Source organism: Eubacterium sp. 14-2 (assembly GCF_000403845.2).
Classification (GTDB): domain Bacteria; phylum Bacillota; class Clostridia; order Lachnospirales; family Lachnospiraceae; genus Petralouisia.
In genome coordinates this window covers 403,699-837,162 of sequence record NZ_KE159568.1, presented here as the reverse complement: position 1 = coordinate 837,162, position 433,464 = coordinate 403,699, and the positions used below count along the sequence as shown (strand labels likewise).

At 45.8% G+C, this 433,464-nt stretch carries 387 protein-coding genes, 1 tRNA gene, 8 pseudogenes, 1 riboswitch and 2 other annotated features (1 of these 399 only partly in view); of the genes and pseudogenes, 337 read left to right on the top strand and 59 right to left on the bottom strand.

Translation table 11 applies throughout. The annotated features are described in order from the left end of the window. Positions 1-532: 532 nt before the first annotated feature. Both C805_RS20850 and C805_RS20845 read right to left on the bottom strand, forming a co-directional pair. A complete protein-coding gene (locus tag C805_RS20850) occupies positions 533-997 on the bottom strand; it encodes a DUF3021 domain-containing protein (RefSeq protein WP_016215991.1) in 465 nt (154 codons plus the stop codon). After that, a complete protein-coding gene (locus C805_RS20845; RefSeq protein WP_016215990.1) occupies positions 994-1,443 on the bottom strand; it encodes a LytTR family DNA-binding domain-containing protein in 450 nt (149 codons plus the stop codon). Before C805_RS20845 ends, C805_RS20850 begins: the two co-directional genes overlap by 4 nt. A gap of 168 nt (positions 1,444-1,611) precedes the next feature. Here C805_RS20845 and C805_RS20840 point away from each other — a divergent pair, with 168 nt between their 5' ends. Continuing rightward, a complete protein-coding gene (locus tag C805_RS20840; protein ID WP_081640357.1) occupies positions 1,612-2,388 on the top strand; it encodes an ABC transporter ATP-binding protein in 777 nt (258 codons plus the stop codon). Further along, positions 2,385-3,137, top strand: coding sequence for an ABC transporter permease (locus C805_RS20835; RefSeq protein ID WP_016215988.1), 753 nt, complete (start codon positions 2,385-2,387; stop codon positions 3,135-3,137). The genes C805_RS20840 and C805_RS20835 overlap by 4 nt, the downstream gene beginning before the upstream one ends. A gap of 82 nt (positions 3,138-3,219) precedes the next feature. On the opposite strand, the gene C805_RS20830 is transcribed toward C805_RS20835, so the two are convergent. Beyond that, a complete protein-coding gene (locus tag C805_RS20830; protein WP_016215987.1) occupies positions 3,220-3,603 on the bottom strand; it encodes a VOC family protein in 384 nt (127 codons plus the stop codon). Positions 3,604-3,723: 120 nt separating this feature from the next. Between C805_RS20830 and C805_RS20825 the strand changes: the two genes are divergently transcribed. Then, complete coding sequence (locus tag C805_RS20825) at positions 3,724-3,903, top strand: hypothetical protein (protein WP_016215986.1); 180 nt, start codon at positions 3,724-3,726, stop codon at positions 3,901-3,903. Positions 3,904-3,974: 71 nt separating this feature from the next. Then, entirely contained in the window at positions 3,975-4,286 is a 312-nt protein-coding gene (locus C805_RS26025; RefSeq protein ID WP_081640356.1) for a helix-turn-helix transcriptional regulator, read from the top strand. Here the strand turns inward: C805_RS26025 and C805_RS20815 are convergent. Continuing rightward, the gene (locus C805_RS20815) at positions 4,267-5,037 is read right to left on the bottom strand and encodes a sulfite exporter TauE/SafE family protein (protein WP_016215984.1); all 771 of its coding nucleotides are present in this window, start codon (positions 5,035-5,037) and stop codon (positions 4,267-4,269) included. The genes C805_RS26025 and C805_RS20815 overlap by 20 nt on opposite strands. Before the next feature lie 58 nt (positions 5,038-5,095). Here C805_RS20815 and C805_RS26835 point away from each other — a divergent pair, with 58 nt between their 5' ends. The 14 genes from C805_RS26835 to C805_RS20755 all read left to right on the top strand — a co-directional run bounded on the left by C805_RS26835 (position 5,096) and on the right by C805_RS20755 (position 18,684). Then, entirely contained in the window at positions 5,096-5,356 is a 261-nt protein-coding gene (locus tag C805_RS26835; protein WP_022751366.1) for a tryptophan synthase subunit alpha, read from the top strand. 77 nt (positions 5,357-5,433) lie between these two features. Further along, a complete protein-coding gene (locus C805_RS20810; protein WP_016215983.1) occupies positions 5,434-6,636 on the top strand; it encodes a class I SAM-dependent rRNA methyltransferase in 1,203 nt (400 codons plus the stop codon). Positions 6,637-6,677: 41 nt separating this feature from the next. Then, positions 6,678-8,486, top strand: coding sequence for an ABC-F family ATP-binding cassette domain-containing protein (locus tag C805_RS20805; RefSeq protein WP_016215982.1), 1,809 nt, complete (start codon positions 6,678-6,680; stop codon positions 8,484-8,486). 11 nt (positions 8,487-8,497) lie between these two features. Then, positions 8,498-9,187, top strand: a complete 690-nt coding sequence (locus C805_RS20800; protein ID WP_016215981.1) for a hypothetical protein — start codon at positions 8,498-8,500, stop codon at positions 9,185-9,187. Between the two features lie 179 nt (positions 9,188-9,366). After that, complete coding sequence (locus C805_RS20795; protein ID WP_016215980.1) at positions 9,367-10,260, top strand: DegV family protein; 894 nt, start codon at positions 9,367-9,369, stop codon at positions 10,258-10,260. A 119-nt stretch (positions 10,261-10,379) separates the two neighbouring features. Next, complete coding sequence (gene trkA, locus C805_RS20790; RefSeq protein ID WP_016215979.1) at positions 10,380-11,735, top strand: Trk system potassium transporter TrkA; 1,356 nt, start codon at positions 10,380-10,382, stop codon at positions 11,733-11,735. 17 nt (positions 11,736-11,752) lie between these two features. Then, a complete protein-coding gene (locus C805_RS20785) occupies positions 11,753-13,192 on the top strand; it encodes a TrkH family potassium uptake protein (protein ID WP_016215978.1) in 1,440 nt (479 codons plus the stop codon). 34 nt (positions 13,193-13,226) lie between these two features. Then, positions 13,227-13,460: a hypothetical protein gene (locus C805_RS20780; protein ID WP_016215977.1), complete on the top strand. Its 234-nt coding sequence runs from the start codon at positions 13,227-13,229 to the stop codon at positions 13,458-13,460. A 77-nt stretch (positions 13,461-13,537) separates the two neighbouring features. Then, complete coding sequence (locus tag C805_RS20775) at positions 13,538-13,804, top strand: TM1266 family iron-only hydrogenase system putative regulator (protein WP_016215976.1); 267 nt, start codon at positions 13,538-13,540, stop codon at positions 13,802-13,804. Then, on the top strand, positions 13,801-15,060 hold the full coding sequence (gene hydF / locus C805_RS20770) for a [FeFe] hydrogenase H-cluster maturation GTPase HydF (RefSeq protein ID WP_016215975.1): 1,260 nt from the start codon (positions 13,801-13,803) through the stop codon (positions 15,058-15,060). Before C805_RS20775 ends, hydF begins: the two co-directional genes overlap by 4 nt. Before the next feature lie 88 nt (positions 15,061-15,148). Further along, positions 15,149-15,853: a VanR-ABDEGLN family response regulator transcription factor gene (vanR, locus tag C805_RS20765; RefSeq protein ID WP_016215974.1), complete on the top strand. Its 705-nt coding sequence runs from the start codon at positions 15,149-15,151 to the stop codon at positions 15,851-15,853. Continuing rightward, on the top strand, positions 15,843-16,946 hold the full coding sequence (locus tag C805_RS27610; protein ID WP_016215973.1) for a sensor histidine kinase: 1,104 nt from the start codon (positions 15,843-15,845) through the stop codon (positions 16,944-16,946). The genes vanR (C805_RS20765) and C805_RS27610 overlap by 11 nt, the downstream gene beginning before the upstream one ends. 154 nt (positions 16,947-17,100) lie before the next feature. Beyond that, on the top strand, positions 17,101-18,003 hold the full coding sequence (locus C805_RS0106360; protein ID WP_016215972.1) for a C39 family peptidase: 903 nt from the start codon (positions 17,101-17,103) through the stop codon (positions 18,001-18,003). Positions 18,004-18,033: 30 nt separating this feature from the next. Continuing rightward, entirely contained in the window at positions 18,034-18,684 is a 651-nt protein-coding gene (locus tag C805_RS20755; RefSeq protein WP_016215971.1) for an HAD family hydrolase, read from the top strand. A gap of 223 nt (positions 18,685-18,907) precedes the next feature. Here the strand turns inward: C805_RS20755 and C805_RS20750 are convergent, their stop codons facing one another. Beyond that, complete coding sequence (locus tag C805_RS20750) at positions 18,908-20,512, bottom strand: CTP synthase (RefSeq protein ID WP_016215969.1); 1,605 nt, start codon at positions 20,510-20,512, stop codon at positions 18,908-18,910. 348 nt (positions 20,513-20,860) lie between these two features. On the opposite strand from C805_RS20750, the pseudogene ftsH reads away from it, so the two are divergent. The 13 genes and pseudogenes from ftsH to C805_RS20695 all read left to right on the top strand — a co-directional run. Beyond that, a pseudogene (ftsH, locus tag C805_RS27190) lies at positions 20,861-23,095 on the top strand (ATP-dependent zinc metalloprotease FtsH); the annotation flags it as partial. Positions 23,096-23,850: 755 nt separating this feature from the next. Further along, positions 23,851-25,737, top strand: a complete 1,887-nt coding sequence (gene uvrC, locus C805_RS20745; protein WP_016215967.1) for an excinuclease ABC subunit UvrC — start codon at positions 23,851-23,853, stop codon at positions 25,735-25,737. Positions 25,738-25,879: 142 nt separating this feature from the next. Beyond that, positions 25,880-26,824: an HPr(Ser) kinase/phosphatase gene (gene hprK / locus C805_RS20740; protein ID WP_016215966.1), complete on the top strand. Its 945-nt coding sequence runs from the start codon at positions 25,880-25,882 to the stop codon at positions 26,822-26,824. Positions 26,825-26,857: 33 nt separating this feature from the next. Beyond that, on the top strand, positions 26,858-28,273 hold the full coding sequence (locus tag C805_RS20735) for an aminopeptidase (protein ID WP_371197681.1): 1,416 nt from the start codon (positions 26,858-26,860) through the stop codon (positions 28,271-28,273). Further along, positions 28,274-29,185, top strand: coding sequence for a UDP-N-acetylmuramate dehydrogenase (murB, locus tag C805_RS20730; protein ID WP_016215964.1), 912 nt, complete (start codon positions 28,274-28,276; stop codon positions 29,183-29,185). Between the two features lie 23 nt (positions 29,186-29,208). Beyond that, positions 29,209-30,084 carry an RNase adapter RapZ gene (rapZ, locus tag C805_RS20725; protein WP_016215963.1) on the top strand — a complete coding sequence of 292 codons (876 nt, stop codon included), beginning with the start codon at positions 29,209-29,211 and terminating at the stop codon, positions 30,082-30,084. A gap of 15 nt (positions 30,085-30,099) precedes the next feature. Further along, a complete protein-coding gene (whiA, locus tag C805_RS20720; protein WP_016215962.1) occupies positions 30,100-31,059 on the top strand; it encodes a DNA-binding protein WhiA in 960 nt (319 codons plus the stop codon). A 38-nt stretch (positions 31,060-31,097) separates the two neighbouring features. Then, positions 31,098-31,349 (top strand): HPr family phosphocarrier protein, encoded by a 252-nt coding sequence (locus C805_RS20715; RefSeq protein ID WP_016215961.1) that lies wholly within the window; start codon positions 31,098-31,100, stop codon positions 31,347-31,349. Positions 31,350-31,362: 13 nt separating this feature from the next. Then, on the top strand, positions 31,363-32,271 hold the full coding sequence (locus C805_RS20710; protein WP_016215960.1) for a diacylglycerol/lipid kinase family protein: 909 nt from the start codon (positions 31,363-31,365) through the stop codon (positions 32,269-32,271). Positions 32,272-32,400: 129 nt separating this feature from the next. Further along, positions 32,401-33,264, top strand: a complete 864-nt coding sequence (fba, locus tag C805_RS20705; RefSeq protein ID WP_016215959.1) for a class II fructose-1,6-bisphosphate aldolase — start codon at positions 32,401-32,403, stop codon at positions 33,262-33,264. 227 nt (positions 33,265-33,491) lie between these two features. Then, positions 33,492-35,606 (top strand): glutamine synthetase III family protein, encoded by a 2,115-nt coding sequence (locus tag C805_RS20700; RefSeq protein WP_016215958.1) that lies wholly within the window; start codon positions 33,492-33,494, stop codon positions 35,604-35,606. Continuing rightward, positions 35,596-35,742, top strand: a complete 147-nt coding sequence (locus tag C805_RS26530; RefSeq protein ID WP_022751360.1) for a hypothetical protein — start codon at positions 35,596-35,598, stop codon at positions 35,740-35,742. Before C805_RS20700 ends, C805_RS26530 begins: the two co-directional genes overlap by 11 nt. Before the next feature lie 206 nt (positions 35,743-35,948). Then, positions 35,949-37,022 carry a response regulator gene (locus C805_RS20695; RefSeq protein ID WP_016215957.1) on the top strand — a complete coding sequence of 358 codons (1,074 nt, stop codon included), beginning with the start codon at positions 35,949-35,951 and terminating at the stop codon, positions 37,020-37,022. Between the two features lie 103 nt (positions 37,023-37,125). Here C805_RS20695 and C805_RS20690 read toward each other — a convergent pair whose 3' ends face one another. Further along, positions 37,126-38,064, bottom strand: a complete 939-nt coding sequence (locus C805_RS20690; RefSeq protein WP_016215956.1) for a hypothetical protein — start codon at positions 38,062-38,064, stop codon at positions 37,126-37,128. 309 nt (positions 38,065-38,373) lie between these two features. Next, positions 38,374-41,100, bottom strand: a complete 2,727-nt coding sequence (locus tag C805_RS20685) for a transglycosylase domain-containing protein (RefSeq protein ID WP_016215955.1) — start codon at positions 41,098-41,100, stop codon at positions 38,374-38,376. Between the two features lie 174 nt (positions 41,101-41,274). Here C805_RS20685 and C805_RS20680 point away from each other — a divergent pair, with 174 nt between their 5' ends. From C805_RS20680 to C805_RS25465, 6 genes are all read left to right on the top strand, one after another. Then, on the top strand, positions 41,275-42,456 hold the full coding sequence (locus tag C805_RS20680; RefSeq protein ID WP_016215954.1) for an iron-containing alcohol dehydrogenase: 1,182 nt from the start codon (positions 41,275-41,277) through the stop codon (positions 42,454-42,456). Between the two features lie 76 nt (positions 42,457-42,532). Further along, the gene (locus C805_RS20675; RefSeq protein WP_016215953.1) at positions 42,533-43,177 is read left to right on the top strand and encodes a YigZ family protein; all 645 of its coding nucleotides are present in this window, start codon (positions 42,533-42,535) and stop codon (positions 43,175-43,177) included. A 56-nt stretch (positions 43,178-43,233) separates the two neighbouring features. After that, a tRNA-Gln gene (locus C805_RS20670) sits at positions 43,234-43,305 on the top strand. A gap of 162 nt (positions 43,306-43,467) precedes the next feature. Further along, positions 43,468-44,178, top strand: coding sequence for an acyl-[acyl-carrier-protein] thioesterase (locus C805_RS20665; RefSeq protein WP_016215952.1), 711 nt, complete (start codon positions 43,468-43,470; stop codon positions 44,176-44,178). Further along, on the top strand, positions 44,175-45,044 hold the full coding sequence (locus C805_RS20660) for a CvfB family protein (RefSeq protein WP_016215951.1): 870 nt from the start codon (positions 44,175-44,177) through the stop codon (positions 45,042-45,044). Before C805_RS20665 ends, C805_RS20660 begins: the two co-directional genes overlap by 4 nt. Further along, on the top strand, positions 45,023-45,985 hold the full coding sequence (locus C805_RS25465; protein WP_016215950.1) for a CPBP family intramembrane glutamic endopeptidase: 963 nt from the start codon (positions 45,023-45,025) through the stop codon (positions 45,983-45,985). The genes C805_RS20660 and C805_RS25465 overlap by 22 nt, the downstream gene beginning before the upstream one ends. A 110-nt stretch (positions 45,986-46,095) precedes the next feature. Here the strand turns inward: C805_RS25465 and C805_RS26020 are convergent, their stop codons facing one another. Then, complete coding sequence (locus C805_RS26020) at positions 46,096-46,272, bottom strand: YjfB family protein (RefSeq protein WP_016215949.1); 177 nt, start codon at positions 46,270-46,272, stop codon at positions 46,096-46,098. 100 nt (positions 46,273-46,372) lie between these two features. On the opposite strand from C805_RS26020, the gene trxB reads away from it, so the two are divergent. The 17 genes from trxB (at position 46,373) to C805_RS26015 (ending at position 63,854) form a co-directional block, all read left to right on the top strand. Next, complete coding sequence (trxB, locus tag C805_RS20650) at positions 46,373-47,281, top strand: thioredoxin-disulfide reductase (protein ID WP_016215948.1); 909 nt, start codon at positions 46,373-46,375, stop codon at positions 47,279-47,281. 183 nt (positions 47,282-47,464) lie between these two features. Continuing rightward, a complete protein-coding gene (locus C805_RS20645; protein WP_016215947.1) occupies positions 47,465-48,682 on the top strand; it encodes a C40 family peptidase in 1,218 nt (405 codons plus the stop codon). Positions 48,683-49,496: 814 nt separating this feature from the next. After that, positions 49,497-50,174, top strand: coding sequence for a WecB/TagA/CpsF family glycosyltransferase (locus tag C805_RS20640; protein WP_016215946.1), 678 nt, complete (start codon positions 49,497-49,499; stop codon positions 50,172-50,174). A 9-nt stretch (positions 50,175-50,183) separates the two neighbouring features. Continuing rightward, entirely contained in the window at positions 50,184-51,065 is an 882-nt protein-coding gene (locus C805_RS20635) for a YitT family protein (protein WP_016215945.1), read from the top strand. 218 nt (positions 51,066-51,283) lie between these two features. After that, entirely contained in the window at positions 51,284-52,372 is a 1,089-nt protein-coding gene (locus tag C805_RS20630; RefSeq protein WP_016215944.1) for a PucR family transcriptional regulator, read from the top strand. A 50-nt stretch (positions 52,373-52,422) separates the two neighbouring features. Continuing rightward, on the top strand, positions 52,423-53,106 hold the full coding sequence (ftsE, locus tag C805_RS20625) for a cell division ATP-binding protein FtsE (protein ID WP_016215943.1): 684 nt from the start codon (positions 52,423-52,425) through the stop codon (positions 53,104-53,106). Then, a complete protein-coding gene (gene ftsX, locus C805_RS20620; RefSeq protein ID WP_022751356.1) occupies positions 53,096-54,004 on the top strand; it encodes a permease-like cell division protein FtsX in 909 nt (302 codons plus the stop codon). Before ftsE ends, ftsX begins: the two co-directional genes overlap by 11 nt. A gap of 51 nt (positions 54,005-54,055) precedes the next feature. Beyond that, positions 54,056-55,327, top strand: coding sequence for a S41 family peptidase (locus tag C805_RS20615; protein ID WP_016215941.1), 1,272 nt, complete (start codon positions 54,056-54,058; stop codon positions 55,325-55,327). A gap of 57 nt (positions 55,328-55,384) precedes the next feature. Then, the gene (locus tag C805_RS20610) at positions 55,385-56,440 is read left to right on the top strand and encodes an FIST signal transduction protein (RefSeq protein WP_016215940.1); all 1,056 of its coding nucleotides are present in this window, start codon (positions 55,385-55,387) and stop codon (positions 56,438-56,440) included. 12 nt (positions 56,441-56,452) lie between these two features. Continuing rightward, positions 56,453-57,391: a methyl-accepting chemotaxis protein gene (locus tag C805_RS20605; RefSeq protein WP_016215939.1), complete on the top strand. Its 939-nt coding sequence runs from the start codon at positions 56,453-56,455 to the stop codon at positions 57,389-57,391. A gap of 85 nt (positions 57,392-57,476) precedes the next feature. Continuing rightward, positions 57,477-57,618: riboswitch (TPP riboswitch) on the top strand. A gap of 74 nt (positions 57,619-57,692) precedes the next feature. Then, on the top strand, positions 57,693-58,997 hold the full coding sequence (gene thiC / locus C805_RS20600; RefSeq protein ID WP_016215938.1) for a phosphomethylpyrimidine synthase ThiC: 1,305 nt from the start codon (positions 57,693-57,695) through the stop codon (positions 58,995-58,997). Positions 58,998-59,015: 18 nt separating this feature from the next. Next, positions 59,016-59,528, top strand: coding sequence for an energy coupling factor transporter S component ThiW (gene thiW, locus C805_RS20595; RefSeq protein WP_016215937.1), 513 nt, complete (start codon positions 59,016-59,018; stop codon positions 59,526-59,528). 32 nt (positions 59,529-59,560) lie between these two features. After that, entirely contained in the window at positions 59,561-60,472 is a 912-nt protein-coding gene (locus C805_RS20590) for a hydroxyethylthiazole kinase (RefSeq protein WP_016215936.1), read from the top strand. Beyond that, on the top strand, positions 60,469-61,074 hold the full coding sequence (gene thiE, locus C805_RS20585) for a thiamine phosphate synthase (protein WP_016215935.1): 606 nt from the start codon (positions 60,469-60,471) through the stop codon (positions 61,072-61,074). Before C805_RS20590 ends, thiE begins: the two co-directional genes overlap by 4 nt. A gap of 1 nt (position 61,075) precedes the next feature. After that, a complete protein-coding gene (gene thiD / locus C805_RS20580; protein WP_016215934.1) occupies positions 61,076-61,855 on the top strand; it encodes a bifunctional hydroxymethylpyrimidine kinase/phosphomethylpyrimidine kinase in 780 nt (259 codons plus the stop codon). A 19-nt stretch (positions 61,856-61,874) separates the two neighbouring features. Further along, positions 61,875-62,765 carry a DUF3298 and DUF4163 domain-containing protein gene (locus C805_RS20575; protein ID WP_016215933.1) on the top strand — a complete coding sequence of 297 codons (891 nt, stop codon included), beginning with the start codon at positions 61,875-61,877 and terminating at the stop codon, positions 62,763-62,765. Positions 62,766-62,819: 54 nt separating this feature from the next. Continuing rightward, a complete protein-coding gene (locus C805_RS26015) occupies positions 62,820-63,854 on the top strand; it encodes an NUDIX domain-containing protein (protein ID WP_016215931.1) in 1,035 nt (344 codons plus the stop codon). A 43-nt stretch (positions 63,855-63,897) separates the two neighbouring features. Here the strand turns inward: C805_RS26015 and C805_RS20570 are convergent, their stop codons facing one another. After that, on the bottom strand, positions 63,898-64,437 hold the full coding sequence (locus C805_RS20570; RefSeq protein WP_016215930.1) for a DNA-deoxyinosine glycosylase: 540 nt from the start codon (positions 64,435-64,437) through the stop codon (positions 63,898-63,900). A 95-nt stretch (positions 64,438-64,532) separates the two neighbouring features. Between C805_RS20570 and C805_RS20565 the strand changes: the two genes are divergently transcribed. The 7 genes from C805_RS20565 to C805_RS20535 all read left to right on the top strand — a co-directional run bounded on the left by C805_RS20565 (position 64,533) and on the right by C805_RS20535 (position 73,205). After that, positions 64,533-65,435: an AraC family transcriptional regulator gene (locus C805_RS20565; protein ID WP_022751354.1), complete on the top strand. Its 903-nt coding sequence runs from the start codon at positions 64,533-64,535 to the stop codon at positions 65,433-65,435. A gap of 126 nt (positions 65,436-65,561) precedes the next feature. Next, complete coding sequence (gene melB / locus C805_RS20560) at positions 65,562-66,971, top strand: melibiose:sodium transporter MelB (RefSeq protein ID WP_016215928.1); 1,410 nt, start codon at positions 65,562-65,564, stop codon at positions 66,969-66,971. Positions 66,972-67,008: 37 nt separating this feature from the next. Further along, entirely contained in the window at positions 67,009-69,246 is a 2,238-nt protein-coding gene (locus tag C805_RS20555; RefSeq protein ID WP_016215927.1) for an alpha-galactosidase, read from the top strand. Next, positions 69,243-69,884, top strand: a complete 642-nt coding sequence (locus C805_RS20550; RefSeq protein ID WP_016215926.1) for a YczE/YyaS/YitT family protein — start codon at positions 69,243-69,245, stop codon at positions 69,882-69,884. Before C805_RS20555 ends, C805_RS20550 begins: the two co-directional genes overlap by 4 nt. Before the next feature lie 151 nt (positions 69,885-70,035). Beyond that, the gene (locus C805_RS20545; protein ID WP_016215925.1) at positions 70,036-70,710 is read left to right on the top strand and encodes an exonuclease domain-containing protein; all 675 of its coding nucleotides are present in this window, start codon (positions 70,036-70,038) and stop codon (positions 70,708-70,710) included. Between the two features lie 42 nt (positions 70,711-70,752). After that, positions 70,753-70,980 carry a hypothetical protein gene (locus C805_RS20540; protein ID WP_016215924.1) on the top strand — a complete coding sequence of 76 codons (228 nt, stop codon included), beginning with the start codon at positions 70,753-70,755 and terminating at the stop codon, positions 70,978-70,980. Positions 70,981-70,985: 5 nt separating this feature from the next. After that, positions 70,986-73,205 (top strand): DNA topoisomerase III, encoded by a 2,220-nt coding sequence (locus C805_RS20535; RefSeq protein ID WP_016215923.1) that lies wholly within the window; start codon positions 70,986-70,988, stop codon positions 73,203-73,205. 126 nt (positions 73,206-73,331) lie between these two features. Here the strand turns inward: C805_RS20535 and C805_RS20530 are convergent, their stop codons facing one another. Continuing rightward, positions 73,332-75,395 (bottom strand): methyl-accepting chemotaxis protein, encoded by a 2,064-nt coding sequence (locus C805_RS20530; RefSeq protein WP_016215922.1) that lies wholly within the window; start codon positions 75,393-75,395, stop codon positions 73,332-73,334. Positions 75,396-75,800: 405 nt separating this feature from the next. Here C805_RS20530 and C805_RS26010 point away from each other — a divergent pair, with 405 nt between their 5' ends. The 8 genes from C805_RS26010 to trpA all read left to right on the top strand — a co-directional run bounded on the left by C805_RS26010 (position 75,801) and on the right by trpA (position 82,904). Then, positions 75,801-75,941: a helix-turn-helix domain-containing protein gene (locus C805_RS26010; protein ID WP_016215921.1), complete on the top strand. Its 141-nt coding sequence runs from the start codon at positions 75,801-75,803 to the stop codon at positions 75,939-75,941. 564 nt (positions 75,942-76,505) lie between these two features. Further along, the gene (locus tag C805_RS20525) at positions 76,506-77,972 is read left to right on the top strand and encodes an anthranilate synthase component I family protein (RefSeq protein WP_016215919.1); all 1,467 of its coding nucleotides are present in this window, start codon (positions 76,506-76,508) and stop codon (positions 77,970-77,972) included. After that, positions 77,969-78,535 carry an anthranilate synthase component II gene (locus C805_RS20520; protein ID WP_016215918.1) on the top strand — a complete coding sequence of 189 codons (567 nt, stop codon included), beginning with the start codon at positions 77,969-77,971 and terminating at the stop codon, positions 78,533-78,535. The genes C805_RS20525 and C805_RS20520 overlap by 4 nt, the downstream gene beginning before the upstream one ends. 3 nt (positions 78,536-78,538) lie before the next feature. Continuing rightward, the gene (gene trpD / locus C805_RS20515) at positions 78,539-79,570 is read left to right on the top strand and encodes an anthranilate phosphoribosyltransferase (protein WP_016215917.1); all 1,032 of its coding nucleotides are present in this window, start codon (positions 78,539-78,541) and stop codon (positions 79,568-79,570) included. Further along, positions 79,567-80,349, top strand: coding sequence for an indole-3-glycerol phosphate synthase TrpC (gene trpC / locus C805_RS20510; RefSeq protein WP_016215916.1), 783 nt, complete (start codon positions 79,567-79,569; stop codon positions 80,347-80,349). Before trpD ends, trpC begins: the two co-directional genes overlap by 4 nt. Then, the gene (locus C805_RS20505; RefSeq protein WP_016215915.1) at positions 80,346-80,954 is read left to right on the top strand and encodes a phosphoribosylanthranilate isomerase; all 609 of its coding nucleotides are present in this window, start codon (positions 80,346-80,348) and stop codon (positions 80,952-80,954) included. The genes trpC and C805_RS20505 overlap by 4 nt, the downstream gene beginning before the upstream one ends. Then, a complete protein-coding gene (trpB, locus tag C805_RS20500; RefSeq protein ID WP_016215914.1) occupies positions 80,951-82,141 on the top strand; it encodes a tryptophan synthase subunit beta in 1,191 nt (396 codons plus the stop codon). The genes C805_RS20505 and trpB overlap by 4 nt, the downstream gene beginning before the upstream one ends. Then, positions 82,134-82,904, top strand: coding sequence for a tryptophan synthase subunit alpha (gene trpA, locus C805_RS20495; protein WP_016215913.1), 771 nt, complete (start codon positions 82,134-82,136; stop codon positions 82,902-82,904). Before trpB ends, trpA begins: the two co-directional genes overlap by 8 nt. Before the next feature lie 422 nt (positions 82,905-83,326). Here the strand turns inward: trpA and C805_RS20485 are convergent, their stop codons facing one another. Next, complete coding sequence (locus C805_RS20485) at positions 83,327-83,776, bottom strand: hypothetical protein (RefSeq protein ID WP_016215912.1); 450 nt, start codon at positions 83,774-83,776, stop codon at positions 83,327-83,329. A gap of 156 nt (positions 83,777-83,932) precedes the next feature. Here C805_RS20485 and C805_RS20480 point away from each other — a divergent pair, with 156 nt between their 5' ends. The 8 genes from C805_RS20480 (at position 83,933) to C805_RS20445 (ending at position 95,485) form a co-directional block, all read left to right on the top strand. Beyond that, positions 83,933-85,906 carry a methyl-accepting chemotaxis protein gene (locus tag C805_RS20480; protein ID WP_016215911.1) on the top strand — a complete coding sequence of 658 codons (1,974 nt, stop codon included), beginning with the start codon at positions 83,933-83,935 and terminating at the stop codon, positions 85,904-85,906. A gap of 104 nt (positions 85,907-86,010) precedes the next feature. Continuing rightward, positions 86,011-86,271 (top strand): sporulation transcriptional regulator SpoIIID, encoded by a 261-nt coding sequence (gene spoIIID / locus C805_RS20475; protein ID WP_016215910.1) that lies wholly within the window; start codon positions 86,011-86,013, stop codon positions 86,269-86,271. 170 nt (positions 86,272-86,441) lie between these two features. Beyond that, positions 86,442-86,700 (top strand) — a binding site (T-box leader). A gap of 470 nt (positions 86,701-87,170) precedes the next feature. Further along, on the top strand, positions 87,171-89,171 hold the full coding sequence (locus C805_RS20470; RefSeq protein ID WP_016215909.1) for a 2-isopropylmalate synthase: 2,001 nt from the start codon (positions 87,171-87,173) through the stop codon (positions 89,169-89,171). Positions 89,172-89,415: 244 nt separating this feature from the next. Beyond that, positions 89,416-92,994, top strand: a complete 3,579-nt coding sequence (locus tag C805_RS20465) for an AAA family ATPase (protein WP_016215908.1) — start codon at positions 89,416-89,418, stop codon at positions 92,992-92,994. Next, entirely contained in the window at positions 92,991-93,449 is a 459-nt protein-coding gene (locus C805_RS20460) for an Asp23/Gls24 family envelope stress response protein (protein WP_016215907.1), read from the top strand. Before C805_RS20465 ends, C805_RS20460 begins: the two co-directional genes overlap by 4 nt. After that, positions 93,442-94,095, top strand: a complete 654-nt coding sequence (locus C805_RS25460; protein ID WP_016215906.1) for a hypothetical protein — start codon at positions 93,442-93,444, stop codon at positions 94,093-94,095. Before C805_RS20460 ends, C805_RS25460 begins: the two co-directional genes overlap by 8 nt. A gap of 2 nt (positions 94,096-94,097) precedes the next feature. Continuing rightward, positions 94,098-94,655 (top strand): TetR/AcrR family transcriptional regulator, encoded by a 558-nt coding sequence (locus C805_RS20450; RefSeq protein WP_016215905.1) that lies wholly within the window; start codon positions 94,098-94,100, stop codon positions 94,653-94,655. Positions 94,656-94,759: 104 nt separating this feature from the next. Then, the gene (locus C805_RS20445) at positions 94,760-95,485 is read left to right on the top strand and encodes an ABC transporter permease family protein (RefSeq protein WP_016215904.1); all 726 of its coding nucleotides are present in this window, start codon (positions 94,760-94,762) and stop codon (positions 95,483-95,485) included. A gap of 53 nt (positions 95,486-95,538) precedes the next feature. Here C805_RS20445 and C805_RS20440 read toward each other — a convergent pair whose 3' ends face one another. Next, the gene (locus C805_RS20440; protein ID WP_016215903.1) at positions 95,539-96,843 is read right to left on the bottom strand and encodes a sensor histidine kinase; all 1,305 of its coding nucleotides are present in this window, start codon (positions 96,841-96,843) and stop codon (positions 95,539-95,541) included. 265 nt (positions 96,844-97,108) lie between these two features. Between C805_RS20440 and C805_RS20435 the strand changes: the two genes are divergently transcribed. The 12 genes and pseudogenes from C805_RS20435 (at position 97,109) to C805_RS20395 (ending at position 105,767) form a co-directional block, all read left to right on the top strand. Then, positions 97,109-97,978 (top strand): ABC transporter ATP-binding protein, encoded by an 870-nt coding sequence (locus C805_RS20435; protein ID WP_016215902.1) that lies wholly within the window; start codon positions 97,109-97,111, stop codon positions 97,976-97,978. 206 nt (positions 97,979-98,184) lie between these two features. Beyond that, the gene (locus C805_RS20430; protein ID WP_016215901.1) at positions 98,185-98,907 is read left to right on the top strand and encodes a LytR/AlgR family response regulator transcription factor; all 723 of its coding nucleotides are present in this window, start codon (positions 98,185-98,187) and stop codon (positions 98,905-98,907) included. A gap of 221 nt (positions 98,908-99,128) precedes the next feature. Continuing rightward, a pseudogene (locus tag C805_RS27185) lies at positions 99,129-99,203 on the top strand (antibiotic acetyltransferase); the annotation flags it as partial. A gap of 375 nt (positions 99,204-99,578) precedes the next feature. After that, a complete protein-coding gene (locus C805_RS20425; protein ID WP_016215900.1) occupies positions 99,579-100,439 on the top strand; it encodes a MerR family transcriptional regulator in 861 nt (286 codons plus the stop codon). A 44-nt stretch (positions 100,440-100,483) separates the two neighbouring features. Continuing rightward, complete coding sequence (locus C805_RS25455; protein WP_016215899.1) at positions 100,484-101,458, top strand: ABC transporter ATP-binding protein; 975 nt, start codon at positions 100,484-100,486, stop codon at positions 101,456-101,458. Further along, the gene (locus tag C805_RS27605; RefSeq protein ID WP_196811091.1) at positions 101,398-101,613 is read left to right on the top strand and encodes an ABC-2 transporter permease; all 216 of its coding nucleotides are present in this window, start codon (positions 101,398-101,400) and stop codon (positions 101,611-101,613) included. Before C805_RS25455 ends, C805_RS27605 begins: the two co-directional genes overlap by 61 nt. Positions 101,614-101,784: 171 nt before the next feature. Beyond that, entirely contained in the window at positions 101,785-102,006 is a 222-nt protein-coding gene (locus C805_RS20420) for a GntR family transcriptional regulator (RefSeq protein ID WP_016215898.1), read from the top strand. Between the two features lie 203 nt (positions 102,007-102,209). Beyond that, on the top strand, positions 102,210-103,013 hold the full coding sequence (locus tag C805_RS20415; RefSeq protein ID WP_242832704.1) for an ABC transporter ATP-binding protein: 804 nt from the start codon (positions 102,210-102,212) through the stop codon (positions 103,011-103,013). Next, positions 102,964-104,559: a hypothetical protein gene (locus C805_RS20410; RefSeq protein WP_016215896.1), complete on the top strand. Its 1,596-nt coding sequence runs from the start codon at positions 102,964-102,966 to the stop codon at positions 104,557-104,559. Before C805_RS20415 ends, C805_RS20410 begins: the two co-directional genes overlap by 50 nt. A gap of 76 nt (positions 104,560-104,635) precedes the next feature. Then, positions 104,636-104,842 (top strand): DUF1648 domain-containing protein, encoded by a 207-nt coding sequence (locus tag C805_RS20405; RefSeq protein WP_016215895.1) that lies wholly within the window; start codon positions 104,636-104,638, stop codon positions 104,840-104,842. A 33-nt stretch (positions 104,843-104,875) separates the two neighbouring features. After that, entirely contained in the window at positions 104,876-105,175 is a 300-nt protein-coding gene (locus C805_RS20400; RefSeq protein ID WP_016215894.1) for an autorepressor SdpR family transcription factor, read from the top strand. Continuing rightward, positions 105,162-105,767: an SdpI family protein gene (locus C805_RS20395; RefSeq protein WP_016215893.1), complete on the top strand. Its 606-nt coding sequence runs from the start codon at positions 105,162-105,164 to the stop codon at positions 105,765-105,767. Before C805_RS20400 ends, C805_RS20395 begins: the two co-directional genes overlap by 14 nt. Before the next feature lie 109 nt (positions 105,768-105,876). Here the strand turns inward: C805_RS20395 and C805_RS20390 are convergent, their stop codons facing one another. From C805_RS20390 to C805_RS20380, 3 genes are all read right to left on the bottom strand, one after another. Next, complete coding sequence (locus C805_RS20390) at positions 105,877-107,052, bottom strand: sensor histidine kinase (protein WP_016215892.1); 1,176 nt, start codon at positions 107,050-107,052, stop codon at positions 105,877-105,879. Beyond that, positions 107,034-107,732 carry a response regulator transcription factor gene (locus C805_RS20385; RefSeq protein WP_016215891.1) on the bottom strand — a complete coding sequence of 233 codons (699 nt, stop codon included), beginning with the start codon at positions 107,730-107,732 and terminating at the stop codon, positions 107,034-107,036. Before C805_RS20385 ends, C805_RS20390 begins: the two co-directional genes overlap by 19 nt. A 227-nt stretch (positions 107,733-107,959) precedes the next feature. After that, positions 107,960-108,514: a class I SAM-dependent methyltransferase gene (locus tag C805_RS20380; RefSeq protein ID WP_016215890.1), complete on the bottom strand. Its 555-nt coding sequence runs from the start codon at positions 108,512-108,514 to the stop codon at positions 107,960-107,962. A gap of 1,359 nt (positions 108,515-109,873) precedes the next feature. On the opposite strand from C805_RS20380, the gene C805_RS20375 reads away from it, so the two are divergent. The 5 genes from C805_RS20375 to C805_RS20355 all read left to right on the top strand — a co-directional run bounded on the left by C805_RS20375 (position 109,874) and on the right by C805_RS20355 (position 114,708). Then, positions 109,874-110,995, top strand: a complete 1,122-nt coding sequence (locus C805_RS20375; RefSeq protein WP_016215889.1) for an ISAs1 family transposase — start codon at positions 109,874-109,876, stop codon at positions 110,993-110,995. Positions 110,996-111,226: 231 nt separating this feature from the next. Further along, the gene (locus C805_RS20370; RefSeq protein ID WP_155957659.1) at positions 111,227-111,757 is read left to right on the top strand and encodes an ATP-binding protein; all 531 of its coding nucleotides are present in this window, start codon (positions 111,227-111,229) and stop codon (positions 111,755-111,757) included. 1 nt (position 111,758) lies between these two features. Next, positions 111,759-112,859, top strand: a complete 1,101-nt coding sequence (locus C805_RS20365; RefSeq protein ID WP_016215887.1) for a GNAT family N-acetyltransferase — start codon at positions 111,759-111,761, stop codon at positions 112,857-112,859. Then, positions 112,834-113,220 (top strand): ASCH domain-containing protein, encoded by a 387-nt coding sequence (locus C805_RS20360; protein WP_016215886.1) that lies wholly within the window; start codon positions 112,834-112,836, stop codon positions 113,218-113,220. The genes C805_RS20365 and C805_RS20360 overlap by 26 nt, the downstream gene beginning before the upstream one ends. 273 nt (positions 113,221-113,493) lie before the next feature. Further along, on the top strand, positions 113,494-114,708 hold the full coding sequence (locus C805_RS20355) for an IS256 family transposase (protein ID WP_016215885.1): 1,215 nt from the start codon (positions 113,494-113,496) through the stop codon (positions 114,706-114,708). Positions 114,709-115,080: 372 nt separating this feature from the next. Here the strand turns inward: C805_RS20355 and C805_RS20350 are convergent, their stop codons facing one another. Together C805_RS20350 and C805_RS20345 are read right to left on the bottom strand one after the other, a co-directional pair. Then, positions 115,081-115,749, bottom strand: coding sequence for an IS630 family transposase (locus C805_RS20350; protein WP_242832719.1), 669 nt, complete (start codon positions 115,747-115,749; stop codon positions 115,081-115,083). Further along, on the bottom strand, positions 115,719-116,228 hold the full coding sequence (locus C805_RS20345; protein WP_016215883.1) for a helix-turn-helix domain-containing protein: 510 nt from the start codon (positions 116,226-116,228) through the stop codon (positions 115,719-115,721). The genes C805_RS20350 and C805_RS20345 overlap by 31 nt, the downstream gene beginning before the upstream one ends. A 160-nt stretch (positions 116,229-116,388) precedes the next feature. Between C805_RS20345 and xerC the strand changes: the two genes are divergently transcribed. The 4 genes from xerC (at position 116,389) to C805_RS20325 (ending at position 120,559) form a co-directional block, all read left to right on the top strand. Beyond that, positions 116,389-117,327: a site-specific integrase gene (xerC, locus tag C805_RS20340; protein ID WP_016215882.1), complete on the top strand. Its 939-nt coding sequence runs from the start codon at positions 116,389-116,391 to the stop codon at positions 117,325-117,327. A 117-nt stretch (positions 117,328-117,444) separates the two neighbouring features. Continuing rightward, positions 117,445-118,455: a hypothetical protein gene (locus tag C805_RS20335; protein ID WP_016215881.1), complete on the top strand. Its 1,011-nt coding sequence runs from the start codon at positions 117,445-117,447 to the stop codon at positions 118,453-118,455. After that, the gene (locus C805_RS20330) at positions 118,449-119,915 is read left to right on the top strand and encodes a hypothetical protein (protein ID WP_016215880.1); all 1,467 of its coding nucleotides are present in this window, start codon (positions 118,449-118,451) and stop codon (positions 119,913-119,915) included. The genes C805_RS20335 and C805_RS20330 overlap by 7 nt, the downstream gene beginning before the upstream one ends. A 182-nt stretch (positions 119,916-120,097) precedes the next feature. Then, complete coding sequence (locus tag C805_RS20325; protein WP_016215879.1) at positions 120,098-120,559, top strand: low molecular weight protein-tyrosine-phosphatase; 462 nt, start codon at positions 120,098-120,100, stop codon at positions 120,557-120,559. Between the two features lie 47 nt (positions 120,560-120,606). On the opposite strand, the gene C805_RS20320 is transcribed toward C805_RS20325, so the two are convergent. Next, a complete protein-coding gene (locus C805_RS20320) occupies positions 120,607-121,110 on the bottom strand; it encodes a gamma carbonic anhydrase family protein (RefSeq protein WP_016215878.1) in 504 nt (167 codons plus the stop codon). Positions 121,111-121,365: 255 nt separating this feature from the next. Here C805_RS20320 and C805_RS20315 point away from each other — a divergent pair, with 255 nt between their 5' ends. The 3 genes from C805_RS20315 to C805_RS20305 all read left to right on the top strand — a co-directional run bounded on the left by C805_RS20315 (position 121,366) and on the right by C805_RS20305 (position 123,875). Then, positions 121,366-121,896: an RNA polymerase sigma factor gene (locus C805_RS20315; RefSeq protein ID WP_016215877.1), complete on the top strand. Its 531-nt coding sequence runs from the start codon at positions 121,366-121,368 to the stop codon at positions 121,894-121,896. Then, the gene (locus tag C805_RS20310; protein ID WP_016215876.1) at positions 121,886-123,064 is read left to right on the top strand and encodes a hypothetical protein; all 1,179 of its coding nucleotides are present in this window, start codon (positions 121,886-121,888) and stop codon (positions 123,062-123,064) included. Before C805_RS20315 ends, C805_RS20310 begins: the two co-directional genes overlap by 11 nt. A 73-nt stretch (positions 123,065-123,137) precedes the next feature. Then, the gene (locus tag C805_RS20305; protein ID WP_016215875.1) at positions 123,138-123,875 is read left to right on the top strand and encodes a DUF6062 family protein; all 738 of its coding nucleotides are present in this window, start codon (positions 123,138-123,140) and stop codon (positions 123,873-123,875) included. On the opposite strand, the gene C805_RS20300 is transcribed toward C805_RS20305, so the two are convergent. From C805_RS20300 to C805_RS20290, 3 genes are all read right to left on the bottom strand, one after another. Further along, positions 123,876-124,448, bottom strand: a complete 573-nt coding sequence (locus tag C805_RS20300) for a DUF305 domain-containing protein (RefSeq protein WP_016215874.1) — start codon at positions 124,446-124,448, stop codon at positions 123,876-123,878. It lies immediately after the preceding gene. Positions 124,449-124,547: 99 nt separating this feature from the next. Continuing rightward, positions 124,548-125,561, bottom strand: a complete 1,014-nt coding sequence (gene pta / locus C805_RS20295) for a phosphate acetyltransferase (RefSeq protein ID WP_016215873.1) — start codon at positions 125,559-125,561, stop codon at positions 124,548-124,550. Positions 125,562-125,838: 277 nt separating this feature from the next. After that, positions 125,839-126,663, bottom strand: coding sequence for an alpha/beta hydrolase family protein (locus C805_RS20290; RefSeq protein ID WP_016215872.1), 825 nt, complete (start codon positions 126,661-126,663; stop codon positions 125,839-125,841). A gap of 272 nt (positions 126,664-126,935) precedes the next feature. On the opposite strand from C805_RS20290, the gene C805_RS20285 reads away from it, so the two are divergent. From C805_RS20285 to vanS, 30 genes are all read left to right on the top strand, one after another. Next, the gene (locus C805_RS20285; protein WP_016215871.1) at positions 126,936-130,967 is read left to right on the top strand and encodes an efflux RND transporter permease subunit; all 4,032 of its coding nucleotides are present in this window, start codon (positions 126,936-126,938) and stop codon (positions 130,965-130,967) included. Between the two features lie 12 nt (positions 130,968-130,979). Further along, positions 130,980-131,588 (top strand): TetR/AcrR family transcriptional regulator, encoded by a 609-nt coding sequence (locus tag C805_RS20280; RefSeq protein WP_016215870.1) that lies wholly within the window; start codon positions 130,980-130,982, stop codon positions 131,586-131,588. A gap of 15 nt (positions 131,589-131,603) precedes the next feature. Further along, positions 131,604-132,650: a DMT family transporter gene (locus C805_RS20275; protein ID WP_016215869.1), complete on the top strand. Its 1,047-nt coding sequence runs from the start codon at positions 131,604-131,606 to the stop codon at positions 132,648-132,650. Between the two features lie 67 nt (positions 132,651-132,717). Next, positions 132,718-132,953 (top strand) — a binding site (T-box leader). A gap of 112 nt (positions 132,954-133,065) precedes the next feature. Continuing rightward, entirely contained in the window at positions 133,066-135,723 is a 2,658-nt protein-coding gene (locus C805_RS20270; protein WP_016215868.1) for a valine--tRNA ligase, read from the top strand. A gap of 112 nt (positions 135,724-135,835) precedes the next feature. Next, positions 135,836-137,191: a DUF342 domain-containing protein gene (locus C805_RS20265; RefSeq protein WP_016215867.1), complete on the top strand. Its 1,356-nt coding sequence runs from the start codon at positions 135,836-135,838 to the stop codon at positions 137,189-137,191. A gap of 274 nt (positions 137,192-137,465) precedes the next feature. Further along, complete coding sequence (locus tag C805_RS20260; RefSeq protein ID WP_016215866.1) at positions 137,466-138,782, top strand: bifunctional folylpolyglutamate synthase/dihydrofolate synthase; 1,317 nt, start codon at positions 137,466-137,468, stop codon at positions 138,780-138,782. Further along, positions 138,775-138,915 (top strand): hypothetical protein, encoded by a 141-nt coding sequence (locus tag C805_RS26830; protein WP_016215865.1) that lies wholly within the window; start codon positions 138,775-138,777, stop codon positions 138,913-138,915. The genes C805_RS20260 and C805_RS26830 overlap by 8 nt, the downstream gene beginning before the upstream one ends. Positions 138,916-138,948: 33 nt before the next feature. Next, positions 138,949-140,271, top strand: coding sequence for a tetratricopeptide repeat protein (locus tag C805_RS20255; RefSeq protein ID WP_016215864.1), 1,323 nt, complete (start codon positions 138,949-138,951; stop codon positions 140,269-140,271). 184 nt (positions 140,272-140,455) lie between these two features. Next, entirely contained in the window at positions 140,456-140,776 is a 321-nt protein-coding gene (locus C805_RS20250; RefSeq protein ID WP_016215863.1) for an STAS domain-containing protein, read from the top strand. 10 nt (positions 140,777-140,786) lie between these two features. Then, positions 140,787-141,218, top strand: coding sequence for an anti-sigma F factor (gene spoIIAB / locus C805_RS20245; RefSeq protein WP_016215862.1), 432 nt, complete (start codon positions 140,787-140,789; stop codon positions 141,216-141,218). An 86-nt stretch (positions 141,219-141,304) separates the two neighbouring features. Beyond that, the gene (locus C805_RS20240) at positions 141,305-142,015 is read left to right on the top strand and encodes a SigB/SigF/SigG family RNA polymerase sigma factor (RefSeq protein ID WP_031201559.1); all 711 of its coding nucleotides are present in this window, start codon (positions 141,305-141,307) and stop codon (positions 142,013-142,015) included. A 157-nt stretch (positions 142,016-142,172) separates the two neighbouring features. Further along, positions 142,173-142,415: a hypothetical protein gene (locus C805_RS20235; protein ID WP_016215860.1), complete on the top strand. Its 243-nt coding sequence runs from the start codon at positions 142,173-142,175 to the stop codon at positions 142,413-142,415. Between the two features lie 13 nt (positions 142,416-142,428). After that, complete coding sequence (locus C805_RS20230; RefSeq protein WP_016215859.1) at positions 142,429-143,079, top strand: stage V sporulation protein AA; 651 nt, start codon at positions 142,429-142,431, stop codon at positions 143,077-143,079. Then, positions 143,069-143,494, top strand: a complete 426-nt coding sequence (locus tag C805_RS20225) for a stage V sporulation protein AB (RefSeq protein ID WP_016215858.1) — start codon at positions 143,069-143,071, stop codon at positions 143,492-143,494. Before C805_RS20230 ends, C805_RS20225 begins: the two co-directional genes overlap by 11 nt. Before the next feature lie 18 nt (positions 143,495-143,512). Beyond that, positions 143,513-143,998, top strand: coding sequence for a SpoVA/SpoVAEb family sporulation membrane protein (locus C805_RS20220; RefSeq protein ID WP_022751335.1), 486 nt, complete (start codon positions 143,513-143,515; stop codon positions 143,996-143,998). A gap of 218 nt (positions 143,999-144,216) precedes the next feature. Beyond that, complete coding sequence (locus C805_RS20215) at positions 144,217-145,437, top strand: AAA family ATPase (RefSeq protein WP_016215856.1); 1,221 nt, start codon at positions 144,217-144,219, stop codon at positions 145,435-145,437. Next, positions 145,437-145,940 (top strand): hypothetical protein, encoded by a 504-nt coding sequence (locus C805_RS20210; protein WP_016215855.1) that lies wholly within the window; start codon positions 145,437-145,439, stop codon positions 145,938-145,940. Before C805_RS20215 ends, C805_RS20210 begins: the two co-directional genes overlap by 1 nt. Positions 145,941-146,119: 179 nt before the next feature. Then, positions 146,120-146,305: a hypothetical protein gene (locus C805_RS20205; RefSeq protein ID WP_016215854.1), complete on the top strand. Its 186-nt coding sequence runs from the start codon at positions 146,120-146,122 to the stop codon at positions 146,303-146,305. 366 nt (positions 146,306-146,671) lie between these two features. Beyond that, on the top strand, positions 146,672-147,358 hold the full coding sequence (pyrE, locus tag C805_RS20200; protein WP_016215853.1) for an orotate phosphoribosyltransferase: 687 nt from the start codon (positions 146,672-146,674) through the stop codon (positions 147,356-147,358). Between the two features lie 2 nt (positions 147,359-147,360). Then, the gene (locus C805_RS26825) at positions 147,361-147,513 is read left to right on the top strand and encodes a hypothetical protein (protein ID WP_016215852.1); all 153 of its coding nucleotides are present in this window, start codon (positions 147,361-147,363) and stop codon (positions 147,511-147,513) included. Between the two features lie 11 nt (positions 147,514-147,524). Then, on the top strand, positions 147,525-148,004 hold the full coding sequence (locus tag C805_RS20190) for a VanZ family protein (RefSeq protein WP_022751334.1): 480 nt from the start codon (positions 147,525-147,527) through the stop codon (positions 148,002-148,004). Beyond that, positions 147,976-148,293 carry a DUF6142 family protein gene (locus C805_RS20185; protein WP_016215850.1) on the top strand — a complete coding sequence of 106 codons (318 nt, stop codon included), beginning with the start codon at positions 147,976-147,978 and terminating at the stop codon, positions 148,291-148,293. The genes C805_RS20190 and C805_RS20185 overlap by 29 nt, the downstream gene beginning before the upstream one ends. A gap of 57 nt (positions 148,294-148,350) precedes the next feature. After that, entirely contained in the window at positions 148,351-150,456 is a 2,106-nt protein-coding gene (locus C805_RS20180; protein ID WP_371197671.1) for an aminopeptidase, read from the top strand. Between the two features lie 19 nt (positions 150,457-150,475). Continuing rightward, on the top strand, positions 150,476-152,020 hold the full coding sequence (locus tag C805_RS20175) for a methyl-accepting chemotaxis protein (protein ID WP_016215848.1): 1,545 nt from the start codon (positions 150,476-150,478) through the stop codon (positions 152,018-152,020). Between the two features lie 90 nt (positions 152,021-152,110). Beyond that, positions 152,111-152,611, top strand: coding sequence for a 5-(carboxyamino)imidazole ribonucleotide mutase (gene purE / locus C805_RS20170; protein WP_016215847.1), 501 nt, complete (start codon positions 152,111-152,113; stop codon positions 152,609-152,611). Between the two features lie 79 nt (positions 152,612-152,690). Beyond that, positions 152,691-153,716 carry a phosphoribosylformylglycinamidine cyclo-ligase gene (purM, locus tag C805_RS20165; protein WP_016215846.1) on the top strand — a complete coding sequence of 342 codons (1,026 nt, stop codon included), beginning with the start codon at positions 152,691-152,693 and terminating at the stop codon, positions 153,714-153,716. Further along, positions 153,710-154,357 (top strand): phosphoribosylglycinamide formyltransferase, encoded by a 648-nt coding sequence (purN, locus tag C805_RS20160; RefSeq protein ID WP_016215845.1) that lies wholly within the window; start codon positions 153,710-153,712, stop codon positions 154,355-154,357. Before purM ends, purN begins: the two co-directional genes overlap by 7 nt. Continuing rightward, positions 154,354-155,625, top strand: a complete 1,272-nt coding sequence (gene purD, locus C805_RS20155; protein ID WP_016215844.1) for a phosphoribosylamine--glycine ligase — start codon at positions 154,354-154,356, stop codon at positions 155,623-155,625. Before purN ends, purD begins: the two co-directional genes overlap by 4 nt. A gap of 252 nt (positions 155,626-155,877) precedes the next feature. Further along, on the top strand, positions 155,878-156,582 hold the full coding sequence (gene vanR / locus C805_RS20150; RefSeq protein WP_016215843.1) for a VanR-ABDEGLN family response regulator transcription factor: 705 nt from the start codon (positions 155,878-155,880) through the stop codon (positions 156,580-156,582). A 136-nt stretch (positions 156,583-156,718) separates the two neighbouring features. Continuing rightward, complete coding sequence (gene vanS / locus C805_RS20145; RefSeq protein ID WP_081640388.1) at positions 156,719-157,810, top strand: vancomycin resistance histidine kinase VanS; 1,092 nt, start codon at positions 156,719-156,721, stop codon at positions 157,808-157,810. 659 nt (positions 157,811-158,469) lie between these two features. On the opposite strand, the gene C805_RS20140 is transcribed toward vanS, so the two are convergent. The 4 genes from C805_RS20140 to C805_RS20125 form a co-directional block, all read right to left on the bottom strand. Continuing rightward, positions 158,470-160,665 (bottom strand): DEAD/DEAH box helicase, encoded by a 2,196-nt coding sequence (locus C805_RS20140; RefSeq protein ID WP_016215841.1) that lies wholly within the window; start codon positions 160,663-160,665, stop codon positions 158,470-158,472. Positions 160,666-160,667: 2 nt separating this feature from the next. Next, positions 160,668-162,395 (bottom strand): site-specific DNA-methyltransferase, encoded by a 1,728-nt coding sequence (locus tag C805_RS20135; protein ID WP_016215840.1) that lies wholly within the window; start codon positions 162,393-162,395, stop codon positions 160,668-160,670. Further along, positions 162,392-162,895: a DUF6680 family protein gene (locus C805_RS20130; protein WP_016215839.1), complete on the bottom strand. Its 504-nt coding sequence runs from the start codon at positions 162,893-162,895 to the stop codon at positions 162,392-162,394. Before C805_RS20130 ends, C805_RS20135 begins: the two co-directional genes overlap by 4 nt. 217 nt (positions 162,896-163,112) lie before the next feature. Then, the gene (locus C805_RS20125) at positions 163,113-163,718 is read right to left on the bottom strand and encodes a type IV toxin-antitoxin system AbiEi family antitoxin domain-containing protein (RefSeq protein WP_022751332.1); all 606 of its coding nucleotides are present in this window, start codon (positions 163,716-163,718) and stop codon (positions 163,113-163,115) included. 361 nt (positions 163,719-164,079) lie between these two features. Between C805_RS20125 and vanG the strand changes: the two genes are divergently transcribed. The 14 genes from vanG (at position 164,080) to C805_RS0106235 (ending at position 177,640) form a co-directional block, all read left to right on the top strand. Next, on the top strand, positions 164,080-165,132 hold the full coding sequence (gene vanG, locus C805_RS20120) for a D-alanine--D-serine ligase VanG (RefSeq protein WP_016215837.1): 1,053 nt from the start codon (positions 164,080-164,082) through the stop codon (positions 165,130-165,132). 15 nt (positions 165,133-165,147) lie between these two features. After that, the gene (locus C805_RS20115; RefSeq protein WP_016215836.1) at positions 165,148-166,041 is read left to right on the top strand and encodes a M15 family metallopeptidase; all 894 of its coding nucleotides are present in this window, start codon (positions 165,148-165,150) and stop codon (positions 166,039-166,041) included. Next, positions 166,038-167,072 carry an acyltransferase family protein gene (locus C805_RS20110; RefSeq protein ID WP_016215835.1) on the top strand — a complete coding sequence of 345 codons (1,035 nt, stop codon included), beginning with the start codon at positions 166,038-166,040 and terminating at the stop codon, positions 167,070-167,072. Before C805_RS20115 ends, C805_RS20110 begins: the two co-directional genes overlap by 4 nt. Before the next feature lie 35 nt (positions 167,073-167,107). Then, on the top strand, positions 167,108-168,226 hold the full coding sequence (vanT, locus tag C805_RS20105) for a serine racemase VanT catalytic subunit (RefSeq protein WP_016215834.1): 1,119 nt from the start codon (positions 167,108-167,110) through the stop codon (positions 168,224-168,226). Positions 168,227-168,345: 119 nt separating this feature from the next. After that, positions 168,346-169,452 (top strand): A/G-specific adenine glycosylase, encoded by a 1,107-nt coding sequence (gene mutY / locus C805_RS20100; protein WP_016215833.1) that lies wholly within the window; start codon positions 168,346-168,348, stop codon positions 169,450-169,452. Between the two features lie 137 nt (positions 169,453-169,589). Further along, complete coding sequence (locus C805_RS20095) at positions 169,590-170,945, top strand: ATP-binding protein (RefSeq protein WP_016215832.1); 1,356 nt, start codon at positions 169,590-169,592, stop codon at positions 170,943-170,945. Between the two features lie 457 nt (positions 170,946-171,402). After that, a complete protein-coding gene (locus C805_RS20090; RefSeq protein ID WP_016215831.1) occupies positions 171,403-171,585 on the top strand; it encodes a hypothetical protein in 183 nt (60 codons plus the stop codon). After that, positions 171,539-172,561: a DUF5722 domain-containing protein gene (locus C805_RS25450; RefSeq protein ID WP_016215830.1), complete on the top strand. Its 1,023-nt coding sequence runs from the start codon at positions 171,539-171,541 to the stop codon at positions 172,559-172,561. The genes C805_RS20090 and C805_RS25450 overlap by 47 nt, the downstream gene beginning before the upstream one ends. 235 nt (positions 172,562-172,796) lie before the next feature. Then, positions 172,797-173,813, top strand: coding sequence for a glycosyltransferase family 2 protein (locus C805_RS20085; RefSeq protein WP_016215829.1), 1,017 nt, complete (start codon positions 172,797-172,799; stop codon positions 173,811-173,813). A gap of 183 nt (positions 173,814-173,996) precedes the next feature. Next, positions 173,997-174,191 (top strand): sulfur carrier protein ThiS, encoded by a 195-nt coding sequence (gene thiS / locus C805_RS20080; protein WP_016215828.1) that lies wholly within the window; start codon positions 173,997-173,999, stop codon positions 174,189-174,191. Next, complete coding sequence (thiF, locus tag C805_RS20075) at positions 174,191-174,874, top strand: sulfur carrier protein ThiS adenylyltransferase ThiF (protein WP_016215827.1); 684 nt, start codon at positions 174,191-174,193, stop codon at positions 174,872-174,874. The genes thiS and thiF overlap by 1 nt, the downstream gene beginning before the upstream one ends. Before the next feature lie 18 nt (positions 174,875-174,892). After that, positions 174,893-175,663, top strand: a complete 771-nt coding sequence (locus C805_RS20070; protein ID WP_016215826.1) for a thiazole synthase — start codon at positions 174,893-174,895, stop codon at positions 175,661-175,663. A gap of 140 nt (positions 175,664-175,803) precedes the next feature. Then, positions 175,804-177,000: a 2-iminoacetate synthase ThiH gene (gene thiH / locus C805_RS20065; protein WP_016215825.1), complete on the top strand. Its 1,197-nt coding sequence runs from the start codon at positions 175,804-175,806 to the stop codon at positions 176,998-177,000. Beyond that, a complete protein-coding gene (locus C805_RS0106235; protein WP_155957657.1) occupies positions 176,987-177,640 on the top strand; it encodes a thiamine phosphate synthase in 654 nt (217 codons plus the stop codon). The genes thiH and C805_RS0106235 overlap by 14 nt, the downstream gene beginning before the upstream one ends. A gap of 141 nt (positions 177,641-177,781) precedes the next feature. Here the strand turns inward: C805_RS0106235 and C805_RS26820 are convergent, their stop codons facing one another. After that, positions 177,782-177,919 carry a hypothetical protein gene (locus C805_RS26820; RefSeq protein WP_016215823.1) on the bottom strand — a complete coding sequence of 46 codons (138 nt, stop codon included), beginning with the start codon at positions 177,917-177,919 and terminating at the stop codon, positions 177,782-177,784. Then, positions 177,919-178,083, bottom strand: coding sequence for a hypothetical protein (locus C805_RS26815; RefSeq protein ID WP_016215822.1), 165 nt, complete (start codon positions 178,081-178,083; stop codon positions 177,919-177,921). The genes C805_RS26820 and C805_RS26815 overlap by 1 nt, the downstream gene beginning before the upstream one ends. A gap of 342 nt (positions 178,084-178,425) precedes the next feature. On the opposite strand from C805_RS26815, the gene C805_RS20060 reads away from it, so the two are divergent. From C805_RS20060 to C805_RS20030, 7 genes are all read left to right on the top strand, one after another. Next, positions 178,426-179,448: a glycosyltransferase family 2 protein gene (locus C805_RS20060; RefSeq protein WP_016215821.1), complete on the top strand. Its 1,023-nt coding sequence runs from the start codon at positions 178,426-178,428 to the stop codon at positions 179,446-179,448. Positions 179,449-179,508: 60 nt separating this feature from the next. Next, on the top strand, positions 179,509-180,189 hold the full coding sequence (locus C805_RS20055; protein WP_022751329.1) for a hypothetical protein: 681 nt from the start codon (positions 179,509-179,511) through the stop codon (positions 180,187-180,189). Positions 180,190-180,192: 3 nt separating this feature from the next. Beyond that, entirely contained in the window at positions 180,193-181,233 is a 1,041-nt protein-coding gene (locus C805_RS20050; protein WP_016215819.1) for a lysylphosphatidylglycerol synthase transmembrane domain-containing protein, read from the top strand. A gap of 175 nt (positions 181,234-181,408) precedes the next feature. After that, positions 181,409-181,972, top strand: a complete 564-nt coding sequence (locus tag C805_RS20045) for an RNA polymerase sigma factor (RefSeq protein WP_016215818.1) — start codon at positions 181,409-181,411, stop codon at positions 181,970-181,972. After that, a complete protein-coding gene (locus tag C805_RS20040; protein ID WP_155957656.1) occupies positions 181,969-182,721 on the top strand; it encodes a hypothetical protein in 753 nt (250 codons plus the stop codon). Before C805_RS20045 ends, C805_RS20040 begins: the two co-directional genes overlap by 4 nt. Further along, positions 182,709-183,683 (top strand): ATP-binding cassette domain-containing protein, encoded by a 975-nt coding sequence (locus C805_RS20035; RefSeq protein ID WP_016215816.1) that lies wholly within the window; start codon positions 182,709-182,711, stop codon positions 183,681-183,683. Before C805_RS20040 ends, C805_RS20035 begins: the two co-directional genes overlap by 13 nt. 12 nt (positions 183,684-183,695) lie before the next feature. Beyond that, positions 183,696-184,820: a hypothetical protein gene (locus C805_RS20030; RefSeq protein WP_016215815.1), complete on the top strand. Its 1,125-nt coding sequence runs from the start codon at positions 183,696-183,698 to the stop codon at positions 184,818-184,820. A gap of 64 nt (positions 184,821-184,884) precedes the next feature. Here the strand turns inward: C805_RS20030 and C805_RS20025 are convergent, their stop codons facing one another. Together C805_RS20025 and C805_RS20020 are read right to left on the bottom strand one after the other, a co-directional pair. Next, positions 184,885-185,436, bottom strand: coding sequence for a Uma2 family endonuclease (locus tag C805_RS20025; protein ID WP_016215814.1), 552 nt, complete (start codon positions 185,434-185,436; stop codon positions 184,885-184,887). 50 nt (positions 185,437-185,486) lie between these two features. Beyond that, positions 185,487-186,938 (bottom strand): nicotinate phosphoribosyltransferase, encoded by a 1,452-nt coding sequence (locus C805_RS20020; protein WP_016215813.1) that lies wholly within the window; start codon positions 186,936-186,938, stop codon positions 185,487-185,489. A gap of 312 nt (positions 186,939-187,250) precedes the next feature. Here C805_RS20020 and tig point away from each other — a divergent pair, with 312 nt between their 5' ends. Then, entirely contained in the window at positions 187,251-188,495 is a 1,245-nt protein-coding gene (gene tig / locus C805_RS20015) for a trigger factor (RefSeq protein WP_016215812.1), read from the top strand. Between the two features lie 62 nt (positions 188,496-188,557). Next, positions 188,558-189,943, top strand: coding sequence for an asparagine--tRNA ligase (asnS, locus tag C805_RS20010; RefSeq protein WP_371197680.1), 1,386 nt, complete (start codon positions 188,558-188,560; stop codon positions 189,941-189,943). 46 nt (positions 189,944-189,989) lie between these two features. Here asnS and C805_RS20005 read toward each other — a convergent pair whose 3' ends face one another. Continuing rightward, positions 189,990-190,973, bottom strand: coding sequence for a DHH family phosphoesterase (locus tag C805_RS20005; protein ID WP_016215810.1), 984 nt, complete (start codon positions 190,971-190,973; stop codon positions 189,990-189,992). Between the two features lie 302 nt (positions 190,974-191,275). On the opposite strand from C805_RS20005, the gene truA reads away from it, so the two are divergent. The 5 genes from truA to C805_RS19980 all read left to right on the top strand — a co-directional run bounded on the left by truA (position 191,276) and on the right by C805_RS19980 (position 196,952). Next, entirely contained in the window at positions 191,276-192,019 is a 744-nt protein-coding gene (gene truA, locus C805_RS20000; RefSeq protein ID WP_016215809.1) for a tRNA pseudouridine(38-40) synthase TruA, read from the top strand. 14 nt (positions 192,020-192,033) lie between these two features. Next, positions 192,034-193,797: a single-stranded-DNA-specific exonuclease RecJ gene (recJ, locus tag C805_RS19995; RefSeq protein WP_016215808.1), complete on the top strand. Its 1,764-nt coding sequence runs from the start codon at positions 192,034-192,036 to the stop codon at positions 193,795-193,797. 97 nt (positions 193,798-193,894) lie between these two features. Then, positions 193,895-194,881, top strand: a complete 987-nt coding sequence (locus tag C805_RS19990) for a methyl-accepting chemotaxis domain-containing protein (protein WP_031201540.1) — start codon at positions 193,895-193,897, stop codon at positions 194,879-194,881. Between the two features lie 17 nt (positions 194,882-194,898). Next, positions 194,899-195,831, top strand: coding sequence for an alpha/beta fold hydrolase (locus C805_RS19985; protein WP_016215806.1), 933 nt, complete (start codon positions 194,899-194,901; stop codon positions 195,829-195,831). 101 nt (positions 195,832-195,932) lie between these two features. Further along, positions 195,933-196,952 carry a DUF1002 domain-containing protein gene (locus tag C805_RS19980; protein ID WP_016215805.1) on the top strand — a complete coding sequence of 340 codons (1,020 nt, stop codon included), beginning with the start codon at positions 195,933-195,935 and terminating at the stop codon, positions 196,950-196,952. A 275-nt stretch (positions 196,953-197,227) separates the two neighbouring features. On the opposite strand, the gene C805_RS19975 is transcribed toward C805_RS19980, so the two are convergent. Continuing rightward, a complete protein-coding gene (locus tag C805_RS19975; RefSeq protein WP_016215804.1) occupies positions 197,228-198,295 on the bottom strand; it encodes a DUF6709 family protein in 1,068 nt (355 codons plus the stop codon). 146 nt (positions 198,296-198,441) lie between these two features. Here C805_RS19975 and C805_RS19970 point away from each other — a divergent pair, with 146 nt between their 5' ends. From C805_RS19970 to C805_RS19900, 16 genes are all read left to right on the top strand, one after another. After that, complete coding sequence (locus tag C805_RS19970) at positions 198,442-199,215, top strand: class I SAM-dependent DNA methyltransferase (RefSeq protein ID WP_016215803.1); 774 nt, start codon at positions 198,442-198,444, stop codon at positions 199,213-199,215. A gap of 74 nt (positions 199,216-199,289) precedes the next feature. Then, positions 199,290-200,180: an Hsp33 family molecular chaperone HslO gene (gene hslO, locus C805_RS19965; protein WP_016215802.1), complete on the top strand. Its 891-nt coding sequence runs from the start codon at positions 199,290-199,292 to the stop codon at positions 200,178-200,180. Beyond that, the gene (locus tag C805_RS19960; protein WP_016215801.1) at positions 200,177-202,105 is read left to right on the top strand and encodes an NAD(+) synthase; all 1,929 of its coding nucleotides are present in this window, start codon (positions 200,177-200,179) and stop codon (positions 202,103-202,105) included. Before hslO ends, C805_RS19960 begins: the two co-directional genes overlap by 4 nt. A 139-nt stretch (positions 202,106-202,244) precedes the next feature. Further along, positions 202,245-203,084: a DUF5685 family protein gene (locus C805_RS19955; RefSeq protein WP_016215800.1), complete on the top strand. Its 840-nt coding sequence runs from the start codon at positions 202,245-202,247 to the stop codon at positions 203,082-203,084. Continuing rightward, positions 203,077-203,793 (top strand): J domain-containing protein, encoded by a 717-nt coding sequence (locus C805_RS19950; RefSeq protein WP_016215799.1) that lies wholly within the window; start codon positions 203,077-203,079, stop codon positions 203,791-203,793. The genes C805_RS19955 and C805_RS19950 overlap by 8 nt, the downstream gene beginning before the upstream one ends. A gap of 14 nt (positions 203,794-203,807) precedes the next feature. Then, a complete protein-coding gene (gene bilS, locus C805_RS19945; protein WP_016215798.1) occupies positions 203,808-204,317 on the top strand; it encodes a flavodoxin family protein BilS in 510 nt (169 codons plus the stop codon). Positions 204,318-204,460: 143 nt separating this feature from the next. Next, the gene (gene dcm / locus C805_RS19940) at positions 204,461-205,624 is read left to right on the top strand and encodes a DNA (cytosine-5-)-methyltransferase (RefSeq protein WP_016215797.1); all 1,164 of its coding nucleotides are present in this window, start codon (positions 204,461-204,463) and stop codon (positions 205,622-205,624) included. Continuing rightward, positions 205,614-206,063: a very short patch repair endonuclease gene (locus C805_RS19935; RefSeq protein ID WP_016215796.1), complete on the top strand. Its 450-nt coding sequence runs from the start codon at positions 205,614-205,616 to the stop codon at positions 206,061-206,063. The genes dcm and C805_RS19935 overlap by 11 nt, the downstream gene beginning before the upstream one ends. Positions 206,064-206,376: 313 nt before the next feature. Beyond that, positions 206,377-208,770, top strand: a complete 2,394-nt coding sequence (locus tag C805_RS19930; RefSeq protein ID WP_016215795.1) for an ABC transporter permease — start codon at positions 206,377-206,379, stop codon at positions 208,768-208,770. Positions 208,771-208,786: 16 nt separating this feature from the next. After that, complete coding sequence (locus tag C805_RS19925; protein ID WP_016215794.1) at positions 208,787-209,548, top strand: ABC transporter ATP-binding protein; 762 nt, start codon at positions 208,787-208,789, stop codon at positions 209,546-209,548. Positions 209,549-209,622: 74 nt separating this feature from the next. Then, positions 209,623-210,285 carry a response regulator transcription factor gene (locus tag C805_RS19920; protein ID WP_016215793.1) on the top strand — a complete coding sequence of 221 codons (663 nt, stop codon included), beginning with the start codon at positions 209,623-209,625 and terminating at the stop codon, positions 210,283-210,285. A gap of 11 nt (positions 210,286-210,296) precedes the next feature. Then, positions 210,297-211,595 (top strand): sensor histidine kinase, encoded by a 1,299-nt coding sequence (locus C805_RS0106225; RefSeq protein WP_016215792.1) that lies wholly within the window; start codon positions 210,297-210,299, stop codon positions 211,593-211,595. 541 nt (positions 211,596-212,136) lie between these two features. Next, entirely contained in the window at positions 212,137-212,460 is a 324-nt protein-coding gene (locus tag C805_RS19915; protein WP_016215791.1) for a PadR family transcriptional regulator, read from the top strand. Beyond that, positions 212,457-213,239 carry a DUF1700 domain-containing protein gene (locus C805_RS19910; protein ID WP_016215790.1) on the top strand — a complete coding sequence of 261 codons (783 nt, stop codon included), beginning with the start codon at positions 212,457-212,459 and terminating at the stop codon, positions 213,237-213,239. The genes C805_RS19915 and C805_RS19910 overlap by 4 nt, the downstream gene beginning before the upstream one ends. Then, positions 213,236-214,201, top strand: a complete 966-nt coding sequence (locus C805_RS19905; RefSeq protein WP_016215789.1) for a DUF4097 family beta strand repeat-containing protein — start codon at positions 213,236-213,238, stop codon at positions 214,199-214,201. The genes C805_RS19910 and C805_RS19905 overlap by 4 nt, the downstream gene beginning before the upstream one ends. A 57-nt stretch (positions 214,202-214,258) precedes the next feature. Further along, positions 214,259-214,444, top strand: coding sequence for a PspC domain-containing protein (locus C805_RS19900; RefSeq protein ID WP_016215788.1), 186 nt, complete (start codon positions 214,259-214,261; stop codon positions 214,442-214,444). 143 nt (positions 214,445-214,587) lie between these two features. Here C805_RS19900 and C805_RS19895 read toward each other — a convergent pair whose 3' ends face one another. Together C805_RS19895 and C805_RS19890 are read right to left on the bottom strand one after the other, a co-directional pair. After that, positions 214,588-214,989: a bacteriohemerythrin gene (locus tag C805_RS19895; RefSeq protein ID WP_016215787.1), complete on the bottom strand. Its 402-nt coding sequence runs from the start codon at positions 214,987-214,989 to the stop codon at positions 214,588-214,590. Between the two features lie 262 nt (positions 214,990-215,251). Then, on the bottom strand, positions 215,252-216,235 hold the full coding sequence (locus C805_RS19890; protein WP_016215786.1) for an SGNH/GDSL hydrolase family protein: 984 nt from the start codon (positions 216,233-216,235) through the stop codon (positions 215,252-215,254). 157 nt (positions 216,236-216,392) lie between these two features. Between C805_RS19890 and C805_RS19885 the strand changes: the two genes are divergently transcribed. The 23 genes from C805_RS19885 (at position 216,393) to C805_RS19780 (ending at position 242,633) form a co-directional block, all read left to right on the top strand. Continuing rightward, on the top strand, positions 216,393-217,184 hold the full coding sequence (locus tag C805_RS19885; protein ID WP_016215785.1) for a mechanosensitive ion channel family protein: 792 nt from the start codon (positions 216,393-216,395) through the stop codon (positions 217,182-217,184). 62 nt (positions 217,185-217,246) lie between these two features. After that, positions 217,247-217,525: a hypothetical protein gene (locus C805_RS26810; RefSeq protein WP_016215784.1), complete on the top strand. Its 279-nt coding sequence runs from the start codon at positions 217,247-217,249 to the stop codon at positions 217,523-217,525. A 301-nt stretch (positions 217,526-217,826) separates the two neighbouring features. Then, entirely contained in the window at positions 217,827-220,424 is a 2,598-nt protein-coding gene (clpB, locus tag C805_RS19875; protein WP_031201534.1) for an ATP-dependent chaperone ClpB, read from the top strand. A 201-nt stretch (positions 220,425-220,625) separates the two neighbouring features. Beyond that, the gene (locus tag C805_RS19870; RefSeq protein WP_016215782.1) at positions 220,626-221,981 is read left to right on the top strand and encodes an MATE family efflux transporter; all 1,356 of its coding nucleotides are present in this window, start codon (positions 220,626-220,628) and stop codon (positions 221,979-221,981) included. 20 nt (positions 221,982-222,001) lie between these two features. Further along, positions 222,002-222,550 carry a hypothetical protein gene (locus C805_RS19865; RefSeq protein ID WP_016215781.1) on the top strand — a complete coding sequence of 183 codons (549 nt, stop codon included), beginning with the start codon at positions 222,002-222,004 and terminating at the stop codon, positions 222,548-222,550. Between the two features lie 359 nt (positions 222,551-222,909). Then, on the top strand, positions 222,910-225,237 hold the full coding sequence (locus tag C805_RS19860; protein ID WP_016215780.1) for an ABC transporter substrate-binding protein: 2,328 nt from the start codon (positions 222,910-222,912) through the stop codon (positions 225,235-225,237). A gap of 78 nt (positions 225,238-225,315) precedes the next feature. Then, positions 225,316-226,302 carry an ABC transporter permease gene (locus C805_RS19855; protein WP_016215779.1) on the top strand — a complete coding sequence of 329 codons (987 nt, stop codon included), beginning with the start codon at positions 225,316-225,318 and terminating at the stop codon, positions 226,300-226,302. 17 nt (positions 226,303-226,319) lie between these two features. Then, on the top strand, positions 226,320-227,870 hold the full coding sequence (locus C805_RS19850) for an ABC transporter permease (RefSeq protein ID WP_016215778.1): 1,551 nt from the start codon (positions 226,320-226,322) through the stop codon (positions 227,868-227,870). Positions 227,871-228,022: 152 nt separating this feature from the next. Beyond that, positions 228,023-229,033, top strand: a complete 1,011-nt coding sequence (locus C805_RS19845) for an ABC transporter ATP-binding protein (RefSeq protein ID WP_371197679.1) — start codon at positions 228,023-228,025, stop codon at positions 229,031-229,033. After that, positions 229,034-230,056 (top strand): ABC transporter ATP-binding protein, encoded by a 1,023-nt coding sequence (locus C805_RS19840; protein ID WP_016215776.1) that lies wholly within the window; start codon positions 229,034-229,036, stop codon positions 230,054-230,056. 50 nt (positions 230,057-230,106) lie between these two features. Further along, positions 230,107-230,307 carry a hypothetical protein gene (locus C805_RS19835; protein ID WP_016215775.1) on the top strand — a complete coding sequence of 67 codons (201 nt, stop codon included), beginning with the start codon at positions 230,107-230,109 and terminating at the stop codon, positions 230,305-230,307. Between the two features lie 199 nt (positions 230,308-230,506). Further along, a complete protein-coding gene (locus tag C805_RS19830) occupies positions 230,507-231,325 on the top strand; it encodes a KilA-N domain-containing protein (protein WP_371197678.1) in 819 nt (272 codons plus the stop codon). Positions 231,326-231,792: 467 nt separating this feature from the next. Further along, complete coding sequence (locus C805_RS0106220; RefSeq protein WP_371197677.1) at positions 231,793-232,152, top strand: GntR family transcriptional regulator; 360 nt, start codon at positions 231,793-231,795, stop codon at positions 232,150-232,152. A gap of 3 nt (positions 232,153-232,155) precedes the next feature. Then, the gene (locus tag C805_RS19825) at positions 232,156-233,574 is read left to right on the top strand and encodes a hypothetical protein (RefSeq protein WP_016215772.1); all 1,419 of its coding nucleotides are present in this window, start codon (positions 232,156-232,158) and stop codon (positions 233,572-233,574) included. Positions 233,575-233,665: 91 nt separating this feature from the next. Further along, entirely contained in the window at positions 233,666-234,493 is an 828-nt protein-coding gene (locus C805_RS19820) for a polysaccharide deacetylase family protein (protein WP_016215771.1), read from the top strand. A 61-nt stretch (positions 234,494-234,554) separates the two neighbouring features. Continuing rightward, on the top strand, positions 234,555-235,883 hold the full coding sequence (locus C805_RS19815; RefSeq protein ID WP_016215770.1) for a replication-associated recombination protein A: 1,329 nt from the start codon (positions 234,555-234,557) through the stop codon (positions 235,881-235,883). 194 nt (positions 235,884-236,077) lie between these two features. Beyond that, positions 236,078-237,376: an aspartate aminotransferase type Ic gene (locus C805_RS19810; RefSeq protein WP_016215769.1), complete on the top strand. Its 1,299-nt coding sequence runs from the start codon at positions 236,078-236,080 to the stop codon at positions 237,374-237,376. A 36-nt stretch (positions 237,377-237,412) separates the two neighbouring features. Further along, positions 237,413-238,066: a GTP pyrophosphokinase gene (locus C805_RS19805; protein ID WP_016215768.1), complete on the top strand. Its 654-nt coding sequence runs from the start codon at positions 237,413-237,415 to the stop codon at positions 238,064-238,066. 1 nt (position 238,067) lies between these two features. Then, entirely contained in the window at positions 238,068-238,913 is an 846-nt protein-coding gene (locus C805_RS19800) for an MBL fold metallo-hydrolase (protein ID WP_016215767.1), read from the top strand. A gap of 47 nt (positions 238,914-238,960) precedes the next feature. After that, positions 238,961-239,515 carry a Uma2 family endonuclease gene (locus C805_RS19795; RefSeq protein WP_016215766.1) on the top strand — a complete coding sequence of 185 codons (555 nt, stop codon included), beginning with the start codon at positions 238,961-238,963 and terminating at the stop codon, positions 239,513-239,515. A gap of 129 nt (positions 239,516-239,644) precedes the next feature. Beyond that, positions 239,645-241,273 carry an O-antigen ligase family protein gene (locus C805_RS19790; RefSeq protein WP_016215765.1) on the top strand — a complete coding sequence of 543 codons (1,629 nt, stop codon included), beginning with the start codon at positions 239,645-239,647 and terminating at the stop codon, positions 241,271-241,273. A 99-nt stretch (positions 241,274-241,372) separates the two neighbouring features. Next, positions 241,373-242,152: a threonine/serine exporter family protein gene (locus C805_RS19785; protein WP_016215764.1), complete on the top strand. Its 780-nt coding sequence runs from the start codon at positions 241,373-241,375 to the stop codon at positions 242,150-242,152. Between the two features lie 43 nt (positions 242,153-242,195). Continuing rightward, the gene (locus C805_RS19780) at positions 242,196-242,633 is read left to right on the top strand and encodes a threonine/serine exporter family protein (RefSeq protein WP_016215763.1); all 438 of its coding nucleotides are present in this window, start codon (positions 242,196-242,198) and stop codon (positions 242,631-242,633) included. 162 nt (positions 242,634-242,795) lie between these two features. Here the strand turns inward: C805_RS19780 and C805_RS19775 are convergent, their stop codons facing one another. Next, positions 242,796-244,106 carry an alpha-amylase family glycosyl hydrolase gene (locus C805_RS19775; RefSeq protein WP_016215762.1) on the bottom strand — a complete coding sequence of 437 codons (1,311 nt, stop codon included), beginning with the start codon at positions 244,104-244,106 and terminating at the stop codon, positions 242,796-242,798. Between the two features lie 239 nt (positions 244,107-244,345). On the opposite strand from C805_RS19775, the gene C805_RS19770 reads away from it, so the two are divergent. After that, entirely contained in the window at positions 244,346-245,443 is a 1,098-nt protein-coding gene (locus C805_RS19770) for a hypothetical protein (RefSeq protein ID WP_016215761.1), read from the top strand. A 42-nt stretch (positions 245,444-245,485) separates the two neighbouring features. Here C805_RS19770 and proC read toward each other — a convergent pair whose 3' ends face one another. Next, complete coding sequence (proC, locus tag C805_RS19765; protein WP_016215760.1) at positions 245,486-246,298, bottom strand: pyrroline-5-carboxylate reductase; 813 nt, start codon at positions 246,296-246,298, stop codon at positions 245,486-245,488. 84 nt (positions 246,299-246,382) lie between these two features. On the opposite strand from proC, the gene C805_RS19760 reads away from it, so the two are divergent. Together C805_RS19760 and C805_RS19755 are read left to right on the top strand one after the other, a co-directional pair. Beyond that, a complete protein-coding gene (locus tag C805_RS19760) occupies positions 246,383-247,411 on the top strand; it encodes a threonine aldolase family protein (protein WP_016215759.1) in 1,029 nt (342 codons plus the stop codon). 10 nt (positions 247,412-247,421) lie between these two features. Next, complete coding sequence (locus C805_RS19755; RefSeq protein ID WP_016215758.1) at positions 247,422-248,492, top strand: PTS transporter subunit EIIC; 1,071 nt, start codon at positions 247,422-247,424, stop codon at positions 248,490-248,492. A gap of 84 nt (positions 248,493-248,576) precedes the next feature. Here C805_RS19755 and C805_RS19750 read toward each other — a convergent pair whose 3' ends face one another. Next, the gene (locus C805_RS19750) at positions 248,577-249,371 is read right to left on the bottom strand and encodes an enoyl-CoA hydratase-related protein (RefSeq protein WP_016215757.1); all 795 of its coding nucleotides are present in this window, start codon (positions 249,369-249,371) and stop codon (positions 248,577-248,579) included. Between the two features lie 111 nt (positions 249,372-249,482). Continuing rightward, complete coding sequence (locus C805_RS19745) at positions 249,483-250,355, bottom strand: AraC family transcriptional regulator (protein WP_016215756.1); 873 nt, start codon at positions 250,353-250,355, stop codon at positions 249,483-249,485. 271 nt (positions 250,356-250,626) lie between these two features. On the opposite strand from C805_RS19745, the gene C805_RS19740 reads away from it, so the two are divergent. The 3 genes from C805_RS19740 (at position 250,627) to sfsA (ending at position 256,549) form a co-directional block, all read left to right on the top strand. After that, positions 250,627-252,888: a glycogen/starch/alpha-glucan phosphorylase gene (locus C805_RS19740; protein ID WP_016215755.1), complete on the top strand. Its 2,262-nt coding sequence runs from the start codon at positions 250,627-250,629 to the stop codon at positions 252,886-252,888. 365 nt (positions 252,889-253,253) lie between these two features. Further along, positions 253,254-255,761: a hybrid sensor histidine kinase/response regulator gene (locus C805_RS25445; RefSeq protein WP_016215754.1), complete on the top strand. Its 2,508-nt coding sequence runs from the start codon at positions 253,254-253,256 to the stop codon at positions 255,759-255,761. Between the two features lie 59 nt (positions 255,762-255,820). Next, positions 255,821-256,549 (top strand): DNA/RNA nuclease SfsA, encoded by a 729-nt coding sequence (gene sfsA, locus C805_RS19735; protein WP_016215753.1) that lies wholly within the window; start codon positions 255,821-255,823, stop codon positions 256,547-256,549. A 99-nt stretch (positions 256,550-256,648) separates the two neighbouring features. On the opposite strand, the gene C805_RS19730 is transcribed toward sfsA, so the two are convergent. Further along, the gene (locus tag C805_RS19730; RefSeq protein WP_371197670.1) at positions 256,649-257,923 is read right to left on the bottom strand and encodes an HlyC/CorC family transporter; all 1,275 of its coding nucleotides are present in this window, start codon (positions 257,921-257,923) and stop codon (positions 256,649-256,651) included. Positions 257,924-258,091: 168 nt separating this feature from the next. Between C805_RS19730 and C805_RS19725 the strand changes: the two genes are divergently transcribed. The 7 genes from C805_RS19725 to C805_RS19695 all read left to right on the top strand — a co-directional run bounded on the left by C805_RS19725 (position 258,092) and on the right by C805_RS19695 (position 264,865). Continuing rightward, positions 258,092-258,499 (top strand): TIGR04086 family membrane protein, encoded by a 408-nt coding sequence (locus C805_RS19725; protein ID WP_016215751.1) that lies wholly within the window; start codon positions 258,092-258,094, stop codon positions 258,497-258,499. 299 nt (positions 258,500-258,798) lie between these two features. Then, positions 258,799-259,503 carry a response regulator transcription factor gene (locus tag C805_RS19720; protein WP_016215750.1) on the top strand — a complete coding sequence of 235 codons (705 nt, stop codon included), beginning with the start codon at positions 258,799-258,801 and terminating at the stop codon, positions 259,501-259,503. Beyond that, positions 259,478-260,737, top strand: a complete 1,260-nt coding sequence (locus tag C805_RS19715; protein WP_016215749.1) for a sensor histidine kinase — start codon at positions 259,478-259,480, stop codon at positions 260,735-260,737. The genes C805_RS19720 and C805_RS19715 overlap by 26 nt, the downstream gene beginning before the upstream one ends. A 74-nt stretch (positions 260,738-260,811) precedes the next feature. Further along, a complete protein-coding gene (locus C805_RS19710; protein ID WP_016215748.1) occupies positions 260,812-260,997 on the top strand; it encodes a hypothetical protein in 186 nt (61 codons plus the stop codon). Next, the gene (gene scfA, locus C805_RS19705) at positions 260,994-261,134 is read left to right on the top strand and encodes a six-cysteine ranthipeptide SCIFF (RefSeq protein ID WP_016215747.1); all 141 of its coding nucleotides are present in this window, start codon (positions 260,994-260,996) and stop codon (positions 261,132-261,134) included. Before C805_RS19710 ends, scfA begins: the two co-directional genes overlap by 4 nt. A gap of 169 nt (positions 261,135-261,303) precedes the next feature. Continuing rightward, on the top strand, positions 261,304-262,665 hold the full coding sequence (scfB, locus tag C805_RS19700; protein WP_016215746.1) for a thioether cross-link-forming SCIFF peptide maturase: 1,362 nt from the start codon (positions 261,304-261,306) through the stop codon (positions 262,663-262,665). Between the two features lie 55 nt (positions 262,666-262,720). Then, positions 262,721-264,865: a protein translocase subunit SecDF gene (locus tag C805_RS19695; RefSeq protein ID WP_016215745.1), complete on the top strand. Its 2,145-nt coding sequence runs from the start codon at positions 262,721-262,723 to the stop codon at positions 264,863-264,865. 138 nt (positions 264,866-265,003) lie between these two features. Here the strand turns inward: C805_RS19695 and C805_RS19690 are convergent, their stop codons facing one another. From C805_RS19690 to phnD, 3 genes are all read right to left on the bottom strand, one after another. Then, positions 265,004-266,593 (bottom strand): potassium/proton antiporter, encoded by a 1,590-nt coding sequence (locus C805_RS19690; RefSeq protein ID WP_016215744.1) that lies wholly within the window; start codon positions 266,591-266,593, stop codon positions 265,004-265,006. Positions 266,594-266,809: 216 nt separating this feature from the next. Beyond that, positions 266,810-267,424 carry a hypothetical protein gene (locus C805_RS19685; RefSeq protein ID WP_016215743.1) on the bottom strand — a complete coding sequence of 205 codons (615 nt, stop codon included), beginning with the start codon at positions 267,422-267,424 and terminating at the stop codon, positions 266,810-266,812. 141 nt (positions 267,425-267,565) lie between these two features. Continuing rightward, a complete protein-coding gene (phnD, locus tag C805_RS19680) occupies positions 267,566-269,353 on the bottom strand; it encodes a phosphate/phosphite/phosphonate ABC transporter substrate-binding protein (protein ID WP_016215742.1) in 1,788 nt (595 codons plus the stop codon). A gap of 315 nt (positions 269,354-269,668) precedes the next feature. Here phnD and ispE point away from each other — a divergent pair, with 315 nt between their 5' ends. The 11 genes from ispE (at position 269,669) to C805_RS19625 (ending at position 280,181) form a co-directional block, all read left to right on the top strand. Then, the gene (gene ispE, locus C805_RS19675) at positions 269,669-270,565 is read left to right on the top strand and encodes a 4-(cytidine 5'-diphospho)-2-C-methyl-D-erythritol kinase (protein ID WP_016215741.1); all 897 of its coding nucleotides are present in this window, start codon (positions 269,669-269,671) and stop codon (positions 270,563-270,565) included. Positions 270,566-270,568: 3 nt separating this feature from the next. After that, on the top strand, positions 270,569-271,243 hold the full coding sequence (locus C805_RS19670; RefSeq protein WP_016215740.1) for a GntR family transcriptional regulator: 675 nt from the start codon (positions 270,569-270,571) through the stop codon (positions 271,241-271,243). Between the two features lie 124 nt (positions 271,244-271,367). After that, positions 271,368-272,867 (top strand): spore germination protein, encoded by a 1,500-nt coding sequence (locus C805_RS19665; protein ID WP_016215739.1) that lies wholly within the window; start codon positions 271,368-271,370, stop codon positions 272,865-272,867. A 24-nt stretch (positions 272,868-272,891) separates the two neighbouring features. Beyond that, a complete protein-coding gene (locus tag C805_RS19660) occupies positions 272,892-274,007 on the top strand; it encodes a GerAB/ArcD/ProY family transporter (RefSeq protein ID WP_016215738.1) in 1,116 nt (371 codons plus the stop codon). Beyond that, positions 274,001-275,152, top strand: coding sequence for a Ger(x)C family spore germination protein (locus C805_RS19655; protein WP_016215737.1), 1,152 nt, complete (start codon positions 274,001-274,003; stop codon positions 275,150-275,152). Before C805_RS19660 ends, C805_RS19655 begins: the two co-directional genes overlap by 7 nt. 130 nt (positions 275,153-275,282) lie before the next feature. Then, entirely contained in the window at positions 275,283-276,653 is a 1,371-nt protein-coding gene (locus tag C805_RS19650; RefSeq protein WP_016215736.1) for a hemerythrin domain-containing protein, read from the top strand. Between the two features lie 110 nt (positions 276,654-276,763). Next, a complete protein-coding gene (gene spoIIR / locus C805_RS19645; protein ID WP_016215735.1) occupies positions 276,764-277,381 on the top strand; it encodes a stage II sporulation protein R in 618 nt (205 codons plus the stop codon). Positions 277,382-277,499: 118 nt separating this feature from the next. Further along, positions 277,500-278,333 carry a glutamate racemase gene (gene murI / locus C805_RS19640; RefSeq protein WP_016215734.1) on the top strand — a complete coding sequence of 278 codons (834 nt, stop codon included), beginning with the start codon at positions 277,500-277,502 and terminating at the stop codon, positions 278,331-278,333. 3 nt (positions 278,334-278,336) lie between these two features. Next, on the top strand, positions 278,337-278,789 hold the full coding sequence (locus tag C805_RS19635; protein ID WP_016215733.1) for a YwiB family protein: 453 nt from the start codon (positions 278,337-278,339) through the stop codon (positions 278,787-278,789). Between the two features lie 70 nt (positions 278,790-278,859). Then, on the top strand, positions 278,860-279,210 hold the full coding sequence (locus C805_RS19630; protein ID WP_016215732.1) for a hypothetical protein: 351 nt from the start codon (positions 278,860-278,862) through the stop codon (positions 279,208-279,210). Then, positions 279,156-280,181, top strand: a complete 1,026-nt coding sequence (locus C805_RS19625; protein ID WP_022751315.1) for an ABC transporter ATP-binding protein — start codon at positions 279,156-279,158, stop codon at positions 280,179-280,181. The genes C805_RS19630 and C805_RS19625 overlap by 55 nt, the downstream gene beginning before the upstream one ends. Before the next feature lie 143 nt (positions 280,182-280,324). On the opposite strand, the gene C805_RS19620 is transcribed toward C805_RS19625, so the two are convergent. Both C805_RS19620 and C805_RS19615 read right to left on the bottom strand, forming a co-directional pair. Continuing rightward, on the bottom strand, positions 280,325-280,774 hold the full coding sequence (locus C805_RS19620) for a hypothetical protein (protein WP_016215730.1): 450 nt from the start codon (positions 280,772-280,774) through the stop codon (positions 280,325-280,327). Between the two features lie 113 nt (positions 280,775-280,887). Then, a complete protein-coding gene (locus C805_RS19615) occupies positions 280,888-281,823 on the bottom strand; it encodes a DDE-type integrase/transposase/recombinase (protein ID WP_016215729.1) in 936 nt (311 codons plus the stop codon). A 151-nt stretch (positions 281,824-281,974) separates the two neighbouring features. On the opposite strand from C805_RS19615, the gene C805_RS19610 reads away from it, so the two are divergent. The 10 genes from C805_RS19610 (at position 281,975) to C805_RS19565 (ending at position 295,959) form a co-directional block, all read left to right on the top strand. Further along, positions 281,975-283,201, top strand: a complete 1,227-nt coding sequence (locus C805_RS19610) for a CapA family protein (RefSeq protein ID WP_016215728.1) — start codon at positions 281,975-281,977, stop codon at positions 283,199-283,201. Positions 283,202-283,275: 74 nt separating this feature from the next. After that, positions 283,276-283,782 (top strand): GNAT family N-acetyltransferase, encoded by a 507-nt coding sequence (locus C805_RS19605; protein WP_016215726.1) that lies wholly within the window; start codon positions 283,276-283,278, stop codon positions 283,780-283,782. A 72-nt stretch (positions 283,783-283,854) separates the two neighbouring features. Continuing rightward, on the top strand, positions 283,855-285,261 hold the full coding sequence (locus tag C805_RS19600; RefSeq protein ID WP_016215725.1) for a sodium-dependent transporter: 1,407 nt from the start codon (positions 283,855-283,857) through the stop codon (positions 285,259-285,261). 200 nt (positions 285,262-285,461) lie between these two features. Next, positions 285,462-286,802, top strand: a complete 1,341-nt coding sequence (locus tag C805_RS19595; RefSeq protein WP_016215724.1) for a substrate-binding domain-containing protein — start codon at positions 285,462-285,464, stop codon at positions 286,800-286,802. A gap of 109 nt (positions 286,803-286,911) precedes the next feature. After that, a complete protein-coding gene (locus tag C805_RS19590; protein WP_016215723.1) occupies positions 286,912-288,420 on the top strand; it encodes a sugar ABC transporter ATP-binding protein in 1,509 nt (502 codons plus the stop codon). Between the two features lie 15 nt (positions 288,421-288,435). Further along, positions 288,436-290,082, top strand: coding sequence for an ABC transporter permease subunit (locus C805_RS19585; protein WP_016215722.1), 1,647 nt, complete (start codon positions 288,436-288,438; stop codon positions 290,080-290,082). Between the two features lie 379 nt (positions 290,083-290,461). Continuing rightward, a complete protein-coding gene (locus tag C805_RS19580; RefSeq protein WP_016215721.1) occupies positions 290,462-292,066 on the top strand; it encodes a response regulator in 1,605 nt (534 codons plus the stop codon). Beyond that, the gene (locus C805_RS19575; RefSeq protein WP_016215720.1) at positions 292,056-293,897 is read left to right on the top strand and encodes a sensor histidine kinase; all 1,842 of its coding nucleotides are present in this window, start codon (positions 292,056-292,058) and stop codon (positions 293,895-293,897) included. The genes C805_RS19580 and C805_RS19575 overlap by 11 nt, the downstream gene beginning before the upstream one ends. Beyond that, a complete protein-coding gene (locus tag C805_RS19570) occupies positions 293,887-294,861 on the top strand; it encodes a sugar ABC transporter substrate-binding protein (protein WP_016215719.1) in 975 nt (324 codons plus the stop codon). Before C805_RS19575 ends, C805_RS19570 begins: the two co-directional genes overlap by 11 nt. A gap of 66 nt (positions 294,862-294,927) precedes the next feature. Further along, entirely contained in the window at positions 294,928-295,959 is a 1,032-nt protein-coding gene (locus tag C805_RS19565) for a galactose ABC transporter substrate-binding protein (RefSeq protein ID WP_016215718.1), read from the top strand. Here the strand turns inward: C805_RS19565 and C805_RS19560 are convergent. Beyond that, positions 295,940-296,725, bottom strand: coding sequence for a Cof-type HAD-IIB family hydrolase (locus tag C805_RS19560; RefSeq protein ID WP_016215717.1), 786 nt, complete (start codon positions 296,723-296,725; stop codon positions 295,940-295,942). The genes C805_RS19565 and C805_RS19560 overlap by 20 nt on opposite strands. 226 nt (positions 296,726-296,951) lie before the next feature. Here C805_RS19560 and C805_RS19555 point away from each other — a divergent pair. The 14 genes and pseudogenes from C805_RS19555 to C805_RS19490 all read left to right on the top strand — a co-directional run bounded on the left by C805_RS19555 (position 296,952) and on the right by C805_RS19490 (position 322,550). Further along, positions 296,952-298,241: pseudogene (locus tag C805_RS19555) on the top strand (serine dehydratase subunit alpha family protein). A 9-nt stretch (positions 298,242-298,250) separates the two neighbouring features. Further along, positions 298,251-301,340, top strand: a complete 3,090-nt coding sequence (locus tag C805_RS19550; RefSeq protein WP_016215714.1) for an ABC transporter permease family protein — start codon at positions 298,251-298,253, stop codon at positions 301,338-301,340. Positions 301,341-301,344: 4 nt separating this feature from the next. Beyond that, positions 301,345-302,010: an ABC transporter ATP-binding protein gene (locus tag C805_RS19545; protein WP_016215713.1), complete on the top strand. Its 666-nt coding sequence runs from the start codon at positions 301,345-301,347 to the stop codon at positions 302,008-302,010. Between the two features lie 48 nt (positions 302,011-302,058). Next, complete coding sequence (locus C805_RS19540; RefSeq protein WP_016215712.1) at positions 302,059-302,487, top strand: hypothetical protein; 429 nt, start codon at positions 302,059-302,061, stop codon at positions 302,485-302,487. Positions 302,488-303,062: 575 nt separating this feature from the next. Next, on the top strand, positions 303,063-304,181 hold the full coding sequence (locus C805_RS19535; RefSeq protein WP_016215711.1) for a hypothetical protein: 1,119 nt from the start codon (positions 303,063-303,065) through the stop codon (positions 304,179-304,181). An 11-nt stretch (positions 304,182-304,192) separates the two neighbouring features. Continuing rightward, positions 304,193-305,992, top strand: a complete 1,800-nt coding sequence (locus C805_RS19530; protein WP_242832702.1) for an MATE family efflux transporter — start codon at positions 304,193-304,195, stop codon at positions 305,990-305,992. Further along, a complete protein-coding gene (locus C805_RS19525) occupies positions 305,989-314,976 on the top strand; it encodes a non-ribosomal peptide synthetase (protein ID WP_016215709.1) in 8,988 nt (2,995 codons plus the stop codon). The genes C805_RS19530 and C805_RS19525 overlap by 4 nt, the downstream gene beginning before the upstream one ends. 42 nt (positions 314,977-315,018) lie before the next feature. Continuing rightward, complete coding sequence (locus tag C805_RS19520) at positions 315,019-315,321, top strand: STAS domain-containing protein (RefSeq protein WP_016215708.1); 303 nt, start codon at positions 315,019-315,021, stop codon at positions 315,319-315,321. A gap of 12 nt (positions 315,322-315,333) precedes the next feature. Next, positions 315,334-315,630, top strand: coding sequence for an STAS domain-containing protein (locus C805_RS19515; protein WP_016215707.1), 297 nt, complete (start codon positions 315,334-315,336; stop codon positions 315,628-315,630). 358 nt (positions 315,631-315,988) lie between these two features. Continuing rightward, entirely contained in the window at positions 315,989-316,246 is a 258-nt protein-coding gene (locus C805_RS19510) for a DUF6870 family protein (protein ID WP_022751312.1), read from the top strand. A 27-nt stretch (positions 316,247-316,273) separates the two neighbouring features. Further along, complete coding sequence (locus C805_RS19505) at positions 316,274-317,941, top strand: recombinase family protein (protein WP_016215705.1); 1,668 nt, start codon at positions 316,274-316,276, stop codon at positions 317,939-317,941. A 21-nt stretch (positions 317,942-317,962) separates the two neighbouring features. Further along, positions 317,963-319,696 (top strand): recombinase family protein, encoded by a 1,734-nt coding sequence (locus C805_RS19500; protein WP_016215704.1) that lies wholly within the window; start codon positions 317,963-317,965, stop codon positions 319,694-319,696. Then, positions 319,689-321,098, top strand: coding sequence for a recombinase family protein (locus tag C805_RS25440; RefSeq protein ID WP_016215703.1), 1,410 nt, complete (start codon positions 319,689-319,691; stop codon positions 321,096-321,098). The genes C805_RS19500 and C805_RS25440 overlap by 8 nt, the downstream gene beginning before the upstream one ends. Positions 321,099-321,311: 213 nt before the next feature. Further along, positions 321,312-322,550, top strand: coding sequence for a S8 family peptidase (locus C805_RS19490; protein ID WP_016215702.1), 1,239 nt, complete (start codon positions 321,312-321,314; stop codon positions 322,548-322,550). Between the two features lie 392 nt (positions 322,551-322,942). Here C805_RS19490 and C805_RS27180 read toward each other — a convergent pair whose 3' ends face one another. The 3 genes from C805_RS27180 to C805_RS19475 all read right to left on the bottom strand — a co-directional run bounded on the left by C805_RS27180 (position 322,943) and on the right by C805_RS19475 (position 324,055). Further along, complete coding sequence (locus C805_RS27180) at positions 322,943-323,254, bottom strand: DDE-type integrase/transposase/recombinase (protein WP_242832718.1); 312 nt, start codon at positions 323,252-323,254, stop codon at positions 322,943-322,945. A gap of 193 nt (positions 323,255-323,447) precedes the next feature. After that, on the bottom strand, positions 323,448-323,717 hold the full coding sequence (locus tag C805_RS27175) for a hypothetical protein (RefSeq protein ID WP_016215700.1): 270 nt from the start codon (positions 323,715-323,717) through the stop codon (positions 323,448-323,450). Continuing rightward, entirely contained in the window at positions 323,714-324,055 is a 342-nt protein-coding gene (locus tag C805_RS19475) for a transposase (RefSeq protein ID WP_016215699.1), read from the bottom strand. The genes C805_RS27175 and C805_RS19475 overlap by 4 nt, the downstream gene beginning before the upstream one ends. Positions 324,056-324,129: 74 nt before the next feature. On the opposite strand from C805_RS19475, the pseudogene C805_RS19470 reads away from it, so the two are divergent. From C805_RS19470 to C805_RS19455, 5 genes and pseudogenes are all read left to right on the top strand, one after another. After that, positions 324,130-324,357: pseudogene (locus tag C805_RS19470) on the top strand (ATP-binding protein); the annotation flags it as partial. Between the two features lie 119 nt (positions 324,358-324,476). Further along, positions 324,477-324,689 carry a DUF4316 domain-containing protein gene (locus C805_RS0106170; RefSeq protein WP_022751310.1) on the top strand — a complete coding sequence of 71 codons (213 nt, stop codon included), beginning with the start codon at positions 324,477-324,479 and terminating at the stop codon, positions 324,687-324,689. A 218-nt stretch (positions 324,690-324,907) separates the two neighbouring features. Then, entirely contained in the window at positions 324,908-325,795 is an 888-nt protein-coding gene (locus C805_RS19465; RefSeq protein WP_016215697.1) for a hypothetical protein, read from the top strand. 89 nt (positions 325,796-325,884) lie between these two features. Beyond that, a complete protein-coding gene (locus tag C805_RS19460; protein ID WP_371197669.1) occupies positions 325,885-326,376 on the top strand; it encodes a hypothetical protein in 492 nt (163 codons plus the stop codon). A gap of 17 nt (positions 326,377-326,393) precedes the next feature. Next, positions 326,394-326,660, top strand: a complete 267-nt coding sequence (locus C805_RS19455) for a hypothetical protein (RefSeq protein WP_016215695.1) — start codon at positions 326,394-326,396, stop codon at positions 326,658-326,660. 75 nt (positions 326,661-326,735) lie between these two features. On the opposite strand, the gene istB is transcribed toward C805_RS19455, so the two are convergent. The 8 genes from istB to C805_RS19415 form a co-directional block, all read right to left on the bottom strand. Further along, positions 326,736-327,533 (bottom strand): IS21-like element helper ATPase IstB, encoded by a 798-nt coding sequence (gene istB / locus C805_RS19450; protein ID WP_016215694.1) that lies wholly within the window; start codon positions 327,531-327,533, stop codon positions 326,736-326,738. Then, entirely contained in the window at positions 327,526-327,960 is a 435-nt protein-coding gene (locus C805_RS27170) for a Mu transposase domain-containing protein (RefSeq protein WP_016215693.1), read from the bottom strand. The genes istB and C805_RS27170 overlap by 8 nt, the downstream gene beginning before the upstream one ends. After that, positions 327,935-328,357: an RNA polymerase sigma factor gene (locus C805_RS19440; RefSeq protein ID WP_016215692.1), complete on the bottom strand. Its 423-nt coding sequence runs from the start codon at positions 328,355-328,357 to the stop codon at positions 327,935-327,937. The genes C805_RS27170 and C805_RS19440 overlap by 26 nt, the downstream gene beginning before the upstream one ends. A 255-nt stretch (positions 328,358-328,612) precedes the next feature. Beyond that, complete coding sequence (locus tag C805_RS19435) at positions 328,613-329,260, bottom strand: ATP-binding cassette domain-containing protein (RefSeq protein ID WP_016215691.1); 648 nt, start codon at positions 329,258-329,260, stop codon at positions 328,613-328,615. Positions 329,261-329,271: 11 nt separating this feature from the next. Continuing rightward, the gene (locus C805_RS19430; protein WP_016215690.1) at positions 329,272-329,460 is read right to left on the bottom strand and encodes a hypothetical protein; all 189 of its coding nucleotides are present in this window, start codon (positions 329,458-329,460) and stop codon (positions 329,272-329,274) included. A 16-nt stretch (positions 329,461-329,476) separates the two neighbouring features. Beyond that, positions 329,477-330,841 carry an ABC transporter permease gene (locus tag C805_RS19425; RefSeq protein WP_016215689.1) on the bottom strand — a complete coding sequence of 455 codons (1,365 nt, stop codon included), beginning with the start codon at positions 330,839-330,841 and terminating at the stop codon, positions 329,477-329,479. A gap of 98 nt (positions 330,842-330,939) precedes the next feature. After that, positions 330,940-332,055, bottom strand: a complete 1,116-nt coding sequence (locus C805_RS19420) for a sensor histidine kinase (protein ID WP_016215688.1) — start codon at positions 332,053-332,055, stop codon at positions 330,940-330,942. Beyond that, entirely contained in the window at positions 332,052-332,717 is a 666-nt protein-coding gene (locus C805_RS19415; protein WP_016215687.1) for a response regulator transcription factor, read from the bottom strand. The genes C805_RS19420 and C805_RS19415 overlap by 4 nt, the downstream gene beginning before the upstream one ends. A gap of 322 nt (positions 332,718-333,039) precedes the next feature. Between C805_RS19415 and C805_RS19410 the strand changes: the two genes are divergently transcribed. From C805_RS19410 to C805_RS19225, 41 genes and pseudogenes are all read left to right on the top strand, one after another. Beyond that, positions 333,040-333,678, top strand: a complete 639-nt coding sequence (locus tag C805_RS19410) for a hypothetical protein (RefSeq protein WP_016215686.1) — start codon at positions 333,040-333,042, stop codon at positions 333,676-333,678. Next, complete coding sequence (locus C805_RS19405; protein WP_022751309.1) at positions 333,638-334,018, top strand: DUF2935 domain-containing protein; 381 nt, start codon at positions 333,638-333,640, stop codon at positions 334,016-334,018. The genes C805_RS19410 and C805_RS19405 overlap by 41 nt, the downstream gene beginning before the upstream one ends. A gap of 338 nt (positions 334,019-334,356) precedes the next feature. Continuing rightward, positions 334,357-334,731 (top strand): annotated as a pseudogene (locus C805_RS19400) (GntR family transcriptional regulator). A gap of 2 nt (positions 334,732-334,733) precedes the next feature. Beyond that, positions 334,734-335,563 (top strand): annotated as a pseudogene (locus C805_RS19395) (ABC transporter ATP-binding protein). Continuing rightward, a complete protein-coding gene (locus C805_RS19390; RefSeq protein WP_016215682.1) occupies positions 335,563-336,192 on the top strand; it encodes an ABC-2 transporter permease in 630 nt (209 codons plus the stop codon). Before C805_RS19395 ends, C805_RS19390 begins: the two are co-directional and overlap by 1 nt. Before the next feature lie 205 nt (positions 336,193-336,397). Continuing rightward, positions 336,398-337,066, top strand: a complete 669-nt coding sequence (locus C805_RS19385) for a DUF2178 domain-containing protein (RefSeq protein ID WP_016215681.1) — start codon at positions 336,398-336,400, stop codon at positions 337,064-337,066. A gap of 3 nt (positions 337,067-337,069) precedes the next feature. Beyond that, positions 337,070-337,270 carry a helix-turn-helix transcriptional regulator gene (locus C805_RS19380; RefSeq protein WP_016215680.1) on the top strand — a complete coding sequence of 67 codons (201 nt, stop codon included), beginning with the start codon at positions 337,070-337,072 and terminating at the stop codon, positions 337,268-337,270. A gap of 151 nt (positions 337,271-337,421) precedes the next feature. After that, on the top strand, positions 337,422-338,111 hold the full coding sequence (locus C805_RS19375; protein ID WP_016215679.1) for a response regulator transcription factor: 690 nt from the start codon (positions 337,422-337,424) through the stop codon (positions 338,109-338,111). After that, positions 338,108-339,139: a sensor histidine kinase gene (locus tag C805_RS19370; protein ID WP_016215678.1), complete on the top strand. Its 1,032-nt coding sequence runs from the start codon at positions 338,108-338,110 to the stop codon at positions 339,137-339,139. The genes C805_RS19375 and C805_RS19370 overlap by 4 nt, the downstream gene beginning before the upstream one ends. 201 nt (positions 339,140-339,340) lie before the next feature. Further along, positions 339,341-340,006, top strand: a pseudogene (locus C805_RS19365) (ABC transporter ATP-binding protein). 14 nt (positions 340,007-340,020) lie between these two features. Continuing rightward, positions 340,021-342,408 carry an ABC transporter permease gene (locus C805_RS19360; RefSeq protein WP_016215676.1) on the top strand — a complete coding sequence of 796 codons (2,388 nt, stop codon included), beginning with the start codon at positions 340,021-340,023 and terminating at the stop codon, positions 342,406-342,408. Between the two features lie 19 nt (positions 342,409-342,427). Further along, positions 342,428-344,812, top strand: coding sequence for an ABC transporter permease (locus C805_RS19355; protein ID WP_016215675.1), 2,385 nt, complete (start codon positions 342,428-342,430; stop codon positions 344,810-344,812). 12 nt (positions 344,813-344,824) lie between these two features. Continuing rightward, on the top strand, positions 344,825-347,212 hold the full coding sequence (locus tag C805_RS19350; protein WP_016215674.1) for an ABC transporter permease: 2,388 nt from the start codon (positions 344,825-344,827) through the stop codon (positions 347,210-347,212). A gap of 12 nt (positions 347,213-347,224) precedes the next feature. Next, on the top strand, positions 347,225-349,597 hold the full coding sequence (locus tag C805_RS19345) for an ABC transporter permease (protein ID WP_016215673.1): 2,373 nt from the start codon (positions 347,225-347,227) through the stop codon (positions 349,595-349,597). Positions 349,598-349,602: 5 nt separating this feature from the next. Beyond that, positions 349,603-349,788: a hypothetical protein gene (locus C805_RS26515; RefSeq protein ID WP_155957654.1), complete on the top strand. Its 186-nt coding sequence runs from the start codon at positions 349,603-349,605 to the stop codon at positions 349,786-349,788. A 61-nt stretch (positions 349,789-349,849) separates the two neighbouring features. Further along, positions 349,850-350,554, top strand: a complete 705-nt coding sequence (locus tag C805_RS19340) for a LytR/AlgR family response regulator transcription factor (RefSeq protein ID WP_016215672.1) — start codon at positions 349,850-349,852, stop codon at positions 350,552-350,554. Positions 350,555-350,721: 167 nt separating this feature from the next. Continuing rightward, complete coding sequence (locus C805_RS19335) at positions 350,722-352,050, top strand: sensor histidine kinase (protein ID WP_031201493.1); 1,329 nt, start codon at positions 350,722-350,724, stop codon at positions 352,048-352,050. 176 nt (positions 352,051-352,226) lie between these two features. Beyond that, positions 352,227-352,859 carry a hypothetical protein gene (locus C805_RS19330; RefSeq protein WP_016215670.1) on the top strand — a complete coding sequence of 211 codons (633 nt, stop codon included), beginning with the start codon at positions 352,227-352,229 and terminating at the stop codon, positions 352,857-352,859. A 218-nt stretch (positions 352,860-353,077) separates the two neighbouring features. Next, positions 353,078-353,581 (top strand): hypothetical protein, encoded by a 504-nt coding sequence (locus C805_RS19325; RefSeq protein ID WP_016215669.1) that lies wholly within the window; start codon positions 353,078-353,080, stop codon positions 353,579-353,581. 444 nt (positions 353,582-354,025) lie between these two features. Continuing rightward, positions 354,026-354,868: a CPBP family intramembrane glutamic endopeptidase gene (locus C805_RS19315; protein ID WP_016215667.1), complete on the top strand. Its 843-nt coding sequence runs from the start codon at positions 354,026-354,028 to the stop codon at positions 354,866-354,868. A 107-nt stretch (positions 354,869-354,975) separates the two neighbouring features. After that, the gene (locus C805_RS27365) at positions 354,976-355,104 is read left to right on the top strand and encodes a hypothetical protein (protein WP_016215666.1); all 129 of its coding nucleotides are present in this window, start codon (positions 354,976-354,978) and stop codon (positions 355,102-355,104) included. Between the two features lie 59 nt (positions 355,105-355,163). Then, positions 355,164-355,856, top strand: a complete 693-nt coding sequence (locus tag C805_RS19310) for a CPBP family intramembrane glutamic endopeptidase (protein WP_031201490.1) — start codon at positions 355,164-355,166, stop codon at positions 355,854-355,856. Between the two features lie 3 nt (positions 355,857-355,859). Then, positions 355,860-356,615 carry an N-acetyltransferase gene (locus tag C805_RS19305; protein WP_004062206.1) on the top strand — a complete coding sequence of 252 codons (756 nt, stop codon included), beginning with the start codon at positions 355,860-355,862 and terminating at the stop codon, positions 356,613-356,615. A 3-nt stretch (positions 356,616-356,618) separates the two neighbouring features. Then, positions 356,619-357,134, top strand: coding sequence for a GNAT family N-acetyltransferase (locus C805_RS19300; RefSeq protein WP_016215664.1), 516 nt, complete (start codon positions 356,619-356,621; stop codon positions 357,132-357,134). A gap of 51 nt (positions 357,135-357,185) precedes the next feature. Continuing rightward, on the top strand, positions 357,186-357,728 hold the full coding sequence (locus C805_RS19295) for a GrpB family protein (RefSeq protein ID WP_016215663.1): 543 nt from the start codon (positions 357,186-357,188) through the stop codon (positions 357,726-357,728). Between the two features lie 35 nt (positions 357,729-357,763). After that, positions 357,764-357,940, top strand: coding sequence for a hypothetical protein (locus tag C805_RS26800; RefSeq protein ID WP_004062219.1), 177 nt, complete (start codon positions 357,764-357,766; stop codon positions 357,938-357,940). A gap of 1 nt (position 357,941) precedes the next feature. Next, positions 357,942-358,649: an ATP-binding cassette domain-containing protein gene (locus C805_RS19290; RefSeq protein WP_016215662.1), complete on the top strand. Its 708-nt coding sequence runs from the start codon at positions 357,942-357,944 to the stop codon at positions 358,647-358,649. Then, on the top strand, positions 358,630-359,847 hold the full coding sequence (locus tag C805_RS19285) for a phage tail tape measure protein (protein ID WP_016215661.1): 1,218 nt from the start codon (positions 358,630-358,632) through the stop codon (positions 359,845-359,847). The genes C805_RS19290 and C805_RS19285 overlap by 20 nt, the downstream gene beginning before the upstream one ends. Before the next feature lie 114 nt (positions 359,848-359,961). Further along, positions 359,962-360,567 (top strand): ABC transporter ATP-binding protein, encoded by a 606-nt coding sequence (locus tag C805_RS19280; protein ID WP_242832701.1) that lies wholly within the window; start codon positions 359,962-359,964, stop codon positions 360,565-360,567. Then, the gene (locus C805_RS19275) at positions 360,560-360,760 is read left to right on the top strand and encodes a hypothetical protein (RefSeq protein ID WP_004062226.1); all 201 of its coding nucleotides are present in this window, start codon (positions 360,560-360,562) and stop codon (positions 360,758-360,760) included. The genes C805_RS19280 and C805_RS19275 overlap by 8 nt, the downstream gene beginning before the upstream one ends. Positions 360,761-360,804: 44 nt before the next feature. Next, complete coding sequence (locus C805_RS19270) at positions 360,805-361,761, top strand: FtsX-like permease family protein (protein ID WP_022751308.1); 957 nt, start codon at positions 360,805-360,807, stop codon at positions 361,759-361,761. Between the two features lie 20 nt (positions 361,762-361,781). Next, a complete protein-coding gene (locus tag C805_RS19265) occupies positions 361,782-362,471 on the top strand; it encodes a response regulator transcription factor (protein ID WP_016215657.1) in 690 nt (229 codons plus the stop codon). Position 362,472: 1 nt separating this feature from the next. Further along, on the top strand, positions 362,473-362,766 hold the full coding sequence (locus tag C805_RS19260; RefSeq protein WP_016215656.1) for a hypothetical protein: 294 nt from the start codon (positions 362,473-362,475) through the stop codon (positions 362,764-362,766). Further along, positions 362,754-363,260: an ABC transporter permease gene (locus C805_RS19255; RefSeq protein ID WP_016215655.1), complete on the top strand. Its 507-nt coding sequence runs from the start codon at positions 362,754-362,756 to the stop codon at positions 363,258-363,260. The genes C805_RS19260 and C805_RS19255 overlap by 13 nt, the downstream gene beginning before the upstream one ends. A 23-nt stretch (positions 363,261-363,283) precedes the next feature. Further along, complete coding sequence (locus tag C805_RS19250; protein WP_016215654.1) at positions 363,284-363,973, top strand: response regulator transcription factor; 690 nt, start codon at positions 363,284-363,286, stop codon at positions 363,971-363,973. Then, a complete protein-coding gene (locus C805_RS19245; protein ID WP_016215653.1) occupies positions 363,970-364,890 on the top strand; it encodes a sensor histidine kinase in 921 nt (306 codons plus the stop codon). Before C805_RS19250 ends, C805_RS19245 begins: the two co-directional genes overlap by 4 nt. A 98-nt stretch (positions 364,891-364,988) precedes the next feature. Beyond that, complete coding sequence (locus C805_RS19240; protein WP_016215652.1) at positions 364,989-365,663, top strand: ABC transporter ATP-binding protein; 675 nt, start codon at positions 364,989-364,991, stop codon at positions 365,661-365,663. A 2-nt stretch (positions 365,664-365,665) separates the two neighbouring features. Next, a complete protein-coding gene (locus tag C805_RS19235) occupies positions 365,666-368,044 on the top strand; it encodes an ABC transporter permease (protein ID WP_016215651.1) in 2,379 nt (792 codons plus the stop codon). Between the two features lie 211 nt (positions 368,045-368,255). Next, entirely contained in the window at positions 368,256-368,594 is a 339-nt protein-coding gene (locus C805_RS19230; protein ID WP_016215650.1) for a response regulator, read from the top strand. A gap of 292 nt (positions 368,595-368,886) precedes the next feature. Further along, positions 368,887-369,039 (top strand): hypothetical protein, encoded by a 153-nt coding sequence (locus tag C805_RS26510; protein ID WP_022751307.1) that lies wholly within the window; start codon positions 368,887-368,889, stop codon positions 369,037-369,039. 92 nt (positions 369,040-369,131) lie between these two features. Continuing rightward, positions 369,132-369,482: a hypothetical protein gene (locus C805_RS19225; RefSeq protein ID WP_016215649.1), complete on the top strand. Its 351-nt coding sequence runs from the start codon at positions 369,132-369,134 to the stop codon at positions 369,480-369,482. A gap of 84 nt (positions 369,483-369,566) precedes the next feature. Here the strand turns inward: C805_RS19225 and C805_RS19220 are convergent, their stop codons facing one another. After that, positions 369,567-369,920: a helix-turn-helix domain-containing protein gene (locus C805_RS19220; protein WP_016215648.1), complete on the bottom strand. Its 354-nt coding sequence runs from the start codon at positions 369,918-369,920 to the stop codon at positions 369,567-369,569. 548 nt (positions 369,921-370,468) lie between these two features. Between C805_RS19220 and C805_RS19215 the strand changes: the two genes are divergently transcribed. From C805_RS19215 to C805_RS26505, 10 genes are all read left to right on the top strand, one after another. Next, the gene (locus C805_RS19215; protein WP_016215647.1) at positions 370,469-370,837 is read left to right on the top strand and encodes an RNA polymerase sigma factor; all 369 of its coding nucleotides are present in this window, start codon (positions 370,469-370,471) and stop codon (positions 370,835-370,837) included. Between the two features lie 71 nt (positions 370,838-370,908). Beyond that, a complete protein-coding gene (locus C805_RS27165; protein ID WP_371197676.1) occupies positions 370,909-371,136 on the top strand; it encodes a helix-turn-helix domain-containing protein in 228 nt (75 codons plus the stop codon). Positions 371,137-371,542: 406 nt separating this feature from the next. After that, on the top strand, positions 371,543-371,797 hold the full coding sequence (locus tag C805_RS19210) for a DUF6870 family protein (protein WP_016215646.1): 255 nt from the start codon (positions 371,543-371,545) through the stop codon (positions 371,795-371,797). A 118-nt stretch (positions 371,798-371,915) separates the two neighbouring features. Next, positions 371,916-373,682: a recombinase family protein gene (locus C805_RS19205; RefSeq protein ID WP_016215645.1), complete on the top strand. Its 1,767-nt coding sequence runs from the start codon at positions 371,916-371,918 to the stop codon at positions 373,680-373,682. Continuing rightward, positions 373,666-375,450 carry a recombinase family protein gene (locus tag C805_RS19200; RefSeq protein ID WP_016215644.1) on the top strand — a complete coding sequence of 595 codons (1,785 nt, stop codon included), beginning with the start codon at positions 373,666-373,668 and terminating at the stop codon, positions 375,448-375,450. Before C805_RS19205 ends, C805_RS19200 begins: the two co-directional genes overlap by 17 nt. Beyond that, entirely contained in the window at positions 375,428-377,056 is a 1,629-nt protein-coding gene (locus C805_RS19195; RefSeq protein ID WP_022751306.1) for a recombinase family protein, read from the top strand. Before C805_RS19200 ends, C805_RS19195 begins: the two co-directional genes overlap by 23 nt. A gap of 583 nt (positions 377,057-377,639) precedes the next feature. Further along, positions 377,640-377,846 carry a hypothetical protein gene (locus tag C805_RS19190; protein WP_016215642.1) on the top strand — a complete coding sequence of 69 codons (207 nt, stop codon included), beginning with the start codon at positions 377,640-377,642 and terminating at the stop codon, positions 377,844-377,846. A 632-nt stretch (positions 377,847-378,478) separates the two neighbouring features. Next, positions 378,479-378,631 carry a helix-turn-helix domain-containing protein gene (locus C805_RS27600; protein ID WP_081640346.1) on the top strand — a complete coding sequence of 51 codons (153 nt, stop codon included), beginning with the start codon at positions 378,479-378,481 and terminating at the stop codon, positions 378,629-378,631. A gap of 266 nt (positions 378,632-378,897) precedes the next feature. Beyond that, the gene (locus tag C805_RS19185) at positions 378,898-379,170 is read left to right on the top strand and encodes a DUF6870 family protein (RefSeq protein WP_016215641.1); all 273 of its coding nucleotides are present in this window, start codon (positions 378,898-378,900) and stop codon (positions 379,168-379,170) included. Positions 379,171-379,290: 120 nt separating this feature from the next. Next, entirely contained in the window at positions 379,291-379,593 is a 303-nt protein-coding gene (locus C805_RS26505) for a recombinase family protein (protein WP_016215640.1), read from the top strand. Between the two features lie 110 nt (positions 379,594-379,703). Here the strand turns inward: C805_RS26505 and C805_RS19180 are convergent, their stop codons facing one another. Beyond that, a complete protein-coding gene (locus C805_RS19180; RefSeq protein ID WP_016215639.1) occupies positions 379,704-380,591 on the bottom strand; it encodes a LysR family transcriptional regulator in 888 nt (295 codons plus the stop codon). A gap of 344 nt (positions 380,592-380,935) precedes the next feature. Here C805_RS19180 and C805_RS0106135 point away from each other — a divergent pair, with 344 nt between their 5' ends. The 7 genes from C805_RS0106135 (at position 380,936) to C805_RS19150 (ending at position 386,459) form a co-directional block, all read left to right on the top strand. Next, positions 380,936-381,163, top strand: a complete 228-nt coding sequence (locus C805_RS0106135; protein WP_022751305.1) for a hypothetical protein — start codon at positions 380,936-380,938, stop codon at positions 381,161-381,163. A 380-nt stretch (positions 381,164-381,543) separates the two neighbouring features. After that, complete coding sequence (locus C805_RS19170; protein ID WP_016215637.1) at positions 381,544-382,545, top strand: alpha/beta hydrolase; 1,002 nt, start codon at positions 381,544-381,546, stop codon at positions 382,543-382,545. 14 nt (positions 382,546-382,559) lie between these two features. Further along, positions 382,560-383,504, top strand: coding sequence for an aldo/keto reductase (locus C805_RS19165; protein WP_016215636.1), 945 nt, complete (start codon positions 382,560-382,562; stop codon positions 383,502-383,504). A 3-nt stretch (positions 383,505-383,507) separates the two neighbouring features. Then, on the top strand, positions 383,508-384,095 hold the full coding sequence (locus C805_RS19160) for a DapH/DapD/GlmU-related protein (protein WP_016215635.1): 588 nt from the start codon (positions 383,508-383,510) through the stop codon (positions 384,093-384,095). Beyond that, the gene (locus C805_RS0106130; protein WP_016215634.1) at positions 384,079-385,149 is read left to right on the top strand and encodes an aldo/keto reductase family protein; all 1,071 of its coding nucleotides are present in this window, start codon (positions 384,079-384,081) and stop codon (positions 385,147-385,149) included. The genes C805_RS19160 and C805_RS0106130 overlap by 17 nt, the downstream gene beginning before the upstream one ends. Before the next feature lie 25 nt (positions 385,150-385,174). Continuing rightward, positions 385,175-385,759, top strand: a complete 585-nt coding sequence (locus tag C805_RS19155; RefSeq protein ID WP_016215633.1) for a flavodoxin family protein — start codon at positions 385,175-385,177, stop codon at positions 385,757-385,759. Between the two features lie 211 nt (positions 385,760-385,970). Next, entirely contained in the window at positions 385,971-386,459 is a 489-nt protein-coding gene (locus tag C805_RS19150; RefSeq protein ID WP_155957652.1) for a flavodoxin, read from the top strand. A gap of 167 nt (positions 386,460-386,626) precedes the next feature. Here C805_RS19150 and C805_RS19145 read toward each other — a convergent pair. Beyond that, positions 386,627-386,998: pseudogene (locus C805_RS19145) on the bottom strand (transposase); the annotation flags it as partial. A 15-nt stretch (positions 386,999-387,013) separates the two neighbouring features. Here C805_RS19145 and C805_RS0106125 point away from each other — a divergent pair. The 10 genes from C805_RS0106125 (at position 387,014) to C805_RS19100 (ending at position 393,384) form a co-directional block, all read left to right on the top strand. Next, positions 387,014-387,208, top strand: coding sequence for a hypothetical protein (locus C805_RS0106125; protein ID WP_022751303.1), 195 nt, complete (start codon positions 387,014-387,016; stop codon positions 387,206-387,208). After that, complete coding sequence (locus C805_RS19140) at positions 387,198-387,449, top strand: hypothetical protein (protein ID WP_022751302.1); 252 nt, start codon at positions 387,198-387,200, stop codon at positions 387,447-387,449. The genes C805_RS0106125 and C805_RS19140 overlap by 11 nt, the downstream gene beginning before the upstream one ends. 607 nt (positions 387,450-388,056) lie before the next feature. Further along, positions 388,057-388,947: a LysR family transcriptional regulator gene (locus C805_RS19130; RefSeq protein ID WP_016215628.1), complete on the top strand. Its 891-nt coding sequence runs from the start codon at positions 388,057-388,059 to the stop codon at positions 388,945-388,947. Positions 388,948-389,057: 110 nt separating this feature from the next. Further along, complete coding sequence (locus C805_RS19125) at positions 389,058-389,258, top strand: hypothetical protein (protein ID WP_016215627.1); 201 nt, start codon at positions 389,058-389,060, stop codon at positions 389,256-389,258. A gap of 147 nt (positions 389,259-389,405) precedes the next feature. Continuing rightward, entirely contained in the window at positions 389,406-389,549 is a 144-nt protein-coding gene (locus tag C805_RS26500; protein WP_022751300.1) for a hypothetical protein, read from the top strand. A 56-nt stretch (positions 389,550-389,605) separates the two neighbouring features. Next, positions 389,606-389,806: a hypothetical protein gene (locus C805_RS19120; protein ID WP_242832699.1), complete on the top strand. Its 201-nt coding sequence runs from the start codon at positions 389,606-389,608 to the stop codon at positions 389,804-389,806. A 19-nt stretch (positions 389,807-389,825) separates the two neighbouring features. Continuing rightward, positions 389,826-390,302 (top strand): flavodoxin, encoded by a 477-nt coding sequence (locus C805_RS19115; protein ID WP_016215624.1) that lies wholly within the window; start codon positions 389,826-389,828, stop codon positions 390,300-390,302. A 111-nt stretch (positions 390,303-390,413) separates the two neighbouring features. Further along, entirely contained in the window at positions 390,414-391,523 is a 1,110-nt protein-coding gene (locus tag C805_RS19110) for an aldo/keto reductase (protein WP_016215623.1), read from the top strand. Positions 391,524-391,597: 74 nt separating this feature from the next. After that, complete coding sequence (locus C805_RS19105) at positions 391,598-392,608, top strand: aldo/keto reductase (RefSeq protein ID WP_016215622.1); 1,011 nt, start codon at positions 391,598-391,600, stop codon at positions 392,606-392,608. A 20-nt stretch (positions 392,609-392,628) separates the two neighbouring features. Beyond that, on the top strand, positions 392,629-393,384 hold the full coding sequence (locus C805_RS19100; RefSeq protein ID WP_016215621.1) for a carboxymuconolactone decarboxylase family protein: 756 nt from the start codon (positions 392,629-392,631) through the stop codon (positions 393,382-393,384). A gap of 297 nt (positions 393,385-393,681) precedes the next feature. Here C805_RS19100 and C805_RS19095 read toward each other — a convergent pair whose 3' ends face one another. Further along, on the bottom strand, positions 393,682-394,248 hold the full coding sequence (locus C805_RS19095) for a flavin reductase family protein (protein WP_022751295.1): 567 nt from the start codon (positions 394,246-394,248) through the stop codon (positions 393,682-393,684). A 106-nt stretch (positions 394,249-394,354) separates the two neighbouring features. Here C805_RS19095 and C805_RS19090 point away from each other — a divergent pair, with 106 nt between their 5' ends. The 18 genes from C805_RS19090 to C805_RS19015 all read left to right on the top strand — a co-directional run. Continuing rightward, positions 394,355-394,687: a winged helix-turn-helix transcriptional regulator gene (locus tag C805_RS19090; protein WP_016215619.1), complete on the top strand. Its 333-nt coding sequence runs from the start codon at positions 394,355-394,357 to the stop codon at positions 394,685-394,687. Between the two features lie 285 nt (positions 394,688-394,972). Continuing rightward, the gene (locus C805_RS19085; RefSeq protein ID WP_016215618.1) at positions 394,973-395,773 is read left to right on the top strand and encodes a class I SAM-dependent methyltransferase; all 801 of its coding nucleotides are present in this window, start codon (positions 394,973-394,975) and stop codon (positions 395,771-395,773) included. Positions 395,774-395,959: 186 nt separating this feature from the next. Further along, on the top strand, positions 395,960-396,373 hold the full coding sequence (locus C805_RS19080; RefSeq protein ID WP_016215616.1) for an EamA family transporter: 414 nt from the start codon (positions 395,960-395,962) through the stop codon (positions 396,371-396,373). A gap of 364 nt (positions 396,374-396,737) precedes the next feature. After that, on the top strand, positions 396,738-397,103 hold the full coding sequence (locus C805_RS19075; protein WP_022751294.1) for a helix-turn-helix domain-containing protein: 366 nt from the start codon (positions 396,738-396,740) through the stop codon (positions 397,101-397,103). A gap of 20 nt (positions 397,104-397,123) precedes the next feature. Beyond that, positions 397,124-398,746, top strand: coding sequence for an acetyl-coenzyme A carboxylase carboxyl transferase subunits beta/alpha (accA, locus tag C805_RS19070; protein WP_016215614.1), 1,623 nt, complete (start codon positions 397,124-397,126; stop codon positions 398,744-398,746). A gap of 23 nt (positions 398,747-398,769) precedes the next feature. Then, complete coding sequence (locus C805_RS19065; protein ID WP_016215613.1) at positions 398,770-399,537, top strand: 4'-phosphopantetheinyl transferase family protein; 768 nt, start codon at positions 398,770-398,772, stop codon at positions 399,535-399,537. Then, the gene (locus C805_RS19060) at positions 399,440-402,781 is read left to right on the top strand and encodes a non-ribosomal peptide synthetase (protein ID WP_196811089.1); all 3,342 of its coding nucleotides are present in this window, start codon (positions 399,440-399,442) and stop codon (positions 402,779-402,781) included. The genes C805_RS19065 and C805_RS19060 overlap by 98 nt, the downstream gene beginning before the upstream one ends. After that, entirely contained in the window at positions 402,778-405,288 is a 2,511-nt protein-coding gene (locus C805_RS19055) for an ABC transporter permease (protein WP_016215611.1), read from the top strand. Before C805_RS19060 ends, C805_RS19055 begins: the two co-directional genes overlap by 4 nt. A 17-nt stretch (positions 405,289-405,305) precedes the next feature. Then, a complete protein-coding gene (locus C805_RS19050) occupies positions 405,306-405,998 on the top strand; it encodes an ABC transporter ATP-binding protein (protein ID WP_016215610.1) in 693 nt (230 codons plus the stop codon). Between the two features lie 46 nt (positions 405,999-406,044). Next, positions 406,045-408,531 carry a non-ribosomal peptide synthetase gene (locus C805_RS19045; RefSeq protein ID WP_016215609.1) on the top strand — a complete coding sequence of 829 codons (2,487 nt, stop codon included), beginning with the start codon at positions 406,045-406,047 and terminating at the stop codon, positions 408,529-408,531. Positions 408,532-408,567: 36 nt separating this feature from the next. Then, the gene (locus C805_RS19040; protein WP_016215608.1) at positions 408,568-409,560 is read left to right on the top strand and encodes a pyridoxal-phosphate dependent enzyme; all 993 of its coding nucleotides are present in this window, start codon (positions 408,568-408,570) and stop codon (positions 409,558-409,560) included. Between the two features lie 37 nt (positions 409,561-409,597). Then, entirely contained in the window at positions 409,598-410,572 is a 975-nt protein-coding gene (locus C805_RS19035; RefSeq protein WP_016215607.1) for a 2,3-diaminopropionate biosynthesis protein SbnB, read from the top strand. A gap of 6 nt (positions 410,573-410,578) precedes the next feature. Then, positions 410,579-411,292: a thioesterase II family protein gene (locus C805_RS19030; RefSeq protein WP_016215606.1), complete on the top strand. Its 714-nt coding sequence runs from the start codon at positions 410,579-410,581 to the stop codon at positions 411,290-411,292. 12 nt (positions 411,293-411,304) lie between these two features. Continuing rightward, a complete protein-coding gene (fabD, locus tag C805_RS19025) occupies positions 411,305-412,546 on the top strand; it encodes an ACP S-malonyltransferase (protein WP_016215605.1) in 1,242 nt (413 codons plus the stop codon). 26 nt (positions 412,547-412,572) lie between these two features. After that, entirely contained in the window at positions 412,573-416,004 is a 3,432-nt protein-coding gene (locus C805_RS25425) for an SDR family oxidoreductase (protein WP_016215604.1), read from the top strand. 33 nt (positions 416,005-416,037) lie between these two features. Further along, the gene (locus tag C805_RS25420; RefSeq protein WP_016215603.1) at positions 416,038-420,525 is read left to right on the top strand and encodes an SDR family NAD(P)-dependent oxidoreductase; all 4,488 of its coding nucleotides are present in this window, start codon (positions 416,038-416,040) and stop codon (positions 420,523-420,525) included. A 31-nt stretch (positions 420,526-420,556) separates the two neighbouring features. After that, positions 420,557-430,279 carry a non-ribosomal peptide synthetase gene (locus tag C805_RS19020; protein ID WP_016215602.1) on the top strand — a complete coding sequence of 3,241 codons (9,723 nt, stop codon included), beginning with the start codon at positions 420,557-420,559 and terminating at the stop codon, positions 430,277-430,279. Between the two features lie 12 nt (positions 430,280-430,291). Next, a protein-coding gene (locus tag C805_RS19015; protein ID WP_016215601.1) for a non-ribosomal peptide synthetase crosses the window boundary here: on the top strand, positions 430,292-433,464 show its 5' portion. Its footprint extends 3,094 nt past the window's final position; 3,173 of the gene's 6,267 nt are visible here — the first part of the coding sequence; it begins with the start codon at positions 430,292-430,294; the stop codon falls past the right edge of the window.

Genomic DNA, 433,464 nt, shown 5'->3' with positions numbered 1-433,464 from the left:
ATCTGTTTCCCTCCCTGTCATTTCCTATTATACCATACCAAGAAATAAATGGGAACTACAACTTCTCCATCGCCGGGTATTGCGGACATACGATTATACCATACCAAGAAATAAATGGGAACTACAACTACTCCACTGGCAGATGCGTGTATAGATGCATTATACCACACCAGGAAATAAATGGGAGCTACAACACAGATAGCCTTACACATAGCCAGGGGACAACCCGCCGAGCCGGCATACATATCTTCCCACAAGTGGCATGTCAGGCTTTATCTTGCTGGTATTGGCAGGCGCAGGAACGCTGTAAAAGGCGTATAGAGAGCATGAAACAGACACAGGGCAAAACAGCCAAAGGCTGACTATGCCCTGGAATGGACAGGAAGAATGAATAACATAGGATATTGTAACGTAAAAAATACCAACAGATATATCATATGTTTCTGTTGACTGATACAGGATTTCCCCTTTGAAAAAGCGACAGATACAGAAAAACATTCTTAAACACACCATATGCCGGATTATTCCTGTCTTAGTCTCTATTTACAGTATTATCCCGTTCAAGTTCTCTTAATCTTTCATTTATCCTTTTTGCTTCATTTCGGTTAAAGAGATAAAAACAGAGCCAGATTGCCATGAAAATACCGCATGACAGTAAAAATTGTAAGATAGTATAGATTACCCTGCCTGGATAGAAAGGAATCCATCCTAAATAAATGGCAGTTGGAAAGAAAACTCCCATTCCAATACAAAAGTGTATTATCATTTGCGCCAGGCTGGAAAGACGATGGAATTGATAGACGACAGCCGTCCCGCCACAGGCAATTCCCACAATCATAGCACCCACAGAGTGCCTTGCAAAATCTTTGAATATTGGCCTCAGCAGAGCTTCCCCGCCTCCGACAAAGTAAGATAAACACATAATCACAAAGAAAGTGCAACCCAGAGAAATCCCATATAAAATATATTTAACCACTAATTTTACAGTTTGTTTCATTTTAATCCCAGCCTTTCTTTGAAACCTTTCCGAAAACTTCTGGAAATGTAATCCGTAACCCCGTTTTTCATCACCAGCTCCATTGTCCCATTGAAACTTGCTTCCACATGACAGATTTGGTTAATATTGACAATCGTTGATTTTGAAATACGCACAAAATGAGTATCAAGTATGTTTTCCAGTTCATACAGGGGCTTATCTACCAGATATCTGTTTTTGAGTTTATCATAGCAGACAATTTCCCTGCCTTCGGTACGAACCAATGAGATATCTTCTGGTTTGATAAAATACGTTTTTCTTTCTTTCGTTGCAATCAATGTCAGGGAAACCGTATCTTCTTTTTCTAACATGGAAATGATTTCTGTAACTGCCGGGGTCATTCTGTTTATGTAAAGAACTGCATAGGGTTCTTTATAATCTGCACTGATTTTGCATTCAACTTTCATAGACGTGCCTCCTTCTCTTATTATTATAGCACGACAGGGCAATGAATTTGTGCATTTCAGACATGAAATCCGACATCTTGCACATGGCAGACTGCCGCTCCTTAAAATACTGTTGTTTATCTTTAAGGTGCGTTATAAAATAACACCATCATAGGACAGGGAGGAATTATGATGTCACAGACAATTGTACAAGTGGAAAATCTGAATCTGGCATATAAGCATTTGCGTGCGGTTCAGAATGTCTCATTTTCTGTAAAATCCGGAGAGATTCTGGCTGTGATCGGGCAGAATGGCTCTGGAAAGACCTCTGCCATAGAATGTGTGGAAGGGTTACGAAAACCAGACAGCGGCCTGATTCGTGTTTTTGGAAAAGACCCATGGCTGCACCGCCGGGAAGTTTATAAAGAAATGGGTGTTCAGCTGCAGGAGGCGGAATATCCCTTGAAAATCAAAGTGGAGGAACTATGCAGACTGTTTGCAGGTTTTTACGAAAGGCCTGCCGACTGGAATTTATTACTGACACAAATGGGGCTGGATGAAAAAAGAAAACGTCCGGTTCACAGGTTGTCTGGCGGCGAAAAACAGCGGCTGTCCATTCTGCTTTCCCTTATGGGACGCCCGAAGCTGCTGATTTTGGATGAACTGACAACGGGACTTGATCCGGAGGTAAGGCAGAATATGTGGATTAGCTTTGAGAATATCAGGAAAGGCGGGGTAGCTGTTATTATGGTTTCCCATTATATGGATGAGGTCGAAGCCCTTGCAGACAAAATCCTCTATTTAGAAAAAGGAAAGCAGCAATTCTTTGGAAAGCAACATGAATTTCGGGAATATGTGAAAAATCGGGTTTCCGGGGATGAATGGGAAGAAAATTTATCATTGGAAAAACTTTATTTAATGATTGCACCTGAAACAACAGGACTTACGATGGAGGGAATATTATGAGACGGTTTGCGGTTATCTGTGAGATAGAATTACGTTTGTTTATGCGGGATTTCTTTAGCTTTTTCTTTGCTCTTGTGTTTCCTGTGCTAATGCTCCTCTTATTTGGCGCCATCTATGGAAATACACCGATTTACGATGGAGCAGAGGCTGGAATGATGGATGTTTCTGCGCCTGCGTATTCAGTCATGGTCACAGGAGTTACAGGCTTAATGTCGCTTCCTCTGACGTTATCGGGTTATAAAGAGAGAAAAATTTATAAGAGATTTGATGCTACGCCAGTTGGAAAGAAAAGCATCATGTCAGCACAGGTATTTGTCAACCTTGTTATGACGCTTATGGGAGTTTCCCTTTTACTGATCACTGGAAGGCTTCTTTACCGGATACAGATTCAGGGTACTGTCCTTTCGATTTGCGTCAGTATATTGTTTTCCATAGGGGCTATGTTTTCCATGGGATTTCTTTTCACAGCTATCGGATGGGATTTAAAAAGTACAAACCTGCTTTGCTATCTTTTTTATTTTCTTATGTTATTCCTGTCTGGTGCAACACTTCCGGATATGTTGTTCCCCGATACCGTGAAAAAAATCTCTGACTTTTTGCCAATGACCCATGCGGTTGATTTAATGCAGGGGACTTTTGCCGGAGACAGCCTTAGCCTGCATGGAACAGAATTACTTATCCTTGGGTCACTGTCGGTGGTATGTATAGCTGTCGGAGCTGTTTTATACAGAAAGAAAGACTGGACATAAGGCAATGGAGAAAAAATGAATGAAAACCCGGTAGATACTATGCCTGCTTGTGGAAAGAAAACCCTGACAGTATCCGAACATCTTATACGGTAATTTCAATAAGATTTCCTTCCCGGTCTTCAATGCAGCTTTCATAATATCCGTCTCCTGTTGTTCTTGGCCCGCTGATTACGGAAAATCCATCTTTTCGCAGTTTATCAGTCAGGGCATTGACATTTTCCATGGAACCCGCATGAAAAGCAATATGCGCATAGCCTGCCATTCTCAAAATGTTTTCTGCTTTCCTGGTATCCGGCATATTCATAATCTCATGTCTTGTCCCGTCTTCAAAAGCTATAAAGTAAGAGGTAAAGCCTGTTTTTTCATTGAAGTATTTCTCTCCGGCTGTACCGCCGAAATAGGTTTCAAAAAAATTTTTTTCATCTTCCAGATTTTCTGCATATAAAGCAATGTGGTCTATGGTCATTTCCATGCCCCTTTCATTGGTATAATATTTGTTTCTGGCTATAATAATACTGTTTTATTTTTATGAAGTATACCATTATTTTTTAAATTATGATAACAATCCTGCGAAAAGAGAGGATATATGGAAATATTTATCGACGTAAACGAGAACCGTTCCGAAAAAGTGTCTTATGATAACGCAGAGTATCCCATTCATATGCGCCATTCCTGTCTGAACAGTTATCCGGGATACGCCGCTCCGCCTCACTGGCATGATGATATTGAGTTTTATCGGAATTCTAAAAGGCAGCATGACGTATAATGTCAATGGGGAGCTGACGGAACTGAATTCTCAGGAAGGGATATTTGTAAATTCCCGTCAGGTGCATTTAGATTGCAGCCTCCGGCGGTATTGGACAGAGCAAGTGCTGCAAATTATTCAGTACCTGTATACATCAGACGCCCAATGCCTGTCTTACCGGATACCGGCTTCACAGAAGCGCGGAGCTTTTGCAGATGACAGACCTGAATATTACAGAAATTGCATATGAGGTGGGATTTAACGGAGCCAGCTATTATGCGGAAACATTTCGTAAATATATGGGGATTTCTCCGTCATCCTACAGGAAAAACAGAACTGGTAATAAAAAAGAAACCGGGAAAGAATCTGTGAATCATGAGGCGGTCAGCGGCTCAGAACGTTGACCGCCAGAATAGCTGTTCCCAGAATGGCCAGAACAATGCCCGTTACACGGTTCAGAGTGGCAGCACTGGCCTTATTTGCAAATTTTGCGGCGATTCTGGCCCACAGCAGGGTGGAAGCCACACAGAACACCAGACACCGCAGATCGGGCATTTTTCCAATTGCAAAATGACTGGCAGCTCCGGTCAGAGCGGTAAAAGTCATAATAAACACACTGGTGCCTACTGCTGTTTTCAGTTCATATCCCAGAATACCGGTGAGAAGCAGAAGCATCATCATTCCGCCGCCGGCTCCGATAAAACCGCAGATAAATCCCACAGGAATTCCTCCTGCGATGGACTGGAACACGCGTGTCCGGCTGTGGGCAGATTCCATGGTTTCTTTTGTGGCCATTACAGGCCTTACAATGAATTTGATTCCCAACAGCAACGTCATGAATACGGAAAAATTTCCCATTGTGGTATTGGGAACAAGGCTTGCAGTCCAGCTTCCCAGAAAAGTGCACAGCAAAACGGTAATCATCATAACCAGACCGTTGCGAATATCCAGATTTCTGTTTTTTCCATAAGTATAAGCGCTGACGGCGCTGGCCAGCACATCACTTGCCAGTGCAATGCCCACAGCCTCATAAGCCGGCATTTTCAGAAATGTGATGAGCATGGGGCTGATAACTGCTGCGGCGCTCATACCTGCAAACCCGGTGCCGAGTCCTGCGCCGATACCGGCAGCAAAACAAATCAGAAATTCAAACATGTTGTCTCCTCCTTTGAATGATACAATTATAGCATGTAAGAGAAAATGCACAAGTATATTGGAAATATTCATTTTTTTATTCCACAGGAAAAACTTTTTCTATTATCTTTCCGCAGTAAAGGCGGTTTCCCCGATTCCGGTGATGATGGGCTTTGCGTTCTGCAGCCTGGAAGATGTGGCGCCTGTGAAAAATGTTATCGACGGTGTGGTTTCAGGTTCACATTTTGTCCGTCTGATGGAAGCATGCCGGTATTCCCCCAAAAAAGCAGGAGCGTACTGCAGCGCCTTCAGACAGCAGTTAAATGCACGGCAGGCCTGAACGACTTGAAATGGCACAGATTAATGGTATAATACTGAAAAAGAAGAAAAATTCACAGTCAGGAGAGGTCAGGCAGAATGGAAGAAGCAGTGGTTACACTGAAAAAGGGTGCAGGAAAAACGGTCAAATCCGGCGGTCTCTGGATTTATGACAATGAGATTGCGTCTGTGGAAGGAACATTTACAGACGGAGACCTGGTGGCGGTACATGATTTTGACGGTTATCCAATGGGAAAAGGATTTCTCAACACCAAATCCAAAATCAGTATCCGTATGATGACACGGAACAAAGAACAGAAAATAAATGCAGATTTTATAAAAATGAGGGTGCGGAATGCCTGGGAATACCGGAAGAAAACCTCTGATACCAGTTCCTGCCGGGTGATTTTCGGCGAAGCAGACTGGCTGCCGGGGCTGGTGGTGGATAAATTCGCAGATGTTCTGGTAGTACAGTCGCTGGCCCTTGGCATTGACCGGTTCAAAGAAGAGATTATTTCCGATTTAAAAGCGTGCATGGCAGAAGACGGAATTTTGATTCGCGGCGTTTATGAACGCAGCGATGCAAAGGTTCGCAGACAGGAAGGGATGGAACTCCAGAAGGGATTTCTGGGGCCGGAATTTGATACGAAAGTGGAAATTGAGGAAAACGGTGTTCGCTATCTGGTGGATGTGAAAGACGGACAGAAAACAGGTTTTTTTCTGGATCAGAAATACAACCGGAAAGCCATTCAGCCTCTGTGTGCCGGTGCAAAAGTGCTGGACTGCTTTACCCATACAGGATCTTTTGCACTGAACGCGGGGATTGCAGGAGCAGATTCCGTGCTGGGGGTGGATGCCTCGAACACTGCAGTAGCCCAGGCACAGGAAAATGCGTCTCTGAACGAGATGTCTGACCGGGTAAAATTTATCTGTGCAGATGTGTTTGAACTGCTGCCGGAACTGGAGCGCCGGGGAGAAACCTTTGACGTGGTGATTCTGGATCCGCCTGCCTTTACCAAATCCAGAAATTCCATCAAAAATGCTGTGAAGGGATATCGGGAAATCAATCTCCGGGCCATGAAGCTGGTAAAAGACGGAGGCTATCTGGCCACCTGCTCCTGTTCTCATTTTATGGACGCGGAGCTGTTTGCCAGAACCATCCGTCAGGCGGCAGACAATGTACACAGACGCCTGCGGCAGGTGGAATTTCGAACCCAGGGGCCGGATCATCCCATCCTGTGGGCGGCAGAAGAATCATATTATCTGAAATTTCATATTTTTCAGGTGTGCAGAGAACTGTAGTCAGAGGGAAAACGTTTTACGGCCCGGAAGGAAAAAGAATCATGAATATATTAGCGGCAGAACATTTACGAAAATCATACACAGCAGAGCGGATTTTGCTGGAAGACGCCTCTTTCAGTCTCCAGGAAGGAGAGAAAGTGGGCGTAATCGGCGTCAACGGCATGGGAAAATCCACCCTTCTGAAACTTATCGCAGGGGTGGAGGAACCGGACGGGGGCGCCGTTGTTATGGGAAATCATGTAAAAACAGCTTATCTGGAGCAGACGCCTGTACTGGAGGATACGGACAGTATTTTAAAAGCAGCCCTGAAAGGCCTGGATGGCCAGGACGGGGTGCTGGAAGGAGAAGCCAGGTCCATGCTGCAGCAGCTTGGGTTTTCCGACACAGAGCAGAGGGTAAAATATCTGTCCGGCGGACAGAAAAAGCGTGTGGCGCTGGTGAATGTGCTGCTGCAGCCGGTGGAAATCCTGATTCTGGATGAGCCCACCAACCATCTGGACAGTGAAATGTCCGGATGGCTGGAAGAATATCTTGTGAAGTTCCGGGGCGCGGTGGTAATGGTTACCCATGACCGGTATTTTCTGGATCGGATTGCAGACCGGATTGTGGAGGTGGACCATGGAAACATTTTCAGCTATCCGGGAAATTATGCAGATTATGTAGCCCTGAAAATCCAGAGGCAGAACATGGAGCAGGCCAGCCAGCGGAAACGGAAAAGTATTCTGAAAAAAGAACTTGCCTGGCTGGCAAGAGGGGCCAGAGCCCGTTCCACCAAACAGAAAGCCCATATTCAGCGGATTGAAGACATGCTGGCTCAGGACGGGCCCCCGGAAGAAAAAAAGGTGGAGATGTCCTCGGCCTTCACCCGGATGGGGAAAAAGACCATTGAGTTGAAAAACCTTTCCAAATCTTATGGAGAGCAGAAATTAATTCAGGATTTTACTTATATCTTTCTGAGGGGAGAGCGCATTGGGGTAATTGGCCCTAACGGCTGCGGGAAATCCACTCTGCTGAAACTGATCCTGGGTCAGGTGACGCCCGATACAGGCAGCGTGGAACTGGGAGAGACCATTCGGATTGGTTACTTTTCTCAGGATAATTCCCATATGGAGGAAAACATCCGGGCCATTGACTATGTGAGGGAAGCAGGAGACTATGTGGATACCGGCGAGGGAAAAATCAGTGCGGCCATGTTAATGGAACGTTTTCTGTTTGACGGCAATATGCAGTGGACGCCTGTGGGAAAACTGTCCGGAGGCGAGCGCAGAAGGCTGTATCTGCTGCGGGTACTGATGGGAGCGCCCAATGTACTGATTCTGGACGAGCCCACCAATGACCTGGATATACAGACTTTACGCATCCTGGAGGACTATCTGGATTCCTTTGAGGGAATTGTGATTACCGTGTCTCACGACCGTTATTTTCTGGAGCGGGTGGCCGGAAGAATATTTGCCTTTGAAGGACAGGGACGTCTGCAGCAGTATGAAGGAGGTTATCTGGATTACCTTAAGGCCAGGAAAGAGCGGGGCGGAAAAGAAGGAAAAAGGGGGGAGACAGAGAAGAAACCCCTCAGAGAGGCCCCCGGAGGCAAGCCCAGATACGGAGAAAAAAAGTTAAAATTCACCTATAAAGAGCAGCGGGAATATGAGGTTATAGAAGAAGAGGTGGCAAAACTGGAAAGAGAGCTGGAAAAGCTGGATGAGGACATGATGGAACATGCCACCAATTCTCTGCGGCTGTCTGAGCTTGCGGCGGAAAAAGAGAAAGCAGAAGCCAAACTGGAAGAAAAGATGGAGCGGTGGGTGTATCTGAATGAGCTGGCGGAAAAAATCGCTGAGCAGAACGATTAGCAGGAGGAGCTATGGATACGAAATTTCAGAAAAAGCACGAGTCAGATATGACTAAGAAAGAAAAAAGGGAACTGGAGCGTGAAAAACTGGCATCCATGAGCGGAAGTGAAAAAACAGAATATATTCTGAGTTATTATAAGTTCCATATTGCCGCTGTTGCAGGCCTTATTGTGCTGATTGTGGGAATCGGTATGTGGATAGACAGCTTCCGCAATGAAACCATGCTCTATGCGGCAGTGATCAACGGCAAAGAACTGGATGCAGGGATGATGGAACATTTCCAGGCTTATCGGGGAGATGACAACCGGCGGCATAAATATGTGCTGGATACCTCTGTGGCTTTTTTGGGCCAGGACAGTTCCGGGGAACTGGACTATGCCAGCCAGATGAAAATGGTCACGCTGACAGGAGCCGGCACCGCAGATGTTTTTATCTGTCCGGAAGAAGTCTACAGAAACTACACAGGAGAAGAGAATGTACTGGTTCCGGTGGAAGAACTGCTGGGAGCAGAATTTGTGTCTGCCCATAAGGAAATCTGTGAACAGGACGCAGTCCGGATAGAGGACAGTGAAATGCTGGAAAAATACGGATATCAGAACCGGGGGCCGGCATATTTTATTGTATTTTGCTATTCAGGCCATCAGGATGTGGCCGCTGAATTTCTGGAATTTCTGGTGGGCCAGGACAGGCAGGAACCATAAAATGGACTGGCTGTTTGGTTCGGCATGGCCCTCAGAGGGATTTCTGCGAATATCCGGGAAGAATCTTGAAAACACCTTTTCTTTTTATGGAAAAGGTATTATAATAGCAAAGAAGTGAATTGGAAAGAAGGGGGGGGAGCAGAGCGCTTCCCCCTATGTAACAGGAAAAGAGGAATACTATGGCATATCAGATTATTACGGACGGTTCCTGCGATCTGGGGGTGGAAGCGGCCCAACAGGCAGGCGTGCAGGTGGTACCGTTTTATGTGACCTTTGACGGGCAGACGTACCGGAAAGAGATTGAGGAAATCAGCGTGCGGACCTTCTATCAGGAAATGGTGGACAATCCGGATAAATTTCCCAAATCCTCCCTTCCCTCCGTACAGGATTATGTGGAAGCCTTTACACCTTATGCAAAAGAAGGCAAAGATATCATCTGCCTGTGCATTACCACAAAATTCAGCGGTTCTTACAATTCGGCAAAAACCGCCGCTGACCTGCTGCTGGAGGAATACCCGGATATCCGGATTCAGGTGGTGGATACCACTATGGATACGGTGCTGCAGGGGCTTCTGGTGTTGGAAACCGTGGGGATGCAAAGAGACGGGCTTTCTTTTGAAGAAACCCTTGAAAAAATCGAACAGATAAAACCTTCCGGAAGAATCCTGTTTACGGTGGGGAATTACGAATATCTGATTCATGGCGGAAGAATCGGTAAGGTAATGGGGACAGCGGCCTCCACCCTTGGAATCAAACCGCTGATTATGCTGAAGGAAGGAGAGATTTTTCCCACAGGGATTGTCAGGAACCGGAAAAAGGGGATGAAACGTCTGATTGAGCAGACAAAAGAGCATTTTGAGAAGACAGGAGAATCTCCGGATGATTATCAGATTGTAGTGGGCTATGGCTATCATTACGAAGAAGCGGAGGAATTTCGGAATCAGCTTCTGGCGTCGCTTAAGACATATTCAGATTATAAAAAAATTGACATTTTTCAGATTGGAGCTACCATAGGAGTTCATACAGGCCCCCATCCGCTGGGACTGGGGCTTTTGAAAAAATACGACAGATAACTGTTTTCGTATCCCTTCTGGCTGCAGAAGGGCCGGCAGTTTAAGATAACAGAAAAATACAACAGATTTTACCTTTTTGTACGCAGATTGTAGGATGGACGTACAGAGCGGAGGACATCATGCAGATAATTATTGTGGGTTGTGGAAATGTAGGCACAACTCTGACAGAGCAGTTAAGTAAGGAAGGACACAATATTACCGTAGTAGATACAGACCCCCTGAAAGCGGAATCCGTGGCAAACCGGTTTGACGTAATGGGAGTGGTGGGAAACGGAGCAAGTTTTACAGTACAGAATGAGGCGGGAATTGAAGAGGCAGATTTGATGATAGCAGTCACCACTTCCGATGAATTAAACCTGCTTTGCTGTCTGATTGCCAGAAAGGCAGGAGGCTGCAATACCATTGCAAGGGTGCGGAACCCCATTTACAATAAGGAAATTACTTATATTAAGGAAGAACTGGGGTTATCCATGGTAATTAACCCGGAATACGCGGCGGCCTGCGAAATTGCACGCCTGCTGAAATTTCCCTCGGCTATCAAAGTGGACAGCTTTGCAAAGGGAAGGGTGGAACTGCTGAAATGCAAAATCGGGGAAGGCTCCGTGCTGGGCGGCAAGCCTCTGACTTATATTTCCAGCGGGCTGAAATGCGACGTGCTGATTTGCTCCGTGGAACGGGGAGAGGAAGTCTATATTCCTTCCGGTAATTTTGAACTGCAGGAAAAAGATGTGATTTCCATTGTGGCTTCTTCCAGAAAAGCCAATGAATTTTTCCGGAAAATCGGAATGACTACCAACCGGATTAAAAACTGTATGATTATCGGAGGCGGAGAGACTACATATTATCTGGCGAAACAGCTTCTGCCCATGGGCATGGAAATTAAAATCATTGAACAGGACAAAAAGCGCTGTAATGAGCTGAGTGAACTTCTGCCCCAGGCCATGATTATTCACGGAGACGGGACAGAGCGGAATCTTCTGTATGAGGAAGGGATGCCGAAGGCCCATTCCTTTGTGTCCTGGACCAATCTGGATGAAGAAAATATTATGCTGAGCCTGTTTGCAAAAAGCGTGTCAAAGGCAAAAACCATTACCAAAGTACACCGGATTTCCTACGACGAGATAATCGACAGTATGGACCTGGGCAGTGTGCTTTACCCCAAACATATTACAGCGGAGTACATTCTCCAGTATGTGCGGGCCATGCAGAATTCCATCGGCAGTAATATTGAGACCCTGTATCAGCTGATTGAAGACAAGGTGGAAGCCCTGGAATTTCGGGTACACGAGAAGTCAGAGCTTGTGGGGGTTCCCCTGAAAGAGCTGAAGCTGAAAGAAAATCTTCTGATTGGCTGTATCAACCGAAAGGGAACGATTATCACACCAGGAGGTCAGGATACCATCGAGGTGGGAGACACGGTAGTGGTGGTAACCACCAGCCAGGGATTCCATGACCTGAAAGATATTCTGGCATAGGCGGAGGAAACGAAGTTATGAATTATTCAATTATCAGGTATATTCTCTGCCGGGTTCTGGAATTTCAGGCGCTGTTTCTGGCCCTGCCCTGCGGAGCGGCTCTGATTTACAGGGAAAAAGAGGGATGGACATACGGGGCTGTTCTGGCAGCCTGTCTTTTGCCGGGCGTCCTTGGAAAGATGAAGAAGCCCAAAAGCACGGTGTTTTATGCAAGAGAAGGATTTGTGACAGTTTCTTTGAGCTGGATTGTGCTGAGTCTGACAGGAGCATTGCCCCTGTATCTGACGGGAGAAATATCCAGTTATACGGAAGCGCTGTTTGAGACCATTTCCGGTCTGACCACCACCGGAGCCAGCATTTTAAAGGATGTGGAAGCTCTGTCCAGATGCAGCCTGTTCTGGAGGAGTTTTACCCACTGGATTGGCGGAATGGGAGTGCTGGTGCTGATTCTGGCGGTTCTGCCCCTGGCGGGAGGCTACAATATGCATCTCATGCGGGCGGAAAGCCCTGGGCCTACGGTGGGAAAACTGGTGCCCAGAGTAAAAAACACAGCCCGGAATCTGTATAAAATGTATGTGGTACTGACTGTTGTACAGATTGTACTGCTGCTGATTACCGGCATGTCTCTGTTTGAGTCTCTGACCCTGTCCTTTGGTACCGCAGGTACCGGAGGATTTGGCGTGCTCAACAGCAGTATCGGGGACTATTCCATGGCCTCTCAGGCGGTAATTACGATTTTTATGATTCTGTTTGGCATTAATTTCGGCGTGTATTACCTGATCTGGACCAGAAAACCCCTGCAGGCTTTGCGCCATGAAGAAATGCGCTGTTATCTCGGACTGATTCTGGCAGCCATCCTCCTGATTACCATAAATATTAAAGGAGGATTTAACTCTGTGTTGGATGCCTTTCACCACGCGGCCTTTCAGGTGGCTTCCATTATCACCACCACAGGCTATTCCACCACGGATTTCAACCAGTGGCCGGAGTTTTCCAAAGTAATTCTGGTACTTCTGATGTTTGCGGGAGCATGTGCGGGAAGTACCGGAGGGGGAATTAAAATTTCCCGTGTGGTTATTATGATGAAACTGGTGAAAAACGAGCTGTCTTATCTGATTCATCCCAAACGGGTGCGCCAGATACATTTTGAGAAACGTGTGGTAAATAAAGACATACTGCGTTCCATCTGCGTGTTTTTTATTGCCTATGCCTTTGTCTTTGCCCTGTCTTTGCTTTTGATTTCTCTGGACGGGCTGGATTTTACCACCAATTTTACCGCGGTGGCGGCCACGCTGAACAATATCGGGCCGGGACTGGAACAGGTTGGGCCGGCGGCCAACTTTGCAGTGTATTCTCAGCCGGCAAAATATGTGCTGATGTTTGACATGCTGGCCGGGCGTCTGGAACTGTTCCCCATTCTGCTGCTGCTGGCTCCTTCCACCTGGAAACGGAGGTAAGAAGGAAGAACGGATCTGAAAAGGAGGCGGAATTATGCGCCGGATGGAATTTAAAATGGAACGCACAGGTCTGCTGAAAGAAGGGGATGTGCTTCCGGTGACAGAAGGGAAGCTGCCCACTTCATATTATTATACTCTGGGAAAGGCCTATGCCATGTCGGCCAACTACAGCTTCAGCCAACGCCTGAAATCCACAGAAGGAAAAGTGGTAAGTATCCACGAGACAGAAAAAGGATTTTTTGTAACAGTAGAATTTGACGAAGATTAAATACAGGAAAAATTCGGGTGCCCGAAAGCGAATCCGGAAAGGGATTTCCGGAAGAAAGATCAGAATTGAGGGAAGATATGGAATCACGGGTGGCCATTATCGGCATTATTGTAGAACAGGAAGAGTCTGTGGAGGAGCTGAACGGAATTCTTCACGGATACGGAAGTTATATTATCGGAAGAATGGGAATTCCCTATCCCAAAAAGGGGATTAATATTATCAGTATTGCGGTGGATGCACCTCAGGATATCATCAGCGCTCTTTCCGGGAAACTGGGAAAACTGGCCGGGGTAAGCAGCAAAACCGCCTATTCCAATGTGAAAGAGAGAAAGGAGCAGCCATGAGCCTGAACAGTACCCCTTCCCCGGACCGCATACATATCGGTTTTTTTGGAAGAAGAAATGCAGGAAAATCCAGTCTGGTAAACGCAGTGACCGGACAGGAACTGGCAGTGGTGTCTGATATCAGAGGAACTACCACAGACCCGGTGCAGAAAGCCATGGAACTTCTGCCCATGGGCCCGGTGGTGATTATTGATACGCCGGGAATGGATGACGAAGGCCCTCTGGGGGAACTGCGTGTCAGAAAAACCAGACAGGTTCTGAATAAAACAGATGTAGCTGTGCTGGTTACAGACAAAACCGCAGGATTTACAGAGGCGGAGCGGGAACTGGCGGACCTGTTTCAGGAAAAGCAGATCCCCTTTGTGGTTGCGATAAATAAAGCAGATTTACCGGAATCATCAGACCGGATTTTTTCAGAACCGCAGCATGGATGCCAGGCACAGGGCCCGTGGAGACCGGACAGGGAGCGCTGTATACAGGTCAGCGCAAAAACAGGGTTCCAGGTGAAAGAATTAAAAGAGAAAATAGCGGGACTGGCGGAAAATTCCGGGCCGAAAGGCAGAATTGCGGGAGATTTGCTCAGTCCGTCAGATTTTGTGGTGCTGGTGGTGCCCATTGACAAAGGGGCGCCCAAAGGCAGGCTGATTCTGCCTCAGCAGCAGACAATCCGGGATATTCTGGAGGCCGGTGCAGTTTCCATTGTCGTAAAGGAAACGGAATTAAAACAGACGTTGCAGGAGCTGGGAAAGAAGCCGGCCCTGGTCATTACAGACAGTCAGGTTTTCGCCGGCGTCAGCAGAGACACGCCGGAAGAAATCCCCCTTACCTCTTTTTCCATTCTTTTTGCCCGATACAAAGGTAATCTGCAGACCGTGGTACGGGGAGCGGCAGCGATTGACAGGCTGAAGGAAGGGGATAAAATTCTGATTTCAGAAGGGTGCACCCACCATCGCCAGTGCGATGATATCGGCTCCGTAAAGCTGCCCCGGTGGCTGGGAGAATACACGAAAAAGCAGCTTTCCCTTTCCTTTGCCTCAGGAATGGAATTTCCGGAGGATTTGTCTCAGTATAAGCTGATTATACACTGCGGAGGCTGTATGCTGAATGAGCGGGAGGTAAAATACCGTCTGAAATGTGCCGGGGACCAGCATGTTCCCATGACCAATTACGGAATCGCCATTGCCCATATGCAGGGGATTCTAAGGCGCAGCGTACAGATGTTTCCGGAGGTTCTGGCGGAGCTGCCGGTTCGCTGAACAGTGTCTGTTTAAATATCTGTCAGATACTGGCTGACAGAAAGCGGAAAGAACTGCAGAATGAGACGTTGCAGGAAGGAGGAAAGCAATGCCGGAGCGTATTCTGGTGGTAGATGATGAAACAGAAGTGGCAGATTTGCTGGAACTGTATCTGAAACATGAAGGATATGAAATTCTGAAATTTTATCAGGGGAAAGAGGTGTTGGACTGTGTGGCACAGGAAGACGTGGACCTGGCCATACTGGATTTGATGCTGCCGGATGTGGATGGATTCCGTCTTTGTCAGGAAATTCGGAAACAGCATTATTTTCCCATTATCATGCTGACTGCCAGAGTGGAAGATGTGGATAAAATCAACGGTCTGATGCTGGGAGCCGACGATTATATCACCAAACCCTTTAACCCGCTGGAAGTGGTGGCACGGGTAAAGACCCAGCTGCGCCGGTATCACCATTACAATGAGCGTGAGGAGGCAGGACAGGAGGAAAATCAGGAACATCTGGAAATCAGAGGCCTGATTATGAACAGGCGGAATCACCGCAGTTCTCTCTATGAGAAAAATCTGGAGCTGACCCCGCTGGAATTTGAGATTCTCTGGTATCTCTGCTGCCATCAGGGAGAGGTGGTTTCCTCTGAGGAACTGTTTGAGGCAGTCTGGAAAGAGAAATATCTGGACAATAACAATACCGTTATGGCCCACATTGGCAGAATACGGGAGAAAATGCAGGATTCTTACCGGAACCAGAAATTTATAAAAACGGTCTGGGGGGTTGGTTATACCATTGAAAAATGAAAAACAGATTAAACATGTGATTCTTCAGCGGTTTTTCCGGAAAATGCTGGGGGCAGGTTCTGCCTGTATGGGCTTGTTGGTGCTTTTGCTGTTTCTGGGAAAGACGGTGTGCGGAGCTTATGTATGGTATGGGAACGAGGAATTTTATCCCACCCTTCACTGGATATCGGAAAATCAGGGGATTTTCGTGTGCCTCATGTTTCTGGCCGGGCTGCTGGCCATCGGCGTATTTTACTGGGTGAGGCTGCTGAATTATTTTCAGGAAGTGCTGGGGGCCATGGAGAACCTTACGGAAGAATCCGGACTGATTCAGCTGCCGGGAGACTTACGGGAAGTGGAGCAGTATATGAATCAGGTGCAGCACCAGAATCAGAAGAACCGGGAGCTGGCCAGAGAAGCGGAACAGCGGAAAAATGACATGATTGTCTATCTGGCCCATGATTTGAAAACGCCCCTTACCTCAGTGATCGGCTATCTGACTCTGCTGCGGGAAGAACGTGAGATTTCTCCGGAGCTTCAGGAAAAATATCTGTCCATATCTCTGAATAAGGCAGAGCGTCTGGAAAGCCTGATTAATGAGTTTTTTGAGATTACCAGGTTTAATCTGACCCATCTGGAGTTGGAGACTGCCGCCATATCCCTGAAACTGCTGCTGGAGCAGACGGTGTTTGAATTTCATCCGGTGTTTCAGGAGAAAAATCTTACCTGCCGGCTGACGGTGGAGCCGGAGAATCTGCAGATTACCTGCGACCCGGAAAAGCTGCAGAGAGTCTTTGACAATCTGCTGCGGAATGCGGTGCTTTACAGCTACGAGGGTACGGAGATTCAGTTTCGGGCAGAAGAAGCAGAGGGCAGAGTACGCATTCAGGTGGAAAACAGGGGCGCCACCATTCCGGAAGAAAAGTTAGAACGTGTGTTTGAACAGTTTTACCGTCTGGACAGCGCCAGACAGAGCAAAAGCGGAGGCGCAGGGCTGGGCCTTGCCATCGCCAGAGAAATTGTCCGGCTGCACAAAGGCAGCATAAAAGCGGAGAGCAGGCAGGAAATAACCATATTTACGGTGGAACTTCCGCTGGCGGAAACCCTGTGCTGACAGTCAGCACAGAATAAATCTGAGCCCACCTTTAAATCTTCATAATTTCTTAAAAATTTTGCGAGAAAAAACGTGAGATCTGATAAACTCCTTTTCTTATAATAATTCTGTACAGAACAGGCAGATGAAAGTGAGAGAAGGAAAGGAGTTTTATATGAGACAGGGAAATACGGAATGGGATTTACAGGTGATTTCAGGAGATTATTATACAGAGTTTGGAAGAGAAAGAGGTTGCAAAAGAAAGAGCAGGTCAGGAAATACTTACAGCGCCAGAACCCTTGCCAGACGCCGGAGAGAGAAAAGACGAAGAAAAATAAAGCATATTGTACAGGGAGTATGCGTACTTCTGTTTCTGATGGCTGCGCTTCCGGCGGCAGGACGCATACTGCAGCATAAAGAAGGCGCAGAAGCGGCAGAACAGTTTTTGCAGGAACTGAAAATGAAGGAAGAGGATTATCCGCAGGAGCTGCAGGAAATGCTGGAAAAAAATCCGGAAACCGCGGATTTTGTGGCAGGTTATCCCAACCGGGCAGATTACCTTGGAAAAGAAATAGATCTGACTTCAGATTATCAGACGGGACAGGTTCCTCTGCTGATGCAGTGGGATCAGCGCTGGGGATATGACAGTTACGGACAGGAAATCATTGGAGTGGCAGGCTGCGGCCCTTCCTGTATGACCATGGCTTATCTGTATCTGACCGGAGATACTTCCATGAATCCCAGGAAAATGGCAGCATATGCATATGACAGCGGATTTTATACGGAGGCAGGCACAGGATGGGATTTTTTTACCAGAGGAGCTTCCGGACTGGGGCTATCCGGCAGTGAGCTTCCACTGGGAGAAGCTCAGATAAAACAGGCCCTGGACCAGGGCGGAGTGGTAATCTGCAGTATGCGTCCGGGAGATTTTACCACCACCGGACATTTTATTCTTTTGCGGAGCTATGACGACAACGGGTTTTATGTCAATGACCCCAACAGCAGGAAAAACAGTGAAAAACAATGGGATTTTGATACCTTAAGCCCTCAGATTAAGTGTCTGTGGAATATTATGTAAACCACAGAACACAGGAAAGGAAAGAAAAGTATGAAATATCAGGCAGTTGTTTTTGATTTTGATTATACGCTGGGAGACTCCACAGATGGAATTGTGTCGAGCGTCAATCACGGGCTGGGAAGCCTGGGAATTCCTCTGGCTGACAGGGAGGAAGTCCGGAAAACCGTCGGACTTTCCCTGAAAGAAACCTACCGGCAGCTGACCGGGGATCAGGAGGAAGCAAAAGCAGTGCTGTTTGAAATATATTTCCGGGATATGGCGGATCTGGTTATGACAGCTTATACGGAACTGTTTCCGGATACGCTGGGCCTGCTCCGTTCTCTGAAAAACCGGAACATACGGACGGGAATCGTGACTACAAAATACCACTACCGGATGGATGCAATCCTGGACAAATGCCATGCCGCAGAGTACATTGACATGATTGTGGGCGGAGAGGATGTGAGGGCGGCCAAACCGGATCCGGAGGGGCTGCTGCTGACGCTGGATGCCTTTCATCTGTCATCGGACCAGGTGCTGTATGTGGGGGACAGCGTGGTGGACGCCAGGACAGCGGAGGCTGCGGGCGTGGATTTTGCAGGAGTCACCACGGGAGCCACGGCCAGAGAGGAGCTGGAAAAATATCCCTGTGTGGGGGTGTATGGAAGTTTAAAGGAGTTAGGAGAGAAAGTCTGCAGTTAAGAATGGAAAACAGTTTAAAGGAGAAGACATTTGATAAATGAGCAGAAGAGTTTCGTCCGGATATCTGTGCGGTAAAAAGAAAAGAGAGAATCCCATGAGAGGTCAAAGGCCTGAAAACCTGAATTTCATGGGATTCTCTTTTACTGTGCTGTTATCTGCCGCGAGAGAAAATGCACTGTTTCTGCTGTTGCATTCCGGGAACATGCCGGTTCTGAATATACAGTCAGTGCTTTACTTTAATGGCAGCTTCCACGAAGCCCTTAAACAGCGGATGAGGCCGGTTGGGCCTTGATTTTAATTCCGGATGGGCCTGTGTGGCAATATACCAGGGGTGGTCCGGAATCTCTACCATTTCCACAATCCGTCCGTCCGGGGAAAGGCCGCAGAGCTTCATGCCGTGTTCCGTAAGGACAGAACGGTAATCATTGTTTACCTCATAACGGTGGCGGTGACGCTCGTGGATAGTCTCTGCTCCGTAGACCTGGTATGCTCTGGAGGATTTGTCCAGGACACAGGGGTAGGAACCCAGCCGCAGCGTTCCGCCGATATCTTCCACACCGCTCTGATCCGGCATCAGTGCAATTACAGGGTGAGGAGTGTTGGGGTTCAGTTCAATGCTGTGGGCGTCCCGTAATCCGCAGATATGGCGGGCATATTCCACAATGGAGAGCTGCATTCCAAGGCAGAGGCCCAGGAAAGGGATCTGATGTTCCCTTGCATACTGGCAGGCCAGGATTTTACCGTCGATTCCCCGGTCGCCGAAGCCGCCGGGAACCAGGATACCCTGGACATTTCCCAGAACCTGATCTGCATTCTCTTCATTTAACAGTTCGGAATCCACCCATTTGATATTTACCGTGGCACGTTCTGCGATTCCGCCGTGCTTCAGGGCTTCCACAACGGAAATATAGGCGTCGTGAAGAGAAATATATTTTCCCACAAGAGCAATTTCCACCTCTTTGTTAGGGTTGCGAAGAGAATCCACCATGTCAATCCAGTCGCTTAAATCCGGTTCCGGGCAATCCAGATGGAGACATTCGCAGGCTACCTGGGCAAGATTTTCCTTTTCCATGGCCAGCGGGGCCTCATACAGATATTCCACATCCAGATTCTGGAGTACATGGCTGTCAGGCACATTGCAGAATAATGCGATTTTGTCTTTGATGGCCTGGTCGAGAGGATGTTCTGAGCGGCACACAATAATATCGGGCTGGATACCCATACCCTGCAGTTCCTTTACGCTGGCCTGGGTGGGTTTTGTTTTCATTTCCCCGGAAGCAGTAATATAGGGAATCAGAGTAACATGGATTAAGATGGCATTTTCATGGCCCACCTCATGCTGGAACTGGCGGATAGATTCCAGGAAAGGCTGGCTTTCCATATCCCCCACAGTTCCGCCTACCTCAATAATGGCAATGTGGGTATCCTCAGTGGTGAAATTCCGGTAGAACCGGCTCTTGATTTCATTGGTAATATGGGGGATTACCTGAACCGTGCCGCCGCCGTAGTCGCCCCTGCGCTCTTTCTGGAGTACGGACCAGTAGACCTTGCCTGTGGTTACGTTGGAATTTTTGCCTAAATTTTCATCAATAAAGCGCTCATAATGGCCCAGGTCAAGGTCTGTTTCCGCACCGTCGTCGGTGACAAATACCTCGCCGTGCTGAATGGGGTTCATGGTTCCGGGGTCGATGTTGATGTAAGGGTCAAATTTCTGCATGGTGACTCTGTACCCACGGGCTTTCAGCAGCCGGCCCAGAGATGCGGCGGTAATTCCCTTGCCGAGACCGGAAACAACTCCACCAGTGACAAAGACGTATTTTACGGGCATAGATAGATCCTCCTTTTATATGTGAACATTAATAAATTCTGATTCTGCTGTATGAACTAATATATTATACAACCTGTGAAGAAAGAAAGCCAGAACTTTTATAAAATTAGGCTCTCAAAAAACATGAAATTTCTCCGGTGCAGATTTTTACAGCGCGAAACCGCAGTTTCTGCAAACCTGCGGGTTTACAGTCCTTGTGCACAGAGAATCCTGTGGCACATTCTTTTTTATAAAAACTTTAGAAATGTGCAGAAAAGTTTAGGAGAATTGTATTGATTTTCACGGCAAATGCACATATAATAAAGAGGTGTCGCGAAACAGATTGTTGCGATACTCAGGAGGAAATAGATGGAAAACAAAGGAAATAATAATAACAAAGGTGGAAATAACAATGGCGGCAACAATAAAAACGGAATGACCATTATGGTCTTTATTCTGGCAGCGCTGCTGGTGCTTTTTCTGACCAGCCTGCTGAACAGCTGCGCCAAAGATGCCACCAACAAAGAAGTCACATATTCGGAATTTATAGATATGGTGGAGCAGGATAAGGTGGAGTCGGTGACTTTTACCTCCAGCCGGATTAATATTACGCCCAAAGAGGAAAACCGTTTATACCGGATTACCTATTACACAGCAGAACTGAATGATGAGACCCTTCTGCCTCTGCTGAAAGAGCATGACGTGAAATTCGGCGGAACGGTGGAAGATGTTTCCACGGCCATTATGTGGAATATGGTAAGTTATATTCTTCCGCTGGTGCTGGTATGGATTCTTCTCTATTTTCTGATTTTCCGCAAAATGGGAGGCGGCGGAATGATGGGGGTAGGAAAGAGCACCGCGAAAGTCTATGTGGAGAAATCCACAGGCGTAACCTTTAAAGATGTGGCGGGACAGGATGAGGCCAAGGAATCCCTGCAGGAAGTGGTGGATTTCCTTCATAATCCCAAGAAATATACGGATATCGGGGCAAAACTTCCCAAAGGAGCATTGCTGGTGGGCCCTCCGGGAACCGGTAAAACCCTTCTTGCCAAGGCAGTGGCCGGAGAGGCGAAAGTGCCTTTCTTTTCACTGGCAGGCTCGGATTTTGTGGAAATGTTTGTGGGCGTGGGCGCTTCCCGTGTCCGTGATTTGTTTAAGGAAGCCCAGAAACAGGCGCCCTGTATTATTTTTATTGATGAGATTGACGCCATCGGCAAGAGCCGGGATACCAGATACGGCGGCAACGATGAGCGGGAGCAGACCCTGAATCAGCTTCTGGCGGAGATGGACGGTTTTGATACCTCCAAGGGACTTCTGATTCTGGCAGCCACCAACCGTCCGGAAGTGCTGGATAAGGCTTTGCTGCGTCCGGGACGTTTTGACCGCAGAATCATTGTGGACAAACCGGATCTGAAAGGAAGAGTGGAAACTCTGAAAGTACACGCCAAAAACGTGCTTTTGGATGACTCGGTGGATTTGGATGCCATTGCGCTGGCAACCTCCGGGGCAGTAGGCTCGGATTTGGCCAATATGATAAACGAAGCGGCCATCAATGCTGTAAAACAGGGCAGAAAATATGTAAATCAGGGAGATTTATTTGAATCTGTGGAAGTGGTCATTGCCGGAAAAGAGAAAAAAGACCGGATTATGGGACCGAAAGAGAAGAAGATGGTTGCATATCACGAAGTGGGCCACGCGCTGGTAACCGCACTGCAGAAAGATGCGGAGCCTGTTCAGAAAATCACCATTGTGCCCAGAACCATGGGAGCGCTGGGCTATACCATGCAGGTGCCGGAGGAAGAAAAATTCCTGATGACCAAAAACGAACTGGTAGCCCATCTCGTTACCTATATGGGCGGCCGGGCTGCAGAGGAGATCGTATTTGATTCTGTTACCACCGGAGCGTCCAATGATATAGAGCAGGCCACCAAGATTGCGAGATCCATGGTGACCCAGTACGGTATGTCAGAACGGTTCGGCCTTATGGGGCTGGTAACGGTTGAGAGCCAGTATCTGGATGGAAGGGCAAGCCTGAACTGCGGAGAAGAAACAGCAGCCCAGATTGACCAGGAGGTTATGAAGATCCTGAAAGAAAGCTACGACGAGGCAGTGCGCCTTCTTCAGGAAAACAGAAGCATTCTGGATGAAATTGCCCAGTACCTCTATGAGCACGAGACAATTACCGGAAAAGAGTTTATGAAGATTTTCCGTGAACTGAAGGGAATTCCGGAGCCGGAAGAAAAAACGGAGGCAGAAAAAGCGGCCGAAAAATTTAAGGCAGAGGAAACCCGTAAATGGGAGTTTGCAAAACCGGAAGAAAAGGTTTTATCCAAAGAGGCAGAACAGGCGGTTTTGGATAAAAAGGCCCTGGAAAAACCAGAGCAGGATTTTGGGGAACCGGAGATGCCGGAAGAAAAGAAACCGGAACAGATTTCCGAAGAGCCGGAAAAAGAGGAAGCGGCGGAAGAATCAGAGAGTGCTGTTTCGGAACCGGAAACCCCGGAGGAAAAGATACCGGAACAGATTCCGGGAGAAGCAGAAAAAGAAGACCAGGGGAATATCACAGAAGAACCGGAAGAAGAGAAAGAGCAGAACAGTATCACAGAGGAGCCGGAGGAACAGAAGATAACTGCTGTGGAACAGAAAGAGCCGGAACCGGAGATTTTTCTGTCCGTCAATACTCCGGATGAAGAACCCGTTCTGGAAGTAAACACCTTAAGCACGGCAGAACTGCTGGAAGCCAGAATACTGGAAGGCGGAGAAGAACTGGTTCAGGAGGATGACATACCGGAAGATATGCTTTTGGAAGTCAATACTCTGGAGGTGAATACGCTGGAAGGAGAAGATCTTCCCGGAGAGCTGGCAGAACATGGGGAAGAAGAAATACAGATTATCCCTGTGGTGGTGAACGGATTACAGGAACCGGATTCGGAAGACAAACTGCTGGTGAATATGGAGATTCCTGAGAATTCGGCCATTGTCTCTCTGCGGAAAAAGCATGAGGAGAAAAAGGCTGCAAAGCAGGAAGCAGATATGGAGCCGGAACAGACCGCTGCAGAAACAGAGCAGTCCTCTGCTTTTGAAGAAAAGGTAAAACAGGAAGAAAGACCATCTGTTTCTGAAGAAACAGTGGGGCAGGAAAGCAGACCCCCTGTATTGGAAGAAGCTGTGAAAAAGGCCTTTGGGGCAGAACCGGACACACCGGAAGAATGGGGATTTTTCCCTGTAAAAAAAGGAATTTCCGGGAAAGGGAAAGAGGTTTCCCCTCAGACGGAGGATTTGGGACAGCAGGAAGAAGTACAGGATGACTCCGGGGATGGAGAGGATTATCTGGATAAACTCTTAAAGGGATTGAAATAATGTTTGATATTCAGGAAGAACTGAAAAAACTCCCTCAGAAACCGGGAGTGTACATTATGCACGATGCGAAAGATGCGATTATTTATATTGGAAAGGCAGTCAGCCTGCGGAATCGGGTGCGCCAGTATTTCCGTCCCAGTCACAATGAGGGACTGAAAAAGGAGCAGATGGTAAGACAGATTGAGCGGTTTGAATATATCATCACCGATTCCGAGCTGGAAGCCCTGATTCTGGAGTGCAATCTTATCAAAGAACATCGGCCGAAATATAATACCATGCTGAGGGATGACAAAACATACCCTTATATCAGAGTGACGCTGGGAGAGGATTTTCCCAGAGTCCTCTTTTCACGTCAGATGAAAAAAGATAAATCCCGGTATTTCGGGCCGTATACCAGTGCAGGCGCTGTAAAAGATACCATTGAACTGATTCAGAAGATATATTCTCTGCGTACCTGCAGCCGTTCCCTGCCAAAGGACATCGGAAAAGAAAGGCCCTGTCTGAATTATCATATTCATCAGTGCATGGCGCCCTGTCAGGGAGAGGTGAGCAGGGAAAAATACCGGGAACAGATACACCGCGTCATGGAATTTCTCAATGGAAATTACCAGCCGGTACTGAAAGAGCTGGAAGCAAAGATGGAGGCGGCTTCTGAAAATATGAATTTTGAAAAAGCTATTGAGTATCGGGAGCTTTTAAAAGCGGTGAAACAGATTGCCCAGAAACAGAAGATTACCAGCTCGGACGGAGAAGACAAAGACATTATTGCCATGGCTTCGGACGGAGAAGATGCAGTGGTTCAGGTGTTTTTTGTACGGGAAGGGAAACTGATTGGAAGAGACCATTTTCATGTAAATATCGGCAGCGAGGACACCAGGCCTCAGGTACTGGCCACATTTCTGAAACAGTTTTACGCCGGAACCCCCTTTATTCCGGGAGAGCTGATGATTCAGGAAGAAATAGAAGAGGCGAAAGTCATAGAGGAATGGCTGACCCAGAAGCGGGGGCAGAAAGTTTCCCTTCGGGTTCCCAAAAAAGGCATGAAGGAAAAGCTGGTGGAACTGGCGGCTCAGAATGCATCCATGGTGCTGTCGCAGGATAAGGAGAAAATCAGGCGGGAAGAGGGCAGGACCATCGGCGCGTTGAAGGAAATCGGGAAACTGCTGGATCTGGAAGAACTGAAACGGGTGGAGGCCTTTGACATTTCCAACATCAATGGATTTGAGACAGTAGGTTCCATGGTGGTCTATGAAAAAGGAAAGCCAAAACGAAGTGATTACCGGAAGTTCAAACTGCGTACCGTCACAGGGCCGGATGATTACGCCTCCATGTACGAAGTGCTCACAAGACGGTTTTCCCATGGGATGAAAGAACAGGAAGAAATGAAAGAGCGGGCGCTGGAAAATGATTACGGCAGTTTTACCCGGTTTCCGGATTTGATTATGATGGACGGTGGAAAAGGGCAGGTAAATGTGGCCCTGAAGGTGTTAGAGGAACTGAAACTGCAGATTCCCGTCTGCGGAATGGTAAAAGATGATAATCACCGTACCCGTGGGTTATACTATCAGAATAAGGAGATTCCCATTGACAGGCATGGAGAAGGATTTAAGCTGATTACCAGAATCCAGGATGAGGCTCATCGGTTTGCCATTGAATATCACCGGTCCCTGAGAAGCAGGGAACAGGTACATTCCGTCCTGGATGATATTCCGGGAATTGGTGCGGCCAGAAGAAAGGCCCTGATGAAGGCATTTCAGTCACTGGAAGCCATTCGGGAAGCAGATGTGGAAACCCTGGCAGAAATTCCCTCTATGAATCAGCAGGCAGCCAGGGCAGTTTATCAGTTTTTCCGTTCTGCGGAAAAAAATGTTCACACGGAAGCATGAAGTTCCTTTTGGCAGAAGAAAAACATGGACCGGCCGGCTGTCGGTTGAAGGAGCACATCATCTGTGATAAAATATCCGTACAGAGTTCAGCCTGTAAAGTGAAATCATTTACTGCCGGAGGAACCGGAGAAAAGGAGATATGATGAACGGTGTAAGCGTGAAAAAGATAGTGGAAAAAATGAATCTGAAGATACTGAATCCAGAGGTGGACATTAAGAACCGCAAGGTAACAACCGCTGAAGTAAACCGGCCGGCATTGCAGTTAGCAGGATATTTCGATTATTTTGAAAAGAGCAGAGTTGAGATTGTGGGAATGGTGGAGCACACCTATATGCAGAAGCTGGACCGGGAAGAAAAACTGGATCTGTATCGCAAATTTTTCTCCCACAGCGTACCCTGCGTGATTTTCAGCCGGAACCTGGAGCCGGATGGAGATCTTCTTAAGATTGCAACAGAATATGACACTCCGGTGCTTTCCACAGATTACGGTACGTCTGCATTTATGGCAGAGCTGATTTACTATCTGGGAGAAGCGCTGGCGCCCTGTATCTCCATCCATGGAGTGCTGGTGGACGTATACGGAGAAGGACTGCTGATTATGGGAGAGAGCGGCATCGGAAAAAGTGAAGCTGCCCTGGAGCTGATTCGCAGAGGCCATCGTCTGGTCAGTGACGACGTGGTGGAAATCCGCAAAATCAATAAGCATACGCTGGTGGGAACGGCGCCGGATATTACCCGGTATTTCATCGAGCTGCGGGGGGTGGGCATTATTGACGTCAAGACCCTGTTCGGTGTGGAATGTGTGAAAGAAAAGCAGAATATAGATCTGGTGATTAAACTGGAAGACTGGAAGAAAGAAAATGAGTACGACCGTCTGGGCCTGGAAGAAGAATACACGGAATTTCTCGGCAACAAGGTAGTATGCCATTCACTGCCCATCCGCCCCGGACGTAACCTGGCGGTTATCTGCGAATCTGCGGCGGTAAACCACAGACAGAAGAAAATGGGCTATAATGCGGCGAAAGAACTGTATCGCCGGGTGCAGGAGAATCTGCAGAAATCAGATGAAGAGGAAGAAGAGGACTGATTCAGAAAACCACCCGTTATGGGAATAATCAGAATGAACAGGAGGAAATTATCAATGGAAAGAAAGAATGCATGGAAAAAATACCCGGAAGGGGAACGGGAAGCAGTATTTGCTTTCGGAGAGCAGTACAGAAAATTCATTTCAGACTGTAAAACAGAACGGGAATGCGTGACGGAGCTGGTGGCTCAGGCCAGAGCCGCCGGATTTGAAGATTTAAAGGATATCCTGGCTTCCGGCAGAACCATCAAAACCGGGGACAGAATATATGCGGAAAATATGGGTAAACTGCTGGCGCTGTTCGTCATCGGAAAACAGCCTCTGGAACAGGGCATGAATATCCTGGGAGCTCATATTGACTCGCCGAGACTGGATTTAAAACAGGTACCCCTTTATGAAGATACGGAGCTGGCCCTTCTGGATACCCATTACTATGGAGGCGTGAAAAAGTATCAGTGGGTGGCTCTGCCCCTGGCCCTTCATGGAGTGATTGTGAAAAAAGACGGCACAAAAGTAAACGTCAATGTGGGAGAAAAAGACGAAGATCCCGTATTCGGCGTCAGCGACCTTTTGATTCATCTGGCCGCAGACCAGCTTGAGAAAAAAGCTGCCAAAGTCATAGAAGGGGAAAATCTGGATGTGCTGGTGGGCAGTATTCCCTTTGAAAAAGAAGAAGATAAGGAAAAAGCCAAAGAAACTGTCAAGGCAAATGTACTGAATATTCTGAAAGAACAGTATAATATAGAAGAAGATGATTTCCTGTCAGCGGAAATTGAAGTGGTTCCGGCCGGAAAAGCCAGAGATTACGGTTTTGACCGCAGCATGATTATGGGATACGGCCATGATGACAGAGTGTGTGCATATCCTTCCTTTGCAGCCCTTCTGGAAGCAGGCGTATGTGAAAAAACAGGAGTCTGCCTGCTGGTGGATAAAGAAGAAATCGGAAGCGTGGGAGCTACTGGTATGCAGTCTCAGTTTTTTGCCTATACAGTGGCGGAAATCATGAATAAAATGGGCGGTTATGACCAGATTATCTTTAACCGGGCCATGAGCAGTTCCAAAGTCCTTTCCTCCGATGTGAGTGCGGCTTTCGACCCTCTGTATGCATCTGTAATGGAAAAGAAAAACTGCGCATATTTTGGAAACGGTCTGGTATTCAACAAATACACAGGTTCCAGAGGAAAAGGCGGCTCCAATGACGCCAATCCCGAATATATGGCGAAGCTGCGGAAAATCATGGATGACAACGACGTATCCTTCCAGACCTCAGAACTTGGAAAAGTAGACCAGGGAGGCGGCGGAACCATTGCCTATATTCTGGCAAATTACAATATGTCTGTGATTGACAGCGGCGTGGCGGTGCTGAATATGCACGCTCCCTGGGAAATCATCAGCAAAGTGGATTTATATGAGGCAAAACGAGGCTATACAGCGTTTTTGAAAGAGGCATAAATGTTGAATGAGATTTTTGCAGAACAGTTACGAAAGATACTGGGCGAGGAACAGTGCTTCATACAGGAGCCCATGAGCAGGCACATTACCTTTCGGGTGGGCGGCCCTGCAGATTATTATGTGCGTCCCACAGGGCAGCAGATCCGGCCTGTGCTTGCACTGTGCAGACAGTTTGAAATCCCCTGGATGGTGAAGGGCAACGGCAGCAATCTGCTGGTGGGAGACAGAGGGATCCGCGGACTGGTGATAGAGCTGGGAAAGATGGCGGAAACTGTTACCCTGGAAGGGACTCTGGTTCGGGCAGAAGCCGGGGCTCTGCTGTCGGCTGTGGCCTGGCAGGCAGCCCGGCAGGGACTGACCGGTATGGAATTTGCATCAGGAATTCCCGGCAGCATGGGCGGTGCGGTGGTTATGAACGCCGGCGCCTATGGGGGTGAAATGAAACAGATTCTGGAAAGGGTGACCGTTCTCACAGAAGAGGGGGAGGAAAAGACCCTGGAACTGCAGGAACTGGACCTTGGATACCGCCACAGCTGTATTCCGGAAAACCGCTATATTGTACTGGAGGCAGAGTTAAGGCTGCAAAAGGGAGATGAGGAGGCCATCCGGCAGCGGATGGAAGAGCTGAGAGCACAGAGAACCGGGAAACAGCCTCTGGAATATCCCAGCGCAGGAAGCACCTTTAAGCGGCCGGAAGGATATTTTGCCGGAAAACTCATTCAGGATGCAGGACTTCGGGGCTATCAGGTAGGAGGCGCCCAGGTGTCGGAAAAGCATTGCGGATTTGTCATCAACCGGGATCAGGCAACAGCCGGAGATATCCGTCAGTTAATCCGGGATGTGCAGGACAGGGTGGAAGCACAGTCCGGTGTGCGTCTGGAGCCGGAGGTCAGGTTTACAGGGGAATTTTAAGGGGAGTTTAAGGAGGATAAGCAGTGAAATTTGTGATTTTGACAGGGATGTCCGGAGCAGGAAAAAGTACGGCTCTGAAAGTGATGGAGGATATCGGGTATTTTTGTGTGGATAACCTTCCGATTGCCCTTCTTGAGAAATTTGCGGAGCTTGCGGACGTGCCGGGGGCAGAACTGCAGAAAGTGGCCCTGGGAGTGGATATCCGCAGCGGCCAGTCACTGGATGAGCTGCAGAACGTTCTGGACAGGCTTCGCCAGGCAGGTACTTCCTTTGATATACTCTTTCTGGATTCCACAGATGAGGTTCTGGTCAAACGATATAAAGAAACGCGCAGGACCCATCCCCTGGCAGGAGGGGAACGGGTGGACAAAGGCATACGCAAAGAACGGATGCGGCTGGAATTTCTGAGGAAGCAGGCAGATTATATTCTGGACACCAGCAACATGCTCACCAGAGAGCTGAAAGCAGAGCTGGAGAAAATATTTGTGAGGAACCAGGATTATCAGAATCTGTTTGTAACTATAGTTTCCTTTGGCTTCAAATACGGAATTCCCACAGATTCCGACCTGGTGTTTGACGTGCGGTTTCTGCCCAATCCCTATTATGTGGAGGGGCTTCGGGCTAAAACAGGAAATACCAGGGAAATTCAGGATTTTGTTATGCAGCACCCGGAAGCAGGAACATTTCTGGATAAACTGGAAGATATGGTGAAATTCCTGATTCCCCATTATATTGCCGAGGGCAAAACCCAGCTTGTAATCAGCATAGGATGTACCGGAGGAAAGCACCGGTCCGTAACCCTTGCCAACGGACTGTATGAAAGGCTGAAAAATCAGGAAGAATACGGAATAAAAATTGAACACCGGGACATCCAGAAGGATGCCCTTCGGGGGAAATAGGGGGAGGAGAGATTCATGTCCTTTTCTGGTCAGGTAAAAGAAGAATTATCACGCCAGATTCATAAAAGCAGACACTGCCGGATTGCGGAGATTGCAGCGGTTCTGAGCTTTGCCGGAAAGCTGGAAGAAACAGAGGATGAGAGCATTCTCAGAGTATACACAGAGAATCTTTCCCTGGCCCGGAAATATTTTATTCTGATGAAACAGACCTTTCAGGTTACCTGCCGGATTGCAGTGCGGCAGAACATTTACCTTCATAAAAGCAGAACCTTTGTGATTTCCCTGTCAGGACAGAAGGAAGTCAGCAGGGTACTGCAGGCGGTAAAATGGCGCAGTGAGAAAAATGAGGATATTCGCACCAGAGAGCTGGCGCATAAGATTCTGGTACAGAAATCCTGCTGCCGCCGGGCTTTTATCCGGGGGGCCTTTTTAAGCGCCGGTTCCATGAGCGATCCGGAGAAATCCTATCATTTTGAGATTGTCTGCACAGGAGAAGAAAAGGCCGGACAGCTGATGGAAATCATCAACAGCTTTGACATGGATGCCAAAGTGGTTATGCGCAAGAAAAATCATGTGGTATATCTGAAAGAAGGGGCTCAGATTGTGGATATACTGAATATCATGGAGGCCCATGTGGCCCTGATGAATCTGGAAAATGTACGGATTATCAAGGAAATGCGCAATTCCGTCAACCGCCAGGTAAACTGCGAGACAGCCAACATCAACAAGACGGTCAGCGCTGCAGTACGTCAGGTGGAAGACATCAATTATATCAGACTTACCAGAGGACTGGACAGTCTGCCGGATAATTTAAGAGAAGTGGCGCTGGTTCGTCTGCAGTATCCCCAGGCCCCATTAAAGGAGCTTGGAACCTTTCTGGAGCCTCCGGTGGGGAAATCAGGGGTAAACCACAGGCTCCGCAGATTATGCGAACTGGCACAGGAACTGAGACAGACAGATTGTGAGAATATGTAAGGCGAGAATTCGTCTGCGTAAAGTAAGGAGGCAGGTCTATGCTGCAGGAAACCATGAAAATAAGAATTAAAAATGGGGCGGATGCACGTATACTGGCAGAGCTGGTGCAGGTGGCCAATTACTATTCGTGCAGTGTTTATCTGGAAAAAGACGGAAAACGTATCAACGCCAGGAGCCTGATGGGAATGATGAGCCTGGGGCTTCCGGAAGGAGAGGAAATCACAGTGATGACAGACGGGGAACGGGAAGCAGACGCCATGGAGTCTGTCCGGCAGTTTCTGAAAGATTAAGGGAGGCGCCCCCATGAAAAGAAAAAAACTGCTGTTTATATATAATCCTTTTTCCGGAAAAGGGCAGATTAAGAATAAATTATCGGAAATCGTAGATCAGTTTGTGAAAAGCGGATATGAAGTGACCATATATCCCACCCAGAAGCCTCAGGACGCCATGGAACTGGTGGAAGAGACAGAAGAGGTTTATGATCTGGTGGTTTGCAGCGGCGGGGACGGCACCCTGGATGAAACTGTAACAGGAATGATGAGACGGGAGAAAAAAGTGCCCATTGGATACATTCCCGCAGGCAGTACCAATGACTTTGCCAATTCACTGGATATTCCCAAAAGTATGGAGCAGGCAGCCAGAATTGCAGTGGAGGGAGAGCCCTTTGGCTGTGATATTGGCAGCTTTAACGGAGATTATTTTGTCTATATCGCGGCGTTTGGCCTGTTTACAGACGTATCCTATGCAACAAGCCAGGAGCTGAAAAACAGAATCGGCCATCTGGCCTATCTGCTGGAGGGAGTAAAACGGATTCCCGGTATCCAGTCTTACCATCTTCAGGTTACCTGTGAGGGACATACTTTTGAGGATGAATTTATCTACGGAATGGTGACCAATTCCACTTCTGCCGGAGGATTTAAAAATATTACCGGAAAAAATGTGGAGCTGGATGACGGCCTTTTTGAAGTTACGTTAATCCGTATGCCCAAAAACCCCATAGAGCTGAATGAGATTATCGGAAGTCTGACCAACCTGATTGACGATACGGACCTGATTTATACCTTTAAGACAGACAGAATTACCCTGAAGTCTCTGGAAGAAATCCCCTGGACCCTGGACGGAGAATACGGAGGGACCCATAGTGAGGTGGAGATTCAGAACGGAAAACAGGCTGTTCAGATTATGGTAAAAAAGAAAGAATTATCAGGATAATACCTTTTCTTTTTGGAAAAAGTAGGATATAATAGCTAAGGATGTAACTGTTCCCAACAGTTTGCCGAAAGATTTGAAATTCAGGTGCGTTCCCTGTCGTGGACAGGGGGCAGAAATGGAGGAAGAGAAATGTTAGTATCTGCAAAAGAAATGTTACAGAAAGCAAAAGCAGGACACTACGCAGTGGGGCACTTTAACATCAACAATCTGGAGTGGACAAAAGCTGTCTTACTGACTGCAGAAGAATTGAAATCCCCGGTAATTCTGGGTGTATCCGAAGGCGCCGGAAAGTACATGACAGGTTTCAAAACAGTAGTTGGAATGGTAAATGCAATGCTGGAAGAGCTGAACATCACAGTTCCCGTTGCACTTCATCTGGACCATGGCAGCTATGACGGATGTATGAAATGTATCGAAGCAGGATTTTCTTCTATTATGTTCGACGGTTCCCACTATCCTATCGAGGAAAATGTGGAGAAGACAAAAGAGCTGGTAAAACTTGCTCATGACAAGGGAATGTCCATTGAAGCGGAAGTTGGAGCTATCGGCGGCGAGGAAGACGGCGTTGTGGGAACAGGAGAATGTGCAGATCCCAACGAATGTAAGGCAATTGCAGACCTGGGCGTTGACATGCTGGCAGCAGGTATCGGCAATATCCATGGCAAATATCCGGAAAACTGGGCAGGACTGAGTTTTGAAACACTGGATGCCATTCAGCAGCAGACAGGCGATATGCCGCTGGTACTTCACGGTGGTACAGGTATTCCGGAAGATATGATTAAAAAGGCAATTTCTCTTGGCGTGGCTAAGATCAACGTAAATACAGAGTGCCAGTTATCCTTTGCAGCAGCAACCAGAGAATACATTGAAGCAGGCAAAGATCAGCAGGGCAAAGGCTTTGATCCCAGAAAGCTGCTGGCTCCTGGTACAGAGGCAATCAAAGCTACCGTAAAAGAGAAAATGGAATTATTCGGCTCTGTTGGAAAAGCGTAAAGAAAGATTGTTTCACAGCCAGACAGAGAACCATTGTCTATATTTCATAAAAAAAAGAAATAAAACGAATAAATTTATTCGGAATAGCAAAAAATAAAATATTTCTGATATTTCTATTGCTTTTTACTGAAAAGTAGAGTATCGTATTACCAGACAGAAAACAGGCGATAGAACAAGGGCGTTCCAGTAGAATTGGAATGCCCTTTTTTTGGAAAGGAAGAGAGTGTATGAGCGAATATTACAACGTATCAGAAATCTTTGGGGAAAATGTATTTAACGACGCAGTGATGCAGGAGCGTCTCCCCAAAAAAGTGTATAAACGGCTGATGGACGTAATCAGCGAAGGGAGAGAGCTGGATCTGGAAACTGCAGACGTGGTTGCCCATGAGATGAAAGAGTGGGCCATTGAAAAGGGAGCCACCCATTATACCCACTGGTTCCAGCCTCTGACCGGAGTGACAGCGGAAAAGCACGATTCCTTTATTACAGCTCCCATGGCCAACGGTAAAGTCCTGATGAGCTTTTCCGGCAAAGAGCTGATTAAGGGAGAACCGGATGCATCTTCATTTCCCTCCGGCGGGCTGCGGGCAACTTTTGAGGCAAGAGGCTATACTGCCTGGGACTGCACTTCACCGGCATTTGTAAGGCAGGACGCAGCAGGAGCGACTCTCTGTATTCCCACTGCATTCTGTTCCTATACGGGAGAGGCATTAGACCAGAAAACGCCGCTGCTGCGTTCCATGGAAGCCATTAATATCCAGTCCATGCGGCTCCTGAGATTATTTGGAAATACCACATCCAGAAAGGTGACCCCGTCCGTAGGGCCGGAACAGGAGTATTTTCTGGTGGACCGGGCCAGGTACCTGAAGCGCAAAGACCTGATTTTCACGGGACGTACCTTATTCGGAGCAATGCCCCCCAAAGGACAGGAGATGGACGACCATTATTTCGGGGCTATCCGGGAACGGATTGCGGCTTATATGCGGGATGTGAATAAAGAACTGTGGAAGCTGGGAGTTACCGCAAAGACCCAGCACAACGAAGTTGCTCCGGCTCAGCACGAACTGGCGCCCATCTATGCGGAAGCCAATGTGGCTGTGGACAACAACCAGCTTGTAATGGAAACCCTGAAAAAGGTGGCCGGACGTCATGGCATGACCTGCCTGCTGCATGAAAAACCATTTGCAGGTGTGAACGGTTCCGGTAAGCACAACAACTGGTCCATTATTACGGATGACGGAATTAATATTCTGGACCCAGGCAAGACGCCCCATGACAATATTCAGTTTTTACTGGTTCTGACCTGTATTCTGAAGGCAGTGCATAAACATGCAGATTTGCTCAGGGAGTCTGCCGCAGACGCCGGAAATGACCACAGACTGGGCGCCAACGAAGCGCCTCCTGCCATTATTTCCGTTTTCCTTGGCGAACAGCTTCAGGATGTGCTGACCCAGTTAATCAGCACCGGCGAGGCCACCAGAAGCCTGAAAGGGGAAGTGCTCCAGACAGGCGTGAAGACGCTGCCTGATTTTATGAAAGACGCTACCGACCGGAACCGTACCTCACCCTTTGCCTTTACCGGCAATAAATTTGAATTCCGTATGGTAGGCTCCAACGATTCCATTGCAGCTCCCAATGTGGTGCTGAATACCATTGTGGCAGAAGCCTTTTCCGACGCCTGCGACGTGCTGGAAAAAGCAGATGATTTCGAGATGGCAGTGCATAACCTGATCAAAGAACAGGCCACCGCCCATCAGGATATTGTCTTTAACGGAAATGGTTACTCACCGGAGTGGGTGGAAGAGGCTGAACGCCGGGGACTTCCCAATATCACCAATATGGTGGACGCAGTTCCGGCGCTGATTACAGACAAGGCGGTGGCCCTGTTTGAAAAATTCAATGTATTTACCAGAGCCGAGCTGATATCCAGAAGCGAGATTCTCTATGACAGCTATGCAAAAGCCCTGAATATTGAAGCCCGTGCCATGATTGATATGGCAGGAAAACAGATTATCCCGGCTGTGATTAAATATACCACAGCTCTTGCAGATTCCATTAATTCTGTGAAAGCGGCATGTGATGCAGATGTCAGTGTACAGACAGATTTGCTGAAAGAGGTATCTTCACTCCTTGCAGAGTCAAAAAATGCCCTGAAAAATCTGACGGAAATTGCAGACCAGGCATCTGCCATGGCAGAGGGCAGGGAGCAGGCCATCTGTTATCGGGATCAGGTAAAAACAGCCATGGATGCACTTCGTGCGCCGGTGGATAAACTGGAAATGATTGTAGACAAAGATATGTGGCCCATGCCGTCTTATGGAGATCTGATTTTTGAAGTATAAGAGAAAAGGAAGAAACGCCGGTGCAGGGGATCTGAAACAGGGTGCCCTGCATGGGTATATGCTCCTGAAAAGGGAGGATGCCAGGCAGCAGCCGCTGCCTGGCATTTATTATGAAAAAGTTTATTCGAAAAAGTAATTTTATATAATTACCTGAGACTTTCTTTTGTTATGTTCTTATTATATGTGGAAGAAATGAAGTTTCCGTGTTGATGAAATGAAAGTTTTTTGAATCTAAAATGAATAATCTGTGAACAGAAATACAGTTCAGAAATTTATGGATTTTTTCTTTCAAAACGATTATAATGGAGACAGAAATGTAAAATAAAGCGCGGAGGAAGAAAAATGGAAAATAATCTGTTATTTATCAATCAGAATAAAGATATTATCCAGGAATTTCTGGAGGCGATGGAAGGCAGAGAAGGCCCCATGGAAATTGATACGGCTGACAGCGGCCTGGAGGCGGCATTTCTTCTGAAAAAAAAGAAATATAAGGTGGTGATCACAGGGCTGGATCTGCCCACCTATGACGGAACTAAAATTATTGAATATCTGAACATCAATTATCCCCGGACTGTCTGTATTGTATATACCTGGCGGCTGGAACTGGCCCATGTAAAGCTGCTGGTAAATGAGCGGAAGGTATTCCGGATTTTCCAGCGGCCCATGAGTTATTTTCAGATGTACGGGGCCATAATGGATGGTTTTATCAAATATGACCGGAAAGAAGCGGATGCCCTGGAACGCCGGGAACTGGAACAGAATCTGAAAAAAGCATCGGTAAAGGCGGCCATGCTGAAACGGGTGGCTGTGGAACGGTCATGGGAAAAGAAAGAACTGGTGAAATTCCTTCATGCACTGCTGAACGTATTTGTCCGGGATGTTGAGTCGGAACTGTCCGGACAGGAAAAATGGAAGCTGATTGAATATGAGAGGAAAGTATTATTCCGGCTTCTGGAAAAGGAGGGAGGCTTCCCCGGGAAAATGGAAGAGGTCAGAAGGGATATTTATAAACATTTCCTGCATCCGGAACGGGATCAGCAGGTCGTGCTGGATATTGACAGCTGCCCCCAGGAGATGGACCCGTATTTCTGTATAAATCTCCATTTTATTATCTGGCTGCTTCTTACCAGATTTGAGATGGTTTCCTGGGTATTCCATGTAAAAATGGCTGTTATGCCGGTGAATCAGGAACGGTTCCGTGTAAGGGTGGAAGCCGTATTTCCGGAAAAGGTCTGGGGCGAAGCCCATGAAGACCGGGTGGCACGGGTGATGACAGGTGTGACCCAGAACATACTGGAGTGTTTTGCAGACCGGTTTAATCAGAGTATCAGTGATGAAAAAGTGGTTTATTATATGGAAGTAGCCGGCAGACAGATGGCGCAGGAAGATGCCGCCCTTCTGGGTTCTGCCGTATAAAAAAAGAATCCTGCCAGGCAGGATTCTTTTTTATCTTACAGGAAAGACCCTGTCACGCGAAAGGCTTTCCTGTTAATTTTTGAAACAGATTCAGACAGCATACTCAGGAAACGGACGGTTCTGTTTTATTTGCCATCCTGCAGAGTTCTTCCAGCATGTTCGGCAGTTCCGTGTTCATGGTTTCTTCCGGAAACTGGCATGTGCCGACTTTCCGGTGCCCGCCGCCGTGATATTTCAGCATGAGACTGCCCACATTGACTTCACAGGTTCTGTTCAGAATGCTGTAACCTACAGCGGCAGAACAGCCCTGTCCGCCCCGGCCGCTGACAATCCATGCAGAAATATTCTGTTCCGGGTACATGCTGTAAATCATAAAACGGTTTCCTGTATAGATGGGATCTACACCTCTCAGATCAGAAATAATCACATTTCCTTCTGTCCGTGTGTATTTTTTCACCATCTCTTTAAATTTCTCCGTCTGTTCCTGGTATACTTCAATTCGTTCCTTCACGTCAGGAAGTTCCAGAATTTCCGTTGTGGACATGGTACGGCACGCTTCCATCAGTTTTTCCATCAGCTGATAATTGGAAATGGAAAACTGACGCCATCTGCCCAGTCCGGTTCTTGGATCCATCAGAAAACCAATGAGAATCCATCCGGAAGGATTCATCACCTCATCTATGGTCAGATTACCGGAATCTACCTTGTCTACGGCTTCCATCATTTCGCCGAACTGCGGAAAACGTTCACTGCCTCCATAGTATTCATAAATAATCCGGGCACAGGAAGGGGTGATCCGGCTCTCGCCCTTATACTTTCCTTCCAGTTCCAGCCTTTCATGTTCACTGGAATGATGGTCGAACCACAGTCCGCATCCTTCCACAAAAGGTACGTTTGCCAGACAGTCATTTTCATTGATTTCCACCAGACCATCCTGCAGATCTTTCGGATGTGCAAATTTCCATGTATCAATAATACCTGCCTCTAAAAGCAGTGCACCGCAAACCAGGCCGTCAAAATCGGAACGGGTAACTAATCTCACTGTAATATCCTCCTCGCTGTGATTTGATAAATAATTGCTTCGCAATTCGCGTGCGTGCAGAGAATGCGCCGGGCGCATTCTTTTTTATTCTATAGGAAATTCCTCTGGATTTCCTATAGAATAAAAGACAATTATCACACTGCGGCGGAAAAGAAATATGTCGCTAAAGCGACCCGCCGCAGGCGGAGAATCCTGCAAAGCAGGATTCTTTGTTCTTATCATATCATAACTGTTCTGTAATACGCAATCTGTTCTTTCTGAAACAGTACAGAATTTTCAGACTGTACGTGTTTGCCTGATCTGTCAGGGTCAGGGTGCGTTTTCCCCGGTGCCGTTTTCCGGTTCTTCCGGCTCTCCGGTGTCATTTTCCGGTTCTTCCGGCTCCTCCGGTTCTTTCGGTTTCTCCGGTTCTTTGTCATTCTTATCGGTCTCGTTCATGTCTTTGTCGTTCTTGTTTTTGTCATTTTTATCAGGCTTTTTATTATTGTCAGTGGGAAGGCTGACTTCCGGTATTTCCGGTATGACAGAGATGGCGGTGTGGACCGTGCAGTAATTTTCCTGGCTGAGAGAATCAGACAGCAGGTAAGGCCCGTCGTCCGTATCCGGGGAACCGTCTACGATATAGATACCGCTCTGTCGGTTTTCTTCCGGACAGAATTCGTTTGCAAGCATTCCGGAGGCTGAACAGACCGTGGCGCTTACATGATGGTCGCAGTATTCGTTGGGGACGGTTCCGGCGGCAAAAAGCTCTGTCTCCACCATACTGCCCCTGGGATCTGCGTCACACAGGCCTTCTACAGCCAGTTTTCCGGATTTTTTGCACACATCGGCGGTTACAATGCCTTCCGGCCGGGCAAATTCCCGGTATTCCAGATTTTCGTGGATGCGTCCCATGATATTTTTCCAGAGCGCTTTGGGATTGGCGGTAAGGGCCCCTTCCTGAGGGCTGTTGTCGTCATAGCCGCACCACACGGTACAGGTATAATAGGGAGTAAAACCTGCAAAGAGTGCGTCCCGGTTTTTGGTGGTGGTTCCTGTTTTTCCGGCGATGGGCATATTGCCGAAGTTGACGGCGCCTCCCGTTCCCACATTGACCACGTCTTCCATGGCAGAAGTCAGCAGATAAGCTGTGCTTTCTTTTAATACCGTATGGGTTTCCGGGGTGTTGTCAATCAGTACGTTACCGTTGTGGTCCAGAATCCTGTTGTAAAATCTGGGTTTAATATAAGTTCCTCCGTCGGCAATGGTGGCGTAGGCTCCGGCCAGTTCCAGATTGGTTACACCCTGGGTAATGCCGCCCAGAGCCAGAGATTCCACAATGTCTTCCTCTTTCAGAGTGGTAAAACCGAAATTTTTCAGGTAGTCATATCCGGTCTGGGGAGAGATTTCGGCCAGTGTTTTCACCGTCACCACATTGATGGATTTGGTGATGGCGTAACGGATGGTGGTGAATCCCCGGTAGCTGTCATCGTAATTGCGGAGGGAAGTTCCGTTGGAATAGGAAAAAGGCGCGTCGTCCTGTACGGTGGCAAGGGTCATGCCGGCAGTGTCCAGGGCCGGTGCATAAGCTGCAAGCACTTTAAAGGTGGAGCCGGGCTGTCTGGTGGTATCGGTGGCCCGGTTCAGGGTACGGCTTCCGGTTTTGTCTCCCCGGCCGCCTACGATGGCTTTTACCTCTCCGGTATACTGGTCTATAATGGTAACAGCGGCCTGGGGCTGCAGGGTGAATACCACAGATTCTCCCCCCTCCGGAATGGTGTCTCCCGGTTCCATAATTTCAGCTTTGTAGGCGTCAATGGCGGCCTGGGCTTCCTCCTGACTGGAAAAATTCAGAGAATAGTCCGAAGAAGAAGCGTTGTAGTGGGAAATCATGGTCTGGTCGCTGTAATTTTTCATGGTGCCGTCCCTTTTTTCCACGGTGAGCCGATAGGAAAAGGAGTATTTTGCGGCGGTGGAGTAATTATCCGGATTATTCACTTCCTCATCGCATACCTGCTGAATGTCCATGTCCTGGGTGGATTCAATGGTAAGACCGCTGTTGTAAATGGCTTTGTAAGCCTGAGTGTCGGTGTATGCTTTCTTTTCCACCAGGTCCTGTACCACCTGGTCAATGACCGCGTCCACAAAATAGGAATTGGGATTTTCCTCTGCATATTCGATATTTACCTGCTGAATCCGGGAGTAAACGTCATCTTTCAGAGCTTCTTCGTACTGCTCGTCCGAAATGTAGTTCTGATCCCGCATGTTTTTCAGCACCTGTTTCCGGCGCTTTTTATTTTCTTCCGGATGGCTGACGGGATTATAGGCAGAAGGATTCTTTGTGATGCCTGCAATTACCGCTCCCTCGGACAGGGTCAGTTCAGAAACGTCTTTTCCAAAATAGCGGCGGGAAGCAGACTGGACCCCCAGGGTATTCTGTCCAAGGTTGATGGTGTTCAGATAATTTTCCAGAACCCAGTCTTTGGATTTGATTTTGCTCAGCTCTATGGCAAGGTACTGCTCCTGTATTTTCCGTTTAATTTTTTCAATGCCCGACTGGTTGGTCCAGCCTTCGAATACATTGTTTTTCAGAAGCTGCTGGGTGATGGTGCTGGCCCCCTGGTTGAAATGAAATCCATTACTGATGCCCTTGAAGCCTGCACGGATAATACCTTTCAGGTCAATGCCGTTGTGTTCATAGAACCGCTCGTCCTCAATGGCCACAAAGGCATGCTGCAAGTCTTTGGGAATTTCATCCAGGGTGACATAGACCCGGTTAGAGCCCGAAGCCACCAGTTTGGCGGTCTGCCTGCCCTGATTGTCCAGTACCACGGACAGATAGCCGGTAGGCGTGGGATCAATATCGGAGATGTCGGGAGCCGAATCAATAATACCTTTGAAAATACCGATACCTGCGCAGCCGCCCACTACGACTGCGGCCAGAAAGCAGATAAGCAGTGTTTTAAAGAAAATGACTGAAAATTTTTTGCGTACCAGTGTTGAAGTGGAAGTAATCTGTTTTTCCTTCCGCGATACGCCTTTCTTTCCATAGTTCATATAGTAAGCCTCCTTAAATCAGGTCAATAGTATAAGTTATTGATTTATCACAGTATTATAACAAAAAAGGACTGGTAAATAAAGCAAAAATATCGTAAAATGTAAATAAGGCGCAGTGGGTTGTCTCTATGGGACAGGACTGCTGCATAAAAATAAGAAAAGGAGAAGAATACTATGGCAAGATTTACGTTACCAAGGGATGTTTATCACGGACCGGGATGTCTGGAGGAACTTAAGAACCTGAAAGGAAAGAAAGCAATCCTTGTAGTGGGCGGAGGTTCCATGAAACGTCAGGGCTTTCTGGACAAGGCAGTGGGCTATCTGAAAGAGGCAGGCATGGAAGTGGAGCTTTTTGAAGGCGTAGAGCCGGATCCTTCTGTGGAAACGGTAATGAAGGGTGCAGAGGCCATGCGCAGTTTCGAGCCGGACTGGATTGTTTCCATGGGCGGGGGTTCACCCATTGATGCAGCCAAGGCAATGTGGGCATTTTATGAATATCCGGATACCACATTTGAAGATCTGTGTATCCCCTTTAACTTCCCGGAACTGAGACAGAAAGCAAAATTCTGTGCAATTCCCACAACTTCAGGAACTGCAACGGAGGTTACAGCTTTTTCTGTTATCACCAATTATCAGACAGGCGTAAAATATCCGCTGGCTGACTTTAACATTACACCGGATGTTGCAATTGTGGATCCGGATCTGGTGGCAGGACTTCCGCCGAAGCAGGTTGCTTACACCGGTATGGACGCCCTGACCCATGCCATTGAGGCTTATGTTTCCACAATGAACTGCTCCTTTACAGATCCTCTTGCACTGCAGGCAATCGAAATGGTTCTGGATTATCTTCCGGCTTCCTATAACTGCAATATGGCTGCAAGAGAGCAGATGCATTACGCACAGTGTCTGGCTGGCATGGCATTTTCCAATGCTCTTCTGGGAATCGTACATTCCATGGCTCATAAGACAGGGGCTGCATTCTCCACCGGACATATTCCCCACGGATGTGCAAATGCCATTTATCTGCCTTATGTAATTAAATTCAATGCAAAAGATCCTGTGGCAGCAAAACGTTACGCTGAAATCGCCCGCAGAATGGGACTGGAAGGAACTTCTGAGAAAGCTCTGATTAACAGCCTCTGTGCAAAAATTGACAGCTTTAACGTATGTCTCAACATTCCGAAGACTCTGAAAGAATTCGGAATCAACGAAGACGAATTTAAAGAAAAAGTTTCCGGCATTGCAGAACGGGCAGTAGGCGATGCATGTACCGGCTCCAATCCAAGAGAAATAGATCCGGCTACCATGGAAAAACTGTTTACCTGTACATATTATGGAACAGAAGTTGATTTCTAAACATTATATTTTTTAAAGCAAACCGGGAATTTGCCGCTTAAGGGCGCTGTTCCCGGTTTCCTGAAAAAGGTGGATTATGTCTGTAAAAATATTATATCAGGGCGGAACCGGGGAAATTGTGGAGAAAAAATCACGTTTCATTGCAAATCTGGAACCCATTAACACAGAAGAAGAAGCCCTTGCGTTTATCGGAAAAATGAAAAAGCAGTATTGGGACGCCCGCCACAACTGTTATGCTTTTGTGGCCGGGAGCAGTCAGAACCTTCAGCGGTGCAGCGATGACGGAGAACCGGGCGGAACCGCAGGACGCCCCATGCTGGATGTGCTTCTTAAAGAAGAGATTCATAATCTGGTGGTGGTGGTAACCAGGTATTTCGGCGGAACCCTCCTGGGAACCGGAGGACTGGTGCGGGCCTATCAGAAAGCCGTACAGGAGGGGCTGCGCAACAGTGTTGTGATTGAAAAAATACAGGGAAGACCCCTTACCATTGACAGTGATTATACGGATATTGGAAAGATTCAGTATATTCTGGCACAGAATGAGATTACCTCCATGGATACCCGTTATACAGATAAAGTTACAACGGAAGTTATGGTGCCCCTGGAAAAACTGGAATTTCTCCGGCAGGAAATCACAGAGGGAACCAGCGGAAAATCAGGGATTCAGGTGGGAGATTCCGTGGAATTTGCATTAATTGACGGAAAAATAAAAATTTTTTAAAAAAGTACTTGCAATTCTGCCGGAACTCGTATATAATACATCTTGTTGAAAAACAATGGCCCATCGCCAAACGGTAAGGCAACGGACTCTGACTCCGTCATTTCAAGGTTCGAATCCTTGTGGGCCAGTCTGAAACCCATCACAGATGTGATGGGTTTTTTATCTTACAGGCAGGATCTGATCACGCTAACGTATGAAAATATTTTCCTGTAAGAAAAAAAACTCTTATCGCACTTAAAATGTACAGCTCATATCAGAGAACATACTCTTTGCTGTTACAGGAGGAAACCATGTATAGTTTTGAAAGCAGGGTCCGCTACAGTGAAGTGGACAGTGAAGGTTATATTACATTAAATGCCGTACTGGATTATTTTCAGGACTGCAGTTCTTTTCATTCAGAGGAACTGGGCGTTGGACTGGAGTTTCTGATGAAACGGAAGCTGGCCTGGGTATTATCCTGCTGGCAGGTGGAAATCAGTCGTTATCCCGTTTATGGAGAAGGTATCACGGTCAGTACATGGCCCTATGACTTTAAAGGGTTTCTCGGCTATCGGAATTTTACCATGAAAGACAGGAAAGGAGAAATTGCGGCTTATGCCAATTCCGTGTGGGTATTGCTGGATGTGGAAAAGGGAAGGCCTGCAAAAATTCTGCCTGAAATGCTGGAAGCATATGAATTTTCACCGAAATTCCCCATGGAATATAATTCCAGGAAAATTCAGCTGCCGGAACAGATGGAGATGCATGAAACATTTCCGGTACACAAATATCATATTGATACAAACCGCCATGTGAATAACGGGAAGTATGTCAGCATGGCGCAGGAATACCTGCCCCAGGGATTTAAAATCGGGAAAATGCGGACAGAATACCGGAAAGCGGCAGTATATGGAGATATCATACATCCCTTTACTGCAGAAGAACCGGGGAAAACAGTGGTAAATCTGGCAGATGAGCAGGGAAAGCCCTATGCAGTTGTAGAATTGGAGGAACGTACATGATACGGTTAGGAGAGAAACAGGAGCTTGTTATAGTAAAAACAGTGGAATTCGGCGTATATCTGGCAGAGAAAATGGAAGATGAGAGAAAAGTCCTGCTTCCGGCAAAGCAGGTGCCCAGGGATGCGGGACCCGGAGACAAAGTGGAGGTATTTGTATACCGGGATTCCAAAGACCGGATGATTTCCACTACCCAGGAACCCCGGCTGAAAATGGGAGAGGTTCAGGCTCTTAAAGTGGTATCTGTCCAGAAGATAGGCGCATTTCTGGACTGGGGACTGGAGAAGGATTTATTTCTTCCCTATAAGGAGCAGATGGTAAAGGTCCGGGAAAATGATGAAATTCTGGTGAGGCTTTATCTGGATAAAAGCAGCCGCCTCTGTGCAAGTATGCGGGACCTCTATGAAATGCTGAGAACGGATTCGCCTTATCGAATCGGCGATATGGTACAGGGCCGGGTGTATGAATTCAGCGGTAATTTCGGAGCCTTTCTCGCGGTGGATGACCGTTATTCAGCGCTGATTCCCCGTCATGAGGACCACAGCTTCCTGCGGATTGGCGACTGTGTGGAAGCCAGGGTTACAGGGGTGAAACCTGATGGGAAACTGGATCTGACCCTGCGGGAGAAGGCGTATGTGCAGATGAATCAGGATGCAGTGCGGATCATGGAGATTCTGGAAGAATACGGGGGTGTGCTGCCTTTTAATGACAAGGCTTCTCCGGAAATCATTATGCGGGAAACGAAAATGAGCAAAAATGCTTTTAAACGTGCAGCAGGCCATTTGTATAAAGAAAGAAAAATTGAAATCACAGATAAGAGCATTCGTAAAGTACAGGAGGATACCATATGTCTGAAAACAAAAGCGTAAACCGGCTGTTTCTGGTCGTGGTGGTAATTTATCTGAGTGTAAGTCTGGGATTTTCCACCCTGACAGCTCTGGTACCGGCTCTCAGGGGGATGTCGGTATATGTATCCATACTGCTGTCTCAGTCTCTGGTATTTGTGCCCTGTTTTCTTTACTGTAAGCTGAAGAAAATAAAGATACGACAGCTGGTTCCATACCGGAAAATAAATTTTGCAACCATTGTTCTGGTAGTGGTGTGCACATATCTGATGTATCCGCTGGTAGTGGTGCTGAATGCCATTTCCATGCTGTTTTCCACAGGCGGAAGCGCGTCGGTGGCGGAGATGATAATGGAGGGCCAGTCGCTGACACTGAACCTGATCTGTGTGGCCCTGGTGCCTGCCTGTGTGGAGGAATTTATGTTCCGGGGCCTGATATTTCAGACATACAGAAAAAGCAGAATGCTGCCGGCAATTCTGCTGAGTGCTTTCCTCTTCGGATGTATGCATATGAATCTGAACCAGTTTGTCTATGCATTTGCCCTTGGAGTGTACCTGGCTTTTCTGGTGGAGGCCACCGGCAGTATTTTCAGTTCCATGATTGCTCATTTTACCTTAAATGCCACCGGTGTTCTGATGTCCTGGCTGCTGCCCATGCTGTATCAGGCCGCCGGCGTGGATCAGATGACCCAGATTCCGCAGGGCGGTTTTGCCGCAAATATGGAAGGCGCGGAGCTGTTTCTGTTTCTGATGGGAATTGCGGTCTGGGGAGTTATTGCCATCGGCACAACCTGCGGCGCTGTGGGCGTTTATATTGCCATCTGTAAAATCAATCACAGATGGGATCATGTGAAGCAGATGTTTTCTCAGGGGACGAAAGAGAGGATGGTTACAGTTTCGCTGGTGTCTGGCATGGCCCTGGCTTTCGCCTTTATGGGATTTTCCCTCTGGCTGGAGCGGATGTAAGGAAGATTTGGGAAGCATATGTTTTGCGATTTCAGACAGGTATGATAAAATGAGCAGATTCTTCACAAACTAAGAAAGAATCTGCTCATAAAAATATGACAGCGGCAGATTTAAAGGGAAATGTCAATATTTCCTCCCAGATGGGGATTTACAGACTGTTCCATGAGTTTAATCATGGAGTCTCCCATATCCTCTACGGTGTCAAGCTGTTTGCTCAGCATGAGAACGCCAAAGTCATTCTGTACGTTGGCCATGCTGAGGGAAGTTGATAAAGAAGCAATATCCATATCAATACCTCCTTTCCTGTAACGTAAGTATACATTCCTATTATTACACGGAGAGAGGGAAAAATCAATATGAAAGTCATAGAATAAAGGAGGGTTTTTCATGTGCTATGATGTGATTATTCTGGGAAGCGGGCCGGCGGGCTTAAGTGCGGCCATATATGCGGAAAGAGCCAGGCTGCGTACACTGATTATAGAAGAAAAGCCGTTAAGCGGCGGCCAGATTCTGGATACCTATGAGGTGGACAATTATCCGGGGCTTCCGGGAATTACCGGATTTGAACTGGGACAGAAATTCCGCGCTCATGTGGACAAATTTAAGACGGAAATTGTCAACAGCCAGGTAAAGAGCATTGAGTTAAACGGGGATAAGAAAACGGTAGTAACAGAAAAAGGAACTTATGAAGCAAAAACCCTGATTCTGGCCATGGGAGCCACACACCGGAAGCTGGGAATTCCGGGAGAGGAAAAACTTCTGGGCATGGGCGTATCTTACTGCGCCACCTGCGACGGGGCATTTTTCAGAGGAAAAACCGTTGCAGTGGCAGGCGGCGGAGACGTGGCCCTGGAAGATGCCCTGTTTCTGGCCAGAGGATGTGAGAAGGTGTATCTGATTCACAGGAGAGATGAGTTCCGGGGCGCCAGAATCCTTCAGGAAAAGGTGAAGGAAACACCGAATATTGAACTGGTGCTGAGCTGCAATGTGACGGAAATCCGGGGAGAGGGCCAGGTGTCTTCTGTTCTGGTGCACGATAAAAAGACAGAGTCAGACCGGGAACTGGAAGTGCAGGGCATATTTATTGCAGCAGGTACGGAGCCCAATATTGCACTGGTAAAAGGACTGCTGGAGCAGGATGAACGGGGCTATATTCTGGCGGGAGAAGATACCAGGACCAGTGTGGAAGGCGTATTTGCCGCAGGGGATGTGAGAGCCAAGCAGTTAAGGCAGGTAATTACTGCTGCAGCTGATGGAGCGAATGCAGTTACTTCTGTTGAACAGTATATCCGCTGATGAGAGGGATAATTTTAAATAGTGACAGGATTCGGGAAAATATCGTAATAATTTTGTAAAAGTTTACAGTTGACAGGGACAGCCCTCCTTGCTATAATAAATTTCGTAATAAGTTCGTAACAAATGAAGAAATCCATAAGGACTTCATGTTCATAGAAAACAGAATTTAAAATGGAGGGTATTATGAACAGAAATTCAATCAGAAAAGCAACGACCTGTTGTTTAACCGCCGCAGTTGTATTTACAGGCAGCTCTTTTGTTTCTCATGCTGCAGTAAGTGCGGGGGCAGGAAATTTGATTTCAGCAGCACAGGAGACACAGATAGATAACGGACAGGATACGAAGAAGGATACTTCCGCAACAGCAGGTGTTACAGAGATCTTTGCAAATTCCCTTGCACCGAGACAGGAAGCAATCGACACGAATGTGGATGTGGTTCAGAATGAGACGCCTGTGACCAGGACGGAATATGACGACATTGCCATTGCTCAGGTTGATGATTATGTAAATGTACGCTCCATTGCAGGAGAAGATGGAGAGGTACTTGGAAAATTATATAACAATTCCGCATGTACCGTACTGGGAACAGAGGGTGACTGGTATAAGATCCACTCCGGTAATGTGGAAGGATACATAAAGGCAGAATTCCTGGTTCTGGGCAATGCAGAGCTGGCAAAATCCGTTGGATACAGAGTGGCAGACGTTACAACCGATAATCTGAATGTACGGGCAGACTCCAGTACAGAATCTGATGTTCTGGGACAGGTTCCTCAGGGAGAGAAACTCAGCGTTGTGGAAGAAAAAGACGGTTGGGTAAAAGTGGCAATTGAAGAAGGAGACGGATGGGTATCCAGCGAATTCGTAGAGTGCAGTACCAACTATGTGGTAGCTGAGTCCAAAGAAGAAGAGGAAGCCCGCCTTAAGAAAGAAGAAGAAGAGAGAAAGGCTGCGGAAGAAGCAGCAAGAAGAGCAACAAGATCTTCCTCCTCTTCCAGTTCCTCAGGATCTTCCTCCTCATCTTCCGGTGAGAGCAGAAGCTACAATCCGCCAAGCGGCGGAAGTGGACAGGCAGTTGCAGATTATGCATGCCAGTTCGTAGGCAATCCATATGTCTATGGCGGGACAAGCCTGACAAACGGAGCTGACTGTTCCGGATTTGTAATGAGTGTATACGCAGCATTTGGCGTAAGCCTTCCTCATTCTTCCAGTGCACTGGCAGGTGTTGGATATGGCGTAAGCACAGATGCAATGCAGCCTGGTGATATTGTATGCTACAGCGGTCATGTTGGAATTTATATCGGCGGAGACACCATTGTGCATGCCAGCACAGAAGCTACCGGTATCAAGTATACTTCTCCCGCTGCTTACAGAACGATTGTTGCAGTAAGAAGAATTTTCTAAGAACAGCATAGAATAATAAAGAGAATCCCGCTTGCGGGATTCTTTTTTTATTCTATAGGAAAGACCTCGTCACGCTAACGCGTGAAGTATCTTCCTATAGAATAAAAAATAATATGCACGCTCGCACAAGAGGTAAAATATTGCTTCGCAATTGTGCTAAAATGCGATACGTTCAGCATACTGCGTATGCTCTGACGCACCGCAAATGGCGTAGCAAACCGTCCAGGTCCTTCATGAGAGAGGGATTCAGGGAGTAGAAGCGGACCTGTCCGCTTTGTTCTCTTATAGAAAAGATCTTGTCACGCTAACGCGCGAAAGTATCTTCTTATAGAATAAAAAATATTACCGCACCGAAAATTCCGAATTGTTACACAATTATTCCTGTTTTCTAACTTAAATTTATCAGAAAAAGGAAGGAATATATTACCTGTTTCAGAATGGAAAAAAGTGCACAAAATTATAAATACAGGGATAAAATTATCCAGAAGTTATCCACATGGAAACTACTTGAAAAATCCAAAAAAGTGAGTTATACACAGAGTTATACACATTATCCACAAAAAATCATGTGAATAAAGTGGTTTACATAGTGAAAGAAAGAAACATCTGTTTTGTGAAGTTGTGATAAATTTAAGGATTCCGTCAAAAAACAGAGAAAAGGATTGACTTTTTAAAAGACACAAAAAACCTGATTTGGAACAGAAATATCAGTCAATTTCAGAAAAAAGGGGTGTTGAAAAAATTTTCCTCTTTTGGTATACTTCTAAAGTACTTTCAACAGTTGTGGGATCAGGAAAGTGAAAACAGGTGTCATATGATTAAAAAAATAGAGATACTGGGAATGGAGCTGGATAATTATACCGTGCGGGAATCCATGGGGCAGATAGAAGGATTCCTGACCAATACCATAATGAATACGGTGGGTACTGTTTCCATGGATATACTGGTAAAAGCACAGGAAGACAGCCGGTTGAAAAAATGTATAGAAAACCTGGATCTGGTAATTATCAGTGATAAGGAAATTTTAAAGGCGGCAGGAGTGGCAGCTGAGCAGCGCATACAGGAGACCGTGGACAATGAGTTTCAGAAAGAATTTATGAGACGGGCGGACCGGAACCGCCGGAGCGTTTACCTGCTGGGGGATACGACGGAAAATCTTGAAATTCTGCAGGAATTTCTGGAAGAGAATTATGACAGAATTCATATAGCAGGAGTTTATGCTCTGTCTGACTGCACCGGTGATTACGATACGGTAGTTAATGAAATTAATATTGCCGAGCCGGATATTATTCTGTCTGTGGTGCCGGCTCCTGAACAGGAATATTTTCTGGAGGACAACAGGGAAAAGCTGAATGCGAAAATCTGGTACAGTCTGGGAAAGAATTATACTTCCCGCAAAGGCGTGTCAGAGGTGGCAGGGTTTGCAAAAAAACTGATTCAGAAAAGTGTAATGCACAGTATGCTGGCGCGTTATAATAAGAAGGATGAATGAGGTGATAAAATGAGCAGACTTTCTGAATACAGGCGGTCGCCTGTGTTTTTATATCTGATGATTGTGGCAGGAACAGGGCTTCTGGCTTTTGCCATAAAATGTATTTTTGACCCTGTTGGCCTGGTAACAGGAGGATTTACCGGTATTTCCATTCTGATGAAAAATATGACGGGAATTTTTCTGGAAGGAGGAATTCCCCTCTGGTTTGCCAATCTGGCTTTGAATGTTCCGGTATTTCTGATTGCCCTGAAAGTAAAGGGGAAACGGTTTATCGGCAGAACAGCCATTGCCACAGCCCTGCTTTCAGCCTGGCTGTATATCATACCGGAGCTTGATTTTGTAAGCGGGGATTATATTCTGGCGGCATTGTTCGGCGGAGTGCTGGCAGGTGTGGCAATGGGTACGATTCTCTGGGCAAATGCAACCACAGGGGGAACGGAAATGGTGGCCATTCTGATTCAGTGCAAACTGAAACATTATTCTGTGGCCCAGATTATGCAGGTGCTGGACGGTATGGTAGTGCTGACAGGCCTGTATGTGTTTGGCCTGCGTCCTTCCATGTATGCCATTGTTTCTATTTTTATTACTTCCAGAGTGACGGATACGATTCTGGAAGGTATGAAATTTTCCAAAGCGGCCTATATTATTACGGACCGGTACGAAGAGGCTTCCAGGATGATTATGGAAACCCTGGACCGGGGCGTTACCGGACTGGAAGCCAGGGGCATGTATTCCGGAGCCCGGAAATGTATGCTTTACTGCGTGGTGTCCCGGAAAGAAATTGTACAGTTAAAGGAAATGATTCATCAGCTGGATCAAAATGCTTTTGTAATTGTAGGAGACGTCCGGGAGGTGCTGGGAGAGGGTTTCATCGAGTATCGAGGTCATTAGAAAATTTTTGTGTACTATGCCCATGGGAAAAAATCCATATTTTGAAAAAAAGTTGAGGAAATGCATAAAAAAATATGGATTTCCTCTTTCTTTTTTTGTGCTTTTGCATTAAAATACATAGTGAGTCCTGTAATTTTTTGAAAACGGGGTTAATATAATTGTGAAAGTTGTACAGGAATTTGTATATAGATGAGAGGCAGAGAAAAGGAGTGAAACAAATGATTTCGAATCAGATACTTCAAAATACCATTGACGGATTGAAGGGAATCACCAGAATTGATTTGTGTATTATTGATACGGAAGGAAAGGTACTGGCCACCACATTCCAGGATACAGACAGCTATGTGACTGCGGCACTGGCATTTGTGGAATCTCCGGCAGACAGTCAGGTGTTTTTGGGATGCCAGTTTTTTAAAGTATTTGACGAACATCAGCTGGAATATATTCTCCTTGCCAACGGGGACAGTGAAGATGTATATATGGTAGGAAAAATTGCCAGTTTCCAGATTCAGAATCTGCTGGTAGCCTATAAAGAACGGTTTGACAAGGATAATTTTGTGAAAAATCTGCTGCTGGACAATCTGTTGCTGGTGGATATTTACAATCGTGCCAAAAAGCTGCATATTGATACGGAAGCCAGGCGGGTGGTCTTTATTGTGGAGACGAACCGGGAGAAGGACGGCAATGAGCTGGAAAAGGTCCGGGGGCTTCTGGGAAGCAAATCCAGGGATTTTATCACAGCGGTGGATGAAAAAAATATTATCGTGGTAAAAGAGGTTATGGAAAACGAAGGATACGAGGAGATGAACAAAACAGCCGAAGTAATTTTAAGTCTGTTCCATGCCGGGGATGAAACGGATATCCATATTGCCTACGGTACTATTGTCAATGAAATCAAAGAAGTTTCCCGCTCCTATAAGGAAGCCAGGATGGCGCTGGACGTGGGGAAGATTTTCTTTGAAGAACGCCATGTGATTGCCTATTCCACACTGGGAATCGGCCGGCTGATTTATCAGCTTCCCATTCCTCTGTGCAAAATGTTTATCAAAGAGATTTTTGACGGGAAATCTCCCGACGAGTTTGACGAGGAAACTCTGACTACCATTAATAAATTTTTTGAAAACAGCCTGAATGTTTCAGAAACTTCCAGGCAGCTTTACATTCACCGGAATACGCTGGTGTACCGGTTAGATAAGCTGCAGAAGAGTACCGGGCTGGATTTGCGGGTGTTTGAGGACGCCATCACTTTTAAAATTGCATTGATGGTAGTAAAATATATGAAATATATGGAAACTTTGGATTATTAATGAATATTCACAGGAAAATGAAGTTTTAATTACAGGACCAGGAGGCTTACATGATAAAACTTGAAAATGTCAGCAAAGCATATTCTGCAGGAATTCCCGCACTGAATGAAGTGAGTCTGTATATCGAACCGGGTGAGTTTGTGTTTGTGGTGGGAGACAGCGGTTCCGGGAAATCCACGTTAATCAAGCTGCTGCTGAAAGAACTGGAGCCCACCAAAGGCAGCATTACCATCAATAACCAGAAACTTGGAAATATCCGCCACAGGGACATTCCCAGATTCCGCCGGAATATTGGCGTGGTGTTTCAGGATTTCCGGCTGTTGAAAGACAGAAATGTCTATGAAAATGTGGCCTTTGCCCAGCGGGCAATCGGAATGCCCGTAAAGACCATGCGCCGGAAAGTACCGGCGGTATTGTCCATGGTGGGCCTTGCCGCAAAATACAAGTCATATCCCAGAGAAATTTCAGGTGGAGAGCAGCAGAGGGTGGCTATTGCCAGAGCACTGGTAAATGAGCCGAAAATCCTTCTGGCAGACGAGCCCACGGGAAATCTGGACGCGCACAATGCCTGGGAAATTATGAAGCTGCTGGAGGAAATCAACCAGAGAGGAACCACTGTTCTGGTGGTAACACACAATCTGGATATTGTCAGGGCCATGAAAAAGCGTGTCATCACCATGCGGAAAGGCGTTGTCGTAGAAGACGAACGGATGGGTGACCCATATGAGGATTAGTACATTTTGGTATACATTACGACAGGGAGCCAGAAATATCTGGAAGAATAAAATGTTCTCCCTGGCTTCCATTGCCACCATGTCTGCCTGTATTTTTCTGTTTGGCATATTCTATTCTGTGGTGGTAAATTTTCAGAGCGTGGTACAGGAGGTGGAGTCAGGAGTTGCAGTGACGGTGTTTTTCAATGATGACGCCACCCAGGAACAGATTGATGAAATCGGCGTGCAGATTGGAAAGCGCGTGGAGGTATCGGAAAAGATATTTGTGTCTGCGGAGCAGGCCTGGGATGAATTTCAGAAAGTATATTTCAAAGGCGCCGAAGACATGGCGGCGGGATTTGCCGAAGACAATCCTCTGGCCAATTCAGCCCATTATGTGGTTTACATGAATGATATTTCCATGCAGCAGTCTCTGGTGACCTATATCCAGTCTCTGGAAGGAGTAAAAGAGGTAAAAAGCTCCGATATGGCGGCAAATACCCTGACGGATTTCAACCGGTTAATCGGATATGTATCGGCGGGAGTCATTCTGATTCTTCTGTGTGTGGCAGTGTTTCTGATCAGCAATACTGTTACCATCGGAATTGCAGTGCGCCGGGAGGAGATTGCAATTATGAAATTAATCGGCGCCACCGATTATTTTGTGCGGGCTCCCTTTATTGTGGAAGGGATTCTGATTGGGATAATCGGCTCTCTGCTGCCGTTACTGATACTTTACCGGATGTACCGGAGTATCATTTCCTATGTGGGAGAGAAATTCCTCTGGCTGAGCGGAATGATGGAGTTTCTGCCGGTGGACAGGGTGTTTTCCACACTGGTTCCGGTGGGCCTGATTCTGGGGGTGGGCATTGGATTTCTGGGAAGCCGCCTCACCATCCGGAAACATTTGAAGGTATAGGACTGACTTGAGAGACTGTTACTAAGAAAGAAATGGCAGGAGATGAATCGTATGGACAATCAGGAATATTTTGAGTCACCGGAGAAAAAGAAGAATTCAGGGTTCGGCAAAGGGCTGGCAGCAGGCGTCATCGGTACGCTGCTGGTGGTGACCCTTATTGCAGGAAATATCTGGCTCTTTGTTCTCCCTGGAATCAACAGGAAGAACCAGGAAAACAATCAGGCGGACGGAAGCAGCAGGGATGTTATTTTCGGAGAAGAAGTGGAGGAAAAGGCAGGACAGATAGCGGACATTATTGATAAATATTATTATGATGAGATTGACCGAAACGCCATGGTGGAAGGTATGTATACCGGAATGGTGGATGGCCTGGGAGACCGTTATTCTTCTTATTTTTCTGCGGAGACATATGCTTCCTATAACGATTCCACCACAGGAGTCTATTATGGGATCGGCGCTGTACTGAACCAGAATCTCAAAACAGGGATTGTTACGATTCTCCATGTATATCCGGGAACGCCTGCTGAGGAAGCAGGGGTGAGGGACGGAGATATCATTGTGAAAGTAGGAGACATTGAGGGAGACAGCATGGAACTTTCAGAGCTGGTGACTCATATCAAAGGCGAGGAAGGAAGTACGGTTCATCTGGAGCTGATGCGGGCAGGAGAGAGTGAACATATTCAGGTGGACGTGGTAAGACGTCAGATTGAAGTGCCTACCGTGGAGTATCAGATGCTGGAGGGCCAGGTTGGATTTATACAGGTTTCAGAATTTACGGAATCCACCCATGAACAGTTTTTGGCTGCCATAAAAGAGCTCCAGGGACAGGGTATGAAGTCCATGATTGTGGATCTGCGGAACAATCCGGGCGGTATCCTTCAGACCGTGTGCGCCATGCTGGATGAAATTCTGCCGGAGGGCCTGGTAGTGTACACGGAGGATAAATACGGGCACCGTTCTGATTACAAATCAGATGCATCCTGTCTGGAACTGCCTCTGGCGGTTCTGATTAATGAAAACAGCGCCAGCGCCTCGGAAATTTTTGCGGGGGCCATCAAGGATTATGAGTATGGGACACTGATAGGAACCACTACCTTTGGAAAGGGAATTGTACAGACTATTGTTCCTCTGGAAGATGGAAGTGCAGTGAAAGTTACCATGGCAAAATATTTTACTCCCAAAGGAAATTATATTCATGACGTGGGAATTCAGCCGGATATTGAGCTGGAATATGAATATCAGTCCCAGGATGACGAAACCTACAATCCCATGCATGATAATCAGGTGCTGAAAGCACTGGAAACTTTACAGAATAATGATTGACCTTCTATCCTGGATAGGATAAGATAATGGTATATTACGGAAGAGAGGGATAAAATATTGAAACAGTTTTTTGGTATGAGCCAGAAAGGCGATTTGAAGGAAGCGGTTCGGGGCCTGAAGGATCCCCAGCTGATAATGCTGATGTCCAATGATAAACAGTTTGAAGCCCATGTGCGTGAACTGGAGGAGCTTTATCCCGGAGTGCCAAGTATTGGCTGTATTGGAATGAGTTATGATACCAGAGTAGTGGAAAACGGTGTGGGAGTTGTGGCGTTCCAGGATGGAATTACGGCTGCTGCCAATGTTCTGGAAGAAGTGAATACCATGCCTGTGAAATATATCCGGCGTCTGGAACGTGATGTGGAGAAAGTAAAAGCCGCCGGCAATGACACCATATGCATTGATTTCTGTTCCGGCAATGACGCCTGTGTGCTGACCACCATATACAGCGTTCTGAAGAAAAAAGATATTTCTCTGGTGGGCGGAACCGGCGATGGCGGAAGAGTTTCTGCAAACGGCAGGGTTTATAAAGAGGCAGTGGCATATGCCATCGTGAAGAATCAGTATGGAAAAGTAAAGGCTTATAAAGAGAATATCTATCATCCCGTGTGGAAATATCGTTTTATTGCTTCCAAAACAGACAAGGCAAAATATATGATCGGGGAACTGAACGGAAAATCTGCCCGTCAGGTATATCAGAGTATTTTGAAGGTATCAGAACAGCAGATTACAACGCAGACCTTTAAAAATCCTTTTGGAAGAATCAGCGGAGATGAGATCTGTATTATTTCCATCAAAGAAGTAGACGGAGATGCCCTGGCATGTTTCCGACAGGTAAATGATTCTGATGTGCTGATTTTACTGGAACTGGGCGATTACAGGCGCATTGTGAAAGAGACCATACAGACGATACAGAAAGAATTTTCCAGAGTGTCGGCGGTATTTTCCATTAACTGTCTGTTCCGGTATCTGCTGTTCAGCGACAACCATTATATGCAGGAATATTTACAGGAGATGAAAACGTTAGGCAGCCATGCAGGCCTTGTGGGATATGGAGAGCACTACAACAACCGTTTTGTCAACCAGTCCATGACATGTGTGGTATTTGAGTAAAGGGGGATAAGCATGGGATATTGGAAAAACGCCCGAATAGAGATGGAAAGAGAACAGGAACAGGAGAAAGGCCTTTATCCGGTGGGATATGTAATCGAGAATCTGAAAGATTACCAGAGAGATCTGGTGGAAAAAGAAGTGGATTCTCTGAGAGAGCTGAATAAAATCACCTATTCTTTCAAAAAAGTGCTCAGTGAGTCGGAAAATTTCCAGGAACAGCTTCAGGATTTCGGGCAGAATTTCTCAAGTATCAGCCAGGTATCCAGCCAGTTTGAGACTGTGAAAGGTGAAATTGCCCAGTCGGTAACGCAGGCCCAGGACGAAGTGGAGGAACTGAAGAACAGTTCCCGCCAGGTGGAGAATTATTTTAAGGAAATGGAAAAAACCTTTGAAGATTTTCTGGAGGCGGTGAAGAAAATTAAAAAATGTACCGGCAATATTGTAACCATTGCAGACCAGACCAATATCCTGGCTCTGAATGCTTCCATAGAAGCGGCCAGAGCAGGAGAGCAGGGGAAGGGCTTTGCAGTGGTGGCTGTGGAGGTGAAAGAGCTGGCAGATCAGATTAAGAAGCTGGTGGCTGAGGTGGATTCCAGCATTGTGGACGTGGAAGAAGGTACGGACAGCCTGAGTTCCAGTATCAACACATCCCAGCAGGCATTGGGTGAGAGTATTCAGAAAGTGGATGAGACATATCAGCTGTTTGATAAGATTACAGAAGCGGCAGAAGGTGCAACCAATGTACAGGAAGAAATTGCCAGAGTAATTGATGAATCTGATATGGCGCTGCAGACGCTGTGCGGCTTTTTTGACCAGACAAAGGAACAGTATCAGGAAGTTATGGGCCATATTGACTATGCCAGCAGTCTGGGCACCACAAAAAGTTCCATGTTCGAGGATGTGGACAATATGCTGTCCCAGATTCCGCCTATTATTGAAGAATATGAGTAATTTTCAGCCATTTGGTGTGAATATGATATTTAATGGAAGGGCCGGTTGACAAATGCGGCCGGATCATATATGATGAACACGAATAAGAGAACGCAGAGGGACTGCGGGAAGCTGTTCAGAAAAGTATTTTCAGTGTTTCTGAAGGATTCCCACGGTTGAGAAGGTTAAAACCTGACTCTTTGAACCTGTCAGTTAATACTGTCGTAGGGAGCGGAAGATATGTGTAATTTCTGAGACGCTCGCCGGGCGTCTCTTTTTGTCTTACAGGAAAGACAGGTGTTTGGAATTAAGGAGGAAAAATATGAGAGAATTTGCAACACAGATGGAAGCAGCCCGCAGGGGAATTGTAACAGAAGAACTGAAAAAGGTGGCTGAAAAAGAGCGGATGACCGTAGAAGAACTGATGCCGCTGGTGGCTGAGGGAAAAGTGGCAATCTGTGCCAATAAGAACCATACCTGTATTGATCCGGAAGGTGTGGGCTCCATGCTGCGCACCAAGATAAATGTGAACCTTGGGGTGTCGCGGGACTGCAAAGACTACAACGTGGAAATGGAAAAAGTCATGGAGGCGGTGCATATGGGGGCCCATGCCATTATGGACCTGTCCTCTCACGGAGATACCATTCCTTTCCGCAGAAAGCTCACTTCTGAATGCCCGGCCATGATTGGTACCGTGCCGGTATATGATTCTGTGATTCACTATCAGAGGGATCTGGCAACTCTTACCGCGAAAGATTTTGTGGATGTGGTAAGACTTCATGCCGAAGACGGGGTGGATTTTGTAACCCTGCACTGTGGAATTACCAGAAAGACCATTGAACAGATTAAGAAGCACAAACGGAAAATGAATATTGTATCCCGCGGCGGTTCCCTGGTATTTGCGTGGATGTGCATGACAGGTGAGGAAAACCCCTTCTATGAATATTACGATGAAATTCTGGATATCTGCCGGGAATATGACGTGACCATCTCTCTGGGAGATGCCTGCCGCCCAGGCTGTCTTGCGGACGGTTCTGATGTGTGTCAGATTGAAGAACTGGTGCGCCTGGGAGAACTGACGAAGCGGGCCTGGGAAAAAGATGTACAGGTAATGGTGGAAGGACCGGGGCACATGCCCATGGACCAGATTGCAGCCAACATGAAAATGCAGCAGACCATCTGTATGGGCGCGCCTTTCTATGTGCTGGGGCCCATTGTAACAGATATTGCGCCTGGTTATGACCATATTACCTCTGCCATCGGCGGAGCCATTGCGGCACAGAACGGCGCGGCTTTTCTGTGTTATGTAACGCCTGCGGAACATCTGGCCCTGCCCAATGTGGAGGATGTAAAACAGGGGATTATGGCCTCTAAAATTGCGGCCCATGCGGCAGATATTGCAAAAGGCGTTCGGGGTGCCAGAGAACTGGACGACCGGATGGCAGACGCCCGCAGAAATCTGGACTGGGAGGCACAGTGGGAATGTGCTATGGACCCGGAAACAGCCCGGAAAATCCGGGATGACCGGAAGCCGGAGCATGACGACACCTGTTCCATGTGCGGAAAATTCTGTGCTGTGCGGAGTATGAACAAAGCGTTGTCCGGAGAATACATTGATATTTTGTAAAGTTACAGGGAGAAGCAAATGAAAGTAAATGTGAAAAAACTGGCGGCGGCAGGAATGATGACAGCCCTGGGTGTCTGCCTGTCTGCGTTCTCCATTCCCGTGGGGGCTTCCAGATGTTTTCCCATTCAGCACCTTTTGAATGTGCTGGCAGGGATTTTTCTGGGCCCAGGCTATGGAGTGGGTTTTGCATTTTCCACAGCTCTGATACGGAATCTTATGGGCACCGGAAGCCTGCTGGCCTTTCCGGGCAGTATGGTGGGAGCCTTTCTGGGAGCATTGCTGTATCGTCAGACCGGAAAAATGTGGACTGCTTTTGCCGGAGAAATTCTGGGTACCGGGATTCTGGGAGGAATGCTCTGCTACCCTCTGGCTGTGTTGTTTCTGGGGAATAAAGAAGCCGCAATTTTTACTTATGTGCTTCCGTTTCTGATCAGCACAGCGGGAGGCTGTATTCTGGCAGCGATCCTTCTGGGGGCTCTGTATAAATCCGGAATGGTACGGTATCTGCAGGGTATGCTGAAAGAAGTGTAGTCCATAAAAACAGACAGGGAGACAGCCGGAAAATGAATGATAAAAATCAGGCCGGAGGCATCTGTGAATCCGGAGAAAAAAGACTGCTTCAAAACCTGGGGGAATTTACTGTTTTCCCGGAGCAGATAGCAGCGGTATTTCAAAATATCAGGCAGGAAAAATATCTGATACATATGATACCAAACACGGTGTCCGCTTCCCTGTGTGCCGATGGTCTTGCCGCTTTGGGAGCCAGGCCCCTGATGGCAGTGGCGCCGGAAGAGATGGAAGAAATTGCGGCGCAGGCAGATAGCTGCGTGGTGAATCTGGGCCAGCTGAACCAGGAAAAAACAGCGGCGGCAGAGACTGTCCTGAGCTTTGCCGCCAAAGAGGGAAAACCCATAGTAGTGGATCCGGTTGGCTGCGGAGCCTCTGCCTTTCGGCTGCAGGCAGTACGGAGCCTGCTGCAGATTCCGTGGAAAGGAATTGTAAAGGGCAACCGTGCGGAGCTTTACAGCATTCAGCAGGGAAAGCTGACCAGAGAAGGCATTGACTCTCTGCGGGATTGGCGCCTCACCGGAGAGATTCGGCCGGGCATCATTTACCTGGCTACCGGAGAGCCGGACTGTATTCTCTGGGAAAAGGGCAGGCTGGAAATTCCCCATAAAGGCAGGCCGAATCAGAATGTGGTGGGAAGCGGCTGCCTGGCGGGAGCAGTGGCCGGGGCGTGCAGCAGCGCTGTTCGAAGGATGAAGAAAGAAAGAAATCTGGATCTGGCCCAGGATGAAAGTATTTTGCAGGAGCAGATACTGGCGGCGGCAGCCACATCTGCCGGCATGGCATTTGCACTGGAACATGCAGGAGCAGAAAAGGGATACGGAGCGGCAAAGTCAGCTCTGCTGGACGGGCTTGGCATGTTGTCGGATTCCTGTTTTTCAGACTGGTTGAAAAGGAGAGGACTATGAAAAAATGGCTGTATCTGATTGCAGATTTTTCTTATGGAGAAGATAAAATAAAAGCGGCGCTGGAAGCGGGCGTGGATTACATCCAGCTCAGGGAAAAAAACATCTCTTCAGCGGAATATCTTCTGCGTGCAAAAAAACTGGCAAAACTGACGGAATATTACCATACCCGGCTGATTATTAACGACAGAATGGACATTGCGGTTTTAAGCGGCGCTCAGGGGGTACACCTGGGACAGGAGGATATTCCGGTCAGGGATGCAAGAAGTTTTCTGGGAGCGGATAAAATCATCGGAGCCACTGCCAAAACGGCAGAGCAGGCAAAAAGGGCCCTGAAGGAAGGGGCAGATTACCTGGGCAGCGGCGCCTGGTTTCCTACGGATACCAAAAAAGACGCAGTCTCCATTTCAGAAGAAATTTACCGGGAAATATTAAATACAGCCCCCATTCCGAATGTGGCTGTAGGCGGGATTACTGCAGAAAATTTAAGAAAGCCTCTGGAGTGCGGAGCCCAGGGACTGGCAATTTCCGCAGGGATTCTGAAAGCCGATGATCCTGCGGCGGAAGTCAGAAAGATACGGAAACTGCTGGAGGGGGAGGAATGATATGAAGGTTGTGCTTACCATAGCGGGAAGCGACTGCAGCGGCGGCGCCGGCATTCAGGCGGATCTGAAAACCATAGCGGCCCATGGGCTGTATGGAGAAAGTGTCATCACTGCGCTGACAGCGCAGAATACCATGGGGGTAGCGGAGATTGTGCCGGTATCCCCTGCATTTTTGGAAAAACAGCTGGAATGTGTTTTTACGGATATCGTACCGGATGCGGTAAAAATCGGCATGGTAACCGGAATTCCCCAGATGGAGGTAATTCGAAACTGCCTGCTTCGATACGGGGCCAGACATGTGGTGATGGATACGGTAATGGTATCCACCAGCGGAAAGCACCTGATGGAGCCGGAAGCTCTGTCTTATTACAGAGAAAAACTGCTTCCGCTGGCGGAACTTTACACCCCAAATCTTCCGGAAGCAGAGGTTTTGTTAAAAAGAACCATAAAAACCAGAGAAGAAAGGGTTGCGGCAGTAAGGGAGTTTGCGTTACAATACAAGGGTATTGTTTATTTGAAAGGCGGACACGATGAGAATTCTGCAGATGATTTGCTGTGCTGCCAGGGACGCCCCATATGGATTTCCGGAAAACATATTGACAGCGGAAATACCCATGGAACCGGCTGCACCCTGTCTTCGGCCATAGCCTGCGGGCTGGCAGCAGAACTGACTCCGGAAGAGAGCGTGAGGAACGCCAAGGATTATCTGACCGGGGCAATTCTGGACGGAATGAATCTGGGAAACGGAAACGGACCGCTGAACCATATGTACAGAAAATAACGTAAAGGGGATTCTGCAGATGAAGAAAAAAATACTTTTGCTTGGATTAGGGATATGTCTGTTGTTTGCTGCCTGCTCAGGAAAGAAAGGGGCAGAGAAAGGGAATCAGCCCGATACAAAGCAGGAAGAGAAGAAAGAAGATGTTACAGGAAAAACGAAGAGCAATGATTCCGACACACAGAAAGACAGTTCCGCCAGCACAGAGGAACCAGGAAAAGAGCTGAGTCAGCCGCCGGAGGTGACGTTTACCGATTATTCTCAGGACATTACAGATGAGGAAAGCGGCGCCCTTCTGCTGTCTGTGGCGGAGAACAGCCCGGTGGTTTCCATTCCGGAAAATGAGGCGGCTGCTGAGAAAATAAATATGGCTTTTGAGCAGAAACATACGGAGACGCAGACCTATATCGAGGAAGATACGGAACTGGCCCGCAGCGCTTATCAGGGGCTTTCCGATGAGGAGAAAGAAAACTGGACGGGGTATGGCTATGGCTCTGTTTACAAAATGATATATGCTTCCACCAGAATTCTGAGCATAGAGGCCGAAAGCTATCAGTGGCAGGGAACGCCTCATCCCAATACCTGGACGTCCTCCTACTGCTTTGATGCCACCACAGGAAAACTCCTGTCCCTGTCAGATATTTTCACTGATAAGGCAAAAGCCGGAGAAATTGTGGAAAAACATATTCTGGAAACCATTACCGAAGAACCGTATAAAGATTATCTGATGGAGGACTATGAGAGTTATATTTCTGATATTCTCACAGAAGATGTGTTCTATCTGAATGAAAAAGGTCTGGTGGTAATCTGCAATCCTTATCTGGTCACCACCCATGCCGGAGGCACCATAGAGATCCAGGTGCCTTACAAAGAACTGGAAGAAGTGATGAATGAACTGTATATCCTGAAATGATGATACAGCAGATTGCCCGGCGCTGGCCGGAGAACCATGCCAGGGAGGCAGCCATTGAAAAAATCAGCTTTGACAACACTTTGCTATATTGAACAGGATGATTCTTATCTGATGCTCCACCGGGTGAAAAAACAGGTGGATGTGAACAAAGATAAATGGATTGGAATCGGCGGACATTTTGAAGAAGGAGAGAGCCCGGAGGATTGTCTTTTTCGGGAAGTAAAGGAAGAGACCGGTCTTACACTGACCGGCTTTTCTTTTCGGGGAATTGTAACTTTTTCGGCGGCAGGCTGGCCCACAGAGTATATGTGTCTTTATACAGCGGACGGTTTTGAGGGAACGCTGACTGACTGCAACGAAGGCACACTGGAATGGGTGCGGAAAAAAGATCTTATGTCCTTAAATCTGTGGGAGGGGGATAAAATATTTTTTCGGCTGCTGATGGAAAATATTCCCTTTTTTTCCCTGAAATTAAGTTATGAAGGAGATCGTCTCACAGAAGCGGTGCTGAACGGGAAATCCATGGAACTTCTGGAGCTGCGCCGGGAGGACGGAACCGGAACAGGGGTGGTGCGGGAGCGTTCTCTGGTTCATGAAAGGGGAGACCTGCACGGGACTTCTCATGTGTGGATTGTGCGCTCCACGAAGACAGGCAGCTTTCAGGTTCTGCTGCAGAAACGCAGCTTCGGAAAAGATTCCTATCCGGGCTGTTATGATATTTCATCTGCGGGCCACATACCTGCCGGAGGGGATTATCTGGATTCAGCCCTGCGGGAACTGGAGGAAGAACTGGGTATCCGGGCCTGTCCGGAGGATTTGCAGGAGCTTTTTCTTCACAGGGGTTATGCAGAATCAGAATTTCACGGAAAGCCGTTTAAAAATGCAGAGGTAACCATGGTGTATCTCTATAACCATCCGGTAAATCTGTCAGATTTGAAGCTCCAGAAAGAGGAAGTGGAAGAAGTATGCTGGATGGACTATGAAAAAATACTGGCGGAAGTGCGTGCAGAGACATTGAGGGGAAATCCTGAAAAATACTGTATTTTTCAGGATGAACTGGAAAAACTGGGGGCATATCTGGGAAAATGATAATTTCTGAAAGTATCTGCAGATATGCCCGTCTGCCGGCTGTTCACAGAAATTTTTCCGTTTCCTGTTTCCAGCAGTCCACCAGACGTTCCAGGCTCCAGGCTGCGTTGGCGGGGCTGGTGGAAGGAAGTTTGCGGATAGAGCACAGGGCTTCCTTATCCGGTGGGCCCACAGCGTATTTCGGAAGAAGCAGAGGCCGGGTATATTTCTGAAAAAGTTCACAGGCTTTTGCACCGTTTCCAAAGACAGCGGCGATGGGAGCACGCTCTAACAGTCCGGGAATATCGGCAGGAACCACATTGCGGATGCTGCTGTCAGAAGAACCGATGATTTCGCAGCTCTGAATTACGTCCCAGACAGCGATTCCATGGCGGAGCAGAAGCTGTTTTTTCTCCGGAATGGAAACGGGAACCGGCTCTTTGGCAATGGCAGCCAGAACTTTCCAGAAACGGTTCTGGGGATGGCCGTAGTAAAAGTGCTGTGCTCTGGATTTGACGGAGGGGAAGGTGCCCAGAATCAGGATTTTGGAATTACTGTCGTACACAGGTTCAAATTCGTGGGTGTGCTGTTGATAGTCTGCCATGAGAAACATCCTTTCCATATGAATTATAATTTTTATAAAAACTTACTCGTGGTTTATTATAAAGAATTTTACAGAGAATTTCCAGAAGAATTATAATGGAGGAAGAAGCGATGGAAGACGCATATGTATTGCAGCTGAAAGGCTCCAAATTTAAAGATTTGTATCTTTGCTTTTGCGGAATGTCTGACTGCGAGCCGAATCACAGCTTTGGCCCGGCAGTCCGGCCCAATTATATTATCCACTATATTCTGTCAGGAAAAGGGATATATCAGGTGGGAGAACAGAGGTATGAGCTGCAGCAGGGACAGGGATTTCTGATTGAGCCGGAGGAAGTTACCTTTTATAAGGCGGACGGGAAAAATCCCTGGTCTTATCTCTGGATTGGATTTTACGGAGAACAGGCTGATGAGTATCTGCTGGACCTGGGCCTGAACAGCAGTCAGCTGGTATTTCAGAGCGATCAGGGAAAGGATTTAAAGCGGATTGTGGCAAAAATGTTGAGTTACCATTCCCCCTCTCAGACAGATCAGTATTATCTCCAGAGCCTGCTGTATGAATTTTTTGCGGTACTGACCAAAGACGCCAGGCTTGCAAACGTCACAAAGGAGACAAAGGAAAGTATTTATGTACAGAAATCCATCAATTTTATCCGAAATAATTATTCCTCAGGCATCGGGGTAAAAGACATTGCGGAGCACGTCTGTGTGAGCCGCAGTTATCTCTATAAGCTGTTTGAGGAGACATTGCAGATGTCTCCCAAAGATTTTCTGACTCAGTTTCAGATTTCCAGATCCAAAGAACTTCTTACGGTGACGGATCTGTCCATTGAAGGGGTTGCCATGTCCTGCGGGTATGGCGACGCACTGGTATATTCCAAAACATTTAAAAAAATTATGGGCATGCCGCCCAGCGTGTACCGTAAGACACACCGGCAGGAGGTACGGGAGCATCTGGAGTCTCAGGAACAGGAACTGGAGAAGCTACTGGAAACATTTTGACTGATTTTTAAAACAAAACTTTCTAACGAATCAGGAAAAATTATACTATAATAAAATCATCTTAAGAAGATGATGTGCACAGCATTTTCAAAGGGAAGTTCATTAAAATTACATTGGAGGTAAATTATGAATATGCAGAATGAAAATGTTGGAAAGACACAGTATAAACATGTGTCTGCAAGAGAAAAGTATTGTTTTGGAATCGGTGCAATTGGTAAAGATGCTATCTGTAATCTGGTTGGAGCGTTCCTGATGCTGTATTTTACAGATACGTTGTATCTGGCCCCGGCTTTTGTAGGCGTACTGTTTTTCGTGGCAAGAATCTGGGATGCGGTAAATGACCCGGTAATGGGCATGATTGTGGATAATACCCGTACAAAATACGGAAAATTCCGTATCTGGCTGGTAATCGGAACATTGATTAACTCTGTTGTATTTGTACTTCTGTTCTACAGTTTTAACTTAAAGGGAACTGCATTGTATGTATATGTTTCCGTTATGTATATTTTATATGGTATGACGTATACCATCATGGACGTACCTTACTGGTCCTGGCTTCCAAACCTGACCAACGACCCTCGTGAACGTGAAAAGATTTCCGTTATCCCAAGATTTTTTGCAAGCCTTGCAGGATTTTCCGTGGCAACATTTGGACTGTATATTATCTTTGGCCTGAATGAGATGGCCGGAGAGACCAACAAATATGCGGAGACAGGTTATACTCTGTTTGCAATCATCATCGCAGTTATTTTTATCATCGCTATCGGAATTACCGTATTTAATGTAAAAGAAGAATCCACACTGAATGCAAAGGTTCAGAAAACCAACTTAAAACAGGCTCTTACCGTAATTGTAAAAAATGACCAGCTTGTGGCATTTATCGGACTTCTGCTTACCTTTAACCTCTGTACACAGATTGCAAAGAGTTTTGCAGTTTACTATTTCAAAAATGTATGCGGAAACGAGTATCTCTACTCTATCTTCGGAATGGCAATTATCGCGGAAATGCTGGGACTGGTCTGCTTCCCTAAAATTGCCGCAAAAATGGGAAGGGAAAAAGTATATGCCTGTGCCTGCGTTATGCCCATTGTGGGACTGATTCTCCTTGGAGCTTCCGGTTACATTGCGCCCACCAATGCGGTGCTGGTAGTAATCTGCTGCGCAATTCTGTTTTTCGGTTCCGGTCTGTCACTGGGGGTAACTACCTGCTGTATGGCGGATGTTATCGACTATGGCGAAGTGAAATTCGGTGTACGGAATGAGAGCGTAACCTGTTCTGCTCAGACATTCCTGATGAAAGCAGCAACGGCTGCAGCCGGAGGCCTGACCGGTGTGGGACTTGAAATCGTAGGATATGAGGCAAAGGCAGAAGTACAGTCAGCAGGAACCATTTTTGGTATCCGTATTCTGATGATTGTGATTCCCATTATCCTGGCAGCCCTGAGTTATTTCATCTATAAAAAATTCTATACGCTGAAAGGTGACAAAATGGAAGAGGTGGCTCAGAAACTGCAGGAAATGCACAAGAATGATTAAGGGCAGACGATCTGCCGGTATAATCGGGAGGTAAACAATGAGCATTATTTATCATAAAGAAACAAAAGTATTTCATTTACATAATGATGCAGTCAGTTATATTATGATGGTTCTGCCAAACGGGCAGATGGGACATCTCTATTATGGAAAGAAAATTCATGACAGGGAAGATTTCGGGGATTTGCTGGAAACAGCACCCCGCCCCATGTCTTCCTGTACCTTTGAAGGGAATAAGGCATTTTCTTTGGAGCATATCAAACAGGAACTGCCTGTTTACGGAACCGGGGATTACAGAAGCCCGGCAGTGGAAGTGATACAGGAAAACGGCAGCAGGATTTCAGATTTCCAGTATCATTCTCATCATGTGGAAGCAGGAAAACCGGAGCTTTCGGGACTTCCTGCCACCTATGTGGAAGATTCCGGGGAGGCGGAAACCCTTGTGCTGAATCTGTATGATTCTGTGACAGGAATCTGGGCAGAGGTATTTTATACCATCTTTTCTCAGAGGCCGGTACTGACCAGAAGCGTCCGTTATATCAACAACGGAAACAGGCCTGTACAGCTTGGCCGTGCCATGAGTCTGTGTCTGGATCTTCCGGACTGTGCGTATGACTGGGTGCAGTTTTCCGGCGCATGGGCGAGAGAGCGCCATGTGAAAACACGCCGCCTTACCATGGGAGTACAGTCTGTGGGCAGTATGCGGGGCAATTCCTCCCATGAACACAATCCGTTTCTGATTTTAAAGCGTCCGGATACAGGAGAACAGCAGGGAGAGGCCCTGGGATTCAGTTTTGTATACAGCGGCAATTTCCTGATGCAGGCAGAAGTGGACGCCCATGACAATACCAGAGTGCTGGTGGGCATTCATCCGGATACCTTTGCATGGCATCTGGAGCCGGAAGAAAGTTTTCAGACGCCGGAGGCAGTGATGGTATATACGGATTCCGGTTTGAACCATATGAGTCAGACGTTCCACCAGCTGTTTCAGAAGCGGCTGGCGAGAGGTTACTGGCGTGACCGGGTACGTCCCATTTTAATTAACAACTGGGAAGCTACTTATTTTGATTTTACTGAGGATAAGCTGATACATATTGCAAAAAAGGCAAAAGAGTGCGGTGTGGAGCTGTTTGTACTGGATGACGGATGGTTCGGCGCCAGAAGCAATGATTTTGCAGGCCTTGGAGACTGGGTGGTGAATACGGACCGGCTGGCCAACGGAATTACCGGGCTGGCAGAACGGATGGAGCAGACGGGGATGAAATTCGGTCTGTGGTTTGAGCCGGAGATGGTAAATAAAGACTCCGATTTGTACCGCAGCCATCCGGACTGGATTTTACAGGTTCCCGGCAGAGCCAATACCCATGGCAGGAATCAGTATGTGCTGGATTTCTCCAGAAAAGAAGTGGTGGACTGCATTTTTGAAATGATGGCAAAAATCCTTCGGGAAGCCAAAGTATCCTACATCAAATGGGATATGAACCGGAGTATCACAGAGTGTTTCAGCCCGGCTTACGGCCCAAAGCGGCAGGGAGAAATTTTCCATCGTTATATTCTGGGCGTATATGATTTGTATGACCGCCTGACCAGGGAATTTCCCAGGGTACTGTTTGAATCCTGTGCCAGCGGCGGCGGCCGGTTTGATCCTGGAATCCTCTATTACGCGCCGCAGGGATGGGCCAGCGACAATTCCGATGCAGTGGAGCGCATGAAAATTCAGTATGGTACCTCCATGTGCTATCCGGTCAGCAGTATGGGAAGTCATGTGTCTGTGATTCCCAATCATCAGATGTTCCGCAATACGCCTCTGCATACCAGAGCAAACGTGGCATACTTCGGAACGTTTGGATATGAGCTGGATTTGAATAAACTGACAGAAGAAGAAATTGAAGAAGTAAAAGAACAGATTGCCTTTATGAAAGAATACCGTGACCTGCTGCAGTTCGGTACGTTCTATCGGCTGAAAAGCCCTTTTGAAGGAAATGAAATGGCCTGGATGGCAGTCAGTGAGGACAGGAAAACAGCAGTAGTGGGCTGGTACCGGATTCTGAATGTGGTAAATGACCGTTTTACCCGTGTGAAACTGCAGGGGCTGGATGAGAATTTCTGTTATGAAAACAGCCGGGATGGTTCCAGAGTTTACGGGGATGAGCTGATGAATCTGGGGCTGAATACTTCAGACGCAACAGCAGGCCAGACACCGGACGACCAGGTACCATGTACTGATTTTGAATCACGGATTTATATTCTGAAAGCAGTGGAACGGGTGGAAGCATGAGTGGAAAAGTAAAAAGATTTTGTTATATGGTGTCTGGAATTCTGTTAATCGGTATTTGCGTGGCAGCTTACCGGATGTCCGGATTCGGAGTGGATCCCTTTACCTGTATGAACCTTGGCATTAGCAAATTTATCCATATGCAGTTTGGAAACTGGCAGCTGATCGTGAATGTGGTTTTGCTGGTTCTGGTGTTTTTTACCGTTCGTCACTGTATCGGACTGGGAACGGTGGTGAATATGGTCTGCGTGGGTTACATTGCGGATTTCCTCTGCTGGGTGATGGAAGATGTTGTTCACCTGGAAATGAACTGGGGACTTAAGATTCTGATGCTTGCCATCGGTTTGCTGTTCGCTTCTTCGGGAGCGGCCATGTATATGGTGGCTGACATGGGAATTGCCCCCTATGACAGTGTGGCCTTTATCATTGAGAAATTTACCGGCGGGAAGATCCCCTTTAAGTATGGGAGAATCTGTTCCGACGTGGTGGTAATGCTGATAGGCGTGGGATTCTGCGCAGCCTCCGGCAACTCCATCTGGATGGTGGTGGGGCTGGGCACCCTGCTGAATTCCATGTTTAACGGACCATTGATACAGTTTTTCCGGGGAAAATTTGAAAAGATGCTTCCAAAGGAAAATTAATATGAGATAAGATACAGGAGGCTGTTTTGTGACAGCCTCCTGTTACAGATTCATCCGGATCATATTGAAATTCCTCTGAAAACAAGTAACTTGCAAATACCGCCGAATCCCTTTATAATTTAATCTGATAAAAGAAGGGAGAACATTTTAAATGACAGGAAACAGAGGAAAACGCCTGAACCGGTATGTGGAGGATTATGTGGTATTTGACCTGGAAACCACAGGAGTCCGGCCGAAACTGGACAGGATTATAGAAATATCGGCGCTGAAAGTCCGGGGACACCAGGTAACGGACCAGTACACAACACTGGTGAATCCGGAAATGAGGATTCCCAGGTCTGCCACAGCAGTCAACGGGATTACCGATGAAATGGTGAAAGATGCGCCGGAAATGGAAGAGGCAGTCCGGGGCTTTCTGAATTTTGTGGAAAATGATATCCTGGTGGGTCATAATATACATACCTTTGATATGAATTTCATCTGTGATGCGGCAATGGAAACTTCCGGGGCAGATATTGGAAACGATTATATTGATACTCTGTATCTGGCAAGAAAATGCCTGCCACAGCTTTCCCATTACAGGCTGCTGGATGTATCGGAGTATTTCCGAATTGATACAGCCGGGGCTCACCGGGCATTAAACGACTGTATTATGAATCAGAAATGTTATGAGGAACTGGGAAAGATTCTGGTACAGCTTCAGCAGAACCAGCCGGAGATTCTCTGTCCCAGATGCGGAGGAGAAATGATAAAACGCAGGGGAAAATACGGGGAATTTTACGGTTGCAGCAACTATCCCGGCTGTCGGGGAACCAGAAAAATCTGAGAAAATCCCGGTTGTCGGGGAACGTATGTATGGGAGGAAGTTATGTTTGGACGAAAACGGAAAAGCCATGTGACGGTACAGCCATATAACCCGAAGACGCAGATACCGGTGATTCGGGCCAGTATCTGTACGGGAGAGCAGGTGGCGGGATTTAAAGACAGAGAAACGGGAAAGTTTACAGAAGCCATGCTGATTCGCGGAGAACAGAATCTGGGGGAATTCTGTACCCGATATGAAGTGAAACAGGAAGATATTAAGAAAGAGTGGTAAAAAGTATGAAATCATTAGTGATAGCGGAAAAGCCCAGTGTGGGCCGGGACATAGCCAGAGTTCTGGGCTGCGCAAAGGGAGGCAGCGGGTTTCTGGAGGGAAAAGATTATGTGGTAACCTGGGCTTTGGGTCATCTGGTGGAGCTTTCAGACCCGGAAAGTTACGGGGAACAGTGGAAAGCCTGGAAGATGGAGACACTGCCCATGCTGCCGGAAAAACTGGAAATTCAGGTGATTAAGAAAACCGGAAAACAGTATCAGACAGTGAAAACCCAGATGTACCGGAAAGACGTGGGAGAAATTATTATTGCCACAGACGCGGGAAGAGAAGGGGAGCTGGTGGCCCGCTGGATTATTCAGAAAGCCGGAGTGAAAAAACCCATGAAGCGGCTGTGGATTTCCTCTGTGACCGATAAGGCTATCCGTCAGGGATTTGCAAATCTGAGAGATGCCAGGGATTACCGGAACCTGTACGAAGCGGCAGTGGCAAGAGCGGAAGCAGACTGGCTGGTGGGATTAAATGCCACCAGGGCACTGACAGTAAAACATAATGCGCAGCTTTCCTGCGGCAGAGTGCAGACGCCCACCCTTGCCATGATTGCAAAACGGGAATCACAGATTAAAAATTTTAAGCCCCGGTCTTATTATGGACTGAAAGTAAGGGGGAATGATGTAATCTGGAGCTGGAAGTCCAAAGACAACAGTGCTTCCACATTTTCCCAGGAAAAAATCAGGCAGATTTGTGAAAAAGTCACAAACAGTACCGGAACTGTGGAAGAAGTCAGACAGAAAAAGCAGAAATCCTTTGCACCTCAGCTTTACGATTTGACTTCTCTGCAGCAGGACGCCAACCGGATGTTTGGCTTTTCCCCAAAGCAGACACTGGATTACATGCAGCGTCTTTATGAGCGCCATAAGGTGGTGACTTACCCCAGAACCGACTCCAGGTACCTTACACAGGATATTGTGGAAACTCTGCCGGAGCGTGTCAGAGCCTGCCGGGGAGGGAATTATAATGGAGTGTGCGGCAAATTGCTGAAATCGCCCATACAGGGAAATAAATCCTTTGTGGATGACAGAAAAGTTTCTGACCATCATGCCATTATTCCCACGGAACAGGGAATCCGGCTGAGCGAGCTGGAATATGGAGAGCGGAAGATTTACGAACTGGTGGTTTCACGTTTTCTTGCTGTTCTGCTTCCGCCCTGTGAATATATAGAGACCGAGGTGACGGTGGTTTGCGAAGGAGAGCGGTTTGCGGTAAAAGGAAAGATTATGGAACAGCCCGGATGGCAGGAAATCCGGCAAATCCAGGAAGAATCCGGAATTTTGTCTGAGGAGGACACAGAGGAAGAGTTTGAAACATCCGGCCAAACGGGAGAGACAGGGAGAAATCTTTCGGAACTTGTGAAAGGCCGGAAAATCCTGTTTCAGAAAGGAAACATAACGGAGGGAAAAACGAAGCCGCCCCTGCCTTTTACGGAGGCCACACTCCTTGCAGCCATGGAAAATCCGGCGAAATATATGGAAAGTTCTGACCAGGAACTGAAAAAAACGCTGGGAGAAACCGGAGGGCTGGGAACGGTTGCCACCCGTGCGGATATTATCGAAAAGCTGTTTAACAGTTTTATGATTGAGAAAAAAGAACAGTATATTCATCTGACATCCAAAGGCAGACAAGTACTGGAGCTGGCTCCTGAGGGGCTGACTTCTCCGGAACTTACTGCAAGGTGGGAGCTGCAGCTTGCAGATATTGCGAAGGGAAAGGCGAAAAAGAAAGATTTTGAGGCGGAAATCCGAACTTATACGGTTGATATTGTGAAAGACATTGCAGCTTCCTCCAAAACCTACCGCCATGATAACCTGACCGGAAAAAAGTGTCCTGACTGCGGAAAATTACTGTTGGAGGTTAATCACAAAAATGGCCGGATGCTGGTGTGCCAGGACCGGGAATGCGGATACCGGAAAACATTGTCCAGAGTTACCAATGCCCGCTGTCCTCAGTGCCATAAAAAAATGGAGCTGGTGGGAGAGGGAGAAAATCAGCGTTTTACCTGTGTATGCGGATACCGGGAAAAACTTTCTGCTTTTGAAAAACGCAGGAAAGACAGCGGCGGAGGCGTGTCAAAAAAAGATGTGTCCAAATATATGAATAAATTAAAGCAGGAAGCCAAAGAGCCGGTGAACAATGCCTTTGCAGATGCACTGGCAAAGCTGAAGCTCTGATAGCAGACATGCCTGCAAAACGGATGAAATAAAAAAGCGGACAGGTCTGCTTCAACTCCCTGAATCCTTCACTCATGAGGGACCTGGACTGCTGCAAAACAGGAGATTTTGCAGCAGTCCTGAAATTTATGCTTCTGTGGGAACCTCCTGAGGCTGCTCCTGGCAGAGTTCAAATTTCTGTACCATTTTATTCAGTATTTCAGCCTGGGAAGCCAGTTCTTCTGAAGTTGCCGAGGTTTCCTGGGAGGCTGCGGAATTATCCTGAATTCCCTGAGCCATTTCTTCGATGCCCATACGGAGCTGTTCCATGTTTTCAGCCTGAACAGCGGCATTTTCAGCAGTTTGCTGTATCAGTGTATTTACCTGGGCTACCGCTGAGACAGATTCCTTCAGGGAGTCCATAACACTGCCGGCAATGGTATTTCCTCTGTTGATTTCTTCCATGGAGATTTCAATCAGTTCCTTTGTGGTATTTGCAGCTTCGGAGCTTTCCAGAGCCAGTTTGCCGATTTCGTCGGCAACTACTGCAAATCCTTTTCCTGCTTCGCCGGCGCGGGCGGCCTCAATAGAGGCGTTCAGGGAGAGGAGATTGGTCTGAGAAGCAATATCTTCGATGGTCTGGATAATGCCCACAACCTGCTGGGAAGTCTCTCTGATTTTTTCCATGGCGTCTGTCATCCGTGTCATTTGTTTCTGGTTCCGGGCTATGATTTCAGTGACCTGTGAAGTTGCTTTGGCTGAATTTTCAGCCTCTCTGCGGCTGTTTTCCACCTGTTCGGCCACAGTGGCAGTGGTGGCAGTGAGCTGCTCAATGGCTGCGGCCTGTTCTTCGGCCCCTTCCGCCAGAACCTGAGAGGCGGAGGCCAGTTCCATGGCTCCCACAGATACATGTTCTGAGCTTTCTGAGATTCCTGCCATAACCTGATTCATGGAATCGGAGATATTGAGCAAAGCAGTCTTGATTTTCTGAAATTCACCCACATAGTCATTTTTCAGATTGATGCTCAGTTTTCCATCGGCTACCTGAGCCAGTACGTCTGCTGTTTCATCAATGTATTCTATGTACTCTTTCAGTCTGCTGACAGTTTTCTGAATGGATTCACCCAGTTCACCGATTTCATCTTCACTTGTAATCAGAAGATCCACGTTCAGATCCCCGGCAGCAAGCTGCTGGGCGGTATGATTCAGTTCCAGAATCGGTTTTGTCAGACTGGCGGAACTTTTCCGGATCCTGAATGCTATCAGCATAATGCCTGCGGCAAAGATAACGATCAGGGCAAGAACCATCGCAATCAGCGTGGCATAATATTCTGACATGGGCAGGCTGCTGAGAACAATATAACCGGTATCTCCGGCATGCTGCAGAGAACCGTATTTTGTGACGCCGTCTGCCCTGTATTTCAGAAACTCATTTTTTTGAGAGGCCATGGCATTTATTACATTCTGGGACGTGTTTATATCTTTTACATTTTTCTGGATAACATCCTTTTTGGGATGATACAGGAACATACCATTTTCCGACAGCAGCAGAACATAGCCTTTTCGGCCGATTTTGTACTGACTCATAACTTCTGTCATGTGATCCATGGCAATATCCATACCCACTGCGCCGATAACTTCTCCGGTAGCGTCGTCGTAAACCGGGGCGGCAGCGCTTAAAACCATTTTTCCGTTGGTGGAATCCACATAGGGTTCGGTGAGAATGGTCTGTCTGTTTTCAATACAGCTGTACCATCCGCGTCCTGTGATATCCCATTCTCCATCATTTGTAAGTCCGTCAGACTGGAGAAATGAGCTTGCATCCAGATCAGAAATCCATACGGCCATAACATTTTCCGTATCTGTTTCTGCAATGTGTGAGAGATTGTCCAGAACCGTTTCCAGTTTTTCTGCCTGTCGGATGTTGTCTCCGGCTTTTATTTCTGTCATAATATGCTTTATTTCAGGGTTGACAGCAAGCTGTTCCACGCTTTTGGTATACTGTTTCAGAAATCCGGTCAGCTGATTTGCCGCTGCATTGGATTCCTCTGTCAGTTCCGTTTTTTTGGACGTAATACTCAGCCAGCCCACCATACAGATGGACACAGCTGCTATCAGAAGAAGCACCAGGATAACGCTGCCGCCAATCTGACGAAGTATTTCGTCTGCAATTTTTTTTCTGGAATTTGTTCCATTTGTCTTTTGCTTCATAAATGACCTCTTTTCTGATATTTCATAAATGTCTCCCAATATTACTCATTTTCATTATAGCCCTTTTTTTCAGCCAGCACAATAAGAAGTTTGTACTGTTCGGGCAGGAAAGAGGCCGAATCGGAGATTCACGGATATGGCAGCAGTGAGTTTTTTTGTTATAATGTTTTCAGTTTCTGCGCAGATTCTCAGGGATCACTGATGCTGATGGGTTCATGGACATTCTCTGAAATTTTCCATAAAAGGTAATTTTGTGAAACGCCCACTGGCAATAAAAGTGAAATATTTGTGATTCTGCGGAGAATTTCACAGCATGCGCAACATGCGGTGTTGCACGGGTGCGCAGGAATTGCCTGTATAAAACAATATTCTGAGATATGTTGAGGATAAAAGGAATGGTAAGGAATGCCAATCGTGGAAACAGGTGTAAAAATTGTTCAGGCAAGACGGGAATTGGGCCTTACTAAGGCGGAACTGGCAGGTAAAATGTCTGTAACAAGGCAGATGGTATCCGGAAAACTATTTGAAAACTGTAACAGAGTATAAAAGCCTTGATTAAGCACTTCACATAGTAGAGTATGAACAATTTGTAACAACCTGCGCAAACATATTGACAATATAGGTAATCCGGAGTATAATAACACCAAATTTGATACTTCAAACCGTTGAAGCGGAGATAACGGCAATGATGCCTTTACAGAGAACCTGTGGTGCTGAGAGTCAGGTAAGAAACAAGTTGTCAAATGGACCGCTGAGGGCGCAGTCAAATGTGATTCTCACAAAGTATTCTGCGACGTTGCAGGCAGACGTCATTTGCCGGGGATATGTTGGTATCCTGCTAAGTGCATAGGGTTGTTCCTATGAATCAAGGTGGCACCGCGGATAAGTATTTTTATTCGTCCTTGACAGAGTGTATATCTCTGTCAGGGACGTTTTTGTTTTACAAGACTCCTTAAGTTGAGATAGAAGCTCAAAGGAGTCTTTTCTTTGTCTCAGGAGGTTGCGATATGCTGTATACAAAACGTTGGCGGCGCGCTGTGCGCCGAATATTGAAATTGAATCATCCTGATAAATAACCAACTTTACCATACCTGTTTGGAGGAACTGATTATGAAAATTCAGCCAACTTTTGTTAAAGTCAAAGAAATCGCAGCAACCGGCCATTATAACGTATTGCCGGTCAGCTTTGAAATCCTTTCCGACTTCACAACACCTGTTGAAACGATGAAAATTCTGAAAAATGTATCCACTCATTGCTATATGCTGGAATCTGCTCATGCAAATGAAACCTGGGGACGTTACACTTTCCTTGGATTTGACCCGAAAATGGAGATCACCTGCATTGATGGCGAGATGAAGAATGGCAATCTCAAGGTTAAGACAGATAACCCATCCGACTATCTCCGTCAGATTCTTGCCGATTATAAAAGTCCCCGTTTCGATTATCTCCCTTCCTTTACAGGCGGTCTTGTGGGATACTTCTCCTATGATTATCTCACCTACAGCGAACCGACCGTCAAATGTGATGTAGAAGATAACGAGGCATTTAAGGATGTTGACCTGATGCTCTTTGATAAAGTTATCGCATTCGATCATCTCCGACAGAAAATTATTCTCATTGTAAATATGTCGCTGGATGATCCGGAAACTGGTTACAACAAAGCAGTCATGGAGCTCCGTCAGCTCGCAGAGCTTTTGAGACACGGCGAAAAGAAGAATGAACCGGGCGGTAAGCTGCTTGGAGAAGTTACGCCGTTGTTTGACAAAGAGCAATTCTGCGGCATGGTAGAAAAAGCAAAGCATTATATCCGTGAGGGGGATATTTTCCAGATTGTGCTTTCCAACCGCCTGTGTGCGCCTTTTGAGGGAAGTCTCCTGAATACCTTCCGTGTGCTTCGCACAATCAATCCATCACCGTATATGTTTTATTTTTCAGGAACAGACGTAGAGGTTGCGGGGGCATCTCCCGAAACGCTGGTAAAGCTGGAAAATGGTGTGCTGCACACTTTCCCTCTTGCCGGAACAAAACCGAGAGGCAAAACTGAGGAAGAAGACAAGGCTCTCGAAGCCGAGCTGCTTGCTGATGAAAAAGAACTTGCCGAACACAATATGCTGGTCGATTTAGGACGAAATGATCTCGGGAAAATAAGCAGGTTTGGTACTGTACAGATCGAAAAGCTCCATTCCATTGAACGCTTCTCCCATGTTATGCACATCGGCTCTACGGTGCGTGGTGAGATCAGAGAAAATCACGATGCGCTGGATGCCATTGAAGCGGTATTACCTGCTGGGACGCTTTCCGGTGCGCCGAAAATCAGAGCCTGCCAGTTAATTGGAGAACTTGAAAACAACAAGCGTGGCATTTATGGCGGTGCAATTGGCTACATCGACTTCACAGGGAATATGGATACCTGTATTGCCATCCGCATAGCCTGTAAGAAGAACGGTAAGGTATTCGTGAGAAGCGGAGCTGGAATTGTGGCGGATTCTGTCCCAGAAAAGGAATTTGAAGAATGTCTGAACAAAGCCAAATCTTCACTTAAAGCATTAGAACTTGCACAGGAGGTAGAATTATGATTCTTCTGATAGATAACTACGACAGCTTTTCCTATAATCTTTATCAGCTCACAGGCGAGATTGAGCCGGATATCAGGATTATCCGAAACGATGAAATGAAGGTAGACGAAATCAAAAACTTGAATCCTGACCGTATTATTCTTTCTCCCGGTCCAGGCAGACCGGAGGATGCAGGTGTCATCATAGATATTGTAAAAACAATCCACGATATTCCGATACTTGGTGTTTGTCTTGGTCATCAGGCAATGTGCGCTGCTTTCGGTGCAACCGTTACCTACGCAAAGGAACTAATGCATGGTAAACAGTCGGATGTGAAATTTGACACAAGTTGCCCATTATTCAAAGATTGTCCCGACGTTGCGCCTGTGGCACGGTATCATTCCCTTGCAGCAGACGCCGACACTATTCCCGAAGAACTAAAAATAACAGCATTTACCACAGACAGCGAGGTAATGGCGGTACAGCACAAAGAGCATCCCATTTACGGCGTACAATTCCATCCTGAATCTGTTATGACACCGGACGGTAAGCAGATGCTTAAAAATTTTATAAAGGAGATATGAGTCTTGATTAAAGAATCCATCGTAAAAATTGTAAATAAAGAAGACCTCACTTATGATGAGGCATATACCGTCATGAATGAAATCATGAGCGGTGAAACAACAGCAACACAGAATGCAGCTTTTCTTGCAGCTCTGTCCACCAAAAGTGCCAGAGCTGAGACTACGGCTGAGATTGCAGGCTGCGCAGCTGCTATGAGAGCGCACGCAACAAAGGTTGAGACCGGTATGGAACTTTTTGAAATTGTTGGAACAGGCGGTGATAATGCCCACAGTTTCAATATTTCCACCACTTCCGCTCTGGTTGCAGCTGCAAGCGGTATGAAAGTTGCAAAACACGGTAACAGAGCCGCATCCTCCCAGTGTGGAACGGCAGATTGTCTGGAAGCTCTTGGTGTAAACATCCAGCAGAGTCCGGCAAGATGTATTGAACTACTGAATGAGGTCGGTATGTGCTTCTTCTTTGCACAGAAATATCACACCTCTATGAAATACGTTGGTGCTATCCGTAAGGAACTTGGTTTCCGTACCGTGTTCAATATTCTCGGTCCTCTTACGAATCCAGGCACACCATCCATGCAGCTTCTCGGTGTGTATGATGATTATCTTGTTGAACCGCTGGCGCAGGTTCTGATAAATCTCGGCATCAAACGTGGCATGGTTGTGTACGGTCAGGATAAGCTGGATGAGATCTCCATGAGTGCACCGACTACGATCTGCGAGATTCGTGACGGTTGGTTCAAATCCTCGGTGGTCACACCGGAAGACTTCAGTTTTGAACGCTGCACAAAAGAAGACCTGAAGGGCGGCACACCCGAAGAAAATGCTAAAATCACGTTTGCTATCTTAAATGGTGAAAAAGGCCATAAGAGAAATGCTGTTCTTATGAACGCAGGTGCAGCACTTTATATCGGCGGTAAGGCTGACAGTATGAAAGAAGGTATCGCACTTGCCGCAGAGATCATTGATTCCGGCAAGGCACTTGAAACATTGAAGAAACTTATCGAAGTTAGCAATCGTCCGGAGGTAGAGGTATGACAATTCTCGGTCAGCTTGCCGATCACGCATGTGAACGTACCGAGCAGGCAAAAAAGATAATACCGATCGAGGAAATCAGGCGGCAAGCCTTATCCCTCCCTAAAAGCTCCTTTGCTTTTGAAAATGCACTGAGGAAAGCAGGTATCTCCTTTATCTGTGAGTGCAAAAAGGCATCTCCGTCAAAAGGACTGATAGCTCCCGATTTTCCGTATCTGCAAATTGCAAAGGAGTACGAAGCGGCAGGAGCAGACTGTATTTCTGTGCTGACAGAACCGAAATGGTTTCTGGGAAGTAACAAATATCTGAAAGCAATCGCCTCCATGGTTTCTGTACCCTGTCTGCGGAAAGACTTCACAGTAGATGAATATATGATCTATGAGGCAAAGGTTCTGGGCGCATCGGCGGTGTTGCTGATCTGTTCCATTTTAAGTGAGGAACAAATCAAATCATATATCAGCATTTGTGATGAACTCGGATTATCTGCATTGGTTGAAGCGCATGATGAAAACGAAGTGCAAACTGCACTTAATGCAGGAGCACGTATCATCGGTGTCAACAATCGTAATCTCAAAGATTTTTCAGTAGATACGGATAATAGCCGCAGACTCAGAGAGCTGATCCCACGTGAAGTGCTGTTTGTTTCCGAAAGCGGTGTCAGCAGTGCCGAGGACGTGGCAAAGCTCCGTGAAATCGGTGCGGATGCTGCTTTGATTGGCGAAACCCTTATGCGAGTACCCGACAAAAAAGCCAAACTCGATGAACTGCGAGGTACGATATGACGAAGATTAAACTTTGCGGACTTTCCCGACTTTGTGATATGGAAACTGCAAACGAACTAAAGCCGGATTATATCGGATTCGTCTTTGTATCGAAAAGCAAGCGTTATGTAACATACGAAAAAGCGTCGGAGCTGAAAAGCCGGCTTTCGCCCGAAATTCAGGCAGTCGGTGTGTTTGTCAATAAACATCCGCAAGATGTCGCTAAGCTAATGCAGAACGACATTATCGACATAGCGCAGCTTCACGGTGATGAGGATGAAGATTATATTACACAGCTGCGACTGCTCACAGATAAGCCGATTATCAAGGCTTTTCGCATTAAAACTGCGAATGACATAAAAACTGCGAAACAAAGTACGGCGGATTATATACTGCTTGATTCTGGTGCAGGTACGGGTACGGCATTTGATTGGGATCTTATAAAAAGTATCAGAAGACCGTATTTTCTCGCTGGGGGTCTTGACGTTGACAACGTGATGGGTGCGGTCAAAGAACTTCATCCATTTGCAGTCGATGTCAGCTCGGGAATTGAAGCCAATGGGGTAAAAGATAAAACAAAAATAGCGGCGTTTGTTGCCACTGTAAGAAAGGAAGACAGATTATGACAAATCCAAACGGACGCTTCGGTGTTCATGGCGGTCAGTACATTCCCGAAACGCTGATGAATGCGGTCATCGAACTGGAAGAAGCGTATAATCACTATAAAAACGATTCCGAATTTAACAGAGAACTTACTGATCTGTTCAATGAATATGCAGGCAGACCGTCAGGGCTGTACTTTGCCGAAAAGATGACAAAGGATCTTGGCGGTGCGAAAATTTATCTTAAACGTGAAGACTTAAACCACACCGGTGCACATAAAATCAACAATGTACTTGGTCAGGCGCTTCTTGCAAAGAAGATGGGCAAAACTCGATTGATAGCTGAAACAGGAGCCGGACAGCATGGTGTCGCCACGGCAACTGCCGCCGCACTGATGGGAATGGAATGCGTGGTCTTTATGGGCGAAGAAGATACCATTCGTCAGGCACTTAACGTGTATCGCATGAGATTGCTTGGTGCTGAGGTTATTCCCGTCAAAGCAGGCACAGCTACCCTTAAAGATGCCGTATCCGAGGCTATGCGTGAATGGACTTCTCGTATCAGCGATACTCACTACTGTCTCGGTTCTGTTATGGGCCCGCATCCGTTCCCGACCATTGTTCGTGATTTTCAGGCAGTTATTTCTAAAGAGATCAGGGAGCAGATTCAGGAGAAAGAAGGCAGACTGCCTGATGTAGTTATCGCCTGTGTAGGCGGCGGGTCTAATGCTATTGGCAGCTTCTGCAATTTCATAGAGGATGAATGTGTACGTCTGATTGGCTGCGAAGCGGCAGGGAGAGGTGTTGACACCTTTGAAACAGCTGCAACCATTGCCACTGGAAGAATTGGTATTTTCCACGGAATGAAGTCGTATTTTTGTCAGGATGAGTACGGTCAGATCGCTCCGGTTTACTCCATTTCCGCAGGACTCGACTACCCCGGTGTTGGTCCTGAGCACGCTCATCTTCACGATATAGGCAGAGCGGAATATGTACCTGTCACGGATGACGAAGCAGTAAACGCTTTTGAATATCTGGCAAAGACCGAGGGTATCATCCCAGCCATCGAATCGGCTCACGCTGTTGCACACGCAATGAAGATTGCGCCGACAATGGATAAAGACAAAATCATTGCAGTCACCATATCTGGCAGAGGCGACAAGGACTGTGCAGCCATTGCCCGCTACAGAGGGGAGGATATTCATGAGTAACATCAGGAAAGCATTTGAAAACGGAAAGGCTTTCATCGCCTTTATCACTTGCGGGGATCCTGATCTGGAAACTACAGCCGCCGCTATTCGTGCCGCCGTAGAAAACGGTGCAGACCTCATCGAGCTTGGTATCCCATTCTCCGATCCTACCGCAGAAGGTCCTGTTATTCAGGGAGCAAACATCAGGGCGCTGAACGGAGGTGTTACGACAGATAAAATATTTGCCTTTGTCAAAGAACTTCGCCGTAATGTAAAAGTGCCGATGGTTTTTATGACCTATGCTAATGTGGTGTTCTCCTATGGTGCAGAAAAATTCATTTCGACTTGCCGAGATATTGAAATTGACGGACTTATCCTGCCCGATCTGCCGTTTGAGGAAAAAGAAGAATTTATATCGCTGTGTCACAAGTATGGTGTTGATTTAGTGTCACTGATTGCCCCCACATCTGAAAACCGCATTGCTATGATTGCAAAGGAAGCTGAAGGTTTCTTATATATCGTTTCCAGTCTTGGTGTAACGGGTACAAGAAGCGAAATTAAGACGGACCTTACTTCTGTTGTAAAGGCAGTAAGAGAAAATACTGATGTACCCTGTGCGATTGGATTTGGTATTTCTACACCGGAGCAAGCAGGGAGAATGGCAGGGATTTCTGACGGTGTAATCGTTGGTTCGGCTATTATAAAGTTATTTGAAAAGTATGGAAAGGACGCACCTGAACACATAGGAGAGTACGTGAAATCCATGAAAGATGCTATGAGATAAAACTGAGATTTATCTTATGGCATATAGGAAACCGCTGCAATTTTCATCCCTGTGCAGGATGGAAGTTACAGCGGTTTTGTAACAAGCCAAAACATCCCTGTATCCGTCAGTTCCGGAAGGACGAAATGCTCTGCTTCCGGGGGCTGACGGATTATTTGTATCTGCTGGCAGATTGGAAAGTGCGGTATGCTCCGAAAACACCTGACGATCGTTTTGTGTTGTACGAACTGATGAAAGACGGCAAGCTCACGTTCCTGCAGGACTACACCGCAAGAAAGAAAAAGGAGGATATGAGTTATGGGCGAAGAAAAGATGCAGACCTCTCCCCTTTGAGTGTCCGGCGTGGTTTGGATTGTCAACATTTTTTTAGACAACTTTTCCAATATTTCCGAACCCATGATTCTGCATCGTTTTCTTCAAGTTTATATTTTCCAGCCACCTTTTTTATCGTTTCTGAAACAGGTAAACACATAAGCACGCATTACCTGTTCGTCGTCAAATAATGTCATCATCATGTCCACAACCTCCTTTTCCCTGCTCCCCGGATATTCTTTCAGAACATTCCTGTCTTTACAAATATTTATTGTATTAGTAACTGCTTCCCTGGTTCGTCTATATAATTTCACCTGTTCGTCATATACCTTTGTAAAAGTGACATACTGGCTGATAATATCATTGTCTTTCCCATCGTATATCATTTTTACTTTTACATCAACAGCACAGTCTTCTCCGTTGAAAAACTCTTCTGAGAGAGAAACATATTCCGGCCTGCTTACAGAGCAGATAGTAGTTGACAGAAAGTAACAGTAACTTTTATAATAATTATAAAAAACAGTAAAAATGGTTGAATATGCTGGTCCTGAATGATTCATTCAATATTTTTACATCTGCTCCGGGGAGAGTTATATGGCAGTTGGCACGGTAACAGGTAAACGGAATCATTTATACAGTGTAATGGCTGCGTGGATAATTTGGGATTGGCTGGGTATCTTACAATTTCGGCCATGTGAGCAGGAGGGAACATTGAAATGAAAAGCATTCGAACCAAAATTACCACATGCCTTATTCTGACGGTTATCATCGGACTGGTTGCATCCGGGGCTTCAGGCATTTTGCTGAATTATAACAATACCATGTCCACAGTAGAACGGATGATGGGCCAGACAGCAGTTCTGGCAGCAGAACGTGTACAGCAGGAACTGGAAGTATATAAGAACGTTGTTATGGAAGTGGGATGTATTCCGCAGCTGTCCGATTCTGAAGTGTCGGTGGAAGATAAGCAGGTTATTATTGATGAACGTGTTTCCATGCATGATTTCCAGCGGGGAAATATTGTCGGTGCGGATGGTATCAGTATTTTTGACGGAAATGATTATTCAGACCGGGAATATGTACGTCAGGCCATGGAGGGAAATGTTTATGTATCGGAACCTCTGATCAGTAAGGTTACAGGAGAACTTTCCATTATGGTAGCGGCGCCTCTGTATTCTCAGGGAAATTATGGAAAGTCCGTTGCAGGTGTTGTATATTTTGTTCCGCGGGAAACCTTTTTGAACGATATTGTATCAGCCATTCAGGTTGGTGAAAACAGCAGAGCATATATGATTAATAAGTCAGGCGGTACGATTGCTGACGTCACCCTTGACACAATTACGGTTCAAAATATAGAAGAGGAAGCAAAAAGTGATCCTGCGCTTAAGGAACTGGCAGCAATCCACAGCGAGATGCGTCAGGGAAAAAACGGTTTTGGAAGTTATGTAAACGGAGAAGATAAAATGTTTGCAGCCTATGCTCCTGTACCAGGGACAGACGGCTGGAGTATTGCGGTGACCGCACCTCAGCTCAATTATCTGGCATCCACACGTGATGCAATGGTTATCAATATTGCAGTGATTGCAGCCTCCATATTGATTTCAGTCATCGTTGCTTTGATTCTGGCCACTAATATCGGCAGACCCATGAAGGCATGTGTGAAGCGGATGCAGCTGCTTGTGGAAGGAGATCTGGAGACACCCATGCCCAAAATTACCAGCAAGGATGAAACAGGTGTGCTTGTGAGAACCACCCAGTCTCTGGTGGAGGGACTGCGTATCGTTATCAATGATATCAGTTATCTGCTCAACGAGATGGCAAATCAGAATCTGGATGTTCATACGGAGCATGAGGAAGTATATGTGGGCAGTTTTCAGGATATACTGGTTTCCATGCGCAACATGAGGCTTGAACTGAGCGGCGCCATGCGTCAGGTCAACCATTCTGCGCAGGAAGTGGCGAATGCCAGCAGCCAGTTATCTTCAAGCGCCCAGACTCTTAGCCAGGGCACTGCGGAACAGGCCAGTTCCGTACAGGAACTGGCAGCCCGTATCAGTGTGATTTCCGAAGAAGTGAAAGATACGGCAGACGGAGCGCTGGATGTCAGAAGCCAGACTCATCAGACCGGTGAAGAAGTTTTTCTGTGTAACCAGAAGATGCAGACTCTGGTAGAGGCCATGGAAAAAATTCAGGCCAGTTCCGAAGAGATTGAAAAAATTCTGAAGACGATTGACGATATTGCATTCCAGACAAATATACTTGCTCTGAATGCGGCTGTAGAAGCAGCCAGGGCAGGAAGTGCCGGAAAAGGATTTGCTGTTGTTGCAGAGGAGGTACGCAATCTGGCGGGAAAATCTGCACAGGCAGCGAAAAATACATCGGAGCTTATTGGAAACTCCACGGACGCAGTACATATTGGTACGGGAATTGCCCAGAATACAGCAGATGTTCTGCTGGGCGTTGTGAACAGTATTCAGACTGTGGTGGAAGCCATTGATCATATTGCAGTAATTTCCGGCGAGCAGTCAGAATCCGTTGAGCGGGTTTCCGAAGGAATCAATCAGATTTCAGTTGTTGTACAGAGCAACAGCGCTACTGCTGAGGAAGGCGCGGCTGCAAGTGAACAGCTTTCCGCTGAGGCCGCCAGCCTGAAAGAGCTGGTGGGCCAGTTTACGCTTTCTTCAGAATGATTATTTTCACAGATACGCCAGGAAAGCACAAATTGTAAATCCTCAGTCATAACCGCCCTTTTTCCCTCATACATTATAAAAAAACAGTGTATGAGGGAATTTCGTTGAAAGGATACATAGAAGAACGGGCGATTAATATTGCTAATTATATAATTGAGGAAAATGCCACTGTAAGGCAGACGGCCAAAAAATTTGGAATCAGCAAGAGTACGGTACATAAAGACGTAACGGAACGTCTTATGCAGATTAATCCCACCCTTGCAGCCCAGGCAAGGAAAGTGCTGGATGTGAACAAATCAGAACGTCATATTCGCGGCGGTCTGGCAACCAGAGAGAAATATCTGCATCAGAAAGGTGTTGTCTGAAAAAGTATTGGAAAGAAAGGGGCAGATGGAACATTATTCTGCGTAAACCTGTCCGCCTTAACAGCAGAACAGAAAATCTGTCCTTTTCTTTGGAATAATAAAATAAATCAATAAAACTGATTAAAATTATCACTATACAATTTTGGTAATCTGTGATAAGATAAAACCCGTGAAAAGCAGAGAAAGGGAAGAGTAGCTGCAGAGGAACTTACAGAGAGCCATTGGCGGTGGAAAATGGCAGGGATGATGCAGTGAACTGGCCCTGGAGCTTCCGGCTGAATATTCTCTTAAATTATCAGGCAGAAGAGAAACAGTAAGTCAGGACGGGTTCTCCCGTTACAGAGAAAGGCATGGAAGTGCCGATAAGTGCATGTGAATACATGAAGCCAGAGTGGTACCGCGCAGGATTTTATATCTTTCGTCTCTATTGTCCTCAGTTTGAGAATGATAGATATGGAAGATTTTTTTATCTAACAGGAAAACTCTGTCACGCTAATGTGTGAAAGAGTTTTCCTGTTAGATAAAAAAGCTCTTATCGCACTGCGGCGAATCTGAAGTATGTCGCTAAAGCGACCCGCCGCAGGCGGAGAATCCTGCAAAGCAGGATTTTTTTTATTCTGCAGGAAAGACCTTGCCATACTGGAATATGAAAGATATTTTCCAGCAGAATAAAAATTAAGATGCACAGCTCGCGGAAATGAAGATAATTGCTTCGCAATCCGCTCGCGCGCAGCAAACCGTCCAGGTCCCTCATGAGTGAGGGATTCAGGAAGCTGAAGCGGACCTGTCCGATTTGTTCTTCTGCAGGAAAGACCTTGCCATACTGGAATATGAAAGATATTTTCCAGCAGAATAAAAATAACGGGAAATGTATTCAACAAAACATTGGAGGAATGAGAATGAAGAATTTTGAGAAATACGAAAGACAGTATTTTATGCCCCCGGAAGTCACTTATGACTGGGTGAAAAAAGAATATATTACCGCACCTCCCATATGGTGCAGCGTGGATTTGCGGGATGGAAACCAGGCGCTGATTGAGCCTATGAGCCTTGAAGAAAAACTGGAGTTTTTTCAGCTGCTGGTGGATGTGGGATTTAAAGAGATAGAGGTGGGATTTCCGGCTGCCTCTGAGACAGAATATAATTTCATGCGGGCGCTGATTGAGCGGAATATGATACCGGACGATGTGACGGTGCAGGTGCTGACCCAGGCCAGGGAACACATTATACGCAAAACATTTGAAGCGGTAAAAGGCGCTCCTCATGCTGTGGTACATCTTTATAACTCCACTTCCCTGGCTCAGCGGGAGCAGGTATTTAAAAAGAGCAAAAAAGAAATTCTGGATATTGCAGTCAGCGGAGCAGAACTGTTGAAAAAGCTGGCGGAAGAGACAGAAGGAAACTTCACCTTTGAATACAGTCCGGAAAGTTTTTCCGGAACAGAGATAGATTATGCCCTGGAGGTATGCAACGCAGTTCTTGAGGTGTGGCAGCCCACGCCGGAGAAAAAGGCTATCATCAACCTGCCCACTACAGTGGAAAATGCCATGCCTCATATTTTTGCAGGACAGGTGGAGTATATGAGCAGACATATGAAATTCCGGGAAAATGTGGTGCTTTCTCTCCACCCCCACAATGACAGAGGCGTGGGAATCTGCGATGCGGAATTCGGGATTCTGGCGGGAGCAGACCGAATTGAAGGAACCCTGTTTGGAAATGGGGAGCGTACCGGAAATGTGGATATTGTAACACTTGCCATGAATATGTTTTCTCATGGAGTAGATCCGAAGCTGGACTTTGGCAATATGTCCAAAATTGCAGAAACGTATGAGCGCTGTACCAGAATGCAGGTATCACCCAGACAGCCCTATGCCGGAGAACTGGTGTTTACTGCTTTTTCCGGTTCTCACCAGGATGCCATTGCCAAGGGAATGGCCTGCCGGGAGGAAAATCCAAGCGGAGCCTGGACGGTGCCTTACCTGCCCATTGACCCCAAAGATGTAGGGCGGACCTACGATTCCGATGTGATTCGTATCAACAGCCAGTCCGGAAAAGGCGGCGTAAGCTATATTCTGAAACAGAATTACGGTATTACGGTTCCGGACAAAATGAAAGAGGAAGTGGGCTATACGGTCAAAGGGGTATCAGACCACCGGCACATGGAACTGTCTCCCCGGCTGGTATATGAGATTTTTGAAGAACATTATGTGGAACATATGCCTCATTTCCAGATTCCGGAATGCCATTTCCGGCAGAAAAACGGTATGCTGGCAGAAGTGACAGTGAATCATGGCGGGAAGAAACGAAGTGTGACAGGCAACGGAAACGGACGTCTGGACGCGGTGAGCAATGCACTGAAGCAGTATTTTAATGTAAGCTATGAACTGTCCGTATACGAAGAACATTCCCTGTCCAGAGGATCTTCTGCCAAAGCCGTATCCTATGTGGGAATTTCCTGCAATGGCCAGCTGTACTGGGGTGTGGGAATTGACGAGGATATCATCAAATCTTCCATTGAGGCCCTTTGCGTGGCTGTAAATAAACTGGAACAGATTCAGCAGACCCAGCAGGGCCGGGATGACAGGCTGAATGAGATTATGAATTACATTCAGGAGCATTACCTGACAGTGACACTGGATGAGCTTACAGAAAAAATGCATCTGTCCAAACCCTATCTTTCCAAATACATCCGGGAGAAATCCGGGAAAACTTTCGGAGATATTGTAAAAAATGTCCGGATGAAAAAAGCCCGTTCCCTGTTGAAAAATACCAGCATGACCGTAGAAAGTATCGCGGAAAGCGTAGGATACCAGAATGTGGAGCACTTCAACCGTCTCTTTAAGAAAAGATACGGGATGACTCCGGTACAGTACCGCAACAGAGAACAGAAGGAAAAGTGAACACGAAATCCTGTTTTCCGTAAAAAATTCAGAATCAGGATAAATGAAAATAAATGCCGAAATAGGAAACTCGTCTGAGAAATTCCTTTTTCGGTATTTTTTTCTCTTATGGGCGGCTGCATGGTCAGAACATGTCATTTTGTTCCAGAAGAGATGAGAAAGGTTTTGTTTTCTTTTTACGTGGTTTTATGGTAGAATATTGTAGAATTATAAAAAAGTGAGCAAAATGTCGAGGAGAACAGAAATGAACCGGAACATGGTAAATATACTGCGGTTTCTTTTCCCGGAAATGCAGATAGTGGATGCAGCCAGGGAACAGGGATTTATCGCACGCAGAAGAAGAGATAACAGAGAGACGGTGGAGGCAGGCACATATACGGTCCATAACGGGAATACGGCAGTTCAGCAGAGAATGGATTCCGTTCTGAGCACTTCCGCTTATTCTGCGGAGGAGATGCACAGAACAGAGCAGGGATTTCATGCTTCATCCGGCGGTGTGATGAACGCCGAAAGGGCGGAACAGAAATTTGAAGGATTTGAGCGGGAATTTCGGAACCACTGGATTGGTATGCCGAAAGATGTGAGAATGCTTTGTCAGGCTTTCAAACGTCCTTTCGTTATGGGCTATGATTTGCGGAAAACAAAAAATAACATACTGATAACCGGAACAGAAAGCAGGGGCAAGGTTACAGCGGCGGCAGTAGCAGGCCGGCTCCTGAAACAGAGAGGCATTATATCTTATCCGGATATTTCAAAACTGGATATGTCAGCTTATCAGGGAAAATCAGACAGCGCCATGTTTACGGGAGATTTGCAGCAGGCTCTGGCAGGCCCGTCAGAAATTGTTGTCTTTGAAGATATCGAACAGATTAATGCCGGAGATATTGATACTGTTATAAAAATAATTTCCGAAGGCTTCTGCCGTCTGCCTGCAGGAAATACAGGGCGGAATCTTGTGCTGTCAGCACGGGGGAAATATTTTATATTTACTTCCAGTGCTGGGGAAACCAGGGTGTCAGAGATTCTGGGGCAGGATTTCATCCGAAAACTGGGGGATATCATATGTCTTGAGCACCTGGGAGAAGATGAAATAAGAGAAGTGATAAAAGGACTGACGGAAGAATTCCGGAAGAAAACCATGCAGCATCTTCAGATCCGTCTGGAGATGGAAACCACCTTTACGGAGCAGCTCAGGCAGGAGTACAGTCTGGCTGAAGGTATCAGGGGACTGCAGATTAATATAGAGGAAAATATATACAAACCGCTGGCGGAATACCGTCTGCAGAATCCTGCAAATGGAGAAGAACGGGCGGTTATCGGCTATGAAGACGGATATTTCATGAAAAACGGGCGGACAATCTGGCTGAAAGATTTCCAGAAACGCTATGACGAAGCAGGAATCGAACAGGTGAAACAGGAACTGGCAGAGGTTATCGGACTTGATTCGGTGAAAGAATATGTGCTCAATCTGGAAAACAACCTGAAAGTCCAGCAGCTCAGAGAGAGCCGGGGACTGAAGGCAGCTGATATCTCAATGCATATGATTTTTACAGGAAATCCCGGAACCGGAAAAACCACCATCGCCCGGATTGTGGCAAAATACCTGAAAGCCATAGGGGTGCTGACTTCCGGGCAGCTGCGGGAAGTCAGCCGTTCTGAACTGGTGGGGCAGTATGTGGGCCATACGGCAGTGCTGACTTCAAATGTGATAAAATCGGCAATCGGAGGCGTGCTGTTCATTGACGAGGCCTATGCACTGTGCCGGGACGAAAACGATATGTTCGGCGTGGAAGCAATCGACACACTGGTAAAAGGGATGGAAGATAACAGGGATAACCTTGTGGTTATTCTGGCCGGCTATGAAGATGAGATGGAGGACTTTATCAGAACGAATCCGGGGTTGAAATCCAGATTTCCCAATCAGATCAATTTTGAAGATTATACACCGGAGGAAATGTACCGGATTGCTGAAGTCACCGTGAAAAGCAAAGGTTATGTGCTGGCAGAGGACTGCCGGGAGCCTTTGCTGGAAGAATTTGAAAAGCGCCAGATCAGAGGGCGGAATGACAGCGGAAACGGCCGCCTGGTGAGAAACCTGACAGAAGCCGCCATATTAAAACAGTCCCAGAGAATTGTGGCGGATGCCAGCCAGAATCTGGAACTTCTGACCAGCTCTGATTTTGGTCTGGAAGAGAAAGAAAAATTTGACCTGGAAAAAGCGCTGAAAGGCATTATCGGCCTGGAACAGGTGAAATCTGTTGTGAGAAGCCAGTATAATGTGCTTCTGGCCCAGGAAAAACGGAAAAAAGCAGAACTGAAAGTTGATACGACCCAGTCTCTGAATATGATATTCAGCGGAAATCCCGGAACCGGAAAGACTACGATTGCCCGTGTGGTTGCTGAGATGTTCCATGCCATGGGGCTGCTGAAATCCGGCCATCTGGTGGAAACAGACAGAGGGGGACTGGTGGCGGAATATGTGGGCCATACAGCGAAAAAGACAGAAGAAGTGTTTAAATCCGCCCTGGGAGGCGTGCTGTTTGTGGACGAGGCCTATGCCATTATGAATGACGGAGGCAGCTTTGGACAGGAATGTATTGACACGCTGGTAAAGCTGATTGAAGATTTCCGGGGAGAAATCCTGGTGATTCTGGCGGGTTACACGAAAGAAATGAAAGATTTTATGAAGGCCAATTCCGGTCTGGAATCCAGATTTCCATTGCAGATAGAATTTCCGGACTATACGGCAGAAGAACTTTTTGAAATCGGAAAAGATATGATTCAGAAAAAGGGCTTTTGCCTTTCAGAAGCAGCAGTACCTGTATTAAAAGAAGAAATATTTACCCTGAAAAAACATTCCCGCGCCTCATCAGGAAACGGAAGAATGATTCGGAATTTTGTGGAAGAAATCGTCCGCAGGCAGTCCGGCAGAATTGCAGTTTCCGATGTTTCTGAGGAGGATATGATACTGCTGATACCGGAAGATATTGCTTCTGATACTCAGAAGACAGAAGTATATGACCTGGAGCAGGATCTGAGCGGGGTAATTGGGCTGGAATCTGTGAAAAGGTATATCCGCAGCCTGAATGCCCGTCTGAAAGTACAGGAAGAACGCAGAAAACAGGGAATGAAAATAAACAGTACCCAGACGCTGCACATGATTTTTATGGGCAATCCGGGAACCGGAAAAACCATGATGGCCCGGACCGTTGCCAATGTGCTGGCCAATATGGGAGTGATTCATACAAATAAACTGGTGGAAACGGACCGTTCCGGCCTGGTTGCCGGTTATGTGGGGCAGACTGCCATGAAAACCCGTGAAGTTACAGAAAGTGCCCTGGACGGTGTGCTTTTTATAGATGAAGCATATTCTCTGGCCCAGGGCGGAGAGAACGATTTCGGCAAAGAAGCCATTGATACACTGGTAAAAATGATGGATGACAACCGGGACAGACTGGTTGTGATTCTGGCAGGATACAGCCATGACATGCAGAATTTCCTGGCTCAGAATGCAGGGCTGGAGTCGAGATTTCCGAATATCATAGAATTTGAGGATTATGGGACAGATGAACTGATGGCTATCGCAGGAAAGATGTATTCCGAGCAGGGGTATATGCTGCACCCGTCGGCTGAAGCTCTGCTGAGGAATGTATTTGAGACAGGAAGAAAACAGCCTCAGTTTGGAAACGGCAGGTTTGTCAGAAATGTGTTTGAGAAATCTCTGAACGCACAGGCGCTGCGTCTGAGCAGTGAAGGAGAAATGGACGCGGAGGATTTGATGATGATTACAGAAAATGATATCAGGGAGGTGATTTCATTATGAAAAAGTTGTGGAATGCACTTTCCATTCTGGCAGCAGTTGTCTGGTTTCTGGCTGTAGTGCTGTGGATCGTACTGGTTCTGCCACCTGCAGTTATCCTGGTGCCTTACAGCGATATTGCAGAAATTCTGACAACAGGGTATGCAACGATGACAGGGGGAGCGGAGGTATTGCTGGTGATAAGTCTGGTAATCTCGCTGACCATGCTGATTCCGCCTTTCCGCCGGTGTTTTCGTTTCTTTCCATGGCTGTATCCTTATGTAAAAATTTTCACGGTGGATATGCTGATTCTGGTGATAGCAGAAGAATTGCTGAATTATGGGTTTGAAATACAGAATGATGAAAGACACCGGATGTTTATACTGCTTATGATTGGAGAAATTGTGGCCGGAAGGCTTATTATGTGCTGGTATTTTCATAAAAAACCGGCAAGGTTTGGGAGGAGAAACGATGCGTGATACACGACTGAGAGAGAATACGCAGACAACACAGTCAGAGAGATTTTCCGGAAATTATGCCGGAGATTCTGCCGGAAACGGAAACCGAAATGAATTTCAGAGAACACAGGGGAATGCTGCAGGAACCGGAGCAGAAAGTTCAGGGCTCAACAGGATTCTGAAAAGGACAGGGCTGGCATTTCTTGGCGTGTTCATCGCTGCCCTGATTGCTCTGAGCACTTTGAACAGCACTTCTGTTGTGGATACATCTGACGCAGCGGCAGAAGCTCTGGAAAAGGGAGAATCCGCAGAACTGAAAGTGGGAACAAGGCTTCTGATGAAAGATCAGCAGATGCCAGGCCAGGATCACATCATTACACACTCCTCGAAGAAAGATACTTCAGAGCTGCATATATGGGATTATGCTGCTGAAGACGGAGACTATGTGCAGGTACTGGTGGATGATGTGCCGTTGGGTGATCCTTTTATGATAAAAAACAAACCCGTTACCCTTACGATTCCCTCGTCGGGTGTGGTTAAGGTGCTGGGAACCAGAGACGGAGGCGGCGGTATTACCTATGCAGTCAGATACGACTTAAACAGTATAACATATTTTAACGGAATGAACGAAGGGGAAGGGAATCTGTATACGCTGATTCGGGAGTGATAATGAATACAGTTGTAACATCAAAAGAAGATATTCTGAAAACCAGCCGGGAGCTCATCCGCCAGCAGGGGTGGTCGGCCCTTAACATCCGTTCTGTTGCCGCGGCCTGCGGGGTATCGGTGGGCTCCATTTACAATTATTTTGATTCTAAAGCTGCGCTGGTGAGTGCAGCGGCAGAAAGCGTCTGGTGCGGAATTTTTCATCGTCCAAAGGACACAGGAGTGTTTCAGGATACCCAGGCCTGTATCATCTGGATATACGAACGGATGGAATATGGATGCAGGCAATATCCCGGTTTTTTTACACTGCACTCCCTGGGTTTCATGCAGGAGGATAAAGCGGATGGAAAACGGAGAATGCAGCAGGCCTGGAAGCATATCCCGGAGGAACTGTGTTCTGTCTTAAAACGGGATTCCAGGATTCGGGCCGGCGCCTTTACGGAGCAGTTTACAGTGGAAAAATTTGCGGACGTCCTGTTTTCCCTGATGTTGTCCGCTCTGCTTCGGCAGGATTATGATTCCTCTGCTGTACTGGAGATTGTCCGCAGGGCTCTTTACTGAAACAGTCCTGCGTTTACGACAGATTTATGCCCGTTTAGGAAAAAAACGGGCATGGGAAGGGAAAAAGATTATAATGGGATCAGATCGAAAGGAGGTGCACAGTTATGAAGAGAATAACAGATATTACAGTGCTGGAACTGGCAAAATTACTGAAAAAAAGAACGTTCCTGTCGGGACTGCTCATGGTGCTGGTTATGGGCGGAGGGATGACATACGGTGCATACAGTTATCCGGACAGTTTTGGGGTACACAATGTCATTGCATTTTTCGGAAACTTTGCCAGTATTTTAATTATGTTTTTAGCCGCAGGGAGTCTGGGAGAAGAATTTGATCTGAAAACAGTGACATTTGTTTTTACATCCAGAGGCAGCAGAAACCAGATTATCATGGCAAAAATTGTGAGCATAGCTCTTTGCGGTATGCTGATTGGGTTATGCGGGGGAATTTTATATGACATTGCGTTAATCATCTGTAAACAGCCCTGGACACCCGTGATGCTGGTTGGAACCATTGGAAAGGAAATGCTGATTTATCTGATTTATGGATTTGCCGTGGGAGCAACGGCAGTTATGCTTACATGTTTTCTGAACACAACGATTACGCCTTTTATTTACCTGATCATACTGTTTTGGGTAATGCCGGGTATTTTACAGCTGATCGGACAGAAAATAACAGCCATGGGGAAAGTAATGGATTATGTTCCGTTCTGTCTGTCGGATCAGTTCCTGATGTATCAGGACTGGAGCATCAAAAACATGGCAGTGTTTATTATCACAGGTACTGTCTTTTCCATTGCCGGTATGACTGTTTTGCAGAAAAAAGATTTATAAAAGGCAGGCCGGTCTTTCATAAGCAGATATCATAAAATGCCTGCACATGCGTTTTATGATATCTGAACCTGTTGTATGAACAGGCCGTCTGTTATGGAAGTTTCATGATAAATATTGTCATAGCGGTTCAGGATTTCAGACACACTGGAAAGGCCTATGCCATGTCCGGCTCCCTTTGTGGTCACGTCCTTTTTGTACATCTGAGCTACGGAAAGCCCTTTGTCAGTAAAGGTATTTGATATGATAAATACGGTGTCCTGATTCATTTTGCCCAGATGGAAATTAAGAAGGGGATGTTCTGTTTCCAGACATGCCTCCATGGCGTTGTCCAGAAAAATTCCAAGCATTCTGGTCAGGTCAACAGGATCCATGTGAATGGAGTCGATTTCGTCGGGGATATCAATATTCACTTCAATATCCTGATTGACGGCCAGAAGAAGTTTGGCATATAAAATACTTTTCAGCTCCAGTATTCTGACATGTAATAAGTTGTTTAAAGCCCCGTTTTTTTGCGTAAGGTCTTTCTGCATTGGTAAAATATGTTCATGGAAAAAGATTTCCAGCTCATCATATTTTTTCTCATCAATATAGGCAGCCAGGGAAGCCATGATATTGACGTAGTCATGCTTGAAAGAACGCAGTCTGTCATATACCAGTTCCAGATTTCTGGTGTATTCATTTAAATTTTCCAGATATTCCACTTTTTTCCGGGCTTCATAATTTTGTATGGCTGCATGAAGTACGATGGAAATCATACTGACTGTAAACAGAAAATAAAGGATAAGAGAAGAGACCATTAAAAGGTATTCTCTGTGAGTGATATCTATGTTGTCAAAAAAAGAAGCCATTATGAAAACCATAAAAGCACAGAGCAAAAGGGTCAGAGCAATGAAAATGAGCAGCTTTTTGTTCATGGTTTCAAAAGTGTCCATAAGATATTTCTGAAACAGCCGTCTGACCAGATAAAGAACAGAACAGGACGCCGCTATTACAGGGATCGTATATAGGATTAAAAGGAGTTTATCAGCGTTTAATTCTTTTACAGAAATATCCAGTAAAAGATTGAGGGCAAGCCCAAACAAATTGAGGGAAATGCAGTTTACAATATAGCCCAGGGGAACATAAAAAACATAGTATAATTTCTCAGTAAATTTTGCCAGCAGAACAGAATTTACCGCAAGTGTCACAAACAGCATGGGATAAAAGGTAAAATACATCTGTATGTAAAAAAGTGCAGAAAATGAAAAAAAGAAAATAAGGTACTTTTTCAGGGAAAGCTGTGGGTGAACCAGTACAAAAATGTCACAGGTCAGCATAAGCGCACATGATACGGAAGAAATTAAATAAATGGTATCCATAAAAAAACTCCTTAAGGTACAAACTCAGTGCCAGAACTTCCAAAGGTATCCTGATGTTGGATTATTATACTTCATTATGGGTAAATTGGCAAGAGAAGCCGCATTTATGATTTAAAAACGGTCGTTTACGACAGAAAATGGAAAACAGGGATTTTTGTTTTATAATAGAGGTCGGATAACAGAAATTGCAGAATCATTTCTCTTATAAGGCTGTCAGGTGAACAGGGAAATCAGAAGAGCAGGATCGGGAGGAGAAGACAGAAAAATGAAAAGTGTATTAAAAGTTAAAAATGTCAGTAAAAAAGCAAAAGACTTTCAGATTTTAAATAAGGTATCCTTTGAACTGGGAAGCGGGGAGATTGTGGGGCTGATTGGGCCCAATGGAGCCGGGAAAACCAGTATCATGAAAATCCTGGTGGGACTGACCAGGGATTATACCGGAGAAGTGGATTTAAGCGGTGTCAGAGATATTGGCTGCATGATTGAAACACCTGGATTTTATCCATACAGCACGGGATATCAGAATCTGATGTACTTTGCCCGGTTAAATGGCGCAGGGAAAAAGAAGGCAGAAGAGCTTCTGGAACTGTTAGGACTTGCGGATGCTGCAAATAAGAACGTCCGAACATACTCCCTTGGCATGAGACAGAGGCTGGGAATTGCTCAGGCTTTATTAAAAGATCCGGATGTTTTGATACTGGATGAACCCACCAATGGACTGGATCCGGAAGGTATTTATGAAATCCGTGAATATATCAGGAAAATAGCAAATGAAAAGAAGATTACGGTATTGATTTCCAGTCACCTGCTGGGGGAACTGGAAAAAATGTGTGACAGGGCCATTATCATCAAAAAAGGTGAAGTCATTCAGTTTATGGATTTCCACGATGATAAAAAGGAGAAACAGATTACTTATGTAATAGAAAGCCTGGATACAGAAACAGCACAGAAAATTCTTCAGGAGAATGGATATCATGTGGTTTTGCAGAACGGACAGGAGGTTCGAATCAGGATTGGCGCCGATGAAAAGAATGATGTGGCAAAATTACTGGCATCGCACAATGTGGTAATGACAGGACTTTATGAGGCATGTGAAACTCTGGAAGATACATTCTTAGAACTTATGAAGAACTGAGGTATGATTTTAACACCTGCCTGAACCGAGAGAAACTGTCCGGTTCCTTTGGGTTCAGCGGTATGTTAAAAATATGCGGAATGATGGTGACTGGTATACGTTTTATTGACAAATTTCAGGCATTTCGTATAATATCAAAAAAGAAATCTTTCCGGTACAGCCGGCCGGAAAGATTTGTTTTTGCTATGGTAAGGAGAAAATGCAGTATGCTGAAAATATATATATGTGAAGATATAGAAGCGGAAAGAGAGAAAATGCGGCAGGTGATTGAAAATATTGTCCTTATGGAAGACCTGGACATGGAACTTGCCTGTGTTTCTGAAGATCCCCACAGAATCCTTGAAAAAGTGAAAGAAACCGGAGAGGTTGGGATATATTTTCTGGATATTGCCCTGGGCACAGATATGACAGGACTGACTCTGGCACAGGAAATCAGGAAATACGATCCAAGAGGATTTATTATTTTTGTTACCACCCATTCGGAAATGAGTTATATGACCTTTATTTATAAATTAGAAGCGCTGGATTTCATTTTGAAAGATGCCCCGGAAGAACTGGGAAAAAGAATCTATGACTGCATCCTCAAGGCAGGTCAGAGATTTGCGTCTGTGAATAATAAAGTACATGCAAATTTTTCTGTGAAAGTGAATGAAAAGGTATTTACTGTAGATTATGACGATATTCTCTTTTTTCAGACTTCTCCGAATGTGCATAAGATTATTCTGCATTGCAAAAATCGTCAGATGGAATTTCCGGGGAAAATCAAAGAGATTGAAAAAGAGGTGGATGGGCGATTTTACCGCTGCCACCGCTCATTTTTGGTAAACAGGGACAATATCAGGGAAATTGATTTTCAGAATCGGGTGATTTATATGGTCAATGGAGATGAATGCCTGCTTTCGTCTCGTATGATGAAAGGTTTAAAATAGAAAATCTGAAGTTACATGATTGTGCAGAAAAGCAGGAGGATACCATATGATACCGGAATATAGAAAGAACCTTTTGTAAGTTGCGTGGAATTTAGAGAACTACGAAAAGTATGGATTTGGTCTTTGGGCAGTTGTGTTAAAAGGAAGAAGAGACTGGGTGTTTATAACACCCGGTATGATGCAGTCTGTTCCTGTATGAAATATACAAATGCGGGGTCTTATTAGGAAATGACGTTTGGATTGGTTATGAAGCTGTTATTTTAGCCGGTGTCACGATTGGAGATGGAGTAAGTGTGAAAAGGGCCGGTTGATATTCGCAGACAAAACGGTAAAAAGTAAAGGAACAAGTATCAATAGAAAGGGCTGATCACGGGCTCTTTTTTGCTTTTCATTCCTGAATAACAGTCGTTTTATGACATGGGGTGAGAAACAGCCATCATTGCGGTTGGGTATGCAGACTGTTTTTTCATCTTACAGGAAAGACCCTGCCACGCTAAAGTGTAAAAGTGTCTTTCCTGTAAGACAAAAAATAATATGCGCAGCTCGCGGGGTTGATGTTTATTGCTGCGCAATCCGTCCGCGCGCGGAGAATGCGCATAGCGCATTCTTTTTTATAAAAGTATTGACTGTTCCCCTGGGGGTTAGTTTATCATATTTTTGGAGGTGAGAATATGCTGATCAATGAAGTGTGCAGGGAATGTTCCTTAACCAAAAAGGCTGTTGAGTATTATATAGAGCAGGGGCTTGTTGTTCCGGCCATACAGGAGAATGGATACCGCAGTTTTTCAGACGGGGATATTGCTGTTTTGAAAAAAGTTTCTGTTTTAAGAACTCTGGGGTTCTCTGTTGCAGATATCCGTGATGTCCTGTCGAACAGGGATGCGGCGGCGTTAAATGAAGTTTACCACAGGAAGGCCGTACAAATGTTTCTCCAACAGGAAAAACAGGAGCTGATTCAGGAACTTGCAACAAAACATGATTGGGAACAGATACAGGGCAGCCTGCATCGGCTTCAAAAAAAGCAGATGGTTTTGGAACGCCTGACAGATGCTTTTCCGGGATATTACGGAAAATTCCTCTGCCTGCATTTTGCACCATATCTGAATGGTCCGGTTTTGACAGATGCGCAGCAGGAGGCGTTTAATGCAATCGTCGTTTTTCTGGACAGCGCTGATTTTGATATTCCGGATGATCTGAAAAGGTATCTTGACGAGATAACCCTGAATCCTGGCAGTGGATTTATGGAAGCTGCATCATCCAGTATAAATGAGGCTGTCAGTGAAACAGAAAAATACATTGCAGACCACCATGAAGAAATTGAAAGCTATCTTGCATATAAACGTTCCGAAGAATATGAAACCACGCCGGCTGGACGTCTGGAAAAGGAACTGCGCCGATTCAACAGTATGAGCGGATACAATGACATATTTATTCCGGCAATGTGCCGGTTAAGTGAATCTTATGGAAAATACCAGGAGGGATTATCGGCAGCAAGTGAAATGCTTTCACAAAAATATCCGGAGCTGGAATAATATACGGACAAAGGAGCTTGAAAGTATATACGGGGAGGTTCTATATGGAAAATATTTTAGAAATATCAAAATTAAATAAGTCTTACACGGATTTTTCATTGACAGATGTTTCATTTTCCCTGCCGGATAACAGCATCACCGGATTTACAGGTGTCAATGGTTCGGGGAAAACAACTACAATCAGGTCTGTTTCAGGGCTGGTAAAATTCGATTCCGGAACCATTAAGTTATTTGGACAGGACATGAACAGAAACACAAAGGCACTCAGAGAACGTGTCGGCGTTGTATTGGATGAGGGCGGATTTTATGAAGAATTCAGTATGTCTGAAATGAAAGGGATTGTAGCCCCGGCTTATAAAAACTGGCAGGAACGGGTTTATAAGGATTATATGGAGCAGTTTGGCCTGAACCCCAGACAAAAGATTTCCACTTTGTCAAAGGGCATGAAGATGAAATTCTCTTTGGCACTGGCTTTATCGCATGAAGCAGAGCTTTTGATCATGGATGAACCCACAAGCGGGCTGGACCCCTTAATCCGCAGCCAGATGTTAAAAATACTGGCAGATTACATGAAAAAAAGCGGCAGGGCTGTTTTCTTTTCAACCCATATCACTTCCGATTTGGAACAGATAGCAGACAGATTGATACTCATTGATAAGGGACGCGTTAATGGAACGCCCGACCATCGAAAATATTATGCTTGGAGAGATAGAAAGGGGGAATGCATCATGGCAACCTTAATAAAAAAAGACTTTATGCTGTTAAAAAAGTATTTGCTGTTCCTGATTGTAATTTTGTTTGCTCTGCCTGTAACACTTGCAGCAAAATCAGGTGAAGTAAATTTAGTCCGGTCAACGTTGGCTTTTGCTTTTGAAGTCATTTATTCTGAATTTCTGATATGCCGATACCTGGCAATGAAAGAATATCAGTATCCAAAAGTGTTCTTTATAGTATTTATATGCCTGTACAGTACAAATTTGGATATGGTAAATCAAAACTCATCTTTATGTTTCTGCTGATTGTTTTTCCGTTGTTGACTGCCAACGCAAATACGACAATGGTTATGGAAATTTTATCAGGGATAACTTTTCCCGTAATGCTGATATCGGCATTCGCGGCACTGGCTTTATCTGTAATGATATCTGTAAAAATATTTAACGGGAAGGAATTATAAAGGGAAAAATGGATGAACATAAAATATTCAAAAACGCAGCTGTACCTGTCATACTGATGATCACAGGATTACACCATTATACACAGAATCTGCTTTTATCAATCATTGCCGGAACAGGGATTTACGCAATAGCTTCCTCCATAGACAGGTTCATAAAAAAGAGGTGACGCTATGCTGAGACAGGGTAGTACAAAAAGATACAACCAGCTTGCAGTTGATCTTTTGAAGAAAATACTTAACAGGTATTATTTGCCAGGAAGTAAACTTCCGTCAACAAGGGAACTGGCAAAACAGGCCGGGGTGAATCCAAATACAACGCAAAGGGCTTTACAGGTTCTGCAGGATGAGAAAATACTCATAAAGCAATCAACAACTGGAAGGTCAGTGGAATAGGGCAGAATTATTATCAGAACCATGCGGAAACAAAGAGAAACAAGAAAAATGCAAACGGTACGGAAAAGTTCGCACCGGAAAAAGGGAAGTGTACAGGAATTGTCGGAAGCGGAAGAGATGAAACGGTTACACTGTCCATTTATCTGGAACACTATGAGGAACAATTTTCCTGTATTGACATTTCTCAGATCCGGTGCTATACTGTGAATAACCAATTAACTAAAAGGTTAAAAGCTGTGAAAGGGGTGTTCTGTTTGTTAGAAGTGTCCGGCCTGTGTTTTCATTATCAACCTCATGTACCTGTGCTGAACGATCTTACTTTTTCCGTATCAGATGGAGAAATCGTTGGCCTGTCAGGGAAAAACGGAGTTGGGAAAACTACGACGTTAAAACTGATTTTGGGGTTACTGCCACCTGAAAAAGGTTCTGTCCGCCTTGGTAACTGCTCGCTGTATCTACATCCCATGCAATACAGGAAACAGATAAACTATGTTTCTGACAGCCACGATATATACAACAATCTTACGGGAAAGGAATATTTGAATTTTATAGCGGATATGTACGAAGTACCTTCTGAAACAAGAGGTAAAATTTATACGCCGCTGATAAAATCGTTTCAGGTCGAAAAATATCTGAGCAGCCCTGTTAAAAAATTATCTCATGGGACAAAGCAAAAAATTGCTATCATGGCATCCCTGGTTAATGATCCCCTGCTCTGGGTGTTAGATGAACCAATGACGGGACTGGATGTAGAAGCTGTTCAGGTCTTAAAGGAATTGATCAAATCCAGAGCGGCCTGCGGAAAATCCGTTCTGTTTTCATCTCACATATTGGAAATTTGTGAGAATTTGTGTGATAAAATTATCATCATGCAGGCTGGAACGATTAAGAAAACAATCAGGCTTTGCGATAACCCTTCCTGTATTTCTTTGGAGGATATTTATCTGGAGGTGGTGAATGATGTACCGATGGACAAAGGTTTTTCAATTAAGCAAAACAATATGTAAGATCCATTTCAGCTTTTTGAATTTTCGGTATAAATTAAAAGAACGCCCTGATACTTTTTTTATTGTGCTGACCTGCTTTGTTTTAAGTATTACAGGCGTGTTCTGTTACTACTATTTTCAAATCCTTGGGCAGCTTTATGATGGACTTTCCGAGCTGGGGTTGGGAGATTTGTTTTGTCGGCTTGCGCTGTTTGCAGCGGCGATGATACTCTCGATAGTGAGCGCCTTCCTGCTGATAAATATTTTTTGCTTTTCAAAGGATATGGAACACCTGCTGCTGTTTCCAGTGAGGCCATGCGACATTTTTACAGGTAAGTACATTACAGTAATCCTGTTTTGTTATGGGATTGAAATTTTACTGCTGCTTCCTGTGTGTATCATCCAAATGCAATACACGGGAGACATTTCTGCGATAATTACATATATCTCTGCGGCAGCCATACTTCCTCATATTGTTGTGTTCCCTTTGACGGTTCTTGTGACAATATGCCTGAAAATTGCCATGCTTCTTAAACGTATGAGGACAATGCTGGCAGTCACAGGAATCATAGTGTATTTTGCAGGCATCGTGATCGGCGTTCTGTTATCGAATAGACAAACAGGCGTAGAACGAGACTTATTGAACCGGGTTAATGATTTTATTGTACCATTCCCGTTCTATAATCTGTATATCTGTTTTCATCCCGGATTAAAGCTGTTCTGCACCATATCTGCCGCTGGGTTTATGGGCGGATACTACTTTTTGAGTAATCTTGTGATCGGAAAGAACTATGCCATTTATGATAAGGAGAGACAGATTCCCTTAAAGGCGATGAAATACAACTCGTCGTCAAAACTGAGAAGCTATGTTAAGAAAGAGTATCAGATTTTTTTCCGTAATCCGGTGTATGTCATAAATGGATTGTTCGGGATTTTTATTACCCCTTTTTTATTGCCGCTGTCTTTTCGGGTCAGTGCAACCGCAGAGAGTATCGACCAAATAAGAGCCCTGGTATCAGCCCCGGAATTTTCCTTTTATGCGGTACTGCCTGCGCTTGCGGTAATTGTACTCACATCCGCAGTCAATGCAGTGGCTTCAAGCAGTTTTTCCAGAGAGGGGGCAAGTTTTTGGATAACGAAGATCATTCCGTATTCATTAAAACAGCAGGCGTTTGTGAAAGCCCTGTTTTCTACAGGTCTCTCGATTATGGGGATTATCATAAACTGCTTAATATTCAGGGTTTACTTTAACTATGGTGTTATCCAGATTGGAGTAATCTTTTTCATTGGTATATTATTTGCAGCGTTATGGAACCTGATCGGAGTATTTATCGACATGAAACATCCAAAACTGGAATGGACAAATGAAACAGAAGCAATCAGACAAAATGTTAATGTGGTTCTGTCTGTTTTGCTTTGTATCGCAATTTCAACAGGGTATTTCTTTGCGGCGGCAAAAATGCTTCAGAGCGGATTCGCTGCCGGAGGCATTATAACCTTTCTGTTGTGCAGTGTATGTATTCTGATTTTACTTGTGTGTAAAGGAATTGCGTCTCATCAGGAGTAATCTTTCAAAGTATGTCAGTCAATCATCAGGAGTAATCTTTCAAAGTATGTCAGTCAGTCAAAAGGAGGAAGAAGCTATGAATAAGAAGAAAATGATCCCTGCGGTGTTATTGGCCGGAACTTTTGTCATATTGTTTGGGGCAACATGTTTCCTTCCGGACAGGATACCCTTCCATTTTGATGTGAATGGAACAGCAGGCTGGTATGCAAGTAAGTATTTTCTCCTGCTGCTTACACCTGTTCCGTATTTGATTTACCATCAGTTTACACACAGGAAAAAATGAATACAGTATTATGTGGAAAGGAGATTTGTTTCGATGACTGCTGTATTCAAAGCGCTGTCTGATGATACCAGGCGGCAGATCCTGAAGCTGTTGGCAAATGGCGATATGACGGCGAAGGAAATTTCTGAAAACTTTACGATTTCAAAGCCTGCCATATCAAAACACCTGGATATTTTGAAAGAAGCAGGGTTAGTGACAGGCGAACGGACGGGGATGTCCGTTACTTATTCCCTGAATGCTTCTGTATTGCAAACAACTTTAGGCGCATTTTTGGAATTTTTTGATACAAATAAATCCACAGGAAAAGAGGGAAACAAGAATGAAACTATATAGAAGTCTGAATATGATATTCCTGATTATATTCATTACAGGGATAGCCTTATGCTTTAAATACCTTCCCGGCGAAATACCTTTGTTTATGCAAAGCCCTTCCCGCCGGGTTTTTACCGGGACTTGTTTTGTTGTTTTGCTTGCATTAGCTATTGCAGGCTTTTTTCCTCACAAAATCTCCAAAAGCGACAATGAAGTGAGAAATGATATTACTCTGACTGTCATTAACCTCTTTGGAACTGGAATTTTTCTTTTCTGTTTTGTCATGTTAGCCAGCTATTGCGGTTTGCAAATGAATTACATGAAAGGCATTGTGCTTATTGTAGGGGGCTTAATGGTATTAGTCGGAAATTTTTTACCGCAAATGCCTTATGGCAGCCGGATTGGGTTTAAATTGCCCTGGATTCTGAAAGATAAACTATGCTGGCAAAAAACCCACAGATTTGCCGGGTACACAGCAATTCCCTTTGGGCTTATTCAGTGTTTGGCTGCTTTGGTTGTGCCAGACAACCATCTTGTATTTTTGCCGGGAATTGGTATTTGGATTATAATTGTGTGTGGTTATTCATTGATTACTTTTTCTGGAAAGACCTGAAACTCTCTCGAAGTGGCTGCTCATTACTACAATCCGGATGTGTATACCATGTAATGTGTTACATTGGTTTTTCTTTGAGGAAGAAAGGTTTCGGCCTGTTTCGTTTGGTTCATTTGAGAAATAAATGGATGGATAGATTCTGTCCCGACAGTGAAGCACTGATCCGGCCTCCATGGAGTTGCACAATACGCTTTGCAATGGCCAGTCCAAGCCCGGCGCTTTGAGTATCATTCCTGGCCTGGTCCACGCGATAGAGGCGTTCAAACATTTGATCAGGGTTCAGCCCGCTGGTATCTGCTGCCTGGTTTGCAATGCAGATATGGAGCTGGCCGGTGGGATCTGTTTCTGCCGTTACTGTTACAGGAGCAGATTTGTCGGCATATCTGCGGGCATTGTCAAGCAGGTTTTGGAATACCCGGACCATTTGGTGTGTATTGATGTTGGCTGTATAGGATTCTGTTTTTATCTGCCAGGAAAGTGTCAGTCCGTTTGCTTCCATCAGTACTTTATGTTCATAAAGGACGTGGCGCAATAGTCCTATAACATCCATCTGCTCCATATCAGGGATCTTTTCGGCAGAGTTTAGTTTTGTATATTCAAACAGTTCATTGATCAGCACGTTCAGCCCCGTCAGGCGGCGTTCCACCACCTCAATATATTCAGCGAACCGCTGCTGGTCTTGTGGCCCTGTCTGCTTTAGCAGATCCACATAGCCGATAATGGAAGTGAGGGGACTGCGCAGGTCGTGGGAGACATTGGTGATCAGTTCATTTTTGCTCTGTAGCTGTTTCTTTTCCAGTTCCTGTTTTTCACTGAGCTGGACTGACATCTCATTGATGCTGGCGCATAGTTCTGTAATTTCATCACTGTCCTGCAGTTCCATAGTTCTTCCAAAGCCTTCTTCACGGATTAGCTGAATTTCCTGGGAAAGATACTCCACGTACTTTACTTTGCGGTTGATCCTGACAGAAAAAGACGGCACAAAGCATACCAGAGGGGGCGCCGTTGTTAGTACAGTATGAAGGTATTCGGCAGCAGCGCCATGCTGTAAGCTCAGATGATAGAAAAATTCCCTCAGCCCATAATAAAACAGCAGATATTCCACAGCCAGTACAATCAGGCTGATAACAAGAGAATGACAGGCGGCTCTCAGAAAATATGCCGTAAGGCGTTTTCTGAAAGATACTGACAATCTCCTGTAAACCAGAAAAAATACCAGGATTGTTCCGGCGATGACAATGCTGTTGATCAGGATATAGCCAGGAATTATTCTCCAGTCTGCCATATCTGATACCCCCTTCCCCAACATGTTCTGATAAAATCTGGATGCACACCGTCCCAGTTCAATTTGCTGCGCAGATTTGCAATATGCATCATCACTGCATTTTCTGAGTGAAAAGACTCTTCGTGCCACACCGCTTCATAAATCTGGGACATCGTCAGTACCTGTCCCCGGTTTCGCAGCATATATTCCAGAATATCATACTCCTTGCGGGTTAGCCGGACTTCCCGACCGCTTACCCAGGCCTGGCGGCTTTGGGTATCTACCGTCAGGTCATCCACCTGAAGCGTATGTGCCGGCATTTTTGTCTCATTGTACTGCTTATAGCGGCGGAGCTGGGCCTTAATGCGGGTAAGAAGCTCAATGGGCTTGAAAGGCCTGGCCACATAATCATCACCGCCGGCTGTAAGTCCCTGTATGATATCCATATCTTCCGATTTCGCTGACATGAAGATAATTGGCATTTTGTTCGTTTCCCTGATTTTGAGGCAGGCGCTGATACCGTCAATTCCTGGCATCATCACATCCAGAAGAATCAGATCTACCTGATAGTGTTCCAGTACATCCATAGCCTTCCTGGCATTTTCGCAGGCAAGGTAGCGGTAGCCCTCATTTCCCAGATAGATGCCCAAAAGTTTACAGATATCTTTATCATCGTCAATGATCAGTATAAATTCTTTCATGATTTCTTTTTGTATCCTCCTCTTTGCGAAAATACTTCAGGCCTGCCGAAACAGGAAACATCATCAAAAGCTCAGCGGCAATGATCTGCCAGTGTTCCAGGCCGCATAAGACACCGAATGAACCTGAAAAGGAAATCACAGTACCACTGCGGCCTCTGGTACCGGAATACATATGGGGAGAAGTACGCATAGAAGATAATAAATGAAACACATCATAAAGCTTCCCTTTATTTTAATTTCATGTTCAATACATATGCCGGAGGCAGATTGCGCCAGATGCGTACAATTTTTCGGATATTGAAGTATTCCTCCAGAAACTGTCTGCGGAGCAGAGTATACTGGAAGGTAGTAAATACGCCTTTTGTTCCAACAGCTTTTTGAGTCTGGGACAATATCCTGCGTGACACAGGCTCCGGAAGGGAGGTAAAGGGCAGGCCGGAAATAATATGATCCGCATGCGGGAAGCCCTGCTTTTTTAAAAAGTTGCAGACGTTTCCGGCATCTCCATGGATCAGTACCATACCCGGTACTCCATGAAATTGTTTCCGGAGCATGTTGTAAAAACGGTCATTTTGTTCAATCACAATATAAACCGTGCCAGGTCTTTTTTTCGCACACACTTCCTGGGTAAATATGCCGGTTCCGGCTCCATATTCTACAATACACTTTGCTTTATCAAAATCGATCCAGGCGGTCATGGCAGCTGCCAGATGTCTGCTGCTGGGAGCGATAGCTCCAATAGTGTCCGGGGTTTTGATGTATTCTTTTAAAAATTTCCACATATAAAATCCTCCTCATATCATAAATTCAGCCTGCTGTGCTGTCATTTTATGGTTTAAGTATAAAACGCAGACATAAGGAGAGAACTGTAGAAAATATAAAGATTTGTTTAGGAATGTATATATAGTAACCAACTTGACGTTACTGTTCACGGGCCGGGACCGCTCATAGTAACAATTCTGGAAAGTCTGTTCCATTAGCCGGGGATATGCTATATGGCAGAGTATGTTATGAAAGAAGTCTGCCGCGTTGGTATCCGAACCTTTGAATATGGGTGCACAAGGCATAAAAACAGCGGAAATGAACACCCTTACCGGTTATACAGGTTCCTGCCAGCAGCGTAGGAAAACCGCTCAGATATCAGGGCCATTTAAAAATGCCTGGATATAAGAGAGCACTGCTCTGATGGAAATATTGTTTTTTGGCATTTTGCTTATAAGGAGGAAATGTTTTGAGCAATCATTCGAGTATGAAACCAGATAAGGATAAAAATTAAGTATGTGTTGACGATACGGTTGGGATTATATATGTTGATCTTCTCACAACCGACAGGTTCAATTATTTTCTTTCTCGGAAAGTAAAGACACGACATAGGATGTGCAGAAAAATTGTCCTGTGATAGTGTTCACAAAAATAGCGAGCATCGGATTGTATCAGCCACAATCCCGTCTTTCAATATATTTTTGATAAATAATATAAAGAGCCACTTGAAAATCAAGCAGCTCTCATGTATAATCTACTTAGAAGTGATCGGAATTGAATCTCCGATTGCCCTCAGTAAAAATGATTATAAGAAATAAGCATCCAAACTTGGGCGGTAGGGATGCTTATTTCTTTTTATGATTGTCTATGTAAGACAGAGCCGCAAACAATACAAGTAATAATGTAAGAACTTCCATTATACTCATAGGGCATCACCCTCTTTCGTTAGACTGGAGGGCATCTATCGGAAAGTCGCATCCTACTTTCTTTTCAATTACACGAGTTCATTATAGCATATGGAAAACTGATACTCAATCAAAAGAACCTATGTACAGGTCAAAAAATTTATCCTTATCTGGTATCAATCAAGACTGAACTGAATATAAAATTGAGAAAGTGGCAGACAGATATACAGGATTTCTTTTTCCGGATAAGAATGGAATGCCACTCGTTGCCATGCATTGGGAACAGGGGCTTTCGGATAAGGACGATAAACCTTTGAAACAGAATATGTTCAAAGTGGATTGAAAACAGAATATAAAAGAAAACTGGTGGCACTCAGGCTTAGGGCCTGGGTGCCACGACAAACGCATGAGTAAATAAATTGTGAACATGCCTCTTTTCTGGTAAAATAAAAGAAAAGAAGAGGGGCGTTGTTTATGGAAGAATTATTAAATTGGATGGAATATATTGAAGATGTGTGTCAAAAAAAGAAAGTCCGGCATTTGCTAAAGGATATTCTTGTGATTGTTTTGTTTGCCACACTCGCAAATGCAGATGACTGGGCAGAGATTGCGCTGTTTGCTCAGGTGTATGAAGAGTATCTTAAAAAATATATCGAGTTAAAGAATGGCCCACCGTCTCATGATACGATACAGCGAGTAATGGGGATGATTTCGCCGGATATTCTCCAACAGCTTTATGGAAAATGGCAAGACCTGCTGAACAGGGAAGAAGGCGAAGCACTGAAAAAGATCATCTGTATAGATGGAAAAACAATGCGTTCTAACAAACAGGGAAAAGAGAAGCCGTCTCATATTGTAACCGCATGGAGACGTGAAGACGGTTTCAGCCTGGGACAGAAAGCAGTGAGTGAAAAGAGCAATGAGATTACAGCAATTCCGGAACTAACAGAAAGGTTACAGATAAAGGGACAGATCATTACGATAGATGCAATGGGAACGCAGACAGCGATCGTAGAAAAAATCCGGGGAAAAAGGGCAGATTATGTGTTGGCATTAAAAGGAAACCAGGGGAGCTTATATGAAGAAGTAAAAGAGTATTTTGCAGATGAAGAACTAACCAGAGAGATAGAAAAATCAGGAAATTATAAGAAAACGAAAGAAAAAGCCCACGGGCAGATAGAGACACGGGAATATTACCAGACAGAAGATATCCGATGGATGATACAGAAAAAGGATTGGAAAGGGCTGAAAAGCATAGCGATGGAAAGAAAAAGTATAGAAAAGAATGGGAGAAAGAAAACGGAATACCGCTATTTTATCAGCAGCCTAAAAGGAGACATAGAAACCATAAGCCGGGCAGTAAGAGGGCATTGGAGCATAGAGAGCATGCACTGGCATCTGGATGTAACATTTCGAGAAGACGCAAACGCAACACTGGATAAAATGTCAGCGCAGAATCTGAATATAATCAGGAAATGGAGCTTAAGCATATTAAAGCTGATGGAGCTTACAAAAAAGAAATTATCAATGAAGAAAAAAAGGTTTGTAATAAGTCTGTCACCAATCAAATATTTGGAGGAAGTACTGGACTTTTAAAAAATTACAGTTGGAAAAATTTGAATGGTAGAAACGTTCATGCGTTTGTCGTGGTTTAAAGAGAAGATGTTTGTCGTGGTTTAAAGAGAAGACATATTGAAAAACGGGGATAAATGTGATATAATCCAAACAAATGTACGAATGATATATAAGCTGTAGTTTGGATTTTGGCAAAGTGCTTTTTGAGCAAGATATTTGTGGCATAAGTAGTTGTTTAAGTTATATAAGGGGATGATAACAGTGATCTTTGTTAGTGGAATACATGGAGTGGGAAAGACTTATTTTTGTAACATAATGAAGAAAAGACTTAATGTTGAGAGTTATACAGCCAGTCAACTGATTGCATCTAGACGAAATGAAGGGTTTGCGGAAAATAAATTGGTTTCAAATATTGATGATAATCAGGATTTACTTGTGGCAGCGATTGAAGAATTGAGGGAGGAAGAAAAGGAATTTATTTTAGATGGACATTTTTGTTTGATTAATGAGTTTGGAGAAATTACAAGGATACCGTTAGATACATATATGCTTCTAAAACCGAATGTGATTATTCTTTTAACAGAGAAACCAGAGATTATAGCTGACAGAAGATTGCAAAGGGATAATGTTTGCCAAGATGTTTCAGAAATAACAGAGTTTCAGGAAAAGGAAAAATGTTATGCGAAAGAAATTGCCGAGAAACTTGATGTTTCATTAGTGGTATCACGAGGTATGAATGATATTGACAAAATTGTGGATTGTATAAAAAGGGGAGAATATTGATATGGCAGGGAAATTTATATTAAAGAAATTTGCGGAAATAAATCTCAATGATGCTTTTTTTGATTCTCTGAAAAATGATTATCCTGGCACAGAAAATAGTACCGGATTTGTTGATTGGTTTCAAAAGAAGTCCATAGATGGTGCAACGGCTCTTGTTTTTGAGGATGAGATAGGTGTTGGAGCTTTTGTTGTATTAAAAGATGAAGAGGAAAAAATTGAGTTATTGGATTCGATACTTCCAGAAAAAAAGCGTCTTAAAATAAGTACTTTTCGTATTGCCGAAAGATATCGCAGACAACGTATCGGTGAAGGGGCAATAGGTTTATTACTTTGGAAATGGCAACAAGATAATACAGAGGAAGTCTATGTAACAGTATTTGATAAGCACGAGACTTTAATTTCACAATTTGAACGTTTTGGCTTTCAAAAGAAAGGTGTAAATCTGAATGGTGAAAATGTTTTAATAAAAAGCCGGAAGCATATTGATTTTAATGATCCATATAAGTCATTTCCGTTTGTTAAAGATGGATTTGATTATGCTGGATATATAATTATTGACGATAATTATCATGATACAATGTTTGCGTATTCTGAACTTGCTAATATGGCGAGTTTACAAACTAAAGTAAGTAGTAGTGTAAGTAACGGACTGAGCAAAATTTATGTAGGGCAAGCGCCTAAATTGAATCACAAAATAGGTGAACCTATACTTGTTTATCGGCGTTACACGCAGGGGAATGGAAAACGATATCGTTCCTGTGTGACATCTTTTTGTATTGTGACAGATTTAATCCAAGCAAAGATTAATAATCGGTACTTGATGACTTTTGACGAATTGAAATTGCGAATTGGAAATAAATCGGTATTTAATGAAAACGAGTTACAAGAGCAGTATAATCGTTTTAGAAATATGACAATTGTTGAATTGTTGTATTATGGTTATTTTGGAGCTGGAAACAACGTAAATATGAATTGGCTGGATCAAAATGGTTTCTGGGCAGCAGAAGGTCAGTATCCGACAGAGGTGAAGCTAACTCCTGCACAGTTTAAAAGAGTTTTAACGGAGGGAAATATCAATGTGTCAAATGTTGTTATCAATTAATCCAGAGTATGTTGCGAGTATTCTCCAAGGAAAGAAATTATATGAATATCGAAAATTTCGTTGCAGAGATGATGTGGATAAAATTATTATATATGCTACCGCTCCGCAGAAACAGGTTGTGGGGGAGGCTGAAATCGCAGGCATAGTAGAAGATGATATATTAGCGGTATGGCATCAGACGAAAGAGTATTCAGGTATTACTTATAAGTTTTTTCGACAATATTATAAAGGAAAAAAGAGGGCAATAGCATATCAACTTAAGAATTTAGTTATTTATGATAAGCCCTTAACTTTGGAGGAAATAGGTGTTTCTTGTGCACCACAATCCTATCGGTATATTACAGCTATGACTCAAGGATAAAATTCGTTAATTGATGATGATTAGAAAATATTATTGGGATAAAGGATAGGCGAGGAGAAGTAGGTGATATAATTGGGACAAGGTTTGAAAACCCAGTAAAATCAACGGGTTTGCACTCTTTAGTCCCAATTTTATATCCGAAAAGGGAGAACGGAAGCAACGAATTTTAGGTCTATATCCGGTAGTGTAAAAAAGTTTGTGTCTTTGGTAAAAAGCAACTCCTTTTTGGTAAGAATCAAGATATGGAAATTCTTATCGAAAAGGAGTATTTATATGCCGGTAGCAAAGGAACAGATTCGACAGATTATTGCAGACAACAACTTAAACAGCGTGGCAGATGTTTACAGCCTGCTAAGGGACAGCTTCAAAGATATCCTTCAGGAGCTTATGGAGGCGGAACCGGATGCATCCCCTGGCTACGAAAAAAACCAGAAAGGTGATGCTCCCACATCCAACAAACGTAACGGACATTCTCCCAAAACCCTCAAGAGCCAGTATGGGGAATTCCAGATCGATGTCCCAGGAGACCGTGAGGGTGAATTTGAGCCAAAGCTCATCCCAAAATACCAGAGGGATATCTCCGGTATTGAAGAAAAAGTAATCTCCCTCTATGCAAGGGGTATGAGCACAAGGGATATCCATGACCAGATACAGGAACTTTATGGGATGGAACTGTCCGCAGAGATGGTCAGTAAGATCACGGACAGGATACGCCCAGAGGTCAAAGAGTGGCAGGCGCGGCCATTGAACCCCATCTATCCCTTTGTATTCATGGACTGTATCCATTATAAAGTCAGGGAAGACGGACGCATACTGAGCCGTGCCGCCTACATTGTGCTGGGGATCACCGCAGACGGCTATAAAGATATCCTGAGTATCACCGTAGGCGCCAATGAGACCAGCAGGTTCTGGCTGGGGATGTTAAATGACCTGAAAAACCGTGGCGTACAGGATGTGCTGTTCTTCTGTGTGGATGGGCTTGCAGGATTTAAGGAAGCAATAAGTGCAGTCTATCCGGATGCGCAGATCCAAAGGTGCGTCATCCACATGCTGCGGAATTCTTTCAAATATGTCAATTACAGCGACCTGAAAAAATTTTCTTCCGACTTCAAAGCAGTCTATAATGCCCCAAACGAAACGTCTGCGCTGTCAGAATTGGAAAAGATCAAAGAAAAATGGGGACGCAAATATCCCTATGCAGTCAGTAACCGGGAAAACAACTGGGAGGATGTCAGCTCCTTCTTCCAGTTCTCTGATGATATCCGGCGCATCATGTATACCACGAATATCATAGAGGGCCTTAACCGCCAGTACAGGAAAGTGACCAAGACAAAAAGTGTATTCCCAGGCGACAGTTCCTTAGAAAAAATGCTCTATCTTGCCAGTGGGAACGTAATAAAGAAGTGGACACAGCGGTACAGGAACTGGGACCAGGTGCTCAACCAGATGGTTGTCCTTTATGGAGACAGGCTTACCCAGTATTTGTAAAAAGGAAAAACCGGGACACCACATCTTATCAAAAAATGTCCCGGCCTTATTCCATCGGCATTAGCAGTATTGCCAGAAATACCCAGCCTTATTCCGGAGGCCGGGTGTGGGCAGCGCCCACATAACGTATTTCTGCTGCTAATGCCTGATTGGTATGCAGAAAAATCAAAATACATGTATAAACATAAGCAGACTGGCAATACTATTATCAAGGAAGAAATTCGACAACATAAAACCAATACGATTCGACAGCAAATGTCTACATATCTAATTCTTATCAAAAAAGATTTTTACCCATAGACACAGAATTTTTTACAGCCTCCTATATCCTAGTGTACTGACCTGTTGATATTTAGCATTACTACCACCTCATCAAGAGGCAGCAGTAAATACAGGGTATAAGGAACTGAGCTTTATTCTGGCATCAGTAGTCCGGAACTGCCAGCTGACCTTTGCCGCCACTGTATTCCGCTCCGTTTCCCATGCGGACAGTTCTTTGCGTAACAGTCCTGTTTCAGCGATGCGGCGGCTGAGACATTGCCTGGTCATTACATTAAGCTCTATTTCTGCAATGTCCGGCCAGCTCCCATGCTTTGGCGTATAATGTATCTCCAATTTTTTTATGATGCGTCTTGCTTCTTCAGGCGGATACCGTTTGTACAGGGAAGCTGCTTTATGTGTGTTCAGATTATCCATCACAAGGACGATCTTCTCGGCATCAGGGTACATGATGTCCACCAGATACCTGATTTCCTCTGCCCGGTCGACGGCTGTACGGTGTTCCCGGACACTCACATGGTGCATCCCTCCGAGCGGTTCCACGAAGGCAAAGATGCTGACCGTACCATTGCGGACATATTCCGAATCGGTTTTCCGGTCACTTCCGGGAATCATTGGCAAAGGCTCCCTGGACTCTCCCAAAAGCTGATATGGTTTTTCGTCCATACACACAACCGGATGATTTTCATCATAGGGGCGTTCGTAAACATCAGGGATATCCTCCATGCAGGCTATGAATTCCGGGTCTTCTTTTGACGGGATGCACCAGTAGTCGTTTTTGTGAGGTCGAAGTTTGTTTTTTTTAGGGCATTGCGGATTGCCTCCCTGCCCACAGGGGTTTCCGGAACCACTTTGGATTTTTCCTCAGGCAGACGGATTGTCCACCGGGAGTGCCCTTCTGGAACGGGGCCGCAGGCAAGTTCAATCAGCCGGGCCTCTGTACGCCCGTCAACCTTGCGCCTTGCATTATCTGAATTTATGTTCCTTTTAAATTCAGTAACTGCGTCAATGCCGCCATTGATGTATTTCGTCACAGTATTGGTGACGGTTGCCATACAGACACCATTGGACTTTGCGCTTTGTTCATGAGTTAAAACTTTTCCATGCGCCTCGTCCAGATCAAGAATAACCTGGCATCTGCTGCGGATAGTTTTTGAAGTTTCCTTCTTACGGATAACAGATTTCAACTTTCTAAATTCTTCTTCTGTGAGATGGATATTATACTTTTTAGGTCTTGCCATAGGAATCACCGCCGTTTCTTTTATTATATATCAAAACAGCTGTGGTTACCAGAATTATTTAATTAAATATCAACAGGTCAGTACACTAGTAGACAGATACCTTAAGACCAAAACCGGGGTAAGGCAAAGCACGAAACAGGGATATGTTACCGTCCAGAGATTGCTTGCAAAAGAAAAGTTCGGCAGTCAGAAAATACGGAGTGTAAAGACCTCCGATGCAAAAATATTTCTTATCAAACTGCAACAGGAAGATGGAAAGAGCTACAGTTCCATCCATACGATACGGGGAGTGCTCAGGCCAGCTTTCCAGATGGCGGTCGATGATGATGTTATTGTCAAGAACCCATTCGGATTCCAGCTTGCCGGAGTCGTTGTGAATGACTCCGTTACAAGGGAGGCAATCTCCAAAGAGCAGATGAGGAAATTTTTAAAGTTTGTGCATGATGATGTGGTGTACTGCAAATATTACGAAGTGGTCTATATCCTTTTCCACACGGGAATGCGGATTTCTGAATTCTGCGGCCTGACGCTTAAGGACATAGACCTTGAGAACAGGATTGTAAACATTGACCATCAGCTACAGAGGACTTCCGATATGAGGTACATCATTGAGACCACGAAAACTGATGCCGGAACGAGAAAGATTCCTATAACCGAGGATGTGGCACAGATGTTTCAAGCCATCATTGAGGATAGGGAGCCGCCGAAATTGGAGAAGGTGATTGATGGCTATACCGGATTTCTTTTCTACGATGATGACGGCAATCCTTTAGTGGCGATGCACTGGCAGCATCGATTCAACCATATGGTCGGCAGATACAATGATATTTACCGGGTGCAGATGCCGAACATCACGCCGCATGTCTGCCGCCACACTTATTGCTCCAATATGGCAAAATCGGGAATGAATCCTAAGACCCTGCAGTACCTTATGGGACATTCGGATATCAGCGTGACCATGAATGTGTATACGCATATCAGTTTTGATGATGCAGAGGAAGAATTAAAGAGGATGGAGGAATTTAGAAAGGCACAGGCAGAGATAGAGAGGAAAAATGATGCAAAAGCGGTATCGCAGAAAATGTTTAAGGTGGTTTGATTTAGAAAATTGGAGAGTTGAAATGCTTCGGTCATAAACGGAGCATTTTTTCTATGGAAAAATGAGGGAAATAACGATATAATATAAAAATGAGGAACAAGTGGGAGGAGAGATGAAATGCCAAGAAGTCGTAGAGCGGATGCAGTTGTATTTGCGTTTGATTTTCAAGTGAATTCGGCAATAGTTCTTTTTTTAGAAAATATAAAGGAAGTAGAAAAACTGCGTTTGGAAGGAAATTATGAGGATATAGAGTTAGAACTATCTTCTGGAGAAATGGTATTGGCACAGGCAAAGGCTGTAGAGAATGCAAGTGCTGATTTTACCAATGTACGCAAAAATTTGAAAAAGGCATTAATGACATTAGCGGAAGGAGGGGAAAAGGTTAATGTAAGAGAATTAATTATGATTACTAATTCACCTAATCCATTCAATGATGATAAGTCAAGAAGTGTGTTTTATGGGCATGCGCACAGGCAATACGAAACTTTGCCTCCTTCTGCTCGAAAGATAGTTGATGAGTACTTGGCAAAAATGGATAAGAAACTTGACACTAACAAATTGAAAATACAGGTTTTACCATTTGAAACAGATGATGAAGCAGAAAGATATAAAGTAATTATGGAAAATATTAATGCTTTTGTGGGAAACTTGAATACAAATATATCTGGAATTGGGCAAAAATTATTAGAAACATGGCATTGGCAAGTTTTTGATAATGGTGGTAAAAAAGATGCGGCTATTAAACTGAGTAAGAAAGATATCATCTGGCCTATACTTGTGAAAATAACAGAAATTGAACAATGCGAAGATTCTTTTTTAGAACAGTTTGATTCAGGTGTATATGAAGAGGTTGTAAATAGGTATGCCGAAATCATCAACTCGCATTGTGAACAATGTGAGTTTTTCATCAAAATTTTAAGTGACTATAACGGATTTACAACAAGTAAAAAACCAAGTGAGAAACTTAACGAGTTTATAGAATTACAATGGAAAGAGTATATGTCTGAATTTAGTGTGAATGGCATTGATGAGGAAATACAGGAAGCCGTTACTAAAATTATTATGCATAATATTATAAAAAGAAGATTTACTATAGACAGGATTAAAAGGGAGGTAAATCTGTGTTAATTAATTCAATATATATAAGAGATGGGCTATTTGAAAGGCATATTATATTTGAAGCGGGCGCAAATTTAATATTTAGTAAAAAGAATAGCTGTGGAAAAACAACATTGGTTAGATTAATGCTATATGCTTTAGGTTATTCGATACCAAGTACCAAAAAAATTAAATTTGAAAAGTGTTATACTAAAATAGAACTTGCTCTTGATACGGGAAAAAGAGTACTTTTAACAAGAGAAAATGGTTATGCTATTTCCTTAATGTGCGATGGTGAAGAGGAAATATATGCATTGCCAGAGCAATTATGTATATTGCATTCAAAATTGTTTTGTACAGATAATATAAATATTCTTAATAATGTGCTTGGTGCGTTTTACTTTGACCAAGAAAAAGGATGGACATTGCTAAATAGGGGAGTGGTTATTGGTAGCATACATTTTAATATTGATGAATTGATAAGAGGTATTTCTGGTAAGGACTGTTCCAAATTGATTGCAAGGCAGAAAAGAATAAGTTCTGATTTGTCAAAATATAGGCAAATGTTTAGTATTGCGCAGTATAGAGATAGTATTAGTGGAGATAGTTTAACTGCCGACACCTATCAGGAAACAAAGAATATCGAACTTGAACAATTGAGGATGAAACAGTATTCAATTGAACGTGAAATTCGTAGAATTAATCAGAGTATTACAGGGAATCGAAAATTTCAAGAATTTGTTGCAGGTATGAAGTTGTTAATTAAGACAGAAGATGGTCAATGTATTACTGTGACTAAGGATAACATTGTGGGTCTAAATGATTCTATTGATTTACTGATAGCCAAGAAAAAAATGTTATCATATGAATTGTCTGAAATAGTTTCAAAAATTGATAAAATTTTGAGGGAACAAGAAAAAGAAGATGGGCAGCTTTCCTTTTATGAGTCAGAATCCTTAGCAGAAGCATTTGATAAAAAAATAATATCTATACCTATGAATCAAGTTGCAATAAAAAATGAAATTAGTAAATTAGAGAAAGAACAGAAGCAAGTACAAGAAGAAATCACAAAAATATCCAGAAGTGATAATGATGTTGTTTCTTCAATGTATAAAACAATTGTTAAATATGCTACGGAATTGGGAATTGGCGATTCAGAAAGTATTACCAAGAAATATTTGTTTACATCTAATTTGAAGGAGTTAACAGGTGCAGTACTTCATAAAACCGTATTTGCATTTAAAATGGGATATATTTTAGAACTTGAAAAGCACTTAAAAATTAAGTTGCCAATAATTCTTGATTCTCCAAGTGGAAAAGAAGTAGATCAAGAAAATATTGAACTTATGATGAATATTTTGAAACGAGATTTTAAAGAAAACCAGATAATTATAGCTTCTATTCATGATTATTCATTTCCTAAAATTCATAAAGTGGAGTTGGTAGACAGACTACTTAATCAGCTAGTGGCGGTGGAAAGTGCTGATTGAGTTGGGAATCCTTAGTAGTAAGAATATTCTTTTTACTACTAATTTTACTACTAACAGGTAGCAACAACTTACTAAAATATGCTCTGATATGCAACATTTGTTCGTTTCAGAGCAAGGCATAAGATATCCGGGAATCCTAGCAAAACAGGGCATTCTTGGGCAAAACAAGGAGTTTGAAAACAATGATAAAGATTTTATTCATCTGCCACGGCAACATCTGCCGCTCCCCAATGGCAGAATTTGTTTTAAAAGACATGGTAACAAAGCAGGGCATTGCCGATGAATTTTATATCGCCAGCGCCGCCACCAGCATGGAAGAAATCGGCAATCCGGTCCACCATGGAACCAGAAGCCGGCTGGCTCAGGAGGGCATTTCCACAGCAGGAAAATATGCAGTCCGCATGGAACGCAGCGACTACCGGAAATACGATTACATCATCGGGATGGACAGATGGAATTATAAAAATATGCTCCGAATCACTGGAAATGATAAGGAGCATAAGCTCAGCCTTCTGCTGGATTATACAGACCACCCTGGAGATGTGGCAGACCCCTGGTATACAGGAGATTTTGAGCAGACCTATAAGGACGTGGCGGCAGGCTGCAAAGGGCTGCTGGATAAAATCCTTGCCGAGCACGGATAATTGCAGATTTGAAACTGATCCGGCCTGCAGCTATGCATGACAGCAGATTACAGAGACTGTTCGGCATAAGCCGCAGCTTCCTCCACATAATAAGCGGCATTATGCCGGATATTTTCCTTTTCTTCATCTGTAACCGGGCGTATGATTTTACCGGGGTTGCCGATGACCAGAGAATTGTCGGGAATTACGGTATTCTGGGTAATCAGCGTCCCGGCTCCGATGATACAGTTTTCCCCAATCACAGCATGATTCATAATGATGGCACCCATACCGATTAAAGCATTACTGTGGATGGTGCACCCGTGAATGATGGCTCCATGGCCGATGGTAACCTGGTTTCCAATCCGGATATCAGCCCCGTGGTCCACATGGAGCACACAGTTATCCTGAATATTGGTGTCATTTCCAATGACCGCGGAACCGGCTTCCGCCCGCACAACTGTGTGGAACCAGACACTGGAGTTATCTCCCAGTGTTACATCTCCCCGGACAATGGCGCCGGGAGCAATATAGACATTCTTTCCCAGAACGGGAGTTTTAATGGTATGCATTGTGTACGATCCTTTCTCATTCATTGGAATCTGAATAGTTCTCATTTTCAAAATCCCAGTCAACAGTATATAATATATCCGCAAAAAAGTAAATTTTGTATTTTAATCTGCAGGAAAATATTGTCTGCATCCCGTAAATGAAAGGGAACGGTCTGATGATAAGTCAGGCCCGTGAACCGGAAGAAGAGTTATTACAATGTATCAGTGAAGGGCACATGAAAACACCCCGGAAAGACGTCTGAAAGGTTGAGTAACATGAATAACATGCAGTTGGAACAATGTATCCGCGAATATGGAAAAAATGTCTACGCATTTTGCAGCCAGCTTACCGGAAACAAACAGGAGGCAGAAGAACTTTATCAGGATACATTTCTGAAAGCGGTGGAGCTGAAAGAAAAGATGGACCGGGAGAGAAATCCCGGAAGCTACCTGATTTCCATAGCGCTGCGCATCTGGAAAAATAAAAAGCGGAAATATGCCTGGCGGAACCGGATTGCCGGAACAGAAGTATTTACAGAAGAAATGGCAGGCGGGGAGTCTGGCAGGCAGGAGGATTCCACAGAAGAAACTTTTTTCCGTAAGGAGCAGCAGAGACAGGTAAGGGAAGCAGTGGCAAAACTGGAGGAGAAATACCGTATTCCGGTTTACCTGTATTATTCCCAGCAGTTTACCACGGAGCAGATTGGAAAAGTTCTGAAACTGCCCCAGGGAACAGTAAAAAGCAGACTGTATAAAGCGAGAAAGCTGTTAAAAAAGGAGTTGGAGGTTATTTTGGATGAAAGATGACAGAAATCTGGAAAAGTTGTTGCGACAGGCCCTTTCTCCGGAAGAAGAACCGGATTACTGGTTAAATCAGAACATTTTAAGAAAAGCAGAGGAGGCAGAATCTATGAACAGAACATATAAGAAAAAAATGCCGGCAGCAGCAATATTGACAGCAGCAGTCCTTTTTGCCGGCTCTCTGACAGCAGCGGCAGCCTGGAAGTATCTGACGCCGGACGAAGTGGCAGAGACAGTGGAAGACCAGGGACTTGCGGCAGCATTTCAGAGCGAGGATGCTGTTTATCTTAACGAATCCCAGGAATGCGGAGCTTACCGTATTACCCTTCTGGGGGTGGTTTCCGGAAAAAATCTGAGTCAGTATGTAACTTCAGATGATACAGGAATCCGGGAGGATCGTACCTATGTGGTCACTGCCATAGAGAATGCGGACGGTTCTCCCAGGCCGGATGTGAGTGATGAGCATTACGGAGAAGATCCGTTTTTTGTATCTCCCCTGATTAAAGGCCAGAATCCATCCATATTTAATGCCATAACCATGGTGGGCGGGTATACGGAGTATGTGCAGGACGGCATCCAGTATCGTATTACCGAGACAGACAATGTGGAGATGTTCGCAGACCGGACCTTATATCTTGCGGTAAGCAGCGGAAGCCTGTATGACAGCAATGCTTATCAGTTTGATGAAGCTACAGGAGAAATTACCAGGACAGAGAATTATGAAGGAGTAAACGCGCTGTTTCATCTGCCTCTGGATGAAAAAAAGGCGGATCAGGAAAAAGCAGATGCATACATCAGAGAGCTGGAGCAGGAACTGGAAGGAGGGGACTCTGAAGACTCTCAGCAGGAAGAAAATACGGACGTAATCGGGAAGATAGAAGAAAAAATCGGAACATGGACAGAAGAAGAACTGAATCAGCATGGAACTTTGCTGGAGCATCTTACCCGGATCATGACTCCGGATGAAAACGGGTGGATTGAATATTCCTATGAAAATGAGGATGGAAGCGGAACTTCTGCGGAAATTCAGGTGGACAGCTTATTCGAAAAGGGCCAGACCGGCATGTCAGAAACCATGCATATCACAGGCGGGGAAAATGGCCCCGTATATGTTGAGACCTTTACAAAAAATGAGGATGGAACCGTTACATTGAAGGTTTATCAGGTAAATTGATACCTGCTTGACAGTTTATGAAATTTCTGTGTATGATGGGTAAAAGAAAACCCAATGAAAAGAGGAATATGCCATGAAAGAGAAGCTCCATACCATACCGGTTCAGGACGCCTTTGGGCAGGACTGCGAATGCCCCATCTGCGTTATGTATCAGAAACTGGAGGAAAATGCCATTAATTATACCATAGGAGCAGGAGCCAGTTATATGGAGGAGGATATTCGGGCTCAGACCGATGACCAGGGGTTTTGCCAAAAACATTTACAGGATTTATATGTATATCCCAATAAGATTGGTCTGGCCCTGATACTGAAAACCCATATGGATAAAACCATAAAAGATCTGGAGAAGGCAGCGAAAGCCCCGCTGCCTTCTCCAAACTCCATGTTCAGGAAAAATGCGAAAACTTCTTCACCGGTTATTGATTATATAGAAGCTCAGGAACAGAAATGTTTTGTATGCGGATATATAAATCAGAGCTTTGAAAGTTATCTGAGAACTATTTTTTATCTTTATGAAAAGGAAGAAGACTTTCGGAAGCAGTTTGAAGAATCAAAAGGATTTTGTACCGGACACTATAAAATGCTGTTTGGCCTGGCGCCTGAGTATCTGAATAAAAAATATCTGGAACCGTTTTTAAGAACCCTGAACGGTCTTTTTCTTGAACATTTTAAGCGGGTGCGGGATGACGTGGAATGGTTTATCTGCAAAAATGATTATCGTTACAGAGAAGAACCCTGGAAAAATGCAAAGGATGCATTACCCAGGGCATTGATAAAGACAGGAAGTGTTTCTGTGCCCCGCATGGAGTAATTATGCACATCCGGGCTGGCGCAGAAGCTGCTGCATCTGTCTGATCCCTTTCTGCTGAGAACTGATAATATCATTCAGCACAGGTTTTAACTGAGGGCAGATGTCGTACTGCAGCGTGGTTTTGGACATTTCAACAGCGCCCATGTGATGGGGAATCATTTCGCGGATGAAATTTACATTAAGCTGGTTGGTGTCCGGGGCGCAGGACATTTTGGAGAACATGTTCTGCATAATCTGATCCATTCTGCGCTGGTACAAACATAAATCCTGGCTGCAGTTTTTGCGCATACCGCAGGAACACTGAATTTCCTGCATGGTTTCGATGGATCTGGTCTGTTCTTCAATGATACCGCAGGCAATGTTCTGCAGAGGGATGAAAGTGGTATACTGCAGAAGATTCTGAGACATTTCTATGGCCGCCTGGTGGTGGGGGATCATCTGTGCAATAAAGTTCCATGAAATACTGTTGTTCAGTTCTGCTTCAGTCATTTTGCAGATCATTTCGTCTGAAATGCAGTGAAAGGTGTTCAGATAATTTTTGGCTACATTGCTTAATTTGCATGATGTATGCATGGTAATGCTCCTTGTAAATCTGTCAGTTGCTTTATTATATGCAAAAAAAGCCTGCTGTTTCAGAAGAATCAGCAGGTTTTTTCGTTATCAACAGCGCTTTTACCGCGGTGCCACTTCATCCACCAGTGCGGCGGTGATAATCGCCATGGAATATACTTCGTCTGCGGTACATCCTCTGGACAAATCGTTGATAGGAGATTTCAGTCCCAGCAGGATTGGGCCGTAGGCTTCAAAGTTACCCATACGCTGTGCAATTTTGTAACCGATGTTGCCGGCATTGATATCCGGGAAAATAAATACGTTTGCATGGCCTGCAATTTCATCATTCGGGCATTTGGTACGGGCCACGCGGGGGGAAACAGCGGCGTCGAACTGTATTTCTCCGGAAATTGGAAGTTCCGGCCGTCTGGCTTTTGTCTTAAGGGCTGCGTTACGCATTTTATCCACGTCTTCTCCCTTTCCGGAACCCAGAGTGGAGTAACTCAGGAAAGCAATTTTCGGATCAATACCAAAGAGCTGGCCGCAGTCTGCGGCGCCGATGGCGATGTCTACCAGTTCGTCTTCTGTGGGTCTGATGTTGATGGAGCAGTCAGCCATGGCCAGCACTTCATTTTCACCGGTTGCGGAAGGACGTACTAAAATAAAACAGGAAGATACGATGTTATGTCCGGGTCTGGTTTTGATTAACTGAAGGGCGGGACGAACTGTGTCGGCAGTGGTATAGGTTGCCCCTCCCAGCAGACAGTCAGCATACCCCATTTTTACCAGCATGGTTCCAAAATAATTACCCTGTTTCAGGATTTTGAGAGCTTCTTCCATCTGCAGGTTTTTGCTTTTTCTCAGTTCACACAGGGTTTCTGCCATTTCATTCATACTCTCAAAGGTTTCCGGATCAATGATTTCAGCTCCGCGGATGTTGTATCCGAATTCTTCTGCGGCATCTTCCACTTCCTGCTTGTTGCCTACCAGCAGGGGAGTCAGGAAATAAGAAGCAAGCAGACGGGAAGCTGCTTCCAGAATACGGGGGTCGCTGCCCTCTGTAAATACGATTCTTTTTGGACTTTTTTTCAGTTTGCCGATCATTGTGCCGAAACCTTGCATATTTTTGCCCATAGCATAAATCCTCCTTAAAATTTTTCAAAATCTTTCTGATTACTAATGTAACATGTTTTTTTTTTTTTTCAACTGCTTTATGTGTACAAAAATAAAAACAGAATGGAAAATTATGTATTTTTTTCAGAACAGCAGGGCAATGGTATGAAATAGCATTTCCGAAAATCCGGTTTTTATACTGAAACAGCAGGTTGTTTGCGGGAATATGGCAGAAACCACAGAATTTTTCAAAAATTCTGTGGTTTCTGTATGTTTTATATATTTATTATTTATTGGCTCAGCTCCAGGGGCTTAAATCTATAACGGGCAGATCTTTAAAAAACGGGATAATGTAAGCTCCATATCCTTTTACCTGCTCAGAAAATGTAATTGTGGCATTGCCGCCCTTAAAGCCCAGTACGTCGTAATCGCCCCAGACGTCTTCCCGCAGATAACTCTTCATATGAGCAGCGGCAAAATCGTCGCCATAACCGCCGTCTTCCTGCTCCAGTCCCAGTATCTGCTGAACCGGACGGTTAATGGAATTAATGCTCATGTAAGGAACAATGTCTGCCTTGTCGCCCAGGCGGCGCAGAGTGCCTTCCCGTTCGTCCGGTGTGATTAACGGGGAACCGAAGGAAATTACATTCATAATATTATATCTTAATTTTAACCTGAGATTTCCGGATACCTGCTGCGCTTCCATACCGCCGAGGCTGTGGCCGGTGATAATCAGGTTGGAACCAATCGGAACATTGTCGCAGATAACATTGACAATTTCCCGCAGATATACATTGTCTTTTTCAAATCCGCACCGAAGATCTGTGATAATGTTGGTAGGCTGGTTGAAAATCAGTTCCGTTCCGGAAATACCCACCAGATATACCGGTGTGGTCCGGTTGTTGTTGTGAAGTTCTGCCTTTACAATGTGGATAGGCCCGTTAAAATCCGGGTTTACTGCGGTAGAACAGTGATAGTAGCCGGCATAGATGTAACCTGCCATGTCACATGCGTTGGTGAATTTGATTTCTTTTGCTTCCGGGGAAGCCGCCCGCACAGTGAGCGTCGGCATCAGCGCCAGAATCATTGTGAAACATACCAGTTTCTGCATCAGTTTTTTCATGTTTTCTCCTCCTCATGAATCGTATACCCTCTGTGGCTTCTTTTCATCTGTGAAAAGCACGCCTGCAATTATTTACAGGAAAATAATACAAAAGGAATCTTTCAGAATCAATAGACAATGAAGATGGATTGTCTAAAAAAAGCATTTGTTCTTGTGCAGAAGAGCTGACGCAAATTTAATACTTTTTTTATTGAATTTTGTAAGACTTATGATTATAATTAACATGAAACTGACTGGTCGGTCGGAAAATGACAGGATGGGAGGACAAACATATGTTTTCAAGGTTCAGTGTGAAAAAACCTTATACTGTAATTGTGGGGATTGTGCTGGTTATCATTCTGGGAGTGGTATCCTTAAGCAAAATGAGTACGGATCTGCTGCCCAGCATCAACCTTCCCTATGCGATTGTGATTACTACATATCCGGGAGCCAGCCCGGAACAGGTGGAGAGCGCGGTGACTCAGCCCATAGAAGCGGCGATGGCCAGCACCTCCAATATTAAGAATATCAGTTCAAATTCTGCCAACAACATGTCCATGGTTGTTCTGGAATTTGAGCAGACAGCCAATATGGATTCCATTACCGTGGAAATGCGGGAGAGTCTGGATCAGATTAGCGGATACTGGCCGGAGACGGTGGGCAATCCCATTATTATGAAGCTGAATCCCGACATGATGCCCATTATGATTGCGGCCATGGAAGTGGAAGGCATGGACAGCCTTGCGATCAGCGATTATACGGAGAAAGAACTGATACCGGAACTGGAGAGTGTGGAAGGTGTGGCTTCCGTGACCGGAACGGGACTGATTCAGGAATCCGTCCAGGTTACGTTAAGCCAGAAAAAGATTGATGCTGTCAATGAGAAAATCACTGCCTCGCTGGATGCGAAATTTTCCGATGCGGAAGAAAAGATGGATTCGGCAGAGGATGAAATCAGCAGCGGGAAAAATAAACTGAGCAGCGGGCAGGCCGAGATGGCAGGTCAGCTCAGTGATGCCCAGAACCAGTTAAATGATAAGAAAATCGAGCTGTTCCAGACAGAAGCAGATTTGAACACGAAGCTGGCGGAACTGCGGGAGACAAAATCTGATACGGAAAAGGGCATAAAGTCTTTAAAAGAGCTGCAAAAGCAGGTAAATTCTCTGATAGAAGGTAAGAAAAAGCTCACAGAGGGACTGGAAGAACTGCAGAAACAGAAGGAAACACTTGAAACACAGCAGGGACAGCTGCAGTCCGGTCTGGAACAGGCGCAGGCAGGCCTGGCTCAGATACAGCAGGCTCTGGAACAGGCGCAGGCAGCCCAGATGCAGGAACAGGTGCAGCAACTTCAGGCGCAGGCAGCCCAGTTACAGGAACAGATTGACCAGCTCCAGGCTCAGCAGGAGCAGTTACAGGCAGGCCTTGGCCAGCTTCAGGCTCAGCAGGAGCAGTTACAGGAACAGCTTGCTCAGGTGGAAAGCGGCCTTTCGGCCATTAAATCAGAACTGGCTTCCCAGGAGGGCAGTACCTTAAAAGAAAATGCTTCTGATAAACAGCTGGTATCTTATATATCTGAGACCATCACCCAGGCGGAGCAGGGGCTGATTCAGATCAACGGCGGAATTGCAGCTATTGAGACAGGGCTTCAGAGTGTGGCCGAAGGAAAAACCACCATTAACGATACACTGGCTACGCTGAATCAGAGCCAGATTACAGGTTCCGTGGAAATGGGAAGTGCTTCTGCGCAGCTTGCCAGCGGTGAGGAAAAGCTGAAAGAATCCAAAGAGTCCTTTGAGGAAACAAAAAAGGAAGCCTATGATTCTGCAAACCTGAACAATATTCTGACCATGGAAACATTGACGGGGATTCTGACGGCCCAGAATTTTTCCATGCCGGCCGGTTATATTACCGATGAGGGAGAGCGTTACATGGTGCGTGTGGGAGACGCGGTGGACAGCGTGGACGCCCTGAAGGACATGGTGCTCATGGACCTGGGCATGGACGGTGTGGATGTGATCCACATGTCAGACGTGGCCGACATTGCGGTGGTGGATAATTCTGCCGATTCCTATGCCAGATTAAACGGAAGGCCCAGCGTTATGCTTTCCGTGGAAAAACAGACCGGATACTCCACCGGAGATGTGACAAAACGGATTTATGATAAATTTGAAAGCATGAAGAAAAATAATGAAAATCTGGAAGTATCTGTGCTGATGGACCAGGGGATTTACATTGACATGATTGTGGATTCCGTATTGAACAACATGATTTTCGGTGCAGGTCTTGCCATTCTGATTCTGCTGCTGTTTCTGAAGGATATCAGGCCCACGCTGGTTATTGCGGTATCCATACCGATTTCCGTGGTGTTTGCGGTGGTGCTCATGTATTTCAGCGGCGTTACCCTGAATTTGATTTCTCTGTCGGGACTGGCGCTGGGCATTGGTATGCTGGTGGATAATTCCATTGTGGTGATTGAAAATATTTACCGTATGAGAAATGAGGGACTGTCTGCCCGAAAGGCAGCGGTGGAAGGAGCAAAACAGGTGAGCGGCGCCATTACCGCTTCCACTCTGACAACGGTGTGTGTGTTTGCGCCCATTGTATTTACGGAAGGAATCACAAGGCAGCTTTTTGTGGACATGGGGCTCACCATTGCCTATTCCCTGCTGGCCAGCCTGATTATTGCGCTTACCTTTGTACCCATGATGGGAGCAAAAATGCTGAAAAAGACAAAGGAGACAACACATCCCTGGTTTGAGCGGTTCCAGGAAGTATATGGCGTCCTGCTGGAAAAAATGCTCCGTCTGAAACTGCTGGTTCTGCTGGGGATGGTGGCTTTGCTGGTAATCAGCGCCAGAGCAGCGGCTTCAAAAGGAACTGCATTTATGCCGGATATGGAAAGCACTCAGATGTCGGTATCCGTTACGCCGCCGGAAGGGGCAGATTTTGAAAAGGCATGTAAACTTGCCGATGATGTAACGGAACAGATTCAGACCATTGAAGATGTGGAATCCATAGGCGCCATGGCAGGAGGCGGCGGAATTGCTTCCAGCATGATGGGAGGCAGTGGAAACAGCAATACTGTGACGCTCTATATCATTTTAAAAGAGGACAAAAAACTGACCAACGATGAAATTGCAAAACAGATTACAGAGATGACTCAGGATATGGACGGGGAAATCAGCATCAGCAGTTCCAATATGGATATGGGAGCCCTGGCCGGAACCGGACTGTCACTGCAGATTAAAGGCCGGGATCTGGATAAACTGCAGAAAATTGCCAAAGATGTATCTGAGATTGTGTCAGAAGTAGAAGGAACGGTGGATGTATCAGACGGCGGGGAGGAGTCGGAAAAGGAACTGCGGATTACTGTAAATAAGGAAAAAGCCGCAAAGTACGGTATGACAGTGGCTCAGGTTTATCAGCTGATCCAGGAACATATGGAAACGGAAACTTCTGATGCGACAATCTCCACAGATATTAAAGATTATGACGTGTTCCTGAAGAGTGTGGAGCAGAGTGACGCTTCCAGAGAATCTCTGAAACAGATTACCTTTACTTATACGGATAAAGAGAATGGGGAAAAATCTGAGATTTCCCTTTCTGAAGTGGCGGAATTTGAGGAAATGGAAAGTATGGCGTCCATCAGCCGTGACGGACAGGAGCGGTATGTAACGGTAAACGCCGGAATCGGAGAAGGTTACAATGTGGGACTGGTGGGAGAAGAAGTGAACAGGGCCATTGCGGATTATAAACTGCCGGAAGGATATTCCATGAAAATGACCGGAGAAGATGAGAGCATCAATGAAGCCATGGAACAGCTGATGCTGATGCTGGTGTTGGCCATTGCATTTATCTATTTGATTATGGTGGCACAGTTCCAGTCTCTGAAAGCGCCCTTTATCATCCTGTTTACCATACCTCTTGCCCTGACCGGCGGATTTCTTGCCCTGTTTTTTACCGGCAGTGAAATCAGTATAATTTCCATGATTGGGTTTATTATGCTGGTAGGAATTATTGTAAATAATGGTATTGTTATGGTAGAATATATCAATCAGCTTCGAAAAGAGGGAACAGAGAAGCGGGAGGCCATTATAACTGCCGGAAAGACCCGTCTGCGGCCCATTCTGATGACAGCCATGACCACTATACTGGCCATGTCTACCACTGCTTTTGGAAATGATATGGGTTCCGATATGTCCAGGCCCATGGCGGTGGTGACCATCGGAGGGATGATTTATGGAACGGTAATGACGCTGGTGGTAGTGCCCTGCATCTATGATTTGTTCTACAGCAGGAAAAGTATGGTAGAGGAAGAAATATAGAGGAAGAGTATCATGGAAGAAGAAAAACTGTATCCGCCAAAGGTAAAGGCAATGTACGAAGCGGTGCTGGACCTGTTTGCTTCCGGGCGGGAGCTGAGTACCTTAAAGGTATCAGAAATCACAGCGAAAGCCGGAATCGGAAAAGGTACCGCTTACGAATACTTTGCTACAAAGGAGGAGATGATTGTAGGCGCCATTCAGTATGAGGCGGAAAAACATGTTGCTGTTATCATGGAATTAATTGAAAATGGGCAGAGCTTCCAGGAAATTATTTTTCAGGGGATGGATATGCTGGAGGCGACCCACAGGAAATATGGCGGGTTTGCCCTGCTGGAAAGAATTTTAAGGGATGATACCATAAGCGGCAGCGGTATTATGAAGGAGCTGGTGAAGCGAAAGGAAGACTGCGGCGCAGCCATGGACATGACCGGGAAAATGCTGGAACTGGCCGCGGACAAAGGGCTTGTGCGGGAACGGGACGGGTTCCGGGTATGGAGCGCCATTCTTTCCCAGTTTGTGTCCTATGCTTTTTATCTGACCCATGAGGAACTGTTTGCGGATGTGGACCGTGAGAAGGCCAGGAACTTTGTCTATGACAGTATTATAAAAATATTGGTCTGAAAATGAGGTGACAACGTGAAAAAAACCGCAACACTCTGCGCCCTTGCAGCAGCCGCTCTGTATGCCGTAAATATCCCTCTTTCCAGATTGCTTTTAAACCATGCGGGAGAAGTTATGATGGCGGCGTTTCTGTACTTTGGTGCGGGCGTTGGACTGGCTCTGTATGGAAAAGCAGAGCGGCTTTTGGGAAGACCAGACAGGCAGGAACCCCTGACCGGAAAAGAACTGCCCTGGACCATTGCCATGGTGCTGCTGGACATTGCCGCACCCATACTGTTAATGGCGGGCATTGCCAGAACCAGTCCCGCTAATGTATCTCTGCTGAATAATTTTGAAATCGTAACTACTTCAGTGATAGCGCTGGCTTTGTTCCATGAAGTCATATCCGCAAAACTGTGGCTGTCCATTCTGATGGTGACCGCGGCCAGCATGATTCTCAGCTTTGAAGGAGATGGAGCATTTACCTGGAATACAGGTTCTCTGCTGGTTCTTGGAGCCTGTGTCTGCTGGGGATTTGAAAACAACTGTACCAGAATGATAAGCAACAAAAGTTCTACGGAGATTGTGGTGATAAAAGGCTGCTTTTCCGGGCTGGGCAGTTTTGTCCTGGCATTGATTCTGGGCGAAAATATGCCGAAGCTGCCCTGGATCTGCGCCATCCTGCTGTTGGGATTTATATCCTACGGACTGAGCATTAAACTTTACATAACAGCCCAGAAAAATCTGGGAGCCGCAAAGACCAGCGCTTATTATTCCATAGCACCTTTTCTGGGAGCGGCGCTTGGCATGGCGCTTCCAGGGGAAAAACCAGGTATGCGGTTCTGGGGAGCAATGGCGCTGATGATTGCCAGTACGGTTCTGACCATCCGGGATTCCATTGCCCTGCAGCACACCCATGAGCATGAACATACCCATACCCATGAACATCTGCATGGAACACTTGCGCATAGCCATGAGCATACCCACAGACATACCCATACCCATGTCCATACCGGCGGCTCCGGGCTCCATGAGCATACCCACGACCGGCTGACGGAACATGAACATCTGCATGATTTGTAAAAAATTTCAGTACAGCTCTTGACAATTTGGACGCCAGCTTTTACAATGGACAGAACATCATATGAATGCAAAGGTTGTGAGAAAGAGGAGTACGCAAAACACCCCTGTCAGAGAGGGCAGTTTATAAGCTGGAAGACTGTCTCAGGAAAGCATTGCGGAAGGTAGCTTTTGAACCGGAGAGCTGAACGAAGCGAGGAATCGGTTTCAGTAGGTTTTCCCGGCCCATCCCCGTTACAGGATTTCAAGATGTGCTTTTCATACAGAGTACAAATAAAGGTGGTACCGCGATAAGTCGCCCTTTACCGGTGTGGTAAAGGGCGTTTGTTATCTTACAGGAAATTTTTTCGGAGTTCCTGTAAGATATAAACAGTGATTATACTGCGGCGGAAATGAAATAAACCATAAGGAGAACAGCATGAAGAAAGAATTAGCCAAAACCTATGATCCAAAGTCTATTGAAGACCGTCTCTATCAGAAATGGGAAGAAAATAAATATTTCCATGCGGAAGTGGACAGGAGCAAAAAACCTTTTACGATTGTGATGCCTCCGCCTAATATTACCGGACAGCTCCACATGGGCCACGCCCTGGATAACACCATGCAGGATATTTTAATCCGTTACCGGCGTATGCAGGGGTACAATGCTCTGTGGCAGCCGGGAACAGACCATGCTTCCATTTCCACCGAGGTAAAAGTGATTGAATCCCTGAAAGCACAGGGCATTGACAAAAAGGACCTGGGCCGGGAAGGATTTCTGGAAAAAGTCTGGGAGTGGAAAGAAGAATATGGCGGAAGAATTGTAAAACAGCTTAAGAAAATGGGATCTTCTGCAGACTGGGACAGAGAACGTTTTACCATGGACGAGGGATGTTCCCATGCAGTGCGGGAAGTGTTTATCAAATTATATGAAAAAGGCCTGATTTACAAAGGCTCCAGGATTGTAAACTGGTGTCCCGTATGTAAAACCTCCATTTCAGATGCGGAAGTGGAACATGAGGAACAGGACGGGTTTTTCTGGCATATTAATTATCCCGTAAAGGGAGAAGAAGGAAGGTTTGTGGAAATTGCCACCACCAGGCCGGAAACATTGCTGGGGGACACTGCGGTAGCGGTAAATCCGGAAGATGAGCGATACAGGGATATTATCGGCAAAACACTGATTCTGCCGCTGGTGGGCCGGGAAATTCCCGTTGTGGCGGACCACTATGTGGATAAAGAATTCGGAACAGGATGCGTGAAAATTACGCCGGCCCACGACCCCAACGACTTTGAGGTGGGAAAACGCCATAACCTGCCTGAAATTAATGTGCTCAACGACGACGCCACCATCAACAGAAACGGTGGAAAATATGAAGGCATGGACCGTTATGAAGCCAGAAAATGCATGGTGCAGGAACTGGAAGAACAGGGGCTTCTGGTAAAAGTTGTACCCCATTCTCATAATGTGGGAACCCACGACCGCTGCAATACTACGGTGGAGCCCATGGTAAAACAGCAGTGGTTTGTGAAAATGGATGAACTGATTCAGCCTGCGGCAGAGGCAGTACGAAAAGGCCAGATCACCCTTTTGCCGGAGCGCATGGAAAAAATATATTTTAACTGGACAGACAATATCCGGGACTGGTGTATTTCCAGACAGCTCTGGTGGGGACACCGGATTCCGGCTTACTACTGTGCAGACTGCGGGGAACTTGTGGTTGCCAGAGAAAATCCCGGCAAATGCCCCAAATGCGGCTGCAGCCATATGACGCAGGATGAAGATACCCTGGACACCTGGTTTTCCTCTGCATTGTGGCCCTTTTCCACACTGGGCTGGCCGGAAAAAACAGAAGAGCTGGATTATTTCTATCCCAACGACGTGCTGGTAACGGGATATGATATTATTTTCTTCTGGGTTATCCGCATGATTTTTTCCGGTTATGAACAGATGGGAGAAAAACCCTTCCATACGGTACTGTTCCATGGGCTGATTCGTGATTCTCAGGGCAGGAAAATGAGCAAGTCTCTCGGAAACGGCATTGATCCCCTGGAAGTAATTGACAAATACGGTGCTGACGCGCTGCGGCTGACTCTGGTAACCGGAAATGCCCCAGGCAATGATATGCGTTTTTATTGGGAAAGAGTGGAATCTTCCCGGAACTTTGCAAATAAAATATGGAATGCGTCAAGATTTATCATGATGAATCCTGACGTAGGAAAAATGGAAACGCCTTCTGTTTCGGAACTGGAGCCGGAGGACAGATGGATTTTGTCCAGAGTAAATACCCTGGCAGCAGATGTGACAGAAAATATGGATAAATTTGAGCTTGGAATTGCTGTGCAGAAGGTGTATGATTTCATCTGGGATGAATTCTGCGACTGGTATATTGAAATTTCAAAGACAAGAACCTTTAAGAAGGACGAAAATCCGGAATCTGCAGGCGTGGCAATGTGGACCCTTAAAACGGTGCTGATTCAGGCGCTGAAACTGCTTCATCCTTATATGCCCTTTATTACAGAGGAAATATTCTGCACGCTACAGGAGGAAGAAGATACCATCATGCTGTCCCGGTGGCCGGAGTTCAGGGAAGACTGGCAGTTCCCCGAAGCGGAAGAGGCAGTGGAGCATGTGAAGGATCTGGTAAAGGGAATCCGCAATATCAGAACGGATATGGATGTAAAGCCCGGCAAAAAGGCAAATGTATACATTGTAACCGAAGATGAAACTCTGCAGAATACGTTCCGGACCATGCAGAGGGCATACAGCCTTCTGGCAGGAGCCAGTGAAATACATGTACAGAGAGACAGAACAGGAATCGGAGAAGATGCTGTTTCTGTGGTAATTCCCGGAGCAGTGGTATATCTGCCGCTGGAAGATCTGGTGGATTTTGAGAAAGAAAAAGAGCGCCTTCAGAAAGAAAAAGAACGTCTGAGTAAAGAACTCTCCCGTTCCAGAGGAATGCTCTCCAATGAAAAATTCCTGAGCAAAGCTCCGGAGGCAAAAGTGCAGGAAGAGAAAGAAAAACTTGCGAAATATGAGCAGATGATGGCACAGGTGGAGGAACGTCTGAGCCAGATGAATGGAAAAAATTAATAAATCTAAAATTTGCATAAATATGTTGAAATGAGACGTAAAAATTGGTAGTATAGTATATATAGCGGTATTTTGACAATTGACAGAAATTCCAGACAAGGGGGAATCTGCAATGGAAACTATGACAAAGAAAGAACCACAGATACGAGTCAGTCGAGATAATATGCAGGCGTATCTTTATCTGCCAAATCCGGTAATGGATGCCTATACGGAGCGTGAAGTGCGTGAGGCACTGGAAAAAAGTGGTGTGTCATATGGAATTCAGGAGGATGCACTTAACAATGTATTAGAAAATCAGTTATATAACCGTGAAATACTGATTGCACAGGGAGACCGGCCAAAGGATGGCGTTGACGGCTATTATGAATATAAATTTGATGTGAATTTCAGTAAGAAACCGAAACTGTGCCCTGATGGCTCCGTGGATTACTGGAGTATTAAAATGGTGGAAATTGTTACCGAGGGACAGGAAATTGCGGTGTATCACAAGGCTGTTCCCGGTGTTGATGGAATGAATCTGAAAGGGAAACCGGTACTGGCAAAGAGAGGAAGAGATCTGGTTCCGCTGCGCGGAAAAGGATTTGAGCGTTCCGAAGACGGAACATCCTACATATCGCTGATGGATGGCAAGATAGAAAAGAGCAGTGACCGTATCACCATACTTCCGGTGTACGAGGTAAGTGGTGACGTGGATCTGTCCATCGGAAATATTGATTTCCGGGGAGATGTGATTGTACATGGCACAGTCTGCAGCGGTGTGACAGTCAAGGCAACCGGAACGGTTACGGTAGACGGTGTGGTGGAAGGCGCTAAAATTGAAGCCGGAAAAGATATTGTGCTGCGAAGCGGTGTTATGGGCGCTTCCAGAGCGGTAATCACTACCAGAGGAAATATTTCTGCAAAATTTTTCGAGTATACGCGGGTACATGCCAATGGTTCCATACGGGCTGATGTATTTCTGAACTGCCAGGTATCCTGTGGAGAGAGTATTCTGCTGGATGGAAAGAAAGCCAGCATTGTGGGAGGCGAAGTAGGAGCTATTCAGGGAATTGTGGTGAATACCCTGGGCAGCGACGGAGAAGTTCGGACCCATGTAAGAATCGGCAACGATTCGTCCGTAAGACGCAGAATTGGAATTCTGAGAAATAAGATTGAAGTGGAGAAGGCCAATCTGGAGAAGATTGAAAATGGTCTGAAACTTCTCAAGGACGTGAAAAATGATCCCAGGAGAACAGATCTTCTCCGTGTGAAAATCCGGGATACTGCCCTTCTGGCAGAAGATACGGCGGAACTGGAGAAGCTGGAGGATCAGATGGAACGTGCAAGAGGCTGCACTGTGAGAGTTATCGGTTGTGTATATCCCGGTGTCAGTGTGGAAATTGACGACCTGGAAGTTCATGTGAAGGAAGAACAGTTCAGCCTGGAATTTATCAGGCAGATGGATAAAATTGTTATGTGTGCCCTTTAAAGGCAGGAAAGGGATGATATGTTCCGTCAGCCATAAAAGAGCAGGCAGGACATGGAAGGAGAGAAGGGGCTGTTGCAGAATGCAGCTTAAATACAATGTATGGACAGGGATCCTGTAATCTGAATCCGTATTTTGTATATAGCGGCTATTTTGCAGCAGTTCCTTTTCTTTTGCGTAAAATGCTTTGTTCTTTTTTTGTATTCTGTGTATAAATAAGAATGGATTTCGACACTTTACTATATTATAATGGGTGGAGTGTAAAGAGGTGCCAAAAATGATGAAAACATATGAGGAAACACTGGACTGGATTCTGGAGATTCCCAGATTTACGGTTAAAAATACACTGGAGCATACCGGAGAATTTCTGGCCAGGCTTGGAAATCCCCAGAACGAATTTAAAGTCATCCATGTAGCGGGCAGCAACGGAAAGGGAAGTGTCTGCGCTTATATTGACAGCGTGCTCCGGGCGGCAGGAAAAAAAACAGGATTATTTACCTCTCCCCATCTGGTCCGGCTGGAAGAGAGGTTTGCAGTGAATGGAAAATCCTGCGCTCCCCAGGAGGTGGTATGGGCGGCAGCCCTGGCAGAACAGGCGGCGGAAGAAATGGAGCAAAACGGTCTGCCTCATCCATCCTTTTTTGAATTTGTTTTTGCCATGGGAATGCTGATTTTTTCCCGTCATCAGGTGGAATATGCAGTGCTGGAAACAGGGCTGGGAGGAAGGCTGGATGCCACCAATACAGTGGAGCATCCGCTGCTTACCATAATCACATCCATCAGTCTGGAGCACACGGAAATTCTGGGAGATACCCTGGAAAAGATTGCGCTGGAAAAAGCCGGAATTCTGAAAAAACACGTTCCCGTTGTATACGATACTTCCTGTCCGGAGGCGGAAAAAGTGATTGCCGGGCGAGCAGATGTTTTAAAATGCCCGACGTATCCTGTGGCCGGCCAGAAAATTAAAATTTTATTAAACACAGGAAAAAAGATTGATTTTTCCTATGATTCTGGTTATGATGTTATGGAAGTGGAGATTCCCTTTGGCGCTCCTTATCAGGCACAGAATGCAGCAGTGGCTCTGCAGGCCCTCAAATGTATAAGAGAAACAGAGAAGATTCCCAGGGAAGCAGTCAGACAGGGAATGGCAGGAGTCAGGTGGAAGGGAAGAATGCAGGAAGTACAGCCAGGAGTTTATTTTGACGGAGCACATAACCTGGCAGGAATTGAAAAGTTTTTGGAGGCAGCAGGGCAGATTACAGAGGAATCTGCTGTTTTACTGTTTTCCATGGTGAAGGAAAAGGATTATGTACATGCCGCAGAGCGGCTGCTTACCGGAAGAGCCTGGGAGGAAATTATTCTCACCTCTGTTTCCGGGTCCCGCGGCCTTACATGTGAAACGCTCACGGAACTTTTCCGGAAACTTGCAGAAGAGAAACATCAGACGGTGAAAATCACAGGAATTGAAAAGACGGAGCAGGCATTTGCATATGCATTATCATGCAGGAAACCGGGGCAGAAACTGTTCTGTGCCGGCTCTCTGTATCTGATTGGTGAATTGGAAGAGCTTACAGGAGGTATGCAGAGTGATTAATTTTGAAGAAGAATTGAAGAAATTTAAGCCCAGCCTGGAAGTAGAAGAGGCTGAGGACGCCATTTACGACCGGGATCTGACAGACATGACAGATATTATGCAGGAAATTATCAGGGAGGCAAGACAGCGGTAAGCAGAAGAATTTTGAAGTAATGAAAGGAAATCTATGGATTCTTATAATAAAATTATTTGTGTATCCAACGCGTTGTATAATGATGGATTAGAGAAAGCAAAAATACGGGATCTGTCCGGAGCAGTGCAGTCCCTGAAGAAAAGCCTGCGTTTTTATAAAGCCAATATTCAGGCGAGAAATCTGCTTGGACTGATTTATTATGAAATGGGAGAAGTGGCGGATGCACTGAGCGAGTGGGTGCTCAGCCGGAGCCTGAAACCGGAGGATAATCCGGCGGAACGATATCTGGAGGAGATACAGTCCAACCGCTCTCAGCTGAACTCCATCAATCAGACCATTAAAAAATATAATCAGGCCTTGCTTTACTGTCACCAGGACAGCAGCGATCTGGCCATTATACAGCTGAAAAAGGTACTTTCCATGAATCCGGGTCTGGTAAAAGGCTATCAGCTTCTGGCTTTGCTGTATATGGAAGAGGGAAAATACGAACTGGCCCGGAAAGAACTGCGGACAGCAGCGGAAATTGATACCGGAAATGTGACCACCCTGCGCTATCTGCGGGAAGCAAATCTGTATCTGCAGGGAGATTCCCAGCATGGCAGAGGGGGACGCAGAGAGAAGGAAGAAAAAGTATCCTCCTATCGAAGCGGAAATGAGACGATTATACAGCCCACAAATCTGAAAGATAATTCTGCTGTTATGACCATACTGAATCTGATTATCGGCGTGGGAATCGGCGTGCTGATTACCTGGTTTCTGGTTATTCCGGGCATTCGTCAGAATGTGATCTCAGATGCAAAAAAGGCGGAGCTGGCCGCCAATGATTCTCTCACTACACGTAATCAGGAAATTAAAAGCCTGGAAAATAAAATCGAAGAACTGAACAGGCAGATTGAGAAGCAGGAAGGGGATTCGGACAATGCTCAGAAGATTGTTGACAGTTATGAGCAGCTTCTGGTGGCGTATGATGCCTTTGTGCAGCAGAACATCCAGGGTGCGGGAGATACCATTGTAAATGTGGACTCCAAATTACTGGGAACTCAGGCGAAAACCATTTATGAGACTCTGAATACCCAGGTAAATGAGCAGTATATTTCTGCTGTCTATGCTCAGGCAGAGCAGGATTACCGGGGAAATCGTTTTCCGGAAGCAATTACCGGGCTGGAAAAGGTGGTACAGGCGGAAGAAGATTATAACGACGGATATGCCATTTATTATCTTGCTCAGTCTTACCGTCAGACCGGAGATATGGAAAATGCGAAAAAATATTATCAGAAAATGGTAGAGCTCCATCCCGGTACTTCCCGGGCCAGAAAGTCCCAGCAGTATCTGGATGAAATGGAGCAGCAGCCATAAAAAAGAATAAAGAGAAGAATACAAAAGACGTCATGATGCCATGGCGTCTTTTACATGTTGCAGAGCTTTTTCTGCGGCATATTAAAATATTCAGGAAAACTCAGGGAAAGGAAAACGTGAAAAATTTATCAGTTTTTCACTGACCGCCTGTTTGTGCTGAAAAATGCACAGAATGGAGGAAAATATGGAACACAGATTTGAAAAGGAATACGGGTGCCTGATTTTAAAAATGCCCAGGGAACTGGATCATCATCAGGCAGAAATTTTAAAGGAGGAAGCAGATGAACTGCTACTGAAATATCCGGTGCGCAGTCTGGTATTTGATTTTGAGGATACCTGTTTTATGGACAGCTCCGGCATCGGCGTGGTGATCGGCAGATGTAAAAATGTGCGTTTTTCCGGCGGCTATGTGAAAGCAGTTCATCTGAACAGGCAGATAGAACGGGTGTTTAAACTGTCCGGTCTGAAGAAAATTATGGAAGTGGAACAGGAAGAAGGTTTATAAGGAGGATTTTATGGAACAGATAAGAAATGAAATGAAGATGGAATTTTCGGCGTCATCTTCCAATGAAGGTTTTGCAAGAGTTACGGTAGGGGCTTTTGTGGCGGAGCTGAATCCCACGGTGGACGAGCTTGCAGATATTAAAACAGCGGTCAGCGAGGCTGTTACAAACTGTATTATCCACGGGTATGAGCAAAAAGAAGGCAGTATCTGGATTCAGTGCAGTACCCAGGGACAGCAGGTGGAGCTTTCGGTGATAGATACCGGAAAGGGAATACAGGATATTGCGCAGGCCAGGGAGCCCCTGTTTACTACCAAACCGGAACTGGAAAGATCCGGCATGGGGTTTGCATTTATGGAAGCATTTATGGACGAGGTGGAAATCATTTCGGAGCCGGGAAAAGGAACCTGTGTTACCATGCGCAAAACCATAGGAAAAGGATAGTGGAAGGAAAGGGTGAGACGGTGGAAAAGCAGCTGCAGACAGACAGGGAGGAATGTACATACAAAGAAAAACAGACAGAGAAAGAAATGGTATGGGCTTTGCTGGCAGCGGCCCATCAGGGAGACAGAGACGCCAGAGACCGGATGGTACAGAACAATATGGGACTGGTCTGGAGTATTGTGCACCGGTTTTCCGGCAGGGGCTATGAACTGGAGGAACTGTTTCAGGTGGGAAGCATTGGCCTGATGAAAGCCATTGACAAGTTTGATCTGACTTTTGATGTGAAATTTTCCACGTATGCAGTTCCCATGATTACCGGGGAAATCAAACGGTTTCTGCGGGATGACGGAATGATTCGGGTCAGCCGGAGCCTGAAAGAAAATGGTGCTAAAATAAAACAGGCCAGGGAAAAACTGCAGGCATCTCTCAGCCGGGAGCCCACACTGCAGGAAATTTCAGAAGAAACAGGCTTTCCCAGGGAAGAAATTGTCATGGCACTGGAAGCCAACGGAGAAGTGGAATCCATTGATAAAACATGTTCTCCGGCTGATGGGAAAGAAACCTGTCTGGCAGACCGGATACCCCAGGAACGGGACAGCCATGAGATACTTCTCAATCACATGCTGTTAGAACAGCTTATGGCGGAACTTGGAGATATGGAGCGCAGGCTCATTGAGCTGCGGTATTTTGGTGAAAAAACTCAGATACAGGTGGCCGGAGAGCTGGGAATCAGTCAGGTTCAGGTCAGCAGACTGGAAAAACGGATTCTGCTCAGGATGCGCAACCAGGTGAGATGACAGGAAGAAGTTACACTGTAATTTTTATTCAGCAATGAACTGCTCTGTATAAAAAAGAAAAAATTGATTTCACATAATGGAAACTGCTGTTTCAGGATGAATAAATTTTGGATTTGATGGCATACTACTTCCAAAGATGGAAAAAGGATGTGAGAATATGAGTCGTAATCACAGTATCATTTATCGAATCTGTCTTCTGGCAGTTGTGATTCTTACCATTGCCGGAGGTATTTTCTATTATGTGAATTATGTGGAAAATCAGTCCACAGTAACCGAAGGGACACTGGTTCGGGAAATAAACGGAGTAACAGCGGAAGAAGAGGCCCTGTGTGAAGAAATGGAAGAGGAAGCAGCAGTGGAGGGTTTCCGGCCTTTCGGCAGCACAATGAAATCTGCATAGACTGGAGGAACGTATGGCGGCAAATTCAGATACACTTTACCTGAAAATAGAGCAGAACGTACTGGTACGGGAGCCTTCTGTGGTACTGAAGGATATTGCAAAAATTACTTCCACCAATCCGTCCCTGGTCAGTAAATTAAAAACCATGAAGATTTATACCTTTCATACCCCTGTGGGCCAGAGAAGAAAGAAAAAACAGGCGGAAGTATTTTCTGTCATGAAAATCATTGAACTGATTGGAAAGGAATTTCCCAATGTGGAGGTTCAGAATATCGGGGAAAAGGATTTTGTTCTGGAATACGAACCGAAGCAGGAGCCCAAATGGCTGCTTTATTTAAAAACAGCAGTGCTGTGCGTGCTGATTTTTTTCGGCTCGGCATTTACCATTATGACCTTTAATAATGATGTGGGCGTGGGAGAAGTATTTGCGGATTTTTACAGGCAGGTGATGGGCACGGAATCCAGTGGATTTACCGCTTTGGAGGTGTGCTATTCCATCGGGCTGTTCCTGGGAATCATGATATTTTTTAACCATGTGGGACATAAAAAGATCACCCATGATCCCACGCCTATTCAGGTGGAAATGCGCACTTATGAAAAAGATGTGGATTCTACTTTTATAGAAAACTGCGGAAGAAAAGGAACCAGCAACGATGTGGATTAGACAGGTGTTTTTGGGATTTTTGGGACTGGCCAGCGGGTCTGCCATTGCGGCAGGCGTATTCAGCTTTATTATTTCCATAGGCGTTGTACCAAGAATTATTGGAAAAAGCCGTACAGCAGCAGATATTATTGTCTACGAAAATGCAGTTGTACTGGGCGGAGCGGCAGGAAATATCATTTCTCTGTTTCATGTGCAGATACCGCTGGGCATCTGGGCTGTGATTCTGTTTGGCCTGTCAGCCGGAATTTTTACCGGGTGTCTGGCAGTGGCGCTGGCAGAAATTCTGAATACTTTTCCCATTATGTTCCGGCGTTTTGGGATAAAAGAGGGATTAAGCTGGATGTTGTTTTTCATGGCTCTGGGAAAAGCTCTGGGCGCACTGTATTTTTATTATCATCATATGCAGCAAATGTAGGCAGAAAGAAAGCGAGGTATGGATATGGCACAGGAAACCATGGAACAGAAGGAGAAGAAAAATCAGGAATATAATGAATATGTCAAACAGGTTACGCCCACCCATTCCCTTCCGGCAAATATGCTGAAAGCCTTTATTACAGGAGGAATTATCTGCGTTGTGGGTCAGATTATTCTGAATCTTGCAGTTGATACCTTTGGAATGGATAAAGAAACTGCCGGAAGCTGGTGCAGTATGCTGCTGGTGCTGATGAGCGTGATTTTAACAGGACTGAATATTTATCCGTCTGTTGCAAACTGGGGCGGGGCAGGAGCGCTGGTGCCCATTACCGGATTTGCCAATTCTGTGGCGGCTCCGGCTATTGAGTTTCAGAAGGAAGGCCAGGTGTTCGGCATTGGATGTAAGATTTTTACCATTGCAGGGCCGGTGATTCTGTATGGGATTTTTACCAGCTGGGTGCTGGGACTGATTTACTGGGCCGGGAAGATGGCCGGTATTTTCTGAAAGTAACAGAAAAGAAGTGTAAAAAGTAAATGTTGTGAGCAGGGCAGCGGACACAGGAAGTTTTAATGGGTTCACTGCCCTGCTTGACAATGTGTTATTGAAAATATTACAATATTATGATAACAGCATATAAAAATTCAGGAATTAAAAAACACAGGCAGGAAGAGGGTATTTTGATCATTGTAACTGCAAAGTGAAATGTGCGAGGAGAAAATATTGTGATTAAAAGTGTTAAATTAAGAAACTGGAAGAGTTATGAAGAAAGTATTCTGTATATAGATTCATTGATGATTGTGATTGGAGCGAATTCAAGCGGGAAGTCAAATGCAGTGGATGCGTTGATTTTTCTCAGCAGAATTGCAGGCGGAGCAGGTATTTTTCAGGCCATTGGAGGGGACGTCAGTTTGAGTGCCTTAAGAGGCGGAATGGACTGGGTTTGCAGAAAAGGAACAAATTCATTTACACTGGAAGTTGTGATGGAATATGAAGAGAATGATTATGAGTATGTCATTACTGTAGAGACCGGGACTGCCAGAGCCCTGGTTACAGAAGAAAAACTTAATTTATGCGGCAGAAATCAGAGATTGTTTTATACAAATTTACAGGACAGAGAATTATTAAGTATTCCAACATATTTTTACACCGGGAAACCGGGAAAAAGACAGAATTTTGACTTAAACAGAAATACATCAATATTATATCAAAGTAAAACATTGCAGCTTAGAAATAAAGAAACAGCAAACATCATATCGGAACTGGCCAAACAGTTAAGCGGGATTTTTGTATTGGATCCCACCCCAAATCATATGCGGGATTATGCGGCACTGGCGGAGAAACTGTCATCTGATGGTTCCAATATTGCAGGAGTGCTGGCGGCTTTAAACGATGAACAAAGAGAAAAAGTGCAGAAAAAACTCACATCTTATTTAAGAAAAATTCCGGAAAAGGATATCGAAGATGTATGGACGGAACGCATCGGAAAATTTAATACGGATGCCATGCTTTACTGTAAAGAGGCGTGGCAGGAGAATGATGAATGCATTGTGGATGCAAGAGGAATGTCAGATGGTACATTAAGATTTCTTGCAATTATGACAGCATTGCTTACCAATGAGGCGAACAGGCTTATTGTCATAGAGGAAGTGGATAATGGCCTGCATCCGTCACGGGCCAAAATTCTGCTGAATATGTTAAAAGAACTGGGAAATGAAAAAAAAGCAGATGTGTTAATCACAACACACAATCCTGCTTTGCTGGATGCGGCCGGAACATCCATGATACCGTTTATTACAGTTGCGCACAGAGATGACAGAGGCCAAAGCCATTTAAAGCTGCTGGAGGATATCCGGGAACTGCCCAAAATGATATCCACCGGAAATATCGGTGATCTGGTTACAAATGGTAAAATTGAATCTGCCCTTACAAGGGAGGAGCAGTAATGCAGAAAGTATTAATCATTGATACAAGTATTTTGTGTGTGTATCTTAAAGTACCGTTTATGGAAGAATGCGGGCCGAATAATGACAAATGGGATTATAACAGAGTCTGTGAGAAAATTAACTATGAGATTGCTCAGAAGAGCCTGCTGGTGTTACCGCTGGCCGCTTTGATAGAAACCGGGAATCATATTGCCCATGTATCCGGTGAACGGTATGGACTTGCAAAGGATTTATCTGAGATTATAATAAAAGCGGCAACTGCAGAAGAACCATGGGCAGCTTTTACTTCTCAGAATGAGCTGTGGAGTGAAAAAAATCTGAGAAAACTCGCAGATGACTGGCCGGCATTAGCAGCAGAAAAACTGTCTATTGGTGATATGACAATAAAGAATGTAGCTGAATTTTATACAGAATCCGGTTTCAGAGTTGAAATACTGACTGGGGATGGAGGGCTCAAAGCATATGAACCTGAGAAAATAACAGTGCCAAGAAGGCGCAGATAAACAGGACAATCTGGAAATTATCTTTTTACATAAAATGCAGACAGGTGTTAAAAGTGCCTGAGTCCTGACAGAGAATCATAAAACAGTATGAGAATACGGATAAAAATTTTCACAATGGAGGTATAAACTGCTTTTCCCCGGTCTATACTACTGTTATATGTAAAAGGAAGGGGAACGTCATGGAGAATAAATATGATATGCCCATCGGGCTGAGTTTTCAGCTGGGCCTGAATGAAAAGGCCCTGTCTGTCTATGCCCAGATGGACGAATCAGAGAAAAAGCAGGTGGTGGAAGCTGCCAGAAATGTAACTTCCAAGGCAGAGATGCAGCAGCTTGTATCGGAACTGGAGCGTAATTTCATATGAAGAACTGCAGGAAAAGATTTGGTGCTAACTTCCAGGGCCAGATCTTTTTTTATTCTATAGGAAATTCCTCTGGATTTCCTATAGAATAAAAAAACAATGATGCGCAGCTCGCGGGGGTGATGTTTATTGCTGCGCAATCCGCTCGCGCGCGGAGAATGCGCATAGCGCATTCTTTTTTATCTTATAGGAAATTTCTTGTTCCGCTAACGTGCAAAAGTATTTCCTGTAAGATAAAAATAATTATGCGCACTCGTGCAAATAGCAATTGCGCACCGTCATGTTTTATGATAGTATAAACGTGAAGTTTTGAAACGATGCAGACAGGTTGGATTTCCTGAAAAGCCGGACAGGAGGATTTGAGATAAAATGGAACAGTATAAGCAGGAATTTATAGAATTTATGGTGGACTGCCAGGTATTAAAGTTTGGCGAATTTGTTTTAAAAAGCGGAAGAAAATCTCCATTTTTCATGAACGCGGGAGCCTATGTGACAGGAGCTCAGCTCGACAGGCTGGGAGAATATTATGCCAGAGCAATTCATGAACATTACGGGGACGACTTTGATGTACTGTTCGGGCCCGCTTACAAAGGAATCCCATTGAGCGTTGCCACTACCATGGCTTACAGCAGGCTGTTCGGAAAGGAAATCCGTTACTGTTCGAACCGGAAGGAAGTCAAAGACCACGGAGATACCGGAATTCTGCTGGGAAGTAAACTGGCCGACGGCGACCGGGTGGTGATTATCGAAGATGTTACCACTTCCGGAAAATCCATGGAAGAAACCGTTCCCATAATCCGGGCTCAGGCTGAGATAGAGATAAAGGGCCTGATTGTATCACTGAACCGGATGGAGCGGGGAAAAGGAGAACAGAGCGCACTGGAAGAAATCCGGGAACTGTACGGGTTCGATACCAATGCCATTGTAACCATGGAGGAAGTGGTGGAATGCCTGCATAATAAACCATATAAAGGAAATATATATATTAATGATGAAATGAAAGCATCCATAGACCGATATTATGCTCAGTATGGAGCAAAACAGCAGGAGGTTTGAGTATGAACGAGAAAATATACAAAACCATGAGTATTACAGGAGCCGGCAACATTGCCCTGGGCGTTGTTGCCATAGTGAGCGGCGTTGCCTGCGGAGTTCTGGCAATTATAAGCGGAGCAAGAATCTTAAAGTGTAAAGCGGATATTATATTTTAAGGGTTGAAGAATTGAAAAATGATTATAAAAAAATACTCCGGATATGCAGCAGAATCATGTTCGGAGTCTATATTATTTGCCTGACATATTTTCTGTTTTTTGCAGAAAGTACGGGACGTACTTTCGAAGGGAGAACCTATCATTATAATCTGGAGCTGTTTAAGGAAATCAGACGTTTCATTGTGTACCGTCATTCTCTGGGGACAAAAGCGGTGCTGTTAAATCTGCTGGGAAATATTGTGGCCTTTATTCCTTTCGGATTTTTTCTTCCGGTACTGTATCCCAGGTGCCGTTCCTTTTTATATACCGTGTTTTTCAGTTTTGAATTCAGTCTGATGGTAGAGACCATTCAGTTAGTGTCCAAAGTGGGAAGTTTCGATGTGGACGATATGCTGCTGAATACCATCGGCGGTGCTTTGGGTTGCCTGATTTTTTACTGGATGAACCGAGTAAGGAGGAATTATGAGACGAAAGAAAAAAAACAGTTATAAATTTGCAGGGAAAAAACATTCCAGACGGGGGAAAATATCCCTCTCTCTGGCAGTCCTGTCTGTGCTGATGGGAATTGGAATGGTGGTGTTCTCCGTACAGAACAGCGGAAACGCCAGCGTTTATGTGGGCAGTGCAGGAATGTTTACACTGCTGATGACAGTGGTGTCGCTGCTGATTGGAATTACAAGCCTGCGGGAAGAAAGCTATAAACTGTTTCCGATACTGGGCAGCATCTGCTCCGGTATTGTGCTGGCAGGCTGGATTATGGTCTATATATCCGGTATCTGATAAGGGACGGACATACAGAAATTCCAAAAAAGGCACAGGTGTACGGAGATGAAATATGTGCACAAATATGAAATGGGAAAGGATGATTTTGTGGGTTATCGGGAAATATGGCAGCCATACCGGGAGGAAGTAGAAGAACGTTTCCCCCTTTGTATGGAGCGGCTGGAAAAAATTGAGACAGAAGAGACAGTGCAGGAACCATACCGTGATTATTTCCGGCAGGCAGCAGCTTTTCTGAGGGAGATTGGCAGGCTGGAAGAGGAAATTGCCTGCGGAGCATGGGAACAGAAAAGCCCGGAGGAAAAATCAGAAGAAAACATGAGGCTGTACCAGGAGGTGCTGCCGGAACATTATGGGAACAGCTATGCCAGCCCGGCCTTTGCAGCGGACAGGCTGGGAGAAGGGTTTGGAAAGCTGCTGAGCGCTCTGTATGCGGATTTCCGCTCTCTGATTCCTTATGCATTTGAAAGCAGGATTTATGATATTACCATTTTCAGTGAATTGCTGGTGGAAATTTACAATGCCTTTGAGGGCGAAGAACTGCCCCAGGAACGGGAGATTCAGCAGATGATATACTGGTTTTTCCATGATTACGGGGAAGTGTTTACTGAAATCAGCGTGCTGGCACAGGCCAGTCCGGAACTGGATTTTTATACCCGAATTATTATGGAAAGTAATCTGGAAGATTTGCAGTATCTGTACCGCTATGGAGCTTACATTACTGAAAATGAAAGGAAAACAGCAGAATTTTTAAACAGTCTGCCCCAGGAACAGATTCAGGCCATGGCAGATACTTATACGGAAGGGTATCGCATTGGGTTTGAAGTGACAGGCAAGGATTTGTCTAAAAAGAAATTTGTGGATCTGCGCTATCCCATCGGTTTTGAACGTATGATGCGGGCGGCAGTGAAGAATTTTGCGAAAATGGGACTGGAACCGGTGATGATGCGGAGTGCAGAACTTTCTTTTTCCGGCAGAGGAACGGGCAGCCGGTCAGTGGAAAGCACCTCGCCCAACCGCCAGTATGAGTTTGACCACAAAGCCGACCGGGCGCTGTATCTGGATAAATCACTGGTGGAGCGCCGACTGGAAGTGCTGAAAACCGCTTATGAGGCCCGGAAAAAAGAAGCGGCCTGGTATGCAGGCCCTGCAGTGGTGGAGACCTTTGGACAGGCGGGCTTTGAGCCCAAGAGCAGTCCCTGTGCATGGCAGTACACGGAAAAGCAGCAGAAGCTGAATGTGTATTATTCCAATATGGCATCACAGATTACCAACACATATATCAGAGGAGAAGAACGCAGCTTTACCATTATCGCTTATCCCATACCGGAAATCGGGCCGGATTATCAGGAAATCTTTGCAAAAACTGTGGAAGTAAATACGCTGGATTATAAATTGTACCAGGAAATACAGCAGAAAATCATAGATGTGCTGGATGAGGGAGAATCTGTGCGGATTACCGGTAAGGGGAAAAACACCACAGATTTGACGGTGGCTCTTTATCCTCTGAAAGACAGGAACAGGGAGACCGCATTTGAAAACTGTGTGGCAGATGTGAATATTCCGGTGGGAGAAGTGTTTACTTCTCCGGTGCTTAAAGGGACGAATGGACGCCTTCATGTGACGCAGGTATATCTGAGCGGACTGAAATACCTGGACCTGGAGCTGGAATTTAAAGACGGTATGATTTGCAGCTATCGCTGCGGTAATTTTAAGACGGAGCAGGAGAACCTTGCATTTTTAAAGGAAAATCTGCTGAAACACCACGAAACCCTTCCTCTGGGGGAATTTGCCATTGGAACCAATACCACTGCTTACCGGATGGGCATTGACTATCAGATTCAGGACAGGCTGCCCATTCTGATTGCGGAAAAGACAGGGCCCCATTTTGCAGTGGGAGATACCTGTTACAGCTGGGCGGAGGACACACCGATATTTAATCCCGATGGAAAAGAAATTGTAGCCAGAGAAAACGAGATATCCAGACTGCGAAAAGAAGATACACAGAAAGCATATTTCAGCTGCCATATGGATATTACCATTCCCTATGACGAGCTGGATTGTATAACAGTACAGAAAAAGGACGGAACCTCTGTGGATGTCATCCGGGACGGAAAATTCGTGGTTCCGGGGACGGAGCTGCTGAACAGGCCTCTGGAATAAGAAATGAAAGGATATAATAATGGAGGAGAAAAAATACAACGAAGCTGACGGTAGGGTTGCTGTGAAAGTGCGGACATACAGCGAAAAACCGGCCCGTGATGCCAGGGCGAACCTTACGGTGCTTCTGCTGATGACCCTGATGGCCATACCTGTTCTGCTGGCGCTGGCCATTCAGTTTACTTCGGACGGGCCTTCCTATGGTAAAATAGCTTTTGTGCCTGCATTGGTGCTGCTGGCAGGAGTGGTGGCAGGCTGGGTGATTTATCGGAAGGATAAATCTTCGGAGTCCCTGAGATATGTGATTCTGGGCAGTTTTCTGACGGGCTGGGGATATCTGATGGCAACAGGAAAAAGCCTTATGATTTTTACCTATGTGTTTCCCATCATGATTGCCCTGATTCTTTATTATGACAGAAAATTTGAAAAGCGGGCTTTTGCGGGAATCATGGCGGTTATGATACTGCGCGGGGTTGTTCTGGCGGCAACGGGGCAGCTGCTGGGGGATGATCTGACGCTGGTGAGCGTCTGTACCGGCATTGTGATAACCATTTCCTATAATGTGACAGCAAGGACAGCCAAAAATTTTGACCACGACACCATCTGGTCTGTGAAAGACCAGCAGGAAGTACAGAATGTCATGATGAAAGATATTCTGAGAATTTCCGAAGCGGTCAAATCAGAAGTGGAACGGACAGATGATCTGGTGGAAAACCTGAGAGATTCTTCTCAGGTGGTACATAGTTCGATTCAGGAAATTTCCATCAGCACCCAGCTCACAGCGGAAAGCGTACAGGAACAGACCATTATGACTTCCCGCATTAAGGACGCCATTGGAGAGACAGCGGAAAATGCCAGAATCATGGTAGAAGCGGCGGAAACTTCTGCCCGCATGGTGGATGAAAGCATGGATATGATTAATCGCATGCGTGCCAGTGCGGAAACCATTGGAAAAACCAACAGTCATGTGGCAGAGTCCATGTCCCAGCTTCAGGACAAAGCCAGGGAAGTACAGCAGATTACGGAAGTTATTTTTGAGATTTCCAGCCAGACCAATCTGCTGGCCTTAAATGCGTCCATTGAAAGCGCCAGAGCCGGAGAGGCAGGAAAAGGATTTGCGGTGGTGGCAGACCAGATCCGGGAATTGTCGGAACAGACCAGAAAATCCACTGAGCAGATTACAGGTATTATTCAGGAGCTGAATACAAACGCCCAGGATGCGGTGAATATTGTGGGTGTTTCCATTGAGGCCATGAGCCAGCAGAATGAAATGATTGAACATGCGGCGGGAGGATTTACGGCAATCCGGGACAATGTGGAAACACTGACCAGAAGAATTTCCGATATAGATTCCAAAATTGAAAACCTGGTACAGTCCAATAATACAATTATTGAAAGTATCAGTCAGTTATCTGCCACCAGTCAGCAGGTTTCCGCAAGCGCTCTGGAAGCGGAGGAACGCAGCCAGCAGAATGAAGCGGAAGCCCAGGAGACCAGGAAACGGCTGAGCAGCGTACAGGAAATTGTACAGGGATTTGCAAAATATCAGGATTCGCAGCGACAGTAAAAGCCTGGAATTTTCGCCGGGCAGATGGCTGCGGATTCTGTGGGATAACAGAAATAATATGATAATAATGCATTATAAAGGAGAAAAGTTATGGCAAGAGTTGGAATTGTTATGGGCAGTGATTCAGATATGCCCGTAATGGCAAAGGCAGCAGATATTCTGGAAGAACTGGGTGTGGAGTATGAGATGACTATTATCTCGGCTCACAGGGAACCGGATGTGTTTTTTGAATATGCCAGTTCTGCAGAGGAAAAAGGATTTAAGGTAATCATTGCAGGTGCGGGCATGGCAGCCCATCTTCCCGGTATGTGCGCGGCAATTTTCCCCATGCCGGTAATCGGCATTCCCATGCATACCACCTCACTGGGCGGAAGGGATTCCCTGTATTCCATCGTACAGATGCCCTCAGGAATTCCCGTTGCCACTGTGGCAATTAACGGAGGCGCCAATGCGGGGCTTCTGGCAGCAAAAATTCTGGCAGCCTCAGACGAAGCGCTGCTGGGCAGGTTAAAGGATTATTCCCGGAAACTGAAAGAACAGGTGGAAGCCAAAGACGCCCGTCTGCAGGAAGTGGGCTATAAGAATTATTAATCTGGCGGCAGGACAGGCAGATAAAATCTCAGGAAATTCAGAGACAGGTAACAGTTCAGAATCAAACGGAGGTAAGAGAATGGATTACAAGAACTCAGGCGTAGACATTGAAGCAGGGTACAAATCTGTGGAACTGATGAAAAAACATGTGCAGCAGACCATGCGTTCGGAGGTACTGACCGGGCTGGGAGGATTTTCCGGTGCATTTTCCATGGAAAAGTTTAAAGATATGGAAAAACCCACGCTGGTATCCGGCACGGATGGTGTGGGAACCAAGCTGAAACTGGCATTTTTAATGGACAGACATGATACCATCGGCATTGACTGTGTGGCAATGTGCGTCAATGATATTGCCTGTGCAGGAGGAGAACCGCTGTTTTTCCTGGATTATATTGCCTGTGGAAAGAATTTTCCGGAAAAAATAGCTACCATAGTAAGCGGTGTGGCAGAAGGATGTATCCAGAGCAATGCGGCCCTGATTGGAGGCGAGACAGCTGAAATGCCGGGCTTTTATCCGGAAGACGAGTATGACCTGGCAGGATTTGCAGTGGGCGTTGTGGACGAAAAAGATATTATTACCGGAAAAGATGTAAAAGCCGGGGACGTGCTTATCGGTATGGCCAGCTCCGGCGTTCATTCCAACGGATTTTCACTGGTGCGTAAAATCTTTAAAATGGACAGGGAAACATTGGATACATACCACGAAGAACTGGGAAAAACACTGGGAGAAGCCCTTCTTGCTCCCACGAAAATATATGTGAAAGCCCTCCGCTCTGTCAAAGAAGCCGGAGTTCGAATCAAAGCCTGCAGCCATATTACCGGGGGCGGATTTTATGAAAATGTGCCCAGAATGCTGCCGGAAGGAAAACATGCGGTTATTGAGAAAAACAGTTATGAAGTTCCGGCAATTTTTCACATGATGGCGCGGGAAGGCAATGTGGAAGAAAAAATCATGTATAACACCTACAATATGGGCATCGGCATGGTGCTGGCGGTGGATAAAGCAGATGTGGAACAGACGCTTAAGGCCATTCAGGCAGCAGGAGAGAGTGCTTATGTCATCGGAAAGGTGGAAGAAGGAGAGAAAGGGGTAACCTTATGCTGAATATAGCAGTCTGTGTATCCGGCGGCGGCACAAATCTGCAGGCCATACTGGACGGGATTGAGCAGGGGGAAATAACCAATACCAGAGTTGCGGCAGTGATCAGCAATAATCCTGGCGCTTATGCCCTGGAACGGGCAGAAAACCATGGAATTGAAGGGGTATGCATTTCTCCGAAACAGTTTCCGGATCGTGAAAGTTTTAACAGGGCCTTTCTGGAGAAGCTGGACAGTTATCAGGTGGATCTGGTGGTGCTGGCAGGATTTCTGGTGGTGCTGCCGGAATCCATGATACAAAAATACAGAAACCGGATTATCAATATCCATCCCTCCCTGATTCCTTCTTTCTGCGGCACCGGATATTATGGGCTGAAAGTCCACGAAGGCGCCCTTGCCCGTGGTGTGAAGGTTACCGGAGCAACGGTTCATTTTGTGGATGAAGGGACGGACACAGGGCCCATTATCCTGCAGCAGCCGGTGATGGTGGAGCAGGAAGACACGCCGGAAACCCTGCAGCGCCGGGTGATGGAGCAGGCTGAATGGAAGATTCTGCCCAGGGCCATAGATTTGATTGCCAGAGGAAAGGTTCGTGTGGAAGACGGGAAAGTTGTGATTTTGGAGCAGCCGAAAAGGAGGAAGTTATGAAAGTATTAATTGTGGGAAGCGGCGGCCGGGAACATGCCATTGCGGCAAGTGCGGCAAAAAGCCCCAAAGTTGATAAAATATACTGTGCGCCGGGAAATGCAGGCATCGGGCAGATTGCAGAATGCGTGCCCATCGGCGCCATGGAATTTGAGAAGCTGGCGGATTTTGCAGAAGAACAGAAGATAGATTTTACCATTATCGGCATGGATGATCCGCTGGTGGGAGGCGTGGTGGACGTATTTGAGGCCAGAGGGCTGAAAGTATTCGGTCCCCGGAAAAATGCGGCCATTCTGGAAGGCAGCAAGGCATTTTCCAAGGATTTGATGAAAAAATACAACATTCCCACCGCAGGTTATGAGACCTTTGAAGATCCCGCAAAAGCTCTTGCCTATCTGGAAACAGCCAGAATGCCCATTGTGCTGAAAGCCGATGGCCTTGCGCTGGGCAAAGGGGTGCTCATCTGCAATACCCTGGAAGAAGCGAAAGCAGGGGTAAAGGAAATCATGGAAGACAAGAAGTTCGGAGACGCCGGAAACCATATGGTGGTGGAAGAATTTATGTCAGGCCGGGAAGTGTCCGTACTGTCCTTTGTGGATGGAAAAACCATTCGGATTATGTCTTCGGCACAGGACCATAAACGGGCGAAAGACGGAGACCAGGGCCTGAATACCGGAGGAATGGGAACCTTTTCTCCCAGTCCTTTCTATACGAAAGAAGTGGACGAGTTCTGTCACAGACATATCTATCAGGCCACCGTGGACGCCATGGCTGCAGAGGGACGTCCCTTTACCGGAATTATTTTCTTTGGGCTGATGCTGACACAGGAAGGGCCAAAAGTTCTGGAGTACAACGCCAGATTCGGTGACCCGGAGGCTCAGGTGGTACTGCCCAGAATGAAAAACGATATGATTGAAGTGATGGAAGCATGTGTGGAAGGCAGGCTTTCCGAGATTGATCTGCAGTTTGAAGACAATGCGGCGGTCTGTGTGGTGCTGGCTTCGGACGGATATCCTGTTTCCTATGAAAAGGGATTTGAAATCCGGGGACTGGAAAAGTTTGATACGGAAGACGGTTACTACTGTTTCCATGCGGGAACCGCCCAAAAAGATGGGAAAATTGTCACCAATGGCGGCCGGGTTCTGGGCGTGACAGCCAAAGGAGCTGATTTGAAGGAAGCCCGTGCCAATGCCTATAAGGCTACGGAATGGGTGGAATTTGACAATAAATATATGCGCCATGATATTGGAAAAGCCATTGACGAGGCATAATAAGACAGAAAACAGAGTAAAACGGGGCTGCTGCACTGAGTAATCGGTGTGCGGCTCCGTTTTTTAAAAAGTTTTTTCGTAACTGATTTAAGGAAATCTTAATAGTTTTAAGGGAAATTAAACAGGAATTTTCAAAAAGTCTCTGATATAATGAAAACAGATGAAAGATTTTCTGCCATGCTCAGACCAGGAAACTGCAGCCGGCATGGCCATCTGAACAGGATAATTTCTACAATCAGGAGATAAAAATATATGAAAGACAGAATTTTAGTGGTAGACGATGAAAAGGAAATTGCTGATTTAATTACCTTTTATCTGGAAAGTGAGAATTTTGAGGTAATCACCTGCTATACGGGCGAAAATGCACTGGAGCAGGTGAACGGGGGCCAGTTTGATCTTGCCATTCTGGATATAATGCTGCCGGGCACCAATGGATTTGAGATTTGCAAAAAAATCCGGGAGATTTACACTTACCCTGTCATTATGCTGACAGCAAAGGACGAGGAGATTGATAAAATCCGGGGACTGATGCTGGGAGCAGACGACTATATGACAAAACCTTTCCGGCCGCTGGAACTGGTGGCCCGCGTAAAGGCCCAGCTGCGCCGCTATAAACGATACAACCAGCCCCGGATTTCAGAGGGACAGGACAACTCTCTGCTGGTGCATGGAGGGCTGATTATGAATGTGAAAACCCACGAATGCCAGCTTGACGAAAAGCCTCTGGTGCTGACGCCCACAGAATTTTCCATTCTGAGAATACTCTGTGAACGCAAAGGCGAGGTTGTCAGTTCGGAAGAGCTGTTCCATGGCGTGTGGAAGGATGAATATTACAGCAAAAGCAATAATACCATTACGGTACATATCCGTCATCTCCGGGAAAAAATGAAAGATTCCGTGGAACATCCGAAATACATAAAAACCATCTGGGGAGTGGGCTATAAAATTGAAAACTGAAGAAAAGAAAAATCCATATGACCTGGAACCGGGCCAGAGGAAGGACTCAGGTTCCGGAATTTCGGGATTCTGGAAAAACAGAAGAAACAGGAAAAAGAAAAACTCCGTTTATTCCAGACTGCAGTTTAAAATATTCATGCAGACTTTTGTGATCGTGATACTGGCATTTCTGATAATTTTTACTTTTTACAGCCGCTTCTGGTTTCGCAGAGTGGGGGACTGGATTGTAAAAATTTTGCAGGATGCCTTTCGGCTGGATTACGAAGATGCGCTGAATATTTATCAGTACGGCCTCAGGGAGAATTCCAGCCTGATTATTTTCGGGGCGGTGGCAGTTTGCTTTCTGCTGCTGTTTCGCTTTTCCCTGTCCTGGTTTGTACGGTATTTTAATGAGATAGACGAAGGGATAGACCGGCTGATTCAGGGCGATAACCGGGAAATTACCATGTCTCCGGAAATGGGGCCCATGGAGCGGAAGCTGAATGTGCTGCGTCAGACTCTGGAGAAACGGGAGCTGGAGGCAAAGCTGGCGGAGGAGCGGAAAAATAACCTTGTGATGTATCTGGCCCATGATATCCGGACGCCTCTCACCTCGGTAATCGGTTATCTGAGCCTTCTGGAAGAAGCGCCGGATATGCCAAAGGAGCAGAAAGCCAAATATGTGCATATTACGCTGGAAAAAGCCAACCGGCTGGAACAGCTTATCAATGAATTTTTTGAAATTACCAGATATAACATTCAGCAGATTGTTCTGGAAAAAGAAAAGATTGACCTGTATTATATGCTGCTGCAGATGATAGAAGAATTTTATCCTGTTCTGGAAGAAAAGGGGAATAAAGTGGTGCTTCACAGTGATGAAAACGTCACGGTCAGCGGTGATCCGGTGAAACTGGCACGGGTATTTAACAATATCCTGAAAAATGCCGTTGCCTACAGTTATCCCAATACCCGGATAGAGATTCTGGTACAGGAAATCCCTGTCACAGAAGAAGCATCAGGAAAGACGGTTATTCGGTTTCAGAATCAGGGAAAAACCATTCCAAAAGAAAAACTGACCGCTGTTTTTGATAAATTTTACCGGTTGGACGAGGCGCGTACTTCCGACACGGGAGGGGCCGGACTGGGGCTTGCCATCGCAAAGGAAATTGTAACCATTCATGGCGGACAGATTTTTGCTGAGAGTGAGAACGGGCAGATTACGTTCCAGGTGGAACTGCCGGGGAATTGAGTATTATCATGTTTTTTGCGCAATGTTCTCCCAGCATAGGGAGAATGCTAACGCCACACAGGGAAGTAATTTGAGAATATATCAAAATACAACTTTATGAGTGTTGCAAAGACGAAAGACAGCGTAAAAGGCAGAAATGCTTTTTATGCTGTCTTATATTTATTCTATAGGAAAGAACTTGTTACTTTAAAGCATGAAAACGTTTTCCTATAGAATAAAAAAGCTCTTATCGCACTGTAGCGCCTCTGGAGTATTATGTCGCAAAGCGACCCACTGCAGGCGGTGAATCCTGCAAAGCAGAATTCTTTTTTGACAAAACAAGAAATAAGTATTTATAAAATAAAATTGCACATTCATCATTCTGCTAATCTCTTGCTACAATGTAGGAATAAAAGAGGTACAGCGTATGCATGAAAAAAGTTTTATTTGGTGTTTGACGAATATGAGTATGGCATAATCATCAATAGTTTTAACGAATTGAGAAACAAGTTAATTGCGGATGGAAGATATATGGATGCAGCTGATAAACGCATTATTAAATTCGCTCACGCTCCTGTTAGGAAATAAAAATAATGATGACGGAGGTTTAAGATTGGTACAAAAGTAAATTGGAACATTTTTCTTTGATTTCTGATTACTCATTTTTTATCTTTCCTTCCTTATAATACATCGGATAGCAGTTTCCAACTGTCATTTTTAATATCGTCAGAATAAGTTTCCGTACAAATGCAAAGTTCGCTGCTTTGCTTATCCTGCCGAACAATACCTCCAAACAGTTTATATTTATTGGTATAAGTCTTTAATACTCTGAATTTTTTGGCAGTGTACTTATCAATGTCTTCGCTATCGCCAGATCTGGTAAAGCCACCTTTTGTTTCGATTATCCACACCTTGCCGTCAGTTGTTCCAACGACATAGTCGGGATAAAATGATTTTTGCTTTCCAAAGTTATCCGCATAAACGATAGAAAAGTATTCAATACCCTTGTCTCCGTTCTTGTAAAACCACTGAATATTTTTGCAGTTCTCACAATAACGTTCAAAAAGTTTTTCTGGCATGGAACGCCTTTCAGCAGAAGAAAGATAGCCTTTATATACATTTTTTGAAAATTCTGCTTGTGATTTTGCAGTTCCATCATATGTAAAAATCATTTCCAGCGGAAATCCAATGGTTTTTTCTGTTGTTTTCGGGAATGCCAAAGTCAGCTGCAGGGATTCGTCTGCCATGGCGTCACGAACATCTTCAACCAACAACGGTTTATTATTGATTATAAAGGCATATAGTTCCCTGGTTTTTATTTTAAGAATTTTGGAGTCGCAACGCAATCCACTGAGAAACAACTTGCGCATAATGGTATTCGTGCTATTGTAATCCAGGTTTACTTTATAACCTATCTCTGCAACACAATGGTGATATTCCTTACCATGTTTATGTGTGCTCAATGGTTCATGTATTGAAATATCATTCAGTTCAGCAATATTTTCTTTTGATAAAATGTTTACAGAACCCGACTTCGTATAGTCAATAATATCTTCCGAAAAAGAATAGCCGTGCACTTCCAATAATACCTTGTTTTTTACCGTATCGCCTGTGATATGATATTTCTTTTCGAAATATTTGTGTATTACTTTAAGAGATAGCTTTGCATCACGGGGATACGGAACATCGGTTTTATATTCACTGATAAGTGTAAAGGAACGATGCTCCGGCTTTAAAAATATCTTGTATGCGTCAAGTGCCTCTTTGCCTAAACTCAGCCTTACACTTTCTGTAAATTTTTCATCCAAAGTATATAAATAGCAGCTATCGAGTAAATCGCTCTCATAGTGTTTGGCTTCAGGCATACGGCGAATCCTTCCGATAGTCTGAATTTCAAACACTTCGCTCATATTATCACGTAGCTTTACAAGAATTTGTGCACGAGGACAATCCCAGCCGGTAGCCACAGCCTGTTTGATGATAACTGCGACAGGTTCTGCGTTCGGTTCTTCGATAGCTTCAAGATTTTGTTTCTTATCGGAAAGCCATATGGCAAGGGTGTTGTTTTCATAGGTAATTCCTTTACTTTCAAAATATTCTACTGTTCTGTCAAGTAAAGCATCAGATTTATTTGGAATCTGCACAATAATAAGGGGATTGATTTCCACTTTTCGCTTTAAATATTCTGAACGAAGCTCCCGCTGTTTATCAATAGCTTTATTAAGCAGATATGTAATTTGATAATCAACGCTTATGTGTTGCTCAAAATTTTCGTTGATAATGAGCAGCTTTTTTATTAAACCTTCCGCAATGACATTTTCTTCAGGAATATCAATCAAAATGGCATCTTTATAATTTTTAGGCGTAGCAGAGCATCGGATTATTTTATCTGAATGAAACAGTTCAATAATATCATCTGCCTTTATGGTATCATTTTGATGAGATTCATCGACGATGATTTTAAAGTTTAAACTATCATCAAGTGCATTTCGTATATGCTCAATAAAGTTTGTACGCTCGCTGTCCTTAAGAGCATTATTGCCTTTTTTTGTCAGCTTTTCCCAGTTGATAAAGCAGGCATCATTTTCCTCAAAACCGGCGGTCATAATATCATAGAGTAATTTTGTCTGGCTTCCGTGAATATAGCGATCCATTTTTTCTTTGCTTTGCTCTTCAAGATTGCCTTTGCCAGGGGTAAGCCAAATAAATACTGTTTTATGGTTACTTTTGAAATACTCATCCATAAAATGAGTAAGTATAATAGTTTTACCGCTTCCCGTACAGCTTTTTAGAATAATATCTCTGTGCGGCTGTTCCATTGCGGCAGTTAAATTAGAGATTGCTTTTATCTGAAAATCAGCAAGGGTAATGTCCATTTTTAGCCCTCCAATTCTTTGTAATAATAGTCAGGAATGATATTTATTGTAATCTTCCTGTCTTTCAAAACTTGTGCTTGCAGCGCATCCATCAAAATATCGTGCCCTAAATATAACTTTCGACATTTAGTGTTGTTTTCAGGTTGAGCAATAAAATTGTCAAGATCTTCTTCAGTAAGCACGATAGCAATTTCAGTATTGTCTGTAAAGTTGATAGCATTTTCTAATTCCACCAATTCACGAATATGTTTTAAAAGCTCATCTGCGTATTCATAATACAGACGGTCTGAAATTGGAACATAGTCAACTTTATAATATTTAAGACTTGCGGGGTACCCTTCTTTGTCAATTACACGCCTGATACGCTCATATGTAACTTCACGGCAGATATTGTTTTCGTTATTGGTACAAAGAATAAACCGGCGATTTCCACCATCTTCTGCATTCATTTTTATCACGGCGTGTCCCGTTGTGCCACTGCCAGCAAAACAATCCAGTACAATAGCACTATCGGAGTAACATATTTGCATTAATTTTTTTAAAAGTGACAGCGGTTTTGGATAATCAAATGCAAAATTCGTAAATATTTGTTTCAAATCTTTTTTTGCATTATCATTGGAATATTCAGCATCCAGAAAATTTAAAGTGGACAGGGGCTTTTTCCGTTCACTAATAACAACCTCATATTTGTCGTTAACATTGCGTTTTATAGCCGCATTTAAATAGGTTTTTGTGTATATCCGAGCTGTTCCATCGGCTTTTTCTTTAACAACAATAAAACCGTTATTATATCCAAATTCAAATAATTCCTTACTCCAACGCCATGCCCAATCTGCTCGATGATGTTTGCCATTTTTTCTCTGTAAGTATTTATTATAGTCAGAACCAGGATAGAAAACTCTTCCCTTAAGTTCAATAGGATAGTCTAATCCTGCACTATAAGACAAACTATCATAGTCAAGGGTTTGATTTAATTTATATTTTCCACGCGTTTCTACATATTCGTCTTCAAATTTGTATCCTTCGTCAATATGCGGAATACCAACAATACCGACAGCAGTAATGTTTTTTGCATAAATTATGACATAATCGTGGTTAGCTGAAATATGATTTGTTGTCTTTCCCGAAGACTTTGTACGACGGGGCATACAACTAATGAAATTCTCTGTTCCAAATATTTCATCACAAAGAAATCTAATATCTGGTTGCTCGTTATCGTCAATAGAAATACAAATAAATCCTTGCGGAGATAGTAGTTTACACATTAGTTCAAGTCGTTTTTTGAGAAATGAAACATATTTGCTATGTCTGAATCCATCTTCGCTCACGATAAATTTATCATCGTAAATAAAATCTTTATTTCCCGTATTATATGGCGGATCTATGTAGATAAGATCGATTTTGCCCTTGTGTGTTTTTTCAAGCAGATGCAACGAGGCAAGATTATCACCTTCAATGAGAAAATTCATCTGTCCGCCATTATCAATAAAAAGGTCTTTATTTTCGGTCAGTACCGGCGTATGTATATCAAGAATCTCGTCTGTTTCTTCACGGTGTTCCTCAAATACAAGACCGTATTTCTTTCCGTTCACATCTTTTTCAAGTTCTGCAAGGTAAGAGAGTAGATTGCCCGTGTTCTCATCCTGTGGCGCAGCAGCGATAAAGTTACGAATCTCTTTGATTTTATATAATAAATCTTCACGCTTTTGTTTCGATATATTCGTGCTCATTTCTGCCCCTCCGTATTTTTCTGCTCCGTTGGTACAATATTAGCCATTGTATTTAACAGAGTATTATATGCCTGCTGTGATGCTGCCTGCTTTTGCCATTGATCTGTCATTCCTTTTGGAATATACGGATTTTGGATTGTTTCCCAAGTAACCTTGTTCTTATATCCAAGAGATTCTGCCATTGTTTCCAGCAATTTATATTGTGCGTTTTGGATCTTTTTAAGTTGAGCTTCATCTGGATTTTGAATACAATATTTATCATATAGGTCTTTCCAAACTGTACGAACTTTTTTATCATCTGAAAATACAATATCAATTATATTAAGACAATGTACGCTTTCCTGCGTCCATCCATATATTCGCGAGGTCATAAGTATCTTAAAAATCTGTATTTTATCTTTTCTTATTTCTGCTTTATTTTGCAAGTGTTGTCCAATCAGGACAGCAGCTATGGGAATTACAATGATTGCGATTAAATTCAATAAATCTTTACATGTCATTTTTCTTTCTCCTTTATATCCACTCGCCATTAATGGCAGACCATTTTTCTGTAAATTCTTTGCCTCCGATTGCTGCTGTAAATGGTTTTGTCAGGAAAGCGTTTATTGTTTTCAGCACGGTACTGTAATCAATGGTTTTAGAGTCAATCTTACGGATAAAGGCCTTCCACTTTCTTTTGCCTTGTTTTTGAGACGTGCAAGTACGGATGCAGCTATATCAGCCATTAAGCAATACCTCCATTATATTCATAACCTTTATATAAAGGTTCATTTCCTTTGCGTATTCAGACAAATTTGCAAGGTTCTTTTTTTCATCAGCAGCATAAGCATTGACAGCTTTATTGAAAATTTCGTTGTCAAGTTTTGTACGGTACTTAAAGCAATCACATATTGTTCGTTCACGGTCATATACGGGCAATATTACATCGTTAAAATTGCCTGTGGACTTACCTGTATCTAAAAATTCCTTTTGAATATAGTAAGCCTTCATCGGAAATTCTTCAATGTTCTTTATGGTACGGGTCGCTGTTCTCGGCACAGCAATCGACCATTCACGGGGAGAAAAATCACTATATCCGTAATGGAACAAAGCAGATTCCACACAAATAATTCCCTGTGGAAGTAACTTGTGTATTAATTGTTCTTCCGTCGAACCATTACTTTGTGGAAGTTGATAAAATCCCCTGCGAATCCTTTCGATGGACCCTTTTTTACAGAAAGCCGCAACTTCATATTTATTTATCCCGTTAGCGGCAAAATCTGAAGTTTTTGCAATGCCGCCGTTATTTTCAATTACTTTTTTTAAAAATTCCGTTTTATTCAAGCAGATACCAACTTTCAGCATACAACTAACAAATAATGTACGCAATTATTATTACATAAGTTTGAGAGAATTGCAACGACTATATACAGAGTCAGTGTAACAAATGTTTGACAAACCTGCATTTCAGATCAGGTTTGTAATAGATCTGCCATTTTTCAGAAATTACATAAAAATCTAAATCAATCTTAAGATTTTACAAAGAAAGAAAAAGCAGAATCTTAAAACAAGTCCATACCAGATCAGGTAACATGGAAATAACGGGAATTGTCAGATGACAGTTTTGTCATATAAAAGTCACCGGCCTGTCATGTTGCCCGGATAAGATAGACAGTAATCAGATGAAGTGAAAGGAGAAGGATTTATGAAGGAGAAAAACAGAAAGAAAATAGCAGTGCTGTTCGGAGGATGTTCCAGTGAATATGAGGTTTCCCTCCAGTCAGCATACGCGGTGCTTACACATACAGATACGGAAAAATATGAATTAATACCCATTGGAATTACCAGAGAAGGCAGGTGGTACCTGTACCGGGGAGAAATCACCCATATTCCCGGCGACAGCTGGTACGATGAAAAACAGTGTATTCCGGTGATGGTTTCTCCGGACAAAAACCTCCATGGGCTTATTCTGTTTCTGAATCAGGGAGTGGAAACCATTGCGCTGGACGGAGCGCTGCCCATTCTTCACGGAAAAAACGGAGAAGACGGAACGGTACAGGGACTGCTGGAACTGGCGGGCATTCCTGTGATTGGCTGCGGCACCATGAGTTCCGCAGTCTGCATGGATAAGGACACTGCTCATCGGCTGGCCGGGGCGCTGGGAGTAAAGGTGCCCAGGTCATACATGGCTTCCCGGACAGAATGGCAGGCTCCCGGACAGCTGGAAGAATGGGGCAGGAAGCTGGGATATCCACTGTTTGTAAAACCTCTGAGGGCAGGTTCCTCTTTTGGAATTACAAAAGTAAATGAGCCGCAGGAACTGCCGGCAGCAGTGGAACATGCTTTTGCATACGACTCTCATATCATACTGGAAGAAATGATACAGGGATTTGAAGTGGGATGTGCAGTGCTGGGGACGGAAGAACTGTTTGTGGGTGAGGTGGATGAGATAGAATTGTCGGAAGGATTCTTTGATTATACGGAAAAATATACCCTGAAATCCTCCAAAATTCATGTACCTGCCAGGATTACGCCCCAAAAGGCCAGAGAAGTGCAGGAAACGGCAAAAATACTCTATCGGGGCCTGGGCTGCAGTTATTTTGCCAGAGTGGATATGTTTCTGACACCGGAAGGAGAAATTTATTTTAATGAAATCAATACCATTCCCGGATTTACCTCTCACAGCCGGTATCCCAATATGATGAAGGCTGCCGGTATCTCCTTTGAAGAACTTCTGAACAGATTACTGGAACTGTAGAAAGCAGGTGTGAAAATGATATTGGAAAAAAACAAAAAGGCCGGGGAAAGCCTGGGCCTGAAACCGGAGGGAGCCTGTGAGGAAAGTCTGCCGTTTACGGAAACCGGGTGTATTCTGCTGCCGGAAAGCCATATATATCAGGGGAGCCTGATTCTGGTCAGTCAGAAATATCCGGTGAGATTTCATCTTCCGGAGAAAAGGCTGGGTTCTGTATTTCCTGGTCAGCCGGAACTTAAAATGGAGCTGGAAAGCGCGGGAATGCTGCGGGAGCTTCTTTGGGAAATCCAGGGGAATCAGCAGAAGATTGTGGGCGTCAGCGGTTATCGTACAGGAGAAGAACAGACTGCTATTTTCCAGGATTCTCTGAGAGAAAATGGAAGGGAATTTACAGAAAAATATGTGGCCTTTCCGGAACACAGCGAGCATCAGACGGGGTTTGCCATGGATCTGGCAGAAAACAGACCGGACATTGATTTTATCCGGCCGGAATTTCCGTATGACGGTATCTGCCGGAAGTTTCGGGAGCGGGCGGCAGATTTTGGTTTTATTGAACGTTATACGAAAGAAAAGCAGAAGGTAACGGGAATCGGTACGGAGCCCTGGCATTTCCGGTATGTGGGCAGTCCGCACGCTGCACTGATACTGGAAAAGGGAATGGCCCTGGAAGAATATACCCAGTGGCTGAAACAGTTCTCGTGGCCGGATTCTGTTCTGAGCATGAACAGAAAAGGAACCGTAATACGAATCGGATATGTGAAAGCTCAGGGAGCGCTTACAGAGGTAAAACTGCCGGAGGAGCTGTATCATGAAAGTTCTGTTTTGGGAAAACGCAGGAAAAATCTGAAAGTATCAGGAAATAACGTGGATGGATTTGTTATCACAGTGATTTCAGGCCAGGAGGGAGTATGAGACAGAGAAAAAATTATGCCGCCATAGATAATTTCCGGCTGATTGCCGCCCTGCTGATTGTTGCCATTCACACAGGCCCTCTGGAATCTTTTAGCAGTACGGCGGATTTCCTTGTGACTTACTGTGCCGGAAGAATAGCAGTGCCCTTTTTTCTGATGGTGACGGGTTTTTTTGTGCTGGCCCCTTATCAGAAAACTGCGGGACGCTCTTCTTATCAGGCAGAACAGGCCGCAGGCAAGGTATGGAAGTTTCTGAAAAAAACAGCGCTGTTGTACGGAGCTGCCATACTGCTGTATCTGCCCGTGATGATTTATGCAAAACAGTGGAATAACAGTCCGGGAGAATGGCTGAAAGAAATCTTTTTTGACGGGACTTTTTATCATCTCTGGTATCTGCCTGCAGTTCTGACGGGCTGTATCCTGCTGGCAGGACTTTTGTATGTCTGCAGCCCCCCGATGATATCACTGATTGTATTTGTACTGTATCTTGTGGGCGCCGGAGGGGACAGTTATTATCAGCTTCTCAGTCAGGCGGCGCCTGTTAAGGTTTTTTATGAGGGCATTTTCTGTATCAGCTCTTATACCAGAAACGGGATATTTTTTGCACCCGCATTTTTATGGCTGGGCGTAATTATTGCCAACGGGAAAATCAGGATGTCCGCAAAATATGCACTGACAGGGTTCCTGATTTCCATGACAGGAATGATGGGAGAAGGGCTTTTGTCCTGGAGTCTGGAATGGCAGAAGCACAACAGTATGTACCTGCTGCTGCCTGTGGTGATGTTTTTCCTGTTTGAACTGCTGCTTTCCGCAGAGGGGACTTTTTCCATTCCCATGGTGCGGGATCTGTCCATGTGCGTGTACATCATTCATCCCATATGCATTATTCTGGTGCGGGGGCTGGCGGGAGCGCTGAAAGTGACAGACATTTTTGTGGAGCAGTCCCTGATTCACTATCTGGCTGTGTGTGCCCTTTCCCTGATTCTGTCTGCCGGTATTGCTCTGGGGCTTCAGATGTATCGGAGGGAGTGAAAGGGAAAAGATTTTATGCGAAAACGGAGGTAACTATGTATCAGAAAGGCCGGGCATGGATTGAACTGAATATGGAAAACCTGAAACACAATACGGAGCAGTTTCGGCGTCTGCTTCCTTCAGACTGCGCTCTGATGCCGGCGGTAAAGGCCAATGCTTACGGACATGGGGCCCTGCCTGTTTCCAGGGCTTTGCAGCAGCAGGGCGTAAACAGTTTCTGTGTGGCTTCCGTGTCAGAAGGAATTGAACTGCGCCGGGGAGGAATCACCGGGGAAATACTGGTGCTGGCTTACACACATCCCGGCCAGTTCGGCGATTTGATTACATATGGTCTGACCCAGACCGTGGTAGACGGGAATTATGCACGGGAACTGCAGCGTGACGGTCGAAGATTCACGGTTCATGTGGGAATCGACACAGGTATGCACCGTCTTGGGGAACGTTGGGAAAATATGGATGAAATTGTAAAAATATTTCAGACGTCCAACCTGAATGTGACGGGGCTTTATTCCCATCTGTGTGTGTCAGACGGACAGACGCAGGAAGAGCGGGCCTATACGCTGGAACAGGTACAGCATTTTGAATTTGTGGTGGAGGAACTTCACCGGAGAGGAATTCATGACTTCAAATGCCATCTGCAGGGAAGTTACGGGATACTGAATTATTCGGAACTCTGTTTTGACTATGCCAGGGCCGGAATAGCGCTGTATGGTATTCTGAGCGAGAAAAGCGATAAAATAAATGCTTCCGTGGAACTGAAGCCGGTGCTGTCTTTAAAGACCAGAGTGGAGAGCGTAAAAATGCTGTATCAGGGGGAAGGGGCCGGATATGGACTGACTTACCGCACAGGAAGTAACCGGAAAATCGGTGTGCTTTCCATCGGGTATGCCGACGGGATTCCCCGGACACTGTCCAACTGCGGGTATGTGCTCTGCAATGGCAGGCCCGCGCCGGTGGTGGGGCGGATCTGTATGGATCAGATGACCGTGGATCTGAGTGAAGTTCCTCAGGTAAAAGCAGGAGATGAGGCGGTTCTGATTGGAACTTCCGGAAATCTGGAAATCCGGGCGGAGGATCTGGCCCACTGGACGGGCACCATCAGCAATGAAATTCTCAGCCGGATGGGAGAGCGTCTGGAGCGGGTATTGGAATAGAGGCAGCGTTTATTCTGTGCGCAGGTTTGCCGGTGAAAGGAAAGATATGATTATTCCGGCATTCGTGTTATAATAGGTTCCGGAGATAAGAATATTGCAAAAGGAGCCTTGGAAAAATTATGATGGAAAATTTTCCGCTGAAACAGATTGTGGAGCCATTACTGGAATGGTTCCGGGAAAACGCCCGCACCCTGCCCTGGAGAGAGACGCCCACCCCTTACCGTGTATGGGTATCGGAAATTATGCTGCAGCAGACAAGAGTAGAAGCAGTAAAGCCTTATTTTGAACGGTTTACAGAAGCCCTGCCGGATGTACAGGCGCTGGCAGAATGTGAGGAGGAACGTCTGCTGAAACTGTGGGAAGGGCTGGGCTACTATAATCGGGTGCGGAATATGCAGGCTGCAGCCAGAACTGTGATGGAAGAATATGGCGGGGAACTTCCGGCAGATTATGAAAAACTTCTGGCACTTAAAGGCATTGGTCCTTATACAGCCGGAGCCATCGCCTCTATTGCCTGCGGAATTCCCGTTCCCGCAGTGGACGGAAATGTACTGAGGGTCATTACCAGAGTGTCGGCAGACAATTCAGATATTATGAAACAGTCCGTGCGCACCAGGACAGAAAGGGCTTTGCAGAATATTATGCCGGCAGACCAGGCCAGCGCCTTTAATCAGGCTCTGATGGAACTGGGAGCTACCATTTGTCTGCCCAATGGTGCGCCTCTCTGCGATAAATGCCCCTGGAGGGAATTCTGTGAAGCACGGAAAAATAACCTCTGGCAGGAGCTTCCGGTAAAAAGCAGACCCAAACCCAGACGAATCGAAGAGAAAACGGTTTTTATTATCCGGGACGGAGAAAAAATTGTACTGCATAAACGGCCGGCCAGGGGGCTTCTGGCCGGTATGTATGAATTTCCAAACACCGGCGGTCATCTGACGGAGGAAGAAGCGCTGCAATGGGTGAAACAGCAGAAACTGCAGCCCATCCATATTCGGAAACTGGAGCCGGCAAAGCATATTTTTTCCCATGTGGAATGGCATATGACCGGGTATGTGATCCGGGTGGATGAGCTGGCGGAAAATACCAGCGGTATGTTGTTCGTGGAAGCGGCAGAGTCAGAGAAACGGTATCCGATTCCCGCCGCATTTGCCGCTTATACCAGATATATGGACATCCGCCTGGGGAATGAGCGGTTTGGGAAAGAGCAGGATTTGGGAAAAATGTGAAAAGCAGGGGAAAAAGTTGCGGAAAAATGTGATATGCAGAAAGAAAGCAGCAGGAAAAATGTGATATACAGAGGTTGAAACACCGGGAAAAATGTGATACTCTGGTTCTGACGAAGAAAATCAGAGAGGATTATAGTATGGAATTGCTGAAAAGAAAGACAGATAAAATATTGCTGCAGTGGAAAAATAATCCGGAGCGTTTGCCGCTGATTGTAAAAGGAGCCAGGCAGATTGGAAAGACAGAGTCTGTCAGGCTGTTTGGGCGGAAGAATTATAAAAATGTAATAGAAATTAATTTCATTTTGCAGAAACAGTACAAAAGCATTTTTGATGATGGGTTTGAAGTGGATACCATTCTGAAAAATATGTCGCTGATAAACCCTTCGCTTACATTCCCGCCAGGAGAGACATTATTCTTTTTTGATGAAATTCAGGACTGTATTAATTGTGCTACCAGCCTGAAATCCTTTAAACTGGACGGAAGATTTGACGTAATCTGCTCCGGTTCTCTGATGGGGATAAATTATCATGAAATAGAGTCTAACAGTGTTGGATTTAAGGAAGATTATCATATGCATTCCATGGATTTTGAGGAATTCCTGTGGGCAAAAGGGTATCGGGAAGAACAGATAGAAGATATGTATCAGCATATGCTTCTGGTATTGCCATTTTCAGAACTGGAATGGAAAGTATATGCAGAGATTTTTAAGGAATATATGGTGGTTGGAGGTATGCCTGCCATAGTAAACAGGTTCGTAAAAAATAATCATTACAGTGGAATCCTGAATATGCAGCGGCAGATTTTACTGGACTATGAGGAAGATATCACCAAATATGCCGGAGGTCTCGACAAAGGAAAAATATTAAATGTATATCGTAAAATACCGGTTTTCCTGGGAAGAGATAACAAAAAATTTCAGATATCCAAAGTTGCTCACGGGGCCAGAAACCGGGAATATGTGGGTGTTATCGAGTGGCTGGACAATGCGGGAATGATTAATATCTGTTACTGCATGGAACAGCCGGAACTTCCATTAAAAGGCAATTATGATCCTGATAATTATAAAATTTATTTCAGAGATACGGGGCTTCTGATTGCATCTTTGGATGAGGAAGCCCAGGAGGATGTACGAAATAATAAAAATTTCAATACTTATAAAGGCGCATTGTATGAAAACCTCATAGGAGATATGCTGGTAAAGCAGGGATATCAGCTTTACTTTTTTAAAAATCAGAAAGGGACGCTGGAAATGGATTTTTTCGTCAGAGACAGAGAGAGCCTGATTCCGCTGGAGGTGAAGGCCAGCGACGGAGCCACGGTGTCGCTGAACAATCTGATTGCAAAAAGTAAATATGGCGATATTTTTTATGGAATCAAACTGGGGAACAAAAATATCGGTTTTAACGGTAAATTTTATACATTTCCATATTTTCTTACATTTTTGCTGAAACGTTTTCTGCGGGAACACGAAAACAGCAGGAAAGAGAGTTGATAAATATCAGGACAAAAGAGGAGCCGGTGCATTGGGCACCGGCTTTCATATGAAAAAGATTTATATAAAAAAGTGAGGATACACTGTGTAAACGGGAGGACCCTGCCCTGTCGGCAGGGGTATGAAAAAGATATTCGGTATTGTCTTTAAATACTGTTTTTCTTTTATGATGACAGTATATCCGCTAAATGTGACCTTACTGTGTTTATAATATGAGAAATATGTAAAGAATATATGAACAATTTAAAAAACAAACAGAAAATTCCTGCATGAATCAGGGAGTCAGACGGGTGCAGCACCCTTTTGGCTCCCTGATTTAATATCTGCAGCTGTGTTCTGCCCTGTGCAAACCGGCAGTGGAAAAAAGTTCGGATGCCCGGTAGGATAAACAGGTAAAAACAAAATCATATTTACAGAAGGAGGAAACCGGAAGCGGCAGGATTCCGGGGAGAGAATTATGAACAAAATAATAAGAAGTCTGTATACGGCCATGGTGCAGGATCTTACTCCGGCGGACAGAATCAGCCAGTCCATGAAGGAAGAAATTCTCAATCTGCTGAAAGAGGAGGAAGCCAGTCTGGACCGTCAGGTCTATGAGCGATACCGGGATAAGGCTTTCCAGGCCGCTTCTGCTCTGTGAGGATAATCCGTCTGTTCCCTATACCTATAACGGGAAAACATATTATTTTAATTCACTAAATTACTACAAAAGTGTGGTCAGAGAGTGTAATGCCAATAACGTCAGTGTAACAGTGCAGATGCTGCTGAACTGGCCGGAGGGACATGAAGACCTGATCAATGAGGGTGCAAGAGTGCCGGGGAAATTATTTTACAGCTGGAACATTTATTCCAACAGTGCCAGAGAAAAAATGGAAGCCATGTTCTGTTATCTTGGGATGGTTTTCAGTCAGAAGGACTGTTATGTGTCCAACTGGATTCTGGGGAATGAAGTAAATCACCCTTCCGGCTGGAATTATGCGGGAAATATGTCGAAAGACATTTACTTTGAGACCTACGCCTATGCGTTCCGTTCCCTGTATTATGCTATTCGCAGCCAGTACGCCAACGCTCATATTTTCATATGCACGGACAATTACTGGAGCCCCTCGTCTTCAAGACGTTTCAGTGCAAGGCAGACCATTACTTATTTTGTGGAGCATTTAAATGCCATACAGAAAGGGCTGAAGTGGAATCTTGCTTACCACGCCTGTTCGTTCCCTCTGACTTATACCAGAGTCTGGAAAGGCTACGGAATTACAAATGATATCAATACCCCTTCGGTAAATATTTTTGTCTACTATGTCTGTGCCCGGCTTTTGAACATCAGTACCGCCTTCAGCAGCGGAACTGCCTGGCTTTTGTCTGTACTGTTTGCTTTTGCAACCAATAAAATATGGGTATTTGAGAGCAAAAGCCAGGGCAGGGAACTTCTGCAGGAGATGATTTCATTTTTCTCCTTAAGGCTGCTGACGGGAATTCTGGATGTAATCATCATGTATGTCAGCGTAGAGCTGCTGAACTGGAATGACATGATGATGAAGGTACTGGTAAATGTACTTGTGATCGTTTTGAATTACGGGGCCAGCAGGCTGGTGATTTTTAAAGACAGGAGATAAAAGTAGAAAGAAGAGCCTGACGGCAGGTACAGTATGGAAGGTAAACAGCAAAATAAATCATTGGTTTCAGGGAACAGGCAGCGGTAACTGTCAGGAAAAATAAGAAATTATTAAGAAAAAAAACTGGCTTCTCCGGATAAATTGTGTATAATAAGTAAATATATGCAGGCGGCAATGGACAGACTGCCTGTTGTTTTGGATATGTGTCATACTACAGAGTCAAAGGAGAAAACAGATGAAGTTATTATCAATCGCGATTCCCAGCTATAATTCCCAGGATTATATGGAGCACTGTATAGAATCCCTGCTGGCTGGCGGCGAGGATGTGGAAATTATCATTGTGGATGATGGTTCCGTGGACAGGACTGCAGAGATTGCAGACAGGTATGCCAGTCAGTATCCCACTATTGTAAAAGCGGTTCATCAGGAAAACGGCGGGCACGGAGAAGCGGTAAATGCAGGAATCCGCAACGCTTCCGGCCTGTATTTTAAGGTGGTGGACAGTGACGACTGGGTGGACGGAGAAGCCTATCGGAAAATTCTTGACGTTCTGCGGGAACTGTCCGGTGGAAAGACGTCTCTTGATATGCTGATCAGTAATTTTGTCTACGAAAAAGAAGGAGCAAAACACAAAAAGGTGATGAAATACACCGGGACACTGCCGGAAAACAGGATTTTTGGCTGGAATGAGGCAAAACATTTCCGCAAAGGCCAGTATATTCTTATGCATTCTGTGATTTACCGTACTCAGCTTCTGCGGGAATGCGGTCTGGAACTGCCGAAACATACCTTCTATGTAGACAACATTTTTGTATATGTGCCTCTGCCCCATGTAAAAAATATGTATTATCTGAATGTGGATTTTTACAGATATTACATTGGAAGAGAGGATCAGTCCGTCAATGAAAAGGTAATGATACGGCGCATTGACCAGCAGATTAAGGTAAATAAAATGATGGTGGAGGCCGTGGATTTGTGGAAGCTGCCCAACCGGAGGCTGCGCAAGTACATGTTTAATTATCTGGAAATTATTACTGTGGTTTCCACTATTATGTTAATCCGTTCCGGTACCAGAGAAAATCTGGAGAAAAAGCGTGAACTCTGGAAGTATCTGAGAAATTATGATATCCGTCTGTTCTGGCATTTGCGGAACGGGATTATGGGGCAGGCCATGAACCTGCCGGGCAGAGGGGGAAGAAAAATTTCCGTTGCCGCTTACAAAATTTCCCAGAAGGTTGTGGGATTTAATTAAAGTCAGAATCTTGACAGACAGGGGAACCTGTTTTATAATGCAAAAAGAGTGTGAGACAAAGACCACACGAAGGGGTACACCACCGCGGGTGTAATTCTTTCGTCTGGTCTTTTTTTATGCGCACTCGTGCGAATAGAAGATGTCGCTAAAATAATTATGCGCACCTGCACAGGAGAAAATAATATGACAGTAAATGGAGAAAACCAAAAACAGTCCGGCCGGATTTCCCTGTCTGAGTTTCTTATTCGGGAAGGTTTTCAGACAGAGCGGATTGCGGTGGAGCGAAACGGGGAAATTGTGCCGAAATCTTCTTACCAGAGCACGTTTCTGGAAGACGACGACAGACTGGAAATTGTAAATTTTGTGGGTGGAGGCTGATGGAGAAAAGGACGGGAACTGAGAACGGAAGTAATGAACAGAGGAGATGGGGTGTCAGCAGAGAACAGATAAGGGAAGCGCTGCTGGAGCGGTATTCTCTCCGGATGTATGAGCAGATTTCCGGTGGAAAAGCGGCAGTGGCAGGACTGGGAGGTCTGGGGTCTCAGATTGCGGTTCTGCTGGCCAGAGCCGGGATTGGAGAACTGTTTCTGGTAGATTTTGACCGGGTGGAGCTGACGAATCTGAACCGGCAGGCTTATGACCTGTCCCATCTGGGACAGCCCAAAACAGAGGCTCTGGCGGAAATCCTGAAAAAAATCAATCCGTATCTGAATATCAGGATAAGGCAGGAATATGTAACGGAAGAGACAGCCGGAACCATGTTTGAGGGCTGGCCCATACTATGTGAAGCCTTTGACAAACCGGAGCAGAAGGCCATGCTGGTGAATACCGTTTTAGAACAGTGCCCGGAAACTGTGATTGTGGCAGGCTCCGGTATGGCGGGATACGGCCCGGCCAATTCCATTGTTACCAAAAGAAAGATGAAAAGGCTGTATGTATGCGGAGACGGAGAAACAGAACTGTCAGATCATGTATGTCTTATGTCATCCAGAGTAGCAGCCTGTGCAGCCCATCAGGCCAATATGGTGCTGCGGCTGCTGCTGGGTGAAGAGGAAGTATGAAAAGTCAGGAGGAAAAATATGAAAGACGATAAACTCATATTGGGCGGACAGGAATTTCAGTCAAGATTTATACTGGGCTCAGGAAAGTATAATGTGGAGCTGATTCAGGCGGCAGTAAAACAGGCGGGAGCTGAGATAATCACTTTGGCAGTGCGCAGGGCCAATTCTTCCGGAGAAGGCAATATTCTGGATTTTATACCGGAAGGAGTTACGCTTCTGCCCAATACTTCCGGGGCCAGAACTGCGGAAGAGGCAGTGCGGATTGCGCATCTTTCCAGAGAGCTGGGCTGCGGAAACTTTGTGAAAGTGGAAATTATACGGGATTCCAGGTATCTGCTGCCGGATAATCAGGAGACAGTAAGGGCAACGGAGCAGCTGACAAAAGAAGGGTTTGTGGTGCTTCCGTATATGTATCCGGATCTGAATACAGCCAGGGATTTGCAGCAGGCGGGAGCGGCGGCAGTGATGCCTCTTGCGGCTCCAATCGGTTCTAATAAGGGACTGGCCACCAGAGAATTTATCCAGATTCTGATTGATGAAATCGACCTTCCCATTATTGTGGATGCAGGTATCGGAAGACCTTCCCAGGCCTGCGAGGTAATGGAAATGGGAGCGGCGGCAGTGATGGCCAACACAGCCATAGCCACAGCGGGGAACATTCCCCTGATGGCTGCGGCTTTCCGAAAGGCAATTGAGGCCGGGAGAGCTGCTTATCTGTCCGGCCTGGGCAGAGTGTGTGAATCGGGCGCAGAGGCTTCCTCTCCCCTGACAGGATTTTTACGGGACTGAGGAACAGGCTGTACAGAACCGGAACCTTTCACAGAGGCGTTATACTGCACCCACAGCAGCAGAATTACAGGACAGGGGAATCAGAAATTTTACAGACGTAATATATTACATATTGCGGGAGTTTCAGAACGGAGGAAATCATGAAAAGGGACCAGCAGAATAAGTTGAACCATATGGAATATCTGGAGGGAATGGAGCAGACGGAATCAGATATTCTGGAAAAAGTCATGAACGCCAGGGGACGTTACCAGCCGGAACGTTATACCAGGCAGGAGGTAAAACGTGCACTGGCTGCAGAACGCAGAACCACAGAAGATTTTGGGGCGCTGCTGTCCCCGGCGGCAGAGGGATTTCTGGAGGAAATGGCCCAAAAAGCGGCGGAGGAGACAGGAAAACATTTTGGGAATTCCGTTTCCCTGTTTACCCCTCTTTACATTTCCAATTACTGCGAGAATCACTGTGTTTACTGCGGGTTTCACTGTCGTAACCAGATTCATCGAATGAGGCTGAATCAGGAGGAAATGGAAAAGGAAATGGCGGCTATTGCAAAAACAGGGCTGGAAGAAATTCTGATTCTGACGGGAGAGAGCCGGGTCAGGTCTGATGTACATTATATTGGCGAGGCCTGTAAAATTGCCGGAAAGTATTTTAAAATGGTGGGGCTTGAGGTATATCCCATGAATTCAGAAGAATATCGGTATCTGCGGGAATGCGGGGCAGACTATGTGACGGTTTTTCAGGAAACCTATGATTCAGATAAATATGAGACACTACATCCGGCCGGTCATAAACGTGTGTTTCCTTACCGCTTTCATGCCCAGGAACGGGCTTTGCGGGGAGGAATGCGGGGCGTGGCTTTCGGGGCCTTGCTGGGCCTTTCTGATTTCCGGAAGGATGCCTTTGCCACAGGTCTTCATGGGTATTATATTCAGCGGAAATATCCTTATGGGGAGATTTCTTTTTCCTGTCCCCGTCTCCGTCCCATCAGGGCTCAGAACGGAAAGGAAGCTGACGCTGCAAATATATGGAATACCGGAAATGAAGTGACGGAAAGACAGCTTTTGCAGATCATGTGTGCTTACCGGCTGTTTATGCCCTTTGCAGGAATCACCATATCCACCAGAGAGCGGGCGCAGTTTCGGGACCATGTGGTGGGAAAAACAGCCACCAGGATTTCGGCGGGAGTCAGTACCGGGATTGGCAGCCATTCCCATGAGCTGACAGAGCAGGGAGACAGCCAGTTTGAGATTGCAGACAGCCGGAATGTATCGGAAGTGGTAACTGCCATAAGGGGCATGGGCCTTCAGCCCGTGATGAATGATTATGTGTACGTTTAAGCTGATTGGGGTCTCAGACTATGAATTGTACCGGAAGTTTCACGGGCCAAAAAGTCCGGAAAAATATGCGGAGTATCTGGCCGGTACCGGAACCTCGGAAAAAAGTGGAGAAAGAGAACTGACAGAAGAAAGTATCTGTCCTGCGCCGGATTTCTGGATCATCAGAGAAAAACATATGGAAGAAGAAATGTATGTGAAATTTTTCACAGATCTGTGGAAGAAATGGGGCGGTTCGCAGAAAGCCGCGGGCAGGCTTATTCCTCACACATATCCTGCGGCGGCCCGCAGCACAGGATGTCTGAGTATCCATCTGCCCCTGCCTCTGCTGCAGAAATATCATGGTACGGAATATCTTGCAGGAACAGAGAAAACAGGTGTTTCCGTTCATTCTGTGGAAGAGGCCAGAGAGGCGGAGCGTCTTGGAGCGTCTTATCTGACTGCCGGACATATTTTTGCCACAGACTGCAAAGCGGGCCTTCCTCCCAGAGGGATTTCATTTTTAAATCAGGTCTGTGACAGTGTGCAGATTCCTGTGTATGCAATCGGAGGCATTCATATGGGGAATCTGCACGCTGTATGGGACAGCCGGGCAGCAGGAGCCTGCATGATGTCAGCATATATGAAGGGAAGCGAAACGTGAGAGAGCTGTATGACCCGGAAAGGACGGTATCTATTCTATCATTTCCATCAGCTTTCCGGTGATATCTGCCATATGGGTGGATACCTGTTTGGTATTCTATAAAATCTGTACATTTCCCTCCACCACACCGGAAATCCGATTTCAATGGAGGGATCGTCCACAATTCAAAAGAAAAGCATTGGACTGTTCGCCGCTTTTCATGTCAAATCCGATATAACTGTCTATAGTGCTGCTGGTGATAATTCCGTCTTCGTCAATGATATGTAATTCATTTACCATCAGCCTGTCTTTGATTTATTCAGTTTTTCAATGTTTCCGTAAATTGAGGGATCCATTACAAGCATATCTGCAAAAGCCCTTGTTTTTGCCAGATTATCTTCTCCGAGGTTTTGGGTAAGGTTTTCAATGGTTGCTTCATTATTGCTGATTTTTTCTTTTACCATCCGGAGTTTTTCCTGACTGGAAGAAGTATTGTTTTTCCAATAAAAGCATGATATTTTGATGAATTTTTGCTGAAAAGGGTGAATTTTCAAACATGACAGAATTGTAAGATAACTGTAAGGTAAAGACAATGCAGAATTAAGGGAAACCGGGTAATATAGAAACGGATACTCAAAGAGCGGGTCAGAAGCCCCTGTTTTGGATCTGACGATATAACCGCCGGCAGAAGAAAAATTTCAGTAAAAAGCCAAATTAAAAAAATATTAATAATTTTTATGAAGAAAAACCAGGAATATTTTCGTTAAATAGTATAGGAACAGGAGAAAACCAGGAGAGGAAACATTATGAAAGATATTACTTTTACCGTACCATGCTACAATTCAGAGGAATATATGGAGCGCTGTATAGACAGTCTGCTGAGCGCGGACGAACGGGCCGAGATTATCATTGTGGATGATGGTTCCACAGACGGTACAGGAGAAATTGCAGACAATTATGCCAGAAATTATCCGGAAATTGTGAAAGTGGTACACCAGGAAAACGGCGGCCACGGGGCGGGAGTCAATGCAGGGCTGGCTCTGGCCACCGGAACTTATTTTAAGGTGGTGGATTCCGATGACTGGCTGGATGAAGAGGAACTGCAGAAGCTCCTCAGGAAGATAAAACAGTGGAAAAAAAGCGATACCACTGTGGATTTGATTATATGCAATTATATTTATGACCACTTTTATGAGGGGAAAACCAGACGGATGGGTTATAAAAATGTATTAAAAGAGAACAGGGTATGCGGCTGGAATGATATCCGGAGATTCCACCCCTCTCAGTATCTGGTGATGCATTCTCTGTTTTTCCGGACTGAGGTGCTGAGAAAATCAGGGGTGAAGCTGCCGAAACATACTTTTTATGTGGATAACATTTTTGCAAACCAGCCCCTGCCCCATGTAAAGTCCCTTTGTTATCTGAATCTGGATATGTACCATTACTTTCTGGGCAGGGAAGATCAGTCTGTCAATGAAAAAGTGCTGATGAAACGGATTGACCAGCAGATTCGGGTGACAAAACTGGTTTCCGGATGTACGGATCTGGAGAAAGTGAGAGAGGAATATCCCATACTTGCGGATTATCTTACCAGGAATATTTCCATTATGATGGCCATTTCTTCCATCCACCTGCTGCTGATTGGAACGCCGGAAGCCTGGGAAAAACGGGAGATGCTCTGGAATTATGTAAAGAATCATAACCTGAAATTATACCGTACGTTAAAGCACAGAACCATCAGCGGTTTTACTTATCTGCCGGGAAAGGCGGGAGCGGGACTTACGCTGGCAGGATACAGAATTGCCCGAAAGTTTTATCAGTTTAACTGAGTAAAAGAGAGGGCCAGAACGGAATGAGAAGTTACAAGAGGGAGAAATGGTCAGAACGGAATGAAAAATTACGAGAGGGAGAAACGGTCAGATGATGACAGGAAATTACAGGAAGAAAAGAGGCTGAAAGTTATGGAGAAATTATATCTGGCACTGGTAGATACACCGGGATTATTCGCATATATCATCCGAAAGGTGATTGGGATTGATTACATACATGTGGTGCTTTCCATGGACGAGGAACTGAATGAGGCTTACAGCGTAGGAAGAAGGAATCCGGCGGTTCCTCTGCTGGCGGGATTTGAAAAAGAGGACGCCGCAAAAATAGAGAAGGCATTTCCCACAGCAAAATATAAAATTGTCAGCATGGAGTGCACCAGAGAACAGAAAGAGAATATTTCCCGGCAGCTTAAGGAATGTTATGAGAAAAGATTTCAATATCATTATTGTATCATCGGCCTTCCCATGTTATTATTTAATATACCTTTTTATCAGAAAAACCACTATACCTGTTCTTCCTTTGTGGCCAGCGTGCTGGAAGAAAACGGAATCGGCCTTTTTGGAAAACATTTTTCTCTGGTGACGCCAAGGGATTTTTATGAGCTGGAAAATACAGATGTGGTTTTTGAAGGAACGCTGCATGAACTGAACCAGTCCTGTCTTCGTTATTCCGCGGAGCGGCCGGGTATTTTCCGTCAGGCAATGCAGAAATTATCTTATGTGATGAATGGAGCAGTGTAATCTATGAACCGTAAAAATTTAATCAGTGCAGGAGTGCTTTTACTGCTGGCGGCTCTGACCGTCAGCGCCATTTTCAAAGGAAACGATATGACCGCGGTATTCCGGGCCATGAAGACGCTGGACCCGCTGTATCTGTGTGCCGCTGCCGCCACAGCCGTATTTTTCGTGTCTGCGGAAGGCTTTATGATCTGCTATCTTTTAAGGTCCCTGAATTACCGGACCAGTGCCGCCACCTGCGTAAAATATTCTTTTGTGGGATTTTTCTTTTCCGGGATTACGCCCTCTGCCACCGGCGGGCAGCCCATGCAGCTTTATTACATGCAGAAGGAAGGGCATAAGGTTTCGGACAGTACCGTGGTGCTGATGACCGTGGCGGTGATTTATAAATTTGTGCTGGTGGTAATGGGAGTGGGAATTCTGCTCTTTTATCATGAGCCGCTGGCGCTGTATCTGAAACAGTATCTCTATTTGTATTATCTGGGCCTGTTTCTGAATACAGCGCTGGTAGTTATTCTTCTCTTTATTATGATAAGTCCCAGGTGTTTTAAAGGGATTGTGGTTGGAGGAGAAAAAATTCTGAAAAAATTTCGTCTGCTGAAATCTTCCAGGGAACGGACGGAAAAGCTGGTTGAAATGGCAGATCAGTACCACGAGGCGGTGCTGTTTTTTCTGAAAAATAAAAGTAAGATTGCAGTAGTTGTGTTTTTTACTGTGATACAGCGAGGCAGCGTATTTCTGCTTACCTGGCTGATTTACCGGGGACTGGGGCTGGAAGGTACCGGTGCATTCACTGTGATGAGCCTGCAGGCAGCCATTTATATTGCAGTGGATATGCTGCCGCTGCCGGGAGCTCAGGGAATTACGGAAATGATGTATAAGACCGCATTTTCCATGATATTCCCAGGCGCTTATCTTACCGCTTCCATGTGTGTCACAAGAGGACTGAATTTCTATCTGGTGCTGATGCTCAGTGCGCTGGTAGCCATGTGGTGCCATTTTCTGTCCGGGAAGCGGGCCGGAGCAGCAGTGCCGAAAATGCTGTAGGCCCCTCTGGTTAATTATGAGCGGACTGAATAAACAGGTGTAAAGTTCTGGATTTTACAGGCTTTGCACCTGTTTTTTTGGAATAAAATTCTTTTCTTATATTAAAACCTTTTTCGGAAAAAATACGTTATATTAATGTAACGATTCAAAACCTGTACAGAAGGAGCCCTCCAGAGTGAACGACAGAGAAATGATCCGGGAAATACACAGAGGAAAAAGAGAATATCTGAATACCATTGCAGAAAAGTATTATGACGATATTTTCCGGTTCTGCTGTTATCAGACCGGGAATTATCAGGAAGCCGGAGATCTGACACAGGAGACCTTTCTGCATTTTATCCGTTCCGTGGAACATTACCGCTGTCAGAATCTGAAAGGGTATCTTTTCACCATTGCCAGAAATGTATGCGTGGATTATTTCAGGAGCTGCCAGCGCAGGCAGGAAAAGGAGACGGACTGGAAAGAGGCGGCGGACTGCTGCCAGCCGGAAGAGAAAACCATGAGTATTCGGACCTGTCAGGAAGAATTTCTGATTACAGTGGAACAGCTTACCCGGCAGCTGCCTGAAATGCAGCGGGAAGCAATGATTCTCTACTATGGCTATGGGTTCAGATACCGGGAGATTGCACGGATGACAGAGACAGGAATTGCAACGGTAAAATCCAGAATCCGTCAGGGCACGGAAAAACTGAAAAAAAGTCTGGACAGGGAGACATGTATGGAAAGGAGAAGCAGGTGAGCCGCAGAAAAAAATTTGTATTGGAAAATATTCAGACAGACCAGAAGCAGAAAGAGAAAGTTCTTCAAAATATAGCTCAGGCAGTGGAGGAGAAACCGTATCTGTACTGTCCCTCCGGATGGGAGATTTTTCGCGGGCAGATAAAATACATTTCCCGGTTCTGCCTGGCAGGTCAGCTGCTGTGTCTGTTTCTGATGATTGTACTGTCCGGCTATTTTCGGTGGAAGGGAGATAATATGCTGACTTATCTGGGAGCGGCTTCAGCCGCGGCTTCCTGTATGAGTGTGTTTCTGATACTGGAATTAAACCGCAGCAGCACCATTGGCATGCTGGAGTTAGAGCAGAGCTGTTATCTGAATTTTAAACAGGTGTGGTGTGTGAAGATGATACTGTTCGGCTGCCTGGATATTCTGTTTTTCACTGTTATGATTCCGGGAATTGCAGGAAGTACCTCCTGCGGCATGTTCCGGGCAATGGTGTATCTGCTGGTGCCCTTTGTGGTTTCCAGCCTGATGCAGCTTCTGGTATTTACCATGCTGCGGAACGGAAAAAGAGAGTACCTGCAGGCAGGCACAGCTGTTGGGTGCAGCATGGCTTCGCTGATTCCGCTGTCTGCCCCTGAATGGTATACCATGGCATATTTCGGCATATGGATACTGATGCTGGCAGCATTCGGGATCTGTCTGGCCTGGGAAATAAGACAGCTTTACCATAAACTGGAGGAAGGAGAACTGATATGCTGGAACTGAAACTGAACAGAGTGAGCAGAATGTATAAGGTTTCATCCCGCCAGGACGCCGGTTCGGCAGGAGTGGGAGAAGTCCGCGGCCGGAGAACAGGGAACTGCGGGAATCAGAAAATGGCAGTGGATCATCTGGAATATACGTTTCAAAAAGGGATTTACGGACTGTTGGGAGCCAACGGGGCAGGAAAAACCACATTGCTGCGGATGATGGCAGGGATTCTGAAGCCCACTTCCGGAGAGATTCTCTGCAACCGGAGAGAGATTGGAAAAATGGGTGGAGAATATCGTATGAAACTGGGGTATCTTCCCCAGGACTTTGGCTACTATCCCCATTTTACAGTGCGGCGCTATCTGGAATATCTGGCAGAGTTAAAAGCAGTGCCGCCGAAACTGGCAGGAGACAGGATTGAAACTCTTCTGCAGGAAACAGGATTAAAAAGCGTGGGAAAAGAGAAAATCAAAACCCTTTCCGGCGGTATGGTACGCCGCCTTGGAATTGCCCAGTCTCTGCTGAATGACCCTGAAATTCTGATTCTGGATGAACCTTCTTCCGGGCTGGATCCCAGAGAACGTATCAGGTTCCGCAACCTGATCAGCGCTCTGGGCCGGGACAGAATGATAATTTTATCCTCTCATATTGTGGCGGATATTGAATACATTGCAGATGAAATTCTGCTGATGAAGGCAGGAAAAATCACGGAATCGGGCAGCCTGAAAGAGATTCTTCAGTCAGCGGAAGGAAAAGTGTGGAGATGTGTGGAGCCGCCGGAACAGGCAGAAATTCTGAACCGGAAATTTACGGTCAGCAATCTCAGGAATACGGAGGATGGCAGGGTAAGCCTTCGGATTGTTTCAGATACCAGTCCTGCGCAGGGGGCGGTGCAGATACCGCCGAATCTGGAAGATGTGTATCTGTATGGAACAGGAAAAACGCCGGGAACTTCCAAAAACAGCCGGTCCGGATGAAGGGGGAATCTTATGAGACTTTTAAAAATGGAGTTTTATAAAATAGCATACAGGCCGGTGATGAATCTTGGGTTTCTGTTGATGACAGGTATATTTCTGCTTATTCTGTACCAGGAAGCAGCGGGAACCAGGACAGAAATTGACGGGAAGGTATATTATGGTCTGGAAGCAGTGGCGAAAGAGCGCAGCCTTGCCAGGGAGTATGAAGGTATTTTTACACTGGAGAAAGCAGAAGAGATTGTGGAGCGGTTTGGATTTTCCGGCTATATAGGGGGAGAAATGGTCAGAGTAAGGGAGGGGAATTTCTGTAACCAGTTTGTTACCGATAAAATGACAGATTTTTTTCAGACAGAAAAGCGGCCGGATAAATTTTCGGAAGAAGAAAATTACGGAAAAATTTATCTGGAAGGGAATTTCCGGTTCGGCTATACAAGAGGCTGGGAAAAACTGTTAGAAGTCTGGCATCTGGCCGTGGTATTTCTGAATATCTGGCTGATTTTAATGGTGTCTCCGGTATTTTCAGAAGAATACAGCAGGAATACCACAGAAATTTTGCTGACTGCAAAGAAAGGGAAGTCCGAAGATATCCGCAGAAAAACTGAGGCGGTCATGGCCCTTGGAATTTTGTCTTACCTTCTGATGATGGCTTTGCTGTTGGGAGTGACAGCTGTTATTTATGGGGGTGAAGGGCTGGGTGCAGGTGCCAGCGGGAATTATACCATGTATGGGAAAGCAGGAATCTGGAGCGTGGGATTTTTTCTTTTTATTCAGTTTCTGACAGGACTGGCCTCCGTTCTTCTGAATGTGTCCATCGCCCTGTACCTTTCCTCAAAATGTATGCGTCCTGTGTCCGCGGTAACAGCAGGCATGTTTCTGTATTTTCTGCCCTGTGGAATGAATGAAATTCTGTTTCAGATGATGGCAGGCATGGGGGCTGCAAATTATTTTTGGGGATGGATTCTGATGGATATGATACGGATTTACTGTTTCTCCATGCCCGTATACCTGCCAAATCCGGGAATTTTATTTATTCCTTCCAACTGGCTGAAATATATTCCGGTGCTTGCATCAGCAGTGCTGCTTCTGTGTATCTGGAGGGGATATCAGAATTACAGGAATTATGATAAAAGCAGATAACAGTTCAGAGACATATGCACAGGCATTTGCCTGTCGTATGTCTCTGAACTGTTATAAACCGACTTTACAGAAGCAGATCTTTTGGCCGGATAATCAGTTCATCAAAGAGGCAGGATGGAATTTCATCCTGGAAGGTGTACTGGTCTGTTTTTATATCATGTTCCAGATCGTAAACATTGACAATTCCGGTCATGGGATTCACAATCCAGTATTCCCGGACGCCGGCAGTACGGTATTTAAACAGTTTGATTCCGTAATCCATGTGCTTCGTTCCGGGAGAGGCGATTTCAATAATCCAGTCCGGAGCGCCGCTGCAGCCTTTGTCATCCAGTTTGTCCATATCGCAGATCACAGAAATATCCGGTTCCATATAATTGTGCTCATCCTGATTCAGAAACACAGCGAAAGGGGCAGGATAAACCCGGCAGGAGCCTTTTTTTGAATCAATGAAATCTGCGATGCTCCGGGAAAGAGAAAAAGAGATTTCCTGGTGAATGCGGGTGGGCGGAGCCATGTTGTAAATCTGTCCGTCAATCAGTTCTGCCCTCTGGCCCTCTGGCAGGTCATAGATATGCTGAGTGGTATAGCGTTCAGGTTTTGGTAATGGCATTGACATAATATGTTGTTCTCCTTTCAGAAAAAAGTCCTTCTTTCCACAGAGAAAAGCTATTGCTTTTCTGTGGAAAATTTATTCAGAATTTTCCGTTTCATATCAAAAAGTTCATCTGACAAATCCACATATACTTCATGGGGATTTGCAAAACGTTTCGTTTCATTCCAGAGAGTTTCTTTTTCCTTATTACAGTAGCGTTGAATCTCCATTACACTGGGGGATTCATAAATACAGGTTCCCTGTTTAAAAATCGGAATCAGCAGCTCCCGCATGGTATAGGAGCCTGCTTTTAAAGTGGTCCTTTTCCAGGTTTCCAGAGAATCAAACAGCCTGAGGTCCCTGGCAGTGTCAAAAGTTTCGCCTGCAAGGCAGATTAAATCAGCTTTGATTTTACCGGAATCTTTCTCATAAATCCGGTATACGGTTTTATTGCCGGGGTTGGTAACTTTTTCGGTATTTTCCGAAAGTTTGATTTTCGGCAGGAAATTTCCCTGTTCATCCTGAATGGCAGCCAGCTTGTATACGCCGCCGAAAGCGGGGCAGTCTTTGGAAGTAATCAGATTGGTGCCCACGCCCCAGGAAGTGATTCTGGCCCCCTGGGCTTTCAGTGTTTCAATCAGATATTCATCCAAATCGTTGGATGCGGAAATGACAGCATCGGGGAATCCTGCCTCATCCAGCATACGACGTACGATTTTGGACAGATAAGCCAGGTCTCCGCTGTCCATGCGGATGCCGTAAAAGGTGAGAGGAACGCCTGCTTCCCGCAGTTCGGTAAAGACACGGACAGCATTTGGGACGCCGGAGGTGAGGGTATCATAGGTATCCACCAGAAGGATACAGGCAGAGGGATAAAGTTCCGCGTATTTTTTAAATGCGGTGTATTCATCCGGAAAGCTCATAATCCAGCTGTGGGCATGGGTTCCTTTGACCGGAACATCAAACATCTGACCGCAGAGTACATTGGAGGTTCCGCAGCATCCGCCGATGACAGCGGCTCTTGCTCCGTAAACACCGGCGTCGGGACCCTGGGCCCGGCGCAGTCCGAATTCCATCACACTGTCCCCGTCGGCAGCATAACAGACTCTGGCAGCCTTAGTGGCAATCAGGCTCTGATGATTCAGAATATTTAAAATGGCTGTCTCAATAAGCTGTGCTTCCATAATAGGCGCGATTACTTTGAGCAGAGGTTCCCGCGGAAAAATAATGGTGCCTTCAGGAATGGCGTAAATATCGCCGGAAAACCGGAAAGCAGACAGATATTCCAGAAAATCTTCATCAAAAATACCAAGGGCTCTCAGGTAATCTATATCCTCCGCTGAAAAATGCAGGTCTCTGATATATTCCATAATCTGTTCCAGACCGGCACAGACAGCGTAGCCTCCGTTGCATGGGTTTGTCCGGTAGAAAGCATCAAATACAACTGTTTCATTGCTGCCGGATTTAAAATAGCCCTGCATCATGGTCAGTTCATAGAGATCTGTCAGTAAGGTTAAATGTTTCATAATGTACTCCTTTTCTGGTTGGTATCCGATATATGTTTAAATCACATTTTTTCCTGATGGCATCAGGGCTCCACCCGCCAGAGGCGTGTGACTCCTCATGCCATATTATAACACATTTCAGAGAAGGGTAACAAAAGAATGTGATTTATTTGTGTTTTGTAACATGGAAACCTTTTCATTTTCAGGAAAATGTGCTATTCTTTATAATTGATTGAATGCAACCGCTTCTGACATTCTGCGCAGAGAGAGGTCAGAAGCGGTGAAAACACACTGTTTTCAGAATTTCATATTCAGAAAGAAGGGTTATGTTTTATGAAGAAAAAACTGATATTGTTAATGTGTGCAGTATGTGCGGCAGCGTTGCTGGGCGGCTGTGGAACAGGAAAGAAGAATACAGATGAAAAGAAAGAGAGCACAGAGAACACAGAAGAAAAGGACGATGCAAAGGATGAGAAAGTCTCTGTTGAATACAATGTGGATGATTATGTGGAACTGGGAGAGTACAAAGGACTGGAAATCAGCCTGGGCAGCTATGATGTGACAGACGAAGAGGTGAAAGCCAGGATAGAATCCATTCTGCTTTCCTATCCTGTATATGAAGACCTGGATAAAGATACGGTGGAGGACGGAGATTTTGTCAATATTGATTATGAAGGGATAAAAGACGGTGAGGCGTTTAACGGAGGAACAGCGGAAGGCGCCATACTTGAAATCGGTTCCAACAGCTTTATTGACGGGTTTGAAGAGGGGCTGATCGGGAAAAAAGTGGGAGAAAAAACAGACCTTAACCTGACGTTTCCTGAAGGTTACCAGAATGAAGAGCTGGCGGGACAGGCAGTGGTATTTCATGTGACAGTGAATAAAATTGTCAGCAAAACGGATATGACTTATGACCGGATGGATGATGCGTTTGTGGCAGAAAATATGTCTTCTCAGGGATATAATACCGTGGAAGAATTTGAAAACGGTGTCAGGGAACAGGTGACAGAGGACAATGAAACCAGAAAAAAGATGGAAACCCAGGCGGCGGCTCTTCAGAAACTCAGGGAAGTGTGCAAGGTAAATGGATTTCCGGACGGACTTCTGGAACAGAAAATCGAAGAGTATATGGAACGGTTTGAAAACAATCTGTCAACCAGTTACGGTATGAAACTGGAGGATTATCTGCAGTCAACAGGCACTACGGAGGAAGCGTTCAATGAACAGGTGAAGCAGCTTATGGCGGAGAGCCTGGAGGGAGATCTGATACTGGAGGCCATTGCCGGGAAGGAAAATGTAAAAACAGAAGAGAAAGAATATGAAGCATATAAAAAGAGTGTTGTGGAAGATTACGGATATGCCAGCGAAGAAGCGCTGGTAGAGCAATATGGTGAAGAGTATATCAAAAGCATTTATGAAAATGAATATATACTGAATATGGTAATCGAGCAGGCAAATATTACTTATGGCGAGCAGACCCAGGAGGGAGAAACACCTCAGGCAGAAGGGGAGTCCCAGGAGGGAGAAACACCTCAGGCAGAAGGGGAGTCCCAGGAGGGAGAATCTCAGGAAGAATAAACATCAGAAGTAAGAGGCTTTTGAGGAATAATGGAAAAAGGAGAAGAGCTATGGAACTGAACATGACAAATATCAGAGATCTTTACCGGAGGAAGGAGGAATTTCTGGAGCAGGAAGTAACCATTGGCGGTTGGGTGAGAAGTATCCGAAGTTCCAGAAATTTTGGATTTATTGTGGTAAATGACGGAACTTTTTTTGAACCTCTGCAGGTGGTATACCATGACGGGCTTTCCAATTTTGCGGAGGTGGAGAAGTTAAATGTAGGGGCGGCCATTATTGTAAAGGGAAAACTGGTGCCTACGCCCCAGGCCAAACAGCCATTTGAAATTCAGGCAGAAGAGGTGCAGATAGAGGGGCAGTCCACGCCGGATTATCCTCTGCAGAAAAAGCGTCACAGCTTTGAATATCTGAGAACCATTTCCCATCTGCGTCCCCGGACCAATACCTTTGAAGCAGTGTTTCGGGTACGTTCACTGATTGCCTATGCCATCCACAAGTTTTTCCAGGAACGGGATTTTGTGTATGTGCACACACCGCTGATTACCGGAAGCGACTGTGAAGGGGCAGGAGAGATGTTTCAGGTAACAACGCTGGATTTGAATGATGTTCCGAAAGATGAGAAAGGGGCTGTGGATTTTACCCAGGACTTTTTCGGCAGGCCCACCAATCTTACGGTAAGCGGCCAGTTAAACGGGGAAACGTATGCCATGGCCTTTAAAAATATTTATACTTTCGGCCCTACGTTCCGGGCGGAAAATTCCAATACCACCAGACATGCGGCGGAATTCTGGATGATTGAGCCGGAAATTGCCTTTGCAGATCTGGAGGACGATATGATTCTGGCGGAAAGCATGCTGAAATATATTATCAGTTATGTGCTGGAGCATGCGCCGGAAGAAATGCAGTTTTTCAACAGCTTTGTGGACAAAGGGCTGCTGGAGCGCCTGAATCATGTGGTAAATTCTGATTTTGCCCATGTAACCTACACGGAAGCAGTGGAAATACTGGAAAAAAACAACGACAATTTTGAATACAAAGTATCCTGGGGTGCAGATTTACAGACAGAGCATGAGCGGTATCTGACGGAAGAAGTGTTCCGGCGTCCGGTGTTTGTAACAGATTATCCCAAAGAGATTAAAGCATTTTATATGAAACTGAATCCGGATGGAAAAACAGTTGCAGCGGTGGATTGTCTGGTACCTGGTATCGGAGAGATTATCGGCGGAAGCCAGAGAGAAGATGACTACGACAGGCTCTGTCAGCGTATGGAAGAACTGGGACTGAATCAGGAAGATTATGATTTCTATCTGGATTTGCGGAAATACGGGACAGCAAGACATGCAGGCTTTGGTCTCGGATTTGAACGCTGTGTGATGTATCTGACCGGTATGACAAATATCCGGGATGTGGTACCGTTCCCCAGAACAGTGAAAAACTGTGAGCTGTAGAAAATACATGGAAAATGATAATTATTTATCTGAGATAAGGAGACTGTCATTCAGACAGCTCCTTTTCCATTTTTTCGATAGTGTGCAGGAAGGCTTCCTGAATGGAGGTATGGATGTCCTCACCCAGCAGGTGTACACTGGCCGCAGGAATCATTCCGCCTGCCATGGAAGGATGTCCGCCTCCGCTTCCAAAGGGACGCAGAACCTGGGAAATCAGGTTGCCTGCATGAATCCGGTTCTGCTCGCAGCGGACAGAAAAGCGGATACCGTCTGTCTGCATGGCATAAATAATTGCAATGTCCACCACATCCAGGGACAGAATGAAATCAGAAATAATGGCAATCAAAGCCTGGGCGCAGTTAAAGGGGATATAGGCAAATCCTGTACCGCCGAAAATCTGTATATTCTGGATGGCCGCGCCATAAGCCCGCAGATCATCAAATTCCATGGTGTTGGAATACATGCTGGTTACCAGTCCCCAGCTGGCATGGGAAAACAGAAAAGAAAGCATTTCCGTATCCAGTGCGGAGGTTCCGCGGGTGAAATCGGCAGTATCCATTTTGATTCCATAGGCCAGAGCAGCAGCGCAGACCGGAGAAATGGGCGTACTGGTATTCTTATAATAGGAAGCAATGATGGAAGCACAGGCCCCCACGGCCTGAATATCCTGATACTGGTAATCATAATGAAAGAAAATGGGATGGTGGTCAATACATGCAACTTCGTCTCCAATCAGGTCTGTCACATTACTGTTCATTTTCTGAGAATCCACCAGAACAATCAGGTCATCTTCTGCCATATCAGAAAGTACATCTTTGGAAAACATGGTAATTCCAAAGGTATCCAACATTTTTTTTGCACTGAGACGGTCAATTTTTCCATCGTAACATAAAGTTGCAGGCACGTTGTGATAAGCCAGAAACTGCTGCAGGCCGAACGCACTGGAAATGGCATCCGGATCCGGGAAATTGTGAGTCTGAATATATACAGTGTGGTTTCTTAAAATATCTGCTAATTCTAACGGATTCATGGAAAACTCCCTTTCTACATTATAATATCGCCTGATATTATACCAGGATTGCAGAGCAATCCATGGTATGGTAAGAGATGCGCACATGGCGCGTATAATATCGCCTGAATAATACCGCCTGATATTATACTATATTTTCTTGAAAAAGTCATTATATTTTGTTATGATTCAAAGGTGAATCGTAACAGTTCAGCGTGTGGAAGTGAAGTTTATGGCTGTCTGGTCTGCCTGCACACAGCAAGCGGCTGAACTGTTATGGGGAAAATAATTTTGATTATGAAAACCATACGAGGACAGAAACGGTGGATAAAAATTATAAAATGACAGTGGCATATGACGGTTCCCGGTACAGGGGCTGGCAGAGCCAGAAAAGCACGGATGTAACCATACAGGGAAAACTGAATCAGGTTTTTTCTGAGCTGGAGGGCAGAAAGGTGGAGGTACAGGGTTCCGGACGCACCGACGCCGGGGTACATGCTCTGGGGCAGGTGGCCAGCGTTCGTCTGACTGTGGAAAAATCCATTCCGGAAATAATGGAATATGTGAATCATTATCTGCCGGATGATATTGGGATTACGGAAATGGAAGAAGCTCCGGAACGGTTTCATGCCCGGCTGTCAGCCCAGAGAAAGACCTACTGTTACCGGATTTTTAACAGCGTCGCCCCAAATGTGTTTGAACGAAAATGGATGTGCCGGATTCCGGAACCTCTGGATTTGGAAAAAATGCGTCAGGGAGCCGGATATCTGGAAGGAACTCATGATTTTGCAGCCTTCTGCACCCGCCATCAGAAGAAAAAGTCTTCCGTGCGGACCATTTACCGTCTGGAAATTCTTTCAGAAGGAGCAGAGGTGGATATCAGAATCACCGGAAACGGATTTCTCCATAATATGGTGCGGATTATAGCGGGAACACTGGTGGAAATCGGTCAGGGCAGACGGGAGCCTATGGAAATAAAACAGCTTCTGGAAGAAGGAATTCGGGAACAGGCAGGAGTGACCATGCCGGCCAGGGGACTGATTCTTCAGAGTGTGGAATACGAATAAAAGGACAATATGGAATGGAAAAATGGGTGGTGTCCGCCAAACGGGCGGATTTTAAGAAAATTGCAGAACAGTTCGGCATTGACCAGGTAACGGCAAGAATCATCAGAAACCGTGAAATACTGGGAGAAAAAGCCATAGATGAATATCTTCACGGAACACTGGAACATCTGCATGATCCGGAGAAAATGAAAGATATGGAGCGGGCAGTGGCCATTTTGCAGGAAAAGATTCAGAAAAAGAAAAAAATCCGCATTTTAGGGGATTATGACATTGACGGGATTCAGTCGGTATATATTCTGTATTGCGCATTGCGCCGCTGCCAGGCAGAAGCTGACTATGCCATTCCCGACAGGATTTCAGACGGATATGGATTGAATCAGCGGCTGGTGCGCCAGGCTCTGGCAGATGGAGTGGATACGATTTTAACCTGCGATAACGGTATTGCGGCAACAGCAGAGGTGGCCCTGGCAAAGGAACTGGGCATGACGGTAATCCTTACGGACCATCATGAAGTTCCCTATGAGGAACAGGAGGACGGGGAGAAAATATATCAGATTCCCCCGGCAGATGCGGTGGTAAATCCAAAACAGCCTGACTGCCCCTATCCCTTTAAAAATCTGTGCGGTGCGGCGGTGGCCTTCAAGCTGGTACAGGTGCTTTACAAAAAATCAGGATATCCCCCGGAAGAAGCACTGGCTTTTCTGGAAAATGCGGCCTTTGCCACCGTAGGAGATGTGATGGAACTGACAGGAGAAAACAGAATTCTGGTAAAAGAAGGGCTGAAAATGCTCAATTGCACCAAAAATAATGGTATGCGTGCGCTGGCCGCATGTAATCAGATAGAAATGGGAAAAATCAGGGCATACCATATTGGATTTGTGCTGGGCCCCTGTATGAATGCCAGCGGAAGGCTGGATACTGCCAGACGGGCCCTTAAGCTGCTGCTTGCAGAAGATTCCCATACAGCCGCAGAATATGCCGGGGATTTATATGATTTGAATGCCAGCCGGAAAGAACTGACAGAACAGGGAGTGGAGAAAGCCGTTGAACTGGTGGAGCAGACTTCTCTGAAACAGGACAAAGTGCTGGTCATTTATCTGCCGGAATGCCATGAGAGCCTGGCAGGCATTATAGCGGGACGTATTCGGGAACGGTATCACCGTCCCGTATTTGTGCTGACCAGAAGCGAGGAAGGAGTCAAGGGCTCCGGGCGCTCCATTGAAGGTTACTCCATGTATGAGGAAATGACAAAGTGTAAAGAACTGTTTACCAGATTCGGCGGGCACCCCATGGCAGCAGGTCTGTCCATGGCAGAAGAACATGTGGAGGTGTTTCGGAGGAAACTGAATGAAAATACCCTTTTGACGGAAGAAGACCTGCGGGGGAAAATCGTCATAGATGTTCCCATGCCTCTGGACTATATTACCAGAGAGCTGACAGAAGAACTGAATCTTCTGGAGCCTTTTGGAAAAGCCAATGAAAAACCGGTATTTGCTGATAAAAATATACATATTCTGTCTATGGGTGTATTCGGGAAAAACCGCAATGTATGCCGAATGCAGGTGGAAAGTCAGGGCGGAACCAGGATGAATGCAGTCTGTTTCGGACAGGTGGAACAGCTGCTGAATTTTCTGCAGGAAAAATTCGGACGTCAGGCCCTGGAGCAGACTCTGGCCGGACGGGACAGCGGAATGCGGGCGTCTTTTCTGTACTATCCTGACCTGAATGTATACAATGGACAGGAATCTCTGCAGATAATTGTAAAGAACTACTGTTAGATTTATTATAAAAGTGATATAATACTTGCATTGAGGAGCCCTGAACGGGGAAATACATATAAGAAACAGGATACTTTTGGAAGAAAGGGGAACCCGGATGTTTGGAAAAGGAAAAAAACAGGAGGAACTGGAGCAGGAACTGCTTTCCAGACAGGCAGAAGCAGATAAATATTTGAAGAAATTATCAGAGGTGACAGGTAAAATGCAGGTGGTGCAGAAAGAAACCCGGACAGGGATTGCTTCTATGGAAGAAAAACAGAACGAGCTGGACAGCCAGATGGAAAAGGTGCTGGAAACCGTAAAAGGAGCTGCCCAGGAGGCCAGAAAACAAAATGAAAAGAATCGGGGCCTGCAGAAACAGATGCAGGTTCTGGCGGACAGAGCCGAAAAAACAGACGGTATGTACCAGAGATCTCTGGAAGGAATCTGCCGGCGGGAACAGGAGCTTCTGGAAATGATAAACCAGGGGAGAAAACTCACCTCTCCGGAAGAAGTTCTGGAGCTGGCGGCAACCGGTATGCGCCAGGAAATGGGAGAGATGGGCAAACGTATCGGGGAAATGGAAGAGATGGAGAAACAGATGGGCGTTCTTTCCCTGAATGCGGCCATCGAAGCAGGAAGACTGGGAGACGAAGGGGTAAAGTTTGTGGAAGCGGCGGAAAAAGTACGGGATCTTTCCGGAAAATACCACCAGGCAGCCTCCTTTATGGCAGAAAAAATGAAGCGGATGGAAGAACGTCTGGAGGAAGCGGAAGTGCAGGTGGTCTATCTGACCCAGATCTGGAAAGAGCATAATTCACGTCTGGAAAAAGCAGCCGAGGGATTCGGAGTCTATGCCTCCAGGCTGGAAGAATCGGAGACACGGAATCTGGTATCAGAAATACGCACAGTTACCGGCACGCTGGAACAGTCCATAAGCGAAAGCGAACTGGTAAGCAGACAGTATGACACAGCTCAGGAAGTGGTACAGCAGGCGGGAGAAACTTTCACCAGGCAGCAGGAGACACTGGAAAATCTCCGGGGAAAAGCCAGAGAGGTGGAAGAGTGGCTTCGGGCTGTGGGAGAAGAAATCAAAAGTAACTGACTATCGGGAGGCAGAATATGAAAAAGAGAACATTTCAGTTTCAGTCAGCAGATAAAGAAACCAGGATTCATGCAGTGAAATGGGAGCCTGACACGGGGGAAATCAGAGGAATCCTGCAAATCAGTCATGGTATGATAGAATATGTAGAACGGTACGGGAAATTTGCGGAATATATGACACAGCAGGGCTTTATGGTTGTGGGAAATGACCATCTGGGACATGGAAAATCAGTAAAATCCCAGGAAATGTGGGGATATTTTGCAGAAAAGGGCGGCAGCGATATTGTGGTAAAAGATCTGGACCGTCTGCGCAGGATTATGCAGAAAGAGCGTCCCGGCGTACCTTATTTTATGCTGGGACACAGTATGGGCTCTTTTCTGCTGCGGAAATATCTTGCGAAATACGGCTCCGGCCTGCAGGGAGCTGTGATTATGGGAACGGGAAATCATTCTACCGGGACAGCAGTGGCCGGAAAAGAAGTCTGCAGATTACTGGCTCTGTTCCGGGGCTGGCATTACTGCAGCAAACTGGTGGATAAAATGGCATTTTCCACTTATAACAGGAGATTTCAGGAAGAAAACCAGGCGAATGCCTGGCTGACCAAAGACCGGGAAATCGTTAAGGCCTATAATCAGGAGCCCCGCTGTACCTTTCGTTTTACCTTAAACGGGTATTATAACCTGTTTGACACCTTACATTTTATCAGTCGGCCGGCTAATATTAATGCCATTCCCCGCAATCTGCCCCTTTTTCTGGTGGCAGGAGAAGAGGATCCGGTGGGAAATTACGGAGCCGGTGTAAAAGCGGTGTATGAGCGGTATAAAGAGGCTGGTATTACAGATATAACCTGCAGGCTTTACCCCACAGACCGACATGAAATTTTAAATGAGGTGGACCGGGAACAGGTATATGCCGATATATATGCATGGATACAGGCAAGAATGCAGTAACTGCCTTGGCCTTTTGGGGCATACAGGCGAAAATGAAGCAGGCAGCAGGTACTTTTCAGAAGTACAGTTCCTGAGCGTGAGAGACAGAACGGAGGGTGACAATGAAGAAGCACAGGAAACAACTGTCAGGTCTGTTCCTGGCAATTGTGATAGCTTTCACAATGCCGGCGCAGGTGTGGGCGTCGCAGACCGATGAAAAAGAGGTAAGTCCTGAACCGGGAAACAGCAGTGAGGAATTTTCGGAAGAAGGAGGAAAAGAGGAAGAGGGTTCTGATCGGGAATCAGATGTTTTAAATCAGCCGGGAGAAGTTACAGAGCCCATTACCAAAGAGGATAAACCCTATCTTGCGCTGGGGGCAAATCTGACGCCGGAGCAGCAGAAGACGGTACTGGAACTTCTGGGGATAAATGAAACGGAGCTTTCCGAGTATGATGTGATTTACATTACCAATGAAGAAGAGCATGAATATCTGGGGGAATATGTGGCGGCCGGCAAGATTGGAACGCGGGCGCTGTCCTCGGTTCTGGTGGTAAAGAGAGAAGAAGGAAACGGTATCAATATTACCACCAAAAATATTTCTTACTGTACCATCGGCATGTATAAAAATGCTCTGATTACCGCCGGAATTACCGATGCGGACATTATTGTGGCCGGGCCCATACCCATATCGGGAACCGCGGCTCTGGTGGGGGCCATGAAAGCATATTCCGACATGACCGGGGTAAAGGTTTCCGAGAAAAGCATGGACACCGCATTAAATGAGCTGGTGCTTACCGGAGATCTGGCAGAGACAGTGGGAGATTCTGAAAAAGCGGAAGAACTTGTAGCATATCTGAAACAGGAAGTAATTGAAAAGGGCCTGAAATCCGAACAGGAGATTAAGGAAACCATTGCAGAGGCCTGCAGCCAGTTCGATATCAGCCTGACAGATGCGGAAGTTGCAGAACTGACAGAACTTTTGCAGAAAATCGGCCAGCTGGATCTGGACCTGGACTCCATCCGGAGTCAGGCGGAAGCTCTGTATGAGAAGCTCTCTCATCTGGATGCAGGAAGCATATTTGATAAAGTTGCAGATTTTTTCCGCTCAATCCTGGACTTTTTCAAAGGGCTGTTTTCCTGAGAATTAAAAGGCTCCTATTACACTGCGGCGGGGATGAAATATGCGCACTCGCACAAGAGGTAAAATATTGCTTCGCAATTGTGCTAAAACGCGATACGTTCAGCATACTGCGTATGCTCTGACGCACCGCAAATGGCGCAGCAAAGTGTCCAGGCCCCTCATGAGTGAGGGGTTAGGGGAGCTGAAGTGGGCCTGCTCACTTTGTTCCACGAAAATGCCTGCTTTTGCCGGAACTGTACCGGTGAAAGCAGGCATTTTCTGCTGAGGGTGAAAGATCAGGAACCTTCCGGCTTGTGAGGTTTCGATTTTTTTATTTTTTCCACAAAGGCAAAAAACTTTTCCAATTGGGGAGGATAGGGGCTGGTTCCGTGGGCTCTGACACGGTTTTCCTCACTGAATCCCACCAGAATATCGTGATTTGCTTCCGCCAGATAATCCATAATACCGTCAATGTCAGATTTCATATTTTTGGGACACTGGAAATACAGGTGTTTTCTGGCGGTGACATGCAGCGTATAGGAAATGCTGAAATGGTACCACAGAATTTTATGGAGGGTGGAATGCTTGTAAATCCATACCATTTCCTGAATGGGTATGATGGCGGCGCCGTAATTGGCCAGCACAATAAAATAATGTTCCGTAATAAACATGTCTTCCGTGGCAAGCTGGGGCAGTGTGGCAAGCTCTGTTTCTGCCTGGGCAAGGAGTTCTTTTGGTCTGCCGAACCGTCCAAGCTGTCTGCAGACAGGGGAGAAAACCGGAAACCGGATATAGAGGAGGTCCAGAAGAATCCGAAGGAGTGCATAAATTCCTGTGGAAAAACAGATCAGTATAAGAACCGCGCTTGAAAAAAGCTGAAAGGCAGGCTCGCTGATAAAACAGGGATTTACTTTTTCGCTGATTCCCTTTTCGGTCCAGTTCAGGTCTCTGGCCAGATGTTCCAGCAGAGTGCGGAAAGGGGGAGTTCCCTCCAGTACCCTGCCCCGGATATGAACAGACTCGATAAAGGGAAGGCCTTCCTCGCAGGTGGAGGGAGACAGAAGAACCACCGTGCACTGGTCGTTTCTCATGCAGTAATAATAGTAGCCGCAGGTGCGGCCAAAAGAGCTGCCGGTATATCCGGTAAAATAAAGGTCCGTCAGCGTGGTCTCCACATAAGAGGAACGCTGATTTTTATATGTACTTAAATCGTCCGAAGCGGTCAGTGTCCGCGGGAACAGAATATCATATATGGGAAAGGCCAGCCACAGGATGACCAGGAGAATCAGATAGAGAACCGGAGAAACCAGACGCCTGGCGTATACGCGGCGGATGTGTCCGGAGATGTAATTATTTTCAGTCATAAAGGCTCCTTGCAAAACGTGATTGTTTTTACTATAATAAAAACAGTATACATTTTCTGAAATAAATAATCAAGAAAAAGCATTGTGAAACATGGAAATGAATTTTTGAACTATTGATTTCTGTGGGTACCGGACGGGAGGCTGGAATGGAAGCATATACAGGATTTGCCCAGGTATACGATTTGTTTATGGATGACGTGCCTTATGAGGCATGGAGCAGGTATCTGACAGGTCTGCTGCAGGAGTACGGAGTGGAGGAAGGCCTTGTGCTGGAGCTGGGCTGCGGCACCGGAACCATGACCAGGCTGCTGGCTGCGGCAGGTTATGATATGATTGGGGTGGACTGTTCAGAGGAAATGCTGCAGATTGCAAAAGAGGCTGCAGAAACCGGGGAGGGAACAGGAAAACAGAAGGATATCCTGTATCTTTTGCAGGATATGCGGGAATTTGAGCTGTACGGCACTGTGAAAGCGGTGGTAAGCGTCTGTGATTCCCTGAATTATATTCTGGAAGAAGAGGGACTTCTTCAGGTGTTTCGGCTGGTCAATAATTATCTGGACCCAGGAGGGATTTTTATATTTGATTTGAATACCCTTTATAAATACCGGGAATTATTAGGAGAAACCACAATATGCGAAAACCGGGAAGAGGGGAGCTTTATCTGGGAAAATTTTTTTGATGAGGAGACCGGGCTGAACCAGTATGACATGACATTTTTTATCCGGGAAGAGGACATGCGTTACCGAAAATATGAGGAAACCCATGTACAGAGGGGCTATGAGCCGGGGCGGATAAAGGAATTGCTGGAGCAGGCCGGTATGGAGTTTGTGGCGATGTTTGACGCATTTACCAGGGAACCGGCAGGGGAAACAGGCGAACGGATTTATGTGATTGCAGGAGAAAAAGGGAAACCGAGATGAGCAGATTTGTGTGACTGCAGATGAAACAGAGAAACAGAAGCCAGCAGATTTGTGTGATGCAAGGGAGAATAAAAATGAAAGATTACATGGTGAGAGCAACAGCAGCAGACAATCAGATACGGGCATTTGCCATAACTTCCAGAGAACTGGTGGAACAGGCCAGGGCTTATCACAATACAAGCCCTGTGATTACTGCCGCACTGGGAAGGCTTCTGACGGGAGGAGTCATGATGGGAGCCATGATGAAGGGAGAGCAGGATTTGCTGACCCTGCAGATAAAATGCGGCGGTGCGGCAAAAGGCATGACTGTCACAGCAGACAGCCAGGGCCATGTGAAAGGCTGTCCCCAGGTGCCGGATGTGATACTTCCGCCCAATGAGAAAGGAAAGCTGGATGTGGGAGGAGCTCTGGGACCTGGAATTTTGAGTGTGATAAAAGATATGGGCCTGAAAGAACCTTATGTGGGCCAGGTGGCCCTGCAGACCTCGGAAATTGCAGAGGATCTGACATACTATTTTGCCACTTCCGAGCAGGTGCCCTCTGCGGTGGGCCTTGGCATACTGATGAATAAGGACAATACGGTCCGGCAGGCAGGCGGATTTATCATTCAGCTTATGCCTTTTACCGATGAGGAGACAGTTGCCGCACTGGAAAAAAAGGTGGCGGAGGTTACGTCTGTTACGGATATGCTGGAGCAGGGGGCAACGCCCGAAACGCTGTTAGAGCAGGTACTGGGAGAATTCGGTCTGGAAATTACGGAGACCATGCCGGTTGTATATCACTGTGACTGTTCCAGAGAACGGGTGACAAAAGCCCTGATCAGTATCGGTGTGCAGGATATCCGGGAAATGATAGAGGAGGGCGAGCCCATTGAGGTGAACTGCCAGTTCTGTGACAGACATTATGTTTTCACCCCGGAGGATTTAAGAGGATTGCTGGAACATTCAGAAAGGAGCAGCCAGTGAAAGACGGATTTATTAAAGTGGCGGCGGTAACCCCCAAAATCAGGGTGGCGGACCCCGTTTATAACAGGCAGGCCATAATTGAAAAAATAGACGAAGCGGAACAGCAGAGAGCTGCAGTAGTGGTCTTTCCGGAGCTCTGCATTACCGGATATACCTGTGGAGATTTATTTCTGATGGAGCCGCTGTTAGAGCAGGCAGAGCAGGTACTTCTGGACATTGCGGCAGAAACCAACGGGAAGAATATGCTGATCTTTGTGGGACTTCCCTTTGCATGGAAGGGCAGGCTCTATAACGTGGCGGCAGCTCTGGGAAATGGAACGGTACTGGGGCTGGTGCCGAAAACCTGTATTCCCAGTTACAATGAATTTTATGAGGGACGCTATTTTACGCCGGGGATGGAGCAGGCGGAAGTAGTGGTTCTGGGAAGAGAATGGAAAATTCCCATGGGAAGCCATCTCCTGTTTTGCGCTGACAGCATTCCGGAATTAAAAATCGGCGTGGAAATCTGTGAGGATTTGTGGACTCCTGCCCCGCCCAGTATTTCCCATGGACTGGCAGGGGCAAATCTGATGGTAAATCTCTCTGCCAGCGATGAGATTACCGGGAAGGACCGTTACCGGAAAAACCTGGTGGAAGGGCAGTCCGCAAGGCTTATCTGCGGTTATGTCTATGCCAGTGCCGGAGAGGGAGAATCCACCCAGGACCTGGTATATTCCGGCCATAATATGATTGCGGAAAACGGAATAATGCTGGCGGAGGCAGAACGTTTTGCCAACCAGTCGGTGTATGGGGAAATTGACATTCAGAGGTTAGACGGACAGCGGCGCAAAATGTCTACTTTTACAGGAAAGGCAGAAGATTATCTGGAGATTCCCTTCCATCTGAAAAAAGAGAGAACAGAGCTTACCCGGTTTGTGGATCCGGATCCCTTTGTGCCGGGAAAACCAGAGGAGCGCTGGAAACGGTGCGAGGAAATCCTGATGATTCAGTCTGTGGGCCTGAAAAAAAGGCTGGAGCATACGGGCTGCTGCCACGGAGTAATTGGCATTTCCGGCGGGCTGGATTCCACACTGGCCCTGCTGGTTACTGTCAGAGCCTTTGATTTGCTGGGACTGGACCGGAAGGGGATTCATGCAGTTACCATGCCGGGGTTCGGAACTACCGACAGAACTTATGACAATGCGGTGAATTTAATCAGATGTCTGGGCACTGATTTTCGGGAAGTGGACATCAGAGAGGCCGTTCGGGTGCATTTTAAAGATATTTCCCATGAGGAAACAAATCATGACGTAACTTACGAAAACGGACAGGCCAGGGAGCGGACTCAGATTTTGATGGATATTGCCAACAAAGAGAACGGCATGGTGATTGGTACCGGGGACATGTCGGAACTGGCCCTTGGCTGGGCAACATATAACGGTGATCACATGTCCATGTATGGGGTAAATGCTTCTGTTCCCAAAACGCTGGTGCGCCATCTGGTGCGGTATTATGCAAAGACCTGCAAGGACAGTACCCTGGAACAGATCCTTCTGGATGTGCTGGATACCCCTGTGAGCCCGGAACTGCTTCCTCCAAAAGACGGGCAGATTTCTCAGAAAACCGAGGACATTGTGGGGCCCTATGAACTTCACGATTTCTTTTTATATTATATGCTCCGCTGCGGGTTCGGGCCGGGAAAAATCTTTCGTCTGGCCGTATATGCCTTTGAAAACAGATATGGGGAAGATGTGATTTTAAAATGGCTGAAGGTTTTTGTCAGAAGATTTTTTTCCCAGCAGTTTAAGCGTTCCTGTCTGCCGGACGGGCCGAAGGTGGGAACAGTGGCTGTTTCTCCCCGAGGAGATCTGCGGATGCCCAGCGACGCCAGCAGCGCGCTCTGGCTGGCGGAAATCGAAAAACTGGAGTCGGGACAGTGTTTATAAATTTTTTATAGAATCTTTCTGTTTTATTAATTGCAATTGCCGGCGGAAGGTTTAGAATATATTCCATAACAGTTCAGCCACAGCCTGTTTTAGCGTGAATCACCCCTGCAATTATGCTGAATCTTACGGAAAGGATATTATGTTTGGATATATTATTGTAAACAAACCGGAGATGAAATTTAAAGACTTTGATTTGTATCAGTCCTATTACTGCGGACTGTGCAGGACTTTAAAGGAGCAGTCCGGCAGACGGGGACAGCTTACTTTAAGCTATGATATGACATTTCTGGTGCTGCTGCTTACCAGTCTGTATGAGCCGAAGACACAGGTAAGCTGCAGGAAATGCGCGGTTCATCCCCTGGAAAAACATCCCGCCAGGGTGAATCAGTTTACCGGATACGGAGCGGACATGAATCTGTTGCTGACGTATTATAAATGTCTGGACGACTGGGAAGATGAACGCAGGGTGACCAGGAAGGTGATGGCTTCTTCTCTGAAAAAGAAGTGCAGGAAGATTGCGGAAAATTATCCTGAGAAAGCGTCTCTTTTCCGGGACTGCCTGGAACAGCTTCGCAGGTGTGAGAAGAAAAACAGCAGGAACCTGGATGAAGTATCAGGGCATTTTGGCCGGATGATGGGAGAGATATTTGCCTGGCGTAAGGATGAGTGGGAAGGGGACCTGCGGCGGATGGGCTTTTTCCTTGGCAAATTTATTTACCTGATGGATGCCTATGAGGATGTGGAGAAAGACAGAAAGACCGGAAATTACAATCTGTTTTTGCAGGAATCTGAGACAGAAGAATTTGAACGGAAGACAGAAGCTGTTCTGAGTATGATGATGGCAGAATGCTCCATGGCATTTGAACGTCTTCCCATTGTAGAGAATACGGAGATTTTGAGAAATATTTTATATTCCGGCGTCTGGTGCCGGTACGAATATGTGAAGAAGAGCAGGGAGAGGAAGGTAACAGATGTATGATCCATATGCGGTACTTGGGCTGAAACGGGATGCCACCGATGAAGAAATTAAAAAGGCATACCGTTCCCTGAGCAGGAAATATCATCCCGATGCCAATATCAACAATCCCAACAAGGAACAGGCAGAAGAAAAGTTTAAAGAGATACAGCAGGCATATCAGCAGATTATTCAGGAAAAGGAACGTGGAACCGCAGGCGGCTACAGCCAGGGAAGTTCCGGGGATCAGGGAAGTTACTGGGATTTTGGAGATTTTTTCGGTGGGTTCGGCGGCTTCGGCGGTTTTGGCAGTTCTCAGAGCCAGAGCAGAACCGCAGGCGGAGATGAGGAGAGCACCTATCAGCAGGCGGCCTCCAACTATATCCGCAGCGGCCATTACAGGGAAGCGCTGAATGTGCTGAACAGCATGAAGGACAGAAACGCCCGCTGGTATTACCTCAGCGCCATTGCCAATTCCGGTACGGGAAATAATGTGGCTGCTCTGGAGGCAGCACAGCGTGCCGCAGCCATGGAGCCTGGAAATCAGGAATACCGGCAGCTGTATGCACAGCTTCAGAATGGAGGAAGCTGGTATTATGACAGACGCCAGAGTTACGGAAATCCCATTGTGGGCAGTGGAGATTTCTGTATGAAACTCTGTCTGGCAAATCTGGCATGTAATTTCTGCTGCGGCGGCGGAGGTCTTTGCTGCGGCGGAGTACCCTGGTGTTAAGGAGGGGGAAGGACATGGATTATATGGTGGTTTATTCCAGTAAGACCGGCAATACGAAAAAAATAGCCACGGAAATTTTCAGTGCACTTCCGGGGATGTCCAAAGACATGCAGAGTATGGAAGAATACAGAGGAAAGGATGCGGAGATATTTTTTATCGGATTCTGGGTGAACCGGGGAACCTGTGATATCTCCGTGATTGATATGCTGTCTGAGCTTCACGGGAAGAAAGTGGCGCTGTTCGGCACCTGCGGTATGGGCAGGGAGGCAGCCTATTTCAGGTCCATAGAGCAGAAAGTAAACGTATGGATTCCCGACGACTGTGAATATCTTGGAACCTTTCTCTGCCAGGGGAAAATGCCCATGCAGGTGCGGGAAAATTATGAGATTCCCATGGAGGATCCGGAGCGGGAACTCTGGAGAAAGAAAATGCTTCGGAATTTTGATGAAGGCCTGTTTCATCCCAATGAAGAAGATTTAAGACAGGCCAGGATGTTTGTGGAGCAGGTACTGAAAAAATGTTGAGAAGTCCTGCTGCTCTGGAACAGGCAGCAGCTGGAAAATGGGAAAGCAGGAGAAAATATGTTCGATTCTCTTGCTTTTTTCTTTTTGTAGTTGTATAATATGGGAAAAATCAGGGATAAAAATATTCCCGGAAAGAGGACTCCATGAAACAGGTTCATTTGAGAATGGAAGATGAATTATATCATGAACTGATGGACTGCTCTGATATGGCGGGACAGACATTGCAGGACTGTGTAAGAGAAGCGGTCATTTATTATATCAGTGCCAGAAAGAAAAATAAGAAAACAAAACAGGAAGGGCAGTTTACCTTTATTGATTTGTTTGCAGGGATTGGCGGGATGCGGATCGGGTTTGAACGGGCAGGGGGACAATGCGTATATTCCAGTGAATGGAACAAATACAGCCAGCAGACGTATTTTGCAAATTTTGGAGAACAGCCGGAGGGAGATATTACTCAGGTGGCTGCCTCTGATATTCCGGAACATGATATACTTGTGGCAGGGTTTCCCTGTCAGCCTTTTTCCATTGCCGGAGTGTCCAAAAAGAACAGTCTGGGGAGGGCTACGGGATTTGAAGACAAAACACAGGGTACATTGTTTTTCGATGTATGCAGAATTTTGAAAAAAAAGCGTCCGAAGGCATTTTTGCTGGAAAATGTAAAGAATCTCTGCAGCCATGACAAAGGACGTACTTTTCAGGTAATCAGGGAATCTCTGAATGAACTGGATTATGAAGTATTTTATGAGGTTCTGGACGGACAGAATTATGTGCCTCAGCACAGAGAGAGAATTTTGCTGGTGGGATTTGACCGGAGAAGATATGGGAAAGACATTGTATTTGAATTTAAACTGACGCCCAAAACTCCCAGGCCTGTAATGAAAGACATTCTGGACCGGGATGTGGACGGGAAATATACCCTTTCAGATAAGCTCTGGCTGTATCTTCAGAATTATGCGGCAAAACATAAGGCGGCGGGGAACGGGTTCGGGTATGGAATCGCTGCTCCTGATGGAATATCCAGGACCATCAGTGCAAGATATTATAAAGACGGTTCGGAAATTCTGATTGCCCAGGAAGGGAAGAATCCCAGAAGGCTGACGCCAAGAGAATGTGCAAGGCTGCAGGGATTTCCGGACACTTTTAAAATTCCGGTATCAGATACCCAGGCTTATAAACAGTTTGGAAATTCTGTGGTGGTGCCTTTGATCGAGAATGTGGCGGAACTGATGGTGGAGAAAATAAAGGATTATCATAAACCTTTTGCGGAATATGTAAAAGAACGGGAGGAAATGCAGAATGGATATTAAAAGTCCGGAAGAACGAAGTAAAAATATGTCTGCAATCCGTTCCAGGGATACAAAACCGGAAGTATATTTCAGAAAGCTGCTGTTTGCACAGGGATACCGCTATAGCCTGAATGCGAAGACAGTGCCGGGACATCCGGATATTTATCTGAAAAAGTATAATACGGCAATTTTTGTTCATGGCTGTTTCTGGCATCGCCATCCGGGATGCAAATACACCTATATGCCCAAATCCAGAGTGGAATTCTGGCAGAAAAAATTCGATACAAATCAGAAAAGGGATTGCGTGGTTCAGGAGGAACTGAAGGAGCGGGAGATAAAATGTCTTGTGGTGTGGGAATGCTCCATTAAGAAAATGAAAAGAGAAAAGGAGACCTGTGACCGACTGCTGGCCTATGTTGAGAAGTTTTTGGAATCAGACGAAATGTGCGGAGAAATATAGAATAGATCAGGAAGGCAGGTACACGGGCCTTCCGGTTCAGAAATTCAGTAAAAGAGAGCGGTGGCAGATTCCGCTCTCTTTTTTCTCTTATAGGAAATTCCGTTGGATTTCCTATAAGAGAAAACAATTATCGCACTGCGGCGGAAAAGAAATATGCCGCTAAAGCGACCCGCCGCAGGCGGAAAATCCTGCAAAGCAGGATTCTTTGTTCTCTTACAGGAAAGACCCTGTCCGCTTTGTTCCGGACCATTTAAGGATTTATTAATATTTCCTGTTTTACAATATGGGCAGAAAGACAGGAAAGGAGCAGCATATGAATTTCAGAATATTAAGAAAAGATTTAAAACGCAAGAAATCCATCAACCTGATTTTGCTGGTGTTCATTTTCTTATCTGCCATGTTTATTGCGGGCAGCCTGAATAATTTTACCGTAATTATGAACGGGGTGGAACACTTTATGGAACAGTCGGAAATAGGGGATTTTCTGATTGTGACCATGGGAGGCAGTCCGGGGGAGCTGTCAGAGAACGACAGAACCATTGAGCAGTTTCTGGAAAACCAGGAGCAGGTGAAGAACTTTACCATTGATGATAACCTGTTTCTCTCAGAAAGCCAGTTAAAGGGGAAAAACGGTAAAAAAATTACCCTGAGCAGTCCCGTTATGTTAAATCACTCTGAAATCAGCCAGCAGAAATTTTTTGACAGAGAAAACCGGGAAATTACCCGGATGGAGGAGGGGACCATTTACCTGGGACAGAGAATGGCAGCGGAGAATAAGCTGAAAAACGGAGACATGGTGACGGTCAGCTCTGACAACGGTTTTGAGAAAGAATTTCAGGTAGCCGGGGTACTGAAAGACGCATTCATGGGCTCTGAAATGATGGGAATGGAGCGGTGTATCATAAGCAGAGGGGATTTCCAGGAACTGCTCGAAGAGAGCGGGCTTCCTTATGGCAGGCTGTATTCTTTAAACTGTAAGGATATCGGAGCCTTTCAGGAAGAATATAACAGATGTGAATTCTATGAGATGTTTGGAGCAGACCGGGAACTGGTGGAAACCACCTATGTAATGGAACTGGTGATAGCGGCAGTAATCTTGCTGGTCAGCTTCTGCCTGATTGCCATTTCCGTAATCATGCTGCGATTTACCATTGTATTTACTGTAAACGAAGATTATAAAGAAATCGGTATTATGAAAGCCATTGGAATTCGGGATGTTTCCATCCGAAGGCTGTATATGGCGAAATATTTTGTACTGGCAGCGGCAGGCGCCCTGTGCGGATTCGCAGCCAGTATTCCCTTCAGCCAGCTGCTGCTGCAGCAGGTAACGGACAAAATTGTGATAGAAGAAGGAGGCAGCAGCATTCTGTTTCAGTTTCTGATCAGCGTCCTGATTGTGGCAGTGGTTGTGCTGTGCGGCTATCGCAGTACAGGGAAAATCAGAAAATTCAGTCCCATGGACGCTATCCGCAGTGGGAATAACGGAGAACGATTTAAGAAAAAGGGCATGTTTCGGCTGAAGAAATCCCATGTAAAAGTCACTACTTTTCTGGCCTGCAATGATGTTTTAAGTGAAATGAGAAAATACATGGTGCTTTTTCTGACCAGTATGATTGGCGTCTGGCTGGTGGTTATGCCCGTGAACACCATCAATACGCTGAATTCCGATGGCATTGCCGCCTGGTTTGCACTTTCAGAGTGTGATTTTTATCTGGTGAATGAGGAAAAAGCGGCGGAACTGCTGCAGGAAGGGAAGAAAGAATCCTGGTACAGATATCTGGAAGAGGTGGAAGAAAGACTGGAAAAAGACGGAATTCCGGTAAAAAAATCCTGTACGGAAGTTTATTTTGATATGCGGATTCGAAAAGGAGAACGGTCTTACAAATCCTTTGCCATTCAGGGGCTTGGCACTTCCACAGACCAGTATTTCTACGATGAAGGGGAGCCGCCTCTGTATGAAAATGAAGTGGCCATTACCCACAGGATCTCAGAAGCAATCGGAGCCGGACTGGGGGATACTGTGTGTATTACCAACGGAAATCAGGAAAAATCTTATATAGTTACAGCTCTTTATCAGTCTATGAACAATATGGGAGAGGGAATTCGGTTTACAGAAGCGGCCAAACTGGATTACTCAGAAGCCATGGGAGGATTCGGTGCTCAGATTGTTCTGGAAAAGGAACCGGAGGAAGAAGAGCTTGCCGAAGTGACAGAACGGGCGGAAAAATTATTTCCGGAAGCAAAGGTTAAAACCCCAAAGGAATTCATCAACAGTATGATTGGGGATATTGCGGGAAAAATCGGCCCCCTGAAAATTATGGTTTTGACGGTGGTACTGGCAATCAATATCCTTGTGGCAGTGCTGATGCAGAAGATGTTCCTGATTCGGGAACGGGGCGAAATCGGTATGCTGAAGGCCATTGGATTTTCCAGCAGTTCCCTGACTGGATGGCAGACCAGGCGTATTATGCTGGTATTGTTTTCCGGGATTGTGGTGGGTACGCTGAGCGGAACGCCTTTTTCCGAAATTACTTCCGGCAGGGTGTTTCAGATGATGGGGGCGGAAAAAATTGAATTTGTGATAAATCCGCTGGAAATCTATGTACTGTATCCAATGGTATTATTTGTGGTTACCGTACTGGCATGTATGGCTGCCATGGGACAGATCAGAAGAGTATCGGTACAGGAAATGAATAATATTGAGTAGAACAGGAGAAATAAGAATGAAAGAAGCGTTGTGTGTAAAAGATTTGTGTAAGACTTTTATAACAAATAAAAGACAGAACAATGTACTGAAAAATGTGAACTTTACCATTGCAGAAGGAGAGATGGTAGCAGTTATGGGCCCCTCCGGTTCCGGCAAATCCACCCTTTTGTACAGTGTGTCCGGCATGGACCGGCCCACTGCCGGAAAAGTGCTGCTGGGCGGAAAACAGATCACAGATTTAAGTGAAAAAGAGCTGGCGCAGGTACGTCTTACCAGCATGGGATTTATTTTCCAGCAGATGTATATGCTGAAAAATCTTTCTGTTATGGACAACATTCTGCTTCCCGCTTATCAGGCGGGGGATAAAAGCCGCACCCGGCAGGAAATTAACGAATACTGCCTGGGACTTATGCGGAAACTGGGAATCAGCGATATTGCACAGCATGATATCACCGAGGTGTCCGGCGGGCAGCTGCAGCGGGCGTGTATCTGCCGAAGCCTGATTAACCAGCCTCAGATTCTGTTTGCAGATGAGCCCACAGGAGCTCTGAACCGCAGCACATCAGAGGATGTGATGAAGGAGCTGAATAAGCTGAATCAGGAGGGAACCACCATTATGCTGGTAACCCATGATATGAAAGTAGCTGCAAAATGCAGCAGAGTGTTGTATATTGTAGATGGGAACATCAAAGGGGAACTTGATCTTGGGGACCGTGACAGTCAGGAAAAATTCCGGGAGCGGAAGTTGAACAACTGGCTGACAGAAATGGGCTGGTAGAGGCTTCCGGCGAGAAAAGAGGCAGAACAGAAGCAGTTCTGGAGATAACAGAGACGAAACAGGCAGGTGGTAAAATGGCAGATATTATAGTGGTGGAAGACAATGAGGAACTGGGCACGCTGCTGTCAGATTTTCTGAGGGCAGAGGGATATGACGTTTATCTGGCGGAATCCGGGGAGGAGAGCCTGGAAATTTATGAATCGGAAGGGGCGAAGCTGGTGATACTGGATCTTATGCTGCCGGGCATGGACGGATTTGGCGTGTGCAGCAGAATCCGCCGGAAAGCCAACACGCCCATTATTATTGTAAGCGCCAGAGGAGGAAAAGAAGATAAACTGAACGGACTTCTGCAGGGAGCAGACGACTATATTGAGAAACCCTATGATATTGACATTCTGCTGGCAAAAGTAAACGGGATTTTTCAGAGAAGATATTCTTCCGATGAAATTGTGGACGGCAGCCTGCGGCTGGATAAGCGAGGAAGGCATATTTACCTTAAGAACCAGGAGATTCCCGTAACGGCCAGAGAATTTGACCTGTTGCTGTATCTTATGGAGAATAAAGGAAAAGCTGTCTCCAAAGAAGAGCTGTTCTGTAAAATATGGGGCTTTGACAGTGAAAGCGAGCCTCAGACCCTGACGGTACATATCCGCTGGCTGCGGGAGAAACTGGAAAAAAATCCGAAAAAGCCGGAGCGGATTCTGACAGTCTGGGGCGTGGGCTACCGATTTGAGTGAAGGAACAGAGTATGAGAAAGATGAATCAGTTGCTGCTGGCTGCTTTTTTGGGCAGCCTTGCAGTTTTCTTCCTGATTAACTGGGTACTTTTCCATTGGGAGTTTTCCGGAGACAGCAGAGAATACCGGATTTCTCTGAACAGAGTGGAACAGGCCCTGGGAGAATTTGAACGGGAAAAAGGACGGGCGCCGGACAGCCTGGAAGAGTTGAATGAGTTTGCAGCAGAAGAAACGTATCCTGCCATTATAAAACTGCAGGTTTTGGAACATGGCGTCAGTGCGGAGGATTTCCGGGGAAATGAGGATATTCCCTATACAGTGACTGTTACGGAGTATGCCTGCTATAAGATATACTATCTCTTTGGAAAATCTTCCAGAGGCCCGATTATTTTTCTGGTCAACGGGGCGGCAGGCTGTTTTTTCCTTCTGGCCTGGGCGGTCCTTTTCTATGTCAGGCAGAAAATACTGCTGCCCTTTTTTCAGCTTTCCCAGCTGCCCGGCGAGCTGTCCAAAGGAAATCTGACGATTCCGCTGAAAGAAAATAAAAACCGGTTTTTTGGAAAATTTATCTGGGGTCTGGATGTGCTGCGGGAAAATCTGGAGGAAAACAAAAGACGGGAGCTAAAGCTGCAGAAAGAGAAAAAACTTCTGCTTTTGTCTTTGTCTCATGACATTAAAACGCCGCTGAGCGCTATCCATCTGTACGCCCAGGCTTTATGCCGCAACCTGTATCAGGAAGAAAGTAAAAAGCAGGAGATTGCCGGAAATATCAGAGAAAAAGCAGAGGAAATCGAGTCTTATATCAGTGAGATTGTGAAAGCATCCAACGAGGATTTCCTGGAGTTTCAGGTAGAAAACAGTGAGTTTTATACAGGTGCTGCCCTGAAGCAGATTCGGGCTTATTATCAGGAAAAAATGGCTTTAAATCAGGTGGAATTTATCTGGGGTTCCTGCCCGGACTGTCTGGTCAGGGGTGATTTGGACCGTCTGGTGGAGGTGGTTCAGAATGTGGTGGAAAATGCCATAAAGTATGGGGACGGAAGGAAAATAGAGATTTCTTCCGGCAGGGAGGAAGAAGAATATGTGATCCTTATCCAAAATACCGGCTGCGGACTTTCCCGGAAGGATTTGCCCCATGTGTTTGACAGTTTTTTCCGGGGCAGCAATGTGGAAAAGAATCCCGGAAGCGGCCTTGGGCTGTATATCTGCCGCCAGCTTATGCATTTGATGGAAGGGGAAATTACTGCCGGAATCCGGGAAGTGGAAGGAGAAGTATGGATGGAAGTTTCTGTTGTGCTGCAGCTGGCATGACAGAGGCCATTCGGTACACAGTCAGGTTTTGGTGACGGGAAAATGCGGAATCAGCCCTTATGGGAAAATTAATCAGACAGGCCTGATGCTCTGTGCAGAGTGTCAGGCCTGTCTGTTCTTCTATAGGAAAGACCCTGTCACGCTAACGCGCGAAAGTGTCTTCCTATAGAAGAAAAATAATATGCGCGCTCGTGCGAATAGAAGATGTCGCCAAAGCGACCGCACTCGGCGCAGCAAACCGTCCAGGTCCCTCATGAGTGAGGGATTCAGGGAGCCCCTGCGGACCTGTCCGCTTTGTTCTTCTATAGGAAAGCTCTTATCGCACTGCAGCAGGAATGAAATTTTTGCAGAGCGATCCTGGACCGTATTTTTTTATAAATAATTGTTGACAAATAATATTATATGATATATAGTATTGAATATAAAATAGTAATGCGCAAGAAATAGTAATGTACTGTAAATAATATCCTATGAGACAGCCCGGTGGCTGCAAGGGGATATTTGGAGGGTGTAATATTGAAAAACAGTAAGGAGTGATGGCATGGTATTTAATACAGGTGCAGCCCTTCTGGATGCGATTGTTCTTGCAGTTGTATGCAAAGAAGAGGAAGGCACATATGGTTATAAGATCACCCAGGATGTACGACAGGCCATAGAAGTATCGGAGTCTACTCTGTATCCGGTGCTGCGGCGCCTGCAGAAAGATGACTGTCTGGAGGTCTATGACGTGGAATGCGGCGGCAGGAACCGCAGGTATTATAAAATTACAGACAGAGGAATGGCACAGTTGAACCTGTACCGGACAGAGTGGGTGAATTATTCTTCTAAAATTACAATGTTATTTTCGGGAGGAGAGTCGGCATGAGCAGAGATGAATTTATGAGGCAGCTGGAACAGCTGCTGGAAGATGTGGCAGAAGAAGAAAAAAAGGAAGCGTTATCTTTTTACAGAAGTTATTTTGAGGATGCAGGTGTGGAAAATGAAGAACGGATTCTGAAGGAACTGGAATCTCCGGAAAAGGTTGCCGCTACCATCCGGGCAGGCACCGGCATGGATGGAGCAGCCGGTACAGGCGAGTATACGGAGCGGGGATTTGAGGATCACAGGTTTGATAAAAAACAGCCAGTGGATATTCGGAAAAATACAAAGGAACAGCAGTCCGAAAATCAGTCTTTCCAGGATGATACCCGCACCGGAAACACCTGTGATTTTGGAGACAGCAAAAAATCAGGCTATGGAACCGGGTCTTCAGGCAGCGGTGACGGGCGTTCCACTTACGGGGGACGTTCCGTTACGGAGATTCTTCTGATTGTAGCGATTGCCATTGTGACCAGTCCCATATGGATTGGAATTTTAGGAGGGGCTGCCGGAACTGTTTTTGGTCTTGCTGTAGCCGTAGTATGTATCGCAGGCTCTTTTTACATTGCAGGCGGGGTACTGGTTGGTATTGGAATCGGCCAGATTATCACAGGCAGTATGGCAATTGGATTTGCAATGACGGGAACAGGATTATTGGTGCTGGCAGCGGCAATTCTGGCAACCATCTTATGTGTCTGGGTGTGCAGGAAAGTCATACCCTGGGTGTGCAGGCTGGTTGGAAACCTGTGGAACAGCATATTTTCCGGAAGGGAGAGAAGAGCATGAAGAATTTTACAAAGACAGCGTTGATTATTGTATTGGTTCTGGTGATACTGGGAAGTCTGCTGTGTGCGGTGGGACTGGGTATCGGTTTCCGTTTCTCAGAGTTCTGGGACCAGGTGGAGACAGGAGAGTTTTCCATAGGCCCCATCCATCATATCCCCTTTTTCAGTTATAATTACAGTGATTATGACTGGGCTGACCCAGGAGATGACTGGGATGCGGCAGATGAGGAGGTATCGTATTTTCCGTGGGAAGATATTAAGAAAATTAAACTGGATGTGGATTACAGCAGCGTGATAATTACAGAGGCGCCCTGGGAAGACAGGGAGGTCAGAATAACTGTTCAGTACCGCAGGGAAGACCACAGACATCGGGTTCAGTCCGGTATAAACAGCGGAAATACCCTGGAAATTGAAAATGAAGGCAGCGGACGTATACGGAACAGTGATTCCAGCCGGGTGACTCTGGAACTCCCCAGGAAACTTATGGAACAGGGGCAGCTTGAGGAAATTGATTTAAAACAGGGAAAAGGATGTATTTATTCGGAAATGCCATTGACAGCAGAGAAAATAAGTATTAGTGTAGGGGCAGGGCAGTGTGAAATAGAAGAAAAACTCACAGCGGAAAAAGAGCTGTCTGTGAGTGTGGATGCGGGAGAGATCATTCTGGCAGAACTGGAGGCAGAGAAACTGAATCTGAACGGAGGTGTGGGTACCCTCACTGCCGAACTCATCCAGGCGCAGGAAATTGAAATCGAAGGAGGCGTGGGCTCCATCGAAGTAGAAGCTGCCGGAAAAGAATCAGATTACAGTTACGATATCGAGTGCGGGGTAGGAAGACTGGAAATTGGAGAGAATGAATATAGCGGCCTTTCATCCAGCCGCAGCATTGAGAATCCTGGAGGCAGGAAAATGAAAATTGAATGCGGCGTGGGAGATGTGGAGGTTTCTTTCCAGGAACTGTAAAGGATTTCCGGAAGCTATAAGGAAACTGTTGTTTAAATGAAGAAAGAGGGAATGAATATGGAACCGAAAAGATTATATAAGTCACGAAAAAACAGAGTAATCTGCGGTGTATGCGGGGGTATTGGAGAATATTTTAACATAGACCCCACGATTGTCCGCCTGCTGCTTGTGCTGTTGGGCTGTACCACAACCGGGATCTTTGTGTATCTGATTGCGGCGGTCATCATGCCGGAAGAGATGTAACAGAATGTAAACGAAAAAAGGATGGCGGATTATCTTCTGAAACCGCCATCCTTTTTTATCATACAGGAAAGACCCTGTTACACTAACGTGTGAAAGCATTCCCTATAAAATAAAAACAAATATGCGCGCTCGTGCAAATGGTATTATTTCGGTACATAGAGCATATCCACCTGCATGATATGGGTAACCAGCCAGTTGGTCAGAAATCCCAGAAGTTCTTCTACTGTGTCATTCTGGCTGTTGAAGTCATCTCCCAGGGAATCCAGATCGAATTCCATCAGCTTATCTTCAAATTTACGGTGGAGGCTCATGTGATCTTTCAATCCTGCGTAGTTTATGCTTTTCTGGTATTCCTCTTCATGAGCAAAGTGAGTTCTGGTATAGTTAATCAACTCGGAAATCAGGTGAATCAGGCTGTCAGTTTTGTCCTGGATAAAATCATCGTTCAGTAACTGATACGTTTCTTCTGCCAGTTCAAACAGCCTTGTGTGCTCTTTGTCGATAGCTGCGATACCAGTATAGTATTCTGGTTTCATTTCGTACATAATTTCATCTCCTTGACATAATGTAATGGCTGGCAGAATTCTGATATGTAAACAGAATCCTGCTCAGCGCTAACTATTATTCTACTTCCATTTTCTGGAAGAATCAAGATGGCAGAGAGATAAAATGTAAAAATTTTGCATTTGTTCTGGTTTTCTGTATAATTTCCATTTTCTTACCGATAAAGTACAGGCTGCCAGGGAGCAGAGGAAAAGAAACCGGTATCTGATTTTATCGGGATGATCAGCTGACACTGCCGCAGGATTAGTTTGTCAGGAATCCGGCTGCAAGTTCCTGAAGCTGTGCGGCTGTTTCACTGTCCAGATCTGCAGTGTAGCTGCAGCCTGCAGGAGATTCCTGGAAAATTACCGCATATGCGGTGCATGCTGCCAGATAGGAGCCTGCGGGCGAAGGATGCATACCGTCTTCTGCCCAGAGCTCAATCTGAGGATATTGCTCCAGACTGCGCATAAAACCGATTCCTCCTGGAATCAGAAGGCTGTTCAGATTTTCGGCAACTGCCATGGTGTTCTCTGCCAGAACAGACTGTACCAGTTCAGGGCTCATAATGCCGGCTCCGTCTTTGGGAGTCCAGGTCATAAGCAGTGCGGTCTGTCCTCCGGCAGCGCGGATTTTTTCATCCAGAGCAGCAGCGGCGGGCAGCATGTTTTCTTCCGCATAAGAAAATGCGTCGTTTGTATTTTCCTGCAAAATCACAAAATCCCAGTTTTCATCCGTCAGTTTCTGATTCAGGGCTGCGCCCAGCTCATCGGAAGTGTCTGCAAACTGTGTCAGTGTATAATATCCTTCGGAAAGCTCCTGTACTTCACACTGGCGTCCCATTCCTATGACCACTTCTTTGAACATGTCCGGTAAATTGTTGGTAAAAGTGTGGCTGTTGCCTGCAAACAGAATGCGGGGATTTTCCCCTGCCGCCGGGTCAGGCACTTTTAAATCAAAGGTCTGGCTGAAGTCAAAGTCTTCTTCTGATGAACTGGAATCTTCTGATGCAGAAGTTTCATAATCTGAGTTTTCCGGTGAAGAATCTTCCGATTCTGTGGCAGAACTGTCTGTTTCTTCCGAAACTTCCGGAGCGGACGGTTCAGAGGAGGCTGTGTTTTTTTCCGGAGCAGAACATCCTCCCACAAAAAGTCCCAGGATAAGCAGAAAACAGCACAGAACGGTTCCTGCCCTGTTTTTACGTTTTTCAGCTGAAAAAAAGTCTGTTTTGAAAATATTTTGTTTCATGGTTTTATTCACCCTTCCATAAAATGTAATTAAAGATTGAAGACGGGCCTTCTGACAGGTATAATATAACCTGATAGAAAAGCCGATGCCCGTGCTGACATTATACCACAGGGGCCAGGGTGCTGCAATCGGACAGGATTCATGATGGGAGGAAAGTATGCATTTTTTAGTGAAAATAGGTTTATTTATAGGGGTTGGGCTGGCCCTGAATCAGCTGGTGAACCTGATTTACAGAATCGTATCAAAAAAGACAAATGCCATCCATCTGCGGTTTTTAAAAAGTATTTTCAATGTAATGATTGATGTTGTGATCATTTACAGTCTGGTTCAGCAGTTTGAAATCACGAAGGATATCAGTAAAGCTCTGCTCCAGAGCGGTACCCTGATTGTGGCCATTGCAACTTTTGCCGCCCAGCAGGCTCTGGCAAATGTCATAAGCGGCATTTCTGTCTCAGCATCCAGGCCTTATAATGTAAATGAAAAAATAAGGGTGCTTCAGGGCGGGACGGTACTTGCGGAAGGTATGGTAACAGATGTTACCATACGTCATACGGTAATCCGGCAGTTTAACGGGGAATGCTGCATTGTGCCCAATTCCATTATGGATTCAGCAGTGATTATCAATACTAATTTTACGGAAAATGTGGGAAACTTTATAGAAATTACAGTATCTTATGACACAGACATTGAAAAAGCCGTAGCTGTCATGAAAAAAATATGTGAGGAACATGAACTGACCATAGAAACAGAGAAGAGCAGCGTTACTGTCAGCGGTTATACGCCGGATGGCCTTACACTGAAAACGACCATCTGGACCAGAAATCTGAATGACAGTTTTAAAGCCTGCAGTGATATCAGGATTGCCCTGGTGGAGGGATTCAGAGAGAACAGTATTGAGATTCCCTATCAGACGGTCACAGTACATTACACGAAAGAGGTTGCACCATGATTTAAACCAGTATCCTGTTTCCGGTTATATAAGCTGATTATTTTGTATATAATGGAGCATTTGTGGTTGATAATGTGACGGAGGAAATTCTGATAGCAAATATTCGTACTAATACAGTAAACGCGGTTACTGACTTAAAATCAGGCAATCTTTTCTATATTACCTGTATTGATAAGCCGCACAAACTTAAACCATTGTATGAAAAATATAAGGGTATGTTTCATTGCGTGTATCAGACTGAAATGTATACAAACGAACAATGGCTGGAGATTATGCCAGGAAGATGGCGTTGCTCATTGGCTTGCCCGGAATTTTGTTTCATAAATCAAACAGAATATTGAATGAAGAATGAAACCAGATATGGAAGTTGTGATTTCTTTTTGCCTGTTGGCATTATGGCATATGCAAAAACTTATTTCAATATTCTTTGTAATTAATTTTAGCACTCACCTCTTGACAGTGCTAACAACAAGTGATATTGTTATACATGAAATAGAACAGAAAAGAAAAGCAGCTTTTCCCTGCATGGCAGGAAGGCTGTTTATCCATACTATTACTCCGGAGGTTAATATCGTAACATTTATCTGCCTGGTCTGTCTGATATTTACCTGCCGAAGTAATGTGAGGGAAGGAGGAACCCTTATGAATATACAGAAATTTACGCAGAAATCAATCGAAGCCATCAATGGCTGTGAGAAACTGGCATACGAATACGGCAATCAGGAAATTGAACAGGAGCATTTTCTGGTATCTCTGCTTTTGCAGGAGGATGGCCTGATTCCCAAACTGATTGAGAAAATGGAAATCAATCTGGAGCATTTTACGGAAAATGCAAAAAATCATCTGGCAAAACGGGTGAAAGTATCCGGCGGTCAGGTATATATGGGGCAGAATCTCAATAAGGTGCTGGTCAGCGCTGAAGATGAGGCCCGGAAAATGGGAGATGAATATGTGTCGGTGGAGCATCTGTTCCTGACGCTGCTGAAATATCCCAACCAGGCATTGAAAGAAATGTTCCGGGAATACGGGATTACCAGAGAACGGTTCCTGCAGGCCCTTGCCACCGTACGGGGGAATCAGAGAGTGGTTTCTGACAATCCGGAAGCTACCTATGACACACTGGCAAAATACGGATATGATATGGTGGAACGGGCCAGAGAGCAGAAACTGGATCCGGTCATTGGCCGGGACAATGAGATTCGGAATGTGGTGCGTATTCTGTCCCGGAAGACCAAAAACAATCCGGTGCTGATAGGAGAGCCCGGCGTTGGTAAAACCGCTGTGGTGGAAGGACTGGCTCAGCGGATTGTCCGGGGCGATGTGCCGGAAGGACTGAAAGACAAGCGGCTGTTTGCGCTGGATATGGGTGCGCTGGTGGCAGGAGCCAAATACCGCGGTGAATTTGAAGAGCGGTTAAAGGCGGTACTGGATGAAATCAAAAGCAGCGACGGTCAGGTCATTCTGTTTATTGACGAGTTGCACACTATTGTGGGAGCAGGAAAAACAGACGGTGCCATGGATGCAGGCCAGCTGCTGAAACCCATGCTGGCCAGAGGTGAGCTTCACTGTATCGGAGCCACCACGCTGGATGAATACCGGGAATATATTGAGAAGGACGCGGCGCTGGAGCGGAGATTCCAGCCGGTACTGGTGGCAGAGCCCACAGTGGAAGATACCATTTCCATTCTGAGGGGGCTGAAAGACCGGTACGAGGTATTTCACGGTGTGAAAATTACGGATTCTGCCCTGGTATCGGCGGCGACGCTGTCCAATCGTTATATCAGTGACCGTTTCCTGCCGGATAAAGCCATTGACCTGGTGGACGAGGCCTGTGCTCTGATTAAAACAGAACTGGATTCCATGCCCACAGAGCTGGATGAACTGCAGCGGCGGGTGATGCAGATGGAAATTGAGGAAGCCGCCCTGAAAAAGGAAGAAGACCGGCTCAGCAAAGACCGCCTGGAAACTCTGCAGAAAGAGCTGGCAGATCTGAAAAATGAATTTCAGTCCCGGAAAGCCCAGTGGGACAATGAAAAAAGCTCTGTGGAAAAAGTACAGAAGCTCCGGGAGGAACTGGAAGCCCTTAACAAGGAAATTGCCATGGCACAGCAGAATTATGATCTGGAAAAGGCGGCGGAACTGCAGTACGGAAAAATGCCGGAGCTGAAACGACAGCTTGAGCTGGAAGAAGAGCAGGTAAAAAAGAAAGATTTAAGCCTGGTGCATGAGAATGTCAGCGAAGAGGAAATTGCGAAAATCATTTCCCGGTGGACCGGAATACCTGTGGCAAAGCTCACGGAAAGCGAGCGGAACAAGACCCTTCATCTGGATGAAGAGCTGCACAAACGCGTGATTGGCCAGGAAGAAGGCGTTACAAAAGTGACAGAGGCTATCATCCGTTCCAAAGCAGGTATCAAGGATCCCGGCAAACCCATTGGTTCTTTTCTGTTCCTTGGGCCCACCGGCGTGGGCAAAACAGAACTGGCCAAAGCACTGGCTGCCAGTCTTTTTGATGACGAGAACAACATGGTAAGGCTGGATATGAGCGAGTACATGGAGAAATACTCAGTATCCCGTCTGATCGGGGCCCCTCCCGGATATGTGGGGTATGAGGAAGGCGGACAGCTCACAGAGGCAGTGCGCCGGAAGCCCTATTCCGTGGTGCTGTTTGACGAGGTGGAGAAGGCCCATCCCGATGTGTTTAACGTACTGCTTCAGGTTCTGGACGACGGACGTATCACCGATTCCCAGGGACGTACCGTGGATTTTAAAAACACCATATTAATTATGACGTCCAACCTTGGTTCCTCCTGTCTGCTGGAAGGGATTGAAGAGAACGGGGAAATCAGGCCGGAATGTGAAACAGCAGTGATGAATGAACTTCAGAACAATTTCAGGCCGGAGTTTTTGAACCGGCTGGATGAAATTATCCTGTTTAAACCGCTGAATAAAAGTGATATTGGGAATATTATTCACCTGCTGCTGGCGGATTTAAACCGGCGTCTGGTGGACAGGGAAGTGTCTGTGGAACTGACTCAGGCCGGGCAGGAATTTGCAGTGGAGCATGGATACGATCCGGTATATGGCGCAAGGCCCCTGAAGCGTTATCTTCAGAAGACAGTGGAGACTCTTGCAGCGAAACTGATTCTGGCAGATGAGGTAAGAGCGGGAGATACCATTGTAATTGATGTGGAAAATGGTGCGCTGGTTGGCCATAGTTCCCGCACCCACCGAAACTGACCACGGAAATAAAGAACCTGCAGATTAAGGAGGCAGATTTTTAAATCCGGTTGACTTTGTTCCGGGCAGATGTAATAATATGCCCTGAGGGCAAAGGGACAGGTATCGGATACCAATCATAAATGCCTGCAGGGATTCAGGTGTCAGAAGAGTGATTCTGACATCTGAATCTCCTGCAGACAATCGGGCGGTGGTAAGTATATGGAGCAGAAATATGATCTGACAGAAGGAAATATTATACGGACAGTGCTGTTTTTTTCCCTGCCCTTTCTGGGAGCCAATCTGATACAGGCTCTGTACGGGGCTGTGGATTTGATGATCATCGGCTGGTACTGTCCTCCGGAAGCCATTGCGGCGGTTTCCACCGGAAGCCAGGTGACCCAGATTGTTACCTGCATGATTTCCGGGCTGACTCTGGGAGCCACCGTTACCGTGGGAAAATACGCGGGACGCAAAGAGCCGGAGGAAGTGAAAAGGACCATCAGTACCAGTCTCTGCCTGTTTGTTGCAGCAGGGCTTCTGATTACAGGGCTGATGCTGGTATCTGCCGACTGGGTGCTGACCCTTCTGAAAACACCGGAAGAATCTTTCGTTTCGGCCGGAGAATATGTCCGGGTCTGCGGAGCGGGGGTAGTGTTTATCTGCGGTTATAATGGGATCAGCGCTGTTTTGCGGGGATATGGAGATTCAGGAAAACCTCTGCTGTTTGTGGCTGTGGCCGGGGCAGGCAATGTGGCCGGAGATATTTTTTTCATCCGGTATCTGAATCTGGGTGTGAAAGGCGCTGCCCTGGCAACAGTGCTGTCTCAGGGGTTCAGTATGGTATGGGCGGCAGTTTATCTGAACAGAAAAAACTTTATTTTTTCATTTCGTCTGTCAGAATTCAGGATATACAGGGAGAAGGTCAGGGAACTTCTGAGGGTGGGCATTCCCATTTCTCTGCAGGAATGTATGGTGCGCCTGTCATTTCTGTATCTTACGTCGGTGACCAATGCACTGGGAGTCGCCGCGGCTTCTGCAGTGGGGATTGCCAGTAAGTATGATATTTTTGCAATGCTGCCGGCCACTTCTGCAGCAAGCGCTCTGTCTTCTGTGGTGGCGCAGAATTACGGTGCGGGAAAATATCGGAGAATGCAGCAGGCGCTTGTGACGGGAATGGCGGCAGCGCTGCCTTTTTCTGCAGCCTTTTTTTTCTGGGCTCAGTTATGGCCAAAGACCATGATTGGCATTTTTTCAAAAGATATGGCTATCATGGAAGCGGGCATTCCATTTTTCCGTACCTGCAGCTTTGATTACATATTTGTGGTATTTGTATTTTGCATGAATGGATATCTGAATGGACGGGGGCTTACGGTATTTACCATGGTAAGCTGCTGTTTTGGCGCCCTGGCCCTGCGTATGCCTCTGATATATCTGATGTGCCGGAATATGCCAGGCAATCTTGCGCTGATTGGATGTGTGGCTCCGGCTGTGTCCGGGATTATGGCCGTATATACAGGGGTTTATGTCTGGAAACTCCGGGCTTTTCCGGTTCCGGAGAGAGTGAAACAACAGTAGTACAGGGAAGGATTCGGAATATGGCAGAGAAGAAAACAGAGAAAAAAAAGAACCGCAGAGCGTATCTGGAATCATTTCAGAAAAATCAGGAAGGAAACTATGAATACAGGGGAGAACTGTATGCCTGGCAGGGCACAGAGCAGGAAAGGCGCCGGGAACTGGCGAAACTCTGGGGCCTGTGTACTGTGCTGATGGGTTCTCTGGCAGCGGCAGGAAGTGTGGAGGCGCCGGGTTCCATCAACTGTGCCTATGTGATTCTTCCTTATGTAGTGAATCTGATTGCAGGTATCAGTGTCTGCTGGGGGCTTTGCAGGCTCAGTGCAGGAGGCAATCCGGTGAGAGCCTATGTGTGGAAGGCCAGTGTGGGGCAGATTCCCGGACGGGCCATATTTGCATGTATCTGCAGCGGGGTATCTCTGGCCGGAGAACTGATTTTTGCTGTCAGGAATGGTCTGGAAGGGAAAACAGCTGGATTTGCGGCATTTCTCCTGCTGGAGTGTGGGGTATTTACAGCTTCATTTCAGATGAGCCGGCGGCTCAGGAAACTGGAGTGGGAGAAAAATGCCTAAGAGCTCCGCTCATAGCCTGCACCGTGCGCTCATTCATGCGAGCATGATTCGCCCGGAAACAGGCGCTCCGCTCATAGCCTGCATCGTGTGCTCATTCCTGCGAGCATGATTCGCCCGGAGGCAGGCTATGGCTGAACTTAAATAAAAATATCCTGGAAATATAAGGTTCAAATTGACAAATAATCAGAAGAAATATATAATGTTTACATATTGAGTCAAAATCTATGTTAAAATAAAGCATAAGACGGCAGAACAAAGGCGCGCAAAAGGAGGGTACCCTCCTTTATGTATGTAGTTGTAACTACATACATAATATAGAAACCTGTCTGCCAGGACTCAGAAGAAAAGGAGGAAATTGTATGAAAAAAAGCAAGAAACTGCTGGCCCTGCTTTTAGGACTGGCTCTGTGCGGCAGCATGCTCACTGCCTGCCAGAAAAACGATGGCGGAAACAAACCTGCCGAAAATGACACAAAGAGCGAAAGTGATGCAAACACTGATACTGACAAAAAAGAAGAGGATGACAGTTCTGCAGAAGGCAGAACAGACGGAACCATGGTAGTGTCTGTTACCGGTTTTGAAAACAAATTCTCTCCGTTCTTTGCTCAGAATGCGGATGACATGACAGTTGGTGCAGACATGACTCAGCTTATGCTCATGTATCTGGATCGTGTGGCTAACCCGGTTCTGAACGGAATTGAGGGAGAGACAAGAGAGTACAACGGAACAGAGTACACCTATACCGGACCTTCCAATATCACTGTTACCGAGAATGAAGACGGTACTGTGACATACGAAGTGAAGATGCGTGACGACCTGGTATTTTCCGACGGAACTCCTGTTGACATAGATGATGCGATTTTCAGTCTGTATGTATATATGGACCCGTCCTATGATGGTTCCACTACTATGTATTCTCTTCCGATCAAAGGACTGGAAGCATACAGGAGCGGTATGGAAACACTGTTTAACCTGATGGTAAAAGCAGGCCGCGACAATACAGATTTTACAAACTGGGATGAAGCAACACAGACCGCATTCTGGGAAAGCCTGGATAAAGCAGGAGCAGCATTTGCACAGGAAATCGTAGATTACTGTGTGGCAGCAGGAGAATGTGCAGAAGGCGAAGTTGCCAAAGCAGGAGCAGCATGGGGCGTGGAAGGCCTTGCAGACGGAGCAACCACAGCAGATCTGTTCAATGCTCTGTGTGAAAAATATGAATGGGATATTCCTACCATGTCTGAAACTGAGACAGCAGGCTCCAGTCTGTTTGATTTGATGGAAGGCTATGAGAACTATGCAGTAGGTGTGGAAACCGGCGAATCTGCAGATTATATTGAGGGAATTGAACGTATTGATGATTATTCCATGAAAGTTACTGCTACAGAACTGGATGCTACCATGATTTATCAGTTCAATTATCCGGTTGCACCTCTTCATTACTATGGAGACGAAGCACAGTATGATTATGAGAACCACAAATTCGGATTCCCGAAAGGAGATCTGAGTATTATCCGTGACAAGACCACAACACCTGTGGGTGCAGGCCCCTATGTATTTAAAGACTCAGCAGACGGTGTTGTTTACCTGGAAGCAAACCCCAAATATTATAAAGGTGAGCCTAAGGTAAAGAACCTGAACTTAAAAGAAACAAAAGAAGCAGATATGTTAAATGGTCTTTCTACCGGAGACCTTGATATTGCAACTCCTTCCTATTCAACAGAAACCGCAAATCAGATTGCAGAACTTAACGGCGGAGATGATTCTTTTGAAGGAAGCGTAATCACAACAAAACTTATTGACTACCGCGGATATGGTTATGTGGGAATTTCTGCAGATAACGTTAAAGTTGGAAATGACCCGGCTTCTGACGCTTCCAAAAACCTGCGGAAAGCAATTGCAACTTTAATTGCTGCTTACCGTGACGAAGGAATTGATTCTTATTATGGAGATACTGCTACCGTAATTAACTATCCGATTTCCAATACTTCCTGGGCAGCTCCTCAGGTAACAGACGACGGATATACCGTAGCTTATTCCGTAGACCCGGAAGGCAACTCCATTTATACTGCTGATACAAAAGCAGAAGAAAAATATGCAGTGGCAAAAGAAACAGCTCTCAAATTCTTTGAAGCAGCAGGCTATACAGTAGCAGACGGAAAACTGACCGCAGCTCCGGAAGGTGCAAAATTAGAGTACACCGTAGATGTGGGTGGAAATGGACAGGGAGACCATCCTACTTTCCTGGTTCTGAAAAATGCAGCGGATGCTTTCGCGGAATTAGGCTTTACTTTAACTGTAAATGATATTTCAAATCCGGCAGATTTGTATGCAGCATATCAGTCCGGCGTATCTGAACTGTGGTGTGCTGCATGGCAGGCGTCCAGTGACCCGGATATGTTCCAGTTGTATCACAGTGAAGGAACTACCAACTACTACAAGGTTAATGATGAAGAACTGGATACTCTGATTATGGATGCACGTCAGTCTACCGAGCAGTCTTATCGTAAAGGACTGTACAAGGCAGCTATGGAAATCATTATGGACTGGGGTGTGGAAATACCGATTTATCAGCGTTCTGATGCATACGCAGTTTCTACCGAACGTGTGGATACTTCCAGTTTCCCAAGCGATATGACACCATATTGGAACTGGGTGAATGAAATCGAAAACATTTCCATAAAATAATACAATCACACATACTGAAAGGAACCGCTCCCATGGTGAATCGGTTCCTTTCAATCTATAGAGAGGAATGATAACCGTATGCGAAAGTACATCATTAAGAGACTGCTTTTGTCTGTGATGATTTTGTTTTGCGTTACTTTTATTATTTACTCATTGCTGCGCTGTCTGCCCGCTTCCTATGTGGAAAATATGGCCATGCAGCTGGCAATGAAACCTGGCGCAAAACCTTATGAGGAATGGCTGGCTCAGTTGAATGCATCTTACGGTCTTGATAAAAGCATCTTACCTGGCTATCTCACCTGGCTGGGAGACGCCATTCACGGAAATTTTGGTGACAGCTGGAAATATACTGTACCGGTACTTCAGAAATTTGGCGATGTAGTCTGGCTTTCCTTTATTATGGGAGCAATTGCATTTCTGCTGCAGCTTATCATCGCCATTCCCCTTGGTGTGATTGCCGCAACAAAACAGTATTCCCGTACAGATTATGCCATTACTGCAGGAGCATTGATTGGTATTTCACTGCCCACGTTCTTTTTTGCCACAATTTTAAAACTGATTTTCTCTGTAAAACTGGGCTGGTTTGACTTGTTCGGTCTGGTGGGCAGGGATTATGCACAGCTCGATGCCATGGGCCAGTTCCTGGATAAGGCAAATCATCTGGTGCTTCCCATTGCCACTATTGTTATTGTATCCATCGGTTCTCTGATGCGTTATACCCGTACGAATATGCTGGAAGTGCTGAATGCGGATTATATCAGGACTGCCAGAGCCAAAGGTCTGTCTGAAAAAACCGTTATTTATCAGCATGCATTTCGAAATACCCTGATTCCCCTGGTAACAATTGTAGGAGGCTCTCTGCCCGGCCTGTTTTCCGGAGCGCTGATTACAGAGACACTGTTTTCCATTCCGGGTATCGGATTTACCTCCTATGAGGCCATGCGGATTGGAGATATTCCATTTTCCATGTTCTACATGACTTTTATGGCGATTCTGACCCTGACGGGCAACCTGATTTCTGATATTCTGTATGCAGTGGTAGACCCGCGGGTACGTTTTGCTTAGGGAAGGGGGTAGTTGAAATGGACGATAAAAGAGATGAAGTAAATGTAAAAGATGAAGCAAATGAAGAAGTTTCCTATTCCCTGAATGACGACAGACGTGTGAAGGTTCTTTCACCGGGAGCCCTGGTGGTAAAGCGGTTTTTCAGGAACCGGCTGGCAGTTCTGGGCATGATCATGCTGCTGGTTATGTTTGTATTTTCCTTTATTGGCGGACTGATCAGCCCTTACGGGCAGGATCAGCAGTTTTATCGCTATGAAAGCCAGATGAAGGAATTTGCAGGCGTTGTGCGCAACGATGATTTCCGTTATACTGCAGCGGACGGACAGAAATTCGACAGTGTGCTGCAGGCAAAATTCCAGCTTGCATATCAGAAGAAAGAAAATACTTTTGAATATAAGGACGTTACCTACGAGGTGACTGAGGAGGGAACGGATTTCTATTCCATTTCATCCGAAGGAACCATGCTGGCGATTGCCTTTAAAGATATTGTAAATGCAGAAGGGGAGGAGATTCCCTTTGATTTGAAATTCAGTGCGCTGAAAGCCTGCACCAACGGAGAGACTTCTTTTGAGTCAGGCGGCGCTTCTTATACCCTGGATGAGGACAGCAACATTCTGGAAGGAGATACAGTCAGAGGCTATATCAGCCGGTTTGTGGTATCTCCGGTAGAGAACGGAGTGGAAATCAGCCGTACCTTCAAGGAAGAGCTGGAAGCCTCTATCAATGCAGAGGAAGAAGAATTTGTGTTTGTGGATGAAGATGGAACAGAGTACAGCTATGAAGTTACCTATGACCCCACAACCATGAACTGGTCCGTGCGCCAGGGAAAAGAGACCTATGTGTATGACAGTTATGCCAAACCGGGCAAAGCACACTGGCTGGGAACAGATACCAATGGTATGGACATGCTGACCCGTCTGATGTACGGAGGCCGGGTGTCACTGATTATCGGATTTATTGTTGTGTTTATTGAAACACTGATTGGAGTGATTCTGGGCGGACTTGCCGGATATTTCGGAAAATGGGTGGATAACCTGATTATGCGTATTGTGGATATTTTCTACTGTATTCCGTCCCTGCCTCTGATTATCATTCTGGGTTCAGCCATGGACGCCATGAAAGTAGAGCCTCAGACACGTATGTTTTATCTGATGATGATTCTCGGTTTTCTGGGATGGCCGGCTATTACCCGTCTGGTCAGGGGACAGATTTTATCCCTGCGTGAACAGGAATTCATGACTGCCACAGAAGCCTGCGGAATCCGGGTAAGCAGACGTATTTTCAAGCATCTGATTCCAAACGTTATTCCTCAGCTGATTGTAACCTGTACCATGAGTCTTGGTTCCACAATCATTATGGAAGCAACGCTGTCTTTCCTGGGAATCGGTGTAAAATTCCCCTTTGCTTCCTGGGGAAATATTATTACGGATGTCAACGATGCATACGTTATGACCCATTATTGGTTTGTGTGGATTCCCGCCGGTATCTGTCTGTTGATTGCCGTACTGGGCTTCAACTTTGTAGGTGACGGTCTGCGCGATGCGTTTGACCCGAAAATGAAACGGTAAGGGAGGAAAGAACGATGGCCAGGAAAAAATCAGAAGGATATCTCTCGGCGAAAGAATCCCGCCGGATTTCAAAAGAGAACCGTAAAATTACCGATGAATATGAAAAAAAGCGAAAACGGAAAAATGTGCCGGAATCAGAATATCTGACTACCATGCGGGATTCGGAAAATGCAGTGGAATTTGACAATCTGCATACTTATTTCTTTACAGATACCGGAGTAGTGAAAAGTGTGGACGGTGTAACCTTTGACGTTCCGATTGGAAAAACCGTAGGTGTGGTGGGAGAATCCGGATGCGGTAAATCTGTCACCAGCCTGTCACTGATGCAGCTGGTACAGCGTCCCCAGGGACAGACGGTGGAAGGAGAAATCCGCCTGAATCTGGGTGACAAAGCCTATGATGTGATCAAAACGCCTCAGGAAGTAATGCAGACTCTCCGGGGAAATTATGTTTCCATGATTTTCCAGGAGCCCATGACCAGTCTGAATCCGGTGTTCCGTATCGGCAGACAGGTGGACGAGATAAGCCTGCTTCACAATGAGGAGAAAAAGACGCCGGAAGAAATCAAAGAGCGTACCATTAAACTGCTGGAAACAGTGGGAATTGCCAACAGCAAGGGTGTATACAATATGTTCCCCCACGAGCTGTCCGGCGGTATGCGCCAGCGTGTTATGATTGCCATGGCTCTGGCATGCAATCCAAGAGTTATCATAGCAGATGAACCCACCACGGCTCTGGACGTGACGATTCAGGCGCAGATTCTGGATTTACTGCGTCAGTTAAAAGACAGTATCAATTCTTCCATTATGCTGATTACCCATGATTTGGGCGTGATTGCGGAAATGGCAGATTATGTGGTGGTTATGTATGCAGGAAGAGTAGTGGAAAAGGGAACTGCAGAGGAGATTTTTGAACATCCGTCTCATCCCTATACCATTGGCCTGATGGCTTCCAAACCGGTAGTTGGAAAACAGGTGGACAAACTTTATTCCATCCCCGGAAAAGTGCCCAATCCTGTAAATATGCCCAATTACTGCTATTTTAAGGACAGATGTGAAATGTGTGTGGAGGGCTGCAGCGGAGCATATCCGCCGGAAATCAGACTTTCCGAAACCCACAGGGTAAGCTGTTACCGGTATTCCAATGGAAAGGGGGAACAGTAAATGGCTGACAGAAAAATAACAGAAACTGCATTGGAGCCCCTGATCTATGACGACCAGTATATTCTGATGGTGAACCATCTGAAAAAATATTTTCCCATTAAGAGCGGGATGGTCTCCAGAGTGACAGGGCATGTGAAAGCTGTGGACGGCGTTACTTTTAATCTGAAACGCGGTACAACCATGGGGCTAGTGGGAGAATCCGGCTGCGGAAAAACCACTACCGGGCGAACCATTCTCCGTCTTGCCGGAGAGAAGACCGGAGGCCAGGTGCTGTTTAACGGAAAAGAAGTGTATGACTTTTCCAATGCGGAAATGCGCACCATGCGTACGAAAATGCAGATTATTTTCCAGGACCCTTTTTCCAGCCTGTCTCCCCGTCTGCCTGTTGGAGAAATTATAGGCGAGGCGGTCAGAGAACACAATCTGGTGTCAAAGGGCGAATTTAACGATTATATTGATAAAGTTATGGACAACTGCGGATTACAGCCCTTCCATAAGGAGCGGTATCCCCACGAATTTTCCGGCGGGCAGCGTCAGCGTATCTGCATTGCCCGTGCGCTGGCATTAAATCCGGAATTTATCGTCTGTGACGAGCCTGTGTCGGCGCTGGATGTGTCCATTCAGGCACAGATTATCAACCTGCTGAAAGAACTGCAGGAGCAGTATAAGCTGACCTACCTGTTTATCTCCCATGACCTGTCGGTGGTGGAACATATTTCTGATACGGTAGGCGTTATGTACCTCGGAAATCTGGTGGAGTATGGTGAAACGGAGGATATTTTTAAAAATCCCCTTCATCCTTATACAAAGGCTTTGTTTTCTGCCATTCCCGTTCCTGACCCGAAGGTGAAGAAGGAACGGATTGTACTGAAAGGTTCCATTCCCTCTCCTGCAAATCCGCCGGAAGGGTGCAAATTCCATACCCGCTGTGCCCATTGCATGGAGAAGTGCAAAAAGGAAGTTCCCGTTCAGCGTGAAGTAGAACCGGGACATTATGTGGTCTGCCATCTTTATGACAAATAGGAAACAGGTATCCCCGAACAGAATGACAGCAGAAGGAGGTGAGGTGCACAGTGACAGAACAGGAAGAACACAATGGAATTATTTATGATTCAGGAGAACGACCGGAGCAGGAACAGCCGGAGCTTCAGCTGACAAAAGAAGAGAAGCGATGGGTTGCCCTGGGAGCCCTGAAAAGCGCTCTGTTAATCGGAAGTGTGTACCTCATTGGCGGAGGTCTGCTTATAGGCCTGCTTCTGCTGGTCTGGACATAAATAAAAAGTAAACAGTTGCCAACCGTTTTCGTATTTTGCGGAGACGGTTGTTTTTTTATCTCACAGGAAGACCCAGTTACGCTAACGTTTGTCATTAATTGAAAAAGTAAAAATGATGTGATATACTTCTACATGAGTAATAAGATTTTAATCAGTGCTATATGGGAGGAGAAGGATGGGAAAAAATAAAGTAATTGTGGTGCAAAACATCAATATTACTGTTTCAGAGGAAAATTTTGATGATTATATCTGTATTACTGATATTGCAAAAGCCAAAGTTGGTGAGTCACGAGGAGCAGATGTTATAAAAAACTGGATGCGAAACAGAGCAACTTTGGAATTTTTAGGTACGTGGGAACAAATCTATAATCCTGCTTTTAAAGTAGTCGAATTCGACCACTTTAAAAATGAAGCAGGTTTACATACATTTGTACTTAGTGTTTCAGAATGGATTGAAAAAACAGAAGCGACAGGATTATTTGTGAAACGTGGAAAATATGGAGGAACATATGCGCATAAAGATATTGCATTTGAATTTGCTTCAGCGATCAGCCCTGTTTTTAAACTATATTTGATCAAAGAATTTCAAAGGCTGAAAGAAGTTGAGAATGATGCAAAGAAAATTGAGTGGGATGAAAAAAGATTTCTGTCTAAAAATAATTATCTGATTCAAACAGATGCGGTTAAAAATTACCTGATCCCATCAGAAAATTATAAAGAAAATCTGGAGTGGCTGGTATATGCAGAGGAAGCGGATATTTTGAATGTTGCATTGTTCGGATTTACGGCAAAAGCATGGAGGGATAAAAATCCTGAATTGGCAAAAAAGAATAACGTAAGAGATTTTGCTTCCATAAATGAACTTACAGTTTTGTCTAATTTGGAAACACATAACGCACAAATGATTCGTGAAGGCAGAAATAAGGAAGAAAGATTTCAGATTTTAAAGGAAATTGCAGAGTATCAGTTGCATGTTCTTAATGCGGCGGAACAGATAAAATTGATTGAGGAAAAGTGATATATAATATGACGTTTAACTACTATTTAGTCTGGATATATGTTACAAACCTGAAACTTTAAATATTTTCAAAAAGTGGTTTAAATGCAGTGTTTCAGGCACTTCCAGGAAGAAAAGGGTAGATTTTACTGCCAGTTTACTACTTTTGCTCCTATAGACGGATTGCCCGATTTTAAATCGGGTAGTCCATTTTTTATCTTATAGGAAATACCTTGTCACACTAACGTGTGAAAGCATTTCCTGTAAGAGAAAAGACAATTATGCGCGCTCGTGCGAATAGAAGATGTCGCTAAAGCGACCGCACACGGCGCAGCAAACCGTCCAGGTCTTTCATGAGTGGGGAATTCAGGGAGCCCCTGCGGACCTGTCCGCTTTGTTCTTCTATAGGAAAGACCTTGTTTTACTGCCTTATTTGTATTATAATAGATAATACAAATAAGGCAGGGGAGGTGAACGAAACTGTGATTATGAAACTGGATTTTGCCGGAAGCGTGCCCATTTATCAGCAGATCAGAGATCAGATTGTGCAGGCAGTGGCAGACGGAACCTTTAAGGATGGTGACAGACTTCCCACCATACGGGCCCTTGCCGGTGAAATCGGAGTCAATACAATGACAGTGAACAAAGCCTATCAGCTCCTGAAACAGGAAGGATATATTATTACAGACAGGCGCAGCGGAGCGGTTGTGCAATGTGCCAGAGGCAGGAAAGAGGCATTAGAGCATGAGATAGGGAAAGAGCTGGAGCTGCTGATTGCGGAAGCAAAGATTGCAGGCATATCCAGACAGGAATTTCTGGAACTCTGTGGGAAGATTTACGGGAGGTAGCTTATGACAACGAAAATTATTATGGCAGTCTGTATGCTGCCCATACTGCCCATTCTGTACGGAGCGGCCCGGTTCATCCGGAAGGAAAAGGCAGGCCTGCAGTATGGAGTTACTTTGTGGAAAGGAGCCGGAGACAGTCTTAAGGTACAGGAAATAAGAAAAAAAGAGGAAAAAGAACTGAACCGGCTGGGATTGATCAGTTTCCTTCTGTTTCTGGTGACACTGATTCCGAACCATGAGTCACTGGTGATTACCGGGCAGATGGTCTGGATGTTTCTGGTAATTGTTCTGATGTATGTGCCCTATGTCCGGGCCCATGGGAGAATGATGGAGCAGAAGCGGGAGTATCTTGCGTCATTGCCGGAGGAGGAACAGGGGCAGACCGGGAGCGGAGTTCTGGTGGATGTGACAGCGGCCGCAGTGGAGAAACCGCTCTTTTTTCGGAAAACCCTGTGGAGCGGCTGTCTGTTTGCACTGGCTCCTGCCCTGGCGGAACTGTTTCTTCCCGGTTTGAGAAATGAGGCCGATTCAGCAGACTTATGGGTCAGAGAGATGACTTTTCTGTCTCTGGGAATGGCAGCTTTGCTGTTTCCTCTGTTTCTTTATGTCTGGAATAAACAGAAAACCAGGGTGTTTACCTGCAGCAGCCGGGTTAATCTGCAGATTGCACAGGTGCGCCGGTATCACTGGAGCTGGCTCTGTGCTGCCCTGGCCTGGGGAACCGGTCTTTTTAACTGGAGTATGCTGTTTTCCTTTCATGCCCCTTCCGAACAGTTTCTTCCGGCAGCAATGACTGCCAGCCTGGTGTACGGATTAACTGCTCTGGGACTGTGCTTTTACTGCTGGAGCCTGATGGAGAAAAACAGCAGAAAATATCTGGAGCAGGAAACCATATGCCAGGAAGATGAGGATGAATACTGGATCTGGGGCATATTTTATTATAACAGAAATGATAACAGATCCATGGTGGAGGCCAGAGCCGGCCTGGGCGTTACCGGGAATATGGCGAAACCGGTTATGAAATACGGAATCTTACTGATCATGGCAGCTCTGATTCTGGGAGGGTTTATGGTTTGCAGATGGGTTATTCTGGATGAATTTACGCCTGTGTCTCTGAACTATGAGGGAGAGGTGCTGACGTCAGTTCATGTGGGAGAAAACTGCCGCATTGAAAAAAAGGATATGGAACAGGTAACACTGCTGGAGGAGGAACCGGACATCAGAAAAACCAGCGGAACCGGCATGGATACCCTGAAAAAAGGAGATTTTTACAGCAGAAGCCTGGAACAGAGCATGGAGGTGTGTCTGAATCCCCAGGAGCCGCCCTTTCTCCTGATTATGACCAGAGAGAACAGGTGGTATCTGCTGGGCAGCGGGGACGGAGCGGAAACCAGGGAGATTTACCGGAAACTGGAACAATAGCTGTCAGAAGCTGCATATCACATAAAAGCATTGATAATTTTCACCCCTGCCATCATATATTTTAAGGAAACTTCTTTGGAGTGTTCAGTAGATGAGCGGAAAAAATATCTGGAATCATATGGGGAGCAGATGGAAAAAACTGCGTTTTCGGGAAAAATGCCTCAGATTTGACCTGTTATGTCTCTGTATCATCCTGCTGTCTGTGGTATGCGGAGCCGGCAGAGGAAAGACAATACGGGAAGAATGGCAGCTGATGGCCTGGAGCCGGAATCATCAGGAATCCCAGGCTGCACAAAGTCAGGAAAATGTGGGAGAATCCCAGGGAGAGGTACCCCAGGAATCACCGGAACGTGCCGGAGACGAGAAGAAAAAGATTGCTCTTACTTTTGATGACGGGCCCCATCCCCAGTATACACCGGAAATGCTGGAGGCCCTGAAAGAGCGGAATGTAAAGGCCACGTTTTTCCTGCTGGGAGAGGAAGTGGAAAAATATCCGGAAATTGTAAAACAGATTCAGGAGGAAGGCCATCTGATCGGAAATCATTCCTATAAACATGAGCAGCTGAGCAAACTGCCCATGGAGCAGGCATGCAGCCAGGTGACCAGGACAAATGAACTGATTTATGCCATTACAGGGGTGTATCCTTCCTATCTGCGCCCGCCTTTTGGAGACTGGCATGAGAAACTGGACGGTGAGGTGAATATGGTGGAGGTACTCTGGGATGTGGATACGTTGGACTGGTCCAGCCAGAATCACAGTAATATTGTGAACCGGGCCATGAAAAATCTTCATGAAAATGATATTATACTCATGCATGACGGATATGAAACTTCAGTAACTGCTGCCATGGAAATTATAGATACCCTGCAAAGCCAGGGATATGAGTTTGTGACGGTGGATGAACTTATCTTTGAATAGCCGGAAACAGGTGACGAATAAGTCGGAAAATGGTATAATATGTACAGAGGAGGAATGCAACATGGACTTATTCGATTATATGAGGGAGCAGAATCAGGAAAAGGAAGCTCCTCTGGCAAGCCGCCTGCGGCCCGTCAGATTGGAAGAAGTGGCGGGCCAGCAGCATATTATAGGAAAAGATAAGCTGCTGTACCGGGCCATACAGGCAGACAAACTCAGCTCCGTGATTTTTTACGGGCCCCCGGGAACCGGAAAGACCACGCTGGCGAAAGTGATTGCCAATACCACCAGTGCGGAATTCACCCAGATAAATGCAACCTCCGCAGGGAAAAAGGACATGGAGGAGGTAGTAAAACAGGCAAAAGACAATCAGGGGATGTATGGGAAAAGGACAATACTGTTTATTGATGAAATTCACCGTTTCAATAAGTCCCAGCAGGATTATCTTCTGCCTTTTGTGGAGGATGGTACCGTTATTCTGATAGGAGCCACCACGGAAAATCCGTATTTTGAGGTAAACGGGGCGCTTTTGTCCCGTTCCATTATTTTTGAGTTAAAGCCTCTGGAAAAAGAAGATATCAGGAAGATTCTGCAGCGGGCTGTCACTGACCAGGAGAAGGGGATGGGAAGTTATCAGGCGGTGCTGGAAGAAGAAGCCCTTGAATTTCTGGCAGATGTGGCGAACGGGGATGCCAGAGCGGCGCTGACAGCCATAGAGCTTGGGATTCTCACTACACCCAGGGGAGAAGACGGAAAAATACACATTACCCTTGAGGCGGCTTCTGAATGTATTCAGAAACGGGTGGTTCGTTACGATAAAACAGGAGATAACCATTACGATACCATTTCTGCTTTTATCAAGAGTATGCGGGGTTCCGACCCGGATGCGGCAGTTTACTATCTGGCCAGAATGCTCTACGCCGGAGAAGATATTAAGTTTATTGCCAGACGGATTATGATATGTGCCTCCGAAGACGTGGGAAATGCAGATCCAAACGCACTGACGGTTGCCGTCAGCGCCGCCCAGGCAGTGGAACGGGTGGGAATGCCGGAAGCACAGCTTATCCTTTCCCAGGCTGTAACCTATGTGGCCAGCGCCCCCAAAAGCAATGCCTCCTGTCTGGCAATTGGGAGCGCCATGGAGGCAGTGAAAAACACCAGAACAGCTCAGGTTCCGGTACATCTGCAGGATTCTCATTACAGAGGAGCGGGAAAGCTGGGCCATGGACAGGGATATCTTTACGCCCATGATTTTCCTGACCACTATGTAAAACAGCAGTACCTTCCGGATGGGCTGACAGAAGCCTGCTTTTACGAACCAACGGAAAATGGATACGAAAAAGAGATAAAATCATGGCTGACGTATCTGAAAGAGAGACAGGAACCGTAGTGAAGTTGCCGGGGTATCTGAAAGAAAGCCAGGTACTGTGAAATCTTCTGAAAAGTCTCTGTTATGCGGACAGATGTAAATTTGTGAAAGAAAATGCTTTACAATCCGGGAAGAATGGTGCATAATAGGGAAGGTTGAGAAAAGACAGATAAATCAGATAATTTTGTAAACTGGAAATTCAGGAGGAATCAGATATGCAGTCATATCAGGAAATGAGCAGAGAAGAATTGTTAAAGGAAAAAGCGTCTTTGGAAGCAGCTTACCGCAAATATGCCAAAAGCGGGCTGAAGCTGGATATGTCCAGAGGAAAACCTTCCGCAGAGCAGTTGGATTTGTCCATGGAAATGATGAATGTATTGAACAGCAACATGGACCTGACCTGTGAAGACGGAACAGACTGCCGGAATTACGGGGTACTGGACGGGATTCAGGAAGCGAAAGTGCTTCTGGGTGACATGATTGAATGTCATCCTGACAATATTATTATTTACGGAAATTCCAGCCTGAATATTATGTACGATACAGTTTCACGGTCCATGACCCACGGTGTTATGGGAAATACCCCCTGGTGCAAGCTGGATAAAGTAAAGTTTCTGTGTCCGGTACCGGGATATGACAGACATTTTACCATAACGGAATATTTCGGTATAGAGATGATTAATGTGCCCATGCTGCCCACCGGACCCGATATGGATATGGTGGAGGATCTTGTGAGCAAAGATGAAGCCATTAAGGCAATCTGGTGTGTTCCGAAATACTCAAATCCTCAGGGAATCACCTATTCTGATGAAACGGTACGCCGCTTTGCAAGACTGAAACCGGCGGCCAAAGATTTTCGTATTTACTGGGATAACGCTTATGGCGTTCATCATCTATATGATATTGATCAGGATAACCTGGTGGAAATTCTGGCAGAATGCAAACGTGCAGGCAATCCGGACATGGTTTATAAATTCTGCTCCACCTCCAAAATCAGTTTTCCTGGTTCCGGTGTGGCGGCAATTGCGGCATCTGCCAATAACCTGGTGGAAATCCGGGAACAGATGCGGGTGGCAACCATCGGCCATGACAAGGTGAACCAGCTTCGTCATGTGAGATTTTTCGGGGATATTTACGGTATGACCGAGCATATGAGGAAACATGCGGACATCCTGCGCCCTAAATTTGAAATGATTATTGATACCTTTGAACAGGAATTGAAGGGCAGAGATGCAGGTACCTGGATTGCACCCAAAGGCGGTTACTTTATTGCGTTTGAAGCGTTAGAAGGCTGTGCAAAAGCCATTGTGGCAAAAGCGAAAAAAGCCGGAGTGACCATGACCCCTGCCGGAGCGCCTTATCCTTATGGAAAGGATCCCCGCGACACCACAATCCGTATTGCGCCTACTTATCCCACGCTGGAGGATCTGAAAATCGCAACAGATATTTTTGTAATCTGTGTTAAACTGGTAACAATTGAGAAAATGCTGGAACAGGGCTCCCGGACGTCCTGAGAAAATTCCGGCAGAAAGGATGGAAAGAAAAAGAAAATGGAAGTGCCCCTGAAACTGAACGAAGGTGTGACAAGCTGGGAGACAGTTATTTTCTTATATAATTCGGCTTTGAAAGAAGTGGGAACCAAGGTGGATATTCTGAACGATGAATTCCGCCACGTACATAAATACAATCCCATTGAATATGTGAAATCCAGAATCAAATCACCGGAGAGCATTGTGAAGAAGCTGAAACGCCATGGATATGAAAGTACCATTGAAAATATGGTAAACCATGTGAATGATATTGCAGGAATCCGGATTGTATGTTCGTTTACTTCCGATATTTACCGGCTGGCGGAAATGATTGGAAGACAGAATGATCTGACCGTTGTTTCCATTAAAGATTATATTAAGAATCCCAAAGACAGCGGCTATAAAAGCTATCATATGCTGGTGACAGTGCCCATATTTCTTACGGACGGGGTGGTGGATACCAGAGTGGAAATCCAGATCAGAACCATTGCCATGGATTTCTGGGCAAGTCTGGAGCATAAGATTTATTATAAATTTGAGGGAAATGCCCCGGAATATATCAGCCGGGATTTGAGGGAATGTGCCGGAATTGTGTCCATGCTGGATGCAAAAATGCTTTCTCTGAATGAAGCAATTATTCAGGCCAAAGAAGAACAGAGAGAAAAAGAAGGGTAAAATGAAAGTAACAGTTCTGACGGAAAATACAGTTTATAAGCGGGAATTTCTGGCAGAGCACGGATTGTCCCTGCTGATTGAAACAGCAGGAAAGACCTGGCTGTTTGATACGGGGCAGAGCGGAGTGTTTCTGCAGAATGCAGTGAAAATGAAGGAAAATCTGGAGCAGCTGGAGGGGATTATTTTAAGCCACGGCCATTACGACCATTGCGGCGGTATGAAAGACTGGGCAAAAAAGTGGCCGGAGGGTTCTCCGGTTCCTGTTTACATGAATCGGAAAGGGTTTGAGCGGAAATATTCCAGCCATCCCTTAACGGGACACATGCTGTTCAGCGGTATTCCGGAAGAAGCGGAACGCTGGATGAAGGAAAAGGCAGGTCTGGTTCTGACAGAGGAACCATGCCATGCTGTTTCGGAGCATGTTTATCTTCTGTCTTCCATTCCGCGTAAAACGGATTTTGAAAAGATACCTGCGACTTTCTGGAAAGAGACGCATCCGGGAGCCGAACCAAAACGTGATACCATGGAAGACGAGCAGCTTCTGGTAATCCGGGAATCCCAGGGACTCTGTGTGTTTTCGGGCTGTGCTCATGCGGGAATCGTAAATTGTCTGAACTATGTGCAGGAAACATTTCCAGGTGAAAGAATTCACAGTCTGGTGGCCGGAATGCACCTGAAAGGCTGCAGCAGCAGGCGTCTGCAGGAAACAGTCAGTTATCTGAAAGAACTGGAGGCGGATTTGGTGGTTCCTCTGCACTGTACCGGTCTGTTGGCGGCTGCCGCTGTAAAAGAGGCTTTGGGAGAAAGCTGTGTTTTGGCAGAGGCGGGGAAGAAGCTGGAGATTTAGAAAGCCCCCTGCATGCATGAAAAATGGGACCGGAAAGGTGTGATGGTATGGGACTGGCAGAATTTGAGCGGAAAAAAGAGGAAAAGATTAATGGTGTGATTTATGATATGTCACCGGCTCCCAGCTATCAGCACGGGATTATCAACAGCAATATTCACACAGCAATAAAGCAGGGACTAAAGGGGAGCATATGTATTGTATCCATTGAAAATCTGGATTTCAGATATCATCCGGAAGTCAGTGATGATTATGTATGTCCGGATGTGATGGTTCTATGTGACAGAAAGCACTTAAAAGGGGGAACTTACAGTGGTGTTCCCGGATTTGTACTGGAAACGCTGAGTCCGTCAAGTGCGAAAAGAGACCGGACAGAGAAAAAAGATATTTATGAAGCTGCCGGAGTGGAAGAATACTGGATTGTATCTCCTCAGGGAGCAGTTGAGATATATTATCTGAAAAATGGAAAATATGTGCTGGAACACAGTTATATTCTGCAGAGTGACAGGGAAGAGGAAGATTACAATGCAGATACACTGATACGTTTGAAGGGTTTTCCGCATATAACAATGACATTGTCAGAGATATTCGAAGGAACAGAATAATATTTTCCGGTATTGACAAACAGGAAGTAATGTGTTGCTTTATAATTACGATATAGTATGAAACCAGACCGGCGCCTGGGCAGAAAACTGCTCAGGTGCCATTTTGTTCTTCATTACAGGAGAAAAGAAATGAGGCAAAAAGCAAAGCAAAAGCAGAATACAGACATAATAGCTGAACTGCAAAAAGGGGCGGCAGGACTTTTTGTAATCTGTATGACAGGTCTGTTTCCGCTTTTTTACCAGGATGGCTATTTTAACATTGCAAATGCAAAATTACTGTTTTTTAATATCTGCGCTGCGTTACTGACAGTTCTGACGCTTATATTTGCGGCAATTGGCTGGCTGCAGAACCGGAAAATTTCAGGAGAAGTAAAAAGGCGGACAGTCAGCCTCAGAAAAGAGGGACTGCGTAAAATACCGGCAGCAGCCTGGTTTATGGGAGCGTTTACGCTGGCGATTATACTTTCCACCATCTGTTCTTTGGACCCGTCAGAATCTTTTTATGGAACAGACGCCAGAATGCTGGGGGCCAGAGTGTTTCTGCTCTGTGTGGCTGTATCTGTGATTCTGGGTAAATATTTTCAGCCAGGTATCCAGACAGTATGGATTTTTCTGATTTCCAACGGAGCGGTGCTGCTGCTGGGTATTTTTCAGTTCTGGGGCGTCAATGTATTTCATATGTGGGACGATATGGATCCGGGACAGATGGGCTCTTTTCTGACTACTATTGGAAACATCAATGTCTGTTCTGGCTATTACTGTATGATTCTTCCCGTTGGAATGGTACTGTACTGTCTGTCAGAAACCTGTTTTTCAAAAACAGGTTACGGTGTGTTTCTGGTTCTGGGCTTTTATGGTGCTTATACCACAAATGCCGCAAGCTGGATTCTGGGTATCGGCGCCGCTTTTCTGGCAATGCTGTGGTTTTCCATGAAAGACAGTAAGCATATGGTAAGGTTTCTGGAACTGTGCCTGCTGTTCTGGACGAGCGGCCTGCTGCTGAAGCTGACATTGCTCATGTGGCAGGAAGGAAATACAAAAGCCTTTATGAGCCAGCTGTTTTCAGGGCAGCAGCTGCAGAATCTGATGATACGACCCATGGTACTGCTGACAGAAGGAGCAATATTGATTTTATTGCTGTTCCTGGTGAAGCTGGCAGAAAGGAAAAAAAGGAAACTGCCCTGGAAAAAAATCAGAAATGTTCTGTTTGCCATGCTGGCAGCAGCAGCCGGAACCGGTATCGTGCTGGCGGCAGCTGCAAATCTCATGGAGGAAAAACAATGGGCGGGTATCTGGCAGTGGATGAACAGCTTAAAGCTGCAGGATGAATTTGGAAGCGAGCGTGGATTAATCTGGCGGCATACCGTAACAGCATGGAGTAAACTGTCCCCTGGCAGGAAACTTGTGGGCTGGGGGCCCAACTGTTTCCATCAGTTTCTGTATCAGTACCAGGGAGAGGAACTGGCGGCTTATGGGGGGCGTATCGTGGATCCCCACAATGAATGGCTTCTGTTTTTATCCATAACCGGAATTACAGGTGCAGTCAGTTATTTCGGACTGCTAATCAGCACTGCGGCCGATGCCGGAAAAATGGCCCGCAGCTGTCCGATTATGATGATGGGAACCGTAATGCTGTGCAGCTATATGGCCCAGGGCATGGTCAATAATCCAACTGTGTTCCTTACACCGAGTCTTTTTCTGTTTCTGGGAATATTAAAAAGCCTGGAGCGGCATTATAAAGAAAAGATTTCCGGATAAATCTGATAAGATTTCAGGTCCGGATATGAAAATTTCTGTTTACAGAACGCTGGAATATTGCTATACTTTCATACGGAATATTTATCTGGAGGAAAGACCATGCCGGAAAGTAAAACAATTTTAAATCTTGCCATATCCGTGGGAGAAATTCTTCTGAAAAGCGGAGGGGAAATTTATCGTGTGCAGGAAACGGTGAGCCGCATTCTGGAGGCTTATGGAATAGAAGATTATCATGTGTTTGTAATTACAAACGGAATTTTTGCCACTGTATATGAACAGCGAAAAGATGCAGGCAGCATGGTGCGCTATGTTCCCATAGGAGAGGTGAATCTGGAACGGGTTGCCCAGATGAATCAGCTGTCCAGAGAAATCTGTGAGAAAAGCTGTACAATAACAGAGGCATATGAGAAGTTAGAACAGTATCGGAATGCTTCCGGTACCGGAAATCTGGCGATGATTTTTGCCTGTGCCACAGGCAGCGCAGGATTCTGTTATCTGCTGGGCGGCAGGCCCTATGACAGTATGGTGTGCTTTTTTCTGGGAATTCTGCTGGAAGTGTTTTTAATTCTGGCAGCCAGACATCATGCTTCCAGATTTATCATGAATATTATGGGAAGCGCCATTGTGACCACAGGAAGCCTGATTCTGTATGTGGCGGGGGCCGGGATTTTATCAGATAAAATTATTATCGGCGGCATTATTCCGCTGGTGCCTGGGGTGGCTCTGACCACGGGAATCCGGGATTTATTCAGCGGAGATTATCTGTCAGGAAGCATCCGCATGATTGACGCGCTGCTCACCGGTATGTGTATTGCCATTGGAGTAGGAGGCGCCATCAAGATATTTCAGCTTTTATGGGGAGGGACACTGGCGCTGTGAGACAGGGAAAAATTTTGAAAAAGCGAATCAGGAGGTGGCTGTGATGGATCAGGTTCTGGTGTCCATGGCTGCTACCATGGCATTTGCAGTATTATTTCATGTACCACGGTCAGAATATCTGCTCTGTGCGGTAAACGGAGCCATTGGCTGGATGGTGTATCTTTTTTGTGTCGCCCATGGCACGGGCATTACAGTTGCCTCCATGTGGGCCACTCTGGTGCTTACCCTTGTGGCAAGGCTGCTGTCGGCGATTCGGAAAATGCCCGGCACCGTATTTCTGATCACAGGAATTTTTACTCTGGTGCCTGGGGCAGGTATTTACTATACGTCATATTATCTGATTATGAACGATCTGGAACAGTGCATGGCAAAAGGGATTGAGACGTTTAAAATTGCCGGAGCCATTGTGCTGGGGATGATTTTCGGGCTGATACTTCCCCAGAGCTGGTTTAACCAGCTGAGGAAAATATGGAAGAAATAAATATGGGATTTATGGCAGCAGCATGGAGTTTACTGCTGTGGGCAGGCGGACTCGTGTGAATAGAAGATGTCGCTAAAGCGACCGCACTCGGCCCAGCAAACCGTTCAGGTCCCTCATTCATGAGGGACCTGAACGGTTTGTTTTTGCATGGCAGAGCCTGTTTTATTTTTCACATTTCCAGAAATAAGCGCTGTAAGGAGGAAGTTCGCTTCCGCCGCCGAAATCGTGGGGCTGTCCGGTAATCAGATCTTCAGCCATACCGCAGCCGGCGTCAAAGTGGGCGGTATAGGGTTCACTGTCTGCATTGATGGCAACCAGTACCCGTTCCGTATCCGTTTTCCGCTCAAAGATACATTGTTTGTTAGTCAGTACAACGGAGCGGAAATCTCCATAATTCAGGGCATTGGATTCCTTTTTTGCAGCAGTCAGTTTTGCAATCCAGTCTGTCAGTTCATTCCATTCCGGTTTGTCAAAAGAAGGACGCAGAGAGGGATCTCCGTTTTTCTTATCCCCTTCTGCTCCCCATTCACTGCCGTAATATACGCAGGGGATGCCCGGCATACCGAAACACAGCGCATAAATCAGAGGAAGATGAGATTTATTTCCCAGAATAGTGGAGATTCTGGAAACGTCATGGTTGTCCACAAAGCTCAAAAGATGTTTTCCACGGTAGAGGGTCCAGTTTTCCGGTCCGAACTGCCGCAGCAGAGAGTGGTTGATTTCAAACATATTCATGGAATTGAAACTGGAGTGCAGTCCCTTGTAACACTCGTAGTTGGTGGCAGAGTGGAGCATGGCGTCGTTTACCAGCTGGTTGTAATCTCCGTGAAGCATTTCTCCCACCAGGAAAAAGTCTTCTTTCAGGCTGTCGCAGTGGCCGCGCAGTCTCCGTACAAAATCATGATCCAGACAGTAAGCCACATCCAGGCGCAGTCCGTCAATATCCCATTCCTTTACCCACTGGCTGACACTTTCCAGAAGATACTGAATGACCTCTTCATTTCTGAGATTTAATTTTACCAGGTCATAATTGCCTTCCCAGCCCTCATACCACAATCCGTCATTGTAGTTGGAATTTCCGTGGAAATCAATATGGAACCAGTCCCTGTAGCGGGAATTTTCCCGGTTTTTAAGGACGTCCTGGAATGCAAAAAATCCCCGGCCTGCATGATTGAACACACCGTCCAGCACCACGCGGATATCTGCCTTGTGAAGAGCGTCGCAAACCTCCTTAAAATCTTCGTTCGTGCCCAGACGTACATCCACTTTCCGGTAATCTCTGGCATTGTAGCCATGGGTATCCGATTCAAACAGCGGAGAAAAATAGATGGCGCTGACGCCCAGTTTTTCCAGATGGGGAATCCAGTCTGCGACTTTTAAAATACGATGTTCTGCCACTCCGTCATTTTCAAAGGGAGCGCCGCAAAATCCCAGAGGATAGATCTGGTAAAACACACTTTCATAAGCCCACATAATCAATAAGCTCCTTTCTATAATAAGTAATCATCCCGTAACAGTCAGAATTTTCCAGGTGAAACAAGATAACTTCATTATAAAAAGAAATCTGTTTACTGACAATGGAAAAAGCTACAAAATTTTATCAGATAAAATGAGAAAATACGTTACTTTTCCGCAGGCATGGAAAAGATTGTGTTTTTTCGGATAATCCGGTATACTGAAAAGAGTTGAAAATGCGCAGATTGGAGGAAATTATGAATATACAGGCAATCCGTTCCTGCATGCCTGCATTTGAAGAAACCCTGCTTCCGGGGCTGGAACTGGAGGCGGCAGGTATTCCGGTACTGGCGGCAGGAGTATGCAGACGTGGAAAAAATCTGATGTTTTATTTATTTTCTGAAGGGGAAGATCCTGATGAACACATGGAAAAACGCATGAAACTGGAGAGGAAACGAAGAAAGGGAACCCTTACGAAAAGGGAAGAACTGCTGGCAAACGTGGAACTTCAGGAAGCAGGCGTGATGGAGGTTATTCGGGGGATCCGGGTGGCAGGCAGGGAATATCATTTTCAGTCCGGCAGCAGCGGAGTTCTGGCAGAATATAATCTGGAGGGAAGGATGCTGCTGTATTATCTTCTGTCACAGAACATGTCCTTTGGATTTTTAGAGACCAGGAAACTTTCCGGGATTCAGTGCACTGCCATGGAGCTGGAAGGGGAATACGAAACCATCCCTTTTTCCCAACAGGAATTTGCATGTCTGGAATTTCTGGAAGAAAAGCGTTATTATCATGTGCCGGTAAAGCGAAAAATGAAACTGCATGTGGGAAAACAGTCCGGCAGAAAACAGACTTTTTCCATGAAAATTCCAGACAGACGGGAGTGGGGAGCCGAATCGGTTCAGCAGCGGGAAATTACATATTATATTAATAACATAAGAGTGGAAGACAGCTGGACGGAGAAAAAGGCAAAATACGACGAAATGTTGGAACAGGGGATTTTGTCCGACGAAAAAGAGTATCAGATGTTTCTGAATCATCTGGAGGAAATCTGTCCTCAGGGCATGAGGAATCTGGTGGTGGAATATGAATGTGAGGAAGCCTCTCTGGAGTTTTATACCAGAGAACAGCTTCAGGAAAAACAGAAAATAAAAGAAGGGGATGGAGCGACTGCCTTTTTCCTGGCAGGAAGGGCAGCAAAAGGAAAAGGAATCCACGGAATGGAGCTGCGGGGCTGCGTAATACAGTATCCGGTGAAGCCGGATATTTCAGAAGTAAATCTGGAACTGCTCTGCGCATTTCTGATGCCGGAAAAAGAAAAAAGTCAGCCTGACAGAGAAAAGCAAAGAGAATGATATGCTGTATTCTGTACAGCCCCGTCAAATGCAGGATTTTTATTATTTTTTCCTGCCCATTTCTCTGGATTTTTCCACACAGGCCCGCTGGGCTGTGATAACCGCACCGCGCAGGCCCTGATTTTCCAGGACGGCCACAGCTTCTATGGTGGTGCCTCCGGGAGAGCAGACAGCGTCTTTTAATACGCCGGGATGAGAGCCTGTTTCCAGAACCATTCTGGCAGACCCAAGGACTGCCTGGGCAGCAAATTTATATGCCTGGGACCGGGGCATCCCGTCTGCCACAGCCGCGTCCGCCATGGCTTCCAGAAACAGAAATACACAGGCAGGGGAAGAACCCGATACGCCCACTACAGTATCCATCATGGATTCCGGAACAATTTCACAGACGCCAAAGCTGTTGAAAATGGAACTTATTTCTGACAGCTCAGACTGGGAGATATTTTCGTTGGGGCACAGAGCGCTCATGGCTTCTCCCACCAGAGCCGGGGTATTGGGCATGGCCCGGACCAGTTTGACGGGTTTTTTGAAAAAACCTTCTATGGCGTCCAGGGACTGTCCGGCAGCGATGGATACCAGAATGGCGTGTTTTGGGATACTGTCTCTGATTTCTGCAATTATTTCCGGAAAAAGATGGGGCTTGACTGCCAGAAACAGGATGTCCGACAAGCTGGCAGCTTCCGGATTGCTCCTGGTGGTGCGGATCTGAAAGCGTTCCTGCAAAGACAGCAGAGTGCGTTCTGTTCTGGCGGTGGCAATGATATGGTCTTCTGAAGTGAGGCCGGAATTCAGGATTCCGCCGATGATGGCGCTGGCCATGTTTCCGCCTCCGATAAATCCAATTGTTTTATTCATAGTCTGAAACCTCCCTGTTTCACTATATCATAGCAGGTGAGGGACCATTGTGCAAGTGATAGAAATTTATTACAGGAGGGAACCATGATTTCTTTTGAAAATGATTATACAACGGGAGCACATCCCGATATTCTGAAAAAACTGGCGGAAACCAATCTGGAACCGGCGTCCGGCTACGGGGCAGACCCGTACTGTAAAAGTGCATGTGAAAAAATCAGAAAAGCCTGCGGTGCGCCGGAGGCGGATATTTACTTTCTGGCAGGCGGAACCCAGACAAACGCAGTTGTAATTTCCTCCATGCTCCGCAGCTACGAAGGAGTTCTGGCGGCTGAGACGGGTCATATCGGTGTCCATGAGGCAGGAGCCATTGAATACACCGGCCACAAGGTGCTTACGCTGCCGGGCCATCAGGGAAAGATCCATCCGGAAGAACTAAAGAGTTATCTGGAAAAATTTTATCAGGATGAGACCCACCAGCACATGGTCTTTCCGGGGATGGTGTACCTTTCCCATCCCACAGAATACGGAACCCTTTACAGCAGAGAAGAACTGGAGATGACAGGGGAAATCTGCCATAGTTACGGGATTCCCCTCTATCTGGACGGGGCCCGTCTGGGATATGGGCTTATGAGCCGGGAAAGCGATATGACGCTGGAGGATATTGCCCGGATCTGCGACGTATTTTATATCGGCGGCACCAAAATGGGGGCATTGTGTGGAGAAGCAGTGGTATTTCCCGACGAAAATAGCCCCGGACATTTTCTGACGGTTATGAAGCAGCATGGCGCCCTGCTGGCAAAGGGGCGTCTGCCAGGCATCCAGTTTGACACCTTATTTACAGATAATCTGTATTTTGAAATCAGCAGCCATGTAATTGAGATGGCGGAACTTTTGAAAAAGAAGTTAAAGGAAAAAGGCTGTGTGTTCTACCTGGAATCTCCAACCAATCAGCAGTTCATTATTCTGGAAAACAGCAGTCTGGAAAAACTCAAAGAGCAGGTCGCAGTCAGTTTCTGGGAAAAGGCGGATGATACCCATACGGTGGTAAGGCTGGCAACAGGCTGGTCCACTGTGAAAGAAGATATTGAAAAACTGGGAGAAATTCTGGAATAGAGGAGGAAAGATGGAAGAAAAAAAGAAAAAATCAGTGGCAGCAGTTCTGATTGACGGGGTGGCAGGGATTTTTCTGCCCATTGTAAATTTAATGAGTGCAGCCGGAATTCTGAAAGGAGCACTGGTTATCCTGGCAGCTTCAGATTGGATTCAGGCGGACAGTGAAACATATCTGGTACTGAATGCCATGGCGGACAGCCTGTTTTATTTTCTGCCCATGCTGCTGGCTTTTACCGCTGCCGGGAAATTTGGTGCAAATCAGTTCACTGCTGTTGTAATTGCGGGAATTTTGTTATACCCTTCCCTTACCACAGTTCTGGAACAGGGGAATACCATTCATTTTCTGGGACTGCCGCTGCGGGGCGTTACCTATCATTCCAGTGTAATTCCCATTATTCTGGCAGTGGGGCTTTTGCATTTTGTGGAAGAGTTTCTGAACAAAGTGATTCCGGAGATGATAAAGGGATTCGCAGTTCCCCTGATATCGGTGTTGCTGGTGGGACTGGCGACGCTGGCTCTGTTCGGGCCCATGGGCGCGGTAACAGGAGATGTGCTGGCTGTTGGGTATGAGAAAGTATACGGACTGTCTCCGGTGGCGGCGGGAATTTTTCTGGGAGCATTTACCCAGCCTATGGTGATTTTTGGTTTCCAGTGGAGTTTTATCCTGATTGCCATGAACAATATTATGATAAACGGCTCCGATACGGTACTGGCATTGATGGGGCCGGCGGCATTTTCCCAGGCCGGAGCCGTATTTGCAGTTCTTTTGAAAAGCAAAGACAGAGCCTTTCAGTCCATTTGCGGTTCCGCCATGCTGTCCGCGCTGTTTGGCATTACGGAGCCGGCATTGTTCGGGGTAAGCCTTCCCCGGAAAAAACCAATGGCGGGTGTCTGTATTGGCGGCGGTATCGGAGGTGCGCTGGCCGGGCTTTCCGGCGCTCAGGCCATGTCTTTTGCTTTCCCCAGCCTTGTGACCTTTCCGGTATTTTACGGGGAGGGGTTCGGAATGTATGTGCTGAGCTGCCTGGTGGCGTTTGCGGCCTCTTTTCTCATTACGATGATTTTAAAAGCAGAGGAATAGTACAGAACAGAAAAGCGGAGCTGTTGCTCCATAGATGATTACTCATCTGTTTTGCAACAGCCCCGCTGTCTTTGAACGTAATAATCAGAAATCTGTCAGATCTGCAGCTCTTCTTTCAAGGAAAGCAGTCATGCCTTCTGTCTTGTCATGGGTAGAGCAGGTAATACCAAACAGGTTTGCTTCCATTTCAACTGCATTTTTAATATCCATATCATATCCGTTGTTGATGGCAGCTTTTGCGATGGAAACAGCATAGCTTCCTTTGGAAATGATTTTGGAAGCCATCTTCTTAGCGGTGTCCATTAATTCTTCTTTTGCAACCACTTTGTTCACAAGGCCGATTCTGTATGCCTCTGCAGCGTCAATGTTGTCGCAGGTGAAGATAAGTTCTTTTGCACGGCCCATGCCAACCAGACGTGCAAGTCTCTGGGTTCCGCCGAATCCGGGGATAATGCCAAGGCCGGTTTCCGGCTGAGCAAAAGTAGCGTTTTCAGCAGCGATACGGATATCACATGCCATGGCGATTTCACATCCGCCGCCCAGAGCGAATCCGTTTACAGCAGCGATGGTAACCTGACGCATGTTCATCAGTTTGAAGAAAGGCTCAGCAGCTCTCATACCGAATGCCCGTGCTTCAGCAGCAGAGAAGTTTACCATTTCAGCAATGTCAGCGCCTGCCACGAAAGATTTGTAGGGGTTGTCTTTCTTGTCCGGGCCGCCGGTCAGGATTACAACCTTCACGTCGTCTCTTGCTTCAATTTCGGTCAGTGCTACATTCAGTTCATCCAGTGTTTCACTGTTCAGAGCGTTTAATGCTCCGGGTCTGCTGATGGTCAAAACAGCAATCTGATCTGCTACGTCCAGTTTTAAATTGTTCATGGGTAAAAACCTCCTAAAAAATTATGTAATATTGGTGTTTTCTGATACCTTTAATATATAACTTTGACAAAAATTTGTCAATAAGGAATAGCGAATCAGTCACGATAATAGTTACGGGCTGCCCGCCCGGAAAGCAGTGGGTGTACATCCGTATTTTCGTTTGAAAATCCGATTAAAATAAGAAAGGTTTTCAAACCCCGTTTCCGGAGCGATGCTGGCAATGGAATCAGAGGAAGAGACCAGCATTCTGGCCGCCATGGTCAGCCGGTAATCGTTCAGGTAATCAGTAAAGGAAACCCCCATACTGGATTTGAAAAATTTCATAAAATGAGACTGGCTGAATCCGCAGATACCCGCAGCGTCCTCTATGGTAATTTTTTCGCTGTAACTGGTTTCCACATATTTCAGAATATCCTTCAGACGATCCAGCGACCTGTGTTTTCGGCGGGGCGGAGGAGACGAGGAGGAAAACAGGGTGTAGAAAAAGGAAAACAGCTGTCCTTTGACGGCAAGCTGATAGCCGTATTCAAAGGTCCGGCAGATTTCATCCATGGCATTGAGGCACCGGGAAAGGGCGGGATACAGGCAGGAATCCGGGGAAAAATGATTCGGGAACAAAAGCTGACCCTGCATCAGCGGCTGGAAAAATTTTTCCGTACATTCATCACCCTGAGGAGCCATCAGCATATCCAGTCTGAAAATGATATTTTCGTACTCCATGGAAAAATCCTCGCGCTGTTCGATGGCGTGAAGCTGCCCTGGCGGAACCACCACAATATCCCCTTCCCGCACCGGAAGAGGCCAGAGATCCAGGGTAACCTGCCCCTGTCCTTTTTTTATATAGATGATTTCCATATCGTTGTGCCAGTGAAGAGGCACCATGGAAAAATCCAGGGGAATGCTGCACAGATAGATATTAAAAGGGAAGTTATCCTGTCCGTGAGATTTTGTTTCCTGTGTGTTTTCATATTCCAGAATGTTCATATGATACCACCATTTTTTCTTTTTTTGATAGTATTGTACTATATTTTGCCATCATACTGCAAGAAAAATGTGGGAAATGGAGTTATACTCTGGTTGTGAAATAAAACGAAACACAGGAAGGATTTACATAAGGATTCGGAATAAGCGGGAGAAATTTCGGGCAACCTGAAAACAGAGATTCCGAAACATAAAAAGTTCAGATACCGTCCGGCAGGAAGGGCTGCCGGCAAACACTGTTATGGAGCCGGGAAACAGGCAGGAGGAAGAAAGAATGAGTGTGAATGTAAGAGAATTGCTGGAACAGAAATGCTGCAACAATATTGCGGCCTGCACCAATGAGCAGATTTATTACGGCCTTCTGGGCATCGTAAAAGATATGGCAAAAGAAAAAGAGAGCCAGGAAGGAAAGAAAAAAATCTATTATATTTCCGCAGAATTTCTGATTGGAAAACTGTTGTCCAATAATCTGATTAACCTGGGAATTTACGATGAAGTGGCAGAAATGCTGGCGCAGTATGGCAAAGATATCAGCCTGATTGAACAGGTGGAGCCGGAACCTTCTCTGGGAAACGGAGGACTGGGACGTCTGGCAGCATGTTTCCTGGATTCCATGGCAACCCTTGGAATGAACGGAGACGGAATCGGCCTGAATTACCATTTCGGCCTGTTTTTACAGACGTTTGAGAACCGTCTGCAGAAAGAAAACAAAAATCCGTGGATGGAAGCAGAGAGCTGGCTTACCAGAACTGACGTGACCTATCCCGTACAGTTCGGAGGATTTACCGTACAGTCCAGAATGTATGACCTGGATGTAACGGGATTTGAAAACAGAACCAACAAGCTGCATTTGTTTGACATTGAAACGGTAGATGAAAATCTGGTAGGAGACGGAATCAGTTTCAACAAGGGCGATATTATGAAGAACCTGACGCTGTTTTTGTATCCGGATGATTCCGATGATGCAGGACGTCTTCTGCGTGTGTATCAGCAGTATTTTATGGTAAGCAACGCGGCACGCCTGATTCTTTCCGAGTGCGAGGCAAAGGGATGTAAACTCTACGATTTACCGGACTATGCGGCAATCCAGATTAACGATACCCATCCAAGTATGGTAATTCCGGAGTTAATCCGTCTGCTGATGGAACGTGGCATCCGTATGAATGACGCCATTGATATTGTGTCGAAAACCTGTGCATACACCAACCATACCATTCTGGCAGAGGCGCTGGAAAAATGGCCCATGGACTACCTGAACCGGGCAGTACCTCAGCTGATGCCCATTATCCGTGAACTGGATACCATTGTAAAAGACAGGTTTGACGACAGATCCGTAGCCATTATTGACGAGGGAAACCTGGTACATATGGCAAATATGGACATTCACTATGGTTTCAGCGTAAACGGTGTGGCATACCTGCACACTGAGATTTTGAAGAAAAACGAACTGAATAACTTCTATAAACTGTATCCGGAGAAGTTCAACAACAAGACCAACGGAATTACCTTCCGCCGCTGGCTGATGCACTGTAATAAAGGATTAAGCCACTATCTGGATGAAGTTATCGGAACAGGCTGGCACAAAAATGCAGACGAACTGGAGAAACTTCTTTCCTTTGCCGATGATGAAAAAGTCCTGAACAGACTGTTGGAAATCAAACAGGAAAACAAGAAAAATCTTGTGGCATACCTGAAAGAAAAGCAGGGCGTGGAACTGGATGAGCATTCTGTTTTTGATATTCAGATTAAACGTCTTCATGAGTACAAACGCCAGCAGATGAACGCATTGCATGTGATTCACAAATATCTGGAAATTAAAAAAGGAAAGAAACCGGCTACTCCCATCACTGTCATTTTCGGTGCAAAGGCAGCTCCGGCCTATACCATTGCAAAAGACATTATCCATCTGATTCTGTGCCTGCAGGAACTGGTAAACAATGACCCGGAGGTAAGTCCTTACCTGAAAGTGGTGATGGTGGAAAACTACAACGTAACCAATGCGGAAAAGCTGATTCCGGCCTGCGATATTTCCGAGCAGATTTCACTGGCTTCCAAAGAAGCATCCGGAACCGGAAACATGAAGTTCATGCTGAACGGTGCCGTAACGCTTGGAACCATGGACGGAGCCAATGTGGAAATTGCAGATCTGGTAGGTGAGGAAAATATCTACATTTTCGGAGAAAGCTCCGACACCGTTATCGAACATTATGAAAAAGGCGATTACGTTTCCCGGAAATTCTATGAAGAAGATGAGGATATCAAAGAGGCTGTGGACTTTATTGTAAGTGAGGAAATGATGAAAGTGGGCCACAGAGAACATCTGGAGCGCCTCTATCATGAGCTGCTGAACAAAGACTGGTTTATGACGCTTCTGGATTATAAAGATTATGCAGCCAAAAAAGAAGAAATCTACAAAGATTATGAAAACAGAACTGCATGGGCGAAGAAAATGCTGGTAAATACAGCAAAGGCAGGATTCTTCTCATCCGACCGAACCATTGCAGAATACAACAAAGATATCTGGAAATTAAAATAATTCCTGTGAGACAGCAGGGCGGTTTCAAATCAGAGATGGTTTGAAGCCGCCTTTTTTATTCTATAGGAAATTCCTCTGGATTTCCTATAGAATAAAAGACAATTATCACACTGCGGCGGAAAAGAAATATGTCGCTAAAGCGACCCGCCGCAGGCGGAGAATCCTGCAAAGCAGGATTCTTTGTTCTCTTACAGGAAAGACCTTGTCACGCTAAAGCATGAAAGTATCTTTCCTGTAAGATAAAAATAATATGCGCAGGTTTCCCCGGAATGGAGCGGTGCCAGGCTATGTAAGTTTCCATGGAAAAAATCGGAAAAATGTGGTATCATTTTCTATTATAAAGGAAGAAAGCAGGGGGAACGGAAGTGAAGAGTTACAGAAAGAAGCGGAGGATACCCTATTCAGCCTATCATCTGGTACAGCTGCTTTGCGTGCTGCTGGCTTTGTTTGATATTGCGGTCACTGCAATTTCCACCTATGACATTATGGAAGAGAGCGTAAGTAACCAGACCGGGCTGACAGAGAGCAAAATTGCCGAATATATGAGCAACGTATGGAATCTGGCGGGTTCCATTGCAGAAAATGACAGGATGCAGAATACACAGGGAGCACTTGAGGAAAAAGTAAAAGGCCTGAAATCTTTTGCGGAAGTATACGGGCTCTATGCTATTGGAGTTGTGGATGCGGAAGGAACATATGCTTCCACCAATCGGGAGGGAACCGAAAATATCAGTGATTCTGCCATATTTCAGGAATTAAAGGAAAGCCGCAGAAAGGTGCTGACAGATATTTATCAGGCGAAAGAGGGTGAAAATATTCAGATTTTTACCGTGTGGCAGCCTGTTTTTAACGACAATACCGGAGAATGGAGCGGGGCTGTTGAGGTTTCCGTTTATTTTGACTATATGCAGAATATTATTGAGGGAGATTCCATTGACGGAAAATTTTATTTCTGTATGTATGACAGCAGATTTCTGGCGGCGGCCCATGCCAATATAAAAGCCAGAGGCCAGAGCTTTGATGATAATTTTAAATTAAACGACTGGGTCAGCAAAGGGGGAGAGGAAATCAGGGAGGCCATGGAGAACCGGGAAAAAGTTTCCTACTGGAAATTGTACGGAGGAAAACTTCAGTATGTAAAAAGCATTCCCATCCGCAACAGTAACTGGAGTCTGGCCATCCGCACCAATGTGGTGGAGTGTTATCGGATTTCCATGGTGGCGCTGTTAAGCAAAATTCTGGTGTACACAGTAGTAATTATATTATTCTGGTGGAAAGGAAGCCGGGAATATAAGAAACGTCAGTCTGCTTTCAGCTGGATGACAGATATGGTGGATGAGATTTTCATTATGCAGAATGAGGATACCGGGGAGCTGGAGTATATCAGCAACAATGCAGGCCGGATTATGGGGTATTCCCCGGAGGCAATCCGTCAGCAGCAGGGGCTGATTGAAAAGTGGCTTCTGGAAAACCAGGTGGACATTGAGGAAATAAAACAAAGTCAGGATTACCAGTTTCAGCGGAGAATTACCAATCCCCATACCGGGGAGCAGCGGGAATTCGGCATTCATATTTATGTCAGATCCGGAGGCGGGGGAAATTACAGGATTGTTGTGATTACAGATAAGACGAAGGAAATTCATCAGCGGGAAGCGCTGGAAACATCTCTTCTGCAGGTGAAAAATGCAAGCCGGGCCAAGAGCAGGTTTTTGTCCAATATGAGCCATGATATGCGCACGCCCATGAATGCCATTGTGGGAATGACCACCATTGCCAGAATGAATCTGGATAATCCGGAGCGGTTAAAGGACTGTATTCACAAGATAGAACTGTCTTCCATGCACCTGAAAAGCCTGATTAATGATGTACTGGATATGTCAAAAATTGAGAGCGGCCATGTGGTTCTGAATGAGGAACCTTTTAATCTCAGAACCCTTCTGCAGGAAGCGGGAGCTGTAATGCAGGTACAGGCTGCTGCTAAAAATCAGGAGATGACCCTGGACATTGATTCGATTTCCCATGAAATGGTGGTTTCTGACAGTCTGCGTATTCAGCAGATACTGACCAATGTGCTGGGCAACGCCATAAAGTTTACACCGGAGGGCGGTAGTATCAGTCTGTGCGTGGAAGAGACAGAAAACCGGAGAGGCGACCGGCGGTTTTATGAATTTTACTGTATGGACAACGGAATTGGAATGACCAGGGAAATTCAGGAAAAAATATTTGTGCCCTTTGAACGGGGAGATACAGGACAGACAGGCGGAATTGAAGGCACAGGCCTTGGAATGGCCATTACGAAAAATATTGTGAGCATGATGGGCGGAACCATAGAAATTATCAGTTTTCCGGGAGAGGGAAGTACCTTTATCATACGTCTGCCCCTGCAGAATGAGGTGATAGAAGAACCGGAATCCACAGAAGTGTCTGAGACAGATGCCGGGAAGCCTGTCCAGTTCAAAAATGGCGAGGTACGGATTCTTCTGGTGGAGGATAACGAGCTGAATATGGAGATTGCACAGGAACTGCTGGGAATTACCGGGGCAGAACTTGAAATCGCCTGGAATGGAAAAGAAGGGATTGAAAAATTTGCGGAAAATCCGGAAAATTATTTCGATATCATTCTGAGCGATGTGCAGATGCCGGAAATGGACGGGCATGAGATGACCAGGGCTATCCGGCAGATGAACCGGGGAGACGCCAGAATCATTCCCATTGTGGCCATGAGTGCAAATGCATTTTCCAGCGATGTGCTCAAAGCAAGGCAGGCGGGCATGAATGGACATATTGCAAAGCCCATTGATTTAAAAGATATTTACCGGATTCTGAAAAAATGGATTCCGGATGAAAAGCAGATTCAGGAGCCCGGCGACTGAAACAGGACACAGCCTTTTTCGGGGTATCCTGACGGTCCGGGGTCAAAATGGAGATTGAGATGAAATATACACAGATTGTTCCGGGGCGTTTTGAGAAACGTCTCAACCGCTTTGCAGCTCTGGTGGAACTGGAAGGCCGAATGGAAACATGCCATGTAAAAAATACCGGAAGATGCCGGGAACTTCTCGTTCCGGGGGCAGCCGTATGGCTGGATAAAAGCGATAATCCCAACCGTAAAACAGCCTGGGATCTGATTACTGTCAGAAAAGGAGAAACTCTGATTAACATGGATTCCCAGGCGCCCAACAGGGCAGTGGGGGAGTGGCTGAAACAGGGAGGGTACGCCCGCAGGAAAGAAGGAGAGGACTTTCCATTTTCAGATATTACTTATATAAAACCGGAATGCAGATATGGCAGCTCCAGAATAGATTTTTATGTGGAAGCAGGACAGGAAAAAGCGAGAAAAATTTTTATAGAAGTAAAAGGCGTTACACTGGAAGAAGATGGAATTGCAAGATTTCCCGATGCGCCCACAGAACGGGGGATCAGGCATATGCTGGAACTGGAACGGGCAGTCAGAGAGGGATATGAGAGCTATATCCTGTTTGTAATTCAGATGAAGGGAATCCGGTATTTTGAGCCCAATGACCGAACCCATCCTGAGTTTGGAGAGACACTGCGGCAGGTACAGAAAGCCGGAGTGGGTGTTCTGGCCTGGGACTGCAGAGTTACAGAGGATGAAATATGGCTGGACAGGCCTGTGGAAGTCAGACTGTTACCCGTTTAATAAAAAACTCCGCCACGGGCGGAGCTTTTTTATTAAACGGGTAATACTGTTTTACCATGAAATATGAAATCACATGATTTCTGTAAAGCAGAATCCTTTTTATTCTTCTTTGGATGGCTCCGGAAGCCGCACGAAAATTTTGCTGATCCGGTTTTTATCCATATCTTCAACCCGGAAAAACAGACCTTCCGGCGTGGTGACAGATTCGCCCGGTGTGGGCAGATGATCCAAAAGACCGATAACGTAACCGCCAACCGAATCATAATTGTCAGATACCAGATCCAGATTCAGAATGTCATGCAGGTCGTTGAGATTCAGAGAACCCTGTATCATATATTCCAGTTCACTGATTTTCTGGACAGGATCTTCTTCATCCATGTCGTATTCATCCCGGATTTCTCCTACAATTTCTTCCAGCAGATCCTCTAACGTGATTAACCCTGCAGTTGCTCCGTATTCGTCCAGCACAATGGCAATATTGATGGATGATTTACGCATTTCCAACAGGAGCTCCGCAGTATTTTTATGCTCATAAGTATAATAGGGCTTTCGCATAATGTTGCGGATGGAAAAATGGTCTTTATCTTCATAGAGAAGAAGGTCTTTCATATTGATAATACCCACCACATTGTCTGTAGAATCTTCAAACACCGGAAGCCGGGTAAATTTATCTTCACGGAAAATGTCCAGCAATTCCTGATAAGTGCTGTTAATATCAGCAAATGTCATATCAATACGGGGTACCATAACCTCTTTTGCCTGGGCATCGCCGAAATCAAACACATTGTTAATCATTTCCCGTTCTTCTGTTTCAATTACTCCCTCTTCATGGCTTACATCCACAATAGTGCGGAGTTCGTCTTCTGTCATGGTGTTCTGAGCGCCGGAAGCATCCACACGCAGCAGAATCAGAAAACCGAGTGCCAGCTTATTAATAACAAAAATAACAGGAGTGAGCAGTTTCATAAGTCCGCTGATTGTGCCTGCATAGGCCAGGGAAATTTTATCCGCATGGATGGTGGCAAAAGTTTTGGGTGAAATTTCACCGAAAATCAGTACCAGTACCGTCAGAATACCTGTGGCAATTCCGGCGCCCGCATTGCCGAAAATCTTTGTGGCAAGGGTGGTGGCCAGAGAAGCGGAGGACAAATTTACGATATTGTTTCCAATCAGTATGGCGCTGAGCATTTTACCGGAGTCATCTGTAATCTCCAGTACCTTTTTCGCCCGTTTGTTACCTTCTTCCGCCATGCTTCTGAGACGGATTTTATTAGAAGTGGTCAAAGCTGTTTCTGCAGAAGAAAAAAATGCAGATAACATTAATAAGATAATAATGATAATTAATTGTATGACGTCACCTGAGTCCAAGTACATCTCTCCTTTCAATACATTAATATACCGGATACAGGAGGATTTTGCAAGGAATTCCCTGAAAATTCAGGAAAAATTTAGAAATCCCTTTTCTTCGCAGGAATAGTTTTAAACGGTCGGGAATAAAATATCATAGAATCAAAAGGACATCCACAGGAGGGAGGAAAAGGGATGGAAAAGAAACTATGGAAGGCCTCGGCCAAAGGGAAGGGGGAAAACAAACCGAATATTTCTGTATTGTCCATATTGAAAATTCTGCTGGTTATGTATATGGTGACGGGAGCCCTGCTGCTGATTCTCTCTGCCATGCTCTATAAAATGCAGCTCAGTGAAAGCGTTGTTTCTATTGGGATTGTCCTGATTTATGTATTATCAGGATTTACAGGGGGATTTTTGAGCGGAAAGGTTATGAAACAAAAACGGTTTCTGTGGGGAATGACCATGGGCGCCTGCTATTTTCTGATTCTGGTACTGGGCTCTGTGGTATTTCAGAAAGGAATCAATATGGATTTGTCGCGGTTTGCCACCACCCTGGTGCTCTGCACAGCATCAGGGATGACCGGCGGGATGGCAAGCTGAATTCAGACATAAATGATCTGGAAAGAGTGGAAACATGTCTCTGATATGTTTCCGCTTTTTTCTTCTATAGGAAATTCCGTTGGATTTCCTATAGAAGAAAAAAACAATGATGCGCAGCTCGCGGGGTTGATGTTTATTGCGGCGCATTCTTTTTTATCTTATAAGATTAGGGTGTCAAAAGTCTGTTCCGGTCAGGATTAAGATTTTTTTAAGAAATTAATTGAGTTTTATTTTTGAAATCATTATTATAATGTCTGTATGATAAAAGTGAGATTTGGAAATGCAAGGAGAAAAAAGACATGGAACAACAGACCATTTTGGTAGTGGATGACAACAAAGAGATTGTGTTTTCTCTGGGAAAGCTCCTGGAATACGAAGGTTATCGGATTCTGAAAGCATATGACGGACTGGAGGCTCTGGAAGTATTAAAGGAACATACGGTGGATCTGATTCTGCTGGATGTGATGATGCCCCGGTTAAACGGGCTGTCGGCTCTGATGAAAATCAGGGAGACCAACAGGATTCCCGTAATTATTCTGTCGGCGAAAACCGAGGAGAGCGACAAGGTTTCCGGCCTTGTGATGGGGGCGGACGACTATATTGCCAAGCCTTACAATCCGGCGGAACTGGCAGCCAGAGTGGCAGCCCAGCTTCGGCGCTATCATACCTGGGGAGGCGGTGCACCAAAGGCTCAGGAAGACCAGATTGTAAATGGCAGTCTGGTGCTGGATCGGAAAAGTAAAAAAGCGGTTGTGGACGGAGCGGAGGTAAAGCTGACAGCCACAGAATATAAAATTCTGGAGCTTTTGATGGAACATCCGGGGCAGGTATTTTCTGCAGAAAAGATTTATGAGAAGGTCTGGAAAGAAGTGGCCAGCTATACCGTGGAAAATACGGTGATGGTACATATCCGCCATATCCGGGAGAAACTGGAAATTGATCCGAAAAATCCAAAATATGTAAAGGTGGTGTGGGGCATTGGGTACAAAATGGAAAAATACTGAAATCAGCAGGAAGCTGAAAAAGCTGCTTCAGAAAATATTAAAAAAAGATGAAATATTTCTGATTCCGGGGATTTTGGGTATTGTACTGGGGACTATGATGCTGACGGATATGTTGAGTTATCGGTATATGACCACAGAATACAATCTGGGCAGGGGAGGTGTGATGAACTTCTGCTTTGCTGCAGGTGTGACAGGAATACTTCAGTTTGGACTGCGGTATTTCAATAAAAACTGGCAGGTTCAGTCGGAACAGTTTTTTCAGGAATGGGAAAGAAAACAGCATAAACTGAAGCTGGCGACAGGAATTATTGCAGCAGTTGGGCTTTTTATAGCGGTAAAAAATTTTCGTTACAGACTGAACCATACCTGGCTGTTCGGAAATCTGAGTGCAGCTTATATTCCTGTGGGAACTGTACTGATTCAGTGGATTGTGAGTAACCTTGTCATCAGTTTCTATATGAAAAAAAAGCTGAAGCTCTATATGGAAAATCTGGAACAGATTAATCAGATAAGCCTGGAAACCGCATTACGCAGTGAACAGATGAAAGTGGATCTGATTTCTAATGTGTCCCATGATTTGAAAACACCTCTGACCTCCATGGTGGGTTATCTCGAACTGATGAAAAAAGAAGAACTGAGCGACGTGGTGGCTGATTATCTGGAAGTTCTTTCCAGAAAAGCGCAGAAATTAAAGGAAATGATTGACAGTCTGTTTGATCTGGCCAAAACCAGCAGCGGAAATGTGGAACTTCACATGGAACAGATGGAAATGAACTGTCTGATTGAGCAGGTGCAGGCAGATATGGGAGACCGTATAGCAGAGAGCGGCAGAGAGTTTGTGGTGATGCTGACAGAAGAACCCACAGATTTTATAGCAGACAGCAGCTACATGTACCGTATTTTTCAGAATCTTGTGGAAAATGCATTGAAATATTCCCAGGAATACACCAGAATTTTTATGAAATCCTCAGTCATCCACGTAAAAGAAGAAGGAAGCACGGAAGAGACCGGGCAGAAAGTACGGTTTGAAATTACCAATACCTCCAGTTATCAGATGAATTTTACCAGAGAGCAGATTGTGGAGCGGTTTGCCAGAGGAGATGAGTCCAGAACCACCGAAGGCAATGGACTGGGCCTTGCCATTGTAAACACTTATACAGCCGCACTGGGCGGCACCTTTGATGTGAAGATCGACTGCGACCAGTTTAAGGCTTCCGTGGAATTTTTGAAATAAATGCTTTTCATCCACAAAAAAGTGTGATATACTTTGCCATGAGGAGGGGCCCAACGAAGTTGGGAGGAGCCCTGATGGTTTTACCGGAGGGGCCCGGCAAAGCCGGGAGGAGCCCTGATGGATTTGCCATGAGGATTTGCCATGAGGAGGGGCCCGGCAAAGCCGGGAGGAGCCCTGATGGATTTGCCATGAGGAGGGGCCCGGCAAACCTGAAATTGCCCCTGAAAATTTCTAAGAACAGAAAGGAAGTATTTTTATGAAACATGTAAAAACATTAAATACAAAAAGATTACAGAACACAGTAAAAAGAGGCGGCTGCGGAGAATGCCAGACCTCATGCCAGTCTGCATGCAAGACAAGCTGTACCGTAGGAAACCAGAGCTGTGAGCATAAATAATTTCCGGCAGAATTATGTTCCCGTCAGGGGATGGGCAGCCAGGACAGGCGCCCGAAGAGCATAAGAATGTAAGCATGGACCGTTCGCAATCAACGAGCGGTCATTTGTGCGTTGATGGCCATGGGCCTGTGAGACGCCGGGATTACATACGGAAAGAGAGGAACTGGCAGTGGTTCATCAGTATAAAAACAACGGTTACAATATTGTTCTGGACGTCAACAGCGGTGCGGTACATGTGGTGGATGACATGGTTTATGATATGATTCCCCTGTTTGAAGCCTGCACCAGAGAAGAAATTATTTCCCGTCTGGGCCGGGACTATCCGGAAGCCGAGATTGCAGAAGGATACGAAGAAGTCAGGACTCTGGCTGAAGAACAGCAATTGTTTACGAAAGACGAATATGAGGATTACATGGGGCAGTTTCAGGATCGTCCCACGGTGGTAAAAGCCCTGTGTCTGCATATTGCCCATGACTGCAACCTGGCCTGCCGTTATTGCTTTGCGGAGGAAGGGGAATACCACGGAAGAAGAGCAGTCATGTCTTATGAAGTGGGAAAAGCTGCCCTTGATTTTCTGATTAAAAATTCCGGAAACCGCCGGAACCTGGAAGTGGACTTTTTCGGCGGTGAACCTTTGATGAATTTTGAGGTGGTAAAGAAGCTGGTAGCATATGGAAGAGAGCAGGAGAAAATTCACAATAAGAATTTCCGGTTTACCCTGACTACCAACGGTGTACTGCTGAATGATGAAATCATGGAATTTGCCAATCAGGAAATGGCAAATGTGGTACTGAGCATTGACGGGCGCAAAGAGGTAAACGACAGAATGCGGCCTTTCCGAAAAGGGGCGGGCAGCTATGATTTGATAGTACCGAAATTTCAGAAATTTGCAGAGAGCAGAAATCAGGAAAAATACTATGTGCGGGGAACATTTACCCACAATAACCTGGATTTTTCCGAAGATGTGCTTCATCTGGCGGATCTGGGATTCCGGCAGATTTCCGTGGAGCCTGTGGTGGCAGAACCCACAGAAAGCTATGCTCTGCAGGAAGAAGATCTGCCCAGACTGTTTGAAGAATATGACAGGCTGGCTCAGGAATTAATCAGGCGCCAGAAAGAAAACAGAGGTTTTCATTTCTTTCATTTTATGATAGATCTGGAAGGCGGGCCCTGTGTGGCAAAACGTCTGTCCGGCTGCGGTTCCGGAACAGAATATCTGGCGGTGACTCCCTGGGGAGATTTGTACCCCTGCCATCAGTTTGTGGGAAATGAAGAATTTCTCATGGGAAATGTGACGGAAGGCGTAAAGAATCTTCAGCTTCAGAAGGAGTTTAAAAGCTGTAATGTGTATGCAAAGGAAAAATGCAGGAACTGTTTTGCGAAGTTTTACTGCAGCGGCGGCTGTGCTGCCAATTCCTGGAATTTTCACGGAAGTATTACAGATGCTTATGATATCGGTTGCGAACTGCAGAAAAAGCGGATTGAATGCGCAATTATGATAAAAGCGGCGCTTGCGGAAGAAACCTGCTGAATCAGGCGGAAAAAGCAAAGGCGGCAGAATAAGAAATCTAAGAGAGGAAAAAGTCATGAAGAAAAGTAAAGCGACAGGGATACTGGTTCTGATTCTGGCAGTTATGGCAGCCATGACCTGGTATGCAGGAACCATTATCTCAACGGTTGGCGTAGGTGAGAACCGTAATATCAGGCTGGGACTGGATCTTGCAGGCGGTGTCAGCATCACTTACCAGGCGGTGGAAGACAATCCATCGGCGGAGGATATGAAGGATACTGTCTACAAGCTGCAGAAGCGTGTGGAAACTTACAGCACGGAATCTACCGTATATCAGGAAGGAAATAACCGGATTAATATAGAAATTCCCGGTGTTTCCGATGCAAATGAGATTCTGGAGGAACTTGGAAAGCCAGGCTCTCTGGAATTCCAGAATGAAGCAGGGGAAACCCTTGTGACAGGAACAGATATTAAAAGCGCGCAGGCAGGCACCTATAACGACAATATGGGGGCACGCCAGTATGTGGTAGAGCTGACCCTGACAGATGAAGGGGCCGAAAAATTTGCCAAAGCCACTGAGGACAATGTGGGCAAAACAATGCCTATCGTTTATGATGGACAGACCATCAGCGCGCCTGGTGTGGATGAGGCAATCACCGGAGGAAAAGCCCAGATTGACAATATGGAAAGTTTTGAGGCGGCAGAAGAACTGGCTTCTACCATCCGTATCGGTTCTCTGTCTCTGGAGCTGGAAGAACTCCATTCCAAAGTGGTAGGCGCTCAGCTGGGAGAAGAAGCCATTTCCACCAGTCTGAAAGCGGCATTAATCGGTCTGCTCCTGGTTATGCTGTTTATGATGATTATGTATCGTGTACCCGGATTTACTGCCAGCATTGCGCTGGTGCTCTATTCTGCGCTGACGGTATGGGCCCTGTGGATATTTGACATTACCCTGACCCTGCCCGGTATCGCAGGTATTATTCTGTCCATTGGTATGGCGGTGGACGCAAACGTTATTATATTTGCCCGTATTCGTGAAGAAATCGGCGCAGGAAAAACTGTAAATTCCGCCATTAAAATCGGATATGCCAAAGCCCTTTCCGCTATTCTGGACGGTAATATTACTACCCTGATTGCAGCAGTGGTGCTGGGAACCCGCGGATCCGGTTCCGTCAAAGGCTTTGCCTATACACTGGGAATCGGTATTGTGCTGTCCATGTTTACCGCTCTGGTAATTACCCGCTGGCTGATGAAATGCTTCTATGCCCTGGGGGTTCAGGATGCGAAATTCTATGGCGCCACCAAAGAGCGCAAGACCGTTCAGTTCCTGCGCAAACGTGTGTTATTTTTTGCCATATCAGGGCTGCTGATTCTGGCAGGAGCTGTTGGAATGGGAATCAACAAATCCAAAGACGGAAATATTTTAAATTACAGTCTGGATTTTGTAGGAGGAACCTCCACCACGGTTACCTTTAATGAAGATTATTCCATCAATGAAATTGATGAGAAGATTGTTCCGGTTGTGGAAGAAGTCACAGGAGATCCCAATGTCCAGACTCAGAAAATTGAAGGCACCAGTCAGGTGGTAATCAAGACACGTTCCCTGGAACTGGCAGAGCGTGAATCTCTGAATCAGGCTTTGATTGAACAGTTTGGAGTCAGTGAAGACGGAATTATTGCAGAAAATATCAGCTCAACCGTAAGTAATGAGATGAAATCAGACGCAATCTGGGCAGTGGCAATTGCCACAGTATTTATGCTGATTTATATCTGGTTCCGGTTTAAAGACATCCGTTTTGCGGGAAGCGCTGTTATCGCCCTTCTGCACGATGTGCTGGTAGTGCTGGCATTTTATGCCATTGTAAGAACTTCCGTAGGAAATACCTTTATTGCATGTATGCTGACTATCGTAGGATATTCCATCAATGCCACCATTGTTATTTTCGACCGTATCCGTGAGAATCTTGGCGGAGCCAGAAAAAAGGATCCGGACAGCCTGATGGAAATTGCCGACCGGAGTATTACCCAGACATTGTCCAGAAGTATCAATACTTCACTGACTACCTTTATTATGGTATTTGTGCTGTTTATTCTGGGCGTCAGCTCCATCCGGGAGTTTGCCCTTCCGCTGATGGCAGGTATTGTCTGCGGTGCTTATTCCTCCGTATGTATTACGGGAGCGCTGTGGTACGTGTTTAAAGTAAGATTTGCAAAGAAATAAATAGAATATCTTTTCAGAAAAGATTACAGGCGCCTTCTTAAGAGGGTGCCTGTAATTTTTGTGGGAGAACGGATGTAATGTATCCTGCTGCTGTTATTCCGGAGCGGATTCTTTTTTCATCCGGACAGGATAATTCAGCTATTTATAAATGACAACCCGGTCTCCGGTATAAATCCGAGTGCTTCCCTGGGGAATCAGATTTTCATCTCTCCGCTTAATCAGGGCAATGAGAAGATGGTCCGGCAGTTCCAGTTCCGCAATGCATTTTCCGCACCAGGGATGGGTAAGGGTAATCTGGATTTCTTTCAGTTTGCCGTCATTTTCGCTGTGGTAGGCCGGTACGCTCAATATCAGAGTGTCCTCGGCGTGAATCCGCGTGTTGCCGCGGGGAATCAGAGTTTCGTTTTCCCGCTTTATCATCAGGGCAAGAGAGCCGGTGGGAAAACTTACTTCCTCAACCAGACGGTTTTCCCAGTTATGTCCCTTTGGTATGTACATGCGCATCAGAGTCAGCTCCGAATCATCCTGATAGTCGTTGAATGTTTTACGGATATCAGAAGTATTGTCCACCATATCCAGTTTGCGGGCGGCCAGAGGAAGCAGAGAGCCCTGAATGGCCACTGAGAGCATGGAAATGAAAAATACAATGTGGAACAGGTCGTGTTCCAGGCTGACGCCGCTGGCGATTACCATAATGGCAAATACGATGGAAGCAGCGCCGCGCAGCCCTGACCAGGAAATCAGGACACACTGCCGCAGAGAGGGGCGGAAAGGGAGCATCAGCAGAAATACAGCTGCAGGCCGGGCCGCAAAGGTGAGGAAAACGGCAATGGCCAGGGAGGGAAGAAAAATTTCCGGCAGGCGGTGGGGAAATGCCAGAAGTCCCAGCAGGAAGAAAATCAGTATCTGAGCCAGTCCGTTGATTCCATCGAAAAAATGTACCAGTGTAATTTTATTGCTGATAGGGCTGTTGCCGAGGATAATTCCGGTCAGATACACGCTTAAATAGCCGTTTCCGCCAATTACGGTGGGAAAAGCGTAAGACAGCAGTGCCAGAGCGATTACGAAAACCGTGTCCATTCCCTCTGAGACAATGTCTCCTTTCTGAAGTACCGCAATCCCCACAAAAGCGTTAAAAATTCCGATTGCCGCACCGAATACTATCTGAGTGAACATCATGACAGGAATGGGAGTGCTGCTGCTGCCGGAAATCATGGCCAGAGCAATCATGGTAAGCATGTAGGCCATGGGGTCATTACTTCCGCTTTCAATTTCCAGAAGCGGGGCTGTAGCGTTTTTCAGGTTCAGATTTTTGGAGCGGAGAATGGAAAATACCGAAGCGGCGTCCGTGGAGCTTAAGACAGCGCCGATCAGAAAACTCTCAGACCAGGAAAAATGCAGGATTCCATAGCAGAACCAGCAGGTGAGCAGCGCGGTAATGACAACGCCCAGGGTGGAAAGTATGGTGGCTTTCACAGCTACGGGCCTGGCAGTCTGCCATTTTGTACCGAAGCCGCCGTAAAACATAATGAATATCAGAGCCACAGTGCATAGCTGTTCTGTCATGGTATAGTCGTTAAAAGAAATTTTTAAGAGTCCGTCAGAGCCGAATATCATACCAAGTGCCATGAAGCAAAGCAGTGCAGGCATACCGAATTTACTGGAAAAACGGTTCGCGATGATACAGGAGAGGATGACGGCGCAGCACAAAAGAAGCATAATCGCCATAAAGATTCGTCCTTTCTGTAATGAATTGAAAATTTCGAAAATACATTTCTATTATAGCATAGTCAGACGGGAAATGCTGTGAAAATTCTGTTAAAAGAGATGCAGCCTTTCTGCCGCTGTGGCGGAGGACAGGAAGCAGGGAAGGCCCTGGGAAATAAAAAGGAGAAACCGGAACTCCGATTTCTCCTTTGAAGTGCTGTTTGATATAGCAGAAACTTAAGCCTCTGCGTCTTCTGTTTTCTTGCCTGCCCAGTCATCAAATTTATCCATAACTGCGTCATATGTTCTCTGAGAAATGTCAGGCAGTTTGGAGCCCCATGCTCCGGTAGCAGCCTTGAAGCCCTTTTCAAAAGCAGCTTTCATTTCTTCAATTTTGGAAGTATCGCCGCCGGTGAGAGCTTTTGCAAATTCCACAATACGTTCGGAAGTCTGTTCAACGCCCCAGTATCCGTCTTCTGCAATGTCAGCCTGCGCCTGAGCTTTTACGTCAGCGCTTACGGTATATTTACCGCTTGCAAGGAACTTCCACATATCATCGGCCTGGCCGATTTTGGTTCCCTGGCTGGTCATCATTTTCTCTACCAGACTTCTGAGCTGGGCAGTTCTGGTTTCCGTATCTCTCTTCATGCGTGCAACGATTTCATCTTTGGAATAAATGCTGTTTTTAGCAGAAGTTTTGGTTTCATTGCTCTTCTCATATACAACGCCTTTATCAGCGGCGGTATTTTTGGAAGATTCCGTATTCTCAGCAGCTTTGACCGTATTCTGCTGAACGGGTGCGGTATAAGCCGCAGCACTGCTGTTTACACTATTCACACTGTTTACGCTCATAGTTTTGTCCCTCCCTGGTATTTTATTACTCCGAAAGGCCTGAAAACATTTAAAGCTCGGAGCAATAAGTGGTTATCCATAACTTTTGATTCCTCAACAATTATATCGGAAATCCAGGGAAAAAATTAACACTTTTTCTGATCATTTTGCATTTTGTACCTGGCGGATCAGGTCATAATTGCTGTCTCTGGCTTCCACAAAACCGGTAACAGGAGTGGTAATACCGGAAAAGTCTGTAAAACTGGTGAAGGCTTTTTTCAAAAGCTCAATTCGTTCCGGGTCCATATTTTTACTGAACGCAATGGCGTCTTTCTGGATATTTCCGGTAATGGAAATAATATTGATGCCGGACATGTCAGTTCCTGATTTCTGCATTTTTTCATAGGCTTCGTTATAGGTGGCGCCTGCGTCAAATTCGCCGTTCAGCACACCCTGAATCACCTGGTCGTGGCTGCCTGCAAAGGAAACGCTGGAAAAAACAGATTCCGGATCAAGGCCTGCCTCTTTGATACTGTGTCTTGCGTACAGATAACCGGAAGCGCTGTTTTTATCCACATAGGCAAAAGTTCTGCCAGGTAAATCTTCCAGAGTTTCTATACCGGAGTCATTTCTGGTAATAATATAACCGTTATAATAATCCTTGCCGTTAATCAGCGGAGTGGCAATGGGAATTAATGGGGTCATCTCAGCAGCAGTGATATAGGCAAAAGGCGAGAACCATCCTCCGTCAATGGTACCCTTCTGAATCTGGTCTCCCAGAGAAAGGTAGTCCTTTACAATGATAATTTTCACTTTTAATCCCAGACCTTCAAAGATACGGGCCAGCACCGGCTGATACATGTTCCTGATATCATTAGGGGAGGTAAAAGGATTGATACCGATAACAACCTCATTTTCATTTTTGATGGTACACATGCTGTATTGAAGATTTTCACACATGGAGCTGATATTGTCGCAGCAGGACAGCAGGGTTTCCGTTTTTTTCTGATGCTGGGCAATCAACGCTATGGAATCATGGGACTGGTTGGCAGAGGTGGAAATCGTATCTGTCAGTTTGCCCAGAGCATCTGTCACGTCTGAGGATACCTCCACATTGGTCTGGGAAACAGCAGTCAGATTGCCCATATTGCGCTTGATATCTGTCAGGGATTCATGGGTTCCGGTAAGGATGTTCACCGTACTTTCCACAAATCCGTTCAGCTTCTGAATAGAGTCCTCGGAATGTTTGGTGGATTCATGGCTGCTCTGAATATTTTCTTCCAGTTCCTTTACAATTTCTTCAATTTCATTGATAAAGGAATCTGTCTCATCGGAAAGTTTTCCCACTTCCCCGGCCACAATGGCGAAGGCTTTGCCGGCTTCTCCTGCATGGGCGGCAGTGATGGAAGCATTTAAGGATAAAAGGGTGGTTTCCTCTGAGATATTCTTAATGTACTCCACGATTTTGTGAATGTTCTGGGAAGATTCCAGCAGCTTCAGATTGGTTTCCTGAGTAATCCGAAGTGTTTCATTCAAATCATGAAGCATGTGATAGGTTTCTTTGATGGTTTCATTTTTTTCCGTGATGTTTTTTAAAATAGCATCTGCTTTTTCTTCCACCAGCCGGATATGTTCGTTCATGGTCTCGCTGTTCTGGTTGACCTGCTGAATTTTTTCCTCCACAAAAGTGGCCTGTTCCAGATTTTCAGCAGAAGAATCGGCAATTTTCTGATTATTGTTTACGAGGGTGGAAAATGCTTCTTTATTTTGTTTGGCAATCCAGAGCAGATGTTCCGTATCAAATCCAAGGGTCTCCATCATGTCGCTGATTTCGGTAATGATACGTTCATGTTCTGCCACGGAGAGTTCATTTCCTGCAGATTCAGTTCTGGACGGCTCATTGATTACGGGCTCCGGCTGCTGTGATTTTGCTAAAAAATTCTTAAACAAATGTCTCAGTCCCTTCCTGATAGTGTGGTTTCATAACCTGTGTCTGTTCGGACGGTATAACATCTGCTGACATTATACCAGGATGGTGCATTGTTCTGTGATATGTGAACCAGCATCTGTCCGGCAGCATAATACCAGCAGATATTATACCAAATAAAGTATAACAGGAAGAATTTTATTATGCAAGACAACACATAAAAAAATCTGTCAAAATGCGACAAAAAAGCTGCTATTATTCGGAAATTATTGACTTTTCCGGTAAAAAATGTTTAACTTATAACAGAAAGTATGTATACAAAATACAGGAGAAATGCTATGAAGGAATTAAGATTAAAAGCTCTGGCAAAGATAAATCTGGGGCTGGATGTGCTCAGACGCAGGGAAGACGGGTATCACGAAGTAAAGATGGTTATGCAGACCATAAGGCTGTATGACAGGCTCATATTAAAAAAGACGGACAGGCCGGGAATTCAGGTTAAGACGAATCTGTATTATCTGCCTGCGAATGAGAATAATCTGGTTTATCAGGCGGCAAAACTTCTTCAGGACGAATTTGATTTAAAAAGCGGGATGGTGATCAGCCTCCGGAAGTTTATCCCGGTGGCTGCAGGCATGGCAGGAGGAAGCTCCGATGCGGCGGCCGTATTATATGGAATGAACCGGATGTTTCAGCTGCAGCTTTCCAGAGAGGAACTGATGAAGCTGGGAGTTCGGATTGGCGCGGACGTGCCTTACTGTATTATGCGGGGGACGGCTCTGGCGGAAGGAATCGGCGAGCAGCTGTCCGCACTGCCTCCCATGCCGGAATGCCAGGTGGTGATTGCAAGGCCTCCCATCAGTGTATCCACGAAATTTGTATATGAAAATCTGAATCTGGGGGAGCATACGGTTCATCCGGATATTGACAGAATAATAAAAGGACTGGAGGAGGGAGACCTGCATCAGGTGGCCGCCCATATGGGAAATGTGCTGGAAAGCGTTACCATTCCCCACTATCCGGTAATTGCACGTATCAAAGAGGAAATGAAAGCCGGCGGAGCCCTCAACGCCATGATGAGCGGGAGCGGCCCCACAGTGTTCGGACTGTTTGATAATAAAGAGAAAGCGGAGCAGACCTGCCAGGCACTGCGGGAAGGGACCCTGGCAAAACAGGTGTATCTGACAGATATTTATAATACATTTCGCACAGAGCATACAGGAAAAGAGGAGTAGAAAATGACAGACAGGCTGGAATTAAATATGAATGCATATCTTCCCCTGCGGGATGTGGTGTTTCAGACTTTACGGGAGGCTATTCTGAAAGGGGAACTGAAACCGGGGGAACGTCTGATGGAACTGCAGCTTGCCTCAAAACTGGGGGTCAGCCGCACGCCCATCCGGGAAGCCATCCGTATGCTGGAGCTGGAAGGTCTGGCGGTGACCATGCCAAGAAAAGGAGCGGAGGTTGCCAGAATGACGGAAAAGGATATGGAGGATGTTCTGCAGATTCGGAAGGCCCTGGACGAGCTGGCAGTGGGGCTGGCATGTGATAACATGACGGAAGAATCCCTGGAACAGATTTATGGGGCTCTTAAAAATTTTGAAGAAAGTACGAGAAGCAGGGATGTGAAAAAGATTGCCCAGGCAGATGTGGAGTTCCATGACACCATTTATCAGGCGGCAGATAATCCCAAACTGGTAAACATGCTCAATAATCTGCGGGAGCAGATGTACCGTTACCGGGTGGAGTATCTGAAAAATGACACAGTTTATCCCAGACTGATTGAAGAGCATGAAAAAATCTACGAGGGGCTGAAACGTAAAGATAAGGAAACAGTGGTGGAAATCGTAAGCCATCATGTGATGAACCAGGAACTGGTAGTGAAAAATATTATTCAGGAACAGGAATAAAAAGGAAAATCCGGGAAATGATATACAGGAATGGTAAGAAAAGGGTAGGCCTCAGGCCTGTCCTTTTTATATTTGTTTTGCTGCAGCCTGCCGGTGCAGAGAAGAAATCAGAAGGAGAACGATTATGCCAATGGAGATTACCCCGGATTTACAGGAGAATATCCGGAATTTTGAGACGCTTTTTTCTGACTGCGCAGATATTAAAAAGCGGAAAATAAAGGTAGGAAAGAAGCTGGAAAAAGAGTGCTATATTGCCTATATAGAAGTGTCGGTCAGCAGCGTGGACTGGAAGGATTCGGCTGTGGGAAAGATACTTCAGACACTGCGGGAGCTGCCGGAAGAGGACCTTGTCTCTTATGTAAAACAGAATGTGCAGGATATTTCTGATTCGGATCCATTTGAAACCATAGAGGATGCGGCTCAGGGTATGCTGACGGGAGACGCTCTGTTTTTCCTGGAAGGGTATGGAAAAGCCCTGAAGATTCCGGATAAGGGGTATCCTGGCAGAGGCGTATATGAAACGGAGTCTGAGAAGGTAATTCGAGGTTCCAATGAGGGATTTTCAGAATCCGTCAAGCTGAATACGGCTCTGATCCGAAAACGTCTCCGCAGTCCCCATGTAAAGGTAAAAGAGAGTTTTGCGGGAAAACGCACTCACACCAATGTAGATCTGGTATATATGAAAGATCTGATTTACCCCGGTATGCTGGAAGAAGTGGAAAAGCGTCTGGGGGAATTTGAAATAGACGGGGCCCTGGACAGCGGGATTATTGAACAGCTTACAGAAAAGAGAAAGTATTCCCCCTTTCCGCAGTTTCAGACCACCCAGCGGCCGGACCGGGCAGCCATGGCCATTCTGGAGGGGAGAATTGTACTGCTGTCAGATAATTCCCCGGTAGCTCTGATTCTCCCGGCCACCTATAATACCTTTATCCAGACCAGCGATGATTATTACAGCCGCTGGGAAATTGCTTCTTTTACAAGAATGCTCCGTTATCTGGCTTCCTTTCTGGCCATGACGTTTCCGGGACTGTATCTGGCCATGACCAATTTCCACACCCAGATTCTGCCTACGGATCTGCTGCTGTCACTGGCGGCGGCAAGGCAGGGAGTTCCTTTTCCGGCAGTGGTGGAAATTCTGCTGATGGAACTGGCCTTTGAGCTGCTGCGGGAAGCAGGAGTCCGGCTTCCGGGGGCAAATGGAAATACCATAGGGATTGTGGGAGGCCTGATTATCGGACAGGCTGCGGTGGACGCCAATATAGTAAGCCCTATTGTGGTAATTGTGGTGGCATTGACAGCCCTTTGTTCCTTCGCAGTACCCAATGAGGAATTTGCCACTGCATTCCGTATCCTGAAATTTCTGTTTATATTTCTGTGCGGGTATCTGGGATTTTTCGGTTTTCTGGCAGGAATACTGTACGTGCTGATACATCTGTCTCATCTGGAGAGCTTTGGCATTCCCTATCTGGCGCCTTTTGTGGGAGCAGATTTGAACGGATACCGGGACGAACGGGATACCTTTCTGCGTCTGCCCCTGGATTTTCTGAAAAAGAGGCCCATCTACACCAGAGACGGGGCCCGTACCAGACTGAAGCTGAAACAGGAAGAAAAAAAACAGTGAGGATTCACAAGGAGGTTATGTTCTATGTTTGCAGATAATCGGAAAATATCATTACGTCAGGTAAGACGGCTTCTGATTCTGGATATTTTCGGAATGAGCAGCCTGATGCTTCCGGGAATTCTTGCTTCCATGACCGGGGCGGATGGTCTGATCTGCCTGATTCTGGGAATGGCAGGAGGGCTTGTACTGCTCTGGCTGATGGGGAAAAACCTGCAGTATGTAAAAGAAAATTACTACAGCTATATGAAAGATACCGCAGGAGAACTGGTGGGAGATATTTTTATGGTTTTCTATTTTCTGTATTTTATCACTCTCTGCGGATTTGTGCTGTATCAGACTTCTTTGCTGGTACTGGTATGGCTGCTGCCGGAAGGTTCGGAATTCTGGGTGAATCTGCTGCTGCTGGCCCTTGCGGCTTATGGAACCGTTCGCGGCATTGAAGGCAGAGCCAGAGTTTATGAAATTATTTTCTGGTTTCTGGGGATTCCTCTGCTGGTCATGCTGATTCTGGCATTTCGGGAGGTTCGGACAGATTACTGGGCTCCTGTCTTTTATTCCGGCGGGGAAGATTTGCTTCGTGGGACCATTGCCAGCGGTATTTTTCTGCTGCCTCTGACAGCCCTTTTGTTTTTAAAGCCTTTCTGCAGACAGGAAGAGAAACTTGCAGCCGTCGGAAAAAGAGCTCTTATTGCTGTTACCCTGATGAACGGACTGATTTATCTGATTCTGCTGGGGGTGTTTGGACAGAATACCATGGGCGTGCTGAAGCGCCCGGTTATTACATTGATGAGTATGGTAAATCTGCCAGGAGGATTTTTCACCAGACAGGATGTGATGATGACCACCGTGTGGTTTTTTGCATTGTTTGCCCTGCTCCATACAGGGGTGTTTCAAAGCACTCTGATTTTGAAGGAACTGTTCCATGAATCCGGAAACCGGTACAGCATGTGTATTTCTCTGCCCCTGGCATTTTTTATCGGAATCGGATTTTTTCAGCAGCCCTTTCTGATGGAAGTATATGAAATTTATCAGAAATGGATTGTACTGCCCGGCATGGTGGCGATTTTACTGATACTTTTACTGGTTCATCATCTCAGAACACATTGGGAAAGTAAAAAGGAGGAGAAAGAATCATGCTGAAAAAAGGTCTGGTACTGGCGCTTTTTCTGATTATGACAGCCGGCTGGACAGGATGTTCCGCCACAGAGCTGGAGCATCGGAGTTTTCCCCTGGCTGTGGGAATTGATTTGCAGGAAGAAAATGAGGAACCGGCAGAACCGGAGGAAGATCAGGTTCAGGAGGTGTTTCAGGGAAAGGCTGAGGAACCGCGGAATCTGGTGGTGAGCTTTGATTTTCCGGATCTGGCGCAGATTTCAGAGAAGGGCAGGACTGTGGAGACCGCCATGGGACTGTCTCTGGAAGGGACGGATATTTACCATGTGGAGAAATCCTATGAAAATAACACCAACCGGGTACTGGACTATAACCATATGAAAGCAGTGGTGTTAGGAGAAAATATTTTTTCGGATACGGTGCAGCTTCGGGCTCTTCTGATGGCCTGGGAACAGCGGGAAGCCTCCGCCAGAAATACCAGCCTGCTGATTGGCAGCAGTTCTGCGGCAGAGATTCTGAGCCTTACGGCGGAAACGGAAGGATCCATGGGAACTTATCTGGAGGAAATGCTGGAAAGCCAGAAGGATTTTAAACAGAATAAAATTGCCACAGTGGGAAATCTCATGAACCAGTGGCACAATCAGAACGAGCTGCTGCTGATTCCGGTGCTGACGGAACAGGGGAACCGTCCTGTAATCACAGCATACGGGGCGGTGTCGAATTTTCATTATGAAGGGACGATTTCGGTGGAGGAGGCCATGGAAGCCTGTCTGAGCCAGAATCTTCTGAATAAATTTACCTGTGAGATTTCCCGAAATGCGGTGATGGAAATTTCCGATATCCGGGTACACAAAACCATAGAACTGGAGGGAGAGACTCCGGTGGTCACCGTATCTGTTTCAGGCCGGGGCAGAATCAAAGGCGGTCAGATAAATTCTGTCTCGGAGCAGTACCAGTTAGAACGGAAAACAGAAAAGCAGCTGACAGCGGAGCTTATGGAAACTGCAGAAAGGCTGAGGCAGGAATACGGTATCGACATGACCAACAGTTATATTTCCCTGGGGTCCCAGAACAGGGAACTCTATAAAATGTACAGAGATTTTCCGGACACCTATAACAGGCAGGTGCGGCAGGTGTTTCAGGTGGACATTTCCCTGCTGAACCGGGAATAAAGAAAATTTCCTGGAAAAGGGGAAAAAGACGTAAGAAAAAGGGGACTTTTTTCTGTGCTGGAATAAAATAAAGAAATGGTTACTTACCATTTTAAAAGCAGTGATTCAGAACAGAAAAGGGGAAAGGCCTATGGGAAATAAATTAGTATGGAATGAAAGGTATAATATTGGAATAGATCTGATTGACAGAGAACATGAAAAACTGTTCCACATTTTGAATAAATTATTTGACTTTGGACGGCAGGAGGAAAAAAGCCACTGGGTCTGCCAGGAAGCCGTAAAATATTTTAAAGATCATGCCATTCAGCATTTTGCGGATGAAGAGGAGTATATGGACTCCGTTGATTATGCCGGACTGGCAACCCACAGACGTATTCACAAAAATTTCCGCGAGCGAACCCTTCCTGCCCTTGAGCGGGAACTGGAGCAGACAGGTTATTCGGAAAGTTCCGTCAGTCATTTTCTCGGCGTATGCGCAGGATGGCTGGTCGGACATACTTTGGTTGAAGATCAGATGATTGTGAGCGGGGAAACGGTGAAACAGTGGGAAAATCTTCTGCCGGAAGAAGAACAGACTGTAATGGGACAGACAATTGCCGGTCTTTTGTACAGCATGTTTCAGCTTGATTCCCGGCTGGTCAGCAATTGCTATGGAGGGGAGAAATTCGGAGACGGCATTTACTATCGTCTGATATACAGCACGGAAGAAAAAGAGGAACTGGAATTCTTCCTGATTTTTGAAGAACAGGTAATTGTCAGCACCATCGGCAGCGTTATGGATTTAAAGGCAGAAGCGGTAAGCGTTATGCTGATGAACGTGGCGAGATATGTGGCGAGACAGCTTGTGGAGCGGGTGATCAGGCATTTTCCCTTATCAGAGCAGTTTGAAATAAAAGAAGAACAGCTTCTGACCTATGAGCAGTTTCACAGAATTTACGAGAAACAGAGCCCCCGGTTCAGCCTGCTGTTTGATACAGGGGCGGGATATTTTGCCTGCTGCGTGACTGCATCGGATGCCATACACAGTGAGGGCGGAGCTGCCATTATTACGGAGAATGCCATGGCTGAGGTGGAGAAATATTTAAGTCAGGCCAGAAAAGAAAAGGCAACCGTAAGCCGGAAAAAGAAGATTCTTCTGGTAGATGATTCGGAACTTATGCTCAGGGCCATGCAGAGCCTGCTGGACAATGATTATGAAATAATCACAGCGAAATCCGGCATGTCCGCAATCAGGTCCATTACCCTGGGCAGGCCGGATCTGGTTCTTCTGGATTATGAGATGCCTGTCTGCAACGGAAGACAGGTTCTGGAAATGATCCGTTCTGAGAAAGAATTCAGGGATACGCCGGTGATTTTTCTCACAAACATGGTAGACCAGGAAAGTGTGCGGAAAGTCATAGCCCTGAAGCCGGAGGGTTATCTGCTGAAAACTCTGCCGGCAGAAGCAGTAAAAAAAGAAGTTGACCGTTTTTTTGAAAAGAGGTGTTCAGACAAAAAATAAAAAAACATGACTGACGGCAAAAATTACATTGTTTAATGGAATAGACCGGAAATTTCTGTCAATACTTTCCTTAGCCGGCAAAACTATTTTGGTTAAGGAGAGTATCTGACATGAAAAAAATCACCAGGACAGGAATTATTCTGGCAGCAGTTCTGCTGCTGCTTTGCGGGTATCATCAATATAAAAATCACAGTATGACAGAGGAAATTGCAGGAAAAATCATCCGGTTCCATGTGCGGGCAAACAGTGACGCCCCTCTGGACCAGGAACTGAAATTAAAGGTGCGGGACGCCATAGGAGCCAGTATGCAGCCGGTGCTTTCCGGTGTGTCTGATATTGAAAAAAGCCGCCGGATTATAACAGATCATCTGTTTGGAATTGAAAAAGAAGCAGAGCGGGTAATCAGCGAGGAAGGCTATGATTATCCTGTCAGGGCTGAACTGGCAGTGGTGGATTTTCCGGAAAAAACCTATGGAAATTATACCTTTCCGGCAGGAAAATATGAGGCGCTGGAAGTGGTAATCGGAGAGGGAAAAGGACAGAACTGGTGGTGTGTCATGTACCCGAATCTCTGTTTTTTCAACAGCACCTATGAAGTGGTGGATGAAGAAGCGGAAAAGTCGCTGGAGCAGGTGCTGACTCAGGAAGAATATAAAAGTCTGATGGAACACAAAAATTATAAGGTGAAATCTGCCCTGCTGGAGTGGCTGAGAGAGAAGTTTGAGTAAGCTGCAGGGCCCTGGCCGGATGACATGGTAAAATCCTGAAAATTTTCACCTCCTCTTGCATTTTCCATGCAAAACAGGTAATATACATGTGTATGACCTGTTTTATGGAGAGAGTAAAATGAATCAATCCTTTGAAGATAAGAAATATGCTCCCGTAGGCGTGTTCGATTCCGGGGTGGGAGGGCTGACGGTGGCCAGAGAAATTATGCGCCAGCTTCCCATGGAACATATCATTTATTTTGGGGATACGGCCCGCGTACCCTATGGAAGCAAGTCAAAAGAAACCATTATCCGTTATTCCAGGCAGATTATCCGGTTTCTGGAAACCATGGGTGTGAAAGCCATTGTGGTTGCCTGTAATACAGCCAGTGCCTTTGCCCTGGAGGAAATTCGGCCGGAAGTGAAAATGCCTGTGATCGGTGTGGTGAAACCGGGGGCAAAAGTGGCTGCGGAATCCACCGGGAACGGCAGAATCGGCGTAATCGGAACGGAAGGAACGGTGGGAAGCCAGATTTATACAGAAATGATACACAGACATAATCCGGATGCGGTGGTACTGGGCAAGGCATGTCCGCTGTTTGTACCGCTGGTGGAGGAGGGCTGGCTGAAGGATTCCGTTACCATTGAGGTGGCAAAACGGTATCTGGCCTCTTTTCAGGAATCAGATATTGACACGCTGATTCTGGGATGTACCCATTATCCGCTGCTTCGCTCCACGATCCGGGATATTATGGGGGAAGGGGTCAATCTGGTAAATCCGGCTTATGAAACTGCTCAGGGCCTGAAGCGTCTGCTCTGGCAGCATCACCTTGCCAATGACGGAAAGGGACAGGCGCCTGCTGTGCGGTACCAGTTTTATGTCAGTGATGCCGCAGAGAAATTCAGGAGTTTTGCCAGTTCCATTCTGCCCTGTGAAATCAAAGAAGCGCAGTTAATACATATTGAGGAGTAACTTATGACAAAAGATGTGTTATTATCAATCAGCGGACTGCAGTTTGCAGTCAAAGACGAAGATGATGCGGAACCGGTAGAAGTGATTACCGCCGGCGATTACTACAAGAAAAACGGAAAGCACTACATCCTGTATGATGAGGTTATGGAGGGATTTGACGGAAATACCAGAAATGTCATCAAACTCACCGATGATTATCTGGATATCACCAAAAAAGGCATTTCCAATGTACATATGATTTTTGAAAAAAACAAGAAAAATATCTCCTACTACAATACCCCGTTCGGAAGTATTTTAATTGGTATTGACGCCAAAAGCGTGGATATTGCAGAAACGGAGGATAATATTGATGTGCGGGTGAAATACAATCTGGAGGTGAATTATGAACATCTGGCAGACTGTTCCATCACCATGAATATCAAGTCCAGAGAGTCGGGGAATTTTACCCTGGCCTGAGAGAGAAAATTCCGAAACAGCCAATATTCATTTCATGGAAGGACAGAATATTGCAGAAGTAGGAGGAGTTATGAAAGACAGTAAAAATAACTATGTGAAATCATATTTTCATTCTTTTTATTACAAAAACAGAGGACAGTTCGTTTTGGCCCTGGTATTGGTGATTTTGAATTTTCCGGCAAGTCTGGTGGGTTCCTGGCTGTTGGGCAGAGTAATAGACGTTATTGCTTCCGGGGATTTGCAGCAGTTAAAGGAAGTTCTGATTTTCAGTATTGGTTTTGTTACGGTGATGTTCCTGGTAAGTGCGGCCATGTATCGGGCAAAAAGCAGGAAGCCCGGCAGATATTCAGCGATGTCAGCCGCAGAGTGGAGGAGAAAAAATTCCGGCGTTATTGGTGGGAATGTCTGCTGGCAGCAGTGAGCCAGGACTTATGTGCAAATATTTTACAGTTCGGTATTTTCCTGGCAGGAGCGTTTCTGGCTGTTCGGGGGGATATTACAGCAGGAACGGTACTTATTTTTTTCAATCTCTGCAATTATATTATAATGCCTGTCAATATTGTTCCCCAATACCAGGCCAGCCGCAAAGGGGCCGGAGCCCTTATTGAGAAGTTGGCTGAAATTACCAGGGAAAATGCAGAATCTGCCGGGGACAGAGTGGAACCGATGCTGAACGAAGCAATTTCTATTGAGGATGTTACGTTTGGTTATGAGCCGGACCAGCCTGTATTGGAGCATATAAATATCAGGTTGGAAGCCGGGAAAAAATACGCTCTGGTGGGACCTTCCGGAAGCGGCAAGAGTACCCTGCTTAATCTTCTGATGGGAGCCTGTGATGATTATTCCGGTCATATTTTTGTGGATGGAAAGGAATTACGGGAAGTAGATGCCAACAGCCTTTATGATGTGATCAGCCTGATTGACCAGAATGTTTTTCTGTTTAACGATACCATCCTCCGTAATATCACCATGTTTCGTGAATTTCCGGAAGAAGAAACAGACATGGCCATTCAACGTTCCGGTTTGTCCGAACTGGTTGCAGAGCGGGGCGGAGATTATCTCTGCGGTGAGAATGGATCGGGGCTTTCCGGCGGTGAACGGCAACGGGTGTCCATTGCCCGGTGTTTGCTGCGGGGCACGCCGGTATTGCTGCTGGATGAAGCCACAGCCTCTCTGGACAGCCAGACGGCATATGCCATTACGGACGCTATTCTGAAATTAGACGGACTGACTCGTGTGGTGGTTACCCATCGACTGGATGATGTTTTACTGGAACAGTATGATGAAATAATCGTATTACATCATGGTAGTGTATGTGAACGGGGCGGTTTTTATGAATTACTGGAAAAGAAAGAATATTTTTATTCATTATATCATGTGACCAATGGATGAATAACCTTTGTAAAACGGAAAAGAGATGTGTTGGAAAATTGTTTGCCGCCATGGGCCACGCCTGTTATGGATGCCATCAGGAAGAATAGCGGTATCATAAAAAGAATCCCGGATTTACATCCGGGATTCTTTTTATGATACCATTATTTTGCCGCTTTTTCTCTGAGCCTGTCCAGAAATTTCTTTTTCCTGACCACCGGTTCAGCGGAACCGCGGAGGCCCTTGACGGAAGTAATATAGAGACCGCTTACCACAGCCTTTACTTCTTTTTTTGTGGGGATACTGTCAAAAATCTCTCCTTCGCAGATAAAAGTCATGATTTTTGGTCCTACTTTTGCTTTCACCACGGGCAGTTTGGAGCCCCGCAGCAGTTTCGGAGTCTGTGCCAGTACCGCGGCGGGAAGACCGGCATCTTTCATCTTCATCCGCTTCTTATCAATGATCAGCATGGATATGGTCTGTGCTGCCGCAGCAATCTGAGCATCCTGCTCTTCTTTTTTCTTCTGTGATTTTTTGCCTAATATGTAAAGCGTAATAGTTGCCGCAAGCATAAGAACGGTAATTACAATCAGTACAATTTGCCATGTTGCCACAAGAAAACCTCCCTCTTTATACAATTTGCAATTTATTGTACCATTGATTGGTATAAAAATCAATGGTACAATAAATTACAGTTACTGAATTTTGTAGGTTTGTCAAACATGTGTTACACTGACCGCAGATAATTCTTTAACACCTCATCAGGTGTTCTCCATCCAAGCGGCCGCATGGGAAAGTTATTGTAATCCCTGCGGTTATACACTTTAAGCTGTTTTGCGAAGTCGTCAAAGGAATAAAAGGCGTGGGTGGCATAAAACCGTTCATTATCTTTTCGGTGGCTTCTTTCAACCTTGCCATTGTGCCTTGGGGTAAAGGGACGGATCAGCTTGTGCCGGATGCCATGCTCCATAAGACGTACCTGAAAAATGGTGGGTTTATCAGAGCCGCCATGGGAACTGAAACGTTTCGTGAATTCCTGTCCGTTGTCGGTCTGTACGCATTCAATAGGGCATGGGAAAGCCTTGATCAGATGCTCAGGGAACAAAGCGGAAGAATAAGAGCTGTGTTCCTCAAACGCTTCTACAAAACGCCATCTGGAAAACTCGTCAATTGCAGTATACTGATAGAAACGCTGTCCTTTTGCTCCGTTTACAAGGCATACGGAGAGAACAAATTTCACATCAATCTGTATGCGCTGGCCGGGATGCTGCATCTGCTCATAAGGTTTTGCGGCATACTTGGGATTGGCGGGTTTCACAGCCATGATCCCCTGCTTGCGAAGGAAGCGGTATAACCCCGGAATAGAACGGGAATAGCCGCGCTGCCTGAGTTTGACCCAAAAGACAACAAGCCCTGCGTCAGGGTTGCGTCTGCGCATGTCCATGATCAGCTTGATCTCATCCGGGGTATGCTGGTTGGGATGGTGATGTGGCCTGCGGGAACGGTCACGCAAAGACTCGACAGAGCCGTCATAACGGCGCTTCCACCGATAGATATACTGTCGGTTGGTCTTATATCTTATGGCAGCTTTGGTCACACCAAATTTTTCAGCGTATTTGATTAGTGATAGACGATACCTCATATCTTGTGTTATAGTAGTCATAGCAGAGAACTCCTTTCGGTTTGTTTTGGTTGTGGTGACTTAAATTATAACACAAAGGCAGTGTCTCTGCTTTTTAAATATTTAGTTGTAACACATGTATTGTAATCCTACAACAATAAATTACAGTTACTGAATTTTGGGAGGGCTGCAAATGAAAAAAAGTATTCGGCGGGCCATGATTTCCATGCTTATTCTGACACTGACCGGGGCGGGCCTGTGTTTGTGGGTATATAAATCAGGAAATTATGGAGAGGAGAAAGAACTTTTCCGTGAAGAACAGGAGGCACAGACATCGGAGCAGAGGACCGGCGGGCCGGATGAAGGGGATGAAAGCCGGCAGGGAGAAGTGCCGGGAGAAGAAAGTGAAAGTCAGATCAGAGAAGGGGATCAGGGAGCAGATGGAAGCAATCCTGCAGAAGCACCGGAAGGAGAGGAAACGGTTTCAGAGGAAACATCCCTTGTGTTTACAGGCGATATTTACCTGAGCCCCTATGTGCTGGAACAGTACGACAGGGAGGGAATCAGCGGTGTGCTGTCAGAAAAGCTGCTGTCAGAAATGAGACAGGGGGATGTGGTGATGGCAAATGAGGAATTTCCATTTTCCACCGGGGGAGAGCAGGCGCCGGACAAGCAGTTCACCTTTCGGATAAATCCTTCTTATATTAATGTACTGAAAGACCTGGGGATCCATGTGGTAACGCTTGCCAATAACCATGCGCTGGATTATGGCCCAAAGGCTCTGACAGATACCTTTCAGACACTGGATGACGCCGGAATTGCATATGTGGGAGCAGGTATGGATAAAGCACGTGCCGCAAAGGCGTTTTTTGTTCAGAACGATACGAAAAACTTTGGATTTCTGGGAGCTTCCAGAGTGATTCCGGTGCCTGAATGGAATATTGAAAATCAGCAGCCGGGTATGCTGTGCACCTATGACAGCGCCATTCTCTGCGAAGCCATCCGACAGACGAAACAGCAGTGTGATTTTCTTACCGTGTATGTCCACTGGGGGATTGAGCGGGAGAATACGCCGGAGGAATATCAGAGACAGCTGGCAAAAGAATATATAGACGCCGGGGCCGATCTGATAATCGGAGCCCATCCCCATGTACTGCAGGGGATAGAATATTATAATGGAAAACCCATTGTTTACAGCCTTGGAAATTTTATTTTTAACCAGGAAATTTCGTCTACCATACTGCTGAAAGCTGTTGTGACGCCGGAAAATGAAACGTTTCTGCAGATTTTCCCGGCGTATGCAGCAGGGGCGAAAACCCAGGAAATGAGCAACGAGCAGGCGCAAGAGCTGTATCGGTTTCTGGAGGAGATCTCTTATGGAATTCAGATTGGAGAAGAGGGAACAGTACGACAGAGATAAAAGCAGCCGTGGTTTGCGTGGAGATACAGATTGCTTTGCGGCTGCAGGAACAGAGGCGGAAGGAGGAAATATACATGGAATTCAGACAGGCGGTGCAGAAGGACCTGGAGCAGCTTAAACTTATGTATCGGGAAATGATACGGAACATGAATGAAAATCAGATTCAGATATGGGATGAAATTTATCCCTGTGACTTTCTGGAAGATGATATCAGGAACAGCCGCCTCTATCTTATGTCAGAACATGGGGAGCCTGTTTCTGCATTTGCGCTGTGTGAGGGGGATGGCGGGGAAAATCATGTGGAATGGGAGAAATGTTTTGTGAAGGCCCTGTATCTGGACCGTTTTGGGGTAAGGCCGAACTATGGTGGAAGAGGAATTGGCGGCAGGATGCTGGCAAAGGCCAGAACAACAGCAAAAGCTCTGGGAGCAGAGTATCTGCGGCTGTTTGTGGCAGATATTAATAAGCCTGCTGCGGGGCTTTATGAGAAGCATGGATTTACGCGGAGAAAGGGAGTTTATCATTTGGTAATTGACGAGGAATTAACATTGCGTGAATACGGATACGAAATAAAACTTTGACACAGGGCCCGTTTATAGTATAATGGGTTTAAAATTTACAGGAAGGGAGCGGGGAATTACCCCACAGAAAACATGGAAAAAGAAAAAAACAGACACTTATTTTCAGGTTCAGTCGGCTTTGTCCTGGCAGCGGCGGGAAGCGCTGTAGGACTGGGAAATATCTGGAGGTTTCCGTATCTGGCGGCCAAAGACGGAGGAGGGCTTTTTCTGGTTATTTACCTGATTCTGGCTCTTACCTTTGGTTTTACGCTGCTGACCACGGAAATTGCCATTGGAAGAAAAACGAAACAGAGCCCTCTGACAGCTTACGGCAAGTTAAAGGAAAAGTGGAAATTTCTGGGCGTGCTGGCCTGTCTGGTGCCGGTAATTATTATGCCTTATTACTGTGTAATCGGCGGATGGGTTGTAAAATATCTGCTGGCTTATCTGACCGGGGACGGAGGCAACGCGGCGTCTGACGGATATTTTACCGGATATATTACCGGGACCACGGAGCCTCTGGTATTTATGATGGTATTTCTGCTGGTTGTGGCAGTTATCATATTCCGGGGCGTTAATCATGGGATTGAGTCTTTTTCAAAAATACTGATGCCTCTTTTGCTTCTTATGGTGGTCGGCATTGCAGTATTTTCTCTGACCATCAGTGCCACAGATGAGACGGGAGCAACCAGAACCGGACTGGAAGGATTTCTGATTTATGTGGTGCCCAGCTTTGAAGGTCTGACGCTGAAAGGATTTTTTACCGTACTGCTGGACGCTATGGGGCAGTTGTTTTTCAGCCTCAGCGTGGCCATGGGAATTATGATCACATACGGTTCCTATGTGAAAGATGATGCAAATCTGGTGCGTTCCATTAACCAGATAGAAATTTTTGATACAGCAGTGGCATTTCTGGCAGGAGTTATGATTATTCCGGCAGTGTTTACCTTTATGGGAAGAGAGGGAATGGAGGCTTCTGGGCCCAGCCTGATGTTTGTATCTCTGCCGAAAGTATTTTCCCATATGGGAAAAACAGGAGGTTTTATAGGAGCGTTGTTTTTTGCCATGGTGCTCTTTGCGGCTCTGACCAGTGCGGTATCAGTTATGGAAGCAGTGGTTTCCAGTTTTATGGACCAGTTTCATATGTCAAGGGTAAAGGCAACGGTTCTGGAGACAGTGATTGCGCTGGCAGGAGGCCTTCTGGTATGTCTTGGCTACAACAAACTGTATTTTGACATTGAACTGCCCAACGGAGCCCATGCCCAGATTCTGGACATTATGGATTATATCAGCAACAACTGCCTGATGCCCCTGGTGGCAATCGGAACCTGTATTCTGATTGGATGGATTGTGAAGCCCCGGACCATCATAGACGAAGTGGAAAAGACAGGATGCAGATTCGGCAGAAGGCAGCTGTATATTATTATGATACGCTATGCGGCGCCGGTTCTTCTGGTGATTCTGCTGCTGAAATCCATCGGAATTCTGACTGTTATATAAGAAAGAGGATACAGAGGCCTTTGTTGTCTCTGCTGTAAAAAAATGCATAATATGGCAAATATTGTTATATATGACGAAAACAGTATCATATAAATTTCAATGACAAGTGAAAAATATTCTATGTTTTCTTCTTTACGCATGGTCTATACTGTCACTATCAACAAGGCGCGGACAGCGCAGGAGGAAAGGAGATATTCATTATGAAAAAGAAATTTGTTTCGGTAACTCTGGCACTGGCACTGGGACTCTCCCTTGCAGCGTGCGGCAACAATGGCGGCGGCAACGCTTCGGCAGATACAGATAAGAAAGAGGAAACTCAGGAGCCCGCTACAGACAAAGACGCTGATACAGATTCCGAAGATACCGGTTCCACAGGTGATACTGCAAATAAAGACAAACCTCTGGTATGGTTCAACCGTCAGCCCTCTAACAGCTCCACAGGAGAACTGGATACGGCAGCTCTGAATTTCAATGCCAATACATATTATGTTGGTTTTGATGCAAACCAGGGTGCCGAACTGCAGGGAACCATGGTAAAAGAATATATTGAAGCTCATATTGATGAAATTGACCGCAACGGTGACGGTACCATCGGCTACGTTCTGGCAATCGGCGATATCGGACACAACGATTCCATCGCTCGTACCAGAGGTGTTCGTAAAGCTCTTGGAACCGCAGTGGAAAAAGACGGAAATATCAACAGTGATCCGGCAGGTACCAATACAGACGGAACAGCAACCATGGTTCAGGATGGTGAAATTGAAGTTGGCGGCAAGAAATATGTAGTCCGCGAACTTGCTTCTCAGGAAATGAAAAACTCTGCAGGTGCTACATGGGATGCAGCTACAGCAGGAAATGCAATCGGTACATGGTCTTCTTCTTTTGGTGAGCAGATTGACGTTGTAGTTTCCAATAATGACGGTATGGGAATGTCCATGTTCAATGCATGGTCAAAAGATAACAAAGTTCCTACATTCGGTTATGACGCAAACAGCGACGCAGTTGCAGCTATTGCAGAAGGATATGGCGGAACCATCAGCCAGCATGCAGACGTACAGGCTTATCTGACTCTGAGAGTTCTTCGTAATGCTCTGGACGGAGTTGACATTGACACAGGAATCGGAACTGCTGACGAAGCAGGTAATGTCCTGACAGACGATGTTTATGTATACAGAGAAGAAGAGCGTTCTTACTACGCACTGAACGTAGCAGTTACTGCTGATAACTATCAGGATTTCACAGATTCTACAAAGATTTATGAGCCGGTATCAAAACAGCTTGACGAAGGCTCCCATGCAACAAAGAAAGTATGGCTGAATATCTACAATGCTTCTGACAATTTCTTAAGTTCTACTTATCAGCCTTTGCTTCAGAACTATGATGATATTCTGAACCTTGAAGTTGAGTACATCGGCGGTGACGGACAGACAGAGTCCAACATTACAAACCGTCTTGGAAATCCAGGCCAGTATGATGCATTTGCCATCAACATGGTTAAAACGGATAATGCAGCTTCCTATACATCTTTGCTTAGCCAGTAAGCTGCTATTATGCAAAGCCGGGCTGCCAGGAAGGACTTCTTTCTGGCAGCTTTTTATATCGGAAATTAAATATTGGTAACTATTGATTATGCATACAGGAGTAACGAAAATGGCAGATAAGAAAGATAATACCGTCTTATCGATACGGGGCATGAGCAAGTCTTTTGGCCGGAACCGTGTACTGGATCACATTAATCTGGATATTAAGCGCGGCACGGTTATGGGGCTTATGGGTGAAAACGGTGCGGGAAAGTCAACAATGATGAAATGCCTGTTCGGAACGTATCAGAAGGACGAGGGCAATGTTTTTCTTGACGGCAGGGAAGTAAGTTTCTCAGGACCGAAAGATGCACTGGAGAACGGAATTGCAATGGTGCACCAGGAACTGAACCAGTGTCTGGAGAGAAATGTCATTGATAACCTGTTCCTTGGACGATATCCCGTGAATTCCATGGGAATTGTAGATGAAGGCAGAATGAAAAAAGAGGCCTCCGAGCTGTTTCGAAAACTGGGGATGACAGTAAACCTTACACAGCCCATGCGGAACATGTCGGTATCACAGAGACAGATGTGTGAAATTGCAAAAGCAATTTCCTATAATTCTAAAGTTATTGTACTGGATGAGCCTACCTCATCCCTGACAGTACAGGAAGTCGATAAACTTTTTGAAATGATGCGGATGTTAAAATCCCAGGGAATCTCGCTGATTTATATTTCTCATAAAATGGATGAGATTTTTGAAATCTGTGATGAAATATCCGTGCTCCGTGACGGTAACCTGGTTATGACAAAGGCTGCAAAAGACACGGATATGAATGAACTGATTGCGGCAATGGTTGGACGTTCTCTTGAGAACCGCTTCCCTCCGGTGGACAATACGCCGAAGGATGTGATTTTATCCATTCAGAACCTGTCCACCAAATTTGAGCCTCACCTGCAGGATATTACCTTTGATGTGAAGGAAGGAGAAATCTTTGGACTGTATGGTCTGGTGGGAGCCGGACGTACGGAACTTCTGGAGACGATTTTCGGAATTCGTACCAGAGCGGCCGGTCGTGTGTATTTTAAAAACCGCCTGATGAATTTTAACAGCGCACTGGAAGCCATGGAGCATGGATTTGCTCTGATTACGGAAGAGCGGAAAGCTAACGGGCTGTTTATAAAAGGCAACCTTATCTTTAATACCACTATTGCAAATCTCTCTGAGTACAAATCCGGTATTGCTCTCGACAATCAGAAGATGTCAAAGGCCACTGCAAATGAGATTAAAGTTATGCATACGAAATGCATGGGTCCGGAGGACATGATTGCAAATCTTTCCGGTGGAAATCAGCAGAAAGTAATTTTCGGAAAATGGCTGGAGCGCGGCCCGCAGATTTTTATGATGGACGAACCCACAAGAGGAATTGATGTAGGCGCGAAATATGAGATTTATGAACTGATTATCAATATGGCGAAACAGGGTAAGACCATTATTGTGGTTTCCTCTGAGATGCCGGAAATTCTGGGAATTACCAATCGTATCGGCGTGATGTCAAACGGACATCTTTCCGGAATTGTAAATACGAAAGAGACGAATCAGGAAGAGCTCTTAAGGCTCAGCGCCAAATATCTGTAGGGAGGAAAGAAGAATATGGATAATAAAATTCTTACGGCTGAGCAGGAAATGAAGCTGCGTAAGCCAATTGATGATCGTGTCGGTGCAATTCAGAAAGAAATTGACAGCTTAAGAGCAGAAGGCACAAATAAGGTTATCTCTGTCCAGAATGAAATTGACAGTGTGAAGAGAGACCGCATTTATACAAAGGCAGAAAAGGATGCCGCAATTGCCAGATACCAGGCAGAACTGGAGCAGGCAAGAGCAGTTGAAGCAAAAAACAAAGACCAGATTGCAAAATTAATCGCTCAGGCAGAAGAATTCCTGAAAGCAAATTATGATAAAGAATATTATCAGCCGGTGAAGGAAAGCTGCGAGAGAGAAAGAGCAGAAGCAAAAGCGAAATACACCAGGGAAGTGGAACGGCTGGAAAAAGAGCATAAAGAAGCCCTGGCAAAACTTTCCGACCACAATGAAATCAAAGATGAAAAGTATGTGCATAAAAATCGTCTGTTTGCTGCCAAAATGGAACTGGAAAAAGACCTTCAGCAGATTAAAGACAGAAAACATGCAGCTTTTGCCCACAGATATCATCTGATTGATATGCTGCGCATGTCCAAATTTACATTTATGGAAGCAAGGACTCAGAAGTGGGAGAATTACAAATATACCTTTAACCGCAGGTCTTTTTTCCTGCGGAACGGACTGTATATTGTCATTGTCCTGATTTTCGTGGCATTGTGTGTGATTACTCCTATTGTGAAGAATACCCCGCTCCTTACTTATAATAACGTATTAAATATTCTGCAGCAGGCTTCACCCCGTATGTTCCTTGCTCTTGGCGTTGCAGGACTGATTTTACTTACCGGTACGGATCTTTCCATCGGGCGTATGGTTGGTATGGGTATGACCACAGCCACTATTATTATGCACCAGGGAATCAATACCGGAGGAGTGTTCGGCCATATATTTGACTTTACAGGGCTTCCTGTTATTGTACGTGTTATTTTTGCATTGGTGGCATGTATTTTCCTGTGTACCTGCTTTACTTCGCTGGCCGGTTTCTTTACCGCAAAATTCAAGATGCACCCCTTTATTTCAACCATGGCAAACATGCTGATGATTTTCGGTATCATCACCTATGCAACCAAAGGTGTATCCTTCGGAGCCATTGAGCCGGTAATTCCGAATATGATTATTCCGAAAGTCAATGGATTCCCCACCATTATCCTCTGGGCGGTTGCAGCCATTGCAATCATCTGGTTTATCTGGAATAAAACCACATTCGGCAAGAACCTGTACGCAGTAGGCGGAAACCCGGAAGCTGCATCTGTTTCCGGTATCTCCGTATTTAAGGTAACCATGGGTGCGTTTATGCTGGCAGGCGTACTGTACGGTTTCGGTTCCTGGCTGGAATGTGCCAGAATGGTTGGTTCCGGTTCCGCAGCTTATGGACAGGGCTGGGATATGGACGCAATTGCAGCCTGCGTAGTGGGCGGCGTTTCCTTTACTGGTGGTATCGGAAAGATTTCCGGCGTGGTAGTAGGTGTGCTGATTTTTACAGCCCTTACCTATTCTCTTACCATCCTCGGAATTGACACAAACCTTCAGTTCGTATTTGAAGGTATCATCATTATTTCGGCGGTAACCCTTGACTGTCTGAAATATGTACAGAAAAAATAATTCCGTATGGAGTGACATCAAATGTCTTCAGACTGTATTCTGCAGATATATGGGATAAAACAGGCTCGCCGGATGGCGGGCCTGTTTTTTATCTTATAGGAAAGACCTTGCCACGCTAAAGCATGAAAGTGTCTTCCTATAAGATAAAAGTAATATGCGCACTCGTGCAACAGGTATTAGTCGCTAAAGCGACTGCACTCGGCGCAGCAAACCGTCCAGGTCCCTCATGAATGAGGGATTCAGGGAGCTGATGTGGACCTCTCCGCTTTGTTCTGCTACAGGAAACACCATCTTCTGATAATAGAGCGACATTTACTTTTCCCGGCCCTTTTGCTATAATAGGAAAAAACAGAAAGCAGGATTTGAGGGAAGGTAAAATATGTATACAGTGCTTTTAGTGGACGATGAAGAAGAGGTAATACAGGTAATAATGCGTAAAATCAACTGGGAGGAACTGGGGTTTTCCGTGATTGGCTCAGCAGGCAACGGTGTAAAGGCTCTGGAGCTGATGGAAGAATTTCAGCCGGATGTACTGGTGACCGATATCAAAATGCCTTATATGGACGGTATGGAACTGGCGCATCGTGTAAAAACGGAATTTCCGGCCACTAAGATTCTGCTGTTTACAGGTTTTGACGAATTTGAATATGCGAAAGAAGCCATCCATCTGGAGGTGGAAGAGTATATTTTAAAGCCCATGAATTCTGCGGAGCTGAAATCTGTGTTTTCCAGGCTGAAAATCAAGCTGGACCAGGAAATCAGTGAGAAGCGCAGCGTGGAAACCCTTGAAAAGTATTACCTGGAGTCCCTGCCTCTTTTGCGAGCGGATTTTTATTCCGGGCTGATTGAAGGAAGGGTTCATGAAGATGAAATTTCCAGATATCTTTCAGAATGTCAGCTGTCTTTTCCGGGCCCCTTTTTCAGCTGCCTGGTTATTCATACTTCCTCCAGTCAGGAGGCCGGGCCCATAGATCCGCAGCTGCTGGCTGCTTCCGTCCGGGAACATGCAAAAGAGCGGCTGGGAAAGAAATGGCAGGCGAAAAGTTTTGCCTACCTGGGGAATACGGTGCTGATTCTGCAGCTGGGAGATGAAAATGAGGTCTGGGAACTGACAGACGAATGCGACAGGTTCTGCCGATATGCCAGGCGGATGCTGGGAGCGGTTGTCACTGTGGGAATCGGGCAGATTTGCGGAAATATTCTGGATTTGCCCCGGTCTTACAGCAGTGCCAGAGAAGCAGTTTCCTACCGGGCAGTATATGGCGCCTCCAGGGCCATCAATATCAGAGAGATTGTCCCTCAGAAAATGGACAGGTCTGTTTCTTCCAATGAGTCGGAACTGTCGGATCTGTTCCGGATGATAAGGGTAGGCTCGGAAGAAGAGATTACCGAAGCAGTAAACCGGTATTTCCTTCACACTTCATTTACAGATAAATCCTTACAGCAGCAGTATATGGACCGGATGGAACTGCTGAGTATGCTTCTGCGGTTTTCTGCGAATAATGGTATTACAATGGGAGAGAATACAGAGGATATGGGCCGGCTGTACGGGAGCCTGCTGGATACGGAGCCGGATGCCCTGAAAAACTGGCTGCTGAAAGTGAGCCTTTCTTTCCGGGAACAGCTCATTCGTGTGCGGAGCAGCTCAACCGAGTCCCTGGTCAGCAGAGCCATGGAATATGTACAGAATCATTATGCAGACGAAAAACTGTCGCTGGACGATATCTGTGCCTCTCTGGGTGTGTCTAATTCTTACTTTTCCACAGTGTTTAAGAAGGAGACCGGAAGCTCATTTGTGGGGTATCTGACAGATTACCGGCTGGACCGTGCGGCGCGCCTTCTGATTGAAACCAATGAGAAAAGCTATATGATAGCCAGCCAGGTGGGATATTCTGACCCGAATTATTTCAGCTATGTGTTTAAAAAACGGTTTGGGACGTCCCCGTCAAAATACAGAACGGAGCATGCAGAGAGTGAAAAATAAGTATTTCATATATCCGAAAAAACCGGAACTGTGGGGCATTCAGTCTACCATTATGGCAGTGTTTTCCGTGGTATCCTTTTCCATTCTGCTGATTCTGGGAGTTGTGATGTATATCAGATTTTCCGCGTCAGCACGTCAGGAAATTGTTTCCGGCACACAGAAACTGATGGGACAGGCAGGAGAGAATCTGGAGGATTATCTGGTCAGTATGCGCAGGGTATCGGATTCCATCTATTATAATGTTATTAAGGAAAATGATTTTTCCAGACAGCTTCAGGAAATCCAGCAGGGAATGAATCTGCTGTATGCGGCAAACCGGGAAAATCTGCACAGCGTGGCCGTATACAATGAATACGGGAGCCTGGTGGCGGCGGAACCGGTGGTTTTACAGAAAGAAGATCCCAATATTACAAGGCAGGGATGGTACGAAAAGGCTTTGGGAGAAATGGAAAACATGCACTTTTCCACTCCTCATATCCAGAATCTTTTTGATGACGGGGCTTTCAGATATTACTGGGTGATTTCTTTAAGCCGTGTGGTGGAACTGACAGACAATGGGGTATCCCGGTCAGGAGTGCTCCTGGTGGATATGGATTATGCCAGTATAGAACGGATGATGAGGAAGATCAATGAATCCGGGAACGGACAGTATTTTTATCTGTGCGACAGCAACGGAGAACTTATTTACCATACCCGTCAGGTTCAGATTAACAATGGGATTGGAAGTGAAAACAGCGTCAAGGCTGCCGGATACAGGGATGGCGTCTATGACGAGTATTTTGAAGGGGAACACCGGAAAGTGATTGTGAGTACCATCAGTTATACCGGATGGAAACTGGTGGGGGTGATTCCCTATTCTTCTTTTACCTCCGGGATGTTTGATCTCCGGTACTTTTTCGGAATTTTTATGTTGTTTATGACAATGATGCTGGTGCTTGTAAACCGGATTGTATCCGTCAGGATTTCAAGCCCTATTCTGAAACTGAATGATTCGGTGGTGGGATATGAAGCGGGAGAGACACCGGAGATTTATATCGGCGGTTCCCGGGAAATCAGGCACCTGGGATGCTCCATTCAGACGTCCTATGAGCAGATTGACAGGCTGATGAAAGAAATTGTCCGGGAGCAGAATGAGCGCAGAAAAAGTGAACTGGATGCATTGCAGAGCCAGATTAATCCTCATTTTCTCTACAATACGCTGGATTCCATTATCTGGATGGTGGAGGATGAAAAGAATGAGGAGGCAGCTTTTATGATTTCGGAACTGGCAAGGCTGTTTCGCATCAGTCTTTCCGGGGGACGTACCATAATCACGGTAAAAGATGAACTTCAGCATGCCAAAAGTTATATGAACATTCAGAAAATCCGCTATAAAAATGGATTTTCGGTGAAATTTGACATAGATTCGGCCATTTACTCCTTCTGTACGGTAAAACTGATTTTGCAGCCTGTTCTGGAAAACGCAATCAATTATGGAATGGCCGGCATGGAAGACGCCGGGGAGATTCAGATAACCGGAAGGCTTGTGGATGGATTTGTGGTACTGTCGGTAACAGATAACGGTATGGGGATGACAAAGGAGGCTGCCGGTCTGATTCTTACGGACAGCAGCAGGAAGCCCCAGCACGGGTCAGGGGTAGGCCTGATTAACGTGGACAGCCGTATCCGAATTCTGTTTGGAAAGGAATATGGCCTTTCAGTGAACAGTGAACCGGACGAGGGGACAGAGGTTTCCATCCGGATTCCGGCAGTTCCCTATACGGAGGAAAACAGGAAAGTCCTGGAAAAGGGATGTCTGCCTGGCAAAGAGGAAGCAGTTTATGAAGGATAATAAGAAAATCTTTATTCTGATGGAATCCATACTGGCAGTAATGCTGATTATACTGGTGATCCAGATGTTTCTGGAAAAGAGCGGAGAAAGCCGTTATAAAATTGCTGTGGTTATTCAGAATTCGGACAGCAGCCAGTGGGCTTCTTTTAAGTACGGGCTGAAGATGGCGGCGGAGGACCAGAATATTGAACTGTCCATTGTCAGTACGGGAGAGAATCTGACCACAGAAGAGGAACAGGAACTGATCAGGTCTGAAATGGAAAATGGAGCGGACGCTGTGATTGTGCAGCCGGCGCCAGGGCAGGAAACAGAGGAAATGTTACGGAAGATGGAGAAAAAAATTCCCGTTATGCTGGTGGTATGCGCAGCATCCGGAGAGGAAGAAAGTTCACTCCTTCCTGTGACAGGGCCGGACAATTATGAGACCGGGAAAGGGCTGGCAGAAGAATTATGGAAAGACTACGGCAAAAATATAGAAGGAAAGGTATGCGGAATTCTTTCCGAGGATGACCGTTCTCAGGCTGCCCTCAGCCGGGAGCAGGGTCTGCGGGAAGTGCTGGAAACCAGAGGGGTAAAAGTGCGCTGGTCTGTTTCCGGTTCTTTTGCAGAAGAGGGAGAAAATGTTCTGAAATCTCTTTCGAAGGTGGACTTTGTGGCTGCGCTGGATGACAGAAGCGCGGTGGCAGCAGGAAAATATGCGGCTTCAAATGATTTGCACGGGGCGCTGGTGTATGGTATTGGAAATTCCACAGAAGCCGCTTATTATCTTGATACGGATGTTCTGCAGTGTCTGGTTGTGCCTGACGGATTTCAAATGGGTTACCAGAGCCTGACAGAACTTGCCGAGAGCCTGGAGCATAAATTTCAGCGGGCCGGAAACAGAACGGTTTCCTGTACTGTGCTGCGCAGGGAAAATCTGTTTTCGGAGAAAAATCAGGAACTGCTGTTTACAATGAGCAAGTAAAGACACAGCCTCAACCGGGAAATTACGGAGTAATACCTTCACAATCAGCAGAATGGAGCTTATAGGATGAAAATAAAAAAATATCTGGCAGCAGGGATGGTATGCTGTATGATTCTGCTGCTCTTTGCGGGCTGCGGAAGAAAAAAGCCGGAAATTCCGGTGAAAATCCAGGCAGGTATCATTGTTTATAATCAGAGTGACGTATTTCTCGGCGAACTGGTAACCTGTCTGCGGCAGCAGTTTGAGGAGCTTGGGAGCGGCGATCTTGAGATTACGGTGATGGTGCGGGATGCGGCAGGTTCCCAGCGCACTCAGGATGACCAGGTCAGGGAACTGATTGATATGGACTGCAATGTGCTCTGTGTAAATCTGGTGGACCGGGCGGATCCATCGGAAATTATAGATCTGGCCAGAGAAAATGATGTTCCCATTATATTTTTTAACAGGGAGCCGGTGGCAGAGGATATGATGCAGTGGGAAAAACTCTACTATGTGGGAGCCGATGCCCGTCAGTCCGGTCAGATGCAAGGAGAACTGGCAGCGGATGCCATTGAGGCAGACGAGCTGATTGACCGGAACCGGGATGGGAAAATCCAGTATGTGGTACTGGAAGGGGAACCTGGACATCAGGACGCCATTATCCGCACCGAGAGCGCGGTGGATACTTTAAAAAGCAGGAATATTTCCCTGGAAAAATCAGGCACCGGGATTGCAAACTGGGATCGGGCACAGGCCCAGAACCGGATGCAGCAGCTTCTGAGCCAGTATCCCAATCAGATTGAAATGGTACTGGCCAATAACGATGCCATGGCCCTGGGCGCCATTGACGCTTACCATAAGCTGAATTATACAGAGACGGCCCTTCCGGTATTTTTTGGCATAGACGGAACGGAGGCCGGGCTGGAAGCTGTCATAGACGGAAGGCTGGCCGCCACTGTTTACAATGACAGAAAGGGGCAGGCTCAGGCGATTGCGAAACTGGCAGTTGCTGCTGTTACCGGCATGGGCATGAGCGATATTGTATTTGAAAATGAGAAATACATTTATCTGCCTTATCAGAAAGTAACAGATGAAAACGTCAGGGAGTTTCTGTATTAAGCAGTGTTCTGATTACTTCTGTCACAGATTCTGTGATACGGTCCGCATACTCTGCCACTCCCGGCGCAGCAGTTTTCATGGCATAGCCGGTGCCTGCAAACCGAAGCATTTCGGTGTCATTTTGCTGATCTCCGAAAGCGATGCCGTTTTCGGGCGGAATATTCAGGTGTTTCAGAAGCACTTCAAGGGCTTTGCCTTTGTCCGCGTCGGGTGCAAGGAAATCCACCCAGATTCTGCCGGCAGTTACTACCCGGATTTCAGAGGAAAAACGCTCTTTCAGAAAGGGTTCCATTCTGTCGGTGCCGTTGGGGTCGCAGATGGCAAGTTTCAGGAAAGGCTCCTGAATCTTATGCAGATCATCCACAAATGCAATATCGTTATGAAGCACATCCCGCATATGATGAATAAAATCCGGATTTCTGGAATCAGTATATGCCCGGCTTTCACAGGAAAGAAGGGTATGGCAGTCCGGGAATTCTTTTCTGGTGTCAATAATACGCAGGCCCAGTTCCCGCTCAATCGTACCCCGGTGAATAACCTGTCCCTGATGGAGACAGAGGGAACCGTTTTCCGTAATGTAGGAAATATCCTCCCGGACAGGCAGAAAAAGCTGACGGATGCTGTGATACTGTCTTCCGCTTGCAGCGATGAACCGGATACCTCTCTCCTTTAACTGCAGAATCAAATCGAAAATTTCAGGATTCATGTCCTGTCCCCCGTCCGGAAGTAAAGTTCCGTCGAGGTCGCTTGCTATGTACTGAATCATAATTTCCTCCTTTTTCTGTTTTACTCCCGCACCATTATAATATAAAAAGAAAAGAAAGAAAAGAGCCGAAGTCCGGGCAGCCGGAAAATATCGGACATTCCCGGCATGATATCCGGCCTGCCCGCAGGAAAGTGTGGAAGAATTCCGGTTTCTGTGTTAAACTGTAAAAAGAAAAACCAATGGGTAAAATTCTGTATGGATAAACATTGTTCAGGGGGAACAGGATATGGAACAGAAGATTTATGGTGAATATGTGAGAATATTGCAGGAAGAACTGGTTCCTGCCATGGGATGTACGGAGCCCATCGCCATTGCATATGGGGCGGCAGTTGCAGCCAGGGCGCTGGGAACAGAGCCGGAATCTGTGGAAGTGTGGGCCAGCGCAAATATTATTAAAAATGTAAAAAGCGTGGTAGTGCCCTGTACCGGCGGCCAGCGGGGGATTTCGGCCGCAGTGTGCGCCGGGATTGTGGCGGCAGATACGGAAAAAGGACTGGAAATTCTGGCTTCCATGACAGAGGAACAGAAAGAGCAGGCAAAAAAGCTGCAGAGCTGCCTGCCGGTTGGTGTAAATGAATCCCGGAGCGGTTATATTTTTGATATCCAGATTAAGGCCAGCGCAGGAGGCCATTCCGGGTATGCGCAGATTGCCGGTTATCACACCAATGTCATCTGTGTGAAAAAGGATGAAAAGGTGATGCAGGAAAAGCCTTATGTGGAGCAGAAGCAGTCTTACGGTACGGACCGGGAGCTGCTTACGGTATAGAGAATTGCGGATTTTGCGGAATGTGTGGAAATTTCTCATGTGGAAGAAGTGCTGGAGCGTCAGATTGCATATAATACAGCCATTGCTCAGGAAGGAATGAGAGGCTCCTTTGGAGCCCAGATTGGAAAAATTCTGCTGGAATGTTACGGAGACAATGTACAGAACCGGGCCAAGGCCATGGCTGCCGCAGGTTCTGACGCCAGAATGAACGGCTGTGAGCTGCCGGTTATCATCAATTCCGGCAGCGGAAATCAGGGAATGACAGCTTCCCTTCCGGTAATTGTGTACGGGGAAGAACTGCAGGTGCCCAGAGAGACATTGCTGCGGGCTCTGGTGGTTTCCAATCTTGTCACAATCCATCTGAAAACAGGTATCGGAAGGCTTTCCGCATATTGCGGCGCTATCAGCGCAGGGTGCGGCGCCGGCGCGGGAATCTGTTATCTGTATGGAGGCCGTGCATATGAGATTTCTCATGTAATCGTCAATGCGGTAGCCATCAATTCCGGTGTGATCTGTGACGGGGCAAAGGCAAGCTGCGCTGCGAAAATTGCATCCGCGGTGGAAGCCGGACTGCTGGGAGTTCAGATGCAGAGAAAGAACATGGAGTTTCACGATGGAGAGGGAATTATCCGAAAAGGCGTGGAAAATACCATCAGAAATATCGGAGAACTGGCAAGCCAGGGGATGCGGGAAACGGACAGGACGATTATCCGGATGATGACGCAGGAGGGAAATACCGGTCTGAGATAAGGAGCTGTTATGGAATTGAAATTATTCTGGAAATCAATGATAAGAAGAAGAGTGAGCGCGCTGCTGCTGTTGCTGCTCATTGCGGCGTCTTCCTTTGGATTTGTGCTGCATGGGGCAGAATATCTGGCGGTAAGGGGTGAAATCAGCAGGATATCCCGGCGGTACCGGCCCATAGGAACCCTGTCCTCCGCTCACGGTGATATTACAGAGGGAATTTCCCTGGTAGAAAAAAGTCCTTATGTGGAATTTGAAGATATCAGAAGATACTGTCCTGCAGTTCTGGACGGATACTACAATACGGATCTGGACGGATATTCCAGCGACCGGGGTGAATATGGATATGGAGTTAAAATCAGTGATTTGCTGGTATGGGGTGAAGTAACCAAAAAAATGGAAACCGGAAGAACCGGCGTCAGCCTGTATCATTTTGTGATAAAAGAACGGGTGTATGGCTATCCGGAATGTGCAGAACCGGGAAACCGCCTTACGCTGGAGATTTCGGACGAAGAAGGCAAGATGCCTGTTCTGGAAGAGGGGAAGACGTACCTGATAAAATGTTATCCTCCGGTGGAATCCAATTACGGGCATTACGGAGATGGAATGTCCGTAAACCTTCTGCCTCTGGAGGAAGGTCTCTGGTTCCTGGAAGGGGAACCGGACAGAAAGAGAGCAGAGCAGTATGTGGATGAGGATGCTTTGCTTCAGGAGAGAAACCGCCATACCATGCTGGCCCAAACCACCGCTGACATGAGTGCCATGCCTCTGGTTCAGGAAGCATCCAGGGACTATTATCTTCAAGAAGGCAGATGGCTGAACCGTCAGGACCAGGAAGAAAGCCGGAAGGTGTGTGTGATTACAAAGGAATTTGCAGAAATCCGAGGCCTGTCTGCGGGCGATTCTCTGACCATGACGCTTAAGGACAGTATTGTCTCTCCCGGCGGGTATACGAGAAGCCTGGAAGAAGATACCTGGGAAAACGGTGAAAAAACAGAAGTGACGCTGGAGATTGTGGGAATCTGCGGAAGACGTTATGGAGGCATGATTGATGATCCGGGATTTGTTCTGTTCAGCCGTCACAGTAATCTTATATATATTCCGGACAGTCTGCTGCCGGAACACTATGGTGAAAACCAGCCTGTGGAACAGGATTCGTTCAGCTTTGTACTGACCTCCCCCAGGGAACAGGATTCCTTCCGGCAGGAGGTGGGAGGTAAGCTGGAATCTTTGGGAATTACACTTTCTTTTGTGGAAAATAACTGGGATTCTTTTTACCGTTCTGCAAAAGCAGTGGAACAGGGCAGCTTTTACAGTTTTCTGATTTTTGGGGCAGTGATGATTCTGACCCTGGGGGCAGTGGCCTTTCTGTATGCCTGGCAGCGGAAAAAAGAGATTGCCATTGCGCGGGCGCTGGGGGTTCCGGCAGGAAAGGCAGCATTCTGTGCCTGTTTTCCTCTGGCGCTGACAGGGGCAGCCGGAATTTTTGCAGGTGGAGGAGCTGCCTGGAAATATGGTCTGTGGCAGGCCGGACAGACCCTGAAGATCCTGGAGGCAGGCAGACGCCCGGAGCTTTCGGCCGTATGGTTTCCGGGACTTTGTATGTTGGTTTTTCTGATACTGATGCTGGAACTTTCAGCCGGAGTATTTTTCCATGCCCGCAAACCGGTTCTGGTGATCCTTCAGGGAACCAGAGGAAAAAGAGGGAAGAAACAGTACGAGACTAAAAAGGGTCTGCCGGAAGTAACGGAGAAAAGAAATGCCATACAGGAAACAGTTGGGGAAAGCATCCGGAATGTTTCAAATACCGGTAAAAACAGAACCTCTCCGGAGTATGTCCGGGAAAGAAACACTCAGAATACAGCAGAAGGTGGAAAGCATTTTCTGAAAGGAGTAACGGTGAAGTTTGTGGGACGTCATCTGTACCGTTTTTCTCTGCGGACAGTGCTGGCGTGGCTGGCGGCAGCGGTTTTTGTGCTGTCTTCCTGCTGGCTTTACAGCGCTGTCCGCACCGGGGAGCGGGAAGCAGACCGGCTGTACCGCTCTGTTTCTGTGGAGACTGAAATTATAAAAAAGAGTACGGGAGTTGTGGTTACGGAACATGGCGGGGCATATATCAGTGAAAATACTATAAAGAAACTGCTGGATACCGGGTTTATTCAGGAATCTTTCCTTGTGGCGGGAGAAGAGGGCCTGGTGAGTAAAGAAGCCGGAAATACCGGAACAAAAAAAGTGAGTCTGGTGGGCATTGAGGATCTGAAACAGTATCTTTCCGGTTCCTGGAATCGTATGCAGATACAGGATGAACTGCCGTATCTGACGGAACGTTTTCAGAAAGATTACTCAAAGAAAGGCAGATATGGGCTGCTTTATATGCCGGTTGCGATACTTCCTGAGGCGCTTTGGGAAGAATGGAAACTGGAGCCGGGAGAACAGATCTGTCTCTCAGACGCCAGCGGAGATCATACTGTATTTGCGGAAGCGGGAGGCTTTTATACGGGAGGAACTGTGGGAACCGGACCGATTCTTCTTCCCCTTTCACTGTTAGAACTGCTGGAACAGGGAAATCTTTACTATATGACAGCAAAGTTCAGGCTGGATTCCGAAAAAAACCGGGATCTGGAGAGCTTCCGGGAGGAGGCCGGGAAGATTCTGGAAGAACCAGGAGCAGGGCTTCTGGAGCTGTCCCATGTGATCTGGGATGAAGAACTGGAGCAGGCGGTGGAGCCCATGGAGAAAAATATTGCTCTGATGAGAATTCTCTGTCCGCTGTCAAATGCTGTGTCCCTTCTGGCTGCCGGAGCGCTTTCACTTCTGTTTCTGTTACAGAGAAAACGGGAGGCCGCTCTGCTTCGGATTCTGGGTACGGGGATTTTTCAGACCAGGCTGATGCTGGCTTTAGAGCTGCTGATTCTGAATCTGACAGGAATTCTGACCGGAGCAGGAATTTCTCTGATTCTGACCGGAAATGACAGTCTGACAGCAATGCTCCTGGCAGCAGGATGCTGTCTGGCCGGCTGTTTTATGGGAACAACAGCGGGAGCTGTTCTGGTTACCAGAGCCAAACCCATGGAATTGCTGCAGGAAAAAGAAAAGGGGGAATAAAAATATGACAGAGCTGATACTGGATCATATTTCATATAAATACAGGAAAGCAGAGAAAGATGTGTTAAAGGATGTGAACTGCCGGTTTTCCGGCGGAGAGATGGCGGCAGTTACAGGACCGTCCGGTTCAGGAAAGACCACGCTTTTGTCCATTCTGGCAGGGTTGGATGAGCCTTCCGGAGGAACTGTTCAAAAGGACGGACAGGACGTGCTGGTTATGGACAGGGATTTATGGCGCAGGAAAGAGGTGTCCGTGATTTTTCAGTCTTTTCAGCTGTTTCCTCTGCTGACAGTGCTGGAGAACGTTATGTTTCCTCTGGAGCTCAACGGAGTTTCCGGGAAAGAGGCGGCAGGACATGCAAAGGAGAACCTGAAACTGGTGGGGATCGCTCCGGAAAAATTCAGGCGTTTCCCGGCAAATCTGTCCGGCGGCGAACAACAGCGGGTGGCCATAGCCCGCAGCCTGTCCGGCGGGGCAAAAATTCTGCTGGCAGATGAACCCACCGGCAACCTGGATGAAGAAAATACGGAAAATATTATTTCTGTTTTCCGGCGGCTGGCCCATGAGATGGGGTACTGTGTTGTAGTGGTAACCCATGACCCGGAGATTGCGGCTGTTTCTGATAAAGTCTGGCAGATGAAGGATGGAAAACTGATGTGTCAGAAGTAAAAGACATTACATATAATAACAGAAATGCAGAACAGACAGGAAATAACCATGGCGGCAAACAGTGAGAAATTTGAAAACCTCCTGAACCTTGCCCTGGACGCCACCGGCCGGGAGCGGGAAAAATCTCTGCAGCTTGGCGTAGGGTATGAGCCAGAGGCGGAAAGATGGGAGCTGATTGTAAAATACTCCGGAAACATTATGAGGCTTGCACAGGAGAATCCTCAGATAGAGGTGGTGGAGCTGATGAATGAGTATGCTATTCTGTACGTGCCGGAGAGTGCCATGGAGCAGGTGGCATCGGCATCAGAAGTGGAATATGTGGAAAAGCCGAAACGGATGTATTTTGCGGTGCAGGCTGCAAAACAGGCAGCCTGTATCACTCCCGTACAGGGGGCCCGGTATAACCTTACAGGAAAGGGCGTGATTGTGGCAGTGCTGGATTCCGGGGAGCGTGTTATAATATTGTCAAGTCAGTAAGAACCCGGTAAATATTGGGGTTTTCAGCTGATTTAGTCCTGCAGAAAATCTAAAATAAATAGTAATCCTGACGTAGTATGGGCCTGTTTCAATAATCGAAAACGGTTTCCTGCATTTATTTGACACGAAGACAGGTCAGGGAAACAGACGGGGTCAGGAAGAATATTACTGCGAATGCTCCGGATGTGGTAAGATAAAATAAGAAACAAAGACCTCCTGCTGAGAAGTGGGAGGTTTATTTTCTCTTATAGGAAATTCCGTTGGATTTCCTATAAGAGAAAATAATTATCGCACCGCGGTGAAAAAGAAATATGTCGCTAAAGCGACCCGCCGCAGGCGGAGAATGCGCATGGCGCATTCTTTTTTATTTTTTAATCTGGATAAATCCTGTACTTTTCCTGGCGGGGTACCGGGACATCATTCCGCAAACTGAAATATACCGTGGGTTTGGCAGTTTTCACATAAAAAAGTGTAATTTGTTCCCTAAAAAATGCCCTTTAATCCCAAATGGGTTGTTGTCCTCTGCGTATTTGATATAATTTTTTCAAATCGTTATTTTCAGAGAGGATGAAAAAATGAATGCTATATTTTCACATGAAGAGACAAATACCGGAAGGCAGAGGGAATTTGATTATTTGAAAGGGATTTTTATGCTGTTTATTTACCTGGTCCACGCCTTTCAGGCAACCATGTCCCCGGAAGATTCCGTTACCCGGTGGATTTTTATGTTTGCAACAATGTCCGGCGCAGCTATTTTTATTTTCGTTATGGGAATCGGAACTGTTTACAGCAGGAATGCAACGCCGGTGGGAATGGCAAAGAGCGGTGTTCGCATGGTGGTTTATCAGTATCTGAATAACCTTGTCTATGTAATTGCTCTGCTAATTCCCTATCCCTTCGTTTCCGGGAACCTGACGGGGACCGGGAGGGATAATTTTAAATATCTGACAGAGGTATACATTCAATACATCAATATCTTTTTTATTACCGGAATTATTTATTTTGTATTGGCATTGTTAAAGAAGCTGAATATGAACATTGCAGGGTACGTGATAATCGGTGCGGCCATGAGTATCATTGCGCCGTTCCTTTATGGAAAGCCGGTAGATGTGCCAGTGCTTGGGTATATTATGAAACTGTTGATTGGAGAGGCAGAGTTTGTTTCCTTTACGCCGCTCTATTTTCTGTCCTATGCCATGTTTGGAGTTGCCTTTGGCAAAATCCTTCGGCATGTGAAGGATAAAAACAAATTTTACGGCATGCTGGCTGTTCCCGGCATCGTGGTCATTATTGTATGGTGGGTATTGGTGTTCAGGGAATATGGTTCGAATATATCCCAAATGTATATTGCGTTACTTGATGCGTATTCACAGCCGAACCTTTGGCACGTGGCGGCAGGCATGGCGCACATATTTATTTTGGCTATCGTATTTTTCTTTATGGAAAGTATCTGCAGAAAGGATGGCAAACTGCGTGAGCCAGAGAATCCTGTTGCAAAGCAGATTCTATATTATAGCGAACATATATCAAAATATTATGCGCTGCATATCATTGTATATTTTGTTGCTCTCGGAATCAATGGTTATGAGAGCTTTCAAAGTTATCAATGCTGGCTTCTTGCATTGGTTTCAATCCTGGTGACAGAAATTATAGTAAGAGGATACAATATGCTGCAGGCAAAGGTTGCAGCATAGCAAATATATTTGTGCAGGCAAAAGTATGGCAGGAGGATATTGAGATGGAGCAGATGCACCAGAGGAATGAAAGGCTTATAGAGAATAAAATTTGGAAGTATCTTTTACCGGGAATTATGATGTCGCTGGCTCTGCAGCTGGGGAACATCGTTGATACAGTATTTGTGGGGAACTTTTTGGGGACGGAGGCAATGTCGGCAATAACTCTTGTTCTTCCCATGGAAACTTTAATACAGGTAACAGGCTATTGTCTTGGTATGGGAGGATCGATTGCAGCAGGCATTTTGCTTGGCAGGCGAAATAAAGAGGGAGCATCACAGCTGTTTTCGCTCACATTATTGATAACTGTTGTTGTGGGACTTATCATTGCTGCAGCGGCGCCTTTTTTGGCAATGCCCATTGCAGACGCTCTGGCAAAGGGCGGAAATCTGAGTATTCCTGCAGGCCATTATCTTTTTGTAGGGATGCTTGGCGCTCCGATTATTGGCGTCGGGCTTCTGATGTCCAGTTTTTTGGGTGTGGAAAACCATCCTGGGCTTGCGTCTGCCTATCTGATTATTTCTAATGTTATCAATCTGATTCTTGATTACATATTATTAAAATTCACTCATATTGGCATTGCGGGCGCCGCCCTGTCTACGGTGGCCGGGTTTTTACTTGGAATGGTTGTTTTTATCTTTTATATCCGTTCCCCGAAGCGCATGATAGGCTTTGTCAGAATCAAATCATTTGCTCCTCTGAAAGAAGCGGTCATATCAGGGGCGCCGGTTTTTGTATTTATGATTATGACCATAATAAAATCCTTTGGGCTGAATGAAATTATTATCCGTTTTATTGGAGAAGGCGGGATGGCAGTTTATACGGTATGCGACAATGTCCTTATGATTGTGGAAATGATTACGGCCGGAATCATAGGCGTAATACCAAATATAGCGGGAATTCTTTATGGGGAAAAGGATTACTTTGGTATCCGCGCGCTGTGCAAAAGGGTTCTTGTATTAAGCGCGGTTGCAACGCTGTTTATTTTTGGGCTTGTTATGGCGCTTGCAGAGCCGGTTACCGTTATGTTTGGCGTGGATGATTCAGCTCTTTCCTCCATGATGGGGACAGCGCTCAGGATTTTTATTTTGTGCCTGCCGGCATATGTATGGAATAAATTTCTTGTGGGTTATTATGAATCCATTGAAGAGTCAAAACAGGCAAGTATTATTACATTCTTTCAAAATGGCATTTACGTGCTGCCCGCTGCAGCTTTTGGGATCATTCTGGAAGTAAAAATGGGCGGCAGCGGTATAAATGGTCTGGCGTTTAGTTTTGTATGTTCGGAAATCCTGACAGTTCTTACGGCATATATTTACCGCAAAATCAGGTATAAAGGTACGGATTTTTATCTGCTTCCTGAGGAAACGGGAATATGTTTTGATTTTACCGTGAAGGCGGATATGGACGAGACTGCGCTGGTACCCAGAGAGGTAAAAAAGTTCTGCCTGGATCATGGCATAAGCGCTAATAAAGCCAATATCGTGGCGGTGGCTGCGGAGGAAATGATCGTAAATTGTATCAGATATGGCGGCAGGCTGTCTCATTGGATTGACGTCAGCCTGGTGATAGAAAAGCAAAAGATGCTTCTTAGAATCAGGGACAATGGAGTGCCTTTTAATCCAACTGAGTATGAATTTGACAGCAGGAAATTTGATATACATGGGATTGAGCTTGTGAAAACAATCTCATCCGGCATCAGTTATATGCGTACAATGGATTTGAATAATACCGTGTTAGAATTTGACATAGAACAGGAGGAAGAAAGGTGAAAAAAATTAACGACACGATTTATGAAACTGATTTTGTATCGGTAGTAAGTATGTTTGAGAAACAGGTAGAAATGCATCCGGACAAAACGGCAGTCATTTCAGGCAGCGAGAAGAAAACGTATGGTGAGCTGAATGCTGATGCAAACAGGGTGGCAGATGTTCTGATTAAAAATGGGGCAGAGGCAGAAACGATGGTAGCTGTCCTTTTGGAACGCGGCGTAAAAGTTTATACTGCGACACAGGGAATATTAAAGGCAGGCGGGGCATTTACCTGTATTTCTGCCGAATATCCCAGGGAGCGTGTGCGTTATATATTAGAGGATAGTGGCGCAAAGTGGATTATTACAGATGAAAAGACCAGGAATCAGTTCAGGGATTTGTGGGAGACATCAGAGTGTACGCCTCTTATCATCGACGAGATTTTGAAAGGTGAAAATACGCAAAATCCCAATCGGGAAATTCATGAAAAAGACTTATGCTATGTTATTTATACGTCAGGTTCTACAGGAAAGCCTAAGGGCGTTATGATTGAACAGGGGAATCTGTCAAATTTCGTAAATGCAAACCCAAAGAACCATGAAACCCTTGGATTTACAGAAAAATCATCGGTTGTTCTTGCGCTTGCGGCAATGACATTTGACGTTTCAATTATGGAAGAGTTTATTCCTCTCACAAATGGCATGACAGTTGTTATTGCAACAGAGGAGGAAATACATAATCTGGATTTGCTTGCGGACACCATTCTGCAGCATGGCGTTGATAATATAACGACAACGCCATCTTTTCTTTCTGTTATGCTGGAAATTCCGAAAATGCGGGAGGCATTAAAGCAGGTTCGCTCCTACGATTTAGGCGCTGAAGCATTTCAGGGAGGATTGTATGACAAAATATGTGAAATCAATCCGGAAGCATATATCATGAACGGATATGGGCCTACAGAGACAACGATCAGCTGTACTATGAAGGTGATTACGAATAGTGAGAATATCACCATTGGCATACCGAATGCCAATGTGCTGGTATATATTATTGATGAGAATAATAAAGAAGTGCCGGATGGGCAGGTTGGCGAGCTTCTCATCTGCGGAAAGGGTGTGGGACGTGGATATCGGAACCTTCCTGAAAAGACGGCAGAGGTATTTATTGAGTATCATGGTATGCGTGGTTACAAGTCAGGAGACCTTGCCCTGATTAACTCTGAGGGGGAGATTGAATTTCATGGAAGAAAGGATAATCAGGTAAAACTCAGAGGCCTTCGGATTGAGCTGGGTGAGGTTGAGGAAGTGATTCTAAGCCATGCAGATGTGTTGAATGCAGCAGCGGTAGTTATTGATGAGCAGCTTTGTGTATACTATACCGCCGCAAAAGAAATCGGGCCGCAGGAACTTTCTGATTTTGCCGCAGAGAGCCTTGCTTACTATATGGTGCCAGATATCCTGATTCAGCTTGAGGAAATGCCGCTGACGGCAAATCAGAAAATAGACAAAAAATCCCTGCCGAAACCGGTGTTGAAGCAGGGCGATCATGAGGTGCCTAAAAATAAGATGCAACAAAAGATTTTTGATATCGCAGCATCCGTTACCAATAACAGCAACTTTGGCATAAACACGTCATTTTACCGTGCAGGGCTTACTTCTCTGGGGGCAATGAAATTAAATGTCCTGCTGGCAGAGGGATTCGGCATAGCGATAAAGACCAGCGATATCATCCAGTATAATACGGTGGCGCTTATGGAGGAATTTATCAGGAATGCAGAAGCACCTGATGAAAGGGAAATCCGCGGCGTTTATCCTTTAACGGGTTCCCAGAAAGGGATTTTTGCGGAGTGTGCGAAGAATCCGGAAACAACGATTTATAATATACCGTTTTTATTTACCCTTGACAACAGTATTGAGGAAGAGAAACTTGCCAGTGCAGTTGCCAGAACCATTCGGGCACATTCCTATATGACGGCGCGTTTTGGGATCAGTGAAGAGGGAGAAATGGTTCAAAAACCCTTTTCAGAAGATTTTGTGCCTGAGATTATAAGAACAACAGACAGTGAGTTTCAGAAGAACAGTCTTGTGAAGCCATTTCAATTAGAAGGGGGCAGGCTGTTTCGGATTACAATCTACCTGACTGAGACGAAGAAATATCTGTTTGTAGATTTTCACCACATCATGGCGGATGGAAATTCCTATGATATTTTTTTCAGGGACTTGAACCGCGCCTATATGGGTGAAGAACTGGCAGAGGAAGACTATACAGGTTTTGATGCGGCTGTTTCAGAGGAATACGCAGTGGAGAGAGGCGGTTATAAAAAGGCAGCTCTTTATTATGACAATATTTTTCAGGGGCTTGAAGTCGAGTCGCTTCCGATTTTTGACAAAAAAGAAGATACGCCCAGGAAAGGGCTGGCAGAATATAAAATGTCAGTTTCAGAAGAAGAGGCCTTTAAGCTCTGTGAAAGACTGGGAATTACGCCGAATACACTCTTTACCGGAGTTTTTGGAATCCTGATGTCCCGCTGGTCAAATGCAAAGGAATCGTTATTTGCGACCATCTATAATGGCAGGAATGATTCGAGGCTTGAAAATACGGTATGCATGCTTGTAAAAACGCTTCCTGTATATTGTAAATTTGATGATAAGACAACGGTGGTATCCTATATGGTTTCCTTACAGGAACAGTTAATGAATTCCATGGCAAATGATATTTTCCCGTTTTCCGATATTGCTGCAAAATATGGGATTACTTCTGATCTGATTTTTGCATATCAGGCAGAACTTACAGACGATTATCCGATGGGAAATACCGTTGCTGTTGGTGAGGATTTGTCCCTTGACCTGCCCAAAGAGCCGCTGTTGCTCCAGGTTCGTCTCTATGACGGGGAGTATTATCTGACAGCTGAGTACCGCAGTGATTTGTATCAGGAGGAAACGGTTCAGAATATTATGGATTCTTACAATGCCGCTTTCAAATCCATATTCGGCTGCCGCAATGTATCCGATGTGACAATCCTTTCAGAGCAGCAGGAAAAAATCCTTGACAGTTTTAATGAGACAGAAGTGTCCTATGATGACAGCAAAACAGTTGTGGATATGTTTGAGGCTGCTGCTGTTAAATATCCCGCCAACACAGCCGTTGTATACGAAGATGTCAGATATACATACAGCGAGGTTGAAAAAATAACGCGTAATCTTGCGGGCGATCTTATCCGGAGGGGATTAACAGCAGGCGACGTAGCTGCTGTGCTGATTCCGCGCTGTGAATATATGGCAATCTGTTCGATGGGTGTTGCCCGCAGCGGCTGTGCCTGCCAGCCCCTTGACCATACATATCCGCAGGACAGACTGCTTTTCATGCTGGAAGACAGTGGTGCGAAACTGTTGATTACGACACAGAAGATGCGTGAACTGGTGTCTGGCTATACAGGACAGATATTGTATCTTGATGAGATACCAGACCTGCCGGAATATGTGGAAAAGCTGCCGTCTCCAAAGCCGGAGGATTTGTTTACGCTGCTTTACACATCAGGTTCGACAGGGGTGCCCAAGGGCTGTATGCTTGAGTATGGAAATATCACTGCATTCTGCACATGGTATCACAGACAATATCAGTTTGACAGTTCTGCCCGCCTGGCCGCCTATGCCTCCTATGGTTTTGACGCATCCATGATGGATATTTTTACGTCTCTCACGGCAGGCGCGCAGTTAAATATCATTGCCGAGGAAATACGCCTTGACCTTTTGGCACTCTGTGATTATTTTGAAGAGAACCAGCTTACCCATTCCTTTATGACGACGCAGGTGGGACGCCAGTTCGCAATGGAAATAAAGAGTAAAACATTAAGACATCTCAGTACGGGCGGAGAAAAGCTGGTTCCTTTAAATCCGCCGGAGGGTATCAGGTTTTACAATGTTTATGGACCCACGGAATGCACGGTTTATACAACGATCTTTGAGATGGATCGGTATTATGATGATATTCCAATCGGGAAGCCGCTGGATAATCTGAAACTCTATATTGTTGATGATAAGGGACACCGCCTGCCAGCAGGGGCGTCCGGTGAGCTGCTCGTCTCGGGAAGGCAGGTATCGCGGGGGTACCTGAACCGTCCGGAGAAAACAAAAGAGGTGTATGCTGAAAATCCTTATACTGACCAGGAGGGATACGGGCGGATGTACCGCACAGGCGATGTGGTGCGCTACTTAAACGATGGAAATATTTCCTTTGTGGGCAGACGGGACGCTCAGGTAAAAATAAGAGGATTCCGGATTGAGCTTACGGAAGTGGAGGAAGTGATCCGGCGTTTTCCAGGGATAAAGGATGCCACAGTTGCTGCATTTGATGAGGAGGGCGGCGGTAAATACATCGCAGCGTATGTTGTGTCAGATGAACAGATTGATACAGGGAAGCTGAATGCTTTTATTATGGAAACAAAGCCGCCGTATATGGTACCGGCTGTAACGATGCAGATTGACCGGATTCCATTAAATCAGAATCAGAAGGTCAACAGGCGCGCTCTGCCAAAGCCGCAAAAGGCAGTGGAGGAGATGATTCCGCCGAAAAATGAAATGCAGCAGCGCATTTGTGACTGTATTGCTGAAGCAATCGGACACAGGGAGTTTGGTATCACTACGGATATTCAGCTTGCGGGACTGACTTCTATCAGCGCGATAAAACTGAATGTACTTCTGGCAAAGAAATTTGACGTGGCGATCAGGACAAATGATATCAGAGAAAATCCAACGGTCGTCCAGTTAGAAAGATTTCTTCTGGGAGCGGAAAAATTCGAAATACATGAAGTGCGGGAGGTGTATCCGCTTACCAACACGCAGGCAGGCATCTTTGTAGACTGTACGGCGAATATGGGAACAACGGTTTATAATATTCCATATTTGTTCCGGTTAAGTCACAGGATAGATTTAATCCGGCTAAAAGAAGCAGTAGAGCAGACAGTGGAAGCGCATCCATATCTGAAAGTACAGATTTTTATGGATGAGGACGGTGAAATACGCCAGCGCAGGAATGATCATTTGGAATACGCCGCTGAAATTATTGACGGCATGGACAGGGAAAAACTGGTAAGGCCATTTCCGCTGTTTCACGAGCCGCTGTTCCGTTTTGAGATACACAGGACACATGAGGGAAGTTATCTGTTCCTTGACGTGCATCATCTGATTGCAGACGGTACCTCTCTTTCTGTTATTTTGTCGGATATCGACAGGGCGTATCAGGGCGAAGAGCTTACGACAGAGGTATATACTGCCTATGATGCGGCCCTTGACAACGAAAGGGCAGTCCAGGGAGAAAAGTATAAAAAAGCGGAAGAATTTTACGCCGCTGTATTGAAAGACTGCAGCTCGGATACCAGTCTTTATCCTGACAAAAATGGAGAGGCGCCGGGCGTTGGGAATTTGTGCAGAAAGAGCCATGTCATCAGCAGGGAAGCTGTGCAGGCGGTCTGTGAGAAATATGGTATAACAGAGAATGTATTTTTCACAGGCGTATTTGGAGCAGCGCTGGCAAGATACCATTTTGCCCCCAAAAGTGTATTTACAACTATCTATCATGGCAGAAATGACTCACGTCTTTCTGATACAGTCGGTATGTTTGTCAAAACATTGCCTGTGGTGTGTGATACAACGAAAAATACGGAAGATTATTTTGTGACAATTAAAAACCAGCTTATGGGAATGATGGATCACGATATTTATCCATTCCAGGAAATCAGCCGCAATTTCCATATTAAGCCTGATACGATGTTTGTGTATCAGGGCGGGAATTTTGCATTTACGAAAATCTGCGGAGAGGATGCAGAAGAAATCCCTCTTGGCTTAAATGCGGCAAAGGAGCCGATCTCGCTTATGATGAGCATTGAAAACGGCGCATACATCTATGAACTGGAATACAGAAGTGATTTGTTTGAAAAGGAGACGGCAGAGTATCTGATAGAAAACCTTGAAATCACCACAAGGGCTTTCCTTGATGGAAAGGAACCGTCAGAGATACGCCTTCTGTTCGATGAACAGGATAAGATGGTAAATACGCCGCAGTATACGGGGAAGACTTTTATCGACCTGTTCCGGGAAGCTGTGTCAAAATATCCGGACAATACTGCCGTAAAAGATGAGAACGGTACAATCACATATGCAGAGCTTGACGCAGTCTCGGAGTATATAGCTGATAAACTGAAGAATAATGGTTTTGGACGGGAAAATGTTGCCGGAATTTTGTGCGGCAGGACAAGGGAATTTGTGGAGGCGTTTGTAGGAATTATGAAAGCGGGAGGCGCATATGTTCCCCTTGATCCGGAATATCCGCAGGAGAGAATTGAATATATGCTCTCTGACAGCGGCAGTGAAAATCTTCTTCTTATGAGGAAATATCAACCGCTGACAGAGGGGTATGACAAAAATGTAATTTACCTTGACGAGATAGAAAAAGACGGACTTGGCTTTACAGAAAAGACGGATTTGACGCCGCCGCTTCCGGAGAATCTGGCATATATGATTTACACTTCCGGTTCCACAGGAAAACCAAAGGGCGTTATGCTGGAACACCGCAACCTTATGACATTAATTGAGCATACAGTCACTTTCCATAAGACGGTTCCGGAGGATATGTACGGTGAATTTTCTTCTTTCTGCTTTGACGCTTCGGTACATGACCTGTTTATGCCTTTGGCGGTGGGAGCCTCCCTTTATATTTTCCCGGAAAGTGTCAGGAAGGATGCTGTCGCTGTCTGCCGTATCTTTGAAAACGAGCCGATTACGGTAGCGACCATGCCGACGCAGATGGGTGAGCTTGTGGCGGAAACTCTGACAGGGGATTGCGCTTTAAGGATTCTCACCCTGGGAGGCGAAAAGTTTAAGCGCTATTATGACAGGAAGTACATGATGGTAAATGGCTATGGGCCTACGGAAAATACCGTTTCCTCCACAGAGTTTGTGGTTGACAAGGAATATAAAACGATTCCCATTGGCAAATCACAGCTCAATGTAAGGAGTTACATCGTAGATGAAAACTTAAAGCGCGTACCTGTGGGGGCGCCAGGGGAGCTTTGCGTGGCAGGGCGGCAGGTGGCAAGAGGCTACCATAATCTGCCGGAAAAAACAGCGTCCGTATTTGTGCCAAATCCTTTTGCCACATGCAAGGATGAGGAAAGGCTGTATCATACAGGCGATATGGTGCGTATGAAAGGTGACGGGAATATTGAATATATCGGGCGGATTGACTCACAGATTAAGATTAATGGATTCCGCGTGGAACCTGGCGAAATCGAGGGGGCACTCCTGAAACGTGACGGCGTTTGTGAGGCGGCGGCAATTCCTGTGGATCAGAGCGGCGTAACATATATTGCGGTTTATTATACCGGGGCAGAGTATAAAGAGGAGGACTGGAAAGCATTTTTAAGTCCATTGCTTCCGGAATACATGGTGCCTGCGTTCTATACGCATCTGGACAAAATGCCTGTTACGCTTGGAGGAAAGATTGATAAGCATGCTTTGCCAAAGCCAGCCATTATGGAAGAGCGCACCAATTATGCCGCGCCTCAGACGGGAGCGCAGATAAAACTGTGTAAGCTGTTTGAAAAGGCATTAGGGCGGGAAAAAGTAGGAATTGATGATGATTTCTTTGCGATTGGCGGTACTTCCCTTGCCGCTTCCAAGGTTGCAGTCATGTGCCTGAATGAGAAGATTCCTCTGGTATATGCAGATATATTCAAATATCCTACGGTGCGCGCGCTTGCCAGGGCATTATATGGAGATGAGGTGCAGAAGGAAAATACAGATGAATTTGCAAATTATTCCTACAATGCAATTGATACGCTGATTGCTGCAAATAACAGGCAGAACGCTGACTGTGCGGAGAAAAAGGAATTAGGCGATATCCTGATTACGGGTGCAACAGGCTTTTTGGGGATTCATGTGTTAAAAGAATTTCTTGACAATTACGATGGCAAGGCATATTGTATGGTGCGCAAAGGCAGATATGAGTCAGGTGAGCGGCGTCTGATGAATATGCTGATGTATTATTTTGACTTGCCATATACCGAATTGTTTGGCGGCAGGATTATCTGCATTGACAGCGACATAACGGACAGGAAAGAGGTAGACAGGTTAAAAGATGTACCTTTTACCACATTGATCAACTGCGCTGCCTGCGTCAAACATTTTGCAGCGGGTGAGATGTTAGAAAAAATCAATGTAACAGGCGTCAGATATCTGATAGATCTCTGTTCATCAGCAAATAGAAGGCTTATACAGATTTCAACCATATCAGTAGGCGGCGAGGGTATGGACGGCACGCCGCCGATGGAGCGAATATTTGCTGAAAATGATCTGTATTTTGGCCAGAGGATTGCCAATGAGTATATACGCACGAAGTTCCTTGCAGAACGTGCCGTGCTCGAAGCGGCTGCAAAAGGTCTTGATGCGAAAGTAATCCGTGTCGGCAATCTTATGAGCCGCCACAGAGATGGGGAGTTCCAGATTAACTTTATCACGAACGGTTTTCTAAGGAGTTTGCGTGGGTACGCTGCAGTTGGCGCATTTCCAATGGACAGCATGAATGAAAGCGCTGAATTTTCCCCAATTGATGAAACAGCGGCGGCAGTGCTCTGTCTTGCGGGAACAGACAGCAGGTTTACGGTATTCCATGCCTGCAACAACCACAGGATTTTTATGAGTGATGTGATATATGAAATGCGTGAGAGGGGATTTGACATTAAAATCATGCCTGGAGATCAGTTCATTGAGACGGTCAATGCGTATGCGGCAGAACATGAAACAAGTGATGCGGTATCGGGGCTTATAGCTTATACTTCTCATGATGATGAGGAACTTTACACGATTGATTATGATAATGCCTTTACAACAGAAGTGCTTTACCGTTTGGGATTCAAATGGAATATAACGGATAACAGATACCTTGCGAATGCAATGAAAGCTCTGGAGGGGCTGAACTTTTTTGAGGATGAATCTTCAGATACGCTTTAATACTACGAAAATTTTATGCTGATTTTATATGGAGGAGACAAAGTGACGATTACAAAAACAATGGAAAATAACAAAGCCATTCTCTCGGTCGAGGGATGGCTGGACACAAATTCAGCGCCAGAGCTGGGCAGGGAAATTGAGGCGCTTTCTGATATAGAGAGCCTGATACTTGATTTTGATAAACTGGAATATATTGCATCGGCGGGGCTTCGTATCGTTCTGTTAGCATATAAGAAACTGAAAAGTATAAATGGAACGTTTTCTGTTATCCATGTAAGCAGCGAAGTGATGGATGTATTTAAGCTGACTGGATTTGACCAGAATTTTGATATACAGACAAAATAGGAGGAAAACATTATGATTATTACTAAGACAACGGATGGGACATCATTGACGCTTGTGCTGGAGGGAAGGCTTGATACGATGACGGCGCCTCAGCTGGAGTCAGAGCTGAGAGATAGTATTGAAGGCATAGATAAGCTGTTTTTAGACTTTGCATCATTGGAATATATATCATCGGCAGGATTAAGGATACTGCTTTCAACGCAGAAAATAATGAATAAGCAGGGCAGCATGGTAATAAGAAATGCAAATGAGGGCGTGATGGATATATTTGATATTACAGGATTTGCTGATATTCTGACAATTGAGTGATGGTTTCTGCTGATATTTTCTGACCGGATTGAAAATATTCTTTGGATAAAAAAGAAGTTTCCATAGACGAAAGTAACAGTGGTTATATCAGTATCAGAAATTACAGCAAAGTAATATAGTTTTCTGTTTTTAAAGTGTCTGAAGAATAACATCTTCAGGCACTTTTTGAATCATAGAATCAGGGTTTCAAAAGTTCTGAATTTCCTTAGCCGGTTATTTTTTCTCATTTTTGGTTTTACACAACCATGGCAGAGACTGGTCATAAGACAGGCGGCTATCCTAATAAAATGATATCAGGGCAAAATGGTTTTGCCCTGGCATCTTATGGGAAATGGAAAGGAGTGGCGCTTCAGTGACAATGGAACAGTTATCTGAATTACAGAAAATTCCTATCATGGAACTTAGGCGGGAAGAACTGTCGGACGCAGATGAGGTGGTAATAGATACCTCAAAAAGTCTGAACCAGCGGGTACAGTCCTTTTTCAGGCAGATGAAGAATCCATTTGCGCAGAATGTAGGGGAATATATATTACAGATTGGATATGTGAAAGACGCGCAGGAAACATTGGATGACCGCATGGTGCAGCTTGTCAGAAAGCAGACTGCCATCAGCTGACGAATCATAAATCAGGAGGAATACAGAGTGAAAGCAAAAGATTTTTATAACGTGGCAGTTTATCTCCGCCTGAGCCGGGATGATGAATCGGATGGCAGCACAGAGGCGCCCTTTGGGCATACCTCTATGCCATGGGGCGCGAGAGTGGAAAGCAACAGCATCCGTTCCCAAAGGGATATGATACGTTCCTATATCCGAAAGCAGGACGACATGGAGATTTATGATATCTACGTGGATGATGGATGGTCGGGGGCAAATTTTGACAGGCCGTCTTTTAAGCGGATGATGGAAGATATTGAGGCTGGACGCGTTGACTGTGTGATAGTAAAGGATTTATCCAGATTTGGACGGGATTATATTGAAGCCGGGCGGTTGATTCAGAAAACCTTCCCGGCTTTTTCTGTGCGCTTTATAGCACTGAACGATAATTTTGATTCGCTGACGGCGGATTTTAATGAGAGAGCTTTAGTGCTTCCGGTCAAAAACTTTGTCAATGATGCGTATTGCAGTGATATTTCCAAAAAGGTCAGGAGCCATCAACAGGCCAGGAGGGAAAAAGGGGATTTTATTGGCGCTTTTGCCGTGTATGGCTACCGTAAGGATCCGGAGAATATTAACCAACTGCTTGTGGATAAATATGCCGCCAGTATTGTAAAGAAGATATTTGCATGGAAAATCGCAGGCTTAAGCAGCCTTGCCATAGCGGAAAAACTCAACGGGATGGGAATCCTTTCCCCGATGGAATATAAGAAGTCGCAGGGGGAGAAATTCTCTACCGGGTTTGTTACCCATGTAAAAGCGAAATGGTCGGCGGTGGCAGTCAGGCGGATCTTAACGAATGAACTGTACACGGGAATGATGGTGCAGGGAAAAAACGAAAAGGTCAGCCACAAAGTGAAACGCTCGGTAGAAAAGCCAAAGGAGGAATGGGTGCGCGTACCGGATACCCATGAGGCGGTGGTATCAGCAGAGGATTTTGAAATGGTACAGAAACTGCTTGCAGTAGATACAAGGTCTTCTGCCGGGAAAGCAGGGTGCCATATGTTTGCAGGATTTCTCTGCTGTGGGGACTGCGGGGAGCCGATGATACGGCGGGTAAACCGTTATAAGGGAAGGTCAAAGGTTTATTTTATCTGTCCTACCAGAAACAGGGGACTTGGCTGCACAAGGCATAGCATCCCGGAGGAGGAACTGAAGCGTCTTGTTCTGACAGGACTTAAGCAGCAGCTCGCACTGTTTTTGGATAAGAGTCATGTGCTGGCCCGGATTGAAACAATGGAAGTGCCTTTTGATGAGGTGGCGGCTTTTGATAAAGAAATTCGGAAACTTTATCAGGAACAGGAAAAGTATGTCTCCCTGCGCAGCGGGCTGTATGAGGATTTGAAACAGGGAATCATCACGGAGGAAGATTTCCGGAATTTCCGGCAGATTTATGAAACACAGTATCAGGCGGCGGAGGCTGCCATAGGGCAGCAGGAGGAGGCATTAAAGGTATTATTTAAGGCAGGGGTGTCTGCAGGGGCAAATCTGGAAAAGATGAAATCCACTTTGGAGATTACGGAATTAAGCCGGGATATTCTTGTGACATTTGTGAGCCGCATTCTTGTGTATGAGGATAAACGGGTATTTTTGGAACTCCGGGTAAAAGACATGTTTGCAAAGGTTCTGATGCTGGCAGATTATGATTGTGAATAAAGAGAATGGAGGTATCGCAGTATGCCACGGATTTCAAAAAGGAAAAAGACAGGGCCGGTTCCTCTTTCCAGGCGTTTCCATGTGGGGGTTTATGCAAGGCTTTCTGTTGATGGGTCAAAGGATTGCGGACAGGAGGAAGCTCTGCAGGCCCGGAAGAATGAGTCCATTAATACGCAGGTTACAATGGCAAAGCAGTACCTGAAGGAACACCCGGAAATGGAACTTTATGACTGTTATACGGATCTGGGCAGGACTGGAACCAATTTCAGGCGGGAAGGCTTTGAGCGCATGATGCAGGATGTGCGAAAGAAATGCATTGACTGTGTGATTGTCAAGGATTTATCCCGTTTCGGCAGGAATCATATAGAAGCGGGGAATTATATCCAGAAGATTTTTCCTTTTATGGGCGTCCGCTTTATTGCCCTTGCAGATGGGATTGATACATTCGCGGAAAAATCCGATGCGGATGAAATGGCGCTGAACCTTAAAAACCTTCTGAATGAAATGTATGCCAGGGATATTGCCGAAAAGATAAAGTCCGGCAAGCGCAGCCGTCAGGAACAGGGGAGTTATACCGGGGGCGTCCCGCCTTATGGTTACCGGGCGGAATGGATGGATGGGAAGAAATGCCTTTTGGCCTGTCCGGAGACGTCAGGGATTGTCAGGGATATTTATGGGATGTATTTATCCGGTAAAAATATGGGGCAGATTGCCGGGAAACTGTATGAAAGGGGGATACACAGGCCGGGGATTTATAAAAAGACGGGGCATGTGTACCGGCAGGAGGGGGAGGTTTTAGAGCAATGGAGTGCTGCGACAGTCAGACTCATTCTGACAAACCCGGTCTATATGGGCTGTCTGGTGCAGGGGATAACCTGTGGGAAACAGTATAAAATCAGGAACCGCCATGATGTGGACAGCGGGGATTATAGCATGAAATGGGGAAGCCATGAGCCCCTTGTCAGTGAGGATGTGTTTTTCCAGGTGGCTGCCATGTTTGAAAAGTCGGCAGCAAAGTATGGTAATAGCGCCGGTTTTTCTAAAAGGACACCTCCCAAGGAGGATATTTATGCTGGGGTGCTGTTCTGCGGGGACTGTGGAAAGCGAATGGCAAGGGTGGCAAATGCAAAAGAGTTCAGTTCCGGCCATAGGGTACGGTATTATGGGTATTACTGCCCGTCTTCCCGCAGAATGGATGATTTGCAGTGCCCTTCCAGGAGTATTGGTATGAGTGTATTGGATGGACTGGTAAAAACAGCGCTGCATCAGGAGTTTGCCCTTTCAGATCTGCGTCCGGGCAGGCTGGTAAAGGAGTATGAAAGGCAGGCAGAGGAACAAAAAGAAAAAATCAGGCAGGAAATTGTTTCCTGTGGGAAACAGCAGGAATACGGGAAAAAGAGGGGGAGCGAACTGTATCTGAAATACCATGAGGGCAGCCTGTCACTGGAGGAATTTCAGCAGATGAAAAAGGAACAGGATAGATGCCTCTGTGAAATGGCAGGAAGGAAAGAGGAGCTGCAGCACAGGTTAGACGCCATGGAGCGTGAGATAGCGGAAAAAGGAAAGTTCCTGCGTAACTTAATGAAATGTAATGAAAAGACGAAGCTGACAAAGGATATCATACATACGCTGGTCCGCCGGATTGATGTGTTTACCGGTCATCGGGTAAAAATCACGTTTGCTTTTTGTATGAATGAATTATTATATGCTGATGAAAATGGCAAATCGGGGAAAGAGGGCGTACAGCATGAGTAAAAAGAGGGAAGGAATCAGACAGACGGATAAGGAAAAGGCTGTAACACATGCAATCCGCATTGCCATCTATATGCGCCTTTCCAAAACAGATGAAACCATGCGGGAGGAAAGTAACAGTATTTCCATGCAGCGTATTCTGATAAGGAAGTATATAGCATCCCGTTTTACAGAATGTGAGGTTATGGAATACCAGGATGACGGATTTTCGGGGACGAATTTCAACCGCCCGGGGGTGCAGCGTCTTTTGGAGGATGCCAGAAATGAAAAGTTTGATTGCGTGGTGGTAAAAGATTTGTCCCGCTTTGGCAGGGATTATATGGAAGTGGGCTCTTATCTGGAGCAGATATTTCCCTTTTTGGGAATCCGCTTTATTTCCATTAACGACCATTACGACAGCGGCAGTGTGCAGGGAAATGCCGCCGATTTGGATGTGAATTTCAAAAATCTGCTCTATGACCTGTACAGCAGGGATTTATCGCAGAAAGTGAAGACTTCGCTGCGGGCAAGAAAGGAAAGCGGACTGTATGTTAGCGCCAATGCCCCGTTTGGCTATGAAAAAGCCCCGGATGACAGGCATATGCTTGTTATCTGCGAGGAGGAAGCGGCGGTGGTGCGGGAGATTTTTTCCCTTGCCCTGCAGGGGATGACGTCTTCTCAGACAGCAAAGAAATTAAATTTGGAAAAGGTTCCTGCTCCGGTGGAGTTTAAGATCAGGAAAGGCACAACTTCCCGCAAGCCAAAGGGGGATAAGTTTTACTGGAGCAGCAGTACGATATGCAGTATCTTACGGAATCCGGTATATGCCGGGGATGCGGTGTATGGCAAGACAGAGAGGGAACAGGTGGGAGGCCGCAATGTCCTGAAGACAAGGGCAGAGTGGAAGGTGACAGGAAACCACCATGCCCCCATCATTGCCAGGGAAGATTTTGAGAAAGTCCAGGAAAGCAGGAGGAAAAGCTGCAAAAAAGAACGGAGAAGCAGGCATCCGTTGATTGGCAGGGCAGTGTGTGGATGCTGCAGACGCAACCTGAGTATAAAGGAGGGGCTTAATCCCTATTTTACCTGTCATAACCGGTATGTGACCGGATTGGGGGCATGTGTCGGCAAAGTGAATGCCATGTTTTTGGAGCAGGTAGTTTTGTTTCGGCTGGAGGAATATCTGAAAGGGCAGAACCTTACCGCAGAAGTTTCCCAAAAGGTTAAGGATGATTTGGCAGGAAAACGTGACGAACTGCTGCTGGATTTGAGACAGGCGGAATGGGAGCATGACAGGTTGAAGAAGCAGCACTGTGAGAGTTGCCGGTTATATTCTCAGGGAGGGCAGACAGAGGTAATGGAGAGGTATATTGACAGTATAGTGGTTTTTAATGAAGAAGAAATAGAAATCAGGTGGAAAATGTGAGAAGGGTTTACATGCAAACCTTTCTCACACTGGAAGAATGCAAAACCGCTATTCTTCATCCAAATAGTCTGTTTTGCAATGGTTTAACATGGCGGATGGGATTTTGTGGCAATTAGCTGACAGAAGGTATGCAAAAAGGTGATTGTCCGCCAGGCGAACCGCTAAAACGGGGAAGTTTCGAAATGAAGAAGTAAAAAATTTTTCTGCAACTATTTGACACAAGAGGGAATTGATTACAGTCATCCGGATTTTCGAAATGAGGATGGCAGTACCAGGATTCTGGCCCTGTATGACGAAACGCTGGACAGAGAATTTACTGCAGAAGAAATTAATCAGGCCCTGGAAAGTCCCGATGAACGGGAGCGGTTCCGTATGGTGCCCAGCCGGGATACTTCCGGGCATGGCACCCATGTGGCAGGGATTGCAGCCGGAAACGGGCGGGCTTCCGGCGGAGTGAACCGGGGCGTGGCTTACGAAAGTCCTCTGCTGGTTGTAAAACTGGGAACTCAGGAACCAAATGGATTTCCAAGAACTACTCAGCTTATGCGGGGCCTTGACTATGTGGTGCAAAAATCCCTGGAATACCAGATGCCCATGGCAGTTAATATCAGTTTTGGAAATACTTATGGCTCCCACAGCGGGACAGCGCTGCTGGAAAGCTATATCAATGATATTTCCAATTACTGGAAGACCAGTATTTCCATTGGAACTGGAAACGAAGGAGCTGCCAGAGGACATACCTCCGGGATTTTGCAGCAGGGACAGGAACAGGAGATTGAGCTGGGGGTGGGAGAGTATGAAAGTACCATCAATCTGCAGCTCTGGAAATCCTATGCGGATCAGTATGATGTGGTTCTGATTCATCCTTCCGGGATTCGTATCGGCCCCATACGTCAGGTTCAGGGACCTCAGCGTTTTGTTCTGGGAGAGACGGAACTGCTGATTTATTATGGAGAACCCAGTCCCTATAATCTTTATCAGGAAATTTATATGGATTTTCTTCCCAGGAGTGATTACATTGACGGGGGAATCTGGAAAATCCGGCTGGTGCCGGAGCGGATTGTCCGGGGAAATTATGACCTGTGGCTGCCGGGACAGACTGTGCTGAATCAGGGCACCGGATTTCTGTATCCGGTAGAAGAAACCACCCTGACCATTCCCTCCACAGCGGAAAAAGTTATCTCAGTGGGGGCCTATGACTCCAGGTATAATCAGCTTGCGGATTTCTCCGGCCGGGGATTTACCAGACAGACCAATCAGATAAAACCGGATCTGGCAGCCCCCGGCGTGGATATCTGCTCTGCAGCTCCGGGAGGCGGATATGCGGTGCGCAGCGGAACCTCCATGGCTACGCCTTTTGTGACCGGGAGCGCAGCGCTTTTGATGCAGTGGGGGATTGTGGAAGGGAATGATCCCTATCTGTATGCTGCTGTTATAATTGGACTAAGTTAGAAAAACCTTGAAAAACAGGGGGTTCTGCTTAGTCCATTTTCATTTCAGCAGGTTTTCTATACCTGAAATTAAGACAAGTAGCGCTACAAAAAGTATAGCACAGATATGTTGGCATGGAAAGCTAATTCGGGTTGCCAGTTAGCCGCATTTTGGGTAACTGGCAGCACGAATCCACAAGGGTTTGGGAGTGTAGCTCCCAAGTATTTCAAAATGGAGGACAAGCTATGGCAGCAAATACAGCGAAAGGTGCAGAAAAGAAGGATACTCGCACAATTACTTTCAAAAACAAGGAACATAGAGATTTTTATAGAGAGTATCTGCATGATATTGTCAATATTGGTTGACACTTTTTTTACAAGGATATGAATGCCTAAGCTGCAATCCCCGGAGATTCATAATATTTCTTCCGTATTATGACGGTCATAAAGGAGTTCCTCCTTCATCCTCGCCCACATGCTCTCACATCGGGCATTGTCATGGCAGCGTCCCCCTGCACTGTTCATGCTCTGGCGGATGCCATATTTGGCAACTGCTTTCCGGTAAGCTTCGCTGGTGTACTGCGTTCCACGGTCAGAGTGGATAATGGCTCCCCTGAGCGCCGGATACGATTGGACGGCGTTGGCAAGGGTTCGTTCACATAATGCCGCTTTCATATTCGTATCCATCGCCAGCCCGAGGACTGCAGCATCATAGCAGTCAAATATGGCGGATACATAAAGTTTTCCGTTTTTTTGCCTTGATTTCGGTTATGTCCGTGACGCATTTTTTCAGTGGCTCTGCAGATGTGAAGTCTCGTTTCAGCAGGTCATCCGATTTGCGTGCTTCACGGTCAGCTTTGGTAATTCCGTTCGGTCTGCGTTTCGGGCGATGGCTGAGTCCGATTTCCTTCATGATGCGCTAAACGGTTCTTTCGCCGGGAATGCGGACCCCTTCCGGCTGTTTCAGAAGAAGCGCCTGATACATACGGATTCTTCCATAGGCATCGCTGCATTCATCCTCTGATGCGATTGCCCGCATGGCATCAGCTAAATCCTGATATTTCCACGAGCGGTCTTTGTTTGCCAGATATTTATAAAACCCCTGTCGTGTTACTTTTAACATCCGGCAGTAAAAAGAAATCTTCCCCCTGGTAACGCCGTCCTCGGTTTTTATAGCAAGGAACATCATTCTCTGCCTTTTGCAGACTTCCGATGGCTGGCGGCGAAAAAAGCGCTTGCTTCCTCAGGAAATTCATTTTCCTCTTTCAGACGGCGTATTTCTTTTTCCTGATCCCTGACCTGTCTGCGCAGAACTGTCAGTTCCTCTGCGAGACTCATGGCTGTCTGGGGCGTATGTGAACCAGGGCCGGCATCCAGCCGTCCCTCCCTGGCTGCTTTTGTCCACGCGTACATGGTATTTTCGGGAATTCCTGATTCAACAGCCGCTTTTGCACCGCCGATTTCTTTTGCCAGTTTCACGGCCTGGATTTTGAAATCCATGTCGTATTTCCTTTGTTTTTTTGCCATTGCAGTTGCCTCCTTATTTCTCTTTAACTATACATCAAATCCTTGAGTATAAGATGTCAACTAAAATGATACAACATCAGTATGAGAAGACATCTACAGTCTTTACCTCTAATAAGACCTTTTCCCAATGGAATGAGGTATTTGCTGATGTCACCATTGCTTCCGCCATTCTGGACCGGGTTCTGCATCATTGTACCGTGGTCAATATCAAAGGAGAGTCATACAGGCTGAAAGAACGCAAGGAATTTATGCGCCAGAAGCAGCAGACCGTGAATACGCTTTTTGAGCAGGGAAACACCTGAAGATGTAACATGATTCCACTGAAAAACTACAAAATTTGGTTGGCGTTTTCTTACAATTTTAAATCGTCGTTGACAGTAACAGTAAGGAAAAGCAGCCTCTTGAGAACTGGCAGAAATATATGGAAAATGGCGAGTACCTCCGAAGCATTGAGAGTGGGGAAGAACAAAATTACAGCTTTATTGACGGGAACAAAAATAACTGTAAAAAGAACAATGGCAGGGCATCCGTTTTGAAAAAACTGCGGCAGAAGCAGGCGGAAATCGCGAAGCGGAGCGTAAAGCCCGCACAGCAGATGGCAATAACAGAAGATATGGAGCGTAGACGGAAATAAGAAAAGAGGGAAGCGTCTGGTATGTGTTGCCGGATGCTTCCTTTTTATTTATGATAATGAAAAACATTGCATTATAATATGATATGTATCTTATAAGGCAGAATCCTATGAGTTATGTCTTGAACAACAGGGAATTTCTCTGTATAATAAAACCATAGCAGACAGGGCATAGATAACCTGCCAGGCTAAATGGCGGAGGCCGGAACTGAGGTGGTATTGTGCAGGGTGGAATAGCGCAGGAAGAATTAAAAGAGAAAACAGAGGAAAAACAGGGAGCATTTGCAAAATATACGGTGAAAGACAGCGTATTTACGACACTCTTCCAGGATAAGAAATACCTGATACAGCTTTACCGTGCGCTCCATCCGGAAGATACGGAGACTACGGAAGATGGACTTATGGATATTACAATAAGGAACGTACTCATGAATGGGATCTATAACGATCTTGGTTTCCGTGTAGGGGATAAAATTATGATCCTTGTTGAGCAGCAGTCTTCATGGACGATGAATATTATTGTACGTGCGCTTATGTACCTGGTGCAGACTTACCATGATTATTTTGAAGAACAGGATGCCGATCTATACGGGAGCCGGAAAGTCCATGTGCCGGAGCCGGAATTATACATGATCTATACAGGGAGGCGTGTGGGCAGGCCAGAGGCTGTTTCATTTTCCGAAGAATTTTTCGGTGGGAAGGAATGCGCCATTGAAGTAAAAGTGAAAGTGATCTATGACGGCAAAGGAAATGACATTATCAGCCAGTATGTTGCGTTCACAAAGGTATATAATGAACAGGTAAAACAGTATGGGAGAAGCCGGGAGGCGGTTACGGAAACCATCCGTATCTGCAAGGACAGGGACGTACTCCGTGAATTTTTAGCAGATAGGGAAAAGGAGGTTATATCAATTATGATGACATTGTTCGATGAAGAGAGGATCATGCGTACCCACATAGCCAGTGAGAAGAAAGAAGCTGCGAAGGAAACGGCAGAAAAGATGTTAAAGATGGGAAAGCTGTCGGTAGAAGAGATTGCAAGCTGTTTTACAGAATTATCTGTAGAGGATATTCAGGAAATTGAAAAAGGGCTGCTTCAGACGGTATAGCATTTGGGGTAAGCCGATACAGGAAGAAAAATATATAGAATCCCCGGTTGTAAATGAATACAGCCGGGGTTATTCATATGGAGGGTACAGTGAAAGAATCAGAACTGATAGGGAAAGTACACTCTGCTGTCTACCATCAGTGCCTGCAGCGGGGGTATGCTACCCCGGCAGATGTGCTGGTTGACGTAGGAGTGCTGCCAAAAGAAAAATATGAGGACTGGAGATTCGGAAAAGTGCGGTATCTGGAAGCCGCTTGCACATGCAATTTGAAGAAACTTTCTTTTATTATGAAACAGATTCGTTCTTATGCTCAAAAATCCAATTTAAAACCGTCATTCTGCTATTATAAGCGGTGGGGCGTGAAGAAAAAACATGGGCATAAGCCGGTAATCCCCTTACGTTTCAGCAAAAGCGGAAATCTGGAAATTGAAAAAGCCTATGCAACACATTATGTGGATTTGGGAAGGGCGGAGCAGCTAAAAAAGGAAAAGATGGAGAAAGCTGCGGCAATCCAGGCAGGAAGATTGGATAAGACGTCAGGTATGCCGGAAATAAATATTTCTGAAAATAACAATGGTTGACAAAATGGGGAAAGCGGATGGGAAAAGAAACGGATAAAAAATATAAAGTTATGAAAACGATTATGGATGTCCTGGAAGATATTTTATGCTCTTATCAGGGCAGGGGGCATCTGTCCGCATATACCGACCTGGATTCCCTTGCGCTGTTTGCAAGTCTTGTGGCATACGGGCAGATCCAGGTGGAAAATTACCAGTATGACTATGATAATGACATCCGGGAGGATGGGGAAGCTGTCCAGATTTATCAGGAGCTTGCCCCGCAGACAAGATGGCGTGTCGGGTAGTGTCAACGCCGATTTAAAAATGTAAGAAAACGCCGATTATATTTTGTAGTTTTTCGGCGGAGTCATGTAACCTTTTCAAGTGTTTCCCTGCTCAAAAAGTGTGTTTACGATCTGCTGCTTTTGACGCATGAATTCCTTGCGTTCTTTCAGCCTGTATGATTCGCCTTTGATGTTGACTATTGTGCAGTGATGCAGAACACGGTCCAGAATGGCTGAGGCAATGGTGACATCAGCAAACACCTCATTCCACTGCGAAAAAGTCTTGTTAGAGGTAAAGACCGTGGATGTCTTTTCATACCGCCTTGCGATGAGCTGGAAAAACAGGTTGGCCCCCTGAATGTCCATAGGGAGATATCCAATCTCATCAATGATAAGCATCCTGTACCTGGACAGGATTTTGAGCCTGTCCGGCAGCCGGTTCTCAAAGTGGGCTTTCTTGAGCTGTTCAATGAGCTGGTGACAGTTGATGTAGTAGGTTGAAAACCTGTGTCTTGCAGCTACAAGCCCAAGGGCTGAGGCAAGATGCGTCTTTCCCACTCCCGGCGGCCCCAGAAAGACTACATTTTCCCCGTTTTCCAGGAAACGCATGGTTGCCAGTTCATCGATCTGGCGTTTATCAATAGAGGGCTGAAAGGAAAAATCAAAGTCGTCCAGAGTCTTTTTAATGGGGAAACCGGACATCTGAATCTGTTTCTCATATGCGCGTCTGCGCCTGGATTTCGCTTCTTCAGCAAAAATGTGATCCAAAACATCCACGACATTTAATTTCTCCGCTACCGCCCGTTCCAGGTAGTTGTCCAGAATCTCCAGAGTGTTCTTCATCTTGAGGCTTTCCAGATTCTCTTTCAGCCTGTCCATGGTCAATTCATTCATACAGCACCTCGTCATATCTGGACAGGTCAGAAGGTTTCAGGGGAAAATCAATGACCTTGTCCTGTTCCAAAAGTATATTTTCTGCATCCATTGTCTGTTTCATAGTGAGCCGCCTATAGTGCTGCGGATTGACAACCATATCTTTTTTCTGATACGATATCCGGTGCAGAGCTATCTGCTTTCCCTCATAGTAGGCAGCCAGCATACTGTCGAGGGCTACGACTGCCACATCTTTGCCGATGTACTCCGCCGGCACGGAGTACTGGTTTCCGGCATAGGAGATGAGGCAGTCTTTTTGTACCCGGCGCAGGTTGATTTTGTCCATGATGTACTCCCGGCACAGAGGGTTTAACCGTTCCGCTTTCAGACGTTCAAAGGGGATTTCATTGGTGGTGGTTAATTCATGGCTTTGAGCTTCCTTGCTCATAAAAAGTTCTGATTGCCTTAAAAGCGCGCTGCCTCAGATTGTAGACAGTGCGGGTCGTCACCTCCATTCGTTTTGCAATTTCCCCGTCCGGCAAAGCTCCCCAGAAGTCAAAGAGTAAGACTTTGCGCTGCTTGTTCGGCAGGGAGCGGAGTGCTTTATATAAGATTTCGCTATAGACCACGCAGGATAGCTCGTCCGCATAAAGCACAAAATAGTCGGACGGATACCTGTCGTCGTGGCTTAAAGTTTCCAGAAAATAGTCTACCGGCTCGTCGGAGTAATGCTTCTCCACGTTGGCCTTTGCCCGTTTGAGATTTCTGCTGAAATTCCGGGCCACTGTCTTGGTAAAGGAATCCACCATGGCAATGATCCGTTTTTCGTCAGAGGGAGACATCATGCCGCATCCCTCCTTTTTTGCAGATTTGAGCTGGTTAGTCTGTTTCGCCTCCTCACATAACCAGAACACATCTCAAGGGTGCAAACCGGAAAGTTTTTGAAAAATATTTTGAAAAAATTTTTTTGAGTGTATAAATCTATCTAAAAACTGGTTAAGAGCCGCACATACAATTTCCCTCCTTAGACAAAATGGGCCAATCCGCACAAGGCAGACTGGCCCATTTTGGCAAGTGCTTGTCTTGCCCTGAAAAATAAGTTATGAAGATTTCTCGCTTTGCTCTATCTGTAATTCACCCTTTTTCAGCCGGAACACCACATCCGCCTGTTTTGCCAGCTCACCTGAGTGGGTAACAACTATCACGCATTTCTTCATCTGATGGGCGCTTTCTTTCAAGATTTCCGTAATATCCCCAGCCGTATCCTCGTCCAGATTGCCGGTAGGCTCGTCCGCCAGAATCACCGGAGCTTCGCTTGCGAGCGCCCTTGCAATGGCTACCCGCTGCTGCTGGCCGCCGGAGAGTTTCAGCACGTTCCGTTTGGATTCCTCCCTCGTCAGCCCCAGCCGTTCCAGAAACGGGAGTGCCGGTTTCTTTGAAGTCAGCCGGACATTCTCCTGCGGGGTCATATAGTCAATCAGGTTGTAGCTCTGAAAGATAAAAGAAACATTCTTTTTCCGATGGCCTGCCAATCCGGCCTGTGCAATGTCTTTCCCTTCAAACAGGATATTCCCGCTTGTGGGGCTGTCCAGACCACCCAGCAGGGATAGAAGGGTTGTCTTGCCGCACCCGGACGGGCCGAGAATGGCATACATTTTTCCCGCCTCCATCTGCGCATTGATCCCTCTCAGCACCTTCCTCTTTTTGTCATAAGAGTATGTTAGATTTTGCAGTTCCAAAATTCCCATAGAGGCACCTCCTATTCACCTTCGGGCACAAATTCATAGTCAAAATCATAGTCCTTTACTTTATCCGGCACCTCGTAATCTATGATGGGCGAGCCGGATTGCTCCTGCGTTTCGTCTGATTTATTCTCCTTGGGGGTACACCCTGTGAACAGCAATCCCACAAAAAGGAGGACAGAAAACATTTTCCATACTTTTTTCATATCGTTACCGCCTTTCTCAGCTCATTTTCGATAGAATTTCCCGCGGTTTCAGCCGCATGACGGAAATTGAGGATATTCCAGCGGATACCGTTACAATCCCGATCCCCAGCAGGAATAGGAGGCCCATTTCCTCAAGCTGTACACGAACCTGTAATTCCGGGGTTTCGATTTCCGGCTCACCGGTATCTGTTCCGGCCTCCCCACGGGTTCCGGCAGATAAGCCGTCTTCCTGCTGCGCCTCCGTTACCGCCTGCCCGGATTGCAATACGTTTCCCATCTGGCCCGCAATGGCGCTGGCGGAGAAATAAGAGAGGGAAAATGCTAATATCGCAATCAGCAAAACCTCGGCAATATACTGCCCTAAGATGGACAGCTTGCTGATCCCAACCGAGAGCAGGACGCCGGTTTCATGGATGCGGGTTCTGGCCCACATGGTTAGAATGAGCGAGAGGATGGCGATGCTTACAATCAGCGCGATCATCAAAATGGTGGATACCAGCTCCGATAACTGTTCCAAAGAGGACGCGGCGTTTTCATAGTCCTCGTTGTCAACCAGAAAAGAAAAGCCTTTCCAGTCCACGCCGCTGATTTCCTTTACTTTAGAAATGATTTCCTCCATGTTCTGCGGGTCGTTCACCGATACCGTCAGCTCGTTAAAGCCCTGTATTGCGGGGCCGTTTTCGTAAGCCACCAAAGTGGCAAGGTCGGTGATGATAAGGTTTTGTATTTTATCGTAGGTTGTCACCTGATCGTTGATGCCTTCGATTTCTTTTGGAGAGAACAGGCCCACAATCTCAATCTCCACGCCTTTGTCCGTCTGGATTTTGTCACCAATTTTCAGGCCGTTTTTCTCAGCCAAATCCTTGCTGATCAGCCCCTTGTTTTTGTCATCCGGCAGGATATGCCGCCCCTGCGTCAGCGTAAGCTGCCCGGAAGTAAACCGGGTAAGCTCCTCGCTTTTCCATGTGCTTAAAATCTTTGAGGATGCGCGAAATTCTTCCTCAATGGGGATATTGCCGGTAAATAGTTCCAGAGAGGGGAACGCCGCCAGCCCCTCCACGGTGGCGCTGCACTCCTTGATCCCCTCAATTTCCCGGATTTGCTCTACCAGCTCCGGGCTGATCTGCTGGGTGGAATACATCAGGGTTCCGCCCTCCACGCTTTCCACCTTCAAATAGGGGTTGTTTTCCGTGTAGTCAAAGCCAATGAGAAAACTCCCGCCAAGGCTTTGCCGCAGCTCCTGCTGGGCGGCTTTCGAAGCGTTCCCCAGTGCCAGAGCGGTTAATACAAAGGTTGCCATCACCAGCAAGATGACAAAAAGAAGGATACTCTTGCCCCTCTTGCGGACGATATACAGCCACGCTCGATTCATAAAGTTCATAGAATGACCTCCGTTTCATATAGGATAAGTGTTGCAACGCTGACAGCATAGCACCCCAATATGGAACCAGTATGAAACGGATAAAAAAAGCCATCGCTTTATGGGAGATAAAGGGTAAAGCACATTCCCGGCGGGTTTTTGGTCGCCTCAAATTGATAGGGCATCCCAAGGGCCTTTGAAAGCGTATCTACAATATATAATCCCAGCCCATTCCCTCCATCTTTGCGATCTCTGGCAAAGTCTGGGCGGTAGAACGGCTCAAATACATGGGCCAGCTTATCCGGCGGGATGGGCGTACACTCATTTTCTATTTTTATCTGTCGGGCGTTCAATATAACGGTGATCTTGCATCCCGGCTTTGTGTAAGCGACCGCATTGGAGAGCAGGTTAGACAGGATCTTTTCAAGGCTTTTCTTTGACGTGTGGACAGGGCACTTTCCCTGTATGCTGAAAGAAAAGTCGAGTCCCTTTGCCTTCGCAATCAACTGATAGGGCTCGCAGATTGCCGGAAGACGCTCAGACAGGTCAAAGGTTTCCGCGTCCTGTTTCTCCTGTGTAAAATCCAGCCGGGAGGTATCCAAAATTTCTTTAATCATAAAGGATAGCTGCCCGGTAATCTCCTTACATTCCAACAGACAGCGATCCCGGTCTTTGTATTTTCCAATGCCTAAGATCATGTTTTCCAAAATCGCGTTCAGGGCAGTCACCGGCGTTTTCAGCTCATGGGAGGCGGCCCGCAGGAAATCAATTTTCAACCGTTCCGCCTCACGGACGTTTTGCTTTTCTTCCTCCAGATTTTCAATGGTGGAAAGCAGGCTGGCATACAGCTTATTGACGCGGGCGGCCAGCTCGCCAATCTCGTCCTTCGTATGCACCACGCAGGCTGCAGCCTTATCCAGCTTTTCCATCTTTTCCGTTGTAACCGCAATCTGCTTGATCGGCCTCGTCATGGCTCTGGAAAACAACAGGGAACACCCAGCGGAAATGATGGCGCAGCAAAGCAGGGATACCGGCAGTGCTTTTCCGATAGCGGATTTTATCAAAATACCAGTATTCACATCACTCTCAATAATGGCTCCTTCCACAAAACGGTTGGTGCTTACGGTCATTTGCGGCGCAAGCACATAGAGAAAAACATGAGCCATCACGGTGACAAACAGCATTACCAGAAAGGTGTATAAGAAGATTTTAGTAAAGAGCTTTAAATTTCTCATGGGTGTTCCTCATACTTGTAGCCAACGCCTTTTACCGTTACAATCCGGTTAAGACTCAGCTTTTTCCGTAAATTTTTAATGTAGGTATCAATCGTGCGGTCAATGATGGGGTAATCATATCCCCACAACTCGTCCAAGATCTGCGACCGTGTAAGCACCAGACCTTTATGCTCTATCAGCAATTTCAGCAGGTCGATCTCCTTTGGTGTCAGGTCAATAGGGCCGCCCGGCCCGGAAGCAGTATAGCCGCCAAAATCCACCGTAATATCGCCCATCTGAATTTGTTTCAGTTCCGGACTTTTCCCACACCGCCGCAGCAGGGCCGTCACCCGTTTTCCCAGCAAAAGCATGGAAAAGGGCTTTGTGATATAGTCGTCCGCCTGTTCATCAAAGCTGGCCGCCTGAGTAGGCTCATCGTCAAGGGCGGTAAGCATTAAGATAGGAATGTTGCTTGTTTGGCGCAATTCTTTTAATACCTCCAAACCGGTTCGCTTCGGCAGCATAATATCCAGAACCACTAAATCAACCGATTTCTCCCTTGCAATCTGCAAACCCTGTTCACCATCAAGGGCCGACAAGGTAATATGCCCTGCGGATCTCATATATTCACAGATTGCCTCGTTGGTGGCAGTATCATCTTCCACAATCAATAAAACAGCCATTTTTACACCTCCTCACATTATTATATCAAAGCAATATGGAAACAGTATGAAATGCTTTGTGTCAGATTGACAGTGTACTGAACTTAATGGGAAAAAGCAAGCCTTTCATAACGGATCAATCCACACAAGGCAGACTGGCTCATGTTGACAGGAAACTGGCTCGCCTTGCTGTAAGTGAAATACTTTCCCTATTTACTATTTCTATTAGATTCAGAAAAAAAGTTACTTTATTATCAAAAAAGCCTTGCTTTTCCACCCGTGATGTGTAAGCTGTCACTCACAAGGCACAAGTCAAGCACAAAAATGAAAGGTGGAAAATAAAATGAAAACAGGAAAAATCACAGCGAAACTGAGGGACGCGGTTCCGGTTTGCCTCATGGTAAACGGCGAGGAAGTCAAACGGTATAAGAACATTGAGCTACCGGATATGCTTAAAGAGGTGGAAATGACCGACTTCCATTTCAACGTACACATGGACGGAAAAATCACCTTTGAAATCCACTATGAAGAAGGTGTATTGCCGGAGGTATTCCCGGAAGCCCGAACCAGAGTAAGCCGGGCGGCAAGAGCCGTCGCCAAGACGGCCATGCCGCAGCCTGCGGAGGACGAGGCGGCAGAGAAAGTAGAAACAGAAGCCACGACAGAAGAAAGCCATCAGACAGACGAAATCCCGGCAGAAAATCCAAGCGAATCTATTACCGAGGAAACCGAGCCGAAAGGTATCGAAGCTGCTTACAATGTAACCGGTGTACGTCGCAAGGAGCTGGTGGTGGCAGTAGGTGACTTCATTGGAGCAAAACCTGAATATCTGAAAGCGCCGACATACGCTTTTGCAGTAGGAAACTATAACATCGACAAAGAAGGAACATTGACAGGCCCGGAAAATCCAGAACTGCTCGAAAGCCTGAAAGAACAAGGCTTTGTATTTAAATGGCCGGCTTCCAAAGGAAACCTTATGTGACGAGCCGAACTTTTGGAATACGATTATGGCGGAACACGCGGAATTTATTGACGGGATGTTAGATCCGACCGAATCAGACCTCAAAAAAACTGCCGAGGCAACAGCAAAGGAATTTGAGAAGTTAGTGAATGAGTGCATATATACTGCCGAGGAGCAAATTTTGCAAAGCAGTTTGTGTGCCACGGAAGAAATTCGGTCGTTTAAGACGAAGGCAACCGAGGGACTGCTGGCATGTCGGATAAAATCCATCATTCCGCCATTGCTCGCAGACCATGTGCTGAGGGAAGCGAATCACTATTTGAGATTGATGAAAATGAAGGAATATTATGGCCTGCGCTAAATTGTTCTCACCGGGGAAAAAGATGCTGTTCGGCGGCTGATACTTTTTAACGCTTCCTCATTTCTTTATTCATAAAGGCCAGAGGGGGTGCAAAAGTGAGCTTCCGAGCCACTATAATGCTGCCATACCAAAGGCAGGCCCGCTGGCGAGTTGTATTGCCAAGATCACGGAAAATAGAAAATGCCCGGAAAGGCCCATAATATCAGGCTTTCCGGGCATAGATACAAAAACAGCCTTCCAAATTGGAAGGCTGTTTTTGTATTAAAGTTTGTTCCTTAATATGTATTATACTGTACTTGTTTACATAATACAGTAAAAGACGGTAAGGCGGTGACGGTTTGGAGATTGTTGTAAGTAATAAGGCAAGTTGTCCTCTGTATGAGCAGATTGTGTCGCAGATAAAAACGCAGATTATGAGTGGCGAACTGAAAGCGGGTGAAGCGCTTCCCTCTATCCGCTCCCTAGCAAAATCGCTGCAGATCAGTGTTCTGACCGTGCAGAAGGCATATGACATCCTGCAGTAGGAGAGCTTTATTGAAACGACAGCCGGGAAAGGCTGCTATGTATCTGTTAGGAATCAGGACTTCTATTTGGAAGAACAGCAAAAAAAGATAGAGGGCTGTTTCAATGATGCGATAGAAATTGCCCGTATGAGCGGAATACCGCTTGATAAACTAATTAGCTTATTAACATTATTGTACGAGGAGGATTAGCGATGGCAAATGCGTTCATGGTATCAGGACTTACCAAAACTTATCAGGATTTTGTTTTGGATCGTGTTTCGTTCACCGTTCCCAGTGGCTCCATTGTCGGACTGATTGGAGAAAACGGTGCAGGAAAAAGCACGACAATCAATGCGGCTTTAGGACTGATTCAAAAGGAAGATGGTGCTGTATCCGACGGGGATGTCAAAGAACAGATCGGCGTCGTGTTTGATGGCAGCAATTATCCGGAAATCCTTTCTCCCCGGAAATTGAACCGGGTTATGAAAAACATTTACAGGACATGGGACGAACAGGATTATCTGCGTCTGCTGAAACAGTTTTCCCTGCCGACGGATAAGAAAATCAAACAGTTTTCAAAAGGAATGAAGATGAAGCTGGCAATCTCCGTTGCATTTTCCCATCATTCCAGGCTGTTGGTTCTGGACGAAGCCACCAGCGGCTTAGACCCGGTTGTCCGGGATGATATTCTGGATATGCTTTTAGATTTCGTGCAGGACGAAGAACATTCCATTCTGGTGTCTTCCCACATTACCAGTGACCTGGAGAAGATTGCCGATTATATCGTGTTTATCCATGAAGGGAAAGTGTTTTTGAGAAACCCAAAGACGAACTGACCGAGCGGTATGGCATCATCAAGTGCGGTGCGGCGCAGTTTGACGCGCTGGATAAATCCGATATCATCTCGTACCGTAAAATGGACTATGAATGGCAGATACTGGTTTCAGACCGGGAGAGGATGCAGAAAAAATATCCGAAAGCCCTGGTTGTCCCGGCAACGATTGATGAAATTATGCTTCTTTATGTAAAGGGGGAAAAGTGATGAAAGGCGTTTTGGTGAAAGATCTCTATATTGTCAGGAGCAATATTCTCGTAACGATTGTCAGCCTGGTTGTTCTGGGCTTTGGGTTATCCTTTTTGCTGGAAACCAGCGCACTTCTGGTTCTGGCTCCGGTTGCCGCCACGACAGCGGCCTTTATCAGCATTACCAGTGACGCGGCATCCAAATGGAATAAAAATGTCATTACCATGCCGGTATCAAGGAACCAGATCATTTGTGAGAAGTTTCTGTTTTATATTCTGCTTGCTGTATTGGGAATGCTGACAGCGCTGGTACCCTGCGCCGTCCTTACCTGTTTCGGTATGGATATCACGCTTCACTCGCTGTTACTGTACGGCTCTATCGGAATGAGCGCTACCCTGTTGGCAGGCGGCATCAGTCTGCCGTGCGCGTATTTGTTTGACCCGGAGAAATCGCAGATTGTCTTTATGATGTCATTTATGGCGGGGGCAGGGATTATTACGGGGCTTGTTCTTCTTATCAATTTGGTTTTTCCTGTAAAGAAAAATATCCTTTTGGCTTTCCAAATTGTACTTATCATTTCTGTTATCTGGTTTTTTATCTCATACCGGATTGCGGTAAAGGTATATCAGAAACGGGACATTACCTAAATGAATATAGGATGAAAGAGGCGGGGTGCAGACAACGGTGCATCCCGTTATTCATTCATGCAATAGAAGGCTCACCAGGCGTGGATTTTATTTTTCATGATAAATAATGCGACATATTTATCTCTTTTCTATTGACACAAAGGAAAATGAGTGATATATTTATCACATAAAGAGATAAATATATCTCAATAATAGGAGGATTAAGATGAAAACAAGTAAAAAGAAAATTTGGATCGGATGTGGGATACTTTGTGTGTTGAGCGTGCTTCTTTCATCGTGGTATGCGGTTACTTTTAATGATTCCCGTCTGATAGTCCCAATGGATTTTAAAAATTATGTATTTGAGATAAGGGATTTGCCGATGATTGTTTCGATTTCTTTTGTTTGTGTTTATCTTGTCGCACTGTTTGTCATGCTTTTTATCCATGCAGGAAAAAAGCAGAGACAGGCAGTAGAAACAGGCGTCACCCATAAAATAAATCCAAAGCTGGGGTGTTTGGGAGTATTGGGATTTTTGGGGTTTGCCGGTTTCTGGACATATCCTGTGGATGGTACAGTTTTTCCGTTTGCGTTTTTCCTGTTCTTCGGCTTTTTTGGTTTTTACTATGAAGGAAAGATGTCAGGAACATTTATGGATGAGCGTTTCCGTGAGAATATTGCCCGCGCTAAGCTGAAAGCGTATAGGATTACTTTTGGGGTTATGCTTGCCGCACTGATCATTCTTTGTCAGGGGAAACTATTTGGAAACCTTGAGTACACCCTGATTGCTTCAATTATTACTCTTTCCCTTTCATTGGCTTTGGGGATTTTCCTCTCTGAGTATTTGCTGTACCGATATGACCATGACGACCAGGCAGAGGAAGGCGAGGAATAGGATATGGCAGAATTTGAATGCAGGTTAAAAAAGTACCGGCAAATGAAAGATCTGACACAGGAGCAGCTGGCAGAAAAAGTAGGTGTGCGCCGGGAAACAATTATGCGTCTGGAAAAAGCGCAGTATAATCCGTCATTAAAGCTGGCAATTGATATTTCCAGGGCTGTAGAAGCACCGATAGAAGAAATTTTTGTTTTTAAATGATAGAATCCACGCTTTGCGAAAATTCTATTATCATGAATAATAGAACCTACGCTTTGCGAGGATTTTATTATCATGAACAAAAATCTGCCCGCTGTAACATTTCGCGGACATTTGTATGTTTATCTATGTAAAAAAGCAGAGGAGTGTGGATATGAAAAAGATTTTACTGGTAGAGGATGACGACCTTTTAAATAAAATGCTGACCTACAACCTGATTTCTGAGGGTTATGATACTGCATCAGCTCTGAATGCAGTCACAGCTGCCGAGTTATTGACGCAGACGGAATATGACCTGGTACTTCTGGATATCAACCTGCCGGACGGCAGCGGCTATGACCTGTGCAGGCTCATAAAGCCGGAGAACCCTGACACGCTGGTGATCTTCCTGACTGCCAATGACCAGGAGAGCGACCAGATCCGGGGGTATGAAGTTGGGGCGGTAGATTATATCACCAAGCCCTTTTCCATTGGAGCGCTGTTGCGGAAAATACGGGCCATGTTCGCTATGCTGGAACACCGGGGAATGGCAAAGGATTTTTATGATGACGGCAGGCTGTTTCTGGACTTTTCGGAGCAGTCCGCTGCGCTGAATGGAAATCCCATTACCCTTTCCCCCATGGAGTATAAGATGCTGTACCTGTTCTGTAAAAACCCAAAACAGATCCTGACCAGGCAGCGGCTTCTGGAACGGCTGTGGGATGTGGATGAAAACTATGTGGACGAACACACACTGACAACCTCCATCAGCCGCATACGGGGCAAGATTGAGGCTGATGGCGATACTTATATCAAAACGATTTACGGAATTGGGTATCAGTGGATGGGAGGCGAGAGAAAATGAATATGGGGCGAATCTCTGTAAAAAGGATATTCCTGCTGGTCAGCGGTGGTATGGCAGTTTCCATGCTGACCATCTGTGCGGTTTTCTTCGCAGTGACAGGACAGATGTGGATACTGATCTGTGGCATACTTCTGACGCTCTGTGCCCTTATATGGATGTTCCTTCTGTCGATTGCCTTTGGCAAACGGCTTTCCGTATTTACCGGGGAGCTGTGTCAGGCCATGGACCAGATGATAAGCGGAAGCGGAGAGCCTGTGTGCGCTGCGGACAGTGAAACACTCTTTGCCCGTATCAGCTACCGTCTTTCGCGGCTGTATGGGATTATGCAGGAAAATCGGCGGAAGGTGGATGAGGAACGGCAGGAGCTGCAGATGCTGGTGTCGGATGTTTCCCATCAGGTAAAAACACCGGTGGCAAATCTGAAAATGGTGACGGACACGCTGCTTTCAAAGCCGGTTACAGAAGAAGAACAGCGGGAGTTCCTGAAAGGCATCCGGAACCAGACAGACAAGCTGGAGTTTCTTTTTCAGGCCCTTGTGAAAACCTCCCGGCTGGAAACCGGGGCGATCCGGCTGGATAAGAAAGACGCCCCGCTGATCGATACGCTGGCGATGGCCTTAAGCGGCATCGTATATGCGGCGGAGAAAAAGAATATATCCGTAACGGTGGACTGTCCGGAGGATCTGTGCCTTTCCCATGACAGCAAGTGGACGGCGGAAGCGGTGTTCAATCTGCTGGACAATGCGGTGAAATATACTCCGGCTGGAGGCGCTATCCGGGTCTTTGTAGAACAATGGGAAATGTATGTAAAACTGAGTGTGTCTGATACTGGAAAGGGTATTTCCGAGAGCAATCAGGCCGCTGTTTTCCGGCGCTTCTATCGTGAGGAAGAAGTACACGAACAGCAGGGTGTGGGTATTGGCCTGTATCTGACCCGCGAGATCGTAACACGGCAGGGCGGCTATATCAAGGTAACTTCGGAGCCGGGACAGGGTTCAGAATTTTCTATCATGCTCCCTACAAGATAACACATGTCGGACAGCCATTTCTGGCTGTCTGACATAAATATTTTCGCAGCAGTGTGCCGATAAAGCTGCCAGTGGCAGGTTTTCGGCTGAAATGTCCGAGTCTTGTAACATTTCAGCCGTATTTTTTATGCCGCTTCGGACATTTCTGTGACATTTGACTTTTATTATGTCCTTATCAATTAAGAAAAGGAGCATTTGATTATGAATGTATTACAAACAATCGACCTGAAAAAGTATTATGGCAGTGAACCCAACATCACCCGTGCCCTGGATGGCGTCAGCCTGTCAGTAGAACAGGGNGAATTTGTGGCAATCGTCGGAACGTCCGGCAGCGGTAAATCCACCCTGCTTAACATGATGGGCGGGCTGGATACGCCCACGTCCGGCAATGTTATTGTCCGTGGGGATGAGCTGGCCAAAAAGAATGACGAGGAGCTGACCATCTTCCGCCGCCGCAACATCGGCTTTATCTTCCAGAACTATAACCTTGTCCCGATCCTGAATGTGTATGAGAACATTGTCCTGCCTGTGGAGCTGGACGGAGATGTGGCAGACAAGAAGTTCATGGATGAGATCGTGGGGATGCTGGCGTTGGAAGATAAACTGCAGAATATGCCGAATAACCTTTCCGGCGGACAGTAGCAGCGTGTCGCCATCGCCCGCGCCCTGATCACCAAACCAGCCATCATCCTGGCCGATGAGCCCACCGGAAATCTGGATTCCAGGACCAGCGCCGATGTACTGGGGCTTTTAAAGCGTACCAGCATGGAGTTTAACCAGACCATTGTTATGATTACCCACAACAACGAGATTGCCCAGCTTGCTGACCGGATCGTAAGGATTGAGGACGGCAGGATTGTGGAGTAAGGAGGTGGCAGACTATGACATGGCCTTTTGAGAATGATACCAGCGCTATCATTAAAAAATTAGCGTCTGCTCAATTAAAGAAAGAGCGTTTGAAGAAAAATTTTACGGTTACTGCAATTTCATTGGCAACATTTTTGATGGCGTCCGTATTGCTCCTGGTTTCTGGAATTATTACAGTGAACCAAAATGGAGGCAATAACATAACGGGGTCTTATCATGCGCTTATTTCCGGCATAGAAAAAGAACAATACCAAAAATTGTCTGATGATGTGCGGGTGGAACTATGCGGATTCACAGTTTCCATTGGCAGCGTTAAATCTGGAAATGACCGCCTTAATATTTCGTATTCCAACAATGATGCACTTACATTAAATGGGCTGTCTGTTGACCAGGGGAAAATGCCAGAGAAAGCAAATGAGATCCTGATTGAACAGGAATACTTAATCCGGCAGAAGATAAATGCTAAAATTGGAGATACCATCCGACTGCCAGACCCAAACAAGGTTAAAGAAAAATCCTTTCTTATAACAGGATACCTGAAAACAGGGGCGAAAGGTACTGACCGTTCCTTATATGCGGCTATGGTTTCTGAAGAATACTTCTTAGAAATGGATGGATGGGATAACTTTTCACCGGCAGTAATGCTCCGTGTAAATTTAGATGCGGGCTCTGGGGATGTAAAAAACCTAATATCACAGATAGCGGCTGATGCAGGCTGTAAAGCGGCTCCTTCTTATAATGAAGCGTATCTGAACCTTAGCCAGCCTTCGGCATTGATGGTTCTGGCGGCTGTTGCCGGGCTGGCTGTTATCGTGATCGCCGGTGTTTTGGTTATATACAACATTTTTTATATTTCCATTATCAATTCCATTAAACAATATGGACAGCTCCGCACAATAGGTATGACAGCAAAACAGATTCAAAGGCTTGTTCTCAGGGAGGGGACTTTGCTGATGCTGCCTGCAATTCCTATTGGGCTGATTGCGGGAATTGCAGTGGCTTATCTTTTAATTCCACATGGATTTGGGTTATGGAATGTGCTATGGATATGCCCGGTTGTTGTTGCGCTAACCTATGCCACTGTGCGCCTGTCCATCAAAAAGCCTGCTAAGATAGCCGCGGCCGTTTCACCTATAGAGGCTTCCCGCTATGAACAAAATAACCAACCGAAAGGTAAACATAGGCAGCACAAGCTAACGCCGGGGTCTTTGGCAGTCAACCAGGTTTTGCGTTATAAGAAAAAGAATATACTGACAGCCGCCTCCCTTGTCCTGACTGGTGTCCTGCTGTTAGGTTTATCCTCTGTCCTTTCTTCTATCAATGCAGAAGATATGTCTTTATCCGGATTTGCAAGAGGACAGTTCGTTTTAAAAATCTCGAATCAGGAGCTGATGGAAAATCCTTTGGAGATTTTGCAGGGTTCAAGCCCTTTTACGGAGGAAGTGGAAAAAGAACTTTCGCAATTATCAGGTGTGCAAAAGATTATGAAGGATCAGCATCTCCCGGTTTCCCATGATCTGCAGGCCCTGGAATCAGATGCTGAAATTGTAGGATTTGAGAAAGCAGATATGGATTTGCTGCAAAGCTGTCTCTTAAATGGAAACCTATCAGATTATGGGCAAATGGCATCTGAGGATCAGATGGTGATTGGCAGGCCGGGTGACTTTGAGAAGTATTTTGGTATTCATCCAAAAGTCGGCTCGTCTGTAACGCTGAAGATTTTTGATGGGCAGCATACGGAGAACCTGGAATTTGAGATTGCGGCAGTCCTTGACGAAAGTAAGATTGGAAATAATGGCGATAAAATAGATATGCTGTTATTGCCGGTTGATTCCATGCAAAAAATCGCACACAGCAATTTGACATATCAGTATGTGATTCGTGTAGAGGATTCTTTGGAACAGCAGGCAGAAAACGAAATAGACCAGATTGTATCCGATAACCCGCGGCTGAGTGTGGATTCCCTTTCTGCTGCCATTGCCCAGAATGAAAACTTCCTGCAGGGGACACAGTTAGCCCTTGCAATAGCCATTGTTTTGATTGGCTGTTTTTCCGTGATGAATCTGTTGAATACAACTTTGACGGGAATTATCGTAAGGCGCAGGGAATTTTCTCTCATGCGTTCCGTGGGAATGTCCCAAAAACAATTATCCGTGATGGTCCATAAAGAGGGACTAATCGTAGTCGGCATGGGGCTTGTATTATCTGTGATAATTGGTGGAGGAATTGGATATGTTCTTTGCTCATTTTTGAAGAACAGCCTGATGAACTATTTGAATTATCAATTTCCATTTGGTATTACAATCTTGAACTGTGCGATTATTATTTTATGTAGTGTGCTGATTACAACAGGGGCCTTAAAGCAGCAAAGCAAGTCATCAGTGATGGGAGCTTTGCGATAATAGAAGGAGGTGGCGTACCATGACATGGCCTTTTGAAAATGATACCGGCGCCGTTGTGAAGCGCCTGTCAAATAGAAATGTAGCAGCGAACCGGAAAAGAAATATATTTACTATTTTGACGATTGCACTTGCAAGCGCATTATTATCTACGATTGTCCTCTATGGGTTTGGAGTGCCACAGGAAACACAAAACCGTAATAAAAAAACAGCGCAGATTGTATATCACGCGATTTCTGAACAGCAGGGACAGAAACTATATCATCAGGAAGAAATTGCGTGGGTTGGTGAATTTTCTAACGCATTTTCTGGACAGGTAAACCAAGCCACCGTGAATTTTACTTATGCAAATGCAGATATGCTGAAATCACAAAGCATGTCTTATTCAGGGAACTTACCAACTGCGGAAGATGAGATTTTAGTGCAGGAATCCTTTTTGGACAGCCTGGGTTATTCCAATGAATTGGGACAGACAATTCAAATCCCTTTTTCTGACGGGACTACCCGTGATTTCAAATTAACGGGAATCTTAAATCTGAAAACAGGCGATATTGGACGCTATACAGCCATTGTATCAAAAGAACTGGTAAAGCAGCAGTATGGAAATCATGCAGCAGTGGATTATTATATCGGCTTAAAGGACGCCCAAAATATGAGTGAAGACGAAGCCGCCAGCTATGCAGACACTCTTGCACAGCAATTAGAAATCTCCGATGATCAGTTAATCGTCCGTTCCACATACTTTAACTTAAAGGACGAAAACCGCGGAAGTGATATGCTGTTCTATTTCCTGATCGGCTTTATCACATTCATTGGATCCGGCATTGTTATTTATTCGATATTTTATATTTCAGTAGCAGGCAATGTCCGTAATTATGGGCAGCTTCGCACGATAGGGACAACCAAACGTCAGATCAAAAAGATGGTTTACCGCGAGGGAAAACTACTTGCCGCTATTGGCATCCCGATTGGTTTAATTGCCGGAAACATGATTGGTTATTTTTTAATTCCTGACGGCTGGTACTGGCTGACCACTTTATGTGTCACTGCTGGGGTTGGATTTTTTACATTTATGATTGTGATGCTTTCCATTCGTACACCTGTAAAAAAAGCCGCAGCAGTCTCTCCGATGGAAGCGCTCCGCTACTCGGGTTATCAGGGAAAACTGAAAGAGAGACCTATGCTGCACCGTAAAATAACCCCACTGTCGCTTGCTAAAATGAACCTGTCCAGGCAAAAATTAAAATCCGTATTGACAATACTTTCCCTTTCGATTGGCGGGGTATTAGTGGTACTGATTTCAACTATGTTAGTTTCTTACGATGGCGTTGCAGAGGCACGGTACAAAGATTTTCCTGTCGGTGAATTTAACATCCAGCTAAACGCAAACCAATCGTGGGAAACTGCCGGTGTTTCATTAGCCGGATTACAGCAGAAGGATTTTCTAAATACCGATTTTGTGGATGCAGTAGAATCTATGGATGGCGTTACAGGAACCAAACGCTGGTATTACACGGACGCAGAATACCATGTGAATGGTTACGAGGAAGACTGGATTTATGGATTTGCCAAAGAAGATGTTTCTGCATTGGAGAAAGACTTCATTGCCGGAACCGTTGATTATGATGAATTGGTATCGAAAAATGGAATTATTTTAATCAATGATGCAGCGGAAAACTTATCGTTATCCGCACAACTCGGCGATGTGGTAGAGGTTGATTTTCTCACGAGGTCAGGACAGATGATAACGCATCGCTATACGGTTATGGGAATCGTCAGCAATTTCAGCCACCCGGCGTTTCCTATGTGTTTTGCTATGCCGATGGAGCTTATGAATGAAGCCTGCGGAATGGATTGCTCCGCAACGGTATCGGTAATGGCTGAAACGGGTAAATCTGATACGGTTGAGGCTTCCTTAAACCGGCTGATAGACGGAAATGATGATCTGATTATGGATACGATAGAAGAAAGCATCACTTATTACAGCAGGAACCAGCAGCTTCCCTTTGGGGCATTGTTGATCGTAGCTATGATTGTCGTATGCTTTTCCTTCATCAACCTTGTGAATACGACAATCACAAACTTTCTGTCCCGAAGGCAGGAAAATGGACTGTTACAGGCGGTTGGCCTGAGCAAAAAACAACTTGTCAGAATGCTGTGTAATGAAGGATTGATTTATGCCGTCTTTGCTACGCTTGTAACATTGGTTTTGGGAACCGGGCTTGGTTTCCTGTCCGTACAGGCAGTTGTAAAAACGATGAACCCCTATTTTTATTATTCATTTCCGTGGCTGGTCGTATTGATGTATCTGGCAATTCTGCTGATTGTGCAGTTTATCCTGATCTCTTATACAACTGGAAATTTGAAAAAGCAATCCCTTGTTGAGCAGATCAGAGCAATGGAATAGGAGGTGGAGGACATGACATGGCCTTTTGAAAATGACACCAGTGCCGTTACCCGCAGGTTATCAAATGCCCGTATTGGACAGAACCGTTTCAGGAACCGTCTGATTGGGATCATTATCTTTATGGCTGCGGCCATTATGGCATTTGTTTCTTCTTATGCTTTTAACATTACAAATGAATATGCGGCATCGACTGCATATCAGGGGATTTTCCAGAACCTTTCAAAGGAGAATATCTCTTTGCTGAAAGAAGATTCCCGTATCCAAAATATGGGCATATACCAGTCTGTCGGTATGACAGAGCAGAAGAACGGCATCACAATGGGTATGGTATGTTCTGATGAAACAACTATGCAGCTCTCCAACATCACACTGGTGGAAGGATGTATGCCTCAGGCGGCGGATGAACTGCTTGTGGAAAGGGGATATATAGAAACCCTGAACCTGAAAGCGGGGATTGGTGACACAATATCCCTTCATTACCGTAATCAGGAAAGCCGCCAGTTAGAAACAAAAGATTTCCGGATTACAGGTTTTATTCAGACAACCGCTGAGAATGACAGAGACAGGGTTGCGTATAACGCGATTGTCTCACAGGATTTTGTGCGAGAAAACCCTGCCCTTTCTGCCGGGCCTGCAGCAGCAATGATTTCTGTCCGTGATACTGCCAAATATACAAATCAGGAACTGAAAGACCTGGTACGGACGATTGGCCTGGACTGCGGAATATCTGCAGACAATATTCAGGTAAATAATTTATACATCGACAGTAATAACATGTCAAAAGAGACGGTACTGACGGTTTTGCTCGTTGGGCTGGTCTTAATTGGTGTATGTTTCCTGGTCGTCTACAATATATTTTATATTTCCGTGATAAATTATGTAACTTCCTTTGGACAACTGCGCACAATTGGCACTACAAAGAAGCAGATCAAACAGATTATTTCAAGGGAGGGAAATTATCTTGCACTTCATTTTATTCCATTTGGGTGTATTGCAGGTGGAATGCTGTCCTTTCTGATAGACCGGAGCGCTTTTTTGCTGCTTCCTGATATTATAACTTCGTTTTTGTCAGGAATCGTTGTATTTGTCTGTGTAAGGCTGTCTATTTTGAAACCGGCGAGGATTGCCATGTCAGTTTCACCTGTGGAAGCATTCCGTTATAGCGGTTATAGCGGAACAAAAAAGAGGAAGAAGAGTGGGAAGCGCCTTACACCGTTTTCACTTGCAGCAATGAACCTGTCCCGTAACAGGAAGAAAAGCATATTGACCTTTGCTTCACTGGTCTTGAGCGGAATGCTGTTTGTAGGCATTTCTTCCCTGCTGACTTCCCTTGATCCTGAACAAAGGGCAAAGCAGAGCTTTCCTTATGGGGGAAGCTATGTGGTAGAACTGAACCGGGCGCTGGTCACGCCTACGTTTTCCCTTACGCAGCTGCAGGAAGACAATCTTCTGACAGATGAATTGGAAAGTCATATCTTGTCGATTGAAGGGGTAGATGAAATCATCCGCCAGCAGGAAATATGTGTCAGGATAGATGGAATGGAAACAGCAATCCGAAGTATGAACAGAGAAGATTATAAAGAATTAAAGGACAGAGTAATGGCAGGGGAGCTGCCGGATTGTGACCATACAGGGGAAAACTCCCTTATCATTAACATGGGAAGCCCGGAATTGGAATATCTGCATAAGAACTATGATGTGGGCGATACCGTCACTTTTTCACAGACAGGAGATATTCCGCAAAGCAGCCTTACTTATACAGTATCTGCTGTTATTTTTGACAGAGACAGCGCTGCCAGCTTTATCCTTCCGGAGGGTGAAATGAAACGGATGGTCCCCTATAATGCAAACAGTGCGTTTGTGATTCGGACAAAGACAGACAGTCATGCTGAGATTGAGAGCGAATTACATTCAATGGTTTTGGCAAGCGATACTTTGCGCCTGAAGACATTAAAAGATATGACAATGCAATATAAAAGTGTTTTCAGCACAATTTCCATTGCGGCATATGCACTCTTAGCGGTTATTGTTATGTTCAGTATCATCAACCTGGTCAATACCAGTATGACAAATATCATTTCCAGAAGGAAGGAAATGGGATTGTTCCGGGCAGTTGCTTTAGGCAACAGACAGCTGTATCATATGATAGGCTTTGAAAATGCATTTCAAACGCTTGGCAGTTTTGCCGCCTCCCTTATCTGCGGTCTGGGAATTGGAAAAGCAATTTGCTCTGCTGTGGGGAACGTGCCCGGATTTAGCTTTGTAAATTACACTTTCCCTGCTGTACCGGTTCTCTTATATGTTTTATTGGTTTTTATGCTTCAATTAGCACTTACAAAATGGGCTGGCCGGTATTGCAGAAAAAATAGTGTCGTAGAGCAGCTTCGTGTGACGGAATAGGAGGTGGAGGGCATGACATGGCCTTTTGAAAATGATACCGGCGCTATTGTGAAAAAACTTGCAAAGCGCAGCCTGGCAAGCGAAAAGCGCCGGAACCTGATGGTGGTAATTGCTGTGGCCCTGGCGGCGTTCCTGGTCTGCCTGTCAGCGGTCATATCCGTTTCGATTGCGCAGATCCAGCGTAATCAGGTGGCCGACACCTATGAGGCGGTCTTCACCGGCGTGGAGGCGGACCATGTGGCGGCGCTGAAAGACCTTCCGGAGCTTGCCCGCGTGGGTGAATACTATTTACTGGGGCAGGAGCATTCGGGGCAGGGATACAACGCCTCCTATGTGTACTGCGACAGTGACATGGTGTATATTGCCCGCAGCCAGATGGAGCTGGTAAAAGGAGAACTCCCGACAAAGGCGAATGAAGTCGCGGTCAGCGAATATTTTCTCTCCGCTTACGGTTCCAATGCCAAAATCGGTGAGACGGTTCGGTTGGATACCGAGAGTTTTCATGGCGACTATACCGTGACCGGAATCCTGTCTAATGTGGGGGAAAAGGAAGCGAATCTATGCGCCATTGCCGTTTCCAAAGCGGCCTTGACGCAATGGGCCGGATTTGACCCTGCAGGATACCGTGCCTATGTGCATTTCAAAAATGACAGGCAGTTTGACCAGGAGGCCATGGCTGCCCACTGCCGGGAGATTGCCGCACAGTTTGGCTCTGCGCATGTAGGTATGAACAGCAATTATTTTGCTTCTAATTCAAAGTCTATTGACTTTGTAACCATTTTCGGTATATCCGCCCTCGTGCTTGCCGGCGGATATGTAGTTATCCAGAGTATTTTCCGTATTTCTGTGAACGACAAAATACAAAGCTATGGACAGCTCCGTACCATCGGCGCAACACCCAGACAGATCCGGCGCATCGTGAAAAAGGAGAGCGGTCGGCTGGGCGGCATTGGGATCCTGATCGGCATCCTGCTGGGCGTGGGCGGCGGCCTGCTCCTGTTCCCAAAAGGTTTTCACGGGGGTTATTACGGGGCAGCTGTGCTTTTGACCGTGGTGGTCTGCTGGTTCATGGTAGCGTCTTCCGTTCACAGACCGGTCAAAATAGCGGCCAACATTTCACCGATGGAGGCAATGCGTTTTTTGGCAGGTCAGGAAAAGGTACACAACAGAAAGAAACACCGGAAACTTAGTCCCGTATCCATGGGATTGGCAAATTTTGGGCGTGACCACAAAAAGTCAGTGAGTATTGCAGTGTCCCTAAGCCTGGGCGGGATCCTTCTTCTGGTGGTGTCTTCCATGGTCCTGACCCGGTCACCGGAGCAGGCTGCAAGGCTGTTTTTCCCGGACGGGGATATAAAGATATATCTGTCTTCCGAGCAGCCGGAGGAAGAGATTATGGCTGCAGGCAATCCGCTGGATGAAAACTTAAGGCAGGAGATCCTTTCTGTGGACGGGGTGACGGATGTGCTGGCCACTCGCCAGTCTCTGCACGCAAAATTCAGGGCTTCCGAAAGTGCCGAAGCCGGTATGTGCGACATGCTGACGGACTCAAACCACATGGATATAGAAGCTGCGCTGGTATCCGGCGCCATGCCGGCGGATACCCACAGCATCCTTTTGAGTACGGGTTATCAAAAGCACCATGCCGATATGGATGTTGGGGCCACTATTGAGCTGACCCTTGGACAGAAAACCGTGACAGTTACCATATCCGGACTGTTCGATGCGTCGAAGGCAGCAAACGGACATGGTGCGCTTGCCATGGATTCGGCAGCCCTGTTCGCACCAGAGGAGTTGTTTCATGAGATACATCCTGAAATCGAAAGCTTTGACTACTCCTGGAGCATTGTGAATAATCCCGGAAAAGCAGAGTTTGTGGAAAGCAGGCTTAAGGAGTTGATATCCGGCCGCAGCAATCTTGGAATGGATACGATAGACGCACATATCGAATATGAGAAAATGCAGAGCAGCATTATTTTTGGAAGCCTGCAGGCCCTTTCCTGGCTGATCTTCCTGTTTGGTGTCGTCAATCTGATCAATACGACGCTTTCCAACCAGATGTCCCGGAAGCGGGAGAACAGTATCCTGCGCTCCGTTGGCCTTACCGGGAAGCAGCTATGCCGGATGAATATCATTGAGGGGATGTGCTATGCATTTTTTGCGGCGCTTACAGTCCTGATCCTGGGGCTGCCGCTTTCCGTAGCAGTCTGTGCGGAAGTAAGTAAAAAATCCTTTGCCGGTACAGTTGTCCCATATCAGTTCCCATTCCTGCAAATGGGGCTGTTCCTCCTTGTGCTGTTTGGTATGGAGGTAGTCCTGTCCGTCTGGATGGTTCGCAGGCAGAAAAAGCAATCTCTGATAGATCAGATTCGGGCGATGGAGTGATTCCGATGGAGGGATTGATCGGTTTTCATTCAGCATTTTACAGCAACAGAGAAACATTTCACAGCAATCAAATTGTTTTGGCGTTTCCGACAGGCTATAATAAAATGTCTGTCTATGGCAGCGGCAAAAGTTTATCTTTTGCTGCTGGCGATATCATGAGCGCAAGTGAGTCAACATGCTTGCATGATTGACGAACGGCGAATGTCGATCATGAACCGAAGGTTCATGATATAATGACGAGGAGGTGGCGCATTGATCCGTATTGCAATCTGTGATGATGAAAAACATATGTCTGAGCATATAAGGTCAATGGTCTCTGATTTCTTTCGTAAAAAGAACCGGGAGATCAGCCTCCGTATGTTTTCCAGCGGCGAAGAGCTGCTGAACTACAATGGGCAGATCGACATCCTGTTTCTGGATATCCAGATGAAGGACATGGACGGCATGGAGACGGCAAGGAGGCTCAGGGCGGATAAGTTCCGGGGCTTTTTAGTCTTTATTACGGTACTGAAAGAGATGGTATTCCAGTCTTTTGAGGTGCAGGCCTACGATTATCTGGTCAAGCCGGTGGATAAAAAACAGTTTGAAAAGACGATGGAGCGCCTTTACGCTTCCATGCGAAACGCCAGCGAAGACATCCTGCTGGTACAAAAGGGATATGAGGGGCGCATCATCCCAAAGGATGAGATTGTCTTCTGTGAGATTATAGACCGGAAAATATATCTGAACCTGGCTTCCGGCGAGGTTGTTGATTATTATGAACGGATTGAAAACCTGGAAACAAAGCTGGATAGCTGTTTTTACCGGTGCCACAGGAGCTATCTTATTAATCTGAAACATTTAAAAGGCTATAAAAACGGGACGGCCTGTATGGATAATGGCAAAGAGATTCCCGTATCACGGCTGCGGAGCAAGGAGTTCTCCGGCGTTGTTCTGCAGTATATGAAAAACATTTGAGATCTGTAATTGTTTCCCACGAATTGCGCATTTGCTGCGCAATTCGTGGGAAAGCGTACAGACTGCAGGAGCAATCCCCATTACCGGAGACAATTGTTATGGGATTGCGGAATATCTGTGAAGGAACGGAACAGATATGCAGAGTTTTTACATGCGGGGCAGGTAATATGGTCGAGTATTTAGATTTTTTCAATATATATGTGATAGGCCTCATTGAGGGGACCTTTCAGTTTTATTTCCTGGCAAAAATCCTGAAAAAGAAACTTTTGCCCCCGTTTTATTTCCTGTTTGGAGTATGTGCGGTGATTGTCACCCGCTTTCTTTCAGTTGGCACGGTGACGGGCTTCGTGGTGATGGTATTTCTTCTTACGATATGTGGGATCCTGGTCTGTCATGCGGATTTTAAGTCTTCCCTTCTGTATGCAACCCTGACAACTGAAATCATGCTGCTCTGCTATGGGATTGTGAAATCTCTGATAGGTCTGTTATACGCATGGATGCCGGATTTTTACTATCATACAGCGGGCATCGCGGCCATGTTGATCAGTGAGGCCGCATCTTTTTTGCTGACAGGGTTTTGTTATTATATGGTATATCGCTATTTTTCCGATTATACCGCCTCGGAGATGCAGCAAATGTTTCTGATTTTCATCCCGATTCTGTCAATATTTATTACGAGCCAGTACACTAACATGATTGCATTTGATTTCCAGTATCTGGTCATAGATGAGGACGAATCTTTCAATTATTTGTTCAGTCACTGGCAGCTGCTTGCTATGCATCTTCTGGGACTTTTAAGCCTGTTCTGTATTCTTTTCTCTTATAAGAAGCTGCAGCAGAATTTCCGTCTCAGCACTGAAATTTCACTGCTGGAACAGGAAGAACATTCCCTGAACCAGTATGTGGAGGAAGCGAAGACACGTTACGATGAAACAAAGTCGTTCCGCCATGACATCAGGAACCACATCGCAGTGGTGAAAAATCTTCTGCAGAGCGGGAAACTGGAGGAAGCGGTAAGCTATATGGAAGATATGGATGATATGGCGGAAAAAATGTCATTCCCCTGCAGCACCAATAATCCGGTAGTGGATATTTTGGTGGGAAACAAGCTGGGGATTGCCAAAAGCATGGGGATCGATGTGGACTGTTCCCTCCTTCTGCCATATCCCTGCAGCCTTAAGGACATTGATATTTGCATTATTCTGTCAAATGCACTGGACAATGCGATTCAGGCAGTAAAAAGGCTGGATGCCGGTATGGAAAAATATATCCATGTGTCCGGACGTATCCAGGGAGATTTCCTTATGATGGAAATAGAAAACAGCTTCCATGGGAAAGGCGCGTTCAAAAAAGGGACAGGCCTGTCAAACGTAAAGAAGGTGGCTGAAAAATATGGCGGTGCCATGAGTATAGAGACACAGGAGAATAAATTTGTCCTCCATGTGCTGCTGATCATTTCACAGCACCCACAAGGTATCCCACAGCAAATGGAGTAACACGTTACTTTCTACAGCCGAAAAAAGAAAAAGGAAGCTGTCTGTAAGGGCGACTGCCTGACAATATTAAATTGGAGGAGGAAGGCAAATGTGAAACATTTCTATTAATGCCTTCCGACGAATTGCCGCCGAACCAGAGGTGAGGGGGCGTTACCATTGAAAGGAGGAACATGCTTATGGCAATGCAGGTGAATGGAAACTATGAACATTCCAGAACCGACTACGCAGAAAGGGTGAAGGAAAAACAGGATGCCGAGAGGGCGGAAAAAGCAAAGGAGGCAGAGAAGGCTGCAGAAGAGAAAAAATCCGGCAGGCTGTCCGAACCACAGGATGAATACATCAGCAGTGAAAAGTCGGGAAAAAAGCCTACGGGACTGTACCGGGTAGGCCAGGACGAGAACGGCAACCGGAGAATCTTTTTTGATGACCCGAAAGCTGACCATGCAGATGGAAAGGATGACCGTTCCGGGGAAGGCGAAGATGGAAAAGGGCCGAAGGTAAGCGGGGACAGCCAGGGAAAGCCGGCGGAGAAATGTGTCACGAATACGGATAAGGTTGACAGGGAAATCAAGAAGCTGAAAGAGAAAAAGCAACAGTTGGAACAGCAGATTCAGTCAGCTTCCGGAGATGAAGCGCCCTTCGGGCATCCCTCTATGCCAGGGTCTGCCCCATCGGAAGCGAGGATATCCGGCAATAATAAGGAAAACAAAATCCGGGAACTGGAGAAAAAGCTGGCGCAGGTAGAAAATGAGTTAAGCCGGAAAGACAATGATACCTACAGGCGGCAGAATGCTTCTGTATCAGAATAAAAGAGATTCAGATTTTTAGTGTGGTATCAATACCGGGAGATGGTGGCAAATGCGCACTGTTTCCCGGTATTTTTGAAATGGCAGCATCATTCATGACAATACATTACAATAAAATCTTCTTTTAGATTTTATTGTAGAAGACTCGCGAAGCGTGGATTCTATTGTATGAATTTCCTAAAAAGGATGGTGGCAGGAAGAACTCAAAGGAGGGACTTTTTATGCATACCAAAACAATGGAAGGCCTTGCAGGGGCAAGTATGAATATGAAGTTACTGAATACGCCTTTCCGCGTCTATAAAGACGCAGAGCGGAGAGGCGATACAGCCGTTATGGAGCGGGCAATGGGATATGTCGGCGAATTTGCAGATAAAGCGGAGGACTATCAGAAGAAAGCCGAAAAAGGAATGGAGGAGGATGCAAAGGAGGCAGGAGAAAAAGCGAAGACAGAACAGGAAAATGCCATCCAGAAACGCAGGGAACAACGTGAGGAGATGGAAAAGAGGATAGCGGAAAGCCGGAATGGGGATACGGATACCGTCAGCATCAGCGAAAATGGGAAGGCCACATTGGACGGGAAGACTGATTCTGTTCAGCCTGGTGCAGACAACGGCATATCTGCAGAGGAAACAGTGGATGCTATTAGGATGGAACCTGTAATCTATAGTAAATCCGGTGAGAAGGCTGAGTCCGAACCCGGTGCCAATTTCTCTGTTTCTGTATAGAAACTGTTGCTTTAATGCCGCATGCAAAATAATCAAATGAATGATAATATTTTAGTAGTAGGATTAAGGGAGAAACTATCATATGCACAACAAAAGTTTTAAAGTATAAATATAAAGAGAAATCGGAATTTCTGTAAGATTTTCGCACTGCAAGGAGAAATTGTGATGGTTTGGCTCTGTATATGGACAGTAATTGTTTCTGTTGGTTTGGGAATGACCTATTACCAATGCAGAAATATTCTGTTTACTACTATGATACATGCAACCTTTAATATCTGCTATTCGGCACCAGTGCAATATAATGTTGTTATATTGGCAATTGTAATTTCTGTTGGCACTCTGTTATATAAAAAATCAGCAAAAAAAGTTTTTTGATTGACAAATTCATATTTGACAGGAAGTCTCATATGAAAAAGAAATTGGTGCAGATGGAGGTAGCTATATATGGAAAGAAACATAAAATGCAAACCAACTAATTTATGCATGATAATCTTCATGCTTTGCCTGTCTGTAAGGTTTGTGGAATACTTTCTAATTGAAACAGACAAAACAGCTATTGGAGAAAATGTGTTTCATAAAGTCATTGGAATTATCTTTTTGGCGCTGGCACTGAAAAAGATAAATCTTACATGGCGTGATATTGGATTTCAAAGAAACAGTTTTGTAAGCGGTATTTTGAAAGGCTTGTTATTGGGAAGCGTGTGCTTTGCCGTTTCTTTTGGATTGGAATTGGCAATTTTAGCCCTGCAGGGCAATTCCGCACATTTGGAAATCTATATCAGCAGTTTTTCGTTAACCGGCTCTCAAATAAATCATACGGATTTTGTTTTCTTTCTGTTATGCGTATTATTCAATGTTATCAATGTATGGATGGAGGAGGGGGTTTTTCGCGGTCTGTTTCTTAAAACGCTCTCTGAAACAAAGTCCTTTATGAAAGCAAATTATATTGCCGCATTCTTGTTTGGTGTCTGGCACATTGTAATGCCCATCAGAAGCTATATAAATAGCGAAATGTCATTTGTGGCAATGCTTCTAATGGGGATTGGATACATGATCCTTGCCGGGATTATGGGAATCAAATGGGGGCTTCTTTACCGCATGACAGGAAATTTATGGGCAGGGCTTGGAGACCATTTATTCAATAATACCGTTGCTGCAAACATGCTGCATGTCGTTTCGATAACTGGCGCGGACGAATTACAAATCGTCCGTATTTTGGCTGCACAGATTATTTCTTTCGTTTTTGTGTTGATGGTTTATTATTACAAGAACAGAAACGGAAACTGATAATTAAAATTTACTAATACGAGGAGATTTGAATGATGAAAAGGAATTTATCACTGAGTTAAATAAAACGATAAATTTTTGATTGTAGAACGAGGAGGAGAAATTCAATGGACGATTTAAAAGAATTAGGGAAACTGATGAAAGAACACCCTGTCATGATTGTTGTAACATTAGCGGCGATGGTTGTAGGCGGTGGTTTTGGGGCAGTTGCGTTTTACCAGGGGTGGTTAGGATGAAGGAAGCAGCAAACAGGGGAAAAGGAAAAACGCTCCTGATTTCAGCCGGCATAGAAATCATGCTGATTATCTGCATTATAGCAGCGAATCTAAATCAAACGCCCATACTATATTTTATTTTTTACAATCTCCTGTATGGGCTGGTATTCAGCCTTTTGATTCCGCTGCACTGTTTGTATAAGGAAAATGGAGTATCAGTTTCCGGTAGCGTGTTGACAGAAGTCGGTTTCAAAAAGCCGGGCATACGGCAATGGGTTGTTTTGGTTGCCTTTGTGGTATTTTCCGTTGGAGGACAGCTTATCCCAAAGATGGCTGTCGGTGAGCAGATCCCCTGGCACTTGCTGCCTATGGGAATTGTGCCGCTGATTATGACCACGTTTTTTGAGGAATTTTTATTCCGCGGATTTGTGCAGAGCCGGATCGACCGGCAATTTGGATGGGTACCGGCAATTCTGGTTTCCGGGGCAATGTTCTCCCTTTATCATTTGGGCTATCCAGGATTCCGCACTTGGGAGGACATTCTTCTGCTGTTTGCAGTAGGGGTCGGATTTGCGGCTGCATACAAGCTATCTGGTAATAACCTGATTGTATCCTTCTTCGTGAACCTGCCGAATGCTTTTGTTACTTACATATTGAAATATGAGCAGTTCCCCGTTATGCGTGCCAGTTCCACCATAGCGGCGGCTGTCGCACTGGTGTTGATTGGGCTGATTCTTTTATTATATCGAAATGTAGATCAAAGGAGGCAATAGAATATGGAACTTGTAAAACTGACACACGAAAATATTGATCAGGAGCACATTTGCTGTGCGATCTCCAATAACAAGGATATTCAGGTCATGTCCAAGAAGAACTGGCTGAAAGACAGGCTGGACGAGGGGCTTGTATTCCTAAAAGGCAATGTCCGGGGGAAATGCTTCATTGAGTATATCCCTGCGGAATACGCATGGGCGCCCGTCGAGGCGGAGGGCTACATGTACATTGACTGTCTGTGGGTATCCGGGCAGTTCAAGGGGCATGGATACTCGAACTTACTGCTGGATGCATGTATCAAGGACAGTAAAGAGAAAGGGAAAAAGGGTCTTGTGATCCTGTCCTCCAAAAAGAAAATGGGGTTCCTCTCTGACCCAAAGTATATGGGGTATAAAGGCTTTCGGACAGCGGATACAGCGGAGCCTTATTTTGAGCTGATGTATCTGCCCTTTGAGGAGGGTGCATCACTTCCCCGCTTCCGGGACAGCGTGGGCAGGCAGAAAGATATGCCGGAAGGATTTGTATTGTATTACACAAACCAATGCCCTTTTACGGCGAAGTATGTACCAATACTGGAGGAGATGGCAAAGGCCAGGAACGCGGTATTTCAATCTGTACATATTCAGACCAAAGAGGATGCGCAAAGGTGTCCCTCGCCCTTTACAACCTTTTCCCTTTTCTATGACGGGCAGTTTGTGACACATGAAATTCTGTCGGAAAAGAAATTTGATAAAATCTTAACAGATAAAGGAGTGTGAAAAATGCTTCAATTAGTCAGACCAACAGAAGCGATGAAAGAACAGGCCATAGAATTCAGACAGGAATTTTTTGATCATGGGGAATTCGTCATCAACGGAAGTGAATTATTTGATAAAACGGATGATTACACAGAATGGTGCAGATCCATAGACGCAAATACGAAAGAAGAGAGCGTTAATCCGAATTGGGTTATAACGGACACATTCTTTGCTGTCGATGATGATAGAATTGTGGGAATCATTGATTTCAGGCATACGCTGAACGATTTCCTGAAGGATCTCGGCCATTGCGGTTACAGCGTCCGTCCGTCAGAAAGAAGAAAAGGCTTTGCTACGGAAATGCTGCGTCAGTTATTGGAGGTTGCCCAAAAGACCGGGATGAACGAACTGTATCTTTCTGTGGAGAGGAAGAATGGACCTTCGGTTAAAACAATCATCCGGAATGGCGGAGTCTATGAGCGCAGCTTTGAAATTGATGGAGAACAGGCGGATATATACAGGATCGCCCTGTCGGAATAGCCATACTGGTACAACTGATACGACAGAGCCGCAAGCTGCCTGGGGAGAAAAATGATAGGATTAAAAAGAGGAAGCGTAGAGCTTTCATCCCATCAGAAGGAATGGGATAAAAATGCTAAAAATGTAATTTTGGAATTGAAGAAACTTTTCGGAAATGCCGCTGTTGATATCCAGCATGTCGGAAGCACTGCGATTGCTTCCATCTATGCAAAACCAATTATTGACATCGTGATTGGCCTCCGTGATTTGAATGATATTTCACTTTATATGCAACTGTTGGAAGAACACGGTTTTATTTTTCGCTGGGAAGATGTTGCCGGGCAAATGCTATTTGTAATGGGTGATTTTGCAAAAGATACGCGCACACATCATATCCATGCAGTCAAATGGGATGGGACAGAATGGAAAAACTATATCAATTTTCGGGATTATCTGAATTGCCATCCTGATAAAGCAATGAGATACGATGCCTGTAAGAAAAAACTGGCGTTACAATTTCCGGATGACCGAAAAAGCTATACGGAAGGCAAGCAGGAATGCATAGAATGCCTGCTGAAAGAAGCATATATATGGAGACAGCAGCAGGATACATAGAGAACACAAAGAGACGATGAAGGAGGTAAAAAACAATGCGTCATATTTATATTCGGGGAAGTCTGGGATTGATCTGGCTGGTTGCAGCCATTGTATGCGGGGTATCCGGTAACTTCCCGATGATGGGGCTTTACATAGTTTTAGCAGGCGCCTTCCTGTATTCCGCATATACCATATGGAAAAAAGAAAAGAACGACAAAGGGGGAAGATAAGATGGGAGAAGTGCTCCTGGCTGTGAAAAGCTTAAGTGCATGGTACAGTAACGAGAAAATGATACTTTCGGGGTTTTCTTTTTCTCTGGCGGAGCATGAAGTGGCAGGCCTGATCGGGCTGAACGGGGCCGGAAAAACCACATTTTTGAAGGTACTTTCCGGACTGCTCCCTACCTTCCGTTCAGAGGGTATCTGCTTTGGCGGCTCCCCTGTGGACTTCCGGGATCGGGATTTTAAGCTCTGCCGCTATACGGTGTTTGCCGAGGACAATTCTTTTTCGTATTTTACTTTCCGGGAATACCTGGCTTATGTATGCGCCGCCTATGGGAAAGAGGTGCCGGATGTATCGGAGCTGATACAGGGCTTTCACTTTGAAGAATATACAGATACCCTGTTACGGGAACTGTCAACCGGGAACCGGAAAAAGGCATTCCTGATCACGGCTTTTGCCCTGAAACCCAGACTGCTCCTCCTGGACGAGCCGGTCAATGGTCTGGATTTCCAGAGCACGGAATATCTGTACCAGCAGATTTTGGGGTATAAGGAGCATGGAACTGTGCTGTTTTCCTCCCACATTCTGGAGAGCATCACGATGACCTCTGACCGGGTATTTGTCCTGGAGGACGGTAAGATCCGGCAGACCTTTGAAAGCGGGCAGATAGGTGCCGCGGATATCCGGGAGGCACTGCATGATGAAAATGACAGGTAAAGCCTTTGCCAAAAAACTGTTTGGGGCAAGATACGAGCGGCTGCCCAGGACACTTTTGATGGATGTGATCGTATTTTGGGGGCTGTATACCGCAGGCTTTCAGGTGCAGATTGCGGCATCTGTGCGGATCCTGATGATAAACGCCTTTACCGCAGGCGTAATGTGGCAGGCCCTAACTTCTAAAGATAACGCTGTGGAGCTTAAGACTATGCTGATGCTGCCGCAGCAGCCCAAAGAATTTGTCTTCTCCTATGTGGCGGTGCTGGGAGGCTATACGGTTCTTACAAAGACAGGGCTGCTTCTGGCGGTCCTGCTGGCTGTTTCTGCATGGAAGCCCATAGAGATGATAGGAATGGTCATCAGTATGCTTCATGCGGTCCTTATGGCTGCTGCAGCCTATTGCTTAAGAAAATATTGGTATGCGGGTGGGCTTTGGGCCGCTGCCATAATGTCCGCCATTCTGTTTTTAGGAAGCAGACCATGGTTTGGACTGTTGCCGCTTGCGAATAGTTTCGTTGCTATTCTGATTTTGTGGAAGGCAGATGGATACGTTTTTTATCGGAAGGAGAGTGAGAAAAGCCATGTTATTAAGCAACGGAAGAGGGGTTCCTTATGGCGGTATTTTTTCCGGTATCTGAGCTGCCATAAGAATTATCTGCTCAATACTGCTGTGATGTGGTGCGTAGCCCTGGTACTGCCCTATTTTTTTAGCGAAATGGCTGGTCTGTCCGTGATTCCGGTGGGTTTTGCGATTCTATCCTTAAATACGCCCATCTGTATCCTGCTGTCCTGCGACCGTGACCTGGAGCAGGCAGTCCGTTTCCTGCCTGGACAGAAACGGCGCTTTTGCATCCCATACTGCCTGTTTATTTTTTCCTGTAATATGGCTGCAGATGCGATATTCCTCTGTAGCTGGCAGATACAAAACGGCGGCATCACTGTCCTGGTGATTGCCGGGGCTGTTTTCTTTGCTCTGCAAAGTGCAGTGCTGTCTGTGCTGTTGGAGTGGTTTTATCCCATCCGGGGCTGGAAAATTGAAAGCGACCTGTGGCATCATCCTCGGAAATATGTGGTTCCGGTGGTAATGCTGCTGCTTGCGGGGGCAGTCTCTTCCTGTCCAGTGCTGCTGCCTGTGCTGTTGGGTTTGCTGGCTGTAGAAATCATAGTTTACTTTTTATATTTTAAAGGCATTCCATAATACATGCTCATGTGGGGCTGGCAGATTTCGTCCGTTAAGGTTTTAAGTAGGAGGTAAATGAAATTGGAAGTATTGAGAGCAGAGAACATTTCAAAAATATATTGCTAAAATGCGGTGTCATTGCAGGCATTGCACGATGTATCGGTGACGATTCAAAAAGGTGAATTTGTCGCTGTACTGGGGAGAAGCGGTTTGGGAAAATCAACGCTTTTGAATATTCTTGCCGGTCTGGACAGACCTTCAAAGGGAAAGGTTTACATTGACGGTACGGATATTTTTAATCTGAGCGAAGAAAAAAGGACGCTTCTTCGGCGGGAAAAAATAGGATTTGTATTCCAGGCATATGAATTATTGCACTCACTGACTGTCACTGAAAATATTCGGCTGCCGGAACTGGAATCAGATACGGATTATGTGAGGGAGCTTCTTGATGCGCTGGAAATCAGGAAATATGAAAAATGTTATCCGGATCAATTATCGGGCGGCGAACAGCAGAGAACGGCCATTGCAAGGACGCTCATCAACCATCCGCCTATTCTCTTCGCCGATGAACCCACCGGAAATCTTGACTCCAAGACGGAGAGGATTGTAATAGACCTGCTGAAAAAGCTGGCAGCAAAGTATGAAACCAGTATCCTGATTGTTACACATAATGAAGATCTGGTAAAAGATGCAGACCGTGTGATTCGTTTAGAGGATGGTGAAATTGTTAATGGATAGAAAGAAAATCTTATCTGTAGTGAGAGGGTATCTTTTAAAAGAGAAAAGAAATACCGTCCTGACAGGTCTGTTCCTCTGTTTTATCACGGTATTTCTTCTGATTGGGAACCAGCTTTTTGCAAATGTCCAGATGGCAAACAGATTGAATGCACAAGCCCTGGAGGGACGGCAGGAAGCATTTATGAAAATATAGCGGGAGGGGATATTCCTTCCATATCGGATTCTGTTTTTCAGGAAATGAAAGCAACTCCAGGCATCAGGCAGATGCAGGATTATGAGATCAATTACGACAGGGGAATCTTTCTATGTGAGGAAAGGAAAAAATTAAACGCAGACAGCGGGAATTATGAGTCGATGCTCGCTATGGAACAGGAGATAGACGGAAAGAAACAATGCTTATACAATCTGGTTTTGGCGACCACGGATCATATAAAGGCGCTGGTGCCGTCCTATGATGAAGAAAGGGATGGCCCTGTTGCAATCATGGAAGCGGAGCTGGCAAAGACATTGAACCTGGAGGCCGGGGACATGTTTACCATTTATGATGAGCAATTGATTATAAACGGCTCGAAAAACGGATGTAAGTCTGCCTGTGTAAAGCTTTTGGATGCCCAGAATATTATATTGTCGGAAAATCATATAGGAGGAAATCTGCTGATTGTGGACAGGGGAACGGCTGGGCTTTTCCCAGGAGCGCTATACCGGCAGGTTGTCAATGTGTGGACCGAGGAGGGTGGGGAGGCAATAGCTGCATCCAGTTTGGAGCGTATTTCAGACACGAACGGATATTCCTTCCACAATGCCGGACAGCAAATACAGAAGTACGTTGATTCCGATCACTGCCAGAAGGTGATGCATTGGTTTTTTATCATCATCCTTGCGGTGATTGGCCTTTTGGTCTGTTTCAATACTGTATTTACGAACCTGCTGAACAGGAGAAATGATTTTAAGATCATGTATAAAATCGGCATCCGGAAAAAGGAGATGTATTGGATGGTAATGAAAGAGGGTTTGTGTCAGGGCGGCATGGCAGCAGGAGTTACGGCGATTGTCCAGGCTGTTTTGAGTGCGGGCAGGCAGGAACCATTTTTCAGGATATTCGCGGTAACAGATACGGGTGTGGTGACAGCATGGGTATTATTCCCGGTTTTTATACTTTGGTATATGTTTCATAAGAAAATGGCGGTTTCTTAATAGGTTGGAGGGAAGGCATTGTGAAAATCTTATTGGTGGAAGATGATATGGAAATCAGCGCCATGTTAAAAAGCTTTTTGATGACAGAAAATTATGAAGTCATTGCTGTATCAGATGGGGAAAGCGCCTGTGAGAAGTTCTTTTCCGATGATTTTGGTCTCGTTTTGCTTGATCTGATGATATCAAAAAGGAATGGTATGGAGGTCATGGGGAAAATCAGGGAATCCAGTACGGTTCCCATTATTATCATATCGGCAAAAGATACGGATTCTGACAAAACCCTGGGACTTGGGCTGGGGGCAGATGATTATATTACAAAACCATTTTCCGTGACGGAAGTGCTGGCGCGCATAAAAGCCAATATCAGAAGGACCACCCAGTATGCTTCTGGAACTTCCATGCAGCAGCCTGTTCTTATAAAAGGCGCCCTGACAATGGATCTGAATGCTTACTCTGTGAAAAAAGATGGCAAAGAGATCGAACTTACGGCAAAAGAGTTTGGGATCCTGAAATTACTGTTACAGAATCCAAAGAAGGTATACACAAAGGAACAGATATATTCCCTTGTCTGGAACGATGCATACCTGGGGGACGAAAATGCCGTGAATGTCCATATCAGCAGGCTGAGGACGAAGATAGAGGACGATCCCCATAATCCCGGATATGTCGTTACAGTCTGGGGGATTGGGTATAAGGCAGGAGATTTGTGACATGAGCGGCCAGACAATTTACTTTTTCCTTATTTTTGCGCCGTCTTTTGCGCATATAGGGATACCCGTAGGGTGTTTCCTTTTGATTGTGCTCGCTGTTCTGGCCCTTGTCGGCCTGTATCAGCGGTTCGCTTTCAGGAGAGGAATCCAGACCAGATTAATGCAGATCAGCCGGAAGTTAGAAGAGATTTCTGACTCTGACGTGGAAATGATATCTATCACGAAACATACGGAATCATTGGAGGATTATTTCCTGAAACTGACAGAGGAGGTGGAAAAATCATGCGAAAGCTGATGAAACTGGAATGGAAGAAAAACAATATCGGGAAGTATATCCGTATCGCAGTTATCCTGACGGCGCTCCTGTGCCTGTTCACGTTTGCCCTTGCTTTTCTGGGAATTGCAGATGATCCGGATGGGACGCTGGATGCCGCACCAGGGATGGATACCATTTCCTCCCCCATCGAATTGTTTACAGGCATGGCTTTTCTCATTTTTGCAAGTGTCATGCTTGCATCCTTTATTGTGAGCGCTTACAAAAATAAAACCATGAACCTGATGTTTACTTATCCGGTGAAACGCCAGAAAATACTGGCATCCCAGATGATGGCGGTGAAATCATCGAAAGCGGCCATTATTACTTCATTTTTGCTGATATTTCTTACGCAGGCAAATGTGGGTGATTTTACTATGGCAGATAACGCAGTATTTCCCCTTGTCCTGACGGCTGTATCTTTCGGGTTTGCCGTATTGTCAATCTGCAATGTGGAAAACAAAGATGTATTGTAATTATTCAGAACCAAAGGAGTAGTATGAGCAGAGTATTAGTGATTGAAGATGATGAGATACTGAATGGAGGACTGTGTTATAACCTGCAGAAAAGGGGGATCACCCCTTTTTCTGCTTACACCTTAGAAGAGGCAAAGGGACTTCTTTTAAAGGAAGCGTATGATCTAATCGTGCTGGATGTGAATCTGCCGGACGGCAGCGGATTTGAGTTTGCGCAGGATACTGCCGCTCTTTATGAGATACCGTTTATTTTCCTGACGGCTCATAATCTGGAGGATGAGATTATCGGCGGTTATCACATGGGCGCGGAGGATTATATTACGAAGCCCTTCCGGATTCAGATTGCCATGGAGAAGATACAGGCGGTTCTTAGAAGGTGTGGGGGAAGGCATGAGGAATCCTGTTATTCGTGCGGCAATCTTGACATTGATTTTGAAAAAAGGATTGTCAGGAAAAGCGGGGAACTGTTAGAGCTTACGCCGACAGAATTTGACCTTCTTCAGTTTTTCTGTAAGAACCGGAGAAAGATACTGACGAAGGATATCCTTCTGGAAAATATATGGGACAGCAGAAGGCGCTTTGTCAGCGAACATACGCTGTCTTTAAATATCAGCCGTCTGCGGAATAAAATAGCTGACGATAAGTTTGATTATATCAAGAATATTTATGGAATGGGATACCGGTGGGTCGGAGCAGGGGAGGCAGGAGTATGAAAGCACTGATGATTCTGCTTCTTTTTTGTGTTTTGAATCTCGGATATTATCTGTATTTCCGAAGAAAATTTGTGATGTTCTCCGAAGAAATACTTTGGAATACCAGACGTATCATGGGGAATGGAAAGGGTCAGTCTTTGTTCCGGGAATACAATAGGGAAACGCTTGCTTCCAAGGTGGTTATGGAGATCGAGAAGACGGAAGAGATACTCAGGAACCGGGCGCTGGAGAGCAAACAGGAGAAGGAGAAGCTGCAAAAGACGATTTCTGAAATTGCCCATCAGATAAAGACGCCTCTGTCGAATATCTGCATGTATCATGATATGCTTTCGGATCCGGATATTTCTTTCGATGAGGCAGAGAAGTTCAAAGAAATTATAGGGCGGCAGCTTGAGAAGTTGGAATTTCTGATTGATTCGCTGATTAAGTCTTCCCGTTTGGAGAGCGATATGATTAAGCTGAATATGGGAAATGTTAGTATTTTTCATGTTTTGGAGCTGGCTGTGAATGATGTTGTCCATAAGGCAGAAAGAAAAAAGATGGAACTGTCTATCCGGTGCGGGCAGGATATGACTGCGGTCTGTGATGTGAAGTGGACGGCGGAGGCAATCGGCAATATTCTGGATAATGCGGTGAAATATACGCCGGAGGGAGGGAATATTTCTATTGACGTCAGTCCGGGAGAGATGTACACAAAAATCCGGGTTCAGGATACGGGAAGGGGAATTGCTTCCGGACATTATAATGATATATTCAAACGGTTTTACAGGGAAAGCCCGGTTTCTGGAGAAGAAGGGCTTGGCCTTGGCCTGTATATTGCCAGAAATATTATTATGCTTCAGGGAGGATATATAATGGTGCATTCTGTGCCGGGGCGGGGTTCCTGCTTTTCCGTATTCCTTCCGCGGCAGGCTTGAAATTGTTTCGGTTTTGATAATATTTCTTCGTCATTTGAAACAGGATTGATAGAATCTCCTTTTAGAATATAACTATAATCAGGAAGGAGAGATGAGGCATGGATATATTACAGACAAAGGATCTTACGAAGTATTATGGGGAAGAGACCCTGGTTGTGAAGGCTTTGGATGGGATTACCCTTCAGATCGAACAGGGAAGTTTTACAGCGATTGTGGGAACGTCCGGTTCCGGGAAGAGCACGCTGCTTCATATGCTGGGGGGCCTGGATACGCCTACAGGGGGAAGCGTTGTGGTAGATGGGCAGAGCCTGGGCAAAATGAGCCGGAGCGAGCTGACGATTTTCCGCAGAAGAAAGATCGGATTTATTTTTCAGAATTATAATCTGATTCCGAATCTGACCATTTATGATAACATCGTTCTTCCGATAGAGCTGGACGGACGAAGTGTGGACCGACAGTATTTGGATAAAATTGTATCTGTACTTGGACTGGAAGGGAAATTAGAGAGAAAGCCCAATAAGCTTTCCGGCGGCCAGCAGCAGAGGGCGGCCATTGCCCGGGCGCTGATTACCAAGCCGGCGCTGATACTGGCCGACGAGCCTACAGGCAATCTGGACAGCCGTACAAGCCAGGAAGTTGTGGGGCTTTTGCAGGCGACGGGAAGGAAGTTTCATCAGACCATTGTGATGATTACGCATAATGATGAGAACGCTCAGATTGCGGACCGTACAATCCGGATTGAAGACGGGCGGATTACGGAAGGAAGGTGGTAAGGATGAGACTGGATGCAAATAATAACGGCAGAATCATCTGCCGCATTGCAAGAAGCAATCTGACGGGCAGTAAAGTATATACCCTGTTTTCAGGCCTGACCATTATTCTTTCGATTACATTTATTATGGTGATGACGTTATTTCTCCAAGGAACGCAGACAGCGGAAGAACGGATGCTTCAAAATATGCAGCATGTGATCTATATGAACGTGCCAAAAGAGCGGATGGAGGTGCTTGCTGCAGATGAGAGGACAGAACTTGTGATTCCATATAAAGATAACGGCGCTGAGTTTGAAATCAGCGGTGTAAAATATAAGTTTATTTATATGAAAAGTCAGAAAGATAAAATACAGACTTATGCGCCGGCAGAGGGAAAAGAGCCGGAAAAATATGGCGAAATCGTTGTAGACAAAAGCTTCATGAACGGTATTGGAAAGGAGTGCAGAATCGGCGAAAAGATATCTCTGAATACGGGAAATGGATCGGAGGAGTTTGTAGTCAGCGGATATACCGGCAGAAATCAGGAGTTATCGTCCTATACGGTTTATGTATCCGAAGAATTTGCAGAGAAAAATCCTTCCATGAGGGCAGTGGAGTATACGGCTCTTGTGCGGATTGCAGGTGCCTGGGATATGGAATCTTCCGGATTTGAGTCAGCGGTTTACCAGATAGCGGAGGATTATGGCGTAAAGCGCCAGGATGTGAATATAAACGGCAGATTTGAGGAGTTTTTGCGGGAGGACAATACGGCCGGATATGCAATCGCCTTTGTATCCTTATTTATCATGGCGGCCAGCGGGATTGTCATTTACAGTATCTTTTATCTGTCTGTCTCATCACGCGCACAGCAGATCGGGCAGCTTCAGACGATCGGAATGACAGAGAAGCAGATTCGGAAAATGGTGCGCCGGGAAGGGGGATATCTATGTGCCGCGGCAATCCCTGTGTCCTTAATTCTTGGCGGAGCCGTTGCGTATCTTCTGCAGCCGGAAGGATGGAGTACGCCCGGTTATCTGGCGACGGCGGCAGTCACTGGTGTATTTGGCTTTTTTGCCGTACAGATCTCTGTCAGCAAACCGGCTGCTCTTGCGGCTAAGGTTTCTCCTATTGAAGCGTCAAGGGATTTGTGGGACGGCAGAGATGCCCGTGAGGGGGATGCAAAGCATAAAAAGCTGACCGCATTTGTAATGGCACGGCTGGGACAGAGCCGAAGTTATAAGAAACAGCGGCTTATGACGGTGTCCATTGCTTTTGGAGGAATTGTTTTTATGATTTCGGCCTCATATTTGTATGCCTGGGACGAAATATCCTTCTCAAGGGAAGGGGTTTTTTCCGATGCAGAATATATGGTTTCTTACCAGTATAATGCGCACAATCCGTCAGCATACGGACCAACGGATATGCAGCTTAAGGGACATCTGAGTGAAGAACTAAAAGAACAGTTGTCTACTCTTCCTCATGTGCGCTCTGTCAGGACAGAAAACAGTGCATTCGGCAGTATTGAGTATCAGGGGGCTGTCTGGAGCGATGGATTTTACCGGCTGACAAGAGATTCTGACGCATATTTTCAGATGAATGCAGAAGGTAATAACAGCTATGATTATCTGTGCGAGTCAGACGGTATTATGATTACGGACAGTGAACTTGTTTCCGGGTTAAACGGCATATCCCCGCAGGTTGGGGACTACATTACACTGCACTGGTCTGACGGGGCGGAACATACTGCAAAGCTTGAGATTGCGGCAGTCAGTCCGGATCCGGCGCCGGTAAAAGGCGGTTATGCTTTTGCAATGACAGATCAGACGATGGAAAAGCTGTGGGGTGATATGAATACTGCCAGCGCCTTCTATATTTCTGTGGATGATTATGAAAAATATGGAGAACAGATAGAAGAAGCAATTCGTTCGCTGACAGATGATGATCCCGATTTATCCCTGGCGACACTGCGGGAGCAGATATTGGATGATTCGGCAAATGTGAAGAAGATCAAAATGCAGATTTACGGAATCTCAGCCTTTGTTACCTTATTTGGGATTCTGAATCTGATTAATATGATGATCGGAAATATTGCCACGCGCAAAAGGGAATTATCCGTGCTGGAATCTATTGGTATGGAAGTGAAACAGATAAGAAATATGCTGTTCTGGGAAAGCATTATGTATGTGTTACCGGCAATTCTGGTCACGCTTTTTGCAGGCGGCGCAGCCGGGTACGGATTCGTTGCCGCTTATAAGCGGATTGCGAGATATATGAATTACAGATTTCCTCTGATGCCCTGTCTTCTGTATACGGCGGTGATGATCCTGATTCCGCAGTTGATTTCCTGCGTCAGTCTGGGCAGACAGAAAAACCAATCTCTTGTAGAACGGATAAGGTTATAAAAGCTTTGATTTTTCGGGCGGATTAAAACTGCTTGGGACTAAGTATCTTATTGAGCATTCGCAGTTCAATGTGGATGAGGGCAAAAATTTTTGAAATGTCCGAGCTTTGTAACAATTCAGGCCTTTTTTAAGCTGATAGGATGAAAGGCTCGGACATTTCTGTGACATTTGCATTATATGATAAAGAGAAGCTAATGCTGGAGGTGAATAAATGAGAAAGATACTTATAGTTGATGATGACAGCGCCTATACATGGTGTCTGCAAAAATACTTACAAAATCGAGGATATAGAGTGAAAACGGCAAACACCTTGGAAGAGGCTCGGATAGCTATCAAAGAAGAAATACCGTTGCTGATTTGTTGTGACCTTGATTTGCCGGATGGTTCTGGATTAGAACTTTTGGATATGGTACAGGCGGCATATGGAACGCTTCCCTTTATCCTGGCTTCATGCCATGAAAAAGAAGACTACGAAAAAGAAGCCATGCACAGGGGGCAACATTATGTGTGGATAAACTGGAATCGAGCTTGTTACGGGCTAAGTTGGTAGAATATGCTGGTCTACAGTTGACCGAGGGACAGCGTCCTAGATTTTTATAGTCGGGTGTACTATCTGAAAGTTGATATATTTTTGTGAAAAAGCATTATATGAAGAATGCTCATGTATAGTCAAGAAATATGATAAAACCAGATTAACACAAAGGCTGACAAGTGGGTTAGATACTTTCAGTTAGCACTGATATTATCTATTTAACAGTAATTTTAGCAGGATATATGCTGACGGCTTACAAGGCTCATTTTCATAAGAGCCTGTTTTTTATATCAAGGCAAGGGAGGGAATTTTGGACGGTGGAGTTGCCGTCTCAAAGCAGTATGGAATAAATACTATTTCTAGCGCTGATAAGAAAAGGAATACACATAATCCAATGGAGACAGGAGGAAAAGATGTGGAGCTGATTCTTATAAAATTAGAAAGTATAGATACTGATTTATAAAAAAATAAAGTAGGCAGTGATGCATGGAATACATTATCATTGCTTATTTTATATTGTAAGAATATGTATTTGGGAAAGAGGTGAATGAGAAAATGAAAAATGAAGTTACTGAAAAACTGGAATTGTTTTTGCAAAATTTAAGATGTGAGGACATGGGCAGGGAGACGTTGGTACATCTGGATAGCTGCCGGATGGAATCAGAAAGACTTGCAGAACTGGAAGAAGAGTACAAGCAAACAATGAATGGATTAGGAAATCATTCCAGGGATTTCTTGGAACGCTATATTGAGCAGATGCAGTCAAAGGCATTTGCTGAACAACAGCAGGCATATTTACAAGGAATGTTAGATGCCTTCCAGATCTTGTTTGGATTGGGTGTTATATCATCAAATCAAAATGTAGAAAAAATAGTAGCACATCTGAAAAATGACTCGCCGAAATAAAGGGTGAGTCATTTTTACAAGACGTTTCTTTCAGGAAGAATGAACAAATTCTATATACGCTCTATAATTTCTGGCATAAAAAATCTATTTTTCAGTTTTATCATTTGTTTTGTTAGGTGTATTTGCAAGAAGGGCTTCCGCAGTGGCAAGCAGTACAGACAGCATGTATTTATCGCATTGGTCAAGTAAATTCAGCAAGGACTTGTATGTAGGGTTATCAGGGTATTGAGCTGGCCATACATATTCATCGGCGGAAATATGCAGCGTCCACATAATCTTGCAGAACATAGGAAGGCTTGGCATACCCTTCCCGTTTTCAAGATTCTTGTAATATTGCGGATGGCAGCCGACCAGTTCAGCCACTTCTTCCTGTGTAAGCCGACGCTCAATACGCTTTTTCTTTATCAGTTCGTCTAACTTTGGATCAATTTCAGACATATCATTCACCTCTTATGCTTTCTTTTTAGTAGTGTATAGCAATACCTTTAAAAAGTGAAAAGTGTAAAAGATGAATATTTAGTAGCGTATAAGACTACTTACTGACACTCAAATACCTTTGGGATTGTAAAAAAACACAATCGGCAAAGGCTTATTTGAGTGTTTTCTTATGCCTTTTGATTGTGTGGGAGCAGATATGCAGATTGAAAGGTATATTTCAGAAATTTTCTGCCCTGACCGTCAATATAGGAACAATAGGCGTTCATTGTTGGCAGATGGAAACGGACAGCAGGTAAATCAATTAAAAAAATCTTTGTAGACTCCGTTTCTAAAGACGCCTTTGAAGGTAGTGCAACGAAGTATGTTTATGTAGTTAAAAAGAATATTGTCACGCTAAAAAACGTCCAGTGGAGCCAGCTCCGGCCGGGCGTTTTTTATATTTCTGGAAATTTCTTTAAAAATTTTCGGAAAGACCCGTCAAAACGGGCATTCCCAATCGGGAGAAATAGTAGAGGGGGATTTTTTACCTTCCTTTCTGCCAGTTAGCATTGGATGGCGAAGCCGCAGATTATTTTAGGCATCTGGAGTACCGGGCAAATTACGAAGTAAATTTTTCTGATATGACGGAACAGGAATTGGACAGCATTTTTGTAATGGATGAATATAATCTGGACAATTCCCATTTTCAGGTTCTCGGCTATGACATTGAAGTTAAGGACACTTTGCTTGCTGAAGCGTTGCAGGCTCTGACTGAAAAGAAGCGGAATGTAGTTCTGCTATCTTATTTTCTGGAAATGACCGATGTGGAAATTGCAAGGAAAATGAATCTGGTACACAGCACGATACGGGAGCATAGGATACGCTCGCTGGAATTACTGAAAAAACTTATGGAGGAAAATATGGATGGAGCAGAATAGTAAACAGACAGAAAAAAGAAATTTGCTGCCTTTTCATATTACAGGAACCGCTTTGTGAACCCTGTAATCCGATAAAGCCTATTATTAAGGCAGCATCAGAAGGGGATGCGGAAGCAATCCAGGCAGTATTGAGGCACTATGAGGGATACATAGTCAAATTGTCAACCAGAAAAATGTATGACGAGTTTGGACAGACCCACTACTGTGTGGATGAAACACTACGCAGGCGGCTGGAAACAAAGCTGATTGCCAAAATATTGGTTTTTCGCCCGGTTCCATATAAGGACATACGGGCATAGAAGCAAACTGGCTGTATTTGTGTACCTTGATAATTTCATATTGAGAATTCTGCAGGACGTATGGAGCAGCCCCGCCTTTTAATGAATACGCCATGACTATCTGTGCCTGGCACTTTGCGACATCGTGTCGCAAAGTGCCGGGTATTGGAAACGATGGAATGTTATTTTTGGCATTGAAGTAAAGGTACGAGCGATAGATATTTGATTATAAGCAAAGGGATAGGGACTTTGCGGCGATGATGCTGTTTCTGACAATGATACTTCCAGATATAAGCTGATCTGGTCTGAAAAGATGGTGGGATTCCAATGGCGCTGTTTCCTGACAGCCGCCTGCAGGATGATAAAAGAAACATAATGGACAATCAAAGGGCAATATAGTGAATTAAGGAAAGTTGAGGAATTCAGGATGAAGCAGATTGATTTAGAAGAATTAAAAAAGGTGGATGTCCGTACAGTGGATGTTTCCGCTTTGGAAGATATAGAGAAGGTAAAAGTTGACCGTTCGCTGTCAGCCGGGGAGCGGTGGAGGGATTTTGCAGAGAAAATTAAAAATCCGTTTTGTTTTATCTGCAACGGCATGATTGTGAAAATTTCCTACTCTGAGGGAAAAGAGAGCCTTGAAAACAAGCTGGTGCAGTTGTGTATGAGTATGGAAGAGTAGATTTTGTTGGAGCTTTCTATGGACATCTGCGGTCTGGGATGGTACAATGGTTACGGACGAAGCAGAACCCCAAATAGGAAAGGTTTGACAACAGACAAAGACTATTTGAGGTGATGAAATGAATGCAAATCTGAATATTGATATGTATGATGCTGACGTTTATCTGCGTCTGTCAAAAGAAGACGGGGATAAGGAGGAAAGCGACAGCATTACGAATCAAAGAGAGCTTATCTTAGAGTTTCTGAAATCCAGGGAGGACATCAGAATCCATGCGGTGAGGGTGGACGATGGTTATTCCGGGGTAAATTTCGAGCGTCCGGCATTCCAGCAGATGTTAGAGGATATTAAAACAGGGAAAGTAAACTGCGTGGTAACAAAGGATTTATCACGCTTTGGGAGGAACCACATCGAGGTTGGGAAGTATATCGAGAAGATATTCCCATACCTGGGTGTCCGTTTTATTGCGGTCAACGACCGTTATGACAGTCTTGCGGATGACCCGCAGGCTGACAACATTATCATTCCGTTCAAAAACTTGATTAACGACGCATACTGCAGAGATATCAGCATTAAGATACGCAGCAACCTGGAAGCCAAGCGGAAGAGGGGAGATTTTGTAGGACCCTTTGCCCCTTATGGCTATCGGAAATCGTATGAGGATAAAAATAAGCTGGAGGTAGACGAAGAAGCCGCAGAAGTAGTGCGTTCTATTTTCCGGCTGTACCTGCAGGGCAATAATGCATATAAGATAGCAGAGAAGCTGAATAAGAAGAATATCCTTACGCCGATGGATTATAAAAAAGAGAGCGGGAGCGCATTTTATACCGGATTCAAAAAGAACATAAAAAGCAAGTGGACGCATATGCACATCCTGCGGATTTTATCAAATCCCGTTTATACCGGAACTTTGGTACAGGGGAAGGAAACCACGCCGAATTATAAGGTGAAAAAGAAAGTAAAGCGAGACAAGGGCAGATGGAGCCGGGTAGAAAATACCCATGAAGCCATTGTTGCGGCGGTTGATTTCAGTAACGTTCAGGAACAACTTGAGATGGATACGAGGACAGGGACGGCAAAGGAGCAGGTTTATCATTTGTCCGGCGTTGTAAAGTGCGGCGACTGCGGTGCAAACATGGTCAGGAAGACGGTTCCGTCTGGGAAAAGGAAATTTGTATATTATGTATGCGGAGGGCATAAAGGAAATAAGGATATCTGTAGCCCACACAGTATCAATGTGGAAGCGCTGGAAGAAAGTGTACTGAAACTATTAAACTGTCAAATACGCAATGTGACGGATTTGGGGCGGATTCTGGATAAATTGGACGACGCACAGATCAGGAAGGGGGAGATAGATAAAAGGAGCAGACAGGCTGCAAAGAAAAAGGAAGAGATAGAAAAATATAACCATCTGCGTCTGGATTTATACGAAGATTATAAAGACGGACTGATTACGAAGGAGGAATATCTGGAATTAAAAGAGATTTATGAAAACCGTATTCAGGTAGCGGAACAGATTCTTGAGGCAATGGAAGTAGAGGCGGCATTCCTTGCGGGCGGACGGGAAGATACATGCAGCTGGGTAAATGAATTTAAGAAATATGGCCTTCTGGAACGCCTGTCGAGGGAAGTTGTCATTTCCCTGATTGCACAGATATTTGTTTATGAGAAAAAGGAGGGGGAGCGCTATCCAAGGATAGAAGTACAATTTAAGTATGCGGAAGAATTTCAGGCTTCATTGGGCTTGTTAGAAGAGCTGCAGAAGGATGGTGACCTGTCAGTGAAGGAAGAAAGTTGTTCCGGGGAAGAGGGGACACTTTCCGGGCATCCCCTTATGCAAACGGTCAGCCACGGTGATAAGGAGGGTACATATGGCAAGGACGAGTAGAAAACAGGGGAAGGCAGCGGAACAGACTACAATTCCGGCTATGAAAACAGCGTTGTATGTCCGTTTGTCAAATGAAGATAACGGCGGCAGAAGCGAAGACGGGATAGATAACCAGCTTGAACTGCTGTTAGATTTTATAAGGCGGCTTGAAGATATGGAAATTCTCCCTGGAAATCGGCATAAACCGTCCGGGAGGAAAGTGGAAACCCGAAAGGATACCTATATACCCTCTGGGGCACACGTGCTATCCGGCAGGAAAGTAGAAATCATAGAAACTTATGTGGATAATGGGCAGACGGGGACGGATTTTGACAGGCCGGGATGGGAGCGGATGATGGAGGATGCAAAAGCGGGAAAGATTAACTGTATCATAGTGAAAGACCTTTCACGTTTTGGCAGGAATTATCTGGAGGCAGGGGATTATCTGGAAAAAATATTCCCATTCCTGGGGGTGCGTTTCATTGCGGTCAACGACCAGTATGACAGTGAGGGTGAAATCTTTCCCCGTAAAGGACTGATCACGGAATTTAAAAACCTGGCGAATGATTATTATTCAAAAGATATATCCCAAAAAATCATGTCAGCGTTCCGGGCAAAAAAAGAGCAGGGGCAGTTCATAGGCAGCAAGGCCCCGTATGGCTATATCCTGGAAAATAACCGTTATGTGATAGACGAAGCTGCCGCGGATGTTGTAAAGCGTATTTTTGCGATGAAGACGGAGGGGATGAGCGCCTATAAGATTGCAGGCATACTGAACCAGGAAGGGATTTCGTCCCCAAGCAGATATGCGGGGGAGCAGGGAGCAAAAAAATATAAAAACTGCGGACATATCCTTTGGCAACAGGAGGCAGTGAGCAGGATTTTATACAATAGGGCGTATGTCGGTGATTTGGTGCAGGGGAAATATAACAGTTCCATCTACTCAAGAGAAAGGCGGGGCAAAAAAGAGGAAGATGCGTGGGAAGTCCTGGAAGGAACACATCCGGCAATTATTGACCGCAATGTATTTGAACAGGTGCAGGAGATAAGGGAAAAGAACCGGAAGGCATGGAAGGACAGGCAGGGAGGGGCGGGATATGGGAATGTGCTGGAGGGCATCCTGGTATGCGGGGTATGCCATCATGCGATGTGGAGGAACAAAGAGGTAAGAAATGGGAAAGTCAGGTACTACTTTTTCTGCGGATCTGCCTATGGACATTCACGGACGAAATGCAATACGTCTTCCATTGTAGATTATAAAATTTTTGATATGGTGTTAAAACAGATCAAATTGCAGATTGATTTAGCTGTTGAAGCTGACAGCCTGTTGGAGCAGATGAAAAAATCAGATACCCATGCGGCAGTTTACCAGGAAAAAAAGGAAGCAGCAGGGCGGATCAGGAATGAATTAGGCAGGTATGTATATCTGAAAACCAGTATTTATGAAGATATGAAACAGGGAATCCTGACAAAAGAAGAGTTTTTAGCTGCAAAAGAGAGATACGCCGGGAAGGTTTCCAAGCTGGAAATGGAACTGAATGAAAAAGAAAGAGAACTGAAAGAGTTTGAAAAATACATGGGCGGAGAAAACCGATGGCTGAAAGCCTTTTTGGGTTTCAGGGATGCCAAAAAGCTTACAAGGGAAATGGCAGTGAATCTGCTGGAAAAGGTGGAGATCTTTGAAGATAAAAGAATCCATATCCGGTTCCGTTTCCGGAATGAATATGAATACCTGATGTCCAGGTTAGCGGAAAGGGGTGAGAGATGTGGCAGGGCAGTTTCTGGCTGAATATCTGCGGCTTTCCGTAGAAGATGGGGACGTGGTTTCAAATGATGCGAAAGCAGAGAGCGACAGCATCAGCCATCAGAGAAAACTGATTACAAGATATGTCAGGGATAAGGGAATCTGCTCCGCTGCGCAGCCCCTGGAGTTCGTGGACGACGGGTACAGTGGGACAAATTTTGACCGGCCTGCGGTGAAGGAAATGCTGTCAATGGTCAGGGAAGGAAAAATATGTTGCATCATCGTAAAGGACATTTCCAGGTTTGGAAGGAATTATCTGGAAGTGGGGGACTACCTGGAGCAGATATTCCCTTTTATGGGAGTCCGGTTTATCGCAATCAACGATGGGTATGACAGTAACGACTACATAGGGACGACCGGGGGGATTGAGATTGCTTTCAAGAGCCTGCTCTATGATATGTACAGTAAAGATCTGTCTGAAAAGATGCGCTCGTCATTGATAGTGCGGAGGAAAAGGGGGGATTTTATCGGCCCAAGAGCGCCGTTCGGCTACCAGTTTTCTGATAATAAGAAAGTTTTGGCGGTTGATAAAACAGCAGCGGAATATGTAAAGCGGATCTTTGGGCTGGCCTGTGAAGGGTGTAAAACCGGGGAAATAGCAAAAATATTAAATAAAGAAAAAATACCGACGCCTGGGAACTATAAGAACCGGGAGAAGCCGCAGTACCATATCATAGACGGGGAAGGATACTGGAACAGCGGCAAAGTACGGAAAGTCCTGCAGAATAAAGTGTATCTTGGAACGGTTGTCAATGGAAAGATGCGGGTAACAGAGATTGGCGGGAGCCACTTCCGGCAAGTGGCGGAGGAAGAGCAGATATGTGTTCCTGACAGGCATGAGGCAATTATTACGGAGCAGGAGTTTTGGCAGGCTTCAAAAGTTTTAAAGAATAACGGATGCCAGAAAGGAAAAAAGCATACACCAGGGCAGGAAAGCATGTTACTTGGGAAGCTGCGGTGCGGGCATTGTGGGAGGAGCCTGATACGGCTTGGACAGAGGAAAGAGCCGTGCTTTACCTGTAAAAAGGCAATGTATGAGGATGGCAGTGAATGTATCCGGGAACATGTCAGCGAGGCAAAACTGGAGGCGGCTATACTGGAGGGTTTGAACCAGAAGTTGGAGGAATGGATTTTAGAGGAAGGACACCGGAAAAGGGAGGATTCCCGAACAGCTCCGGATGGCAGGCAAAGGAAATCCCCGGAGGAGATACATTTAAGCCTTTCGACAAAAAAGAGAAAACGTCTGAGTATGGAATTGGAACAGGGCAGGGATGCGGTAAAAATAGAGAAGCAGTATCTGTATGAACAATACAAGCGGAATCAAATAGGACGGGAAGCCTACATAAAGAAAATCGAAGCGTTGAGGGAGGAGGAACGCAGGTTATGTGAGCAGCTCCAAAGGCTGCAGGAAGAGAGCGGGAAGGGTGCAGAGGAATGTGAAATACAGCAGGATGAAACAGAGCAATATGAAAAGTTAGGGAGCCTTACAAAAGATGTAGTGGAACAGTGGATTGACAGCATATATGTATATGGGGAATCCCGGATTGATATAATTTATAAAGAAAAAATAAATAAATCTAAAAAAATATAAAAAATTGTTAGTCCTTACTTGACAGCACCATATGGGGAAAAAGTGAAAGCATATCTGATTCGGGGGGCCAGGCATCTGCCTGTTTTGCAGGAGTATCCCAATCCGCAGCTGGGCTGGGGAACTCTTTGTTTGAGAGACAGTGTGCCGGGGTGAGGTGACGGGTAAAGGATTTGAAGCTAAGAATGGAAAGGAAGTATCATGTGAGGCAATGGTGCTTCCTTTTCCCGTTTTCAGGAGTAAAAGGAAAGATATCGTGTTTGCGTGGTTTTTATGGCAGGGAAAATCAGTATGGATGATTTGAACTGTATTTTTAGAAAATATGGAATTTCTTAACAGAAAACAACCTGGCAATAATTTCCCATTAATTTTTGCCGGGCTTAACAGCTATTTCCTATCAGCACAACGAAAGTATGCGGAAAGGAGGAAGGAGTTAGGGTGATATTTATAAAAAAATTATCTGAAAATGATAGTACGATTGTATTCACGAATCCAGAAAAACATTTATAGATGAGAATTTAGGACTTATGCCTTTAGTAGCTCCTTATATTGCTGAACAAAATAGAAAGATTCATGAGATAAAGTTATGGGTAATAAATCTAAAATGATGGCAATTTTTGATAAGGATTCAGCAGGTGGGGAAGCATTTCAGGAAATAAAGAATAATAATTTGTATTTCAATCCAAAGGTTAGTGTAAAGGTAATGCAATTAGAACTGTCAAAAGATATTATTGAGTTATATAGAGCAAAGCTACATATACCTATTGAGATTGAACAGCTTTTATCTCCATAAATATGGAAAAAGGCTATTGAGAAAAAGTATGTTACGCCAAGAACAGCGGTTGAGTTATTAAATGCATACAAAGGCCAACAACCACGGGATAAGTCAATAGATTCCATATTAGAAGCAAAAATTAATGATTTTGAGGTTAGAAAAACTATCGCAAGTTACAATCCCCACCAGATAAGAAAATGAATTTTTGTAAGATGGTTGAGCGAATATATCAAAAAAAAGTATAAAAGATATTTTTATGAGTTTTAACAATACAATTTCAAAGATAGAGCAGTTTTTTATCTAAGGAAGTGGGATTAGAATGGTATAAACCGTAGTGATATTTAAAATAGTTTTCCAATTCATATATTATAAACGAAAAAAATATGGTTGAAATACCTCAATCACATGTGCTTTTGAGACATAGGCATTCAAATGGACAGGAAAAGTCCGCATATTCAGTATTTATGCTGATTTGCGGACTTTATTTATCTTTTGACTTACAACAACAAATAAAATATTTCAAGAAAAATGTATGCTAAAAAAAATGTCATACTTTTTAGATACTGGCGGAAAGATTGGATAAATGTAAAGATAGTGGTGCATAGTAACAATTAGCACACATTAGTGAAATTAGCTGGTAAGGTAAGACAATGGAAAAGCGGGTATTTGGTCAAAAAATAAACTATATAAGAAAATCTCAGAAGATTACATCAGAACAATTGGCAGAGATGTGCGATGTGAATGCAGGTCATATCAGGCAAATTGAGTCAGGAATACGTTTACCCAGTCTAAGTGTTGTGTAAATCTGCAATAGTTTAAAAATATCGCCGGAGTATTTATTAGAGAATGAACTCAGAGAGTATAAGCAATATGACAGCGTATATAAAAAAATTATTGAGAAAATGGATAAATTGTCACCGCAGCAATTAGATTTACTGGATAGTTTGTCAATAATCTTATAGGAAATGGAAATGGTTTGCCTGCTTTTTCCATACACAGGCTGTATGTCATAGGACAATCTGATGGAAGAATAAATATTATAAGGAATGGTACAGGAGGAAGATTGTAAATGTTTGGTATAACAGATGAAGTACTGGACGAGATGGAATCTGTGGATGTCCGTACAGTAGATATTAATACCCTGACAGATATCAGAGATGTCAAAATTGATACAAAACTTCCAGTTGAAAAAAAGTTGGCTCTTTTTGTGGAACAGACAAATAATCTTTTTGTACATCGTATTGGTGATTATGTGGTAAAAGTCAGATTTCAGAGAGAAGGGCCGACGATAGATGATAAAATGAAAGAGTATATCAGACATTTGGCGGAAATTCATATTTAAAAAGAATCAAAAGGTCTTGAAAGAATCGAAAAGTTATGTTAGCCTTAAATCAGGACATATCAGTGGTTGCTTTTGATTTATGGTTACCTGCTACTTAAACCATAAGTCAGGAGTGATAGAATGAATAAAAGACAATTTCTGGCAGCTATGTACCTCCGTCTTTCCAGGGATGACAGTGATGTCGGAAATGTGACGGACAGAGAGGGTAATCTGAAATCCGAAAGCAACAGCATCGGTAATCAGAGGGAGCTGATCAGAGCCTTTATCCATGAGCAGCAGAATATGGAACTTTATGATATTTATGTGGAAATGAAAATCGCTTATTTGATACAAAATATCAAGGAAACCGCAGAAATAAAGGACTTTCGACACATTGGGTGTGACCGGAAGCCTTTTTCTTTTTGCCTATCATTTTATGGTTGAAGAAAAGCATGGAGGTGAGTGAACCCTCTCCAAAGAAATTTGAACCCCCTTGTTTTGGAGAAATGAACCCTCTTAGGGCAAAATCAAAATGTAGAAAAATGTATAATTGATTATAGGGTTTTTTCCATCTTCTGTTGCAGTTGTTGGAGAAAGATATTAGAGGCTCTTGAAAGAACCTGATATTTTTTCCATACAATGCAAAGTTCTGCTTCCAAAGTAGGGTAAAGCGGTCTGAAACAAAGATTGCTGTCCCCTGTTGTATTTATGAGTTTATCCAATGCAATCACATATCCAAATCCCTTTTTCACAAATTGAGCTGCAATATAGACCAGGTCATAAGTTGCAACGATATTGAGCTTGGAAATATCTGACTTCAGCCAGCGGAACATTTCCGTATTGATAGAGGTCTGATGGGATACGATCAGGGGCTTATCCCACAAATCTTCGGCACAGATATTTTCTTTTTCTGCTAATGGGCTGTCTTTGCGCATCAGAACGCCCCATAGGTCTTTTTGGGGGAGTGTTATGTAATCGTACTTGCTGAGGTCTGATGCCCCGACTAACAGCCCGAAGTCGATTAAGCCTTTATCCAGTCTTTCCATAACACGTTCTTCATCACCGCTGTAAATGTGGTAATGGATGAGCGGGTGTTTTTTTTGCAGATCCTGTGCTGCCTGCGCCAAAAAGGATATGCTTTCGGTTTCCCCGCAGCCAATATAAATATCTCCATTGATATTCTCATTGGAAGATGTCAGTTCCGCTTTTGTCTTTTCCATCAGATCAACCAATTCTTCCGCACGTTTGCGGAGCAGCATTCCGTCTTCGGTCAGCGTAACCTTTTTGCTCCCACGGATGAGGAGCTGTTTCCCTAACTCTTCTTCCAGGTCTTTTAGTTGCCTGGAAAGGGGTGGCTGTGTCATGCGGAGTGTTTCTGCTGCTTTGGTGATGCTTTCCTCCCTTGCAACCGCAAGAAAATATTGCAATACCCGAATATCCAAGTAAAAAACCTCCTTAATCGTATCATTGCCTTCATTATAACAAACCAATCGATACTTTTCAAGTATGGAAATCCGTGCGATATATGTATTTGATATTAAGAATAAGAAGATTTATTATAATGGCATGGATGGAAGCGGTTGTTCGTGTAAGGTTCAAAGTGGATGAAATTGAAAATTATATCATTTGTTTGTGTAAGAATGGAGGTTTATATACCTGAATTGAGTGCCTGTCAAAAAGAAATAGCGGCTGTATTGAAAAAAATTCTAAAGTTGACCTGCATACAAGGAATTACGGTTTTTTGCAGAAATCGTTGTGATATTGTCAGTCGGAAGTAATTTCATTTGTGGCAAGAAAGGTTGACAGGCGTGACATTTTGGCGGGAGTGACCGGCGTTGCCTTTAGCCTTTCCAGTATGGTAAGCCCTGTTTTGCTGTTAGTTGTGGTAACAGGTGCGCTTTCAAAGAAAATGGGAAAGGAAATACCGGATGCAGTAAAATGGTTCCGGCTGGCTTCTTATGTATTGTTGATGGTCACGCCGTTTATTCTGACAGCAGGCTCTCCATTTCAATAGAACGTTCGTTATTCTAAGTATGTTTTTTGATAAAATAAATACCTTTTAGGTATTAAGAACGATATTTAATATGTATTTGATATTATGCTTGCAACAATTTACAATAGAAAGCGTAAGAAGGAGGGTAAAAGCTGGCAGAAGCAAACGATATGTATGGGAGCATTTATCAAAACTTACTGGACGCAGGCTGTAACCAGCAGACAGCAGATCAGTGTATGGTGTTGGTAAAAGAAAACCGATTTACAGATATGATGCAGATACTCGCAAGGTATAGAAAGACTTTGCTTAGTTCCCTCCATAAAAGTCAGAAGCAGATAGACTGTCTTGATTATCTGCTTTATAAAATTAAAAAATTATAACAAGGTAAAGGAGAATGAAAAATGGAAAACAAGGATACCAGAACATTTGAGATTAACCCTGAGATTGAGATGAAAAAAGTCCGTTTTACAAACCGCTATGGCATTACGCTGGCGGGCGATTTATATCTGCCGACTCACTATGAGGATAAGAAAAATCCGGCAGTTATTGTTGCAGGACCCTTTGGTGCAGTAAAAGAACAGGCTTCCGGTCTTTATGCGCAGGAGCTGGCTGCCCGTGGTTTTGTCAGCATAGCCTTTGACCCGTCCTTTGGCGGAGAGAGCGGTGGCGAGGTACGAAACACGGCATCACCGGATATATTTACGGAAGATTACAGTGCGGCGGTGGACTATATCGGTCTGCTCCCCTATGTAGACAGGGAGCGGATTGGTGCAGCAGGCATATGTGGCCTTTCGGGCATGGCAGTCACTGCCGCAGGAACGGATACCAGAATTAAAGCGGTAGCTACGTTCTCCATGTACGATATGTCCCGTGATATGAGTAAGGGACACATGGATTATTACACGGAGGAGCAGAGAAACAAGATTAAGAAATATCTCGGAGAACAGCGTTGGAAAGATGCAGAAAACGGTACATTTGCATTGGGCAATCACGAAATTGCTTTTGATGAGGATAATGAGCCGATTACAGGAATGATGGAAATTCCGGAGGAACTGCCGGCGGGTGCTGATCCTGCATTTGCAGCTTTCTACAACTATTATGCAGTAAGGGCGAAACACCCTCGTGCTGTGAATTTTGTATCTTCATGGATTGCAACCATGTCCGTGTCATTTTGGAATTTTCCGCTGATGGCGAATATAAAAGAGGTATCTCCCCGCCCGATTTTGCTGGTTGCCGGAGAAAATGCACATTCCCGTTATTATTCGGAAGATGCCTACGCCGTAGCGTCAGAACCGAAGGAGCTGGTCATTGTTCCGGGTGCGGATCATGTGGATTTATATGACAATATGGAAAAGATTCCGTTTGATAAGCTGGAACAGTTTTTTAACGAAAATTTGAGATAGAGGAGGATTTTTAGATGAGTACAACAATACCCAAAATTGCATTAGGAGACTGGTCTTGGGGTGCAGGAGCCGCCGGAGGGGATCAGGTATTTGGAAATCATTTATTCGAGGCAGAATTAAAGCCTGTGTTTGAGAAAGCAATGGAGTGTGGACTGAACCTGTGGGATACGGCAGCGGTTTATGGGGAAGGGACATCGGAACGTATTCTTGGCAGCTTTGTGAAGGATGTGCGCCGGGACAGCATTATCCTTTCCACAAAATTCACGCCGCAGATAGCCGGCAGTTCGCCGGATGCCATGCAGGAAATGATTGACGGTAGCAAAGAGCGTCTGCATACCGATGTGATTGATGTTTATTGGATACACAATCCGATGGATGTTGAGAAGTGGACGCCTGATTTTATTCCGTTGGCAAAAAGCGGACAGATTAAGACAATCGGCGTTTCCAATCACAACCTTGCAGAGATAAAAAGGGCAAATGAAATTCTTGCGGCGGAGGGCTTGAAAGTTTCTGCGGTGCAGAATCATTACAGTTTGCTGCACCGTTCTTCGGAGTGTGCAGGTATCCTTGATTACTGCAAGGAGAATGGCATTACATTCTATTCCTATATGGTGCTTGAACAGGGGGCGCTTACCGGACGGTACAGTGAGGAAAATCCATTCCCGGAGGGAACTGGAAGGGGAGAGGCTTATAACCCGTATCTGAAAGAACTGACAGCATTGATTGATGAAATGAAGATTATTGGTACACGTTTTGATGCCAGCCCTGCGCAGGTTGCGACGGCGTGGGCGATTGCAAAAGGCACGCTCCCGATTATCGGGGTAACGAAAGTTCATCAGGTTGAGGAAGCTGTAAAGGCAGCACAGATAGAGCTGACTGCTGATGAGATCAGCCGTTTGGAAAGGCTTGGTGATGAAACGGGTGTCCATACGCTTCGGGAGTGGGAAAAGGAGATGTAGACCGTGACAGTAAAAGAAGTGATAGACGGATTTCGGGAAGGGGCAGAAGAAAATGCCGAGGGTGATGCGTATGCAAATGAACTTTTTCAGGAAGCTGTCCGCATTGGAATGGAGCTGAATACGATGTACCATACACCGGAGGAGCTTCGGGAGATTATGGGCAGGCTGATCGGAAAAAAGGTAGACCGTTCTTTTCGGATGTTTCCCCCGTTTTATACGGATTTTGGGAAAAACATTACCATCGGGAAAGATGTCTTTATCAATTCAGGATGCCACTTTCAGGATCAGGGCGGGATTGAAATTGGGGACGGTGCATTGATTGGCCATAATGTTGTGCTGGCAACGATCAACCATGATCTGAATCCAGAGGGACACAGAAAAAATCATTATGCGCCGATAAAGGTTGGCGCTCATGTATGGATTGGCTCTAACGCAACCATATTGCCGGGAGTAACGATTGGCGATTGGGCGGTGGTTGCTGCAGGAGCCGTGGTTGCACGGGATGTGCCTGCCATGACAGTAGTGGGAGGAGTTCCTGCAAAAGTATTAAAGGTTATTCGGGAGGAGGAACGATATGAAACGGCTGTTTAATATTATGCTGGCTGTTCTGCTTATGGTTATGTTATCAGCCTGTGGAAAACCGGATTCCTCTGCGGATAAAGTATCGGAGCAGTATAAACAGACAGAAGATGCAGAGACAACAGAGCAGGCAGAACAGGAGCAGTCAGCGGCATCGGAAACTATACGGACTGAGGTACAGACGGAAAATAATCTGACTGATGAACAGGAACAGCAGATGCAGGGAGGTGACAATACAGTGACGGCGGATATTTCTTTTAACTTTGAAACGAAGACAGTTTTATTAAACAGCGGGTATGAAATGCCCATATATGGGATTGGCACATACAGTCTGACAGGAGATACCTGTGTGGAGTCTGTCACGGCAGCATTAAGCAGCGGAGTCCGTCTGATTGATACTGCCTATATGTACCATAATGAGGAAAGCGTGGGAGAGGCGGTCAGAAACTCCGGCATACCGAGGGAGGAAATCTTTGTTATCACGAAGCTGTACCCAAACCAGTTTTCTGATCCGGAAGCTGCGATTGAGGAGGCACTTGCCAAGTTAGATATAGACTACATTGACATGATGCTGCTCCACCACCCTGGAACGGGCGATGTAGATGCTTACCTGGCAATGGAAAAAGCAGTTGCGGACGGAAAAATCCGCTCGCTTGGTTTATCAAACTGGTATGTGGAAGAACTGGAGGAATTTTTACCACAGATAAACATTACGCCTGCTCTGGTTCAGAATGAGATACACCCGTATTATCAGGAAAACGATGTGATCCCGTACATTCACAGTCTGGGGATTGTGGTACAGGGCTGGTATCCGCTTGGCGGCAGGGGGTATACGGCGGAACTGCTTGGAAATGAAGTCATTTCGGAAATTGCGGCGGCACATGGGAAGTCATCAGCACAGGTTATTCTCAGGTGGAATCTGCAAAAGGGTGTCGTAGTCATTCCCGGCTCCAGCAATCCCGATCATATTCAGGAAAACACGGAATTGTTTGACTTTGAGCTGACGGAGGAAGAAATGGAGCGGATCAATGCTCTTGACCGTGGCGAGAAGCATGATTGGTATTAAAAATTTTGTGAAGTGGAGGTAGCATATGAAAGTTTTAGCGATTAACGGTAGCGCAAGGAAAGACGGGAATACAGCAATCCTTATTAATACGGTATTTGAAGAATTGCATAAAGCAGGAATTGAAACGGAGATGGTGCAGCTTTCCAGTACAGTCATTGAACCCTGTAAGGCTTGTTGGGCTTGCGGCGGGCGAAAAAATTGTGTGCATAAAAAGGATATGTTTCAGGAAATCTTTGAAAAGATGACGCAGGCTGACGGGATAATTCTTGGTTCTCCGGTTTATACAGCAAATATTTCTGCGAATATGCAAGCATTTTTAGAGCGGGCATCGGTAGTGACAGATATGAACAGGGATGCGGATTTACTCAAATATAAAGCAGGTGCGTCCGTTACAGCAGCCCGCAGGGGTGGTGCAATTGCTGCTATTGATGCAATGAACCATTTTTTCATGCTGCAGAATATGTTTGTGGTTGGATCTTCTTATTGGTCTATGGCTTATGGACAGATGCCGGGGGATGTGCAGAAGGATGAAGAGGGAATGGAAACTATGAGAAATCTTGGCCGGAATATGGCGTATCTATTGAAGGCACTGGGAGAAAGGCGGCAATAAGATGAAAAAAGGGATTTGCATTTTGCTTTCACTTTTTCTGCTTCTTTTTACGGCTGGATGTGGAAATAAGGATGACGGAAACGGAGTGGAGAATATTCTTCAACAAACAGACGGGCAGGAGGGACAATCTACAGATTATGAACAAGGGGGTTCTGGAACAGAAATTCAGGAGTCATCAGAAGCGGTTTCAGAGCCGGAACAGGAGTCTGATATGGAAACAAAAATTTTAGTAGTGTATTTTTCTGCTACCGGAACAACAAAGCCATTAGCAGAATATGTGGCGGAAATTCTAAAGGCCGATCTTTATGAAATAGTACCGGAAGACCCTTATACGGAGGAAGATTTAGCATATTATACGAATGGCCGGGCAGATCAGGAGCAGAACGATTCTTCTGCACGCCCTGCAATTTCTGGTGGTGTGGAAAACATGGAAGAATATGATACCATCTTCCTCGGTTATCCTATCTGGCATGGGCAGGCTCCCCGGATTATCAGTACTTTTCTGGAAAGCTACGACTTTTCAGAAAAAACAATTATTCCGTTCTGTACTTCCCATAGTAGCGGTATTGGTTCCAGTGCAGATAATCTTCATTCTTTGTGTTCTGATTCTACAGAATGGCTTGAAGGCAAGAGATTTGCAGGTGAAACTTCAAGAGGAACAATTGAAGAATGGCTGAGGGATACGGGACTATCAAAATAAAGATAATTTTGATAATAATAGTAGACTAACTATTAAAGAAAGTCAAGTATAAAAACAAAATTAGAAAAAGTGGCAATGACTTTTCATTGCAGTCAGTACCTTGAAAACTGCATGACAATAAGAGCATCTTTGCAGGTGCTCTAAAAAGAGGATATTTGTAGATCAGGTTAAGAGGCTGATTTGTATGCTTGACCTGATTTTTCCATTGCAAAAATAGTTCTAACAGGTTTTTTTGCTGCATGGGATAAAGCAACATTGTAATGCTTCCCGTCAGAACGCTTCTTTTCAAGATATGCACCGAAGGATTCATCCCAGTGGCAAACATATTTTGTCGCATTGTAAAGCGCATATCGAAGATATCTGGAGCCACGTTTCTCCATGTGGGAGTAACCGTTATCCAGCTGTCCGGATTGATAAGTGGAAGGAGACATTCCGGCATAAGCCAGTATCTTATCGGCTGAATCAAAACGGTGAAAATCGCCGATTTCGGCGATGATCATTGCGCCCATCCGGTAGCTGATGCCGGGAAATGTATTGATACTGTTTTATCTTCTTTGACGGATAATCCTGGATTTGCCGCAGGAATTGCAATTCCTGTTATTCTCTTAAACTATTACAGCGTGACGCTGGCAGAGTATGTATCATCTACGGCCACAGGCTCTGCAGCAGCGCTGATTGTGGCAGCTGTTATTCTTGGATTTGTCATACGGTATTTGACAGGAAATGATAAACCGACTTTTGGAATTTAAAACTTTTGTTCTGCATATTTCCAGATCCGCCGAAGAAAAGGCCAAAGTGAAAGAGGAGGGGCCTTCAGAAGAAGCAGATACGTCGGATGATTATGAATCGGAGGAAGAATCTGTGCCTGCTTATGTACGGGTCGGTGAGTCTCAGATTATCTATGAGATCACAGAAACGGAATATGAATTGTTAATGGATGCATCTCAGAAATCCCCATTACAGGATTTGTATGAAGCAGATATTGAATAAACATATAAAGAAATTTGATTTGAAATGTGTTGAAATGCAGGAGTGGCTGATGAAGACAGCCTGCCGGACTGGAAATAAAAGAACGGTTAAGCTGTTTTTGCATACAGGAATCAGGGAGCAGGATATTGTCTGTTTTCAGATGCTCCGGAAACAGTATTCAAAATGACGGACGATTTTAAATGGGATATGACAGAGCCGGATGTTGTAATCGAACATCCCGCTAATACTTTTCATATAATCCCATTAATGCACCCCGTTTTCCTTTTGCAGCTTCATCTATTAATATCTGCAACCTTCCTTTCAAAATTGGATTTATGGTTTATATACTGAAATGATCATTGCTTAATTGATACAATCGACAACAATATAATATGGGGAAAACCATAGAAAATAAAGGCTTTCGGAACATTTTGAGTGACCGGAGGCCTTTATTGTTTTTTTGATCATGGCGGAAGTAAGAGTGCAGCGTGTTCAGATTTGAACCCTCTGGATGTGGACTTGAATCTCTTTAAAACAAAATCAAACGGTATGGTTATATTGCTTAAAAGGCATAAAAATGTTATAATATTATCTGTAAAGCATGGATAAAACTGAAAGGAACTTGCATATGGAAATTAGGGTTCTTCGCTATTTTCTTACCGTAGTCAGAGAGGAAAGTATTACAAAGGCCGCAGAAGTCTTACATATTACACAGCCGACGCTTTCACGCCAGCTTGCACAGATGGAGGAAGAGATTGGTGTCAGGTTGTTTGACAGGGGGACACGGAAGATTCGGCTGACGAATGAAGGTCTCCTGCTCCGCCGCCGGGCAGAGGAAATTTTACAGCTGGTTGATAAAACAGAAAAAGAATTGATAGAGCAGGAAGAACAGGTAGAGGGAAAGATTTCTATTGGATGCGGGGAAGTTGCTTCTGTGCAGATGCTCTCGGATTTAATTCGGAATTTCCATCAGAGATATCCCCTTGTTACTTTTGATCTGTTTACAGCGACTGCGGATCTGGTAAAAGAACAGATGGATAAGGGGTTGCTTGATTTAGGATTGCTCCTGGAGCCGATTGAGATGGGGAAATATGAGTTTATCCGCCTGGACATGAAAGAAAGATGGGTAGTTTTGATACCGCCGGATGATCCGCTTGCAGAGAAAAAGTATGTCACGGCAGGCGAACTGGCAGATTTGCCGTTGATTCTTCCGCGAAGGATACAGGTGCAGAGTGAATTGGCAAGCTGGTTTGGGGACTATTATAAAAGTCTGAATGTTATGTTTACCAGTAATTTGAGTACCAACGGTGCAGTCATGGTAAGCAGGGGACTGGCATATTCTCTGGTCATTGAGGGTGCGGTTCCTTTTTGGGATTCATCAAAGATTGTCTGCAGGCCGCTGTATCCGGAGCTTATGGCAACGTGTGTTTTGGCATGGAAACGGGATCAGCCATTCAGTCTGGCGGCGACAAAATTTATAGAATACGCAAAATGCTTTTTAAGCATGGGTGAGTCATAAAAACTAAGTATTTGATATGCGTTATGTATATAATTATAATGTAAGTGCAGGGACGAGGCAGGAAGCTTTGGAACCGCACTTACATTTTTGTTTTAGGAGGGATCTTTTTCTTGGAACCAGATATCTATGCCCTTTCCAAAGCCGGATTCAGTAAAGAGCAGATTGAGAAAATAACCAGATGCGATGATAAGGAGATACAGATACGGATGCTGCGGAAATGCAGGTATCAATTACTGGATGAAATACATGGAAAGCAGCAGTCTCTTGATGAGATTGATTATATCATCTGTAAAATGAAAGAACAAAAATAGAAAAGTCGGAATCAGAAGGCGGAGAGAAAGATCAGGCAGTGAACAATATTCTGATTGTTTATTTTTCACGTTGGGGAAATACAGATTATCCGGATAATGTGGATGCTACCACTTCAGCCAGTATTGTGCCTGATGGAGATGGGCGGTATGGTAAGACAGAGTATATTGCAGGCGAGTCATGCAGTGGTTTCTATGGATGGTATTGCGATTGAAGCAATTGGCGATATTACATTAGATGGTGTTCTGTATGATACGACACTGGCAGAAGATACTTTTTCGCTGGTACGGTAAAAAGCAACACCCCAATATTTAGAGAATGGGATTATGCTAATAAAAAATTGGAGGATGTGAAATTTACCATGTATGTGTCAGTTATTTCTACAGTTGCGGTGCGTCTGCTTTTGTCGTATCTGCTGAGGATTACCATGCAGATGGGTGTGATTGGGATTGCCCTTGCCATGATATGTGACTGGATGGTCAGGGCTGTTCTGTTTATCTGGAGGGAAAGAACCGGAAAGTGGAAAACTTTTCAGGTGATCAAATCATAAATTTATGGAGGTAATTGAAATGAGCAAAAAAATGTTAGTAGCATATTTTTCAGCAAGCGGCGTGACAGCCAAAGCAGCATGGAAGCTGTCAGAGGCAGCAGGCGCAGACTTGTATGAGATTGTGCCGGAGATTCCTTACAGCAGGGAAGATCTTGACTGGATGGATAAGAAAAGCCGTAGTAGTGTGGAAATGAATGATCCCGCATTCCGCCCTGTGATTGCCGGGAAAATGGAAGATATGGACCAGTACGAAGTGGTGTTTGTCGGGTTCCCCATATGGTGGTATGTTGCGCCGAAAATTATCAACACATTTTTGGAAAGTTATGATTTTTCTGGTAAAACGATTGTGCCGTTTGCCACTTCCGGCGGAAGCGGGATGGGGAGTACAAATGAAAAACTTGCGCCGAGCTGCCCTGGTGCGATTTTACTGGAAGGAAAAATGCTGAACGGCGTGGTGGCACAGACAGAACTGAAGGCATGGGCAGAAAGTCTGTGAAAATGGATGACGTGCAGGCACCTGGGAATGTGGCTCAGATGGCAGCATGGATTCAGCAGGAAACGATCAATAACTGGCTGGAAGAAATCGGATATTAGGGAGGAAAAATTCATGCAATACCGTAAAATGCCGAAAGGTGCGGAGCAGATCAGTGTTTTGGGGATTGGCGCCAGTTCTATTCAGGCTTCAGGCGAAAAGGAAATTGAGGAAATCATGGATACAGCCATTGAGAACGGTATTAACTTTTTTGATATGGCATCGTCGGAAGCAAAGCCTTTTGCGGCCTATGGGCGTGCAATAAAGGGTAGGCGGGATAAGGTATATTTTCAGATTCATTTTGGTGCCAGCTATGAAACAGGAGCTTATGGATGGACAACAAATCTGGATACTGTCAAGCGTTCTGTTGACTGGCAGATGAAGGCGCTGCAGACCGATTATATTGATTTCGGATTTATACATTGTATTGATGAACCTGCGGATCTGCGAAGCATAGAGAAAGCCGGGATCATCCGTTATATAGAGGAACTGAAAGAGGAAGGCGTGGTACGGCATATCGGTCTTTCTTCCCATACGCCAGAGCTTGTAAGTAAAGTGCTGGATATGGGAATTCTGGATATGCTGATGTTCAGCGTCAATCCCGCTTATGATTATGCCGGCGCAGCGGATTATGAAACAGACAGCTATGCAATAGGAAGCGTGGCTGAACGTATGGAATTGTACCGCCGCTGTGAGACGGAAGGAGTGGGCATTTCCGTTATGAAGGCTTTCAGCGGTGGGCAGTTATTGGATGCAAAGACTTCTCCTTTTGGCAGGGCATTGACAGAATATCAGTGTATCCAGTATGCTCTGGATAAACCGGGCGTTTTGACGGTACTTCCCGGTGTCCGTAATATGGAAGACCTGAGAAGGGTCCTTGGTTTCTGTAATGCTGCACCGGAAAAAAAGGATTATTCTGTCCTTGGTTCCTTTGCACCACAGAGAGTCATGGGAAAGTGTGTTTACTGTAACCATTGTCAGCCCTGTGCGGCAGGTCTGGATGTGGGGCTGATTAATAAGTATTATGATCTTGCCCGGTCAGGCGATGAGCTTGCAAGAAACCATTATGAAAATCTGGCCGTCAAAGCAGAATCCTGTGTCCGCTGCGGGCATTGTAACAGCCGATGTCCGTTCCATGTGGACCAGGTGGCAAGGATGCAGGAAATTGCAGATTATTTTAACTAAGGAGGACAGGGAAAATGTCAAAATCAGGCAAAATATTATAAATATAGTAGCTGACAACGACAGAAAGGAAAACGATGCAGTATACAAATTTAGGAAAATCGGATTTGAAAGTGTCCCGCATCTGTATGGGGTGTATGGGATTTGGCGATGCGGCTGTCGGACAGCATAGCTGGACGGTGGATGAAAGCAGGACGAGGGAGATTATAAAGCATGGTCTGGAGCTTGGCATCAATTTTTATGATACGGCGATTGTCTATCAGAATGGAACCAGTGAGCAGTTTGTCGGGAAGGCACTCCGGGATTTTGCAAAGCGTGATGAATATGTGATTGCCACAAAGTTTACCCCGCGTACACAGGAAGAAATTGACTCCGGGGTCAGCGGGCAGCAGCACATTCAGAATTACCTGAATAAGAGCCTTGAAAATCTCGGCATGGATTATGTCGATCTCTATATTTACCATATGTGGGATTACCATACCCCGTTGGAGGAGATTATGGAGGGGCTAAACAATGTCGTAAAGGCAGGAAAGACCCGTTATATTGGTATTTCCAATTGTTTTGCGTGGCAGCTTGCCGGGGCGAATTATTACGCAAAGTCACAGGGGTTTGCGGAGTTTGTATCCATCCAGGGGCATTATAATCTGATTGCCCGTGAGGAAGAACGGGAAATGGCGCCTTTCTGTTATTCAGAAAATATTGCCATGACGCCATATAGCGCGCTGGCAAGCGGAAGGCTGTCCCGCCACCCCGGAGAAACTTCAAAGCGGCTGGAGCAGGACGTTTATGCGAGGTTCAAATATGACGCTACGGCAGAGGCTGATGGAAGGATTATACGGCGTGTGGAAGAAATCGCGAAGAAAAGGCGTGTTTCCATGACGGAGGTTTCTCTTGCGTGGCTTCTGACGAAGGTGACAGCGCCTGTGGTGGGAGCAACAAAAATTTCCCATGTGGATGGCGCGGTAAAAGCGGTGGAGTTGGAGCTGACGGAAGCCGAAACCCGTTATCTGGAAGAGTTGTATGTTCCCCATGCCCTTGCGGGAGTTATGGCACAGAACGGAAAACAAAAAGCAGGAAATGTGGTATAAATGACAGGAGGATAAGACGAATGGAGAAAATTGTACAGACAGCAGGAAAGATGCAGTTAGGCGACTTCGCACCGGAATTTGCCCATTATAATGACGATGTGCTGTTTGGGGAAAACTGGAACAATCAGGATATTGACCTGAAAACACGATGCATTGTAACGATGGTGGCGCTGATGTCTTCTGGTATTACGGATTCTTCGCTGATTTACCATCTGGAAAATGCAAAGGCACATGGTGTGACGAAAGCGGAAGCCGCAGCGATCATCACCCATGCCGCTTTTTATGCAGGATGGCCAAAGGGCTGGGCGGTGTTTGGTCTGGCAAAGGATGTGTGGAAAGATGAGATGGCAGGTGAGGATGCAAAAGCTGCCCATGCGGCCAAGATGGTGTTTCCTGTCGGCAAGCCTAATGATGGCTTTGCACAGTATTTTACCGGACGAAGTTTCCTTGCCCCGCTTTCCACATCACAGGTTGGGATTTTCAATGTGACATTTGAGCCGGGATGCCGCAACAACTGGCATATCCACCATGCGGATAAAGGCGGCGGGCAGATTCTGGTCTGTGTTGCAGGGCGTGGGTATTACCAGGAAGAAGGAAAAGAGGCGCAGGAACTCCGCCCCGGAGATGTTGTCAATATCCAGGTGGGTGTAAAGCACTGGCACGGCGCGGCAAAAGACAGCTGGTTTTCGCATCTGGCGGTTGAAGTTCCTGGTGAGAACGGTTCCAATGAATGGCTGGAAGCGGTAGACGATGGAACGTATAACAGTCTGAAGTAAAGTCCGGATCAGAGTAGATAAAGAAGCAAGGAGGAGAAAATCATTTGGGCGAGGAACTTTCTAAATACGGAAAATGTCCAGTTGGGCTGTCATTACAGCGCCGCATGGGATTCCAAACATAAGGTGGTGCTGGAGAGCGGGAAAACGGCGAGGCTGCTATTTACGCTGCAGGAGATGCAGAAGGGGCGGGATATTTTGAATGAGTTTACAGCTGCTTTTCCATAACATCGGACAGCTTGCTGAAATAAAGTGAAAAAACAGGAGCCCCATCTCTGGGACTCCTGTGGCGCATCAGTATTATTTTTTGAGCTGTAAGCCGTCTTTGAATGCTTCCCCTACCCTTTCGGTCACCTTATAATAGCCATGTGTATAAGGATCAAAGGCGATTGCGTTTACCAGGGACATATCGACCTTGTCACCGGCCATGACACTCTCGTCTGCTGTGACATTTACCACTCTGCCGATGACGCCGCATCCGTATTCCCCGTCCTGGTATTCAATAAACTCACATTCAAGACAGAGAGGGAATTCGTTGATGACAGGTGCGTCTACAGTTTCTGCCTTACTTGCGGTCAGGCCGCTGTTCTCGAATTTGCCTGCAACCCGGTTGCCGGATTCAACACCGAAATAGTCAGCTTCCACCACATGGGCTGCATCAGCGATGCTTACCGTAAAAGCGCCCCTTGCCCTGATATTTTTTACGGTCTTGTGCGTTTCCGTCAGATTGAGGGCAACATTGCCTCTTTCCTGCATGGTGCCCCAGGCAGCATTCATGACATTTACGCTGCCGTCTTCGTTATAGGTTGCTACCATTAAGACCGGCATCGGGAAGATGCCTTCTGTTATGCTGAGTTTCTTTCTCATTGTGATTACCTCGTTTCTATATGGGATTGACAGAACCAGCGTCTGTGCATATAATTGTAGCAGGTAACGAAAAAAATACAAGTACTATCTTAAAGGAAAGTGTAAGATGATAAAGAATTATATTGGCGAGGCGAATTTTGAGGATACGGGATTCAGTTATACGTTGTCCCTGATATCCGGCAAACACAAAATGGTCATCCTTTACTGTCTGATGGAGTTTGGCGTTGTCAGATTCAACGAGTTGAAACGGTATCTGAAAAATGTGTCAGACAAAACACTCAGCGGCAATCTGAAGGAACTGGAGGCGGACCGGCTTATTATCAGAAAAGAATATCCACAGATACCTCCAAAGGTGGAATACAGCCTGAGTGACAGGGGCAGGTCCCTGATGGATGTTTTGGATCAGTTATGTGTCTGGGGCGAAAATAACAGGGAGTAACCAAAATGGCACTGGTTTTTTGAAAATCCAATATAGAATGAAAGATATTAGAATAAATGTAGCCAATCATCTCACATTGGTCGGTTAGTATATCGGGGAGGGGCAATTTTGAAGCAATGAATGAAAATGCAGGAGCTTTCCCTGTGATACGATTATGACCAGGCCGCGCTCCACTGTACCTGATAAGGATTGGCTTGCGTGGAAGAAAAGCGAGAGCAACGGGTGAAGGAATATATAACCAATTTGCCCGTTGAGAACGTGTACTTTGTATATAAGGAGTAAACCATGGATTTTGAACAACTTGCAAAAATAGAAAATGAAAGTGAACGTGTGAACAGAACCTATGATATATTTAACGAGGATACAAGGCTCAGTCATTCAAAGGCCGCACGTGTGGAATTTTTAACAAATGTTCACTATATAGAGAAATACCTGAAAAAGGGAGACAGGATACTCGATATTGGCGCAGGTGCAGGCGAATACAGCCTTTACTTTGCACGTAAAGGATACGAAGTGTCTGCCCTTGAACTTGCCGATGCCAATATTGCCGCTTTCAAAAAGAAACTGATACCCGAAGATAAGATGGACCTGGTTCAGGGCAACGCCCTTGACCTGTCACGCTATGAGGACAGGTCATTTGACATCGTGCTTCTGTTCGGTCCCCTTTACCATTTGGAAAATGATGGGGACAAACAGAAATGTATCATGGAAGCAAAACGCGTCTGTAAAGACGGGGGCAAAATTTTCTTTGCTTTTATCTCAAACGACTTTGTTTTTCTTACTGAATTTGAATATGATGTTAATTATTTTTCAAATGGTGATTACGACAAAGAAACCTTCCGGCTCAACAACTTTCCGTTTGTGTTCCATACGGTTGGTGCTGCCAGAAAACTTCTTGCAGATGGCGGCGTAAACGTGTTGCACGAGGTAGCATCCGATGGCGCAAGCGAGCTTTTGGCGGCAGGGATTAACGAAATGAGCGAAGAGGACTACGCGCAGTATCTTCGTTATCACTTTTACATCTGTGAAAAGCCGGAATTGCTTGGCATGACCAACCATCTGCTTTTTGTAGGAGAAAAGAAATGACAAAAAAGACCATTGGTAAAAAATATCGGGGAAAATCGAAAAACAAAGGGTTTTCGACACATTTGACGTGTCCGGAAATCCTTATTTTCTTTGGGATTGTAACAGGCAATGGAAATGCCTGGATATGATACAGAGTTTATTTCTGATAAAAGTTAATATGTTCTGACACGAAAGGAGAAATAAAATATGTGGTTATTGTTTGCTGTATTGTCATCTTTATTTGCTGCTCTGACATCAATACTTGCCAAAATCGGAATTGATGGGGTGAATTCCAACCTTGCAACGGCAATCCGTACATTTGTAGTGCTTGTAATGGCATGGGGAATGGTTTTTCTTACGAACGCACAAACTGGCATAAGTGAGATTGGAAAGAAAAGCTGGGTGTTTTTGATTTTGTCCGGACTGGCAACAGGCGCTTCCTGGCTGTGTTATTACAGAGCATTACAAATGGGGGAAGCATCAAAGGTTGTGCCGGTTGATAAGTTAAGTACGGTGATTACTATCCTGTTGGCATTTTTGTTCCTGCATGAAGATGTTACGCCAAAATCCATTGTTGGATGCATCTTAATCGGAACAGGAACATTGCTTATGGTACTGTAAACTGGCTGAGTTCCAAAAGAATATGAAGATGTATTATCAATGGGGCTCAGGTTATCATCCGGGATATTCCCAAAACAACAGTTCTGTTATTTTTCTTCCGGGAATGTAAAAAAGTTCACAGTTTCCGGTCTTTTTTCCGTATATTTTCCAACAGTTCTTTTCCTTATAAAAACTGAAAATCCCCGGAAAGTGTCATATGGGCACCTTCTGGTATGTTGTAATGGGTGTTTTGACTTTGGATTCTAAAGATTGCAATGCCCTGGTCAGAATGTCGAAAAAGTGAATAAAAACTCGTTTTTTGATGAATTGCAGGTGGATTGACGCTGTCCGGAATCCTGTTTAAAATATTTAAGGGGTGAGGTGGATGGATAAATTAATGGTTGCATTGGGAAACGCTGTTCGCTCAGCGAGAAGGACACAAAATTTATCTCAGGAAGCGTTGGCGGAGAAGATTGGCGTTTGTAAAAGAACCATTTTAGATATTGAAAATAATACGGGGAACCCTAAATTTGAAATTTTGAGTATGCTGGTGAGGGAATTAAATCTGCCCCTTTATCAGGTTTTTTATCCGGAAGTGAGAGAAAATCTGGATATGAAACATGTACTTATGGAGGAACTGAGCTGCTGCTCGGATTATGAGATGAAAATTATCCTGTCTATGGTAAAAAGCCTGCGGTATACCCTGAGAAGTGAACAGTGCAAAATTGTTTCTGATATATATGACATATAATTTTTGTTTGAGGTAATGGGATGCAAAAGACAGATTACAGAATATGCAGAGCATGTAATGCAAAAACTGACAGGAAACTTCTGAAGGAGAATTATTTCATTTGTCCGGAATGCGGCGGCTATCTGAGATTTCATGCAGATGAGAGGATACAGTCTCTGGCTGACGAGGAAAGTTTCCGGGAATGGGATCAGAATCTGGAACTGGATGTTTCAGGGATAGAAGATGCCTATGCGCAGAAACTGGCAGAGACTTCGGAAAAGTATAATCTGAAAGAAGCTGTTATCACAGGAGAAATAAAAATCAACGGGATTTCCGCGGCCATCGGAGTGATGGATTCAAGATTTTTAATGGCAAGCATGGGGTATGTGGTAGGCGAAAAAGTTACACGTTTATTTGAGCGGGCAACGGAAAAAAAATTACCGGTTATCTTGTTTTCCTGTTCCGGAGGCGCCCGTATGCAGGAGGGAATTATTTCCCTGATGCAGATGAGCAAAACCGCCGCTGCGGTACAGAAACACAGTGAAGAAGGGCTGCTGTATATTTCTGTACTGACAAATCCCACCATGGGCGGGGTGACAGCCAGCTTCGCAATGCTTGCGGATATTATATTTGCTGAAAAAAGTGCAGTTGTAGGTTTTGCAGGCCGAAGAGTGATAGAACAGAATGTGGGAGACAGGCTGCCGGACGAATTTCAGACAGCGGAATTTCAGGTGGCCCATGGATTTGTGGACGAAGTTATGCTGCGGGAAGAAACCAGGGACAGGCTGGGGCTGCTTTTGGAGCTGCACAGAAAAAACGGAACTGCCAGATACCGGAAGTGGAACATAAAACCGTTGACGGTCAGAAAAAACAGAACATGCCTGACTCCCTGGGAAAAGGTGAAATATGCCCGTTCAGCGGACAGGCCCATGAGCAGAGATTATATCGACAGGCTTTTTCAGGTATTTGTGGAATTAAAAGGCGACAGGATTTCCGGGGATGACCATGCTGTGGTGGCCGGAATTGCAGAATTCCATGGTCAGGCAGTGACTGTCATCGGTCAGGAAAGAGGGAAAAAAAGCCTGAAAGATGCGGTATACAGGAACTGGGGAATGATGCTGCCCTGTGGTTACAGAAAGGTATTAAGGCTGATGAAACAGGCGGAGAAGTTTCACAGGCCGGTTATATGTTTTATAGATACCATCGGCGCAGCCTGCGGAAGGGAAGCGGAAGAAGCAGGTCAGGGCACCATGATTGCAAATCTCCTTGAGGAGGCCGCAGCCATTAAAGTGCCCATACTGTCTGTTCTCATTGGAGAGGGATACAGCGGAGGCGCATTGGCCCTGGCTGTGGCCAACGAGGTGTGGATGATGGAAAATGCAGTTTATTCCATCCTGTCTCCGGAGGGCTATGCAAGTATTCTGTGGAAGGATAACAGAAGGGCAAAAGAAGCGGCGAGAGAAATGAAAATGGAAGCAGATGATTTATGCAGGCTGCAGATTGTGGATAAGGTGATAGAAGAAAAAGAAGCAGTAAACAGCAGAAATATAGATTGTGTGTGCAGGGTGCTGAACAGAGAAATACTGCAGTTTATGGAGAGATACAGCAATAAGAGTGAGAAGGATATTGTGGACGAAAGATACCGGCGCTACAGAAAATACTGATACGGCATGACGGGAGTTTGAAAATGGTTTACTTTTGTGACGAACTGGACGGGGTGACAGCCGGAGTCGAACATGAGCTGGATAAATACATACCGGCAGAAAGGCTGGAATATGCAGCCAGATACAGATACAGAACAGATCGGATCCTGTCAAAGCTCTCCTATCTTTTGCTGAGGGTTGGCCTCAGCATGGAATACGGAATCAGAGAAAGGCCTGAAATAGTCATAGCTGAAAATGGAAAACCGCATCTGGCAGATGGACGGCAGATATATTTTAATATTTCTCACTGCAGAAAAGGGGCTGCCTGCGCTGTGTCCGGGAAAGAAGTGGGTGTCGATATCCAGGATTATGTATGCTACGATGCCCGGCTTGCACCGCTGTTTATGAGCAGAGAAGAGGCAGATTCTGCCGGTCTGGACAGGACAAAGGAAGCATTTACCAGAGTGTGGGCCCTGAAAGAAAGTTACGGCAAGTATAAATCTTTGGGGATATGCTACAAAATGAATGAATTTACCATAAAAAGCGGTGAGTGGAATGAAGGCGTCGTATCAGACAGTTATCTGTACAGGGACTATGTTGTGGCAGTAACATCTGAGGAGAAACTGGAACTGTCAAAACTGTGTCTGCACACGGTCAGGGAACAATGCGAAAGATTAATAAGGGAAAGGAATACAGATGAACAACAGGTACATAATGCAAAGATTGCTTCAGAACAGTTTTGCCAGACATTCGGACAGGACGGCAGTCAGTTACAGAGGGAAAAAGATTACATATGCTCAGCTGGATGGTAAGGCAGAACAATACGCTTCGCTGATGTCCGAACTGGCGCCTGACGGAAAATGCGCCGCCATGATGCTGCGGGATCCCCTTGAAATGATCTGCTGTATCCTTGCAGCAGTAAAATCAGCGGTATGTTTTCTGCCGATAAATCCGGAATATCCTGCTGAGATGGTAAAGCATATGCTGGCTTTGGCTGACCTGGTCCTGACGGATGAAGAAAGTACGGAAATTATTAATGGCATGGAAGAGCATCCGCCGGAGATTAACATTGATACCCAAAGGCCGTCCCAATATAAAACATGCGGATTTCATACGGAGTGCGGGGAAGATTCTCCTCTGTACATATATTTTACCTCAGGGACAACAGGGGTCCCGAAAGGCATCATCGGGCGGAATATAGGACTGTATCATTTTGTCTGCTGGGAAATCAGACAGTTTGAAATAGATGAAAATTCTGTATTTTCCCAGTTTACCCCTGTCTGCCACGATCCTTTTTTGCGGGATATTTTTACTCCCCTTGCAGCAGGGGCCTGTATTGCGATTCCGGAACGCAGGGAACAGCTTCTGGACGGAAACTGTCTGAAACAGTTTGTGGAAGAAGAAAGCATTTCCGTGATACACGCCACCCCCAGCCTTTTCAGGCTGCTTTTGCAGAGTGACAGTCTTACATCCGGGGATTTTCCCGCATTAAAATATATTCTGCTGGCAGGGGAACGTCTGGAAGGCAGACTGCTTTCCGGATGGTACGATTTATATGGAGAGCGCGTGGGGATTGTAAACTTATACGGGCCCACGGAAACAACCCTGGCAAAATTATTTTACTGTGTAAAACCATCGGATGCAGACCGTGCAGCCATTCCCATCGGCAAACCCATGAAAGGCGCGCAGGTGCTCTTGCTGGATGAGCATATGCAGCTGTGCGCTGCCGGACAGGAGGGGCATATATACATCCGCACGCCTTATGGGTCCCTTGGCTACTGCAATGATGAGAAACAGAATGAAGAACGATTTATTCCCAATCCTTTCGGGGATGGCAATCAGGAGGACAAACTGTTTAAAACCGGAGACATCGGGCGTATTTTACCGGACGGCAATATGGAATATATTGGCCGGAAGGACCGTCAGATTAAGATCCGGGGATTTCGGGTTGAACTCAACGCAGTGGAAACGGCGCTGGGAAGCTGTCCGGGCATTACAGGGTGTGCGGTGAAAGCATTTTCTTCTGAGGAAAGTTCTCTCTTTATCATCGGGTACTATACCGGGGACCGGGAGTATGAGCAGGGGGAACTCTCCGCCCACATAGGCCGGCTGCTTCCTGAGTATATGTGTCCTTCAGGGTTTGTACGTCTGGAGGCACTGCCTCTGACCCGCAACAATAAGGTGGATTATGATGCGCTGGAGGAACCGGAAAATTACGGAGAAGAAAATTATGTGGAAGGAGAAACGGAACTGGAAAAAGAAGTGGAACAGGTGTGGTGTGAAGTCCTTTGCAAAAATCGTTTCAGCGTTACCTGTGATTTTCTTGCAGGCGGCGGAAATTCCCTGAACATAATGCTGCTGCTCAGTAAAATCAGACTGAAATTTGGTTATGAACTGCCGGTTGCGAAGGTGTTTGCAGGCATTACCATACGGGAGCTGGCCGGGCTGATTGAAACCTTTAGAGCGTCGATGAGCCAGAATGACATGCAGGATGTTGAAGATATGGTAATTGAGCATACCGGGCAGGATGCACGATATGTCAGAGTCCATAAGGGGAATGGCTTCATAAATGTCATGTTTACGGAGGAAGAACCGGATGACGGGCTGCTGGACATGATAAGGGAAAATTTTGAAAGTCCCCTGCACCCGCACTATATCAGGCCGTTGAATGAAGAGGCGGTGGTCCTTCCGGACGAAATTGACGGTAACGGCGAAGAAACAGCGTCTTTTCTGAATTTAAAAACAGAGTATGCGGCCGATGAAATACGCAGAGAAGTTAAGCGTCTGACAGCAGAGAACAGGCGTATGGGCGAAAGGATAACTTCTGCAGAAGAGACAGCGGAACGGGCGCTTACCGCAGCCCAGTATGTGAGAAAGTATATTCCGGAAAATAACGGGACATTGCTCGGATTTCATGGACTGCCGGACCGGAAAGCGCTGAACGGGGCCATGAAAGCGGTGATTGAGTCGGAGCCTCTGCTGCGGTGCATTCTGTGGGAGGGTGGGTACTGGAGAGAATATTCAGGCGTGCCCGATATTGAAATCCCCCTGCTTGACCTTTCCGGGTATGAGGAAACCTGCCAGGATAAGATAATGGATGAAATTATTATCCCTGAGTTTTACCATGCAAAGTACAGAACAGGCGGCAGGCTGCAGTGGCGTGTGGCTCTGATACGGTTTAACTGTGCGTCGCACATCCTCTGTTTTTCCGCAAATCATATGATCTTTGACGGATTAAGCCGCAGAATTTTTGAGGATGAAATAAGGGATTTTTATGACAAGTACAGAAGGAATGGGGAGGTTATCTGCAAAAAAGCATATACCTGTTTTGCATATGCGGATGATGTGCAAAAGCTGGCCGGGGCTCATCAGGAGCTGAGCGAACAGATCAGTGAGTTTACCTTAAGGAGCAGGAAACTGAAACGGATGGTCAGAGGCAGGGAAAACATGGTATGGAAATTCACAGTTGATATGAAACCTTTGCTCCGAGAACATACCGGGATTACAGCGGATGAACGGATGGCCCGGATGGCTTTTCAGGTCTTTCTGGCAATTATGAGAAAGCATTTTGAACTGTGGGATGTGCCTTTTGTTACCATAAGTGACGGTCGGCGCACCGGCAGCTGCAGCTGTTATGATTCCATTGGTGAATTCATAGATTATATACCTTTTATTGCTTCCGGAGATGGAGCAGAAGAATACGAACGCTATTCACAGTATTTAAAAGATTATGAAAGCAATGGCATCAATGTTCTGGAAAGCTATGGAGGGGCCGGACAAAACAGCGTTTCATCCAGAATGAAACTGATGGAATATCTGCGCAGCATAGCCATTGTTTACAATTATCAGCATTATGCGGCAGATATGCGTGAAGAACGGTATGAGTCTGACGGATTCCGGGAAGCAGGCCAGATGAAGCTGATAAATTTTGTGGTGCGCCCTGGAACGGATACCATAACCTTTATAATTACTTCTCCGGTGCACATTGACAATCCAAAGCAGTGTGCGGAAAACATATGTTCCACATCGGGTAATGAGTCGGGGGAAAAAAGATGAAAATTATTTTAAAATATGTATTAAAAAATATGTGGGAGAAAAAAGGAAGAACGCTGCTTATTGTTCTGGCGGTAGCCATGTCTTCCGCCATATTCTTCAGTACACAGTCCCTGTCCGGAAATCTGGAAAAAATGTATATGAATGTGGTAAGAAAAGATTTTGGTTCGGCGGATATTGTGGTGGAAGGGGGAAATACAGCAGAAAGCAGCGTGTTCTCTTCTCACAGTCTGCAAGAGGTGGAGGAGGAATACGAAGGGACTGCAGAGTGCTTTGTGGCAAATGGCTATATGACCATGGGCAGGGAACATTTCCTCACAAAACTCCACGGATACAACCAGGTTTCTGAGCTTGACCAAATTAACCGGGTGCTTATGGAAAAAGGTACAGGGACGGAAGATAATCTGGAAGAAAATCAGATTATTATCGGCAGGGTGACGGCTGACCGTTATGGTTTTGACATTGGCGAACAGCTGACAATTCAGATAAACGGCAAAGAGGAGAAATTTGACATTGCAGGTATTGCGTATTCTGACGGTATGTTTACGGAAACGGGAGCCTGGATACCGGCAATTGTATCCGCAGAGCGGATGAATCGTATTTACGGAACAGAAGATAAAGTAAACAGTATTTTGATAGCCCTCCATGAAGGGCAGTCTGTATCAGAGGAAATTGCGCGGCTGAGTGATATTATGCCAAAGCAGAACGTGTCGGAGCTTTTAAGTGAAAGCGCTTCCAAAGCATACACGGACAGGATCACAGTTTCCTTTTATCTGATGTCAATTGCAGTATTCTTTATCAGTATCTTTCTGATTTATTCATCATTCAAAGTAATTGTTCTGGAGCGTATGCCCATTATCGGCGTGTTCCGAAGCACAGGCGCGTCAAAACTGCAGACAGTTTCCGTACTGCTGCTGGAGGCTGCAGCATGTGCCGTTACGGGGGGCCTGGCTGGCTGCGCCGCAGGGGTGGGGCTGCTTCAGGTCATGGTATATTACTCTTCCCCGGAGTGGATGCGCACGGCAGGAATGGTTGCAGATGCGGAATTTTCCTGGGTCTTTCTGGCAGTGAGCTTTGTATTTTCCATCGTGATTGCGCTGGTCAGCACGGTGATTCCGGTGCTGTCATCCAACCGATATTCCATTTCCGCTCTTATCAAAAGCAAAAAAGACGATGGCAAAACAGTGAAATTCATATGGCCTTTGTTTCTGGCAAAACTTGGACTTCTGATTCTTGTTATTGCCGGAGTCCTGATGGTGCCGGAGAACCGGATGCTGTATTACGGCACCTTTGCATGTGTGGTTGTTATTATCCTGATACTTCTGCTGGTTCATGATATTGTGAAAGTCCTGTGCCTGGCATTTCATCCATTCGTTCGTTTTGCTTTCAGACATGAGGGGGAAATTGCACTGAAGAATCTGAATGAGAACAGCTGCACCATAAATAATGTCCGGCTGCTGACCATAAGTATGACGGTTTTCCTGTTAATAAACGTTTTTGGAAGCAGTCTTATCACTTCAATATCTGATTTTTTTGCTGACAGCAAATACCAGATTGAGGTACAGGGCGATGATCTGGACAGTGAATACAGGGATGAGATTGAGCGAACGGAGGGAGTGGAACAGGTGACTTCTCTGTATCTGGCCTATAACGTGAAAATCAAAGGGTACAACACCACCATTCCGGTTCTCAATGGAATTGAAGAAGGAGATTATACGGATTTTTACGAACTCCATTATGAGGGAGACAGACAGGCGGTACTCAACAAACTGAAGCAGGGCAATCATATTCTCATTTCCTCTACCCTTAAGATAGCAATGGACCTTGAAACAGGGGACAAGCTGACCCTTGCCCTTGGAGACGGGGATGTGGAGTACAAAGTGGCAGGTTTTTACGATACTCTGGAAAGCGCGGCGCTGGTTTCCGGTTCCCGTCTGAAAGAACAGATGGACTATGATAATTATTCCACATTGTTAATCCGGACAGAAAATACAGGTGAAAATCAGGTTCCTGTCATGAAAGACAGGATATCGGCTGTTTCCGCAGGTAAGGAGGTTCAGGTCAGAACACTGGAAGAAATCCGGGAGTCGTCCCTTGCGTCAAACAGACAGATAGTATCCATTATGGATCTGTTCAGCCTGATCGTGCTGGTGATAGCAGTTACCGGAATGATAAACAATGTCATCATAAGTTTTATGGAAAAGAAATGGATCTTTGCCGTACAGCGTTCCATAGGTATGAGCCGGGCGCAGCTTGCCGGCACAGCCCTTCTGGAAGCCATGTTTACAGGCCTGATGGGCTCCCTTCCTGGCGTATGCGGGGGAATATGCCTTCTGTATGTGGCGCCCATGATCATGGAAAATCTTGGTCTGCGGCTCACCATGGAGCTGGCGCCGGGAAAGATACTGCTCTGTATACTGTGCGGGGTATTTATCACCGTATTTGCCTCTGCCGGTTCGGTGATAAAGATGTCAGGGATGAAAATTATAGAATCAATCAAATATGAATAAAAGAAGGATGTAGGTATATGAGCGGAATTATAGTAGCAGAATCAGTAAGAAAAAATTTTAAAACCGGAAAAAGTGAGGTTGAGGTATTGCGCGGCATAGATCTTGAAATTCAGAAAGGCGAGTTTGTATCCATTATGGGACAGTCGGGGTCAGGGAAAAGTACCCTGCTCTACCTTCTGGGAGCGCTGGACCGCCCTTCTTCCGGGAAGATTTATATAGACGGTATTGATATTTCCGGTATGAGCGACCGGCAGGTAAGCCGGTTTCACCGCAGGGATGTGGGATTTATTTTTCAGTTTTACAATCTGGTTCCCAACCTGAACGTGGAAGATAATATCATGCTGCCGGTACTGCTGGATCATGGCAGGCCCGGTGATTATACCGAGCGCCTGGCAGGGCTGTTAGAGTCTGTTGGACTTGAAGAGAAGCGCAGATTTACGCCCCGTGAGCTCTCAGGAGGGCAGCAGCAGCGAGTGGCAATTGCACGGGCCCTTATTATGGATCCGGAAATTATTTTTGCAGACGAGCCTGTGGGAAATCTTGACAGCAAATCTGGAACGGATGTAATGGGCCTTTTAAAGGAAGTCAGCCAGAAATATGAAAAGACGGTGGTTCAGGTGACTCATTCTGCAGAATATGCCGGATACGGTACCAAAGTAATCAATATAAAAGACGGTGTGATTCAGCCGGGAGCCTTTGGGGAATCATGAAACGAAGAACAATGTGAAATATGTATTCAGGTAAGGGGGAAAGACAATGCACACATTAGTTGATGTAATGAAAAATGCCGGAAGGCGCGGAAGAGGAATTCGATTTGTGGAACAGGCAGGAGACTGTCCGGAAATGAAATACGATGAACTGTATGACAGAGCAGGACGCCAGTTGAAGGAGCTTTATGCTGCGGGAGTGGAAAAGGGGGACGAGGTTATTCTCCAGATGCCCGATAACTGCAGTTTTGTCTGTGCATTCTGGGCCTGTATCCTTGGAGGCATTGTGGCTGTGCCGGTGCCTGTGGCAGCCAGTGAGTCCGAGTATTACCGCATATATAAAATATGGCACAAACTGAGAAGCCCTAAGATTATCACCACAGAAGTGTATCTGGACAGGCTGGTCAGATATGTATCAGAGCTGGGAGAGCAGGAACTGGCGGAGGATATTTCAAAAAGGTTTGTGAACTGTGAAGAATTAAAAGCGGAGGCAGAGCCGGCTGACCCGGAAGAAGTTTCTCCTGAGGATATTGCATATCTGCAGTTTTCTTCCGGTTCCACCTTTGATCCCAAAGGAATACGACTGACGCATGGGCAGATTATCGCCAATCTGGAAGGAATTATCAGCAATGCCCGGATTGACCATAACGATTCGGGCATTTCATGGCTTCCGCTGACCCACGATATGGGGATGGTGGGCTTTCATCTGGCTCCCACTTATTACGGACTTGCCCACTGTCTGATTCCTCCGGCTGCTTTTGTCAGTGATCCCATCGTTTATTTAAAGCTGATCTCAGAATATAAGTATACCATCACCGGAATGCCAAATTTCGGCTATGGCCTGATTCTTAAGGCGCTGGCAAAATCCCCGGAACAGGCAGCCGGAACAGATTTGTCCTCTTTGCGCCTGGTCTTTAACGGGGCAGAACCAATCTCCGTTGATATGGTGGAAAAATTCTGCAGTGTGATGAAATCCTTCGGCCTGAAAAGACAGGTTGTTTATCCGGTGTACGGACTGGCAGAGGCTGTGCTGGCGGTGGCTTTTCCGGATCCGGAGGAAGGTTACAGTTATCTTACTGTTGATGCGGATTCCATGGGATGGGAAGACCAGGTGAAATTTGTTGCCCCGGATGCCCCAAAGGCGGTCAGAGTCATTTCGGAAGGTCAGGCAGTGAAGCACTGCAGCATAAAAATCGGAGACCGCAGCGGCAGAGAACTGGCAGATGGTTACGCCGGGGAAATTATGATAAAAGGGAAAAACATTACGGAAGGATATTACGACGGGTGTAATGGAAACCTTGATGTTTTAGATTCCGGCGGATGGTATAAAACAGGAGATATCGGTTTTATAAAGGAAGGGAATCTTTATGTGGCCGGGAGAATCAAGGACATTATTTTCTCAAATGGACGCAATTATTATTCCCACGACATAGAAAGATGCATGGAAAGAGAATTTCCTCACCTTACAGGGCAGGTAGTAGCCTGCGGAGTCAGTGACAAAGCTGATAAAAGTGACAGTATTGTGATTTTTGTGTTGTCTGACCGTCCGCTGGAGCAGTTTGCCGAAACAGCCAGGCTGATTTCCAGATGCATCTATGACTGTTTTGGGTTATATACGGAGCATGTTATTCCAACCACAGACAGATATATTACAATGAGCGGAAAACTCCAGCGCTTTAAGTATGTAAGCCAGTACACATCCGGGGTATATTCAGAAGTCTGTGCAGAGCTTGAAAAGCTGACAGAGAAAAGCAGCCATGAAGTGCAGGAAATCCCAGAGGCGGAAAGCGATACGGAATGTGCGCTGAGAGATCTGTGCAGGCAGACACTGGACATGCAGGAGATAGATATTGATGAGAATTTTTCCCGGCTTGGGGCAGACTCCCTGAAGGTGGTGGCGCTGCATGAAAAAATCTGTGAGCGCTGGGGGAAAGACATTGTGGTTTCAGATTTGTATTCCCATCCAACCATAAGATCTCTGGCCGCATATCTTGATAAAAATTCTGTCTCCGGGAAGGAAGAGAGGAACAGAACCGGGGCGGATGGTACGGAAAGAGTGACGGTCAGTGAGAAAACGGCCCTGAAAATCCCGGGAGAAAACCTTTCAGAGGAAAGGGTCCGGTCTGCACTGCGTGCAGCCGTGGCAGCTTCAGCTGTGCGTTATATGGAAATCAGTACGTTTTCTGTTTACCTGTGGGGCCCGGACGGAGAAATAAAGGAAATGAAGATTGACGAGGAAGATTTAAGCAGCACTCAGAAGCTGATGGAGGCCGCTGCATCGGATTTTCCGGCTGCGGATGCTGAGTCCCTGAAACAGGCAGTGTCTGCAGAGGAAAGAAATCTTCTGATTGGATGTATGGAGACAGAAGGAGAATGCTCAGATGCTGTTGTACCGGATCTGATGTTTAAAGTGGAAAATGTCTGTGAAGATGTGGAGATTTCACTGAATCATGGAGCTGCTGTTTCAGAAAATACAGCCAGGGAGATACTGCATGACTGTGTACTGGCCTTCACAAACCTGCTGAAACAGCTGTAAAAATGATTTCTGGCACAGGGGAGAAGGAGGGAAAAATTGATTGTAACAGAACCTTTTAATGCGGTGGGGAACACACCCCTTATACTGCTTCGGGAACCGAAACTGGAACAGATATCACTGTTTCAGAAATGTGAGAATTTCAATCCCACGGGCAGCGTGAAGGACAGAGCTTCGTTTCATGTACTGAACAAAGGGCTGGAGCGGGGAATTATTAACCCCAATACCACCATCATAGAATCGTCCTCCGGTAATTTCGGCATTTCTTTATCCAGCTACTGCAGAAAAATGAATCTTAAATGTGAGATTGTCATAGATCCTGATATTCTGGCAGTCAATGAGTATCTGATTACTTCGCAGGCCTCAAAGGTGATAAAAGTCACTGAGCGGGATGAAGGGGGAGGGTATCTTCTGACGAGAATCGGTCTGGTCCGGTCATTGATTGAAAACAACAGCAGCTACTACTGGACCTGCCAGTATGGAAATCCCCTTGTGGCGGAGGCGTATTATGAATCTCTCGGCAGTGAAATATGCGATGATCTTGCAGTGGATTATGTTTTTCTGGGAGTCAGTTCAGGCGGAACCATAACAGGTGTTTCACAAAGAGTCAAGGAACGGTATCCCAATGCGGCGGTGGTGGCTGTTGATGTGGAAGGCTCCGTTGTGTTCGGCGGACGCCCCCATAAGAGAAAGATACCGGGGATTGGCTCAAGCAAAAGGCCGGAGATATTGTCTGAGGCAAGAATAGATGACGTTGTGGTGGTAGGGGAGCTGGATACCATATGTGCCTGCAGAACATACACAAAGAGACACGGAACCCTGATCGGAGGTTCCTCCGGGTCTGTGTATCTGGCAGTACATAAATATTTTCAGGGAAAAACTTTTCTGAAAAAACCCAATGTAGCCGTGGTTTTTGCCGACAGCGGCGAACGTTATACCAGCACGGTATATAACGATGAATGGGTTGCGGAAAATTTTGAAACAGAGAAGAAAGAGCTTGCTTCCAGAGTTGCGGAATTCTGGATGAACTGAACAAAGGAAATTTGGAACCATCAGGAGAATTGGAACAATGTTGTACTTAAATGAAAAGCATCTGAGAAACATCGGCTTAAACTGGAATGATACCACGGAAGTGATCGCAAATGCAGTTTCAGCCCTTTCCGGGAATGATTATGCCCAGCCCATAAAGCCATATCTGAGATTTGGCAATCCTGCCAACAGGATTATTGCAATGCCTGCATATGTGGGAGCTGATGTGAAAAAGGCAGGAATCAAATGGATCGCAGGTTTTCCGGACAATATTAAGAAAGGAATGCCCCGTGCAAGCAGCGTTGTGATTGTCAACAATGCCGGGACAGGAGCGGTGGAAGCAGTGATTAATACGGCGCTTCTGAGTATCGTGCGGACAGTGTCGGTAAGCGGCTTTATGATAGAGCGATACCTGAGAAACGATAACCGCAGGAATCTGGAAGTGGGCATTACAGGTTTCGGGCCCATCGGGCAGAATCATATGCTGATGATGGAAGCTCTGTTTGGAGAGCGTGTGGCCAGATACCGTCTGTATGATAAACGTCCGGTGATCCCGGTGGAGGAGATTCGCAAATCCTGCCGGGCGGAGGTTGAGCTGGCCTCCGGCTGGGAAGAAGTGTACGAAAATTCCGATATTTTTATCTGCTGTACGGTGGCGGACAGGCCCTATATTGACCGGGCGCCCAAAGAGGACGCACTGATTATGAATGTGTCACTGAGAGATTTTAAACCGGAGACCTATCCTTACTTTAAAGATACGGTTATTGTTGACGACTGGGAAGAAGTCTGCCGGGAGAACACGGTAATTGAACTGTGGAATCAGCAGTACGGACTGTCCCGCAGGGATGTTCTGACAATGACGGATGTTTTGGACAATGATGTATTTGCCAGGCTGAAAAAAGCCGGCAGTCCCATATTCTGTCCCATGGGTCTGGCTGTGTTTGACATTGCCGTTGCGGCATATTACTGCCGCAGGGCAGAGGAACTGGGAATTGGATTAAATCTTGAGGAATGAGAAAACATGGTGAAATTATTTTGTATGCCCTGGGCCGGCGGCGCGTCATATTGTTACAACTTCTGGAACAGTACAGACGAGATAGAGGTGATTCCCATAGAATACAGCGGACATGGAAAGCGTTTCGGAGAAAAACTGTCTTATGAATTCACAGATCTGATTCATGACTGTCTGATGCAGATTGTATCCGGGGAGGAAGATGATGTCTGTCTGTTCGGTCACAGTATGGGGGCCCTGGCGGCATTTGAATGTGCCCATGCCCTTTCAGCCGGAAACAGAAAGCCAAAACACCTGTTTGTATCAGGCATGTGCGCTCCGGACTGCTGGGAAAAGAACTGTACGCCGGTAAAGGAAGATAAGGATATTGTGGAACATATAAAGAGGCTTGACGGGATACCCCAGGAGCTGCTGGAAAATCACCAGATTCTGGATATATTTGTGCCCATGATAAAGGCCGATTATCTTGCCCTTGGCACCTACCGCTATTCCCATCCCCGGCCCCTTTCCCTTCCTGTTACGGTATTCAGCGGAACGCTGGATGAGCAGATGTATAAGGACAGAAAGGGCTGGACCGGGGAAACCGGGGAAGCGTGCACCTTTTACGAATACCAGGGCGGGCATTTTTTTATAAAAGACAGTTTTGAAGATATCATGAACAGAATCATATCCCAGCTGAAGGGGAAGAAAAGATTGGAACCGGATGAAAGGATATGCTATTAAGGAGGGCTTATCATGCAGATAAGAAGTATGGTGGTATTTCCCGGCCAGGGAGCTCAGTATACGGGGATGCTTGGCAGATTAAGTGGAGATTATGATAAGGCGGAGTATTTTGTTAAAACAGCGTCTGAGATTTCAGGCCTTGATCTTTCTGAGTTATGTGAACGGGCCGGGGAAGATGAACTGACCCTTACTCACAACGCACAGCCAGCGCTGCTGCTTTCAGAATATATTGCTTACAGAAGGCTTACAGAGAATTATGAACTGTCCCCTGTATTTTTTGCAGGCCACAGTCTTGGGGAAATATCCGCCCTGACCTGCTGCGGTGCCATTGATTTTAAAGATGCGGTAAATCTCGTAACCTTACGGGGCAGGTTTATGGCAAAAGCACAGGGCGGTGCAATGGCTGCGGTTCAGGGCGTCAGCCCGGAGCAGATACTGGAAAGCTGTGAAGCCGATGGCCGGGTGGTAATTTCCAATTACAATGCGCCCACACAGATTATTATTTCCGGACTGGAAGAAGGCATTGAGGAAGTCTTAAGTTCTCTTGAGAAGCTGGGGGCCAGGACCACGCGGCTTAAGGTCAGCGGGGCGTTTCACAGTCCGTATATGAAGCCGGCGCAGGAGCAGCTGTCCCCGGTGCTTGATGAGATGAACTTCAACTATTTTTCAGCTCCGGTTATTTCAAACTGGGATGCCAGGCCCTACTGTTCGCCTGAACTGACAGCAGACCGGCTGAAAAAACAGCTGGTCAGCAGCGTCCGCTGGACCGATACAGTTCAGTACGCGGTCAGGATGGGAGTGAATACGGTGATTGAAATTGGTCCTGGAACGGTTCTGAAAAATCTGATTCTGAGAAATGAACCGAAACTGGAAGTGTATTCGGTAGACGATGCCCATGATCTGGAGCGTCTGCAGTCAGTCCTTCCTCCCAGAAAGGTGAAGGGCTGCGACTATGCCAGAATAGTCCGCCGGAGCATGGGAATTGCCGTATGCATAAAGAATGAAAATGACAGGGAAGCAGATTATCAGAAGGGTGTAATTGAACCCTACCGAAGACTTCAGAAAATGAAAAGCGACATGGAAGAAGGCAGGATGGAGCCTTCTCCTGCTGCGGCCCGGGCGGCAGTGGAAGAACTGAAAACCATTATCACAACCAAAGGCGCCGGTAAAAACATACTGCGTATAAGGATACACCAGCTTCTGCGTGAAGCAGGCGGGCTGGAAGAATTTTCTGATTTACTGTGCGTCAACTGACAGTTCAGACGGAAAGGAAACAAAAGATGGATTTGAGCGAATTGTTTACAGAACAGAATCAGGCAGGAGGCCGTAAGGAACTTATTAACCCCGGAGACATTGCAATTATCGGCATTTCGCTCAGACTGCCCTTTGCCGATAATCCGGACAGATTCTGGGAGCTGCTCAGTAACAGTATCGATACGGTCCGTCTCCCGGAGGAGAACCGGAGACGTGACTGTATTTACAGAAATAAATTGCTGCAGAATGAGAACGAACCTCAGTTCTGCGAAGGGTCGTTTCTTTCTGAAGTAGATAAATTTGACGCCGCATACTTTGGCTGTACGCCCCGTGAGGCAGACTATATGAGCCTGATACAGCGTATGCTGCTTACCGGCTCAGCGGAAGCCATTGAGAATGCCGGATACAGGATTTCAGAGGTGAAATCAGGCCGGACAGGGGTATTTGTGGGCTACATAGGCGACGGAGACGGAGGCCAGTATATGGAGGCCATGAAACAGCTTCTTCCCTCTGACCGGAAAGCCATGGCTGTCACAGGTAATCTTTCTTCTGTCATAGCAGGTCATGTGTCCCACTTTTTCGATTTTCACGGTCCGGCAGTTGTGGTAGACACTGCATGTTCATCCTCTCTTACCGCTTTGCATCTGGCGGTGCGTTCACTGCAGTGCGGCGACTGTGAACAGGCCGTTGTGGGATCGGCCAGGGTGCTTGCGTTTCCCCTGAAACAGGATTACGAGCTGGGAATGGAATCTCCTGACGGTGTGACAAAGGCATTTGATGACAGCGCTGACGGCACAGGTCTGGGGGAGGGGATGGTCTGTATGCTGCTCAAGCCCCTGGAAAGAGCCCTGGAAGATCATGACAGTGTCTATGCTGTCATAGCGGGAACGGCTGTCAATCAGGACGGGGCAACGCTGGGAATTACCGCGCCCAGCGCAGAAGCCCAGGAAGAGGTAATTGTAAGGGCCTGGAAAGAGGCAGGCGTCCGTCCCCAGGATATAGATTACATCGAAACTCACGGTACCGGAACGAAACTGGGAGACCCGGTTGAACTGACAGCCCTGGAGCGGGCAGTGAGAAGATACACGAAGGGGAAGCAGTTCTGTCCCATTGGATCATTAAAAACGAACATAGGGCATTTATATGAGACGTCGGGGCTTGCAGGCGTTGCAAAAGCCATCGTATGTATGGAGCACCGCAGGATTCCTCCCATAAGGAACTTTTACGAACCAAACCGCATGATTGATTTTGTGTCCTCACCGGTTTTTATTGCGGACAGGCCGCTGGCTTTGCCGAAACAGGCCGTCATAGGAGTAAGTTCCTTTGGATTCAGCGGTACCAACTGCCATGTGATATTAAAATCTCCGCCGGAGACGGAAGAAACCGGTGATGAGGAAAAAAACAGCGGATTTGTGTTTTCGGCCCGGTCTGATAGGGCCCTTTCGAAAACACTGCTGGATTTTGCAGACTGGCTGGAGCATGGTTCAGGCAGGAAGGTGAGTCTGAGTAAACTTTCTAAAGCCCTGATAACAGAAAGAGACCAGTCTGACCGGAGCGTCTGCATTGAGGCAGGAAGTCACAGGGAACTGATAAGAGAGCTGCGTAAAGCGGCTTCTGCCATACCCTCTTATCTGACAGCAGAACAGAAACGAAGCCGGGGCAAACAGCAGGTGCAGCGGCTTCATATGCCGCCCACAGGACGGGAGGAAAAAAGACACTGGTTTACAGACAGCCTGGCGGCGGTGGTCAGGGACAGCCTGAACACCATCAGGTACAGAGCATACGAAGCAGATGGAAAACAGGTGCCTGAGGATGTATTGCTGATATGCACGGAAGAAAATCGTGCTGTCTTATGCGGCGTCTGCGGAGAACTTCCTCATGTGGAGCCTGAGTTTGCAAATGCCGGGCTTGTATATGATATGATGCGAAAACACAGCTGCACCGGACTGCTGCTGTGCGCAGAATATATTAAAGAAGATACCGCGCTGCAGGTGAAGGAGTCGGAAACTTATGCAGAACTGATACTGGAACTGGCCCGTATGCTGGAAAAGGACGGTACCATCCGTTCCGTACGGCTGATATTTGTCAGCCGGGGACTGACTGTGGATGCGTATCCGGGGAAGGAAACAGATTATACCATGCTCTATCCCTGTGCGCTGAGCGGCGCCCTGCGCTGTGAATTTGCTTTTGCGGGAGTATCGGTTATTGATATCGACAGAGCGCCGGAAAGCATGGTATGGGTTGCAGAAAACTGCGGTAAAACTTTCAGTAAACATATTGCGGTCAGAAACGGCAGTGCATTTGTAAAACAGCTGGAGCCCCTCAGAGTAAACAACAGCATTTACAGTGTGAAAGAGGATAAGTGTTATGTATTGCTGGGCGGACTGGGGGGAATCGGCTCTGCCACAGCCCTTTATCTTGCCAGAAACGGGGCGCGTCTGATCATTGCGGCACAGCGCCATGAGCATCCCGAAAAATACAGAAAACTTGCTTCACAGCTTTCGGAATATCATTGTGAACTTCAGACAGTGCAGTGCGATATCTGCAGCGCCTGGAGCGTTGAAAAGCTGTTCAGGTATCTTGAGGAACGTTCCCTTCGGGTTGGGGGTATGGTACACTGTGCCGGCAGCGCCGGCGGAGCCCTGCTTCGGAATGTAAATACCGTCCACAGTACCAATGTCATTTCACCGAAAACAGACGGCCTGTTAAATATAGAACGGGCGATACGCAACAGCAGCTGCTGTCAGGGAATGGATTTCCTTATGCTGTCTTCTTCGGCTATGACGCTGGCTGATATACCAGGGCAGGGGCAGTATTCCGTGGGGAATTACTTTATGGATGTCTGTGTTTCCCGGCTGCGTGCAAAAGGGATACCTGCATGTTCCGTGGACTGGACTGCCTGGAGCGATGCGGGCATGGCCAGAGATAATCATTTTACAGGATATATGGGGCTGATGGATGATATGACCGCAGAAAAGGCCATGGAAATCCTGCCTGTTCTGCTCTGTGGCAGCGAACCCCTGACAGTTGCAGGAAAAATATGTTCCCACCGGTTAAGGGACCATATGGATGCCAGGCTTTCTGTGAATATTTTAATGGATAGTTCCGGACATGCTGTAGAAAAAACGAAACCGGAAAAGGCGGCGTCTGTAAGTTCTGCTGAGGAGGTGCGCAGAACCATAGTGGAATGCATTATGGATGTTACGGGGCTTGAAAGTATAGGGGATGAGGACAATCTTCTTGAGTCGGGAATGGATTCCATTACCCTTTCCCGCATACATGAAAGTATCGAGGAGGCTTATCCGGGGGCGGTGATGATGTCGCAGATGTTTGTGTATCCCACCGTTTCAGGGCTTTCCGGCTATATATATGAAAATCTTGTGCAAAAGTCCGGGGATAATAAAACATCTGGCGTACGAAATATTGACGACGCCATCAGCCTTCTGGAAAAAATGTAAGTTTCTGATGGCGGATGAAAATGGAGGATGGGAATGGGAAAAGAGCTTTATCAGGTAATATTGGAGCAGACTGCAGCAGGAAAGATTGAAAAAAATACAGGAATAGAATTACTCAGGCAGTTAAAAGCAGACAGCAGAAGAGAAGACGACAGAATTGCCATTATCGGCATGAGCGGAAAATTCCCCTCCTGTCAGACCCTTGAGGATTTTTGGGATATCATTGAACAGGGAGTGAATCTGACCGGTGATTTTCCCAGGGACCGCAGAGCCGCAATGGATATGTATAAATCTGCAAAGAAAATCCGCGGGGAATATCTGAACGGGGCATTTCTCAGCGGGACAGATTTGTTTGATTACCGGCTGTTCGGCCTGTCAAAGCGGGAGGCGTCAACCATGGCGCCTGTTCAGAGAATCATGCTTGAGGTAATGTATGATGCTTTGCTGGACGCCGGATATCCGCCCTGTTCTGTGAAAAAGCAGAAAGTGGGAGTGTTTGTGGGACATTCTGATGATCTGCGCACAACGTATGGCTCACTGGTAAATGAAATACAGCCTGACGAAAGTGCCCTGAGCATTCCCGGAAATCTTGCAGCCATTATACCTGGCAGGCTTTCCTATTATCTGGATCTGAAGGGACCGTGTATGTTGATTGATACAGCCTGTTCCTCCTTTCTGACAGCGTTGCATACAGCCTGCGATTCCCTGAGAAAAGACTGCGATATGGCGGTGGTTGGAGGCATTAAAATAAATCTGCTTCCCGTGGAGGGGCAGGTGCGGCTGGGCATGGAATCAGGGGATGGGTTTACCCGTACATTCAGTGATGATTCAGACGGAACCGGTATGGGCGAAGGTGCGGGGGCTGTGGTATTAAAGCCCCTCAGAGTTGCGCTGGAAAGCCATGACGGCATTATTGCGGTAATCAGAAGCAGCGCCGTCAATCAGGACGGTGCAACATCCGGCATTACCGTTCCCAATGTTGAATCCCAGACCAGCCTTTTGCAGGACGCCTGGGACAGAGCGGGATTAACTCCCGATGAGATAAGCTATATCGAAGCCCACGGAACAGGTACTCGTCTGGGAGATCCCATTGAGACAGAGGCGATTGCAGCAGCGGCAGGACGTTATACGAAACGCAGGCAGTTTTGCGGAATCGGAAGTGTGAAAAGCAATATCGGGCATCTGTATGAAGGGGCCGGAGTCGCCTCTGTGCTGAAGGCCTGCCTTATGCTCCGCCACAGGTGTATTCCGCCCACACTGTTTTTTGACACGCCCAACCGAAAAACAGACTTTACTTCTTCTCCCGTGTATGTTGTGGATAAAGCGGCAAAAGTATCGAAAGATACGGTAATGAGAGTGGGCGTAAGCGCATTTGGATTCAGCGGAACCAACTGTCATGTTATTCTGGAGGAATATCCTTCCAGGGCCGATGACGGTGCGGGAATATTTACACTTTCGGGGGCAGACCGGGAAGCTCTGCTCCGCTGGGCGGAGGTTCTTCTGAAAGCTGACTGTGAAAGATTTTCCATGAAAGACGTCTGTTATACCCAGAATGTAAGGCGGGAACATGAAAAAGAACGTGTTGTCATTTATGCGGAAAGCAAAAAGGATTTGAAAGACAAACTGAGACTGTTTGTGCGGGGCAGACATGCAGAGGGCATATGGACGAAAGCGCCGGATGATGCAAAGCTGGAGCTGGCCGGCAGTTACGGGCCGGCAGTAAAAAGGTATCTGGAAGGAGAAGAGGTTGACTGGAGCGAAGTTTACAGAGATTTTGACGGTGGTGTGGTTTCATTGCCCACGCCGCCTAAAAATCCCGTTTCCTGCTGGTTTTCACAGAATATGTCTGCAGTGAAACAGGGGGGAACCGAAAGAGAACCTCACTGGCTGGCAGATGATATTCAAAAGGAAAGCCATAAGGTATTTAAGTGTGTGACAACCCTTACGTCTGAGAGCAATCCGGTAATCAGTGACCATAAGGTGCTGGGAGAACATGTGCTTCCCGGAACAGCATATATTGAGATCATTCATGAGATGATGAAAGACCGTCTGGAGGACAGGATACTCCAGATCTGCGGACTGGAATTACTGCAGCCCATAAGGGCATGTGCAGATCATCCGACGGTGGTGGAGACCACCGCCAGGCTGCAGGATGACGGTTCTTATGAAATAACAATCTGTTCTGTGGACAGCCTTACGGGAATAAAAGAATCTCACGGGCAGGCAGTGGTTCATCTGTGCGGACGGACTTCTGATCCGGCAGAAGAGACAGAACCTGCCGGGATACCGAAACATGCCGATTATGTACCCATTGACCAGTCAGAACTGGCAAAGGGCTTTATAGAGTTTGGGCCCAGATGGAATACCCTTTCCATCGGATTACTGAAGCAGGATGAGGATACCTGCTGGGCGCGGGTTCAGGCGCCGGAGGAATTGGCAGAAGATTTTCAGATTATGTATCTGCATCCGTCCCTGCTGGACATGGCTGTCAATGCCCTGGCCCTTACTTCGGGAGAGCCGCACCTGCCTTACAAATACAATAGTATCCGTGTTTTTGGGCCTGTTGACAGAGAATCTTATACCAGGTTCCAGGTACAGAAAGAAAAAACGGATCAGATTATTTCTTACGATCTCCTGATTTACAACAGCACAGGCAGGCTGTGTATGCAGGTGGAGGGATATATGGTGAAAAAGGTTCAGAATATCGGACGTTTTTCTGCCGGAAGAAAAACCATGCTGCATTGTCCGGAATGGGTCGCTGAAAATAAGGTTCACAGGAGCGGGGAAAGGACTTCAAAAAGGGTTTTATATATCCGGACGGAAAAGGGCGGTTCCCTGGGCCTGCGCCGCCTGGAGCAGGGGCTGGCCGCCGGGGGTAACCAGGTGGTTGTGACGCAGCTGGAAGATTTTCTCACAAAGGGGGACCGTATCTGGAATGACCCGGAACTGATGGTCCTGGAAATCGGCGAAAATACTTCCGGTGATGAGATTCAAAGGAAGGTTCTTCTGCTTAAATTCCTTCAGCTGTCCGGCAGGAAAATAAACCGCCCCTGCAGGATTGCTGTCTGGGGCACAGGGGCCCATAAAGTCGGAGGTTCTGGCAAAATATCGCCGGGAACTGCATCAGATTTTTCACTGCTGCGTTCCGGGTTATCTGAAATTCCATTCAGTTCATGTGTTTTCCTGGATGTGGATGAAGACTCGTCTTTTGAAACAGTGGAACCTCTTTTTACCCACAGTGATTTGGATGAGTATGTTGTCAGACAGGACAGGATTTATGTGGAAACCTTTGTTCCCGTGGAAAAATGTTCTGAACGGCCGGAGGTAAGAAATAAAAACATTCTTATAACAGGAGGATTCGGCGGAATTGGAATGTGCATGGCCCGGTATTTTGTTTCCGGAGGCGCCGCCTCTGTCAGTATCCTGTCCCGGCGTGATGTAACACAGCTTTCTGAAATTCAGCGGAAGGCATTTGACCGTCTCTGCAGAGAGGCGGAAGCCTGCGGTACGGAAATTTCCTGTTATAAGGGCGACGTGTGCGACATTACAGCTTTAAGAGATGCGGCAGACAGAATTCATAAAAAAGTGGGAAATATATCAGTTATTGTCCACTGTGCGGGCGTTGCCGGCGCCGGAGCAGCCGCAGGCAAAACAGAAGAACAGTTTATCCGTGTTCTTGAGCCCAAAATAACCGGAACCAGGCTGCTGTATGAGGTTTTTTCAGAAGAAGCCAGGCAGATGTATCTTATGTCTTCCATTGCTTCCATAACCGGGATTCCGGGCCAGTGTGACTATTCGGCGGCCAACGCCTTTTTAAACGGATTTGCCTGGGCGAAATCAGATTGCCGGTGCAGAGTCCGTTCCATATGCTGGCCTTCCTGGAGCGATACGGGAATGGCAAAAGATCTCGGATTTGACACAGATACGTTTATGAAGTCCATATCTTCAGAGCAGGCAGTTGCCGTATTTGATTCAGCAGCCATGTCAGAAAAAAATCAGATGATAATCGGACAGTGGAATCCTGATATTCTGGATACTCCCCATGGACAGATTCTGGAGAAAACGGCTGTGGGACGTAAGCTGAAGGAATGGCATTTGGGGTATCCGGCCAGCGGAAGAAAGAACCCGGCAAAGAAAAGGCAGGTAAAGCTGACGGGAAGGCCGGACAATGCCTATACCCCTTCGGAAATAAGGTTTGCTGAAATATGGGCAGACGTGCTGGAGGCGGATGAAATTGACATATATGCGAATTTTAACGACCTGGGCGGAAATTCCATTCTGGCATCTTATCTTGTGAGAGAACTGGAAAATGAATATCCGGGAAAATTTGATATAACAGATATATTTTCCTATTCAACGGTATTTAAACTGAGCAAATATTTTGACGAAAAAAACAGTCCGAAAAACCGTGAAGATAAAACTGCGGAAGAAAGCAATAAGAACAGTAATAAAAATGCAGAAGATATTCTTGAAATGCTTGCAGCCGGAGAAATCAGTGTGGAGGAAGCAGCGGAGTATTTATAACAGGTATTTGGAGATAAAGGGGAAATTACAGATGAGTAAGCTGAAAACATATATTTTAAATGAAATTTATGAAGGGCGGATTGACAGGGCGGACGGGAAGGAAATGCTGGAGGCTCTCCATGGCCCGGCCCATGAGCCCATAGCGATTATCGGGATGGCAGCCATACTTCCGCAGGCTGACAGATACGATGATTTCTGGCAGAATCTGTCCTGTAAGATTACCTCCGTCCGTGAATTTCCCGACAGAAGGCGCGCGTTTACCGATGACTTTCTGCCTCAGGAACTGACGGATGATGATGAGGCTTATCAGCGTCAGGGATATCTGGAAGATGTGACAGGCTTTGATCCTGCTTTTTTCGGTCTTTCAGACGCAGAAGGCGATAAAATGAGTCCCCTGCAGAGGCTTGTGCTGGAATGTTCCTGGAAAGCCCTTCACGACGCCGGATATGGGGACGGATCTCTGTCAGGAAAAAATGTCAGTGTCTGTACTGCAAACGCCCGGCTGGGAGAACCGCGTTATTCTGATTTCATGGAGATAACAGACGGTACAGGGTTCATTGGAAATACAGGGAGCGTACTGCCCTCCAGGCTGGCATACAGGATGGGATTCACAGGCCCCTGCGCAGTGATTGATGCGGCGTGCTCCTCAGGTCTTCTGGCAGTCAGCCAGGCCTGCGAGAGCCTGCGCAGAGGAGAGACGGAAGCCAATGTGGTCTGCGGATCGGCGATTAATCTGTTTCCTCTCGCAAAAGACAGAGTTGTGATCCTTGAATCCCCGGACAGTGAGATACATCCCTTTGATTCCCGTGCCAACGGCACAGTCTGGGGCGAGGGGGTCTGTGCTGTTATGCTCAAACGGTATCAGGATGCGTGTAATGACGGTGACAGGATCTATGCTGTTATCAGCGCAAACGGCACAAATAACGATGGTACGTCCAATGGCATAACCACCCCTGACATGCTGCGCCAGAAAGAGCTGATGGCAGGCGTGTGGAAACGTTTCGGAACAGATGTGGAAAAGATAGGTTACTTTGAAGCCCATGGAACCGGGACGCAGATCGGAGATCCCATAGAGATAAGAAGTATCTCCGAGGCCATGTCAGAATATACAAAACGCCGACAGTTTTGCGCAATCGGAACCTGTAAAAAGAATATCGGGCATCTTGTGGCTGCATCGGGCATTGTGGCCCTGATGAAATGCGCATTGTCGCTGTATCATGGCCAGATACCGCCCATGCCGGGATTCGAGGAGCCCAACGGTTTTACTGATTTCTGCAATTCTCCCCTTTATGTGTGTGATGAGCATATAAAAATCCCTGAAGGAGAAGAGTTTCATATTGCTGTCAACAGTTTCGGTATCAGCGGAACAAATGTTCATGTTATACTTGACGCCTGCAAAACCCAAAAGGCAGCATCTGAGAAGCGCCGGCCTTCTTCTGTCAGGATGAACAAACGAGAGCACAGAATCCGTCCGGACAGCAGACATGCATGGATACAGAATGGAAAAGTGATTTCCTGGGGGCATGGAAAAGAGCAGCGGCGTCTGACCATGACAAAAAACAAATGGTATATCAATGAGCATACTGTAATGGAAAAACCCACAATGCCGGCTTCCGCAATACTTGAGCTGATTTACCTTGCAGGCCAGAAGCAATATCACGGGCCCGTTGAAATAAAAGAATTTGTCCTGACAGGACTGCTGACAGTGTGCAGCAAAAGAGAAATCATTGTAAGGACAGAAAAAATCGGTGAGGAAACAGAGGTACAGATTCTGGCGGAGGCGGAAGGGACGTATGAGTCTGAGTATGACCGCAGATGGGTTCCCGTTGCAGGGGCCAGGGTTCTTCCATGCAATAAGCCAAAACATTCCGAAGCAGCCGCACCGGTTTTGGGAAAATCCTGGTTTAATGCAAATGATTTTACCGGTGGAAAGATTGTGTATGGACCCCGCTGGGACTGTGTGGACACATTTGAAAGAGAAGATAACCGGTGCAGAATACATATAAAACTGGGGAAGGCATATGCCAGCGACCTGAAACGCCATCCCCTTCATCCGGCAATGCTGGATCTTGCCCTGAACGGTCTGGCATTTCTGCAGGAGGGAGATTATCTTCCGTTTCATATCGGAAGCATACGCATTTACCGGGAATTCGGCGGAGATATCTCCTGTGATATAAGAGAAAACCTGGACCTTTCATCTGACGAGGCAAAAAGCTATGACATTGGGATATACGATGAAGAGGGGCCTCTGGCAGATGTTTGGGGCTATGTGGTTAAGAAAGTGGATGGCCTTAAAAGTATTTCCCCTCAGGAGGACTGTTTTCTGGAATGGGTCAGCATGGAAGAAATCCGGGAAACGGATCGGCCGTTATTGGAAAACTGCTGCTGTATTATGCCTGCGGCAGACCGTTACTGTGAAGAAATCGCAGCCTTGCTGCCAGGCAGCCGCGGATTTGCTGTGGCAGGCAGCAGGCAGGAAATTGCAGATGCCATAGAAGCTGCAGGTACAGAGGATGTTGTCCTTTTACTGCCAGAGCAGAGCAAAGATGCACAGGCAGAAAGAGACAGGGTGATTTTGCCTGTATTTGCCGCAGCGTCTGCCGCTGCAGGCAGTCCTTCTGTCAGAACCCTGACGGTGGTATCGGTGACAGAATCCTGTGATTCCACAGCAGCGGCTTCTGTGGGAGCACTGGTGCGCAGCGCAGGCAATGAAATGCCTGAGGTCTGCTGCCGCCATATTATTGTCTGCAAAGAAACGGATACAGACCGCGTCCTTTCGGAAATAATCTGCGGGAACGAGACAGAATGGGCGGTCTGCCCGGAGGCGCGTATGCGCCCGCAGCTGAGCGTACGGACACTGCAGCCCCAGGAGCACAGGGAAAAATCAGGCGGTATCTGTATGATTACAGGAGCATCCGGCGGCCTGGGCGGAGAACTGGCGGAAAAACTGTGTTCACAGGCCCAGGTTTTGATACTGACAAGCAGGAGAGGAATACACTCCGGACAGCTGGAGCAGACTGCCCGCCGTACAGGGACTGTGATAAAAGATTATTCTGCTGATGTCAGTGACAGAACACAGATGGAGGCTCTTTGCCATATCCTGAAAAAAGACAATATTTTCCCCGATTGTATTTACCATCTTGCAGGAATTGCTGATGGACAGTTTTTAGGGGACTATACAGAAGAAAAGGCTGTGGAAGTGATGAATCCAAAAATCCTGGGGGTACAGAATCTGTATCGGTTCGCAAAAGACACCGGAGCCGGGAGCCTGATACTGGTTTCTTCCGTGTCAGGGCTGATTGGAACCCCTGGGCAGGGTGCATATTCAGCGGCGAATGCATATATGAATGCATTTGCAGGCCGGATGTCAGACGACCGGCTTAAAATCATATCCCTGGTCCTGCCTGCTGTTACGCAGGTTGGCATGGCTGCCGGGAACGCTGCAGATTATGATTCCGTCTTTCATGTAATGACGCCGGAACAGGCCATGGAACATCTGCTTGCTGTCAGGAGCAGAGCAGGGGGTGTATATTGTCCGGCTTCCTTAAATTATAGTTTTGAATTGCTGGGTGATATGAAGCTGGCTCTGTCCCGGCAGATACGTTCCAGGATTGCAGGAATTAAGGCGTCAAAGACCGTACAGACAAAACATGCAAAACTGAAGCTGACAGGCCGGGCAGACGGCTGCTACACGGAGAGCGAGCTTAAGCTGGCGGAAATCTGGTACCATGTTCTCGGAGCTGAAAGGGTGGATATAGATACCAGCTTTTTTGAGGCGGGCGGCGATTCTGTCATGGCAATCAGTATGGCCAATAAAATAAGCGATATGTTCCATAAAAAAATGGATATGTCGTCACTTTTTAAATTTAATACCATACGCAAACTGGCAGAACGCATTGATGAGGCTCATAAGAATACGGCGTTTAGGATTCCGGCCGCTCCTGTCAGAAAGAATTATCCCCTTTCCGGAGAACAGCGAAGAATCTATGCCATTCAGAGTTTTGACAATGAAAGTATTGTTTATAATATGCCGGTTACCCTGGAGCTGAACGGAAAAATTGAAGCTGTCCGCATGGAAAATGCCTTTCGTCAGGTGATTTCTGCCAGTCCGTCTCTGAGAACGAAATTCTATGTGACAGAGGAAGGGGCGCGTCAGGAAATATGCGACGGTTCCGATTACAGACTGGAAGTGCTGCAATACGACCATGAGCTGAAACCCGATGAGCTGGAAAATACGGTGAGGAAATTTGTACGTCCCTTTGACATGTCAGGAGGGATGCTGCTGCGGACCATGCTGATTCAGGACCGGGAACAGCACGGTTATATTACCGTGGACGTCCACCATATTGCGGCAGACGGCTATGCAATGTCTGTGCTGCTGCGTGAATTTATAAAAGCGTATTCCGGGCTGGAAGTAACGGTTCCTTCCGTAAATTATGTGGATTTTGCGGTATGGTCCCTTGGCCGGGAGGATGAGGCCTTTCGGCTGGCGAAAGAATACTGGCACAGACAGTTTTCCGATGAAATACCAGTTCTGGAGCTTCCGGCACGAAAGAAGCGCCCTTCGGTAAAAAGCGGCAGAGGCGGGCTGCTGGAATTTGAGATCCCGCCCCTTCTGGCAGGAGAAGTAAAGGAGCTGGCAAAATCAGAAAATGCCACGGTGGGGCTTGTACTGCTGTGCGGGTTTGCGGTAATGCTCGCAAAATACTCCAGGCAGGATGATATCGTGATTGGAGTTCCCTATGCCGGCCGGGAAAACAGTGAGCTTGAAAATGTGATCGGGATGTTTGTGAACACCCTGCCGATACGTCTGGCGCCTGAAAACCGTATGTCAGTCAGAGAATTTCTGGAAAATTCAAAAGAACGGTATGTGGAAGGAATGAAAAACAGCAGTTACCGAATTTCCGAACTGATGGGCGAGATTTCACAGGGCAGAGATACCGGCCGCAATCCCCTGTTTGATGTAATGTTTGCATTCCAGAATACCGGCGGCGAGATAGAGATCACGGATGTTGCCACTCCGCGGATTGAAGTGATGGTTGATAAGGTAAGCATCAGAAGCGTGGCCTACAGGAAGCAGATAGCAAAACTTGACCTGACCCTTGAAGTGATTGAGCGTGAGGAAGGATTTTCATGTAATTTTGAGTATAACGCTGATATTTTTGATTACAGGGATGCCAGGCGTTTTGCAGAAAGCTATCTGCGTGTGGTACGCCAGTTTACAGCCGGAAAAGAAACGGGATTATTCGATATATCGGTGATTTCAGAGGAAGAGAAAAAACTTGTGACGGAAGTATTTAACAATACGGATTATCCGTATTCACAGGATCAGACAGTCATTTCCCTTTTTGAACGGCAGGCAAAAAAAACGCCGGAAGCCGTTGCAGTGGAATACCGTGAGGACTTCATCACTTATCAGGAATTAAATGAGAGAGCAAACGCCCTGGGAATGAGGCTGCGTGAAGCAGGCGTGAAGCCCGATGATTTTGTGGCGGTCAGATCTGAAAGATGTATTGAAATGATAATCGGCATTTTCGGTATTTTAAAATGCGCAGCGGCGTACCTGCCCATTTCACCTTCTTACCCAAAAGAACGGACTGCATTTATGCTCAAAGACAGCGGCGCTGCTGTTATGCTCCTCCAGAATGACGGGAAAAAGAAAGAGTATGATAACGTCAGAATAATTTACCTGGACGAATTAAGGGAACGCAGGAGCGGCAATCTGCCTCAGGCGGCAGGGCCGGAAAACTTTGCCTATATGATCTACACATCCGGTACAACGGGGCGTCCCAAAGGGGTAATGTGCCATAACCGCGGACTTGTCAACCGGATAGAATGGATGCAGAGACGCTATCCCATTGGTGCCGGCGATGCAATCCTTCAGAAAACCACATATACCTTTGACGTATCCGTCTGGGAAATTATATGGTGGAGCCTTGTGGGGGCAAAAGTGGTTCTTCTGGAGCCGGGAGGAGAACGGGATCCGGAAATGATATGCAGTGCCGTGGAGAAGCATGGAATCACGGTGATGCATTTTGTTCCCTCCATGCTCAATGCGTTTCTGACCTATTTGAGCGCTGTCCCGGAAAGTGTGGAAAAACTGCGCTCCCTGAAACATGTATTTGCCAGCGGCGAAGCCCTTAAAAGGGAACATGCCAGCCTCTTTTACAGACTGTTATCCCCCGGCAACCGCAGGGTGCGGCTGGCCAATTTCTACGGGCCCACAGAAGCAAGCATAGACGTAACAGCCTGGGACTGTCTGGAACACCAGGAAATACTTCCCATTGGAAAACCCATTGATAATATCCGTATCTATATTATGAATGGTTCTGCTTTGTGCGGCCCCGGAGTTCCCGGCGAACTCTGTATTACAGGCGTGGGTGTTGCAGGCGGGTACCGGAATCTGGATGAACTTACTGCAAAGCGGTTTGTGCCCAATCCCTTTGGCAGCGGCCGGATGTATCTCACCGGCGATCTGGCCCGCTGGATGCCGGACGGAAACATTGAGTATCTGGGAAGGCTGGACGAGCAGGTGAAAATACGCGGTTTCAGAATTGAACCCGCGGAAATTGAACGTGTGATCTGTGGGATGGAAGAAATCAAAACTGCAGTGGTGACAGCAGCCAGTGACAGGAACGGAGACAAATATCTCTGTGCATACATTGTGTCAGATGATACCGTTGATGTGGGCCGATTCAGGGAAAAATTAAAATACGAACTGCCGGACTATATGGTTCCCGCTGCAGTCATGCAGCTGTCACAGCTTCCCGTTACCGGGAACGGAAAGCTCAACAGAAAGGCCCTCCCTGTAATAGAAACAGAGGATTCTTCTGAATGTGTCATGCCCAGGACAGAGGAAGAAACCATACTGGTTCAGGCGGTGTCACAGATTCTGGGCAGAAAGAATATCAGTGTGGAAGATGATTTCTTCCGCACAGGAGGAGATTCCATTAAGGCAATACAGTTATCGTCAAAATTGCGGGAGCTTGGATATTCCCTGAGTATTCAGAGTCTGTATGAATGTTCTTCCATAAGGGAAATGGCCCTTCGGCTGAAAGGGGGCCGCATTTCGCCGGACTGGGAGGAAGTGACAGGCAGCGCGCCCCTTCTTCCCATACAAAAAGAACTGTTGAGCCGGGATATGCCCAATGTGGACTGGTATAATCAGGAGGTTGTGTGCTTCTGCCGGGAAAAGATATCTGCCAGTGCAATGGACAGGGCTCTGAACCGGCTGGTACGCCATCATGACGCACTGCGTATGATCTTTCCGGAAGAAACGCCGGATGAACAGGTGTGCAGGCCTTACCAGGGGGAAAAACATTTTCTGCTGCTGGAACACACACTGGACAGCAGAGACCACAAGGCTCTGACGGAACTGCTCAATGACGGACACAGCAGGCTGTGCATCAGAACCGGCGTCATGTTTGTCTGTATGGTTATCCATACGCCGGAGGAAGATGTGCTTATGCTGATCGCCCATCATCTTATCTGTGACGGCGTATCATGGAGAATCATTCTGGAGGATCTGGAGGGACTGTACATTGAAGAAACAGGTGGAGAGTCATATGCGCTTCCGCCGAAAACAACTTCTTACAGGGACTGGTGCCAGGGGGTGGCAGACAGAGCAGAGAGCGGCCTTGTATGGGATCAGCTCCCTTACTGGTCGTCGGTATGCAGGCCCTGTTCCCGTGAAGTGAAATATCTGTGCAGAGACAGAAAGAGGCAGATCCTTAAGGCGGATGAAGCAACGTGCAGCCTTCTGGCAGAGCATATAAGCAGAATAAGAAAACTTACCATAAACGAAGTTGTTCTGTGTGCGGTGGCCGAAGCGGCAGCATACAGCGGCATTGAAAATCCGGGATATGTTATGCTGGAATCACATGGACGTGAGGAAATATCATCGCAGTTATGCGCGGCACGGACAGCAGGATGGTTTACCACAGTGTATCCTTTTGCCCTGCCCCGGACAGAGGGCGGCATACTGGACAGGCTGGCTGATACAAAAGAAAAGATCAGGCGTATCCCGGCAGGCGGTTTTGATTATGGCATTCTCAGGCAGATGGGGGCAGATCTCTGTGACTCAGATATACTGGTGAACTATATGGGAGATTTCAGCCGGCAGGGAAGTCTGTTTGAGATTGTCAGTGATATTAATGGCACCTGCTGTTCTGAGGAGAACCCAGTACAGTATAACCTGGAAATTAATGTGTTTCAGCTTAAGGAAAGCATTATGATAGTTCTGGATTATACGCCTGCATATGAGAAGCAGGCAATTGAGATGTTTGGGACAGCCTTTCTGGAGAGCCTGAGCAATGCCGCAAATGCGCTGGCTCATGCAGAACACATACTTACGCCCTCAGATTACGGAGAAAACGGTTTGTCAGCGGCTGAACTGGAACAGCTTGTCCGAAAATACGGGCGGCCGTCGAAGGTGTACGCACTGTCCCCCATGCAGAAGAATATCCTGACGGTGGTATCTCTTAAAAAAGACCCTTCCATGTATTATGAGCGGTTTTCCTTTCTGTTAAACGGAAGTCTCAATGAAGAGGCCATGGAACGAAGTTTTGCAGCTGTCACAGAAGCACATGATGTATTTAAGACATTTTTCGCAGCGGAGGGACTCAGCGAACCGGTACAGATCGTAGAAGAACATGGCCGGCCGGATTTTGAGCTGACAGAATGTGACGGAGACAGTAAAGAAGCGGCAGAGAGGCTGCTGGCCCGTGACAGGGCCGCAGGGTTTGATATTTTTCACGGGCAGCTGATAAGGATGAGGCTGATCCGGTTTGCAGAAGACTGTCATTATATGATGATCAGCTTCCATCATATCATACTGGACGGCTGGTGCCTGAGCATGGTGCTGAATGAGATATTTGACTGTTATCATGATCTGGCATCCGGGAAGCAGCCGGTGCTCAGGGAGCAGTATACTTATTCTGAGTATATCAGACAGTGTTTCAGGAAGAACAGATATGAATCCCTTCAATATTGGAAAGAGTGCCTGAAGGGGCTGGATGGTGCTGTGGAACTGCCCTTCCATAAAAATTCGTCAGAGCCGTACCGTCAGGCCGGTATAGTTACGGACCTTCAAAAAGACGTAATCAGGAAACTGTCTGCTGTGGCAAAAGCGGCAAGGGCTACGGAAAGCATGGTATTTCAGGCAGTATGGGCATTGCTGCTGGCAGAATATGCAGGGGATGATGTGGTATTTGGCTGTGTTGTTTCAGGAAGAGACCCTCAGATTGAGGGAATGGGGCAGATGCTGGGACTGTTTATTAATACCATTCCCATGCGTGTGACCCCGGACCGGGAAGAAAAATTCCTGCAGCTTGTCAGCAGGATCCGTAAAAGCAACGCAGAGGCCAGCGGCCATGTGTATCTGTCCATTTCGGATATTGCTCAGTGCTCCGGCCTGTCTCCTGCAATCATCGAGCACGCACTGGTCTTTGAGAATTATCCTGTTACAGGGGGCCTGGATATGTCAAAAACAGAGCAGGATTATAAACAGATGCATATTTCTGACGGAAGCTATTTTGAGCAGTCAGTGCTGGCCCTCAGTGTGAAAATAGTACCGGGGGAAACGTATAGAATGACGTTTCGCTTTGACTCGAATCAGTATCCTGAACGGGATATGAAACATATGGCAAAGCGCTATGTACAACTGTTAGAACAGGTGACAGAAACTGCTTCTGTGGCAGATATTTACGGAAATGAGGAAGATATGGCGGGAGATTTTAACGACAGCCTTGAATAAGAAGGAACAGCTATGGGAGGAAAAATTTTGGAGTATACGTTACGAGGTCTGATAGAAGACAGTTTCAAAAACAGGGGGGAACATACACTTTTTACCGCAGGCGGCAGAGGAGTTACCTACCGGGAAGGGAATGCCTTTGCCAATGGGCTGGGAAAGGAACTGGAGCGAATGCATGTGAAAGCCGGGGACCGGGTGGCCTGTATCTCGGATCTGCCCCGGATTCACATTCTGAGTCTGCTTACCTGTATAAAATTTGGATTTTCCTATATGCCGGTGGATCCAAAATTTCCCCGCAGACGCATAAAGGCCATGCTGGATGCCGCGCAGGTGTCCGCCGGGGTGTGTGACGGGAAGTGGCTGCCCCTCTGCAGGGAAATCATGCCAAAGATACCGGTGGTAACAGGGGACGGAACGTTCACAGACAAGGAGGCCGGGGATTACTGGGCAGATACGGACAGCTCTTCAGAGGCATACGTTTATTTTACCTCAGGCACTGCAGGTCAGCCCAAAGGAATTGCAGGACAGGAAAAGGGACTGGCTCATTTTATAAAATGGGAAATCAGTGAGTTTGGATTTGGGGAAGACCTGCGGGCGGCCCAGTTTACGCCTCCCTGCCATGATCCTTTTCTGCGGGATGTGCTGGTACCCATGAGCGTGGGAGGTACCATATGCATTCCTGCCGGCCGAAAGCAGATACTGTGTCCCGAAGAGGCTGTCCGCTGGATGGAAGAGGAAGGTGTCAGTCTGCTTCATTGCACGCCCGGCATGTTCAGTATCATTTCCGCCGCAAAACTGGATACCCGGAGGCTGCCCTCCTTAAAACACATATTTTTAGCAGGAGAACTCCTTCATTCTTCTCTGATAAAGGACTGGATGGAACTGTTTGGCGGGCGTATGGAACTGATTAATCTTTACGGCCCCACGGAAACCACTCTGGCAAAACTGTACCACAGAATTACACCGGCGGATCTGGAATATGATGTGATACCGGTTGGAACATGCATACCGGGAGCCAGGGCGGTAATCGTTGATCAAAATGGAAAAATATGCAGTAATTCCCGGTATGGAGAGGTATGGATAAGGACGCCGTACCGCTCCCTTGGATACCTGGATGAGGCACAGAACGAGGGCAGGTTTATTCTCAATCCCTTTTCACAGAAAGAAGGAGATATTGTCTATAAAACAGGTGACCGCGGAAGAGTCTTATCCACAGGTGAGATAGAGGTCGTTGGAAGAACGGACCGGCAGATTAAGATACGGGGTCACCGTATTGAGCTGTCGGAGATTGAGAGCGCACTGGATGCATCTGCCCTGGTCCGGCGTTCAGCAGTTGTATTTGTGGAGGAAGAAGAACTGCTGTACGGGTTTGTACAGCCGGTATCCGGACAGGCAGAGGCAGACGTACATAAGATTATGGCCGAGGCGGCACAGAGGCTGCCTGAATATATGGTTCCCGGCGTGATAGAAATACTCACAGACGGGCTGCCTGTAAATGACAATGCAAAAACCGATTACCGTGAGCTGAGTGAAAGAGCACGGGGAAAAGGACGTGAAACCGTGGCGCCGGAAACTCCTGAGGAGAAGATGCTTTGTGAATTATGCTGTGAACTGCTTCATAAAAACAGTGTAAGTATGACAGATAATCTGTTCCGCCTGGGAATAAGCTCTGTCAATATTATGCGTTTTGTGAATCGTATCAACGAGAAAACAGGGTGCTGTATCGGGGCGGCAGATATTTTTTCCAACAGGACCATGGAATTGCGGGAACTGGCTGCAATGATTGAAACAGATCAGGAAAACGGGGCCGCAGGCAGGGAAATTCCTCCTGCCCCGAAGGCGGATGATTATCCGGCTGCTCTGGCTCAGCGGAGAATTTTCCTGCGGCAGCAAATGGACGCAGAATCGGTGCTTTATAATATTACCCGTGTGTTCCGCACAGGAAAAATAACAGAAGAACAGATCGAAGGGGCTTTTAAACAGCTGACAGAGGAACATGAAATTTTCAGAACATCCTTTTTTTCAGCAGAGGGGGAAGTCAGGCAGAAAATTGCAGACGAGGTGCCTTTTACCCTGGAACGTATAAAGTGTGAGGGTACCGGGGTGGAACAGGCGGTGAAAGAGTTTCGCAGGCCCTTTGATCTGGCGCAGGCCCCGCTGCTGCGGGCCGGGGTTGTAACAATGGGGGATGGAACCCGGATATTGGTGACTGATGTACATCATATCATTATTGACGGGCGTTCTCTGGATCTTGCAATGTCTGAAATATACGAAAATATAATGTTTCCCGGCAGGCACCAGGAAAGGATCTCGTACCGGGATTTTGCAGTATGGCAGAAGAAACAGATTGCAGACGGAGCTATGGAGGCAGACAGGGAATACTGGAACAGGCGGCTGGGCGGCCCCTCATCTCCGGTTGAAATTTTTGCGGCCCGTCAGCGTCCCGCTGTATTTTCACACAGAGGACGCAAACGGAAAGATGTGATTGATGAAAAACTGCGGGCAATGATAAAAGAAAAAGCAGGCTTATGTAATACAACGGAATTCGTGGTGCTGTTAGCTGTCTTTTATCTCCTGCTTTATAAAAACTCCGGCAGCAGAAACATAACAGTCGGTACTGTGGCAAACGGACGTAATTCTCTGCAGGAACAGGACATGCTGGGAATGTTTGTAAATACGGTTGCTCTGCGCAATACCGTAGATCCGGAGGAATCCATTTCTGATTTTACAGGGCGTCTGCACGATTCCGTTTATAGAGATCTGCGCCATCAGACACTTTCCTTTGAACTGGTTGTGGAAATGCTTCAGATTCCTCGTGAGGCAGGCCGCAATCCCTTATTTGATTTTATGTTTGTTTATCAGGAACAGCGCAGAACCAGGCAGACGGGGGAGTTTGAGCTGCTCTCCTTTGATCAGGGGGTATCTGCATATGATATGACGTTTGAGCTTGTTCCGGATGAAAAAGAGACTGAAATTGTGCTGGAATACTGTACGGGTCTATACGATGATGAAAATGCGGAATATATGCTGAAACATTATCTTTATATGCTGTATGATTTCTGCAGCAGAAACATAACGGATACCGTTGGAGCTGTTACCTGCGTGTCCCAGGAAGAAAGGCTTTGCATACTGGACTACAGCCAGTGTGAAGGGAAAGAAGAACTTCCCTTTGCATCGGTCTGCAGCTG

Excerpts from the sequence above, each read along its gene's own strand:
- C805_RS19240 (WP_016215652.1), top strand. The coding sequence starts at position 364,989 with ATGGATATATTACAGACAAAGGATCTTACGAAGTATTATGGGGAAGAG.
- C805_RS19305 (WP_004062206.1), top strand. The coding sequence starts at position 355,860 with ATGGAACTTGTAAAACTGACACACGAAAATATTGATCAGGAGCACATT.
- C805_RS19565 (WP_016215718.1), top strand. The coding sequence starts at position 294,928 with ATGAAAATAAAAAAATATCTGGCAGCAGGGATGGTATGCTGTATGATT.
- C805_RS19760 (WP_016215759.1), top strand. The coding sequence starts at position 246,383 with ATGATTTCTTTTGAAAATGATTATACAACGGGAGCACATCCCGATATT.
- C805_RS19630 (WP_016215732.1), top strand. The coding sequence starts at position 278,860 with ATGAAAGACAGTAAAAATAACTATGTGAAATCATATTTTCATTCTTTT.
- C805_RS19410 (WP_016215686.1), top strand. The coding sequence starts at position 333,040 with ATGAAAACAGGAAAAATCACAGCGAAACTGAGGGACGCGGTTCCGGTT.
- C805_RS19815 (WP_016215770.1), top strand. The coding sequence starts at position 234,555 with ATGGACTTATTCGATTATATGAGGGAGCAGAATCAGGAAAAGGAAGCT.
- tig (WP_016215812.1), top strand. The coding sequence starts at position 187,251 with ATGAAGAAAAAACTGATATTGTTAATGTGTGCAGTATGTGCGGCAGCG.
- C805_RS19370 (WP_016215678.1), top strand. The coding sequence starts at position 338,108 with ATGAATATGGGGCGAATCTCTGTAAAAAGGATATTCCTGCTGGTCAGC.
- C805_RS19270 (WP_022751308.1), top strand. The coding sequence starts at position 360,805 with ATGAAAGCAACTCCAGGCATCAGGCAGATGCAGGATTATGAGATCAAT.
- C805_RS19110 (WP_016215623.1), top strand. The coding sequence starts at position 390,414 with ATGCAATACCGTAAAATGCCGAAAGGTGCGGAGCAGATCAGTGTTTTG.
- C805_RS19425 (WP_016215689.1), bottom strand. The coding sequence starts at position 330,841 with ATGAACTTTATGAATCGAGCGTGGCTGTATATCGTCCGCAAGAGGGGC.
- C805_RS19545 (WP_016215713.1), top strand. The coding sequence starts at position 301,345 with ATGACAGAGCTGATACTGGATCATATTTCATATAAATACAGGAAAGCA.
- C805_RS19660 (WP_016215738.1), top strand. The coding sequence starts at position 272,892 with ATGTTTGCAGATAATCGGAAAATATCATTACGTCAGGTAAGACGGCTT.
- C805_RS19970 (WP_016215803.1), top strand. The coding sequence starts at position 198,442 with ATGGAAGCATATACAGGATTTGCCCAGGTATACGATTTGTTTATGGAT.
- spoIIAB (WP_016215862.1), top strand. The coding sequence starts at position 140,787 with ATGGAACAGATAAGAAATGAAATGAAGATGGAATTTTCGGCGTCATCT.
- pyrE (WP_016215853.1), top strand. The coding sequence starts at position 146,672 with ATGGAACAGTATAAGCAGGAATTTATAGAATTTATGGTGGACTGCCAG.
- C805_RS20590 (WP_016215936.1), top strand. The coding sequence starts at position 59,561 with ATGAATGATAAAAATCAGGCCGGAGGCATCTGTGAATCCGGAGAAAAA.
- C805_RS20575 (WP_016215933.1), top strand. The coding sequence starts at position 61,875 with ATGAAGAAAAAAATACTTTTGCTTGGATTAGGGATATGTCTGTTGTTT.
- C805_RS19850 (WP_016215778.1), top strand. The coding sequence starts at position 226,320 with ATGGACGATAAAAGAGATGAAGTAAATGTAAAAGATGAAGCAAATGAA.
- C805_RS20525 (WP_016215919.1), top strand. The coding sequence starts at position 76,506 with ATGAAAATTCAGCCAACTTTTGTTAAAGTCAAAGAAATCGCAGCAACC.
- vanG (WP_016215837.1), top strand. The coding sequence starts at position 164,080 with ATGAAGGAGAAAAACAGAAAGAAAATAGCAGTGCTGTTCGGAGGATGT.
- C805_RS20235 (WP_016215860.1), top strand. The coding sequence starts at position 142,173 with ATGAGTCGTAATCACAGTATCATTTATCGAATCTGTCTTCTGGCAGTT.
- C805_RS19245 (WP_016215653.1), top strand. The coding sequence starts at position 363,970 with ATGAAAGCACTGATGATTCTGCTTCTTTTTTGTGTTTTGAATCTCGGA.
- pta (WP_016215873.1), bottom strand. The coding sequence starts at position 125,561 with ATGGGCAAAAATATGCAAGGTTTCGGCACAATGATCGGCAAACTGAAA.
- C805_RS19730 (WP_371197670.1), bottom strand. The coding sequence starts at position 257,923 with ATGTACTTGGACTCAGGTGACGTCATACAATTAATTATCATTATTATC.
- C805_RS19315 (WP_016215667.1), top strand. The coding sequence starts at position 354,026 with ATGGAAAGAAACATAAAATGCAAACCAACTAATTTATGCATGATAATC.
- C805_RS19670 (WP_016215740.1), top strand. The coding sequence starts at position 270,569 with ATGACAGACAGGCTGGAATTAAATATGAATGCATATCTTCCCCTGCGG.
- C805_RS19095 (WP_022751295.1), bottom strand. The coding sequence starts at position 394,248 with ATGAGAAAGAAACTCAGCATAACAGAAGGCATCTTCCCGATGCCGGTC.
- C805_RS20365 (WP_016215887.1), top strand. The coding sequence starts at position 111,759 with ATGGCAGGGAAATTTATATTAAAGAAATTTGCGGAAATAAATCTCAAT.
- purN (WP_016215845.1), top strand. The coding sequence starts at position 153,710 with ATGCTGAATATAGCAGTCTGTGTATCCGGCGGCGGCACAAATCTGCAG.
- C805_RS19275 (WP_004062226.1), top strand. The coding sequence starts at position 360,560 with ATGGATAGAAAGAAAATCTTATCTGTAGTGAGAGGGTATCTTTTAAAA.
- C805_RS20390 (WP_016215892.1), bottom strand. The coding sequence starts at position 107,052 with ATGGCAGACTGGAGAATAATTCCTGGCTATATCCTGATCAACAGCATT.
- C805_RS19435 (WP_016215691.1), bottom strand. The coding sequence starts at position 329,260 with ATGGGAATTTTGGAACTGCAAAATCTAACATACTCTTATGACAAAAAG.
- C805_RS19795 (WP_016215766.1), top strand. The coding sequence starts at position 238,961 with ATGGGACTGGCAGAATTTGAGCGGAAAAAAGAGGAAAAGATTAATGGT.
- C805_RS20345 (WP_016215883.1), bottom strand. The coding sequence starts at position 116,228 with ATGGCAAGACCTAAAAAGTATAATATCCATCTCACAGAAGAAGAATTT.
- C805_RS20385 (WP_016215891.1), bottom strand. The coding sequence starts at position 107,732 with ATGAAAGAATTTATACTGATCATTGACGATGATAAAGATATCTGTAAA.
- clpB (WP_031201534.1), top strand. The coding sequence starts at position 217,827 with ATGAATATACAGAAATTTACGCAGAAATCAATCGAAGCCATCAATGGC.
- C805_RS19910 (WP_016215790.1), top strand. The coding sequence starts at position 212,457 with ATGAGCAGAGATGAATTTATGAGGCAGCTGGAACAGCTGCTGGAAGAT.
- C805_RS19430 (WP_016215690.1), bottom strand. The coding sequence starts at position 329,460 with ATGAAAAAAGTATGGAAAATGTTTTCTGTCCTCCTTTTTGTGGGATTG.
- C805_RS19510 (WP_022751312.1), top strand. The coding sequence starts at position 315,989 with ATGGAACAGTTATCTGAATTACAGAAAATTCCTATCATGGAACTTAGG.
- C805_RS19580 (WP_016215721.1), top strand. The coding sequence starts at position 290,462 with ATGTATACAGTGCTTTTAGTGGACGATGAAGAAGAGGTAATACAGGTA.
- C805_RS19205 (WP_016215645.1), top strand. The coding sequence starts at position 371,916 with ATGAATGCAAATCTGAATATTGATATGTATGATGCTGACGTTTATCTG.
- C805_RS20025 (WP_016215814.1), bottom strand. The coding sequence starts at position 185,436 with ATGTCAATGCCATTACCAAAACCTGAACGCTATACCACTCAGCATATC.
- vanR (WP_016215843.1), top strand. The coding sequence starts at position 155,878 with ATGAAAGACAGAATTTTAGTGGTAGACGATGAAAAGGAAATTGCTGAT.
- C805_RS20325 (WP_016215879.1), top strand. The coding sequence starts at position 120,098 with ATGATAAAGATTTTATTCATCTGCCACGGCAACATCTGCCGCTCCCCA.
- hslO (WP_016215802.1), top strand. The coding sequence starts at position 199,290 with ATGAAAGATTACATGGTGAGAGCAACAGCAGCAGACAATCAGATACGG.
- C805_RS19020 (WP_016215602.1), top strand. The coding sequence starts at position 420,557 with ATGAGTAAGCTGAAAACATATATTTTAAATGAAATTTATGAAGGGCGG.
- C805_RS20335 (WP_016215881.1), top strand. The coding sequence starts at position 117,445 with ATGCCAAGAAGTCGTAGAGCGGATGCAGTTGTATTTGCGTTTGATTTT.
- C805_RS20230 (WP_016215859.1), top strand. The coding sequence starts at position 142,429 with ATGGCGGCAAATTCAGATACACTTTACCTGAAAATAGAGCAGAACGTA.
- C805_RS20095 (WP_016215832.1), top strand. The coding sequence starts at position 169,590 with ATGGAATTGCTGAAAAGAAAGACAGATAAAATATTGCTGCAGTGGAAA.
- C805_RS20545 (WP_016215925.1), top strand. The coding sequence starts at position 70,036 with ATGACAGGAAACAGAGGAAAACGCCTGAACCGGTATGTGGAGGATTAT.
- C805_RS19330 (WP_016215670.1), top strand. The coding sequence starts at position 352,227 with ATGGCAATGCAGGTGAATGGAAACTATGAACATTCCAGAACCGACTAC.
- thiE (WP_016215935.1), top strand. The coding sequence starts at position 60,469 with ATGAAAAAATGGCTGTATCTGATTGCAGATTTTTCTTATGGAGAAGAT.
- C805_RS19820 (WP_016215771.1), top strand. The coding sequence starts at position 233,666 with ATGAGCGGAAAAAATATCTGGAATCATATGGGGAGCAGATGGAAAAAA.
- C805_RS19585 (WP_016215722.1), top strand. The coding sequence starts at position 288,436 with ATGGATAATAAAATTCTTACGGCTGAGCAGGAAATGAAGCTGCGTAAG.
- C805_RS26505 (WP_016215640.1), top strand. The coding sequence starts at position 379,291 with ATGAATAAAAGACAATTTCTGGCAGCTATGTACCTCCGTCTTTCCAGG.
- C805_RS0106225 (WP_016215792.1), top strand. The coding sequence starts at position 210,297 with ATGAGAAAGATGAATCAGTTGCTGCTGGCTGCTTTTTTGGGCAGCCTT.
- C805_RS19610 (WP_016215728.1), top strand. The coding sequence starts at position 281,975 with ATGAAAAAAAGTATTCGGCGGGCCATGATTTCCATGCTTATTCTGACA.
- murB (WP_016215964.1), top strand. The coding sequence starts at position 28,274 with ATGTTGAATGAGATTTTTGCAGAACAGTTACGAAAGATACTGGGCGAG.
- C805_RS20185 (WP_016215850.1), top strand. The coding sequence starts at position 147,976 with ATGAGACGAAAGAAAAAAAACAGTTATAAATTTGCAGGGAAAAAACAT.
- C805_RS19615 (WP_016215729.1), bottom strand. The coding sequence starts at position 281,823 with ATGACTACTATAACACAAGATATGAGGTATCGTCTATCACTAATCAAA.
- C805_RS20205 (WP_016215854.1), top strand. The coding sequence starts at position 146,120 with ATGGAGAATAAATATGATATGCCCATCGGGCTGAGTTTTCAGCTGGGC.
- accA (WP_016215614.1), top strand. The coding sequence starts at position 397,124 with ATGCAAAAGACAGATTACAGAATATGCAGAGCATGTAATGCAAAAACT.
- sfsA (WP_016215753.1), top strand. The coding sequence starts at position 255,821 with ATGAAATATACACAGATTGTTCCGGGGCGTTTTGAGAAACGTCTCAAC.
- C805_RS20310 (WP_016215876.1), top strand. The coding sequence starts at position 121,886 with ATGAAAGATGACAGAAATCTGGAAAAGTTGTTGCGACAGGCCCTTTCT.
- C805_RS20800 (WP_016215981.1), top strand. The coding sequence starts at position 8,498 with ATGGATACGAAATTTCAGAAAAAGCACGAGTCAGATATGACTAAGAAA.
- C805_RS19840 (WP_016215776.1), top strand. The coding sequence starts at position 229,034 with ATGGCTGACAGAAAAATAACAGAAACTGCATTGGAGCCCCTGATCTAT.
- C805_RS20555 (WP_016215927.1), top strand. The coding sequence starts at position 67,009 with ATGAGCATTATTTATCATAAAGAAACAAAAGTATTTCATTTACATAAT.
- C805_RS26825 (WP_016215852.1), top strand. The coding sequence starts at position 147,361 with ATGAACGAGAAAATATACAAAACCATGAGTATTACAGGAGCCGGCAAC.
- C805_RS25465 (WP_016215950.1), top strand. The coding sequence starts at position 45,023 with ATGTCTGAAAACAAAAGCGTAAACCGGCTGTTTCTGGTCGTGGTGGTA.
- C805_RS19635 (WP_016215733.1), top strand. The coding sequence starts at position 278,337 with ATGACAAAAGATGTGTTATTATCAATCAGCGGACTGCAGTTTGCAGTC.
- C805_RS19865 (WP_016215781.1), top strand. The coding sequence starts at position 222,002 with ATGGCAGAGAAGAAAACAGAGAAAAAAAAGAACCGCAGAGCGTATCTG.
- C805_RS27175 (WP_016215700.1), bottom strand. The coding sequence starts at position 323,717 with ATGATGTTCCTTGCTATAAAAACCGAGGACGGCGTTACCAGGGGGAAG.
- ftsX (WP_022751356.1), top strand. The coding sequence starts at position 53,096 with ATGAGGATTAGTACATTTTGGTATACATTACGACAGGGAGCCAGAAAT.
- C805_RS26020 (WP_016215949.1), bottom strand. The coding sequence starts at position 46,272 with ATGGATATTGCTTCTTTATCAACTTCCCTCAGCATGGCCAACGTACAG.
- C805_RS26515 (WP_155957654.1), top strand. The coding sequence starts at position 349,603 with ATGGAGGGATTGATCGGTTTTCATTCAGCATTTTACAGCAACAGAGAA.
- C805_RS19750 (WP_016215757.1), bottom strand. The coding sequence starts at position 249,371 with ATGAACAATTTAAAACTGGACGTAGCAGATCAGATTGCTGTTTTGACC.
- C805_RS19260 (WP_016215656.1), top strand. The coding sequence starts at position 362,473 with ATGAGCGGCCAGACAATTTACTTTTTCCTTATTTTTGCGCCGTCTTTT.
- C805_RS27170 (WP_016215693.1), bottom strand. The coding sequence starts at position 327,960 with ATGAGCAAGGAAGCTCAAAGCCATGAATTAACCACCACCAATGAAATC.
- C805_RS20440 (WP_016215903.1), bottom strand. The coding sequence starts at position 96,843 with ATGGATACCATTTATTTAATTTCTTCCGTATCATGTGCGCTTATGCTG.
- C805_RS20355 (WP_016215885.1), top strand. The coding sequence starts at position 113,494 with ATGCCGGTAGCAAAGGAACAGATTCGACAGATTATTGCAGACAACAAC.
- C805_RS19885 (WP_016215785.1), top strand. The coding sequence starts at position 216,393 with ATGCATTTTTTAGTGAAAATAGGTTTATTTATAGGGGTTGGGCTGGCC.
- C805_RS20795 (WP_016215980.1), top strand. The coding sequence starts at position 9,367 with ATGGCATATCAGATTATTACGGACGGTTCCTGCGATCTGGGGGTGGAA.
- C805_RS20050 (WP_016215819.1), top strand. The coding sequence starts at position 180,193 with ATGAACCGTAAAAATTTAATCAGTGCAGGAGTGCTTTTACTGCTGGCG.
- thiD (WP_016215934.1), top strand. The coding sequence starts at position 61,076 with ATGAAGGTTGTGCTTACCATAGCGGGAAGCGACTGCAGCGGCGGCGCC.
- C805_RS20735 (WP_371197681.1), top strand. The coding sequence starts at position 26,858 with ATGAACAGGAGGAAATTATCAATGGAAAGAAAGAATGCATGGAAAAAA.
- C805_RS19855 (WP_016215779.1), top strand. The coding sequence starts at position 225,316 with ATGCGAAAGTACATCATTAAGAGACTGCTTTTGTCTGTGATGATTTTG.
- C805_RS27600 (WP_081640346.1), top strand. The coding sequence starts at position 378,479 with ATGGAAAAGCGGGTATTTGGTCAAAAAATAAACTATATAAGAAAATCT.
- C805_RS19360 (WP_016215676.1), top strand. The coding sequence starts at position 340,021 with ATGACATGGCCTTTTGAGAATGATACCAGCGCTATCATTAAAAAATTA.
- C805_RS20850 (WP_016215991.1), bottom strand. The coding sequence starts at position 997 with ATGAAACAAACTGTAAAATTAGTGGTTAAATATATTTTATATGGGATT.
- C805_RS20300 (WP_016215874.1), bottom strand. The coding sequence starts at position 124,448 with ATGCATACATCATGCAAATTAAGCAATGTAGCCAAAAATTATCTGAAC.
- C805_RS20130 (WP_016215839.1), bottom strand. The coding sequence starts at position 162,895 with ATGACATGTAAAGATTTATTGAATTTAATCGCAATCATTGTAATTCCC.
- C805_RS19050 (WP_016215610.1), top strand. The coding sequence starts at position 405,306 with ATGAGCGGAATTATAGTAGCAGAATCAGTAAGAAAAAATTTTAAAACC.
- C805_RS20680 (WP_016215954.1), top strand. The coding sequence starts at position 41,275 with ATGGCAAGATTTACGTTACCAAGGGATGTTTATCACGGACCGGGATGT.
- C805_RS20410 (WP_016215896.1), top strand. The coding sequence starts at position 102,964 with ATGATGTACCGATGGACAAAGGTTTTTCAATTAAGCAAAACAATATGT.
- C805_RS20380 (WP_016215890.1), bottom strand. The coding sequence starts at position 108,514 with ATGTGGAAATTTTTAAAAGAATACATCAAAACCCCGGACACTATTGGA.
- C805_RS20665 (WP_016215952.1), top strand. The coding sequence starts at position 43,468 with ATGTATAGTTTTGAAAGCAGGGTCCGCTACAGTGAAGTGGACAGTGAA.
- C805_RS20750 (WP_016215969.1), bottom strand. The coding sequence starts at position 20,512 with ATGCCCGTAAAATACGTCTTTGTCACTGGTGGAGTTGTTTCCGGTCTC.
- C805_RS19380 (WP_016215680.1), top strand. The coding sequence starts at position 337,070 with ATGGCAGAATTTGAATGCAGGTTAAAAAAGTACCGGCAAATGAAAGAT.
- C805_RS0106220 (WP_371197677.1), top strand. The coding sequence starts at position 231,793 with ATGAAACTGGATTTTGCCGGAAGCGTGCCCATTTATCAGCAGATCAGA.
- C805_RS20810 (WP_016215983.1), top strand. The coding sequence starts at position 5,434 with ATGGAAGAAGCAGTGGTTACACTGAAAAAGGGTGCAGGAAAAACGGTC.
- C805_RS19720 (WP_016215750.1), top strand. The coding sequence starts at position 258,799 with ATGGAACAACAGACCATTTTGGTAGTGGATGACAACAAAGAGATTGTG.
- hydF (WP_016215975.1), top strand. The coding sequence starts at position 13,801 with ATGAGCCTGAACAGTACCCCTTCCCCGGACCGCATACATATCGGTTTT.
- melB (WP_016215928.1), top strand. The coding sequence starts at position 65,562 with ATGAATATGCAGAATGAAAATGTTGGAAAGACACAGTATAAACATGTG.
- C805_RS20785 (WP_016215978.1), top strand. The coding sequence starts at position 11,753 with ATGAATTATTCAATTATCAGGTATATTCTCTGCCGGGTTCTGGAATTT.
- thiF (WP_016215827.1), top strand. The coding sequence starts at position 174,191 with ATGGAGAAAAGGACGGGAACTGAGAACGGAAGTAATGAACAGAGGAGA.
- C805_RS20070 (WP_016215826.1), top strand. The coding sequence starts at position 174,893 with ATGAAAGACGATAAACTCATATTGGGCGGACAGGAATTTCAGTCAAGA.
- C805_RS20175 (WP_016215848.1), top strand. The coding sequence starts at position 150,476 with ATGGAGGAGAAAAAATACAACGAAGCTGACGGTAGGGTTGCTGTGAAA.
- C805_RS20710 (WP_016215960.1), top strand. The coding sequence starts at position 31,363 with ATGAAAAGAAAAAAACTGCTGTTTATATATAATCCTTTTTCCGGAAAA.
- recJ (WP_016215808.1), top strand. The coding sequence starts at position 192,034 with ATGGAAAAATGGGTGGTGTCCGCCAAACGGGCGGATTTTAAGAAAATT.
- C805_RS20540 (WP_016215924.1), top strand. The coding sequence starts at position 70,753 with ATGTTTGGACGAAAACGGAAAAGCCATGTGACGGTACAGCCATATAAC.
- C805_RS19255 (WP_016215655.1), top strand. The coding sequence starts at position 362,754 with ATGCGAAAGCTGATGAAACTGGAATGGAAGAAAAACAATATCGGGAAG.
- C805_RS25440 (WP_016215703.1), top strand. The coding sequence starts at position 319,689 with ATGAGTAAAAAGAGGGAAGGAATCAGACAGACGGATAAGGAAAAGGCT.
- C805_RS20395 (WP_016215893.1), top strand. The coding sequence starts at position 105,162 with ATGAAACTATATAGAAGTCTGAATATGATATTCCTGATTATATTCATT.
- C805_RS20110 (WP_016215835.1), top strand. The coding sequence starts at position 166,038 with ATGAGACAGAGAAAAAATTATGCCGCCATAGATAATTTCCGGCTGATT.
- C805_RS19845 (WP_371197679.1), top strand. The coding sequence starts at position 228,023 with ATGCGGGATTCGGAAAATGCAGTGGAATTTGACAATCTGCATACTTAT.
- uvrC (WP_016215967.1), top strand. The coding sequence starts at position 23,851 with ATGTTTGATATTCAGGAAGAACTGAAAAAACTCCCTCAGAAACCGGGA.
- C805_RS19805 (WP_016215768.1), top strand. The coding sequence starts at position 237,413 with ATGGAAGTGCCCCTGAAACTGAACGAAGGTGTGACAAGCTGGGAGACA.
- C805_RS20695 (WP_016215957.1), top strand. The coding sequence starts at position 35,949 with ATGGAAAATAATCTGTTATTTATCAATCAGAATAAAGATATTATCCAG.
- C805_RS20220 (WP_022751335.1), top strand. The coding sequence starts at position 143,513 with ATGGATATGGCACAGGAAACCATGGAACAGAAGGAGAAGAAAAATCAG.
- C805_RS19785 (WP_016215764.1), top strand. The coding sequence starts at position 241,373 with ATGCCGGAAAGTAAAACAATTTTAAATCTTGCCATATCCGTGGGAGAA.
- C805_RS19595 (WP_016215724.1), top strand. The coding sequence starts at position 285,462 with ATGAAAAAGAAATTTGTTTCGGTAACTCTGGCACTGGCACTGGGACTC.
- C805_RS19090 (WP_016215619.1), top strand. The coding sequence starts at position 394,355 with ATGATAAAGAATTATATTGGCGAGGCGAATTTTGAGGATACGGGATTC.
- C805_RS20675 (WP_016215953.1), top strand. The coding sequence starts at position 42,533 with ATGTCTGTAAAAATATTATATCAGGGCGGAACCGGGGAAATTGTGGAG.
- C805_RS20570 (WP_016215930.1), bottom strand. The coding sequence starts at position 64,437 with ATGGCAGACTATCAACAGCACACCCACGAATTTGAACCTGTGTACGAC.
- C805_RS20305 (WP_016215875.1), top strand. The coding sequence starts at position 123,138 with ATGAAAGAGAAGCTCCATACCATACCGGTTCAGGACGCCTTTGGGCAG.
- vanR (WP_016215974.1), top strand. The coding sequence starts at position 15,149 with ATGCCGGAGCGTATTCTGGTGGTAGATGATGAAACAGAAGTGGCAGAT.
- C805_RS20845 (WP_016215990.1), bottom strand. The coding sequence starts at position 1,443 with ATGAAAGTTGAATGCAAAATCAGTGCAGATTATAAAGAACCCTATGCA.
- C805_RS19550 (WP_016215714.1), top strand. The coding sequence starts at position 298,251 with ATGGAATTGAAATTATTCTGGAAATCAATGATAAGAAGAAGAGTGAGC.
- C805_RS20090 (WP_016215831.1), top strand. The coding sequence starts at position 171,403 with ATGAACAAAATAATAAGAAGTCTGTATACGGCCATGGTGCAGGATCTT.
- C805_RS20640 (WP_016215946.1), top strand. The coding sequence starts at position 49,497 with ATGATTAAAAAAATAGAGATACTGGGAATGGAGCTGGATAATTATACC.
- C805_RS20420 (WP_016215898.1), top strand. The coding sequence starts at position 101,785 with ATGCTGAGACAGGGTAGTACAAAAAGATACAACCAGCTTGCAGTTGAT.
- C805_RS19890 (WP_016215786.1), bottom strand. The coding sequence starts at position 216,235 with ATGAAACAAAATATTTTCAAAACAGACTTTTTTTCAGCTGAAAAACGT.
- C805_RS19420 (WP_016215688.1), bottom strand. The coding sequence starts at position 332,055 with ATGAGAAATTTAAAGCTCTTTACTAAAATCTTCTTATACACCTTTCTG.
- C805_RS20290 (WP_016215872.1), bottom strand. The coding sequence starts at position 126,663 with ATGAAAAAACTGATGCAGAAACTGGTATGTTTCACAATGATTCTGGCG.
- C805_RS25420 (WP_016215603.1), top strand. The coding sequence starts at position 416,038 with ATGGGAAAAGAGCTTTATCAGGTAATATTGGAGCAGACTGCAGCAGGA.
- C805_RS19990 (WP_031201540.1), top strand. The coding sequence starts at position 193,895 with ATGTTTGGAAAAGGAAAAAAACAGGAGGAACTGGAGCAGGAACTGCTT.
- C805_RS19825 (WP_016215772.1), top strand. The coding sequence starts at position 232,156 with ATGACAACGAAAATTATTATGGCAGTCTGTATGCTGCCCATACTGCCC.
- C805_RS20450 (WP_016215905.1), top strand. The coding sequence starts at position 94,098 with ATGAATACAGTTGTAACATCAAAAGAAGATATTCTGAAAACCAGCCGG.
- C805_RS20425 (WP_016215900.1), top strand. The coding sequence starts at position 99,579 with ATGCTGATCAATGAAGTGTGCAGGGAATGTTCCTTAACCAAAAAGGCT.
- C805_RS25425 (WP_016215604.1), top strand. The coding sequence starts at position 412,573 with ATGGATTTGAGCGAATTGTTTACAGAACAGAATCAGGCAGGAGGCCGT.
- C805_RS19755 (WP_016215758.1), top strand. The coding sequence starts at position 247,422 with ATGGAAGAAAAAAAGAAAAAATCAGTGGCAGCAGTTCTGATTGACGGG.
- C805_RS20320 (WP_016215878.1), bottom strand. The coding sequence starts at position 121,110 with ATGCATACCATTAAAACTCCCGTTCTGGGAAAGAATGTCTATATTGCT.
- C805_RS19560 (WP_016215717.1), bottom strand. The coding sequence starts at position 296,725 with ATGATTCAGTACATAGCAAGCGACCTCGACGGAACTTTACTTCCGGAC.
- C805_RS20255 (WP_016215864.1), top strand. The coding sequence starts at position 138,949 with ATGGATTCTTATAATAAAATTATTTGTGTATCCAACGCGTTGTATAAT.
- C805_RS20615 (WP_016215941.1), top strand. The coding sequence starts at position 54,056 with ATGGACAATCAGGAATATTTTGAGTCACCGGAGAAAAAGAAGAATTCA.
- C805_RS19385 (WP_016215681.1), top strand. The coding sequence starts at position 336,398 with ATGAAAACAAGTAAAAAGAAAATTTGGATCGGATGTGGGATACTTTGT.
- C805_RS19665 (WP_016215739.1), top strand. The coding sequence starts at position 271,368 with ATGCCAATGGAGATTACCCCGGATTTACAGGAGAATATCCGGAATTTT.
- C805_RS20815 (WP_016215984.1), bottom strand. The coding sequence starts at position 5,037 with ATGTTTGAATTTCTGATTTGTTTTGCTGCCGGTATCGGCGCAGGACTC.
- C805_RS27365 (WP_016215666.1), top strand. The coding sequence starts at position 354,976 with ATGGACGATTTAAAAGAATTAGGGAAACTGATGAAAGAACACCCTGTC.
- C805_RS20550 (WP_016215926.1), top strand. The coding sequence starts at position 69,243 with ATGAGTGGAAAAGTAAAAAGATTTTGTTATATGGTGTCTGGAATTCTG.
- C805_RS19535 (WP_016215711.1), top strand. The coding sequence starts at position 303,063 with ATGAATGCTATATTTTCACATGAAGAGACAAATACCGGAAGGCAGAGG.
- C805_RS20830 (WP_016215987.1), bottom strand. The coding sequence starts at position 3,603 with ATGACCATAGACCACATTGCTTTATATGCAGAAAATCTGGAAGATGAA.
- C805_RS19775 (WP_016215762.1), bottom strand. The coding sequence starts at position 244,106 with ATGTGGGCTTATGAAAGTGTGTTTTACCAGATCTATCCTCTGGGATTT.
- C805_RS20405 (WP_016215895.1), top strand. The coding sequence starts at position 104,636 with ATGAATAAGAAGAAAATGATCCCTGCGGTGTTATTGGCCGGAACTTTT.
- C805_RS19690 (WP_016215744.1), bottom strand. The coding sequence starts at position 266,593 with ATGGCGATTATGCTTCTTTTGTGCTGCGCCGTCATCCTCTCCTGTATC.
- C805_RS20370 (WP_155957659.1), top strand. The coding sequence starts at position 111,227 with ATGATAACAGTGATCTTTGTTAGTGGAATACATGGAGTGGGAAAGACT.
- C805_RS20055 (WP_022751329.1), top strand. The coding sequence starts at position 179,509 with ATGAAAAATTACGAGAGGGAGAAACGGTCAGATGATGACAGGAAATTA.
- C805_RS19035 (WP_016215607.1), top strand. The coding sequence starts at position 409,598 with ATGTTGTACTTAAATGAAAAGCATCTGAGAAACATCGGCTTAAACTGG.
- C805_RS19740 (WP_016215755.1), top strand. The coding sequence starts at position 250,627 with ATGAGTGTGAATGTAAGAGAATTGCTGGAACAGAAATGCTGCAACAAT.
- C805_RS19200 (WP_016215644.1), top strand. The coding sequence starts at position 373,666 with ATGGCAAGGACGAGTAGAAAACAGGGGAAGGCAGCGGAACAGACTACA.
- trxB (WP_016215948.1), top strand. The coding sequence starts at position 46,373 with ATGTGCTATGATGTGATTATTCTGGGAAGCGGGCCGGCGGGCTTAAGT.
- C805_RS20825 (WP_016215986.1), top strand. The coding sequence starts at position 3,724 with ATGGAAATATTTATCGACGTAAACGAGAACCGTTCCGAAAAAGTGTCT.
- C805_RS20660 (WP_016215951.1), top strand. The coding sequence starts at position 44,175 with ATGATACGGTTAGGAGAGAAACAGGAGCTTGTTATAGTAAAAACAGTG.
- C805_RS19975 (WP_016215804.1), bottom strand. The coding sequence starts at position 198,295 with ATGACTGAAAATAATTACATCTCCGGACACATCCGCCGCGTATACGCC.
- C805_RS19925 (WP_016215794.1), top strand. The coding sequence starts at position 208,787 with ATGAAAGAAGCGTTGTGTGTAAAAGATTTGTGTAAGACTTTTATAACA.
- C805_RS20465 (WP_016215908.1), top strand. The coding sequence starts at position 89,416 with ATGAACCGGAACATGGTAAATATACTGCGGTTTCTTTTCCCGGAAATG.
- C805_RS20360 (WP_016215886.1), top strand. The coding sequence starts at position 112,834 with ATGTGTCAAATGTTGTTATCAATTAATCCAGAGTATGTTGCGAGTATT.
- C805_RS20630 (WP_016215944.1), top strand. The coding sequence starts at position 51,284 with ATGATTTCGAATCAGATACTTCAAAATACCATTGACGGATTGAAGGGA.
- C805_RS20140 (WP_016215841.1), bottom strand. The coding sequence starts at position 160,665 with ATGGACATTACCCTTGCTGATTTTCAGATAAAAGCAATCTCTAATTTA.
- C805_RS19540 (WP_016215712.1), top strand. The coding sequence starts at position 302,059 with ATGGCGGCAAACAGTGAGAAATTTGAAAACCTCCTGAACCTTGCCCTG.
- mutY (WP_016215833.1), top strand. The coding sequence starts at position 168,346 with ATGATGGAAAATTTTCCGCTGAAACAGATTGTGGAGCCATTACTGGAA.
- C805_RS20035 (WP_016215816.1), top strand. The coding sequence starts at position 182,709 with ATGCTGGAACTGAAACTGAACAGAGTGAGCAGAATGTATAAGGTTTCA.
- C805_RS19355 (WP_016215675.1), top strand. The coding sequence starts at position 342,428 with ATGACATGGCCTTTTGAAAATGATACCGGCGCCGTTGTGAAGCGCCTG.
- C805_RS19870 (WP_016215782.1), top strand. The coding sequence starts at position 220,626 with ATGGAGCAGAAATATGATCTGACAGAAGGAAATATTATACGGACAGTG.
- C805_RS20565 (WP_022751354.1), top strand. The coding sequence starts at position 64,533 with ATGGAGGAAGAAGCGATGGAAGACGCATATGTATTGCAGCTGAAAGGC.
- C805_RS20085 (WP_016215829.1), top strand. The coding sequence starts at position 172,797 with ATGAAGTTATTATCAATCGCGATTCCCAGCTATAATTCCCAGGATTAT.
- C805_RS19650 (WP_016215736.1), top strand. The coding sequence starts at position 275,283 with ATGGGAAATAAATTAGTATGGAATGAAAGGTATAATATTGGAATAGAT.
- C805_RS19310 (WP_031201490.1), top strand. The coding sequence starts at position 355,164 with ATGCTGATTATCTGCATTATAGCAGCGAATCTAAATCAAACGCCCATA.
- vanT (WP_016215834.1), top strand. The coding sequence starts at position 167,108 with ATGTATCAGAAAGGCCGGGCATGGATTGAACTGAATATGGAAAACCTG.
- C805_RS20260 (WP_016215866.1), top strand. The coding sequence starts at position 137,466 with ATGATGAAAACATATGAGGAAACACTGGACTGGATTCTGGAGATTCCC.
- C805_RS20530 (WP_016215922.1), bottom strand. The coding sequence starts at position 75,395 with ATGAAGCAAAAGACAAATGGAACAAATTCCAGAAAAAAAATTGCAGAC.
- C805_RS20135 (WP_016215840.1), bottom strand. The coding sequence starts at position 162,395 with ATGAGCACGAATATATCGAAACAAAAGCGTGAAGATTTATTATATAAA.
- C805_RS19930 (WP_016215795.1), top strand. The coding sequence starts at position 206,377 with ATGAATTTCAGAATATTAAGAAAAGATTTAAAACGCAAGAAATCCATC.
- purM (WP_016215846.1), top strand. The coding sequence starts at position 152,691 with ATGGATTACAAGAACTCAGGCGTAGACATTGAAGCAGGGTACAAATCT.
- C805_RS19345 (WP_016215673.1), top strand. The coding sequence starts at position 347,225 with ATGACATGGCCTTTTGAAAATGATACCGGCGCTATTGTGAAAAAACTT.
- C805_RS20280 (WP_016215870.1), top strand. The coding sequence starts at position 130,980 with ATGGAAGAAGAAAAACTGTATCCGCCAAAGGTAAAGGCAATGTACGAA.
- C805_RS19770 (WP_016215761.1), top strand. The coding sequence starts at position 244,346 with ATGAATATACAGGCAATCCGTTCCTGCATGCCTGCATTTGAAGAAACC.
- C805_RS19155 (WP_016215633.1), top strand. The coding sequence starts at position 385,175 with ATGAAAGTTTTAGCGATTAACGGTAGCGCAAGGAAAGACGGGAATACA.
- C805_RS20840 (WP_081640357.1), top strand. The coding sequence starts at position 1,612 with ATGATGTCACAGACAATTGTACAAGTGGAAAATCTGAATCTGGCATAT.
- thiS (WP_016215828.1), top strand. The coding sequence starts at position 173,997 with ATGACAGTAAATGGAGAAAACCAAAAACAGTCCGGCCGGATTTCCCTG.
- C805_RS19895 (WP_016215787.1), bottom strand. The coding sequence starts at position 214,989 with ATGTACGAAATGAAACCAGAATACTATACTGGTATCGCAGCTATCGAC.
- scfA (WP_016215747.1), top strand. The coding sequence starts at position 260,994 with ATGAAACATGTAAAAACATTAAATACAAAAAGATTACAGAACACAGTA.
- C805_RS20780 (WP_016215977.1), top strand. The coding sequence starts at position 13,227 with ATGCGCCGGATGGAATTTAAAATGGAACGCACAGGTCTGCTGAAAGAA.
- C805_RS19915 (WP_016215791.1), top strand. The coding sequence starts at position 212,137 with ATGGTATTTAATACAGGTGCAGCCCTTCTGGATGCGATTGTTCTTGCA.
- C805_RS20605 (WP_016215939.1), top strand. The coding sequence starts at position 56,453 with ATGGGATATTGGAAAAACGCCCGAATAGAGATGGAAAGAGAACAGGAA.
- C805_RS26010 (WP_016215921.1), top strand. The coding sequence starts at position 75,801 with ATGCCAATCGTGGAAACAGGTGTAAAAATTGTTCAGGCAAGACGGGAA.
- C805_RS19100 (WP_016215621.1), top strand. The coding sequence starts at position 392,629 with ATGGAGAAAATTGTACAGACAGCAGGAAAGATGCAGTTAGGCGACTTC.
- C805_RS20315 (WP_016215877.1), top strand. The coding sequence starts at position 121,366 with ATGAATAACATGCAGTTGGAACAATGTATCCGCGAATATGGAAAAAAT.
- C805_RS19745 (WP_016215756.1), bottom strand. The coding sequence starts at position 250,355 with ATGAACATTCTGGAATATGAAAACACACAGGAAACAAAATCTCACGGA.
- C805_RS19115 (WP_016215624.1), top strand. The coding sequence starts at position 389,826 with ATGAGCAAAAAAATGTTAGTAGCATATTTTTCAGCAAGCGGCGTGACA.
- C805_RS20285 (WP_016215871.1), top strand. The coding sequence starts at position 126,936 with ATGTTTTCAAGGTTCAGTGTGAAAAAACCTTATACTGTAATTGTGGGG.
- C805_RS20470 (WP_016215909.1), top strand. The coding sequence starts at position 87,171 with ATGAAGAATTTTGAGAAATACGAAAGACAGTATTTTATGCCCCCGGAA.
- C805_RS20435 (WP_016215902.1), top strand. The coding sequence starts at position 97,109 with ATGAAAAGTGTATTAAAAGTTAAAAATGTCAGTAAAAAAGCAAAAGAC.
- trkA (WP_016215979.1), top strand. The coding sequence starts at position 10,380 with ATGCAGATAATTATTGTGGGTTGTGGAAATGTAGGCACAACTCTGACA.
- C805_RS20225 (WP_016215858.1), top strand. The coding sequence starts at position 143,069 with ATGTGGATTAGACAGGTGTTTTTGGGATTTTTGGGACTGGCCAGCGGG.
- thiC (WP_016215938.1), top strand. The coding sequence starts at position 57,693 with ATGAGAGAATTTGCAACACAGATGGAAGCAGCCCGCAGGGGAATTGTA.
- C805_RS19950 (WP_016215799.1), top strand. The coding sequence starts at position 203,077 with ATGTATGATCCATATGCGGTACTTGGGCTGAAACGGGATGCCACCGAT.
- C805_RS25450 (WP_016215830.1), top strand. The coding sequence starts at position 171,539 with ATGAGCGATACCGGGATAAGGCTTTCCAGGCCGCTTCTGCTCTGTGAG.
- C805_RS19230 (WP_016215650.1), top strand. The coding sequence starts at position 368,256 with ATGAGAAAGATACTTATAGTTGATGATGACAGCGCCTATACATGGTGT.
- C805_RS19500 (WP_016215704.1), top strand. The coding sequence starts at position 317,963 with ATGCCACGGATTTCAAAAAGGAAAAAGACAGGGCCGGTTCCTCTTTCC.
- C805_RS19780 (WP_016215763.1), top strand. The coding sequence starts at position 242,196 with ATGGATCAGGTTCTGGTGTCCATGGCTGCTACCATGGCATTTGCAGTA.
- C805_RS19325 (WP_016215669.1), top strand. The coding sequence starts at position 353,078 with ATGCATACCAAAACAATGGAAGGCCTTGCAGGGGCAAGTATGAATATG.
- ftsE (WP_016215943.1), top strand. The coding sequence starts at position 52,423 with ATGATAAAACTTGAAAATGTCAGCAAAGCATATTCTGCAGGAATTCCC.
- C805_RS19235 (WP_016215651.1), top strand. The coding sequence starts at position 365,666 with ATGAGACTGGATGCAAATAATAACGGCAGAATCATCTGCCGCATTGCA.
- C805_RS19190 (WP_016215642.1), top strand. The coding sequence starts at position 377,640 with ATGGGTAATAAATCTAAAATGATGGCAATTTTTGATAAGGATTCAGCA.
- C805_RS19415 (WP_016215687.1), bottom strand. The coding sequence starts at position 332,717 with ATGGCTGTTTTATTGATTGTGGAAGATGATACTGCCACCAACGAGGCA.
- istB (WP_016215694.1), bottom strand. The coding sequence starts at position 327,533 with ATGAATGAATTGACCATGGACAGGCTGAAAGAGAATCTGGAAAGCCTC.
- fabD (WP_016215605.1), top strand. The coding sequence starts at position 411,305 with ATGCAGATAAGAAGTATGGTGGTATTTCCCGGCCAGGGAGCTCAGTAT.
- C805_RS19710 (WP_016215748.1), top strand. The coding sequence starts at position 260,812 with ATGGTTTTACCGGAGGGGCCCGGCAAAGCCGGGAGGAGCCCTGATGGA.
- C805_RS19055 (WP_016215611.1), top strand. The coding sequence starts at position 402,778 with ATGAAAATTATTTTAAAATATGTATTAAAAAATATGTGGGAGAAAAAA.
- C805_RS19800 (WP_016215767.1), top strand. The coding sequence starts at position 238,068 with ATGAAAGTAACAGTTCTGACGGAAAATACAGTTTATAAGCGGGAATTT.
- C805_RS19980 (WP_016215805.1), top strand. The coding sequence starts at position 195,933 with ATGAAGAAGCACAGGAAACAACTGTCAGGTCTGTTCCTGGCAATTGTG.
- thiH (WP_016215825.1), top strand. The coding sequence starts at position 175,804 with ATGAAAAGGGACCAGCAGAATAAGTTGAACCATATGGAATATCTGGAG.
- C805_RS27605 (WP_196811091.1), top strand. The coding sequence starts at position 101,398 with ATGCCTGTACAGTACAAATTTGGATATGGTAAATCAAAACTCATCTTT.
- C805_RS19905 (WP_016215789.1), top strand. The coding sequence starts at position 213,236 with ATGAAGAATTTTACAAAGACAGCGTTGATTATTGTATTGGTTCTGGTG.
- C805_RS20805 (WP_016215982.1), top strand. The coding sequence starts at position 6,678 with ATGAATATATTAGCGGCAGAACATTTACGAAAATCATACACAGCAGAG.
- C805_RS19860 (WP_016215780.1), top strand. The coding sequence starts at position 222,910 with ATGAAAAAAAGCAAGAAACTGCTGGCCCTGCTTTTAGGACTGGCTCTG.
- C805_RS20265 (WP_016215867.1), top strand. The coding sequence starts at position 135,836 with ATGGAAACTATGACAAAGAAAGAACCACAGATACGAGTCAGTCGAGAT.
- thiW (WP_016215937.1), top strand. The coding sequence starts at position 59,016 with ATGAAAGTAAATGTGAAAAAACTGGCGGCGGCAGGAATGATGACAGCC.
- ispE (WP_016215741.1), top strand. The coding sequence starts at position 269,669 with ATGAAGGAATTAAGATTAAAAGCTCTGGCAAAGATAAATCTGGGGCTG.
- C805_RS19165 (WP_016215636.1), top strand. The coding sequence starts at position 382,560 with ATGAGTACAACAATACCCAAAATTGCATTAGGAGACTGGTCTTGGGGT.
- C805_RS19725 (WP_016215751.1), top strand. The coding sequence starts at position 258,092 with ATGGAAAAGAAACTATGGAAGGCCTCGGCCAAAGGGAAGGGGGAAAAC.
- C805_RS20685 (WP_016215955.1), bottom strand. The coding sequence starts at position 41,100 with ATGAACTATGGAAAGAAAGGCGTATCGCGGAAGGAAAAACAGATTACT.
- C805_RS20645 (WP_016215947.1), top strand. The coding sequence starts at position 47,465 with ATGAACAGAAATTCAATCAGAAAAGCAACGACCTGTTGTTTAACCGCC.
- C805_RS20700 (WP_016215958.1), top strand. The coding sequence starts at position 33,492 with ATGAGCGAATATTACAACGTATCAGAAATCTTTGGGGAAAATGTATTT.
- C805_RS20400 (WP_016215894.1), top strand. The coding sequence starts at position 104,876 with ATGACTGCTGTATTCAAAGCGCTGTCTGATGATACCAGGCGGCAGATC.
- C805_RS19985 (WP_016215806.1), top strand. The coding sequence starts at position 194,899 with ATGAAAAAGAGAACATTTCAGTTTCAGTCAGCAGATAAAGAAACCAGG.
- C805_RS20115 (WP_016215836.1), top strand. The coding sequence starts at position 165,148 with ATGATATTGGAAAAAAACAAAAAGGCCGGGGAAAGCCTGGGCCTGAAA.
- fba (WP_016215959.1), top strand. The coding sequence starts at position 32,401 with ATGTTAGTATCTGCAAAAGAAATGTTACAGAAAGCAAAAGCAGGACAC.
- C805_RS19605 (WP_016215726.1), top strand. The coding sequence starts at position 283,276 with ATGGAATTCAGACAGGCGGTGCAGAAGGACCTGGAGCAGCTTAAACTT.
- C805_RS26500 (WP_022751300.1), top strand. The coding sequence starts at position 389,406 with ATGGTAAGACAGAGTATATTGCAGGCGAGTCATGCAGTGGTTTCTATG.
- purE (WP_016215847.1), top strand. The coding sequence starts at position 152,111 with ATGGCAAGAGTTGGAATTGTTATGGGCAGTGATTCAGATATGCCCGTA.
- bilS (WP_016215798.1), top strand. The coding sequence starts at position 203,808 with ATGGATTATATGGTGGTTTATTCCAGTAAGACCGGCAATACGAAAAAA.
- C805_RS0106170 (WP_022751310.1), top strand. The coding sequence starts at position 324,477 with ATGGAAAATGGCGAGTACCTCCGAAGCATTGAGAGTGGGGAAGAACAA.
- C805_RS19295 (WP_016215663.1), top strand. The coding sequence starts at position 357,186 with ATGATAGGATTAAAAAGAGGAAGCGTAGAGCTTTCATCCCATCAGAAG.
- C805_RS19810 (WP_016215769.1), top strand. The coding sequence starts at position 236,078 with ATGCAGTCATATCAGGAAATGAGCAGAGAAGAATTGTTAAAGGAAAAA.
- C805_RS26815 (WP_016215822.1), bottom strand. The coding sequence starts at position 178,083 with ATGGTAAAAGAAAAAATCAGCAATAATGAAGCAACCATTGAAAACCTT.
- C805_RS20485 (WP_016215912.1), bottom strand. The coding sequence starts at position 83,776 with ATGAATCATTCAGGACCAGCATATTCAACCATTTTTACTGTTTTTTAT.
- C805_RS0106130 (WP_016215634.1), top strand. The coding sequence starts at position 384,079 with ATGAAACGGCTGTTTAATATTATGCTGGCTGTTCTGCTTATGGTTATG.
- C805_RS20375 (WP_016215889.1), top strand. The coding sequence starts at position 109,874 with ATGGAAGAATTATTAAATTGGATGGAATATATTGAAGATGTGTGTCAA.
- C805_RS19285 (WP_016215661.1), top strand. The coding sequence starts at position 358,630 with ATGATGAAAATGACAGGTAAAGCCTTTGCCAAAAAACTGTTTGGGGCA.
- C805_RS20240 (WP_031201559.1), top strand. The coding sequence starts at position 141,305 with ATGGTATGGGCTTTGCTGGCAGCGGCCCATCAGGGAGACAGAGACGCC.
- C805_RS19475 (WP_016215699.1), bottom strand. The coding sequence starts at position 324,055 with ATGGCAAAAAAACAAAGGAAATACGACATGGATTTCAAAATCCAGGCC.
- C805_RS20005 (WP_016215810.1), bottom strand. The coding sequence starts at position 190,973 with ATGAATCCGTTAGAATTAGCAGATATTTTAAGAAACCACACTGTATAT.
- C805_RS20480 (WP_016215911.1), top strand. The coding sequence starts at position 83,933 with ATGAAAAGCATTCGAACCAAAATTACCACATGCCTTATTCTGACGGTT.
- C805_RS20430 (WP_016215901.1), top strand. The coding sequence starts at position 98,185 with ATGCTGAAAATATATATATGTGAAGATATAGAAGCGGAAAGAGAGAAA.
- C805_RS19570 (WP_016215719.1), top strand. The coding sequence starts at position 293,887 with ATGAAGGATAATAAGAAAATCTTTATTCTGATGGAATCCATACTGGCA.
- C805_RS19350 (WP_016215674.1), top strand. The coding sequence starts at position 344,825 with ATGACATGGCCTTTTGAAAATGACACCAGTGCCGTTACCCGCAGGTTA.
- C805_RS19210 (WP_016215646.1), top strand. The coding sequence starts at position 371,543 with ATGAAGCAGATTGATTTAGAAGAATTAAAAAAGGTGGATGTCCGTACA.
- C805_RS19250 (WP_016215654.1), top strand. The coding sequence starts at position 363,284 with ATGAGCAGAGTATTAGTGATTGAAGATGATGAGATACTGAATGGAGGA.
- C805_RS19105 (WP_016215622.1), top strand. The coding sequence starts at position 391,598 with ATGCAGTATACAAATTTAGGAAAATCGGATTTGAAAGTGTCCCGCATC.
- C805_RS20835 (WP_016215988.1), top strand. The coding sequence starts at position 2,385 with ATGAGACGGTTTGCGGTTATCTGTGAGATAGAATTACGTTTGTTTATG.
- C805_RS20715 (WP_016215961.1), top strand. The coding sequence starts at position 31,098 with ATGCTGCAGGAAACCATGAAAATAAGAATTAAAAATGGGGCGGATGCA.
- C805_RS19695 (WP_016215745.1), top strand. The coding sequence starts at position 262,721 with ATGAAGAAAAGTAAAGCGACAGGGATACTGGTTCTGATTCTGGCAGTT.
- trpB (WP_016215914.1), top strand. The coding sequence starts at position 80,951 with ATGACAAATCCAAACGGACGCTTCGGTGTTCATGGCGGTCAGTACATT.
- C805_RS20445 (WP_016215904.1), top strand. The coding sequence starts at position 94,760 with ATGAAGAGAATAACAGATATTACAGTGCTGGAACTGGCAAAATTACTG.
- C805_RS19225 (WP_016215649.1), top strand. The coding sequence starts at position 369,132 with ATGAAAAATGAAGTTACTGAAAAACTGGAATTGTTTTTGCAAAATTTA.
- murI (WP_016215734.1), top strand. The coding sequence starts at position 277,500 with ATGAATCAATCCTTTGAAGATAAGAAATATGCTCCCGTAGGCGTGTTC.
- whiA (WP_016215962.1), top strand. The coding sequence starts at position 30,100 with ATGTCCTTTTCTGGTCAGGTAAAAGAAGAATTATCACGCCAGATTCAT.
- C805_RS19290 (WP_016215662.1), top strand. The coding sequence starts at position 357,942 with ATGGGAGAAGTGCTCCTGGCTGTGAAAAGCTTAAGTGCATGGTACAGT.
- C805_RS20250 (WP_016215863.1), top strand. The coding sequence starts at position 140,456 with ATGGAACACAGATTTGAAAAGGAATACGGGTGCCTGATTTTAAAAATG.
- asnS (WP_371197680.1), top strand. The coding sequence starts at position 188,558 with ATGACAAATATCAGAGATCTTTACCGGAGGAAGGAGGAATTTCTGGAG.
- C805_RS19455 (WP_016215695.1), top strand. The coding sequence starts at position 326,394 with ATGGGAAAAGAAACGGATAAAAAATATAAAGTTATGAAAACGATTATG.
- C805_RS19515 (WP_016215707.1), top strand. The coding sequence starts at position 315,334 with ATGATTATTACTAAGACAACGGATGGGACATCATTGACGCTTGTGCTG.
- C805_RS26820 (WP_016215823.1), bottom strand. The coding sequence starts at position 177,919 with ATGGTAAATGAATTACATATCATTGACGAAGACGGAATTATCACCAGC.
- hprK (WP_016215966.1), top strand. The coding sequence starts at position 25,880 with ATGAACGGTGTAAGCGTGAAAAAGATAGTGGAAAAAATGAATCTGAAG.
- dcm (WP_016215797.1), top strand. The coding sequence starts at position 204,461 with ATGAAACAGGTTCATTTGAGAATGGAAGATGAATTATATCATGAACTG.
- C805_RS25455 (WP_016215899.1), top strand. The coding sequence starts at position 100,484 with ATGGAAAATATTTTAGAAATATCAAAATTAAATAAGTCTTACACGGAT.
- C805_RS19130 (WP_016215628.1), top strand. The coding sequence starts at position 388,057 with ATGGAAATTAGGGTTCTTCGCTATTTTCTTACCGTAGTCAGAGAGGAA.
- C805_RS19045 (WP_016215609.1), top strand. The coding sequence starts at position 406,045 with ATGCACACATTAGTTGATGTAATGAAAAATGCCGGAAGGCGCGGAAGA.
- C805_RS19600 (WP_016215725.1), top strand. The coding sequence starts at position 283,855 with ATGGAAAAAGAAAAAAACAGACACTTATTTTCAGGTTCAGTCGGCTTT.
- C805_RS0106235 (WP_155957657.1), top strand. The coding sequence starts at position 176,987 with ATGTGTACGTTTAAGCTGATTGGGGTCTCAGACTATGAATTGTACCGG.
- C805_RS19655 (WP_016215737.1), top strand. The coding sequence starts at position 274,001 with ATGCTGAAAAAAGGTCTGGTACTGGCGCTTTTTCTGATTATGACAGCC.
- C805_RS20755 (WP_016215971.1), top strand. The coding sequence starts at position 18,034 with ATGAAATATCAGGCAGTTGTTTTTGATTTTGATTATACGCTGGGAGAC.
- C805_RS19060 (WP_196811089.1), top strand. The coding sequence starts at position 399,440 with ATGCAAAGATTGCTTCAGAACAGTTTTGCCAGACATTCGGACAGGACG.
- C805_RS19150 (WP_155957652.1), top strand. The coding sequence starts at position 385,971 with ATGGAAACAAAAATTTTAGTAGTGTATTTTTCTGCTACCGGAACAACA.
- C805_RS19440 (WP_016215692.1), bottom strand. The coding sequence starts at position 328,357 with ATGATGTCTCCCTCTGACGAAAAACGGATCATTGCCATGGTGGATTCC.
- proC (WP_016215760.1), bottom strand. The coding sequence starts at position 246,298 with ATGAATAAAACAATTGGATTTATCGGAGGCGGAAACATGGCCAGCGCC.
- C805_RS19300 (WP_016215664.1), top strand. The coding sequence starts at position 356,619 with ATGCTTCAATTAGTCAGACCAACAGAAGCGATGAAAGAACAGGCCATA.
- C805_RS25460 (WP_016215906.1), top strand. The coding sequence starts at position 93,442 with ATGCGTGATACACGACTGAGAGAGAATACGCAGACAACACAGTCAGAG.
- C805_RS20030 (WP_016215815.1), top strand. The coding sequence starts at position 183,696 with ATGAGACTTTTAAAAATGGAGTTTTATAAAATAGCATACAGGCCGGTG.
- C805_RS19935 (WP_016215796.1), top strand. The coding sequence starts at position 205,614 with ATGGATATTAAAAGTCCGGAAGAACGAAGTAAAAATATGTCTGCAATC.
- C805_RS19335 (WP_031201493.1), top strand. The coding sequence starts at position 350,722 with ATGGTCGAGTATTTAGATTTTTTCAATATATATGTGATAGGCCTCATT.
- C805_RS20635 (WP_016215945.1), top strand. The coding sequence starts at position 50,184 with ATGAGCAGACTTTCTGAATACAGGCGGTCGCCTGTGTTTTTATATCTG.
- C805_RS26800 (WP_004062219.1), top strand. The coding sequence starts at position 357,764 with ATGCGTCATATTTATATTCGGGGAAGTCTGGGATTGATCTGGCTGGTT.
- C805_RS20460 (WP_016215907.1), top strand. The coding sequence starts at position 92,991 with ATGAAAAAGTTGTGGAATGCACTTTCCATTCTGGCAGCAGTTGTCTGG.
- spoIIR (WP_016215735.1), top strand. The coding sequence starts at position 276,764 with ATGAAAAAAATCACCAGGACAGGAATTATTCTGGCAGCAGTTCTGCTG.
- C805_RS20535 (WP_016215923.1), top strand. The coding sequence starts at position 70,986 with ATGAAATCATTAGTGATAGCGGAAAAGCCCAGTGTGGGCCGGGACATA.
- C805_RS20270 (WP_016215868.1), top strand. The coding sequence starts at position 133,066 with ATGAAGAAAGAATTAGCCAAAACCTATGATCCAAAGTCTATTGAAGAC.
- C805_RS20775 (WP_016215976.1), top strand. The coding sequence starts at position 13,538 with ATGGAATCACGGGTGGCCATTATCGGCATTATTGTAGAACAGGAAGAG.
- C805_RS19065 (WP_016215613.1), top strand. The coding sequence starts at position 398,770 with ATGGTTTACTTTTGTGACGAACTGGACGGGGTGACAGCCGGAGTCGAA.
- C805_RS19185 (WP_016215641.1), top strand. The coding sequence starts at position 378,898 with ATGTTTGGTATAACAGATGAAGTACTGGACGAGATGGAATCTGTGGAT.
- C805_RS19900 (WP_016215788.1), top strand. The coding sequence starts at position 214,259 with ATGGAACCGAAAAGATTATATAAGTCACGAAAAAACAGAGTAATCTGC.
- C805_RS20210 (WP_016215855.1), top strand. The coding sequence starts at position 145,437 with ATGCAGAAAGTATTAATCATTGATACAAGTATTTTGTGTGTGTATCTT.
- trpA (WP_016215913.1), top strand. The coding sequence starts at position 82,134 with ATGAGTAACATCAGGAAAGCATTTGAAAACGGAAAGGCTTTCATCGCC.
- trpC (WP_016215916.1), top strand. The coding sequence starts at position 79,567 with ATGACAATTCTCGGTCAGCTTGCCGATCACGCATGTGAACGTACCGAG.
- C805_RS20060 (WP_016215821.1), top strand. The coding sequence starts at position 178,426 with ATGAAAGATATTACTTTTACCGTACCATGCTACAATTCAGAGGAATAT.
- C805_RS19375 (WP_016215679.1), top strand. The coding sequence starts at position 337,422 with ATGAAAAAGATTTTACTGGTAGAGGATGACGACCTTTTAAATAAAATG.
- C805_RS19220 (WP_016215648.1), bottom strand. The coding sequence starts at position 369,920 with ATGTCTGAAATTGATCCAAAGTTAGACGAACTGATAAAGAAAAAGCGT.
- C805_RS20020 (WP_016215813.1), bottom strand. The coding sequence starts at position 186,938 with ATGAAACATTTAACCTTACTGACAGATCTCTATGAACTGACCATGATG.
- C805_RS19030 (WP_016215606.1), top strand. The coding sequence starts at position 410,579 with ATGGTGAAATTATTTTGTATGCCCTGGGCCGGCGGCGCGTCATATTGT.
- C805_RS0106360 (WP_016215972.1), top strand. The coding sequence starts at position 17,101 with ATGAGACAGGGAAATACGGAATGGGATTTACAGGTGATTTCAGGAGAT.
- C805_RS19790 (WP_016215765.1), top strand. The coding sequence starts at position 239,645 with ATGAGGCAAAAAGCAAAGCAAAAGCAGAATACAGACATAATAGCTGAA.
- C805_RS19085 (WP_016215618.1), top strand. The coding sequence starts at position 394,973 with ATGGATTTTGAACAACTTGCAAAAATAGAAAATGAAAGTGAACGTGTG.
- C805_RS20505 (WP_016215915.1), top strand. The coding sequence starts at position 80,346 with ATGACGAAGATTAAACTTTGCGGACTTTCCCGACTTTGTGATATGGAA.
- C805_RS19075 (WP_022751294.1), top strand. The coding sequence starts at position 396,738 with ATGGATAAATTAATGGTTGCATTGGGAAACGCTGTTCGCTCAGCGAGA.
- vanS (WP_081640388.1), top strand. The coding sequence starts at position 156,719 with ATGCAGACTTTTGTGATCGTGATACTGGCATTTCTGATAATTTTTACT.
- C805_RS19590 (WP_016215723.1), top strand. The coding sequence starts at position 286,912 with ATGGCAGATAAGAAAGATAATACCGTCTTATCGATACGGGGCATGAGC.
- purD (WP_016215844.1), top strand. The coding sequence starts at position 154,354 with ATGAAAGTATTAATTGTGGGAAGCGGCGGCCGGGAACATGCCATTGCG.
- C805_RS19080 (WP_016215616.1), top strand. The coding sequence starts at position 395,960 with ATGTGGTTATTGTTTGCTGTATTGTCATCTTTATTTGCTGCTCTGACA.
- C805_RS19390 (WP_016215682.1), top strand. The coding sequence starts at position 335,563 with ATGAAAGGCGTTTTGGTGAAAGATCTCTATATTGTCAGGAGCAATATT.
- C805_RS19170 (WP_016215637.1), top strand. The coding sequence starts at position 381,544 with ATGGAAAACAAGGATACCAGAACATTTGAGATTAACCCTGAGATTGAG.
- C805_RS19920 (WP_016215793.1), top strand. The coding sequence starts at position 209,623 with ATGGCAGATATTATAGTGGTGGAAGACAATGAGGAACTGGGCACGCTG.
- C805_RS20520 (WP_016215918.1), top strand. The coding sequence starts at position 77,969 with ATGATTCTTCTGATAGATAACTACGACAGCTTTTCCTATAATCTTTAT.
- C805_RS19685 (WP_016215743.1), bottom strand. The coding sequence starts at position 267,424 with ATGAGCGTAAACAGTGTGAATAGTGTAAACAGCAGTGCTGCGGCTTAT.
- C805_RS19955 (WP_016215800.1), top strand. The coding sequence starts at position 202,245 with ATGTTTGGATATATTATTGTAAACAAACCGGAGATGAAATTTAAAGAC.